Origin of the sequence: Synechococcus sp. M16CYN, assembly GCF_040371545.1 — a bacterium.
In the GTDB taxonomy this organism is placed as follows: domain Bacteria; phylum Cyanobacteriota; class Cyanobacteriia; order PCC-6307; family Cyanobiaceae; genus Parasynechococcus.
On record NZ_AP029048.1, the window covers coordinates 1,553,542 to 1,940,073 of the forward strand.

The 386,532-nt window shown below is 46.7% G+C and carries 364 protein-coding genes, 7 tRNA genes, 3 rRNA genes and 8 pseudogenes (1 of these 382 only partly in view); 189 read left to right on the forward strand and 193 right to left on the reverse strand.

Annotated features, from left to right (window positions below; all coding sequences use genetic code 11):
- The 5 genes from ABWV55_RS07420 to purQ form a co-directional block, all read left to right on the forward strand.
- Nucleotides 1–162, forward strand: the final stretch of a protein-coding gene (locus ABWV55_RS07420) for a DUF3038 domain-containing protein (RefSeq protein WP_353292677.1). It extends 381 nt beyond the left edge of the window; only the last 162 of its 543 coding nucleotides appear in the window; its start codon lies beyond the left edge, outside the window; its stop codon occupies nt 160–162.
- The gene (locus ABWV55_RS07425; RefSeq protein ID WP_353291468.1) at nt 134–796 is read left to right on the forward strand and encodes a DUF4335 domain-containing protein; all 663 of its coding nucleotides are present in this window, start codon (nt 134–136) and stop codon (nt 794–796) included. The genes ABWV55_RS07420 and ABWV55_RS07425 overlap by 29 nt, the downstream gene beginning before the upstream one ends.
- A gap of 3,545 nt (nt 797–4,341) precedes the next feature.
- Nucleotides 4,342–4,575, forward strand: a complete 234-nt coding sequence (locus tag ABWV55_RS07430; RefSeq protein ID WP_353291469.1) for a hypothetical protein — start codon at nt 4,342–4,344, stop codon at nt 4,573–4,575.
- A 2,105-nt stretch (nt 4,576–6,680) separates the two neighbouring features.
- A complete protein-coding gene (gene purS / locus ABWV55_RS07435; protein WP_353292678.1) occupies nt 6,681–6,935 on the forward strand; it encodes a phosphoribosylformylglycinamidine synthase subunit PurS in 255 nt (84 codons plus the stop codon).
- Nucleotides 6,932–7,585, forward strand: coding sequence for a phosphoribosylformylglycinamidine synthase subunit PurQ (gene purQ / locus ABWV55_RS07440; RefSeq protein WP_353291470.1), 654 nt, complete (start codon nt 6,932–6,934; stop codon nt 7,583–7,585). The genes purS and purQ overlap by 4 nt, the downstream gene beginning before the upstream one ends.
- A 1,061-nt stretch (nt 7,586–8,646) precedes the next feature.
- Here the strand turns inward: purQ and fba are convergent.
- The 8 genes and pseudogenes from fba to accD form a co-directional block, all read right to left on the reverse strand.
- Entirely contained in the window at nt 8,647–9,723 is a 1,077-nt protein-coding gene (fba, locus tag ABWV55_RS07445) for a class II fructose-bisphosphate aldolase (protein ID WP_353292679.1), read from the reverse strand.
- Nucleotides 9,724–9,886: 163 nt separating this feature from the next.
- On the reverse strand, nt 9,887–10,048 hold the full coding sequence (locus tag ABWV55_RS07450; RefSeq protein WP_353291471.1) for a hypothetical protein: 162 nt from the start codon (nt 10,046–10,048) through the stop codon (nt 9,887–9,889).
- A gap of 19 nt (nt 10,049–10,067) precedes the next feature.
- On the reverse strand, nt 10,068–10,181 hold the full coding sequence (locus tag ABWV55_RS07455) for a class I fructose-bisphosphate aldolase (protein WP_353292680.1): 114 nt from the start codon (nt 10,179–10,181) through the stop codon (nt 10,068–10,070).
- A 132-nt stretch (nt 10,182–10,313) separates the two neighbouring features.
- Nucleotides 10,314–10,670: pseudogene (locus tag ABWV55_RS07460) on the reverse strand (class I fructose-bisphosphate aldolase).
- 100 nt (nt 10,671–10,770) lie between these two features.
- A complete protein-coding gene (locus tag ABWV55_RS07465) occupies nt 10,771–10,902 on the reverse strand; it encodes a class I fructose-bisphosphate aldolase (protein WP_353292681.1) in 132 nt (43 codons plus the stop codon).
- Between the two features lie 152 nt (nt 10,903–11,054).
- On the reverse strand, nt 11,055–12,122 hold the full coding sequence (locus ABWV55_RS07470) for a Gfo/Idh/MocA family oxidoreductase (RefSeq protein ID WP_353292682.1): 1,068 nt from the start codon (nt 12,120–12,122) through the stop codon (nt 11,055–11,057).
- A gap of 1 nt (nt 12,123) precedes the next feature.
- Nucleotides 12,124–12,495, reverse strand: coding sequence for a hypothetical protein (locus tag ABWV55_RS07475; RefSeq protein WP_353291472.1), 372 nt, complete (start codon nt 12,493–12,495; stop codon nt 12,124–12,126).
- Nucleotides 12,492–13,373 carry an acetyl-CoA carboxylase, carboxyltransferase subunit beta gene (gene accD, locus ABWV55_RS07480; RefSeq protein WP_353292683.1) on the reverse strand — a complete coding sequence of 294 codons (882 nt, stop codon included), beginning with the start codon at nt 13,371–13,373 and terminating at the stop codon, nt 12,492–12,494. Before accD ends, ABWV55_RS07475 begins: the two co-directional genes overlap by 4 nt.
- 634 nt (nt 13,374–14,007) lie before the next feature.
- Between accD and ABWV55_RS07485 the strand changes: the two genes are divergently transcribed.
- The gene (locus ABWV55_RS07485; protein WP_353291473.1) at nt 14,008–14,157 is read left to right on the forward strand and encodes a hypothetical protein; all 150 of its coding nucleotides are present in this window, start codon (nt 14,008–14,010) and stop codon (nt 14,155–14,157) included.
- 432 nt (nt 14,158–14,589) lie between these two features.
- On the opposite strand, the gene ABWV55_RS07490 is transcribed toward ABWV55_RS07485, so the two are convergent.
- The 12 genes from ABWV55_RS07490 to hisA all read right to left on the reverse strand — a co-directional run bounded on the left by ABWV55_RS07490 (nt 14,590) and on the right by hisA (nt 26,102).
- A complete protein-coding gene (locus tag ABWV55_RS07490) occupies nt 14,590–15,492 on the reverse strand; it encodes a phosphoribulokinase (protein WP_353291474.1) in 903 nt (300 codons plus the stop codon).
- 65 nt (nt 15,493–15,557) lie between these two features.
- Entirely contained in the window at nt 15,558–16,631 is a 1,074-nt protein-coding gene (leuB, locus tag ABWV55_RS07495) for a 3-isopropylmalate dehydrogenase (RefSeq protein WP_353291475.1), read from the reverse strand.
- A 32-nt stretch (nt 16,632–16,663) separates the two neighbouring features.
- A complete protein-coding gene (gene lpxD, locus ABWV55_RS07500) occupies nt 16,664–17,707 on the reverse strand; it encodes a UDP-3-O-(3-hydroxymyristoyl)glucosamine N-acyltransferase (protein WP_353291476.1) in 1,044 nt (347 codons plus the stop codon).
- A gap of 53 nt (nt 17,708–17,760) precedes the next feature.
- Nucleotides 17,761–18,834, reverse strand: a complete 1,074-nt coding sequence (gene proB / locus ABWV55_RS07505) for a glutamate 5-kinase (protein ID WP_353292684.1) — start codon at nt 18,832–18,834, stop codon at nt 17,761–17,763.
- Nucleotides 18,831–19,352 carry a YqeG family HAD IIIA-type phosphatase gene (locus ABWV55_RS07510; RefSeq protein ID WP_353291477.1) on the reverse strand — a complete coding sequence of 174 codons (522 nt, stop codon included), beginning with the start codon at nt 19,350–19,352 and terminating at the stop codon, nt 18,831–18,833. The genes proB and ABWV55_RS07510 overlap by 4 nt, the downstream gene beginning before the upstream one ends.
- On the reverse strand, nt 19,340–19,894 hold the full coding sequence (locus ABWV55_RS07515) for a DUF3727 domain-containing protein (RefSeq protein WP_353291478.1): 555 nt from the start codon (nt 19,892–19,894) through the stop codon (nt 19,340–19,342). Before ABWV55_RS07515 ends, ABWV55_RS07510 begins: the two co-directional genes overlap by 13 nt.
- Before the next feature lie 40 nt (nt 19,895–19,934).
- Nucleotides 19,935–20,387, reverse strand: coding sequence for a Holliday junction resolvase RuvX (gene ruvX, locus ABWV55_RS07520; protein ID WP_353291479.1), 453 nt, complete (start codon nt 20,385–20,387; stop codon nt 19,935–19,937).
- Nucleotides 20,388–20,389: 2 nt separating this feature from the next.
- A complete protein-coding gene (locus ABWV55_RS07525; protein WP_353291480.1) occupies nt 20,390–21,415 on the reverse strand; it encodes a hypothetical protein in 1,026 nt (341 codons plus the stop codon).
- A gap of 40 nt (nt 21,416–21,455) precedes the next feature.
- Nucleotides 21,456–22,616, reverse strand: a complete 1,161-nt coding sequence (locus ABWV55_RS07530) for a F420-0:Gamma-glutamyl ligase (protein WP_353292685.1) — start codon at nt 22,614–22,616, stop codon at nt 21,456–21,458.
- 55 nt (nt 22,617–22,671) lie between these two features.
- Nucleotides 22,672–23,214 (reverse strand): thylakoid membrane photosystem I accumulation factor, encoded by a 543-nt coding sequence (locus ABWV55_RS07535; protein WP_353291481.1) that lies wholly within the window; start codon nt 23,212–23,214, stop codon nt 22,672–22,674.
- Between the two features lie 39 nt (nt 23,215–23,253).
- A complete protein-coding gene (locus ABWV55_RS07540) occupies nt 23,254–24,813 on the reverse strand; it encodes a DUF3685 domain-containing protein (RefSeq protein ID WP_353292686.1) in 1,560 nt (519 codons plus the stop codon).
- 521 nt (nt 24,814–25,334) lie between these two features.
- Entirely contained in the window at nt 25,335–26,102 is a 768-nt protein-coding gene (hisA, locus tag ABWV55_RS07545) for a 1-(5-phosphoribosyl)-5-[(5-phosphoribosylamino)methylideneamino]imidazole-4-carboxamide isomerase (RefSeq protein ID WP_353291482.1), read from the reverse strand.
- 306 nt (nt 26,103–26,408) lie between these two features.
- Here hisA and ABWV55_RS07550 point away from each other — a divergent pair, with 306 nt between their 5' ends.
- On the forward strand, nt 26,409–27,329 hold the full coding sequence (locus ABWV55_RS07550; RefSeq protein ID WP_353291483.1) for an NAD-dependent epimerase/dehydratase family protein: 921 nt from the start codon (nt 26,409–26,411) through the stop codon (nt 27,327–27,329).
- On the opposite strand, the gene ABWV55_RS07555 is transcribed toward ABWV55_RS07550, so the two are convergent.
- The gene (locus ABWV55_RS07555) at nt 27,316–27,849 is read right to left on the reverse strand and encodes a CDP-alcohol phosphatidyltransferase family protein (protein WP_353291484.1); all 534 of its coding nucleotides are present in this window, start codon (nt 27,847–27,849) and stop codon (nt 27,316–27,318) included. The two genes, ABWV55_RS07550 and ABWV55_RS07555, sit on opposite strands and share 14 nt — an antisense overlap.
- 17 nt (nt 27,850–27,866) lie before the next feature.
- On the opposite strand from ABWV55_RS07555, the gene ABWV55_RS07560 reads away from it, so the two are divergent.
- Together ABWV55_RS07560 and ABWV55_RS07565 are read left to right on the forward strand one after the other, a co-directional pair.
- Entirely contained in the window at nt 27,867–28,343 is a 477-nt protein-coding gene (locus ABWV55_RS07560; protein WP_353291485.1) for a CBS domain-containing protein, read from the forward strand.
- A 414-nt stretch (nt 28,344–28,757) separates the two neighbouring features.
- Nucleotides 28,758–28,898, forward strand: a complete 141-nt coding sequence (locus ABWV55_RS07565; RefSeq protein WP_353291486.1) for a hypothetical protein — start codon at nt 28,758–28,760, stop codon at nt 28,896–28,898.
- Between the two features lie 37 nt (nt 28,899–28,935).
- Here the strand turns inward: ABWV55_RS07565 and ABWV55_RS07570 are convergent, their stop codons facing one another.
- The 3 genes and pseudogenes from ABWV55_RS07570 to ABWV55_RS07580 all read right to left on the reverse strand — a co-directional run.
- Nucleotides 28,936–29,133: a hypothetical protein gene (locus ABWV55_RS07570; protein WP_353292687.1), complete on the reverse strand. Its 198-nt coding sequence runs from the start codon at nt 29,131–29,133 to the stop codon at nt 28,936–28,938.
- A gap of 89 nt (nt 29,134–29,222) precedes the next feature.
- A complete protein-coding gene (locus ABWV55_RS07575) occupies nt 29,223–29,804 on the reverse strand; it encodes a 4'-phosphopantetheinyl transferase superfamily protein (protein ID WP_353291487.1) in 582 nt (193 codons plus the stop codon).
- A gap of 243 nt (nt 29,805–30,047) precedes the next feature.
- Nucleotides 30,048–31,097: pseudogene (locus ABWV55_RS07580) on the reverse strand (hypothetical protein); the annotation flags it as partial.
- Nucleotides 31,098–32,084: 987 nt separating this feature from the next.
- On the opposite strand from ABWV55_RS07580, the gene ABWV55_RS07585 reads away from it, so the two are divergent.
- The 3 genes from ABWV55_RS07585 to ABWV55_RS07595 all read left to right on the forward strand — a co-directional run bounded on the left by ABWV55_RS07585 (nt 32,085) and on the right by ABWV55_RS07595 (nt 34,269).
- Complete coding sequence (locus ABWV55_RS07585) at nt 32,085–32,306, forward strand: hypothetical protein (RefSeq protein WP_353291488.1); 222 nt, start codon at nt 32,085–32,087, stop codon at nt 32,304–32,306.
- Nucleotides 32,307–33,437: 1,131 nt separating this feature from the next.
- Nucleotides 33,438–34,040 carry a DUF296 domain-containing protein gene (locus tag ABWV55_RS07590; protein WP_353291489.1) on the forward strand — a complete coding sequence of 201 codons (603 nt, stop codon included), beginning with the start codon at nt 33,438–33,440 and terminating at the stop codon, nt 34,038–34,040.
- Nucleotides 34,015–34,269, forward strand: a complete 255-nt coding sequence (locus ABWV55_RS07595; RefSeq protein WP_353291490.1) for a DUF6737 family protein — start codon at nt 34,015–34,017, stop codon at nt 34,267–34,269. Before ABWV55_RS07590 ends, ABWV55_RS07595 begins: the two co-directional genes overlap by 26 nt.
- A gap of 67 nt (nt 34,270–34,336) precedes the next feature.
- Here the strand turns inward: ABWV55_RS07595 and ABWV55_RS07600 are convergent, their stop codons facing one another.
- Nucleotides 34,337–34,552, reverse strand: coding sequence for a hypothetical protein (locus tag ABWV55_RS07600; RefSeq protein WP_353291491.1), 216 nt, complete (start codon nt 34,550–34,552; stop codon nt 34,337–34,339).
- A gap of 1,509 nt (nt 34,553–36,061) precedes the next feature.
- Here ABWV55_RS07600 and ABWV55_RS07605 point away from each other — a divergent pair.
- Entirely contained in the window at nt 36,062–36,619 is a 558-nt protein-coding gene (locus tag ABWV55_RS07605) for a rhomboid family intramembrane serine protease (RefSeq protein ID WP_353291492.1), read from the forward strand.
- Here the strand turns inward: ABWV55_RS07605 and ABWV55_RS07610 are convergent.
- Nucleotides 36,604–37,329, reverse strand: coding sequence for an AhpC/TSA family protein (locus ABWV55_RS07610; RefSeq protein ID WP_353291493.1), 726 nt, complete (start codon nt 37,327–37,329; stop codon nt 36,604–36,606). The two genes, ABWV55_RS07605 and ABWV55_RS07610, sit on opposite strands and share 16 nt — an antisense overlap.
- A 793-nt stretch (nt 37,330–38,122) precedes the next feature.
- Here ABWV55_RS07610 and ABWV55_RS07615 point away from each other — a divergent pair.
- Nucleotides 38,123–38,338 (forward strand): transcriptional regulator, encoded by a 216-nt coding sequence (locus ABWV55_RS07615; protein ID WP_353291494.1) that lies wholly within the window; start codon nt 38,123–38,125, stop codon nt 38,336–38,338.
- On the opposite strand, the gene pepN is transcribed toward ABWV55_RS07615, so the two are convergent.
- Together pepN and ABWV55_RS07625 are read right to left on the reverse strand one after the other, a co-directional pair.
- Nucleotides 38,328–40,931 carry an aminopeptidase N gene (pepN, locus tag ABWV55_RS07620; protein WP_353291495.1) on the reverse strand — a complete coding sequence of 868 codons (2,604 nt, stop codon included), beginning with the start codon at nt 40,929–40,931 and terminating at the stop codon, nt 38,328–38,330. The two genes, ABWV55_RS07615 and pepN, sit on opposite strands and share 11 nt — an antisense overlap.
- Nucleotides 40,932–41,131: 200 nt before the next feature.
- Nucleotides 41,132–41,734: a hypothetical protein gene (locus ABWV55_RS07625; RefSeq protein ID WP_353291496.1), complete on the reverse strand. Its 603-nt coding sequence runs from the start codon at nt 41,732–41,734 to the stop codon at nt 41,132–41,134.
- A gap of 529 nt (nt 41,735–42,263) precedes the next feature.
- Between ABWV55_RS07625 and ABWV55_RS07630 the strand changes: the two genes are divergently transcribed.
- From ABWV55_RS07630 to ABWV55_RS07640, 3 genes are all read left to right on the forward strand, one after another.
- Entirely contained in the window at nt 42,264–42,413 is a 150-nt protein-coding gene (locus tag ABWV55_RS07630; RefSeq protein ID WP_353291497.1) for a hypothetical protein, read from the forward strand.
- Nucleotides 42,403–43,503 (forward strand): histidine kinase, encoded by a 1,101-nt coding sequence (locus tag ABWV55_RS07635; RefSeq protein ID WP_353291498.1) that lies wholly within the window; start codon nt 42,403–42,405, stop codon nt 43,501–43,503. The genes ABWV55_RS07630 and ABWV55_RS07635 overlap by 11 nt, the downstream gene beginning before the upstream one ends.
- Nucleotides 43,504–43,602: 99 nt before the next feature.
- Nucleotides 43,603–43,675 (forward strand) — tRNA-Glu (locus tag ABWV55_RS07640).
- Nucleotides 43,676–43,783: 108 nt separating this feature from the next.
- Here the strand turns inward: ABWV55_RS07640 and ABWV55_RS07645 are convergent.
- Nucleotides 43,784–44,248, reverse strand: a complete 465-nt coding sequence (locus ABWV55_RS07645; RefSeq protein WP_353292688.1) for an SRPBCC family protein — start codon at nt 44,246–44,248, stop codon at nt 43,784–43,786.
- A 228-nt stretch (nt 44,249–44,476) separates the two neighbouring features.
- Between ABWV55_RS07645 and ABWV55_RS07650 the strand changes: the two genes are divergently transcribed.
- The 4 genes from ABWV55_RS07650 to ABWV55_RS07665 all read left to right on the forward strand — a co-directional run bounded on the left by ABWV55_RS07650 (nt 44,477) and on the right by ABWV55_RS07665 (nt 50,136).
- Entirely contained in the window at nt 44,477–45,748 is a 1,272-nt protein-coding gene (locus ABWV55_RS07650) for an FAD-binding oxidoreductase (protein ID WP_353291499.1), read from the forward strand.
- Between the two features lie 153 nt (nt 45,749–45,901).
- Nucleotides 45,902–47,425 (forward strand): glucose-6-phosphate dehydrogenase, encoded by a 1,524-nt coding sequence (zwf, locus tag ABWV55_RS07655; RefSeq protein WP_353291500.1) that lies wholly within the window; start codon nt 45,902–45,904, stop codon nt 47,423–47,425.
- Between the two features lie 47 nt (nt 47,426–47,472).
- Entirely contained in the window at nt 47,473–48,762 is a 1,290-nt protein-coding gene (locus ABWV55_RS07660) for a glucose-6-phosphate dehydrogenase assembly protein OpcA (RefSeq protein ID WP_353292689.1), read from the forward strand.
- A gap of 21 nt (nt 48,763–48,783) precedes the next feature.
- On the forward strand, nt 48,784–50,136 hold the full coding sequence (locus tag ABWV55_RS07665) for a cobyrinate a,c-diamide synthase (RefSeq protein WP_353291501.1): 1,353 nt from the start codon (nt 48,784–48,786) through the stop codon (nt 50,134–50,136).
- A gap of 589 nt (nt 50,137–50,725) precedes the next feature.
- On the opposite strand, the gene ABWV55_RS07670 is transcribed toward ABWV55_RS07665, so the two are convergent.
- From ABWV55_RS07670 to crtE, 4 genes are all read right to left on the reverse strand, one after another.
- Nucleotides 50,726–50,893 (reverse strand): hypothetical protein, encoded by a 168-nt coding sequence (locus tag ABWV55_RS07670; protein ID WP_353291502.1) that lies wholly within the window; start codon nt 50,891–50,893, stop codon nt 50,726–50,728.
- 779 nt (nt 50,894–51,672) lie between these two features.
- Nucleotides 51,673–51,834 (reverse strand): hypothetical protein, encoded by a 162-nt coding sequence (locus ABWV55_RS07675; RefSeq protein ID WP_353291503.1) that lies wholly within the window; start codon nt 51,832–51,834, stop codon nt 51,673–51,675.
- A gap of 21 nt (nt 51,835–51,855) precedes the next feature.
- Nucleotides 51,856–52,368 carry a divergent PAP2 family protein gene (locus ABWV55_RS07680; RefSeq protein WP_353291504.1) on the reverse strand — a complete coding sequence of 171 codons (513 nt, stop codon included), beginning with the start codon at nt 52,366–52,368 and terminating at the stop codon, nt 51,856–51,858.
- On the reverse strand, nt 52,365–53,255 hold the full coding sequence (gene crtE, locus ABWV55_RS07685) for a geranylgeranyl diphosphate synthase CrtE (RefSeq protein ID WP_353291505.1): 891 nt from the start codon (nt 53,253–53,255) through the stop codon (nt 52,365–52,367). The genes ABWV55_RS07680 and crtE overlap by 4 nt, the downstream gene beginning before the upstream one ends.
- Here crtE and ABWV55_RS07690 point away from each other — a divergent pair.
- Nucleotides 53,254–53,502, forward strand: coding sequence for a hypothetical protein (locus ABWV55_RS07690; protein WP_353291506.1), 249 nt, complete (start codon nt 53,254–53,256; stop codon nt 53,500–53,502). The genes crtE and ABWV55_RS07690 overlap by 2 nt on opposite strands.
- Before the next feature lie 56 nt (nt 53,503–53,558).
- Here the strand turns inward: ABWV55_RS07690 and folD are convergent, their stop codons facing one another.
- From folD to ABWV55_RS07710, 4 genes are all read right to left on the reverse strand, one after another.
- Complete coding sequence (gene folD / locus ABWV55_RS07695; RefSeq protein WP_353292690.1) at nt 53,559–54,443, reverse strand: bifunctional methylenetetrahydrofolate dehydrogenase/methenyltetrahydrofolate cyclohydrolase FolD; 885 nt, start codon at nt 54,441–54,443, stop codon at nt 53,559–53,561.
- Between the two features lie 829 nt (nt 54,444–55,272).
- Nucleotides 55,273–55,539: a hypothetical protein gene (locus tag ABWV55_RS07700; protein WP_353291507.1), complete on the reverse strand. Its 267-nt coding sequence runs from the start codon at nt 55,537–55,539 to the stop codon at nt 55,273–55,275.
- A gap of 743 nt (nt 55,540–56,282) precedes the next feature.
- Nucleotides 56,283–57,110 (reverse strand): carbohydrate ABC transporter permease, encoded by an 828-nt coding sequence (locus ABWV55_RS07705; RefSeq protein WP_353292691.1) that lies wholly within the window; start codon nt 57,108–57,110, stop codon nt 56,283–56,285.
- Nucleotides 57,111–57,114: 4 nt separating this feature from the next.
- Complete coding sequence (locus ABWV55_RS07710; protein WP_353291508.1) at nt 57,115–58,737, reverse strand: 2-isopropylmalate synthase; 1,623 nt, start codon at nt 58,735–58,737, stop codon at nt 57,115–57,117.
- A 134-nt stretch (nt 58,738–58,871) separates the two neighbouring features.
- On the opposite strand from ABWV55_RS07710, the gene ABWV55_RS07715 reads away from it, so the two are divergent.
- A complete protein-coding gene (locus ABWV55_RS07715; protein ID WP_353291509.1) occupies nt 58,872–60,449 on the forward strand; it encodes a 1,4-alpha-glucan branching protein domain-containing protein in 1,578 nt (525 codons plus the stop codon).
- Nucleotides 60,450–61,832: 1,383 nt separating this feature from the next.
- On the opposite strand, the gene crtL is transcribed toward ABWV55_RS07715, so the two are convergent.
- Nucleotides 61,833–63,062 carry a lycopene beta cyclase gene (gene crtL / locus ABWV55_RS07720; RefSeq protein WP_353291510.1) on the reverse strand — a complete coding sequence of 410 codons (1,230 nt, stop codon included), beginning with the start codon at nt 63,060–63,062 and terminating at the stop codon, nt 61,833–61,835.
- 2 nt (nt 63,063–63,064) lie between these two features.
- Entirely contained in the window at nt 63,065–65,698 is a 2,634-nt protein-coding gene (gene gyrA / locus ABWV55_RS07725) for a DNA gyrase subunit A (RefSeq protein WP_353291511.1), read from the reverse strand.
- A gap of 92 nt (nt 65,699–65,790) precedes the next feature.
- Between gyrA and ABWV55_RS07730 the strand changes: the two genes are divergently transcribed.
- The 5 genes and pseudogenes from ABWV55_RS07730 to rsmD form a co-directional block, all read left to right on the forward strand.
- Entirely contained in the window at nt 65,791–66,369 is a 579-nt protein-coding gene (locus tag ABWV55_RS07730) for a CAAD domain-containing protein (RefSeq protein ID WP_353291512.1), read from the forward strand.
- Between the two features lie 58 nt (nt 66,370–66,427).
- Nucleotides 66,428–67,591, forward strand: coding sequence for a GuaB3 family IMP dehydrogenase-related protein (locus ABWV55_RS07735; protein ID WP_353291513.1), 1,164 nt, complete (start codon nt 66,428–66,430; stop codon nt 67,589–67,591).
- Nucleotides 67,592–67,783: 192 nt separating this feature from the next.
- Nucleotides 67,784–68,107, forward strand: coding sequence for a thioredoxin (gene trxA / locus ABWV55_RS07740; RefSeq protein WP_353291514.1), 324 nt, complete (start codon nt 67,784–67,786; stop codon nt 68,105–68,107).
- Nucleotides 68,108–68,125: 18 nt separating this feature from the next.
- Nucleotides 68,126–68,782 carry an imidazole glycerol phosphate synthase subunit HisH gene (gene hisH / locus ABWV55_RS07745; RefSeq protein ID WP_353291515.1) on the forward strand — a complete coding sequence of 219 codons (657 nt, stop codon included), beginning with the start codon at nt 68,126–68,128 and terminating at the stop codon, nt 68,780–68,782.
- A pseudogene (rsmD, locus tag ABWV55_RS07750) lies at nt 68,779–69,315 on the forward strand (16S rRNA (guanine(966)-N(2))-methyltransferase RsmD); the annotation flags it as partial. The gene hisH and the pseudogene rsmD, both read left to right, overlap by 4 nt.
- Nucleotides 69,316–69,328: 13 nt before the next feature.
- Here the strand turns inward: rsmD and petG are convergent.
- Nucleotides 69,329–69,445, reverse strand: coding sequence for a cytochrome b6-f complex subunit V (gene petG / locus ABWV55_RS07755; protein ID WP_353292692.1), 117 nt, complete (start codon nt 69,443–69,445; stop codon nt 69,329–69,331).
- Between the two features lie 15 nt (nt 69,446–69,460).
- On the opposite strand from petG, the gene ABWV55_RS07760 reads away from it, so the two are divergent.
- From ABWV55_RS07760 to ABWV55_RS07795, 8 genes are all read left to right on the forward strand, one after another.
- Complete coding sequence (locus ABWV55_RS07760; RefSeq protein ID WP_353291516.1) at nt 69,461–69,892, forward strand: cytochrome c; 432 nt, start codon at nt 69,461–69,463, stop codon at nt 69,890–69,892.
- A 39-nt stretch (nt 69,893–69,931) separates the two neighbouring features.
- Nucleotides 69,932–70,681 carry an RNA methyltransferase gene (locus ABWV55_RS07765; RefSeq protein WP_353291517.1) on the forward strand — a complete coding sequence of 250 codons (750 nt, stop codon included), beginning with the start codon at nt 69,932–69,934 and terminating at the stop codon, nt 70,679–70,681.
- A 29-nt stretch (nt 70,682–70,710) separates the two neighbouring features.
- Entirely contained in the window at nt 70,711–71,850 is a 1,140-nt protein-coding gene (locus tag ABWV55_RS07770) for a serine hydrolase (protein ID WP_353292693.1), read from the forward strand.
- Nucleotides 71,847–73,256: a DUF3370 domain-containing protein gene (locus ABWV55_RS07775; protein WP_353291518.1), complete on the forward strand. Its 1,410-nt coding sequence runs from the start codon at nt 71,847–71,849 to the stop codon at nt 73,254–73,256. Before ABWV55_RS07770 ends, ABWV55_RS07775 begins: the two co-directional genes overlap by 4 nt.
- 3 nt (nt 73,257–73,259) lie before the next feature.
- On the forward strand, nt 73,260–74,348 hold the full coding sequence (gene bchI, locus ABWV55_RS07780) for a magnesium chelatase ATPase subunit I (protein WP_353291519.1): 1,089 nt from the start codon (nt 73,260–73,262) through the stop codon (nt 74,346–74,348).
- Nucleotides 74,349–74,356: 8 nt separating this feature from the next.
- A complete protein-coding gene (ruvC, locus tag ABWV55_RS07785) occupies nt 74,357–74,821 on the forward strand; it encodes a crossover junction endodeoxyribonuclease RuvC (protein WP_353291520.1) in 465 nt (154 codons plus the stop codon).
- 1,274 nt (nt 74,822–76,095) lie between these two features.
- Nucleotides 76,096–76,485, forward strand: coding sequence for an AbrB family transcriptional regulator (locus ABWV55_RS07790; protein WP_353291521.1), 390 nt, complete (start codon nt 76,096–76,098; stop codon nt 76,483–76,485).
- 250 nt (nt 76,486–76,735) lie between these two features.
- Nucleotides 76,736–77,305, forward strand: coding sequence for a 5-formyltetrahydrofolate cyclo-ligase (locus tag ABWV55_RS07795; protein ID WP_353291522.1), 570 nt, complete (start codon nt 76,736–76,738; stop codon nt 77,303–77,305).
- Nucleotides 77,306–77,381: 76 nt separating this feature from the next.
- On the opposite strand, the gene ABWV55_RS07800 is transcribed toward ABWV55_RS07795, so the two are convergent.
- Nucleotides 77,382–77,645: a hypothetical protein gene (locus ABWV55_RS07800; protein WP_353291523.1), complete on the reverse strand. Its 264-nt coding sequence runs from the start codon at nt 77,643–77,645 to the stop codon at nt 77,382–77,384.
- A 106-nt stretch (nt 77,646–77,751) separates the two neighbouring features.
- On the opposite strand from ABWV55_RS07800, the gene ABWV55_RS07805 reads away from it, so the two are divergent.
- The 5 genes from ABWV55_RS07805 to ABWV55_RS07825 all read left to right on the forward strand — a co-directional run bounded on the left by ABWV55_RS07805 (nt 77,752) and on the right by ABWV55_RS07825 (nt 82,612).
- Entirely contained in the window at nt 77,752–78,192 is a 441-nt protein-coding gene (locus tag ABWV55_RS07805) for a SufE family protein (RefSeq protein WP_353291524.1), read from the forward strand.
- A gap of 52 nt (nt 78,193–78,244) precedes the next feature.
- A complete protein-coding gene (locus ABWV55_RS07810) occupies nt 78,245–79,552 on the forward strand; it encodes a homoserine dehydrogenase (RefSeq protein ID WP_353291525.1) in 1,308 nt (435 codons plus the stop codon).
- A 114-nt stretch (nt 79,553–79,666) separates the two neighbouring features.
- Nucleotides 79,667–79,903: a hypothetical protein gene (locus ABWV55_RS07815; RefSeq protein ID WP_353291526.1), complete on the forward strand. Its 237-nt coding sequence runs from the start codon at nt 79,667–79,669 to the stop codon at nt 79,901–79,903.
- Nucleotides 79,904–80,044: 141 nt separating this feature from the next.
- Nucleotides 80,045–81,580, forward strand: coding sequence for an ABC transporter substrate-binding protein (locus tag ABWV55_RS07820; RefSeq protein WP_353292694.1), 1,536 nt, complete (start codon nt 80,045–80,047; stop codon nt 81,578–81,580).
- A gap of 12 nt (nt 81,581–81,592) precedes the next feature.
- Nucleotides 81,593–82,612 (forward strand): ABC transporter permease, encoded by a 1,020-nt coding sequence (locus tag ABWV55_RS07825; RefSeq protein WP_353291527.1) that lies wholly within the window; start codon nt 81,593–81,595, stop codon nt 82,610–82,612.
- Here the strand turns inward: ABWV55_RS07825 and ABWV55_RS07830 are convergent.
- Nucleotides 82,609–84,276: an alpha/beta hydrolase gene (locus tag ABWV55_RS07830; protein WP_353291528.1), complete on the reverse strand. Its 1,668-nt coding sequence runs from the start codon at nt 84,274–84,276 to the stop codon at nt 82,609–82,611. The genes ABWV55_RS07825 and ABWV55_RS07830 overlap by 4 nt on opposite strands.
- On the opposite strand from ABWV55_RS07830, the gene ABWV55_RS07835 reads away from it, so the two are divergent.
- Nucleotides 84,240–85,487 carry an MFS transporter gene (locus ABWV55_RS07835; protein ID WP_353291529.1) on the forward strand — a complete coding sequence of 416 codons (1,248 nt, stop codon included), beginning with the start codon at nt 84,240–84,242 and terminating at the stop codon, nt 85,485–85,487. The two genes, ABWV55_RS07830 and ABWV55_RS07835, sit on opposite strands and share 37 nt — an antisense overlap.
- Before the next feature lie 406 nt (nt 85,488–85,893).
- Here the strand turns inward: ABWV55_RS07835 and ychF are convergent, their stop codons facing one another.
- Entirely contained in the window at nt 85,894–86,991 is a 1,098-nt protein-coding gene (ychF, locus tag ABWV55_RS07840; RefSeq protein ID WP_353291530.1) for a redox-regulated ATPase YchF, read from the reverse strand.
- 145 nt (nt 86,992–87,136) lie between these two features.
- On the opposite strand from ychF, the gene ABWV55_RS07845 reads away from it, so the two are divergent.
- From ABWV55_RS07845 to ABWV55_RS07860, 4 genes are all read left to right on the forward strand, one after another.
- Entirely contained in the window at nt 87,137–88,231 is a 1,095-nt protein-coding gene (locus ABWV55_RS07845; protein WP_353292695.1) for an efflux RND transporter periplasmic adaptor subunit, read from the forward strand.
- Between the two features lie 27 nt (nt 88,232–88,258).
- Nucleotides 88,259–91,282: a DNA polymerase I gene (polA, locus tag ABWV55_RS07850; protein ID WP_353291531.1), complete on the forward strand. Its 3,024-nt coding sequence runs from the start codon at nt 88,259–88,261 to the stop codon at nt 91,280–91,282.
- Between the two features lie 6 nt (nt 91,283–91,288).
- On the forward strand, nt 91,289–92,776 hold the full coding sequence (gene cysS / locus ABWV55_RS07855; protein ID WP_353291532.1) for a cysteine--tRNA ligase: 1,488 nt from the start codon (nt 91,289–91,291) through the stop codon (nt 92,774–92,776).
- A gap of 95 nt (nt 92,777–92,871) precedes the next feature.
- The gene (locus ABWV55_RS07860; protein WP_353291533.1) at nt 92,872–93,048 is read left to right on the forward strand and encodes a hypothetical protein; all 177 of its coding nucleotides are present in this window, start codon (nt 92,872–92,874) and stop codon (nt 93,046–93,048) included.
- A 13-nt stretch (nt 93,049–93,061) separates the two neighbouring features.
- Here the strand turns inward: ABWV55_RS07860 and ABWV55_RS07865 are convergent, their stop codons facing one another.
- Entirely contained in the window at nt 93,062–94,384 is a 1,323-nt protein-coding gene (locus ABWV55_RS07865; RefSeq protein ID WP_353292696.1) for a sodium-dependent transporter, read from the reverse strand.
- Nucleotides 94,356–94,517 carry a hypothetical protein gene (locus tag ABWV55_RS07870; RefSeq protein ID WP_353292807.1) on the reverse strand — a complete coding sequence of 54 codons (162 nt, stop codon included), beginning with the start codon at nt 94,515–94,517 and terminating at the stop codon, nt 94,356–94,358. The genes ABWV55_RS07865 and ABWV55_RS07870 overlap by 29 nt, the downstream gene beginning before the upstream one ends.
- On the opposite strand from ABWV55_RS07870, the pseudogene ABWV55_RS07875 reads away from it, so the two are divergent.
- Nucleotides 94,470–95,720: pseudogene (locus ABWV55_RS07875) on the forward strand (1-deoxy-D-xylulose-5-phosphate reductoisomerase); the annotation flags it as partial. The gene ABWV55_RS07870 and the pseudogene ABWV55_RS07875 overlap by 48 nt on opposite strands.
- 317 nt (nt 95,721–96,037) lie before the next feature.
- Here ABWV55_RS07875 and ABWV55_RS07880 read toward each other — a convergent pair.
- The 5 genes from ABWV55_RS07880 to ABWV55_RS07900 are packed head-to-tail and all read right to left on the reverse strand — an operon-like array spanning nt 96,038 to nt 100,013.
- Entirely contained in the window at nt 96,038–97,087 is a 1,050-nt protein-coding gene (locus ABWV55_RS07880) for an alpha/beta fold hydrolase (protein ID WP_353291534.1), read from the reverse strand.
- On the reverse strand, nt 97,087–98,502 hold the full coding sequence (locus tag ABWV55_RS07885) for an NAD(P)(+) transhydrogenase (Re/Si-specific) subunit beta (protein WP_353291535.1): 1,416 nt from the start codon (nt 98,500–98,502) through the stop codon (nt 97,087–97,089). Before ABWV55_RS07885 ends, ABWV55_RS07880 begins: the two co-directional genes overlap by 1 nt.
- A complete protein-coding gene (locus ABWV55_RS07890; protein ID WP_353291536.1) occupies nt 98,502–98,807 on the reverse strand; it encodes an NAD(P) transhydrogenase subunit alpha in 306 nt (101 codons plus the stop codon). Before ABWV55_RS07890 ends, ABWV55_RS07885 begins: the two co-directional genes overlap by 1 nt.
- Entirely contained in the window at nt 98,807–99,898 is a 1,092-nt protein-coding gene (locus ABWV55_RS07895; RefSeq protein WP_353292697.1) for an NAD(P) transhydrogenase subunit alpha, read from the reverse strand. Before ABWV55_RS07895 ends, ABWV55_RS07890 begins: the two co-directional genes overlap by 1 nt.
- On the reverse strand, nt 99,837–100,013 hold the full coding sequence (locus tag ABWV55_RS07900) for a hypothetical protein (protein ID WP_353291537.1): 177 nt from the start codon (nt 100,011–100,013) through the stop codon (nt 99,837–99,839). The genes ABWV55_RS07895 and ABWV55_RS07900 overlap by 62 nt, the downstream gene beginning before the upstream one ends.
- 105 nt (nt 100,014–100,118) lie before the next feature.
- On the opposite strand from ABWV55_RS07900, the gene ABWV55_RS07905 reads away from it, so the two are divergent.
- From ABWV55_RS07905 to trxB, 3 genes and pseudogenes are all read left to right on the forward strand, one after another.
- Nucleotides 100,119–100,271: a hypothetical protein gene (locus ABWV55_RS07905; protein ID WP_353291538.1), complete on the forward strand. Its 153-nt coding sequence runs from the start codon at nt 100,119–100,121 to the stop codon at nt 100,269–100,271.
- Nucleotides 100,272–100,798: 527 nt separating this feature from the next.
- Nucleotides 100,799–101,047 (forward strand): hypothetical protein, encoded by a 249-nt coding sequence (locus ABWV55_RS07910; protein WP_353292698.1) that lies wholly within the window; start codon nt 100,799–100,801, stop codon nt 101,045–101,047.
- Nucleotides 101,048–101,155: 108 nt separating this feature from the next.
- A pseudogene (trxB, locus tag ABWV55_RS07915) lies at nt 101,156–102,530 on the forward strand (thioredoxin-disulfide reductase).
- 21 nt (nt 102,531–102,551) lie between these two features.
- Here trxB and infA read toward each other — a convergent pair.
- From infA to petM, 4 genes are all read right to left on the reverse strand, one after another.
- Nucleotides 102,552–102,821 (reverse strand): translation initiation factor IF-1, encoded by a 270-nt coding sequence (gene infA / locus ABWV55_RS07920; protein ID WP_353292699.1) that lies wholly within the window; start codon nt 102,819–102,821, stop codon nt 102,552–102,554.
- Nucleotides 102,822–104,266: 1,445 nt separating this feature from the next.
- Nucleotides 104,267–104,482: a hypothetical protein gene (locus ABWV55_RS07925; protein ID WP_353291539.1), complete on the reverse strand. Its 216-nt coding sequence runs from the start codon at nt 104,480–104,482 to the stop codon at nt 104,267–104,269.
- 59 nt (nt 104,483–104,541) lie between these two features.
- Nucleotides 104,542–105,507 (reverse strand): NAD(P)H-binding protein, encoded by a 966-nt coding sequence (locus ABWV55_RS07930; protein WP_353291540.1) that lies wholly within the window; start codon nt 105,505–105,507, stop codon nt 104,542–104,544.
- A gap of 56 nt (nt 105,508–105,563) precedes the next feature.
- Nucleotides 105,564–105,662 (reverse strand): cytochrome b6-f complex subunit PetM, encoded by a 99-nt coding sequence (gene petM / locus ABWV55_RS07935; RefSeq protein ID WP_353292700.1) that lies wholly within the window; start codon nt 105,660–105,662, stop codon nt 105,564–105,566.
- A gap of 1,134 nt (nt 105,663–106,796) precedes the next feature.
- Between petM and ABWV55_RS07940 the strand changes: the two genes are divergently transcribed.
- A complete protein-coding gene (locus ABWV55_RS07940; RefSeq protein ID WP_353291541.1) occupies nt 106,797–107,795 on the forward strand; it encodes an alpha/beta fold hydrolase in 999 nt (332 codons plus the stop codon).
- Nucleotides 107,792–108,322, forward strand: coding sequence for an acetolactate synthase small subunit (gene ilvN, locus ABWV55_RS07945; RefSeq protein WP_353291542.1), 531 nt, complete (start codon nt 107,792–107,794; stop codon nt 108,320–108,322). The genes ABWV55_RS07940 and ilvN overlap by 4 nt, the downstream gene beginning before the upstream one ends.
- A 1-nt stretch (nt 108,323) precedes the next feature.
- On the opposite strand, the gene ABWV55_RS07950 is transcribed toward ilvN, so the two are convergent.
- A complete protein-coding gene (locus tag ABWV55_RS07950; protein WP_353292701.1) occupies nt 108,324–108,950 on the reverse strand; it encodes a peptidylprolyl isomerase in 627 nt (208 codons plus the stop codon).
- A gap of 61 nt (nt 108,951–109,011) precedes the next feature.
- Nucleotides 109,012–109,548 (reverse strand): photosystem I assembly protein Ycf4, encoded by a 537-nt coding sequence (locus tag ABWV55_RS07955; protein WP_353292702.1) that lies wholly within the window; start codon nt 109,546–109,548, stop codon nt 109,012–109,014.
- A 202-nt stretch (nt 109,549–109,750) separates the two neighbouring features.
- On the opposite strand from ABWV55_RS07955, the gene psbD reads away from it, so the two are divergent.
- From psbD to cysK, 4 genes are all read left to right on the forward strand, one after another.
- Entirely contained in the window at nt 109,751–110,806 is a 1,056-nt protein-coding gene (gene psbD, locus ABWV55_RS07960) for a photosystem II D2 protein (photosystem q(a) protein) (RefSeq protein WP_353291789.1), read from the forward strand.
- Nucleotides 110,790–112,178, forward strand: a complete 1,389-nt coding sequence (psbC, locus tag ABWV55_RS07965; RefSeq protein WP_353292703.1) for a photosystem II reaction center protein CP43 — start codon at nt 110,790–110,792, stop codon at nt 112,176–112,178. Before psbD ends, psbC begins: the two co-directional genes overlap by 17 nt.
- Before the next feature lie 1,074 nt (nt 112,179–113,252).
- Complete coding sequence (locus ABWV55_RS07970) at nt 113,253–113,432, forward strand: hypothetical protein (RefSeq protein ID WP_353291543.1); 180 nt, start codon at nt 113,253–113,255, stop codon at nt 113,430–113,432.
- A gap of 222 nt (nt 113,433–113,654) precedes the next feature.
- Nucleotides 113,655–114,641 (forward strand): cysteine synthase A, encoded by a 987-nt coding sequence (gene cysK / locus ABWV55_RS07975; RefSeq protein ID WP_353291544.1) that lies wholly within the window; start codon nt 113,655–113,657, stop codon nt 114,639–114,641.
- 110 nt (nt 114,642–114,751) lie between these two features.
- Here the strand turns inward: cysK and queA are convergent, their stop codons facing one another.
- The 5 genes from queA to lipB are packed head-to-tail and all read right to left on the reverse strand — an operon-like array spanning nt 114,752 to nt 120,492.
- Nucleotides 114,752–115,864: a tRNA preQ1(34) S-adenosylmethionine ribosyltransferase-isomerase QueA gene (gene queA, locus ABWV55_RS07980; protein ID WP_353291545.1), complete on the reverse strand. Its 1,113-nt coding sequence runs from the start codon at nt 115,862–115,864 to the stop codon at nt 114,752–114,754.
- Between the two features lie 5 nt (nt 115,865–115,869).
- Entirely contained in the window at nt 115,870–117,195 is a 1,326-nt protein-coding gene (locus tag ABWV55_RS07985) for a dihydrolipoamide acetyltransferase family protein (protein ID WP_353292704.1), read from the reverse strand.
- A gap of 53 nt (nt 117,196–117,248) precedes the next feature.
- Nucleotides 117,249–117,692, reverse strand: coding sequence for a YlqD family protein (locus ABWV55_RS07990; protein WP_353291546.1), 444 nt, complete (start codon nt 117,690–117,692; stop codon nt 117,249–117,251).
- Between the two features lie 51 nt (nt 117,693–117,743).
- The gene (locus ABWV55_RS07995) at nt 117,744–119,735 is read right to left on the reverse strand and encodes an AMP-binding protein (RefSeq protein WP_353291547.1); all 1,992 of its coding nucleotides are present in this window, start codon (nt 119,733–119,735) and stop codon (nt 117,744–117,746) included.
- Between the two features lie 28 nt (nt 119,736–119,763).
- Nucleotides 119,764–120,492, reverse strand: coding sequence for a lipoyl(octanoyl) transferase LipB (lipB, locus tag ABWV55_RS08000; protein ID WP_353291548.1), 729 nt, complete (start codon nt 120,490–120,492; stop codon nt 119,764–119,766).
- Between lipB and raiA the strand changes: the two genes are divergently transcribed.
- From raiA to ABWV55_RS08030, 6 genes are all read left to right on the forward strand, one after another.
- Nucleotides 120,475–121,062 carry a ribosome-associated translation inhibitor RaiA gene (raiA, locus tag ABWV55_RS08005; RefSeq protein ID WP_353291549.1) on the forward strand — a complete coding sequence of 196 codons (588 nt, stop codon included), beginning with the start codon at nt 120,475–120,477 and terminating at the stop codon, nt 121,060–121,062. The two genes, lipB and raiA, sit on opposite strands and share 18 nt — an antisense overlap.
- A gap of 33 nt (nt 121,063–121,095) precedes the next feature.
- Nucleotides 121,096–121,776, forward strand: a complete 681-nt coding sequence (locus tag ABWV55_RS08010; protein ID WP_353291550.1) for a deoxyribose-phosphate aldolase — start codon at nt 121,096–121,098, stop codon at nt 121,774–121,776.
- Nucleotides 121,777–122,550 carry a recombination protein O N-terminal domain-containing protein gene (locus ABWV55_RS08015; protein ID WP_353291551.1) on the forward strand — a complete coding sequence of 258 codons (774 nt, stop codon included), beginning with the start codon at nt 121,777–121,779 and terminating at the stop codon, nt 122,548–122,550.
- A 28-nt stretch (nt 122,551–122,578) separates the two neighbouring features.
- On the forward strand, nt 122,579–123,964 hold the full coding sequence (locus ABWV55_RS08020) for an MFS transporter (protein ID WP_353291552.1): 1,386 nt from the start codon (nt 122,579–122,581) through the stop codon (nt 123,962–123,964).
- Between the two features lie 32 nt (nt 123,965–123,996).
- Entirely contained in the window at nt 123,997–125,190 is a 1,194-nt protein-coding gene (locus tag ABWV55_RS08025; RefSeq protein ID WP_353291553.1) for a glycosyltransferase family 4 protein, read from the forward strand.
- A gap of 955 nt (nt 125,191–126,145) precedes the next feature.
- Nucleotides 126,146–126,859, forward strand: coding sequence for a precorrin-2 C(20)-methyltransferase (locus ABWV55_RS08030; protein ID WP_353291554.1), 714 nt, complete (start codon nt 126,146–126,148; stop codon nt 126,857–126,859).
- On the opposite strand, the gene proC is transcribed toward ABWV55_RS08030, so the two are convergent.
- The 6 genes from proC to ABWV55_RS08060 all read right to left on the reverse strand — a co-directional run bounded on the left by proC (nt 126,795) and on the right by ABWV55_RS08060 (nt 135,690).
- Nucleotides 126,795–127,691, reverse strand: coding sequence for a pyrroline-5-carboxylate reductase (proC, locus tag ABWV55_RS08035; RefSeq protein WP_353291555.1), 897 nt, complete (start codon nt 127,689–127,691; stop codon nt 126,795–126,797). The two genes, ABWV55_RS08030 and proC, sit on opposite strands and share 65 nt — an antisense overlap.
- Nucleotides 127,692–127,699: 8 nt before the next feature.
- Complete coding sequence (locus ABWV55_RS08040; protein ID WP_353291556.1) at nt 127,700–128,266, reverse strand: cell division protein SepF; 567 nt, start codon at nt 128,264–128,266, stop codon at nt 127,700–127,702.
- An 87-nt stretch (nt 128,267–128,353) separates the two neighbouring features.
- A complete protein-coding gene (locus ABWV55_RS08045; RefSeq protein WP_353292705.1) occupies nt 128,354–129,007 on the reverse strand; it encodes a YggS family pyridoxal phosphate-dependent enzyme in 654 nt (217 codons plus the stop codon).
- 299 nt (nt 129,008–129,306) lie between these two features.
- Complete coding sequence (locus tag ABWV55_RS08050; RefSeq protein ID WP_353291557.1) at nt 129,307–130,215, reverse strand: energy-coupling factor transporter transmembrane protein EcfT; 909 nt, start codon at nt 130,213–130,215, stop codon at nt 129,307–129,309.
- A 4-nt stretch (nt 130,216–130,219) separates the two neighbouring features.
- The gene (der, locus tag ABWV55_RS08055) at nt 130,220–131,587 is read right to left on the reverse strand and encodes a ribosome biogenesis GTPase Der (protein WP_353292706.1); all 1,368 of its coding nucleotides are present in this window, start codon (nt 131,585–131,587) and stop codon (nt 130,220–130,222) included.
- 722 nt (nt 131,588–132,309) lie between these two features.
- Nucleotides 132,310–135,690 carry a glycosyltransferase gene (locus ABWV55_RS08060; RefSeq protein WP_353291558.1) on the reverse strand — a complete coding sequence of 1,127 codons (3,381 nt, stop codon included), beginning with the start codon at nt 135,688–135,690 and terminating at the stop codon, nt 132,310–132,312.
- 156 nt (nt 135,691–135,846) lie between these two features.
- Between ABWV55_RS08060 and ABWV55_RS08065 the strand changes: the two genes are divergently transcribed.
- A complete protein-coding gene (locus ABWV55_RS08065) occupies nt 135,847–136,968 on the forward strand; it encodes a sulfotransferase family 2 domain-containing protein (RefSeq protein WP_353291559.1) in 1,122 nt (373 codons plus the stop codon).
- Between the two features lie 22 nt (nt 136,969–136,990).
- Here ABWV55_RS08065 and ABWV55_RS08070 read toward each other — a convergent pair whose 3' ends face one another.
- Nucleotides 136,991–137,593: a hypothetical protein gene (locus ABWV55_RS08070; RefSeq protein WP_353291560.1), complete on the reverse strand. Its 603-nt coding sequence runs from the start codon at nt 137,591–137,593 to the stop codon at nt 136,991–136,993.
- A gap of 947 nt (nt 137,594–138,540) precedes the next feature.
- Here ABWV55_RS08070 and ABWV55_RS08075 point away from each other — a divergent pair.
- The 6 genes from ABWV55_RS08075 (at nt 138,541) to ABWV55_RS08100 (ending at nt 148,674) form a co-directional block, all read left to right on the forward strand.
- The gene (locus tag ABWV55_RS08075; RefSeq protein ID WP_353291561.1) at nt 138,541–141,474 is read left to right on the forward strand and encodes a rhamnan synthesis F family protein; all 2,934 of its coding nucleotides are present in this window, start codon (nt 138,541–138,543) and stop codon (nt 141,472–141,474) included.
- A 69-nt stretch (nt 141,475–141,543) separates the two neighbouring features.
- Nucleotides 141,544–142,479 carry a glucose-1-phosphate thymidylyltransferase RfbA gene (gene rfbA, locus ABWV55_RS08080; protein WP_353291562.1) on the forward strand — a complete coding sequence of 312 codons (936 nt, stop codon included), beginning with the start codon at nt 141,544–141,546 and terminating at the stop codon, nt 142,477–142,479.
- Nucleotides 142,479–143,069, forward strand: coding sequence for a dTDP-4-dehydrorhamnose 3,5-epimerase (rfbC, locus tag ABWV55_RS08085; RefSeq protein ID WP_353291563.1), 591 nt, complete (start codon nt 142,479–142,481; stop codon nt 143,067–143,069). Before rfbA ends, rfbC begins: the two co-directional genes overlap by 1 nt.
- Entirely contained in the window at nt 143,066–143,950 is an 885-nt protein-coding gene (gene rfbD / locus ABWV55_RS08090; RefSeq protein ID WP_353291564.1) for a dTDP-4-dehydrorhamnose reductase, read from the forward strand. The genes rfbC and rfbD overlap by 4 nt, the downstream gene beginning before the upstream one ends.
- A gap of 56 nt (nt 143,951–144,006) precedes the next feature.
- The gene (rfbB, locus tag ABWV55_RS08095; RefSeq protein ID WP_353291565.1) at nt 144,007–145,134 is read left to right on the forward strand and encodes a dTDP-glucose 4,6-dehydratase; all 1,128 of its coding nucleotides are present in this window, start codon (nt 144,007–144,009) and stop codon (nt 145,132–145,134) included.
- 60 nt (nt 145,135–145,194) lie between these two features.
- Nucleotides 145,195–148,674, forward strand: a complete 3,480-nt coding sequence (locus ABWV55_RS08100; protein ID WP_353291566.1) for a rhamnan synthesis F family protein — start codon at nt 145,195–145,197, stop codon at nt 148,672–148,674.
- Between the two features lie 22 nt (nt 148,675–148,696).
- On the opposite strand, the gene ABWV55_RS08105 is transcribed toward ABWV55_RS08100, so the two are convergent.
- From ABWV55_RS08105 to ABWV55_RS08115, 3 genes are all read right to left on the reverse strand, one after another.
- On the reverse strand, nt 148,697–149,869 hold the full coding sequence (locus ABWV55_RS08105) for a sugar ABC transporter (protein ID WP_353291567.1): 1,173 nt from the start codon (nt 149,867–149,869) through the stop codon (nt 148,697–148,699).
- Nucleotides 149,870–149,954: 85 nt separating this feature from the next.
- Entirely contained in the window at nt 149,955–150,788 is an 834-nt protein-coding gene (locus tag ABWV55_RS08110) for an ABC transporter permease (protein WP_353291568.1), read from the reverse strand.
- Nucleotides 150,789–150,806: 18 nt separating this feature from the next.
- The gene (locus ABWV55_RS08115; RefSeq protein ID WP_353291569.1) at nt 150,807–151,541 is read right to left on the reverse strand and encodes a hypothetical protein; all 735 of its coding nucleotides are present in this window, start codon (nt 151,539–151,541) and stop codon (nt 150,807–150,809) included.
- A gap of 417 nt (nt 151,542–151,958) precedes the next feature.
- Here ABWV55_RS08115 and ABWV55_RS08120 point away from each other — a divergent pair, with 417 nt between their 5' ends.
- A complete protein-coding gene (locus ABWV55_RS08120) occupies nt 151,959–153,356 on the forward strand; it encodes a class II fumarate hydratase (RefSeq protein WP_353291570.1) in 1,398 nt (465 codons plus the stop codon).
- Here ABWV55_RS08120 and ABWV55_RS08125 read toward each other — a convergent pair.
- A complete protein-coding gene (locus ABWV55_RS08125; protein ID WP_353291571.1) occupies nt 153,353–156,121 on the reverse strand; it encodes a DEAD/DEAH box helicase in 2,769 nt (922 codons plus the stop codon). The genes ABWV55_RS08120 and ABWV55_RS08125 overlap by 4 nt on opposite strands.
- A gap of 462 nt (nt 156,122–156,583) precedes the next feature.
- On the opposite strand from ABWV55_RS08125, the gene ABWV55_RS08130 reads away from it, so the two are divergent.
- Nucleotides 156,584–156,835 (forward strand): hypothetical protein, encoded by a 252-nt coding sequence (locus ABWV55_RS08130; protein ID WP_353291572.1) that lies wholly within the window; start codon nt 156,584–156,586, stop codon nt 156,833–156,835.
- Between the two features lie 56 nt (nt 156,836–156,891).
- On the opposite strand, the gene ABWV55_RS08135 is transcribed toward ABWV55_RS08130, so the two are convergent.
- Nucleotides 156,892–157,092, reverse strand: coding sequence for a hypothetical protein (locus tag ABWV55_RS08135; RefSeq protein ID WP_353291573.1), 201 nt, complete (start codon nt 157,090–157,092; stop codon nt 156,892–156,894).
- Between ABWV55_RS08135 and ABWV55_RS08140 the strand changes: the two genes are divergently transcribed.
- From ABWV55_RS08140 to bioD, 4 genes are read left to right on the forward strand one after another with little or no spacing between them, the layout of a single operon-like run.
- The gene (locus ABWV55_RS08140) at nt 157,069–158,187 is read left to right on the forward strand and encodes an aminotransferase class I/II-fold pyridoxal phosphate-dependent enzyme (protein WP_353291574.1); all 1,119 of its coding nucleotides are present in this window, start codon (nt 157,069–157,071) and stop codon (nt 158,185–158,187) included. The genes ABWV55_RS08135 and ABWV55_RS08140 overlap by 24 nt on opposite strands.
- Complete coding sequence (locus tag ABWV55_RS08145) at nt 158,188–158,877, forward strand: alpha/beta hydrolase (RefSeq protein ID WP_353291575.1); 690 nt, start codon at nt 158,188–158,190, stop codon at nt 158,875–158,877.
- Nucleotides 158,874–159,653: a methyltransferase domain-containing protein gene (locus tag ABWV55_RS08150; protein ID WP_353291576.1), complete on the forward strand. Its 780-nt coding sequence runs from the start codon at nt 158,874–158,876 to the stop codon at nt 159,651–159,653. The genes ABWV55_RS08145 and ABWV55_RS08150 overlap by 4 nt, the downstream gene beginning before the upstream one ends.
- Nucleotides 159,654–159,658: 5 nt before the next feature.
- The gene (gene bioD, locus ABWV55_RS08155) at nt 159,659–160,309 is read left to right on the forward strand and encodes a dethiobiotin synthase (protein WP_353291577.1); all 651 of its coding nucleotides are present in this window, start codon (nt 159,659–159,661) and stop codon (nt 160,307–160,309) included.
- Nucleotides 160,310–160,545: 236 nt separating this feature from the next.
- Here the strand turns inward: bioD and ABWV55_RS08160 are convergent, their stop codons facing one another.
- Complete coding sequence (locus ABWV55_RS08160) at nt 160,546–160,797, reverse strand: hypothetical protein (protein ID WP_353291578.1); 252 nt, start codon at nt 160,795–160,797, stop codon at nt 160,546–160,548.
- On the opposite strand from ABWV55_RS08160, the gene bioA reads away from it, so the two are divergent.
- A complete protein-coding gene (bioA, locus tag ABWV55_RS08165; protein ID WP_353291579.1) occupies nt 160,780–162,054 on the forward strand; it encodes an adenosylmethionine--8-amino-7-oxononanoate transaminase in 1,275 nt (424 codons plus the stop codon). The two genes, ABWV55_RS08160 and bioA, sit on opposite strands and share 18 nt — an antisense overlap.
- On the opposite strand, the gene ABWV55_RS08170 is transcribed toward bioA, so the two are convergent.
- Together ABWV55_RS08170 and ABWV55_RS08175 are read right to left on the reverse strand one after the other, a co-directional pair.
- Nucleotides 162,051–162,344 (reverse strand): DUF3143 domain-containing protein, encoded by a 294-nt coding sequence (locus ABWV55_RS08170; protein WP_353291580.1) that lies wholly within the window; start codon nt 162,342–162,344, stop codon nt 162,051–162,053. The genes bioA and ABWV55_RS08170 overlap by 4 nt on opposite strands.
- Nucleotides 162,283–162,804, reverse strand: coding sequence for a J domain-containing protein (locus tag ABWV55_RS08175; RefSeq protein WP_353291581.1), 522 nt, complete (start codon nt 162,802–162,804; stop codon nt 162,283–162,285). The genes ABWV55_RS08170 and ABWV55_RS08175 overlap by 62 nt, the downstream gene beginning before the upstream one ends.
- Nucleotides 162,805–162,855: 51 nt before the next feature.
- Here ABWV55_RS08175 and ABWV55_RS08180 point away from each other — a divergent pair, with 51 nt between their 5' ends.
- Nucleotides 162,856–163,587 (forward strand): 16S rRNA (guanine(527)-N(7))-methyltransferase RsmG, encoded by a 732-nt coding sequence (locus tag ABWV55_RS08180; RefSeq protein ID WP_353291582.1) that lies wholly within the window; start codon nt 162,856–162,858, stop codon nt 163,585–163,587.
- Between the two features lie 337 nt (nt 163,588–163,924).
- Here ABWV55_RS08180 and ABWV55_RS08185 read toward each other — a convergent pair whose 3' ends face one another.
- The 14 genes from ABWV55_RS08185 to rpsT all read right to left on the reverse strand — a co-directional run bounded on the left by ABWV55_RS08185 (nt 163,925) and on the right by rpsT (nt 179,943).
- Nucleotides 163,925–164,272 (reverse strand): ferredoxin, encoded by a 348-nt coding sequence (locus ABWV55_RS08185; protein WP_353292707.1) that lies wholly within the window; start codon nt 164,270–164,272, stop codon nt 163,925–163,927.
- 2 nt (nt 164,273–164,274) lie between these two features.
- The gene (locus ABWV55_RS08190; protein ID WP_353291583.1) at nt 164,275–164,667 is read right to left on the reverse strand and encodes a DUF1257 domain-containing protein; all 393 of its coding nucleotides are present in this window, start codon (nt 164,665–164,667) and stop codon (nt 164,275–164,277) included.
- On the reverse strand, nt 164,667–164,894 hold the full coding sequence (locus ABWV55_RS08195) for a DUF2997 domain-containing protein (protein ID WP_353291584.1): 228 nt from the start codon (nt 164,892–164,894) through the stop codon (nt 164,667–164,669). Before ABWV55_RS08195 ends, ABWV55_RS08190 begins: the two co-directional genes overlap by 1 nt.
- 64 nt (nt 164,895–164,958) lie before the next feature.
- Nucleotides 164,959–165,774 carry a HEAT repeat domain-containing protein gene (locus ABWV55_RS08200; RefSeq protein WP_353291585.1) on the reverse strand — a complete coding sequence of 272 codons (816 nt, stop codon included), beginning with the start codon at nt 165,772–165,774 and terminating at the stop codon, nt 164,959–164,961.
- 85 nt (nt 165,775–165,859) lie between these two features.
- Nucleotides 165,860–165,982 carry a hypothetical protein gene (locus tag ABWV55_RS08205; RefSeq protein ID WP_353292808.1) on the reverse strand — a complete coding sequence of 41 codons (123 nt, stop codon included), beginning with the start codon at nt 165,980–165,982 and terminating at the stop codon, nt 165,860–165,862.
- Nucleotides 165,979–167,742 (reverse strand): sodium:solute symporter family protein, encoded by a 1,764-nt coding sequence (locus ABWV55_RS08210; protein WP_353291586.1) that lies wholly within the window; start codon nt 167,740–167,742, stop codon nt 165,979–165,981. Before ABWV55_RS08210 ends, ABWV55_RS08205 begins: the two co-directional genes overlap by 4 nt.
- 175 nt (nt 167,743–167,917) lie before the next feature.
- The gene (gene rlmN, locus ABWV55_RS08215; protein ID WP_353291587.1) at nt 167,918–168,970 is read right to left on the reverse strand and encodes a 23S rRNA (adenine(2503)-C(2))-methyltransferase RlmN; all 1,053 of its coding nucleotides are present in this window, start codon (nt 168,968–168,970) and stop codon (nt 167,918–167,920) included.
- Nucleotides 168,964–169,116 carry a high light inducible protein gene (locus tag ABWV55_RS08220; RefSeq protein WP_353291588.1) on the reverse strand — a complete coding sequence of 51 codons (153 nt, stop codon included), beginning with the start codon at nt 169,114–169,116 and terminating at the stop codon, nt 168,964–168,966. Before ABWV55_RS08220 ends, rlmN begins: the two co-directional genes overlap by 7 nt.
- 39 nt (nt 169,117–169,155) lie before the next feature.
- On the reverse strand, nt 169,156–173,235 hold the full coding sequence (locus ABWV55_RS08225) for a DNA-directed RNA polymerase subunit beta' (RefSeq protein WP_353291589.1): 4,080 nt from the start codon (nt 173,233–173,235) through the stop codon (nt 169,156–169,158).
- 38 nt (nt 173,236–173,273) lie between these two features.
- On the reverse strand, nt 173,274–175,178 hold the full coding sequence (locus ABWV55_RS08230; RefSeq protein WP_353291590.1) for a DNA-directed RNA polymerase subunit gamma: 1,905 nt from the start codon (nt 175,176–175,178) through the stop codon (nt 173,274–173,276).
- A gap of 46 nt (nt 175,179–175,224) precedes the next feature.
- Nucleotides 175,225–178,518, reverse strand: a complete 3,294-nt coding sequence (gene rpoB / locus ABWV55_RS08235; RefSeq protein ID WP_353292708.1) for a DNA-directed RNA polymerase subunit beta — start codon at nt 178,516–178,518, stop codon at nt 175,225–175,227.
- Nucleotides 178,519–178,598: 80 nt separating this feature from the next.
- Nucleotides 178,599–178,769 carry a hypothetical protein gene (locus ABWV55_RS08240; RefSeq protein WP_353291591.1) on the reverse strand — a complete coding sequence of 57 codons (171 nt, stop codon included), beginning with the start codon at nt 178,767–178,769 and terminating at the stop codon, nt 178,599–178,601.
- A gap of 41 nt (nt 178,770–178,810) precedes the next feature.
- Nucleotides 178,811–179,599 (reverse strand): TatD family hydrolase, encoded by a 789-nt coding sequence (locus ABWV55_RS08245; RefSeq protein WP_353292709.1) that lies wholly within the window; start codon nt 179,597–179,599, stop codon nt 178,811–178,813.
- 47 nt (nt 179,600–179,646) lie between these two features.
- A complete protein-coding gene (rpsT, locus tag ABWV55_RS08250; RefSeq protein ID WP_353292710.1) occupies nt 179,647–179,943 on the reverse strand; it encodes a 30S ribosomal protein S20 in 297 nt (98 codons plus the stop codon).
- A gap of 124 nt (nt 179,944–180,067) precedes the next feature.
- Between rpsT and hisD the strand changes: the two genes are divergently transcribed.
- On the forward strand, nt 180,068–181,414 hold the full coding sequence (gene hisD / locus ABWV55_RS08255) for a histidinol dehydrogenase (RefSeq protein WP_353291592.1): 1,347 nt from the start codon (nt 180,068–180,070) through the stop codon (nt 181,412–181,414).
- On the opposite strand, the gene rpiA is transcribed toward hisD, so the two are convergent.
- Together rpiA and ABWV55_RS08265 are read right to left on the reverse strand one after the other, a co-directional pair.
- A complete protein-coding gene (rpiA, locus tag ABWV55_RS08260; protein WP_353292711.1) occupies nt 181,368–182,087 on the reverse strand; it encodes a ribose-5-phosphate isomerase RpiA in 720 nt (239 codons plus the stop codon). The genes hisD and rpiA overlap by 47 nt on opposite strands.
- Before the next feature lie 38 nt (nt 182,088–182,125).
- Nucleotides 182,126–183,196 carry a trypsin-like peptidase domain-containing protein gene (locus ABWV55_RS08265; protein WP_353292712.1) on the reverse strand — a complete coding sequence of 357 codons (1,071 nt, stop codon included), beginning with the start codon at nt 183,194–183,196 and terminating at the stop codon, nt 182,126–182,128.
- Nucleotides 183,197–184,690: 1,494 nt separating this feature from the next.
- On the opposite strand from ABWV55_RS08265, the gene rimP reads away from it, so the two are divergent.
- The 5 genes and pseudogenes from rimP to ABWV55_RS08290 all read left to right on the forward strand — a co-directional run.
- Entirely contained in the window at nt 184,691–185,158 is a 468-nt protein-coding gene (rimP, locus tag ABWV55_RS08270) for a ribosome maturation factor RimP (protein ID WP_353291593.1), read from the forward strand.
- A gap of 44 nt (nt 185,159–185,202) precedes the next feature.
- Nucleotides 185,203–186,660 (forward strand): transcription termination factor NusA, encoded by a 1,458-nt coding sequence (gene nusA, locus ABWV55_RS08275; RefSeq protein WP_353291594.1) that lies wholly within the window; start codon nt 185,203–185,205, stop codon nt 186,658–186,660.
- Nucleotides 186,657–186,935 (forward strand): YlxR family protein, encoded by a 279-nt coding sequence (locus tag ABWV55_RS08280; protein WP_353291595.1) that lies wholly within the window; start codon nt 186,657–186,659, stop codon nt 186,933–186,935. The genes nusA and ABWV55_RS08280 overlap by 4 nt, the downstream gene beginning before the upstream one ends.
- 102 nt (nt 186,936–187,037) lie before the next feature.
- Nucleotides 187,038–190,442 (forward strand): translation initiation factor IF-2, encoded by a 3,405-nt coding sequence (gene infB / locus ABWV55_RS08285; protein WP_353291596.1) that lies wholly within the window; start codon nt 187,038–187,040, stop codon nt 190,440–190,442.
- Nucleotides 190,443–190,460: 18 nt separating this feature from the next.
- Nucleotides 190,461–191,027, forward strand: a pseudogene (locus ABWV55_RS08290) (low-complexity tail membrane protein); the annotation flags it as partial.
- Nucleotides 191,028–191,165: 138 nt separating this feature from the next.
- On the opposite strand, the gene ABWV55_RS08295 reads toward ABWV55_RS08290, so the two are convergent.
- Nucleotides 191,166–191,429 carry a DUF3493 domain-containing protein gene (locus ABWV55_RS08295; RefSeq protein WP_353291597.1) on the reverse strand — a complete coding sequence of 88 codons (264 nt, stop codon included), beginning with the start codon at nt 191,427–191,429 and terminating at the stop codon, nt 191,166–191,168.
- Between the two features lie 47 nt (nt 191,430–191,476).
- On the opposite strand from ABWV55_RS08295, the gene ABWV55_RS08300 reads away from it, so the two are divergent.
- Nucleotides 191,477–191,549 (forward strand) — tRNA-Thr (locus ABWV55_RS08300).
- Nucleotides 191,550–194,640: 3,091 nt separating this feature from the next.
- On the opposite strand, the gene ABWV55_RS08305 is transcribed toward ABWV55_RS08300, so the two are convergent.
- From ABWV55_RS08305 to ABWV55_RS08320, 4 genes are all read right to left on the reverse strand, one after another.
- Nucleotides 194,641–194,919 (reverse strand): hypothetical protein, encoded by a 279-nt coding sequence (locus ABWV55_RS08305; protein WP_353291598.1) that lies wholly within the window; start codon nt 194,917–194,919, stop codon nt 194,641–194,643.
- 768 nt (nt 194,920–195,687) lie between these two features.
- On the reverse strand, nt 195,688–195,810 hold the full coding sequence (locus tag ABWV55_RS08310; RefSeq protein WP_353291599.1) for a hypothetical protein: 123 nt from the start codon (nt 195,808–195,810) through the stop codon (nt 195,688–195,690).
- Between the two features lie 435 nt (nt 195,811–196,245).
- A complete protein-coding gene (locus ABWV55_RS08315; RefSeq protein WP_353291600.1) occupies nt 196,246–196,521 on the reverse strand; it encodes an HU family DNA-binding protein in 276 nt (91 codons plus the stop codon).
- A gap of 141 nt (nt 196,522–196,662) precedes the next feature.
- Nucleotides 196,663–197,307, reverse strand: a complete 645-nt coding sequence (locus tag ABWV55_RS08320) for an MBL fold metallo-hydrolase (RefSeq protein WP_353291601.1) — start codon at nt 197,305–197,307, stop codon at nt 196,663–196,665.
- Between the two features lie 59 nt (nt 197,308–197,366).
- On the opposite strand from ABWV55_RS08320, the gene ABWV55_RS08325 reads away from it, so the two are divergent.
- Nucleotides 197,367–199,448 carry an isoamylase gene (locus ABWV55_RS08325; protein ID WP_353291602.1) on the forward strand — a complete coding sequence of 694 codons (2,082 nt, stop codon included), beginning with the start codon at nt 197,367–197,369 and terminating at the stop codon, nt 199,446–199,448.
- Nucleotides 199,449–200,534: 1,086 nt separating this feature from the next.
- Here the strand turns inward: ABWV55_RS08325 and ABWV55_RS08330 are convergent.
- Nucleotides 200,535–200,605, reverse strand: a tRNA-Gly gene (locus tag ABWV55_RS08330).
- A 138-nt stretch (nt 200,606–200,743) separates the two neighbouring features.
- On the opposite strand from ABWV55_RS08330, the gene ABWV55_RS08335 reads away from it, so the two are divergent.
- From ABWV55_RS08335 to plsY, 5 genes are all read left to right on the forward strand, one after another.
- Entirely contained in the window at nt 200,744–202,066 is a 1,323-nt protein-coding gene (locus tag ABWV55_RS08335; protein WP_353292713.1) for an MFS transporter, read from the forward strand.
- Nucleotides 202,063–202,812, forward strand: a complete 750-nt coding sequence (locus tag ABWV55_RS08340; RefSeq protein WP_353291603.1) for an ABC transporter permease — start codon at nt 202,063–202,065, stop codon at nt 202,810–202,812. The genes ABWV55_RS08335 and ABWV55_RS08340 overlap by 4 nt, the downstream gene beginning before the upstream one ends.
- Nucleotides 202,809–203,201 (forward strand): DUF3119 family protein, encoded by a 393-nt coding sequence (locus ABWV55_RS08345; RefSeq protein ID WP_353292714.1) that lies wholly within the window; start codon nt 202,809–202,811, stop codon nt 203,199–203,201. Before ABWV55_RS08340 ends, ABWV55_RS08345 begins: the two co-directional genes overlap by 4 nt.
- Before the next feature lie 153 nt (nt 203,202–203,354).
- Nucleotides 203,355–204,329: a DUF3086 domain-containing protein gene (locus tag ABWV55_RS08350; RefSeq protein ID WP_353291604.1), complete on the forward strand. Its 975-nt coding sequence runs from the start codon at nt 203,355–203,357 to the stop codon at nt 204,327–204,329.
- The gene (plsY, locus tag ABWV55_RS08355) at nt 204,329–204,928 is read left to right on the forward strand and encodes a glycerol-3-phosphate 1-O-acyltransferase PlsY (protein WP_353291605.1); all 600 of its coding nucleotides are present in this window, start codon (nt 204,329–204,331) and stop codon (nt 204,926–204,928) included. The genes ABWV55_RS08350 and plsY overlap by 1 nt, the downstream gene beginning before the upstream one ends.
- Nucleotides 204,929–205,876: 948 nt before the next feature.
- On the opposite strand, the gene pyrF is transcribed toward plsY, so the two are convergent.
- The 3 genes from pyrF to ABWV55_RS08370 all read right to left on the reverse strand — a co-directional run bounded on the left by pyrF (nt 205,877) and on the right by ABWV55_RS08370 (nt 208,323).
- The gene (pyrF, locus tag ABWV55_RS08360; RefSeq protein WP_353291606.1) at nt 205,877–206,602 is read right to left on the reverse strand and encodes an orotidine-5'-phosphate decarboxylase; all 726 of its coding nucleotides are present in this window, start codon (nt 206,600–206,602) and stop codon (nt 205,877–205,879) included.
- A gap of 97 nt (nt 206,603–206,699) precedes the next feature.
- Nucleotides 206,700–207,947, reverse strand: coding sequence for a tyrosine--tRNA ligase (gene tyrS, locus ABWV55_RS08365; RefSeq protein ID WP_353292715.1), 1,248 nt, complete (start codon nt 207,945–207,947; stop codon nt 206,700–206,702).
- 46 nt (nt 207,948–207,993) lie between these two features.
- Nucleotides 207,994–208,323 carry a DUF1825 family protein gene (locus tag ABWV55_RS08370; RefSeq protein ID WP_353291607.1) on the reverse strand — a complete coding sequence of 110 codons (330 nt, stop codon included), beginning with the start codon at nt 208,321–208,323 and terminating at the stop codon, nt 207,994–207,996.
- Between the two features lie 57 nt (nt 208,324–208,380).
- Between ABWV55_RS08370 and ABWV55_RS08375 the strand changes: the two genes are divergently transcribed.
- The 4 genes from ABWV55_RS08375 (at nt 208,381) to ABWV55_RS08390 (ending at nt 212,194) form a co-directional block, all read left to right on the forward strand.
- Complete coding sequence (locus ABWV55_RS08375; RefSeq protein WP_353291608.1) at nt 208,381–208,584, forward strand: hypothetical protein; 204 nt, start codon at nt 208,381–208,383, stop codon at nt 208,582–208,584.
- A gap of 1,280 nt (nt 208,585–209,864) precedes the next feature.
- Nucleotides 209,865–210,440: a GIY-YIG nuclease family protein gene (locus ABWV55_RS08380; RefSeq protein ID WP_353291609.1), complete on the forward strand. Its 576-nt coding sequence runs from the start codon at nt 209,865–209,867 to the stop codon at nt 210,438–210,440.
- Nucleotides 210,441–210,485: 45 nt separating this feature from the next.
- A complete protein-coding gene (locus ABWV55_RS08385) occupies nt 210,486–211,961 on the forward strand; it encodes a leucyl aminopeptidase (RefSeq protein ID WP_353292716.1) in 1,476 nt (491 codons plus the stop codon).
- Entirely contained in the window at nt 211,958–212,194 is a 237-nt protein-coding gene (locus tag ABWV55_RS08390) for a hypothetical protein (RefSeq protein WP_353291610.1), read from the forward strand. Before ABWV55_RS08385 ends, ABWV55_RS08390 begins: the two co-directional genes overlap by 4 nt.
- 2 nt (nt 212,195–212,196) lie before the next feature.
- On the opposite strand, the gene ABWV55_RS08395 is transcribed toward ABWV55_RS08390, so the two are convergent.
- The 4 genes and pseudogenes from ABWV55_RS08395 to ABWV55_RS08410 all read right to left on the reverse strand — a co-directional run bounded on the left by ABWV55_RS08395 (nt 212,197) and on the right by ABWV55_RS08410 (nt 213,368).
- Nucleotides 212,197–212,382 (reverse strand): hypothetical protein, encoded by a 186-nt coding sequence (locus ABWV55_RS08395; protein WP_353292717.1) that lies wholly within the window; start codon nt 212,380–212,382, stop codon nt 212,197–212,199.
- A 159-nt stretch (nt 212,383–212,541) separates the two neighbouring features.
- A pseudogene (locus ABWV55_RS08400) lies at nt 212,542–212,670 on the reverse strand (peptide-methionine (S)-S-oxide reductase); the annotation flags it as partial.
- 45 nt (nt 212,671–212,715) lie between these two features.
- On the reverse strand, nt 212,716–212,868 hold the full coding sequence (locus ABWV55_RS08405) for a hypothetical protein (protein WP_353291611.1): 153 nt from the start codon (nt 212,866–212,868) through the stop codon (nt 212,716–212,718).
- Nucleotides 212,865–213,368 carry a hypothetical protein gene (locus ABWV55_RS08410; RefSeq protein ID WP_353291612.1) on the reverse strand — a complete coding sequence of 168 codons (504 nt, stop codon included), beginning with the start codon at nt 213,366–213,368 and terminating at the stop codon, nt 212,865–212,867. Before ABWV55_RS08410 ends, ABWV55_RS08405 begins: the two co-directional genes overlap by 4 nt.
- Nucleotides 213,369–213,370: 2 nt before the next feature.
- Here ABWV55_RS08410 and ABWV55_RS08415 point away from each other — a divergent pair, with 2 nt between their 5' ends.
- From ABWV55_RS08415 to ABWV55_RS08425, 3 genes are all read left to right on the forward strand, one after another.
- The gene (locus tag ABWV55_RS08415; RefSeq protein ID WP_353291613.1) at nt 213,371–213,814 is read left to right on the forward strand and encodes a hypothetical protein; all 444 of its coding nucleotides are present in this window, start codon (nt 213,371–213,373) and stop codon (nt 213,812–213,814) included.
- 90 nt (nt 213,815–213,904) lie between these two features.
- Nucleotides 213,905–214,078 (forward strand): hypothetical protein, encoded by a 174-nt coding sequence (locus ABWV55_RS08420; RefSeq protein ID WP_353291614.1) that lies wholly within the window; start codon nt 213,905–213,907, stop codon nt 214,076–214,078.
- A gap of 19 nt (nt 214,079–214,097) precedes the next feature.
- Nucleotides 214,098–214,241, forward strand: coding sequence for a hypothetical protein (locus ABWV55_RS08425; RefSeq protein WP_353291615.1), 144 nt, complete (start codon nt 214,098–214,100; stop codon nt 214,239–214,241).
- Between the two features lie 187 nt (nt 214,242–214,428).
- Here ABWV55_RS08425 and msrA read toward each other — a convergent pair whose 3' ends face one another.
- Genes msrA through ABWV55_RS08465 form a run of 8 tightly spaced genes read right to left on the reverse strand, consistent with a single transcriptional unit; the run spans nt 214,429 to nt 222,244 of the window.
- Nucleotides 214,429–215,037, reverse strand: coding sequence for a peptide-methionine (S)-S-oxide reductase MsrA (gene msrA, locus ABWV55_RS08430; protein WP_353292718.1), 609 nt, complete (start codon nt 215,035–215,037; stop codon nt 214,429–214,431).
- Nucleotides 215,038–215,054: 17 nt separating this feature from the next.
- Nucleotides 215,055–216,239: a lipid-A-disaccharide synthase gene (gene lpxB / locus ABWV55_RS08435; protein WP_353291616.1), complete on the reverse strand. Its 1,185-nt coding sequence runs from the start codon at nt 216,237–216,239 to the stop codon at nt 215,055–215,057.
- Entirely contained in the window at nt 216,239–217,060 is an 822-nt protein-coding gene (gene lpxA / locus ABWV55_RS08440) for an acyl-ACP--UDP-N-acetylglucosamine O-acyltransferase (RefSeq protein WP_353291617.1), read from the reverse strand. The genes lpxB and lpxA overlap by 1 nt, the downstream gene beginning before the upstream one ends.
- Nucleotides 217,061–217,071: 11 nt before the next feature.
- The gene (fabZ, locus tag ABWV55_RS08445; protein WP_353291618.1) at nt 217,072–217,527 is read right to left on the reverse strand and encodes a 3-hydroxyacyl-ACP dehydratase FabZ; all 456 of its coding nucleotides are present in this window, start codon (nt 217,525–217,527) and stop codon (nt 217,072–217,074) included.
- A complete protein-coding gene (gene lpxC, locus ABWV55_RS08450; protein ID WP_353291619.1) occupies nt 217,524–218,351 on the reverse strand; it encodes a UDP-3-O-acyl-N-acetylglucosamine deacetylase in 828 nt (275 codons plus the stop codon). Before lpxC ends, fabZ begins: the two co-directional genes overlap by 4 nt.
- The gene (locus ABWV55_RS08455) at nt 218,351–220,558 is read right to left on the reverse strand and encodes a BamA/TamA family outer membrane protein (protein ID WP_353291620.1); all 2,208 of its coding nucleotides are present in this window, start codon (nt 220,556–220,558) and stop codon (nt 218,351–218,353) included. The genes lpxC and ABWV55_RS08455 overlap by 1 nt, the downstream gene beginning before the upstream one ends.
- Nucleotides 220,559–220,604: 46 nt before the next feature.
- A complete protein-coding gene (purC, locus tag ABWV55_RS08460; RefSeq protein ID WP_353291621.1) occupies nt 220,605–221,354 on the reverse strand; it encodes a phosphoribosylaminoimidazolesuccinocarboxamide synthase in 750 nt (249 codons plus the stop codon).
- Nucleotides 221,351–222,244, reverse strand: a complete 894-nt coding sequence (locus ABWV55_RS08465) for a hypothetical protein (RefSeq protein WP_353291622.1) — start codon at nt 222,242–222,244, stop codon at nt 221,351–221,353. The genes purC and ABWV55_RS08465 overlap by 4 nt, the downstream gene beginning before the upstream one ends.
- Before the next feature lie 57 nt (nt 222,245–222,301).
- Here ABWV55_RS08465 and purD point away from each other — a divergent pair, with 57 nt between their 5' ends.
- Together purD and ABWV55_RS08475 are read left to right on the forward strand one after the other, a co-directional pair.
- Nucleotides 222,302–223,606: a phosphoribosylamine--glycine ligase gene (gene purD, locus ABWV55_RS08470; RefSeq protein WP_353291623.1), complete on the forward strand. Its 1,305-nt coding sequence runs from the start codon at nt 222,302–222,304 to the stop codon at nt 223,604–223,606.
- Nucleotides 223,606–225,651, forward strand: a complete 2,046-nt coding sequence (locus tag ABWV55_RS08475) for an ATP-binding protein (protein WP_353291624.1) — start codon at nt 223,606–223,608, stop codon at nt 225,649–225,651. Before purD ends, ABWV55_RS08475 begins: the two co-directional genes overlap by 1 nt.
- A 41-nt stretch (nt 225,652–225,692) precedes the next feature.
- Here ABWV55_RS08475 and kaiC read toward each other — a convergent pair whose 3' ends face one another.
- From kaiC to ABWV55_RS08490, 3 genes are all read right to left on the reverse strand, one after another.
- Nucleotides 225,693–227,231, reverse strand: a complete 1,539-nt coding sequence (kaiC, locus tag ABWV55_RS08480; protein ID WP_353291625.1) for a circadian clock protein KaiC — start codon at nt 227,229–227,231, stop codon at nt 225,693–225,695.
- 66 nt (nt 227,232–227,297) lie between these two features.
- The gene (gene kaiB, locus ABWV55_RS08485) at nt 227,298–227,660 is read right to left on the reverse strand and encodes a circadian clock protein KaiB (RefSeq protein ID WP_353291626.1); all 363 of its coding nucleotides are present in this window, start codon (nt 227,658–227,660) and stop codon (nt 227,298–227,300) included.
- On the reverse strand, nt 227,657–228,532 hold the full coding sequence (locus tag ABWV55_RS08490; protein ID WP_353291627.1) for a circadian clock protein KaiA: 876 nt from the start codon (nt 228,530–228,532) through the stop codon (nt 227,657–227,659). Before ABWV55_RS08490 ends, kaiB begins: the two co-directional genes overlap by 4 nt.
- A 133-nt stretch (nt 228,533–228,665) precedes the next feature.
- On the opposite strand from ABWV55_RS08490, the gene rplU reads away from it, so the two are divergent.
- Together rplU and rpmA are read left to right on the forward strand one after the other, a co-directional pair.
- Entirely contained in the window at nt 228,666–229,049 is a 384-nt protein-coding gene (gene rplU, locus ABWV55_RS08495) for a 50S ribosomal protein L21 (RefSeq protein ID WP_353291628.1), read from the forward strand.
- A gap of 45 nt (nt 229,050–229,094) precedes the next feature.
- A complete protein-coding gene (rpmA, locus tag ABWV55_RS08500) occupies nt 229,095–229,361 on the forward strand; it encodes a 50S ribosomal protein L27 (RefSeq protein WP_353291629.1) in 267 nt (88 codons plus the stop codon).
- A gap of 149 nt (nt 229,362–229,510) precedes the next feature.
- Here the strand turns inward: rpmA and ABWV55_RS08505 are convergent, their stop codons facing one another.
- Nucleotides 229,511–230,263 (reverse strand): class I SAM-dependent methyltransferase, encoded by a 753-nt coding sequence (locus ABWV55_RS08505; protein WP_353291630.1) that lies wholly within the window; start codon nt 230,261–230,263, stop codon nt 229,511–229,513.
- 65 nt (nt 230,264–230,328) lie between these two features.
- On the opposite strand from ABWV55_RS08505, the gene truB reads away from it, so the two are divergent.
- Nucleotides 230,329–231,219, forward strand: a complete 891-nt coding sequence (truB, locus tag ABWV55_RS08510) for a tRNA pseudouridine(55) synthase TruB (protein ID WP_353291631.1) — start codon at nt 230,329–230,331, stop codon at nt 231,217–231,219.
- 923 nt (nt 231,220–232,142) lie between these two features.
- Here truB and ABWV55_RS08515 read toward each other — a convergent pair.
- The 4 genes from ABWV55_RS08515 to ABWV55_RS08530 all read right to left on the reverse strand — a co-directional run bounded on the left by ABWV55_RS08515 (nt 232,143) and on the right by ABWV55_RS08530 (nt 234,623).
- Entirely contained in the window at nt 232,143–232,457 is a 315-nt protein-coding gene (locus tag ABWV55_RS08515; RefSeq protein ID WP_353291632.1) for a DUF3288 family protein, read from the reverse strand.
- Nucleotides 232,458–232,739: 282 nt separating this feature from the next.
- Nucleotides 232,740–232,895 (reverse strand): hypothetical protein, encoded by a 156-nt coding sequence (locus tag ABWV55_RS08520; protein ID WP_353291633.1) that lies wholly within the window; start codon nt 232,893–232,895, stop codon nt 232,740–232,742.
- Between the two features lie 1,328 nt (nt 232,896–234,223).
- Entirely contained in the window at nt 234,224–234,484 is a 261-nt protein-coding gene (locus tag ABWV55_RS08525; protein ID WP_353291634.1) for a hypothetical protein, read from the reverse strand.
- The gene (locus ABWV55_RS08530; protein WP_353291635.1) at nt 234,474–234,623 is read right to left on the reverse strand and encodes a hypothetical protein; all 150 of its coding nucleotides are present in this window, start codon (nt 234,621–234,623) and stop codon (nt 234,474–234,476) included. The genes ABWV55_RS08525 and ABWV55_RS08530 overlap by 11 nt, the downstream gene beginning before the upstream one ends.
- 11 nt (nt 234,624–234,634) lie before the next feature.
- Between ABWV55_RS08530 and ABWV55_RS08535 the strand changes: the two genes are divergently transcribed.
- Nucleotides 234,635–234,826, forward strand: coding sequence for a hypothetical protein (locus ABWV55_RS08535; RefSeq protein ID WP_353291636.1), 192 nt, complete (start codon nt 234,635–234,637; stop codon nt 234,824–234,826).
- Nucleotides 234,827–235,159: 333 nt separating this feature from the next.
- Here the strand turns inward: ABWV55_RS08535 and ABWV55_RS08540 are convergent, their stop codons facing one another.
- Nucleotides 235,160–236,566 (reverse strand): SpoIID/LytB domain-containing protein, encoded by a 1,407-nt coding sequence (locus ABWV55_RS08540; protein ID WP_353291637.1) that lies wholly within the window; start codon nt 236,564–236,566, stop codon nt 235,160–235,162.
- Between the two features lie 41 nt (nt 236,567–236,607).
- On the opposite strand from ABWV55_RS08540, the gene ABWV55_RS08545 reads away from it, so the two are divergent.
- Complete coding sequence (locus tag ABWV55_RS08545) at nt 236,608–237,567, forward strand: ribonuclease Z (RefSeq protein WP_353292719.1); 960 nt, start codon at nt 236,608–236,610, stop codon at nt 237,565–237,567.
- 74 nt (nt 237,568–237,641) lie between these two features.
- A complete protein-coding gene (gene psbV, locus ABWV55_RS08550) occupies nt 237,642–238,154 on the forward strand; it encodes a photosystem II cytochrome c-550 (RefSeq protein ID WP_353291638.1) in 513 nt (170 codons plus the stop codon).
- Nucleotides 238,155–238,230: 76 nt separating this feature from the next.
- Here the strand turns inward: psbV and ABWV55_RS08555 are convergent, their stop codons facing one another.
- The 3 genes from ABWV55_RS08555 to serA all read right to left on the reverse strand — a co-directional run bounded on the left by ABWV55_RS08555 (nt 238,231) and on the right by serA (nt 241,644).
- A complete protein-coding gene (locus tag ABWV55_RS08555) occupies nt 238,231–238,596 on the reverse strand; it encodes a hypothetical protein (protein ID WP_353291639.1) in 366 nt (121 codons plus the stop codon).
- Nucleotides 238,597–238,700: 104 nt separating this feature from the next.
- Nucleotides 238,701–239,000, reverse strand: coding sequence for a ferredoxin (locus ABWV55_RS08560; protein ID WP_353291640.1), 300 nt, complete (start codon nt 238,998–239,000; stop codon nt 238,701–238,703).
- Nucleotides 239,001–240,057: 1,057 nt separating this feature from the next.
- Nucleotides 240,058–241,644 (reverse strand): phosphoglycerate dehydrogenase, encoded by a 1,587-nt coding sequence (serA, locus tag ABWV55_RS08565; RefSeq protein ID WP_353291641.1) that lies wholly within the window; start codon nt 241,642–241,644, stop codon nt 240,058–240,060.
- Nucleotides 241,645–241,750: 106 nt separating this feature from the next.
- Between serA and ABWV55_RS08570 the strand changes: the two genes are divergently transcribed.
- From ABWV55_RS08570 to murD, 4 genes are all read left to right on the forward strand, one after another.
- Entirely contained in the window at nt 241,751–242,251 is a 501-nt protein-coding gene (locus ABWV55_RS08570; protein WP_353291642.1) for a hypothetical protein, read from the forward strand.
- 158 nt (nt 242,252–242,409) lie between these two features.
- Complete coding sequence (locus ABWV55_RS08575) at nt 242,410–242,556, forward strand: hypothetical protein (protein ID WP_353291643.1); 147 nt, start codon at nt 242,410–242,412, stop codon at nt 242,554–242,556.
- A gap of 476 nt (nt 242,557–243,032) precedes the next feature.
- Nucleotides 243,033–243,104: transfer RNA gene (locus tag ABWV55_RS08580), tRNA-Val, on the forward strand.
- Between the two features lie 23 nt (nt 243,105–243,127).
- The gene (gene murD / locus ABWV55_RS08585) at nt 243,128–244,516 is read left to right on the forward strand and encodes a UDP-N-acetylmuramoyl-L-alanine--D-glutamate ligase (RefSeq protein ID WP_353291644.1); all 1,389 of its coding nucleotides are present in this window, start codon (nt 243,128–243,130) and stop codon (nt 244,514–244,516) included.
- 252 nt (nt 244,517–244,768) lie between these two features.
- On the opposite strand, the gene ABWV55_RS08590 is transcribed toward murD, so the two are convergent.
- Both ABWV55_RS08590 and ABWV55_RS08595 read right to left on the reverse strand, forming a co-directional pair.
- Nucleotides 244,769–245,146: a DUF1818 family protein gene (locus tag ABWV55_RS08590; protein WP_353291645.1), complete on the reverse strand. Its 378-nt coding sequence runs from the start codon at nt 245,144–245,146 to the stop codon at nt 244,769–244,771.
- Nucleotides 245,147–245,155: 9 nt separating this feature from the next.
- Nucleotides 245,156–245,383: a DNA-directed RNA polymerase subunit omega gene (locus tag ABWV55_RS08595; RefSeq protein ID WP_353291646.1), complete on the reverse strand. Its 228-nt coding sequence runs from the start codon at nt 245,381–245,383 to the stop codon at nt 245,156–245,158.
- A gap of 232 nt (nt 245,384–245,615) precedes the next feature.
- Between ABWV55_RS08595 and ABWV55_RS08600 the strand changes: the two genes are divergently transcribed.
- The 4 genes from ABWV55_RS08600 to ABWV55_RS08615 all read left to right on the forward strand — a co-directional run bounded on the left by ABWV55_RS08600 (nt 245,616) and on the right by ABWV55_RS08615 (nt 248,555).
- Entirely contained in the window at nt 245,616–245,753 is a 138-nt protein-coding gene (locus ABWV55_RS08600; RefSeq protein ID WP_353291647.1) for a hypothetical protein, read from the forward strand.
- Nucleotides 245,754–245,810: 57 nt separating this feature from the next.
- Nucleotides 245,811–247,385 carry an Hsp70 family protein gene (locus ABWV55_RS08605; RefSeq protein ID WP_353291648.1) on the forward strand — a complete coding sequence of 525 codons (1,575 nt, stop codon included), beginning with the start codon at nt 245,811–245,813 and terminating at the stop codon, nt 247,383–247,385.
- 78 nt (nt 247,386–247,463) lie between these two features.
- Complete coding sequence (locus tag ABWV55_RS08610) at nt 247,464–248,312, forward strand: hypothetical protein (RefSeq protein WP_353291649.1); 849 nt, start codon at nt 247,464–247,466, stop codon at nt 248,310–248,312.
- A gap of 21 nt (nt 248,313–248,333) precedes the next feature.
- Nucleotides 248,334–248,555 (forward strand): ferredoxin-thioredoxin reductase variable chain, encoded by a 222-nt coding sequence (locus tag ABWV55_RS08615; protein ID WP_353291650.1) that lies wholly within the window; start codon nt 248,334–248,336, stop codon nt 248,553–248,555.
- On the opposite strand, the gene pyrR is transcribed toward ABWV55_RS08615, so the two are convergent.
- Nucleotides 248,539–249,090 carry a bifunctional pyr operon transcriptional regulator/uracil phosphoribosyltransferase PyrR gene (pyrR, locus tag ABWV55_RS08620; RefSeq protein WP_353291651.1) on the reverse strand — a complete coding sequence of 184 codons (552 nt, stop codon included), beginning with the start codon at nt 249,088–249,090 and terminating at the stop codon, nt 248,539–248,541. The two genes, ABWV55_RS08615 and pyrR, sit on opposite strands and share 17 nt — an antisense overlap.
- Nucleotides 249,091–249,188: 98 nt before the next feature.
- Between pyrR and gpmI the strand changes: the two genes are divergently transcribed.
- From gpmI to ABWV55_RS08635, 3 genes are all read left to right on the forward strand, one after another.
- Complete coding sequence (gene gpmI, locus ABWV55_RS08625) at nt 249,189–250,826, forward strand: 2,3-bisphosphoglycerate-independent phosphoglycerate mutase (RefSeq protein ID WP_353291652.1); 1,638 nt, start codon at nt 249,189–249,191, stop codon at nt 250,824–250,826.
- Nucleotides 250,823–251,050, forward strand: coding sequence for a preprotein translocase subunit SecG (gene secG, locus ABWV55_RS08630; protein WP_353291653.1), 228 nt, complete (start codon nt 250,823–250,825; stop codon nt 251,048–251,050). Before gpmI ends, secG begins: the two co-directional genes overlap by 4 nt.
- Nucleotides 251,051–251,143: 93 nt before the next feature.
- Nucleotides 251,144–252,322 carry a hypothetical protein gene (locus ABWV55_RS08635; RefSeq protein WP_353291654.1) on the forward strand — a complete coding sequence of 393 codons (1,179 nt, stop codon included), beginning with the start codon at nt 251,144–251,146 and terminating at the stop codon, nt 252,320–252,322.
- Between the two features lie 895 nt (nt 252,323–253,217).
- On the opposite strand, the gene groL is transcribed toward ABWV55_RS08635, so the two are convergent.
- The 3 genes from groL to ABWV55_RS08650 all read right to left on the reverse strand — a co-directional run bounded on the left by groL (nt 253,218) and on the right by ABWV55_RS08650 (nt 255,467).
- Nucleotides 253,218–254,852, reverse strand: coding sequence for a chaperonin GroEL (gene groL, locus ABWV55_RS08640; RefSeq protein WP_353291655.1), 1,635 nt, complete (start codon nt 254,850–254,852; stop codon nt 253,218–253,220).
- A gap of 79 nt (nt 254,853–254,931) precedes the next feature.
- On the reverse strand, nt 254,932–255,243 hold the full coding sequence (gene groES, locus ABWV55_RS08645) for a co-chaperone GroES (RefSeq protein ID WP_353291656.1): 312 nt from the start codon (nt 255,241–255,243) through the stop codon (nt 254,932–254,934).
- Between the two features lie 71 nt (nt 255,244–255,314).
- Nucleotides 255,315–255,467 (reverse strand): hypothetical protein, encoded by a 153-nt coding sequence (locus ABWV55_RS08650; RefSeq protein ID WP_353291657.1) that lies wholly within the window; start codon nt 255,465–255,467, stop codon nt 255,315–255,317.
- 13 nt (nt 255,468–255,480) lie between these two features.
- Between ABWV55_RS08650 and atpD the strand changes: the two genes are divergently transcribed.
- Together atpD and atpC are read left to right on the forward strand one after the other, a co-directional pair.
- On the forward strand, nt 255,481–256,944 hold the full coding sequence (gene atpD, locus ABWV55_RS08655) for a F0F1 ATP synthase subunit beta (RefSeq protein WP_353291658.1): 1,464 nt from the start codon (nt 255,481–255,483) through the stop codon (nt 256,942–256,944).
- A gap of 96 nt (nt 256,945–257,040) precedes the next feature.
- On the forward strand, nt 257,041–257,442 hold the full coding sequence (gene atpC / locus ABWV55_RS08660) for an ATP synthase F1 subunit epsilon (RefSeq protein ID WP_353291659.1): 402 nt from the start codon (nt 257,041–257,043) through the stop codon (nt 257,440–257,442).
- 163 nt (nt 257,443–257,605) lie between these two features.
- Here the strand turns inward: atpC and ABWV55_RS08665 are convergent, their stop codons facing one another.
- Entirely contained in the window at nt 257,606–258,136 is a 531-nt protein-coding gene (locus ABWV55_RS08665; RefSeq protein WP_353292720.1) for a 30S ribosomal protein PSRP-3, read from the reverse strand.
- Nucleotides 258,137–258,252: 116 nt separating this feature from the next.
- Here ABWV55_RS08665 and ABWV55_RS08670 point away from each other — a divergent pair, with 116 nt between their 5' ends.
- Nucleotides 258,253–258,933 (forward strand): HAD family hydrolase, encoded by a 681-nt coding sequence (locus ABWV55_RS08670; RefSeq protein WP_353291660.1) that lies wholly within the window; start codon nt 258,253–258,255, stop codon nt 258,931–258,933.
- On the opposite strand, the gene ABWV55_RS08675 is transcribed toward ABWV55_RS08670, so the two are convergent.
- Entirely contained in the window at nt 258,930–260,258 is a 1,329-nt protein-coding gene (locus ABWV55_RS08675) for an aminopeptidase P N-terminal domain-containing protein (RefSeq protein ID WP_353291661.1), read from the reverse strand. The two genes, ABWV55_RS08670 and ABWV55_RS08675, sit on opposite strands and share 4 nt — an antisense overlap.
- 88 nt (nt 260,259–260,346) lie before the next feature.
- Here ABWV55_RS08675 and ABWV55_RS08680 point away from each other — a divergent pair, with 88 nt between their 5' ends.
- The 4 genes from ABWV55_RS08680 (at nt 260,347) to ABWV55_RS08695 (ending at nt 265,828) form a co-directional block, all read left to right on the forward strand.
- Nucleotides 260,347–261,342, forward strand: coding sequence for a CNNM domain-containing protein (locus tag ABWV55_RS08680; RefSeq protein WP_353291662.1), 996 nt, complete (start codon nt 260,347–260,349; stop codon nt 261,340–261,342).
- Nucleotides 261,343–262,290: 948 nt separating this feature from the next.
- Nucleotides 262,291–263,568 (forward strand): GTP-binding protein, encoded by a 1,278-nt coding sequence (locus tag ABWV55_RS08685; RefSeq protein WP_353291663.1) that lies wholly within the window; start codon nt 262,291–262,293, stop codon nt 263,566–263,568.
- A 2-nt stretch (nt 263,569–263,570) separates the two neighbouring features.
- A complete protein-coding gene (locus ABWV55_RS08690) occupies nt 263,571–264,152 on the forward strand; it encodes a nicotinate-nucleotide adenylyltransferase (RefSeq protein ID WP_353291664.1) in 582 nt (193 codons plus the stop codon).
- Nucleotides 264,152–265,828, forward strand: a complete 1,677-nt coding sequence (locus ABWV55_RS08695; protein WP_353291665.1) for an NAD+ synthase — start codon at nt 264,152–264,154, stop codon at nt 265,826–265,828. Before ABWV55_RS08690 ends, ABWV55_RS08695 begins: the two co-directional genes overlap by 1 nt.
- 49 nt (nt 265,829–265,877) lie before the next feature.
- Here the strand turns inward: ABWV55_RS08695 and ABWV55_RS08700 are convergent, their stop codons facing one another.
- From ABWV55_RS08700 to ABWV55_RS08760, 13 genes are all read right to left on the reverse strand, one after another.
- Nucleotides 265,878–266,036, reverse strand: coding sequence for a hypothetical protein (locus tag ABWV55_RS08700; protein ID WP_353291666.1), 159 nt, complete (start codon nt 266,034–266,036; stop codon nt 265,878–265,880).
- Between the two features lie 202 nt (nt 266,037–266,238).
- Nucleotides 266,239–267,291 carry a DUF3326 domain-containing protein gene (locus tag ABWV55_RS08705; protein WP_353291667.1) on the reverse strand — a complete coding sequence of 351 codons (1,053 nt, stop codon included), beginning with the start codon at nt 267,289–267,291 and terminating at the stop codon, nt 266,239–266,241.
- The gene (locus tag ABWV55_RS08710) at nt 267,288–267,473 is read right to left on the reverse strand and encodes a hypothetical protein (RefSeq protein WP_353291668.1); all 186 of its coding nucleotides are present in this window, start codon (nt 267,471–267,473) and stop codon (nt 267,288–267,290) included. Before ABWV55_RS08710 ends, ABWV55_RS08705 begins: the two co-directional genes overlap by 4 nt.
- The gene (locus ABWV55_RS08715; RefSeq protein ID WP_353291669.1) at nt 267,470–267,811 is read right to left on the reverse strand and encodes a 2Fe-2S iron-sulfur cluster binding domain-containing protein; all 342 of its coding nucleotides are present in this window, start codon (nt 267,809–267,811) and stop codon (nt 267,470–267,472) included. Before ABWV55_RS08715 ends, ABWV55_RS08710 begins: the two co-directional genes overlap by 4 nt.
- 320 nt (nt 267,812–268,131) lie before the next feature.
- Nucleotides 268,132–269,085, reverse strand: a complete 954-nt coding sequence (locus tag ABWV55_RS08720; RefSeq protein WP_353291670.1) for a F0F1 ATP synthase subunit gamma — start codon at nt 269,083–269,085, stop codon at nt 268,132–268,134.
- Between the two features lie 16 nt (nt 269,086–269,101).
- Entirely contained in the window at nt 269,102–270,622 is a 1,521-nt protein-coding gene (gene atpA, locus ABWV55_RS08725; RefSeq protein ID WP_353292721.1) for a F0F1 ATP synthase subunit alpha, read from the reverse strand.
- A gap of 55 nt (nt 270,623–270,677) precedes the next feature.
- Complete coding sequence (gene atpH / locus ABWV55_RS08730) at nt 270,678–271,226, reverse strand: ATP synthase F1 subunit delta (RefSeq protein ID WP_353291671.1); 549 nt, start codon at nt 271,224–271,226, stop codon at nt 270,678–270,680.
- A complete protein-coding gene (locus tag ABWV55_RS08735) occupies nt 271,226–271,708 on the reverse strand; it encodes a F0F1 ATP synthase subunit B (RefSeq protein WP_353291672.1) in 483 nt (160 codons plus the stop codon). The genes atpH and ABWV55_RS08735 overlap by 1 nt, the downstream gene beginning before the upstream one ends.
- Nucleotides 271,708–272,172: a F0F1 ATP synthase subunit B' gene (locus tag ABWV55_RS08740; RefSeq protein WP_353291673.1), complete on the reverse strand. Its 465-nt coding sequence runs from the start codon at nt 272,170–272,172 to the stop codon at nt 271,708–271,710. Before ABWV55_RS08740 ends, ABWV55_RS08735 begins: the two co-directional genes overlap by 1 nt.
- A gap of 72 nt (nt 272,173–272,244) precedes the next feature.
- On the reverse strand, nt 272,245–272,490 hold the full coding sequence (gene atpE, locus ABWV55_RS08745) for an ATP synthase F0 subunit C (protein WP_353291674.1): 246 nt from the start codon (nt 272,488–272,490) through the stop codon (nt 272,245–272,247).
- 177 nt (nt 272,491–272,667) lie between these two features.
- A complete protein-coding gene (atpB, locus tag ABWV55_RS08750; protein ID WP_353291675.1) occupies nt 272,668–273,393 on the reverse strand; it encodes a F0F1 ATP synthase subunit A in 726 nt (241 codons plus the stop codon).
- A 29-nt stretch (nt 273,394–273,422) separates the two neighbouring features.
- Nucleotides 273,423–273,758 carry a hypothetical protein gene (locus tag ABWV55_RS08755; protein ID WP_353292722.1) on the reverse strand — a complete coding sequence of 112 codons (336 nt, stop codon included), beginning with the start codon at nt 273,756–273,758 and terminating at the stop codon, nt 273,423–273,425.
- Nucleotides 273,759–273,804: 46 nt separating this feature from the next.
- Entirely contained in the window at nt 273,805–274,974 is a 1,170-nt protein-coding gene (locus tag ABWV55_RS08760; RefSeq protein ID WP_353291676.1) for a class I SAM-dependent methyltransferase, read from the reverse strand.
- Here ABWV55_RS08760 and ABWV55_RS08765 point away from each other — a divergent pair.
- From ABWV55_RS08765 to ABWV55_RS08790, 6 genes are all read left to right on the forward strand, one after another.
- Complete coding sequence (locus tag ABWV55_RS08765) at nt 274,908–275,132, forward strand: hypothetical protein (protein ID WP_353292809.1); 225 nt, start codon at nt 274,908–274,910, stop codon at nt 275,130–275,132. The two genes, ABWV55_RS08760 and ABWV55_RS08765, sit on opposite strands and share 67 nt — an antisense overlap.
- Nucleotides 275,129–278,026, forward strand: a complete 2,898-nt coding sequence (locus tag ABWV55_RS08770; protein WP_353292723.1) for a phycobilisome rod-core linker polypeptide — start codon at nt 275,129–275,131, stop codon at nt 278,024–278,026. Before ABWV55_RS08765 ends, ABWV55_RS08770 begins: the two co-directional genes overlap by 4 nt.
- A 300-nt stretch (nt 278,027–278,326) precedes the next feature.
- The gene (locus ABWV55_RS08775; protein WP_353291677.1) at nt 278,327–278,584 is read left to right on the forward strand and encodes a hypothetical protein; all 258 of its coding nucleotides are present in this window, start codon (nt 278,327–278,329) and stop codon (nt 278,582–278,584) included.
- The gene (locus tag ABWV55_RS08780; protein ID WP_353292724.1) at nt 278,475–278,936 is read left to right on the forward strand and encodes an allophycocyanin; all 462 of its coding nucleotides are present in this window, start codon (nt 278,475–278,477) and stop codon (nt 278,934–278,936) included. Before ABWV55_RS08775 ends, ABWV55_RS08780 begins: the two co-directional genes overlap by 110 nt.
- Nucleotides 278,937–278,977: 41 nt before the next feature.
- Complete coding sequence (gene apcB / locus ABWV55_RS08785) at nt 278,978–279,466, forward strand: allophycocyanin subunit beta (RefSeq protein WP_353291678.1); 489 nt, start codon at nt 278,978–278,980, stop codon at nt 279,464–279,466.
- A 5-nt stretch (nt 279,467–279,471) separates the two neighbouring features.
- Nucleotides 279,472–279,672 carry a phycobilisome linker polypeptide gene (locus ABWV55_RS08790; protein ID WP_353291679.1) on the forward strand — a complete coding sequence of 67 codons (201 nt, stop codon included), beginning with the start codon at nt 279,472–279,474 and terminating at the stop codon, nt 279,670–279,672.
- A gap of 76 nt (nt 279,673–279,748) precedes the next feature.
- On the opposite strand, the gene ABWV55_RS08795 is transcribed toward ABWV55_RS08790, so the two are convergent.
- Nucleotides 279,749–280,552 carry a TlyA family RNA methyltransferase gene (locus ABWV55_RS08795; protein WP_353291680.1) on the reverse strand — a complete coding sequence of 268 codons (804 nt, stop codon included), beginning with the start codon at nt 280,550–280,552 and terminating at the stop codon, nt 279,749–279,751.
- Between the two features lie 97 nt (nt 280,553–280,649).
- Between ABWV55_RS08795 and ABWV55_RS08800 the strand changes: the two genes are divergently transcribed.
- From ABWV55_RS08800 to ABWV55_RS08815, 4 genes are all read left to right on the forward strand, one after another.
- Entirely contained in the window at nt 280,650–280,850 is a 201-nt protein-coding gene (locus ABWV55_RS08800; RefSeq protein WP_353291681.1) for a hypothetical protein, read from the forward strand.
- Between the two features lie 203 nt (nt 280,851–281,053).
- A complete protein-coding gene (locus ABWV55_RS08805) occupies nt 281,054–282,199 on the forward strand; it encodes an FtsW/RodA/SpoVE family cell cycle protein (protein WP_353292725.1) in 1,146 nt (381 codons plus the stop codon).
- A gap of 84 nt (nt 282,200–282,283) precedes the next feature.
- Entirely contained in the window at nt 282,284–282,997 is a 714-nt protein-coding gene (locus ABWV55_RS08810) for a cytochrome c biogenesis protein CcdA (protein WP_353291682.1), read from the forward strand.
- The gene (locus tag ABWV55_RS08815; protein WP_353291683.1) at nt 282,997–284,277 is read left to right on the forward strand and encodes a cytochrome c biogenesis protein ResB; all 1,281 of its coding nucleotides are present in this window, start codon (nt 282,997–282,999) and stop codon (nt 284,275–284,277) included. Before ABWV55_RS08810 ends, ABWV55_RS08815 begins: the two co-directional genes overlap by 1 nt.
- Here ABWV55_RS08815 and queF read toward each other — a convergent pair.
- Nucleotides 284,265–284,678 (reverse strand): preQ(1) synthase, encoded by a 414-nt coding sequence (gene queF, locus ABWV55_RS08820; protein ID WP_353291684.1) that lies wholly within the window; start codon nt 284,676–284,678, stop codon nt 284,265–284,267. The two genes, ABWV55_RS08815 and queF, sit on opposite strands and share 13 nt — an antisense overlap.
- 120 nt (nt 284,679–284,798) lie before the next feature.
- Here queF and ABWV55_RS08825 point away from each other — a divergent pair, with 120 nt between their 5' ends.
- Both ABWV55_RS08825 and purB read left to right on the forward strand, forming a co-directional pair.
- Complete coding sequence (locus ABWV55_RS08825) at nt 284,799–285,137, forward strand: P-II family nitrogen regulator (RefSeq protein WP_353291685.1); 339 nt, start codon at nt 284,799–284,801, stop codon at nt 285,135–285,137.
- Between the two features lie 574 nt (nt 285,138–285,711).
- Entirely contained in the window at nt 285,712–287,007 is a 1,296-nt protein-coding gene (gene purB, locus ABWV55_RS08830; protein WP_353292726.1) for an adenylosuccinate lyase, read from the forward strand.
- 40 nt (nt 287,008–287,047) lie between these two features.
- On the opposite strand, the gene ABWV55_RS08835 is transcribed toward purB, so the two are convergent.
- Entirely contained in the window at nt 287,048–288,214 is a 1,167-nt protein-coding gene (locus ABWV55_RS08835) for a polysaccharide biosynthesis/export family protein (protein ID WP_353291686.1), read from the reverse strand.
- 79 nt (nt 288,215–288,293) lie between these two features.
- On the opposite strand from ABWV55_RS08835, the gene ABWV55_RS08840 reads away from it, so the two are divergent.
- Genes ABWV55_RS08840 through ABWV55_RS08850 form a run of 3 tightly spaced genes read left to right on the forward strand, consistent with a single transcriptional unit; the run spans nt 288,294 to nt 290,819 of the window.
- Nucleotides 288,294–289,235: a GNAT family N-acetyltransferase gene (locus ABWV55_RS08840; RefSeq protein ID WP_353291687.1), complete on the forward strand. Its 942-nt coding sequence runs from the start codon at nt 288,294–288,296 to the stop codon at nt 289,233–289,235.
- 38 nt (nt 289,236–289,273) lie between these two features.
- The gene (locus ABWV55_RS08845) at nt 289,274–289,564 is read left to right on the forward strand and encodes an acyl carrier protein (RefSeq protein WP_353291688.1); all 291 of its coding nucleotides are present in this window, start codon (nt 289,274–289,276) and stop codon (nt 289,562–289,564) included.
- Complete coding sequence (locus ABWV55_RS08850) at nt 289,548–290,819, forward strand: beta-ketoacyl-[acyl-carrier-protein] synthase family protein (protein ID WP_353291689.1); 1,272 nt, start codon at nt 289,548–289,550, stop codon at nt 290,817–290,819. The genes ABWV55_RS08845 and ABWV55_RS08850 overlap by 17 nt, the downstream gene beginning before the upstream one ends.
- On the opposite strand, the gene ABWV55_RS08855 is transcribed toward ABWV55_RS08850, so the two are convergent.
- Entirely contained in the window at nt 290,770–292,800 is a 2,031-nt protein-coding gene (locus ABWV55_RS08855) for a capsular biosynthesis protein (protein ID WP_353291690.1), read from the reverse strand. The two genes, ABWV55_RS08850 and ABWV55_RS08855, sit on opposite strands and share 50 nt — an antisense overlap.
- Before the next feature lie 36 nt (nt 292,801–292,836).
- Complete coding sequence (locus ABWV55_RS08860) at nt 292,837–294,834, reverse strand: capsular polysaccharide biosynthesis protein (RefSeq protein ID WP_353291691.1); 1,998 nt, start codon at nt 294,832–294,834, stop codon at nt 292,837–292,839.
- 32 nt (nt 294,835–294,866) lie between these two features.
- On the opposite strand from ABWV55_RS08860, the gene ABWV55_RS08865 reads away from it, so the two are divergent.
- The 7 genes from ABWV55_RS08865 to ABWV55_RS08895 are packed head-to-tail and all read left to right on the forward strand — an operon-like array spanning nt 294,867 to nt 303,230.
- Complete coding sequence (locus ABWV55_RS08865; protein WP_353291692.1) at nt 294,867–295,547, forward strand: acylneuraminate cytidylyltransferase family protein; 681 nt, start codon at nt 294,867–294,869, stop codon at nt 295,545–295,547.
- Between the two features lie 20 nt (nt 295,548–295,567).
- Nucleotides 295,568–296,878, forward strand: coding sequence for a DUF6716 putative glycosyltransferase (locus ABWV55_RS08870; protein ID WP_353291693.1), 1,311 nt, complete (start codon nt 295,568–295,570; stop codon nt 296,876–296,878).
- Nucleotides 296,879–297,898, forward strand: a complete 1,020-nt coding sequence (locus tag ABWV55_RS08875; RefSeq protein ID WP_353291694.1) for a DUF6716 putative glycosyltransferase — start codon at nt 296,879–296,881, stop codon at nt 297,896–297,898.
- An 8-nt stretch (nt 297,899–297,906) separates the two neighbouring features.
- Complete coding sequence (locus tag ABWV55_RS08880; protein WP_353291695.1) at nt 297,907–299,208, forward strand: DUF6716 putative glycosyltransferase; 1,302 nt, start codon at nt 297,907–297,909, stop codon at nt 299,206–299,208.
- Between the two features lie 42 nt (nt 299,209–299,250).
- Entirely contained in the window at nt 299,251–301,539 is a 2,289-nt protein-coding gene (locus ABWV55_RS08885; protein ID WP_353291696.1) for an N-acetylneuraminate synthase family protein, read from the forward strand.
- On the forward strand, nt 301,536–302,450 hold the full coding sequence (locus ABWV55_RS08890) for a hypothetical protein (RefSeq protein WP_353291697.1): 915 nt from the start codon (nt 301,536–301,538) through the stop codon (nt 302,448–302,450). Before ABWV55_RS08885 ends, ABWV55_RS08890 begins: the two co-directional genes overlap by 4 nt.
- A gap of 3 nt (nt 302,451–302,453) precedes the next feature.
- Nucleotides 302,454–303,230, forward strand: coding sequence for a sulfotransferase family protein (locus ABWV55_RS08895; RefSeq protein WP_353291698.1), 777 nt, complete (start codon nt 302,454–302,456; stop codon nt 303,228–303,230).
- A 1,406-nt stretch (nt 303,231–304,636) separates the two neighbouring features.
- Here the strand turns inward: ABWV55_RS08895 and ABWV55_RS08900 are convergent.
- Nucleotides 304,637–304,786 (reverse strand): hypothetical protein, encoded by a 150-nt coding sequence (locus tag ABWV55_RS08900; protein WP_353291699.1) that lies wholly within the window; start codon nt 304,784–304,786, stop codon nt 304,637–304,639.
- Nucleotides 304,787–306,588: 1,802 nt separating this feature from the next.
- Entirely contained in the window at nt 306,589–306,732 is a 144-nt protein-coding gene (locus tag ABWV55_RS08905) for a hypothetical protein (protein ID WP_353291700.1), read from the reverse strand.
- Nucleotides 306,733–308,624: 1,892 nt separating this feature from the next.
- Between ABWV55_RS08905 and ABWV55_RS08910 the strand changes: the two genes are divergently transcribed.
- Together ABWV55_RS08910 and ABWV55_RS08915 are read left to right on the forward strand one after the other, a co-directional pair.
- Nucleotides 308,625–308,804, forward strand: a complete 180-nt coding sequence (locus tag ABWV55_RS08910) for a hypothetical protein (RefSeq protein ID WP_353291701.1) — start codon at nt 308,625–308,627, stop codon at nt 308,802–308,804.
- A gap of 932 nt (nt 308,805–309,736) precedes the next feature.
- Nucleotides 309,737–309,880 carry a hypothetical protein gene (locus tag ABWV55_RS08915; RefSeq protein WP_353291702.1) on the forward strand — a complete coding sequence of 48 codons (144 nt, stop codon included), beginning with the start codon at nt 309,737–309,739 and terminating at the stop codon, nt 309,878–309,880.
- 2,170 nt (nt 309,881–312,050) lie between these two features.
- On the opposite strand, the gene ABWV55_RS08920 is transcribed toward ABWV55_RS08915, so the two are convergent.
- Together ABWV55_RS08920 and ABWV55_RS08925 are read right to left on the reverse strand one after the other, a co-directional pair.
- Entirely contained in the window at nt 312,051–312,590 is a 540-nt protein-coding gene (locus ABWV55_RS08920) for a PAP/fibrillin family protein (RefSeq protein WP_353291703.1), read from the reverse strand.
- Nucleotides 312,591–314,921: 2,331 nt separating this feature from the next.
- Nucleotides 314,922–315,248, reverse strand: coding sequence for a 4a-hydroxytetrahydrobiopterin dehydratase (locus tag ABWV55_RS08925; protein WP_353291704.1), 327 nt, complete (start codon nt 315,246–315,248; stop codon nt 314,922–314,924).
- A 1,539-nt stretch (nt 315,249–316,787) separates the two neighbouring features.
- Here ABWV55_RS08925 and ABWV55_RS08930 point away from each other — a divergent pair.
- Both ABWV55_RS08930 and ABWV55_RS08935 read left to right on the forward strand, forming a co-directional pair.
- Nucleotides 316,788–317,969 carry a DUF2130 domain-containing protein gene (locus ABWV55_RS08930; RefSeq protein WP_353291705.1) on the forward strand — a complete coding sequence of 394 codons (1,182 nt, stop codon included), beginning with the start codon at nt 316,788–316,790 and terminating at the stop codon, nt 317,967–317,969.
- An 822-nt stretch (nt 317,970–318,791) separates the two neighbouring features.
- Nucleotides 318,792–319,097 (forward strand): hypothetical protein, encoded by a 306-nt coding sequence (locus ABWV55_RS08935; protein WP_353291706.1) that lies wholly within the window; start codon nt 318,792–318,794, stop codon nt 319,095–319,097.
- A 1,557-nt stretch (nt 319,098–320,654) separates the two neighbouring features.
- Here ABWV55_RS08935 and ABWV55_RS08940 read toward each other — a convergent pair.
- The 4 genes from ABWV55_RS08940 to ABWV55_RS08955 all read right to left on the reverse strand — a co-directional run bounded on the left by ABWV55_RS08940 (nt 320,655) and on the right by ABWV55_RS08955 (nt 322,792).
- Nucleotides 320,655–320,801: a hypothetical protein gene (locus ABWV55_RS08940; protein WP_353291707.1), complete on the reverse strand. Its 147-nt coding sequence runs from the start codon at nt 320,799–320,801 to the stop codon at nt 320,655–320,657.
- A 1,235-nt stretch (nt 320,802–322,036) separates the two neighbouring features.
- Nucleotides 322,037–322,195 (reverse strand): hypothetical protein, encoded by a 159-nt coding sequence (locus ABWV55_RS08945; RefSeq protein WP_353291708.1) that lies wholly within the window; start codon nt 322,193–322,195, stop codon nt 322,037–322,039.
- Nucleotides 322,188–322,457 (reverse strand): hypothetical protein, encoded by a 270-nt coding sequence (locus ABWV55_RS08950; RefSeq protein ID WP_353291709.1) that lies wholly within the window; start codon nt 322,455–322,457, stop codon nt 322,188–322,190. Before ABWV55_RS08950 ends, ABWV55_RS08945 begins: the two co-directional genes overlap by 8 nt.
- Nucleotides 322,458–322,660: 203 nt before the next feature.
- The gene (locus ABWV55_RS08955) at nt 322,661–322,792 is read right to left on the reverse strand and encodes a hypothetical protein (RefSeq protein WP_353291710.1); all 132 of its coding nucleotides are present in this window, start codon (nt 322,790–322,792) and stop codon (nt 322,661–322,663) included.
- Nucleotides 322,793–322,905: 113 nt separating this feature from the next.
- Between ABWV55_RS08955 and ABWV55_RS08960 the strand changes: the two genes are divergently transcribed.
- The 4 genes from ABWV55_RS08960 to ABWV55_RS08975 all read left to right on the forward strand — a co-directional run bounded on the left by ABWV55_RS08960 (nt 322,906) and on the right by ABWV55_RS08975 (nt 323,655).
- Nucleotides 322,906–323,061, forward strand: a complete 156-nt coding sequence (locus ABWV55_RS08960; RefSeq protein ID WP_353291711.1) for a hypothetical protein — start codon at nt 322,906–322,908, stop codon at nt 323,059–323,061.
- Nucleotides 323,062–323,123: 62 nt separating this feature from the next.
- Nucleotides 323,124–323,339, forward strand: a complete 216-nt coding sequence (locus ABWV55_RS08965) for a hypothetical protein (protein WP_353291712.1) — start codon at nt 323,124–323,126, stop codon at nt 323,337–323,339.
- Nucleotides 323,336–323,527: a chlorophyll a/b-binding protein gene (locus ABWV55_RS08970; RefSeq protein ID WP_353291713.1), complete on the forward strand. Its 192-nt coding sequence runs from the start codon at nt 323,336–323,338 to the stop codon at nt 323,525–323,527. Before ABWV55_RS08965 ends, ABWV55_RS08970 begins: the two co-directional genes overlap by 4 nt.
- Nucleotides 323,528–323,532: 5 nt before the next feature.
- Nucleotides 323,533–323,655, forward strand: coding sequence for a hypothetical protein (locus ABWV55_RS08975; protein WP_353291714.1), 123 nt, complete (start codon nt 323,533–323,535; stop codon nt 323,653–323,655).
- Nucleotides 323,656–324,562: 907 nt separating this feature from the next.
- Here ABWV55_RS08975 and ABWV55_RS08980 read toward each other — a convergent pair.
- The gene (locus tag ABWV55_RS08980; protein ID WP_353291715.1) at nt 324,563–324,817 is read right to left on the reverse strand and encodes a hypothetical protein; all 255 of its coding nucleotides are present in this window, start codon (nt 324,815–324,817) and stop codon (nt 324,563–324,565) included.
- 8 nt (nt 324,818–324,825) lie between these two features.
- On the opposite strand from ABWV55_RS08980, the gene ABWV55_RS08985 reads away from it, so the two are divergent.
- Entirely contained in the window at nt 324,826–325,002 is a 177-nt protein-coding gene (locus ABWV55_RS08985; protein ID WP_353291716.1) for a hypothetical protein, read from the forward strand.
- Nucleotides 325,003–325,611: 609 nt separating this feature from the next.
- Here the strand turns inward: ABWV55_RS08985 and ABWV55_RS08990 are convergent.
- From ABWV55_RS08990 to ABWV55_RS09005, 4 genes are all read right to left on the reverse strand, one after another.
- Nucleotides 325,612–325,950: a hypothetical protein gene (locus ABWV55_RS08990; RefSeq protein WP_353291717.1), complete on the reverse strand. Its 339-nt coding sequence runs from the start codon at nt 325,948–325,950 to the stop codon at nt 325,612–325,614.
- A gap of 266 nt (nt 325,951–326,216) precedes the next feature.
- The gene (locus tag ABWV55_RS08995; RefSeq protein WP_353291718.1) at nt 326,217–326,423 is read right to left on the reverse strand and encodes a hypothetical protein; all 207 of its coding nucleotides are present in this window, start codon (nt 326,421–326,423) and stop codon (nt 326,217–326,219) included.
- A gap of 193 nt (nt 326,424–326,616) precedes the next feature.
- Complete coding sequence (gene rmuC / locus ABWV55_RS09000; RefSeq protein WP_353291719.1) at nt 326,617–326,883, reverse strand: DNA recombination protein RmuC; 267 nt, start codon at nt 326,881–326,883, stop codon at nt 326,617–326,619.
- Nucleotides 326,873–327,280 (reverse strand): DNA recombination protein RmuC, encoded by a 408-nt coding sequence (locus tag ABWV55_RS09005; protein WP_353292727.1) that lies wholly within the window; start codon nt 327,278–327,280, stop codon nt 326,873–326,875. Before ABWV55_RS09005 ends, rmuC begins: the two co-directional genes overlap by 11 nt.
- On the opposite strand from ABWV55_RS09005, the gene ABWV55_RS09010 reads away from it, so the two are divergent.
- Nucleotides 327,274–327,429: a hypothetical protein gene (locus tag ABWV55_RS09010; protein ID WP_353291720.1), complete on the forward strand. Its 156-nt coding sequence runs from the start codon at nt 327,274–327,276 to the stop codon at nt 327,427–327,429. The genes ABWV55_RS09005 and ABWV55_RS09010 overlap by 7 nt on opposite strands.
- 246 nt (nt 327,430–327,675) lie before the next feature.
- On the opposite strand, the gene ABWV55_RS09015 is transcribed toward ABWV55_RS09010, so the two are convergent.
- Entirely contained in the window at nt 327,676–327,942 is a 267-nt protein-coding gene (locus ABWV55_RS09015) for a hypothetical protein (RefSeq protein WP_353291721.1), read from the reverse strand.
- 78 nt (nt 327,943–328,020) lie between these two features.
- On the reverse strand, nt 328,021–328,143 hold the full coding sequence (locus ABWV55_RS09020) for a hypothetical protein (protein ID WP_353291722.1): 123 nt from the start codon (nt 328,141–328,143) through the stop codon (nt 328,021–328,023).
- Between the two features lie 46 nt (nt 328,144–328,189).
- Here ABWV55_RS09020 and ABWV55_RS09025 point away from each other — a divergent pair, with 46 nt between their 5' ends.
- Both ABWV55_RS09025 and ABWV55_RS09030 read left to right on the forward strand, forming a co-directional pair.
- The gene (locus tag ABWV55_RS09025; protein ID WP_353291723.1) at nt 328,190–328,375 is read left to right on the forward strand and encodes a hypothetical protein; all 186 of its coding nucleotides are present in this window, start codon (nt 328,190–328,192) and stop codon (nt 328,373–328,375) included.
- A gap of 112 nt (nt 328,376–328,487) precedes the next feature.
- Nucleotides 328,488–329,630 (forward strand): class I SAM-dependent RNA methyltransferase, encoded by a 1,143-nt coding sequence (locus ABWV55_RS09030; protein WP_353291724.1) that lies wholly within the window; start codon nt 328,488–328,490, stop codon nt 329,628–329,630.
- A 141-nt stretch (nt 329,631–329,771) separates the two neighbouring features.
- On the opposite strand, the gene ABWV55_RS09035 is transcribed toward ABWV55_RS09030, so the two are convergent.
- Both ABWV55_RS09035 and ABWV55_RS09040 read right to left on the reverse strand, forming a co-directional pair.
- The gene (locus tag ABWV55_RS09035) at nt 329,772–330,158 is read right to left on the reverse strand and encodes a phage holin family protein (protein ID WP_353291725.1); all 387 of its coding nucleotides are present in this window, start codon (nt 330,156–330,158) and stop codon (nt 329,772–329,774) included.
- On the reverse strand, nt 330,158–330,580 hold the full coding sequence (locus tag ABWV55_RS09040; RefSeq protein WP_353291726.1) for a hypothetical protein: 423 nt from the start codon (nt 330,578–330,580) through the stop codon (nt 330,158–330,160). Before ABWV55_RS09040 ends, ABWV55_RS09035 begins: the two co-directional genes overlap by 1 nt.
- Here ABWV55_RS09040 and ABWV55_RS09045 point away from each other — a divergent pair.
- From ABWV55_RS09045 to ABWV55_RS09055, 3 genes are all read left to right on the forward strand, one after another.
- A complete protein-coding gene (locus ABWV55_RS09045) occupies nt 330,470–331,003 on the forward strand; it encodes a hypothetical protein (RefSeq protein ID WP_353292810.1) in 534 nt (177 codons plus the stop codon). The genes ABWV55_RS09040 and ABWV55_RS09045 overlap by 111 nt on opposite strands.
- Before the next feature lie 52 nt (nt 331,004–331,055).
- Complete coding sequence (smc, locus tag ABWV55_RS09050) at nt 331,056–334,649, forward strand: chromosome segregation protein SMC (protein ID WP_353291727.1); 3,594 nt, start codon at nt 331,056–331,058, stop codon at nt 334,647–334,649.
- A 79-nt stretch (nt 334,650–334,728) separates the two neighbouring features.
- On the forward strand, nt 334,729–335,709 hold the full coding sequence (locus ABWV55_RS09055) for a PRC-barrel domain-containing protein (RefSeq protein ID WP_353291728.1): 981 nt from the start codon (nt 334,729–334,731) through the stop codon (nt 335,707–335,709).
- Nucleotides 335,710–335,987: 278 nt separating this feature from the next.
- Here ABWV55_RS09055 and msrB read toward each other — a convergent pair whose 3' ends face one another.
- The 3 genes from msrB to ABWV55_RS09070 all read right to left on the reverse strand — a co-directional run bounded on the left by msrB (nt 335,988) and on the right by ABWV55_RS09070 (nt 337,781).
- Nucleotides 335,988–336,389 (reverse strand): peptide-methionine (R)-S-oxide reductase MsrB, encoded by a 402-nt coding sequence (msrB, locus tag ABWV55_RS09060; protein ID WP_353292728.1) that lies wholly within the window; start codon nt 336,387–336,389, stop codon nt 335,988–335,990.
- Nucleotides 336,390–336,436: 47 nt separating this feature from the next.
- The gene (locus ABWV55_RS09065; protein WP_353292729.1) at nt 336,437–337,690 is read right to left on the reverse strand and encodes a glycosyl transferase; all 1,254 of its coding nucleotides are present in this window, start codon (nt 337,688–337,690) and stop codon (nt 336,437–336,439) included.
- Nucleotides 337,691–337,699: 9 nt separating this feature from the next.
- Nucleotides 337,700–337,781, reverse strand: a tRNA-Leu gene (locus ABWV55_RS09070).
- Nucleotides 337,782–337,911: 130 nt separating this feature from the next.
- Between ABWV55_RS09070 and accC the strand changes: the two genes are divergently transcribed.
- Complete coding sequence (accC, locus tag ABWV55_RS09075) at nt 337,912–339,258, forward strand: acetyl-CoA carboxylase biotin carboxylase subunit (protein ID WP_353292730.1); 1,347 nt, start codon at nt 337,912–337,914, stop codon at nt 339,256–339,258.
- Nucleotides 339,259–339,322: 64 nt separating this feature from the next.
- On the opposite strand, the gene ABWV55_RS09080 is transcribed toward accC, so the two are convergent.
- Nucleotides 339,323–339,637: a YggT family protein gene (locus ABWV55_RS09080; protein ID WP_353291729.1), complete on the reverse strand. Its 315-nt coding sequence runs from the start codon at nt 339,635–339,637 to the stop codon at nt 339,323–339,325.
- 91 nt (nt 339,638–339,728) lie between these two features.
- On the opposite strand from ABWV55_RS09080, the gene psbX reads away from it, so the two are divergent.
- Genes psbX through ABWV55_RS09100 form a run of 4 tightly spaced genes read left to right on the forward strand, consistent with a single transcriptional unit; the run spans nt 339,729 to nt 341,947 of the window.
- Nucleotides 339,729–339,851 (forward strand): photosystem II reaction center protein PsbX, encoded by a 123-nt coding sequence (psbX, locus tag ABWV55_RS09085; RefSeq protein WP_353291730.1) that lies wholly within the window; start codon nt 339,729–339,731, stop codon nt 339,849–339,851.
- A 49-nt stretch (nt 339,852–339,900) separates the two neighbouring features.
- Nucleotides 339,901–340,917 (forward strand): Ycf66 family protein, encoded by a 1,017-nt coding sequence (locus ABWV55_RS09090; RefSeq protein WP_353291731.1) that lies wholly within the window; start codon nt 339,901–339,903, stop codon nt 340,915–340,917.
- Nucleotides 340,918–340,949: 32 nt separating this feature from the next.
- Nucleotides 340,950–341,453 carry a hypothetical protein gene (locus tag ABWV55_RS09095; protein WP_353291732.1) on the forward strand — a complete coding sequence of 168 codons (504 nt, stop codon included), beginning with the start codon at nt 340,950–340,952 and terminating at the stop codon, nt 341,451–341,453.
- Nucleotides 341,454–341,458: 5 nt separating this feature from the next.
- Nucleotides 341,459–341,947 (forward strand): hypothetical protein, encoded by a 489-nt coding sequence (locus ABWV55_RS09100; RefSeq protein ID WP_353291733.1) that lies wholly within the window; start codon nt 341,459–341,461, stop codon nt 341,945–341,947.
- Here the strand turns inward: ABWV55_RS09100 and ABWV55_RS09105 are convergent, their stop codons facing one another.
- From ABWV55_RS09105 to ABWV55_RS09115, 3 genes are read right to left on the reverse strand one after another with little or no spacing between them, the layout of a single operon-like run.
- Complete coding sequence (locus ABWV55_RS09105; RefSeq protein WP_353291734.1) at nt 341,948–342,151, reverse strand: chlorophyll a/b-binding protein; 204 nt, start codon at nt 342,149–342,151, stop codon at nt 341,948–341,950.
- Between the two features lie 8 nt (nt 342,152–342,159).
- On the reverse strand, nt 342,160–344,166 hold the full coding sequence (locus tag ABWV55_RS09110; protein ID WP_353291735.1) for an ABC transporter ATP-binding protein/permease: 2,007 nt from the start codon (nt 344,164–344,166) through the stop codon (nt 342,160–342,162).
- Between the two features lie 24 nt (nt 344,167–344,190).
- On the reverse strand, nt 344,191–344,532 hold the full coding sequence (locus ABWV55_RS09115; RefSeq protein WP_353291736.1) for a histidine triad nucleotide-binding protein: 342 nt from the start codon (nt 344,530–344,532) through the stop codon (nt 344,191–344,193).
- Nucleotides 344,533–344,871: 339 nt separating this feature from the next.
- Between ABWV55_RS09115 and ABWV55_RS09120 the strand changes: the two genes are divergently transcribed.
- Nucleotides 344,872–345,015: a hypothetical protein gene (locus ABWV55_RS09120; protein WP_353291737.1), complete on the forward strand. Its 144-nt coding sequence runs from the start codon at nt 344,872–344,874 to the stop codon at nt 345,013–345,015.
- 277 nt (nt 345,016–345,292) lie between these two features.
- On the opposite strand, the gene ABWV55_RS09125 is transcribed toward ABWV55_RS09120, so the two are convergent.
- Genes ABWV55_RS09125 through def form a run of 3 tightly spaced genes read right to left on the reverse strand, consistent with a single transcriptional unit; the run spans nt 345,293 to nt 346,714 of the window.
- Nucleotides 345,293–345,847, reverse strand: coding sequence for a DUF3747 domain-containing protein (locus ABWV55_RS09125; RefSeq protein ID WP_353291738.1), 555 nt, complete (start codon nt 345,845–345,847; stop codon nt 345,293–345,295).
- A gap of 59 nt (nt 345,848–345,906) precedes the next feature.
- The gene (locus tag ABWV55_RS09130; RefSeq protein ID WP_353292731.1) at nt 345,907–346,104 is read right to left on the reverse strand and encodes a hypothetical protein; all 198 of its coding nucleotides are present in this window, start codon (nt 346,102–346,104) and stop codon (nt 345,907–345,909) included.
- Nucleotides 346,105–346,108: 4 nt separating this feature from the next.
- Nucleotides 346,109–346,714: a peptide deformylase gene (gene def, locus ABWV55_RS09135; RefSeq protein WP_353292732.1), complete on the reverse strand. Its 606-nt coding sequence runs from the start codon at nt 346,712–346,714 to the stop codon at nt 346,109–346,111.
- A 366-nt stretch (nt 346,715–347,080) separates the two neighbouring features.
- Here def and ABWV55_RS09140 point away from each other — a divergent pair, with 366 nt between their 5' ends.
- The gene (locus ABWV55_RS09140) at nt 347,081–347,206 is read left to right on the forward strand and encodes a hypothetical protein (protein WP_353291739.1); all 126 of its coding nucleotides are present in this window, start codon (nt 347,081–347,083) and stop codon (nt 347,204–347,206) included.
- Between the two features lie 236 nt (nt 347,207–347,442).
- Here ABWV55_RS09140 and ABWV55_RS09145 read toward each other — a convergent pair whose 3' ends face one another.
- Genes ABWV55_RS09145 through ABWV55_RS09165 form a run of 5 tightly spaced genes read right to left on the reverse strand, consistent with a single transcriptional unit; the run spans nt 347,443 to nt 352,556 of the window.
- Complete coding sequence (locus tag ABWV55_RS09145; RefSeq protein ID WP_353292733.1) at nt 347,443–348,729, reverse strand: SufS family cysteine desulfurase; 1,287 nt, start codon at nt 348,727–348,729, stop codon at nt 347,443–347,445.
- Nucleotides 348,726–349,919 carry a Fe-S cluster assembly protein SufD gene (sufD, locus tag ABWV55_RS09150; RefSeq protein WP_353291740.1) on the reverse strand — a complete coding sequence of 398 codons (1,194 nt, stop codon included), beginning with the start codon at nt 349,917–349,919 and terminating at the stop codon, nt 348,726–348,728. The genes ABWV55_RS09145 and sufD overlap by 4 nt, the downstream gene beginning before the upstream one ends.
- Nucleotides 349,920–349,922: 3 nt before the next feature.
- Nucleotides 349,923–350,711, reverse strand: a complete 789-nt coding sequence (gene sufC, locus ABWV55_RS09155) for a Fe-S cluster assembly ATPase SufC (protein ID WP_353292734.1) — start codon at nt 350,709–350,711, stop codon at nt 349,923–349,925.
- 43 nt (nt 350,712–350,754) lie between these two features.
- Entirely contained in the window at nt 350,755–352,194 is a 1,440-nt protein-coding gene (gene sufB, locus ABWV55_RS09160; protein WP_353291741.1) for a Fe-S cluster assembly protein SufB, read from the reverse strand.
- 5 nt (nt 352,195–352,199) lie between these two features.
- Nucleotides 352,200–352,556, reverse strand: coding sequence for a ferredoxin-thioredoxin reductase catalytic domain-containing protein (locus tag ABWV55_RS09165; RefSeq protein ID WP_353291742.1), 357 nt, complete (start codon nt 352,554–352,556; stop codon nt 352,200–352,202).
- Nucleotides 352,557–353,165: 609 nt separating this feature from the next.
- Here ABWV55_RS09165 and ABWV55_RS09170 point away from each other — a divergent pair.
- The 6 genes from ABWV55_RS09170 (at nt 353,166) to ABWV55_RS09195 (ending at nt 359,689) form a co-directional block, all read left to right on the forward strand.
- The gene (locus ABWV55_RS09170) at nt 353,166–353,501 is read left to right on the forward strand and encodes a hypothetical protein (protein WP_353291743.1); all 336 of its coding nucleotides are present in this window, start codon (nt 353,166–353,168) and stop codon (nt 353,499–353,501) included.
- Nucleotides 353,502–353,550: 49 nt separating this feature from the next.
- Nucleotides 353,551–354,147, forward strand: coding sequence for a phycobiliprotein lyase (locus ABWV55_RS09175; RefSeq protein ID WP_353292735.1), 597 nt, complete (start codon nt 353,551–353,553; stop codon nt 354,145–354,147).
- A gap of 107 nt (nt 354,148–354,254) precedes the next feature.
- A complete protein-coding gene (locus tag ABWV55_RS09180; protein ID WP_353292736.1) occupies nt 354,255–355,025 on the forward strand; it encodes a phycobilisome rod-core linker polypeptide in 771 nt (256 codons plus the stop codon).
- Nucleotides 355,026–355,196: 171 nt separating this feature from the next.
- Nucleotides 355,197–356,294 carry a DUF4912 domain-containing protein gene (locus ABWV55_RS09185; RefSeq protein ID WP_353292737.1) on the forward strand — a complete coding sequence of 366 codons (1,098 nt, stop codon included), beginning with the start codon at nt 355,197–355,199 and terminating at the stop codon, nt 356,292–356,294.
- Nucleotides 356,291–356,497, forward strand: coding sequence for a hypothetical protein (locus tag ABWV55_RS09190; RefSeq protein WP_353291744.1), 207 nt, complete (start codon nt 356,291–356,293; stop codon nt 356,495–356,497). Before ABWV55_RS09185 ends, ABWV55_RS09190 begins: the two co-directional genes overlap by 4 nt.
- 1,530 nt (nt 356,498–358,027) lie before the next feature.
- Nucleotides 358,028–359,689, forward strand: a complete 1,662-nt coding sequence (locus ABWV55_RS09195; RefSeq protein ID WP_353291745.1) for an alpha-D-glucose phosphate-specific phosphoglucomutase — start codon at nt 358,028–358,030, stop codon at nt 359,687–359,689.
- 1,869 nt (nt 359,690–361,558) lie between these two features.
- Here the strand turns inward: ABWV55_RS09195 and ABWV55_RS09200 are convergent.
- The 3 genes from ABWV55_RS09200 to ABWV55_RS09210 form a co-directional block, all read right to left on the reverse strand.
- A complete protein-coding gene (locus ABWV55_RS09200; RefSeq protein WP_353291746.1) occupies nt 361,559–362,167 on the reverse strand; it encodes a protein phosphatase in 609 nt (202 codons plus the stop codon).
- A gap of 613 nt (nt 362,168–362,780) precedes the next feature.
- Nucleotides 362,781–363,482 (reverse strand): type III pantothenate kinase, encoded by a 702-nt coding sequence (locus ABWV55_RS09205; protein WP_353291747.1) that lies wholly within the window; start codon nt 363,480–363,482, stop codon nt 362,781–362,783.
- Nucleotides 363,479–364,279, reverse strand: coding sequence for a phosphoadenylyl-sulfate reductase (locus tag ABWV55_RS09210; protein WP_353292738.1), 801 nt, complete (start codon nt 364,277–364,279; stop codon nt 363,479–363,481). Before ABWV55_RS09210 ends, ABWV55_RS09205 begins: the two co-directional genes overlap by 4 nt.
- Nucleotides 364,280–364,344: 65 nt before the next feature.
- On the opposite strand from ABWV55_RS09210, the gene ABWV55_RS09215 reads away from it, so the two are divergent.
- The 11 genes from ABWV55_RS09215 to ABWV55_RS09265 all read left to right on the forward strand — a co-directional run bounded on the left by ABWV55_RS09215 (nt 364,345) and on the right by ABWV55_RS09265 (nt 375,582).
- Nucleotides 364,345–365,493, forward strand: coding sequence for an FAD-dependent oxidoreductase (locus tag ABWV55_RS09215; RefSeq protein ID WP_353291748.1), 1,149 nt, complete (start codon nt 364,345–364,347; stop codon nt 365,491–365,493).
- Entirely contained in the window at nt 365,490–367,154 is a 1,665-nt protein-coding gene (hflX, locus tag ABWV55_RS09220) for a GTPase HflX (RefSeq protein WP_353291749.1), read from the forward strand. The genes ABWV55_RS09215 and hflX overlap by 4 nt, the downstream gene beginning before the upstream one ends.
- Entirely contained in the window at nt 367,154–368,965 is a 1,812-nt protein-coding gene (locus ABWV55_RS09225) for an SLC13 family permease (protein ID WP_353291750.1), read from the forward strand. The genes hflX and ABWV55_RS09225 overlap by 1 nt, the downstream gene beginning before the upstream one ends.
- 35 nt (nt 368,966–369,000) lie before the next feature.
- On the forward strand, nt 369,001–370,410 hold the full coding sequence (locus tag ABWV55_RS09230) for a potassium transporter TrkG (protein WP_353291751.1): 1,410 nt from the start codon (nt 369,001–369,003) through the stop codon (nt 370,408–370,410).
- Between the two features lie 24 nt (nt 370,411–370,434).
- Nucleotides 370,435–371,139, forward strand: a complete 705-nt coding sequence (locus ABWV55_RS09235; RefSeq protein WP_353291752.1) for a TrkA family potassium uptake protein — start codon at nt 370,435–370,437, stop codon at nt 371,137–371,139.
- Between the two features lie 5 nt (nt 371,140–371,144).
- The gene (locus ABWV55_RS09240; protein WP_353291753.1) at nt 371,145–372,287 is read left to right on the forward strand and encodes an anhydro-N-acetylmuramic acid kinase; all 1,143 of its coding nucleotides are present in this window, start codon (nt 371,145–371,147) and stop codon (nt 372,285–372,287) included.
- Nucleotides 372,288–372,308: 21 nt separating this feature from the next.
- Nucleotides 372,309–372,491 carry a hypothetical protein gene (locus ABWV55_RS09245; RefSeq protein ID WP_353291754.1) on the forward strand — a complete coding sequence of 61 codons (183 nt, stop codon included), beginning with the start codon at nt 372,309–372,311 and terminating at the stop codon, nt 372,489–372,491.
- Nucleotides 372,492–373,029: 538 nt separating this feature from the next.
- Nucleotides 373,030–373,266, forward strand: a complete 237-nt coding sequence (locus tag ABWV55_RS09250; protein WP_353292739.1) for a hypothetical protein — start codon at nt 373,030–373,032, stop codon at nt 373,264–373,266.
- A gap of 135 nt (nt 373,267–373,401) precedes the next feature.
- Complete coding sequence (locus ABWV55_RS09255; protein ID WP_353291755.1) at nt 373,402–373,545, forward strand: hypothetical protein; 144 nt, start codon at nt 373,402–373,404, stop codon at nt 373,543–373,545.
- Complete coding sequence (locus ABWV55_RS09260) at nt 373,532–375,262, forward strand: ATP-binding cassette domain-containing protein (protein WP_353291756.1); 1,731 nt, start codon at nt 373,532–373,534, stop codon at nt 375,260–375,262. Before ABWV55_RS09255 ends, ABWV55_RS09260 begins: the two co-directional genes overlap by 14 nt.
- Before the next feature lie 134 nt (nt 375,263–375,396).
- The gene (locus ABWV55_RS09265; protein ID WP_353291757.1) at nt 375,397–375,582 is read left to right on the forward strand and encodes a hypothetical protein; all 186 of its coding nucleotides are present in this window, start codon (nt 375,397–375,399) and stop codon (nt 375,580–375,582) included.
- A gap of 6 nt (nt 375,583–375,588) precedes the next feature.
- Here the strand turns inward: ABWV55_RS09265 and ABWV55_RS09270 are convergent, their stop codons facing one another.
- Nucleotides 375,589–376,776, reverse strand: coding sequence for a trypsin-like peptidase domain-containing protein (locus ABWV55_RS09270; RefSeq protein WP_353292740.1), 1,188 nt, complete (start codon nt 376,774–376,776; stop codon nt 375,589–375,591).
- A gap of 91 nt (nt 376,777–376,867) precedes the next feature.
- Between ABWV55_RS09270 and ABWV55_RS09275 the strand changes: the two genes are divergently transcribed.
- The 4 genes from ABWV55_RS09275 (at nt 376,868) to ABWV55_RS09290 (ending at nt 379,270) form a co-directional block, all read left to right on the forward strand.
- Entirely contained in the window at nt 376,868–377,113 is a 246-nt protein-coding gene (locus ABWV55_RS09275) for a DUF2973 domain-containing protein (RefSeq protein WP_353292741.1), read from the forward strand.
- 34 nt (nt 377,114–377,147) lie between these two features.
- Nucleotides 377,148–377,531 carry a hypothetical protein gene (locus ABWV55_RS09280; protein ID WP_353291758.1) on the forward strand — a complete coding sequence of 128 codons (384 nt, stop codon included), beginning with the start codon at nt 377,148–377,150 and terminating at the stop codon, nt 377,529–377,531.
- 1,302 nt (nt 377,532–378,833) lie between these two features.
- Nucleotides 378,834–378,974: a chlorophyll a/b-binding protein gene (locus tag ABWV55_RS09285; protein WP_353291759.1), complete on the forward strand. Its 141-nt coding sequence runs from the start codon at nt 378,834–378,836 to the stop codon at nt 378,972–378,974.
- 38 nt (nt 378,975–379,012) lie between these two features.
- Nucleotides 379,013–379,270 (forward strand): hypothetical protein, encoded by a 258-nt coding sequence (locus ABWV55_RS09290; RefSeq protein ID WP_353291760.1) that lies wholly within the window; start codon nt 379,013–379,015, stop codon nt 379,268–379,270.
- Between the two features lie 800 nt (nt 379,271–380,070).
- Here the strand turns inward: ABWV55_RS09290 and ABWV55_RS09295 are convergent.
- Entirely contained in the window at nt 380,071–380,418 is a 348-nt protein-coding gene (locus tag ABWV55_RS09295) for a hypothetical protein (RefSeq protein WP_353291761.1), read from the reverse strand.
- Between the two features lie 22 nt (nt 380,419–380,440).
- Here ABWV55_RS09295 and ABWV55_RS09300 point away from each other — a divergent pair.
- Nucleotides 380,441–380,539: pseudogene (locus ABWV55_RS09300) on the forward strand (zinc finger domain-containing protein); the annotation flags it as partial.
- Nucleotides 380,540–380,605: 66 nt separating this feature from the next.
- On the opposite strand, the gene rrf reads toward ABWV55_RS09300, so the two are convergent.
- From rrf to ABWV55_RS09325, 5 genes are all read right to left on the reverse strand, one after another.
- Nucleotides 380,606–380,722 (reverse strand): 5S ribosomal RNA (gene rrf, locus ABWV55_RS09305).
- 106 nt (nt 380,723–380,828) lie between these two features.
- Nucleotides 380,829–383,696: ribosomal RNA gene (locus ABWV55_RS09310) — 23S ribosomal RNA — on the reverse strand.
- Nucleotides 383,697–384,109: 413 nt separating this feature from the next.
- A tRNA-Ala gene (locus ABWV55_RS09315) sits at nt 384,110–384,182 on the reverse strand.
- Nucleotides 384,183–384,192: 10 nt separating this feature from the next.
- A tRNA-Ile gene (locus ABWV55_RS09320) sits at nt 384,193–384,266 on the reverse strand.
- Nucleotides 384,267–384,453: 187 nt separating this feature from the next.
- Nucleotides 384,454–385,939 (reverse strand): 16S ribosomal RNA (locus tag ABWV55_RS09325).
- The 16S, 23S and 5S rRNA genes sit together here with 2 tRNA genes alongside, the layout of an rRNA operon.
- Nucleotides 385,940–386,532 lie beyond the last annotated feature (593 nt).

Below are 386,532 nucleotides of genomic sequence, written 5' to 3' on the forward strand. Positions count from 1 at the left end.
ATTGAAGAGCGAATGAACCTTCGGCGTGGAGCTGTGCTGCACCTGTTGAATCCCGATAAGGAGGGAATTTTGCATCATCAACTAATCAGCACCCTAGCTCTCTGTGCAGGAGCCGGCGGGGTAAACAGACTTCGTGCCACGTTGCTCGACCCTACACCTTGACTTAGCCATGCAAAAAAACATATACAGCTATGAGCAAACCGCCGCTCTTCTTCTGATTGAAGGGTATCCGGATTTATCCGCTAGCCATGGTAACGATGCCATCAGCATCCTTTCTGCATGGCGACTGCAAATTATCGGAGCTCCAGAATTAGAGGGAACCTGTGAACATCTTGAAGCATTGATGACAGTTGTCATGCCCTATGCCCGACATTGTTTATCAGGCGTGAGGCGTCGTTTTGGTGCCACCGACAGTTTTGTATCGATCAGCCCCAATGGCTCTGGTGCAGGACACCAACTAGAACTGCGAAGCAGCCGTGACGAAGTCGAACCATTGCAAATCAATCTTGATGACGCTGACCTTGCTGACCTAGTGCAATGCTTGGATTTACTCCGTTTAGACGAGCGAGTGAAACTTGCCTGGACGATCCCCGCAGATCATCCGCTTAAACGAAGAGAGATTATGGATCGCATTCCCCTGCAACATCGTCTCGTTGCCCCGGTTTTTGGAAGTCTTGCACTGGGAGCCACAGTTGCGATAGCCATGATTCAACCATTGCCGCTAACACATGAAGAGGCAACGTTACAATTGTCGACTCCTGCCGCCGAGACAATACAGCCTACTGTCAAACAATGATGTTTAGCAATTAACCTTTGTCAATTAATAAAACTAGCAATGTTGTTATACTTCAAGTCTAGGAGCTGGCCAGTTAGACTCGATATGATTCGTTTGCTCGCATAAGAGCCTGCCAGTCGCAACAAGCTGTCACTATAGCTACGAATCACTAAGTAAGTTTCTTCCGACCATATATATCGCCCTAACTAGGATTTGCTACTGTGCAAGGCTTGGTTAAAGAGCACGAAAAGAACCAGCATGGAAATAGAGGTACCAATAAGATAACGATTACTTTAGAGTCGATAGTTAGCATTTCATAAACAACATGCAACAAGAATTGCTCTATATTCAAGATGAATTTAATTGAATGATTGATAGAGTTATCAAATTTTAGGAATTACACAACCATCGTAGTAAAAATATTTTTTATCAATCTAAAAAATTAAATAATATTTTAATACCACGTTAAAATTTTTACACATATTGGAAAGCTAATAATGAATATTAAACTACAATTAATATAATTAAACTGATATAAAAGTGAAAAATTTTTATTGTACTAAAAATTAAATTAATCGTATATATCTTATCTATAGTTTAAATCAATAATCGTAAGTAACAACGTTTTACTAAAATATTAACTTCTAATCAATATAAAAGAATAACAGAAATGATTTCAAAATAAGATTAAAAATAAATAATACGATTAGCAATTTGATTCTAGCAACACTAAATTATGTGATTAATACCTCAAAAATGAAAATACTACAATGAGTTAAGCAATATAATTCTGAAGTAACTTAATTAATATCAAAAAAAGATATCAACGAATATACTCGTCTAAACCATCTCTACTACATACTAAAGCAAAGCACTTTTGAAGATAAAAGTATAATTTTATTTAGCTTTTAAAGAGTTAAAGTAAGCAGTAAATACGGAGCAAAGCACCTACTAATTAATGAAAAATTATCCATACTAAGTTACCGTCGCTATGAACAACAATTACTGACTCTTATTGATAAGAAGAAAATTAGATATTGAAAAATAAATAATACAAAACCTTGTTATTCAAAGAAATGAATTAAATGCAATCGCACAAGATATTAAAATTTAAGATCTCATATACTCTGATTCAGAAATAATAAACAGTACACCCACGCTCTTGATCTGGTTAATTGAATACAAAAAATATCTTGACCTGGTTGAGAAAAAGTTTATCAGTGAAGCTGAATTGTTAAGAGTAGAAATTAATGAAACTCTCCTAGATATTGAGTTGAGTTGGGAAGACTTTGAGGATGCACCACAGAATTTCCCATAACATCGTCACTTGTACTAGCAAAGTTTTGATCCAGAATAACTAATAGAAAATCTTATAAAGATAATAAAAAGTCAAAATAACATTTGACTAATTTAATCAGATATTACTAACTCAATAACAGCCAAAAACATATTCTTAGCCATTCCCATGTTTTGATTATATTCTTTATATTCATGATCATACAATCAATTTATTAAAAAATATTAGCCATGCAACCAAATATTAACTAATATTAGAAGTCACATGAGTACAAAATATCTACTTATTCCTTATAATAAAGCTATTGATAGCAATTAATATAACCAATAGCAGACTTATCAAATGAACAAAATTATATCGAAACAGTAGATTTTATTACTAAAAATATTTCGCGATAAATTTTTACAAACATTTGGTAAAATTGTGTATTACTTTATTGAAAGCAAATACATCATTCTAACAATGAGAAAAAATAAAAGTCTTGATATAGAAAAATTAACTAAAAATTTTCTAATTAAAAGTAAGCAGATTTTAGCCTTAACTATTATATTTAGCGTGATTTATACAATTATCCTTAATGTTTTAAATTAAAAGTAAGTTAATCAATATAAATTCTAGAATAATTAGATAATTTACAACTTAGTAAAGTCTTATTGCTATTAGTTAAATACTTAAAAAGTAAAAACTATTTATTATAATTAAGCCTATGCTTTGCTACATTTGCTAAAATACAATAATTCGATGAATCTAGGTTAATTATATAGTTTTTTATTTAATTATAAATCAGAGCTAAACTAAGTAGCTTAATTTTAAGCTTATTATTTATTAACAAAAAATGATAAGAAAATCTCAGAGAGTTTGTCATGTTGAGTGGATTAATTCTTGTCTTTTAAATCAAAAAATTTTGCTTTAGCTTAACTTTAGTTTTGCTAGAAATTTATCTCTTTAACTATGAAACTGCACTTCACCTGGTGAAAATAGAAGTAATATTATTACAACCATGACCTTATCAGTAAGTTACTAGATAAATTGATTATCAGAAAACTAGCTAATCCCAATTAGCTAAAAAACTATAATTGCAAAACTATTTATAGTATTTCAACTCTGTAATAAAGAAAAACTATTTTAAGTTGAAGACCTATTTTTTAGTTAACCTAACCCAATAATACCAAACCGAATGCTAAGATAAGTGAATATTGTTATAGAGCATCTTATTAGTCACTAAGTTCTTAATATAACGAGTTTTTAACAGGATAAATATAACCGTTGTATATACTTCTTACGATACTATAGACAAGTTTGAAACTTCTTATATGCCTATAAATTGTGAGAATTTCTACATTAGGAAACCTCTGTAGCTACGTTATGAATACTCTAGCTAATTAGCTGATAGCAATGTTAGTTTTTTGTTGTTGATTACGCTGAAGATAAAATTTTATGTCAATGCCAAATAAAGCCTTATAAAATAACAGTAAAGAAAGGTAAAAATTTTGTATATAAAAGAGTCTTATACTCAGCAACAATCATTAAATTAAAGATAGTCTAATCAATATACATAAATTTTTCGTAGACTAATGCGTTCAATATATTATATATTTATAGAAATAATGAATTTATTTTCTCTTAGTACTTTTAACTACTGGCTTTTTACAATATATGAATACCTTCAAGGGTTTAACTTTGTTAAGGACAAATTACCAGAGAAAATAGGATGCTAATTAAAAACTCATTTACAAGATTTTAGGGTCAGACAATTAAAATTTGTCCTTTGTCACGAGTTTTATTCGATTTCAGCGACTAACTATTAATTTATAAAAAACTTGAGGCATTTTAAATGCTACCATGGCGACAATCTTAATAACTAGCAAATAATATAAAGAAAGTATTATTTATTTGAATTTACCAACGAAATATGATATTGTAAGATAAGTAATGAATTGGAATGTTTGTTTTTTGATAGCTCAAGCCAAACAGCAATCACAAAAAATGTTAGTTACGATAGCTACTTCTACGAACTTGGCTTAAACGCAACCGATATTGATAAGTACTAACTATAACAGACTTGAGCTCTAATTATTAGGAATCAGTCGAGGCTGTTGATGTATCCGTTGAACAACATTTATGTTTATAAGCGATCAGCCCGATGTACAACCGGTCGTAACTAAGGATGTTTCTATCTGCTCAAATCACTACGCATTAAAACTTGGTAGGCTCTTGAATTCAAAAGCCAATCACGATTAAGGTGCTGAATCTTCGAAGGTTGTAACAGTTGCTTGGTTCTTGGCAGGTATTGATGCGATGTGTAGCAAGCGTCCTTTTCTTAATAGCACACAGCTTGCTAGTGCTCGAGCACATTGCTATAGGAACAGCATTGCATGGTATTGCAGAACTATTTCTTGCCCCATGGGCTATCCGTCATCGAGCCTGGGATATCATCGTAATCGGATTAATCTTTTGTGTCTTTGACTTATGGGGGACGCTTAGACTTATAGGAATAACCTGAAACTATAAATTTAGGTCCACGAATTCGACTCAACCACGTAACTGTGGCAGCCAAAACTCGATAAGCTGCCAGGAAGACCACAGAAAGATAGCTAAGAAAACCCAGTTTAACCAGGCTGGTCGTCGATGATTTTCAAACATTTGCCTAAGTCAATTAACCTAGTCTATCAGTTCTATATATATCTGAACATCAAAGTCATTACATAAAACCCTTGCCTCAAGTTTTTGTTTAAAATTAGTAAAAAATATGTAAGATTTTATCTAGCAAGTAGCTGAATAAAAGAATATACTTTTGTTGATAAAACACTTAAAACTGTATATATTTCTCGACTAATTATAGATTAATAGTAACTGTCTAAGCCTATGACTGGCATAAAATAAGGAAATAAATTAAGACTTACTTTCAAGTAATTACTTTGCATAAGCTGCAATATATTAGCCTAGACTTGTATATCTATTAAGTGCGGTAAGGTTAGATTAATTCTTTACCTAAAAGTACTTAGATTTGAATATTTTTATCTTTATAAGAGTTTTAGTGGGAACAGTATAACTACATATTTTGTTACCGTATTCCAATAATCCTTGACCATTAGAAAATAAATTAAAAATTGACATTAGCACTTTTAGTCACTTTCTTGAAATCAAGACAATTTGATTGTCAATAATACCAAAACAGCTATGAAATACTGTAAGCAGCTTTTTGCAGCTTAACTATTTTTTAATATCTCTTTTATTGACTAACAGACTTTTTGCTAAATAATCATAAATATTAAAAGCATAGACTACATATCACATAATTATTTTATATCATATAAAATCTAAAAGCTAGATTAATAGTTTGGCTTATTTTTGATTCGAATAACAACAATAAATAATGCAACTATTTCAAGTTTAATCATAATTAAACCTCAAAGAAAAAATCTGAAGCTAATTAACTAAGGTAGCCCTATCATTAATGATTAATTTTTATTGGTAATCTGAATATGTAAATGTGAAAACTATCGGGCATGTAAAGCAATCAGCTCAAATAGTGCAAAGTTTTCATAATTATTATATTAAAATTATCAATATAATAAAATCTCTCATAAGATTTTGCTTGTATTTACTTTTTATTTTTGTATGATAGATTTAATGCTTATTTACGCATACACAATCTCAAATAAAATTAGGTTTTTATTCTAAAACAAGAAAAATTTAGTTCAGGCTCAGATTACCAACTAATGTATAAACCTTAGAAAGACTTACAAAAAGAAAACTATGTTTTTACTCAGGCTAGGTTAAACTTTTAACTTATGTCAAATTTAAATTTGACTGAGCTTTAATAACTCCTTAAGAAAGCATTTCTGCTTAATATATACTCTGCGTAAAACTATAGATTTGATCTTATATTTTAATGAATCTTGAATAGTTACGAATGAATGAAATAAAATAAATTTTTCTTTTACTTATCATGTAATTCTATCTCAATAGCTAAAGTTTTAAGAATCATGTATATTTTACTTAGACAATAAAATCAAGTTCAACTTGGAAAAATAAATATTTTATTTGGAGAGTAGTTTCTTGATTGTTACGAGTAGCTTTCATTGAAAACACTAGTTTTTTGCTTTGATTACCAGAGCTACTAAGTTATAAGATGAGCGATTAATAATCAAAAGCAAAACTATCTTAATCAAGGCAATCAGCAATAATGTTCGGATAATATAAGGGCTTGGGAAACATTGCGAAGCTTGCATAAAATTAAAGTCTTTATACCCTGATTTCTAGAAAGCAGTCTAGCGTTATTGACTGTGATAGGGTGCTGTTTACTTCGGTCTACCGCAACTTAATTAAGATAAATATAGAATTTTTGTGTTAAGTTCCATGGTTTCTGGAAAATGGCATGAATATGGTAATAATAAATAATTACTGATACCATTTTAGTATCCTTTTCCTTCCAATAAGTCAACAAGTCAAATGGGTAATTCACGGAGTTCACTCATAACTCATACAAAGACTATTCACAAAATAGTCGATGGCACAATGACTTTGTTTAAAAAAGAGAGCACACCTTTGGGTACCTCATCATGGTCGGGTGTCTGGCAGGATTCCACTAGCCCTATCGGTACCGTGCCACACTATCAAGCCCGTGTTCTGGTTCACCTACATTCCTCTGTACTAGACCCCGCGGGAGAAGCCGTTAGAGGCGCAGCCGCTCGTCTTGGTGTACATGGAATCAACAAACTGCGCATTGGAAAAGCGGTAGAAGTGGAAATTGAAGCTGTTAGTGAGATTGAGGCCCGTCATCGTCTTGAACTACTCAGTGACCGGCTACTTGCCAACCCAGTCATTGAGCATTGGTCCCTGGAGCTAAAAGATTCATGACCATTGGGATCGTCGTTTTTCCTGGTTCTAACTGCGATCGGGATGTTCAATGGGCTGTTGAAGGTTGCCTTGGCATACCGACACGCCGTCTCTGGCATGACGAAACAGACCTAAGTGGCATAGATGGAGTAATTCTGCCAGGTGGCTTTAGCTACGGCGATTACCTGCGCTGTGGCGCGATAGCCCAATTTGCGCCAATACTCCAATCTTTGATAGACTTCGTCTCCAAAGGTGGACGTGTGTTAGGCATCTGTAATGGTTTTCAAATCCTTACAGAGTTAGAATTATTACCCGGAGCACTAACACGCAATCAGAACCTTCACTTCATTTGTGAAGATTCATCACTCCGTGTATCTAGTGATCGAACGAATTGGTTGAAAAGCTACGGTAAGGACTCTTCACTGCTACTGCCGATTGCTCATGGAATGGGTTGTTATCAATGCAGTAAAGATACCCTTAAGCAACTTCAAGATGACGATGCCATCGCCCTACGCTACAACACAAATCCTAACGGATCAGTAGACGACATCGCTGGGATTACCGATGCATCAGGTAACGTTTTTGGCTTAATGCCTCATCCGGAACGAGCCTGTGATCCTGCAACAGGTGGAACCGACGGACGCTCGCTACTTGAGGCCCTATTGAACTAATAATTTAGTGTCGTTTGCTTGTGATCTTAAGAGCGGTATTTGCACCTGAAACCGAGCTAATGTAGCAGCGCCGGTTGACTAATTTTGACGTTTTCCTCCGCGCTGCGCACAGGACACCCCTGCGGGCTGTGAATCCAGATGAACTTGACCAGAAAGCTTATTAGATGGTGTGATAACTGCATAACTGCACGATGGAGAAGGTTTTGCAAGAGCGTTTCAAGACTTGGGCATTTCTCTGATCATAGATAAGCCTCATAGTTCATAAATAAACCTTATAGTCAACCTTAGCTATTTAAACTCAGCATTGCTCTTAGTTAGGGCGGGAAGCATCGCTTTGAAAGCCCATATGCGTTGTATAGATTACCGGCAACGGTACAGCGATCCAGTCACAATGTCAGTAATCAAGCGTTCGCAGCAGGTTTTAAGATCTATGAGAACTCTCCACTATTAGGAACTGCTGCTACTGACACAGAAGGGAATAGAGGACCAGCTTCATCATTAGGGTTGAATCCGTGCAGTAGCACCACTGAGGCTAATCTATAAATACGGGACCTGCATATGATCGCGTCACGGAGCTGTAGATCGACCTGAACCTACCTTTGCTTCTAGGTTTGCGGCACAGATTCAGCCTTTAATAAACCTTCATCAACGGAAACATCATTGTAGTGCATCTGGAGCCCGTGAATGGTCTGAAAATCACCCATTTACAAATCATCCGAGAACCAGTGAGTTGGTCAGTGATTTCATTATCGCGATTCTAGCGCTGGGAGAGTAATGCGATCTATTTATTGGGGGTGGGGGGGTTAAATGTTGGTGTAACAGACAGTTTAGTAAATCAGAATCTTTAACAGTGAATCAGGAACCATTGCTTCCCGGGAAGAGCCACATCAGGCAACCATAAACATTGGAAGATTAGTAATCGGATCACAAATAGTGGTTACTAGTCAGAAGCAAATTTAGTGGTTGTTTTAAGTGGTAAAGCAGCTGCCCAACGACGAGGATGCCGTTAAAGGCACCCTCGGTCTCTTAAACCGTTCACTTTACTTATATTAAGTCAATCATCAGGCAGCAACAACAGCAGTCTTAGGATCAAGAACGCCCTTAGCGTACTGACTGGCAAAGTAGTTTATGTCGCACTGTTTTATCTTACTAGCATTACCAGCAGCCCAGAACTGCCGATAACGGTCCAAACAAACTTGTTTCATGTATTTCCGAGCCGGCTTGTTGAAGTGGCGAGGGTCGAAATTAGCGGGATCAGCTATGGCGGCTTCGCGGACAGCCGCGGTGAAAGCAAGGCGGTTATCAGTATCAATATTCACCTTACGTACACCATTACGAATACCTTCTTGAATCTCTTCGACAGGTACACCATAAGTTTCAGGGATCGCACCGCCGTATTTATTGATCATCTCAAGCCACTCTTGTGGGACAGATGAGGAGCCATGCATTACCAGGTGGGTGTTGGGTATTGCTTTATGAATTTCAGCAATGCGGCTGATTGCTAGCACCTCGCCAGTAGGTTTGCGGGTGAATTTGTAAGCACCATGACTGGTACCAATGGCGATCGCCAGAGCGTCCACTTTGGTTTTGGACACAAAATCAGCTGCTTCAGCAGGGTCAGTCAGCAACTGATCTTTGGATAACTCACCCTCGAAACCGTGACCGTCTTCGGCTTCACCCTTGCCGGTTTCAAGAGAACCAAGACAACCCAATTCACCCTCCACGCTAACGCCGATTGCGTGGGCCACATCAACTACTTCCCTTGTGACTTTAACATTGTAGTCGTAGCTAGCGGGAGTCTTGGCGTCAGCTTCCAAAGAGCCGTCCATCATCACGGAAGTAAATCCATTCGCTGCAGCACCGAAACAGGTGGCAGGGCTATTGCCGTGATCTTGATGCATCACCACCGGGATATCCGGATACGTCTCGACAGCAGCCAGAATCAGATGACGTAGGAAATTTTCGCCTGCATAGGTTCGCGCACCACGAGAAGCCTGCAAGATTACAGGAGAATCGGTTTCATGCGCTGCTTCCATGATCGACTGCACCTGCTCGAGGTTATTTACGTTGAATGCAGGGATGCCGTAGCCGTTTTCTGCGGCATGGTCTAGCAGTAATCGAAGAGGAACGAGCGCCATAGTAAAGTCCCAAATAAAGGCCGATAAACGGACATAGAGTCTGTAACCGCGAGACTTTACCTGTGAACCATGTGAAATGTCACTATGTTCAGGTGCCTTAACGACACGAGGATGTTGCATGAAATAGATTCGGTTAGGTGCAGGCAGCAACAAAAGCTGTTCATTACATCGCTACAGGACAGTTGATGTCTAGGAACGCAACACCCTCACGAGGCTTCAGAATTGGCTCTTGCTTTAGACTGAGGAGCCGCTTTCTCTTTTTCCGTATGCGAGCCTTGCCAAGCTTCAGGCATGAACGCCGAAGAGCTTTTCCATAAGAAGTCAAAGATTCCAGTTTGCTTTATTTAAGTAGGTTGTTCGTCGTGTTGAGATGAGCAGACGCGGCTTCTCTCACTTAAACCACCAGAGAGAAAAACAACCCCAGGAACACTGGCAGGTACTCTTCTTGTCTCTCTAATGCTTGTATGGCCAGTCCGGCGACAATTTCAGGATCGGCTTTCTGAGCTCCGCGTCCTATATCGTCATGGGTGGCTTGAGCGGAGTACCTTCTAGAAGAATGCTATCAACATGGCAAGCGTAGTATAATCGACTCAATAATCCGTTCTCAAACAGGTACAGTGGCCTCGAAGCGCGATAGCTGTCCATAGAAACTCAGGCTCAATGATTGGGACGAGGCCAGACTGCTGAACGCTTCTGGCATAACGGGCAAGGACCTACGCATTTTCACAAATCGACGATTCAGAAAGACAACCGTTAGAAGCGATTTGAAGCACAGTACGCCATTTAGCGAAGCGAGCGCCACAAGCCTGGTAATCGGTAGCTCGCTCCGCTGGGTTGTCCAGGCCTGTGCAAAGGGGCTCAACGGAACCTGTCCTAGGGAGAAAGCGAAAACCTTCATCAACCTTGATTCCTGGAATCACTCCCAGCTTCTGTAATTTTTGAATTATCGAATCACCACCTGCATGATTTTGAAAAAGAGTCTCTTAACAAATAATTGCACCGCTCATGTAAGTAGCTAGGCCTTGCGTAATGAAAAACATGCCGCGGTTACGCCAGGCGGTTTGCTTCTATGTTTCCAACATTGATTGGACCTAATCCCTGACCAATTGTTTTGGTAAATTCATCTACAATAAGAATTCTTTTCCGAGACTCTACAAGAGATTGAGCTGTCGCTATCAGCTCCTAAAAAAGTCAGTAAGAAACATATCGAATAAAAAGTAATATTCAGCCTAAAAATCCATAATATTTGTAAGTTACTGACAACTTATTGTTTCAATTAAAACAGTTTAGTTTGTTTATGATTCATCGCATTAAATGTTCAAAAACTCAGGCTAATTGGTAGCCGCAGCGTCGCAGCAGAGTCTGCTTGCTATTCCTTCCATTAGTCCGGGAACCATAGGTTTGCCACTATAAATGCTCTGGGCCCACCAACTCTGAACTCGCGCCACTGGTGCCACGCGCCCATCGCTCCACGTGGTTGAAAAAGCTAAATCTGTGTCGGGTTGAATATGGCGTAGCGATTCTCCGGATGCCGCATGCCATAGCGTAAAACCATGAACATAATCTTTTTGATTCTCGCTACCCAGGATTAAGCTACCTTCAGACCCATAGACCTCAAACCAACAGCCGCGTCCGTTGCGCGCAACGGAGGCAAGGGTTATCTGTGCTGGAACTGAGCAAACAGAACTCCCCTCCCATTGCAACGTGGTCTGAATCAAAGATACGTCTTCTGCATCCACCGACACCATCCTCCCGTCCAAACCAGGACGCTTTCCAATCGAAACTTTGTTAAGCGCTTGGACCGAGCCAACAGGACCTATTAGCCACGCCAGAATATCAAAAGCATGAGTGCCCAGAGCACCAATGACACCACCGCCAGCGCTGCGATCAGAGTACCAATTCCAACCTCGGCCGGCATCCGCGCGACTACTCATCAACCAGTCCAGTTTCACTAACCAAGGAGTCCCAATCGCACCAGCGCGAAGCAAGCGCTCCGCTTGCATAAACAGCGGTACTGCTCGGTATTCGTAGTCCACAGCAACACTGAGACGCTGTTGCAAAGCCAACCTTTGAAGTTCCATCGCCTGATCCACATGTAATGCAATGGGTTTTTCCAATAAAAGATGTTTACCTGCATGCAAGGCCTGCAAGGCAAGGTCAAAACGAGGAGCAGGTGGCGTAGCGATAATGACCGCATCAACGTCAGGATCGGCAACTAAAGCATCCCAGCTGTCGTAGCCGTTGAGCCCTGACAACGTACAAGCTAAATCTAGTCGCTCTCGGCGTGGATGCCAGAGAGCAACGGCCTTTAAGTCTGGATTGGATTCCAAAGCAGGCAGGTGTACCTTTTCACCAAAACCAAGTCCGGCGATAGCAACTCCTATGGGTTGGGTGAACATTTCAGCTAGAAAGAGGCTCATTACAGACAGCCTCAATAACAGACATGATCAAATCGTCATTTTCGACAGACCGCAAAGTGGTACGAAAACGTGGAATCCCGTTGACTTGTCTATCGCGATAAAGCCGCTGGCCACAGTCAAGTTCCATCACATAAAGCCCCCCCTGACGTTGTTCACCGTCTGGTGATAGGGCTGGGGTGAAACGACTGAGCACGGTGCGCAATCCATTCTTATTCTCTCGTACGCTGCCGCGATCCCACCATTGTTGCCCAGCATCAGTGCTAGGAACCTCAATCCAGTCGATAGGACCAGCCCAAGCCATTCCGACACAACAAAACAGCGCGACAAGCAAAACAAGTAAGCGTCTAATCATGCACCAACGGATTTTAAAGATTTGGATCCATGAAGGCGGAGCAGCGAAGCTAGCGTGCTTCGGAGCTGGGTCCGCGGAACGATGGCGTCTACAAAACCATGATCTTGTAGATATTCGGCTGTTTGAAAGTTGTTGGGTAATTTTTCACGCAGCGTCTGTTCGATCACCCGACGACCGGCGAAACCAATTAAAGCCTTTGGTTCTGCCAGGATCAGATCACCTAGCATAGCGAAACTAGCCGTCACTCCCCCGGTGGTGGGATGAGTTAGCAGTGGCAAGTATAGGAGTTCAGCTTCCCGATGACGCTCCAGCGCTCCCGAGATTTTAGCCATCTGCATCAGGCTTAGCATCCCCTCTTGCATACGAGCGCCTCCCGAAGCACAAACAATCAGTAATGGAAGTTTGCGCGAAGTGCATTCCTCAACCAAACGGGTAATTTTCTCGCCCACGACCGAACCCATAGAGCCGCCCATAAAGCGGAAATCCATCACTGCCAAGCCGATTAGAATCCCGTCCACCTGGCAAAGCCCTGTTACGACACCGTCGTTTAATCCGGTGGCAGCTTGGCTTTCGCGAAGACGGTCAGCATAGGCGCGTCGGTCTCGGAATTCCAACGGATCCATGGGCGAGAGATCCACGTTCAGAGGCTGGAAACTGTCGGGATCAACAATCAGGGCAATCCGTTCGGCACTGTCGATTCGGTGGTGGTAGTCACAGCCAGCACAAACGTTAGCGTTGAGGCGTAGATCCTTGAGGTAAACAACTAGACCGCACTCTGGACACTTACTCCAAAGACCATCACCCTCTTCGGGTTCCCGTTTGATGTTGCCGACGTACTGACCTTTACGGCGGTCAGCAAACCAGTCGAACAGAGACACACGAACCGGCCGATTATTTTCCATTAAAGACCCAGCCACGACGTCAGGAAAGCCCGTCATCGATCTCACTAGCTAAAAGGATCCATTAACCAAAACAGCTCAAATATCTAGAGTGATGAGCGATCTAAGCGGAGAAAGGGTTGTCGTAGAATCAAAGACGGCTGCCTAACCTGAGTCAACTTTCCCACAAACGCGCCAATTACGCGGTCCTATCGCCATGCCAAGCTCTTAGAGAGGCCCAGCCAAGTCTCGTCATCGCTGTAAACCCAGCACCTCTAAACCGAAGAACCGGTTTGTCAACGAGCCAAAGTGTTTCGACTCTCTAAATAACAGCAAAAGGACATCACCGTTACGATCTAATGGTCCTTAACCGCATTCAAGCTGCCTCTAGGATTAAACATCAGTCTTAATAACAGTGCTACTCAAGTAACACGTGGTAGGCCCAGGACAGGGCCTACCACGTGTGATTAAAAATCGGTTAAAAAATTGCGGAAAGTCAGCGTTAAGTAAGATCTTATCACCATAGGGCAATGCATCTGAAAGTGGTCTCCTTGGCGCTTGTTTATAAAAACCGGCAATCAACATAATCGTCCAGCGCGCAATGTTTCTAGGACAGGATGTTGGTCACTGATGGGTGATCAACAACTACAACATGGCAGAGACCAACTCAGCACCAGAATTTATATTGCGCCGAATACATAACACAACCACATCAGGAGCGTTAACTGTTCGCGACGATCATCCAATACTTGCTTTGGCGGGTGCCAAATGGCTCTTCTGTTAAAGCCAATGACATAGAAGTCGGAAGTGGTTAGCAGAATCTATATTTATACCGATTTCATCTCCACTCAATTAATTGTAACCGCAAATTCAGCTGATCTCAGCAAGCTCTTGTTGAGGCACCAGTACGGGTCAGCCAGCCTAAAGGTAACGCGAACATTCTATTTTAATAAATCAGCTACTACACCAAAGAGAAGCGTAAGCTTGAGGATGCATCGGCAGGATGCTCAGACTAAACTACTTATATCAAAGCGACTCAGCGTACGAACGCCAGCACGGCATGAGACACGGAGATATTTTGATTCATCACAGCGTATGAGCAGCATCGCCGATCTGCAAAGAAATCAATAACAAAAGGATCGTCTTACTCAAGAAAGCATGTCAACCTTCGGTATGAAGACGAAGGTTAGACTTTATTGTAGCCGGATTGTTTAATTTAGCTGGGATTATTTTTATCTTCGATCATGCGGTGAATGATTGGAGTAAGGATGAGTTCCATGGCAAAACCCATCTTACCGCCGTTTACAACGATACTGGTGGGACTAGACATGAAGGAGTCGTGAATCATTCTCAACAAATAACCGAAATCTATGCCCCACTTCTCGCGGGCTCCCTTGCGGAAATGGATGATCACAAAACTTTCGTCAGGAGTTGGGATATTTCGGCAGATGAATGGGTTAGAGGTATCAATTGTTGGAACCCGCTGGAAATTGATGTCAGTCTGACTGAACTGCGGGCAAATATGATTGATGTAATCCGGCATCCGGCGCAAGATCGTATCCACGATCGCCTCAGCCGAATAACCACGTTCTGCGTTATCGCGATGGATTTTCTGAATCCACTCAAGGTTGGTGATCGGCACTACGCCCACAAGCAAGTCGGCAAGGCTAGCTACGTCGTAACCATCACCTTGGACTCCGCCGTGGAGGCCTTCGTAGAAGAGCACATCGGTATTTGATGGAATGTCCTCCCAAGGGGTGAATTGACCTGGATCAAGGTTTACACCCAACCGGGCGTTATGTTCGGCCGCTTCCTCAGGGCTGTGCAGGTAGTAGCGCTTTTGGCCAGCTCCTGTTTCCCCATAGGTGCGGAATAATTCTGCAAGTTCATCAAAGAGGTTGGCCTCAGGTCCGAAGTGAGAAAAGTTCTGTCCTGCCGATAGGGCATCAGCCATTGCCTGCTTCATCGGCATCCGCTCGTAGCGATGGTAGCTATCACCTTCCACCACGGCAGGGGTAATTCCCTCACGAGCGAAGATGTGCTCAAAAGCGCGCTTAACGGTGCTGGTTCCAGCTCCGGAAGAACCGGTGACAGCAACTACCGGATGACGCTTCGACATCGACGCGAAAATTACAGACTTGGAGATCTTGCCAGATCAAAGCCCAAAATCACCACCTGAAGTTTTTAAAGAGCTTTAAGTAGTTGCTCACCCATAGCCCGACATCCCAGAGGAATACAGCCATCTGACATCAAATCGTTGGTTCGAAATCCAGAAGAAAGAATAGTATCTACGGCTCGTTCAATATCATCAGCAGCAGAGTTCTGCTTCAAACCAACGCGTAGCATCATGGCGGCGGAAAGTACCATGGCGATCGGATTTGCCTTGTCTTGGCCTGCTATGTCGGGAGCAGAGCCGTGAACCGGCTCGAACAAGCCCGGATTTTCACTACCTAGAGAAGCAGAGGGCAGCACGCCAATCGAACCCGTCAGGACTGCCGCCTCGTCGCTCAGTATGTCGCCGAATAAATTTTCGGTGAGTAGCACATCAAACTGACGTGGGTCACTCACCAGCTGCATAGCGGCGTTATCTACATACATGTGGCTCACATCTATGTCGTCGTGACTGCGTGCCATTGCATCGACACGGTCGCGCCAAAGTTGGCTTACATCCAGTACGTTAGCCTTGTCCACCGAGCAAAGACGACCGTTTCGCTCCCTAGCAATTTCAAAAGCTACCCTCGCGATGCGATCTACTTCTGAAGCGGAGTACGTCATGGTGTTAAATCCTCTTTCGTCACCATTGACTTCGATACGTCCCTTTGGCCGACCAAAATAGATCCCACCGGTGAGCTCACGAACCACTATCAGGTCAACCTCCTCAATCACCTCTCGCTTGAGGCTGCTGGTGTCAATCAGCGCGGGAACGGTTCTGACCGGTCGCAGATTGGCAAATAGGTTGAGTCCTGAACGAAGTTTGAGCAATCCAGTTTCGGGTCGTTTTTCCCGAGGCAGGTTGTCGAAGCGGGGGCTACCGATCGCTGCCAAAAGCACGGCATCGGCTGTTTTACATGCCGTAAGCGTGGCCTCAGGCAGTGGATCGCCGATCATGTCGATGGCGCTACCACCGATAGGTTGCTCTTCGAAATCGAGTTGAAATCCATATCGTTGTGCTACAACATCCAGCAATTGGCGGGCAACAGCTGTAATTTCGGGGCCAATACCATCGCCAGGTAAAAGAACGACACGGTAATGAGCCATAATCAACCCTTGCAACAGAGCAATGCCTGAGATTATCGAGAGACATCGCGTTTCAATTCCTTCAACGCCTTCACGATTTCAGGCAGCTTGCTAAACGTGGCGGCGCAACGCAACCAGAGACGATGTGGAATAGCCGGGAAGCCACTAACCAGCTCACCAGCCGCCACTTTGCCCTGGATACCACTCTTGGCGCTCACAGTCGCTCCATCACCTACAACGGCTCCGTTGCCCACGCCGACTTGTCCAGCTAAAATAACGCCGTTGCCCAGTTTAGCACCCCCCGCGATGCCTGCTTGAGAGGCAAAGGCGCAGCTGCGACCAATAGTTACCCCGTGGCCAATTTGAACAAGATTATCGATCTTGGAGCCGGCTCCGATGCGAGTTTGTCCTACGGATGGACGGTCAATCATGGTGCCACAACCCACTTCAACGCTGTCTTCCAGTACCACTTGACCGGTTTGAGGCATCTTGCGCCAGCCGTGGGTCGTAGGTATGAAACCAAATCCCTCTGAACCAATTACAGCGTTTGAACTCACCACACATCCATGCCCGAGACGACTGCCAGGATGGAGTACGGCATTGGCATGCAACTCACACTCATCACCAACTTCAACGTCGTTGTAAATCACCACGCCAGGATGAACAATGCAATTTGCTCCAATGCGACTACTCGCACCAATGCAAACCCGTGGAGCGATGAAGGTGCCGGGACCTACCACCGACCGCTCATCGATCACAGCGGTGGGATGAACCTCTGCTAAAGGACGTTTACGCGGGTGCAGCAGTTCTAGCGCCTCTGCGAAAGCTAGGCGTGGATTGGCGATTACAGCAAAAGGAATGTTTCGCTCGCTTGCGATTTGAATTAAGTCTTGCTGATCGGGAAGAAGTAGAGCACCAGCGACTGATTTATTGAGTGCAGAGACTAGGGAATGACCCTTTTCCAAGAAACTTAGCTGGTTTTCATGAGCTTGTTCGAGAGAGGCTGCACCAATAAGTATCGGATCGATGTTCAATTGGCTCCAGCGAAATCCTGCTTCGCTGGTTTGTAAGTTTTCAACTAGGGCACTAAAACGCATAGTCTTGTGAAACGGCTTCTTGGGTTCTAGAAGTGTTTGTAATCTGTATGAAGTTATCGATTTTTGAGAACTAAAGCATCACGGTGTATCACCACCGGAGATCCAGTTACGCCGAGCCTTGATACCAAGGCTCGGCGTAACTGGACACTGGTCTGAGAGCAAAGACCACGTCCCAGTTCAACACCGTTGGGATCCAACAACATCACAACTTGATTAGCATCAAAGTCTCCATTCACCGCAGTAACACCAACTAGAAGTAAAGACGCTCCTCGATACAGAAGCGCCTCACAGGCTCCCGCATCTAATTGAAGCTCTCCCTCTGGTTCAAGAACATGAGCTAACCAACTGCGACGATTACCCAAAGGCTCAGGATGGGGATGGAAAATGGTACCTCCTCGCTCTCCTTGAAGGAGCCTCCCTAATCTTGTGGGATCACGTCCGTCTGCTAACTGAACAGTGACCCCACTAGCTGTAGCGATTCTTGCGGCGGCTAGTTTGGTAATCATGCCTCCAGTACCCCAACGCCCTCCATTACCAGCATCAATCTTCAAATGTTTTAGCTCCTGAGGGTGTTGAACATCTGTGATTGGTCGCGCGGCGGCCTCGATACGCGGATCAGAAGAATACAAGCGATCCACGTCAGTTAGTAGGATCAGTTGCTGAGCCCCCACGGCTGCTGCAACTAATGCAGACAGTGTGTCGTTGTCGCCGAAACGTAGTTCAGCCGGTGAAAGGGCATCATTTTCGTTAATTATAGGGAGCACGCCCCAAGTCAAAAGCTGTTGCAATGTGCCTGACGCATTTTGATAACGGCGACGATCTACTAGATCAGATCGGGTCAGCAACACCTGAGCGACAGATAAGCCGTGTGCTGCCATCGCACGCTCGTAAAGAGCCATGAGATGTCCCTGACCGATAGCGGCGGCAGCCTGGAGAGCTATTACGGAATTGGGTCGCTGACTAAGGTTCAGTTTCTGACAGCCCAGACCTACAGCTCCACTGGTTACCAGTAATACATGATCCCTGCGTCGTATAGCCGCGGCAATCACTGCGGCATAGCCATCAATCATTACAGCTGTATTCTCCCGCAAGAGGCTCGTGCCAAGCTTCACGGTCCACAGCGTCATGCCGTAAGGACCCCCATGCATCTCGCCAGGGTGCGCTCTAAGCGCTGAATTCGATCGTTTGAGCATGCACCGCCGTCGACACGAACCGGGCGCACAAGCACAGTGTAAAGTCCGAGTCGATTCCCGCAGAGCACATCAGTAAACAGGCGGTCACCAATCATCGCGATGCGTTCAGCAGGTAGATCAAGATCCGCTATCACACGTCTTAAGGCTCCGCGTCGGGGCTTGCCAGCCCCAGCAGTAAAACTCACCCCGATCTGAGCAGCTACGTCTGAGATACGGCTGCGCGAAGGGTTATTGCTGAATAGATGCAATTGCAGTCGCTGGCCGGCTTCCATTAGCCAAGCTAGAACCGGTCCCGGCAGCGTGACATCATGCCCCGGCAAGAGAGTGCGATCCACATCTAGTACAGCGGCTCTAATGCCTCGAACGGTCAGATGAGATAACGATAAATGAGCAACGGTGAGGCCGGGATCCCAGTTGGGCTGCAACCAGTGCCGACATGTTATTTTGACCACTCGCGTTCCCCAAATTCAGCTTCGATGCGAGGCTGAATTTGATCGAGCTCGCTCTTACTAAGAAGTTCTGCTTGACCATCTACCATCCGCACTAAAATGAGAAAAGGATCGAGAGGAATGTACAAACCATATTCCTGAATATCCACCATAAAGCTCACCAAAAGCTCAAAGGTCTCTACGTCATCACCAAAATCATCTTCATCCTCTAGTTCTTCCAAATCCTCTTGTTCAGGGTCCTCAAGTTCCCCACCCACTGTAAGAGTGATAGCCGAACGCATTAAAACCAAATCATGCTCCTGAAGCACCACATCTGCAACAGAGAGAATTAGCTCGTTACTCGCTACGCCTGTGATCGGTTCAGGTTCATCGTCGTCTCGTAACCGGAACAGCGAAACCGGTGTATCAACGGGTGAGAGCAGGGCATAGTCCTGACCATTCAATGGAATTAGATACTCGAGAAAGCACAGAAGACCATGACCTTCTTGATCGTACACCAACAGCGTTGGATGGTCACCACTCTTTTCTGCTCCGATGTCCGACATCGTTGCCCCCTAACTAGGGTTAGGATCCACCATTGATGAATTAGGTGCTCACTTTTAGAGCGATCAGCTGGACCGGTTTAAGCGCCGGCCCCTCCCAAAGCCACTGCTCCAGTAACAAAACAGCTGCCGCACTGTCTAGCTTACCAGTCCGATCATTCCGCAAACCGTAGCGTTCCTCTGCTGCCCAGGTGCTACTGTGCTCATTAACCCAAGCCAAACGCAAGTTCAGGTTACGGGCCAATCGTGAGCCATAACGACGATAGTACTCAGCTTGTGGTGTGAACTGACCCGCTGCATCCATGGGCAAGCCAATAACAAGTCCCTTTACTGTTCTGCGAAGACAATGGCTACGCAGAACCGTGAGATCTGCTTTAAAATGCCTTCTGTGGAGAGCAGGCAAGGGCGTCACAGTGATGCCTAAAGGGTCACATCCAGCGAGACCGATACGTCGCCGGCCTATATCCAAACTGAGCACGGAACATACAAAAGACATGATCAACGAGGCCCAAGGGTTGGGTTGGGCAAGGGTGTCCCCTGTGGACGAAGTCGGCTGAATACTTCATCCAGGGAACGACTGATGTGAAGGTTCCGGTGGGCGATGTGGCGCCGCCACATACTTCGACCAAGAAGCAGTTGCTCAGCTCCCCGCTGCCAACCTTGCGCCTCAAGAATTTGTCCGAGTAGCACATCATCAAAGTCAGTAACTAGAGTATGAGGAGCACCCTGTTGCAAAATCCGTGCAAGCATCACGGGCAACGCTCGATCGAGTCGGGTGTCCCAAGCCATACCACGAAGTAACTCAAAGTTGCGTTGCTCACTGCTTTCCGTGAGACGAATGCAACCTGCAAGGACGGTCTCACCATCCATCAATATACCGCAACCAGGGCCACTTCTATCTAGAATATCTAACCAATGCCGATCTTTAATTTGGCGAAGGTGACTGAAATTACCAATTTGTTCAACCGACCAGAGTAACTGGGCCGTATGGCGATTGATGGGACACCAAGTCACGCTATCCGCCAAGACAGTCTGCTGAGCGTTGATGGATAACCGCGGAGGTAACCAACTTTGATATGGCCTCAAAGGCTGAAAACCCAGCTCTCTTAAAAGTGCGATGGCATCGACATCGGATGCTGGACAACGAATCACCCAGCTGTAGGACTGAGGAGTGCCTAAATGGAGGGCATTTTGCAGTAAATCGTGCCGCACCTCTCGAAGACTATGGTTGCGGACCTTCCCAATCAGTTCTGGCAAGTGCAGCGTCCAGCACGTGCCACGGCGGTTGTAGGGATAGATCACTATCATTGCCAAAAGCTGATCGGCTTCCAGGGCTACAAGACATCGGGGCGAACGGCTGGGCAGTATGTCGGGGAAGCGTTGCTCAAATCGAGCCAGCCAATCGCTGATCAGAAACGTCTGAAAACGCGGCAGACTCCCTGAGTCGGCGATCACCCTGCAACGCGCCAAGTGGGCAAGATTAAGTGGTTCAATACGCAGGGAAGACAGGACTGGTTCAGCCATCACCACTCCCTACTACAACACTGCACTCACAATGTATCGCTCAATTCAGCCCTGGGCGTATAAGGACCAGCGGTGTGCGCTGATTTGCATTGCCAGCCGGATTAAGTCGTAGAGCGCGATGCAGCAAAGCTTCATCACAACCAGCACTGGATGCCAGCACCTTCACCCGACTGAGATCATTAACGTCAACGACGGCAACGTCGACTCCCAGGGCAGTAGCAGCCTCGCGACAAAAGGAAGCAGAGTGCCTAGGTCCGAGAACAAGGCTTTGATCGTAAGGCGGCGTCGTTCCTGTAACGTCATCGATCAAACGCGCTTGACATCCTGCTAAGCGGTAGAACCAGCCCGGGACTCCGACCAATCTCATTAGCAATCCACCAAGGAAGGCAACTAACACGCGGCTTGGTCCCACCACATCAATCAAAACCTGCATGCCACAGGCCGAGGCCAGACTACTGGTAGGATGGAAAGCCCGACAAACTAATCGCGCCACCATACTCGGTTCTACTTCGCTAGGATGCCGATACCGCCCCTGAATTGTAGCCAAAGGAGTTTCACCAAGGGTTAACACATCGCCGGGCTCGACGATAGCAGAAGCGTATCTCCGAAGTACCTCGATTGCATCATCCAGGGGTCCTAAAAGGTGAGTTTGTAAAGGCAGGACCTGACAGCCATCACCAGGTATGAATTGGGCTTCGGCTGCAGTGAGTGGTAGTGGATGAGACAAAGGTACCACCACGCCCTGACGACGCTGAAGGTGGCCGAACGGTCCGTAGTTTCCCCAATGCACGTCTACCCAAAGGCTGTCGACACGTTCGAGAGGATATGGACCTACGATGTCAATGGTGATCTGAACCCGCGTAGTTTTGCCACCTTTTACGATATAGGCCACCCAATACCTATCCGGCCTGGTCTCCTCATCGGGATGATCGGCCTTAATGCTTGTGTTAACTTGAAAAATTGATGGATCGGCTTTGCCCAGGAGAACAGGATTCACCCTCAATTCAGGTATGAAAACTTCCATCTGTAAATGGGGGTTATGAATCTCAAGTACTCCTTCAGCTCTGAGTTTTCCAGGACAGCTGCTCACTGTCCAATTAATGGGGTGCATCTGCAGAGGTGAGGAGGGCCTTAGCCGGTGACGAAGCTCCAACCAGACCACGCCAAGTCCGAAAGCAAGTAGAGCAATCAATAGAGACATGGTAAACACCGGGGAATTTGGCCCGGCAGCGTAGGCGGCATTCGCTAGCGAGACCTCAGTGTGCCGTCACCTCAATGTTGACTTCGTTGAAGCTGCCTTCTTGGTTGATCTCACCCAGGTTAGGGGCTGGAAGCCCAGTGGCGGAACTAATGGCCTCATTAATCGCAGCGAGTGGCACTTGGCCTTCACGATCAAAAACAACCTGGCCATCCGGCCTGATGACTACCACCTGGGGGATCAATCCATGCCAGTATGTCAGTGGATCGGAAACACCAGTTGTCGCTCGCCCCTGCAACCTATCGGTAGTAAGTGGAATTAGGTCAATGCCACGCCCCCAAAGACGCTGAAGTTCAGATACCACAGGCGCAAAGCGCTTGCTGACGGCGCTATCGTCCAGATAATAAACAATTACAGCCGTGCGGCCAGCTTCCATTGCATCATCCAGCGTATTCACTGACGGCACGAGCGAGCCATTACCCGCATAAAGGGCATAGATATTGCCATCATAGCTATCGCTGTTAAGAACTGCACCAGCAGGGGAAACCCCTAATAACAGCGCTGCAAACGTACTGAGCAGTAAGCAAAGCAGAGAGGTCATTCAACCGATGTCGCAGACGCCATTATGAGATTCAAATTATTAGTTACGACTGAGACTGCGCCCCATGCCTTGGGCCATGCCACGACTTACCAAACCGATCGCACGTCCGAGCACCTGTGTGAGAAATACGGCTGCAAGGTCACCGAATCGGCGAACCAAAACTTGCACCTGCGGTGCCAAAGCATCACGTATCTCTAATAACAATGCCACCTGACGTTGCCACCAGCCCAATTGGTTTAGTTCCTGGTCACGTGGTTCGGTAAGCTGGAGCGGTTCGATCCGACCCTGACGCAGCTGGAATAACATGCGACGGCTTTCATACAGTTGAATTGGGCGCTCAATCCAATCAGACCAGCGCATTTGAGTATTAAGCCGATTCCGTAAGCGATCCAATTCCCGTGTGGCTAAAAGGGGGTCGCATAGCAGGTATCTCCGTAGCTCTGGCCATCGACCACAGGACTCGAGTAATTCAGATCCAATCAGCTCTGCAGTTCGAACCAACCAATTGCTCACCAACGTTTCCATTTGTAGGAGAGCCCGGGGGTCATAAGACGGCAACAACTGACCATTCACCAGCACTGGTTGATCCACCAGTAAAGGCGCAAGCATGGCAAGGGAACTCAGTAATTCTCCATCGTCTCCACTGAGATCGGCTTGCTCTAACAAAACAGCAACGACAGGCCGAAGTTCACCATCACGGGGAATCTGCACGTAGCTGCCCACCATGGCAGTTATGGCACGCTGTCGCAATTCAAGCTGAAGTTGAACCCACATCGCGTGCAAATCTGCTGCATGATCCATCGTCCGCAAATGAATCAGCACACGATCCAGTTGCTGAAGTAGTGCAAGCAGTAACTCGCGACGACGCTCAGGGTGTAAGCCTTCGATGGCCAGCAATCGACCAGTCGCATTGCTTAAGCCTGCCTGAACAGACCCATCAAGGCGCTCTCGGATTGCTTCCCAAATGGCTGTAGCATTACACCCACGTAGGGTGATTGCCGTTTGTTCGAGCTGGGCTGGGCCACGAGACAGTGGTTGGCGCGCAGGTAACGTATCTTCGAAGCCGAACCGCAGCGGCCCCCAGAGTACGAGCAAGACTTCGCGGGCACTCCGCAATTCGCGCGACCGCCCCTCGAGTAGCAAGCGTAGCAATGGCTGCGACAGCGACGGGTTCAACATCGCCTCGATTGATCGAAGCTCGTTGTTGATCTGTCGGAGGCCACTTACTAGTAACGACTGACCGAAGCTCATGGTGGCGGACTTAGAAGCGGAGGCACGGGCTTGAACTTTTAAGCGCACCACCCGTCCGCCGGTCAATAACAACTGGATCGATTCGGTGAGCGTATTCAAGTCGCAGTTTTGCAATAGCCCACTAGCAGAGAGGCTCAGCAGCTGCTCACGAGTAGCGGGAAGATTCGGAGGTAGGAGTAGAAGAAGTGGTGCCGGTTGCCAGCGCTTTTCCAACCTGGTTACTTCCTGCTGGATAACTTCAATGGAAACAACGGCATCGATAGACCATATGACTAAAGCCGGGTGGTTAGCCAAATGCTCCGCCTCGAACCTAACATCCCAATCCGGGTTAGCCGTAGCCAGTCGCATAGCTAAAGATTCCTTGAGCAGATCTGGGGCCAGCAACAAAATCTGTATCGAAAAAGAAAGAGACAAATCTTAATAACTAAAAGGTTTAAGATTAACGTAACTACGTCTTTATGCAATATCTCAAAAATAGACGACCCTATGTACTGCTTACTGCTAATCTGAATGCGTAAAAGTTGATGCAGAAGCGTATATGTTATTCGACGATTGCTCCCACATCGATATAAGTAAAGTGGTTTGTGCAGAGTCACTCTGCGGCGCAGTTGAGTCACCCGTCACTCGCTAGCGTTTCTTTGTTTGGTGGATATTAGGCTTTTTGAAAATATCGCGAGTATTCAAATCTTCTTCGTCATCCCCCAGTAAGATTGCCGTCATTCGTCATTGATAGTTCAAATGCACGCCAAGTCATTAGCGCCGTCTGAACCAATGCCTAAGATGGTTTATGTTTATTTGGTTTAGGTGATCACCGGTATCGGCAGAGGGACTTCATACCAGCCACAAAACGCTCTTCACAAGCTCAGCGATTAAGCCAGATTGCTAGAATTACCTGTTATATCTTGCAATCGGTCCTCACTAATCGCGCTGATAGCCTCAGCTAAATCAACTCGACCATCATAGAGTGCCCGCCCGACTATGACACCTCCCACACCAAGGGCCTCTAACGGAAGAAGGGCGAGTAGATCGGCCATGCATCCAATTCCCCCAGAGACAATTACAGGGATGTTGCTTACCTCAGCTATTTGACGCAGATATTGAATATTGGGGCCAGCCAGCGTGCCGTCGGTAGCAATGTCTGTTGTAATGATCGCTGCGATTCCAGATCCACTGAAGCGGCGAACGAGATCCGTTGCCAGGATATCGCTTTGCTCGAACCAGCCTCGAGTTGCAACCTTACCGTTCTTGGCGTCGATACTAACTACAACGGCACCCGGGTGATGCTTAGCTAAAGCATCCACCAAATCGGGTCTTTCGACGGCCACCGTACCTAAAATAATACGATCTAATCCACAGTCGAGTAGTTTTTCAGCGTGCTCCAATGAGCGTAAACCACCCCCTAGCTGCACAGGAATTTCAAGAGCAGCGACAATGGCTTGGACTACAACACTGTTCGTCGGTTGACCTCGCTTAGAGCCGTCTAAATCCACAAGGTGTAACCGTTTTGCCCCTTGGTTTTGCCAGTGAAGAGCTTGTGTCACAGGATCTTCACTGAAATGGGTAATTCGATTGTAGTCTCCCTGATACAAACGCACACAGGCACCGTTAAGCAGATCGATAGCAGGAATAATTTCCATGAAGTTGGACTAAAAAGGACCATCCATCCTGCAGGAGTGCAGTCTTAATGGGTCTAAGGTTGATGATAGTGATAATAAAAGTTCTTCCATCAGAACCCTTCTTAAATTAAGCTATTAGAGAAGCTATTAATTTCAATGTTTCCTCTGACATTTTATGTATACATCTTAGATTACGATTAAATTATTAACTTAATGAGATAACGCTGGGTTTACAATACGATCCAGGATTCACTCGATCCCTTGGGTTTTCGTGTCTAAAATTATTTGTCATCACTCTTGTGCTGACTAATCCGAAGATTCAACGTCATGCAAATTTTGGTGATGGGAGGAACCCGATTTGTCGGCAGGCCTTTGGTGGCGAAGCTACTAAACCAGGGCCATGCGCTCACCCTATTTACTCGCGGAATACATCCAGTTCCCGCAGGCGTCGAGAATCTCAATGGTGACCGCAGCAATAGTCAGGGGCTCGCCGCACTTCGAGGCCGTAACTTCGATGTGATAGTTGACAGTTCTGGTCGAACACTGGACGATAGCCGTCGAGTTCTTATGGTTACCGGCGTTCCCAAGCATCGCTTTGTGTATGTGAGTTCAGCCGGGGTCTACGCCGCATCAAGCCAATGGCCACTAAATGAAGACAGCCCTACGGATCCCAAAAGCCGTCACGCTGGCAAAGCGGATACTGAAGCTTGGCTACGGGCTGAAGGTATTCCTTTCACGAGCTTTCGGCCTACTTACATCTATGGGCCGGGAAACTACAATCCAATTGAGCGTTGGTTTTTCGATCGAATTGTCTACGCCCAGCCGGTACCCCTACCCGGCGATGGTTCCACAATTACCCAACTAGGCCACGTTGACGATCTTGCGGAGGCAATGGCTCGCTGCATCGATGTGGAAGCAGCCACCAACCGCATCTATAACTGCTCAGGGAAGCGTGGTGTCACATTTAAAGGCCTGGTTCGGCTGGCCGCTCTGACCTGTGGAAAGGATCCTAATGGTGTTGAACTACGGCCTTTCAATCCCTCTAGCTTAGACTCAAAAGCGCGCAAAGCGTTTCCGCTGCGATTGAACCATTTCTTCACGGATGTCAGTCGCGCCGAGAGAGAGCTTGCCTGGAAGCCACGCTTCGACCTTGCAGCCGGTCTGCTCGACAGTTACACTAAAGATTACGCCTTGACGCCTAAGTCAACACCCGACTTTAGCCCTGACGCTAGCCTCATCGGGGTTTGAGATAATCGGCGGCAGATATCAAGGCCAGTATCCATGATAACCAAAACAGCCACCACCCTAACGCAACTAGTGTTGGTTGACCAAACCACGTAGGCGGCCAGAGCAGCAACAATAAGCTGATAAACTGAAGTGTTGTTTTAACCTTTCCACTGGTTGACGCCGGTGCACCATCATTGGCTTCAGCACGCCATCCAGAAATCAAAAGTTCACGGGCTAAAAGTGTCCATATCGCCCAGAGTGGGAAGGTCTCGCTGGTTGCCAACCAAAGAAGTGGCGCCAATAGCAATACCTTATCGGTGAGGGGATCAAGCCTGGCCCCCCAACTAGTACCACCACCGGCGCGGCGGACCAACCAGCCGTCAGCGGCATCGCTCAAACTCGCTAACAACAACAGCCACCAGGCCCCCACGATCCACCCCTGTTGTAGTGCGATAATCAGGGGAAATCCAGCAATGGCCCTGGCCAAAGTAAGAATATCGGCTAGTGAACGCAGGAAAAGAGACAACGGCGCAGAATGCATGCAAATTGTTCTGAATCATGTTCTTGCAGCTGACGAAGGTCGCCGACGTAATGACCCAACCCGTTCTCAGTGTTAGAGCCGAAACCTCGCTACAGGATGCGGTGCAGATAATTAGTGACCACCATATAAGCGGTCTTCCGGTAGTGAATGCCAATGGAGCATTGGTCGGTGAGTTGAGTGAAAAAGATTTGATGGTGCGAGAAAGCGGGATCGACGCTGGTCCGTACATAATGCTGTTAGATAGTGTGATCTATCTACGCAATCCGCTCAACTGGGATAAACAAGTGCACCAAGTACTCGGAACTACAGTTGGCGAACTGATGCAACATGACACCCATAGTTGCTCTGGGGAATTAGAATTACCAAAAGCAGCACTAATGCTGCATAACAGGGGCACGCAGCGTCTGTTTGTTCTCGACGCATCGAAACGATTGGTTGGTGTGCTCACACGAGGAGATGTAGTACGTGCTATCGCCTCCCAACAGTCTAACTAAATTAGACGCCTTCGCGAACTATAGTTGCAGTCAGGGTGAGATAATCGCGAAGAATTAAATTAAATCACCCACCTTCAGAGTTTCCACCTAATCACTCTCGATTCTGTAATACAGAAACTGAAATCACGCACTTCGTTCAAGAAACTGCAAGGGTTAGATTCCCTATTCTGCTTCTGCGCCCTGGCATTTTTGTGTACCCATTGTCGTGACCATTGTGGCTTCTTAACATATCAAACCAAATTACTTCAAGATAATTATATTTTCGTGGGTTAAACCCAGCCTAGAGGGTGCATCCTTCCTTTAACCAAGGATTAAGCCATCAAAAAATGAACCAGATTGAGGATTGTTTCATTACTTGTGTTAATATGCGAATTAAGTAAGAGTCTATACCGCTGACCGGCAGCATATTGGGCTGTGGGGACCGTTGGGTTGGAGCATTTTCTCTGCCGAAATAATCTTCTGAACGGTGTCAATCGCCTCAGGAGTTGCAAAGCGTTGCAGAAGCTCCGCCCCTATGGTTGGTATCCGACCACTACAACTGTGGTTCGGATCTAGCACAGCCGTCAAAAAGCTGATGAACAGACATCAAAGCTCATACATTTACGTCATCCCATTTGGCTTTGCCATCAAGAAGTAAAACAAGTTTTTCAAGCTTTTGATTAGTTTCTCGAACATCAATAACTTCTGGCATTGTTCCACTAGCCACGACGTTATAGTGATCTCGACATCTGTTACGTAGTTCCTGTAGGCGCTTTTTTGTAATGATCTTCTTTTCTGCAGCGGTCGCCATAGTGATGATTCGAACTTTCAACAGTTTGCCTTATGGTACCCATGATTCAATCAAAAGAAGCTCGAGAACGCTTGCAACAATCGATTGAATTAACCTTGAACCTCCTCCTCAGCAATAGTGATCAGACAATTCCGGCTACGTAATGTCGTAAGCGAGTAACGCTGACCAAAGAGCCATGCCGAGCCGCTCAACGGATCAATAGCAACATTTAAAAGTCCTCCACTTAGCCCATAACCTTTGGCTTTAAGTACGGCTTCCTTAATGGTCCAGAGCTGTATTAGGTCCCATCGTTCTAAACATGCCGCTGCATCCTGTTCTGTTCGAAACATCCGCTGCAGCAATAGTTCTGGTGCCGCTTGGATGCGTCGATCCTCGGCTTCAACATCAATACCAATTGCCCTCATTCCCAACACACCAACGGTGATCGATCCGGTACTAGCGATATTGTAGTTCCATATACAATCATGACGATATCTGATTTGAGGTTTACCATAAATAGTGCGGCCAATTTCTGCTGGCTCAATCTCCAAACCTGCAGCGCTAAACAAGCGCAAAGTAAGCTGCTCGCTTATATAAGCTTGTTCCTCTCGGTTTGGGAGCCAAGGCAACTGACTTAACAAAGGTTGATAACCTAAGGCCACTCCCTCCAGCGATTCCCATTCTAAACTCACTATTGGCTTCTTACAGAGAGCAGGGATTTCGGCAGCATCAAATCCAGCGAAGGAAGCTCTGACGAGAGTGGAGCATCGCCTAAGCTTTCAGCAAATCCAGAGGAAGTAAAGCTGGTCTCTTATGCAGAGCTGATGGATCGCTGATGACGGGCACCTCACGCAGAGACAGGCTCTCTAGCTCGATGTAACGGCAGCATTAAAACGATTTTGGCGGGGTTTTATGTTGGAAGATGAAATCCCGCTCATTCTAGACCAAGCGTCTACTCCCTGCTCCATTACTCGGTTCAATCCAGCTAAAGCTTTATCCATTAAGTGGCCGCCAAACATCTGAATGCAATCTAGAATCCTCTCACAAGAAGTTTGTTCAACCAACTTGGGAGTGAGTCCGACCATAAAATTGTTGCGCAGCTGTATTTGACGGAGACTGAGCCGAAGCATGTAAGGAACATGCACAAAACTTGTGGCACCACCGCTGATCCAATTGGCATCATCTTCGGTAAAGCCTTTGTCACCAGGAATGATGAAACGACTTTTAGATGCGTGATCGGGCATATACGCCGCGAGATAACCGCGACGCTGAGAGAGTTCTTTTGTCTGCTCAAGGGTGAGGCCGTCCCTACTCATCAGAACCTCTAGACGGCCATCCTCGCGAAGGCCCATCACCATACGGATACGAGGTAGGTAGTAGCGAATACGCTGTCCCATACTGACGCTGTATGCCCCTTTGTAGGTCTCTGGTGGGCTTTTAAGATCGTTGTAAAGGCTATGCAACCCTCCAATAAAGGTGTCGTAGGCATCACTGCGAGCATCTGTCAGCTCTCCATAGCCGAAGTCAACATTGCCGTCTTGTCGGATGCCAATAAAGGCACGTTGGCGAGCCGCGGCCCGGTTGCGTCCACGCCAAACCTCAGGTCCAAATTTGAGATCACCAAGTGGGAGGGTAATTTCTTGCCCCGCATCATCAGTATGGAGTTCGTACATTGGACCTGACACGTAGGCCAAAGCCGAGCTGTCTTGAAAGGCATATTCCTCCATATCCCAGCCTTCCAATAGACTGAAACGTACCCGGCTAGGGTCCAGGTTGAGAGCGTAAACTTCCTCATCGGGAATATAGCGGAACGGCGAAGTATGTTGATTATGGCCAGCTTCAGTAGCCGGATTCCTACTATCTTCGTCTGACTGTTCTGGGTCGCCCGGGGCCAAGATGACAAGACCGGTCAAAATAATGACTGGTGATGCTAGCAGTAGCCAGCATTTAGTGATACGCCTTGATAAAGTGCCGACTGTAGTGATTTTGAGGCCCTCAGCTTTTTGGGAATGAGTCTGACCAAGAAGTAATGGCATCATCGGCCACACGCTGGCATTGGTAACGCTCGTCGCAGTTGTGATTTCCGTCAACTACCTGTAGAAGAGAATCTTTGGATACAGATTTTCTAAATCGGAGGTAAAGCGTAGCAAATGCAATCAATCTGAGCGGCTCTAGGACTAAACTACTGGGCGAAAACGGTCACAAACATTTAGCTAGTTAGGTTATAGTCACACCCTCGATACATAGCTTAACCAAAGGTAACCGAGATTCGCAGACAGTTGTCGCAACCAGTTTTCGTCAAGTCAGATCACTGTGAGTGTAGACGTTACAAATAAACATCGGACCCCTATTCGTAGAAATCCGACCAATGTTTTCAATATCTCTAGCAACAATGACGTCAGATCCAAACTGGCACAGACTAGATCTTTTAAAAGAATCTCCATCCAGGACGTCGCACATGGCAAAAATAGGTTGAGAGTTTTACAATCACCATTATCTGAGTAAAGGCACACTGTGAGGTTGAAAAACTTTCGCCGTAATCAAAATTGAAAAGATCAACCAACATCAGAGCGCAGTCTTTTCCCCGTTAGAACCTTTTCTTCGACAAACAATAATGAGCATCTCCACCTCGGTTCTAGATATGGAAAGTAATCATTCGGAGAAACAAGCCAACCTGACCCATCTCGTGCACCATCTTAGACCCAACGATCATCGGATAACAACCTGCTAAGAACCTACACTATGCCTTGCTGTCCTCTCAAGGGCTACTCTGACCCAGCGTTAGCGATTTTGGGTCCAAACGTCACCAGTAGACAAATGGTAATTTTCAAACACCGTGGTGCCAGGCTGATGCTACTCGTAGAGTATCTGAGTTTCTGATGACAATCGCCCTGCTGATAGCTTTAGCCATTTCTTTGGTTGCCATGACTGTGATTGTGCGTCGCCTGTCTCAGCATTAACTTGATGTGCGAATGGGCAAATCTTGCATTTCATGGCATCCTGAACCCAAGATGCCCCGCTGCATCCATGCAGTGTTTCCAATAGGGAAACATAATATTGTTCTAGCCGCTCTTCTTATGACTGGGGTGCTAGCGCAGGCACGCAGGTTGCAAGTAGGTATCAGTGATCCCTACCACCTGCTATCCAGAGCAGCACATCACACTTCCTTTGAGGGAATCGGTCTTGACGTCTAGCGCAAAGTGGTCGACGTCAATAGCCGAATTTGCGACTTTGTGCGGTAAGAAACCCTACAAAAAAGACCGCTTTTATTGGTGAAGGTGTAACTAATATACTAATGATTGGGTCCACTTAGCATTACTCCGCGTCAGTTATCTGTCTTGAGCATTGATTTCCGTTTGGTGTGCTACTGGCAATGGCTAGTATAATTTGATTTGTCAAATAGCAACCGATTCCCCAAAGCTTAATTACCAGCCATCGCCAATTGGTGTGTGGCTTGCTTTCGTCATACTTACCGCTGTAGATTACGAGGACAAAACACTCATCACCTGTACAGGGCGAGTAATTGCCGCCATATGAATGTTGGTCTCTCGAACTGCTTTGTCATCATTCACGTTAACCTTAATCTTTACCTTCACTGTGTTTCTGTCAGGAGCTATATAGATCGCAATTAACACACCGCTTTAGTTTCAACAGCAACGAGTGGTAGTCATTGAAGGAACAAGTGGAGTTGAATTGACCAAGCAGGAAAATATAATGCATCACCCAGATAAAAATCTGACAACCGGAGTTAATACAATTTTATTGGATGCAACAGAAGCCTTGATCTTCGATCGGCCGACTATTACATCAAAGAAAATCTCTGGCTTGCCGTGCAACCAGCATCATTCATTTTTACGGAAGAAACCTATGGCTTTGTCCTCAAAACGGGCAATCTGCCCTAGAATCTTTTAGATGTATCGATTTAAAACCACAAGGTTTGCAGCAAATCTAATTCGTTATTAACAAACTTTTAGATTAATCAACAGCGGAAGTTATGGTAATGCGGTGCCGCTTTTAAGCGATAAGACGCAGGATCACCGCAATCTTAGCCCAAGGCATGCCACTTGAAATCGTTTATAAAATCATGAGAGAGACTCACAACTAACACGCTTAGGAGCCGACAGGTGTCCACAACAATCACACGCGTGGTTTATCGAACACGTTTCCCACCATGTTCTACTGAGGGTAGCGAACAAAACCTTGAAAAAGCAATAAGATCTGATGCTCAACACTAAAAAGCGGACTCTACGTATGATCGCGTTTTTAATCGGCTTACGCCTGGAAACAACATCTAGACGTACCCTTAAGCAGATTTTCGAGGTGCCATGCGTCCCCTGCCACTGAAGCTTGTACCTGGCAGTGACCTACGCCTCAGTCTGGAAAGTTTGGCCCGAAACGAAGGCCTTAATGGGTTTCTACTGGGAATCGTTGGCAATCTCAGCCGCGCAGCCTTTCGATGTCCGGGGCAATCGGAGCCTACCGTTTCTGAGGGTGACTTGGAAATAATCACGCTGAACGGCACCATCAGCCCTGAATCAGTTCACCTTCACCTCAGCTTCTCCGATAGCGCCTGTCAGGTCTGGGGTGGTCACCTCGAGCGTGGCACTTTGGTGCAGAAGGGGGCTGACCTACTGGTGGGCATCCTCAATCAAAAGAAACCGACTAAAGCTTCGATCTCCAGTGAGCCTCGACTGGAGATCGCTGTTTTGCCAGGATGTCCATGGTGTAGTCGAGCTCTACGCCTGTTGCGCAGTTTGAATCTGCCCCACTCTGTGACGACAGTGAATGACGACGCGACATTTGCAAACGTCCAGAACCGTAGTGGGATGCGAACATTTCCTCAAGTGTTCATAGACGGTACAGCCATTGGTGGCTACGACGATCTCACTATGCTCCATGCCAGTGGTGATCTCCAAGCTCTCCGCTAAACAAGCCTCCCAACCTGCCTCTTTTTGGAAGCTCAAGCCTTGGTGGTGTCAACCTTGGTCGATCGTGTTAACGGGCGTAATCGTAATTGCTGGGTCTTGGATTGTTTTCCATCGATTTTGGATCAGTTTGCCGGCTGCTGTTGCAGTCGGCATTTGGTGGTGCCTTTTTTTGATATTAGTTCCTGCAGCTTACCAGTTCAATTCTCTGCAAGATGACCCCAGACTTTGAAAAATATCCAATTAATTGATTTCTACTAAAGAAACTAGTTTCGATAGATATTGATTTATATAAACTTTCAATCAATCTTGCCAACAGATGAACGCGCTTCTTCGCGAAAGCATTGTTTCTCATCGAAGAGTTCCTTCTCAAGCTGTTCTATTAGACGGCTTACCAATCTTTGAAGTTCAGGTTGGCAACCCCGGAATGCAGCTTTGTGCCGGATCGGCTCGTTACGCGTGCGTAGATCTGTCAACATCAACTGCAATGAATCAATCCTAGCGTTGGAGTTCATACCTGGCGCTGGTTCACGCACAGAGGCTATAACGTAGCGGTCCGCCCAGAAATTCCAAGCTCGTGGAACGAGCTTGGATATCGGAAGATTATGCTTGCCGCCGTCTCTACGCTCGCCGTAAGGGGTGTAACTCTAATCCCTAGGAAATTACCTCTCCATAAAGATGCAGATTTTCGGAGGGGTCATGTACCTAGAAGAGCAAATCCCTCGCGGTTGAAAATGCCGAGCCATAGCTGCTTCGCTGCATCTTTGAGAAGCGCTATGAGTCGATTGCATACCCTTTATCGTTAGGTCCAGCCGAGAAACGTGTGATCCGGAATACGCCAAAACACTTAACAATGCTTACGCTTAAGCGCATTGCGCGCCTTCCGTGCCGAGAAAGCGTACTCACGTCGCAATGACAAGGGTTCATTTGCTGGCGCATGGTCATGCAAAGTATGCTGTCTCACTAGTGCCATCGGATATATCTAAAACAAATGAAACTGAGAAAATAACCACATTGTATTTAGGCAACAATACTTAATTCTTAGTTATCTGTCTATGCCAAACAGATGAGCAAGTATCGAGTCCGCTGGCATCATAGTCCAGATGAAGATGCAAATAGCTGCTGCAAGCGGGCATCAGAGAGGGGACTAAGCCAATATCGAGCCTTTATTTTAAGAGGTATTAAAGGATATTAATAGGATACTTTATAGGTGTGGGCCTTGCACATGACCTGATGAGTAGATAAAGATCAACCCATCATTTTCAGCCTTCGTATAGACTGTCGCTGCTAATATAATTCTTACTATTAGTGCCGACGGTATTGTCTCGCTATCATCAATTAGGTAACTAGAACAGATTCCGAAATGCAATTATCTTCCAAGTCTGTAATTGTAGCGTCCTTGTTAGTATAGGCTGTTAACTTTTTATTGATGCAGGAGTAAAGTAAATCAATCTAATAATACAAAAGTTAATTCTGAAGATGCTAATTTATTTGATTACTTATTAATATCACTTAACTAAGGTAAAATACTGTTTTCTAATCATATTTAGCGCAAATGTAGAGTACTCAGTGGCCACAGTAACTAGAAGGGCGGCAGTACAGCCATGAAATAACGCTGCTTCTCAACAATTAATGTATTGCAGGGTTCATACACAACTGACCCAGGCCCATACATAGCCAATGGCATTATTAAGATTATTTCTCAACTAGGATATACTCTAAGTAAGTATGGAGCTATCTCAAGTGGCTGAATAAGCTTATATAGCATCCAGGCTAAAAAGTTATTACTAGGTTTAGATTAGTAGGCTTAAATCGCTTTTAAGTAAAAAATTTTATTCAAGACGATGTTGATAGCACGCCTACTTCTAAGAATTGTGCACTATATCTCTGGGTTGCTGATTGGCATCGGGTACCATCCTAGCCTAGTTAATATTGCACAGAGCTCTGTGCAGTCAATAATAACCGAAAACCATCAACACCTTCCTCCATCAAAAATTAGACAAGAAAATCATCGCTTTTTCACTATGCGTAATTGGTTTTTGCTACCAATTCTGATGCTGGTAATGGCCTGGACTCAAGAATTAATCGATCAAATAGTATTTAACGGAACCTGGAATTTGCCTATGGGATCAGGGTTGCCCTGGTGGAGAGTAATTACAGCACCATTTAGCCATTCTGGCTTTGGGCATCTGATTTCTAACAGCATAATTTTCTTGACTCTAAGTTGGCTAGTGTTAACGCGAGGCATCAGAGATTACATTTTTATATGGGTCGCCGTAGTGTTCGTTAGTATGCCGATTGCGCTTCTATGGCCAACCCGTAGTCATGGACTCTCCGGTGTAGTCTACGGGCTGCTCGGTTATCTGTTGCTTGTTGGTTGGCTTGAAAAAAGAGTTGGCTCCATTTTCCTAAGCGCATTAACATTTTGGCTGTATGGCCCCACACTCATAGCTCTTATTCCTGGCCTATCACCAGCAAATATAAGCTGGGTTAGCCATGCTGCTGGTTTTGGAGCTGGTCTACTATCTGCCTTGACCCGGCAAGAAAGAGCCAACAGCGCGGACTCTCATAAAAAATATTGATCCAAAAATGCTAAAGGTGTGGCCATTGTCTCGGAGTATTTGAGAAGACTCTGGTTACGATATTTATATAACAAAGTATCGTCAACATCCAAGAAATAAGTGGCGCCACGTTGGGTGATGTAGTCATCGCAAGGCACATAGGTGCGCCAATGTCTCAAAACCTCACTCATATTTCGAAGTCGCCAAGTGGCCAATTCAAACGGCCGCTGGAAACCGTCGCCACCTACACAGCGGAATGCATTTCCACGAAATGTTAAGAATGGCAAGGCCTGTACCAAATCATCGTCAGTAAATATTTGTGGTGCGCTGCGATCGCCGGTGTAACCACGCAAAACTTCTTGTAATGTTCCTGGTGATCTAATACCAGCACACATTAATAAAAACCCAAGCCATGGACCCCCTGGCAGCTTCAGCCCTGCTTCAAGTTCCAAGTCCTCATGCAATGTAGGAATAGCACTAACCTCTAGTTGCTGGCGAGGAAAGCCGGTAAAGTCACAGAAACGATTGGCGCCAATATTAGTTCCAATCGCTAGCATTTGCACCTTGATTCCCCTATCCTGCAATTGATCTAACCTTCGCACGAGTACTTGGGCGTATTCAAGGGAGTCAAAATCGCCAAGTTGCCCTGTCACAATTATAAGGCGCTTTCTGCCAGTTTCCATACCTTTAATTTGAGCAATTCGATTAAGCAATGGCTTTGGTGTTTTCATAGCTCTATTCAAAATGATGTTGATAAGGAACGTGTAAACGACGACATAATGAGTGCCTCATCGAGCAAACTAAAAACCTCTACTTCCATCAGCTACCTATATTAAATTACTCACCATTAAAATAACTATTTTATCACAGTTTGTTTTTTAATCTAGGCTACTCATCATCCTAGCATAGAGTAAGATTATTTATAAAACAAACAGTAATCAAACATTAATCCTTGTTTAAGAATTTATATATTCTGCTACTTTGTTAATATTTAGGGAAGAAGTAATCTTATATGCTATTCTTCTTTTTATTAGTTTGTAATCACACAAACCTAATTTAAAAGTTAAATTTACATTACATTAAGATTTTTTGCAGTAAAAAATGCTTCTTTAATTTAGAACAAATGTGTATTTTTCTTTCTAAAAAGATGATGAAAATCAGTTTTCTGAAGAAGTTTTATCGTACAAATATCTAGATAATATCAACGAAATTAACAAAATAATTTTGATGCTGAATTAAAGATAGATCTATATATCAGAAAGAAAAATAAAGAACTCTCTCGGTGTAGTTAATGCTTATAATTATGAATTCGACATATAATTCTTATATTTACTAACCCATAGAATAATCTTATCAATAAATATTAGCAACTATTTGATTTTAAATTTCTTATACAGAAATATCTTAAAATCCTTACTCTGCTATAAATTTTTATGTACTTAATTGAAGATCTAGGAGTGCTACTATCTTAGTAGTATTAATAAAATAACCTAAAAGGATCTAATACTGAACTAAACAGAACTTGTGGCTAATAGTGTTTGCCAAAACTGTGGAAGTCGTCACTTTCGTGCAGATCGCTCTATGGCTGGTCGACTAATTTGCCAGGGTTGCGGTTTAGCCGTCGGAAGCCGAGTTAGACAAACGTCACTCCGTCAATCCAAACAGCCTGGCTCACGCAGCTGGAAATGGATCTTGGGATTAATGGTACTTGTAATCATCCTAGTAATCATTACAGGCTAAGTAACTGTACCACTTCAGCAGTATTAATGGAAAGAGTGTGAGAAGCCAACCGGTCGATTGCCTCGCGCATTACTTGCTGACGCTCAAGACCATAACTTTTATAGCGACTAAATACCTTCGCCATGCGGGAAGCCGTAATCGGGTTGCGGGTATCTATCGCGGCCACCTGATCGGCCATAAACCGATAGCCACTGCCATCTAAAGCATGGAACGCAGGAACATTGGCGGCAAAACCACCGAGTACTGCACGCAGCGAGTTGGGCGCCAGAGGGTCAAAATGGGAATGATTTAGCAGTTGCTGTACGCGCTTGAGTCCATCCACCCTCGGAGTTGAGGCCTCAAGTGCCAACCATGCATCGAAGATGATCGGCTTGTTGTGCCATCTCTCATAAAAGCAATTAAGAGCTTGATCACGCTCTACTAACTCAAGTGGCTGCAAGGCACGTAGAGCTGCCCGGGCTAGGGTCATTGATGGACCAGCAACCGCCTCGAGCGCCTCGCGACGGGCTTCCTTATCACCTGCTGCTATCAGCCAACTCCAAGCCAAGCCTGTCAACGCACGGCCCCCCTGGCCTTCGGGCCAGGCCAGCGACCAGTCGCGACGACTGAAACTCAACAGATGATTCAAAGGAGATTGGAGTTGGCGACCAAGCTCCGATATCCATGAACGCATGGCTTTGTAGAGAGTCAAAGGATCCACCGGGGTCTCCAAGGCCTCTAACTCGGCCATGCCTGGCAGGGCTAGAAGCGTAGCTAGATCAGCACTCTCCTTGGGTCGACAAGCAGCCATTCGCTGAGCTATTGCCTTAATCAGAGCGCTTTCTACTTTGTGTTTGCGTTCACCTCGTGCTCGTGCCAGAATAACTTGGCCAGTTAGGCTCTGACCCGCGTTCCAGCGACAGAACGGGTCGTCATCCATAGCTAAAAGTTGCAGATTTTCCTTCAAAGATTGTTCTATCTGGATCTTTAGCGGAGCCGAAAAACGGCGTGGCAAAGACAGTGCCGGGGCAGGGACGTTTGCCTCGCCTTGAAGTTTGATAGTCATTGCTTCGCTTTCCATAACCACTAACTGCTCTTCGCCAACTCTTCCCTCAGGACCAATTAGAGCCACTGCCAACGGCAACACAAGCGGTTGTTTCTCGAGCTGACCCGGGGTGGGTAAGGTCGTCTGCCTAAACTGGACCGTCATCTGTCCAAGCGCCTCGTTCCATTGATATTCCACTTTCAATTGGGGTGTGCCCGCTTGGTAATACCACTGTCGAAACTGCTCCAGATCAAAACCAAGCGGTTGACCATTAGAACAAGCACCATCAGCGATGGCCTGTACAAAATCTTCTGTGGTAGCAGCCATTCCATCGAAACGATTCACATAGGTCGCCATCCCACGCATAAAGCGCTTTTTACCCAGTAAGGTGTGAAGCATCCGGATTAATTCGGCCCCTTTTTCATAAATTGTTGTCGTATAAAAGTTATCTATTGCTTGATATTTAGATGGCTTTACTGGATGAGCGGTAGGGCCGGCATCTTCGGAGAATTGCGCGTTGCGTAACATTACGACATCTTCAATACGCTTCACTGCAGCTGAATGTAAATCTGCCGTGAAGCTTTGATCACGGAAAACAGTGAGTCCTTCTTTTAAGGAAAGCTGAAACCAATCTCGGCAGGTAATCCGATTACCACTCCAATTATGAAAGTACTCATGGGCTATAACACTTTCGATGCGCTTTAACTCAGTATCAGTTGCCGTCTCAGCATCAGCAAGAATAAGCTTTGAATTAAAGATATTGAGACTTTTATTTTCCATCGCACCCATATTGAAGTGACGTATAGCAACAATGTTGTATTCATCAAGGTCATATTCTAGGTTATAGACAGACTCATCCCAAGCCATCGATCGCTTTAATGATGCCATGGCATGATCTGTAAAGACCTCGTCACCGGTTTCTACATGAATACGTAGCGTTACATTTCTTCCTGAAGCCGTAATGTAAACATCGCGAACCTCACGCAAATCACCAGCCACTAAAGCAAAGAGATAAGATGGTTTTGGAAAAGGGTCTTCCCAAATCACCGCATGACGATCTGACCCTAAAAACTCTTCGGTTACAACATTGCCATTACTAAGCAACACAGGAAAACTAGTTTGTGACGCCTCGATTCGTACCCGCCATCGACTGAGCACATCTGGACGGTCGGGATGCAGGCTAATCCGACGGAATCCTTCAGCTTCGCACTGTGTGCTAAGCAACCCACAACTAGCATAAAGACCTTCTAGCGAGCTGTTGTTATAAGGATTAATTCGACAGCGAGTTGATAAAATGAACGAACGTTTCGGACACTTTGCAATCGTGAGAAGGTCATCCTCAAATACCCAATCTGAGGAACATAAGGGTACTTCATTGATGGCAATTGCCTCGATTACTAGGTCAACACCGCGTAGTTGTAATAATGCATCAGGTATTTTTGGCTGCAGTTCAAAACGGCTACTCACAACAACATGATCAGACTGGATGTTTACATCTAGATCGATTGTAGGAAGACTGAAAGCCCAGGGTGTGTAGTCCTCTAAATGGATGGGAGCAACAACGACCATAAGAACGCCCAGGGTAAACACACTTCATCATGGCGAGGTGACAAGACAATCGCCTAATGGAAAAATGCTAGTGCCCAATAAAACAGTAAAACCAAGTTGGATTTAGGTTAAAATTGTTTTATTAATATTAAGATAAAAAGTTTTTACTAAAAATCTTGAGATGCATAAGTTCAGCATACTGAAGAGCAAAAAATCTGATTTCACCTCATTGTTCTTTTAAGTTGTTCTAACATTGCTTCGAACTTTTTCTTTTGCTCTGGTGGTACAAAATTTGGACATGCACGCAAAGCATTGCCGACTAATCTAAACTGAGACGATGCAATAAATTGCTTTTTATCGAGGGGCTCATTTAACTCAACTGCTCTTCCACCATGCTTTTGAAATATTGTGAACACCTCGGCTGAGATGCCAACCTTGATGGATTTAACAAAATCAATATCAAGTGCCCTGGCTTCACAAAATGAAATTACAGACATGGATGAATATGTTAGCAGTTCATCTTTAGTAACAGGGGTTGACTTTGCTCTAGGTAGAGCTGATGCGAGTGGAACAAGTACTACACTGCCTAGTACAATAGCAGCCTGCAGAGTGGCAGTTGAAACGCAGAGAAATGCCTTTAAATTCAATATACTCACTAATTCAGTGCAATTATCTACTGCAAATACGTACTCTTTCAACTGCAAGGCTAGATTAACGAACCAAGATAGAAGCGATAGGGACTGATATTTGGAACGTTCCTTCAATGCTGATTCTATTGGAACACCAGGCAGAAATAATGAGCTAGCCACTTCAAATTGCATCATTCCATCTGTGAACAGTTAATCCAAATCGGTTTCTATTAAAAGAAGAAATAATTAAAAAATGATGTAATTAATGTCCACTCATTCCGATGTCGTGATTTTCAACAGGATACATTCAACCGGCAGATTTCGTGGTAATACGCAACGAATATAAATATGCTATATTTTTAGGTACAAACTTTTTGATAGCGATTTTGATTTAATGACTCAATGTGCTTATAGTTCACATTTGAGATATGCAGGACCGCATCGAAACCACTACCTCCAAAATTATAATCTTACTCGCACTCTTTTGCTATTACTAAGGTTTCTCTTAAAAGCTCTCAGCACTTGTATTTGTGATTACTAGCTCAAATAATAATGGTTTTCATCTTAATTTAGATTAACATCAAAGTCTTAGGTTCATGCCTAATTTGAAGAATTGGATTATTATTGAGACTGTATAAACAAGTCATGACTAAGATCGAAACAGCGGTACAGGCTAATGTTCATCTACATGCTGTGCGAACTTTGATAGTCTCGCGGAGCGACGATGAAACGCACGGCTTTGCGCAAAAAACAACATGAATCACTAGTTAAATGTGGTGGAGTTTCCACAAACATCCTATTAGAGATGGTTATCCAGTCAAAAACCCATAAGGTAAGCATCGGTTTTGTAGCCGAGATTCCCCTTGGTCGATGACGGTCTTAAAGGACGCCAGCAGCTGGAGTTGTTGCTAGTAGCCGCCCGTCACCATCTTTCCGGCCAAGATTTGCGTGGTCTGGTGAGTTACCTTGAGCGAGAAGATGTCGGTTTTGAAATTACCCTTCAGGTAGCAGACCCAACCCAACAGCCGGAGCTACTAGAGCTACATCGACTGATCGTGACGCCAGCTCTAGTCAAGCTTGTGCCGTCTCCCAAACAAGTGTTTGCAGGCAGCAATATCCTCGAACAGCTCAAAGGGTGGATTCCCCGCTGGAAACAAGACGGCGTGGTGAGCGGACTGGGACTCAGATTACGACCGGCTGAACTCGACGGCAGCCGAACCCAAAAAGAGCTGCAGCTCGAGGATCAGTTGCTAGTCCTGCGTCAGGAAAATGAAACCCTTATCGACCGCATTCATGCACAGGAGCGGCTGTTGCGAATGGTAGCCCATGAGCTACGCACTCCTCTAACAGCAGCGGCTCTAGCTCTACAAAGTCAACGGCTAGGGCAGATCGACATGGATCGCTTTCAGGATGTCGTCACCAGACGCCTTGAAGAGATGGAAGCTCTCTCAAAAGACCTTTTGGAGGTTGGTACTACCCGCTGGGAAACCCTCTTTAATCCTCAGCGACTCGATTTGGCCAGTGTTTCGGCAGAGGTGATCCTCGAACTGGAAAAACTTTGGCTTGGTCGCAACGTGGAAATACGGACCGATATTCCAAGCGATCTTCCCAAAGTTTTTGCCGATCAGCGCCGGATGCGCCAAGTACTGCTCAATTTATTGGAAAATGCTCTCAAATACACCGGCAACGGAGGACATATCGCTCTAGCTATGCTTCATCGAACCAGTCAATGGGTGGAAGTGAGCGTTTGCGACAGTGGCCCTGGGATACCCAAAGAAGAACATCAGCGCATTTTTCTCGATCGTGTGCGGTTACCACAAACTTCGGATCGCACTACAGGCTTTGGGGTGGGACTGTCAGTTTGTAGACGGATTGTGGAGGTCCATGGCGGCCGAATTTGGGTTGTCTCAGAACCAGATGAAGGAGCTTGCTTCACTTTCACTGTACCGATTTGGCAAGGATAGGAACAAAAACGGGGACAAAGCCATCTTGACGGAGGGTTAGGCTGACCCGTAGCTTCACAGAGTGGACAAAGGTTGAGATCACTTCTCAATCGCGTCTTCGGCCCCATCGTCTAGAGGCCTAGGACACCTCCCTTTCACGGAGGCGACAGGGGTTCGAATCCCCTTGGGGCTATTAAAAAACGGATAAATCACTTATCCGAATTAGTAAAAACAAGAATACCCCTCCTGGCTAGGAGGGGTATTCTTGGGGCGAAAGCTCGAGGTAATTGCGTTTGCTAGTTCAGTTTTGACGACGTTTGGCTTCCAACATCACAGCTCGGAGATTGCTTGACAGGTCATCACGCAGTCGCTCCTCAATCAAGGCTATAGGCATGCCAATACAGCCTTGAACGGTAAGCCCGTAGACTAAAGAGCATCCGTCCGACAGCTTACAGACTTGCCAAGAACCTTCAAAACGCCGAAAATCTCCTTTCACCATTTTGAAACTGAGAAGACCTTTGGAACGAAATTCTGTGAGTTCCAACTGAACCTGAGCCGAGAAACGCAGCCCTAGTAACTGCTGACTGCCCACCTGCTGAAGCCAGACTGTGTCTCCATCACGCTGGATGAGCCGGCTAGAGCTGAGATTTGGAATAAATGCAGACAGATTTTCGTAGTCAGTGAGCACTCCCCATAATTCTTCGAAACTTAAAGGTGTCCTCAACTGGGCAGCAAGACGACGCACGCCCTGGGGCAAACGCTCCATCGTCTGTTCGATCGTCTCGCTCTCAATTGAAGTGGTGGCGCTGGACTCACGCTGAAAAAGTGCCTTAAGAGGGACCAATGCTGCTGCTTCTAAAGAAAACTAGACTGCCGGTCAATTCTAATAAGATCTTCCCGAAAGCATCGGCTTTGTGCAAAACGACGATAAAAGTGTATAAATTAAGCAAGACCACGTCTATAGTCGCGCCATCAGAAAAGCAAAGCGTTAACAATGCGGGTGTTTCAAGCAGGGTCAGGCTATTCCACGTCGGGCCTGTTCACTGTTGTTGCCAGTGGTCGTCAAGCTGGCTCACGCCCCTCTGTGGTACAGACTTACACCGTGGCTTTTTGTCAACTCTCCACGATTTTTAAGCAAACCACCAGCTCTGGAGCGCAGATTCTTTCAGTAACACCAGTAAGCCAAGGGCGTCCTGCGACTCTTGTAGAATCTGCAAGCGCACCTACTAAGAAAGCTGCCTCTGCAAGCGCACCTACTAAGAAAGCTGCCTCTGCAAGCGCACCTACTAAGAAAGCTGCCTCTGCAAGCGCACCTACTAAGAAAGTGGCCTCTAAAAAATCCATGGCATCTAGCGTCCCGAAGAAGAAGTCTCACGCCACCATTCCGGTCAATATCTATAAGCCCAGGACACCATTCGTGGGCACGGTGACGGAGAACTACTCATTACTCAAAGAGGGTGCAATTGGTCGGGTGCAACACATCACCTTTGACCTTGCCGGAGGAAATCCCCATCTTGAATATGTTGAGGGGCAAAGTATTGGCATCATTCCCGAAGGAGAAGATGCGAAGGGTAAGCCACACAAGTTGCGTCTCTATTCAATCGCCAGCACACGTCATGGTGACAATTATCAGAATAATACAGTCTCGCTGTGTGTTCGTCAGCTCGAATATAAAAACGAAGCTGGTGAACAAATTTACGGTGTTTGCTCGACTTATTTATGCGAAATAGAACCTGGGGCCAAGGTAAAAATTACTGGCCCCGTCGGTAAAGAGATGCTCTTACCTGAAGATGAAGACGCCAATATCATTATGTTAGCCACAGGTACGGGCATTGCTCCGATGCGTACTTACCTACGCCGCATGTTTGAGTCGCGCGAGCGCAAAACAAACGGTTGGAAATTCCGAGGTAAAGCATGGTTGTTCATGGGTGCACCTAAAACCGCTAACTTGCTCTACGACGCTGATTTCAACCATTACCTCGGGCAATACCCTGATAATTTCCGTTACACCAAGGCTATCAGTCGCGAACAACAAAATGCCAAAGGAGGTCGCATGTACATCCAAGACCGTGTTTTGGAATACGCTGAAGAGATTTTCTCGATGATTGAAAACCCTAAAACCCATGTCTACATGTGTGGTCTTCGAGGAATGGAACCCGGGATTGATGAAGCGATGACAAAAGCAGCCGCTGCTAAGGGGTTGGACTGGTCAGACTTGCGTCCCCGGCTTAAAAAAGCTGATCGCTGGCATGTTGAAACCTATTAAGATCAATAGTGAAGTTAGCTTTTTCGGCCCAATCTTACAGGGGTTAGCTTTCTTGGGTTGCTAATAAGAACAATTTCAGACTCGGATGAGATTTTGCTAGACGGTGTGCATTTGCTCTTTCGCGTCTAGACCTTTCTCAGAAGCCTGAGTTCTATGGTCGCCACGGTCACCAATCCGCTTCGGGTTGGACTTCGCCAGGAACGCGTTATCGCGCCACAGTGTTTGGTGATATTTGGCGCCAGTGGTGACTTGACCCACCGCAAACTGGTGCCGGCGTTATTTGAATTGTTCGAACAACGTCGGCTCCCTAGTGAGTTTGCTCTCTTGGGTTGCGCCCGCAGACCTTGGAGCGATGAGGAATTTCGCAAAAAGATGGCTGATGCTCTGGCAATACGAATTCAAGACGATCCCGAAGCCTGGAAACGGTTCGTGAACAAGCTGTTTTATGAACCAGTCGATTTACAAAAACCCGAAGATGTCGCCCGCCTGAGTGGCCGCCTCAAGGAGATTGACCGATGGTGCGCTACCCGAAGCAACCGCACATTTTACTTATCTGTTTCACCTAAGTTCTATGCCAGTGGATGTCGCTCCCTATCAGACGCAGGTTTGCTAAGGGATCCTAAGCGTAGCCGCGTTGTTATTGAAAAACCATTTGGTCACGATTACAGGAGTGCTCAAGCACTGAACCAAGTAGTCCAAACCTGCGGCCAGGAAAATCAGATTTTTCGGATTGACCATTACCTCGGGAAGGAAACCGTCCAAAACATTATGGTACTGCGCTTTGCCAACAGCATCTTTGAGCCAATCTGGAATCGTAATTACATTTCAAGTGTCCAAATTACTGCTTCAGAAACTGTAGGTGTTGAAGAGCGGGCCGGCTACTACGAGAGCTCTGGTGCCCTGCGCGATATGGTGCAAAACCATCTGACACAGATGCTGGCAATCGTAGCAATGGAAATGCCAGGGCGCTTCGACCCAGAGGCTATCCGCAATGAGAAAGCCAAGGTGTTACAGACGGCTCGCCTTGCCGATGAGGTGGAACCTTGGAATTGCTGTGTGCGCGGGCAATATGGGCCAGGAGGTAGCCGAGCCAACCCCCTGATGGGCTATCGCCAAGAACCGGGAGTGGAAGCTAATAGCACCACAGAGACCTACGTGGCAATGAAATTATTCATAGATAATTGGCGCTGGCAGAGCGTACCCTTCTATGTCCGAACCGGCAAACGTTTAGCCAAGCGTCTTAGTGAAATTGTCCTCACCTTCCGTGAAGTGCCGGTGCATCTGTTTGATGCCGCCACCGGTAGACCCACCGCAAACCAGCTCATTTTGCGCATCCAGCCGGATGAAGGGGCGGGGTTCCGATTCGAAGTTAAGTCTCCCGGTTCTGGGATGTGCAGTCGACCGATTGACATGGAGTTCTCCTATGACCAATCTTTTGGAGAACCTTCAGATGAAGGATACGTACGCTTGCTCGCTGATGCCATGCTCGGCGATCCTACTTTATTTACCCGCGCTGATGAGGTAGAAGCAGCTTGGCGCTTATATACCCCCTTGCTTGAGCTGATTGAAGACAGCCCTTGGCGATTGCCTATACATCCCTACGAATCCCGTACCTGGGGTCCTGCCGCTGCTGATGCTTTGCTAGCCCGCGATGGACTACTTTGGCGACGCCCCTGATTCTGCCTTGTCTTTATTCGGATCACCGCTCACGCATCATTAGCACCATGTCTCCCCAGCTTACTCTGCAAACCCCTCTGGAACTGATCCCTTCTGAAGTTCCTGCTTATCTCGAACAGCTGTGGTCATTAAAGAAACAGCAGGGCAGCACGAGCACTGGTGCCAATACGTTTTGCCTATTGATCTGGCAGCCAGCTTGGGCAGAACAACACATGGTGCGCAGCGGTCGTCTCAAGGGACCCATTACTGGCCAGCAAACGGGTCAGTTGATTGCTGCTGGACGCCAGACTGTTTCAGAAGCCGATTTACCTCTGAGCACCCCCCCTCTAGATCGTGCAGTTATAGAAGTCGTTGCCCAGCTTCAAGGCGATGCGACTGCAGAGGATCTGCGCGGACAGTACATTAATCCGGCGCTGAGTGCCTTAATGCCACGCCGACTAATCACTCTAGCGCCTACCATTGCACCGAAGCAGAGCCTCGAAACCCTTGTGGCGGCTTACTGCCCACTACCCGAAGAAGGTGGTGGCACGACGGCTTGCGGCGATGTCGTGGTGCTAAGGGGGGGATATGCCGCCCTTGATGACGGCATGGCAATTCTGGAGCCTCTCATGCTCACATCCATGCCTACTTGGGTGTGGTGGAACGGCTGCCTCGATGAAGCCCCTGAATTGATGGAGCGTCTCACAAGTGCCCCGCGCCGCCTCATTATCGACAGCGCAGTTGGCCAGCCACGCCAGTGTCTCGATGTCTTGCGTCAGCGTGTCGAAGCCGGCCAAGCGGTAAATGACCTTAATTGGCTACGTCTACGCAGTTGGAGAGAGACACTGGCTATGGTCTTCGACCCACCACATCGTCGCGACGCTCTCAGCCATATCACCCAACTGGAAATCGACGTTGAAGGGTATCACCTAGCGCAGGGTTTGCTATTGGCAGCGTGGATAGCTGATCGACTAGGGTGGGACCTACAAGGTTCTGACGCAACCGATAAGGGAACTAACGCACGTTTTTATCGTCCTGATGGCGCTGTAGTGACTGTCCAATTAATGACTGTCCCACTGGGACAGCCCAGTGTTCATGCTGGTCAAATCGTTGGCGTGCGGTTGATTTCTCAACCTGAAAAAGGCAAAGGTGTTTGTGTAATTCTCTGTGCTGAATCAGGGGGCTGCATGCGCTTGGAAAGTGGTGGTATGGCTAACTTGGAATTACATGAAGATATTGTTCCGGTGCAGCATGTTACTCCAGAAGTGGATGTAGCCCGACTACTTGGCGGAGGGCACGATAGCACCAATCCCCTTCTGGCAGCGGCAGCACCGCTGGCTGCCAGGCTGTTGGGCTGAACTTAGTTAGGGCTCACACCAATGACCGTTGTCATAGCCGCACCGGCTAGCGGTAGCGGCAAAACCCTCATCAGCATGATGCTTTTGAGTTGGGCCAGAGCACAAGGCGAGTCAATCCAACCATTCAAGGTGGGGCCTGATTATCTTGACTCCCAGCTTCTGAGTGCGGCAGCTGGGCGTTCCTGCCGGAATCTCGATGTCAATCTCTGCGGGAATCCCTGGGTTAACAGGGCCTTTTGTGGGTATGGAGGGGTCTGCACGATGGCCTTGGTAGAAGGGGTAATGGGATTGTTCGATGGCATCGGTAGCACAGAAGAAAACAGCACGGCGGCCTTTGCTCGTCTGTTCAACTTGCCCGTAGTTTTTGTAGTAAATGCGAGAGGTCAAGCCGCCTCCTTGGGAGCCTTGATTAGTGGATTCCGAGATCACGACCCAGAAATCTCCTTGGCGGGCGTTGTAATCAACTGCGTAAATAATGATCGCCACCGTTTGCTCTTAGAAGACGTGCTCGACCGGCTTGGTGTTCAGTTACTGGGCTGCATACCTCGTACCGATGCGTTGCAACTACCCAGCCAACACCTGGGTCTTGTCCCAGTCCACCAATTGAAGCAACTAGAGCAACGACGCCAAGCTTGGGCTGACCTTGCCAAACGTCATCTTGATCTTAAGAGGCTTGAGCCCCTGCTTCAGGCGCCTACAGCCGGTCCATCAGTGTTGTCGGATATACCCAAAAACACCGGACTATCTTTACCCGTGGCAGTAGCCACTGACGCTGCTTTTCATTTCCAATATCCCGAAACCACTGAATTACTAACACATTTGGGGATGCCGATTCTGGAGTGGAGCCCACTAGCAAATGAAGCTATCCCTAACAGAGCTAAAGGCCTCATACTTCCTGGAGGCTTCCCTGAGCAATATGCGGAGCAAATTAGCCATGCCACGCGAAGTCTGCGCTCATTGCGACAATTCTGCCAACACAAGCCAGTCTATGCAGAATGTGGTGGCATGTTGTTGCTAAGCCGTCAGCTCAGAGATCTAAATGATATTGACCACACCATGGCCAATGTTCTGCCATTCAATGCACGCCAAGGTCGACTGCAGGTTGGCTACCGTCATCTAAGGGTTCGAAAAGATGGTTTGCTTGTGCGGAGGGGGGAGCACTTTACAGGCCATGAACTACATCACTGGGAAATGGTAGATCGCGACGATGCAACGGGTGACTCTGTGTTGTGGCAAATTAGGGGCTGGCTAATAGACCAACATTTGGAAGGATGGAGCCGACGAAAACTGCACGCAAGCTGGGTACACCTGCATTGGGCCAGCCGTTTGACGATGTGTTATCGGTGGCGTGACGCACTCGCAATTCAAAGTTGAGTCGCTGTAAGGCGGTTCGCGTGCTCAAAGAGCTATTCGTAGTAAATGTAAATCGACTGTGATCATATTTTTAGTGAACAAGATTGTAAAAATTTGATTGTGACCGCTACGCTGGGATGCTGAATCCAAAAGAATAATCGGCAGTCCGAGAGGCAGCCGTATAAAAAATAAAAATGCAAGCAAAAGCCTCCGATCATACCAGCCCAACTGAGGAGCTGGGTGCGAATAAGGCTCCCTCAATGCCGGAACGAAATTTCGTCAGTTGCATCAACAGATTGACAAGTTGCGATGCTCTTAACCCTGCCTCTCTTGCTTAGTAGTCTCTCCAAAAGTACTGGCCTGATAATCCTACCTCTCTTTGTCAAAGGTAGAACGGCGACTTTTTAAAAGCTCACCTCCCAAAAAAATTACCTACAACATCGTCTCGCACATCACCTTATTGATTACTTTTGACTGCGGCGACATTCTTTGCGAAGGGAGTAAGAAACACCTCCCCGAAATTGCTATCTCACTTTGGATGCACAGTTAAAACAACTGCGAGTCAAGGGAAACAAACACATCACCAATGAGGAAATATTGTCACTGAACGCTACGTTCTTTTTGCGCCGGCGTACATAGCAATTGCCACACTATCCAGTTGAAGACCGCCTGGACTGCCCATATAGAGCTGCGGCTGAAGGGTAAATACTGAGTTGCCAAATCGACCTTCGCCGAGAGCACGTTGGTCACCTGCACGGCTCCACTTAACCCCTGTCAAGCGGATGCTAACCGAGTCGCATAGTTCCGGCGCTACATTCTAATTTTCTTTAGTTGTCTTGCCATAGCTGAAGACCGGAATTAGCCCAGCAGTGCGGCCAATCATCAACCTCACTTGGCAACGTAGACACCTAATCGATGATACAAACATGGATTTCTCATTAGGCATAAAGCATAAAATCTTTCCAGAGTTTGGTTGGTTTGGTACAGCAGAGAATGCGAGCAATACCGGGTTTGTTTTGTCATGAGGCTACATCGAGAGATTAGCGGGCTTAACCTAACCACTCCTTCTAGAATAGACATTGCACCTAACCTTAAAAACTGCAAATCGGCTTAAGTAATAAATAGGAATTGATAGGGAAGTACTTTCTCTCGAAGTTGACTAGCCAGCTGCCATAAGAAGTCCTTGGTGCCACATATTCTTTTGCAGTAAGGCTCATAACGAACATGGGGTTTTCTTCTTCACTAAACTGGAGGCAGTTGTATTCGGGTCCCCCATAAGCATCAAGTAAGTTTTAAATCAATATATACACGGTAGTGTTCGACCCTTAGCAGAGCACTGCCAACCGTTGAGGCATCATCAATGAACACCAATCCAAACTTTTCCAACGCCATCGCCGTTTGTTCAGTGGGCTCATCGAGGTACGTTACCAGAACGTCTAAGCTATGGTTGTAATAGTTGGTGAATGATGGAAGGATATGAGCTTGGGTGCGATACCTCGAGATCTGTATAGCCTAACGCGACACACTCATGGATTTATGAGCAGGAGTCACGACATTTCAACGTAAGTCACCAGCCTTTACTCGACCTAACAGGCGCAGCGACAATAAAGAGGTCATACCACCTCCGGCACAACTACTTGGCACAAACAGTATTCTGTTAATAGGAGAGCGACCGACCATGCAGTAGGAAAGGCACCCGCTGCCCAAGGTGCCGACCAAATGTGAGGTTCGTAGTTGCGGTCAGCCCAAACCAGCTCCGATCACAGCTACAAGATGCAATGGAGAACCAACAAGTACTAGTCCCGGTAGGGCAACGGCGGGTCCCATTAGGCTGCCCATTAGCACCTGCAGCCGACTGTGACCAAGGCTCTCTTTCAAAGGTTTTTCAAATGGTTCTGCCCAACTCTCTGAGGGTAGGGCATTTACTCGTGCGGCCGTAAATCCAGCCGCGCGGCGGATCCCGCTGGCGTCATACATGACCACAAACGCCATTAGTGATGCTAAGGCGAAAAAGGGATGATCAAAGCCCAAAGTCCAGCCGATGCAAGCAGCCGTACCCGTTACAAGAGCCGAATGGCTGGATGGCATTCCCCCTGACTTCACCAATGCCGCAGGTTGCCAACGACGATGCACAACTAATTCGACGATGAATTTCGCGAATTGCGCTGCTCCACAGGCCACCAATCCCCAAGTTAGGGAACTATTGTCGAGTAGCTCACGCAGAACCGCATGGGGATGTGAAGAGTCGATCATCTGTCTCGACTGGCGATGAAGTCAGCCAAGGCTAAGAGAGGCCTTGCTCTAGTTGACCAGGGTTGTAGAGCTGTCTTAGCCTCCTGCACCAAATCAATTGCCCGTTTTCGAGACTCTTCTAGACCGAGGAGCTTAGGGTAAGTCGTCTTGTCCGAGATTAAATCTTTACCGGCTGTTTTGCCAAGGACGTCGCTACTGCCAGTGACGTCGAGTATGTCATCAATTATCTGAAACGCCAACCCAATACCTCGAGCATAAGTACGCAAGGCAGCGATCAGAGTGTCATCAGCATCGCCTATCAGAGCTCCGGTAATCACGCAAGCACCGAGAAGCGCACCGGTTTTGTGGAGGTGGATGTACTCAAGCGTATCGAGATCCACTTGCTTACCTTCACTTTCCAGGTCCACCACCTGGCCCCCTACCAACCCTGGTGCCCCAGCTACAAGCGACAGCTCGCCAACCACCTTGAGCAAGCGCTCAGCCGGTACCCCCGGACTCCGTAAAGACACCATCTCAAAAGCTCTGGTGAGCAATGCATCCCCGGCTAGAATCGCCACCGCCTCACCATATACCTTGTGGTTAGTAGGACGTCCTCGACGAACATCGTCGTCGTCCATGGTCGGCAGATCATCGTGGATCAGTGACATGGTGTGGATCATCTCGAGAGCCACGGCCGTCGGTAAGGCTTGCTTTGCCTCGCCTCCAGCTAGCTCACAAGCCGCGAGACAAAGAATCGGGCGTAAGCGCTTCCCTCCCGCTAACAAAGAGTAACGCATCGCTTCTCGCAACGATTCGGGATGTTCAGGTCCGAGAGATCCATCAAGGGCAGCCTCAACGGTTGCCTTAGTCTTGCCGAGATAGGTTTTGAAATCGAACTCGGCGGTCATGGAGGGACCTTTGCTAGCCGGATTCTCTCAGGTTGAAGATAAACCGTTAATAAAAACCAACCCACGAGATCGCAGGACTCGAGCATTGCAGTGTTTCTCCATTATAGAAACCGGAGCGGCAGGAGCCGGTGAGATTCTGAACAAATCGTTGATAGGGTTATTGAAATCGGGCACCATACCCCCCAAAAGTTATCACGGTCAATCAACTCGAGCTGCTCGCTTGCCGTTGCACTGCTTGATCCTTTAAATCTACAATCTGCGAAACAGAAGTAGGAAAACAGCAGATGGAACTGTGTCAACTATTTAGATCATCAAGTCATCAAGGCCATGCTTGAAGCCGTGACGGCGACACCAAGCTGCAACTGTGTTCACTAAAAGCATGGCGACGGTCATAGGTCCCACACCTCCGGGTACTGGTGACAGCACCGCAGCTATAGAATCCGCCTCGTTTGCTCGAACATCACCGCAAAAGCCTCCCTCAGGCTTGCGGTGAATGCCGACATCAACTACAGCCGCACCAGGCTTGATATGCTCCGCACCTACTATGCCAGGACACCCTGCGGCGACTACTAAAATGTCAGCCTCACGCGTATAAGCCGCCAGATCGAGCGTGTGGGAATGCACCACAGTGGTGACTGTCGCGTTGGCGGCTTGAAGCATCAATGCCATAGGTTGGCCTACAAGAATACTGCGACCAACCACCACAGCTCTTTTTCCTGCAGGATCAATGCTTTGACTTCGAAGCATGGCCATTACCCCGGCCGGCGTGCAACTGCGAGGCCCTTGTTCTCCTTTTAGTAGACGTCCCAAGTTGAGTGTATGCAAACCATCCGCATCCTTTTCTGGATCAATGGCCATTAACAGTGCGTCCTTATTTAAAGTAGGGGGAAGGGGTAGCTGCAATAGGATACCGTCAACGCAGGGATTAGCATTAAGTCGTTGAATCGTTCTCAACACCTCAGTTGACGGGGTGTCGCCGGAAAGATAAGACCCGTAACTAGCCACGCCGACACGAACACAAGCCTTCTCCTTATTAGCCACATACACTGCACTTGCCGGATCATCACCCACCCGTAGTACTGCCAACCCCGGAGGACGACCCACCTGGTCTCTGAGGGATTCAATTTGGGTTTGGAGACGACTTTCAACGGTCTGCGCCAGTGCTTTACCGTCCAGACGCAGAGCCATGCCTTTGGGAATCGCTCCTCCCAGCATGCCTCTTCAAGAGAGCTGGCGTGTTGGATCAACGTATCATGCTTGATCCAATTTCCACGCGCTAACAATATTCGAAGATATTTGCTGTGTCTTCAATCTCCGACTCGTCACTGATTGCAGTGGACACGTTTACAAATAGAGCTCGATTCGAGCGTCTGTTTTACTGCAGCGATGGTTGTCAACCTACCCTGATCCTGGCTCATTGAGTGCAATCTAGAGTCTGAGTCCTGCACGCCTGTTAGGTAGTAAGGTTATCTACTCGAAAAAACCTTGGTGGTTAGTATGCACGCTGTCAAATCCATCCTCTTCGCTAAGAGAGCTGGCAGCAACACACGACAATGCCCTTATGGTCTTAACAGGCACAAAACGCTGCCCGAGATACAGTAGGACCATTGAACAGACAGTATGTCTCTATACATCACTATAGTTCGTTCGTCCTAGCAAAGTGTCTCTACCAAACGCTTGCGACAACCCCAAGCCGTAAGCGATTAGACTCTAGTTTTTCTTGCAAACTGCAGACAAAAACCGACACAGTCTCAAGTTGTAACTTGTGCCCTACATAAAACCAGGAGAGGGGCGGTAGTTCAAATTTGTCCAATTTTAACAACCAATGCATAAACCCAGAGTAGAGAAGCGGTCCTGTTTCTTGGCTTCGACGGCCGAGTAAATGCGATTTAAATTTTAGTCTTGGGGTCGCTCGCTAACAATGACAAGTGCATGCAAGCAAGTGTACTAGGTTGCGAAGTAGCGTGAGTTGGAGAAATCCCGGCAACTCTGACACATAGGCACTTCCGAACATGAATTACAACTTTGTTCTGGTGGCCTTTGATCGCTGTATAGGTAGCTGTGACAAAAGACAACCGACAGGGTAGTCAATGGTGCGCCAGTTCCCACTGTCAGTCCATACCTCGACGGCAATGCCACGCTGACCAAGCGGAAGGCACAAACCTTGTCCCGTGCACCAGTTACTGGCCTCGGTCAAAGCGAGCTCAAGGGTTTCATAGGGCGTATCTAACACTGGGTGGGGACGGCCATCTAAACCAACCAAGCGGTAGCGATAAACAACCATTGCGGTAAAGTCCTGCAGATGGCGCCATCATCTCATGATTTATTGGCGTCGCCTGAGACTCTTTGTCATCCGAGACACTGACACAAAGCTGAACGGACTCCTTGCCGTCAGGTAAGCGACTTCTCTGCAAGCTTGCAATGCTCTTGTGCGGAAAGCTTTTGGGACTAGTTTTTATCATGCACTAAAATCGTATCTAAAATGCCATCAGATTTGAGTCTTACTTCGGGTGATGAAGTTAGGTTTTCAGTCGGTTATTTTTAGTTCTGGTAACTAAGATTGCACTCTACTCATGAGATGTAGGTTATCAAATCTGGTGCAGTCTCCACTGGTTTTGCATTTCCGATAGTGGGGCTTACTAACACCTAAGCAGTAGTATACAGAGTAGTTCTGCAATTTGAAGAAAAGCTCTCCCTAGCATAACTACCGCTGACACTGAAGAGGGAATTTTACTTCCTCTGTGCACTGATTGATAGGTCTTACTTGCTACCTCCTTTGCATTTTGAGCGATTATCGGACCATCCTTTAATATTGTTGTCTATGGTGTCTACCCAGTAAAAACGCCGACTTTATCGAAGCTAAAGCCGTCTCAGAGGCTAGAGCTAAAAGGCGGTCCAACTTCTGTTTCAGATATGCTATACAGCAATAAATCTATCTGTTGTATATAGAAAAATGGACTGAGATAAGTTAAGGCAATGGAAATTAAATGAGCCCCCCATAGTTTTAGATCGAACTAAGTGATCTGCTCAACCCTTAACACTGTCTCCACTCGAGTTGGGTAGTATAAAGCGCTGCAGAAGAATAAAGAGAGTTAGGACTGGAAGTATGGATACCACAGACCCTGCTGCAACAATCCGCCAATCGAGCGAAAAAATGCTGGAGAGCTGTTGCAATCCAAGAGGCAAGGTGTAAAGACGTGGATCGTCCAGGATCACCAATGGCCAAAGGAAATCACTCCAGGTACTTATGAATACAAACATAGCGAGAGTAATTAAATCAGCCCGTGCTGCCGGAATCATCACATTCCACCATTCGCCAATGCGTGTACAGCCGTCAATGCGAGCAGTCTCCTCTAAGTCTTTGGGAACACTAAGAAAACTCTGACGCAGCAAATATAACCCAAAAGCTGTGGCCGCTTGGGGAATAACCAAGGCTAGCAATGTGTTGCGCAACCCTAACTGAACCATCAATAAATACAGCGGAATCATTACCACTTGAAAAGGAATCAAGATTGTTGCTACTACTAAAGCCAAAACTAAACTCCGTCCTGCAAAATGAAGTCTGGCTAAGGGATAGGCTGCCAAAGAGCAAAACAATAAGTTTGCGACAACTGCTAAGGAACTCACCACGACGCTATTAATTAAATAAGTGGTTAGCGGATTATCCTGAAAAAGGCGCACATAGGAGTTAACACTCGGTGTTACCGGCAACAGTACTGGCGGGTTAGCAAATATATCCTCGGTCGGCCCCTTCAACGATGTGCTCACTAACCAAAGCAACGGCATCAGCATCAACAGGGCCAGTAAAATAGACAACAACAATTGGACAGTTTTTAGCAAGACATAGCGCTGCATCCGGTCAGAGGGTCGGCTTAGCGCCCAGCACAATGGGATCTTTTTGGGGATGCAATGGCCGACGTTTCTGGCCTGCTACTAAACGATTCAGGGCATTCACAAATGCCATAGCTGTTGCCACAACTACGTCTGTATCTGCGGCATGACCAGAATATAAGGAACTATCATGCCGCAAACGAATGGTAACTTCGCCCATAGCATCAATGCCTTCGGTTACCGATTTCACGGAAAACTCAACCAAGTTATTTGGAATATCAGCGAGCAAATTCAAGGCATGGCACACTGCGTCAACGGGTCCCGTCCCAACAGCGGAGATGGTGTTCTCACCACCCTCCTCATCCGCTAAAGTTACCGTAGCTGTCGGCCGTGAGCTGCTACCACAGCTCACCTGTACAAATTTAAGTTGAAAACGGGCCTCTGGCTGTTGTACCTGATCGCTTACAATTGCCTCAAGATCTCGATCGGTGATCTCGCGTTTGCGATCCGCTAACTCCTTAAATCGAGCAAAGGCTTCATCAAGGTCGTCGCGTGCAAGGCAGTAGCCTAACTCTTCCAAGCGAGCTCGCATCGCACTCCGACCGCTAAGTTTGCCTAGAGAGATACGACTATCCTTTAAACCTACGGTGCACGCGTCGATAATTTCATAAGTGAGCCGATTTTTCAGTACTCCATCTTGATGGATGCCCGACTCATGAGCGAAGGCATTAGCCCCCACAATGGCCTTGTTGGGTTGCACCACCATGCCAGTGAGATTAGAGACCAGCCTTGAAGTTTTAGTGAGTTCTTTCGTGTGCACAGCAGTGAGAGGTGTGGGACTGTTTTCGTTTCGACCTAAGAATGGATTGAAGTAGCGACGGCGCACATGCATTACCATCACGAGCTCCTCTAATGAGGCATTGCCAGCCCGTTCTCCAATACCGTTGATGGTGCATTCCAGCTGACGTGCACCGTTTTTAATGGCCTCAAGGAAGTTGGCAACGGCCAACCCGAGGTCATTGTGGCCATGCACAGAAATCACTGCTTCACCAATATTGGAAACATGCTGATTTATTCCAGCGATTAAGGTACCGAATTCCGATGGAGTGGTGTATCCAACTGTGTCGGGAATGTTGATTGTAGTAGCACCAGCCGCTATAGCAGCTTCGATTACCTCGTAAAGAAACTCTGGATCAGTACGTACAGCGTCTTCACAAGAAAACTCGACGTCTTCAATCAATGAGCGTGCATAGCTGACCATATCAGGAACAATTGCAAGTACATCTTTGCGGCTTTTGCACAATTTGTGCTCGAGGTGAATGTCACTGGTAGCGATAAATGTGTGAATCCGTCGCCACGGTGCCGGAGCAACGGCATCTGCACAAGCCTTGATGTCGGCCCTCGAAGCACGGGCCAAACCGCAAATGATTGGACCGTGCTCACCACCTACCTGCTGAGCAATCCGTTGCACAGCAGCGAAGTCGCCGGCACTGGCAAAGGGAAAACCTGCCTCTATTACATCAACACCCAGACGCGCCAGCTGTTTGGCAATGGCAAGCTTCTCCTCCAAATTGAGGCCAGCCCCTGGCGACTGCTCACCATCACGAAGGGTGGTGTCAAAAATCAGAACGCGACCCGGATCTTTTGCCATGACGACGCTCCGTCGACAGTTTTGGTCGAAGTAAGCATTGGATCAACAATCGTAGTCGAGATAGTTCAATTATTCCCAAACACTCGACCATGTACAAGAATCAGACTAGATTTAGCTGCCACTCGGGCTGATTTGTGACCAAAGGCGCTGTCGCCCTGGTTTTGCACGCCCATCTGCCTTACGTCCGTTCGGCGGAGCCTGGGTCTTTGGAGGAAGATTGGTTTTTTCAGGCTTTGGTTGAGTCTTACCTCCCTTTGCTGGAAACTCTTGAACAAGCGGCTAACGATCCGGTTTGCCAAGCAAAGCTGACAATTAGTCTTTCACCCACCCTGCTCACGTTGTTTAGCGCATCGGATTTGAAGCAGCGTTTTCCGATATGGCTGGACCAGCGTCTGAACCTACTACCTAAGGCTGACCCAAGCCTTAGAAATGCTGCCGACCAATTGGCTTATACATTTCAACGACATTTGGCCTCTTGGATAGCCTGCGCCGGTGATTTGATTGGACGTTTTGCGACACTGCAATGCCAAGGAGTGGTGGATTTACTCACCTGTGGGGCCACCCACGGTTATCTTCCCCTTTTGCGCCAGCCTCCAGAAGCGGTACGAGGGCAATTACGTACATCAGTGCGCGAACACCAACGCTTGATTGGTGAACGGCCTCTTGGCATCTGGCTACCAGAGTGTGCCTATTACGAAGGACTAGATCATTGGATTCGAGATGCTGGGCTTCGCTATGCGGTGCTAGACGCCCATGGCCTGCTTTATGGCCAACCCCGACCACGCTACGGAGTGTATGCACCGATCTGCAGCCGTAAGGGCGTGGCGTTTTTTGGTCGGGATAGCAAAGCCACACTGCCGGTATGGTCGGCTAGAGACGGCTATCCAGGAGACCCCAACTATCGAGAATTTCATCGAGATTTGGGGTGGGACTTACCTATTGAACAACTTGCACCCCTGGGACTTAATGAATCACGCCCCCTCAGTCTGAAATTGCATAGAGTCACTAACTATAGTGCACCGTTAGATAAAAAGCAGCCTTACAATCCTGTTATTGCTGCCGAACGAGTAAAACAACACGCGCTCGAATATCTAAAAGGACGATGTCAACAGCTCGATCAACTCGAAACAATTATGGACGTTGCTCCGCTGCTTGTAGCGCCATTTGATGCTGAACTCTTTGGCCATTGGTGGTTTGAAGGACCAGCTTTTTTGGGCGAGTTACTATGTCAAAGCCATAAAGAAGGAGTCAGTTTTACTCGACTGTGTGATGTTTTAAACAGCAGTGAGCAATTGCAACTCTGTGATCCTTGTCCATCCAGCTGGGGACAAGGGGGTTATCACAATTATTGGCTCAACGATAGTAACTCCTGGGTAATTCCTCAATGGGAGAAGGCTGCTGCCGCTATGGTGTTGCGCTGCAGTCGAGGCGTTGCCCGTGAAACTGATCTAGCTCTACTTAAGCAGGCAGCCCGTGAGCTCCTTCTCGCTCAATCCTCGGATTGGAGCTTTATTCTGCGATCCGGCACTACCACAAAGTTGGCTAAAAAACGGATCGAGCGTCATCTCGGCCGCTTTTGGCGCTTAATGGATGCTATGGATGGCAATGACATCTTGCCAGGCGGATGGTTAAAACAGGTTCAAAATGATGACAATATTTTCCCATTAATACAACCTCTAGACTGGAATCAGTTACCAACACAATCAGACTAATAGCGAGAGAGCAAATTCAGGCTTTTTTAATAAAAGATCTATTTTTCCTATAATGACCAACGCAAACTATTAAGATAGACGAGCTGAAATCGAATGTCTATCTTTGGCATTTTTCTGTCGTATTTTGTTGCGATATAAATTTTTTAGCTTTCATTAAAATATTATTCAGTCAAGAATTTATTTAAAATTACCAGATTCATTTATATCAGCTCTAAACCTAAGATATTATTGATACTAGCCACGAAGACCAACAACTTGCTTCTTGCAAGTAGATTAATAAATATTTTCCGTAATCTTTGGCTAGTATCATAATAAACTGAGCTATAAAAATAATTATGTTAATTAACAATATTCAATCTACTATTGTTAATTAATCAAAAAATTTATAATATTTATCTCGTAATTTGTTATAGCAGTAGAACTATCAAAACACGACTTTTTAATTTAAAGAAAAGTAGTTTCAATATTTTTGTTTTCAAATTAATTATAGTTTAGAGGTTAACTGAGCTAAACTTTTAATAATAAAAGCAGATCTACTAACTCAGTAACAAATTAAGGAGGTATATCTTTTGATAAAAGTAATACTTTTGTAATTATTTCTTTTAATAAAAACTACTCTATTCTCTAAAGATAGTATTGTTTTATTTTCAGTAATACTAAAAACACAACTTAAATTTTTATTATTAATAAACTAATAATATATTTTAGGTCTGGATTTATTATATTTATAATGAATAAATAATGATACTACTTAAATAAAAACATAAGAAGCCAATGTTTAATTTTTATATGTAATTTTATTACTTTTGTGATTAAAAATACCGCATTTTCTGCACAAACAAGAATTGCTGTAACCCTAAGATAATTCTATCTAATACTTTTCTCTCTGTCATAAAGTTGATCAATATATGCTATTTCGAATCTTTACTTATTTTATGGTTTAAATGTAAAAATATAATGTTTACCGATAACCAAAATTTTTTATTTTTGAATTGCTGAGTATATAACTTAACTTGAATCATATTATCTATGCATTCTTACAATTGTACTGAAATAATTAAATATATAAGATATTAATTTATCTTCTAACACCAACACAACCTTCAAGAAATTGCTAATTAGTGATATATAAACACCACTGTAAGGCGGTTTGTAGTAATTTGCAATCTATTTCTTTAATAAGGGTATTGCTAATAGTTTAACACATGTCGGCTATCATAAATTGACGGTTCATATATAAAATGATTACTATACACAACCTGAAGCTTTCAATATATATTTTCTTGGTTTTTAATCTCAGACAACTACTCCGAGAGAGAATCTCGATTGTTCCTTGCTACATCTAATTACTGAGAAAGAGATATATTAATTAAAGTTGATCTTCTAGTGTGAAGGCTTCCCACCAAGCACTAATCCTCGTCGTACATCCCAAGGTGAAATTATAAAGAGGTGCAGCATCACTTTCATCAGCTGTGGTAGAGATAGCGTGTTAGTAAGAAAACCATTCCAATCCTTCTGGGGCAGCTGAAAGAAGCTGGTGAAGTGTCGGCGCAACATAGTTTCATCGAAATCCATCAATCGGTTTAAGCCAAATTGAAACAGCCGATGGCGTAGTACTAATTCAGTAGGCCAAAGAGCCTGCCAACCCTGACGTACCAAAACGGCCGATTTAAGAGAGGGTTGTTGTTTCAGTGCCGCAGCCAATACGTCTGCTAATCCAGGCCCACGTCTTAACAATGACCCCACCATGTAGCCCGACGCTGGGTGCACCATGCTTGCAGCACCACCAAACGCCAATACCGGCTGTTTAAAGTCTGGCAACGGTAAATTCATTGGAAATAGGCAGTGCTCTTCTTCGATCACCTCTATGATTGCGACGCCAGATTTGGCTAATCGTTGCTTTAGCCGTTGTTTCAACACGGTTTCCGACACCGCTGGTGCCGAGGCTAATGAAGTCTCCTCTAAGAAAAACAACCCCTTGCCAAAGTCCATCGCATACAAAAAAGTGGGTGTCTTATTGCGTTGCTCGGCAGTCAGGTGATCGCAGCGAAAATCCATTAGTACAAATTGTCCTGACTTCACCGGAGGCTTACTGAAGCGACCTACCACGCCATAGGCGGCTTGTTTAGCTATCGGTTTCTGGTTTGGTCGGTTAATATGGGGTGTACAATGACCTGAGGCATCAATCACCATTCGTGCCTGGTGACGTTTACCGGAAATACCCACCACTATGCTGTAATCAGAGTCCACGTCAATGCGGTCAGCGCTATCCTGGTGCCAGGTCATGCCAGCACTGCGGCTTAACCAGTACCGCTGCAGCTTGGCACAACTGAAGAGACCATAATCAATGCCATGGTTAGTAGGCTGATCTTCCGTGTTGGAACCTCCGGCACCAAAAAAGCTCACTGTGTTTTTCCAGCGGTGCTCTAACAAGGACTCAAGCCCTAAAGACTCAAGCTCATTTACCCAAATCCCGTAGGTGTTAGTCCACGGCACGTCGACTGGATTTGATGCCATGCCTTGCACTGCAACACCACGTTGGATCAGCTCCGAGGCGATACAGAGAGCAGCAGGACCGCCCCCGATAACCAACACATCGATGCAATCGACCAAGGTCAGTCCTCACCAGACTCAGGTGAATTGTTTGCAAGCGCCTTAAAGTCGGCAGATCTCGTCATTGCCTCGTCGCTTTCACTTTCTGGGGGAACCAGTACTACTTCTGATAGGCGATCGCCCTTATCCAAGCGCTGTAATCGAACGCCGGTGGCTGCTCGAGATTGCTGTGGGATAGCATCAGATCCGGTGCGAACAATCACGCCCTTTTCGCTCACTAGAAGCAATTCTTCCCCGGCACCTAACACGCGTAAACCCACTAACTCATCGGCATCGGTGCGGAATTTCATAGCCCGCAATCCCATACCCGCTCGTTTTTGTAAACGAAATTGAGTCACTGGAACTCGTTTGCCAAGACCAGAAGCTGATGCTACTAACACCCATGGACCTTCGACTGCAACAGTATCGCTCGGTTCATTACTACCACTTGTCTCCTCGGCACTAGCTGCAATTTGGTCGGCCAGTTCTGTCGGCAACACGTCCATACTCACCAGACTGTCTCCCTTGCGCAGATTCATCGCCCGCACACCACGGGCCGTCCGGCCCAGGGGGCGAAGCTCGCCATCAACAAGGCGAAAGTGAATCGTCATTCCGGTTTTTGAACCAATCAACACGCTGTCTCCCGGAATGGATAGCCGCACCCAGGCCAGTGCATCGCCATCTTCCAAACCGATGGCGATTAAGCCGTTGGAACGAATGTTACTGAAAGCTGAAAGACAGGTGCGTTTGATGAATCCCCCCTGGGTAAGCATCAACAAATCAGCATCATCGTTGAACTCTGATACAGCCAAGAGCGAGGTGATCGCTTCTTGCCTCGGGATTGGTAGCAGCTGCACTACGGGTGTACCCCTAGCTGCACGGCTGCACTGCGGCACCCGGTAGGCCGGCAGGGCGTATGCCACGCCTCGATAACTAAATAACAACAACGTATCGTGATCGTTACAACCAATGAACAGCTTCACCGCTTCTTCGTCTTGACCGCGAGTGCCTGATTTGCCCCGAGTTCCTCTGTTGGTGGCTTCGAATTCACTCACTGGCATTCGCTTAAGGTAGCCAGCCTCTGTAAGTAGCACCACTGAACGCTCATTGGCGATCAGATCAATGTCCTCTAAACCACCCGCCAGATCCAGAATTTCAGTACGGCGTGGCACACCATGACGCTCCCGCAGTTGGTTCAGTTCCCCCTGAATGATTTTAGATATCCGCTCCCGACAGTCGAGGATGTCTTTGTAGTCCGCAATCCTAGTAACAAGATTTTCATGTTCTAGACGAACCTTGTCGGCCTCGAGAGCTGTTAAACGCCTGAGCTGCATTTGCAAAATGGCGTCAGCCTGCATAGCGGTGAGACCGTGATAGTTTTGTAGTTGCGTGCGCGCCATCGCCACATCAGGTGCGGCACGAACTAAAGCGATTATCGGATCCAGTTGATCTAGTGCTAACAATAAACCTAGCAAAATTTGATCTCGTTCCTCCGCTTTACGCAGTAGATGGCGGGTGCGTCGTTCGATTGTCTCGATGCGAAAATCGAGGAAAACCTGAAGCATCTTGCGCAAGGTGAGCAAAACTGGTTCACCATTTACCAGTGCTAACATTTGGGCACTGAAATTACTTTGTAAAGGCGTAAGCTTGAACAGATTGTTGAGTACCACCTGCGGGTAAGCATCCCGACGCAATTCCACGACAATTCTCATGCCGTTGCGGTCGCTTTCATCCCGAATATCTGAAATACCCTCAAGCTTCTTGTCATTTACCATCTCAGCAATTCGTTCAATTAACGCCGCTTTATTGGTCTGATACGGTAGTGCCGTAATGATAACGGCGTCCCGACTGGGACGTCCTGGTGTTTCAATAGCCTCAATCTCAGCAACGCCGCGCATCGTTACAGAACCGCGGCCACTTAGATAAGTTTCACGAATTCCGGTACGGCCCAAAATCTGACCACCCGTTGGGAAGTCAGGACCGGGGATCAGAACCATTAACTTCTGATCAATGATTTCCGGGTTGCTGATCAGCGCTAGCAGGCCATCGATTAATTCACTAAGGTTGTGGGGAGGAATATTGGTCGCCATACCCACAGCGATGCCCGCAGATCCGTTCAGTAGTAGTTGCGGAATCCGTGCCGGAAGCACCGTCGGCTCTTGTTGAGAACCATCAAAGTTGTCGGCATAATCAACGGTTTCAGCTTCAATGTCCTCCAGTAGGCTGTCTGTGGTCAGTGCCTGGAGCCGCGATTCTGTGTATCGCATGGCTGCCGGCGGATCATTGTCCACCGAGCCAAAGTTGCCATGACCGTCAATTAAGGGCATTGACATCGAGAAGTCTTGAGCCATTCGGACCAGGGCGTCGTAGACAGCCGTGTCACCATGTGGGTGGTACTTACCCAGTACTTCGCCCACTACTCGAGCACATTTACGATAGGGGCGATCACTGGTTAAACCCAGTTCGTACATTGCATACAAAATGCGCCGATGTACCGGCTTTAGGCCGTCTCGGGCATCGGGCAGTGCCCGACCCACGATCACACTCATCGCGTACTCCATATAGGAGCGCGACATCTCATTGCGTAGATCTGTTTGGATAATCCGTCCGTCGGAATCGCCAGGACCGCCGCCTCCGGGTCCCACAGAATCCGCCATAGATGACTCGTTTGCCTTGCCTTAATTTTATCGCGTGCCCAGGTTTTGGCTTAAGAAACACCGATAAGCTGCCGGCTAGTTTTTAGCCGGTGATGATGGAACCGTCCGACGATCCTCGTCAGGTCACCGATGGTGCAGAAAATGCTCCAAGCCCGGCCGTTGAGCCCGTTTCGCCATCTTTTCCAACCACCAGGATCGATCCTATTCCTCCGGTCGATACAAAACCCGCATCCGATACAACACCTGTCCCTATGGCAGCAGATGCTGCAGTGGATGCTCTACTCACGGCTGAAACGGTACCCGATCCGATGATCGCTACTACCGTTACCATCCCTGCTCAAAAAAATGGCGTTGAAGATGTTGGAGAGTGGGGGCTGCTGAGCGAAAAGGTAAAAACCTGGATCGACGCTGAGGGGTTTAGCGCGCTTTGGGTGCAGGCGCAGCTCCCGCTACGTGTAGTTGGCGGTTTGATACTTTTCATGCTCTTGAGTACGGTTTATAACGGTATTCTCGGCATCATCAGCAAGGTTCCACTCGCCCCCGGGCTGCTTGAACTAACGGGCTTGATATGGTTGGCGGTCTATGCCCGCCGCAACCTTGTTCGCAGTAGCGATCGCAAGCAGGTTGCTGATACCTTCGTTGCTACTTGGAACAAGGTTGTGGGCCATTGAACACGAATCTAATCATCCCGAATTGGTAGCTTGAGCTGACTTTATCGAAAGTCGCGCGGTGGACATTCAGCTCGGTCGCTCCAAAACAGTTCGCCGGGCCTACGGAATTGATGAAATTGCTCTAGTTCCAGGTAGTCGCACTGTCGATCCGGATATCACCGATACGCGTTGGAGCCTCGGTGGAATTACTAGAGAGATTCCAATCATTGCTAGCGCCATGGATAGCGTGGTAGACGTTGCAATGGCTGTGCGTCTATCCCAACTAGGTGCCCTTGGTGTTCTTAACCTTGAAGGGGTTCAAACTCGTTATGAAGATCCCAATGCTGTTTTAGATCGCATTGCCGCCGTTGGAAAAACAGAGTTTGTTCCGCTGATGCAGGAGATTTATATCCAACCAATTCAAGAACGTCTGATCCACAAACGGGTTCAAGACATTAAATCCCAAGGTGGCGTTGCTGCCGTCAGCGGTACTCCCGTAGCGGCGATGCGTTTTGGTAAAACCATTGCCGAAGCAGGTGCAGACCTATTCTTCGTACAAGCGACGGTGGTTTCTACAAAGCACATCAGCCCTAAGGGTCAAGACACCCTAAACCTGGAGGAGTTATGCCGAGACATGCGTGTGCCGGTAGTAGTTGGCAACTGCGTAACCTATGACGTTGCTCTGCAGCTCATGCGAGCCGGGGCTGCTGGCGTGATGGTCGGAATCGGTCCTGGGGCCGCCTGCACCTCGCGCGGTGTGCTCGGTGTTGGCATCCCACAAGCAACTGCTGTAGCTGACTGTGCGGCAGCACGAGCCGACTATCACAAAGAAAGTGCCCGTTATGTGCCCATCGTTGCTGATGGCGGTATCGTCACTGGCGGCGACATCTGTAAGTGCATTTGCTGTGGTGCCGATGCGGTAATGATTGGATCACCCATCGCTCGAGCCAATGAAGCACCCGGACGTGGCTTTCATTGGGGTATGGCCACCCCCAGCCCTATTTTACCCCGTGGTACCCGCATTAATGTGGGCAGCACCGGAAGCATTGAGCATATTCTCAGGGGTCCCGCCAAATTCGATGATGGCACTCATAACCTGCTCGGATGTTTAAAAACTTCGATGGGTACACTCGGGGCTTGCACAATTTCAGAAATGCAAACCGTTGAAGTGGTAGTAGCTCCTTCTCTGCTTACGGAAGGAAAGGTGTACCAAAAAGCTCAACATCTTGGAATGGGCAAGTAAGGGGAGTTAACCTGAAGGAGTGTGCGGGCTAACAAGGCCCACACACTCCTCACACTCCTGGCTCGACACGTTCGAGCTTTCATTCTTTAATTCGATAGCTCAAGCAACCATCACAGATCTCGTCGCTCTGATCATTTTTAGTCATTAAGAGGGGAAGCGTTGCTAGGTTCGGTTCACATTTTTTGACCCAGTATGTCGAGCGCTACAGCTGTCACCGACGCTTCTTTCGAACAAGACGTTCTCCAGAACGACGTGCCGGTTTTGGTGGACTTCTGGGCCCCTTGGTGTGGTCCTTGCCGGATGGTGGCTCCTATTGTGGAAGAGATCGCCACGGAATTTGATGGTCAAATAAAAGTGTTCAAGCTCAATACCGATGAAAATCCAAACGTGGCTAGCCAGTACGGGATTCGCAGCATCCCAACCCTGATGGTTTTCAAGGGCGGTCAAAAAGTTGATACAGTCGTCGGCGCTGTTCCTAAAGCAACTTTATCGGGCAAAATCTCCAAATACCTTTAAGGACCTAACTCTCACTACATGATGAGTAGTAGGTTAAGCCGACGGCTCGGCATCGTTGATTATGGCGTGGGCAATCTCCACTCTGTGGGTAAGGCCCTTGAGCGGTTAGGAGAACCAGCTGTCCTCGTTCAAAGTCATAACGATTTAGTCGGTCTAGAAGCTCTCATCCTTCCAGGTGTTGGTTCATTTGGTCCAGCAATGGATAGCCTTTATTCCACAGGCTTAGTCCCCTACCTCAGAGCCTGGGGAGAGGCAAATCGTCCTATACTTGGAATCTGCTTGGGTTTACAACTACTATTCGAGTACAGTGCCGAAGATGAAAAGGAAGGATTAGGAATTTTTCAAGGATCTGTAGAACGTCTTCCCCACCAAATAGATGAACGGGTCCCTCATATGGGCTGGGCACCTCTGAGGGTTCGGCGCAGTTGCCCGCTGCTAAGCGACGATGGCGCCGCTCCATGGGTGTATTTTGTACATAGTTATGTTGCTGTTCCACGTAATGCAGCTGTTCTTGCAGCAACTGTTAACTACGGTACATCTACGGTGACAGCGGTAGTGTGGAGCGGGCGCGTTGGTGCCTGTCAATTTCATCCCGAAAAATCATCGTCCGCTGGTGAAGCGATATTGAAGCGCTGGCTGCACTGGCTGTATCAAAGCGCGGGATCTTATCTTTGAGGAAATCTGCTCAACTACGGCTGACGGGCGGCAGACGTTTATTGAGTCCAGCAGGCTGCGATATCCGTCCCACAACGGCTCGCGTTCGCGAAGCAGTGATGAGCATCCTCGGATCAAGACTCAACGGCTGTTATTGGCTAGATCTTTGCAGCGGTAGTGGCGTGATGGGTTGCGAAGCCTTACAGCGGGGAGCCCGCGGAGTTGTTGCGATAGAGAAAAACCCAGCATGTGCTCGCATCTGTACAAAAAACCTACAAACAGTGGCGGAAAGCCTCAAACCAAAACCTCGCATCCGAGTAGTGCGAAAGAACGTAGTAAGCTGGCTCAGACAGTGCCGAACAAAACAACCGTTCAACATAGTTTACTTCGACCCGCCTTATAAAAGCGACTTGTATAGCCAAGTAGCCGTACACCTCAGCCACGGCTGTTGGCTTGACCAAGACGCACTTCTCGTCTGTGAACACAGCTCCTCCAAATCCCCAGAGCTAAATAAGGATTGGGTCGTGATGGATCAGCGAAAATACGGAGCTAGTAGCTTGTTAATGCTCAGCCCCCGAGCGCACTTTCGCTCCGGCGATACTGATTCCATGCCGCCACAAACAGGCCTAAGAGCGTCACAGGAATTAAACCTAAGACAATGCCGCACAGTAGGGGTTCGATCATGACGTCACAATACCTATGAAGATTGAGCAGAATTCTGCCATTGTGCGCCTCCGCATCGTGATAGAAAGTTCATCAACGGTAGCTGAACAGTCGAAGGGTGCACGCCGATTAATTCCAGCGTTCGCGGTCTTTTTAGCAGCAGCCTGCATAATCCCACTGCTTTGGATACTGAACGATACCCGCCAGGATCCCTACGTACAAGCCAGCCTGGATCTCGAAGGTTCTGTCGAGCACGGAGGTCAACTGTTCCGTATCAACTGCGCAGGGTGCCATGGCTTAGTGGGTCAAGGCCTGGTGGGTCCAAAACTCGTTGGTATTACAGATCTTCACAAAGATCCTGTGCTTGTACATCAGATCATTAGTGGCGAGACTCCGCCAATGCCTAGCTTTCAAAGCGAACCACAATCGATGGCTGATCTTCTGGCCTACCTCCACAATCTGTCTTAAAAGTTGCCGCTGGAACACCCCTGTTGTGAATACTTTTCTGTGAAAACCGTCGTGGTACTGGTGGAACCAGTGGGCCCTCTCAACATAGGTAGCGTTGCGCGGCTTTGCGCTAACTTCAACGTTGACGAGCTGCGACTCGTGGCCCCCCGCTGCGATCATCTTAGCGATCCGGCCTTGCAGATGGCCGTCCATGGCAGAACAATTCTCTATGCAGCAGCACTCTACCCCGATTTGCTATCAGCGATCGGGGACTGTCGCCGCAGTGTGGCCGGTTGTGGGCGCACCGAGAACGGTGGCATCTTCTTACATTCCCCGGATTCGGCCCTCACCTGGTTGTTAGCTAGTCCTAGCCCACCCCAACCCCAACAAAAACCTGTAGCAGTGGTGTTTGGTCGAGAAGATCGCGGCCTCAGTAACGACGAATTACGCTTGTGTCAAAAGGTGCTGACTCTACACAGCAGCTCGAGTTACCCCTCGCTCAATCTTTCCCACTCAGTTGGGATTGTTCTACATGAACTGGCTCGCATCAGCGCCAATGGCCAATGCGCCACTAATCACGTTCTGTCACCTATGCCAGATCCAGCAGCGGCACCGGCTCTTGCTGCTTTGCTGGACGATGCCACTGATTTACTATTGGAGGCAGGATTTTTGTTGCAACACACCGCCCGTGCTCGCATGGGCAAAGTACGTAACCTCCTGCAGCGTGCCACCATTCGAGCCGAAGAAGTGGCTTTAATGCGGGGGATGGTTCGTCAACTGCGCTGGGCTATCCGCGCACATAGTTCCTAGTCTGAGCAAAGTAGTAGGCATTGGCGAGGTTGACTGATAGCCGACCGTCACAGCGCACCTTAGGCTGGAAACTGTCTGTATGTCTCATTACTCGACTAGTTCTAATCGGGATTGGTCTCGGGGTATTCAGTGGTTCCGCCTTGAAGTTGTTGGCCCCTCAGGTTCGCCAGCAGCGCTTGGCACTGCCAAAGTGGCTAACCCAACAACCCCAAGTTACCGATGGCGAGGGGCAAGGCAGTAATACATTCAAAATTAAAGCTGCGGTGCCTTCATTTGTACAACTGAACCAAGGGCTCTCCCAACTACCTTTTGCTCCCCGTCAAGAAATCACGGAGCTCTCTCAACGTTGGCAACAACAAGCCGAGCAACAGCCCGACCTACAGGTGAGTGCTTATATGTTGATTCTCGACAACGGTCGATACGCCCAAATCCATGCAGATCGACCGATGCCCGCGGCAAGTTCTATCAAGACCCCAATTCTTCTTGCAGTTCTTGAGCTCATAGATCAAGGCACACTGCAATGGAATGAGCCGCTTACTCTCACCAAAGAGTTGGTTGGAGGTGGAGCCGGGTGGATGGCCTTACGTCCCCTTGGCAGCCGTTTTCCCACTTATGAAGTGGTAACCGAAATGATCCGAGTGAGCGACAATTCCGCCACTAACCTGATAATTGCTAGGTTCGGCGGAAAAGAGCGCATCAACGCTCGTTTTCAAGAGCTGAATTTACCTTCTACGGTAGTGAACAACTGGCTTCCAGATCTCGATGGTACTAATACCACCAGTGCTCGCGACCTTAGCCGCACTATTGCTTTGGTGGATAGCGGAGAAAGTCTTGGAATACGAAGCCGTGATTTGTTTCGCGAAGCAATGGCATCGTCTGTGACGAACACCCTCTTACCAACGGGTTTAATGCAAGGCTTAGGAGGCGCTCAGGGAGTGCCCGACAGTAACCTTGCTCGCAAGGGCTACCGTGTGTTGAATAAAACCGGAGATATAGGAATCGCTTACGCTGACGCCGGATTAATTGAATTGCCGGACGGACGACGGGCCGTAGCAGGATTTTTGGTGAAAGGACCCTTCAATGACCCCCGCTCGACTGAAATGATTCGCCAACTGGCTGCAGCCATGGCCCCGCATCTGAGACCAAAGCCGGTACCCCTCAGGCCATGACATCCTCTTGCCCAAGCTTACCAGCATTGCTTGCGGCGACCCTAACTTCGTCAAGCTTGCTCTGCGTAGTCCCAACTGAATCTGCTACGACAGCTCCAGTTGACGTAATAGTGCGCTCACAAGATGTACGTCCACTACCGGGAGGTCTTGATACCATATTAATGATAAATGACAATAATCCAGAGTTAATTAAAAACGACGGAATCCTGCTTTCCACGTTTCCAAATGGCGGAGAGGCTTCGATTCCCGTTTGCCTCAATGGACGCTTCGATCTATTTAGTCATCATGTGTACGCCGGGGATATAAAGGCTGGTCCGAAATCGACTCTCTGGTTAGCACTGCTGGCAGCCCCGCTCGAGAATCGACCTGTTACTATCACTATGCTGGAGGGAAGCACATCCCTTTCCCGGGCTACGCAACCGGGCCAGACCGAAGCGCCCTTTTTACCTCTTCCCTCTATCGTTCGGGAAAATACCGAGGTGATTGCCTCAGGTCCGGGTAGCCGTGTAGCTGGCGATCTTTTGGCGGGCAGACAAGCTGCAGAACTCACTCCCCAAAGCTGGATAATGCAACCTGGAGCTCTTACCCAACTTCTTCTTTTACCGATTCCGATTGCTGGACTCGATCCCCTCTTGAATGGTCGAAATTTGCAGTTGCGCTTGCACAGCTCTGATCCCGTTGCTGTCGCCATTCTTGCAGCTCACAGCAACGGGGATAACCCTCCGAACAATCGAGCACTGCAGATTTTACTCGGTAAGGGAAAACTGAGTGTGAAAGAACACCAACCGACGCCCCGTGGTAGCTGGGGAAAGCTGATCTATTCCCGAGTAAGCGGTGTTCAGATTGGAAGTCGGTGGCAAGCCAATATTACCGATCCTGGTAGCACCGTACTCAACGCCCCAACTGTGCCAATCTCTTGGCCTATCAGCAGCCTGGAGCGCGCTACCCTAGCCACTGGACAGGTGCAGACTTCCAAGTTAAAGAGTTTTTATCCTGGTACTGCCTGGGCTGCTCACGGCAACTACGGGGTGGAATATGATATCGAGATGCCTTTGCGCAACAACGGCACTAAATCAGTGACTGTACAGCTATCCCTTGATTCTCCCTTAAAAGGAAACACCGACACATCATCACTCTGGTTTAGAAGCGACCGGACCGGACCAGTGATGTTCCGGGGCCCGCTGCAGATTCGTGGTCTTGATGCAATAGATGGCAGTCCGCTTGGTCATCAAATCGTGCACCTGGTTTTGCATCAAGGCCAACAAGGTCCCTCTTTGGGTCGGGTAAACCTCAAACCCGGAGAGCAAAAGCAAGTTCGCGTCCGGTTTATTTATCCCGCTGATGCAACGCCACCCCAGGTCTTGACCGTGCAGCCTGTGGAACAACCCTTAGCACACCAGAGGTAGACCGTGAATGAACCCCGGAAGCGCAGGGTTTTCCCCTTCACTGCGGTGATTGGTCAAGAAGAAATGAGACTGGCGCTTCTACTCAATGTGATCGACCCACGGATTGGTGGCGTAATGATCATGGGTGACCGTGGCACAGGTAAGTCCACCACGATCCGTGGGTTGGCAGACTTGCTACCCGACATTGAAGTTGTTGCCGGGGATCCGTACAACAGCTCCGCTACAGATCCAGACCTACAGAGTAGTGAGGTATGCGAGCGCTTGCAACGGAACGAGACTCTGATTATCGAGCCGCGACAGGTTCCGATGGTTGATCTGCCCCTCGGCGCTACCGAAGATCGTCTTTGTGGAACGATTGATATTGAAAAAGCCTTGAGCGAAGGTGTACGAGCCTTTGAACCAGGTCTTTTAGCGAAAGCCAATCGAGGTTTTCTCTACGTTGATGAGGTTAATCTGCTGGATGATCATCTCGTCGACGTGCTACTCGATTCCGCCGCCTCAGGCTGGAATACCGTGGAGCGTGAGGGGGTATCGGTGCGACACCCGGCTCGTTTTGTTCTGATTGGCTCCGGCAACCCTGAGGAAGGCGAACTGCGACCACAGTTGCTCGATCGTTTTGGAATGAGCGTGGAAGTGCGCACTGTCCGTGATCCAGAACTTCGCGTTCAAGTGGTGGAACAACGCACGGCTTTCGATAATGATCCAGACGGCTTCAGCAATGCCGTCAACGGAAATCAATTTGCACTTCAACAGCGGATTGTAGACGCGCAACAACGGCTTAACCAAGTGAGCATTGACGACGACCTTCGCCTTCGCATTTCGGCTGTCTGCAGTGAGCTAGATGTAGATGGCTTAAGGGGAGATATAGTTACTAACCGTGCAGCTCGGGCACTAGCTGCCTTTGAAAGTCGAACGGAGGTAAACGAAGAACAAATAGCGCGTGTCGCGTCTTGTTGTCTCCGCCACCGCCTTCGTAAGGATCCTCTTGAACAAATAGATTCAGGTGATCGGGTGGTGAAGGTGTTCTGCCAAGTATTTGAACGTGATGGAAGCAACGATTGCACTGATTTCAAACTCGCCCTCACCGCTTAATCGGGTTTATGAAGATCCTCGGTATCGACCCAGGCTTAGCTCGTGTTGGCTATGGTATAATCGACGCCAATAGCGGTGAGCGACGCATTCTCGATTGTGGCATAATTAGCACCGAAGCGGGCCATTCCGAAGGAGATCGTATGGTGGTGATCACATCAGATCTCCGTAAGCTCATCCGCACCTGGAAACCAGAGCTTGCAGCAGTAGAGAAATTCTTCTTCTATCGCTCCAGCACCACCATCAGTGTTGTACAAGCTCGAGGAGTAGTGATGATGACACTGGCGCGATTTAAGGTGCCCGTGGTAGAACTTTCGCCAATGCAAATCAAGCTTGCCCTTACCGGATTTGGCCATGCCGAAAAAGATAAGGTTACTAAGGCCGTGATGCGGGAACTGGGTCTTAGTAATCCTCCTACGCCCGACGACGCTGCCGATGCCCTCGCTACTGCTTTAACCGGTTGGTTTCAACGATAAATTAAAATTGACAAATGAATTATAATAGCATTATATTTCTTCAGTTTAATTTTACCCTCGTAATTAATTGAGCTGAGAGTGGGGGCTGCAGCAGATATAACAACAATTGCTTTTAAAAGGTAGTATAGATGAGCATTAGTTATTGTTTATACCATTAAAGTAATAGCCGCTATTCAGAAATTAGCAAATATTCACCAGGGCAAAACCTATACTGACGCGAGTCATTATAAGTAATCGCATGAACACAGTTAAAGAAGTTTTTCTCTGTCTCTAACCTTGAGTTAGTTTAAAGACTAACTAGACTACATATATGCTTCTGCCTTTAGATCGGTTTTAAATAGATAAATACTTTTTAGTTATAACAAAGAAATAGTGTTGAAATAATAACTAATTTAAAATAAGAATTATACATGATAACTCAAGATTATTTACGTTCTTTAGATATCTCAATCTCTAATCCCTTAATCTAGAATATTTGTACTTAATAAAATATTTAAGTATATTACTTAGTCATAAAAACATTCGTTACTGTAAGAAAATAGGTTAAGAATTCAACCGATACTTGAATTGACAAAAGTAGCAAAAAGCCACTAAATAACTGAATTACTAAAAATTTAATAAAACACTAGGTGCTTTTTGAGATTACGGCTTAGTACTTTGATTTTTATCTATTATTCAATAGATAAAAATAGAGGTTGTAGTTAGTCTAAAGTTAACTAAAAAAATTGCTTGATTGCATAATCTTTTTATAAAAAATAATCTTTAACAATTATAAATATTTTTATATTAAATTTTGTTCTTATAGTAGAAGTGATCAGTACAGTATAAAGGCAAAAAGAGTATAAGTACTTTAATATTAATGTTATGCTTAATAATTGTAAAACATAAATTTAGATAGATAGCATATAGATGTTATATACTATATTCATATTATGAGTTTGTTATTTTAGAGTTAAAAAACAACCTTAAAGCTTTATAAGCATTGGAATTACATATAATATAGGCTGTTATAAGATTAAATATAAGCCTTTTGGAAGGCTCCCTTACTTAAAAACTATTTTTTGTTAGCTAGCATGCTGGCAATCAAATATTAAATTTTTTATCCCTAAGATGAAATCATTAACGAACTGACTTCATTAGAAAGCATGTCCAGTAAAGGGGCCATACATAAAATCCATTCAGACGCGCGGATCAAGACATGCTTTTATTGGTTTATTTGTTGACAAGTGTCGTCTAATACAAATATATTTTGCACATCAATAGTCTTCGATCCAATGCTGACAGGTTCTGACCTTCTTTCGAAAGTGAAGGATCTTGGCGATATTTCAAAGTCTGATTTGGTACGAGCTTGTGGATACGTATCTGAAAAGAAGGATGGCAGCGAACGTCTTAATTTCACTGCATTCTATGAAGCTTTACTTGACGCAAAAGGCGTTAACCTAACTGGCGGTGGAGCCGCAATTGGCAAAGGTGGCCGCAAACTGAGCTACATAGCCAAGGTTCAAGGCAACGGCAATCTACTGATAGGCAAGGCTTACACCACCATGTTGAATTTAGAACCAGGCGATGAGTTTGAAATTAAACTCGGTAAAAAGGCAATTCGCCTTCTTCCTACGGGCGCAGCTGCAACCCATAGCGAAGGTGCCGAAGGCGTTGAAGAGTGACTAGATATGATAACCTAGCCAATACTTAAAAAATGCGCCAGCCCTACCATCGCAACAGAATCTTAATTTACGAGGGACAACCATCGGAATTACTGACACAATGCAAATTAAGTATCGATAAGCTAAAGCTCCATCTAATAAGACCATCGATGTTTAAGCCTGATCGAATTCACTGAGAGTAGGTTGATTTCTCCGTAAATGACATTCGATAACAGCCGTAAGTTTATTCGATCGCTTCTGAGATTGAGCCGTGGTTAATAAATCAACTCTTCGTCGCTATTATCGATATCAACGTTACGGACACCGCAATTTATCAGCTTTAATCTGTCAAGCAGTGCTTTGCTGGCTAGAGGCAAATGCCAGTACTTGGGATGACGCTATCATTGGCTTATACTGGCCTCTTGCCGGTGAGGTAGATCTACAACCGCTGCGCGACTATCTTAGTAACCCTGTCGCGCTTCCAATCACTGATGGGTATGGGTCGATTCGGTACAGGATTTGGGATGATCAACCTCTAGTTAAGGATGGCTGTGGAATCCCAGCACCATCCGCCGGTCTTGACCTTAATCCACGTCAGATCGGCTTGCTATTGGTACCGGCGCTGGCTGTTGATTTCTCCGGGATTCGGCTAGGATACGGAGGCGGCTACTACGATCGGCTACGGTCTGATCCTCTCTGGGCTGTAATACCGGCGTGGGTGATTTTACCCTCAGCTTGCATTTGTTCTAACCCCTTACCTCGGGACAGCTGGGATATTCCGTTCAACGGATGGATCAGTGAACAGGGACCCAGCTTGGCCCTAGCCTCCAGCCTAAGCTAAAACTTATCCGCTACTCTAAACGTGTTTTCTTTGTACTTGGTATTCTAGAGGTCTCAGCCTAATTAAAACCCACGTTCTATATGCTCGTGAGATTAGAAGCGTTCCTCAATAATCTCAACAAAGAACTTAGTTGAAATAGCAGCTCCTCGATAATGAAGCCATCTAAAACGCGAAATTCCTTTCCCTTCACGCGATTCTGATCGGTGACCTTGACCAAACCTAGGCCGTACTGAGTCATTTCAGCCGGTGCACCTTTGATCTCTATAACGTGCAAACGTCGCTGCAGACGCCACAAACAGATAGTGGCCCCGTCTATCTCTGCTACCTGAGAATTGCACATATACGGTAGTTCATGTGAATCCTGATGAGTCGATTTCTTGACCGCCGAGCCTGATGCTTGTAAGAGTCCTGGTTAGCGTGCATGTCGTGATAACTAATCGGCTGCGATGATCACCAGTACCGGCAGTGAAGCTCTCGACCGGATCGTGGAACGGCTGGGGAACACGACCGATCCAAAGCGTCGTTACGAATACGTACTCTGGCTCGCGAAAAAGCTGACTCCTTTGCCTGCGGACCAGCAGACTGACGATACGAAAGTGAAAGGGTGTGTTTCTCAGGTGTTTGTCCGCGGCACCCTCAACCAGGGTGTCATGCGCTGGCAAGGCGATTCTGACGCCTTGATTACTAAGGGATTACTAGCTCTTCTTATTCAAGGGTTGGATGGTCTAACACCCCCACAAGTACAAGCTGTTGATCCGGGATTCATCGCTGCCACAGGCCTTCAAACCAGCCTGACTCCTTCCCGTGCCAATGGTTTTCTCAACATTCTGCGAGTTATGCAAGAGCAGGCTCGACAACTTGACAAAGAAACGGTACCTATGGGTTAGTCGTGGATTAATTAGGGTTATTAACGCTTATGCCATAAGGGATTAAAAAAGAATGGGTTCAGGGCTTGGAATTGGTCTACTCGGTTTAGGAACAGTTGGCGGTGGTGTGGCCTCGATCCTGCAGAACCCAAATGAACGTCATCCACTGGTGGCAGATCTGCGGCTGATACGGGTCGCTGTGCAAGATTTGAAACGGCCACGATCTGTGGAGCTTCCTATCGAGCTTTTCACCACCGATCCATTCAAGGTGGTCAACGACCCTACCGTCGATGTGGTAGTGGAACTCATCGGTGGAATTGAGCCGGCTCGCAGCTTGATTTTACAAGCGATTGCCAAAGGAAAATCCATCGTGACTGCAAACAAAGCAGTGATTGCCCGGCATGGTCAAGAGATTGCAGATGCAGCTGCTAAAGCCGGTGTTTACGTACTGATCGAAGCGGCCGTTGGCGGTGGTATTCCAATCATCGAGCCCCTGAAGCAATCTCTGGGTGGAAACCGAATTAACCGCGTTAGCGGCATCATCAATGGCACCACAAGTTATATCCTCACCCGTATGGTTAATGAAGGCGCTGCGTACGAGAGCGCTCTCGAGGATGCCCAAAATCTGGGTTACGCTGAGGCGAATCCAGCAGCGGATGTTGATGGTATTGACGCCGCTGATAAAATCGCCATATTGGCTGCGCTTGCTTTTGGTGGCAGTGTTGATCGCAGCAATATACCCACTACCGGCATTAGCCACCTAAAAGGTCGGGATATGGATTGTGCCAGCCAACTCGGATATAGCGTGAAACTGCTTGCCGTGGCGGAGCGCATGAAAGAGTCGGCAGAGCCGTTGCCCTTGTCGCTTCGTGTCCAACCTACCCTAATCCCCAACGATCATCCGTTGGCAGGGGTCAACGGAGTAAATAACGCAATCCTCGTGGAAGGTGACCCGATTGGCCAGGTCATGTTCTACGGACCAGGTGCAGGAGCAGGACCAACAGCCTCAGCCGTCGTGGCAGACATTCTCAATATAGCCGGAATCCGTCAGGCAGGCAAGATGGAAAATCGTGTCGACCCTCTTTTGGCAGCGAGCAGCTGGCGTAACTGCGTTCTAGTGGATCAAAGTAAAATCCGCCAATGCCACTACTTACGTTTTTGTACACAGGACACCCCAGGTGTGATAGGTCGCATTGGCGGCTGTTTCGGAGAGCAAGGAGTGTCGATTCAATCCATCATCCAACTTAATGCTAATAAGGCGAATGCCGAGATAGTTGTGATTACCCACGAAGTGAGCCAAAGCAAGATGGAAGCAGCCACCAAGGCTATTGAAGCTCTGCCTGAGGTTATCAACCTTGCGGCGCATCTTGGCTGTCTCTAAACCCAAACCGAAGTCACCTAGCTAGCTTTGGCAATGAGCTTTGTTGATGCGTCAGAATAATGGGACGTTTCACGGCACAGATCAGCAAGCGCTGGTCTATGCGTCGATCGGCTTATGCTAAATGTCACCCAGGCATCATCCCATCAAAGTTGCCTTATTAAAGATGCGTCAGGCTCGACAATCATTCATCAGGGTGATTGCGTCAACCTCGACCAAGATAAGAACACTTATCAAGTAATCGGAGTTGATCGAGACCACGATCGTTGCTGGGTACGCCGTTGGCCAATCGAACCGCAGGGGGGATCGCCTGTCTTTGAAATCTCCTTGCAGCGGATCCGTGCTCTTGACTAAGTAACATGTCCAATGGAGTGCCCTTTAACGTAAGTGTCGTGCGGGTTCCTCTACCTTAATGTCACTTTGAAGCGATTGAAGCGAATCGACCGTCTCTTTAAATCCTTCTATTCACTGGTAGCTGCCCTACTTGCAGCAGTCGTGACTCAAGCAAGCTGTCAACCAAACACAAATAGCGATCGGATTACTGTAGCCTTTGCAGGCATGATCACCTCTCTAGATCCAGCGCAAGCTAGTACAACCAATAACCTTCAGCTACTTCGAGCAATTGGTGATCCCCTCTACACCCTTAGTGCGGATGGAACCCTACGACCTTGCTTGGCCGCGTCAAAGCCAGAGCTCAGCGACGATGGCTTGAACGTCATTATCCCACTCAGGACGGATGTGCTTTTCCATGACGGCAGTCGCTTTGATGCGGAAGCAATGGCCTTTAGCTTGCGTCGTTTCCTGCGTATCGGAACATTGAACTATGTGGTAGGCGATCGCATCAAAGCAGTGGAGGTCCTGGCACCCAACATCTTGGGCCTGCAGCTCAATAATCGCTCCACATCTCTTGAAAGCTTACTAACCTCTATTAGCCTTACTCCCCTGTCTCCTCAAGCTTACGCAAAGCATAAGAACAGCTTTTTGCATGACGACTTCGTTGGTACAGGCGCTTATCGATTGACTAGTTTCAACAAACAACATCAACGTCTTGAGCCCTTCGAACGATACTGGGGCAAATCGCCAAGTAACAGCGGCATCAACCTAATCAGCCTCAGCAACTCTACAGCACTGTTCGGTGCCCTCCAAAGCGGCGAAATTGATGTTCTCCTCTCATCATCCATCGATGAAGATCAGCGCTACGTGTTAAATCAGTCGGCCGACCAAACCCTACTTCATGAAGCAGTTGGCCCAGCAATGAAAATCGGATACATCACACTTCTGAGTAACGCCGCACCATTCAGAGATAGACGACTGCGACAGGCTATCGCTTTAAGTATCGATCGTGAGGAGATAAGTGAGCGCGTGAGCTACGGCCTACGCCGACCCTTACGATCCCTGATCCCTCCGGGTCTACCCGGAGGCACCTTAGCCTCCTGGCCAAAATATAACCCCAAACGAGCTGAATCACTTTTGCGGCAATCTGGTTTTTGTCAGGGAAAACGCCTGGAAGTTCCGCTCACTTTTCGGTCTAATGTTCCCGCTGACAAGCTCCTGGCCCTCACGTGGCAAGCCCAGGTGCAGCGAGACTTAAGCAATTGTCTTGAGCTCAAGCTCAATGGTGTTGAGTCAACAGCGGTATACCGTCGCCTCAGTACGGGGGCGTTCAAGGCCGTCATCTTGGATTGGCTTGGCAGCTATCCAGATCCTGAAGCCTACCTCACTCCTTTGCTGAGCTGTACGAAAACCGAAGGCGATATCTGTGTAGATGGTGAAGCTGCCGTCAGCGGAAGTTTTTGGACCAGCCCTGGCTTACAGATGTTGCTTAAAAGAAGCGACTCTTTGCGAGGGATATCGCGTGAAACTGTTCTTAACAAAATCGAGCGGCTTACCGTAAATGGGGCGGCCTATATCCCTGTCTGGCTGGAATCACCCAGATCCTGGAGTCAACCTGGTCTTAAGCCTCCTAAGTACGATCGCAGTGGATTCGTTCGTTTATCTCGACTACAACGAATCGCGTCTCACAAAAACTAAGGGGACGCATTAGTGGGACGCACGCGCGATCTTCTTTGCTACAGCGCAACGCGCCTGGGATTGACACCACTCGTGTTATGGCTAATCGCCACCCTGGTATTCCTTTTGTTGCGAGTAGCTCCAGGTGATCCTGTAGATGCTGTTCTTGGCAGCAGAGCCCCAGCAGTCGCTAAGGCAGCCATGCGCGCCCGACTCGGCCTTGATCAATCGTTAGTAGATCAATATCTGAGTTACCTCGGTAGTCTCCTCCACGGGGATTTGGGACAGGCTTTGATTGATCAAGAGCCGGTGCGTTTGATCATCGAGCGGACTCTACCTGCAAGCCTCGAGCTCAGCGTGATTGCCTTAGTCTCTGCAGTCCTGATCGGATTCAGCATTGGCTTCAGCGGGATCGCTCGGCCAGAAGGCAGGATCGACCTTGGTGTAAGGCTTTACGGCTTAGGCACTTACGCGCTGCCGCCCTTCTGGTTGGCAATGACAGTCCAGTTAGTACTGGCTACCAATCTTGGCTGGTTTCCTGTAGGAGGACGCTTCCCACCTAATCTTTTACCACCAGACGGCAGTGGTTTTTATCTGTGGGACAGCATTTTTTCAGGCAATTGGATTGCCCTAAACGGCACGATCCGCCATCTGGTTCTTCCTGCGGGAACCTTGGCGGTTCTACTCAGCGGCACTTTCACAACAGCACTTAGGCTCAACTTACGGCGCACTCTTCGCGGCGATTATATCGAAGCAGCTCGCAGCCGGGGATTGAGCGAACGCCAAGTAATTTTGCGTCACGCTCTACCAAACGCGCTTCTTCCTATTCTCACAATTATTGGTATCACAGTGGCCTCTCTGATTGGCGGTGCACTACTAGTCGAAGTCACATTTTCATGGCCTGGCATTGCTCTTCGCCTTCAAGAAGCAATCAGTCAACGAGATTACCCGGTGGTTCAAGGCATCGTGGTAGTCATCGCAGCCCTCGTAGTGCTAGTAGGGATAGGAGTGGATCTCCTTATAGCTGTTCTTGACCCACGTGTACGGTACTAGAAGTTGCGGATGAGACGTTTGGCTGCGTTGCGATTCAAGCGGTGCCAACGGATCGATCCAAGATTAAAGTGACCCACAGAAGCAGCTGTTACATTCGAATCCAACTGCTCTAGAAAATTAATCATTTCCATGGCAATTAGCTTTTGAACCACTAAAGGATTAACCCCAACCAGATTTTCATTAAGTTGGAATAGATCATTTCCCCGAAAAGATTCACTTTGGTTTCCTACCCGAATAGGAGAAAAATGACTTGCGCCTTCCACAACAATCGCCTGACTTAGGGGATGATGTCCTAGTCCTGAGAGAAGGGCAATCTGTTCATCTAAAGGGGGCGTAATTAAATCGAGTGTTCCACCTATTAATAGTAATGGAATATTAAGAGGCTGTGTCTGATGATAATTGGGCCAGATCAAACCACCAAAGCTATTCAAACCAACCACAGCGATCGGCTGTGGATAAATGGGAGATATTTTAAGCGCACGACTATCGGCCAATTCGCATTGCAGCAACTCGGACAAATTAGTGACAGGAATCGCGGCTAGGGACTGTCGGCAGCGATGGTCAATGCCAGAAACGGGACTAGCCCCAGCAGCCAAGAGTGCGGTAAGTGCACCAAATGAGTATCCGATCAACACAACATTTGTACCCTCCACTGGAATTTGACCTTTGCGCTGCTCCTCCAGTACCGAATTTAAATCAGCAAGTCGCTGGCGCAATGCTTTTGCTCCATCAAAGGATTGCTGCCCGTCAAGAAAAGCCCGAACGGCCGCTGCATCACTACCCGGGTGCTTCACAACTACTACGACCCAGCTGGCCTCAGCTAGGGTCCCCGCCAGCCAGTCAAAATGCTCCGGACTACCACCTAATCCAGGCATAAGTAAGAGCCAAGGGCGCTTGGGCGAAGATGGAAAAACAGACGATGACCAGATTTGGAGCTGAATCGGTCCTTCTCGATGTAGCACCGCTAAGTCCAGTTTCTGGGGCTCTTTCCAGGGAGAGGCCTTGGATTGGGGTACTCCCGAAAAGGAGGCACTCAGTGGGTTGGGCTTGCCATTATGCGTAATGGGTTTAGCAGCTAATGCAGCCATCAAACCATTGTGACGCTCTAATTGTTTAAACCAATGGTTCGCAGTGTCTATTAGCGCATTAAGGTCTAATCGCAGATGTTGAGCTGGTAAAGCTTGCAGCACATCCAGTGTGGACACTTGCGCCTGCTTGAGCAGCAGGCGCTCCAAGGTTGGTAAAACGACAGAACTGCTGATGCGACCACCGCCTTCCACGCGTATCAAAGATCCCAAGGCATCGATCAAAGGACCAGCCCCCCAACTGTTAAGGAGCTGTTGACCCAAGCTCCTTCGAGTCAAGACAGGGGCATTAAATAGACTGATCAACTCTTTACGACTTTCAGTATCAAGCAGTCGCAGCCAAGTAGCCAACTCGGATCTGCTGCGGTCTCCTAACCGCTCAAAGGATCTGAGATCAGCAACCGATACGGGTAAAACAGTCCCATCAATCTCAAATTCTAGACGTTCAATTGCACGCGCCGGCCACGATCCGATCGGGCAAAGCAGCAGACTACTAAGTAAGCCCGTTGTGATGGATCTTCCTGTTAAGCATCCGTGCAGCAATGCCAAACCTTTTGTGGTGGTGGATTGAGTTTCCATCAGGCCTGAGAAATGTCACCCGCTTAAGACTGCTGGCATCCATTGGAGCTGGTGGAGTCATGTTCATGACTCCGTTGATTTTTCATGCAATCAATTTTTCAGCCAGCCAAGTAGGCAGTGGCCTTGCACTGTCAGCACTGATTGGGACTTTGATTCGTCTACTTAGTGGTGTTCTGATCGACCAGGGCATGCGTTGCTCTTGGCCCATTCGAGTCACCACCCTGCTGGCCATCATCGCGGATATGATCTTACTTCAAGCGAATGACTATTCGCATTTTCTACTGGGTCAGCTTTTTCTGGGAAGCGCGGCGGGTTTCTACTGGCCTGCAATCGAGTTGGCTGTCTCCCTGAGCTGCGACCGAGTGCCATCCGGCCGAGGGTACGCTCTTGTACGCAGTGCTGATGCTCTTGGTATCGGTTGTGGCGCCCTAATCGGAACCCTGGCATCTACTCAAGGACTACTGAGAGTTGTCTATGGTGTTGAGGCGATATGTATGGGCACTACGCTTCTGCTCATCAGTCTCCATCCGCTGCAGGACGATCGGCCCTTCAGCCATCCAAGTCAACCTCTCAAAAAAAACCGACGTCGCGGGCTTCCCAAGCTACCTACCTGGCTACCGCCGCTGTTGCCTGTGTTAACCACAAGTGTTATAGCCACCTGCATTTTGGCACTTCAACAAAGTGCACTCCCCCTTGATCTAGTTCAAGGAAGTCTATTGCGACCAAGCCTCAGCGGAAGTAGTAGTAGCGCCTTGATCTCCTTGCAGTTGCTTCTTCTTGTCATCTTGCAATGGCCCGTGGGTCGTTGGCTTGCCAGCCGCAGCCTCGCTTTCGGCCTGAAGATCAGTCTTGTCGGATTCAGCTTAGGGTGCATGTTGATTGCCTTGTCTTCTTTGTCTAAGTTTGGTACAGCCCTTGTACTAATCAGCTTGTTTCCAATGGCTTTTGCCCAAGCAGCATTCTTGCCAACCGCCACAGAAGCTATAATCGAAGAATCTCCAAGGGAACATCGAGGTCTGGCCATGGCCCTATTCTCCCAATGCTTTACGGTAAGCGCTATCATTGCACCTCTTGCTGGTGGTGCGCTGCTAGACCATCAGAACAATGGCCTTCTGCTCTGGCTTCTGATGGCGATGGTTTGCCTGGTGCTGCTGCCGACTCTGCACAATTTGCATCCACGCTTGCAAAAAAGCGACCCGACAGCTTTGTAAGCCCTATCAATGCTGTAGTGGAGTGTCTAAACAAATTTCGGTAAGATCTACTTGATATCAGTGATTTTAAAGACAATATCGATGGCTTAAACAGCCTTACAGCGACACACGGGATTGCGGTTTTTGTTCTTGGCATTATAAAACTTTTCAGGGGTTAGCAATCCTTCAGGCACAGTTCTATGCACTCATGGTGTCTAAGTGAAACCTTCTTAAGAACATGGCTTTCTGCACACCAACGCCTGTAAAATAATCTTAGTTTAGATTTAATCATGCAGGTACCGCCATTATATAATGCCAGAATAGAGTCTGGCCATTGGTTAATTAGCACTGGCAGACGAGTAGTAAGCCTGATTTGACCTATGCTTACCCATCAATTATATCGATGCACAAGTTTTACATTTAATACTTAAACATTAAATAAAAACTCCAGCACATCTCCTTCTGCCACAACGTAGTCTTTCCCTTCACTACGTAACCATCCCTTGTTCCGCGCTTCAATAAGAGAGCCAGCCTCCAATAATTTCTCCCAGCCGATAGTTCTAGCTCGAATGAAGCCACGTTCAAAATCAGTATGAATTATTCCCGCCGTCTGTGGAGCTGTCATACCGGCTTTGAACGTCCAAGCACGTGTCTCCTTCTCACCTGTCGTGAAATACGTCTGTAAACCAAGCAATCTATAGGTCGCTCGAATCAAACTTCGCAAACCTCCTTCATTGACACCCACTCCCAATCCTTTAAGGTAATCAGCGCGTTCCTCGTCTCCTAGTTCAACAAGTTCAGCTTCCACCTGAGCTGAGATTCGTACGGTTTCAGCGCCCTCTAGTTTAGCTAGTGTAGTTATTTCTGAACATAAAGTATTACCATCAGCGAGATCGTTTTCGCTAACATTGGTGACATAAATAACTAACTTGGACGTAAGAAGCCCTAAAGGTTTAATCAATGCATTCTCCTCGGCACTGAGCTCTACAGTTCGTGCAGCGCCTCCCTGACCAAGCACCCGTTGAATCCGCTCTAAAGCAACATCTTCTAGATGGGCTTTTTGACTGGTGCCCACCTGCTTCTTGAGTCTTCCACGTCTCTTCTCGATCTGAGAGAGGTCTGCCAAGCAGAGCTCCAGATTAATTACTTCCGCATCTCTAACCGGTTCCACAGAGCCGGACACGTGAACCACATCGTCGTCTTCAAAACAACGCACGACATGAACAATGGCATCCACTTCACGGATATTGGAGAGGAACTTGTTCCCCAAACCTTCGCCTTGACTTGCGCCTTTCACCAGGCCAGCAACATCAACAAACTCTATCCGCGCCGGAATAGTGTTTTGACTTTTGCTGAGATCAGTCAGCAGCCTCAAACGATCATCCGGCACTGACACCGTGCCCACATTCGGCTCGATCGTGCAGAAGGGGAAGTTAGCAGCCTGTGCCTGAGCGTTAGCCACCAACGCATTAAACAAAGTGGATTTGCCCACGTTGGGCAAACCAATGATTCCAGCTTTAAGCATGCAGCGAAATCTACCGACTAGCGGTGAGACTATTGTAAACTTTTGTGCGCTAATGCTGCAGTCCCTGCGACGACTCTGCACAACCTTGTCTTCGTCCACTGTTATGAGTGAGACTGGACCTGCCCTGGGGAAGCTTGCATCTCGCATGCGTCCAGACCGGCTAACTGTAGCTCTCACACTCATCGCCTTGTGTGGAGCATGGTTAATGCTGGTGCGTTCTGGCCTTTGGGGCAACCGTCAACGCGATCTCACCCCTTACGTCACAACAGCGAAGCGTGGAGCCCTGTCCAGTGTAATTACCGCCAGCGGAGAGCTACAAGCTAAGCGAAGGGTAAACGTAAGCCCTCGCAAACAAGGCCTCTTAAGTGAACTTTTGGTAGATGAAGGCGACATCGTGAAGACAAACCAAATCTTAGCCGTGATGGATCGAGGCGATCTTGACGATCGATTGCAAGAACGTCAGGCTTTACTCACCCAGGCAGAAGCCCAGTACACCATTAAGAAGCAAGAATTCGAACGTCGGAACAAACTTTTTGAGATGGGAGTAATCAGCGCCGATAACTTCAGCGCCGTGCAGAATGAGATGCTCTCCCGTAGAGCAGCAATGATCGCTGCTCAAGAGAGATTGGAACAGTTGGAGCAGGAACGCAGCGAGCTAGATATTCGCGCCCCTTTTGCAGGGACTATCACGGCCCGCTATGCAGAACCCGGCGCTTTTGTTACTCCAACCACTGCAGCATCGGCAACTGCTGGTGCAACAAGCTCCTCAATTGTAGAGCTATCACAAGGTCTGGAGGTATCAGCTCGTGTCCCTGAAAGCGACATTGGACGGCTTGGCATTGGTCAAGCTGCGCAAATCAGGGTTGATGCCTTTCCTGATGAGCGCTTTCAGGCTCATGTAAGCGAGATCGCGCCCAGAGCTATGAAACAGAACAATGTGACCTCTTTCGAGGTGCAGCTTGAGCTAATGAAACCGCCGCAAAAGTTACTGATCGGTATGACCGCCGATGTCGATTTTAAGACAGGCCGTAGCGCTACCAAAATCCTTGTTCCTACGGTTGCGATCCTAACGGAAGGTGGTAGGACCGGTGTTCTTGTGGTTGATCAGCAGAAACAACCGGTTTTTCAAGAGGTGCAACTGGGCAGCAGCAGCGGCGCACAGACTGCAATCCTGGAGGGACTTGATGCAGGAACACAATTGTTCATCGATCTGCCCCCCTGGGCTCAGAATCGCGACTGACTTCAATCGTTCTTGTCCGCTTCTGCCATGCCTGAGGTCGCCATCAAACCCTCCCTCTTGCTTGTAGATGGTCATTCTTTGGCCTTTCGCAGCTTCTATGCCTTCAGCAAAGGAAGAGAAGGAGGTTTGGCCACGAAAGACGGGCGCCCCACAAGCGTGACCTATGGCTTTCTAAAATCCCTTCTTGATTTGGGTAAAACACTTAAGCCCCAAGGCGTTGTCGTTGCCTTTGACACAGCTGAACCCACCTTCCGCCATAAAGCTCATACGAAGTACAAGGCGCATCGTGGCGTGGCTCCAGAGATTTTCTTGCAGGACCTTGAACAGCTCCAGCAAATACTCAAAGATCAGATGAAGTTGCCACTTTGCATCAGCCCTGGATACGAGGCGGATGACATTATTGGTACCCTCGCCAATCGGGCAGCTAACGCAGGGTGGGGCGTTCGCATGCTCTCGGGCGATCGCGATCTGTTCCAACTTGTGGATAACAGCCGCGACATCGCCGTTCTTTACATGGGTTCAAGTCGTCATTATAAGGGAAACAGGCTAACTCTGATTCAAGAAGAAGAGGTCATGAGCAAGCTTGGGGTAATGCCAAACAAGGTGGTAGACCTCAAGGCCCTAACCGGTGACAGTTCCGATAACATCCCAGGCGTACGAGGTGTCGGTCCTAAAACAGCAGTTAACCTCCTCAAGGAAAATGTTGACCTCGATGCTATCTACGCCACCTTGGCTGAAGTCGAAGCAGAAGGTCCCAAGGCCGGCCGTGGAATGATTAAGGGAGCTTTAAAAAGTAGACTCCGCAGTGACCGTGACAACGCTTATCTCTCGAGAATGTTAGCCGAGATCTTGGTGGATGTCCCTTTGCCCCGAGAGCCAGAATTAACGCTAAAAACTGTAGACGCAGAGGGCTTGAGTAGCCGCCTTCACGGTCTCGAGCTCGGTAGTCTCGTTCGTCAAGTGAGTGAATTTGTTGCGGCTTTCTCCACGGGTGGATTTAGCGCTAATGCCGATGCTGAGGTTGCCCAACTTGTTCACCGAAGTGCTGCAGCGCCAATTGCCACCACAGCAACAACCAAAGGTTCAAATTCAACTCAAGCTTCTACAAAGATCGGATCGATACCTACTCTTCACCCGCAGCTAATCGAGAGCGTCGAAGCTCTTGACCAACTCGCGCAGCGGTTGATGCATAGTAAAAATATGGATGCTCCTGTCGCGATAGATACAGAGACTACACACCTTAATCCCTTTAAAGCCGAACTGGTGGGATTAGGGGTCTGCTGGGGAGAGGCAACAGATGCCCTTGCTTATATCCCAATTGGCCATCGGCAGTTGGCAGAAATTACTGAAGCCACCCCGCCACAGCTTCCACTGGAAACAGTACTTACAGCTCTATCTACATGGCTGGCAAGCCCGGATCATCCCAAAGCTTTGCAAAACGCTAAATACGATCGGCTGATCCTGCTACGCCACGGGCTCACGCTCGGTGGTGTGGTGATTGATACCCTGCTGGCAGACTACTTACGGGATGCCGCAGCCAAGCATGGCTTAGACCAGATGGCAGAACGAGAATTCGGCTTTCGACCGACCACTTACAGTGGCTTGGTCAGCAAGAAAGAAACCTTCGCTGACGTGGAGGTTGCACTTGCAAGCCAGTACTGCGGTATGGATGTTCACATCACATTCCGTTTGGCGTTGCGACTACGCCAAATTCTAGGCAGAATGGGGTCAAAATTGATTCCATTGCTCGAGCAGGTGGAGCAGCCGCTCGAGTCTGTCCTGGCACAGATGGAGGCCACCGGCATCCGTGTTGACGTGCCGTACCTCAGAACGCTATCAGACGAGATGGGCAGCACATTGAGGCGGTTGGAGACCGAGGCCAAGGATGCTGCTGGAATTGAGTTCAATCTTGCTTCTCCAAAACAACTTGGGGAATTGTTATTCGACACCCTTGGCTTAGATCGAAAGAAATCTCGGCGAACTAAGACAGGGTTCAGTACGGATGCCGCTGTTCTCGAGAAATTCGAACACGATCACCCTGTGGTACCTCTCGTTTTGGAGCATCGCACTCTGAGTAAGCTTAAAAACACATATGTTGATGCACTCCCCCAACTGGTAGAAGAGGAGACTGGCCGTGTGCATACCGACTTCAATCAAGCGGTGACAGCAACTGGTCGTTTGAGCAGCAGCAACCCTAACCTGCAAAATATTCCCGTCCGTACTGAGTACAGTCGTCGCATTCGCAAGGCTTTTCTTCCCCAGGAGGGTTGGGCGTTGCTCAGCGCAGACTATTCCCAAATTGAGCTGCGCATCCTCGCTCACCTTTCTGGAGAAGATGTGTTGCAGGAAGCTTACAAAAATGGCAGCGATGTACACGCTCTGACGGCTCGGCTCCTTCTGGATAAAGACAATGTGACTGCCGATGAACGCCACCTAGGCAAGGTCATCAACTTTGGTGTGATCTATGGCATGGGCGCTCAACGCTTTGCTCGTGAAACCGGAGTCCGGCAAGCGGAAGCGAAAGAGTTCCTTGTGCGATACAAGCAGCGTTATCCAAAGATCTTTGCTTTCCTGGAATTGCAAGAGCGCTTGGCCCTTAGCCGCGGTTATGTGGAGACGATCTTGGGCCGTCGCCGATTGTTTCACTTCGATCGCAATGGCTTAGGTCGTCTGCTGGGTCAAGATCCGTTCAAAATCGATCTTGATATGGCAAGACGTGGCGGTATAGAAGCCCAACAGCTCCGTGCCGCTGCCAATGCTCCTATTCAGGGCTCCAGCGCCGACATCATTAAGATCGCTATGGTGCAGCTACAAGCGATTTTCCTGAGCCAAGGATTGCCAGCCCGGCTGCTACTGCAAGTGCATGACGAGCTGGTTCTGGAGGTTGCACCTGAAGCGATGGACGCTACCCGGGAGTTGGTGGTCAGCACCATGGAGAACGCCGTAAAGCTGAATGTGCCGTTGTTAGTAGAAACCGGTATAGGTAGCGATTGGATGGAGGCTAATAAACCTCATCCAGCAGGCCGTAACCTCAGCCCCATTATCTGCTGATCTCCTGTGCCGCTGCGGCTTACCAACACCCTCACCCGCCGTAAAGAGCTTTTCACCCCACTCAGTTCGGGCAAAGCAAGTATTTACTGTTGCGGTGTCACTGTCTATGACCACTGCCACCTAGGTCACGCTCGCAGCTACATCAACTGGGATGTCCTTCGCCGATATCTAATTTGGAGTGGCCTTGATGTGACCTTTGTCCAAAACTTCACAGATATTGACGACAAAATAATTAAACGCGCTTTGGAGGAACACTCCTCTGTAGATGCCATAAGTAGGCGTAACATCAACGCTTTTCATGAGGACATGGATGCTCTCGGGATTCTTCGTCCCGATCGGATGCCTCGAGCCACACAGAGCCTGGATAGCATTCGCGCCCTGATTGGTGAACTTGAGGCGAAGGGCGCAGCCTATAGCGTTGACGGCGATGTCTACTTCGCCGTGATGAAACATAGCGGCTATGGAAAAATCAGTAGACGTAACCTGAGTGAACAGCAAGATAATGCTACCGGACGTGTTACCAACAGCGAAAGAGCGCGAAAACAGCACCCTTTCGATTTCGTTCTCTGGAAAGGCACTAAGGAGGACGAGCCCAGCTTTCCATCTCCCTGGGGTGCGGGCCGACCAGGCTGGCATATCGAATGCTCCGCCATGGTGCGAGCCGAACTGGGCGACACTATCGATATCCATCTTGGCGGAGCTGACTTAATCTTCCCGCATCATGAAAATGAAATAGCTCAATCCGAGTCAGTTACAGGACAGAAGCTGGCCCAAATATGGATGCACAACGGCATGGTGAATGTGGGTGGCCAAAAAATGAGCAAGTCACTTGGCAACTTCACTACGATCCGCACCCTTTTTGAGAGTGGGATCTCACCGATGACCCTGCGCACGTTTGTATTGCGGGCGCATTACCGCAAACCTTTGGATTTCACTAATGATGCTTTAGATGCTGCAGATGTCAGTTGGAAAGGCCTTAACGCTGCCCTTGGCTTTGGCCACCGCTACGGCGAATCACTTGGCTGGCAGCCGGTCCCAGATTTAACCAACGGTGCTTTGGTTTCAGCAACCAGCCTCCAGGCTGGTCATATCGAGCCACTGAAGCAACGTTTCATCAATGCCATGGATAATGACCTCAACAGCTCTGAGGCTCTTTCAGTGCTGTTTGATTTAGCCAAACCGCTGCGAGCCCTGACTAATCGATTTGACCGGGGCGATAAAGCTGATCTGACCACTCAAGAGGCGCTAGAGCTAGATCAGCGATGGCGGCTGCTGCGTGATCTAGGAGCCGTTTTAGGTTTGCGGTACGAGACCAACACAGCCAGCCCTGGCGCCGGAGATAGTGCAGGGATTGAAGTCGCGATCGAGGCCCGAGAAGCTGCTAGAGCTAGCAAAAACTATGCTGAGGCTGATCGGATCCGTGAGGTGCTCATAGCTCAGGGCATCGAACTAATCGATAAACCAGGTGGTATTACGGAGTGGATTCGTAGCTAACCCAGTCAAACTGGCCTTGAAGTGATTGCGCTGTTGTCATGCTCTGGCTCAAGAAATTGAACTTTATGGAGATAGCGAAAATGGAGATGGAGCTCATGAGGTCATTTGAGGCTGACGAAGATCTCGAAACCAAGCTTAGGGATCAAGAACTTTTGGCTACACAAACCAAGGATGCAGAAGAAGTTTGGAAGTTAGAGGTATGGCGAAAAATGTTAACCCGCATTCGCAAGATGGAAGGCATGTTGAATAGATCTAGTGATCCCAAATTGTGAAGGACCGCGTGACCTAGCCCTGCGCTAAATCAATCACGCTGATTACAAGGCCGAGCATTATCACAGGGGGGGAGACCCAACGCAACAACACCAGTAGGAACCGACGCAGAACAGGAGGTGTAGCTGATTGTTCAAGGTCCTTAGTAAAGCGACTGGGCACTACCCAACCCAGTAATACGGCTAAAAGTAGGCCACCCAGAATTAGCAGCAAGCCGCCAAACACCGAGTCCATCCAACCCAAAGTGTCAAGGGAAGTGGCTGCTGGCAATCCCAGCACAAAGATCACAGCGGTGGAAATCCAGACAGCATTGGAACGCTTCCAATCCAGCCGGTCTATTAGGCATGCCACAGGAACCTCGAGAAGAGAGACCGCCGACGTAATAGCTGCTAAAAAAGCCAACCCGAAAAACGACACCGCCACCAAACGACCGGAAAAACCGAGTGAGGCCAGTCCTGTTGGTAGGGCAATAAAAATTGTTCCGAGTGTCGACTCGCTTATAACACCTTGCAGATCAAAACTCATCACCACGGGGAAAGTAACCATGCCTGCTAGTAAACCCACTGCTGTGTCCATACCCACTACCGAAACAGCCTCCTTAGGGAGATGGACTTGGCGATCGAGATAGGCGGAGTAGGACAAGATGCAGCCAATTCCAGTGCCGACGGAGAAAAAGGCTTGGGTAAACGCATTGCGAATCGTGGTTAAGTTTGCAAGTTGTGTCCAATCCCAACGCAACAAAAAAGTTCGATAGCCTCCTTCAGTACCATCAAGGCCTGTGGCCCAGATCGCCAGGCCAATCAATAGGGCAAAAAGTAGTAGCAAGCCCCAACGGGATAATCGCTCAATGCCGCTGCGCACGCCAGCTGCTACCACCAAAGCAGTGAGTACGAGGCTAATTAGTTGGCTGAGCAGAGCAGCGCGGCCACCACTCAAACCAGCAAAGAAAGCTTCGGCCTCAGTGATGTTGACCGGAAGGCCTTGGGTGAGTACCTGGATTAAGGTGACCCCTGTCCAACCCATCAACACAGCATAGAACGCCAAAATCCCACAGGACGAGACTACAAACAGCCAGCCCATGGGTTGCCAATGCTTACCGGCGACTGTTACCGGTGCCAATAGCGGACTGTGGCCTGTGCTGCGACCAAGCACCATCTCAGCGATCAAAACAGGCAGACAGACCACCAGAACAATCAAGAGATACAGAAACAAAAATGCTCCGCCACCTCCCTGAGAAGCACGATACGCAAATCCCCAGAGATTGCCCAAACCAACGGCACTACCGGTCGCCGCTAGCATGAATCCGAGTCTAGAGCGCCAGTACTCCTTGATTGCCATCGTACGTCGATGATTCAAAGCTGTGGGCTAGCTTGCCAGTGATTAAGCGGTCTAGTGGGAGACTATTGGGAATGACTGGGACAGCATGAAAGCCATCAGCGTGCTCGGTTCCACTGGCTCCATCGGCACGCAAACCCTACAAATTACTGAGGAGTTTCCGGATCAGTTCCGTGTAGTAGCGCTGACGGCAGGCCGTAATCTCGCCCTACTCGTACAACAGATCAAGCAGCATCAGCCCGAACTAGTGGCGTTAGCGGATGAGACGCTTCTACCAGAGTTGAAGCAGCGTTTAGACACACTGCATCCTTCCGAGCGTCCAGCCAAATCACCTCAGCTGGTAGGAGGCACCGAAGGCCTCGATTTAGCTGCATCGTGGGGAAGTGCTGATCTTGTTGTTACAGGAATCGTTGGCTGTGCAGGCCTGCTGCCGACACTAGCTGCCATTCGTGCCGGAAAGGATTTAGCCTTAGCAAACAAAGAAACACTGATTGCCGCTGGACCAGTCGTGTTGCCAGAACTGAAAAAGAGCGGCAGCCGCTTGTTACCCGCCGATTCCGAACATTCTGCCATCTTCCAGTGTCTACAGGGCACCCCTTGGGCTGAAACAGCACGCTTATCAACCGGTATTCCTACCCCTGGTTTACGTCGAATTCAACTCACTGCTTCAGGTGGTGCATTCCGAGATTGGGATGCCGCCGACCTTAGAAAGGCCACAGTTGCAGCCGCTACAAGTCATCCTAACTGGAATATGGGGCAAAAAATCACTGTAGATTCTGCCTCTCTGATGAACAAAGGACTGGAGGTAATTGAAGCCCATTACTTATTTGGTTTGGACTATGACCGCATTGAGATAGTGATTCATCCTCAAAGCATCATCCACTCGATGGTCGAGTTGGTTGATTCATCGATGTTGGCGCAACTGGGTTGGCCTGATATGAGACTACCCATCCTGTACTGCCTCAGCTGGCCGTCTCGATTGGAGACACCTTGGCAGCGACTTAACCTTACCGAGGTGGGACAACTTACCTTTCATACCCCAGATCCCGCTAAGTATCCCTGCATGGAATTGGCATACGCAACCGGCCAAGTAGGTGGAACGATGCCAGCCGTGATGAATGCAGCGAATGAAGAAGCCGTGGCTCAGTTCCTAGAGGAACGCATCCACTTCCTTGATATTCCCGAGGTGATTGAAGCGACCTGCGAACGTCACAAGTCAGATTTGATAGCCCAGCCACGGCTTGATGATGTGTTGAGTGTGGACCGATGGGCGCGCACAGTAGCACGCGAGAAGGCGAATCTTGGCAGAAAACGGATTCCCGTATCTACAACAGCGGCGCCGGCCTACCCTCGGGTTAGCCACCATTTGCTGATTTGTGCCACACCGAACAAAGCCAAATGCTGTGTGCCTTCAAGCGGAGAAGCCTGCTGGACTGCTCTCAAGCTTGGGGTTAAAACACTCGGACTTGAGGCTCCTACACGTCCAGAGGGCATCGTCCTACGAACTAAAGCTGACTGTTTACGAATTTGCGAGCGCGGTCCCGTTTTACTAATTTGGCCCGATGGCTGTTGGTATGGAGAGGTTACTCCGGAGCGCATTGAGCGTATCCTTATCGAGCACGTGATTGGTGGACGACCGATTGAAGAGTGGCTGATTCAACGCTCGACTATGTGGCCCAACCAAGCAGCGGCGAGTTGATCCCCCCAACAACCTCCTCGGCTGTGGAATCCATTATGGCCACCCCGACGGGTAAACTGTAAGCCGACGGGACTGGTTTTCGACGTGGCATCTGATAAATGCAACGCAGCCATGGCTGGCACCCAAGGATCGTCCAATGCTTGAAGTAGTAGCGTCGGCGGCATTTTGTACTGATCAGCAACTAAACGATTTAGTGGAGAAGCCTCTCGATAGTAGGTTTCCACATCGCCAAAACCCCAACGCGGAGCTGTTACTATGTTATCAAAGGCGCGAATTGTGCGTGGTACAGCATTCTTACCGCTCAATTGTCTCATTTCTTGAACGCTCAGACCAAAGGGATCTGCCAAGGTCTGACGGATCAGACGTTTAAGTAACCAGCGTTGATAGATCACGTTGCGAGGTCGCTCGATTGACGCGCTGCAATCTGCAAGATCTAACGGACTGCTCGCACAAAACAGACCATCAAGAGACTTGGGATAACTGAGACAGACATTAAGCAACATTGTTCCACCCAGGGAGATCCCAGCTCCTAGAAGTGGGCGGTCGCCAGCAAGCTCGCGTGCTCGGGCGATTACCGGTATTAGGTCACTATCGCATCGGGCCGCATAGGTTCCACCAGCTAACTTCCGGCCTGGGTCAGCTCCTCTTAAATTGAGGCGCAGTACTGCAAATCCTGCCGATTGCAGTCTAAGACCCATACGTCGCAAACCTTCTCGAGAGCTAGACCCCCCTAACCCATGCAACAACAGCACGAGACCCCGAGGTGCCTGATCCGGTTGGTCGAGGAAAGCCAGTAGTTTACCGTCTTTTGCGGCTCCGGTCGGTAGAGTTGGCACATCAATCAATATCCTTTGACCGTTCTCTTTAGGCAGAGTTACAGGGTGAATGGTGTCACGCAAGGTTTGCAGATCACCTCCTATCCAGGGAAAACGTTCTTGAAACAAGGCAACTCCCAACCGCTTTAGCAACTGAGAGTCATCAGATAGACGATGAACACGATCAAGCACTATTTACCTAAACCAAGATCCTTAAGTTCTAAGAGAAGTTCCCCCAGAACCTTTTTGGCATCACCAAACACCATCGATGTGTTATTTAAGTCAAACAGATCATTTTTGATTCCGGAATAACCAGCACCCATGCCACGCTTCACTACAAACACCGTACGGGCTTGTTGCACATCAAGCACCGGCATGCCATACAGCGGAGAATTAGGATCGGTTTTCGCTTGAGGGTTGACAACGTCGTTAGCACCGAGAACCATCACCACATCGGTTGCTGAAAACTCGGGGTTGATTACATCCATTTCCTTGAGTTGTTCGTAAGGAACATCGGCCTCGGCGAGAAGTACATTCATGTGACCAGGCATCCGGCCAGCTACTGGATGGATTGCGTATGTCACATCAATACCAGCCGCTTCAAGGGAGCGGGTGACTTCGCGGAGTGTGTGTTGGGCCTGTGCCACTGCAAGACCGTAGCCGGGCACGATGATTACCCGTTCCGCAGCTTCTAACGTGAGAGCGCACTCCTCAATGCTGCAGCTGGTGATATTGGTGTATTCACCTCCACCACCAGACACAGAATTGGTTCCCAGGGCCCCTCCGAACAACACCGACACCAGGGAACGGTTCATGCCGTTGCACATCACCCGTGTAAGAATTAGGCCAGCAGCGCCCACCATGGCCCCTGCTACTACCAGCAGCTGGCTACCTACCACGAAACCTGCAGAAGAAGCAGCTACTCCGGAGTAGCTATTAAGCAAAGAGATCACCACGGGCATGTCGGCGCCGCCAATCGGCAGTGTCACCCCAATGCCCAATGCACTGGAAGCCACTACCAAAAGCCACAGTCCCGTGGCATCGCCACTAGTGCGAATTATCTCTATGACACCCACTAAAGACGCTACAGCTAACGCAATATTCACGGCGTGGCGCAGCTTGCTTTGCATCCAGGGAGGCGTGGATAACCAGCCCTGAAGCTTGGCCATAGCCACAATGGATCCTGAAAAGGTAATGGAACCAACAAACACCGACACCACGATCGACGCTATTGCGACCGCTCCAGTTGCGTCTAAGACGACAGGTTCTAACGCTGCGGCTAAGGCCACTAATAGAGATGACATGCCACCACAACCGTTAAACAGCGCAACGGTTTCTGGCATAGAAGTCATGGGAACCTGCCGGGCTGTGATGGCCCCAAGGACACCGCCAACAACGCTGGCGCCAAGGATCCAAGCCCAAACCCCTACATCGAAAGTCGGTACGCTAATGTAATTAACGAGCAAACCAATAACGGCTAGGGCCATCGCTACGGCTGCTAGTTGGTTTGCCCTACGGGCAGAACGCACTTTTGACAAGCCCTTAATGCCAAGGGCTAGTAGCAAAACTGCCGTGAGCTCAATTGCGTACCTGAAATAGTTGGACATTAGCGACTCTCTTTGCGCGCAGGCTTGTGGTTAAACATGGCCAGCATTCGGTCTGTAACCAAGAAGCCACCGATCACATTGAAGAGGGCAAAGCCAAGGGAGACAGAGCCGAGCACTAACAGAGTTAGATTGTTATTTGCCTTGATAATTGCAGTAAGGGCAGCCAAAATCGTGATTCCCGAGATGGCATTAGCACCGCTCATGAGAGGGGTATGCAGCGTAGGAGGCACCTTGCCAATCAGTTCAAGACCCAGAAAACTTCCCAGCAACAACACCCAAAGAAATTCGACAAATGTAGATTCCATCAGTTAGCCCTTGAAGTAAAAACGTCGCCGCGACGGATCCTGCCATTCTGAGCAATCAGACAGCCGGCAATCAATTCATCCTCGAGGTCCAAGCGGAAATCGCCATCTTTCATCGTAAGCTCTAATAATGCTAGAAGGTTGCGGGCGTAAAGAGCGCTGGCATGATTGGGGACAGTACAAGGGAGATCATTACCACCGATCAATTTCACCCCCTTGCGGTCTACAGTCTTGCTGGCAACTGTGTCGACACAGTTGCCACCCTGAGCCACAGCCAAATCTACTACAACGGCTCCGGGTCGCATGCGATCGAGCATGTTTTCATCGATTAGGCGAGGGGCACAACGCCCCGGCACTTGGGCAGTGCAGATTGCTACATCTGCCCCAGCTAAATGATCTGAAAGCCGCTGGCGTTGTGCTGCAAGAAAAGCATCTGAAGCCTGCTGGGCATAGCCACCGGCCTCAGATGGTTCGTCCACCACTTCCGGTGGCTCAATGAAACGAGCTCCAAGAGACTCTACCTGTTCCTTCACAGCAGGACGGATGTCACTCACATAAACCACAGCCCCAAGGCGGCGTGCAGTGGCTACTGCCTGCAAACCAGCAACACCAGCCCCAAGAACCACCACTTTCGCCGGCTGGACCGTCCCAGCCGCTGTCATTAGCATTGGGAAATACCGATCTAATGCAGACGAAGCCAGCAGGACCGACTTGTAACCAGCAATACTTGCCTGGGAAGAGAGGGCATCAGCGGACTGAGCGCGACTGGTTCTAGGCAACAACTCAAAAGCCATAGCGGAGAGGCCTCCCGATTGAAGGGCCATCGCTAACTGCTCATTGGCATAGGGCGACAACATTCCCACCACAAGAGCTCCCTGACGCAGCCGGTTCAAGTGCGCCAACGCCGGCGACTGAACACAGAGAAGAACGTCGGCCTGAGACCAGGCATTAGTGTCTCCAACAGCGACCAGAGTTGCACCCTGATCAGCATAAGAGGCGTCCAAGTGTCCAGACAACACTCCTGCTCTACGCTCAACGGCCACAGAACAGCCAAGCGACACGAACCTTTTGACCGTGTCGGGTGTTGCCGCGATTCGGGTTTCTCCCGGTGTCGACTCCACCGGTATTAGAAATCTGGGCAAGGCGAAAATATCCACCGACCCGACCAAGGTTACGGGGTAGCCTCCTAGGAATTCGCATGATTGCCAAAAAAGGTGGCTAAAAGGTTAAAAGCTGTCAATATGGTTACTGGAGAAACACATTTCTTTATCTGATCTTACAGAGAGCATTAATGGAATCAAATGTTTTGACGTGATGACGGTTGCTACTATTACTACAGCAGCAGCCACGCCACAGGACCATGAAGAATGGACTGCACCTGTTCAACACACACTGAGGATGGATGCAAGGTCTCATTGGGTGTCTAGCTATTACCACATAACAGCATCGGTCGACAGACTACCCTGAAGCGTGGCATTGACACTACATACATTATTGGGTCGGCACTACCGCCATTAAAACCGGGGAAATTCAAATTGACCTAACGCAAATTAGAACTAAACTCTCCTCTGGTTGAGAACATCATCAAAACTGCAGCAAGTTCCTAAATCACACATTTCTTCGCGAGATGTATGCAAGGCACGTCTGCCGAAGTATCTGAGAAGCGGAGGGTCGGCTACGTATTTGAGTCGTCTGTAAACAATCCTCGTTGAACAAGAATTTTTCGTAAGAGAAGTCATCAGAATTTCGCGATTACGCAACCAGGCAGATAGTTAGACATGGTGTAACTGAGGACTTCATAGCCACGTGTCATGCAGCGAAGCATGAGTGGCCGAGAAGATTTCATTTACGCCATTAATTCGACTCAAGACTCCAGAGTTACCTCTTTTTTCACGCATATGACAATATCCGCTAAGAAAATGCGAATTTCTACGAATTAGGGCCACGGTTAGGTCGTTTAATCGGGCAACCTATTGCGTACTAGGAAGTCTGTTATGGATGCTGCAATGGAGCGCCGAGTTGGTGTTGCAACCACCTGGTCTACCGCTCGCGTCAAATTCCTAGACAGGGAAGAGCGTTATGAGGACAGTTATGCGGTTACCCAAGAATTCCGAGAATGGATCACGTGTGCAGGTGAAAATATATCCATGCTTGACGAGAGCGTCCTTATTTCTCCGGCTTTGCCGGATAAATATCGACAGTTAAATGACCATGTATCGAACGATCATCGGCTTGAAATTTAAGCGCCTTATAGAAGGCCAGCAACGTCCGATACGGCGTACCTAGCATGGTTGACGCGTCCAAGCACCTGCACAACCCTAGATTAACTTATAGTTCTTCTGCACAAGTGCGTGGCTACTGAGGTGCCTGAACTGATTGAAAACCTTGTTATCGTCGGATCGGGACCAGCTGGGTACACCGCGGCTATTTACGCTGCCAGAGCCAACCTTCAACCAACATTGATTACCGGATTCAGAAGGGGGGGGATTCCGGGTGGTCAATTGATGACCACAACGCACGTTGAGAATTTCCCAGGATTCCCAGATGGGGTGCTTGGCCCCGACCTAATGGACCTAATGAAGTCTCAGGCTTTGCGGTGGGGAACTCGTCTGGTGGAGGCTGATGCCGATGCAATTAACCTCGGCCAACGTCCCTTCCAGATCGAAGCTGATGGACAAGTCATCCAAGCCCATGCTGTAGTAATTGCAACGGGTGCCAGTGCTAACCGATTGGGACTGCCGTCAGAAGAGCGTTATTGGAGTAGTGGTATTAGTGCATGCGCCATTTGCGACGGGGCCACCCCACAGTTCCGCAACGCCGAATTGGCTGTTGTGGGGGGGGGGTGATTCCGCCTGTGAAGAAGCTGTTTATCTCACAAAGTACGGCAGCCATGTGCATCTAATAGTTCGTTCAGAGCGTTTACGTGCCAGCGCTGCTATGGCGGACCGTGTACTCACCAACCTAGCCATTACGGTGCATTGGAATAGCGAGGTAGTGGACGTAAGCGGTAAAAATTGGATTGACACACTCACGTTACGTAACCGAGGAACTGAGTCAACCACAGACCTCGCCGTGAGGGGCCTGTTTTATGCAATTGGTCACACCCCGAACACTGAGCTATTGCAAGGTCAAATCGACTTGGATGACAAGGCCTATTTGGTAACGCCATCTGGCCGACCTGAAACGTCCATCGACGGTGTTTTTTCAGCAGGTGATGTGGCCGATGCCGAGTGGCGACAGGGCATCACAGCGGCAGGCAGTGGTTGTAAAGCAGCCCTAGCAGCTGAACGTTGGCTTACTCATCACAATTTGGCCACCAGGGTGCGACGGGAGTCTATTGAGCCTGCCGTAGCCGAACGCCCGATAAATGTAGACATCACTACAGAGAATACGTACAGTCCTGACGGTGTTTGGCAAAAGGGCAGCTATGCCCTCCGCAGGCTCTACCACGACAGCGATAAGCCTTTACTAGTGATTTATACCTCACCGAGCTGTGGTCCTTGTCACGTACTCAAGCCGCAGCTCCAGCGTCTCATTAATGAGTTTAATGGTGCTGTCCAAGCCGTCGTAATCGATATCGAGCTTGATCAAGACATTGCAGAGCAGGCAGGCATAAGCGGCACACCGACCACTCAACTGTTCCACAATAAGGCCATGGTAAAACAGTGGCGAGGAGTGAAGCAGCGTTCTGAGTTTAAGAGGGCAATTGAACCTCTAATAAGCTAAGCGGTGGCTATTGCGAACTCACTAGCGCCGACGCGGACCACCCGGACGATTGCCTCCCGGTCGACCACCAGGTACCCCGGCATTGCGCTCACGGTAGGTAATGCGACCTCGGGTTAGGTCGTAGGGACTAATTTCAACGAGAACCTTGTCACCGGCTAGCAGCTTGATACGGAACTTGGTCAGCTTTCCAGCAGCCCGACAGAGACACTGGTGACCAGCAGGCTGTTCGAGGGTGACCAGATAGAACCCGTTTCCCTGTTCTTTCTCAATCACACCCGAGGTTTCAATCATGCGCTGGTGGGGTACAGAACTTGCGTATCGCTCTCTACTGTAAAAGGTCACACGCAGCACTTGGTCGTTGGTTTCTCCTTCAAGACAAAATCTACACTGCAGTTATGCGTATAATCGCTTAGCCTGCTTGACCTTGCTTGTTTTTCGACCTTCTGTTTAAGACAGTGAATCTCTAATATTTTCGTCAGGGCAACTTACGATAACTAAACAGGTTTTTGCAAGATAGTTTTACTTAAAAAATGACTAACTACTTGATTAGTGTTGGAGACTTTGTTTGCAGTGAGGTTGGCAAAAGTATAAAATTTGCATCCATACCTTAGGTAACTTAAGATTACTCAACTGTGCTGCAATGACCAAGAAACTTACAATTTGCTACGACACAAGTCTATTGAATTAGAACATATTGCTATATGAAACCCATGAAGTTTTTCGAATTGACTTGCTCTACGCTGATAAATAGCTACCACTAAAAATATTCTAAATCTGATAGTTACGGAGACTGAGCTACAATGTTACTATACAAAAACGTTAGATACTTAATTCACTCAGGTTAAATAATTCTAAGATAAGTTAACCTCAGGCATCTTCATGTGTAAATCATCGAATCAGTAAGTGCATCCGTTTGAGCCAGCTGGTTAAAGATATCCGTACAAAATGGCATAACCTGAAAGTTCCTAGAACAATTACATAGAGGAAATAAAGACCTCAGTAGTTTGTTTGGTGTAGAACCTATTGTATAGATCGAAGCACAAAAGCAGAGTTTTAAGGTCTTAAAACTAATTCATCGAGAGTTGTGATTAATGCAAAATACAAGTACTTAAATTAACCCGAATAATAATTTGAGAGTAACAATTTGAATAGCTGGCAACTTAGTATAACTCTTTCAACCATTGGTCTCATATTAAGGATCCATATACTGTAACCAAGATTTCGATGAAAGAGCTTTCTTCGCTATTTGCCACAAATGCTGCTTCTCTAAAAGTTTGATCATGCTTAAAGATGCTGTAAAACGTAGGCTAATCATATGGTGATGTCACTAATAGCGACTCAACTAGATTAAGCAAAAACACACTTGACTCTAACCGAAGATTGCTCTCAATCGCAGAGATTGACAACACAAATACTTCAAACAATATCGATAACTGGGATTGACTCCGAGCACTAACAGTGCTTTGGTAGCAACAACTTCAGCATCAATTCATGTATTTTTCTTAACGCTATTTCCAATAATCTAACATTAGATTTCTCGCATAAACTAAATAAACGAAACCATCGCAGCCATCCTTATAGTAGCATCAGGAATTTTAGAGTAAAGTGAATAAATCCTTCAGAAATATAAAAAATAACTTCTTCTTTTGATGAGTAATAGTGCCACAAGGCACCTAACCGAGGTGTATGCTTAATCTAAAGCAAAACACTCGAAAGCAGATAGCATTTGCCCACCATTAATCTATGACTTCCTGTAGTTCTCTTACAACATTCCATTGACCATACCAATAATTAGCTTCGGCTCTTTTTTCCGGGTCGTTTAAACTATCAATAGCATCAGGACCGATTGTTTTCCAAAGCTCATGGCCACAAATGCGGTTGAGACGTTGCTCAGCTTCATCAGCAAGCAGCAATAGGCGACGCTGCAACTTCTTGAGCTGAGCAACAGCCATGCAATCGAATCAGCGAAAGTTATGGTAAAAACAAGCTAACTCTAAACAGGTCATTTAATTCAAAAGGGTAGTTTTTTCCTGGCATCTTTGTCTAAATCTGCCTCCATCGCTCGAAGACGCTTGAGTATCGTATCGTAATATTCACGTATATAACTTTCCATATCTGTGGTATCTGCTTCATTCAAGCCAAATGCGGCATAGCTAGACCTCATCGATGCATCGAGAGGTTGACCACCGCCCGTAACCTCTGCGAAAGCAAGACGTTCAGCAACATTGACGGCAGGCTCGAAAAACGAGGCGATTCCCTGCATCAGATTGATCAAAACTGTTTGCACTCTAAAAACTCGAGCAGTCTTGCCACTGCAACGCTCGCAGAGCTGGACCAATTCTCCGGTGTTCCAAGGCTTGGGCCCCACAACTGGGAATGTACCTCGTACAGTCTCAGGGCGTTTAAGAGCTGCTACCGCAAAGCGAGCCATGTCTTGGGTGTTCATATATGCAATTGACGTTGGACTCCCACTTACCCAAACGGTTTGATTCTCCAAAACAGGAATAGCAAACTGGCTAATTACCCCCTGCATGAATGCCGCGCCCTGGAGAATGGTGTAATCGAAGTCGGAAGCCTCAAGAAGGTTCTCCGTGCAGGCCTTGATATCCATCAAGGGAACGTTGCGGTAGCTGTGAGCCCCCAACAATGAAAGAAACACAAATCGTTTCACACCGGCGCGATCACACGCTCGCAATAAATTGAGCTTGCCATCCCAGTCCGATTCGTAAATGCTTTGCGGATCGCTGGGTCTACTTGTTGCAGCGTCGATCACCGCATCGATGCGATCAAGCGCATAATCAAGACTGTCGGGTTCTAATAGGTCACCCCGCGTGAGCTCACATCCCCACTCTTGTAGAAACGCGGCTCTGCGAGGTGTCCGGACCATGCAACGCACTTGATACCCCGCATCTAAAGCTCGACGCGCAATCTGACGTCCCAAGGTGCCCGTCCCACCGACCACCAGAATCTGCTGCATGCCACCTCCCGACCTCAAGCCTGGGAGCCTAATTGCCCCGGGGAGAAAACGACGTCTCAGTCGCCCTCCAACCTAAGCAACAGTGCGCCTCCAGCCAGGCCAACGGGGATCAGAATTAAGAAAATGGCTGCGGTTCCAAAAATTTCTGAGGCCATAGTTAAGTCATACGCAAGATCCGCTTCTCCATTATACATCAATTTAAAACGCAAGTCGAAGCAAAGTTTTATCCGGAATGACTAGCATCAATCGAAATATTGATGATTCCAGCCAACGGTTAAATATATATTCTGTCGTCTGACTGTAGCATTTGTGGCCAAAACCGTCGGAAATCTTTTTATGGCTGACGAAGCAATCATTGCGTCGAAAACATAGTTTCTCAGCTACTTAGCCGCGGATCCCTCTGCAAAGCGATCACGGTTTGTTAACTTGATTAAGAACTAATTCGTAGAATCAACGTATACCTTATATTTTAATGTCTAGCACTACGCTCATACGAGTGATTTAAATCATTAGGTAAATTTTTAATATTTGTTTCATTTGGGGTACACGAATTTTCTAATATGCCAACCCTTTTAAAGCACAATCTTTCGCTCGTGTAGAGCTACCATCGCAAGCATAAGCTGGTATAAGAGTTTTAAACTTCACTCTGCCAATTTAATGACAATTAAGTAGAGGATGTGCCTTACGTTTAGGCCTGATCAGGAATAAGATCGGTTTACGAGTCTAAAGCGAATCTCAGGCTGGTGAGGGATGTGCTCGCGCAGTTACACTAAGATTGGAATCAACCTTACTCGGTCATTATTCGTCAGGCAATAAAAGACTATCCATACTGTGACCGACAACGTAATAGATTGTCGAATCGCAACAATATCAGTCAGTTAGGCTAAAAAAATTTAAAGCATCGAAGACGTTCAGAGCAACACGAATTAAAAAGCGACTACCTATGTAAGAATTTCCCAACAGCACCTCAGCAGTTTGTAGTAAACACAAACAATTCCTTAAACAAAAGCTAAAGTTCCAGTATGGCTAGCGTTGATCCGCCGTTCGATGATCTTCAGTCTATCATGACATAGCCTTCAAATTTTGGCGTTAAGGTGTGCTCAATTTCGTCACTAAAATCTAATCAACTAATCAAATTATTAGCTGCCAAAGCTCTGCAAACCGACCGGTAGTATGGGAACATCTACTAAACAGATGCGAACCCGAAACAAAAATTTTCTTTTTAATGGTGAGAAAAGCCATCGTCTAGTGATATTGGTGGGCCGGTTTGCTTAGAGTTGTGTCTGCTAATGCGCTTCAATACTGCTAAGCCGCTCAAATCGCAGGCCGGAACCAGTTCTTGGGGTGAACATTTTCAGTGGATTTGGTACCCCCGCCAGGGCGGGCAACACTGGTGTTGTCATTGGCGAGTTCTTGGCCCTGGTCACGGTCCTGCCTTGGTTCTGCTGCACGGTTTCGGAGCTGCAAGCGGTCACTGGCGATACATAGCGCCGAAGCTAGCGGCCTATGGTTGGCGTGTATTTAGCTTTGACCTCTTAGGATTCGGAGATTCTGATCAACCTGGGCTGTCTCAGGGTGGTCATCTAGATAATTCTGTCTGGGGGCAACAGACTTCTGCGTTTCTTCAAGAAATCGTTCAACGCCCAGCTGTACTAGTAGGTAACTCTCTTGGAGGTCTAACTGCTCTAACTGCGGCAGTACTAAGGCCCGACCAAGTCCGGGCTGTCATCGCTGCACCACTTCCAGACCCAGCTTTGATTCAATCGTTTCCGACAAGGCGTTCCCCACAGGTCAGGCGCTTGCAACGAAACCTACTTTCCCTGCTTATCAAATTACTGCCACTGCAATTAATAGTTCTATTCGTCGCCCAGAATCGGCTAATTCGCCTTGGACTGCAAGGAGCCTATACCCATTGTATAGCTAACGATTTTGAATTGCAACAGCTGATCAGTCGACCGGTCCGCAGAGCTACCGCTGCGCGAGCTTTACGGGCCATGAGCCTAGGCATGAGCCTGCGTCCTCGCGGAGTCACAGCACCAGCCCTCTTAGATCGCCTTAATAACAGGGTCCCGCTGATGTTGATCTGGGGACGGGATGATCGCTTTGTCCCCTTAGCCATTGGTCAAAAGGTGATCCATCAGCATTCATGGATCGAGTTGGCTGTCATCGACGCTTGTGGTCACTGTCCCCACGACGAAACGCCAGACTTATTTCTTGATGTCCTACTGTCTTGGCTGGGTCGTAACCTGACCGGTAGCGAACCAACAGGGGAAGCTCAGAAAACATGAAGCACACCCTCTCGGTAGTTGTAGAGGACGAATCAGGGGTACTTAGCCGTGTAGCCGGGTTATTTGCCCGCCGTAGCTTCAATATACGCAGTCTGACCGTGGGGCCGGCTGAGGTAGATGGGCAGTCGCGACTAACAATGGTGGTTTTAGGAGACGATCAGGCGCTGCAGCAAATGACCAAGCAGCTGGATAAGCTCGTGAACGTCTTACAGGTGTTAAACCTGACCCAGCGCCCTACTGTGGAGCGCGAACTTATGCTCCTGAAGGTGGCCGCACCGGCAGAAGTCCGTGGTGCCATTTTCGATCTTGTTCAGGTTTTCCGTGCCAGGGTCGTGGATGTTGCCGATGAGGCGTTGATCGTAGAAGTGGTTGGTGACCCTGGTAAGCTTGCAGCTCTTGAACGTCTTATGACTCCTTTTGGCATTCTTGAAATTGCTCGTACGGGAAAGGTGGCCTTAGAGCGGGCTTCGGGCGTTAACACAGAGCTTTTGAAGGTTTCATCAAGCGAAACCCAGGTACTAGCCTGAATCAACTTCTCAGGTTAGCTTTTACGATCTGGTCACCTCGGCGAATTTCGTCGACAACGTCCATGCCATCAACGATCCATCCGAAGACTGCGTAGCGACCGTCCAACTCGGGTAATGACTTTAGAGCTATATAAAATTGGGCACTCGCCGAGTTAGGCAATTGAGAGCGAGCCATGGCGACAGACCCGCGCTTGTGATTGAGCGTAAGGTTATTTAACTCGCTCGGATTAGTAACTATGTGGCTGTAACGGGGTTTTTCTTCTCCACGAAAGCTGATTTCAAGTGGGATCGTCCGAACCTGACCCGTAGTTGGATCGATAAAATTGCCAGTGCCTAGCTGATCCAACGGAACGGAGTGATCACTCGACTGGGGATCACCGCCCTGAACTACAAAAGGAGCCGGGTCGCGAATAACGCGATGAAATAGCGTCCCATCGTAAGTGCCACGACGTACCAAGTCAACAAAATTTCCAGCCGTTATTGGTGAGGCTTCACCATCAACTTCAATTGTGATATCACCTCGATTTGTTCTGAGTTGAACCGTTGCCCTCCCATATAGACAAGCAAAATTTGCGTTTGTGCAATCAAACGTAACTGCCGACCGAGGTGATGAGCTACAACCCACCATCAAAATAGCCAGCAAAGCTAATGACCAAACCAATGGATGAAAGTAAAGCAGGTACTGGGGTTTAAAGACTTTCAAGATTGACCCCCAGGAAACGTGCTAATTCAGCTCCGTCCTGTTCGAGTTGGGCTAGTGGAAGGGGCTCACCAACACGAGTGAGTGACATGTCACGACGGCCTTGAATTCGAAGGGAAACGCGACGACGAGCATTGAAGCCATCGCGCACTTCTAACTTCACTGCTCTGACATCCCTCAAAGGAAATTCGATGCTCAGTGGTCGGCGAAAACCCCGGCGGTTGATGGTTACGACACCGGTTGACTTGTCAAAGCGGTTGCTACCCGAGCCTACATCAACGGCAATGACATACCAGAGGTAGGACGCCAGCAATACAGCAGCGATGCTGTAAAGCCCCATAACCAAACCTTGGGGAACAAAGATTAGAGTCGCAGGATGACCGAAAGGCAAAACGTCATACCCGAGATAGCTGGATAGGGAAGCCAGCAGAAATCCAATCCCTCCAATGCTGACCGCAGCAGCAACGAGAAAATTAGAAAGACGTCGCGAGCCGAGCACCGATTGCTCCAGCACTGTTGCAGACATGAATGAGGCGGAATGCAGTTGGTTATTGTGAGGGAGGATGGCCCTAGAGTGCAGAGCATGGGTAATGGGTAGACCCCAAATTAGGGGGGAGCGCGACACATAGGGATTTCAACTAGGGCGGATGCTCCTCACAGGGGACGCTGAAATTGTTAAGGTCCCTGACGTATCCCACAGCCCGCGGTTTTCCGCACCGTTCACTCTCATGACAATTGCTGTAGGACGCGCGCCTCAGCGAGGATGGTTCGACGTCCTCGATGACTGGCTTAAACGCGACCGCTTTGTATTCATTGGCTGGTCCGGTCTGCTTCTTATGCCGACGGCCTATCTGGCTATCGGTGGATGGTTAACCGGTACTACCTTTGTGACCTCCTGGTACACCCACGGCATCGCGTCGTCGTACCTAGAAGGTTGTAATTTCCTCACCGCTGCTGTTTCGACTCCTGCTGACGCGATGGGTCACAGCTTGCTACTGCTCTGGGGCCCTGAAGCCCAAGGCGACTTCGTCCGCTGGTGTCAGCTCGGCGGTCTTTGGGCTTTTACTGCTCTACATGGCGCTTTTGCACTGATCGGCTTCATGTTGCGTCAGTTCGAAATCGCACGTCTTGTCGGCATCCGTCCTTATAACGCCATCGCCTTCTCTGGCCCCATTGCGGTGTTCGTCAGTGTTTTCCTGATTTACCCACTTGGCCAAAGTAGCTGGTTTTTTGCACCCTCCTTCGGTGTAGCGGCGATCTTCCGCTTTCTTCTCTTTCTCCAGGGCTTTCACAACTGGACCTTGAACCCATTCCACATGATGGGTGTGGCTGGTATCCTCGGCGGCGCGCTGCTGTGCGCCATCCACGGCGCAACCGTGGAAAATACCCTGTTTGAGGATGGTGAGCAGGCGAATACCTTTAAGGCATTCGAACCAACTCAAGAAGAAGAAACCTACTCAATGGTCACCGCCAACCGTTTCTGGAGCCAAATTTTTGGTATTGCTTTCTCCAATAAGCGTTGGCTACACTTCTTCATGCTGTTTGTTCCGGTGATGGGTCTGTGGACCAGCTCTATTGGCATCATCGGTTTGGCCCTCAACTTGCGCGCCTATGACTTCGTGTCACAGGAAATTCGTGCTGCTGAGGATCCTGAATTTGAGACCTTCTACACTAAAAACATTCTCTTAAACGAAGGTCTGCGTGCCTGGATGGCACCAGCTGACCAGCCACACGAAAACTTCGTCTTCCCTGAAGAGGTTCTACCCCGTGGAAACGCCCTTTAATCCTGGTCTTGTCGCCACTGGCGGCAAAGACCTCGAATCCACCGGTTATGCATGGTGGTCAGGAAATGCTCGTTTAATTAACTTATCCGGCCGACTACTTGGAGCCCACGTTGCTCATGCCGGTCTGATGGTTTTCTGGGCTGGTGCAATGATGCTGTTTGAGGTGAGTCATTTCACCTTCGATAAGCCCATGTATGAGCAAGGTTTCATCTGTATGCCTCACGTCGCAACTTTAGGTTACGGCGTTGGCCCAGGTGGAGAAGTTACCGACCTATTCCCATTCTTTGTGGTTGGCGTTCTGCATCTGATCAGCTCTGCCGTACTGGGCCTTGGTGGTCTGTATCACGCCTTGCGCGGCCCAGAAATTTTGGAAAACTATTCTTCCTTCTTTTCTCAGGATTGGCGTGATAAAGATCAGATGACCAACATCATTGGCTACCATTTAATTCTCCTCGGTGTCGGTTGCCTGTTGTTGGTTTTCAAAGCCATGTTCTTTGGGGGGGTTTACGATACTTGGGCACCAGGCGGTGGCGACGTTCGTTTGATCACGAACCCTACCCTCGACCCTGGCGTAATCTTCGGCTATCTATTCCGTGCACCGTTCGGTGGCGAAGGCTGGATTATCGGCGTAAACTCAATGGAAGACATTATAGGTGGTCACATCTGGTTAGGCCTGACCCTGATTTTTGGTGGAATTTGGCATGCAATCACCAAACCCTTTGGCTGGGTGCGTCGTGCCTTCATTTGGAATGGTGAGGCTTATTTGAGCTACAGCCTTGGCGCCTTAAGCTTTATGAGCTTCATTGCATCTGCCTTTATCTGGTTCAACAACACCGCCTATCCATCTGAGTTTTGGGGTCCTACCAACGCTGAGGCTTCTCAGGCTCAAAGCTTCACTTTCTTGGTGCGCGACCAGCGCCTTGGAGCCAATATTGGTTCTGCTATGGGTCCTACAGGCCTTGGTAAATATCTGATGCGCTCGCCAACTGGTGAAATCATTTTTGGCGGTGAAACCATGCGCTTTTGGGATTTCCGCGGTCCTTGGTTGGAGCCTCTCCGTGGCCCCAATGGTCTCAGCCTTGATAAGTTGCAGAATGACATTCAGCCATGGCAGGTGCGCCGTGCGGCTGAATATATGACCCATGCTCCTAATGCTTCTCTGAATTCTGTCGGTGGCATCATCACAGAGCCTAACTCAGTCAACTATGTCAACCTGCGTCAGTGGCTGGGAGCCGCACAATTCGTGCTCGCTTTCTTCTTCTTGGTAGGTCACCTTTGGCATGCAGGTCGTGCTCGTGCTGCTGCTGCTGGTTTTGAGAAAGGTATTGATCGCCAGGCAGAACCCGTGTTGGGTATGCCTGACCTAGACTAAATCAAATATTTGATTGTTAAATCTAGGCAATTTTTTGACCTCCACTAAAAAGTGGAGGTCTTTATATTTAGGCTGATTTAGCCAAATATCTCAAAAGTGTTTGTAACGTTTAAATTATATATGAAATATTTGACTTTGCCAAATTAAATTAAACGCTCCCCCCTGAGAGTAAGTCGGTAACTATACGAACTGAAGACCTAACTGACTTGCTGCTGCTGCTAAAGATGATCGATATTCAATACACTTCCAGTTTCGCGGGCGAGCCTATCATGCTCAGTCATGACAAATATAGTCTTAACCATATCCTTAGTCTGGCTTGTTAGCAGCTTCAGTGTAATACTACTTTGCCTTTGATAAGCTAACTCAATTGAACAAACTAACAGTTATTCCAATTCCTTGGCCAACACTGTATCGATTAACATTGATCTTATTCCCAGATTAGCATTACGCATAAAAAAGGATTTTCATTAGGATTAATGAGCTTTTTCTCCCTTTCTTCGACTGTTATAATTAGGAGAGGAAATATTGTCATCACGATTGGGCCAGTTAACCGAACCAATGCCACAATACCGGTCGATTAATTGTGGCAACACATTTGAAGTCATATAGGTGCGTTAACTATGCTGCAGCGACTATCTCCGGTAGATATTGGCCCTGAAGCAGTTGGATGAAAAGGTAGAAGAGCAATATCCACAAAAATTACAACAGTTTGCCATCATCTGAAGTCTAAGATGGCATCGAAAGCTTAGTATGCTTCCATTAGTTTGTTTCGTAAAGGTAAAAGGTTAAGCCCATCAATATTTGGTCAGACTCACCAATAATTTTTTGTGTACTACACACTCTGTCGACTATCCTTAAACCAGGCTAGTAATATTACCGCAGCAGATAAAAGTTGTGATAGTTTTGATAATGTTGGATAGCTTCGGTGTTAATGGCTGACAAATTTTGATGACCGTAGACAGTTGTGACGTCTAGGAGCACAGGTAGCGGTAATAAGGCATCAACTAGCGTTACTTCGGTCAAGCGTTTTTGATATGGTTTCAATTGTGAAATAGATCCTATACCCTAAAAGCTGTGCTGGGTTCTAACTGGCCTGCTGGCGTGGTGTGCCAGGGATCGCTAGTCTGTTACTCCGAGGTAATTCCTTGGGTGGGGTGGGGGAAGCAGCTATTATATGTACCATTCACCCCTGTTAACAGGGAGTCAAGTTTAGACACCGCCCTAACTGCTCTGTTGATCCTTGTGTTTAGCTAGCCCACCTTGATAAAATGGCTTGGTTAAATTTGTGGCTCCCGGTGTGTATCTCTTGAGGACAATAATTATCAAGCCGAAAGATTATCTTAGGCTTGCTTATGAAATTTCTCAGTAAGCTAACTTTTATTGATTTAAAGTCTGAAAATGCCGTTAACAACAAGAGTCTTTGGGGCTTGAAATCATTAGGTTTTTTCTCAGGGCCCATCCCCATACGAACGCATTATGTCTCGCATTTACGACGATAACAGCCTGGCCATCGGCAACACCCCGCTGGTGAAATTGAATAACGTCACCAAAAATTGCAAAGCTACTGTTCTGGCGAAAATTGAAGGGCGTAACCCGGCGTACAGCGTAAAGTGCCGCATTGGTGCGAACATGATTTGGGACGCCGAAAAAAACGGCAAACTTACCAAAGACAAGGTGATTGTTGAGCCCACTTCAGGTAATACTGGGATCGCCTTGGCCTTCACTGCGGCAGCTCGTGGCTACAAGCTGATTCTTGCTATGCCCGAGTCAATGTCAATCGAACGTCGCCGCGTGATGGCTGTGATGGGAGCTGAAATTGTGCTTACCGAAGCTACTAAAGGCATGCCAGGAGCTATTGCCAAAGCCAAGGAAATTGCTAAGAGCAATCCCTCAAAATTTTTTATGCCTAGTCAATTCGACAACCCAGCCAACCCAGAAATTCATTTCCGGACTACTGGTCCTGAAATCTGGAACGATTGCGATGGTGCAATTGACGTTTTTGTAGCTGGTGTCGGCACAGGCGGCACGATCACTGGCGTATCACGCTATGTAAAAAATAAGGTCGGAAAAGCGATCGAATCTGTTGCTGTTGAACCGAGCCACAGCCCAGTGATTACCCAAACTATTAACGGAGAAACAGTAACTCCCGGTTCTCACAAGATCCAGGGAATTGGCGCCGGCTTTATTCCTAAGAACCTTGACCTCAACATCGTTGACAAAGTGGAACAGGTCACCAACGACGAATCAATCGCTATGGCCGTGCGTTTAGCGCAAGAGGAAGGTCTTTTAGTAGGTATTTCCTGTGGCGCAGCTGCAGCAGTCGCCATCCGTCTTGCCGAACAAGAGGCCTATGCAGGGAAAACAATTGTTGTCATCCTACCCGATTTAGCTGAGCGCTATCTGTCGTCTAGCATGTTCGCCAAGGTGCCTACGGGGATCATTGAGCAGCCTGTTGCTGCCTAAGTGTCCCCCCTTAAAGTATCAGTAGTTGCATTCATAAGACAAATTGACCAGTCCGTATACGACTTGCAGGACTCCTAAGACGGCGTCGGCCTAGGTTTAAAGACCCTGCGTCAATCATGCTGACACTGTTGTTTTGGCCTCACTCCTGGCAGAACGGCCTCTGGAGCAATCCACATGGCATCGCCATAAGAGAAAAAACGATATTCACGCTGAATCGCATCGGCATAAAGAGCTAACAATCTTTGGCGTCCAATTAATGCGCTTACTAATAAAAGAAGAGAACTTTTAGGCAAATGGAAATTCGTGAGAAGACCCTGTACGACCTGAAATTGATAGCCTGGCTGAATCACAAGATTCACAGATCCGGTAAATGGCTTTAGTTCACCACCATGGGCCTGAACAGCACCTTCAAGTGCTCGCACGCTAGTTGTTCCCACTGCGATTACACGACCAGAACAACATCGAATGGCTTCGAGAACTTCTGCACCCACGTCGATCCATTCACTATGCAATTTCAGCGTCGTGAGGTCTTCTGTTTCCACTGGGCGAAACGTCCCCAACCCAACGTGTAGCGTAATCTTCGCTAACCCAATACCTTTATCCCGCAGCCCAGCAAGAAGCTCGTCGCTGAAGTGTAGTCCTGCCGTTGGAGCTGCCACAGATCCAAGGTGGTCGGCGTAGCGGGTTTGATAGCGTTCAGCATCGAAAGGGTTGTGTTGCTTTATATAGGGCGGTAACGGTACTTCGCCGAACTGATCCAGTAGTGTTTCAATCGATTCAGCATCTCGACAATTTGAAGGAAACTGCACAATCCGTCCACCACTAACGCGATCTTTCGCCATAACCTTCAGCCGGATATTTGTAGATTCAATACGAAGCTGGTCACCGGGACGCGTGCGATTCGCGGGTCGAGCTAAGCAGAGCCATAACCCATCTCCGCGAGGCTCAAGCATCAGCAGTTCGGATCGACCGCCACCGAGACGTCGAACCTTCAGACGCGCTTTGAGAACTCTGGTGTCATTGACCACCAGTAAATCTCCAGAACGAAGCTCGTCCAATAGATTCCAAACTTTCCCATGCCTTGCTGCTTCTGCACCATCGTTGTGGAATGGAGCCATGAAAAGACGCGCCTCGTGACGCGGTTCCACGGGCACCTGAGCAATGCGCTCAGGTGGCAATGAATACGCGTAACTACTAAGCTGCCGGTCTTGTAAATCCGACATTGGAATTAAAGCGACAGGCTCTCTGTGCGGTTCTCAATTAAGTCGGCCAAATCCTTAAGGAAAGAAGCTCCATCGACACCATAAATAACTCGGTGGTCGGCGGTAAGATTCACCTGCATTTGACGTTTCACCTCGATCGATCCATTCTTGCCAGCAACAACCGTTGGAGAAGATGCAGCGACGGCCAGAATCGCACCGGTACCGGGAGGAAGGATAGCATCGAAACGATCCACTCCAAACATGCCTAAATTAGATAGAGTAAACGTGCCCGTGCTGTATTCCTCCGGTAACAGTCGTTTACTACGGGACCGTTTAACTAAATCAGCCCATTGACGCGACATCTCATAGAGATCAGTGCGATCTGCGTGGCGCAGAACCGGAGTGATCAAGCCGCCGTCTTCCATAGCCACTGCTACCGCAATATTTATATCGGCTGGGTAAGTGATTCCTGCTGGGGTTGTTGCCGCATTTACTTGGGGATGACGCACCAAAGTCACAGCAACGGCTTTAGCCAATAAAGCCGTCATAGTGACACCCTTGGGCTTCACTATTTTATAAAATGCATCAAGTTCGTTAGTGGTAATGGTATAACCAACACGGAAGCAAGGTACGGCCAAGCTGGCTTCCATGTTGCGATTTACAGCTCCTTGCAATGTGTTAAAAGACACGGTCTCACCAGGACGTCCAAAGCTATTACCAGCTGGTTCAAGCCCGACTGGGGCTGTATGGTCAACGGCGGCAGGGCCAGTGCCTTCAGCTAAGCGAGGGACAGAAATAGTCTGACCGGTAGCCTTTTCAACATCCTCTGCTTGGATTCGGCCGTGTGGCCCACTACCTCGCACTGTAACTAAGTCTACTCCCATTTGACATGCTAACTTCTTGGCACGTGGGGTCGCTACTATGCGGCTGTGGTTCACAACCGGAGCAACTACAGCGGGTGAAGTTACTGAACCTGGCACTGATGCCGGGCCAGAAGTTAACACAGGCGTAGGATAGACTGGGGGAGCTGGTGCGGGCTCTCCAGCTGGCCGAGGAGGAGCTGTAGTTGGAGTACTTGAGACTTTGGCTTTGGCATCGGCAATCTCTGCTTCGGTTTCAACAATCAACCCAACGGTCTCGCCCACCGGAGCAGTACTGCCAGCTGGCAGTAGCACGGTCGCTAGGTAACCATCTTGAAATGACTCGACATCCATATCAGCTTTATCTGATTCAACAACAAGAACAGATTCACCGCGAGCAACCTTCTCGCCAGGCTGCTTTAGCCACTCCACAATTTTGCCTTCCGTCATAGTGGAACTAAGAGCAGGCATAAAGATGTCGTGAGTTGCCAAAACCATCCCCCAGGTCTGATCGAAGGAGTTTACTCGTCAGCTCAAGATTGAGATCAGTTATTTTCGATCGATTGGACCACACCATCGCGGACAACAATGGCCACTTGCATCTTCTGAACAAGATTGTCACCCACCTTAAGATCACAAGTGCTTTCCAACTGACCCTGTTCCACAATTTGGTCAATCTCGAGCCTACATACCTGAGCTTGTTGTTGTAGCAGGTTGCGCTTTTGTCCCTCAAGTTCTGTGCGTTTAGATGCAACTTCTTGTTGAATTTGGCCCACCTGATCCTGAACTCGGGGATCTAACGGATTAGCGCTCTTTCGGCGCACTTGGTCCACTAATTGCTGACTTTCTTGCTCAAGTTGGGACAACTGCTGATCAACAGCAGTGATGCCGTTACTCAGTTCTCGCTCGGCTTCCTCTTTCCAGACCGAAGTAACCACGGCACGCACCGTGATTGGGCGCTTGATCGTTAGAGAGGTGCCGTCAGACATAAACAAACTTAAAACAAGGTAGCGACAGCGTCTCAGCCACGACAGCTCCGGTCAATCACCGGAGAACCGCCCCTTCCGATCCCTCACAGAGACAGATACTTGTTGCCTCCGGGCGTACAAGCCTTTAATCAGCACTGCATCCCTTTCTAGGATCCGATGACGACGTTGCTTCAGGGTCTGTGTCAACAAGCCGTTGTCAATGCTAAACGGCTCCACCAAGGCCACCCCAGCCAAACGCTCATCAGCGCGGGCTCCAGTGCGTCGTCCTAGCAAACGGTTGCACTCTGTTACAAGCAATCGGAGCAAGGAATGGCTGCCTGGGTTTCCCCCCAGATCTGCCGCAAGGGAAAGTCCTTTTTGACTGGCCCAGGCGATAATGGCCTCATTATGGGGCACTATCAATGCACCCAATTGGCGTTCATCCTGACCGATTAACATCACCTGCTCAATCAATGGGCTGGCAACCAAGACTTGCTCTAAAGGACCTGGTTCAATGTTCTCTCCACTACTTAGGACGATAGTATCTTTTGCTCTACCAGTTAACGCAATAGACCCATCTGCGAGAAGTAGACCGAGATCACCCGTATCAAACCAACCGTCGTCATTCAATACCTTTTTAGTGATTTCAGGTTTGCCCCAGTATCCGCTCATCACTTGCGGACCACGCACTAGAATCTTGCCTTGTTGTCGATATCCAAGGTCGACACCTGATTCAGGATCAACAACGCGGAGCTCTGTATCTGGCATTGGTTGGCCAGAGCTACTACGGATGTTACGCCAGGGACGTCTGCAACTAATCACCGGACTTGTTTCGTTGAGGCCATAGCCCACGAGCAACTCAATGCCCACCGCTTCGAAAAAGGCATCTATGTGGGGAGCAATAGCTCCGCCACCACTGATTGGGTAAGCAAGTTGACCACCACTGAGTTGCTGCCGGAGCTTAGGCCATAACAGCGCCGAAGCTACAGTGTGCAGAGGCCAGCGTAGACAAGCCAAGCCAAATGCCTGCAGGCGTCCTAACCAGGAGACTGGCTCTAACACCAGATTTTTGGCCCTCCGTAAAGCCTGACGTTGAGCCGAACTATTGCTAAGGGCTATACGGAATAACAACCGGAGGGGAGATGGCAAGTCTTTTGCTGCATCGTTGAAGCTTATTTGAACCGACTCCCAAAGACGCGGGACGGTCGCCATCGCGACTGGTTTAACCCTTGGCAAGTCTTTTTTTAGATGTTTAATCGTTGTGTACGTCTGTGTACAAGCGCAGGACAGAAAATAGTAACTTGCGCTACGTTCATAAGCGTGCCAGATCGGTAACACGCTCAACACAGGAGAACCTGGCTTTGGACAGGCCACGCAGGCTAGTGAGCGGATTTGGTGTAATAAGTTGGCGTGTGTCAACGGCACCCCCTTTGGCTGGCCTGTTGTGCCCGATGTATAAAAGATGGTGGCCAATTGTTTCGATGCCACTTCCGATTTTTCTTTCAATTCTGTAGGTCTCTGAATCGGATCACCACCAACGCCAGACGAGAGAAACTCATCCCAGCTAGTCAATTTATCCACGGGCTCTCCCTCCAGCTGTAGCACCAGCGTCAAACGAGACTGCTGATCAAGCGTCAGATTCAGGCGCCTCCAAAGATCGGCGTTCTGAACCACAAGTGCCGTAGCCTTAGAATCGCCAAGGATGTATCGAAGTTCTTCTACGGGAGTTGAGGCACCTCGTACGGCGTCTGCAGCCCCACATCGCATTAATCCTTGATCTGCCACCAACCAGCGGGGACTGTTCTCTGAGAACAGAGCCACCACATTATTCTCAAGGATACCCTGAGCGCGAAAAGCAGCGGCAGCCGTAGCAATAAGCTCAGCCAAAGCCCTAAAGCTAAAACGTTCTGGATGGGCGGCATGCGGTGCGTCGACGGCGGTGACGTTTCCATACCGATTGGCCAACCATGGCCACATATCGTCTACCCGTCTGAAACGACTAGCGTGGCCGTGGCGTTTCAGGGCCTCCTTCTCCTGAGCTGTGGGAGTCCAGCTGGCCGTCATCGGAGACGATGCATTAGTCAGAACAGGCTTACCATGTTTGCGTGGTCCACGTCAGATGAAATCGCGAGGCCAGGGCATTTCGCAGTAAAGGCTGCACGTCACTCACAGCAAGCCCAGGTAGCCAGTCACACAGTCGACCAATCCTGTACTCTGCAATGCCGCAGGGTGTGATTTTAGAAAAGCCGCGCAAATCGCAACTCACATTCAAAGCAAGCCCATGCTGAGTGATCCAACGCCGACAGCCTACGCCAATTGCCGCTACCTTGCGTCCTTCCAGCCATAACCCTGTGAAGCCTGGCAACCGCTCTCCTTTTAGTCCAAGGTTAAATAAGACATCGATTATGACTTGCTCTAACTGTCGCAAGTACCAGTGGAGATCAGGAACATGACGTTGTAAATTCAGTACCGGATAGGCCACCAATTGGCCCGGCAAGTGATAAGTCACCTCTCCGCCCCGATCGATACGATGCAACGGGGCAGGGGGATTAGTCGGATCGAAATGCACGTGGTTGATATTGGCACCGCGGCCCAAGGTGTAACAAGCTGGATGCTGCAGAAGCCATACCGCTTCATCAGCGAGGGGCTGCTGCAGTAGATATTGTTGCCAATGTTGTTGTTCGCTCCAGGCCTGTTCAAATGGAATCAGCTTGATGGGCTCGAAAAGAAATGCTCCATGGGGGTTTTCTGAACTGCAGTGTTTCACTAGTTTGTCGATAGCCACCGGCACAGGAGCACAAAGATGAAAGTGCTGATCCATAGTCGTAACTTCGAGATCACGCCGGCATTGCGGGAATACGCCAACACGAAATTGGAACGGGCGACATCTCATTTCAGTGATGCCATCAGTGAAGCCGACGTTCACTTATCTGTTGCTAGGAACCCACGCGTTTCCCAACAAACAGCAGAGGTCACCGTGTTCGCGAACGGCACAGTGATTCGTGCCCAAGAACGCAGTGAGAATCTCTATGCCAGCATCGACTTGGTGGCGGGCAAGTTGGCCCGTCAGCTACGCCGATGGAAAGAGCGCCATACGGATCACCATCACAGCCACGGTCACAGCGCCAGTTTGACACCCGGTGTCGACGACTTTAGCGGTGAGAAAACCGTTTATGGCTCACTGGTCGACGGTAAAGAGGCGCGGTTACCAGACCCAGGAGTGCGGCGTAAATACTTTGCAATGCCACCTATGAGTATTGATGATGCACGGCATCAACTCGATGTGATCGACCATGACTTTTATCTCTTCCGAGATAGTGATAGTGGAGAGCTACAAGTGATTTATCGACGCAATCACGGCGGTTATGGCGTGATACAAGCTCGGAATTAAGCGGAAAGAATCATCTAGTTTGCTAGCCCAACAATGTCCGCTATTAGAACAGACTTTCCTGATCTACCGCCTCTGCTTGATCAAGCGATTCTTGATCCTCTTCTCAACGACGAGCAGCTTCATGAGCTTTGCGATGCCAGCTGTCAAGAAGATGTAAGAGCCATCTGCACTACACCGCAACAACTACCGCTTTTGCGGAAGCGGTTGGGTTCCTCAGACAGACGGCCAAATCTCATAGCTGCAATTGGATTTCCGTTTGGAGCAATTCCTTCTGAATTAAAGCAAGCAGAAGCGGAATGGGCGGCATCTCAAGGAGCCGAAGAGTTCGATGTAGTGCCTAATTTTCGTGCACTCGCCAACGGGGCCATAAATGTTTTCGCCGACGAATTGGGAGCGCTCTGTGGCCTTGGATTACCATTGAGGGTAATCCTCGATATGGTCCGTCTCAATCAGGATCAACTGGCCGTTGCGGTTGAGGCGTCTATAGACGCGGGCGCTACAGGAGTGCAAACAGGCAATGGCTTTGGCCCTGCCTGTCACCCGGATCAGGTGCTGCAGCTTGTTGCTCTTTGCCGAGAACGCTGTGTCATTAAAGCAGCCGGCGGGATTCATAGCATCGAACTTATTGGAGAACTTGTGAAAGCCGGTGCTGGTCTATTAGGGACCAGCAGTGCCCCGCAACTTCTCCGATCTCTTCGCCAACCTGTGGGCTAAATGGCGGAACGGCAGCTGAAGGGACTAGTCCTGAAGGTGGGACCTCTTGGTGAGTATGATCGCTTATTAAGTTTGCTGAGTGATGCAGAGGGGCTGACGCGCTTGGCTGTGCCAAATGCGCGACGCCCCAAAAGCAGCCTGGCAGGCGCTGTACCACTTACCCTGTTAGAGCTACAGGTAAGTGATAAGGGTGGGCTGGCTCGTGTTCGACAGCTGCGAGTGCTGCGCAATTTTTCCAGGCTGGGGCGTTGCTTTGAAACCCTTGCGTCCGCCCAAGCTCTCTGTGATCTTTCTCTGCAATTGATCGCAAATGATCCTGTGGAAGGACTACTGAGCGTAGTGCTGTTGCATTTGGAGCTATTGGAACTCAATGGCGAGGATATTGATCTCATTATTGCGAGCACTGTTCAAGCGTCAATTCATCTTCTCGCTCTCGGCGGCTACGCTTTACCGATGCAGAGTTGCTGCCTCAGTGGGTCATCACTAGATGCTCCGCTAGGCCAGTGGGACTGGCGTTGCAGTCTGTTACCTGAAGAAGGCTTTGCTATTCATTCACAACCTGGCTCAGCAATGGAACTCAACTCGTCGGAACTGACCTTACTACAACGACTCACTCGTGCGGATCTGCCACGGCGAAAGGATGGTGAGTTGATAGGTCCTCGACGAGTTTGGCTGCGCTTACTAAATGTGGTTGAGCTTTGGGTTTACACCCATCTAGAACACCGCAGTAAAGCACTTGCAATGCTCCGTGAAACCCTTGTTACGCCGGAATAAGCCATCATAAACTCGACGCATTGACCCCTTGAGCGGACCGAGCCTGTCAACCTCAGAATCCGCGCTGCCTACCGGCAGCAACCCAAGCCCAGGGAAAAAGCAGGGGATTCAGGCTGTGATGGCTTTGAGCGATTTTCGCAAGCTTTGGTTAGGTCAAATATTTTCTCAGCTTGCGGACAAGTTTTACATCGTGTTGATGGTATTCCTGATCGATCAGCACTTGCTATTGACGAGTGATAAGGCAAATATTTTAGCCAATATGGCCTTGGACTACGACATCGATATCGGTACACGCACCAAGGTAATAACTATGCTTGCCACAGGGATCTTTGTCGCGAACACGATCCCTGCCATGGCCCTAGGAACCGTGGCGGGTGTTTGGGCGGATCGTTGGCCAAAACGAAGGGTCATGGTCGCTTCAAATGCCCTGCGCGCTTTGCTTTTGGTGTTTACGCCCCTTTTCCTATTACCCGGGCCACAGTGGCTCGGCTTGCCTTGGGGTTACTGGAGTCTAGTGGTGATGACATTTCTTGAATCAATCCTGACTCAATTTTTCGCGCCATCAGAACAAGCAACAATTCCAGTACTAGTACCCAATGAACATCTTCTTGCAGCGAATTCCCTATATCAAGTTACTAGCATGGGGGCTACGATCCTGGGATTCGCTCTTGGGGAGCCCGTACTGAAGGCATTGCGACATTTCGCTGCCTCTGCTGGGATGGACGGGGGTGAGTTTATTCTCCTTCCTCTTTGTTACGGCCTTGCGGCTCTCAGTTTAGCGCGTCTGTCGCTGCGTGAATCACCTAAACCACTGTCCCAGATATCGGTTTGGGCGGAAATTAACGAGGGACTGCAAGTGTTGCGTCAGGTACCCTCTGTTCGGGGCGCAATGCTCCACCTAGTTCTCCTTTACTGTTTGTTGGCTGCCCTATATGTACTTGCGCTGCAATTGGCAGCTCTGATAGCAAGCCTTGGACCTTCCGGCTTCGGTGCACTTTTAGCTATGAGTGGCTTGGGTGTGACTATTGGGGCTATCGCCATCGCTCAAATGGGACATCGGTTTAGCCGACGACGCCTCACAGCCACGGGACTAGGCACTATTACTTGGGCTTTAGTGCTGCTGAGTCAACTAAGCGGATCCTTGATTTTCAGCCTGACCCTCTGCGGTATCTTGGGCATCGGTGCAGCTCTCGTGGCGATCCCCGCTCAAACCACTATTCAGGAAAAAACACCTGAGGCAGAGCGCGGTCGGGTGTTTGGACTGCAGAACAACCTAATCAACATTGCTTTAAGCCTACCTTTGGTGCTGGCGGGTACCCTGGTAAGCAGCCTTGGCCTGAAACCGGTTCTGTTGTTCCTTGCCACCTTATCCCTAATCGCTGCTTTCCTCGAGAAGCCGTGGCATCGCTGCTAACTTTTAATGTCGCCTGAGGAGGGCCAACCCGGTTGGTGCAGATTGCCTGGCTTGGAAAGAAGTCGCCCTTCTGTGGCAACGTCTCCTATGGGCTGAGCACCACCAAGGCGCTCCGAAGTCGGGGCCACCAAACCCATTTCATTCACTTCGACACGCCTCACAGTCCGGAACGAAATGGGATCTCACTATTAGCCAATGATCCAGACGTTAGCCTCCCCTACTTAGTAAAGTCTCAGGTCTACACCATTCCGTCGCCTAGAGCCCAACGGGAATTGCGAGATTCCCTAGAAAGACTCAAGCCAGACCTAGTCCACGCCAGCCTTACCCTTTCCCCACTTGACTTCCGTCTACCAGAGCTGTGCCAGCAGCTGAGCGTGCCTTTGGTTGCAACATTTCATCCAGCTTTTGATTCTGGGCTACGCAATCTCACCGCTGGCACTCAACAACTCACGTACCAGCTCTATGCGCCTGCTCTAGCGCGTTACGACCGAGTGATCGTGTTCTCTCAACTCCAGGCAGACGTGTTGATCAAACTTGGTGTTCCGGCTAAGCGACTCGCCGTGATTCCCAATGGCGTAGACACTGATCTCTGGTCTCCAGCAAGTCCAGGCACCGCCTCTCTCCTGCAGAGAAGTGTGCGTGAACGACTAGGTAAGGAACGGATTTTTCTGTATATGGGTCGACTCGCCACAGAGAAAAATGTCGAAGCTCTGCTACGAGCATGGCGCTTGGTTTCACCCGAAGGATGTCGCCTAGTAGTAGTCGGAGACGGACCTTTGAGTAGCACTTTTCAGAATCAATTTAATGATCCACAGATCCTCTGGTGGGGGTATGAGCCAGATTTAGAGACACGCGTAGCACTTTTGCAATGTGCCGAGGTGTTTTTGCTACCAAGTCTTGTTGAGGGGTTATCCCTGGCCTTGTTAGAAGCCATGGCTACAGGTACCGCCTGTGTTGCCACTGATGCGGGTGCTGATGGTGAGGTCTTGGCTGGGGGAGCTGGAATCGTAATGAAGACACAAGAAGTCACCACCCAACTACGCACCTTGCTGCCTGTCTTGCGTGATCAACCAGTGCTTACCGCTGCGTTGGGGCGTGGAGCCCGAAAACGTGCATTAGAGCGTTACACGCTTAGCGGTAACATTGATGCAATTGAACGTCTTTACGAAGAATTAATACACTCTAATAGTTTAGCAACTTTGCACAGCCAAGCAAAATCCACATAGCTTATTTAGTTCCATCTATAATCAACTAAGCCCACTATGATAATAGAACACGTTACTCAATTGCTTAGCTAACTGAAAACGGACAAATCAGCCAAAAAAATTTGAAAAGTATCAATAATTTTTTAATTAAAACAATATTTAGGTTTCTACTCTAGAAACTGTCAAGGTTTTTAAAAAGATTGTGATCATGTGTTAAGTTTCAATAAATTAGCTTCTTTTCACAATATGTTTATTTTGAAAAGTCATACCTTCAGAAAAAACTATTTAAAGTAAATCTTATGCAATAATCACTTAAGCTAGTACATAATTTTGAAATATTCCGTAAATTATTATTAGTTCTCTATTGCCTAAAATATTTTTTCATATTTAACATCAAATCTAACTAGATTTTGATAAAAAATCATATCAAAGTTAATTTTATCAATAATATATTTTTTAAAATTCAATTCTTATTCAAAGAAATTAATAGTTAATAAAAACCTAATACTATACAAATACTTCTTACAAACAAAATCATAACTACATAATATACATTACAGTTTTTAGCGCTTTCTGTTACATAAGAAAAATCAGTGTGGTGAAACCAAGAGTGTCAATCAATGCCAACAGCAAGAAACAACAGCAAGAAATTTATAGACTTGAACATCAATTTATAGTTTGCTTGGGTCTAGGGAAACTATTTAAGATTTTAATTTTGATAAAATATTACTTAGCCAAAAGTATTATTCGACACAGCATAATTTGCAAGACTACAGGGTAAGCAAAGCTTCAACGTTATGATTAAGACTTTCGACAAGAAAACGAAGATTTAAAAAAGGGGTGGATCCTACTTATGTTTTTCGTTCTTTAATCTTTCGAAAAGATGTTGAAACAACTCAACATCTGACTGCCGAAGGCTCCTATTCATGACTATTGTCGATCCCATAATCCTATGCCCTTAGGGAAACTAACGCTGGTGGGAATTGGCCCTGGCGATCCTTCACTACTCACGCTGGCCGCAGTAAAAGCTATTAAGACAAGCGAAGTCATTGCTTATCCCGTAGCTCGTCCGAATACCCATAATAGAATGGCGGCAAAGATCGCTGATCGATGGATTAGGCAGGATCATCAACATCTTCCCTTGCTCTTTCCGATGGTCGATGAAGCCGAAACAAGGCAAAGGGCTTGGACTATCGCGGCTTACACTTTGCAGGACCTCGTCGCTCATGGCAAACGGGTTGTTTTGCTCTGCGAAGGAGATTCATCTCTTTTTGCGACATGCAGCTACGTCTTGATCGCTCTGCGTCATTACTGGCCAGACTGTCTCTGCGACGTCATTCCTGGCATCTCGTCAGTATCGGCAGCAGCAGCCATAGGGCTTTGGCCTCTAGCCTTACAACGAGATCACCTCCTCATATGCCCCTGCCCAGACACTCCCGAAGAGCTAGAGTTTGAATTAGATGAGGCTAAGGCTAGAGGGCGCGTTCTGGCTCTACTAAAGTTAGGGCACCGTTGGGATTGGGTGCAGCCGATTCTCAAACAACGCCTACTTCTTTCTCAGGCTCTCTTTGCCGAAAAAGTTGGATGGCCTGAACAACATGTCAGACCAGCAGAGAACATTCCAGCTAGCCGAAGGCCTTATTTTTCGCTACTTTTAATCCGTCAGACATGGCCCGATGTTCTTCCTTAACAGGTCGTGCCAGTTGGCGACTTCGCTCGGCAGCAGCCACCACTGCTTCGATCAGAGCAGAGCGCAACCCAGCGCGTTCCAGGTGCCGGAGCCCGGCAATAGTTGTTCCACCAGGGGAACTAACCATGTCCTTCAGTTCTGCGGGATGTAGTTGACGTTGATTTAATAGCTCTGCTGTTCCAGCAAGCGTGCGATGGGCCAAGCGATGAGCAAGATCTCTGGTTAACCCGGCTGCGACAGCACCGTCAGCCATTGCTTCTGCAACTAAAGCAATAAAGGCTGGCCCAGACGAAGTGAGGGCGAGAAAAGCGTCGAGTTTGCATTCTGGTAGCTCTAAAACCTCTCCTATGTTGCTGAACAATTGCTTTACAAACCGCTGCTGCCCATCACAAACTTCATTGCCCCAGGCCAGTGCTGTCAAACCGGCTCTGACTAGCGCTGGTGTGTTGGGCACCGCTCGCACACAGCAGTGACCAGGAAAAAGCCGTTGCAAACGATCAAGGGGAACTCCAGCCAAAATAGAAATCAACATCGGTTGGTTTTGCACCGGAGCACTTGACCTTGCTACGGCTTCCAGCTGCTGAGGCTTCACTGCAAGCAACTGAAACGGAGCTTTCCAAACATTACTCGCAGCAGGGTCAGTTGCTGCAAGGACGTGCGCATCTATCGGAAGCTCAGCTCGACGTTTCTGAGCTGAAGTTTCCGATCCCACTACAGCCCACAAACTGTTAGGAGCAACATGACCATTAGTCAAAAGCGAGTTTACCAGTATCTGAGCCATGCGACCCAGGCCAATCACTCCGAAGACAGACTGCGTGTTATCAAGCGTCATTGTAAAACTTAAAGAGCGGTAGCTCCCCATGCTGGCGATGGAGCAGAAGCAGAGTCCGTAGCTTCTGCTATGTCAATTTCTCGACCCACAACAGTTGGCTTTGACACTTCGTCTTGATTGGCGTTAGTGACAGTGATACAACTCGGAGCGAACAGAAAAATGCTTTCCCCAATACGTTCCTGATGGCCATCAATGGCAAACGTACCGCCCGCGACAAAATCGACCGCCCTTTGCGCTTGGTCCGGCTCCATCATCGTGAGGTTAAGTATAACAGCCTTGCGTTCGCGAAGCGCTTGAATAGCTCGCGGCATCTCGTCGAAGCTACGAGGCTCCATTAAGCTGACTTCGGCAATAGCAGTGCTGATTCCTGGCATTCCGATCACGTTGGAACCGGGCAAATTTTTACTTAGATCAAAAGGATGCCTATTACTGAGAGTCGCCAAATTATCTTCATCGGCTTGAGTTGCAAGTTGATTCTGACCCTGTTGGTCGTCGTTGTAAGTAGAATCGTCAAATCCACGATCAAGATAGTCGTCACCAGCGACAACAGCACGTAAGCGGGAAATCAACGACACTTTAAAATTCTCTCGGGCTGAGGAATAGTTTAAAAAACATATTCCCTAATGCCGTTTCAGCTGCTACACAAGATAGGACAGGCTCGCTTAAGTTCTTGACATGAGTCGCGGGCCAAAGATAGCTGATCCCAGGCGTAGCAACGTACTACCGGCCGCTACTGCCTCATGCCAATCACCTGACATTCCCATCGAACACTCCGGCAATTTGAGCTTATCAGCCAAAGTTCGACACTCTGTAAATAGCGATTGACGTTCATCGACCCTCAATCCAAAGGGAGCCATGGTCATTAATCCCGTGATCCGTAGTGCAGGTAGCGTTTGTAACTCAGGCCAGATTGAGATAAGGTCACCTCGCTCCATACCGCCTTTTGAGGGATCCACGCGCAATTTAATCTGTAACAACACATTGGGGCAGCACCCTTCTTCCACGGCAATGCGTGAAACCCGTTGAGCCAAAGAAAGCGAATCTACTGAATGAATCACAGAAAAGGTTTTCACCACAGCGCGCACTTTATTCTTTTGCAAATGACCGATAAAATGCCACTGCAGATTAAGATCAGAAAGCAGTTTTTGCTTCTCTAGGGCCTCTTGCAAGCGACTTTCACCAAATGCCTGCTGTCCGAACGATGCAACCGAACGAATGGTCGACGCGGAATGTCCCTTACTTACCGCCAGTAAACGGACAGAAGGGGGAAGTTCCTCCATCAAGGTCGTCCAGCGATTGGTTAGAAAGTCGGTCAATGGGTGAGATAAAGGTTGGATCGAAGAGTCGCTGCCAACTTTAAAGGCCTTCCACGCCGTGTTGTTAGCATTGGCCGATTTTCGTCTCAGTGTGGTGACGTGCATCGCAATTGAGGAGGGGTGACTTGAATTTGGGTCCCCGCGCGGCTGAAAGGTCACTGACAAGAACATTAAGTTGAGCGCATAACGTGGCGTGAACATTACAACTAATCTCGCCGGGTTACTTGCGATACGGGCATACCGGGCGCGGAGTGATGCTGAAATAGTGCTAGGCATCCGCCCCTGCCAAGGATTCGAGATTAAAGAGCACCATATTGACTGCGCAGACTAATAACTAGCAACAAAACTAGAATGGCTAGGGTGTTAATCCACAGCGATGGTTGCTCGGAGGGTAAGTGAAATCTAGATGGTCCAAGTATGCGACCACCCCTAGCTACAAGAGCATCAGCGCCCTGCTCGGCACGCAAGAGGATGTTAACTAGGAGACGTTCACTCACGGCAAAAATGATTCCCAGGCCAGCCTTGAAGCCAAGGCTGCGTAGGCTGACTATTCGACTCGTCATTGAGCGCAACAGGTTTTGTAGTTCCTCCTGGACAAGCGGTAAAAAACGTAGTGCTAACAACAATTGAAAACCAACTCGCTCTATCGGCAGCCCCAGGGTAGCTAACGGTGATAAATACCAGCTCAGCCCCCAAACCAAATCCTCAGGTGTTGTGGTAATCAACACCAGGTTGACGCTGTGAATAACAGTGAAAGTTAACGTTGATGTGCGCAAGCCCAATAGTGCAGAGGCGCGATCTACTACGAGAGGTCCAAGTCTTAAAGCACCTAACTGAAAGGGGCCGACTCGCAGTAAATCCCAAGTCGGCCCATCGGCGACGGCACCGGGAAGTTCTGCTGGATCGCGAATGGAGAATGCCGCAGGGGGATCGGCCACAGGGAAAAATACCGATAGTAGTCCGGCTACAACGGCCAGGATTATTAGCACCAGAAACGACTTCCACCAGACCCTGCGCGGTAACCCACTCAGCGCGGTAATCGTTAATAAGATCAGCACTAATGCGACACGCCAAAGCGGTCCAGCAAGAACCGGAGTCAATAAGAACACCAATGACCAGGCCAACTTGAGACGAGGGTCGAGACGTCGCATCCAGCCCTCTGAACCATCAACGTACTGTCCAATAGGAATCTGGCGCAACCAGTCCATTGGATCAGCCTTTATGATTATGCCGCCAGGCTAAATCCCGCTCAGCATCTCGTTGCCGTTTACCACGCCAAAACAATTTTAACGGCGTGCCGTCAAAACCAAGTTCCTCACGAATGTGGCGTTCCACGTAACGGCGGTAAGTATCACTAAACAACTTGGGATCATTCACAAACAACGTGAAGCTGGGGGGACTACTAGCAACCTGGGTACCATAATAAAGTTTTCCTTGTCGCCCTCCACTTGTAGTAGGTGGCGAACGCCAGCTGAGGGCTTCTTCTAGCACCTCATTCACGACTGAAGTATTCACACGTCGTCGATGCTGTTCTACTGCCAAGGCTGCCAAAGCAAAAATGCTTGCAACTCGTTGTCCGGTGAGGGCGGATGTAAAGAGGACTGGTGCCCAGTCAAGGAAGTAAAGCTTTGCCCTTAAGTTTTTTTCGGTGACCGACATTGTATGACTGTCCTTTTCTACAGCGTCCCATTTATTAACAACAACAATACAAGCCCGACCATCTTCCTTAATAAATCCTGCCAAGCGTTGGTCCTGTTCAGTCACCCCATCAAGAGCATCAATCACCAAGACACACACATCACTACGTTCAATCGCTTTAAAACTACGATTAATACTGAAAAACTCAGGACCGTACTTCACACTGCTGCGTCGTCGAATTCCCGCGGTATCAATAAGTCGCCATAAGCGGTTCTCATGAAGAACGTTGGTATCAATCGCGTCGCGCGTGGTGCCACGAATAGAACTGACGATAGCACGTTGCTCTCCACAAATTGCGTTTAAAAGGCTTGATTTACCCACATTTGGACGCCCAATGATGGCTATCTGAACAGAATCTTCTTGATTACATTCCTGACCCTTTACCGGTAGGAAAGTAAGAACTTGATCCAACATCTCAGCAGTCCCTGCTCCGTGAATAGCTGAGATCGGGTAGGGTTCACCAAGACCTAAAGACCAAAATTCAGCTGCCATCGCTAAGCCCTGCTCTGGCGATTCACATTTATTAACTGCCAATAACTTTGGGCAACGTTGTTGACGCAGAAATGTAGCAATTGATTCATCAGCGGCGGTAAGACCTTGTTTTCCATCAACGATAAACAAAGCAACAGTAGCTTCTTCCAATGCTAGGATTGCCTGCTTACGAATTTCGGGCAAGAACTCACTGTCATCGTCAAACACCAAACCACCAGTATCCACAACCTTAAACTCGCGGTTTCCCCAGTAACCATCCTGATAGGTACGATCTCGAGTCAGCCCCGGCTGATTGTGGACAATAGCCTTGCGACTGCAACAAAGTCTGTTCACGAGAGTGGACTTACCGACATTAGGACGCCCAATAATTGCAATGACAGGACGCACCAAGGAAATGATTCGGATCAATGCCTAACATTACAGGCTTGCGACCGTAAAAAATGACCGGAGATAGGCGATCAAAAAACTAGAACACCTAGTCGAAAGAAACCTGAGTACGTAGCTAATAGAGTAACCAAAAAGTTTTTAATCACAGTTAACAAGATTAAAGTGCTTTGATAATGGTTAAAGCATATTAATATAATATTGACTTAGTAATAAATTAATAATGCAAAATAAAAAAGCAATACTAGTCTAAGATTATAGACAAACAAATTACAAAATCTGTATAGTAAATCAATAAGTTAAAAATTAATATTATTATCTAATTGATAATTAAAGTAGCTAACAGCAGAAAAATAAATATTATTAAACATTTACTTTCATACATGAAATAAAATCTAATCTAAATATACTCTAATATTATTAGAGCACATCGAACTTTAATCAATGATATTGACAAACTCTTAAAATAGTCTTTTAAATAAAATTAAACAGTAAGTAAGTTAATTTTTATAGTAGGCAGTATATTGAAGGTAGCTACAGTTCATTGGCTTAGTAATGATTAAAATAGGGTTTCTTTTTAAATTATTATTTATAGTACCTAGAAATCAAGCAAGTAGGATGTACTAATAGCCAAGACTAAATAAATAAGCCTCAGCATTTACACAAGCGCATCAAATTAATATTAGTAGACTGCACCTTAATACCAGAAATCAACAACCGAGTCTAAATTAACTAAAGAAAATCTTACTATTTATAATTTCAACTAAACGTTTTAAACCAGATTGGTCGTAGGTTGATGAGCACTGTTTTTCGTCAGAAGTTTTATTCAAAAAGTTTAATGATTCTTTATCATAATAATCTAAGGCTTCAATAGCTTTTTGCTTAAAGCTAAGTGAATCATGATAAACAAAACACTTCTTATAAGACTGAGTAATAATCTCAATTCCTAGTACGTTATCAATTAAAAATACAACATCTAAATTTATTAGGTCATAAACTCTGTTGCTAATAAATCCAACTTCCCGCATGTCTTCCCAATGATCACATAACACCACTTTTGCTGAGCAATAGATATGCGTAAGAATAGAATTTGGTACATTTTCAGCAAGAATTAAGCTTTTATCAACAAATCTCTCCCATCCAGAGCCAATAATCTTGACTTCAAAACCATTTTCTATTGCATAACGCACTGAGTCTCTGAAAACACCTCTTGTATTACCTACAAAAATAAAATCTAAAGATTTCATTTGTTGAGAATCTAATAATTGGGTAAGATTAAAACAAGAATCATTATATAAAATATTAATTTCTGACCGAGTAATTAATGGATTTATTGTAGAGAATTGAGGAATATAGTCAGCAGTTTTTAAATAAAGATTTCTTAAAGGTAAAAGACTGTTTAAAAAGGTATTGCTAGCTATAGCAAGTTTGTCACACATTGATATTTCTTCAATAGAAACTAGCTTAGGATGACTAATAATCCATAACAAAGAGTTTGATAAAATAAGTGAATCAAATTGATGTAAACCACGCAAACATATATTATAAGAACTATTTAGTGCATTTAATAAATAATTATTAATATCACAGATTATAATAAATAATGATAAATTTTCTAATTCGTGACGCAACTTTCTAGCAAGATATAGATCCCCCCAGGCAAAAGGATTTTCATTAAATGAAGGAATAGCTGTACATATTGATACTTTATGTTGAGCACTGTAATAATAAATATCTTGCATTATTGTCTCAGCGCGATTACTATAAGTATGTTTATAAAGTACAAGTTTTTGCAAATTTTTGAAAAGATTATTTCGGTTACCTGAAAGTACAGTTTTTATCTCATGAGTAAGAGACTTTTGATCAAAATAAACTGGTAATAATCCATTAAATACATCCTGACTACCTAATAGTCCGTTTGTGATTACAGGACAACCAGCAGCCAGCGCATCAAAAACTCTACAGTTCACAGATCCCCAAGGATCAGTAGCAATATTAGCATCATCTAGAACAAGAGACGAAGATTTATACTTTTTAATAACCTCATTATATTCGATAGGTCCTTTTGTATATCTTGAAAATAAATCATGCGATTCCCATCCATATCCATACAATTCAAAATTAATATCTATTTCATTAAGATTAAGCCAATCAGCAATTCGTCTAGGAGATTTAAAATAACTTCCAATAAAAGATACAGTTTTCTTATCAGATCTCTGTTGAAGAGATGAGGCAGCGATAGAATCCTTTGAAGCAGCTACAGGTAAATAATGAACTTGCTTAAAAAGTAATTTCTCTAATAATTTTATAGCAAGTTTAGAAGAGGAATATAAGATATTATATGAATCAATATCATTAGAAAAAGCCCATTTATCAAACCAATTTCTCATCCATGCAATTTTTAAGGATGATGGCGATAAATTATGTAAACAAGATAATGTTGAGTTATGCAGCATGTTTACAAGAACATCACAATATCTTAAATCAGTTTGCGTATTTGACTTTATAAAAAAGCAACGAACATTATGATATGAATTTTCAATTGCAGTTGCAAGTTCATAAGCTGTGAAAATATCAGCTCTTTTTGTTAAAAGAGTAAGATCACTAACCAAAAAATATATATTTATATTTGTAGAGCTTCTTAATAACGGTAATGATTCAAATGGTAATCTGTGCTTGTAAGAAGACATCTGCTTAAATAAAATTTGATTTAGTATTTTCAAATTATTATCTAAAATATTTTTATTAACACAATGTTTTCCTCTAAAATTTAATCGAGTAAAACCATGAAGATGATAAGCTTTAAAGTTAGTTGACACAAGAATCCTAGCTGAATAATTAATCAATGCATTTAAACAAAAGTGTATATCTTCTTGACCATAATAAAAAGCTTCATTAAAACCTTTAATTTTAATAAAAAATTTTTTAGTAACTGCAAATAAGGCACTTGTGGTAGCAGGAACTTTGCGGTAAAGATACTTTTTATTAGATTTTTCAAATGAATTACCTCTAATATCTTCTCCTACAATATAATTATTATCGATAGATAATATTCTTATACCAGAATGCTGAATACAAATTGGTATTTGGTTAATTTCATAGTTATCAGGAAGATCAACAGGAATATCTACTAGGGAAGCTCCTACAATTTCAGCTTGATTTGTAACAAGAGGATAAATAAGATCAGTAAAATTATTGTTACTTAAAATTATATCATTATTAATAAAAATAAGAAAATCATTTTTAGCAAACTGAATTGCAAAGTTATTGCTTTCTGAAAAGCTATAATTACGATCTCTTTTAATACATTGAATTCTTTTATCATTAAATTGACTTATTACATCCTGACTATTATCAGTACTAGCATGATCAATAATTATTAGTTGATCTTTAGAGCTCATTAATTTTAATATAGATAAAAGTGTTTTTTTTAATATCTTGCTTCCATTGAGGTTAAGCATAATAAGCGAAACTGCGCATTTACTATCACTAAATAAAGTATTTTGTTCAGGCAAAAGTGAGATAAAGCTAGGCCTGTCAATAGAATAATAATTATGTTGTTTTAGCGCCTTAATTTCTTGAATTGATTTTTCAACAGTTAAACTGAGTGCCTGCAAAGTTATTGGCATATGAACATTTGCAACATTGAAAGTTGTAATATATTCACCAGGATTATAAGGAGAAGTTAAAACTAATCTAATTGCATGTTGGCTAAACTCAAAAAAATTGATGGGTATGCAGAAGCCCCAATAACCCTTTTTTTTAAAGTTGTCATTGATATCACTTCTCTCTTGATTTGTATTAATAATCATATAGGGCTCTTGATTTATTAGAAGAAGTCCGCTGGCTCTAGTAATATATCTTCGAGTATTTATAATCCAACCGGTCAAAAAACCATCAGTATACTGTTCAATTTTGCCCATAAAATTGGGAAACGGATCTTTTCCTGAATTGTTTACATTCACATAAGATTTGATTATCTTTTGCTCGATATATAGCTTAATAGACTCCGGATACGATGGACGATTTAAAAGTATTCTTCCAATCAGCTTAGCTTTTTGATAGTTTAGTGAATCTATCGCTTTATCAAAGTCTCTGATTGTAAACATTAGAGTTAATCATTTTAACAATTATACATTGACAAAATTATGTGAGCGATGATTATAATCAATCTGTATATAAAAAGAGATAAAATACAAATTGTTATCTAAAGCCACATTCTACAGAAAATTATGTAAACTAAAACTAAAATTAAATAATTACACATGCCCGTTTTTATAAAGAATAATCATTCTATTTTATTCATACATATACCAAAGACTGGTGGCGGATCTATATGTGACTTATTTGAGAAAAATGGATATACATTAGCTTATCATATTAAGGGTGTAGAACCACAAGCGTCTCTATCAATTTCACCTCAGCATTTAAATCTCAGAAAGTTAAAATTATTAGTTAATCTCAACGAATTTTCTGACATATTTACTATAGTGAGAAATCCCTATGATCGCTTAATATCAGAATTTAAGTGGCAATTCCGTAATCATAATTCACACTTAATTCCTGATTTAAATGATTGGATTTGTAATTCGCTTGAAATAGTAAAGAAAGATCCAACTTATGCTGATGGTCACTTTATGCCAATGGTTAATTTTTTAGATAAAAATATTCCATGCAGAATATTTAAATTTGAAGATGGTTTAAATATAGTGGCGCAATTATATTCACAACAATATAATTTTGATTGGTGTATTAACCTAGCCAGATTACATAACAGCCATACCTTTCCAAAAAACCATTATTCCAGTAAAAAACTGAATAAACGAGCTATTTTATGTATAAATAAATTCTATAAACATGATTTTCATAGTTTTTCTTATCCAAAAATTAGACTTAGTAAAAATATTAGAAATCAAAGTTTATTAGATTTATTACCATTACCAAACATATTTCAAAATTGGTATTTAAATACTTTACGTGAGTGTGCTATTATATTGGTTAAAAGAAGATGTGAAGATTCTCAGACTTTTAGACAAATTAAGCAACTAAATTCAGAAATTGAGCAAATGAGTATATTAATCGATTTCTTAGTTGATAAAATTATTTTATTACAAAGTAGAAATAATAAAATAACCGATGAACTATACTTAGAAACAGAAGAAAAACTTACTATACTTGAACGACTTAAAGAAAATGAATATAATATCCAAATAAGCTCAAAAATTATTAAAGAAAAGGATAAACTTTTACGGCAGAGTATCTCTGATTTAGATTATCTTTATCGACGAGTAAAAGGGCAAGAAGAAATTATTAAAAATGCAAAAATTAATCGTTATGAAATGATTAGTTTAATCCAAAAATACAAGGAAATCAAAAACAACTTATAATCTTAATTTTTTAATAAAAAATTTAACCGGCTAAATCCTTGTTATAAATTTCTGATAATAAATATTGTAGTTTTAATTCTTTTAAACATAATTGATTCATTCTTTGATTTAAAATAAGTTCATATTCAATACTGTTGAGTCTTCCATGAAAACGATTCATAAAACGTCGTTGTAAGTCTTTATTTAATAAGTTAAAAAGTTCTTCTTGCAAAGGATCTTCTATAATTAACCTTACAAGTAAATTTTGCGCTTCTCTATTCTTTCCTTGCTGCTTTAAACAATTAAATTTATGCATATATGTTTGTTTTTGAGCAACAATATTTGATAATTTTTGGTTAGAAACTCTTTTGGTTATGTTACTATTAACTCTAATTAGCCTCTGTAAAATTTTTTGAATCTTATTTTTATAATCTAATATTTTTAAAACATGCACTTTATTAATTAGCAATAAGTTACTATAATAACCTGATTTGAGTAACATATTAAAAGTTTCTAAAATTGTTTTTAATCTATATTTAATACAATTGAAAAATCTAACTGCTTCTTTCAATTCTTTCCAATTAAATTGATTCATTGATTCTAAAGAATTAAAAAACTTTTTGAAAAAGTAGATTTGTTTAGCCAATTTATTTTAGCATACTCAGTTTATCGTTGAGCTTTATATTTGAATTTCATACAAATTGTTTATTTTTAAATAGTATCGTATTTTTGATAAACACCAAGTATGTGATGTAAAAATTTTTCATTATTTAAGGTATTTAAAATTAATAAATTAACTAAAAATAAGTAAATATTCTATGTAGTTTCAACAAATCAAATTAATTTAATAGATATAAATAAAATGAATAAACCTAGCAACTAGACGCCTTACAATCTTATTAACTAAAATAATAAATTTTATAAGGTTAGACTAAAATGTAAACATAGAACTTTATCTTAAAACAACAAAACTTCTCAAGGAAGTTAGTATATTTTTAATTGATATATGAACTAATTAGCCTTTGCTATTATAAAAATTAGTTTTAAATGTTAGTTATCTTAATAATAAGAAGTAAATTTAATTACATTGACAGTTTTAGAGCAGCAAAGTTAAATCTTTTGTCTTATATGCACGTATGCGTAAATTAAACCTAGAATAAAACGTAAATCGGATAATAACAATGCTATTAGATTAACTTTTACGGTCCTTATTGATAGTGAATAATATCATTCGGACACTTAACGGCGTTTTTTATTATATAATTATAGTATAAATACATAATATGCCGACTAATTAGGAAACTATAATTTATTTATTAAGCTAAATCTAAATCGAATTATTGTCTCGCAGGAGATTAACGTTAATAACTCTCAACTTAATTGCTTAATTACTGTTAGCGAAATACTAATTTAATGAACTAGTGAGAAATCATAAAAATTATGCGATCCTGATTGTAAAGTAATGCAATAGCTGGCTTTACTTTGACTTTAATAACGTATTGCAACTGTGCTGAGTTTTAAATAGAAATTTAAACTTTGTAAAAAAATCTTATCCCCATTGAGATAATAGAGTATAGAACTGGATGATTTAATTTGACTAAAAATTCTCATCTGTATTACATAGATTGCTCATCGAGCATCAGCTTTTTTGAACAAAATGCTAATATTTGGTATCGATGGATCAATAATATTGCTAACGATGCAGAGATTCATCAATGGCAGTCAGAATTAGTGAAGCGCCATAAATATCTGCCAAAAGATTTGCTTGATCCAAGGTTGTTACCATTAGAGCTGCTCTGCCAACCTGAAACTTGGATACCGACATCCATTGGTTTAAATCCTGAAGCTTTACTAAATGCTCATCCTGACCTCACTCATTGTAATCAGCTTCTTATCAGCGGCCGACTCAAAGCTATCCTTTATGGAGAAGCGAGCCTTTATAACGACCTTCCACCTATTCATATCCAAGCCTATAAGGACGGCTTGCGCTCACCTTACAACTTCCAATCTTTAAATGCTTTAGAGCACCTTTCTGGTATTGGTCGTCAATGTTTCCGGTCCGGCTCTCCCCTTGGGAAGGACCTTGATCGGTATCAGCCTCCTACCCCAGATAAGGCTCCAGAACCTTCTCAAAAGATATGCCACCACCTTCTTGTAGTGCTTCATGACACTCAAGCTGACACTGAAATTAAAAAATGGCAGAAAACTGAAGGTTGGATATCCACAATTCATAAAAGTCTCAATAACCTCACCGAACTGGCTTGGCCTGAGGGTGACGAATTTCTAATTAGCTTTTGCCATAGCAGCGATCGACTGGTTTCGCTAGCAGCGCAGCGCATTGCAAATTTTGCAGCACTTCATCCATACGCATCATTGTTCAGCAGTGACGAAACCCTGCAATGGAGCAAGGACCCTGCTGTGGCTGCTGGTAATCGTCAAAATAGAGTCGCTCTTACTCCAATGCGGTTGTTGTGCCGAGGAGGTATCGGTGGGTTGATCACTTTTCGAAGCTCGACATTACGAATGCTTCAAGTCCCTAAGAGAGCCTTATCAATGCACACGCTGATGCTAGATTTGGCTCTACAACACTGTGCAAATGGGTATGGAGTTGCTCATTGCCCCGAGGTCTTGCTGCAGCGCTCAGTTCAAAATAACCCGACTATTCCTGATGTGGCTTCACCAGCAGATCGACTTTGTTGGAAGCAACCGCTGATTAACGAAGCTCTAACTGTCAGCCGCTACCGTGGTCAATCTTTTCTCAATCCTGGCGGAAGCCTAACTACACATTCAACACTAGGGGGTTGTCATCAGCTGCAATTACAACCAGACATAAATAGGTTGATCTCAATTTTTATTCCATTCCGAGACAAGGTCGATTTGACCAGCACATGCGTGTCGTCCTTGCGTCGCTGTGCAGGATCGATTGCTTACGAACTGATCCTGATTGACAACAGCAGCCGGGATCCCGCAACCCAAACATGGCTTGCATTGCAACAGAAGCAGCACAACGTCACAGTGATCCGCTATGAAGGATCGTTCAACCACTCCCGCATTAACAACATCGGACGACGCTATGCCCGTGGAAGCTATCTACTCTTTGTAAACAACGACATCGAGTTTCGCTCCCCCAATGTGTTACAGGCGTTGCTTGATCCCTTCGCCTTTCGGTCGACAGTGGCTGTGGGGGCAAAGTTGAATTACCCTGATGGAGCAGTTCAGCACCAGGGCGTGGTGCTAATTAAGGGAGAACGACGTTGTGTAGTGGAACCGGGAAAACATATAAAGAGCGTACATGTTTTAGAGAGCCTCACCCCTCTATGTGTGCAGGAAGAATTCAGCGCTGCTACAGCAGCTTGTTTGTTAATTCGCAGTACTGATTTTGATCAGGTTGGCGGATTTGATGAGCAACTCAGCGTTGCTTTCAATGATGTAGATCTTTGCCTCCGGCTACGGGAAATAGGCGGTACCGTTGCGGTCACTCCTTTCGTTGACATCCTTCATCACGAATCGGTCAGTCGTGGTAAAGATCACTTTGGCGAAAGCCTGGCTCGTCATCAGCGAGAGTCTGGATTATTACGCTACAAGCATAGGAATTTGTTTACAACTGGCGACCCACTGACCAGCCATCTTATACACCCTCATAGTACTCGCTACCAGCCTCGCGAAACACAAAACCGATCAGCCGGACCCGTATCAGTAGGGATAACCTTACACTGGCGGCGTCCAGGCTACACACCACGCTCAAACCGACCAATTTTATTGTTTGCCCACTATGACAAAGATAATCAATTACGACCAGATCTTTTTTATCTTTTGCAAGAATATAATCGATATGCTGATGTGATCTTTGTGTCTGCAGTAAGGAGGCTGCGTTGGCGCTTGCGAACAATGCATAGACTTAAACAGCTTTGTGCTGCAATCATCGTTCGCCATAATCAAGGCTACGACTTTGGAAGTTGGATGTCAGGCATCCGAAGACACCAATCGGACATTAAGCAAGCGGCTTACTTAATACTGACTAACGATAGCTTTTGGGGACCAATTACCCCACTAGGAGAGCTTTTTAATCGTATCGAAACCTCTAAAGCTGATGCTATCGGACTCAGTGACAACTTGATGTACGAACCTCACTTATCTTCGGCTTTCGTTGCTTATAAGCCGACTATCATCAATAGCTCGGTATTTAATATGTTTTGGAACGAACTCGAATGTTGGCCAAGAAAACGTGATCTAGTTAAACAATGCGAAGTCAGGATGTCCGCATCTTTGAGGCAAGCAGGATTCGCAATCGAAAGTCTTTATACCCACAACTCCAATGGCAACGTACTCCATTACAATTGGAAACAGTTAATTGAGGAACGTCGTTTTCCTTTCATTAAGGTCAGCCTGTTACGGGATAATCCTACTCGACAGTTTATTGCAGACTGGCCTGAAGTCATAGGCAAGCGTAATCCTAAACTAGCTGGTTTGATTAGTCGCTCTCTGTTACAGAAATCAGATTTGATCCATAAAATCCGATTTTGGTGATCTAATTAAATCAGAACTCGTAAGACACGACTCATTATGTGGTAGTGCTTACCTTAGGAGAAGTTGGCAGTGAGGACAAGCATTGCACCAAAACGTAAGGGGATCATCCTGGCTGGTGGTAGCGGTACACGCTTACATCCAATCACCCGGGCTGTTAGCAAACAGCTTTTGCCTGTCTACGATAAGCCTATGATCTATTATCCCCTCAGCACATTGATGCTGTCGGGAATCCGGGAAGTGCTAGTCATCAATACACCCCGTGACAGGAGTGCTTTTGAGCGGTTACTTGGAGATGGTTCTAATTGGGGTATGGTCATCAAATATGCTGTTCAACCCAGCCCAGATGGATTAGCCCAGGCTTTTTTGATTGGAGCCAATTTTTTGGGTAGTGCGCCTGCTGCACTTGTCTTAGGTGACAACTTATTCCATGGACACGATCTGGTCCCCCAGCTAATTAACAGCAATAAGCGACACCAAGGAGCAACAGTATTTGCCTATCCAGTCAGTGATCCAGAACGCTACGGGGTTGCTGAATTTGATGCTCAAGGAAAGGTCTTGAGTCTGGAAGAGAAGCCTAAGCAACCGCGAAGTCGATATGCTGTTACGGGCCTTTATTTCTACGACAACACCGTGGTAGAGAGAGCCCGACAAGTTAAACCTTCACCGCGTGGAGAACTAGAGATCACCGACCTTAATGCGATGTATCTCAATCAAGGACAGCTCAGGGTAGAACTGATGGGGCGGGGTATGGCTTGGCTTGATACAGGGACGTGCGCTTCCTTGAACGACGCCGCTAGTTATATCCGTACACTTGAGCATCGACAGGGACTTAAGGTGGGTTGCCCGGAGGAGGTGGCTTGGAGACAGGGTTGGATTGATGATTGTCAGCTCAACCAACTTGCTCAACCTCTCAAAAAAAGTGGTTATGGTTCTTATCTTCTCCAAATGCTCGAAGAAAATGCAAGCGATCGTACTGTCCTTCAAACAAGTTTAAAAATAAACTAGTGAAAGTTAAGACTTTGAAAAGTAAACAAGGAAATCTTGTTTCGGGTCCACTTATTTTGAGTCCACATGTGTTTGAAGATGATCGAGGCTGGTTTTTTGAAAGCTGGAACCAGATACACTTCAATGAAGCCGTTGGGGAAGTGGTAGAGTTCTCTCAAGATAATCATTCACAATCTACTCAGGGTATTTTAAGAGGTCTGCATTACCAATTATCCCCACAACCCCAAGCCAAACTTGTTCGTTCCAGCTTTGGAGAAATCTTTGATGTAGCTGTTGATCTTCGTCGCTCATCTCCAACATTTGGACAGTGGATCAGTGCCAGATTGAGTTCTGAAAACAAATTTCAGCTTTGGATTCCCGAAGGTTTTGCCCATGGTTTTCTTACTCTTAGCTCTGTTGCTGAAGTACAATATAAAGTTAGAGGTTTTTGGAATAAAACATGCGAACATGTGATTAGGTGGAACGATCCAGAGCTAGATATTGCTTGGCCCCAAAATGAACTGAATGGCTCAGATATTAGCTTATCTGAAAAAGATCAAGTATCAATAGAGTTTCATGCAGCTATAAAGGCAGGCTATTTGTTTGCGTGAAAGTGTTACTGACTGGAGCAGGAGGACAACTTGGCCAAGCTCTGATTTATGCAAAACCAGAAGGTATTAACTTGATTGCCACAATGCGTAAGGAACTCGACCTTTCTGATCCTGAAGCATGTCAAGATGCTGTTTATGTTCATCAGCCAGATTGGGTATTGAATGCTGGCGCTTACACGGCAGTAGATCAAGCAGAATTGGAACCTAATCTTGCTTATGCTGTTAACGCTGAAGCACCTAGAGCCTTTGCTAAGGCACTTAAAAAACAAGGTGGTCGACTTTTACAGTTGAGTACAGATTTTGTGTTTAATGGTCAACAGAGTTTCCCATACAGAGTTGACCAAGCTGTGTCTCCACTTAGTACCTATGGTGCTAGCAAGGCTGCGGGGGAAACAGCTGTTCACAATGTGTTTGGCAATAATTCGCAAGCCTTGATTATTCGTACAAGCTGGGTAGTTGGGCCTGTAGGTAAAAACTTCATGCTTACTATGCTTCGTCTTCACCGCGAGCAACAACAACTGAATGTTGTGGCAGATCAAGTGGGGTGTCTTAGTAGTACTTTTAATCTGGCTGAGGCATGCTGGCGCGCAATTGTACAAGGATCACGCACAAGCATGCCCCCTATAATGCATTGGAGCGATGCAGGTGTAGCGAGTTGGTATGATATTGCTATGGCTGTTGGACAAATTAGTCACAATATAGGTTTAATAAAAATACCAGCCCAAGTAAATCCGATTACTACTTCTGACTACCCGACGCTTGCTAGTCGGCCAAGCTATTCCCTGCTGGACTGCACATCTACACGATTAATATTAAAATTAAAAGCACAACATTGGCAAGCAGCTTTAAAACAACTTTTACAATATGTTCGAAATAATTAATCTAATCTAGTAGCATGACCGCTTTCTTCTCACTACTGATTTAACCATTAATTACAATGGCCAAGTCTATGCCTCCCATAGCTGACCTACTTGATAATCGCCAACGTATTTTAGTTACTGGTGGTGCCGGATTTATTGGCGGAGCTGTGGTACGACGCCTACTTAAAGAGAGCAACGCTATTGTGTTTAACCTAGATAAAATGGGATATGCAAGTAACCTTACGTCAATTAAAGAAGTTATCGAGGAACTTGGAGATACTTATCAAAGTCGACATTATCTTCAAATAGTTGATCTCACTGATATAAAGGCAGTACAAAAAGCAGTGCGTATAGCAGATCCAGACCTCGTGATTCACTTAGCAGCAGAAAGTCATGTCGATCGTTCAATTTCTAGTCCTGACGTATTTATTGAAAGCAACATAATAGGTACATACAACCTTCTAAAAGCAGTTCGATCAAATTTTGAACAACTAAGTCAAAAGCGACGCCAGCAATTCAGACTACATCATATTAGTACTGATGAAGTTTTTGGATCCCTTGAGAATGAAGGACAATTTTCAGAGATAACGCCTTACTATCCACGAAGCCCATATTCTGCAAGCAAAGCAGCTAGTGACCACTTAGTTCGAGCATGGCATCACACGTATGGATTACCTGTAGTTCTTACAAACTGCTCTAATAATTATGGACCATGGCAATTTCCAGAAAAACTCATCCCTGTTGCCATACTCAAAGCAATAGCAGGTGATTCAATACCTCTCTATGGGGATGGGCTTAATATCAGAGATTGGCTTTATGTTGAGGATCATGTCGATGCTCTTTTATTAGTTGCCTGCCAAGGAACTCTAGGTCGTAGCTACTGTATTGGTGGTTATAGTGAAAAAACCAATAAAGATATAGTCACTACTATCTGTGCACAGCTTGATAAACATTATCCTGACTCGGCTCCGCATGCTCAACTAATCAAACAAGTGACTGATCGTCCAGGACATGATCGTCGTTATGCAATCGATTCTTCCAGGATTAGCAGCGAACTAGGTTGGAAGCCTCGTCATACTTTTGAAGAAGGTTTAGCCAGAACCATAGCCTGGTATTTATTACACCAAGATTGGTGTAAAACAGTCAATCAAAAAATAAGCTATAGTAAAAAGCGGTTAAGAAAACAAAAACTAACATTATGTTAATGAGCTCATAAATTAAAATTAACTCAAAACCTTTAAAATAAAGCTTCTCAGATAAAATCAATGCTTAATCCAATAGAAAAAATTAATAGATTCATTTCATTTATCAAATTTAACCAAAGATCTTATTATAAGAAAATACAAAGTTCTAGTCAATTAGAAGCGATTACCATATTTAGTAATCATAAACTAAAAAAAAGATTTAATAAAACTCCTAAAATTCTAAAGAACAGACACAAAACGATTGCTCCAGTATTACAAGTATACTTACAACAATTATCAAGTAAAAATATTACTTCAAAGCAATTACATGCTATTCGTAAGTTAGCATATTATACTTACATGTTTGATGTAAAATTTTATAAGAAACAACTCTGCAAAAATGATGCAGATAAAATCAACTGTGTTAATGATGTTATTTTTCACTATTGCACAAGAGGATTCAAAAATGGAATAGATCCAAGTTCATTATTTGAAACTAATAGCTATTTAACTAAATATACAAATATTAAGAAGAAAGGAATTAATCCTCTGATTCATTTCCTTGATAAGGGTAGCAAAGAAGGAAAAATGTCAATGGATGATATTCATTTTATGCGAAAGACAGCCAATATAAAAAAAATTCATACTGTTCATAAAGAGAAATTAGATCAATTAAGTCGAAAAAAAATTGGCGTCTTTCTCCATATATATTATCCAGAATTAGCATCATTAATCGCTAATTATCTGGAAACTATACCCTTTAAAATAGATTTATTTATTTCTACAAATAAGGATGCTATTAACTCTGTTAAATCCATATTCAAAAAGGTAAAAAATTGTCAGAATATGTCTATAAAATCATTCCAAAATATTGGTCGTGACGTAGCACCATTTATAGTTGGATTCGGTAAAGAAATATTGGATTACGATTTCATTCTGAAGCTACACTCAAAGAAGAGCTTACATAGTATTGCCTTGAATAATTGGCTTAATCATTGTCTAGATAATCTAATAGGCAGCGAAGATATCTGTAATACAAATTTATCAGCATTAATTAATGATGAAGTTGGAATGGTTTGTCCCGTAAGAAATTATGCATTAAGTTTAGGAATAAAACATGATTCAAGTTGGGGATATAAAGATAATAATTACAAAAAAGCTCAACTGTTTCTTGAGACACAAGGCTTAAAACATATAAACCGTGATAGTGAGTTTTTATTTCCAGCTGGAACAATGTTTTGGTGTAAATCAGAGATTTTAAAACCAATTCTTGAATGGGGATTAACATTCAGAAATTTTGACAAAGAGACAGGGCAGATAGACGGAACGCTTGCCCATAGTATTGAACGATTAATAGGATTGTGTTGTACAGAAATATCCCATAAAAAAATTATCACAAGCTATGTTGGATATTCTCAATCAAAACAATATCAAAATGACAAGAAAATAATTGAAACACGAAATCAGATACATATTGATGGATTTGAGAAAGTCATTCATTTTAAAGAACAGCAGCTTCAAACAAATTGGGCAATCAGATCAAACACAAATCCTAAAAAATTACAAATTCACTGGGTAATCCCAAATTTTACACAAGGTCTTGGAGGTCATATGACAATATTTCGGTCTATAGAATATTTAGAAAGAGTAGGTCATGAATGCATAATCTGGATCCATTCAGAAATTAAAGGTAATAAACCAAGCCGACTGAGCTCTAAGCATAAGCGATATATAAAAAAATATTTTATTGATCTCAATACTGATCAAGTTTATATGCTTGGTAATAGCAATGAAGATCTAGAAAAAATTAGTGGAGATGTAGTTATTGCTACAGATCGTATGAGTGCCTATCCAGTACTGGGCATGCGTAAGTTCAAGAAGCGCTTTTATTTTATACAAGATTATGAACCATTCTTTTTTGCAAGAGGAACATCTTCAATGCTTGCAGAATATTCATATTTATCAGAGCATGACTTCGCATGTATTTGTGCAAGTCCTTGGTTAAACAATTTGATGCAAGAATATGGTAATACTGCGATTACATTTCCTTTAGCCATTGATCCTAATATTTACTATCAAGATACAAAAATAAAAAGATCTGACAACACAATTGTATTTTATATAAGGAGAAGTACACCACGCCGTTTGTATGAGCTTGGTATATTAGCTTTGCGTACTTTATTTGACTTAGGAGATAGTTTCGAACTCATTACATTTGGAGAAAAAGACTCGCCTGATTTAGGAATTCCAGTAAAAATTAATCATGTTGGAATTATTAGTGTAAGTGAACTTGCCGAACTATACCAGAAGTCAACTATTGGCTTAGTTTTATCTGGAACAAACTACTCTCTTGTTCCCAATGAGATGATGGCATGTGGATTGCCGGTTGTTGATATTGATGGAGTACATACACGATTTTCCTATAAATCTGGAACTGCTATACTTGCTAAACCAAACCCTAGATTTTTAGCACAAGCGCTAAGTAACTTACTTAATGACCAGACACTACAAGAAAAAGTTAGAGAATCAGGTTTAATTGCTACTCAAAAGCTCAGTTGGGATAAATCTAATAGAATCATTGAGAGATTTATTAAGGATGAATACATATCAGTTACATCAACAATTATTTCTAGCAAGTTTAGAAAAACTTCCCCACTTGTAACAATAGTGATTCCTGTTTATAATGGTGGAAAGTTCCTTAAAAAAGTAGTAAAAAGTTGTTTAAACCAAGAGCTAGCGGCCGAATTTGAAATATTAATTATCGATAGTACGTCTACTGATGGTTGTATTGATCAATTACCTAAAGAAAAAAATGTTCGGATACATCATATTGAAAAAAAAGAATTTGGTCATGGACGAACCCGAAATCTTGGTGTTAAGTTAGCCCAAGGAGAATATGTTGCTTTTATAACGCAAGATGCTATTCCTATGAATAATATGTGGTTAATGAACCTGATTGCTCCATTACAGGAGGATGAAGATGTAGCTGGAGTTTTTGGTTGCCATATAGCTCATAAAAATCACAGTAAATTAATAGCTCATGATATTGATCAACATTTTAATCGTTGGATTTTTCGTAGTCATAATCAACCGATTAAACTAGATGAAAGAAGAAGAACATCAAATGCTTCTATTCAAAGTTATGAACGCTTTTATTCTGATAATAATTCTTGCCTTCGAAAAAAAGTGTGGAAGATAATTCCAATACCTAATGTTAATTATGGTGAAGATCAACTATGGGCTATAGAAATCTTACGTAAAGGCTTTAAAAAAGCTTATGCTTCTACAGCTATTGTGCGTCATTCTCATGAATATAACTTTCGTCAAACATTAATAAGAGCTGCTACTGAATGGCATTTTTATTCGGAATATCTGGGAGAAAAGTTACCTAATACTAAGCAACAAGTTCGCGCAATGATTGAATCATCATGTTATAATGATCAAAAAACTAAAATTCTGTATCCAGAAATCACTGATAATGAATTAAAAGTGAGGCGTAAAACACACTTTGCACGTGCATGTGGTTATTACTTAGCTGCTAAAGGTAAAAAATATACTTAGTTTTAAACTCTTTAGATGGTAATCAAGCTTTATTTATTGTGGTTAGAATAAAACCACCAACGCCCCATGCCACAACAACAATTCCTATTGATCCGAGAAAAGCCTGCCAACGCCAATTCTGATCTGGTGAAGTAGCAAGTTGAGGCTGACTAAGTACTATGACAAATTTAAGCTGACGCTGGCTTTCTCGACGGCTATTGTCGGCAGCCAGACGAGCTGCCTCAAAGGCTTTTGTTGCAAAGGCAACATTTGACAACAAAGACGCTTCTTTTAACGCAAGATTATTTAAATCTTTACCATTACTACTGACAGACTTATTGCGCTCTGACTTAATTTGTTTTGCTAATTCACTTGCTTGATCGGCAATAAATAAGATTTCAGGAGCAGAGGGATCACGATATTGACGACGCAAAGCAGCTTCCTCTACTTTTAATGCAACTAGGCGCTCTTCTAAACCTGCAATAAGAGAGTTCGTGGCTTTCTGTTCTGCAATAATACTGAGTTGACCGTATTTATCTTGAAAATTTTCAAATTCTTCATTTGCGATTTTTAAATTTTTTCTAGCTAATCTTACCTCTTTTTCAGCAAAAATAGTCTGATCTGCACTGATTGATTGATTCACCTCATTAATAAAACGGCGTGATTCAAGTAGCAAGGAATTATTCAAATTAAGTGCATGTTTGGGGGTAAACCCATAAGTAGTAAGAATCACTGATCCACTCAAAGGTTGTGGGGTAACTGTCAGTTGCCGTCTATAAAAATTAAGCTGCTCGACTTGATTACTATCTTGTGATAGTCCTGAGAAAAAATCTGGAAGCGAAGGTTTATAATTATGTTCTAAAATTTTTGGATTAGGAAATAATCTTTTTTTAACATCTGCTGAGGCTAAATAAACCTGTAAATATTGACCATCTATAAGAGATGTTAAGACTTGAGGAGTTGCGGCAGCTTCTGCTGAAATAGACGCTGAAGAAGAATTTAAAGGTATTGCTTGTTGTATAACGAACTCAGAAATAGATGAATACCGATCACGTCCTATGATAAAGCAATAAAAAGCAGATGATGCTAAAAATAATAATATGAGTACACGCGGTTTTTTAAGTAATAGAAGTTTTTTTGTCCAAATATTTGAGATTATTTTTTTTTCTAAGTTGAAAGAAGCTAGATTCTGAATATTAGAAAGTTGATAAGACATATTAACATTATTACTAGTGTAAGTGAACAAAATTAATCATAGAAATGAAGCAGAAAATAGATAAAAAATTTATAATTAAATAATTTTAGTCATGGTCTGATTCTAATAGAGTAGATTCATTCATTTTATAGAGTATAAAAGATAAACCCAGGGTAAGCATAGAACAAGAAAGGAGATATGACAACGAGATACCTGGAATAGGGTACTCATTATTAATAGAATATCTAAATAGTTCCACGCCATGAAGGATTGGATTCCATGTGATAAAAGAACGCAAATATGCAGGAATTTCAAATGTAGCAAAAAATATTCCTGAAGTAAAAATAATAATTCTATTAAATAATCTTTTAAGTATTCTTTGAACTGATTTATTAATCTTTCCAAGAAATATTGTAATTAGACCAAACCCCAAGGCTAACATAATTATTGCTAAGTAAACGCTAACAGCTAACCCAGGACTATCAAGACGAAAGTTCCATGTAAAATACCAAGCAATAGAAACTATTACAAGAGATAATGTAGATAAAGCTCGAAAGTCGTTTAAAGAAAGACCTAGGAGAATATCAAGAGGTGTAATTCTTGAGTAGTAGAGAGGCGCCCTTAATTTTAAACCAGAGAGAGATTTGATTGCAACAGCTCTGAATAAAAATGCTATACAAAATCCGGTTGTCATGAAAATAATGATATTGAAATATGTATTTGTAGCTCTACTGACAATAAACGTACTTGAGTTTCCTAAAAAACTAAAGCCAACTCTCATTAAAATAAAAAATGCCATCATCTGTAGTGGATTTATTACACTCTCCCAATGACCAACTGGGCTTATTGCAGCTTGTCTATTTCGATCATATGCAGCAATGGCTGAAATAATATTTAACTGTTGTTGAAATCCTCGGATAATTTGCTTTAAAAAGATCATCTGTAATGCAAAATAGAATTAAAATTCTCCTCTATTGCAATCATTAAGTTCTAAATTTTTGAAATTATTGCTAAATTCAAGTTGATTATCGTTAAAGCTTGGCATTGTTAAATTATCTAATTTGATTGCTTCTTTTAAATTACCTTCAAAAACTATTTCACCTAAAGAACTAATTATCATACCTTTATTGCAATATTTATGCCTAAAATTACTGTCTATTGAAGTAGTAATTAAAGCCTTATCTTTTAACTGTTTACTAAAAAGAGGACGTAAAAGATTAGCATGCTCAGACATTAAATACTGTGTATTAGGTATAAGATATATATCAAAAGAAAATAGTAATGAAAGTGATAAGAAAAAAAATTTTTTTTCCTCTTTCTGCAATTCTTTAATTTTAGATTCTAGTTTAATTGACTTAAATAGCAGTATAGATAACAACTCATCTATTGAAATTAATGATGATTCTAAACAGTCACTATAAATACTTGTTAAAAACTCTAATCCTTGTTTAAGAGTTAATTTATTATCTAATCCGTCTTCTCCACCAAAGGGCCATCCAATTGATCCGTAACTCAAAAAGTTACCTGAAACGGGTTTAACTAAATTTGCTAGAGTAGCTATTAATTGGTATTTTAAGTAAGAATTTGTTGATATAATAGCTAACTTTTCACCTGGTCTAAGTTGCCAATTCCATGGAGATAAGTTTATTATACTTCGATCAGATTTATCACAACGCAAATAAAGTTGATCCAATCTGAGAATTGGCTTGGCTGAATTCTGAAAATTAAACACAGATGTAAAGTTGATAAGATATCATAATATAACACGTATCATCTTTTAATTGCTAAATAAGGCCATACAAAAATTAAACCGTAAATTGTTTATGAGTAATCTTTAATCTATTCTTTTGCTTCTTTAGCTAAACTTTGACGATAACATCTTTCAAAATGCTTGGCGGTAAAGTTAAGAGTTTTCTTTACTGTCATTTTAGTTAGATTTTGCGATTTTAATAATAAAAAAGAATTTATTTTTAACTTTGTAATGATAGTAAGCTTTCAAGAATAATCAAGTAAATAAAGTAAAATGTATAAACATATAAAATAGATTAATGACGAAGAAACAGTAACCATGGATAATTTGAAATGGCAATCAATAACCTTAAAGGCTCTAATGACAAAATTGTTCCGAATCGAACACGATAACTTAGGAAGTGTAAAGGTAAAGGTCGATTCCCTTTGGGGTGCTCAAACTCAAAGATCGCTAAATAATTTTGCGATCGGTAACGAGCGCATTCCCACTGAGCTGATCCACGCAATGGCTTTGATCAAAAAATCCTGCGCGATTGTGAATGCACATCGTGGCATCCTCAGTCAAGACCTAGCCGATAAAATCGTCATTGCCGCAGATGCCATTACTTCAGGAATCCACGACGACCAATTCCCTCTAAAAGTCTGGCAAACGGGTAGCGGCACCCAGACAAATATGAATGTTAATGAAGTGATTAGCAACCTAGTATCTAGAAATGATAACGAACCCCTTGGTAGTTATCAGCCGGTTCACCCTAATGATCATGTGAATCGTTCACAATCCACCAACGACGTTTTTCCAGCTGCCATCCACGTGGCTACAGCCCAGCAGCTCACCCAATCACTTCTTCCTGCCATCGAAACTTTGATTGAAGCCTTCGATGTTAAAGCCCAAGCTTGGAATTCTATCGTCAAAATTGGCCGAACCCACTTACAAGACGCAGTGCCTCTTCGCCTTGGTGATGAGGTCTCTGCTTGGCGCGATCAGCTAGACAGTTGCCAGGAATGGATTAAGTCTAGCCTAAGCTCTTTAGGAGGACTTCCGCTAGGAGGAACAGCAGTTGGCACCGGATTAAACGCTCCTAAGGGTTTTGGTGCTGATGTAGCAAAAGTCCTCTGCAAAATAACTGGTCTACCTTTCCGACCTGCCGACAATTTATTCGCTGTGATGGCAGGGCATGATGCACTGGTCCATACCATGAGCCAGCTTCGCGGGCTAGCCGTTGCGCTGTTGCGCATAGCCAACGATATTAGACTACTCGGCTGTGGACCACGGGCGGGACTCGGGGAATTGCGGTTGCCGGCTAATGAGCCTGGCAGCTCTATCATGCCTGGGAAGATCAATCCCACCCAGTGCGAAGCGATAACCATGGTCTGCACCCAAGTCATCGGTTTGGACGTGGCGGTTGCCGCTGCTGGAGCCGGTGGTCACCTTCAGATGAATGTGTTTAAACCCCTAATTGGTTTTAATCTTCTTCAGGCCGTTCGCCTCCTAAGCAGTGCTATCAAAAGCTTCCGCCAAAATCTGGTAGAAGGCCTGGAGCCGGATTGCAAGCAAATTCAAAACTTCGTCGAGCAATCCCTGATGCTTGTGACGGCATTGACTCCGCGAATTGGATATGAGAAAGCTAGTGCTATCGCTCAGCATGCCCATAAACAAGGGCTGACCTTGAAGCAATCGGCCCTTGAGCTTAATCATGTCAGCGATGTCGAATTCGATCGACTGGTAGATCCGGTCAAGATGGCGGAGCCCCAAAACTAAATTTCAGATATCATCTCGGGGCGGAGGTCGTCCGCCTCTGCAACAGGGAAACGGTTGATCGCTTTAAGCGCTTGTTTTGCATGGCGGCGTAACCGCTCACTGATGGCTTCGCAATAGGGAACTTGGGCCAAAAGGTCTACCGTACGACGCATAATCCGAACAACATCTCCCTCATCCAAGGAAGTGTTAGCGATTAAATCACTCCAGAGCATCCCCTGCGCCCAGGCCTCGACCAAACCCATCAATTCTGGTTCCAGCCACACTGAAATCTTGATGTTGGCTCGCTCTTGTGCGCGCAGCAACTCCCGGCGCAGGCCTGATAATTTCTGCAGCGCCTCTTCTGCTGCTGGAGAGACAAGGAAACCACTCCAAAGGTCTGGCCTATTAACTTTTGTGCTAATTGCCTCGAACACTGCCGCAAGACCGGCAGGCTCAAGTTCGTCGCAATAGCCACTCATCAAAGCGAGACCCAGCCAAAGTTCGTTATCACCTCGTAGTGCGGTCACAGTGCGACCGATTTCTGTGGGGTCAAGATCATTGAGACAGCCAAATTTTTGCAGAATGTCTTTAAGGGCCAAAAACGTATCCCAGTGACGATTGGCACGGTAGTGAAGCAACAGCTGACGCTCCGAAATCTCGCGTTCAAGTTCTTCTATACGACGACGACACTTTTTGAGCCGCCTATGATCTCTCCAACGATGGACGGGGTGCTGCTCCTGTTCTTGCTGAATCTGCTGGACTAAGCAAGCCTGAGTAAACACCTCACCAGCTAAGTTGTACTGGGGCGTAGTCATGTCGTGGCACCGAGCCATGTAAGCCACAGTCAGGGCAAGCTTGCTGCTGGCTTGATCTCCGTTACGAATTTCACCTGACTGTCGCAGTTTTGGAGCTACTACATGTTTTATCTGAAGACAACTGAGTTCAGCGTGGAAGCTGACCACAGCTTGACAAGGCAAGAGAATCCAGACGTTCTTGTCAGTCAGACAAAGTAAGTTTGGAAATCTACCAGATCCACCTACCTTTTGCACAATCACGGCCGGAGTCACCCGTTCGCGCAGCCGGGGTGACTTTAAACTGATCAGAGTTCCAGTGTTGGCAAATTGCAAAACTAGCGCGAGCTCGTTGACTAGAGTTTTCTCGGCCTGCTGTTGAAGAATCTTCAGGAGACGCCGTTCTTCTCGTAACCTCTCTCGAACTTTTTCATAGTCTTCAAAATCTTCCCAAGGCACGTTGCCGACGGCCTCTTTCAGCTGACTAAGCTGAAGATGAAGTTGAGAGAGCGTCTCTTCGTCATCTATAAGGTCCAAATTAGCGAGATAACAGCCAAAGCTGCGTTGCACTAGCTCCCGCGCCTTATCAAAGCCGTAGTGCTGCAACAAGTGAAGGACCATCCCGTAACTAGGTGTGAATTGACTGACTAAAGGATCTGCCGGACTCGTGGCTAGATGCTTCAAATGCATCTCTTCCCGAACCCCTTCAAACCGGCTTTGCACTGTTACGACATATCCTTGGGAATCCAAGCCACGACGACCGGCGCGACCTGCCATTTGCAAAAACTCACTCCCCATCAACAGCCGATGACCCCGTTCCGTTCGCTTAGATAATGAGGAAATTACTGTGCTACGGGCCGGCATATTTATCCCTGCCGCAAGTGTTTCAGTAGCAAAAACTACTTTTACAAGCCCCTGTTGAAATAATTCCTCGATCAGCTCCTTCCATGCTGGAAGAACCCCAGCATGGTGTGCAGCGATCCCTCGCAGCAAGGCATCAGCATGGATCCCATATCGCACCGCTTCAGAATTCGCCGTTGTATAAGCAGCAAGCCGCGCATAGATCTGCGCTTGCTCATGTTGAGTAACAAGACATTGTGTGCCTAGATCACGTACCGATTTATCACATCCTCGGCGGCTAAAAATGAAATAAATCGCTGGCAGCATGTTGCGTTTTACCATTTGTTCGACAACAAAGCTGATCGCAGGGGTATTCCGCTGAAGAGGCTTGAGGGGGTCTCTTTTGCGTTTATTATTGCTTTTGGGTCCACGCGATAACTTGCAATTTGGGTGTAACCCCGTACCGGCTTTGTTGAGCAGGGGATGTAGCCCTTTGGTACTACAGAAACTGAAGTGCAATGGAACTGGCCTATGGTCACTCGTTACAAGTGAGGTCGGACCGTGGACTTTTTCAATCCAATCAGTGAGTTGGCCTGCATTCGTCACAGTGGCGGATAGAGCAACGAGCTGGACGGGTTGCGGACAGTAGATAATCGACTCTTCCCAAACGGTGCCTCTTTGGGAATCATTCATGTAGTGACATTCATCTAGTACAACTGCTTCCACATCGGCTAATGGATTGTCATGTTCATCTACCTCGGAGTAGAGCATATTTCGGAAAATCTCCGTAGTCATCACCACAATGGATGCATCCCGGTTCACGCTCAGGTCGCCGGTCATTAAACCGACGTTCTCGTGGCCAAACTGGTCGCGAAAGTCGCGAAGTTTTTGGTTTGAAAGTGCCTTAAGCGGAGTCGTATAAAATGCCTTTTGACCATGAACCAAAGCGCGGTGAATTGCATATTCACCCACCAAGGTCTTACCCGAACCAGTAGGAGCACTCACTACCACCGAGTGCCCTTGGTTGAGTGCATCAATAGCCTTTAATTGAAAATCATCTAACCGGAAAGGAAAAAGTTGATTAGGATCAAGTCCAGAAGCGGAAGCCTCAGGATCGGCTGCCTGACTTGAAATGACCTGCTTAGCTTTATTCATAGGTTAATCCTAGGAAAGATTGATAACAGTCTTCAATTCCCCAAGTTGTAGAGAAGTTGCAGAAATGGAGATGAGACACTAACGACAAGTACGCTGTTTGGCTGCTCAGATCTTCTCAGTTTCTATAAAAATGATCGTGGTTCAGCGCAATGCCCGATTGTTGTATTCAGCAAAATAACGAGAGCAATAGTGCCCTGTGCAGTTATTGTCATTCAAGTCAGCTGCAGGCTTTAAAACAACTACTTTTGAAATATGTAGAATGTGTAACTTCACTTTCGAGTTAATTCATTGCGATACTAATTAATCTGTCTTAACTTTTTACCGACGGCGCTTCGCATCTCGTGAGGTCTCGCAGTGCATCTATTAAAGCAATTCCATTTCCAAAACTGACGAAGCTGTTAGGGTTGGATTGATGGATTACTTTGACTACACTAAGCAGCTTTAGGAAAATGTATTACTAAAGTGCAACCGCCGCCGGACTTATTCATCGCAGTTATCACTACAGACAACGCCCTATCAGTACTACCGAACCGAAACCGTAACATTCTTGGCGATAGCACTCAGGTAATAAACGCACCAAAATCAACCTCAAGAGCCAATGGCGGAGAGAACTGCCGGCCTATAGTCCGGAAAAACTGCTGTCAGGATAAACCGGATATAGGCGAAGGTCGAAATTTGCTGGTCGAAACCGCATCCGAACCGCAGAAGCTCTGAACTTCTAGCCCATGCCATTCCCTCTGCTTAATACTTACCATCAAAACCTAGAACGACTAGGCCACAGACCTAGGTGAACAAAAACCTATAGGTTGCAGGGGTAGAGAGCGGTCTTGGTAAAACCAAGATAGATTTAGAGGAAGGGTAAGACGCTCCGAAGTCATGACTTGATTGATCACTGAATCTTCCTTCAAGTTCATACTGAGAGAGTGGCCGGCGAGCCAATCAGCTCCATGGATACAACTCGACGTCGACATTTGAATAGCTGGCAGCCGGGACGTCAACCGTGGGAATTAAAGAGTAGTACCAATGTTGAACTTGCTTTCAGGGACCTAGCAAGCAACGATTACCTTGGCCTCAGCCGTCATCCAGCGGTGGTTGAAGCCGCTGCTACCGCTCTAAAGACTGATGGTTTGGGAGCAGGAGGATCAAGGTTGATTACTGGCACGCGTCCCCGGCATATGCGCCTGGAAGCAGAACTTGGTGACTGGCTTGGACGAGAGAGAGTTTTGCTTTTTCCTAGTGGATTCCAAGCCAATCTCGCTGCTGTCGCGGCCCTCGCAGGGCGTCACACCACGGTGCTTGCTGATCGACTAGTTCACCATTCACTATTGGTAGGCGTCCGCGCGTGCGGTGCCCAGCTCCAACGATTTGTTCATAACGATCTTCAAGATCTCGAGCGTCGTCTTCGAGCACTACATAGCAGCGATACACTGCCTCTAGTTATCAGTGAAAGCCTATTTAGCATGGAAGGGACCAGCCCCAATCTCCAAGACATGGCCTCGCTTTGTGCTCAGCATGGAGCGCAACTTTTAGTAGATGAAGCCCATGGTCTTGGTGTTCTGGGGCCTGGTGGACGTGGGCTCTGCTGGGGAATTAATGACCCGATTCACTTGATCAGCGGAACGTTCGGCAAAGCCTTCGGTAGCGGCGGAGCTTTTCTGGCGGGGGACGCCGTCATGGGAGAACGACTGCTGCAAACGAGCGGAGCATTTCGCTATACCACCGCCCTGGCACCACCCTTAGTGGCTGGCGCACAAGCCGCCCTCAACTTGATTAAAGCCTATCCGACTTGGGGGCGTTCACTTAGACAAAGGTCGAATGACTGGCGTACTTCCCTCTCTCTTAATGGATGGGTTCGTCCCAAAGGCAACGGCCCTGTTCTTCCCCTTCTTTTCGAGAGTGATCGGGCTGCTCTAGACCAACAAAAACGCCTGAAAGAACATGGATTACTCAGCATCGCAATTCGGCCACCAACAGTTCCCGAAGGAACATCCCGGCTAAGGATAGTTTTGCGAAGGGATTTACCAGATGACACGTTGCAGCTCTTGCTCCGCGCCCTCGTTTCCTAAATGACACAAATTCTCGCAATGCATGGATGGGCAGGGCATGCCGGTCAATGGAATAACTGGCAATACCAGCTAGAGCAACACCATAGGCACATGCTAATCGGAGAACGTGGCTACACCAACGCTGCTCCTACTGTTCCACACTGGGATAGTAAACCTGGCCCCCGAGTTGTCATCGCCCATTCACTTGGTCTCCACCTACTGCCGGCAAGTCTGCTGAATGAAGCGACAGCCTTGATACTGCTAGGCTGCTTCGCAGCTTTTGTTCCAAAAGGGCGGGCCGGCCGATCGGTATTAGCTGGACTGAAAGGGATGCGAGCAGCTCTGGGTTCAGAAGGGGAATTGGCAATGTTGCGCCGTTTCCTTGAGAAGACTGCACAACCGTTACCCCTCAGCTCTTGTCCACCTTCTCCCTTGCTCCATGGCATTTCTCTAGAAGGACGCCAACGTTTACGCAACGACCTCTCACTACTAGAAACATGCCATAACCTTCCGAAGGGGTGGCCTGAAAAAGCTCATGTTTTAGTCATAAGGGGGGAACAAGATGCGGTGGTGCAAGCCAGCATTCACAAGCAACTTTTAGATCAAATCGGCCTCCAAGTTGAGATGGTACACAACGATCCCCATGTGGGACATGCCTTGATCACATCAGGGGTGTTGTCTGTTGTGTACAAATGGATCGAACATTTGTGATTACCTCGCAAGACATCCTTCAGAGGTTTAGCGTTGCCGCCAGTCGGTACAATACCGCCACACGCCTGCAACAGAGCGTAGCCTGGCGACTAGCCTGCCATTGTCGGCGACTGTCGATTCCCAAAGGAATTTGGGCAGATCTGGGCAGCGGAACAGGATGGCTTGCCGATGCTTTAGAAGCTACGCACCCGGGCTACCAGGTCCTACGTGTAGATGGTAGTGCGGCGATGTTGAATCAACAACGCAACAGCGTGAAAACGATTCAACACGACTTAAGCAAAGGGTTACCATCATGGCCAAACCAGCCCCAACTGCTCGCCTCTAACTTTGCTTTGCACTGGTTACCGAATCCCGTACTCACGCTGAATGAGTGGATTCAATCCTTGACGCCAGGAGATTGGCTAGCGGTGGCGGTGCCTGTTCGGGGTAGCTTTCCTCAATGGCGTTCTGCCGCCGCTGCTGCTAATCAACTCTATACGGCTTTTTCGCTTCCACACGACGAAGAGCTCATTGCAACCATTCCAGCCAGAATGATCCGTCGACAACAAGTGCGTCACTTTACCCAAACCGCAATTACACCGATTTCTTTGCTGAAACCTATCATTGACATCGGTGCAGGGGTAACGAACAAGGGTCGGTTAAGCCCTGGTGCGTGGCGGCGCATCTTCAGAGCCTGGCCGGAAGCAGATTCCTCAAAGTGCTTGGAGTCAGGTGGATTTTATCAAAAACGATTCGGCTTGTCATGGAAAGTTTTACTGCTGATTTTGAATAGATAAGCTGTATGTCGCTTCGCCTCGTGGTTTGCGGTACTGACACCGATGTCGGCAAGACAGTGGTGAGTGCCTGGCTCGTCCAAGGCCTGCGGGCAACTTACTGGAAGCCTGTGCAAAGTGGCTTAGAAGGCGGTGGAGATCGCGAACGCGTCCGCAACTTGCTTGATCTTCCTTCGAACCGACTGCTTCCGGAAGCCTTTGCTTTTAGTCAACCAGTTTCACCACATTGGGCGGCCGAGCTTGATCAAACACCGCTTGTACCCGAACAATTGATGCTACCAAAGTGTGATGGACCCCTTGTCGTGGAAACTGCGGGAGGCCTGATGGTACCTCTTACACGACATCTACTGCAAATTGATCAGCTGAAGCGCTGGGGGCTACCAATCATTTTGGTTGCTCGAAGCGGCTTAGGAACACTCAACCACACCCTATTAAGCCTAGAGGCTCTCCGGCAACGCAACCTCATAGTTCTTGGGTTAATCCTTAATGGAGCCTTCCACCACGATAACCCTGCAACTCTAGAAGAATTCGGAGGCGTCCCGGTTCTGGCCCAACTTCCGCCTCTACAACCACTAACAGCTCAAACACTTAAACAGCACTGGTACAACCAACGCTTTAATTCTAGATTTCAAACAATGTTGAATCAGATATACTGCTGAAGCATTGATGAGCGCTGTAGTGCTAAAATTGTACGCTGGCATCGCCATCACCCACAAGTTGCAGAAGCTGAGCTCGTGCATCGGATTAGTTGTAGACTGATCGCTACAGAGGGCAGAAGGACCCAACGCAACCATCACTCAGGCCAACTGGTCTAAACGCTTGGAATATCAGTAACAGACACTCGTTTTAGTCTGCCTACCCCGGCCCTGCAAAAAAAACGACAGCAGCCAGTTGATTAGATCCAAGGGTGAATTTTGTTGTACATGAGGTTGAGATGATCCTCTCGTCTCAGAGTAGCTACCTTCGGGCGAGATTTCATCGCAGAAACTCCAAGCTCACAATCAGCCCTTACAGTCAGGTATGTCAGTGGAACGAAATAACTTGGAGAAGGTGGATTCTGTGTAGAGGCCACAATAAACACATCGTCATTACTTAAAGCTCCAGTATGGCGGAAATGCTGTAAACAGCCATGACGATTCAACGTCACCCCAATCTCTGGCCTCCATTCACCCAAATTGCTACGACAGCATCACCACAACGGGTGACGGCCGGGGAGGGAGCACTGCTATTCAGAGAACAAGGTGGACCCTTGATTGACGCGATTAGCAGCTGGTGGGTGACCCTGCATGGCCATGCTCATCCAGTCATAGCCGAAGCAGTTGCTGATCAAGCGCGTCGACTCGAGCAGGTGATTTTTGCAGATTTCACACATGAACCTGCGGAACAATTAGCCATTCGACTCAGTGGCATTACCGGTTTGCAGCGATTGTTTTTTTCAGATAATGGTTCGACTGCTGTGGAAGTCGCTCTAAAAATTGCCTGTCAATGGTGGGCTAACCGCGGCCAGCCACGCCATCAAATAGTGGCCTTCGACGGCGCGTACCACGGTGATACTTTTGGTGCCATGGCCGTTGGCGAACGTAATCTATTTAGCGCACCATTTGAAGACAAGTTATTCCCCGTAGCGAGGGTGCCTTGGCCTAGTACCTGGTGGAATGATTCAGAGGTGAATACTAAGGAAGCAGCATCACTACAAGTGCTGGAAGCCGCGCTGGAAACGCCCACAGCAGCGGTCATCCTTGAGCCACTGTTGCAGGGGGCAGGAGGGATGACCATTGTGCGCCCAGAGTTTCTCCAGGAAGTTGAAATTCGGACCAAGACCTCTGGGGCCCTGCTTATTGCCGATGAGGTACTTACCGGGTTCGGACGCTGCGGCGATTGGTTTGCGAGTCGGCGTGCAGGAATTCGACCCGACCTAATGGCATTGTCCAAAGGACTTACTGGGGGCTGCCTACCTATGGGTGTCACCATGGCAAGTGAGGCAATTTTTGAAGCCTTCATTGGTAAGGATCCGAGTTTAACGCTATGGCATGGCCACAGCTTCACCGCTAATCCCCTGGGATGCGCCGCTGCCGTGGCTAGCATCACTCTCCTTGAAACCAACCCAGCGGCATTCCAGAACTTTGAAGCGCGGCATCGGCCCTATCTTAAACGCTTGGATCAACACCCCCGTGTCGAGCGAACGAGACTAGTTGGTACAGTTGCTGCCTTCGATTTGGTGGTGAAGGGACCTGCTGGTTATCTCAACCCAGCGGGTCCTGCAATAAAACGAATTGCTATGGAACACGGGGTTTTTCTTCGCCCTTTAGGACAAGTGATTTATCTACTACCACCGCTGTGCATCAGCGATGCACAGCTCGCCCAATGTTACGAAGCCGTCGGAACGGCTTTAGATCAAATCTAAATGCCTTTGCTTACTGAGGGGCCAGCCTGGATGGCTGCTTCTACATCTGCACGGGAAAGTCCATAAGGCAGTGAACACTGCGTCTCTTCACTATCCCCAGGCGATTGCCAAATCACTTTAAGATCGTTCTGGTCCAACAAGAGAACCGCACTCCAATCATCATATTCAAGGCGCCATCGACATGGATCGTTATCAATCCGCATGGCTCCCAACCGCTGCAGCCAGCCTTCAAGTGCGCGAAGCGAGTGTTGGTTCAGGGGTGAGTTCTCCGGCGGCAGGACGGACGACATTAAAATCGAATTGCACATTGGTAGTTTTCAAAGTCTGCTCATCCGTGAGCCAGGACGGCAACACTTGCCAATCGCGCCCTCGGATCATTGCTACGCCCAAACCGATTAGTACGCTCAGCAGAAGAGCAACACTTAAGAGCATCAAGGAAAACCATTCGCCTCCAGAAAGCGGACGACGTTGACCGACGCTGCTCCATCCATTAGAGCGCGGAAGCTCATTGGCCGCCTGTTGAGTCTTCTGACTTTGGCGAAGTATGGCATCGTAGGCATCACGACGGCCAGGATCTGCCAGGAGAGTATAAGATTCCCTAAGCTGCTGAAAAGCCTTGCTAGCCTGGGCTTCGGGTAGTTCTGTGGTATCGGGATGGAGTGTTTTACTCTTACGCCGAAATGCTTGGCGCAACGCTTCCGAATCTACCTCTGGAGCTACGCCGAGTCGTTGGTAGTGGCTAATGGGCACGTTTAGCTCGATCTTGCAACCCCATCCTAAGAAAAGTTGTTAGCGTGGCTCATGGTCGGTACCAACCCGGGAGCTGAGTGCTGGGAGGCACTGAAATGGCGGCCTTCCGCCGATCAGCTCAACCGGCTTGCTAAACTGCAGACTCTATTACGTGGGTGGAATGATAAGGTCAATCTCACGCGGCTTGTTGAAGGTAACGACTACTGGGTAAATCAAATTTTTGATAGCCTCTGGCCCTTAACGAGTGAGTTAGAGACGCCAAAGCGACCGAGAGTTTGTATCGATGTTGGAACAGGAAGTGGCTTCCCAGGACTGGCCGTTGCCATCGCTCTTCCTGGTGCGCGAATGACTTTAGTAGACTCAGTTGGCCGCAAAACGGCTGCCGTAAAAGCGATGGTTAGTAGCCTTGGTCTTACTGATCAAGTGTCGGTGCGCACTGAACGCATCGAAATAACGGGTCACGATCATTTGTGTAGAGGTATGTTCGACCTTGCCATGGCCCGAGCCGTTGCGGCGGCGCCTACAGTCGCAGAATATCTCGTCCCTCTCTTACAACCCCAGGGCGAAGCACTGATCTTCCGAGGGCAATGGTCGAAAGATGACACCTCCAAGTTTGCCAAGGTTCTCAAACCACTGAGGGCCAACCTAAAAGCGGTGCAAGTGTGTCGACTCCCTGCTGGACGTGGCATCCGTCATTTATTACGTGTTCAGCCAACGTCGCCCTGCCCATCAATCTACCCACGATCGGTGGGTACTCCAAACCGCACCCCGCTGGGCACATAAGAAACCTTTAGAAACCAATGAGTCTTGGTCCTGTATCATGTGGCCGTCCCGCTGCTTAACGCGATCCGTAAACATTGACACATCAACGTAACGTAACCGGACCGTAAACTTGGGGCATAAAGGAAACTATCTAAGGCTTAGAGGTACTCACCGATCGAAACTATTTTCGATATGCGGCTTTTTGCTAGTGATGTAAATAAATAAACCTTTGGGAAACACCTGCCACCCGTCTTGACAGGAAAAGTCTTTCCAAACCATGTTTATAGCCGCGCCGGCCTAAGCAAAAAGGGGGAGCGAGCCTCCTGCTAGTTCCGGTGTCGGGTTAGCAGTGAAGTCATTAACCTTGGGGACGTGCTTGGAGATTTTGTCGAATCAGATCTTGCTTCAATCCTTCAAGGGATTCGAAAGAAACCCAATGAATGCAGTCAACGGGGCAAGTATCAATAGCTTCTTGGATAAGTTCGGCACTGTCACCATCCTGGCGAATGGCTCGAGAACGCCCAAGACGAGGCTCAACAACAAATGTATTGGTTGCAACATGAGCACAATATCGGCAACCGATACATGCTGCCTCGTCTACCCAGACAGCTTGATCTCTGAGATGTCCACCCAACAAGGGCTCTCGACCATTGGGTTGATCGGGACTTGTGGCGGCAGCAGAAAAAGCAAGAGTTGGATCGGACAGTGTCAGGTGTCCCAGCGAGTAACTACAAGTTCAATCGAGCCATCTTGACTCCGTGATTGCTCAGTGATTTGAAAACCCTCGCTAGCAGTTGCTGACAACACAGCATTCAAGGCATAGAGCTGGGTGAGCTTACCAAGGAAGCGCTCTATTGGAATCTGTTGCCTCCAGAGATCTAAATCAGTCACCAATTCATAGGAACCAGATTGACAATTCCAACGGAAACCAAGATCACCACCCTCCTGCATTGTCACAGCTAAATCAGCCGTGACCGTCTGACCTCGATAACCACGTATGGGGCGCTGTCCTTTTTCAGGGTGGTAACCCATGTCTTTGAGAGCTTGAGCCAAAGGATCTAGCTGACGCAATTCGGTTTTAACAGTGCTGAAATGCGACATTAGTTCGGATTAGCAGAAAGGGACTGGGACTGGGACTGGGACTGGGACTGGGACTGGGTATCAGGCTGCTGAAACATATCAGCTGTGACTGCTCGACGTTCAACTGTTCCAAGAGCAGCTTCTAACCGTTCGGTGAGCTGCTGGCACGCGGGACCGGTCACACCTTCGACCCGCTCTTCCACGCGACCATCAGGCCTGATGGTGAAAAGAACCGTACGTTGAAGCATTCAACCTGCGTTAGATGGGATGTAATCTAATGGTGGTCTCGACAAGACTGTTGATTTCACAACATCAGATAATGAGGCCGTTGTCAATCAATATTTGTATACGTTCTAAAACCATTGGGTTTCCAAGCTGCTCTAACGCCGTACGCGCTTCATCTCGAACTGAAGTTTCGCCGTCGTAAAGCAGTGCCTCAATCAGAATCTCAATAATCTCGTTTTGACGAGACTCCACCAACTGGTCGATTAAGCGCCCGAGTGCCCAAATGCAGTTGCTACGAACGACTGGTTCACTATCGATTTGAAGACTCACAATTAACTGACTTGCTGCCGGATCCGCCTTATCTGGAGAGCGACTACCCGATTCAGCAAGGGAACCTGGACACCACAACCGCACTGCAGCGACATCGTTTTGCAGGGCACGAATCAGTGGATTAAGAATTGGGGCGTCGGGGTAGTTCCCTAGGCTCCAGGCCGCTGCTTTGCGAACATAGGCGTTGCTGTCTAACTGGAGGAGCTGCAGTAACGGTTCCACTGCCGGAGGCGAGGGGTTTCGTCCCAAGGCATACACAGCGCTCATTCGTTCAACCGGACAAGGGCGTTGCAACAGAGGTAGTAACAGCGGAGCTGCCCTAGGGTCTTTGTATTCACAAAATACTTGAAGCCCTTGCAAGCGCTGATTATGAGTACCGCAAAGGTCTACAAGACCCTGATCACAGATAAGAGCTATAGATGAAGACGTATCACCAGTCCTAAACTCATCTAGAGGATCGATAGTCTCCTCAGCAGCTAGCTCTCGTGCCAGCAGATCCGGATCAAGAGAGAGAGTAGCGAGCTCCAAATCTCTCAAATCCCTATGTTGGCGGCGATCGTCTACCACAGGCATCAGGCATACGGTGCGTAACTCGGCTAGACCCCTGTCTTTCGTCTAGCTCTCCTTCGCTTAGCCAGTTGGGGCAGGCGCCAGCATGTCACTTGGTAACCAAATCCTTGCGCTGACTGCGACGAGCGCCAATACAAACAGCGAAATGATGATAGCTGGCAAAAGGGTAGAGCGGAAAAAGGACAAGGTCTGATTTAGTCTCGCTGATCATTCTGCTGGCGAGTGAGTGACGAGGGCTGGCCGGTGCAGTAACAAGAAGGAAATTACCAACACACCAAGGCCAAACCAACCTGTCATTTGCTGATACAACAAGAAGCCACCTGTCCCCAACAAACCGCCAAATAGAATCCCACAGGCCAACACGAAACGCCGCAATATCGTAGAGAAAGTTTCGACTGGTTTTACGTTGAAGCGCCGACGCAGATGTGCCCAGCCTGGACCAGGTGGTTTGACTGTGCGTACAAATCGCTCGAGTACAGCTTCGGATTCCGGGGGGGTTAGCAACATCACTGTAAGCCAAACTGCGGCAGAAATCAACGTAATTACAGTCAATCTTAGGCCGTAGTCGTCGATACGGACTAGCGGAACAACGGATGTGAACAGACCAACGATGAAACCACAGAGCATAGCGGACAGTTCTGCTGCAGCATTAATCCTCCACCAAAACCAGCGCAGAACGAGTACAATACCCGACCCAGAACCAATTGCGATCACAAGACGAAATACCATTCCGACGCTGTCATTAACCAATGCAGTCGCCACACCAAGCATTAATAGCAGGAGAGTGGTGCTCTGACCCACAAGCAGTAATTCTCGAGAACCTGCTTGGGGACGAATAAAGCGCTGATAAAGATCATGCGTAAGGTAGCTAGCACCCCAGTTCACGGAGGTACTCACTGTGCTCATAAATGCAGCGACCAGAGACACCACCACTAGACCGAGACCAACTGGTGGCAACAAATCAACAGCCAGAGCAGGATAGCCAAGCTCAAAATCGGCCTGTTCCGGCAATAAAACAAGTGCAGCCAAAGCCACCACCACCCACAACCAACTGCGAATCAAATAATTAACAACAAGAAAAATCCATCCTGCTAGTCGAGCTTGTCGTTCATCATGGGTGGCAAGCATGCGTTGGACGAACTCCCCCCCTCCATCGCTACGACGAAAACTCCACCATTGCACCGCGATATAAGCCGTAAACATAGGCACGCTGACGCCAGCGTCATCGAGCCAAACAAAACCATCCTTATCCCAAGTCCAGGGAACAAGTGAAACCAGTTCAGGACGATTCAGGGCATGAAGCTGATTTAACATCAACGCCATGCCGCCCGTAGCATGAAGTGCCGCCACGGCCACAGTTAACGCTCCAAGCAAAGCGAGCATAAGATGGATAAGATCTGTCATAACTACCGCCCAGAGTCCGCCAACTGCCGTGTAGCTGACCACCATCAGGGCAACAATCACCAGCAGCCAAACCGTGTCGGACAAACCCAGCACATTCGTCCTGCCGTTCACGACGTCCAAGGCTTCCATTACCTTCCGTAAGGCGAGAAATGCATAGCCGATGCCAATGCAGTTGACAGGTAGAGCTAAAAGAAAAGCCTTAATACCGCGGAGTTTCGCTGCAGCAGCGCCACCATAACGCAACTCAGTAAATGCTGCATCAGTCAAAACGCCGCTACGACGCCAAAACGATGCAAAAACTACTGTCATAGCGACGTGCGCCAGAGCGAAGCTCCACCATTCCCAATTTCCTGCTAATCCACGATTTCCTACGAGACCCGCTACGTACAGTGGGGTATCGATCGAGAAAGTTGTAGCAGCCATCGACGCGCCAGCCAACCAACCATTCAGGTGACGGCCAGCCAAGAAATAATCGTCTTGTTCTCGATTTCGACGAGCTAGCCATAGGCCTAGCAAGAGCGTGAGCAGTAAGTACAGAATAAGAAGAAACCAATCAATTACAGCCATTCACCATCCCATTCAGCGTTTCATTAAGTTTGGACAAATCTTATAAATTAGTGCAAGTAATATCGACATCTAGAAATAAACAATCCAATAATAGCAGTTTGACTCGGTTCAATCAATTATAATATGAATCTAACAATCAACACTTCTGACAATGCAAAGCGATAGAAAATAGGGATTAACTAACTTCAGCTACATGTTGTCTACGCAATTGACCGCATGCAGCATTCTGATCAAGACCACGGCTTACTCGAAGACTAACAGCTACACCACGACGCTCAAGTACCCGTCGAAAAGCTTCAATTCTCCGAAGAGCTGGTCGTTTAAATTCTTGTTCCTCAATTGGGTTATAAGCAATGAGGTTGATATGGCTTTGGAAACCTCCAAGCCGATCCGCTAACTCAGCTGCATGTTCCGGTCGATCATTCAATTCTTTGAGGAGAATGTATTCAAAACTGACGCGACGACCAGTCATACTTAGGTAATGATGGCAATCACTGAGTAAAGCGTCATAAGGATAACTATGGGCCGTGGGGATCAATTCTTCTCTTAAACGCTGATTCGGAGCATGCAGACTTACTGCGAGGGTGAATTGAGCACGCCCGAGCTTCTTTATAGCTAATTCCGCCAACTGTGGCAAAGTTTTGGGAACACCAATGGTACTAACCGTGATTCGTCGCTGACTAATGCCAAGGTCAATGTTGAAACAGCGAATCGATTCCAATACCATTTCACTATTGAGCAATGGCTCCCCCATCCCCATAAAAACAATATGAGACGGACGCCGATCCATTGCTTCTCTCACACTTAACACCTGATCTACAATTTCGTGGGTTGCTAACGAACGCTGCAGACCGCCTTTCCCTGTAGCGCAAAAGCGACAGGCCATTGGACAGCCCACTTGACTCGAGACGCAAACTGTCAATCGCTGATTGGTGGGGATCCCAACTGTCTCGATAATCTCTCCATCGTCTGTAGCTAAAAGCAACTTGGTAGTGGCATCGGACGCCACGAATCGACGTATGCACCTTAAACGTCCAACTCGAAAATTCTGAGCGTCAAGTTCGACACGCCACTGCTTTGGCAGAACCGTAATATCAGTTAAAGATTTTACCCCTTTGTTATAAATCCAATCATAGATTTGCCGTCCACGAAAGGCATTCTGACCCTGAGCAATCGCCCAATCTTCAAGCTCAGTTGTACTGCGGCCAAGTAAAACATCCCTTACCAATTTAATAAACCATGACCAAGATTAAATTCGATGATTAACAGGGCAATAAACCCAAGCATGGCCACACGTCCATTAAGCTTCTCGGTGTGGCTGTGAAAACCGTAACGGGGCAAACGGCGCTGGGGAATTTCGGTTGGTTCGATCATGAGCATATCTATGCTTAAGTGAGTTGAAATAATGAAAAATTACTCATCAGAAAGCAAGCCCTCCTCTTGTAGACCTTCAACGGCCTCCGCATCTACTACTTGATCTTCCTTCAGCTCATTATCGATATCAGGCCGCGTAAACGCGGCACTATTACTACTGGCTAATGGATCAATGTTATGGCGGGTCCTAGTGGCTTTTAAATCAGCATCGCTGGGATCATCGAGAAGTGCACTTGCACTTGCCGCAGGTGGCATATCTACTGTGTAGTCCGGGCGCAGATTTTGCATTCGTCGATAACCTGCAGGATCTTCCGACAGAATGTCAGGGTGAGGACCAGCTTCCTTTTGTAGTTCCTCGACGAAACCACTGAAACCTGTACCCGCGGGAATTAGACGACCGATAATGACGTTTTCCTTAAGACCGCGCAGCCAATCGCTTTTCCCCTCGATGGCAGCTTCTGTAAGAACACGGGTTGTTTCCTGGAAGGATGCAGCAGAAATAAAGCTATCGGTATTGAGTGAGGCCTTGGTAATTCCCAGTAGTACCGGAGTAAATTCGGCTGGGGCTCCGCCAGTAATAGCCATGGCCTGGTTTGTATCTTCCACCTGTCTCAACTCAATCAACTCGCCGGGAAGAAGAGTTGTGTCACCAGCATCCTCAACACGAACCTTGCTGGTCATCTGACGCACAATTACCTCAATATGTTTATCGTCAATTGAAACACCCTGAGACTTGTAAACATTTTGAACTTCTGTCACAAGGCAGTCTTGTAAACACGCAATTGCTCCTTGCGCTGCATCCATTAAAGGTTTACGGCTGCGGATGTCTTCAAAGAAACATTCCAAAAGCTCATGAGGATTGATTGGGCCATCAGTCAATAGTTCGCCAGCAGCTACTTGTTGACCATCATTAACTATCACATTACGACTAAGAAGAATTGGATATTCGCTGATCGCGCCGTCCGATTCAATCACGTTAACAGAGAGAGAATCATCGTCCTCTCCATGTTTTACCTCAATCATTCCAGGCTTTTTACAAAGAATGGCCGAATCCCGGGGGCGACGAGCTTCCAACAACTCCTCAATCCTTGGGAGACCCTGGACGATATCTCCCGTCTTTTGACGTTCAAAAACCAAAAGGGCTAATCCATCCCCACGCTGCACTAAATCACCGTCACGAACATGAAGTAAAGAGTCGGGCGATACCATGTAGGGACGACCAAGGCGCAGAGTGACACTATTGCCATCCACAGCTTCGACTTCACCACAATGAGTAGACGGCTGTGCGCTAGCCAATAAATCACCATCAACAATACGATCGCCAATATTGACCGAAGGTGTGATAGAGGTGGAGATCGTGGCAGTATCTTCTGGACGCTTAACAATTATGCGGCGAACAGGTTCGGTCTCCGTAGTTTTGGGCAACTGAACAATACCCTCTTGTTTACAAAGAATCTGGGTGGTTGCAACAATGTCACCCGCTTTCATTAAAGCGCCGTCCTCTACCTGAAGTTCGGTGTGAGTTGAACCATGGCTTGAGTCCGACATAGTGTCTCGGCGCACCAAAATTGATTCGAGGATCACGAGACGGAGACGAGAAATAGTTTTTGCCCGCTTATCGGCAGCCTTTTCTACGTCCACAGTCATCTGCGGCGTAGTATTGAAGGTCTCGAGTAATAATTGAATCTTGAGGAGCTCCACACCCTCAACAGATTTGATTAGTTCATTATCTTTAAAGGCCAAACGCTGGGTAGCTTTAATGCCTAAGTGAGGGCCGTTAGCCTGCTTCACATGAGATAAATCAGGGAGCTGAGCTTCGTTAGGGATGATGTATTCCTCGATTGGACGCAAGAGGAAGCCCCTCCCTTCCGGCGTTTCAACAGTTTGAACATATTTCACCGTATCAACGGAAATTCCCTCAGTTATTTCTTCTCCAGGACTGACTATCTGACCATCACCTTCAAAGCGTTCAAGTAACTTGTTATCGCTGCTTAGATGAAAGTCACCACCACGGACAATAATCTCACGCAGAATGTCGTTCTTTTGGGTAACAGTAACGATACCGGCAGTTTGGCTGAAAATGTCTTTAACTACCTCCGTTCCAGCTTCAATCCATTGACCATCGGTAATCATCAGAAGAGAGATATCTTTGTTGATCTCATGGGTTTCCTGAGGGATCCAAAGTAACGTACCTCCTTTATTGACCTCATATCCGTTCTTCGCAGAACGAGCTTTTTTGACACTCAAACCAGGGGCAAATTTGACGAGCCCGCCGGTGTTAGTACGGAAGCGATCGTCAGCAAGCTCGGCAATTACTTCACCGCTACCAATCTTGCTGCCAGGAATCGTATTGAGACGATAACGGGTGCCATCCTTTGCCTCAAGATTCCAAAGTTCACCAGAATGTGTAGACTCCTCCAGCAACTTGAAGTCTTTGAGAGTCATTGCTGTTGTAACGACCTGAACCTCTCGAGAGTCACCAATAGAATCGCGAAGACGAACATCGCCGCCAAACTCACTGCGCTGGCTAGCTTCAGCAAGAACTTGACCTTCTGTAACTTTTGATTTTCCACTAACTACCGGAAGAGCATTGGGAGGTAAGTTGTAAACGTCACCCGCTAACACCCACATCCGGCCTAATCGCTGAGCTTTAAGCGTAATGTTCCCTTGACGGTCAGTAACTTCTCGTGGCTGAATCTTGTCCTCATAACGAACCTGACCTGCCAAATCACATATCACGTCTTTGGTGGCTTTCTCAACGTTCTTTTTCACTGCACCAGCAGCGATCTGTGCAACAGTGACATCAGACTGAATGGTTTGACCGTTATCAACAAATAGCAAAGAACCCGTCGTAATCTCAATTCTTTGCAGGCGAACATTACCCGAGGAAGGTTTGATCGTAAGTATGAAATCAACTTCAGCTTGTTGGGCCTCAACACCATGAGGAGTCCTATAAGAACGGACACGAGCTCCAATTCCAAATTCAACGTCACCGGCAACCTTGGAACGGACTACACCACTCTCCGCAGTTGACACACCACCGGTGTGGAATGTCCGCATCGTGAGCTGGGTTCCAGGCTCGCCAATTGACTGGGCAGCGATGATACCAACGGCCTCCCCAAGATCAACCAATTCGTTGTGAGCTAGTGCCCAGCCATAACACTTACGACATACTGAGCGGCTGGCTTCGCACGTAAGCGGCGAGCGGATACTAATCTCCGTAATGCCCGCCTCTTCAATTATTTTTGAAAGGGCTGGATCAATTTCGGTGTCGCGTTCAGCAAGAACTTTACCTTCAGGACTTAGCACCTGCGTTGCAGTTAAGCGCCCCACAAGGCGATTCCCGAACCTACTATCCTCTGCTTCAACAACGATGTGTCGTTTGGTGCCACAGTCATCCTCTCGGACAATCACATCCTGAGCAACATCTACCAAGCGACGGGTGAGATAGCCGGAGTCGGCGGTTCGCAGAGCGGTGTCTACTAAACCTTTACGGGCTCCGTAAGAGGAAATCACATACTCGGTGACTGTAAGTCCTTCACGGAAATTTGTACGGATTGGCAAGTCAATAATCTCGCCCTGCGGATTGGCCATAAGACCACGCATGCCGACTAACTGACGCACTTGGGACATGTTGCCGCGAGCCCCAGAATTAGCCATCATCCATACTGAATTAAGCGGTGCGTTCTCATCAAAGTTCTTCTTAACTGCGTTAACAAGACGCTCATTAGTCTCTGTCCAAGTATCAATTACTTTAGTGTGACGCTCCACCTCAGTGATTTCACCCAACCTATAACGCTCTTCTGTGGCAGTGATCTGCTCCTCTGCTTGACCCAGAAGATCTTTTTTAGCCTTAGGAACCTTTAAGTCATCAACTGAAATAGAGACGGCCGCTTGAGTTGCATACTTGAACCCAAGATCCTTCAAGTTATCTGCCATTGAGGAAGTTACGGCAGTACCATAATTTTTAAAAGACCAAGCTACTAGATTTTTTAGAGCTTTTTTGTCAACAATATGGTTTCGAAACGGCGGTCGAGTTTTTGAAAGAGGCTTTGCAACAAGCCTTCCAGAGACTACTTTGGCAACTTTGGAAGATTTACGTGTTCTAGATGGGGTCATGGCTGCGCGCGGATTAGATTAACGGTGAGGACAAGAATTCAAGCGGCGGCCACCGCATCCATGATGGTGTGGTTCATAACTACACGGCCGACAGTGGTGAGGATGTAACGGCTAATTAAAGCTTCGTCATCATCAAATCGGTCGCGACGATAGCTCCACTGCTCAACCCGCGTTCCATCGCTTAAAGCCTCGACTTTAAGCGGTTCCTGGAGTTCTTCCTCATCTTCAACTTCGCCATTAAAGCGAACCCAAACCCAATCGTGAAGGCCAACACGGGTATCCTCAAACGCGTGAATCACATCCTCAAGGCCTGCAAAGGTTGCACTGCGATCACCAAAGTCCGGCTGGTTGGCACCAGGCTGTAAAGCCGTAAGATAATAGGAGCCAAGCACCATGTCCTGAGACGGAGTGATAATTGGTTCGCCTGTCGCTGGAGACAGAATATTGTTGCTAGCCAACATCAACATGCGTGCCTCAGTCTGAGCCTCAATGGCGAGTGGTACGTGAACAGCCATTTGATCACCATCGAAATCGGCATTAAAAGCTGGACAGACCAGGGGATGAAGCTGGATTGCACGACCATCTACCAATTTTGGTTCGAAGGCTTGAATACCGAGACGGTGCAAAGTCGGAGCACGATTCAACATAATCGGATGACCTTCAATCACTTCTTGCAGAACCTGCATCACTTCATCGTCAGCGCGTTGAATCAGCTTTTTTGCTGCTTTAATGTTATTAACAATGTTTTGACGAATCAAACGGTGAATTACAAACGGCTGGAATAACTCAATTGCCATCTCCTTCGGCAAACCACATTGATGCATCTTCAATTTGGGACCAACTACAATTACAGAGCGACCTGAATAATCAACTCGTTTACCAAGAAGGTTTTGCCGAAAACGCCCCTGCTTACCCTCGATGATATCACTCAATGATTTCAATGGTCGACTATTTGCACCAACTACTGTCCGACCGCGGCGACCATTGTCGATAAGAGCATCGACGGCCTCCTGAAGCATTCGCTTTTCATTACGAACAATGATTTCAGGAGCTAATATCTCCTGTAATCGCGCCAAGCGGTTATTTCGGTTGATCACTCGGCGGTATAAATCGTTGAGGTCGGAGGTGGCAAAGCGACCGCCATCTAGTTGAACCATCGGACGTAAATCCGGTGGAATTACTGGAATTACGGAGAGCACCATCCAATCAGGATGGGCACCGGTAGCAACAAAATTATCGATCACGCGAAGCCGTTTGATCAGTTTGGCGCGCTTCTGTCCTCTACTACCATTAATCTCCTCTCGTAACTGCTCGGCCACTTCATCGAGGTTGAGATCCTCTAGTAACCGCTTTAGCGCTTCAGCACCGATACCAACTGTAGGCTCGTTGTGAATTTCAGACTCTTCTGCATAAATCTCGTCCTCGATTTCCAACCACTCATCTTCTGTAAGCAGCTGCTTGTATTTTAGCCCTTTATGATCACCAATATCAAGTACAACGTAGCAGTTGAAGTAAACAATTTGCTCAACATCGCGAAGCGGCATATCTAGAAGGATAGCCACATAGCTCGGAATACCCTTGAGATACCAGACGTGGGAGACAGGAGCAGCGAGCTTAATAAAGCCCATGCGATGACGCCGGACCCTACTTTCAGTAACATCGACCCCGCAGCGCTCACAAACGATACCACGATAGCGAACTCTCTTGTACTTGCCACAGTGGCACTCCCAATCCTTGGAAGGACCAAAAATCTTTTCGCAAAACAACCCGTCCATCTCAGGTTTGAGTGTGCGGTAGTTGATGGTCTCAGGTTTAGTAACTTCACCCACAACCTGACCGTTAGGCAAGGTGCGCTGGCCCCATTCCATGATTCTTTCGGGAGAGGCAAGTGTAATCTTGACGTAGTCGAAGTGATTCTCAGTGCGAAGGTTGCTGTTGGTCATTGACGATTAAGGGAAAAGCGCGTTGTCGGTTCGTTCGTTAGATCCGTTAGTCTTCGTCATAATCTGCGACTCCGAGGGATTCATAGGTCGGACGGTTTGGCGTGCTGCGGCGTGGATTCACATCCTGCATCAAATCCACCTCCTTGCCCTCATCGGTGTAAACTGCGATATCCAAGCCGAGGGATTGAAGCTCGCGCATAAGTACTTTAAAAGACTCGGGTGTTCCAGGACGGGGAATAGGCTTGCCCTTCACGATCGCATTTAGAGCCTCGTTACGGCCCTGCATGTCATCGGACTTGACCGTCAGTAATTCTTGAAGAGTGTAGGCGGCGCCATAAGCTTCAAGAGCCCAAACCTCCATTTCTCCTAAGCGCTGACCACCCTGTTGCGCCTTGCCACCTAAAGGCTGCTGAGTCACTAAGGAGTAAGGACCCGTAGACCGAGCATGGATCTTGTCGTCAACCAGGTGCACCAGTTTCAAGAAGTGAGAATAACCAACGGCAACCGGTTGATCGAAAGGAAGACCCGTCCGACCATCTCGTAGCACGAGCTTTCCAGGATTCTCTGGGTTGTAGACCCAATCCATGCCGGGAAGTTTTGCTGCTTCTTTGAGAAATGTTTCTACAGTTTGTTGAGACTTTTCAGCGCCATGCATCTCATCGAATGGTACTACCTTAACGCGGCAGTCAAGATTAGAAGCAGCCCAACCCATCAATAACTCAAACACCTGTCCGACATTCATTCGACTTGGCACACCCAAAGGATTGAGCACAATGTCAACCGGGGTGCCGTCAGGAAGATAGGGCATATCCTCACGAGGAAGAATGCGACTGATGATCCCCTTATTGCCATGGCGTCCGGCCATTTTATCGCCAACCTGAATTTTGCGGCGCTGTGCTACGTAAACACGAACGACCATGTTTGCACCAGGCGGTAACTCATCGCCCTGTTCACGAGTGTAAATACGAACATCAACAACGCGACCACGTTCAGTTCCAGGAACGCGAAGCGAGTTATCGCGAACATCACGTGCTTTCTCACCAAAAATTGCGCGCAGCAACTTTTCCTCTGGAGGCTGATCTGATTCACCCTTAGGAGTAACCTTACCCACTAAAATATCACCGCTCTCGACAAAAGCACCGACACGAATAATCCCCATTTCGTCGAGATTACCAAGACTTTCTTCGGCTACATTTGGAATCTCGCCGGTAATTTCTTCAGGACCAAGCTTGGTTTGACGAGCCTCAATTTCATACTTCTCAATATGAACCGAAGTGTAGAGGTCGTCTATAACAAGGCGCTCACTTACCAATAAAGCATCTTCATAATTATAACCCTCCCAGGGCATATAGGCGATTAGGACATTCTGTCCTAGGGCAATCTCGCCACCTTCACAGGCCGAGCCGTCAGCTAAAACCTGTCCAACGATAACAGCATCACCTCGACGGACGATTGGGCGCTGGTTAAGGCACGTGTCCTGGTTGGATCGCTGGTACTTCTGCAAGAAATGGGTATGCTCTTCACCATTTTCATCGAGAACAACAATGGCATTGGCATCCACAAAAGCAACAGTGCCATTAACTCGAGAAATTGGAACCATTCCGGAATCTCTCGCTACCTGAGTTTCAAGACCAGTTCCCACGAGAGCTCTCTCAGGCCGTAGAAGTGGAACGGCTTGCCTTTGCATATTGGATCCCATCAGAGCGCGGTTGGCGTCATCGTGCTCAAGGAAGGGAATTAATGACGTGGCAACCGAAATAACCTGCACCGGTGATAGGGCCACATAATCCACCTGCTCAGGCGGGACCTTTTCAAAATCCTGGCGGTAGCGAACAGGAATCAGATCGGCCTTTATCTGTCCATTGTCTTCGGTGGCGACGTCACCAGGAGCAACACGCACCTCATCCTCTTGATCAGCAGAGAGGTAGATGGGATCACCAGCCTTGATGACGAAACCATTCTCGACTCTCCAGAAAGGAGTTTCAATGAACCCATACTCGTTGACGCGAGCATGGGTCGCTAGAGAATTTATCAAGCCAGCATTAGGTCCTTCCGGCGTCTCAATCGGACAGAGCCGGCCGTAGTGGGAGGGATGAATATCCCGGACAGCGAACCCTGCCCGTTCGCGCGTCAAACCGCCAGGGCCAAGAGCAGAAATACGGCGCTTATGGGTGAGCTCGGCGAGGGGATTTGTTTGATCCATGAATTGGCTCAGCTGGCTAGAGCCAAAAAACTCTTTAATTGCTGCTACCAAAGGCTTAGGGTTCACCAGCTGGGCTGGAGTGAGCGAGTCAGTCTCTCCAACTGTCATCCGCTCTTTAATAATTCTCTCGAGACGGTTAAGTCCCACACGTACCTGATTCTGTAGCAATTCACCAACAGAGCGGACACGACGATTACCAAGGTGGTCAATATCATCAAGGCTTACGCCACCGACATCCAGTTCCAGATTAATCAGATAGTCGAGTGTGGAGAGAACATCTTCATGGGTAAGGGTACGCACTGCGTCGGGAATAGTGAGGCGCAGCTTTTTGTTGATCTTGTAACGACCAACCCGACCTAGGTCGTAGCGCTTGGCATCAAAGAAACGAGTCTGCAGCAACTGTTGACCTCCGCTCACCGAAGGCGGTTCACCAGGACGAAGTTTTTTGTAGAGCTCAAGAAGAGCCTGATCCTCCGAGTTGATGCCTTCATCATTTGCGGCATCGATCGAGTGTTTATAAAATTCCGGGTGGCGAAGCTTATCCAATACATCATTGTCAGAAAGACCCATGGCACGCATGAGCACATGAGCGTTGATTTTGCGTGTCTTGTCGACACGAACATGCAGTAGGTCATTCTTATCTGTTTCAAACTTTAACCAAGCGCCACGATTGGGAATGACGCTGGCGTTGTAAGTACGACGGCCATTCTTGTCCATTTCATCTTTGAAATAAACTCCTGGACTACGCACGATCTGGTTAACGATTACGCGTTCAGCGCCATTAATGATGAATGTTCCACGCTCAGTCATTAATGGCAATTCGCCAATGAAGACCTCTTGCTCTTTGATCTCACCGGTTTCCTTATTAACCAAGCGACATGTCACGTACATCTGTGATGCGAATGTTGCATCTCGGCGCTTAGCTTCCTCCACGTCATGGCGAGGGCGCTTGAGTCGGTACTCACTACCAACGAAATGCAGTTCTAACTTGCTGGTGTAGTCGGTAATCGGGGAGAAGCTCTCAAGCTCTTCAATCAGGCCCTTATCTAAAAACCATTTGAAGCCGGCCCGCTGAACTTCCACCAGGTCTGGGAGGTATGTGGCGGTCTTGGCAACCTGAATCGCGCTGCTGCTCATGCGGGGACCGACAGGAAGGATGAAGGAACGAGGATCTGGACAAGATACCGAAGTGCAGATCAAGCAAAGCGATTAGAGCACTAAGACGGTGGTAGAACTAGCTCCCAATTAAGAGATCCAACAACACCACTGTTGAGCTCAGAAATTGCTGGGCAGATCAGCTGACGATGACAAATGCACCGGACGGGAACGGATGCTTTGGGTTCCACAGATACGGGAGCACCGGATCTATGGCCAGTCCAATGTGGCATCTTACATAACGCCTAACCTTTGCCTTGGACTAGTTAGGAAATCAAGGCAGCTTGAAAAGACGGCGAGCATTGGCTGTCGTAACAGCAGCGACTTGGTTTACATCAACGCTGCGCAAGTCGGCAATCCGAGCCGCCACCGAAGCCACAAACGCTGGCTCGTTGCGTTTGCCACGCCTAGGCACCGGAGCCAAAAAAGGGCAGTCTGTCTCCACTAGGAAGCGATTTTCAGGTACCCTTTGAGCACAGGCGTGAGTCGCCAACGCTTTAGGGAATGTGACGGTGCCGCTAAAGCTAATGTAGAGGCCCAGGCTTAGGAAGCCTTCCATTTCCTCGGGTATTCCTCCCCAACAGTGTACAACCCCGGTTGGGCATCGGCCCTCAGATTTGCGGGCATTAAGTTCATTCAACATCGGCTCAGCAGCATCCCGACAATGGATAATTACCGGGAGATCGAGTTCGAAGGCTAGATCTAGCTGTGGACGCAGCACTGCCAACTGGTCTTCCAAATTTTTGTCTCGGAACAAATCCAGCCCAAGCTCTCCAATCGCCACAACCCGGTCATCGTCTAGTACGGCCCGACGCAAAACCTCAAGCGTATCTAAGCCCCAGTGTTCTGTACCGAGAGGGTGAACTCCAACGGAATAACGCATCTCTGGAAACTGATCGGCAAGTGAGCGGATCGCAGGAATCTCAGATGGTTTCACACAGGAATGAAGAAGGGCTTTCACTCCGGCATCTCGCCAGCGCGAGGCTACATCATTTAAATCCTCCTCAAATGCTTGGAAAACAATGTGGCAGTGACTATCGATCAGCGCCGAAACAGACGACACGGTAAGAACAAAACACGCTCTCGAACCATTCTGCCGGTTAGAGTCGATCAACTGGTGGGTTCGATAGCCTTACGCACAGCACAGCTTAGACGAGATTTTTGGTTAGCACCGTTGTTTCGGTGCAAAACACCGACTTTCACAGCCTTATCAATTTTGCTAAATGCTTCACGCAAGGAGACCTGAACCAAGGCTTTGGCTTCGTCACCAGGGGTCATGCTGTAAGCATCGCAAGCAGTGAAGCAACGTTTCATTAGCGTGCGTAAAGAGGACTTGTAGATGCGATTGCGCAAGCGATTGCGCTCCACAATCCCTATCCGTTTTTTTGCTGATTTGTTATTGGCCACTAACGCGAAAACACTGCGAACAGTCTGGAATCGTACTCCTTGACACAAAGAAACACGACCAGACGTCTCACGAGCTTCCGATCCTAGTTCGTTAATACTAAAACCCTAAGCAGCTCCTTGCCTGATGGAGAATCCGGCGGTTTTTTCACTCCGCATCGTGCGAGATCCGGAATTGGCCAGAAAAGAGCTTAAACGTCTAATCGGACGTATGGATAATGCTCAGCAGTGGAAGGTTCGGGATCAGGTTGACGCCATTCTTTTTGATGTTCGTAACCGTGGAGATGCCGCGATTATTCAATTTACAGAACAGTTTGATGGCTTTCGCCCAGAACCTATAGTCGTTCCGGAAGATCAATTGGAACGTGCATGGCGCGCACTATCGAAGAATCTCCGTGATGCTTTGGAGCAGGCTCATCGGCGCATTACCGACTTTCATCAATGCCAACGTCCAGCAGATATCACGGTTAACGGTCCTTATGGAGAGTGCCTGGGACGCCGCTGGCGACCGGTTGATCGCGCGGGTCTCTACATACCGGGGGGTCGTGCTGCTTACCCCAGCACAGTGCTCATGAACGCTATTCCGGCTAGGGTCGCTGGGGTCAATGAGGTGGTGATTTGTTCTCCAGCAGATCAAAGTGGTCAAGTTAACCCTGTGGTACTAGCCGCTTCTCATCTCGTGGGAGTACACACCGTGTTTCGTCTTGGCGGGGCACAAGCCATCGCTGCCATGGCTTATGGAAGCGATAGTGTTCCCAAAGTAGATGTGATCAGTGGGCCAGGGAACATTTACGTTACCCTTGCTAAACAGGCTGTTTACGGGCAAGTCGGCATCGATTCTCTTGCTGGTCCGAGCGAGATCTTAATAATTGCTGATGAGAGTGCCAAACCTGATCAAGTAGCGGCGGATCTTTTAGCCCAAGCTGAACACGATCCTTTGGCTGCTGCGGTTTTGATCACAACCAACCAGGCTTTGGCCGATAAAATCACTCAGGAGATCGAACAGCAACTCGTAACGCACCCTCGCCGCGAAATCTGTCGGGCTTCACTTAGCAACTGGGGGTTGATAGTGGTTTGTAAAAACCTTGAAACTTGTGCTCAGTTGAGCGACGGCTTCGCTCCAGAGCATCTTGAGCTTCTCGTGGAGCAACCTGAGGTATTGGCAAAACAGATTCAGCACGCAGGGGCTATTTTTCTCGGACCATGGTCTCCGGAAGCTGTTGGTGACTACTTAGCTGGCCCTAATCACACTCTACCAACCTGTGGCACTGCGCGATTTAGTGGAGCCTTGAGTGTAGAAACATTTATGCGGCATACCTCCCTAATCGCTTTCAATCGAGCAGCTCTCGAGGCCACCGGACTGGCTGTTCAGAAACTGGCCGAAAGTGAGGGGCTTCACAGCCATGCGGAATCGGTTCGGCTACGGCTCAGTGAGAGTGCTTCTCTAAGCTACGAACACCGGCAACCCCGTTGACAATCTCGCCCACCAACACTTCGTCGACCAGATTCACAAATAAACCGTTTTCTAGAACACCCGGTACGTTATTGATCACTCGCTCTAAATTCAAAGGATCACTGATTCCACCATCTAGCTTCACGTCCAGTATGAGATTACCCTGATCGGTCACAACCGGACCGGCCTTGTGTTGAGCCATACGGAGTTGCGCATGGCCCCCGATGTTAGTCAGAGTTTGCTTAACTTGGCGCCAGGCGCCAGGTAGAACTTCGACTGGCAAAGAGAAGTCCAGATTGAGAAGTTTCACAAGTTTAGTAGAATCCACCACCACTACAAAACGATTGGCTTTGGCCGCTACAAGCTTCTCTTGAACGTGACAAGCACCACCACCTTTAATCAACTGAAAGTTGGGATCGACTTCATCAGCTCCATCAATAGCGAGATCAATTCGGTCAACAGCATTCAGACTTAAGAGAGGAATATTTAACTCAGTTGCCAACACTTCGCCTTGAAACGATGTTGTAACGCCAACAATGTTGTTTAATTCTCCTGAAGCAAGCTTAATTCCGAGTCCTCGGATCATCAATGCCGCCGTAGAGCCAGATCCAAGACCTAGGACCATGTCATCTTCGATCTGTTCAACTGCGGCATCGGCAACCGCCTGCTTCATTTGAGTTTGTAGATCCGGCATCATGACGTGCACCTATGGGCGCGACGGTAGCAAGGGTTTCAGCCTATGCCTGGTAAAGGGGCTGGCTTCACCGAAAGGGTGAGTTCGCGGCCATTACGCAACACCGTCAATGGGAGAGGTTCTTCAATTCGAGCAGCATCTACCACCTCTAACAAAGTCTGAGGATCAGTCACAGTGTTTGTCTCCACAGCAATTACCAAATCACCTCGGCGCAAGCCCGCTTGTTCGGCAGGGCCCTGCGGCAAAACACTTTGAACTAATGCGCCGGTTCGCTCTGGCAGTTGCACAAGTGCATTGGGATCCCTATTGTGATCGCGTGCTATCCGCGGGGTGAGGCCAACCAGCTGTAAGCCAATGTAAGGATGAATGACCTCACCCTGTTGTTGTAACTGGTCAGCAACCTTTTGAGCCAAGTTGATTGGGATCGCGAAGCCCAAACCAGCTCCTGGACCGGAACGCACAAGGGTGTTAATGCCAATCACCTCACCTTCCGCGTTCACCAAGGGACCTCCCGAGTTACCGGGATTAATTGCTGCATCTGTTTGGATCAAATCCAGCCGTTTGTCTGAAAAACCGAGGCTATTGATATTACGGTGCAGGCTGCTGACAATCCCGAGCGTTACGGTGCGTTCAAGACCAAAGGGTGTGCCCAATGCAATAGCCCAATCCCCCACCTCTATCGCTTCAGAATCGCCAAGGGGAGCCTTCGGTGGCAGTTTTCGTCCTTCAAGTTGAACCAACGCGAGATCAGTGACAGAGTCGAACCCAACTACATGACCATCGAGCTGCTCGCCATCAGCGACAGTGACACTAACCGATTCCACCCGATCCACGACGTGAGCATTGGTTAAAATTAACCCTTCAGCATTAATCACTACACCCGATCCCTGGCCGCGTTCACGTTCTGGACCCGCTTGAGGATCACCCAACAGATCGCGAAGCAACGGATCAATCAAGCCCGGATCAAAAGCCTGCCGTTCTACGGTTCGTTCTGTATCGATTCGGACCACAGCGGGGGCGACTCGGCGCGCGGAATCGGCTACGAAGCTATGCTCCAGTGCTCCCACACGGGAGACAGAGGACAGGGTTGTATCCAGTGCTAACACCAAACACAAGACCAGGCGCAAAACGATCTTCAGCAACGCTTTAGAGCAGTCCTGTCTCTTCTATCCGAATTAGACGCACAATGGGGACCGTATGGCAAGCTTCTCATATTGCTGATGATTTAGTATGATCATCCACTGAAAATAATCTATTCAATATCCAGATCAATCTGAGGCTAATGATTTAGAGCTAAATCTATATATACAGACTAAATAGATTCCATGAGGATTTCCACGATAGCTGTGGTGCTTACATGATGTTGGTAAAGGGAATCTACGCTTTTCACTGCATAATAATCATGCTTTATTATATTCCTGTAACCACATTAATGCCATTATGTGACTAAGATATATGTATTATCTTATCAAAATAAGAAATTAGCTATGTAGTATTTAGATCAAAAAACAAGAAATGATCTGCACTAATTTCTTATATACGAGATTTAATAATAAAAGCCAAGTATTAAAGATTTGCTTTGAATATTTTAGAGTTTTGTTGAACAAAATATTCGTCTTACAGCCTCACGCAAGTTCCGACAGATAATTAAGCTCATCTATAATAATCAATACATAATCTAAAATGAACTCAAATTTTTTAACTTATGAGCGTTGATAATCAAGCAATTCACTCACATTGAATCTTAGATTTCTTTCCATTACAAAGCATTTAATCTCGTAAATCTAACAAACTTTAACCTTAAAAAATAAACGCGAACCTAAGAATATAACACTTTTTAAAATATGAAACGATAAACAAAAACTTATCGCAACTTTTGCAATAAGTTCGACGTCTGCTACTGCGATAATAAGACTAATGGGTATCTAAGATCTAGTAAACTTGCCTCAAGCAAGACCGAATATTTACTGTTGCTATATAAAAATTTTCGTCGACTTTTTATCTGATTATTTTTATAATTAGGGCTATTTCTTTGAGATTAATTGTTAAGTAATTTGGTGCCCAATAATCTAATTTATTGATAAATTAAAATTAAGCTAATGATTCAGTGTGATTAGCCATTGCTTAATTAAAATTTTGAGTTGAATCGAATAAATCAATTTTTATATTTAAAAATACTGGAACTTTTAAAATCACTGTTCATGTTTTTCAGATCTGAACATATGTTAATCATAAAATCTAATATTGTTTGCACTATTGTATCAAGATTGAAGCCTGCTAAGGAATGCTGAACTATGGTTTTCCTTACAGCTATAGACTTGACAAAACACCTAACAAAGCCTAGATTATGGGCTGCTAGTAACTTAAAATATTGAGGAAAACGAATAATTATACCAATTAAGATTGTGAAATTCAGAAAACTGAAATCGCCGACATCATAACTTCTTAAAAACTATAGTATTGGGCATCGAGCTTTATTTGTTCGGTTTCTGACAGAGCAGGGAGAGTCGACTACAGTGAGCGGGTGTCCGACAGGTATCTCCCTTTTGGGAGAGCAGTCACAACTGAAATGCATGTTGGGCAGGGCCTGACATCAGTTTTCTTTGACCCATCCCCTATTGCCAAAACTTGAGCAGCTGACCCATAAGGTCGCAAGCCTTCACGGTTTTGAGCTCTGTGGAGTTCAATTACTCACGCATATGAGCCCAATCACCTTGCAAGTTCGGATTCGCCATACTGACGGCACTGACGTCAGCCTTGACGATTGCGCCAACTTCAGCAATGTGCTCGGACAAACCCTCGAGGAATCCTCTGGGCTGACCGAGGCCTATGTTCTCGAAATCAGTAGTCCCGGAATCGGGAAGCAACTAGCTTATGATCGCGATTTTCAGACTTTTCGCGGTTTCCCTGTGAGGGTCACTTATCGCGGCAAGAATGATGTTCAGCAGTGTCTCGATGGCCTTTTGCTTGAGCGTAGTGACAGCATGCTGCGAATCAACATCCACGGAAAAATTAAAAGCATTCCTTGCGACAGGGTGACCGAGGTACGCCTAACCACACCTGGTCAGTAATCGAGCAAGCAGCTCCCCCCGCTCTATACTAATCAACCAGCCCGATGGCTCTCGTACTGCTTCCCGGTCTCAGCAATCTGATCGACGACATTAGTGATGAAAAGAAGCTTCCCCCACAAGTTGTCGAAACAGCACTTCGAGAAGCTCTTTTAAAGGGATACGAACGCTATAGGCGGACCCTGTATATCGGGGTCGGTGAAGATCCCTTTGATGAGGACTACTTTAGCAATTTTGATGTTGGCCTTGATCTAGAAGAAGAGGGTTATCGAGTCCTCGCCAGCAAGATCATTGTTGACGAAGTTGAAAGCGAAGATCACCAAATCGCTCTTGCCGAGGTGATGCAAGTCGCGGATGATGCCCAATCTGGCGACACTGTTGTTCTGGATGTTACTCCTGAAAAGGAAGACTTCGGCCGTATGGCTGCGGCTACTACAAAGCAAGTTTTAGCCCAGAAGCTACGGGATCAGCAACGTAGGATGATCCAAGAAGAATTCGCTGATCTAGAGGACCCCGTCCTCACTGCACGGGTGATCCGATTCGAGCGCCAGTCCATCATAATGGCGGTTAGTTCAGGACTGGGACGGCCTGAAGTAGAAGCAGAATTGCCTCGTCGTGACCAACTGCCAAACGACAACTACCGAGCTAACGCTACCTTCAAAGTTTTCCTCAAAGAAGTTAGCGAGGTACCACGCCGTGGGCCTCAGCTGTTCGTCAGCCGATCTAACGCAGGCTTGGTGGTTTATCTATTTGAGAACGAAGTTCCAGAGATCCAGGAAGGATCAGTTCGCATAGTCGCTGTGGCCCGCGAAGCGAATCCTCCTTCACGGTCTGTTGGTCCCCGTACCAAAGTTGCTGTAGACAGCATTGAACGGGAAGTTGATCCCGTAGGTGCATGCATTGGTGCACGAGGTTCCAGGATCCAACAAGTCGTCAACGAACTCCTCGGAGAGAAGATTGATGTCATTCGCTGGTCCCAGGACCCGGGGCAATACATCGCTAACTCCCTTAGCCCTGCTCGGGTTGAAGTGGTGCGCCTTGTAGATCCTGCAGGCCAACATGCCCACGTTTTAGTCCCAGCGGACCAACTCAGCCTAGCAATCGGCCGTGAAGGACAAAACGTTCGCTTGGCGTCACGACTGACGGGCTGGAAAATTGATATCAAGAATTCAGCGGAATATGACCAAGTGGCCGAGGATGCTAGCGTGACTGAGTTAATTTCACAGAGAGAAGAGGAGGAGGCTCTGCAACGGGAAGCGGAGGAACGCTTGGCTGTTGAGCAAGCTGCTCGTGCTGAGGAGGACGCGCGTTTGCGCGAGCTCTATCCACTGCCTGAGGACAATGAGGGTTACACGGAAGGGACAGGTGCTTCCGCAGAGCGTTTGACTTCAGAGTCCAGCAAGGAACCAGTAGCCATGAGTAACCAGGTTTCCGATAGCTCAAACGAGGAATTTACAGAGCTAGTCGACAAGCTCAAAACAAATGTGAGCGAGGGAGCCCTGTGAATACAAAGCCCATCCTTCGTCGCTGCGTGGCATGCCGCCAGCTTCTGGATCGCTGCCAGCTTTGGCGAGTGATTCTCGACCACGAGGATGGGGTCCTACTAGATTCAGGGATGGGTCGCTCGGCCTATCTCTGTCCAGAGGAAGAGTGCCTAGAAGAGGCACGGCGCCGAAAGCGTTTGCAAAAAGCCCTGAGATGTCAGGTGCCTGATGCAATCTTTACGGCGCTGGATGAGCGGCTCAGTGCAACCACTGATGAATCCGCTGAGGCAAACTAAACACTGTCCACACTTTGCGTGAGGGCACCGCGGTACACCATGCCCGGATCGATCGGAGACCCCAACTGAATGACCAGCAGCGGCAAAGTCAGAATCTACGAGTTGTCCAAGGACCTCGGCCTTGAAAACAAGGACGTGTTGGATGCTGCCGAGAAGCTTTCGATCGCAGCAAAAAGCCACAGCAGCTCAATCAGTGACTCCGAAGCCAGACGGATCCGAAATTTTCTCAGCAAGGGGTCATTAACCAGCAAACTGACGACTGCACCAGTTAAGCCAGCATCCAGTAAATCAATTTTATCGGTCAAAAAAGCAACGCCAAACTCAATAGAACTGTCGGCGCCACCTGTGGCCTCGAAACCGCAACAACTGGCACAGCCAGCGCCAAGTAAACCAGTCCAGCCAACGGTTAGAGCCGTCGCACCACCGTCTCGTCCTACCAACCCAAGCAAACCTGCTCTCGCTCAGTCAACTGATGCAAGGCGCACTCCAGGGCCTATTGCTTCCATAGGTCGGCCTGAACCGTCCAAACCTCAGGGCACTCCAAAACCTCAATCAACCAGTAAAACTCCATCCATCGCTCCAGTACTCGTTGATAAACCGACTCTTGCAGTTAATCCTGCGATAGCGGCCAAGCCAATGAGAGCTGTCAAGCCTATACCGGCAAAACCGGTGGTAGACAAAGTAACAGCCCCCACGCCGCGTCCAAAAAGCCCAACGACTGCTCCAAACACGATAACCAAGCCTCGGCCTATTCCATCCAGACCAACCCCTCGTCCTTCCACTGCCCCGAGCCGTCCTATAGCAGTTCAGGGACAAAAACCGCAAGTTGTACCTCGAGCAGGGTCACTGCCACGACCTGGCATACCTTCTCGTGCTGTTTCACCGACTAAATCAAGCACACCGAAGCGCCCCACGCCGCGGCCCGAACTTAGCAGCAAACCAGTCCCTCGCCGTCCTGCAGGTATCGGCTCTCCTCAGCGCCTAGGTACTACCGGAGTACCGCCACAACGTCAGAACGGGCCCACACGGCCTGGATCACCAACTCGTCCAGGCAAGCCCGGTGTTTCCACCGTTGCGCGTGGGAACACGTTGGAACTTGTCGGTAAGCCAATCCGACGCGACGGCAGCACGGCCAGCGGACGTCCCGGCGCTCCAACCCGGCCAGGGGCAGGGGCGTCACTCAGGCAGGGCATACCTGGTGGCATGCGCAAACCGATGGCACCTGGTGAGCTCATGCAGCTCCAGAAACCAGTTAGCCGTCCAGTCGCCCCAGCGCCACGTCGACCTGACGCCCCACGACCCGCTGAGGCCGGAGTCGCTACACCTCCAGTTGCACGACCAACGGCTCCATCTGCACCACGTCGCCCGGGATTCCGTCCAGGTGGTCCCGGTGGCCAACGACGCCCAGGCCGACCTGATTGGGATGACAGCGCCAAGCTCGAAGCACTGCGCAGCCGCTCGCCCCAAAAGCAAAGGCAGAAAGTCCACATAATTGGTGAGAATGATGATGCCCTTGCCGCCCAAACCGGTGGTTTCGCTGGTGAACAGCAGGCAATGGTGCTCTCAGCCAGTCTCGCTCGCCCGACCAAGCCGAAATCCCAACAACGGACAGCACCAAAGCCGGTAGCAGCTGTTCGCAAACGTCGTAAAGAAACAGCCCGTCAACGCCAACGCCGACGAGCTATGGAACTGCGGGCCGCGCGCGAGGCCAAACAGGTTCGGCCGGAGATGATTGTTGTGCCAGAGGACAACCTCACAGTGCAAGAACTCGCGGACATGCTCAGTGTCGAGAGTTCTGAAATCATCAAATCTCTATTTTTTAAAGGAATCATCGCAACGGTCACACAAACTTTGGATATGCCGACCATTGAGGCGGTGGCTGAAGAATTCGGTGTCCCTGTAATTCAAGACGATGTCGAAGAAGCTGCCAAGAAGACCGTTGACATGATCGAGGAAAAGGATCTCAATCATCTCATTCGCCGTCCTCCTGTGGTCACCGTGATGGGTCACGTCGACCATGGCAAGACCAGTCTTCTCGATGCCATACGACAAGCCCGGGTTGCTGCTGGTGAAGCCGGCGGAATTACCCAACACATCGGCGCATACCAGGTTGAAATACAGCATAAGGATGAGCCACGCAAGCTCACGTTCTTGGATACACCGGGCCATGAAGCATTTACGGCAATGCGCGCCAGGGGTACAAAAGTCACCGACGTGGCTGTCTTGGTTGTGGCCGCTGATGACGGCGTGCGTCCTCAAACCTTGGAGGCGATTAGCCACGCCCGAGCCGCCGAAGTACCAATTGTGGTAGCAATCAACAAAATTGACAAAGAAGGCGCATCAGCCGACCGAGTCAAACAAGAACTGTCTGAGCAGGACCTTCTGGCTGAGGAATGGGGTGGTGATGTGGTAATGGTGCCCGTGAGTGCCATCAAAAGAGACAACATCGACAAGTTGTTGGAGATGCTTCTCCTGGTCACAGAGGTAGAAGACCTTCAGGCTAATCCGGATCGCCTCGCTCGTGGAACCGTGATAGAAGCTCACTTGGATAAAGCAAAAGGCCCCGTAGCAACCTTGTTAATCCAAAACGGCACTCTCAAAACAGGTGATGTTCTCGCTGCAGGACCGGTTTTGGGCAAAGTGCGGGCAATGGTGGACGACAATCGCCAACGACTAAAAGAAGCCGGGCCATCCTTTGCTGTGGAGGCTCTCGGGTTTAGCGAGGTGCCTACGGCAGGCGATGAATTCGAGGTCTACCCCGATGAGAAAGCAGCACGGGCTGTTGTAGGCGATCGTGCCTCAGATGCACGCGCCACTCGCCTTGCTCAACAAATGGCTTCGCGTCGAGTATCGCTTACAACGATGTCTGGTCAAGCAAACGAAGGAGAACTAAAAGAGCTCAATCTTATTCTTAAAGCTGATGTTCAAGGCTCCGTAGAGGCCATCCTTGGCTCGCTCGAGCAACTACCAAAAGATGAGGTTCAAGTACGCGTCCTATTATCAGCACCGGGGGAAATCACTGAAACAGATGTTGACCTAGCGGCAGCATCTGGGGCAGTGATTATTGGCTTCAACACCTCAATGGCTCCTGGTGCTAAAAAAGCATCGGATGCAACGGGTGTTGATGTACGTGATTACGACGTAATTTACAAACTGTTAGAGGACATCCAGTTAGCGATGGAGGGCTTGCTCGAGCCGGAACTGGTCGAAGAAGCTCTCGGAGAAGCCCAAGTCCGCGCCGTATTCGCTATTGGCAAAAGTGCTGTCGCTGGCTGTTATGTCACAACCGGAAAACTGCACCGCAACTGCAAGGTCCGTGTGCGCCGTGGCAAGCAGGTAGTCTACAGCGGTGATTTGGATTCTCTACGTCGCAACAAAGACGACGTTAAAGAGGTAGCTACAGGTTTCGAGTGTGGCGTGGGTGCAGATCGATTTGCTAACTGGGAAGAAGGTGATCGCATCGAAGCCTTCAAAATGGTTACCCAACGCCGCAAACTCACCACCTGATCTTTACTTCTTCATATCGTGAAGTCTCGTCTCGAGCCTCTGCTTTGGCTTCAATGTCTCGCCATTGGCACTATCCCACTAGAGTTATTGCTAATTTGGTTGATTTTAGCGGGTGCCGACCCTGGCTCGGTACCATTAATTGAGCGTTTGCTTGTTTGGGGCGTTGGCGTACTTGCCCCAAGCATTGTTTTATGGGAACGTCCAGCAGACTGGGGGTCTCTACTCTTGGTGCGTATTCCTTATGTAAACCGCGATAAAAATCAACAAGCTCTCAGCACACAGCAGGGAGGCATTATCAGCCGGATTCCCTTATGCCTAGCTGTGATCGGATTGTTGCCCTTACTCTGGTGGCTTGACGATTCTGCAGTCTTAGCAAGCGAATTCTCACCCGTTTTTGGACAGTCACGCTTGGTGACTTTATTGCTTAGCGTCCCGCTCCTGGCCTTAATAGTATGGCACTTACAACAACTTACGCAGGCGCTAGGGTGGCTCATCGCAAGTGAGCAATTTGATTACGCAAAACCTCGTACGTTTAGTAACGTTGATCTGAAAAAACAACGCACTAGCCTCGGACTACAAGTGCTTCGACTTAATCCACTGGAATGGCCAGAAGCATACCAAACCCCTGACAAACGTACGCCGACAGTAGCAGTCACTTCTCAAAAAAGCAAAGACAATAAAATAAACAAAGCGTCCGCAAGCCTCATTCCAACTCGAGAACCATCAGTCACCAGTGCGGGTCCGATCGAAACAGAGAAGAGTGAAAAACAGGATGAAGGCACTAATCTGGATACCAAAATCACCGAAATCAACATTGTTACCAGCAGAAGCACGAAAGAGCATGATGAACATGCCGAGACCAGCAGAAGTAAGCAAAGCAAACCATATGAGACGCCTAAGGCCGCGCCAGGGAGCAAGTGACTCTTTGATCAACCTATCTCTCAAGGCTGGATTTAAACCAGGCTTATCTTTTTGTTTAATGGACATGTAAAAAGGATTAAAAGATAATGCTAAAATGGTAAATTAATTTTATCGCCGATGTAGCTCAGCTGGTAGAGCAACGCTTTCGTAAAGCGTGGGTCGCCTGTTCAAGTCAGGTCATCGGCTTTTGTTTTCTGTCAATAACTTAACTACAACCAAGACTATAGATCATGGTTTAAACAATTTAAAAATTATAAGATTCTAGTTCTTAGATAAGAAAATAAAGATTAAGATAGTTGCAAAAGCTTAAGAACTAATTAGCATTAAAACAATAATTTTGCTACCTTTATTTCGTTTAAATGCTACTCATCTTTAACTAAAAATTATTTTTTATCCTGCTTTTCTAGGTAGTATTGTAGTATTATTTATATCTTTACTATCTTTACCCCTATAAAGCAGGCAGTATAGTAAATTAATTTACTCTAAAATTTAAGAATTTAATTAATCATATAGAATCTTAATTTACAAAAAATTGCATCAAAATTATATTAAATGAAATCACTAAATAATTAAAATTAATATTAAATAACACACTAGACTATAAAGATTGGTTAATTTTAGAATACTGAAAACAAAAATAATTCAGCCTTTATAAATTCATCACGTGAAAATAATATCTATAAATCTTTAAAATTGTTCTTTGTTACTCATTAAAAATTGATATACATAATCTCAATTAGAAGTTCTGTAATTATCTTACGTAAGATAGAGGAATTGTATAAATGAAAAAGTAATTAATAATTTAAATTAGAAATTGCACAAGATGTTTTATATGCATAAAAAACTTTTTAATCTCGAGCTTAGTGATGCCTAGTAATAATAAAATTACACATATAAAGTATCAAACAATTGAGTGAAAACTTTATTAAATTATTACAGAAATATAAGCAGGTCAGCAGTATCAAAAGTCTTCCTGCTATTCTAAAGAGATAAATATCATTCATCTAAATAAATCTACCTATAGTTAATTAGCTGAGTAGATTACATCTATCTTATTTACCAGAGAGATTAAAACCATTTGTAGTTATTGATTAAATAGATCTTGACATCATATATCTTAATTATAAGACAGACTATATCACGTTTTAAACAATCATAGTTATTTACTATAACTGTAGAAAATAGCCTTGGTAGATTAGCTTTGAAAATGAGCTAAAGTATAAGATTGTCAATACTACTACAAGGACTAATTAAAACATCTTGTACTTAAAATAATAGCTTTAACCTTAACTACTACTGCAATTCAAGACAACTATAAACTCTAAAGAGATAAAACAATCATGTCATTAGAGACAATAGTGACTCTTGTAATTATAGGGTTTGAACTAATATTATGTTAGCTATGTCAAGTTAGGAGAATAACACAGAATAGCAGTATAATTATTATACTTATTAAGGCATAAAGTTATAAAATTATTTATTATATATAAATCAAAATGAGTAGCATCACCTTACTACTATCTTAAATAGAGAATTAAGACATTTTTAATTAAAAAGATTAATAAAAAATTATAAAATAAATTAAATATATTAATTGTAGTTATTATTAGCTAAAACTTAACTAGCTTGACTACTAGCAAGTACAAAATTTCTATAAAAATTAGTTATTAACTATATTAGGTTAATTTGTAATAAAGTATAGCCATTGCTAATAGAAATTATTATAAATGCTAATAATAAATAAATCTGTGTAATGTAGGATTACAATTAATGTTTAGTTTAAAAGGTTAAAAACTATACTTATTTACTGAAAAAGCAATATCAGAATCTTTAATATTTTCTAATCGTAAAATAAATCTTTTAAAAGTCCTTAAATGTTCTCAACAATTAGCTATTTTTAACCTTTAAAAGATACTAGATATTTTGATTATAAGTACTATCAATAGCTTTTTAAAATTTTCTTAAATACTTCTACCATTAATAGAACTTACCATAAACACCCACACGACCTAAAATAATATCTTAACTAAGTATTAATATCTTAGAAACTAAGTTTTAATGATTACTGAAGTATTATTCTAAACAATAATTATTAATATAATTTTTCATATACCTATTAAAACAAAATTAATGATCAACTAAAAATTTTAGTGTAATTATTAACAATAGTTTTATTTTAACCTTTATAATCTTAAAAATAAATTAACTATTTTAATTAACTTTTTAATCATTTAAATGATTCAACTTATGAGTTAAAAGTAATTTTTTATAATAAAATTGGCAATTTAATTAGCATAAGTAAAGCTTGATTGTTTTTAGAACAAACTATGATTAAAATAAGAGTTTACAAGTTTTAATCACAAAAATTTTAACTAGAGAAATAATCTGTTTTATATTAGATATACCTTTATTGAATTAAAATTAACGATAAGCTTAATATATACTATTTAATTTTTTACTTAAAATATGCTGTACGTGAAGACAATTTACAAATTTTAGTAATAAAAGATAAATATTTTTGAAATGCTTATCAATAACTAGTAATTTAAATATCCACTTTTATTAAAGACTAATTTTGTAATTATGCCTGTTTTTTAGAAGCTAACTAAAAATATAGTGAGCAAAGAAAATATAAATATTCAACTCTTAAGTAAGACAGTTATTTTAGAATAAATTACTTAATGTAAAGTGAGTAACTTTGCAATTATTCAGACAACAAGAACTACTTATCAAAAACTAATCTGTGCACAAAATGAATCATATCGAATGATAATAATCAGAGATGCAACAGTTAATATTTTAGTAGTGTTATATAAAATTAAAATATAGCTTATTATTAAAACGCAGATATGACTGAGAAAAAGCTATTGATCATTCTACATCCTTTAAATACCATTTTTTTACATTAATGGCTATTAATACTATAAGCATATTCTCTTATTTATACTATCTTCTATTAGAATTAATTTAGAAGTCTACCAATAATTTTATTTAGTATTTCGTATTTAATTTGTTGCTTTTATTTACTAGATTATGTAGCTTATCTATAATATATAGGCTAAGCATTATCTAAGCGTAATGCGTAGTTGAACTCACATATCAAAAGTACCACTCGGGAAGCTGACAATAGTGATGTTATTGATCGCGATGCAAACAGCGAGACAATCACTCCAATAAACTCAAGTAGGGGCGATCGGTATTAATTATCTTGAGAATAAAAAACGTGGGTGGTCAACTATCTTAGATTGACTTTTAACAGGCCCTCACCGCAGCCTTCTTAGAAATTACTACAATCACGACTTACTGCCTTAAGGTCTGCAATGGCTTGAGTGCCCCGACCACTTCCCAGCTGCTGGAGAATCAGATCGGCCTGAACCCCAAGGAGAAGAGTCTGACAAGAGAAAGCATTTCGCTTGTAAGCACGTTTTTGCAATATTTCAGCTTCGCCCAGGGCTCTCTGACAAAGCATTTGCTGACCGGTCTGTAAACAACCAAGAGCCCTGGTGTAAAAGTCATCAAACTCCGGGTTACGATTGCTTTGTGAACATAGGGTCAAAATTGTGAAAACTGTGACGGTACCGATAATCAGAGGCTACAGCGGTGATTTATTGACATGATAGTCGAGCTCTAAGACATTGCTTTGCCGTGTATACAGATTGGTCTGCCATTGCCCTGTTACTGTTCACAGCTGTGCCACTGCTTGTAATCGTGGGCACGGCTACGCTGTTTGTGTTGCGCAACAAAGAAAAAGCGCCCCTGGGCTGAAAGCCCAGTACCTAAACTTTGTTAGGTAAATCAAGTTTTACGTACTCACAGCTTTGATAAGCTAATGGTCGTGTAGCCGTGAGTACGGCGGTGGTTGTTGGAAGCGTCTTTAGCTAAACCAGACCGGAGGCAGACCCTTCAAGTATCGACCAGATCCTGTTTGAAGGCTGCCACCACCGTTACAGATCGCGTATGCTGATATGAATAACTCTAAAAGATAACTTGGGCTAGACTAAAGATTGTAGTGTCAATATTTTCTTCTAGTGACCTAACCGACAGCAAATCGTTACCGTCTAGTCCCATCCATGACCAGCTCTAGTTAGTCGAGACTTGCACAGTAACAAGGATCTAAAGCAGGGTTGGCTACCAGTTAGTTGGCCACGTTTAAAACGAAATTCTCACTATCAACTTGGATAGCGTCCAAGCACCCTACCTAGTGCCTTGACTGCTTTCTCACTTGGGAAATTTGCAACTGCTGCTATCACAGAGGAATAGGCCAATCATATGACCAGGCAAAAAGAGGGACGGTTTAGTCCAGGATCACAAAAAGAGCAAAATTTCACCGGCAGGGTCTCACGAAGCTAGTGGGTTCGCTTTTTCGTGCCATTTTGATGGGTCGGAAACAGAGCTCATTGATCGCCATCGGTAGCCGACAGAGATGGTAAGCGCGCAAAAGAGTCATTTACACAGGGCAACACTGCATTGCTACTGCCATTGGTGTTGCTACAGGTACTCACAATCGGCCGATTCAGGGTAGATGTCGTGCACGTTATTCCAAACCACATTTTGCTGTGAAAGGCTGACAGTTAAGCCCAGTGGAGCTCAAGTCAATACGTTAATGGCCGGGTGCATGCAACCACTCACAGACAGTCTTGTGGAGAATCGAGATCGTCAATAGCCACTTCCCATCGATAGCTCTATTCCTGCGAACAGCAAAGATAGGAACACTAGCTAGGGTGCGAGTCCTAACCGGCGACAGACCATGTAGCTCATGGTAGGCACGTTGAATACACGGGTGGTGATCTTTTGGTCGAGATGCAAAAGAGACAAACCAGTCTCATTACTAGAGGGCGGCCGAAAAGACCGCCCAGCCCAGCTAAATAGGTAGTCTTAAGGGTCAACCTTGAACACGATCCTTAAACATCTTGCCGGCGGTAAAGGCAGGCACGCGCTTTGCAGGGATCGCAATTTTCTCGCCAGTTTTGGGGTTTAAACCTTGGCGAGCCGAACGCTCACGAGGCTCAAAAGAGCCGAAACCAAGAATGGAAACCTTTTTACCTTCGACAACCGAGTAAATGATTGTGTCGATGGCGGCATCCACAACCATGGACACATCGGTTTTGGTGAGCTCAGTGCGAGCAGCAACCAGATTGACCAAATCGGCTTTGTTCATTTGAGAGGAAAGTATAGGAGGCGGAGACGGCTCTAATACGGCGTTATGGTCGCGCCGCTGCCCTCCCCAAGTGGTTTAATCGTATGGAGGACAACCGGTCGCTGCAAGCGAAATGTCTTGTGGCACAACGCTTTAGCTACTTCAAGGCGAATCACTCCAGCCGGAGTAGGGCACTAGATGCCCTCCTTTCAACCTTCCTAAGCCGGCTCCAGAAGCTAGTTGAGGACTGGATTGTTTAGGAATCCAAGACCGCAATTTAACCAGACTAGCCAACTGTCGAGGCCAGTGAAATGTACGGCGATTTCGCAATGGTCCGAGACATCCCGGACTTAATGGGGTCAGCAAACGCCCGCAGAACAAAAGTTCAATGGGTGCGGGCGCAAACACGACGGTACTGCCTGGGGTAGGGCCAGGGGTCCAAAGTAACCGCAATCCGCTAACGGTGGTGTGTTCCTCTTGAAAACGGTCGAGGCGAGTGACGTTTGGCAGCAAATAAGCTTCCTGTTCCTGCACTAAAACTGGCCAATCCAATTGTTGCTGCAAACGTTGCAAACGGCCGTGCCCTTCACGGCTCGTCAGTAGAATCCGTGGCTGGCGGGTCCCAGCCACGGATTTCAAAGAGGTGATTGTAGCTTCTGTTAACGGTGGGCAGTCAATTAAGACCGGCTCAGGTGCAATGTCTAACCACCAAGAACTACCGCCCTGGCAGTCTCGGTTCGGAGGAAATAACCAAAGATCGTCACGCACCTGCTGCGGCAGCTGACCATTTACTACAGCGGTTGTCATCGATAGCACTCAAAGACAAAACAAACTATTAACCTGGAAACCACATCATTAACCAGGCCTTGAGCGGCATTCACCCCGGCAAGCCCTGGCCGTTGGGCAGCAGTGCCACAGCGCGAGGAGTCAATTTTTCCTTGGCAGCTCCTGCTGCCAATCGCATTGAACTGCTGATCTACACAAATGGCAATGATCGATCCCCAGAACGCGTTATTGAACTGGGTAGTCATCGCCATTGGTCAGGAGATTACTGGAACGTCGAGATAGAAGGCCTTAGGGAGGGTTGTTGTTATGGCTACCGAGTGTTTGGTCCACTAGCACCTGGCTCCCATGGATTTTGTCCGTCCAAGGTGCTTCTCGATCCTGCGGCACGGGCTATCACAGGGTGGGAGGTCTACGACCGGGCCTTGGCCACAGGATCCTCACCCAATGCCCACGCCTGTCTAAAGGCTGTGGTAAGCGAACGAAAGAGATTTGATTTTGAATCCCATCCCAGACCTCGTCACAGCTGGCAACGGTCAGTAATTTACGAACTTCATGTCGGTGCTTTCACCAAGGGGATCGATTCAGGCCTTACTGACAATGCGCGGGGTACCTATGGCGGAGTCATTAAGAAGCTTCCTTATCTCAAAGAGCTTGGGATTACAGCAATTGAGCTTCTACCTATTTTCAGTTTTGATCCTACTGATGCACCTCCAGGAAGGAAAAATGTTTGGGGCTACAGCCCGGTGAATTGGTTCACACCTCATCACGGTTACTGTTTAGAAAATGACCCATTGCAAGGGCGGAATGAGATACGTCAGCTCGTCGCTGCTTGTCATGACGCAGGTATCGAAGTGCTGTTAGATGTTGTATACAATCACACTACAGAGGGCAACTCCCATGGTCCAACTATTAGCTGGCGTGGTTGCGCTGACACCATTTACTATCACCAAAACAGTAATGGTGACTACCTCGACGTAAGTGGATGCGGTAATTCAATTGCAGCGAACCAACCGCTTAGCACACAACTCATTCTAGAATCGATGCGTTGTTGGGCTATTGAATTAGGGGTTGATGGCTTCCGCTTCGACCTTGGTATTGAACTCAGTCGTGGCCAACAACTAGAGCCACTTGAATATCCCCCCCTTTTTGGGGCTATGGAAGCCGATCCTGAACTGAGCGACCTTAAATTAGTGAGCGAGCCTTGGGACTGCGGTGGCCTGTATCGATTGAATGATTTTCCCGCAAGACGAATTAGCACTTGGAACGGCCACTTCCGAGACGATTTGCGACGTTTTTGGAAAGGCGACGAGCACATTACATGGGCATTAGGCCAACGATTAGAGAGCAGTCCAGATCTCTACAACGGCAATCCTGTCGCTGTAGGCCGTTCAATAAATCTAATCACAGCCCACGACGGTTTCACTCTGGCAGATCTTGTTAGCTATGATCGTAAGCACAACCTGGCAAATGGGGAAAACAACCGCGATGGTGAAAACAACAATAATAGCTGGAATCACGGGATCGAAGGACCAACCACGCAACCCAAGGTGTTAGCGCTCCGACGAAGGCAGCAACGCAATCTACTGAGCACTCTACTCCTTGCACGTGGAGTACCAATGTTATTGATGGGCGACGAAGTGGGCCGTAGTCAAGGAGGAAATAACAACGCCTGGTGTCAAGACAGCCCGCTGGCGCGGATGATCTGGAATGAAGACCAATGTGACCTAGAATTAAAACTCTTTCTCACTCGTTTACTGAAGCTGCGTCGAGCTTTGCCTCAGCTATTTAATCCGCTCACTACTGCTCATGAAACCACAAAAGAATGTCCTCAAAACCATATAGATTTGTATCGTCAGTGGCATGGAGTGGAATTATCAAAACCCGATTGGGCAGCATGGTCTCGATCTGCAGCAACCAGCTTACATATGGGAAACCGTGGAGCGGCCTTGCTTTGGATGGGCTTTAATGCCCATAAAGAAGCGTTGAATTTTGAGCTTCCTGTGCCGACTTCACCATGGAAACGCTTAATTGATACATCACTTCCAGCCCCAATGGATTTTCCAAAACAACCGGTACCTTTTCAGGGTTTTAGTATTCTTTTGGAGAACCGGAGCTTCGTATTACTCGTAGCTCAAGATGAAGTTTCAAACTTGCGCTTGTAACTAAATAAATGTTTGAGAGCAAATTCTTAAAAGAAACCTTTAGTTTATTTTAAATAATATCAGAAATTTTTCCTCTATCACATTAGACTCAAAGACTATTACTTACTTAATAAATCAACAACAACTTTTGATAATGGAGTTAATTAATGAACACTAATTTTTAGAATAAAACATTAATTACCAACTAAATCATTAATCATATCTCATTAGCTTAAGCCAGGCTAAGATGTTATTTGTTTATTGCCTCTAGTATAAATAGCTATAAAAATCTTGAAGACAACATTTATTTCTGTTACGCTAGTGTTCAGGTTGATCAATCGTTTACCAGTATATGTAGCGAGGAATATAATAAATCAGAGTGAATTAATCAAAACTGCTGATATAGATCAATAACTAATAGATTCTGACTACTGAATTATATTCGTTATACGCTAGTATTTCGCATGTTAGATGGGTAGGAACATCTCAGCGACTACTACTGTGCATTTCGAAGCAATACGAACGTCTGCATCCGTAGCAAGTTGTTTTAACAAACCAGAAGTAAAAGCAGCTTTTATAACAGAAATCAAAATCCAGTATCTCTGGATAGTTACGATATGTCATCTTTGAAAGTTAAAACTTGATTCTACTTATTTACTGTTTGATCAAGCAGATATTAATTATTACTTTTATATATATAATTAATTTCTCTTTTTAACTAGCCCTTGATATTTGAAATCTAGATGATTAATGATCTTTGAAAAAATTTATATCGTTTATGTTTTAATCTCACTGTTCTAAATATCCCTTTCTAAATTACTGGTGACACTATATCTCCGTATATTTAAGACTAAAATAGTACATTCGAAAGTAAAACTTGAAAGATAGTCTCTGAAAAATTATCTGAGACGAGGGATTTTAAAATGTTATAAATTCATTTAAACAATAAAATTATTTGATACCTTAATGATTAAGAAAAAGTTTTCAGGGGTAATTTCGGCGGACTATAAACCTCAAAATAAAATTGTAGATGATTAAGTTCAGGCTAATTTTGCCGATGGCTTAAAATCTTATCAGGCTGATCATTAACTAAAGTTGAACTGAAAAAGCGGGCGGCGGGAATCGAACCCGCGTCATCAGCTTGGAAGGCTGAGGTCTTACCACTACACAACGCCCGCGTTAGTGCAAATAAACTACCTTGGTAAATAGAAATGATCCTTGCCTCGGTACGTCTGCATTATGACTGCCCGCCTACCTCCTATCCTCGCTTGACACCCTCGAAAACACAACCGCGTGTATCTAGTCGACGCCTCATAATGGCATATGGCTTCGGTGACGTCGGCACTGGCCTGACTGCAACGATACTAGGGTTTTATCTATTTCCATTCCTAACTTGCGCAGCAGGACTACCAGCTTTCATTGCTGGATCTTTACTAACTGTGATCAAAGTGTGGGACGCATTCAATGATCCCTTGATTGGCTGGATGAGTGATCACACGCGAAGCCATTGGGGCCCAAGATTGCCTTGGATGTTCGGAGCTTCGCTACCCTTGGGGATAAGTCTAGCATCAATGTGGTGGATTCCTGAGGGCAACACCACGCAGCTCACAGCGTATTACGCGGTGATGGCGATCCTGCTGATGACTGCCTATACCGGCGTGAATCTACCCTTCGCTGCTCTCTCCACAGAGCTTACACCAGACACCGCGACCCGAATTCGTTTGAATACAGCACGCTTTACTGGGTCAATTGTAGCTGGAACCCTGGGCTTGCTAATTGCTTTCCTTGTGTTGCCTCAAGGCGAAGAGGGATACATATTGATGGGCAAAATCGCTGGAGCGATCACCTTTGTCACAACCTTACTCTGCTGCTGGGGTCTGGCACCTTATGCCAAAAAAGCCCAACGTCCCAACGATGGCCGGGAACTACCCCTTCGACAGCTTCGTCGTATCTGCACTAACCCTCGGTTTACCAAAGTATTAGGGCTCTATCTGATGCTGTGGTTTGGGCTTCAGTTGATGCAAGTAGTTGCTTTGATCTGGTTAGTGCAAGTGCTCCACGTGCCAGCCAGGATTTCCACACTCCTTCTGTTGGCTTTCAACCTTGCCGCATTAGCTGGACTTCAACTGTGGAGCTTTCTTTCCAATAGATATGGACGCTTGAAATCACTTGGCTGGGGATCTGGTATTTGGATCACATCGTGCATTCTTTCCATGATGCTTTCCCCGATCCAAGAATACAGCCCTAGCACTGCGCTCATTCCGATTGTGGGGTTGATCATGCTTGTGGGGCTTGGAGCTTCAACTGCCTATTTGATTCCCTGGTCGCTTCTCTCGGACACGATTGACGCTGATCCTGCCCACCCTGCCGGACTTTACACAGCTTGTATGGTCTTTGGACAAAAGCTAATTATTGGCCTAAGCATGAGCGTATTTGGGGTGCTGTTATCTCTTACTGGCTATATATCAACTCAAAACTGCGATGGGGCATTGAATTTTGTTCAGCAGCCCAACACGGCCCAGCTCGCAATCAAACTCTGTATGGGATTGATTCCTGCTGTTTTTGTGACGCTCGGCCTTGTAGTCATACGAGGGTGGCCCGAGCGCCATGTTCATCTTAAAACAATCTCTGCTGGATGAAAATTCCACGCTCGCTAAAGCGCCTAGGCTCTAGCCTGTTGATCGGAGGCCAAGCCATCGCAGCAACGATGCGATGTCGTGTCAACATAGTTGAACTGTCCGACCAGTTACTTGAAACAGGTCCTGGCAGCCTGCTGATTGTATTGATTATTTCGTTAGCCGTAGGCTCAGTGTTCAATATTCAGGTGGCTGCTGAGCTTACCCGCCAAGGAGCGGCATCTACCATTGGAGGTATTCTTGCGATTGGACTGGCCCGAGAAATCGCACCACTACTGACCGCTTGTCTACTAGCGGGCAAGGTGGCAACTGCCTATGCAGCGCAGTTAGGAGCTATGAAAGTAACCGAGCAAATTGACGCGATCACCATGTTGCGCACCGACCCGGTGGAGTATCTGGTGGTGCCGAGACTGATTGCTTTAGTGGTAATGGCTCCACTACAGTGCTTTTTCTTCTTCATAGTAGCTATCTGGTCTGGTCACATCACCAGCACGGCCGTTTATAGCATCCCTCCAACGGTGTTCTGGACCTCGGTTCGTACTTGGATAGACTTACAAGATTTACTGCTTATGTTAGTGAAGGCGACCGTATTTGGACTCATAATTGCTATCATCGCCTGTGGATGGGGTCTGACCACTGAAGGAGGTCCGAAGGAGGTGGGTACCAGCACCACTGGGGCTGTGGTGACAATTCTGGTTCTGGTATGCATCATGGACGTGGTTTTAACCCAGGTGCTGTTCAGCGCATGATGAATTCGACCGCCAGCGTGATATTGCGCCCTGAGCCCCGTCTTCCACTGGTGACGATGATTATGGGAGGAGTTTTGATCCCCTTGCCTTGGCGTCCTTGGCCAACTCTTGTAGTGATTGTGTTTGGTCTGTTTCTCCTGATTCAAACTGCAATCCTGCGTTTGGAATTCGATGACAGGGCCTTAATTATACGACAAAATGATGCTGAACTGCGCCGCTTCCCCTACGACCAATGGCTGGCTTGGCGACTCTTTGCCCCCTGGCTACCAGGCTTATTCTACTTTCGTGAAACTAAAAACATTCACTTACTCCCAATCCTGTTTAGTCCCAGCGAGCTGCGTACACAATTAAAACAAAGGATGGGAAGCCTGGAAATACCCAAACAGTAATCTTCCGATCTACTTTTGGCCAACGCGGGAAAAGTATCACCCCGAAGCTATTTAACACTATCGCACAGCAAATCGACTCATGGTCGATTACTATCTGTCGCGGTACCCTCGTCAGCTGGAACTTAAGGAAAGAGGTCCAGTACTTGAGACGCGATGAACAACGAGATCAAACAAGCATCGCAAACAACACCAACGGCGGAATCAGTTGTTGAGGTTTTGCCTGCCACATCAGAAACATCTAACCCGGCCTTCGACAACCCAGTGCTGGAGCTAGCCCTCCAAGATCTTAAAGCGCGCCGGGACGAGCTGGGCGCAGAGATTGCCGAACTGACCGATCGCAAGCGCCAACTTGACGCTGAACTCAAGACATCCTTTGCTGGCCAGTCTGATGCCATCGCCAGACGGGTAAAAGGCTTTCAGGAGTACCTAGGCGGCGCTCTTGAACATCTCGTGCAGTCGGTAGAAAACCTAGATTTGGTGACGCAGCCAATGGTGGTTCAGCCATCACCGATAGACCAATCGGTCGAGAAAGATCAAGGGGTTGCGGGCAATGGCGGTGCTGTTGTAGCACCGGCCATGGCCGTAGCGGACACTTTTCGTCCAGATGAGTCTTTGATTCGCAGTGCTCTGAAACGCTTCCTACAACAACCTGACGTTTACGCTGACCCCTGGAATCTGCGACGCAGCATCGATACCCGCGATACGGCTCTGCTGGAAGACTGGTTTTTTAATCAAGGCGGTCGTGGAGCCCAACCCAGCCGCGGCAGCCGCTTCCGCAACATTCTACTGAGTGCAGCCCTCATAGCAATCATTGGTGAGCTGTACGGAGCGCAGTTCCAATGCCTGGTGTTAGCAAAAACCCCAGAACGACTTGGGGAGTGGCGGCGTGGGTTGCAGGATGCGTTGGGCTTAAGCCGGGAGGACTTTGGACCTAACAGCGGCATCGCGCTGTTTGAGCGATCGGAAGCCCTGGTGGAACGAGCTGACCGGCTAGAAGAACGTGGTGAGCTGCCATTGATCCTGATTGATACTGCTGAACGTAGCGTAGCGATTCCTGTGCTTCAGTTTCCGCTCTGGTTGGCTTTTGCCGCCAGTCCGAATGAAAGGCTCGACGACGACTCGCTTTAATGTCCACTACACTCTTACTGTTGGCGCTCGGCTATGTGCTGGGCTCCGTCCCTAACGGCTACCTAGCCGGCAAGTGGTTCAAAGGGATCGACTTGCGTCGGTGCGGATCGGGTAGTACTGGTGCCACCAACGTGCTGCGCAATGTAGGCAAAGGCCCTGCCCTTGTTGTTTCTTTGTTGGATATGAGCAAAGGAGCAGTAGCAGTGATGCTGGCTAAAACCTTCGGGCTCAGTGACTGGATACAGGCGATGGCTGGTCTCGCAGCTTTGGCCGGTCATATCTGGCCAGTGTGGCTCGGATGGAAGGGCGGGAAAGCGGTAGCAACAGGTCTAGGTATGCTATTAGGCCTAACATGGCCAGTGGGATTCGCCTGCGTTGGCGTCTTTGTGGCCACGATCTTTCTGTTCAGAATCGTTTCGCTTTCAAGCGTGGTAGCAGCCCTCAGCTTGCCGGTTCTAATGGTGGTCTCTGGCCAAAGCAGCGCTTACTTGGCTATTGCACTGATGGCGATGGTGTTAGTACTTTGGCGACATCGCAGCAACGTCAAACGGCTAATCGCTGGCACAGAGCCGAAAATTGGCCAGAAACGAGAAGCCTGAAGCTGAAGGTTTGTTGATTTAGCCGATTAATTAATCCAGCAAAAGCGACTGGGAAAGCAAGCTGACTTCATTGGACTACTTCACACCTTTAACTTTTACTCCGATCATCGCAAGGATTAAACATCGGAGTGAGCAAGCTGAGGTAATCGAAATTTACAAAAAGTTTACCTGTATCACATACTAGTACAAATTGAGACTGTTTTGGTTAAAATCTGATGCTTAATTAAAGTTTTTCAATAAAAAGTCAGTAAAACAGTCGCTAAAGAGATAGGCTTTATTCAAGCAATCATCAAAGTTGATCCCTTTAAAGATGCGTGATGAATTTAATGACTCCGAGATTTACTGAACTGAAATTCTTGGCAGCATAACTGTAATCACCAGCGAATTGTTCCGATCTTACGCCGTAATATTTTGTACCTGTAAATCAGTTTTACTAAGGAGAAGTCTGTTGAACCAATTCAGCAAACCTACAGTTAAGTGTGAGTATTTCCCTGCTTTACCGCTATAAAGGTTGATTAATTCTATGTAAATACCATATCAATAATTTTCTAATTAATGGATAATCGATGACAGTTTCTTATTTTATTTCTTCTTAACGATCTGGTCAAATAGGTTTGTCTAACTGCTGACTAAAGCCAAACCGGGGATAAATAGAAGGTTAATTTTTTCAAATCGTGCGATAGTGAGCATTATAGTATCGACATTAGTGCTAGTGCTACCCATAAAGTCTTGAGTAAACTGGTATCGATGGCATTTACACTATTTAGAAACCTATAGAGATATCTTGTATAACTATCTAGTTTGTAGGAACAGTGTTGTCATTTTTATGCGTTAACTATAGCAATTATTAATAAGTATCTGATGGGTTTAACTTTAAGTCTTAGATCTTGAGATTAATAAATAATGAGCTCTTTGATGATATTGATCATCTAATTAAAGTAGATTTTGCTATGAACCAACCAAAGTTCTACAACAAGCCGCAAACGCTAACCCAGGATGCTCAGCTTTCGTGATGGGCCGACCGATCACGAGTTGTGAGGCCCCTGCAGCAACCGTTTCTCTAGGTCCCATCACCCGCGCTTGATCAGTCATGTCATCACCCTTAAAACGAATTCCTGGGGTTACTAAAGCAAAGGGATCCGGATACTGGCGCCGAAGGACGGCAGTCTCGAGCGGGGAACACACACAACCACCAACACCAGAGTCCGCCGCTAACTTTGTCAAAGTCAATACCCGCTGAGTAATGCTCTCGGTGAGAGTTAGATCTCGCTGCATTTGCTTCTCCTCCCAACTGGTCAGCACCGTTGTTGCCAAAAGCGTTGGTATTGCCAAGCCAACCGATTGTGCTCCTTCTATTGCCGCGGTTTGAGATGCTTTTAAAGCCTTACTTCCAGCACAGGCATGCACTGTGATCAGTTCAGCCCCAAGAACTGCTGCGTATCGACAGGAGCTGGCCATAGTGGCCGGAATGTCATGAAATTTTAGATCAAGAAAAACTCGCAGCCCCTGTTGCTGTAGTTGGGTTACCACACTGGGACCAGCTTGAATAAATAGTTCCAGCCCCACTTTCACCCAACGCAATCCAGCAACATCAAGACTGAATGTCAACGCCTGATTAGGTGTCATACCATCGAGGGCAACAATGATCCGATCAGCTGGATCAGCAGACAGCATCGATGGTATGACACAAGTCAGCCTTAGCTTAAAACAAGGCCATCGACCTGAAGTTCTGTAGCGAGGACCTTTGTATCTAAACCGTATCGTGAAACATTTAGGAGGTTAACCGCCTAAATGTTTTCTTGCCTAATCGCAATACCTTGCCATCGAGATCGGCTGCCGATGCAAATTCCTGATTCGGATCAGTGATTCTCTTGCCTTCTAACCAAGCGGCGCCGCCTTTGATCTGACGTCGAGCTTCACTACTACTAGCGCAAATGCCCACAGCCCTAAGCAAATAAAAAGCCTTGGCAGGAAAACCCACGTTTGCTAAAGATGCTGCAGGAACGTCGGCCGACTCACCACCAGTACCAGTAACCAGTCGGGCCGCATCCGTCTGAGCTTTCTGAGCTAAATCGTAGCCGTAACGGCTGGCGGTAATCGTCAATGCCATTGCTTCTTGTTTTTCGCGTGGATCCACCGGTAACGAATCCAGATTTAGATCGGTCAGCAACGTCACGTAGTCGTCGACTGCTGTATCGCTAACTTTCTCAAGCTTAGAATACATTGAAAGCGGATCCTCTTCCAGATCGACTGTGTTTCCAAGACTTTTACTCATTTTCTGTACCCCATCTAGGCCCACAAGGATTGGCAGCAGTAAACCGAATTGTGTGCTACTACCGAAATAACGTTGCATATCACGCCCCATTGCCACATTAAATTTTTGATCTGTACCTCCGAGTTCCACATCGGCATTTACCGCGACTGAATCATAACCCTGTAGCAGTGGATAAAGGAACTCATGCAATGCGATAGGGACACCACTGGCATATCGGTTGGAGAAATCTTCTTTCGCGAGCATCTGTCCTACCGTTCCAGTCCCCAACAATCCAATCACCGTTGGAAGATCCATTCCCTCCAACCATTCGCTGTTGTACCGAATCTCTAATCGATTAGGGGTCTCGAAATCAAGCAACGCACTCTCCTTGGGCTGTTGCTGACCTAACTGACGTAAATAAGTGGCGGCATTAGTTGCCACATCTTCTTTACTCAACTGCACTCGAGTGGTGTTTGTACCCGTGGGATCGCCAATCCGCGCAGTGAAATCCCCAATGATCAACACTGCGGTGTGGCCAGCGTCTTGAAATGCACGCAGTTTCCGAAATAAAATGCTGTGCCCGAGATGAATATTGCTACCTGTAGGATCGATACCCAGCTTTACCCGCAGAGGCCGACCCTCAGTTTCTGCTGCAGCTAAACGTGCTGCAAAAGATTGATCGGTGTCAATGGGGTCACCTGTAGGGAATAAATCGGCCATGCCGCGGCTCAACCATGACGGTAAAGGCCCAATGGAATCCGGCATGGGAACGCGAAAAGAGGTGTGCGGTGGAGATCGTATGAGCGCTTTTTCAACCCAGTGGGGGCAACTCAATCTGAGCCTTCATGCGTTCTAGAGTGTTATTCATCTGCTCAAACATCTGCTCAGGCGTAATCCCAAATTGACTCAGTTGACTGCGTAACTGTTCTACGGTCAGTTTGGCCTGAAAGTCTTCCGAAAGTTCAAAACGTTTCATAAAGACGTGATAGCGGCTCATTAGCTCCTCCATCGTCTCAATGAATTTTTTCTTACCCTCGCGGTCGAACTTGCCATACTCACTGCCCAACTGCATTAGTTGTTGGTAGTCACTGAAAAGGCGCTTGGCCTCATTTTGAACGATGTCGGAGTCGAAGAAGGCCATCGCTTCGAAATGTAATTCCTTAATGGAAATTCTGCAAAATTCCCGTCGCTATTGGCAGTGCGGGTTCACCCCATCGACACCATTCACAAAGCAATCACTGTTACAGTACGTGAAGTTAACCACACGACTACCGGTCATGTCCTAGGTCTCAAGATTTTGACCTCGTCTTATCAAGAATCCCGTTGCATGATGACAGCTAGCTCTGATCGGGTACCAATTGATACATATTGTTTTTCTCGTGGCCGCCGTTACCAAAATTAATAAAGCGCGTTTCGCTGTTCGGCCACCAATCCCATTGGCTTTTTGCTTGCAACGATGTCTTTGGGCCTACCTTAGTTGTCGTCTCTGCAAAAACCATCATTTTCAGCTGGACTACTTGACCTTGACTCAACGCCTTTTCCTAGCATAGTTAATTGTCTTTATTCACGAGAGATCATGCAATTGTGAATGACTCGACAACAAAAAGTAAGCCCAGTTTAATCTAGATTATAAATGGTGATGGCACTCACATAAATCTAGTGATTAACTATAGACTTGCTTCAGCTTCAGCTGGATCTACAAGACCAGCAGTGATGACTATTACTCCCTCAGCAATGTATTCAACCTACAAAAGAAGGGATTGTATGAATGCTTATGCAGATGACTTAGCAAACAGAAAATCACCGATTAACTATACTTGCTGTCGCCATGGTTGTACGCTCAGCTAATTCCTCCCAATGCCAAATCGAATCAAATTGTTTGCAGTACTACTCCTTTTTTCCAAACGCTTTCTCTAATCAATCATTGATATCAGTAAGGTTGATCAAGAAACGCGCACTGAACAATAAACAACAGTCGGGGCTCTGAACCCTCATAGACCGTTTATATTGAGAAATAAGATTACTTTAATGGTGTCGTCCAAGACACTGTGGGATCCACTTCAACAAGACGCGTCCTAAATGTCAGCCAGCGCACTTTTGCTATGTGCTTAACGCATTGCAGTCATTAGTTAAACCTCTCGACCAGACGCCTGTTAGGGACAGCCAGATAATTGCCTTATAAAAGCTTTTGACTCGGTCTTGCAAGGCTACTCCAGCTGGTCGCTGATTTTTGATTGGGTCCCCAATGCGACTTGTGTCGACCGGGATCAGTAGTGAGAACTCCCAAACTAAAAAACAACAAGTTGATCTTTTAGTGCGATAGCAATGCGGAGATCTTTCCAGTCTCCTGAATCTTGTTGTGCATTTGGTTTAGCTCGTGGGGTCCCTATCTAATTTTCTACTGTCATGGCAACATCACCACCCTAAGCGGTGGAAACCTCCACCGAAGTGGACGGCACTAATTTAGACGAACTTATGCAGCTAAACCAAAGCTGAACCAACCGAAACAAAGCTACTAAAGCCTGTCTCGCAAACACTACCAACCAGGATTCCACGATTCAGTGAGCTTCCAGGAGCGATTTTATTTACCAGCCAAAGTCGTCGAAGCTTTGATTAATCGTATGCACTTAGGTAATTATTGTGTAGAACCTCAGCTTTCACCCTTTACCTTCGGTTGAAAACATGCAAGGAGAGCTCTTTTCAAGTCCTCTGCTAGCGTCGACGTCTCCCCTGGATTTGCCTTTAACACCTAATCAGTTACTAGCATGGCAACAACGGTTACATAATCATCAGGCACCATTATTCCGATGCGAAACCGACAGCTTTGGTCAAGCCGATTTGTTTGGGATCATTGATTCCACCACTACCATCGATCCACTAGCACTCACTCCACTCCCATTAAGTTTCTGGCGTTGGACACATAGTCCACACCAAGGAGTAGCGATTTATTTGGTGATGGATCGTCCCCCCCATCTAGAACAACCCTTACTTCTTTATGTCGGAGAGACACAAGCCGCTGATCGCCGTTGGAAGGGAGAGCATGATTGCAAGTCCTATTTGACCTCCTACAGCGAGGCACTGCAACAATGTGGCGTTTGCCATCGGCTCAGCATCCGTTTTTACAACGATGTCCCCTCTAACACCCGCGCACGTCGAGCTCTCGAACAGCAGCTGATTAGACTTTGGTGGCCTCCCTTCAACAAGGAGACTTGCCATCGCTGGGCTACGCCATTTGTAGCAAACTTAATAAATAACTAAGCTAGTGGAATCGCTACGCTCATGGCTCGAACATACACATCGCCCATGCAGCTCTCCATTTCATCCACCCAACTGAATGATTGGAGCGGCGATGTACTAGTGGTGGGGTTACCGAAAGGAAAACCGTCAGATACAGCAGCCCAACTGGAGAACAGGGTCCCCGGCGTCATCTCTGCACTAACCAAGCAAGACTTCCAGGGAAAAGTCGGCGAACAACTTGTTTTGCATCTGTTGACTAACGTCAATCCGCAAAGGGTAATTTTGATTGGTCTTGGTGACGCCGATGCTATCAATCTTGATACTCTGCGTACCGCTTCTGCAAACGGCGCCCGGGCCTCCGTTGGATGCACTGGAAGATTGGGACTACACCTACCTTGGGACGATCAGAATCCGGAGAATGCTGCCCGCGTCAGTATGGAAGCAAGTCGCTTATCGCTTTATATAGATCAACGATTCCGGAAAGAATCTGATGTGCGTCGTGTTCCGACAGTGTTGGAACTGATTGGGCTTCCGAACATAGATGCTGCGGGGCTGCAATCCGTGAATGCCACATGTGCTGGCGTTGAGCTTGCACGCGAGCTTGTAGCAGCACCGCCAAATCACGTCACTCCTGCAGCCCTTGCAAAAGTAGCCGCTACCTTGGCTCACGACTATGGCCTTGAACTAAACGTTCTTGAACGAGCCGATTGCGAAGCCCGAGGAATGGGAGCTTTTTTAGCCGTCAGTCAGGGGTCAGATTTGCCTCCCAAATTCATTCATCTGATCTACCGCCCGAAAGGAGAGGTCAAGCGTCGCCTAGCCCTCGTTGGTAAAGGCCTCACCTTTGATTCTGGTGGATACAATCTCAAGGTGGGTGCTGCCGCTCAGATCGACATCATGAAGCTCGACATGGGTGGGGGTGCTGCAGTACTTGGGGCAATGCGTTCGATCGCTGAGTTAAAGCCAGCCGGAGTGGAGGTGCACATGGTGGTGGCCTCCTGTGAAAACATGGTGAATGGCTCAGCAGTCCACCCGGGTGACATCGTCACGGCTGCGAATGGCATGACGATCGAAGTTAACAATACAGATGCGGAGGGAAGACTCACCCTTGCCGATGCGCTTCTGTATGCTTGCGAGCAAAAACCTGATGCTGTTGTGGACCTGGCAACGCTCACTGGAGCATGCGTCGTTGCGCTCGGTGATGAAATAGCCGGGGTTTGGTCCGATGACGATGGGCTGATAAGTGCGCTTAATACAGCAGCCGAAGCCGGAGGGGAAAGTCTTTGGCGCATGCCTCTGCACCAGTCTTACAAAAAGGGACTGAAATCTTTGCTGGCAGACATGAAAAACACTGGGCCTCGATCAGGAGGATCCATCACCGCAGCATTGTTCCTTAAAGAATTCGTCAGTCAAGACACTGCTTGGGCACATATCGATGTTGCTGGGCCGGTATGGAGTGATAAAGGTCAGGGAGTTAATCCAGCAGGCGCCACAGGCTACGGCGTGCGCACCTTGGTGAATTGGATTTGTGCTCAGGTATGAGTCCCTCTTCGTTACGCTGGTACGTTAAGGCTCAGCTCGGCGTTCTGTTTTTGCCTATAGGACTCTGCCTCTTTGGAGAGGCAGTCAGCCGCAAAAGCATTCAGATGCTAGGCCAGGATGGAGGGCCTTGGTTTTGGTATGGAACACTTAGTTTAATTGTCATTAATGTAGGTATCGGTCTAATGATAGAAAGCGGGCTTACTCGCGGTTTCCCAGGACGAAAGCACCTTTAAATTTAAACAGCTATCGCATGAAGTTCTTGAGAGACCTGCCCAGGGAGTTCCAGCGCATGGATCTGCCAACGGGCACGATCTGAACACGACTCCAAAACCCGATCTAGATCATCTGAAGCATGTTTTGGGGATGGGTAGGGACCGATGTGACGCGTACCGAGGCCATCCTTAACAGTCAGCAGATACATACATCTTCCTCCTTCCATCCTGGAATGATAGCTGTATTTTCCAGGAAAGTCGATGGCGTAAAATCCGCATCTTCACTAAGAAATTACTAGGTATTTGTGACGCAAATACTTGATGCTTTTAGCGATTATAAAGGGTTTCTTTTTTTAATTCTTGTCCTCTTATCTTTGCCAGATCTCGCCGGTTCTAACAGCGTTAAGACCCCACACGGCATTCAAGCGTCGATCGCGGCCACAGTCAAAACGATAAAACGTGTATCTCAACTTGTTTAACTTGGCATAATTCTGGTGGCAGCTCTTCCAAGTGCGGGCCTCAATAGCTGGTCACTCCAGAGCTCAGCGCTGGAAGCGTGAGGACGACCCAACTAAGGCGTACTCTTTGTGGGGGTTCAAGAAAGCTTCAACGGGGCCGGAGATACAGCACAACTTCTTGAACCGAAGCGAAAAAGTCGCCGTCCAGCGCGTCGTCGAAAGTCGATGTGGGTTCAAAAAGGAATGTCATTGGGGTTGCGTGTTTCCGATTCCAAAGTGGTTGGGGCATCGGGGAGTCTTCGTGTTTCAAAGCGCTTATTGAATCTGTCTCTGATGTGTGTTCCGGCAACCAGTCCCGTATTCTTCTTGATCCCTTCAGATTTGTACCTAAGACGACCTTGTTCGATCAGTTGATTAAGGACATCAGCTGAAATTCCGTTTGTTTCCGCAGGACATCTTTTTTTGAGCTGGTAGCGCACGTGCTCCGAATCGATTGGATTGGGGTAAAGTTCGAGCTCACTTGGCATCATCTCTTGAGACCAAATATCGGCAGCCTCATCTATGAGCACATCGATCATGCGGTCGGCATAAAGGTTTTCGATCGCAGCCTTCAGAAGAAAGCCTGCCAGAGAGGTATCGGTTTTGGCGACCTCAATGCCAGATCCGCTGGCCCCGTCGTACTCGACTAGAGGTTTCTCCGCTAACCATTCGCGAACGTCAGAAAGCATCGACGTCATCCTTGGGTCAAGGCGGATACCTACTTGGATTGACCTGGCGCTCAAAGCTTCCACAAACTCGTAATCAGATCCCACGGGCAGTAATACCAGGCAGATGGCGACAGGGCAATCATGACGTGTTTGCCAAAGGGTTGCAAATCAGAAACAAAGTGCGTAGTCTGTTTCGGCATGAGGGAGGTAACACCTCAGCCATGACTATCCAGGAAGCACCTATCGAAACGACGGATCGCGAACGATCTACCCTGAAGCCCCTCATATTTCAGTTGGGAAGAAAGCTCAGGAGCCTTGCTGACAGCGTTACCAGTTCGTTAGCTGTTCAAAACCTTATCTATACCAATTGTCGCCAATTCACTCGCAAACCTGACCAACCGGCATCTCCGTTCGGCTCGCGAGGTGTGGACCAAGCTGCGGGAGCTGACCAAAAAAATCGAGTTCCTGACCAATGAGGTCTGCCGGCAGCACAAGGAAACCCAGTAGGAAATCCAGCAGCTCCGCGCTCTGATCATCTGCATGGATCACAACGACCAGAACGAGCGATGAAGAAAAAAGTAAATGTGGGCCAGCTTTTCGCGCGTTGCTATCGCAGCCTCTCTGAATTCTTCGAATTTGTTCTAAATGTCACCAGTGACCATGAAGAGCGCCTTCTTGAACTGGAGATGCGAACAGGCATTCCTCTGGAGTCACAGTCCAGTTACCCGAATCAGACCTAGATGATGAAGAACCTTTCTGATGGACAAATCAACAGAACACCTGATTCGTTTCGCAGTAATTTTGTTTATTACTGCAACTTCGCTCCAAGTTGGCAATCTTCTCGGTGAGGTTTTTGCTCGCCAATTGTTTAGAGATCCACCCTGCTCGCTCTTAGAGATATGAGCTCCGAATAGCTAGTGCCTTAGACCTACCAGCGATAGCTGATATTATTGGCGCATCGACATTGACCAATGTCATTCCATACGAACTTTGACTCGTTCACGCCACATCACAAGCTACGGGATGCTGAAGAGTTCTTGATCTATTTATTGGCTACGGCATTAAAAAGCTGAGGTTCTGAGGCTGCGACCTAATGCTTATTAACCCAGTCGTTGCCAGTACGAGCATTGTCTCCCCAGACCTGATCTAGCCGGCGATCTCGGCCACAAGCGAAACGATAATAGTTGTATTTGATTGTGCTCCGCATTGCGTAATTCTGGTGGTACTGCTCAGCAGGCCAAAAGGGCACAGCCTCACGTATTTCCACTTCGATCGCTGAACGTGGATAACCGAGTTCATCGGCCGCCGCCTGTGCGCTCGTTCTAGCATCTCTTGCCTGGGTGGCATCGGCGACAAAGATCACTGGGCGATAGGAATCGCCGCGATCACAGAATTGACCGCCACTGTCAAAGGGATCCACATTGCGCCAGAAACTACGCAACAGAGTGCTGTAACTGATCAGTACAGAATCGAAGCGCACCTGTACTGCCTCCTGGTGACCTGTGTTTTCAGCACTCACCTGGCGGTAGGTGGGTTGATCCACGTGACCACCACTATAGCCGCTGACAGCTTCAATCACCCCTGGAAGGTGTTCCAAATCGTGCTCCAAGCACCAAAAACAGCCTCCAGCTAAAATAGCCGTCTGTTCCTTAGCGTCAGCGGGTTGCAAACCTGCAAAAACGAATAGGGCGATCAACACCGCGCCCGCGAACCTGATCACCGTATCACCAGATCGAAGATTGCTTGAGCAGCTCTCGTTGTTGCTCCTGGCTTACCTAAAACAGCACGTAGTCTGCTGTAACCATGAAGCATTGCCTTTCGTTCAGGACTGTCAGCCTCAAAGAAGGGTTGTGCTAGGTCCGCTAGAGCATTGGCTGTGAACTGGTCCTGTAACAACTCTGGGACTAAACGTTCCTTCAACAACAGGTTAACAGGTGAAATGTGTTCCACCTGAAAGCGGAGTAGATGTTTTGCGATAAACGCGGTCGCTCGACCCACTCGGTAACCTACCAACTGCGGTGCCCCCTGCAAGGCTAGCTCCAAGTTTACAGTTCCCGACTTGCCTATTGCCAAATCTGCTGCTGCGACCAACAGTCGTCTCACGCTATCGGTCTCCGTAGCAGGAACCACGCGGCCATTGCGGACGTTGGCTTCGACCAGGGCTCTGGTCAGTGGTTGCTCAAACTGCTGCAGGCTAGCTGGCACTAGTACTTGAAGTCCTGGGTAGCGCTGTTGCAAAAGTGCCGCAGCTCGAGCAAGGGGCGGCATCAAATAGTGCAGTTCTTGTGGACGAGAAGCTGGCACTAGCAGCAATACTGGCGCCTCAGGATCAAGTCCAAGTAGCGTTAGCGAGATTGGTTGTTCTGGCAACTCCTGAAAACTGTCTAATAATGGATGGCCCACCCAAGTAACATCTACCCCACGTGCAGCGTAGAATTCCGCTTCAGCTGGGAAAATCGCCAAAATGTGATCGACAAAATCCAACAGATGCGTGGGCTTGCCTTCGCCAAAGCGCCAAGCCCACTCCTGGGGAGCTATGTAGTACGCGATCGGTAGGGATGGGTTTTGTTTCCGTAAGCTCCTACCCAAACGCACGTTAGCACCGACGTAATCGATTAAAACCACCGCATCAGGGAGACGTTGCCTTAAGAAAAAATCGACTTTCGCCTGCAGCTGTAAGGTCGGCAAAATTAAGGGGACCGCCTCCCAAAGACCAATTGCTCCCAAAGGAGATGTATCGGCAATCAACTCCGCTCCAGCAGCAGCCATCCGAGGACCGCCGAGGGCCAGAATTTCTAGATCGATTCCGCGCCCCAATGCTTCAGCTTTGAGAGCTTGAATTAATAGGCTGCCTTGTAGATCACCGGAGACTTCGCCGGTACTGATCAAAAGCTGCACCATCAACGGCTGACTAGAACCGGAGTCGGTCCACGCCGCCCCTTAGTAATAGAGGCTTCAAGGAAGCGACATAAATGATCCGCTGCGGGAAGTAGTTCTTGGCTGCGAGCCTTCTGTAAGGCCTCAGCCATCACACAGTCAGAGCGGTACAGCAAGTTCCAGATCTCCCGCAATTGTTTTAGCTCACGACCGGCATATTGGTGTGCCAATCCACTGCGCTGTAAGCCAACCTTATTCAGACCGCGCAACCGGCCAGGATGCCCTTCCACCAAACAATATGGGGGAACGTCGCGAATTACTCGAGTCATTCCTCCCACCATTGCCATTTCTCCAATATGTACAAATTGATGAATTCCCAAACAACCACCAATCACCGCCCGGTCTTCGATCACCACATGGCCTGCCACCTGAATAGCATTGGACATAACGATGTCATTACCAAGTAGAGAGTTGTGACCGAGATGGCAAGAGGCCATTAACAGATTATGGTCACCAATCCGAGTCATTTCTCCTTCTTCAGTGGCGCGATTAATCGTGACGCACTCTCGCAGTGTATTGCCGTCGCCAATGACTACCTCAGTATTCGCACCGCGATATTTCAAATCCTGAGGATCTTGCCCAAGACAGGCCCCAGGGAACACTCTATTATCTTTTCCCAGAGTGACCCGCCCATCCAAGACAACGTTGGGGCCGATCCAGGTATTCTCACCAACAACGACCTGAGGACCGATTACAGCACCAGAACCAACCACCACACCCGCCGCCAGCTCGGCCTTGGGGTCGATCACTGCATGGGAGTGAATCTGTACAGAGGACTTACCCACAATTGTTACTCTCAGTCTATCAAGGAGAACAACAATTCACCAGAACAAACCAAGTCGTCCGCTACCAAGGCTTCTGCTTTGACCTTGCCAAAACGCTTGCGTTTAAGGCTCATCAGTTCGCAATAAATCACTAGTTGATCTCCAGGAACCACGGGGCGGCGGAAGCGTACTCCGTCAATTCCTGCAAAAACGAACAAACCCTTTGGCAGATCAGGTATATGGGCGACGATAATTCCACCGACTTGAGCCATAGCCTCCACGATCAGGACCCCCGGCATCAAAGGTCGCCCTGGAAAATGGCCTTGGAACTGAGGCTCATTCGTGGTGACATTTTTAATCGCAGTAGCTGAAACTCCTGGCTCATGGGCGGTGACCCGATCTACGAGGGCGAATGGATAGCGATGTGGAAGCAACCCGGCGATCTGTTCACTTGTCAGCACAACATCTGAGTTGGAAGATTCAGTCACAAGGAAGCAGCAAAATCGGTGTGGAGTTCATGGGAACCCCTGTAAACAAAAACCTTAGCTTTAGGGAAACCAACGAGAGCCAGATCTCCAATTAGGTCTAAGAGCTTATGGCGCACTGGTTCATTCGGGAAACGAAGCGGTGGGTTCACCCATCCATCACCATTGCAAACCAAAGCATTATCTAAATTTCCACCTTTGATTAGTCCCGCTGCACGTAATTGATTCACCTGATTACTAAAACCAAAGGTTCGTGCAGGGGCGATCTCCTCGATAAACCGCCGAGGCGTCATTTCTAGAGCTAGCTGCTGCCGCCCAATCGCTGGCTGTGGAAAATCAATAACTCCAAAAAGACTGAAAGTTTCAGCTGGAGTTGCCATGATTACACCACCGCCACGGTGTCGTAGCAAGGGTTGATTTAACTCCGGTGCAGCAAGGCGAGGTGTCTCAGCGGGTTTCAACCCAGCCTCTGCGATTGCTTCGGTCCAATCCAGAGCTGAGCCATCCAACAGAGGAATCTCATTACCGCTCAACCTAATTTCTACATGGGTGAGACCGCAACCAGCCAAAGCCGCTAACAAGTGCTCCACGGTAGCCACCTTGCATGGGCCCAAATTCAAAGTCGTACAAAGCTGACTATTACAAACCTGACTCGGAACCAAACGAAATGGATCGGCATGACCCTCGACTTTAAGATAGAACCCAGGCTGATCAGCTCCCCGTAATTGCACCACCGATGTAAGGCCACTATGAAGACCAACACCTGACCTCTCAGACTGACCAGCCAGCGTCCAAGCACCTGAATAATCCTCAGGCCAAGTGATCACTAGAACTTCCAACCAACACCGAGATTGAAGCGATAATCATCGTTGAAATCTTTCGTAGCCACCTCTAATCGCAATGGGCCGACCGGAGTTCTAACGATAACGCCTGTACCAACAGATACACCCGTACCATCCTTATTCAACAGAAGACCGGGACGTCCTTGTATATCCTTTTGAGTATCAAAATCAGTGCCAGCATCCATAAAAACCTCACCAGAAAAAATGCTGATTAATGGAAATCTGTACTCGAGAGTGATTTCACTGAAGGCTTTAGCGACGGCCAAGTCGCAATCATACCAACCTCGAATGGAATTAGAGCCACCTAGGCAAAAGGCCTCATAAGGAGGTATATCTCCAAAGGCAACACCAGCCTTAACTTGAAGACCAACTGCTTGTGGACAACTAGCTGTTTCACCCAGCTTTGGACGACAACCTTTGTGCAACTTTAACCAATTAACCGGAAAAAATCGAGTATAATTAGTAAGGAGTTTGTTAAAAGTTGGCGAATTTTCATTTACCCCGACAAATTGTTGAGTGCTAGCTGTAAAAAAGCTTCCATTTGTTGGATTATTCGAGTCATCATAAGTGTTATAGGTAGCAGCGAGTCTAAAACCAGTCAGAATATTACTTTTAGCGCAGCCATAAGAAATACAGATAACATCCTTGCTCTCGACTACGCCACTTTTTAATTTGTTTGTAGACACGCCATAGGAACGAGAGTTTGCTGAAAAGTTAATCGGTCTTACATCCTCGAATGACATGCCGATAAGCACTCTCCATGGCACGTCTTTGAATGGATTTCCACCATTGAGAGGACGCGTAAGTGCAAAATTTCCACCAGTCTTCCTAAGGGCAACTGAATCACCCTCATAATTAAACCAGCTTACATTAGAATGTTCATATTTAGTCTCGTTGATTATATCAGGAAATTTTTTAAAATCCCTAAAATCATATTTAGGATTTCTCTTGTAAATATTATGGCTTCTACCATTTGCGTAGCCTTTTAACGTCCTAATGTTACCGTTATCTTCACTCTGGAAAACTTGAGGAACCTGCTGACTCAAAAATAGCGAACCACGGAATCCAGTGCGATGACGATCTCCAGCAATCCATGGGTCAGTAAAAGTGAGATTTGATAACCCGCCATACTGCCCGTAAGTGACATTCAAGCCTACATCCCAAGCTCGCCCGAACAGGTTTGTGTCCTGAAACTGAGCCTGTCCAAAAATACCTTGATTCTGGCTGTAACCCAAGCCGCCGGAAATCTGACCGGTGGATTGTTCAACGATACCAAGAATGAGCACAACATCCCCTGGCTGTTCGGGAACCGGCTTTAACGTAACTTTTACATCGCTAAAGAGTTGGGTTCTATACAATCTTTTGATATCATCTTCAAGAATATTACGGTTGAATGGCTGACCAGGCCGAGCAGAAATTTCTCGGTTAATCACCCATTCTTTTGTTTTTCCATTAATCAGATTGCCATTTTCATCAATATCATCACCATTTTTTGTGAGGAATCGCACCTTAATATCAAGGATACGACCTTGAGTAAGCCTAAGGGAGGCTATTCCATCAGGGGTGATTTGTTCTGGACCGGTGATGCGTGCTAATGAATAACCTTCTCCAGCAAACCAATCCTGTAGAATTTTTATTCCCTTATACAAGTCATTGAGGTTTAGTGTGCGCCCATAGTTTGATGCAAAGATTTTTTCCACCATAAGACCTGTAAGATCGTCGTACGCAGGATTTAATTCCACTCTTGTCAGGACAGGGAAAGGGTTGACTTGCACAACTACACGAACACCTAAAGGTTTATCCTCAAGAATGATGCGAACATTAGAAAACCATCCGGTGGCTTGAATAGCATTAAGGTCATTCTGCAGTTCGTTACGCGTTACTTGTCTACCAGGACGTATCTGCATAGCGTCATAAACTGATAACCGAAGGCGATCTTCCTCTGGGTGACCGGTAATCCCCTCAATAGCCACTTCAGAAATGAGAACGCGGGTTATATCCACTTGTATGGGATCAACCACAGGTGCTTCTACCTTGACTGTTTGAACGATGGATTCGTCAATAGTTGAGTTGATCGCCGTCTCTAAAGTTTGGGCTTGTAATGGCTGGCTCAATAGGGGAAAGCTAAGTACAAAACCCAAAACTTCGCAACAGATAGTGACCGAAGAGCAGCTATGCAAACGTCGGGTCATCAAAGCAGAGATTAGGGTTGTGGCAATGACAAAATTTTCGCTGACCTTACAGAAGGGGGCTGCGAGGGTACGCAGAATGAATGCGTTCGAGAATCTCTCTGTAAGCCTCTATCACACCGCCAAGATCATGCCGGAATCTGTCCTTATCCAGAATCCTATCCATCACGTCAGGACTTTGGTAGTCCCAAAGCCGACAGGTATCGGGGCTAATTTCATCAGCAAGTAGCAATTGGCCAGCAGAACTCACTCCAAACTCCAGTTTAAGATCAACTAGTTGAAGATTAATTTTCGCAAAAAATGAGCACAGAACTTCGTTTACTCTGTGACCTAGTTGCTTAATAGCCGACAGGCGTACTTCATCCACTACCTCCAGCAATTTGACCCTGGCCTCAGTTAAAAGAGGGTCGCCTAGTCCATCATCTTTGTAGTACAGGTCAAGCAATGCTGGCTTTAGTTGAGTTCCCTGTGCTATCGGCATCTGCTCACACAGGGAACCGGCGGCAGTGTTGCGCAACACGACTTCCAACGGGATAACATGCACCCGCTGAACTTTCATCCAAGCATTCCCGACAAGGCCAAGGTAATGGGTCGGAACGCCTTTCTGCTTGAGTAGCTCGAACAAACAAGCAGAGATCTGGCAATTTAGCCAACCTTTGTCGTTCAATTGAGCCTTTTTCTGTGCATTAAACGCTGTTGTATCGTCCTTAAATTCGATCAAAGCACTATCCCCTTCGGCCATGGCGTAAACGCGTTTGGCTTTGCCCTCGTATAGAAGCTTTCCGTGATCTGGTTTCATAACAACGGTGCAATCATTGGTTTCCTTGCCGCGGCAGGGTCGTCCAGCTCGCGCGGGGAAGGGGAAGATAACTGTGTGGAGTTGTTTGAATCGAGCTGAAGTAGCGTACAGGTATCATCCAGATGAGCTGCCAATCGCTTCATTCGCTGCCGCGGTCGCTCCCCATCTCCGCCGGCCTCGAGCTGTAAACGCAGCTGTAGTCGCAGCACCTCCATTGCTAATCCCCAAGCCTGTTTAGACGTGGCCATATCTAGAGCAACCTCCAATAGTTGATTAGCCTGATCTCCATTCGAAGCGGCCAACCAATCGGCCGCCTTTGCTTTGCGACGAGCCCCCACGATGCCCTGTAACTCCCCTGCCAAAACAATTGATGCCGCTTCGCGAGTTCTACCAACTGAGGCTTCATGTTCCGCTAACTGATCGAGACCATTGCGCTTACCGGGTAGCGTAATCTGATCGAGGATCCTTAGATCACCGTTTACAAGTCGTCTTAGGGCCAGAGCGGCCTGACGATGATTTAGTGTGGCCGCTGCTGCCTGCCAACGCAGCATGAGCCAACTCTGACGCTCTTCACCAACTCTTGGGCTGAAACGATTAAGCACTAGTGCGACACCCTCCGGGAATCCACAGCGCAATAGCGCCTCCGCATTGCGTAATGTAAGATCGAAGCGGGCCGGGACAGGATGGATCGCGAGCAATCGATCCCGAAGCTGTCCCCTCCACCAGTTGGGCTCAGCGTCGAGAGAGTTGAGACAAGCTTGTTCCAACTCGGCGATTGTTCCGTCTGTGAGCAACCATTGAAAGCGCTTATTGGTCAATGGTTCCGGTATTAAGGCGGGCACCGTCGTGCCTAGCAATATCAAGATAATGGGAAGAGAGATAGTCCCCATAGAGAGCCCCATTCTACAAAAGAAACCTAAGAGGCTCGTTCCCTTTCTCTTGCGTTCATGGCTATTTCGTCTACCCATTCCCATTTTCTTCCCCCTCTCCGGCGAGTTCTGATAGTGGGAAGTGGTGGCCGAGAACAAGCTCTGGCTTGGGCCTTGGGGCGAAACCCCGAGATCGCCACGGTTTGGATTGCGCCTGGGAATGGTGGAACACAAGGCAAGGCGATTGCCCTAGTAGAAACCGATACCGATGCCCTTGTAACGTTCTGCCGAGACAAAAGCATCGACCTTGTTGTGGTCGGACCAGAAGCACCCCTAGCCGCAGGTGTAGCAGATGTTCTTCGTGCTGCGGAGATTAAGGTTTTTGGTCCTAGTGCAGCAGGCGCTCAACTCGAAGCAAGTAAGGCTTGGGCTAAGCGATTGATGCGTGATGCCGGGGTCCCCACGGCTAGGTATTGGGTTGTCAATAGCGAAATAGAAGCCATAACCGTTCTGAGGGAGGTGAACCGTCCTTTGGTGGTAAAAGCCGACGGCTTGGCTGCAGGCAAAGGGGTAATCGTGGCCGAATCAATAGCAGAGGCGGAAGAGGCCATCCATGACGCTTTTCAGGGTCGCTTTGGTACCGCTGGGCTCCACCTCATTCTGGAGGAACGACTTCAAGGTCCTGAGGTATCTGTCTTCGCTCTCTGTGATGGGCAACGAATGATTCTTCTACCCCCGGTGCAGGATCACAAACGACTTTATGAAGGAGATCGCGGCCCCAACACCGGAGGAATGGGGGCGTATGCCCCGGTTCCACTTTTGGACGACAATGCTTTAGGACACGTGGAAGCTTTAATTCTGCAACCTACCTTGATGACCTTGAGACAGCGGGGTATCGATTACCGTGGCGTGATCTATGCAGGTTTAATAATTACTGAGATAGGCCCACAAGTTATCGAATTCAACTGTCGCTTTGGTGATCCGGAATGTCAGACCCTAATGCCGTTACTGGGGCCAGAGCTTGGTGACGTTCTGTATGCTTGCGCTATCGGTCGCCTTGATCTCGCGCCGCCCCTCACAGTTTCGTCCCGGAGCAGCGCTTGTGTCGTGGCGGTTGCGGACGGATACCCCGACGCGCCCCGTAAAGGGGATGCCATCCAATCCGTTTTCCAAACTGACGAAACACATCAGCTGTTTCATGCCGGCACCCAGCGCGATAAGAACGGTCAACTCACTGCAGTGGGCGGTCGTGTTCTGGCTGTAGTCGCCCAGGGTGACGATTTTGATTCCGCATTTGCAGCTGCTTACTCTGGGATGGCCGACATCAACTTCACAGGGATCACTTACCGTCGCGATATTGGCCATCAGGTGCGCTCAAGCTAATGAGCAGCGAGAGCGGAGTAGTCTTGGCTGACTGGGCTTTACCTCCAAATGGGGAGCCTCCCACCGAAGACAACTCTATTTGGAAACGAGTTACTGCCTGGTGGGCGGAATTTAGTCTTCAGACCAAACTATTGGCAGTGGCCACCTTGGTGGTGAGCCTGATGATGACCGGTATCACCTTTTTTGCTCTGAATGGCATCCAAAGAGATGCAGCAATGAACGATACTCGCTACGCTCGAGACCTGGGCTTGCTTCTTGCCGGTAATGTCACAGAATTAGTTGTTGAAGGGCAAGACCGTGAGCTCGCCAATGTCGCTGAAAAGTTTTGGCGCTCGAGCCGAAGTGTTCGTTACATCTTTTTCGCTGATCCAGAGAGCGTTATCTATTTGGGGATCCCTATCAGCGCGACACCAATCGGAGAAAACGATGAACTGCGTTTGAATAGACGGCTGGAACTTCCCGAAGAGCTACAGCTTCGTCCCCAAAACCCATTGGTTAGACAACACTTGACCCCCCAAGGGACTGTGACAGATGTGTTCGTGCCGTTAATCCGCAGTGGCAGGTACTACGGAGTGCTGGGTCTTGGTGTCAATCCCAACGAGACAGCTCTTGCCAGTGCAGCGTTGACTCGAGAAGTCACCGTGGCCGTTTTCATCTCTATCTGGGTTCTGGTAATTCTTGGGGCAGTATTTAACGCTCTTACCATCACGCGTCCGGTGAAAGAACTTTTGCGCGGAGTGCGTTCTGTAGCTTCTGGCAACTTTCAAGCCAGAGTCGATCTTCCAGTGGGCGGCGAATTAGGCGAGTTGCTCACAGGATTTAATGCTATGGCCTCTCAACTCGAGGCCTATGACGAAGCCAATATTGAGGAACTCACCGCTGCCCAGGTGAAACAACAGTCATTGATCGCAACAATGGCTGATGGGGCCATCCTTCTGGACGCCACTGGACGCATCGTGTTGGCTAACCCTACTGCACGGCGGTTATTCCATTGGGAGGGTCGCAACCTTGAGTGGCAAGAACTTGTCGAAGAGCTACCAGAACTATTGACTGTTGAGGTCCATAGTGCTCTCGATGCGCTTTTACTTGGTAGTTCAGATGGCGAAGATCTTCGATGCAGTGTCGGCGAACCTGCTCGAACGCTCCGGATCGTGATGCAGGCGGTTCGCGATGCAAGCGGAGAAAGTCTTAAAGGCATAGCCGTCACAATTCAGGATCTTACTCGAGAGGTGGAACTCAATGCTGCTCAAAGTCGCTTTATTAGCAATGTATCCCATGAGTTACGAACACCTCTATTTAATATCAAGAGTTACGTCGAAACCTTACATGATCTCGGCGACCAACTAAGTGAAGATGAAAAAAAAGAATTTCTTGGGGTTGCAAATGACGAAACTGATCGACTAACGCGATTGGTGAACGATGTCCTTGACCTTTCACGACTCGAATCAGACCGAACTATTCATTTTGAAACTATCAGCATGCGTCCAGCGATGGAACAAACTCTACGCACTTATAGGCTAAACGCTGAAGACAAAGCGGTACGGCTGAGATTGGATGTCGCTCCCGATCTTCCCGATGTACTAGGAAACTGGGATTTACTTCTACAAGTTTTCGACAATTTGGTCGGAAACGCACTGAAATTTAGCCGACCAGGGGGTACTTTGAACCTTCGTGCTTACCTGTGGCCTGACAGCTGCATAGTCAAGGCAAAGATCGGTGACCTGGGTGAAGGCCCAACTTGCACTTTAACGTCTCCGCTACCACGACTACGCGTGGAAATCGCTGACACTGGTTATGGTATCAGTCCTCCCGATCAAGATCGAATCTTCGATCGCTTTTATCGAGTTGAAAATGCCGTCCACACCGAAGCAGGCACCGGCCTCGGATTATCGATCGTACGAGGAATCCTGGACAAGCATGGTACACAGATTTCGATGGTGAGCGAGCTTGACGTGGGGACAACTTTTTGGTTTGACCTGCCCTTAAAGCAATGTGACTATGACGGATTTGGTCTTCAAGTTGAAGAATATTTCCCAAACAACTAGAACTAATACAAGAATGAATTGGGCGCTGGATCTTCCTTATCTCAGTCTTCAAAGGAAACACTACGAGCAATACGGGACAGCTCACTGCGTTCGTCTACTGAGACACGGTGGGGAATACCCGAAATAATCCGCTCAAAAGTGGAAAAGGAATCCTTAATGTGCGGACCATTTCCAGTGATCACGAATTCGCGAATTCCTTTATCATGCCAAGAACCACGCATCTTGAAAACGTTGAGAGCGCGGGCCATTTCTCCACGAATTTCTACGTACTGCAACAGTAGAATAGTGTCCGTGATGGTAGAGATGTGTGAGTCGGTAATCGAGTGGCTACCCATAAATTCCTCAGAAGTATTTGTGAAGAAGCCAGCAATCTCCTCTTGCTTCGCATAGCCGGTTACGCCAATTACAAACTGGCGAAAGGCGTTATGACTAACGCCACGGGCCAATGCAGACAATGAATCTATTGCCATTCGAGATGGCTTGAACTGATTGATTTCAGTCTTGATAATTTGAAGGTGGTCTTCAAGGCCTGTGGATTCTGGATACGCACAAATAATCTTGAGTAAGCCGTCCTGCTCCATCTGCTCAAAATCGATACCCCAACTGCTGCCATTACGCATGAGCTGGGCTCGCGATTCCTCGTAGGCAAAGAGGATGGCTCGTTCCTTGCTGCGACAAGCATTCTCAATGAATTTGGATACCAACATCGTCTTGCCAGTGCCTGTGGCTCCAGTGGTTAAAATAATTGAGTCTTTAAAGAAGCCTCCACCACACATTTCATCCAATCGAGGCACCCCAGAACTTATACGCACGTTGGACGAACGTTGGGTGAGACGCATGGCACCCAATGGGAAAATACTGATGCCGTGAGCACCCATTGTAAACGGGAACTCCCCCTTCATATGAGTGGTTCCCCGCAACTTAAGGATCTCTACCGTGCGACGACGACGCTCACCTTCAAGCACGTTGCGAAGAATCACTACGTTGTCAGAGACGAACTCCTCCACTCCATAGCGAGCGATTGGTCCATACTCATCGATCCGTTCGGTAGTCATTACCGTGGTAACGCCAATCTCCTTCAATCGAGCAATCAGGCGAAAGATTTCACGTCGCACCACGAATACCGCGTTGTACTGCTGGAACACAGCAGTGATTGAATCAATCGCAACTCGCTTTGCCTTGTACTTACGGATCGCGTAATTGATCCGCTCGATTAAACCAGAGAGATCAAAACTACCAGCCACATCCTGACCATCCGGATCTGGTGAAGCATCCAAAATAAATAACTTGTCTTGCTTGACCATCTCCTGGAGGTTCCAGCCGAAACTAGCAGCATTGCGGAGAATGTCGATCGGTGATTCTTCAAAAGTCACAAAGATTCCCGGTTCATCAAAATGTTTGACGCCATCGTGGAGAAAATGCAACGAAAATACCGTTTTGCCGGTGCCGGACGTTCCACTGATTAGAGTGCTTCGCCCAACGGGAAGACCGCCTTGACAGACATCATCAAAGCCCTCGATCCCAGTGGGGAGCTTCTGAACTTGCATTTGTGACTGACCGCTTGCAGGAGGGAATTGCATGACAAAGGCATATGAATAGACCGTAGTGAGAAGCCTATTGTCGAGCTTGGGGGGGCACTATCTCGCTTAAGAATCGATTGTGGATGAATTGTTCTCTTTATCCATAGTGTCGAGGAAGTTCAACTTCAGCGAGCCATCTGATAGTTCGTCATACAGCAAGTCTAAGCCAATTAGAACCCTTTCACGGTCAGATAAGTCGCCAATGATTCGACGCACTGGGGGAGGCAAAATCTTGGCTAGTGTTGGTGTCGCGAGAATTTTGTCTTCCTCAGCTAATTGTGGGTTTTTCAGCACATCAATCACTTTGAGCGCATAAACACCACGAAATTCGGTTTCGAGGATATTGCGGAGCGTTTTCAGTGCACGCATCGAATTCGGTGTATTACCAGCAACGTAAAGCTTAAGTATGTAGGTTTTACCTGGGCTCATGACGATTCGTTAGAGACAACAGACTGATCAACTTCACGGGATGGATAGTCTAAGACCGTACCAGATAGTGGAATATCAGGGGGTATAGAGCGCCTGAACATCTCACATAAATGAGCCATCACATCAAGAAGTGCAAGGCGGTAATCCTGAAGAAAGTCATTTTTATGTCCCTCCAAGCGGAGCTGCTTCCAAAACTCGTCGATCAGATTCACATGAATCTCGACCGTGCAAGTAATTGGTAAATCAATAAAAAATGCCGCGTTGACAAAATTCTCAAGGGCTTGATCCGCTGCGGCAGGATCACTGAAATAACTGACCAACAAATTTCTATAAGTGCGATGAAGAGATTCGAGCAGTTCTTTCCGTTCATCCGGTGCCAGTCTCACTAGAAACCGGGAGGGATCTCGTTTGTAAAAGACATCCAAATAACCGAGCCGCGCCTGCAAACGACGAGAAAGAGTGCCCACTGCTTTAGTTGCCGCATCTGTGCTTTCCTGACTGCGATCCTGACGTAAGAAACGTGAAATTGCAGCGTCGATGCTGTAACCAAGCTGCACTAATTGATCGCCTGGAAGATGCAACTCTTCTGGGTGATAGTCCACATAACCTTTCACCTCGCCAACTATGACTGCGGGAAACAACATTTCCGCTTTTAGCAAATTCTCCCGAGTCACTCTATTCAGCAAATTTTGCTCAATAACAACAGCATCCAAATCATTTTGACGAGAGATCAAAGTTGTGGCGAGATTTTCGTTTTCACTAACGGATAAAACAATTGACTCGTAGCGATTGGTCGGCAACCATTGCAGGCAAGCGTCAATTAGAGTTGACGAACTCAGCAACAATGCAACGGTGAGAGCCGGTCGGGCCATCTGATGGTCCGGGCGAATGAATTACTTAAGTCTTGACCAAGTCAGGGTAAGATGCCACAATAACCGTTTGTCTTTTGATTGCGGTTCAGGCCTAGGTTGATTCGCTCCAGCTTGACCGCGTCTTGGCTACCCAATGACCGACACCAAACTTGTAGCACAGGCAGCTCCAATGATCAATGGTGGTGCCTACGCCATCGTTGAAGCCTCCGGGACACAGCTATGGCTGCAAGCTGACCGATATTATGATCTAGACCGGTTGCAGGCCGACGTAAACGAAACCGTTGAGCTGGGGAAGGTGCTGCTTATCAAAGATTCCAAAAAAGGCACTACGCTGGGTCGGCCTTACGTCGAGGGCGCCAGTGTAATAGTGAGGATCATGGCCCATCGCCGTGGTCCTAAGACGGTCGTTTACAAGATGCGACCGAAAAAGAAAACCCGACGTAAGAATGGTCACCGACAGGAGCTCACTCGGGTGATGGTGCAGTCCATCATGCTAGATGACCAATCTATCGGCTGAACGCCTCCCTCATTCTCCCGCTCCGTTGCTAAACTTTTATTACCTATGGCTCACAAGAAAGGAACAGGTTCAACTCGCAATGGCCGCGACTCCAATTCTAAGCGTCTCGGCGTTAAAGCGTACGGTGGAGAGCCCGTCTCCGCCGGTTCTATTTTAATCCGTCAGCGCGGTACATCAATACTGCCTGGGATCAATGTGGGTAGGGGCAGGGACGATACTCTATTCGCTTTGATTGATGGTTTTGTAAAATTCGAAACCGTTAAGCGCAGACTGCACAATCGCAAACGCATCAGCATCACAGCCACTGCGTGATTAACTCGAGGCTTGAGTTGAGGTTCTTGGTTCAAGCAAAATTTAAATTTAAACATCACTACTCAGTTAGCTTTAACCTCGGCACTTTGCACAGGCTTATAAATTCTTGATTGATCTTAAGGCAACCCTCATAAATTATGATAGTTTATTCAGACCTTTCCGTACAGTCGTGCGGTAATCAATAGAGGGTGAAATAACTCGAGAAACTGCCCTTGCAGCGTGCGAAAGAAACAATTTACAAGGGCCGAATCGTCAAAATGAAAAGGATATTCACCGTTATAACCCTTAAAGAAATACCAGTTAAGTAAAGCGATTGCGTCAGGCGCCATTCGCTGATGGAATTCCAATAGTTGCGCTGATGGATTAGGCAAATGTTCGAGAACATCTAAGCACACCACTGTATCGAAGCACATATCAGCCGTACTGTGTAAGTCTCTATGCACAGATAGCTTATGACTTAATCCTAATGCCTGAGCTCGTTGTTGCACAAACGCCTGATTATGAGGATTTAAATCTACAAACCACACATGGTCAACCTCTGGCAGAGTGGCTGCTGAAAGAGCATGGGTTCCAATCCCGCCGCCAAAGTCAAGCACTTGGCCCCGCGCCATCATCCCCTGAAGTCTTAAGGTGTCGGCTATGTAGTCGGAACTAGAAAGATGCCAAGCCGCTAGTTCAAGCAGATGGCCTGTCCCTACAGTGTTTTCATAGAATTCCGTGGCATCTTTGGATCTGAGTGGGCCTGGATGCAAGGCTGCCAGATTATCCATGCTTTTGGGTAGGAGCTTCTCTAACTCCTCTAGTGACAAAGTCAAATAACGAGTGAGGTGGGTCTTGACGTCCAAGCCGTCCCGAAGGAAGGCATTTACGTCTACATCCTGACTGCCGCGTAGCTGTTGCATGGAATTGCCGGTCCTCTATTCTCGGGGACGTAACAGTCTGAACTCATCGCCTTCCACTTCTGCCAATGCCCCCTCTGGAAGGTCCCTTTGGTTTCGTAGTTATTGACAAACCTGCCGGTTTTACATCTCACGCCTGCATCAGCCGCCTACGCCGTTGTTATGGCCTTAAACGAGTTGGCCACGGCGGTACACTCGACCCTGCTGTGACAGGAGTTTTACCAGTAGCCCTTGGTCTAGCAACCCGTCTTTTTCCTTACATGCCTGGCGAAAAAGACTATCGAGGTGTGATTCAACTAGGAATACGTACCAGTAGTGATGACCTTCAAGGTGAGATCCTAAAGATAGATCAATGGCCCAAACTGGATCAGACCAGCTTAATTGATGCCCTTGCCCAATTTCGGGGAACGATACAACAACGGCCTCCCCGAATCTCTGCTGTTCATATCAGCGGTAAACGAGCCCACATGAGAGCTCGCCGTGGCGAATTTATGAAACTGCCTCTAAGAATGGTGACCATTGAGCAACTCAATTTAATTCACTGGAACGCAGCATCGGGCCGCTTAACCATAGAGGTTCGCTGTTCAGCCGGGACATACATTCGCGCACTGGCTAGAGATCTGGGAGAATTGCTGGGCTGCGGAGGATGCCTTGCAGAACTCACACGTACTCAGGCCCTCGGTTTTGATCTGAAGCAGGCCCATCCCCTACCAGAGCTAGACACACCGCTTCCACGTCCCTTGTCGCCGCTTCACGTTTTGTGGAGGCTGCCGAAATACGCTATGACTAATAAGGAGGAAATGGACTGGCGCTGTGGTAAGCGTCTCACTACAAGTGGGAGCTTTAATAACGGTGACGTTGTAGTGGTTTGTAATTCCGATGGCAGCATGGCAGGCATGGGTTTGTGTGAACCAAATCAACAACTCCAGCCTAAAGTTGTGTTCGATGCAATCGGATAAAACCCTTAAAGTTTTGGCAGACTTCCTACATGACTGACATTTTTACTGTGCTCTAATAGTTAGTCATAACAGAGTGGTATCGTAGACCAAGTGGACTAAGGCAATGAAAGTAAAGGGCTTTTAATGGAGATTAGTGCAGATGGCTGCAGACTAATTAGCGAAAAACTGTGATCATTTTAACCTATTTGAAGCTTTAGAGGTTTTGCCTACGGATGTAAGATTAAGACATGTACAGCCAGAAGGATATCACTTTGAACATCGATCTAACGCTAATATGTTTCATCGGCAATACTAGCACTTTCAAAAATGCTAGTATTGCCGATGTCTTCAACAATCTCAATTATATCTGTGGTGTTAATATCAACCTAGAACTTGTCCAAAATCTAGAAATTAAATATCATTAGAATGGTATAAGTCATTAAAATTGCTAAGGTTTCCGCCAAACGTGTGGACGAGAGGTACAAGAAAGTAGACTAACTTCTTAGCAACTATCGCTAACGAATTAATCCCTAAATCTTATCAAAAAACCTGACTTTTCAAGCGCGATTTCTTTAAACTTTGTAACCAGTATGAGCTTCCACCATGAGTCAACTAACAGATGATCAGGATCATACAACTGCTATTAACAATGGCTTTGCAACATCATCACCTTTTTCATTGACATTAGATTGATTCGAAAATCTCATCAACAACCTTTGAACTCCAGCATATTGAATAGCTGATAACTTAAAGTTCAGTGTCAGTAATCTCTGAGTAAATATATTGAGCTCAATTTAGTTAGTAATTAGAACAGTGATATTACAGTTAGTCTAAATATCGTACGACCAAAGGGAAAAGATAGCCTCATTGATACTTCTGTTACTCATATTTTCTATATACACATTAATACATTAACTAACTTTAACTTCTTGAAGTTGTTGTGATTAAATCTCACGATCATCAACATCGGCTCCAGAACCAACATCAGAATCAATCTGTTGACCAGGTCGCCAACCACTTGACCAAATCTCTCGACATTTCGCATTTAGATCAGCGCGCTTTAATCCCCAGGCTGCCATGACCTTTCGGAGGTCCTGTTTGATATCTACAGCGCCGGGGAAATCGCTGTAACGAATAGATAGTCGCCCAGCTGTTGTCAATTGTTCTGGCCCTGGATCATCCTGGTGCCTAAGTAAAGCATCAACTTCATTACGATCCGTGGTGTACAGAGGATGGACTTGTGACGTGTCTTCGCTCATCTTAATCGAAATTCTTGTAAAGATAGCTTGTTATTCAAGAGGTAGATTATGAAATATAGAATGGTCAAAGTATAGTCAAATCAAAATGCGCTGACTTGCAAATAAATGCAACATCAAGTAAATAAAACGAGAGTTCGGCAGCAAAATTATTTTGCTGACATCACATACTAATTTCTACAGTGATTCAATCTAACCGTAAGTTAACTGTCAGAAATTGAAGTAAGTTCTTGAAAAGAATGTTCGTACTTAACCTCCTATTTCCTCACCTAACGGTTAAGAGCATTAATTGACACAGCCCTCTTTTCCATACCGATGCCTAAGCGCTAGCCAATAACCTTTCTCTAACGATGTCAATTTTGGATTGGTTTCGTTAATAACCTCATAAGCACGCCGTTTCGCCGCATCCATGAAACGTTCAGTTTTGTCAGGTGATTGCACGATTAGAAGCTCCACAGGAAACAAAATTTAGGAATGCCGCTGCGTTGCAACACGAGATAACTGAGATCCCTCACCTACGAGAAGGACATCATTAGCTACAGCAAACTAATTTTGATGCGCTGGACTTATTAATGGCTATTATCGTTAGCCCACAATCTAAGCAATAAAAAGGAAACTTATAAAAGCCATCATAGTTAGTATTAAAGATGCATTCCAACCAACCTAGGCAAAAACTTGCTAACATGTGTGAAGATTTTATTTGTTACAGCTTTACCAGAGGTTTATGGCAACAGCTAGGGCGATTTTTCCAGGTTGTGTCGGTAACAATTCTACAAGGAACCCTGTAGCTTCCTAATTTGTCATAAATATGCTTCGCGTTCAAGTTTTGACTGCCTTCGTTTTCTCGTTACCATCGCATCGCAAGAAATAACTATTAGTAGTTCTTGCTTATGAATATCAGAAAAGTTGCAGATTGAGTTTCTGTGGATTTCAAATTATACAAAATCGAGCTCAACCAAACAACTTTAAGCTTTTAAAACGCTCAATTACTTATTAGGGATATGGGAGAACTTTTGACCACGAAATGACGCGTATGGAGTCCATAGTTACTCTCAAGTCTGCCTAGTAGGAATAGGAATAGTTAACTCAATCTAAACAGATGTTGAAATAGCCAACAATATTCACAGATACATGATGGAAATCTTCTCTTACTTTTTTCTTTTATTTTTAGCTATGATCAGGTGTTTGGCTTCATAAACTTTGACAAGTGATGCATCACTATCCTTAATCAATTCTAATGCTAAATAATATATAAATTTTGATTAGCTGAGGTTGTTCCTATCAAGATGCCTAACTAGAATTTTTCTAGATAGATCATTCTAGCGATGTTAATCCTACATCTAACAGTGTGGCAAAGATTGGTAGTTCGATAGGGTTAGATTTTTAGAAGATCAAGTCAAACCTGCTCCATTTCTTTAGCAAGAAAGCTAATTCTTCCACGATTTAAAGCAAAAAACTTGACGAGAGTTAAACCAGATATATTAGTTAATTAGTACTAAGATTTTTTGGAGCTAGAAGTGTCCTCATAAACTGATTGACTTAAAATAAAGTTATCTAGAGTCTCAAGTCAATCAATAAAATGACTGTAAATATTTGCACATCTAACCAAGACAATGGTTCGTTATGCCCGGATGTGTAGCGCTGCATGAAGGCGAAACAGTTGCGTTTTAAGAATTATTGCGTAGTACACGATAAATTACTTTTTGATATCTTAAACTGCCCATAAGATAAGCAATAGTTAGCTTTCGTTTTTAGTTAATCTGTACCATCTATCGCGCGGCGTTAATGTCGTTGGTGTTGGCCTGCCGCCTCCGGATCACTTCTGCCAACAGTTCAAGTTTGGTATTTTCCGATTCAGTAGCGCGGTTGGCCATCCAAATACTGGCAGCTTTTTGTTGGGCCAGCTGCTGCGCTAAAGCCAATGCTATTTCACGAAGCTGTTCAAGATTCTGACAGCCACAAATAAATCGTTCGAGCTTTTCTAACTCAAAAGTTTGTTCAAGCGATCGCTCAACAGGGTCAATACTCATGCAAAGCCTTCTGATGATGAAGTTGGGTACGATGATAGAAGGTGGCTATTGACCGCTGCCGATGCATTGGCTCAAGGTTCATGTACTGAGGACTTAAAATGGTAACCGGCACATAGGCAACAAGAACTGCGACCTCCACTTTATCTAAGAATGCGTACGGAGTCTGCGTCTATGGTGCCTAAAGCTGGCTTTGCTAGGGACCTTGAAGCCTATCTAGTGCAATTAAAGCGGAAGGATGCAGGTGCACGCAATAACCGCATGACTAAAATTTGTCGAAAACAGGACCCTGTGGCCACAGGACCACAGCATCAAAAAGAATTGGCGAAGCCATGTCGTGCATGAAGGATGATGAATGTATAGATTTTAACGGCCGACCTAAATACTCATCTAGATCGAAACTAAACTAGCGAAACTAGCTCGGCATAAGCAACAAAAGTTTGGCTCAAATAAGAGCTTCGACTGCTAAATCGAAAGTCACACTTCGGTACTTGTGTTTCTTCATAATCTGAATCGTCGTCAAGTTTAATTTTAATAATTGCCTTTGCTCAAAGAAAGTCGCAAAGTTGCTGACACAATTACAACTTGGGATAGTCCATCAATATTCGTAACATAGATGGATAAAAGTTCAAATGCTGTTGCGATTGTTGAGGAGGTTGCAAGACTGTTAATTGACTTTCAGCTCTGCCGGCGAGTAATTGAAGGTGGCTGCAATACTAGTGCGGATTCATGGTGTGCTTGTAACGGGGTTACATCCACTCCCCGGTAGTAATGCAGAAGAATTGTGCGAAAATCAGCTCCCTGTTTAGCTAGACCATGGGCACCCCATTGGCTCATACCGACCCCGTGACCATACCCCTGACCACGCACCACGAGCTGAAGCCCACATCGAGATAAAACACACTGAGCAGTTGAACGCGGCGTTCTGGGCAGCGGTGGCGGCGCAACTAACAGCGAAGGGACTTTAGCTGAGAAACTAAGCTTCACTAACTGGGGACTGGGTCTATATAACCAACGGCTCTGTTGAGCCGAAACTAACGGCGGTGCATCAGGGTATTGGCCTGCAGCAGAAGTCATTTCAAATTCCACTAAAGTGCTCCTGAGTCCTAGACGCTGGCGTAACTGCTGTCCTGTGAGAACGAAGGACCCCAGTGGTCCTTTTAATCTCGCCTGACGCACACGACCACTTGCGCTCCGACTGATCACATCTATACGGTGGAGTCCACCGATTTCCGGCAGAAGTTGGAATAAATAAGGAGGAGCGAAGTGTTCTTGCCAACGATGAACAGGACTGTGTTGGTCATAGTCAGGAACACTCAGCAAATAGGGCAGTTGCTGACGCCAAACCATGCCACTAGCTTCCGTGATGCCACCGGAACTACTGTGGAAGACGGCATTAATCAATTTGTCACCATGGACAAGAACAAGTGATTGCGTATCAGCTACTGCTTTTCGGGTCCTTAATGTTTCTGCTTCAACGCCCCGGTACACTTGGCTGGTCACGTTAGCCTTCACATCCCAACCTTCCCGGAGCGTGCGTTGCTGAAGGGCGTATGTGCGGGAAGCGACGGCTTGGGCTTGCAACGCGGCCAGAGGCCAATAGTGAGGCATTTCACTGCCTACAACGCTAGTCAGATAGGTTTCAATGCCGATAATATTCACAGCCTGTAAGCATTCCCCGAAGAAACTGATCCGAAATTTTCCCCGGTAGCGTCGTGACCCCAGCCAAATGCCCCGAGGATCATTGTTCTCAACCGTCAGCACCGTGTTCTTGAATAAGCGGCGGCGTTCTCCATCAAGATCGGCCATAACACTAGATCCCACTTGACTCAGCTCCAGCTGTAGTCGTCGAAGCCGTCGTACCCCACCTGTTAGGCCATGCACCTGCATCCACTGTTGCTGATCAGCTCGCAACAGTAGGTTTGGCCCCTCGTACAGAAGCACGCGCATTTGAGGATCAAGCTTCATCGGCATTACACGCTGTGCCGAGCCAATAAGTGAGATCGTGGTCAATCCCACCAAGACTATAGAAGCGAAACGCAAAGCAAACAACTGAAAGCGTTTCAGTGTGCCGTGTCCATTCATGTCCGGCCAAATGGCAGCATGAGGTCGGAGGATTTACGGCCTTGCAGGTCACCTTTCTCGGAACAAGTTCTGGCGTTCCCACCAGGGCCCGCAACGTATCCGCTGTGGCGCTGAGGCTGCCACAGCGATCAGAGGTATGGTTATTCGACTGCGGCGAAGGAACCCAGCACCAATTTTTGCGCAGCGAACTACGGCTCTCCCAGCTTAGGCGCGTGTTCGTGACTCATATGCACGGAGATCACGTTTTCGGTCTTCCCGGCCTTTTGGCGAGCCTTGGGCTGGCTGGGAACAGCAATGAGGGCGTGGATCTTTATGGACCAGATCAGCTAGAGAGCTATCTAAACGGTGTACTCCGTACAAGTTCTACCCGGATCGGTTACCCGCTCAAAGTGCATCGCGTTCGTGATTGCGCTGACCAAAGAACAGCTATTTACGAAGACGATGACTTGACCGTGCTCTGCGCGCCGCTCACCCACCGTGTTCCGGCTTATGCCTATCGGGTGGAGCAAAAACCTTTGGCCGGGCGATTCGACGTCGCACGCGCTCAAGAGTTGCAGATTTCTCCTGGCCCAATCTATGCCCAACTGAAACAGGGGAAAACCGTCACCCTTGAGGACGGCCGAGTAATTGATGGCACAAATCTCTGCGGCCCAGAAAGACCCGGAGTCAGTGTTGTGTACTGCACCGACACAGTGTTCTGTGAAGCGGCGGTCGAACTCGCACGGGGAGCCGACCTCCTCATTCACGAGTCTACCTTTGCTCACCAAGAAGCAGCTATGGCATTCCAGAAACAACACTCGACTAGCACAATGGCTGCTCAGACCGCTGCTGAAGCCAAGGTGGGCCAACTCCTCCTCACCCACCTCAGCCCGCGTTATGCCCCAGGAAATCCAGTCACCCCTGAAGACCTTTTAAAAGAAGCTCAAGCGATTTTCCCAAACACCTGCTTAGCCAAGGACTTTCTCACCTTAAAGGTAAAACCACGCTGCAACAGTTTGTGATCAGGCTTCGGTAAGCCACAACCCCGTGATACAAGAGCTTGGTGCGGTAAACCCGTCAGTCCTCTGCAACCTTCATGGTCTCTGTTCTCCCCCCCCTGCGGCAGTCCCTAAAAGGACTACTAGTTCTCATTCCGGTACTAGTAAGCTTGCTTTCCACGCCTCCGGCTAATGCCGTCCAGTGGGATGCTGAAACCCTAACTGTTCCAGTGAATCAAAACGGTACACAGGTGACCTTTACAGACCGCGAAATAAATGCGGGGCGGAAGGTGTTTAATACAAGCTGTGGCACTTGCCATGCTGGCGGAATTACCAAGACCAACCAAAATGTTGGTCTTGATCCCGAGACCTTAGCCCTAGCTACTCCCGCTCGCAACAACGTCGATGCGCTAGTGGACTACATGAAGGATCCCACCTCCTATGATGGCGAATACAGCATCTCCGATATACATCCCAGTATGCGGAGTGCAGAGCTTTACCCAACTATGCGTGATCTTGATGACGAAGACCTTCGCTTAATAGCCGGTTATATCCTGGTATCGCCCAAGGTGCAGGGAACCTCCTGGGGCGGCGGCAAGATCTACTTCTGAACTTGCAAGGCTTAACTTAAATACCTCAGCGTTTTCGAACGAACCGTTGGGGTTTTTATTTACTCAAGACGCATCTTCAGGGATTAACGTTGTCATCCTTCATTGAGCGGGGGTGACGGCTGTACCACCACTCCTGTAATTCGCTAACAAAACGCACAGAAAATAGAGTGAGTACGGTTGTTGTGGGACGAGACCCGGGCTGCAACAGCTCTACCGAATATGACGGGCAACGGCGGGCCGCTATATCAGGTACGAAGCGTCGACCCACCCGTCGCCAACTAGGCTCCTTGCTGCGCCAAGCCAGACGGCAGCAAGGCCAAGGTAATTCCTCTCGGTCAAACAATTGGCAACAAGGACCGATTACCCGAAAGCTGTATTGACCGCCAGGACTAGTGTGGATACTACCGAAGGCCAATAGATCATGAACATCTGAATGGCTCACAACAGCTGAAAGAGAGGAGCTCTAGTCATGCAAAATGGCTAAGCGACAAAAAACCACCCCCGAAGAGGTGGTTGGACCCAACGTTTACTGAACGAAGAGAAGGCTCAATAAAGCTCTTCCTCGGAATGGGTCTTAATAGTGCAGTCAGAAGTGGGGTAAGCCACGCAAGTCAATACGAAGCCAGCCTCTATCTGATCATCGTCCAGAAAGCTCTGGTCGGATTGGTCGACAGTGCCAGCCGTAATTTTGCCGGCGCAAGTGGAGCAAGCGCCAGCGCGACAGGAGTAGGGCAGGTCAATGCCCTGCTCTTCAGCAGCGTCGAGGATGTACTGGTCATCAGGCACTTCGATGGTCTTATCAAGACCTTCGTTCTCGCTGACCAGGGTGACCTTATAGGAAGCCATGAAGTGGTGAATGCGTACAGGTCTCCGGTAATCCGGTCCTGCAGAACAGCACTTATCTACTGCAAATAAAGGCAAAATTAGAGGGTTTCAGCCCCTGGGAGGGGCAGGAACAATCGGAGCGGTAGCTCCGATAAGTTTGACTTATATTATTGGCTCATTTGGGTTGGGTCTACGGCAGGTCCCAGCTGCCTTGCGCTGCTTTCTAGATTATTGCTATCTTAACTTTGCAATGACCTCTATTAAACTGAGTACCTGATTTACTAAGCGATCCATCTCCGCTGAGTGGAGGTCACCTATACCGATGAAAGTGACCAGACTCTCAAAACCAAGATCAAGGGGTCAATCACTGGCGTCAAGAAGTTTCAGAACAACTCATTTGGCTTGTCACCGTTAACACGCTCTGAAAAAATCCCAAGGTGAACTGAAAGCACTTTTCTGGGAGATCTTAAACAACCATTATTAGCCGTGGCTAGTACCGCCAAACTTTTGTATTGGCAATTAGGACCGCTTTAGATCTGGGTTTAAATAAGATACCAGAAATCCCGCTCCCACGACTCGAATCAGCTGCCGACGTTGCTGGCCGTAGAGCAATTTTCAACATTTCTAAGATAAAGTCAAGTGGTAGGATTGTTTGCTGACGCCAAAGGCGGCTTTCGGATCTCAGCTAACAATCAATCCTGTCAATATGCTTTGAAGGGTATATCAATCTACGCCAAAAGAATCACTAACAACTTCTCTTAGACCAGACTGTGAGCTAACGGTACTACCTCTATCTTAGACTTCAATCCTCATCAAGAAACCTGATTTGGTACGATCGAGGTGGGAGGATACTTCGCTAGAAATTGAAGACTCGAGACCCGCCGGCCAGCAGATCATTCTATTTTGCCTAGAATTAATTACTATGGCAAGACAGCTAGAATGACAATACCTTTTAATTTAGATATTTCCTTGGTTAGCTATGTCGCGAAGCTAGCCAAATACATGCACCACCCAACTTCTAAACCAGTAACTTTTCTGGTTTGGAGGAATAAACCTATTAGTGGATGCAACCAAATCATCAAAGAGTGACCGGACGCGACTCCTTAATGCCATCGATTGTGGTAATTGTCTGAAGCAATTCAGCAGGAATTGGGTCATCGACGCTAAGCACCATCACAGCGTCGCCGCGAACAATCTTACGTCCTACTTGCATGGAGGCAATATTTACGTTGTGTTCACCCAACATCGAACCCAAATGGCCAATGATTCCAGGCATATCCCGGTGACGAGTAAATAGCATGTGTCTGCTTGGAGACACATTGACAGGAAACTCATCGATGCTTGTGATCCGTAATTCGTCGTCAGCAAAAACAGCCCCCTTTACACAGCGATTGCCTTGATCCCCGCGCGTGGTGATCTGCAGCGATCCGCCGGCGAAATCGCGGCTGGTCTCGTCCTTTACCTCCAAGACCTGAATACCACGAGCCTTCGCCTCCAACGATGCATTTACAAAATTAATACTGTCGCCAAGAGCCGCACTGAGAAGCCCCTTCAATGCAGCGATCACGAGTGGCTGAGACGGGTGACTAGCAAACTCACCTTGTAGGCGTAGCTCCATCTCTTGAACATAGCCACCTGCCAACTGGCTCACCAACAAACCTACGGTTTCGGCTAGTTGCAAATGCGGTTTAAGTCGTTCCATAATTTCAGCGCTAAGGCTAGGGATATTCACAGCACTACGAGCAGGCAACCCGAGCAATACGTCTCTCATCTGTTCTGCTACGTCAATGGCCACATTTTCTTGGGCTTCCTCTGTGGACGCTCCCAGGTGAGGCGTTAGCACGAGCCCTCGTTCGACAGCACGCAATGGGGAATTCTCCGCCAAAGGCTCATTGGCATACACGTCGAGGCCAGCACCGGCGATAATGCCGTTATCGATCGCTTCGGAGATGGCGGCTTCATCCACCACACCACCACGAGCGCAGTTCACAATGCGAGCCGTAGGCTTCATAGTTCGCAGTAGTTCGGTATTCACTAAATTTTCTGTGTCCTTTGTGCGTGGAATGTGAAGCGTCACGTAATCCGCAATGCGGAAGAGCGCATCAAGTTCGGTAAGCCTCACCTGCATCTGCTTGGCACGATCAGCAGCAATGAATGGGTCGTAAGCGATTAAATTCATTCCCATAGCCTGGGCCACCTTGGCTACATGAGAACCGATTTTGCCCAGACCAACAACTCCAAGAGTTTTTTTATAGAGCTCATTGCCGACATATTTTTTACGCTCCCACTTTCCTGCACGCATCCCGGCATGAGCCTGGGGCACATGACGAGACAGAGACAGCATCATCGCAAGGGTATGCTCTGCTGCAGCAATCGTGTTCCCCTCTGGTGAGTTGACCACGAGCACGCCACGCTGCGTCGCAGCGAATACATCAATGTTGTCGACACCAACACCAGCTCGACCAATGATTTTGAGCCTATTTGCCGCAGCAATCACTGTGGCGGTTACTTGTGTACCAGAACGAATCATCAAACCGTCGTAATCACCGATGATTCTCACTAGCTCCTCTTCCGTTAAAATCATGCGCTGATCGACTTGCGCTACCTGGTTAAGGATGTCAAGGCCGGCCTGATCAATCGGATCGGAAACCAGAACTTTTGTCATAAATGGGCACAGAATTGCCTAATTAAAACTGTAGGGATTGACATCCACTGCCTTATTTAAGATCAAGGGGTGGGGTTCAGAATTTAGATCAACTAAATGTGAGCAAATGCCTGTCTGCGTGCTGGTAGTGTCCGACCAAACTGCTGTGGAGGAATTAAACCAGCAGCTCAGGGAGACCAAAGTCCCCCTAACACAGTGCCTAGCTATTTCACCCGAAGGAAATACCATAGATCGCGTTAAGATGCTGAGTCCCAACCTCACTCGCCAGCTTCGGCAAAAGGTGATGGCACGCTGGCTAATGCCGTTTGGGTTCCTTGCAGGAGTCACCTTTACTCAGATCACGAACCTCACGACCTTTGCCAGTTTCGGCCCATGGGGTGAGATATTGATCAGCGGCTTGCTGGGGATGGGCTCAGGACTGATGGGCAGCTATGCCGCTGCTGCTAGTGTGAATTTTGATGATGACAACAGCGTACGCATCTTGCGCAATCGGCTTGAGGAAGGACGTTGGCTTGTGCTTTTGGAAACGCCCGACAGCATTGAATTGCCTTGGCAGGTAATACGACGCAGCCGACCACAACAGGTAATCCGTCTTAACGTTCTATGAACAGCTACTTTCGTAGGCGCAAAAATCCCAAGGTTCTCAGAAGTCTGGTTGGTTTGGCTAACAGAGCGTTGCGTGCTTAATGGCTTGTTTCTAAAGCCCTTTCTTTAGCATTTGCTTTCAAGAAGAGACGCTGAACCATAATTAAACGGACAAACCCAGTGGATTTGCTTGGCATCGCGACGAGATTGCCTGAGTGCTTCAATGATGTCAGCTTCTCTGTCTACCTACGCGAACGCAGTCTCCTGGCACCGATCACACCCCGTCCGTCGACTCAAGGGATTTTCTCTTTGACTCTCCTGGCTTAGCCCTAAAAGCCTTGGGTTAAGCTGTGCAGAATCAGGGTCCAAGGGCTGACTCGGACTTCAGTTGAGGGTTCTTAAGTCTATAACAATTGCAACGGATATAAACTTATGTGTTGAGAGGCTGTGCCGAAACGCTCAATTAACAACCTGGTTTCGCGCACGGCACTGCTGTTTATTGCGATGTTGTTCCGATAAATCAGCCGCGCTCACTGGTTCAGCGCATACTCCACACGCTTCAAACCCTGGAAAAGTCCCTTCGAACCTATGCGATGCCTTCGGCCAAACATACTTCGGATTCTTAAGAATCAGGACCGAGAGCTGACCGTTGGAGGTTGTCCTCTAGTCTCGGGATCGTGAATGCGTGGGAGTACTTTGCAATGTTTCTGATCAAAAACGACGGCTGACACATCAGGTTGGCATTTCAGTTTGCCTGCTATTGTTCACTCGAGCCGGATAGGGGTCTGGGGTCGGTCGACTGAGGGCGGTTAGCTCAGGGGTAGAGCACTACATTGACATTGTAGGAGTCACTGGTTCAAATCCAGTATCGCCCACTTTCCGCCGAGGAACTCTCTCAGTGGCATTCACAGTCGTCGTTGGACTCGGCAAGTCAGGCATCGGTGCAGCCCGACTAATGCACAATCAGGGTCAATCTGTTGCTGTGATTGAACAAGAAGACGGTCCTGAACACCGACTATGTGCCAATCAACTTCAAAAACAGGGTATTCAAGTTGAGCTGGGCTGCCCGCTTGAAATCAGCAGTTTTGTACCTTGGCGTAACTCCCTGAGCGCAGTAGTGGTTGGGCCTGGCATTCCATGGGATCACCCAACTTTGACTGCCCTTAGAAGGGGTGGAATTCAGGTACGCGGCGAGATAGATTTGGCTTGGTCAGCCCTTAACACTATCCCCTGGGTGGGAATCACTGGTACAAATGGTAAAACAACAGTGACTCATCTACTAAGCCACATTTTGCAGAGGGCTGGAATTAAGGCGCCCATGGGAGGAAATATGGGAGTATCCGCAGCAGAGATAGCACTGGAGATTACCACAGAGCGCAAATCTAAGCCCGACTGGCTTATAATGGAGCTTAGCAGCTATCAGATCGAATCCGCCCCAACGCTAGCTCCACAAATCGGCATCTGGACCAACCTAACTCCGGACCATTTAGAAAGACATAGAACTTTAGAAGCCTACGGATCAATTAAGCGCGGCTTGCTCGAGCGATCGGGTTTAGCCATTTTTAATGGTGATGATCCATATCTCCGTTCTTATCGCAAATTTCCAGGATCAGGTCTTTGGATCAGTAGCGAGGAGCCGCACTCCGAATTAGATCCCGTTGATTTTTGGATTGATGCAGAGGGAACGGTTCATATGCGAGACATAGGTGCGATGTTCACCGCCGACGTTCTGGCAATGCCAGGTGTACACAATCGTCAAAATCTTCTCCTAGCGACTGCTGCTGCCATAAAAATTGGCCTCAACCCTGCTGAAATCGCATTAGGCCTCAAGAGTTTCCCTGGCTTACCCCACAGACTTGAACAACTAGGATTATTGGCGACTGCATCTGTGTTCAACGATAGCAAAGCTACAAATTACGATGCGGCATCCGTGGGGCTCAAAGCCATAAGTGGGCCTGTTGTGGTACTGGCGGGAGGACAGATCAAGCGCGGCGATGCCGGTTGCTGGTTAGCGCAACTAAAGTCAAAAGCCTGCTCGGTGATTCTGTACGGGGCGGGAGCTGGGGAGCTGGAAGTTCTCATACGCTACTCTGGTTACATCGGGGATTTACATCGGTGTAGTGACCTCAATGAAGCTGTCCCCATTTCGGTACAAGCCACGATTAATCACAATGCGGCCAGCCTGCTCCTATCGCCGGCCTGCGCTAGCCTGGATCAGTATAAAGATTTCGAAGCCAGAGGTAATCATTTCCGGCGGTTGATACAGCCTTATCTTTTGGCCAGCTGAGTCGAATCAAATGCATTTATATTCAAGAGAGAAATCCAAACTGGGGTCACAGCGAGTCTAATTCGGAAGAATCCCGCGGTTTCCTGACATAACGAGCAACTATCAGGTTCGCAACCTTAAATGCGTGCTACGTATCTATCTCAATAATTCGGCATTTTCGTCGTCCCGGTGATGACGTTAGCCCTGCTTATCCAGCCCCGAGCTGGCACACTCCCATGGCGCCGCGTTGGGTTGACAGTCTCAAACCTAACTCTAATCAATACGGGGAGTGCCACATAACGTTTTCATCGCTGCAACGACTGCTACAGCCACGGGAGCCGGCCAGAACCCTTCTGCGCCCCGTCCCTGGCGCGGCGTTAGAACAAGCGCAAGACTCCAGCTCTGGCAATCACCAGCCAGACAACCCCACCATTCTCCACGCTCAAGCTCAAGCTCGATCGACTCCTCAACCATAAGTTGGTCCTTCAACGCGCAATACTGTGTCTCCAGAGTCGACACGAGACCGACTAAATCTCGCCACTCGAACTCTGTTAATTCAAAGGCCCAATTTTCACCACCCACAAGGACGGTGAATTGACCTCGTGAAGGTTCCCAAGCCAAACGCCATCCAAGACCTTCCCGCAGAATCACGGTGAATCATCAGCCAGGTAGAAGATCGGGTTGATCCTGCTCATCGCTTAGTTCAACGATGGCACGCTTTATCGGTTTTACGCTGGACTCGTCGAGCAGTCCGTCAAAGTCGTCGAAGCGCCGTTGCTTTGCCCGAAAAGCAATACGCACGGTTGTGAGGTATCGATTGCTTGATTGTCGAATCAAACTTTCCCCGCGCTTAGCCAAATCGTTCGAATCAATTCTTGCTGAAATCACAAGCTGATCAGAGATAGTGGGTCAGCTTAGTCGGCCGTCTCAAGTGATCTAGACTGTTAAAAGAAGAAACAGTTTCTTAAGTCGAGGTAGAAGCGGGAAACGCTGACTCGCTAAATATCTACAACGTTGTTTGGTGCCTTATCTTTAGAGCCGCTAGAAGTGAACGCGGGTAAAACAGTAGGATCGTTTCGTTAGTCCCCTCAGGATAAAGAGTGATTTAAAGTATTTGATCTTGACGTCGCCCTATTTGCGAATGCACACGACAGCGATGACAAAGGTTCTGCAACTGACCCTATCTCTAGGTTTCCCTGCAAAACGAAAAAAAATCGCTTACCAGGACGGTTTCTATCTAGTACTGGATCCAGACTAATTTCAGGTTAACCTAGCTGTGCTTTTGTCGCGGTCTGAAAAATAAGCCGTGTAAGCCGTGGGAGAGAAAGAGCTTCGACATCCCTCCGAACGTGGTGGCACTCTAGCCATTGACTTGGGAAGCACCACCACAGTGGTTGCCTTTCAATCGCCCGGGGATCCAACAGTTCAGTTGCTGGATCTTCCTCCAATCGGACATCGTCCCGGAGAGATCCCCAGTTTAGTTTGGGACAGCCACGAGCAGCCCTTGATCGGATGTCAGGTCCTTGAAGCAGGGCTTCATGACACCGACGATCCGAGATTGCACCGAGACTTTAAGCTACATATCGGCAACCGGAATACCCCAAAGCACGACCGGGCCTCTTGGGCCGGAGAACAGCTTTTACAGCAAGTCTGGCAGCGTCTACCCGCCAATCTCAACATTGAGCGCCTCGTTCTTTCTGCTCCGGTCAAAAGCTATCGCGCTTACCGAAGCTGGCTAGTCAAAGCGAGCGAGACTCTTCCCGTTAAAGAGGTTGCCCTTGTTGATGAACCAACGGCCGCTGCCTTGGGAGCAGGACTACCTCCAGGCTCACGCATCTTAGTGGTGGATTTTGGCGGCAGCACCATTGATCTAGCACTTGTTGCCCTGGAAGGCGGAGAGGGCAAGGCCGCTCCTGTAGCACAGCTTCTACGTCTCGGAGGAAAGAATCTGGGCGAAGGCAGTGGCCAAAGACTCCGTACCGCCAAAGTGCTTGGGAAGGCTGGGATGCGTCTTGGTGGTCGCGATATAGATCGTTGGATTGTTAATTCATGCTGCCCAAATCAGCCGATAACAATGACGCTTCTCAATTCAGCAGAACGGCTGAAGTGCCGTCTCAGCAACATCGCAATCTCAGATAGAGAGGAATTGCTGGAGCTAGCGATAAATGGGCAACAACACAGCCTCCGCCTCTCTCGCCGAGCACTCGATCGACTGCTCGACCATCACGGTTTTAATGTTGCTTTATCAAAGCTAATGGAAGCCACTCTTGCCGGAGGACGACGCCACAATTGCCATCTGGGGGATCTTGAAGGCATCGTAGTCGTCGGAGGTGGAGCACGATTGCCATGGCTACGACGCTGGCTTATTGAAAACACTGCGCCAGCTCCTCTTCTAATGCCCCCTCCGGTGGAGGCTGTCGCTCTTGGTGCACTTAAGCTGACCCCGGGCGTTGCTATCCGAGATGTTTTGAGAAATGGCGTGTCTTTGCGGACATGGGACCAACGCAGCAATAGACATCGGTGGCATCCCCTCTTTGTCGCCGGTCAGTCATGGCCAACCTCCAACTCTTTAGATCTCGTGCTGGCGGCCAGTCGACCAGGCCAGGATAATATTGAACTTGTTCTTGCGGAGCCATTACCTCAAGAGATACATAGCGTTGTTTTCGTCAACGGGCTGCCATGTCTGCGGGAGAATGAAGCTGGAAAAGGCAGACATCAACTGTGGCCGGGTGATCCCCTCGTACTACCGCTATCTCCACCTGGAAAAACCGGAGAAGACTGCCTTCATCTGCGATGGGCAATTGATGCCAAAGCTCAACTTCAATTAAGCGTGCGCGATCTGCGTTCTAATGAACAATATCCAACCATGCTCTTGGGCACGGTTCGATAAAGTGTTTATTTAAAACTACTGAGTATCTATCGCAACTTTCTATAAAACAATCCCATCCCTTCTCAACACATTTCTTTGGTGGCGCAACCCCACTTAATTCGACTTTGGGTTGTAGTCACCCTTGGCTCGGTGCTTACCATTTCGGCTGGTGCATTCTGTTGGGAAAAGCAGTTGCCAAATCGTCTACGGGAAGCTGTAGAAAGGCAAAACTACGGGGAGTGTGTCCGCGCCAGTGAACAGCTTGCGGCTTTGCAATGGCTCAAACAAGGAGTCGCGGCTGAACAGGCACTTTGCCGACAACGCTATGCAAAGCACTTATGGGCCAAAGGGGCAAGCGCTGAAGCACTAAATCTCCAAAAAAAGCTCATAGCCTCTGAACAAGGCGACACGGTGAAAAACCGAGCCGCACTAGATCGATGGCAGCTTACTCTCCAAGAGCGCGCCGTTACTTTTTTCTGGCAAGGTGAGCTTACGAAAGCTCTTCGGCTACTAAGTTTGCAGAACTTGCAGCGCAGTCAAAACATTCAAAATCTAAGGGATACCTTTCAGGAAATTTGGAACCGCAACCTCTCAGAAAAGGAACGCCTTGTACGCCTGGTGAAGCAAAAGCGATGGTGGGAGGCCTTAGACAGCCTCAACCGTTTAGACCACCCTTGGTGGCAATTGGAAGCCGTTAACGAACGTGCGCTTATCAACGCTGCTCTTCAGAGTTTAGAGAACATTCAGGAACATAATCAGCACGCCGTAGCTCACCCCAACCTAGTTTCGGCGCAAGAATTAGAACTTGCGGTTCAGCGTTGGTTGTCACGTGGAATGGAACCTTGGGAGGCCTTTCAGGCTGGCTGTAATAGTCTGAAGGGTCAGGTTGAAGAGGACGGACCAGAAAGCTTTTGCCGACGCTCAGACACGAGCCCCATGACAAAATAGGCCCAGGTTGGTTTTCATGAAATGCAAACGGGTGACAAGGTGCTGGTCAATACATCTGTCGTTGTGTTCAATCACCCCGAGCATCGCGGCGAAGCTTTCGATATGCAGGGGCAAAATGGAGAAGTAGTTAAGGTCCTAAATGATTGGAAAGGTCGAACGATCAGCCCCACGCTGCCAGTCATAGTGGCTTTCGGGCGTTACAAGGCCCATTTCCACGCCGAGGAACTCACGTCGTCCGGCTGAATTGTTTCAAAAACACCCCCTCTTCCTCGTCAACGTCCCGCAAACGCAGCTCAATCGTTTCACTGCGCTTAGATAGGATCCTTCTTCCGCAAAAGTCGGGTTGAATAGGCAGCTCGCGATGACCGCGATCCACCATCACGAGCAGCATCACTCTTTGCGCCCGCCCCCAGGCCTGTAAAGCCTCAAGCGCGGCGCGAGCTGTACGGCCGGTAAAAATTACATCGTCCACCAACAGCACCTGTCGGTTTTCTACGTTACAAGGGAGGGTCGTGGTTTGAACCAGGCGTGTTCCGATGCGATCGAGATCATCGCGGTGGAAAGTCGGGTCAATCGCTCCTTGGGCAATATGATGACCGCTAAGCCGTTCTAGCTCACGAGTAAGCACACGAGACAACTGCACGCCGCGAGTAGGAATTCCAAGCAGCATCAAACTACGACTGTCCTCCACTTGCTCCAATACCTGCGTTGCCAGACTTACCAAGGTTTTTGCAAGCTCCCGATCAGAGAGAATTTCGATCCTGTCTTGGTCGGACATAGGGAGTTCGATGTGGTGGTCCGGTAAAAAAAAGAGCTTGGTGGCAGATAGAGGGTTAAGTTGTTCTCACAGGAGTCCTTAAGAACCGACGATCGCTGGTGAACGTGGGCAAAAGCACTTTCAACGGTTCATTTCATACCGGATCGGTTGCTCCGGTAGTTCTCACGATTCTTGATGGCTGGGGACATCGAGACGAAGAAGAGAACAACGCCATACGCCAGAGCGAAACTCCTGTCATGGAGGCCCTTTGGCATGCCTATCCCCATACTTTGATCCAGGCGAGTGGGTCGCATGTGGGTCTGCCGGATCAGCAAATGGGGAATTCGGAAGTCGGACACCTCACAATCGGTGCTGGACGCATTATTCGTCAGGAGCTTGTTCGCATTAGCGACACAGTGCGGAGAAAACAACTCCAAAACACTCCAGAACTTCGGGCTTTTGTCGAACGCATCAGGTCGGGAAATGGAACTTTGCACCTTCTAGGCCTTTGTTCCAACGGTGGCGTACACAGCCACGTTGAACATCTTTGCGGTTTGATCAATTGGGCTGAGGACGTTGGAATCAGGAATCTTGCGATTCATGTGATTACAGACGGGCGAGATACACCCACCCAGAGCGCACTCAGATTCATTAGCACTATCCAAGACACAATTAAGAGTGCTGGTGTCGGTGCCATAGTCAGTCTTTGCGGTCGCTATTGGGCAATGGATCGTGATCAACGTTGGGAACGCACGGAAAAGGCCTACAGGCTCTATACAGATCCCGCTGTCGATGTGGATCAACAAAGCCCAGAGCAAATTCTGACCGCTAGTTACGAATCGGGGGTCACCGATGAATTTTTGGAACCGGTGCGCCTTCGGAACATCGTAATGAAGGATGAGGATGCTTTACTTATGTTTAACTTTCGACCAGATCGAACACGACAGATCATTCAAGCTCTGTGTCTGGAGAATTTTAGTGGGTTCAGTCGCGACGAAACTCCAAAATTGGATATCGTTACCTTCACTCAGGTGGAACAAGGACTACCAGTGTCAGTAGCCTTTCCTCCCGAACCGCTAGACCACCTCTTAGGACAGATTGTTGCTGAAGCAGGATTGAAGCAGTATCGGACAGCGGAAACAGAGAAGTATCCACACGTCACCTATTTCATGAATGGTGGTATCGAAAAGCCATTATTCGGAGAGGAACGCCATCTTGTCGCATCTCCCAGAGTCGCTACCTACGATCTTTCACCGGCTATGTCGGCTGATCAGCTCACGGACAGCTGCATAAGGGCTATAGAAACAAGAGAATACTCTTTGATTGTAATCAATTACGCTAACCCTGACATGGTAGGACACACTGGAGTGATGGATGCAGCTAAAGAGGCTATTCAAACCGTTGACCGATGTGTTGGTCGTCTATTAAATGCTATAGGTCAGCAAGGAGGAACGGCATTAATCACTGCCGATCACGGTAATGCTGAGTTAATGAAAGGAGAAGACGGTCAAGCCTGGACTGCCCATACCACTAACCCTGTACCGGTAATTCTTGTGGAGGGTGAACAACGTAAAATTCCAGGACACGGAAATGCCATCACCTTGCGCAACAACGGAGGGCTAGCCGATATTGCTCCAACTTTACTCCAGATACTCGACCTTCCAAAGCCCGATGCAATGACAGGCAACAGCCTAATTATACCAACGTCCAGCATCGAAAATAATCCAACATCAACCTGTCTCCCTCAAGTAGTATGACGGTTCTCAATCTAATCCTTTCCTGGACATGGATTAGCAGCGGTGTATTGCTCATCGTATTAGTCCTTCTTCATAGCCCCAAAGGGGATGGCATGGGGGGCCTATCTGCCAGTGGAAGTTCGATGTTCAGCAGTACAAGCAGCATTGAAGCTACTCTCGATCGCCTAACTTGGATTTGTCTGACCATATTTCTGGGTTTAGCCATCGTCCTGAGTACTAACTAAATATAGGTCTGCAACAAAAATAAAAAAATTAAGATCGTTACAATTTGAACATCTTTAAACAAAGCTTATAGTTAAATAAGTCATCTCAACTTAATGAAAAGAAAATATTTTATCCATGTTGGACACGGAAAAACTGGGACAACAGCAATTCAGTCGTCATTAGCTCTTGCTAGCAATCAGCTCAAAGAGCTCGGGGTACTTTATCCGATCGAGGAGGAAGCTAGGCAAAAGGCATCATTACTTGAAATTACATCTGGTAACTGCGATCCTAAAACCGGTCATGATTTAAGACAAACAATCAAACAATTAGAACATAAACTTCATAAAAATACAAGGTATAAAAAAGTAATTCTCAGCTCCGAAAATTTGTTCTTTTTTCTTGATGATTTTATCGATCACTACGAAGAAATCTCTGACTTAATAGAAGTAGAAATAATATTAGCTGTTCGCGAAATAGAAGAAATGCTTTCATCAGAGTATCAACAATTAGTCAAACGTCATGGAGAGTATAGAAGTTTTAATACATTTGTTAAAGTAATAAGACAGTATATCTCATCTCATCATAAACTTGCAGCAGAACTAATTCGAAAGTTAGATACTAAAAAAATAAAAATAAATTTAATAAACTATTCATATGAGCGCAATTTAATTGCTCAAAAAATATTTAAGTCTATTGGTATCATTGACGTATATCCCAAAAAAAGCGTTCATGATATGAAGATAAATAGAAGTCTTAGCAAGAGAGAACTAGAAATTATTATTATAATTAATACCCTTTTTCATAGTTATATACCTGAAATTGGAAGGTATATAACTGATAAATTAATTAAACAATATCCACAAGAGAAAGTACATCAATGTGCACTTAGTCAAGATAACTCTAAATATGTTTTTCAAATTAATCAGCCATTCTTAATAATCATAAATCGATTGCTTCCGGATGGTCAAAAGCTGCAGACTAACGCATCAAAGAATTTAAACTCTTGTCAAGATATTAGACCGGAAAATTCAGATTATATTAGTGATGAAATTGTTAACCTTATAACAAAAATAACATATGATACAATTATTGACTCTAAAAAAAATTTTGAAACATTATCTAATAAAGCTATCGATCAAATTATCTTAGCCAGTAAGAATAATAAACTTCCTATTGCCTTTAAAGTTGAGCTTCTTAAGCTAGCGATTAAATATCGATCAGACAGACCTCAATTAGTGGGACTATTAAATGAAGAAAATAATAAAACTTTTAAAGAAAAAAATAATTATTAAAAGTTAAGATCTTTCAATATTAATTGTGTTATTCAGGTCTAAAATAAGTAAGGTGTGGAGTTATTATTTTACTCATTTTTTAATAAAAAGAGTTTAACACATAACACAAACAATATCAACAAAATAGCTTTTAATATGGTAAATTTTTACAGATCTGTAATATTACCTCTTCAGATGACTTATTAGAAGATATTAATACACTAAATAATGCTAGATTATGTTATTTAATACTTGACGATAATCAGCGTAATTATTCCATATTTTTAATCTCATATATAGAGATATTTATTATTAATTACTAAGCAATTGTTCTAATGCTACTAAAAGATTACTTGTTTTATACACTACCTTGAAGATTATTTCTAATCAAAACAATTTATTACTAAGCAATAAATTTTTTTGTTCTAAAAAGTTTGAATTCAATTTTTATTTGAAGATTTTACGAATTATAATATCCAAATTGTATAATAATAAAATTACCTTATAACTTTATCTATTTAGTAACTCAATAAAAATAGACAATTATCATAATCTTTAGTCCATTTGAGCAGACTAATTTGTCTAATTTTAACATAAGATTAAATAAATTAATTCTTAAAAAAATAACTTTGAAGTATAAGAATAACTCGATTAGCAATTAAAATATTAAACTAATTGAATAAATTACGTTTATTTCAAATAAAAAGCCAAGAATTTTATTTCTGGTAATTAGTTATGTTAGATGGTCTAAGCAATTCAAAAAATTAATATTGATACTTTGTAGACATAAACTTTTCTAAACTCTCATTTGGTTATTTCGAATCCCTGTAAGCAGAAATTTTAACAATAAAAAAAGCGCTCCTCGAAGGAGCGCTCATAAACCGGTTTTCTAAGCACTTAGCACAAGTACCCTAACTTAATAGTCGAAATCGCCACCACCCATACCACCTCCAGCAGGAGCGGCATCTTTCTTTTCAGGAAGGTCAGCTACGATACACTCCGTGGTTAAAACCATGCCGGCGATGGAAGCAGCATTCTGAATGCCAGAGCGGGTCACTTTGGCTGGATCAACAATGCCAGCTGTTAACATGTCAATGTAATCACCGTTAGCGGCATTGTAGCCTTCATTGTTGGACCGCGATTTAACGTTTTCAGCGACAACAGCCCCATTAGCACCGGCATTTTCAGCAATGCGCATTAGCGGAGCTGTAAGAGCAGCTGAGACGATGCCAGCGCCAATTAACTCTTCGCCAGATAGGCTTTCGTTGGCCCACGTTTCGAGGGCGGGTGCAAGGTGAGCCAAGGTGGTTCCGCCACCAGGAACAATACCTTCCTCTACTGCAGCTTTAGTAGCATTAATTGCATCTTCGAGACGAAGCTTTTTATCTTTCATCTCGGTTTCCGTGGCCGCACCCACCTTTACGACCGCAACACCACCAGCTAATTTGGCCAAGCGCTCCTGCAGCTTCTCCTTGTCGTAGGTGGAGTCGGTTTCATCCATCTGTTTCTTGATCTGTTCACAGCGCGCACTTACAGCCGTCTCGTTACCTTCGGAGACGATAGTAGTAGTATCTTTATTAATTGTGACACGACGAGCCGTACCCATCATCTCCAGCTTGGCTTTGTCTAGTTTTAGGCCGGCATCCTCGGTGATTAGTTGACCATTCGTGAGTACAGCCATGTCTTCAAGCATGGCCTTACGGCGATCACCAAAACCAGGCGCCTTTACTGCGGCTACGTTAAGCACGCCACGCAAACGGTTGACCACCAGGGTCGCTAACGCTTCTTTCTCGATGTCCTCAGCAATAATTAACAGTGGCTTGCCCGTGCGGGCCACCTGCTCTAGCACAGGAACGAGATCCTGAACCAACCCAATCTTCTTATCAGTTAGCAGAATGTAGGGTTCGTCAAGAACCGCTTCCATGCGCTCAGTGTCAGTAGCGAAGTAAGGGGAGATGTAGCCTTTATCAAAACGCATACCCTCGGTCACTTCAAGTTCAGTCTCCATAGACTTCCCTTCTTCAAGAGAAATCACCCCCTCCTTGCCGACTTTATCCATCGCATCGGCAATCATTTTACCGACTTCCTCATCGTTACCGGCAGATATAGTTCCTACTTGAGCAATAGCATTGCTATCAGCAATTGGCTTGGACATATCCTTAATTTTGCCAACAAGGAAATCAGAGGCCTTGTCGATTCCCTTTTTAAGAGTGATCGCATTGGCTCCGGCAGCAACGTTGCGCAGACCGGCTTTCACCATGGCATGAGCTAAAACTGTGGCCGTCGTTGTGCCATCGCCAGCAGCATCGTTTGTTTTAGAAGCAGCCTGACGAATCAGAGCAACACCCGTATTCTCAATATGGTCTTCAAGCTCAATTTCTTTGGCGATGGTAACACCATCATTGATAATCTGAGGTGAACCGAATTTCTTCTCGAGTACTACGTTGCGACCTTTAGGGCCAAGAGTGACGGCAACTGATTCGGCAAGGATATCTATACCTTTTTCGAGAGCGCGGCGTGCATTCTCGTTGTAAATGATGCGTTTAGCCATGAAAAACCTGTCCTAAGTAAATGGTGTTTACAAAAACCGCTGACGGCTATTAACCTCAGCATGCGTTGAGTAAGAGATTCTAGTTGACAATCGCAAGGATGTCCTTTTCAGATAGAAGCACGTATTCGTCACTACCGAGCTTGATATCGGTACCGGCATACTTGCTGTAGAGCACTTTGTCGCCTACACCGACCTCGGGAGCCTGGCGGCTACCGTCTTCATTAGGCTTACCGGGGCCAATTTGGACGACCTCACCGACTTGAGGCTTCTCCTTTGCGGTGTCCGGTAAGAGGATACCACCAGCAGTTTTTTCTTCTGATTCAGACACCTTGACGAAAACACGATCGCCAAGCGGCTTAACAGTGGAGACACTGAGGGAAACAGCAGCCATAAGTTGTTGCAAAAGCAGGGACCAAGGCGCCGAGCGCCACGCATCGACACGAGCTGGCGTTCAAGGCTGACTCAACGCCAACGTATGCAATCACCCCTCTCAAGCACCATATCGAGACGGTGCGGTTGACCGAACAGACGCGATATGGTGGATGGTTGGCTCAGCGGTGGTATGGTTTTGGCCGCTTTGATATGGGCCCGAGCGCGCTGCGCCTGATCCTGCACCTTTACTCAACCTATGATCACTTCTGCTCCTGCATCGGCTGGCATCAAAGGCGTGATCCGCCAAGTGATTGGACCGGTTCTGGATGTAGAGTTCCCCGCCGGCAAGTTGCCCAAGATTTACAATGCACTCCGTGTAAAAGCAAAAAACACGAGCGGTCAAGAGATAGCTCTTACCGCCGAGGTGCAACAGCTACTTGGTGATCATCGCGTCCGCGCTGTAGCTATGAGCGGTACCGATGGACTGGTTCGCGGCATGGAGGCTGTCGATACCGGGGCACCAATCTCAGTGCCTGTCGGTGAAGCCACCTTGGGTCGCATCTTTAATGTACTCGGTGAACCCGTCGACGAGCAAGGACCTGTTAACGCTCAAGCAACAGCGCCGATTCACCGTGAGGCTCCTAGGCTCATCGAGCTAGAGACCAAACCAAAGGTATTTGAAACTGGCATCAAGGTGATTGACCTGCTGGCTCCCTATCGACAAGGTGGCAAGGTTGGCTTATTCGGTGGAGCTGGTGTTGGCAAAACCGTGTTGATCCAAGAGCTTATTAACAATATCGCCAAAGAGCACGGTGGTGTGTCCGTTTTCGGTGGTGTCGGTGAGCGCACGCGCGAGGGCAACGATCTTTATGAGGAATTCAAAGAATCTGGAGTGATCAACGCTGATAACCTCTTGAAGTCCAAGGTGGCTCTTTGCTACGGCCAGATGAATGAGCCCCCCGGTGCCCGTATGCGGGTGGGCCTTTCAGCCCTCACCATGGCCGAGCATTTCCGTGATGTAAACAAGCAAGATGTTCTACTGTTTGTTGATAACATCTTCCGTTTTGTTCAAGCTGGTTCTGAAGTTTCAGCTCTCTTAGGCCGCATGCCATCAGCTGTGGGTTATCAGCCCACTCTTGGCACTGACGTCGGGGCGCTACAAGAACGTGTTGCTTCCACGGTTGAAGGTTCAATCACCTCAATTCAGGCTGTTTACGTCCCTGCTGATGATCTCACTGACCCAGCTCCTGCAACCACTTTTGCTCACCTTGATGCCACTACAGTTTTGAATCGCGCTCTGGCTTCCAAGGGCATTTATCCCGCCGTTGACCCTTTGGATTCCACCAGCACGATGCTACAGCCCGCCGTTGTCGGCGACGACCATTACAAAACGGCTCGTGCTGTACAGGCAACCCTACAGCGTTATAAAGAACTCCAGGACATTATTGCCATTCTTGGTCTCGACGAACTGTCAGAAGATGATCGTCAGACCGTTGATCGTGCTCGCAAGATTGAGAAATTTCTCTCTCAACCTTTCTTTGTGGCCGAGATATTCACTGGTATGTCTGGTAAATATGTAAAATTAGAGGAAACTATCAGCGGTTTCAATCAAATTCTCTCTGGTGAACTCGATGAACTTCCCGAACAAGCCTTTTATCTTGTGGGAAACATAGAAGAGGTGAAGGCCAAGGCTCAGAAAATGACCTCTGAATCCAAGTAGCATAATAATTAGTTATTCAGAAGTGTTTCATTTTCCCCATATTTCAGTACGTTTAGGTCGCTCTCTTTCCTTAGCAAATCTTACGAACCAAGGTTCATGTCCCTAATTCTTCGCGTATTGACCCCTGATCAAAACCTATTTGATGGTAGTGCTGATGAGGTAATTTTGCCCAGCACCACAGGTCAGCTCGGCATACTGAGCGGTCATATTTCTATGCTCACTGCCGTTGATGTGGGTGTGTTGCGCGTCCGAGCCAATGGTTCTTGGAGTTCTATCGCATTGATGGGTGGTTTCGCTGAAGTGGATTCAGATGAAGTAACTGTTTTAGTCAATAAAGCTCAACTAGGTAGTTGTATTGACAGCAGTGCTGCCGAAAGCGAATTCCAAAAGGCTTCGGCAATCCTTGTGGAAATGGAAGGAAAACCTGCATCTCCTGAAAAGTTGAAAGCGCAGCAACAAATGAATGAAGCACGCGCCCGCATGCAAGCGAGCAAATAAATTATTCAGTATGGTTTGGTTTAGCTGCTAAGTGAAAACAAAGCGACCTTCGCGTATCGCCAACCACCTAAATTTAGCTTTACACCTAATCATGAGAAAACTATTTGTCTCCTCATAGCTGCCGACCATCTATTAACTAGCCTAATACCTATTGATGGTAGAATCAGGCAGTGCCGCAAAATGTGACCTCGGGGAACTTCAGCTTGGCTTCATCAAGACTTTTGCCTTTGCCTTCCTCTTGCCAGTAGTTGATTACTTCAGTGGCTTGATTGAGCATTTCTACACGCTCGTTGTCTGTGATCCAACTCTTCCCTTCGAGCTCTGTCTTGAGCATCTCCCAGGCGTCCTCACGGGGCCAAAAAAAGTAAGCAGTGAGAGGACTGGGGCCGCCGCCAACAATTTGATCTACAGAGATAGCGAGATTATCGGGTAGCCAAAGAATTTTTAATAAAAAACGACCTTCATCAGCTTTAGGGGTATATCCAGAGGGTACACCGTCGGCATCAATTGTAGCCGAAGCAAGAGCAGCGGCAGCGGCACCGCGGAACCCCCCCCGACGTTCCTCATCTTCTACCGGTGTTAAAGCTACAGGCCTCTCGGTGGATTCAGCTGCCTGAATCGTATCTTCAGCTATGCCGACGGCCGAATTGGCGACCTCTTGGTCGGCGGTGGCAGCGCTTTCGCTAGCTGTCATAGAATCAGCGCTCAAGGCAAAAACACAGAAGGCTAGTCTAACAGCCGTTGCATACAACCTAGATCCTGAGCTCACCCTCTATTCTTTTATTTGATATAGACGGCGTCATCCGTGACGTGGCCGGCAGCTACCGCAGAGCACTCCAAGAGACCGTAGCGCACTTCAGCGGATGGCGGCCCTCGTTGACCGACATCGACAAACTCAAGGGGGAAGGGATGTGGAACAATGACTGGGACGCCAGCCTCGAGTTTTTACGGCGACGTGGAGCAATATTACCGAAGCGAAATGACCTGATCAAGATATTCAGTGGTTTTTACTTTGGTGGTGACCCTGAGGGTGATCCAAACCACTGGATGGGCTTTATTCATGATGAACCGTTGCTTGTAGATCAGGGTTTTTTCACAACCTTGACAGTGCGAGGATGGCGATGGGGCTTCGTGAGTGGTGCTGAGTCTCCCTCCGCTCGATACGTGCTCCATCAACGCCTCGGACTCATCGATCCCCCTCTAATCGCTATGGGCGACGCGCCTGACAAACCAGACCCGACAGGCTTGATCCGCTTAGCAGATCGACTCATAGCAGGAGGTTCTCCCCAACTCATCGCCTACATCGGCGACACTGTGGCTGATGTAAAAACGGTCATGAATGCCCGCAGGCTTAGGCCAGAGCACACCTGGCAAAGCTTTGCAGTCAATCCTCCCCACGTGAGGGATACGGCGACCTACCAACAAAAGCTACGCGATGCGGGGGCCGATCAAGTCTTAACTCATACCTTTGACCTTTTAAATCTTTTCTAACGCTCCATCGCCACTATGCTTTTCTCGGCGGCCTGGGACAGCACCTCGTGACCATGTTCCGTAACAGCGACATCGTCTTCGATTCGAATACCGATTCCTTTCCAGCACTCCTCAATCTCGGGTTGGCCCTCTGGTACAGCCAGTCGGTCGCTAACGTAGAGCCCTGGTTCTACTGTGAGAACAACTCCGGTTTCTAATTCAACAGGTCGCTCGCCAAGTCGATAAGCGCCCACATCGTGTACATCCAACCCCAACCAGTGCCCGGTGCGATGCATATAAAGATGGCGGTAGTCGCCACGCTCAATTATCCCATCGGGGTCACCTTCGAGAAGACCTAAGTCTACGAGACCCTCGACTAGAACACGCAAAGCGGTGGCATGTACCTTCTCTGCCGTTTCGCCAGGACGCACTGCCTGAATCGCAGCCTCCTGAGCTGCTAAAACTAAACTGTAGAGCTCCTTCTGCTCGGCACTGAAACGTCCATTAATCGGAAAAGTACGCGTGATATCACCATTGTAATAGTCTGCCACGGAACAACCGGCATCAATTAACAGTAGATCACCATCCTGTAGTAGTGCCGTATTAGCAGTGTAGTGAAGAACGCAAGCGTTGTCGCCGCCTGCAACGATAGAAGTGTAGGCTGGACCCCGCGTGCCACTGGCGCGAAAGTGCGCTTCAATCACGGCCTGCACCTCTGACTCTTTCATTCCTGGTTTGGTTATCTGCCGTGCCAACTCATGTGCTTCCGCAGAGATCAAGCAGGCTTCGCGCAGACGCTCCAACTCATGCGGCTCTTTTCGCAACCGTAGACTATGTAGGATCGGCGTGGGAGCGACCAAGCCAAGTGCTGCTATGCCAGTGTGTGAGTAGGTATCAAGCTGACGACCCCACACTGAGAGAACCAGGGGCTCTATTTTAGGATGGCGACCGATCCGAAAGGCGATAGCTTCGGCCCCTTGTAGATAACTTGTTAGCCTTTTTTCAGTAAGTTGATCTAGGGGATGGGCTATATCGGCACCATAGTGCTTCACTGCTCCCTCAGTTCCCCAGCGAAACCCTGTCCAGACCTCAGCCGCTGGATCCTTTGGCTGAACGAATAGGACAAAGCGTTCTCCCTTGGGACGGTGGGGCAGCAACAATGCTACTGCGCCAGGCTCATCGAAACCGGTGAGATAGAAAAAATCACTGTCCTGGCGAAACGGCCACTCACAGTCAGCATGGTGCATAGTGAGTTCCGAAGCGGGAATTATGGCCGCCGCCACCCCTAGTTGCTCGAGAAAACGCTCACGCCGGAGCGCATAGATGTCGAGATTGAACACAGTCAACACTGTTGAAGCTCAAGCTGATCAGGATGGCAGTTAATGGGGCCGAATTGGCCATGACAGATACGGATGCGTTGAGCGTTGATAAGCAATGAGCTCTGATTTACTCGTGCTGCTCGTGCTTGTGTTGGTTGTGCTGCTTGGCTCTGCCCTTTGTTCGGGTGTTGAGGCTGCATTGTTAACAGTGAACCCGATTCGCGTGCAGGAGCTAGCAGTACGCAATCGCCCGGTGGCCGGTGCTCGCCGTTTAGCCAAGTTACGCAAATACCTCGGCAGAACACTATCGGCATTGGTCATTGCCAACAACGGATTCAATATCTTCGGCAGCCTGATGCTCGGTGGTTATGCAGCTTGGATGTTCGAGCAGCGAGGAGTCAATAGTGCCGCATTGCCATTGTTCTCTATTGGTCTTACCATTCTTGTGATTTTGCTTGGCGAGATTCTTCCTAAGGCCTTGGGGAGCCGTCTGGCTTTACCGGTAGCCATAGCCAGTGCACCGTTACTTCATTGGCTCGGGATTTTGTTACGTCCTTTGGTTTTGTTGCTGGAAAGGATCTTACCGGCCATAACCGCCGAAGCAGAGATCAGCACAAACGAAGATGAAATTCGTCTATTAGCGCGCCTCGGCTCTCAAAAAGGTGAAATAGAAGCCGATGAAGCAGCCATGATTAGCAAGGTGTTTCAACTGAATGATCTCACAGCACGGGATTTAATGACACCACGAGTAGCAGCGCCAACATTAGATGGCAGCTTGAGCATTGAGGCTCAAAAAACTCAACTAATGGAGAACAACTCTTCAAGGTGGGTGGTGCTAGGGGATCAGGTGGACAAGGTTTTGGGCGTGGCTAGTAGAGAACACTTACTTACAGCATTGCTGAAAAACCGTGGTCACTTAACACCCGTTGATCTTTGTGAACCAGTGGATTACGTACCTGAGATGATCCGAGCCGATCGTTTACTCGCTGGTTTTCGCAAAGACAGTAACGGTGTACGCGTCGTAGTTGATGAATTCGGCGGATTTGTTGGAGTTATCGGTGCAGAAGCTGTTTTGGCAGTTTTGGCGGGCTGGTGGCGGAAACCCGCTTAAAGTGAGGCGGGCAAATTACTAGCGCTCACTATGCACGCGTATCTGGCCTTTGCCAAAAATATAGGCATCCCTCAGAATCAATATCTTTAAATGTATACGATTATTAAAACCATCAACGAAACAGATCAATGCATAAAAGAGCTAACGGTCGCCTTTCCTTGATTAAGACTGCTAATGCGCTTGAAACTAAGAAAATTAAAAATCATTATTGTGGTTTAAATTTACACACAGCTAAAATTCTAGCTATCATTTTTAACTTGAAACTGATCGAATAAAGTCGATCAAAATTATCACTTTTTAAGTGGATAACTCTTAGTTGATAAAACTTTAAATATAATTAATTGCATGGTGAAACTGATATAAGTGTAGTTACACTAATAAAAGTTAGAGATAGGTTTTAGTCGGATAATAACCAATATCAAAACAATTTTAAATATTATATATTAGTATGCTTAGACAATACTAGACATATTATTTTTTGTTTTTTAATCTAATGAGTTACTAGATAAATAATTTTTTGCTTTCCTCAATTTTTTCTCGTATTTTAAATATAAAAATAAAAGAAATAAGCTATCCAATTAATGATTCGCTATCATTTCTTATTTTTCAGATACTTTTGCAAGATTTAAATCACATCGGTTTCGAAATCATCGTTTAATTGTACTTGGATGAATCGCAATTAATAACCTCTAGCAACCTTTCACTTAGGCCAAGAAATTGCTCTTTTATTTATTCACGATTGCTTTCTTTCATATCTGTTTAATCATTAAGTAAATGAACTAGGGTTAATTTGATAGCGCCAATTATTTCAACTTATAATATTTTAACGCAGACCAGACGATTAATTGCACTCATCACTACCCAGTAGTGATGAGTGCAAAACCGAAAGCACAACAATTCAGCAAAATACCAAGAAACATGCCAACTCCAACCATCCCAACCCCATGCATGCCACCCCCAACTGCAGAACGTTGCCGTGAATTATTAAACCAGTGGCGCCATCGCCTGTGCCTCTCACAACGAGAGAAAGGGCTTCTAGGAGGAGAATTGATTCTGTTAGACCAACAGCTGCAACGCTTTCAACAACACAAACTGCGAATTGCTGTATTTGGACGCGTCGGTGTAGGAAAATCCAGTCTGATTAATGCCCTTATCGGTCAGCAATTGTTGTCCACCGACGTAGTTCATGGTAGCACGCGTCACCAACACGGTGTGGTTTGGCCTATCTCCATCACTGATCTCCAACAGGTCGAACTGGTAGATACGCCGGGCATCGATGAAATCGATGATACAAGCAGGGCGCTATTAGCAACCAAGGTGGCCATGGAATCTGACTTGGTGCTGCTTGTTATAGATAGCGATCTCACCCGCACAGATCGAGACATCCTCGATACATTGCTAACGAACGGCAAGCCGGTACATGTGGTTCTGAACCGGAGTGACCGATGGTCCGAGGGCGAGTTATTGGATCTCTTGAATAGCATTCGATCTCATCTGCCTGGTAACCTTCCCTTTACTGCTATCGCAGCAGCTCCACGTGAACCAAGGCTTCAGCACGATGGCCGCGTCCGCAGCGAAATTAGTCCTGCACGTATTCGCGCCCTTGAACAACGCCTACTAAGCCAGCTAAATAGCGAAGGAATGCTGTTACTGGCCCTTCAGAGCTTGCGACAAGCCGACAGATTCCAGTGTTCTTGCCAAAGGCTGCGGCTGCGACAGCACCGACGCAATGCTCAAAACCTAATTGGCCGCTACGCCGCGGCCAAAGCGACAGGAGTAGCTATTAACCCTTTCCTAGCACTCGATTTTGCAGGAGGAATAGCCTGCGACACGGCTTTGTTGATGCAGCTCGGTCGCCTCTACGGTATCCCCTTAACGCCCAGTGCAGCACGACAGCTGCTTACTAAGCTCTCTAGAAACAACTTGCTTTTAGGGGGTGTCCAGATTGCGTTGGGCGCACTTAAACAGCTGTTGCTACTGTTAATACCGATCAGCGGTGGTAGCAGTCTGGCGCCTACAGCACCTGTGGCTCTTCTCCAGGCTGCGCTAGCAGTGCATGCGAGCCGTCGCACAGGTCAGTTGATGGCGAAAAAATTATTAAGACCATCGGGCGGCCAACCTGGAGCCCTGCTCAAACGATTAGCCCAGCGGGATCCTGTAGTGCGTCACTGGCTTAGTCGCTGGCCTTTGCAGATGAACCAAGACCTGCATTCACTTCTCCCTTAGACATGGGGTTAGATCGAATCGCTCTGTTAGGAACTAGCGCCGACCCTCCAACTCGGGGGCATCAAGCTCTACTGGAGCAGTTAATCAAGCGATATGACCAAGTTGTCACCTGGGCCAGTGATAATCCTATGAAACAACACGGTGCCTCGCTGCCGGTGCGGACAATGCTACTTAAGGCGTTAGTGGAGCAACTCAACACCAATAATTTGCAACTGGTCCAAGATCTAAGCAGCCCCTTTACCGTGATTACTCTGAACCGCGCCAACCAACGCTGGCCCAAACACGATCTGGCATTCGTGGTGGGGAGTGACTTGGCAGCACAGATTCCCAGCTGGAAAGAGGCTGATCAGTGGCTATGCCGCTGCAAAATTGCCGTTGCTCATCGTCAGGGCTGGCCTCTCAGCGAAACTGTTTTGGCTGAGCTGAGCGCATTTGGCGCATCTGTTGATGTTTTGGATATTGATATACCAGCCAGCGCCAGCTCCGAGCAGCGGCTAGACCCACGATCTGAGAAAGTTCCGACAGCGGTCTGGCCCCTTCTGATCAAGCAGAAGCTTTACGGTCTAGCTCCCAACCTTTGCTGATGCGCCTTGCTCTTGCCCAAATGAATCCGTTAGTGGGTGATTTGCGAGGCAACGCAGAAAAAATACTAACAGCAGCCTTAGACGCCCAGAATCGAGGCGCAGATTTGTTGATTACTCCTGAATTGTCACTATGGGGATACCCACCCCGAGACTTGTTACTTCAACCGGCGCGCATCGCTTTGCAAGATCAAGTGCTTCGGTGGATTACGAGTCAATTAGAAAGTGATCTGATGATTCTAGTTGGGGTAGCCCTACCAATTGGAGACAACCGCACACCGGGTCTTACTAACAGCATTGTGTTAGTGGAACGGCGAGGCTGGCGAGCCGTAGCTCACAAACAACTGTTGCCCAATTATGACGTTTTTGATGAAAGGCGCTACTTTCGCCCAGGTACAGGGCCGAATCTCCTCTTCCTCCCGCATGGCCAGCGACTGGGACTCACCATCTGCGAGGACTTGTGGGTAGACGAGACACTACAGCGAGAACGACTCGCTGGTCCGGATCCCATCGCTCAACTGATCCCAGAACGTCCAAACCTATTACTTAATCTCGCTGCATCACCCTTTGATGTTGATAAACCACTGTTACGCCAAAAACTTGCGGGCGAAGCAGCACGCCGACTAAATTGCCCTGTGGTCTACCTCAATCAGGTAGGTGGAAACGATGAATTAATATTCGATGGTGATAGTTTTGTGATGTCTGCTTCAGGTGAGCGGCTTTTAGAGCTTTCTGCTTGCCATGAACAGCTATCTTTATGGGACAGCTGTTCACGAACAAATGCTCTAAAACAAGCCAAAAAAAATCCCCTAGATCAATTATTTCGCGTCTTGGTACTAGGTGTCCGCGACTACACCAAAAAGTGTGGTTTCCAAAAGGTATTACTTGGTCTCAGTGGCGGAATCGATTCAAGTCTTGTTGCAGTCATTGCAACCGCCGCACTCGGAGCAGATCAGGTATCTGCGTTGCTCATGCCATCCCCATGGAGCTCAACCGGATCCATCAACGATGCCCTAGCACTAGCAAAACGACTAAATCTCCAAACCAATACCCTGCCAATCCAACCGTTGATGGATAGATTCGACACGACCTTAAAGCCTGTGTTTGGGGATAAACCACAAGGGGTGACTGCTGAAAATATGCAATCGCGGATTCGTGGGACGCTGCTGATGGCGGTGGCCAACCAACAAGGACACTTGCTTCTCACTACCGGAAACAAATCAGAGATTGCGGTGGGTTACTGCACCCTCTACGGAGACATGAATGGTGGTCTGGCCGTAATTGGAGATCTTTACAAAACCAGTGTGTTCGCACTTTGTGACTGGCTCGATGGCCCAACTTCTCAGCGTTGTCGGCACGATCATCAATTGCCGGAAAGCGGCGATTTAGTAGGAGAAGCAATTCGTCGAAAATCACCGAGCGCCGAACTGCGACCGGAGCAAAAAGACAGCGACTCTCTACCAGACTACAGCGATCTCGATCCATTGTTGAAGGACCTCATCCAAAAGCGAAGTCAAGGAGAACTATTAACCGCTGCCGGTCACGATCCGGAGCTAGTGAAGCTCGTTCAACAATTACTCAAGCAAGCAGAATTTAAACGAAGGCAGGCTGCGCCGCTGCTCAAAGTAAGTCCCCAAGCTTTTGGAAGTGGCTGGCGGCTGCCGATTGCTTGCTGTTAAGTTAGGTCTAGGAGAAGCGTTCTGCTCAGCCGTTATAGTGTTTTTCGCTTCAGTCAAGAAGAACTAATAACAGTTGGCTGTAGATGCAGCATGTTAGCTGATCATGCAGAGACTTAAGTCCAAAATTGGAATAGGCCTCTGAGTTGGCGACGTCCCTGCCACTATTGGCGCGTAACTCATCAATTGAGATGAGACTTGGGTAACCCATCTAATAGTCAAAGAGTTACAGGCAGAAGGATTCGGCTTTTTTCAAAACGACTTGGTTCCATTTAATTACCTAACACCTCACTGTCTATCTGAAGTTGGTACGGCAGCGTCTCTTCAAAAGAAGGTGCTGTCTCCATGATTTATGAAACAGTGCGATTCAAAGCGATAATATCAACTGTCCTAATTATTGAGCTTGGACATCATTATTTCACTTTAAGGGGTAGTAATGGTCGCCCTAGCGCAGATGGACTTAATCCCTCTCGTAACGCTACCAACAGACCAGCAGCCTCGGCGTAACTGCCCGCGCGCATAACGCCAGAAGACAAACCTAAAGCTTCTGAAGTGACAGAAAGGAGCGACTGGTTAGCCACACTAATGATAGGGACCCTTCGCTCAATACAGGCTAGTATTGACTCCCCACCTAGGGCCCCTTCAGGTACCACCGCAGCACCAAGATTAGAAGCACTAAGGTCTCCCAACTGGGCAGCCTCGCCCTTAATTAAGTCTGGTGCTCGGCTAAGACCCACCAACACACAAGCCAGAAACGTATGGCCGAGCTCCTCAGCTGCAGCTCTGGGGTCTAACTGGAGATTCAGCGATAAGGAAGGCAATGCTGGAGCATGGGCACAAGGAACCTGGAGCTGACGCACCAACAGATGACTGATTACTGCCTCGGCACCCGCCAGAATATCGACGCCGCTGCCTTGGCGGTAGGCTGTTAGCTCCTCGCTATGGTAGTCGCCAGGAAAGCGTGCTACTACGGCTATCGCTGTAGCCCCGGAATCACGTAGTTGTTCACCAGCACGCAATAGAGCATCAGGATGTTCTATTGCACCCCAACTTGCTCCACTCGGGCCGCGATTGAATGTCACGTTTAGGGGCCGATCAGAACGTAAAACTGGTCCAATCTCCAAACCGAGGGTGGCACGGCAGGCGTCTGCCATCTGGATTTGACGCTGGGCTAGTTCCGGTTCGATACCAGCATCTAAGAGCAGCCCGATACGCTGCTGCCGCACAGATCTCAAGCACCAATCACCAACAGCAAAACGATCCAGAGCGTACCCCTCAACATAATGAATCCGGGGATCGTTCCAGTAAAGCGCAGCGCCATTCATCACATTTGGATGGGTGATAAGGCAACCGCTAGCAGCTGCCAATAGGCGAGCACTAGGCAAAGCGTCACCAGCGTAACCCCCGATAGCACAGCCGATCCCCGTGGGTAACACCATCAAACTGGGTAATGGCGCTACATTCATCCGTCATAGACTCCTTCCAACTGTAAAAGACGAGTACCATCTGCAGCCGTAGTTAGGCACGTAATCGCCCAGCGCAGCGGCTCACCGTCTCTTGTAAGCTCGGATCGGACCCATGCACGTAGCTGCGAAACAGAGACATGCTCAGGCCAGATGAGCTTGCGTTGCAGACAACGCAAGCTCATTTTTGGTACTGACCAAATTGAGCGTCATACAATGAGTCCTCTTGGCCAGCCTTAAGCATAAGATCAGTGCGAGGGTAAGAGACGCACAAAAGGGCGTAACCCTGTTCCTGTAGATCTACTTTGACACCCATAGCATCAGGCTGTTCCACCTTTCCAAGGCTAATGACTGCCGAGCAAGTTGTGCAGACACCCGTACAACAAGAGCTAGGCAAGGGGACGTCAGCGGAATCAGCGGCATCCAGCACTGTCTGATCAGCACGACAACGAAATCGGTAGGTTTTACCCTCAAATTCAGCACAGATGGAATAAGTGGGCACGGCTGTTGCAGTGTCGGACATTCTGCAAAGACTTGAGTCTATGTAAGGAATTCTCTCAGGTAGCAGGCGGATTCTGGAATTAACAAACGCAGTTAGAACCTAAAGTCAGGCTTTTTAGCAAGTAGGTCCTAATAGAAAGAATCGTTAACATTAAATACGGGCCAAAACCGACCGACAAATCTGGAGATAAAAGGTTAATTAGGTTTGATTAAGGCCCATGGCATACACAGGTGCAAGACCCATTATCTGCCAAACCAGCGTAGTAAGCCCAATCGCTAGCTAACTGTAATCGCTGTGACGACAGTTAAAAGCGACTGATCACATACAACAGGGAGGGAAAATCAGCCTCCAGCCGCAGCCGAACCACCCACTACTTCCAAGATTTCTTGGGTGATAGCAGCTTGGCGTGCCTTATTGTAATCAAGGGTCAAGGTTTTAGCTAATTCCTTAGCGTTATCGCTAGCGTTATTCATAGCAGTCATTCGGCTGGCTAGTTCGGAAGCCGCAGACTCTTGTAAGCAACGCAACAACTGGTTCTGCAAGTACAGCGGAAGCAAAGCGTTAAGAAGCTGATCAGGGCTTTGCTCGAACACAATGTCAGATGGAATATTTGGTTCGGTATTGACAGGGCCAGCGCCGGGTTCCACCACTAACCGACCATTGTTAGTTGTAAGATTAAAGATTTCGTCCTCGGGATCGGCAATGTTCTGAGGATCTAGAGGAAGCAAGGTTTGAAGAACAGGTTTGCAACTTACCAAATTGATGAATTTGGTAAATACCATTTCCACCCGATCTGTGCCTGATGCCATGAACTCAGCTAGCATGTCACTTGCAATCATGTTTGCTTCATTTGCGGTAGGCACTTGCTCAAGACCAGTGAACTTTGCCTGAATCGGATAGTCTCTGTTGGAAAAGTAATTGATTGCCTTACTACCAATCACAACAAGCTTCACATTGAAGCCCTTGGCCTTTAACTCGGTAAACCGTTGCTCTGTGCGCTTAATGATGCTGTCATTGTAGCCACCACAAAGACCCCGATCCCCAGTGATTGCAGCAAGAGTGATCGTCTCCACATTGCGCTGCTTCAGCAAAGGAGCCTCCGCATCCTCAAAGCGCATCCTAGATTGCATATTTTCAAGAATGCGAACAAGTCGATTCGAAAAGGGACGGCTGCGAAGAACCTGCTCTTGAGCACGACGAACCTTTGCCGCAGCTACGAGACGCATGGCCTCGGTAATCTTGCGGGTATTTTTGACAGATTGAATCCGGTCGCGGATCTCTTTGAGATTTGCCATGTTGTTGGCTGCTCAGTTAGTTGGCCGAAGCGACCATGGTGGACACGACTTCACTAATAGCTTCTTTTAGAAGAGTCTCTGCTTCAGGGCTCATCACTTTCTTCTCCTGAATTTCGTCAATGAAAGCAGGTTTGTTGGACTTCAGATACTCACGCAGTTCGCGAGAGAAATCGACAACTTGATCTACAGGAACTACGTCGATTAAACCCTTGACACCAGCATAAACAATAGCGACTTGTTCAGCCAAGACAAGCGGGCTGAACTGAGGTTGTTTCAACAGCTCGCGCAAACGCTTACCCCGAGAAAGTTGCTGCTGCGTGGCGGCATCCAAATCAGAGGCAAACTGAGAGAAAGCAGCCAATTCATCGAACTGAGCTAATTCAAGCTTCAGGGTGCCGGCGATCTTTTTAATAGCTTTGGTTTGGGCGGCACCGCCGACCCGGCTCACTGAAACGCCTACGTTTATAGCAGGACGCAGGCCGGAGTTGAAGAGATCAGAGCTCAGAAAAATCTGACCATCTGTAATAGAAATCACATTGGTGGGTATATAAGCCGAAACGTCACCTGCCTGAGTTTCAATGATTGGAAGCGCTGTCATCGAACCCTTACCCATCGCATCGGACAGCTTCGCTGCACGCTCCAATAGGCGACTATGGCAATAAAAAACGTCACCGGGGTAAGCTTCACGGCCGGGTGGACGGCGTAGCAGAAGGGACATCTGACGATACGCGGCAGCCTGCTTGGACAAATCGTCATAGATGACCAAGGTGGCTCTGCCCTTGTACATGAAGTACTCGGCGATTGAAGCACCTGTGTAAGGGGCCAAATACTGAAGGGCTGCAGGCTCAGAAGCATTAGCAGCTACAACTACGGTGTAGTCGAGAGCGCCACGCTCACGAAGCACTTCAACAACGTTTGCCACAGAAGCAGCTTTTTGACCCACTGCCACATAAACGCAAATCATATCTTGATCTGCTTGATTCAAAATCGTGTCGATTGCAATGGCGGTTTTGCCCGTCTGACGGTCACCAATAATAAGCTCGCGCTGGCCACGACCGACAGGGATCATCGCATCGATAGCGGTAATGCCAGTCTGCATAGGTTCATGCACTGACTTACGCTGAATAATCCCGGGCGCCATTGATTCAATTAGACGCGTCTCCATGGTGGCAATATCGCCCTTACCGTCAATTGCACGGCCAAGAGAATTGACCACACGACCAAGCATCGTGTCGCCAACAGGCACTGAAGCGATCTTGCCAGTAGCCTTCACCGTGCTTCCTTCCTGAATACCCAAGCCCTCGCCCATTAACACCGCACCAACGTTGTCGTCTTCGAGATTTAGAGCTATCCCTTCAGTACCATCTTCAAACTCGAGGAGCTCACCGGCCATAGCTTGTTGAAGACCGTAAACGCGGGCAATACCGTCACCCACCTGCAAAACGGAACCGACATTGGTAACGGAGACCGATTTATCGTAATCCTCAATCTGCTGCTTGAGGATGGCACTGATCTCGTCAGGACGGATAGAAACCATAGCGTGTGTCCCAGCGGGGTAAAATGAAGAAGAGGGTTGATTAAAGAGGGTGAGTTCAACTTGCCTTAACAAGCGCCAAGCCAAGCCGTCGAACCTGACCAGCCAAGCTGGCATCGATCACCTGGGACCCAAGACTGACGATAAAGCCGCCAACCAAGGAGGAATCTATGCTGAGATCGATATCGACTTTAGATCCTCCAGCCATGGCCTGTACCTTTTTGGAAAGAGCTGCCTGCTGACTTTCAGATAATGCCTGAGCAGAACGAACTTGCGCAAGCGTGATGCCCTGTTGCTCGCGGTAGAGCTCAAGGAAACGACTCATCACCGTCTCGAAAGCCTGAAGACGTTGACGATCTGCTAGTACCTTAAGAAGATTCATCAGCGAGGGGGCGATTTGCTCGGATAGGAGGCTCTGCAAAGCTTTCTTCTTAGAGGTGGACTCCAGAACAGGCGAGGCCATAGCATCACGAAGTTCTGGAGAGCTATTCCAAAGACTCAAAAGTTGCTTGCATTGCTCGGAAACAGTTTGAGATTCACCATGGGCATCGGTGACCTGAAGCAAAGCTTCTGCGTAAGGCGTAGCAAGAGAATTAAGGAGAGGCATCAGGCATTCTCCAGATTGGCAATAATTGAATCGATCAACCGAGATTGATCTGTATCCTCGAGACGAGCTGGAAGATCTATAAGGACTTTATCGATTGCTGCAAGAGCAGCCTCGCGACGCAAAACATCAGCAATACGAAACGCCTCTGCGTCCGCATCAGCAACAGCACCTTGCTTAATAGCAGCCATAGCAGAAATCGTGCGCTTTTCTCCATCAGCTCGGATCACAGCGGCACGCTTTTGACCGTCGAGGCGAATTTGCTCAGCTTTTTGCTGGGCAGCAGCAAGCTCGAACTGAGCTTTACTGAGTTCCTCAGATGCGGTTTTCAAACGCGTTTCAGCATCTTGAAGATCCTGGAGAATAGCTGAGCGACGACGCTTAAGTGTACTTCCAAGGAAACCGCGCAGAAACCAAAACAAAAGGCCAATAACGATTAACAGGTTAACCAAATTGGTCTCGAGAGGATTGAAATTTAGATTCATTAAGCAGCCAACAATCTATCAATGATGGTGGCGCTGAGCTGACTCACCTTGTCTTTGAGTTGAGCTCGCGCAGATTCGCTTTCGGCTTCGATACCTCTCCTGCTCTCTTCCTTAACACGATTGGCTTCAGCTTCAGCCTGAGCTAATGCTTGGCGATAGAGGACATCTACCTCCTTTTCTGCATCAGCGATGATGGACTGAACAGCCTGTCGAGCACCTTTCAACTGTTCAGCTAAATCAGCTTCCAAACGTTCCACCTGAGCAAGCTTCTGCTTGGCATCAGCACGGCTAGTAACAATTAAGCTTTCTCGATCTTCCACGACCTTGCCAACTGGACGAAAGAAGAGAGCATTGAGCAGGAAGGTGAGGACAACTACCTGAACCGCCATAAGCGGAAGGGTGGCATCGAGGTCAAAAAGACCTCCCTCCGGAACACTTGTTTCAGCGAGCAGAAGCCAGGTCATTAAGGAATGCGCTGAGAAAGAATCAGAACTTTGAGTTTTTAGAAAGGGGAGGCTAGGTCCCCCTCAATTTGATTAAGCAAAGGGGTTGGCGAACAAGAGCACCAGAGCAACCACCAAGCCATAGATAGTCAGCGATTCCATGAATGCCAGGGACAACAGCAAAGTGCCGCGGATCTTTCCTTCGGCTTCAGGCTGACGAGCGATGCCTTCAACAGCGCCACCGGACGCGTTGCCCTGACCGATACCAGGGCCTATTGCAGCGAGGCCGACTGCCAGTCCAGCAGCCACAACGGAAGCGGCAGAGGTGATGGAATCCATGTTGGGTGGTATAGGGGGAAGCGCTAAGGAGCGCTGAACTGAATTAAGATGGGGATAGGTTTTCCCTGCGCAAGGACACTCTTTTAGAAAGAAAAAAAGAGAGGGCCCGATGCAATCCGGACCTGCGCTCGGGACGTGTTTAGCAGATCGCCAAGCAATAGCGAAAGGGGTTAAGGCTTAATGAGCCTCATGAAGGCCTTCACCGATGTAGAAGGCGGCCAAGGTCGCAAATATCAGAGCTTGGATGGCACTGGTAAAAAGACCGAGGAGCATTACTGGCATAGGTACTATCAGAGGAACCAAATAGACCAACACTCCTACAGCCAACTCATCGGCAAGAATATTGCCAAACAGGCGAAAAGATAACGAGAGGGGCTTGGTGAATTCTTCAATAATCTTGAACGGAAGCATAATTGGGGTTGGCTCTACGTAAAGCTCAAAGAAACGCAATCCCTTGCGGCTAAGTCCCGCATAAAAATAAGCCAGTGATACCAACAGAGCCATAGCTACTGTTGTATTTATGTCTGAGGTCGGGGCGCCAAGCTCGCCGTCAGGGAGCTCGATGACTTTCCAAGGAATCAGGGCTCCCCCCCAATTACTCACAAATATGAACAAAAATAACGTTCCGATGAATGGAAGCCAGTCACGATAGTACTTCTCACCAATTTGATCTCTGGCCAAATCTCGTATGAAGTCCCAAAGGAACTCAAGCAAGTTCTGCAGACCCGTCGGATCACGCTGCATGCTACGCGTCCCAACGAGCAGAAAGACGAGAAGAGTGCCGACCAAAATCCAAGAACTCAAGAATACCTGACCGTGCAGATACAAACCACCGATCTGCCAGTACAGGTGGTGGCCTACTTCCAATTCGGCAAACGGGAGTGAGAAAGGCATCAAGGCCATGTACGCAGAGATTGTTTAAGTGCCCAGCTTCAGCTGTCGAAGACATGCTGAAGAATCAGGGCGGGCTTGTATAAGAGAAATCCCAGGAAAGTAGGCAACAGATCAAGCTGGGGCAACTTGGCCGCTCCGACTACAAGCAAGATCGGAACTATAAGCTGGGAACGCTCCAGTCCATTTGACTGGTCACTGAGGCGAGCCACGCTGCGGGCAAGGAGACGCACGTACAAAAGTCCGGCGCATGCACCCACAGCAAAACTCCCAGCTACCGACAAGCTTGTGGTGATAGCCACAACTGGGATCGTAACCAAAGACACCAGGACGGTGGCTAGCAGCAGACGGCGCTGAAGACGGTAGAAATCCTCCAAACGTCGCCCGAGACAACACGAGAAATCTATCATGTATTTTTCATAGTTATTCCCTCAACAAAAGAATCTGTCGATCAACAAGGTCTCTCGCCACGCTGATAGAGCCCATATCTACGAGGGCAGCGTCGGGCTGAGTATCTACAGCACGTAGCAAATTTTTGGCCTCAGAGCTAAGCAGTATCGGCTCCATGTTGCGACCGAGAATTGGGTCAGGCTCACCCCATAAGCAAGGCTGGCGAATGGCCCGGGCAGCGGAGAGCTCTGCATCGTTCCAGTATTTCGGTTCGATTTGGGTTTTGGTCAAGAAAAACTCAAAATGACTGATGTCTGGATCAAGTTGTTCAATCAGGGCCCACTGCTGATGAAGATTCAAGGCTTTTGCCCGCTCCAAAAGCTCCCCTTGCAACAGCCGAGCCAGATCCCAAACCTCTGGATTCGAGAACCCTGCAAAATGGAGACCGGCGGTTCTGATGAATGACAACAGGCGATCAAGGTTGTAGCTGGTCTCCTGAGGATGCAGGTACATATCTGCGAAATTGGCATCAGAAGCGCAATCCACAGCCCAACGCCGCTCATGATGACGACGGAGCCGATTCTCCTCAGGCAGCGTCTGAAACAACTGCCGACCCAAGCCAAGAGCTTCTACACTCCTGCCCACGGCAAGAAGGGCCAACGCCTTCTGAATGCGTCGGATTTCCCAACGCCCTGCGTCAGCATATAAGAACAGGTGCAAGATACCTCGCGGGGCCAGGAGGTTAGCAAGAGCACATAGCCCGGCCTGTGGCTCATGCAAGTGGTGCAACACACCCACTGAGTTTATGTAATCGAAAGGCGCCTCTCCGTCCAAATCCAGCAAGCTACGCTGCTCCTGACGCAATGATCGAGCTTGATGACAAGCACCTGATCGTTCTAAACGTTCACGAGCAACCGCCAACGCTCCTGAGCTGATGTCAACCCCTAGTACGTCGGCTCCGGGGTTGAGGTGGCACAAGTAATCGGTGCTGACACCCGTCCCACAACCCGCATCAAGGATGCGCGGGGGTGATTGGTCAAAAGGAATTACGCCGTAGACCGATGCTAACACGCTGTGGTAACACCAACGCCAATTGTATCCAGGAGGAGGCCCATCTTGAATCGGATCTCCTGGAAATGGGAAGCGATCGTAGAACGCCCTCACTGCGGGAGTGGTGGCGTCACCGGGCTGTGACTCTACCATTTGGGAATCCGGCGTATACGCATACCGCCGAGATCTTCATAACAGCGTCAGTAATGCATCTCACGCGCTGCGGGGCCTGCAAACATTTGTTCATAGGTGAGCAAACCAGTGTGTCAGCAGCCGTAACGTGGCGCCATCCGGTTTGCTTCCGCCGATGACAGTGACTGCCAGCAGCGGCAGCCCGCGCGTGTCTCCTCAGTTGTTCAGCACGCTACCGCTTGCCAGTGTTAGTCAAGCCGAACAGCAGGACCGCTTTCCTGACAGTTGTGAGCTCGACACACTTGCAACTTTTTTCCGCAGTGGCCAAGACCGGCTAGAAGCATCACGAATCGTGGCTACCAATGCAGAAGCCATTGTGGCTCGTGCAGCTAATCGAATTTTCGTTGGGGGCACACCGCTGTCTTTTTTGGACGCTCCTCTCTCGACCGGTGAAACGGCTCAGATCAAGGACGCTACCCCCCTTGCTTCTGACCAAGCAGCTTTTGCAGACTCGGTACGCACTTTCACCGGCGCTAGTGACAGCACAAAAAAGGAAAATTTTTTAAGCCGCTTGCTGAGTGGAGCCGGTGGAGGAGATGCGGATGTACGTGTCGTTCTACCGATAGGTTTTAACGCCATAAGTGTCGCCAAGTATGGGCCGGCCTTCATGCGAAAGTCGGTGCGGGACATGGGTTGGTTCTTGCGTTACGTTGACTATGCACTGGTAGCCGGTGACCCCAGCATTCTTGCTGTAAATACTCGTGGCCTCCGTGACATTTTGGAGGCAAATTGCTCTCTAGCTGCCACGAATGTAGCATTACAAGAGATGCGTGCCGCATCGGCATTACTCCTTAAGAATCAACCTACGGCTCGCCAGTTGGTAATCGATTGCTTCAATGTTCTTCTTAAAGAATTAGCCGTACCTACCCCCAGCACTCGCCAACGTCAAGGCAGCAAGGTGCAGCAAGGTTTGCAATTGCCTGCGATTTATGCGCTGGCCGCTGAAGGTAGCCAGCGCTTCGAAATGCGGCCTGGCCTTTCGGGAAGTGAAAAAGCAGAGATTATTCGGGCCGCATATCGGCAAATATTTGAGCGAGATATCGTTAAGGGTTACTCTCAAACACCAGGTTCAGTCGAAGCAAGCCAGGTCGCACAAGGGCAGATCTCCATGCGCGAATTCATTCGCGCCCTCGGTCGCAGTAAAGAGTATCGGCAACAATTTCATGATCGTTTCGTTAACAGTCGTGTTGTCGAGCTCGCTTACCGCCATTTCCTAGGTAGGGGCATTAGCTCTCTTGAAGAATTCAGAAAATCCTTTGCAATTTTGAGTGCACAAGGTTTGAGTGGCTTGGTCGATGTTTTGGTGAATTCTGCCGAGTACGCTCAAAACTTCGGAGAAGAAACAGTTCCCTATCTTAGGGATCTCGGCGAAAACGCCCAGGAGAGTGCCGGTTGGGGCTCCAATCGCAGATTATTTAGCTTTAGCGCGCCGTTCGAAGGTGTTCCTCAATATATCACTCTTTACGCGTCGTATCGCCAGCCTCTTGCGGATCAACATGCTTATGGAGGCAGCAATGATCCAGTCGCCAACCAATACGGAGCCATCTTCCCCAGTAGTACAGCATCGATTCGCACACGTCCAGCACCCTATGGCTACGACAGCCGTCGCTTATTGGTGAGCAATGGCATGGATTCCCCAGGGCAAATGGGTAGCACTCAATTCCGCAACAGCCGCCCACGTAGAGTCGGCCCACGTGTGATTCGATTGCAGCAAATTGCCACAGGTGGCGCAGCTAAACCCCAACGCGGTGGGCAGCCCAGTGTACGCAACACAGAATCCAGTACCCAGGCCGTGATTAATGCCGTTTACATTCAAGTTTTAGGCAACGCTGGCTATTCTGGAGAGCGCTTAAGTTCTGCCGAGGCTCGACTTGAGAATGGGGAAATCTGTTTGCGTGAGTTTGTTCGCAGCATAGCCCGCTCTGATGCTTTCCGTCGTCGCTATTGGAGCGGGCTATATATCACTAAAGCAATCGCGGTTATGCATCGTCGGCTTCTCGGACGTCCGACCTTTGGGCGTTGGGAGATTGATGCTCTATTTGATACGGCCGCACGTGGGGGATTCTACGGCGTAGTCGATGCCCTCGTAAACGGAGGGGAGTACGGGGATTGCTTCGGAGAAGATACCGTTCCATATGAACGGTTTATTACCCCTAGCGACCTAAATATGCGCAGGGTGTCTACATTTAAGCGTGAGGTCAAGCAATTCGGATACGATAAATCCTCGTTTGTATCCGGTAACCGGCCCGATGCAAGTACCTCAAAATTATTCCGCGGAATCGGTGAAATAACGAGAAGAAATCTAACAAGTCAAGAAAAGAGTTCCGGAACAGATTGGTCCAACTTAGCCCAAAGTTTCAGCAAAAGAAGCGAAGATCTACAAGCGAGCCTGCGCCAGATCCGTATTAATAAGCCGATTAAACTTGTCAAACTTCAAAGTCAGAACCAGACTCTGATCGGAATCGACCCGATGGTACGGGCGCTGGCGATCCCTGGAGCTGAGGGTTACCGACTTCGCTCAGGTCTACCAGATCAAATTCAATTTGACCGACCCTGTGATGAAAGCGAATTGATAGTTGCCATCAATGCCACCTATCAACAAATTTTCAACCGCATCCCACTACAAAATGAGCGATTAATTGAAGCAGAATCACGTCTACGTAATGAAGATACCACTTTGAGCGAATTTATTGCTGAAGTGGCCATGAGCGAAACCTTCCAAACTCGTTTATTCAAGATGGCGCCTCTAAGAGCCGCTTCAGCCGCGAGCCTTGCCCTTCTTGGACGAGCTGCCACACCATCTGAAGTGAGGCGTTTTATCACTACGCGTGCACAAGTTGGTCAGCCAAGTGCGATTCGAGAGTTGCTTAAACGGCGCACCGAAGAGAAAACTGTTCCACGCATCGATGGCATGAATACTAATTTTGGTATTGCTCAAGTCACTCTTCAAAGAACTGCGGCACTCTACCGGGGAAACGCCGGCTTAAATCCGCCAATCGACGCAGCAATGTAACATCCGATAATATTTTACCTCCTACCTCAAGATTAAGATATTTAACCCCGTATTTTTATCAATTCCTTATGATCCCCCTTTTCAGGTTTTCTTCGTTAAGGGTTTTCGATAGATGATAACTCTCAATCGAGTATCTGTAGTGAGACGTAGTAAAGAAAGCAAAGGTCTCATTAGCAACACAAAGGCCGTGAAGAACTGTTACCCAGGCAAAATGCAAAGGGTGCTTCCGGCACAGAATGCTTCAGCCGATTCCAAAGGATCACCGCCGCAACTATCCCTGTTGGTCGTTGCGAACAAGTTGTGCTCCTGAAGCTTCGTCATACAGTTTCAGCCTTTGGTCTGAGACTCGATCCTTCGGGATCTTTCCCTTATTCACCGGATGTCGGCCTCCTACGGGTGGTCACTTGCTTCGAGGCAGAACTGCATGAGCATCGTCTCCAACTCGATCATCAACGCGGACGCCGAAGCCCGCTATCTCAGCCCTGGCGAACTCGACCAGATCAAGGCCTTCGTGACCGGCGGTCAACGCCGTCTGCGCGTAGCCCAGATCATGTGTGAGAGTCGTGAGCGCATCGTTAAGCAGGCTGGCGGCCAGCTTTTCCAGAAGCGTCCCGATGTCATTTCTCCTGGAGGCAATGCCTACGGTGAAGAGATGACTGCTACATGCCTGCGTGACATGGATTACTACTTACGCCTAGTGACTTACGGCATCGTTGCTGGCGACGTGACGCCGATCGAAGAGATCGGAGTAATCGGCGCCAAAGAGCTTTACCGCTCCTTGGGCACTCCCCTTGAGGCGATGGCGGAGGCTGTGCGTGAAATGAAGAGTGTCGCCATGGGGCTTCTGACCGGCTCTGATGCCGATGAAGCAGGTACCTATTTTGACTACGTGGTGGGCGCCCTCGCCTAAACACGCTGCTGAATTTTCCTTCACGCTTCCCCCACGGATCTATGCAAGACGCCATCACTAACGTCATCAACAAATCTGATGTCCAAGGCCTGTACTTGGACACGGCTTCAATTAACAACCTCGAATCTTATTTCGCCAGTGGTGAGCTGCGGGTTAGGGCTGCTGCAACTATTAGTGCCAACGCTTCCTCGATTATTCGAGATGCTGTAGCAAAGGCTCTGCTGTACTCAGATATCACGCGTCCTGGTGGAAATATGTACACCACTCGTCGCTATGCGGCTTGTATACGTGATCTGGATTACTACTTGCGTTATTCCACTTATGCCATGCTCGCTGGCGATACCTCGATCCTCGATGAGCGTGTTTTGAATGGCCTCAAGGAAACCTATAACTCTCTCGGGGTTCCTATTGGTGCGACTGTTCAATCCATTCAAGCTATGAAAGAGGTCACCGCAGGTCTTGTCGGTCCCGATGCCGGCAGAGAAATGGGTGTCTACTTTGACTACATCTGTTCCGGCCTAGGCAATTGAAGCCAATGCGGTTGTTCAAGGTTACCGCTTGCATTCCCAGTCCTGAAAAGGTTCGGGCACAGCGAGAACTCCAAAATACCTTCTTCACAAAGTGGGTTCCTTACGAGAGTTGGTTCGCTGAGCAGCAGCGCATTCAAAAGCAAGGGGGTCGCATCATCAAAGTGGAACTTTGCGTTGGAAACCAGCAAGTCAACGTCGGTAATTAATCAGCCATAGCTGTGGCATAGAAGCGCGACTTCTATGGGCTAAGTTTCTTCACGTGTGTTGAATTGATGAGAGGTGTTACCTGAGTGTGATATCTACTAAAGCTTTAAGATCAGGGTAAATTACCTTAGAATTTGCCCCCAACCACAAAATGTATTCATGGTTTCCGGCTGGACCAGTAATGGGCGATGCAACAATTCCTTGGGGATACCAGTCGATCAACGCCGCAGCCGCGATAACTGACTCAAGGGCATCTACATGTGCGTTTGGGTCGCGCACTACACCACCATGGTTCACATGATTACGGCCTACTTCAAATTGAGGTTTTACAAGAACAAAAGCTTCAGCATCACGACTCTGAAGCAGACGGCGTATCGCTGGGAGGATCAGACGTAATGAAATAAATGACACATCAGTGACCGCTAAAGTCGGAATAGGATCCCTTTCTCCGTACAACCCCTCCGGCTGCAAATAACGTAGATTCGTTTTTTCCCGCAACACCACGCGATTATCGGTGCGTAAGCTCCAAGCAGTTTGACCATAACCGACATCCACGCCGTAAACGCGTGCGGCGCCATGTTGCAACAAACAATCAGTGAATCCACCTGTGGAGATTCCGCCATCCAGACAGACGCGATTGTTTACTGAAATTGGGAAAGCTTGTAGGCCCGCGAGTAATTTTTCACCACCGCGCGACACAAATCTCAGTGGCTGCTTCACTGAAAGTTCCAGGGTTTGCTTTACTTCATGGCCTGGTTTATCCAGCACGGTTCCTGATCCATCGCGGACCTTGCCAGCGCGAATCAACTGCTGTGCCTGTTTTCGGGATGCGGCAAGACCACGGTCTACGAGTTCCAGATCAAGTCGATGTTTCGGTGTCATTTCGCGATAGATGAAGATTGGATCCCAAAGAAAACAAGATATCTATTGCTCAAATCGCAATCCACCGAGAGGATCTCTGCCAATTGACCGCTAGGATGTGTCTGAGCGCCGCCCCCAACTCACTCAGGTGGTCCCTTTCCTACGGCCGGGCGCATTTGTGATGCTGGAGAACCAACCTTCTGATCTTCCCCCATTTCAAGTTCTACATTGCAGAGGGGGACGTTGTTGGGTCAGACAACAGACTTGGGGGCGACATGTTCAGTGGGAGGTTGATCATGGGCGCTTACGGACCGCTTAAGTTTACCTTTAGCTCATTCACATGCGAGCAAAAGGGATAGTTCTTTGTAGGACTAAGTCAGCGTTTGGCTAGGAATTAGCAGCGATGTGGATCAACGGGTCACCGATAAATACTAAAAATTCATTGACGCAATTCCAATGCCCCAATTTCACTTTGAGTCCCATCAGTGGGTGAAGCAAGGGGTTGGGTTTCCACAATGTCTGATGCCTCTTTCTTGGCAGCTTTGGCCCGCGGAAGCAAGACTCCTTGTAGGACTTGCTGCCTTCTGGAGTGTGGCCGGGCTGGTGATTCTAGCCTCTGCTAGTTGGTGGGTCGCCCAAAGGGAAATGGGTGATGGTGCGTTCTACATCAAACGTCAGATAATCTGGCTAATTGCCGGCTGGAGTGTGCTCGGCATCACAGTGAGAATCAACCTGCGGTGCCTGCTGCAATGGTCTGGCCCCGGCCTATGGGTAGGTCTCATTTTGATTGCTGCTACCTTGACGATGGGAACCACCGTGAATGGCGCTAGCCGTTGGCTTGTAGTTGGTCCGCTGCAAGTTCAACCATCCGAATTGGTAAAACCATTTGTCGTCTTACAGGCCGCCAATGTGTTTGCGCAGTGGACATGGATGAAGATTGACCAGAAATTGCTTTGGCTGGCCAGCTTCTGCGGGCTCCTTTTACTCACCCTGAAGCAACCGGATCTATCTACGGCTGCTCTGATGGGTCTTACACTGTGGATGATGGCTCTTGCTACTGGCCTACGCTGGCGAAGTCTCCTCGGAATAGCTTTTGCTGGCGGATCTCTCGGCACCAGCAGCATTTTAATCAACGAATACCAACGTCTCCGCGTTTTATCGTTTCTAGATCCGTGGAAAGACCCCACTGGCGATGGTTACCAATTAATTCAGAGCCTGCTCGCAATCGGATCTGGAGGAGTGATGGGCCAGGGTTATGGGCTTTCAACACAAAAACTTCAGTACTTGCCGATTCAAAGCACCGATTTCATATATGCCGTCTTTGCTGAAGAATTTGGCTTTATAGGTTCGATGATGTTGCTGGTGTTCCTAATGATAATCACTTGGGTTGGATTACGGGTAGCACTTCGTTGCCGTGGTGCCCGAGCACAGCTTGTATCCATAGGCTGCTGCGCAATTTTAATAAGTCAATCTATGCTCAACATCGCTGTGGCGTCGGGAGCCATGCCTACCACAGGGCTACCTTTACCGCTAATCAGCTACGGCGGGAATTCTCTTATGTCTAGCCTCGTTATCCTTGGGCTGCTAATTCGCTGTTCCTTGGAGTCAACGGGGTTAATTGGCGGACGCTCGATAAGCCTATCCAAGTCGATTCGGCGGAAAAGCTAAGCCATAACCCTGTCGGAAAATGTTTATGCAGTCCAATCACAACGTCACGAGCCTAGATAGGCTCACTTGCCTTGGCAGCTATCTGTGGACTCCTTGCTGTTCTCCGATCTGGCCCAACGCAGTGAAGCATTATTAAGCAACGCTCTAACTGATCCTGGTCCATTCACGTTGGCATTGGCCTTTGGGGGAGGTGCACTAACCAGCCTTGGTCCCTGTTCACTCTCGCTTCTCCCAGTGACATTGGCCTACCTAGCAGGTTTCGAAGATAGTGGTGCTCCATGGCAACGCAGTGCGGCTTTTTGCTGTGGAATTGTCGGCGCCCTTGTAGTTCTAGGAAGTCTAAGTGGCTTACTTGGACGTGTTTACGGTCAGACGCCAGCCCTGGTGCCCAGCCTAGTAGCAGTCTTATCGGTGGTCATGGGACTTAATCTGTTGGGTCTGTTGCGCATTCCCTTGCCAGCAGGACCGGATCCCAATAGCTGGCGCACTAAAGTCCCGGTCCCCTTAGCACCGGTTGCTACAGGTTTGGCTTTCGGTATCGCAGCGTCACCCTGTACGACTCCGGTAGTTGCTGTATTGCTCGGCTGGGTTGCTCAAAGTGGCCGGCCTCTTATAGGTGTAGTTTTGTTGACAAGTTTTGGCATGGGTCAAGTTATGCCTCTACTTATCGCAGGTACTTTTGCTGCCAGCGTTCCAAAACTTTTAGGACTTCGATCGATTAGCCGCTGGGTACCTCCTCTGAGTGGAGTCATACTGCTCACCACCGGATTAATTACTCTAATCGCGCGCTGGAGCTGATGGGACGATTTGTTGCTTGGCTCTCAGATCTACGGGTAGCGATTGTATTGCTTTTATTAATCGCGCTATCTAGTGCCATTGGCACAGCTATTCCTCAGGGTGATGCTCCACGCAGCTACATCGAGGCTTACACAGACACACCCTGGCTTGGACTGCTTCACGGCGAGCAGGTACTACAACTTCAGCTCGACCATATTTATTCCAGCGTTTGGTTTCTCGCCCTTCTTACTTGGTTAGGACTGACTCTCATTTTATGCAGTTGGCGACGACAGTGGCCAGCGTTACAGGCTGCACGAACATGGATCGACTATCACACACCGCGCCAACTCAGCAAACTCACTATTGCTGAAAGTCTTTCCTGTGCAGATCCTTCATCAGCCCTCCATTCGCTCTCAACCACTTTGAGCCGTCGAGGCTGGTTAATGCAAAGCACAGGCAATCGCTTCGCTGCCCGCAAAGGCACAGCCGGCCGGGTTGGCCCATTACTGGTGCATACCGGTCTGATCTTGCTGATGCTTGGTGCCACTTGGGGCGTATTAGCCGGCAAACGTTTAGAGAAGTTCCTCGCCCCCGGTCGTACTCTCAACTTGCTCAACCGTACAGGAGAGGTCCAAGTATCAATCCTCCTTGAAGCTTTTCAGGTAGATCGTGACCCTACGGGTCGTCCTGAACAATTCAGATCCAGGTTGCACCTAGAAGAGAATGGCGCAGCTTTAGAATACGAAATCAGCGTAAACCATCCGCTGCGTCACCGAGGCATCACTATCTATCAAGCAGATTGGTCTTTAGCAGCCATCACCCTGCAAATCGGTCGCAGTCCACAGTTACAGCTCCCTCTAAGAAATTTTCCTGAGCTCGGCAATCAAATCTGGGGCTTAATATTGCCGGCTTGGAAGGATGGCGATGGACCTATATTTCTAAGTATTGAGAATGAACAAGGCCCGATCAACATTTTTGATACAGATGGGACTCTGTTAACTTTGTTATGGCCTGGAGGGCCATCGGTGAATGTAAAAGGGCTACCCATCCGCGTGAGCTCGATTCTCCCAGCCAGTGGCCTACTACTCAAACGTGATCCAGGCGTACCCTTGGTATACCTCGGGTTTGCGGTGATGATCGTTGGTGGAGGGCTGAGTCTTATAGCAACTCGCCAAATCTGGGCCATCGCCAGTGATGGGCAATTGCATGTGGGCGGTCTTTGCAATCGTAACCTTGCTGCCTTTGCTAACGAAATACCGAACCTTCTCAAGGAAACGGCTCTGGCTAATCAACAGGGTTGACGGTTGCCATAACTGACACGAACCACAGTGTGAACGTTACCGCGAGGGTTGAAATCGGCCTCCAACTGCATCCAGACAGGGGAACAGGCAGTCACTAGGTCATCGAGAATTTGATTAGTGACCTCCTCATGAGAAATTGACCGATCTCGATAGCTGTTTACATAGAGCTTGATTGCCTTAAGCTCCACCACACGAGGACCAGGCTGATAAACGAGCCGAAGAATCGCAAAATCTGGGTAATTAGAAAATGGACATTTACAAGTGAACTCAGGCAGCTCGATCTTGACTTCGTAAGGGCGACCAGGGCGAGGATTGTCGAAACAAATCAGCTCAGCTTCATCGATAGCCCTTTGTCCATAAAGCGGAGTATAGGTCTGTTGATTAGATGCGTTTGCAGTCAATGGCCTAAGAATTTCTGCCTGAAATGACCATAAACAACAGCGGCATCCATTTGTTCTATAACAGACACAGCAATTCTTAAGGAGATCTAGGTCGCCCTAGATTTCAAATATCGAAACCCCATGAGAAAGGTTGAAGCGATCATCCGCCATTTCAAACTGGAAGACGTAAAAGCAGCGCTGTTGGAAGCTGGCATCATTGGCATGACCGTTAGTGAAATCCGCGGTTTTGGCCGTCAAAAAGGACAAGTAGAACGGTATCGGGGCTCTGAATTCACGGTAGAATTTCTGCAGAAGCTTAAAATCGAGGTAGTTGTTGAGTCCAAACGCGTTGATGAGGTGGTAGCTGCCATTTCTTATGCTGCCCGCACCGGCGAAATTGGTGATGGCAAGATCTTCATTTCACCGGTAGAGTCCGTAGTCCGCATTCGCACCGGTGATCGTGACAGCGCCGCTCTTTAAAGGTTAACGTCCGAGATATTACGCGATATTTATAACCAAAGTGCATCTTTGCAAAAGTAAAGATTAAACTGAATCGAAACCTAGCCAGCCACATTTTTATTGAGCTTCACTCCCAACACAAGATCTAAATGTCGTCATCACAAAAAGTTGGAGCCATGGCAATAGCTTTAGTTAATACTTACCAATCCAAATATTAAATCCTAAAGGATCACAAGTAAGAGAGCCTGCAAACATCTCTAACTATCGACTTACACCACGAACATTTCCATACGTGTTTTGACCCTGTTGACGCCTTGAAAATTAATTGATTCGATTGTCCCTGGTTGCAAACTTCGATAAAGCCCAAAAGACCTGTACATGGAACTGCTCACGGAGGCACATCAATTAGTGGTGATTCAAGGCGGGAAATCGTCAGAGCGAAAATGGCAATAGTCGTGCTTTACGGCCTAGCACTCGTGTTATGGGGCCAGGGTTATCCTCGCGTTTTGTGATTCTTGCCGAAACCAACACAGAGCCAATCGAATTGGCCATTCACCACCCCATAGATTTAACGGGTTGTATGGGCAGCGAGCCGGTGATCGAGCGCTATACCCTCCCTGAGATGGGAGCCATTTGGAGTGAAAAAGCCAAATTTCAAAGTTGGCTCGACGTGGAAATTGCTGCTACAACAGCCAATTGCCAACTCGGTCGTGTCCCCCAGGAAGCCCTTAAGACGATCAAAACGAAGGCATCTTTTTCTGTTAATAGGATTCTCGAGATTGAAAAGGAAATCCATCACGACGTCATTGCTTTTCTTACTAACGTGAACGAATATGTGGGGGATGCTGGGCGGTATATTCACGTTGGCATGACCAGCTCCGATGTACTAGATACAGGGCTAGCGCTGCAGATGAAGCGATCTATTGTTCTTCTTCGCATGGAACTGGGTGCTCTCGCTGATGCCCTCAGGAAATTGGCTCGTTTGCATAAGGATACGCAAATGATCGGCCGCTCCCATGGAATCCACGGCGAGCCAATTACCTTTGGCTTTAAAGTAGCTGGATGGTTAGCAGAGACCGAACGAAATCGCACTAGACTCGAGCGGTTAGAGGCTGACGTAGCTATCGGGCAGATCAGTGGCGCGATGGGCACTTATGCCAACACTGACCCTCAGGTAGAAGCCATTAGTTGTGAGATTCTTGGTTTAAAACCAGACACCGTAAGCACCCAGGTGATCTCGCGGGATCGACATGCTGATTATGTTCAAACCTTGGCCCTTGTCGCGGCCTCTTTAGAGCGCTTCTCCACAGAAATCCGCAACCTTCAACGGACAGATGTTCTCGAAGTGGAAGAGAATTTCGCTAAAGAACAAAAAGGCAGCTCGGCTATGCCTCACAAACGAAACCCAATCCGTAGTGAACGGATCAGCGGACTCGCAAGAATTCTACGCAGCTACACAATTGCGGCTTTAGAAAATGTGACCTTGTGGCATGAGCGGGACATCAGTCACAGCGCAACCGAGCGAATGATGTTGCCGGACTGCTCAACCACTTTGCACTTCATGTTGCATGAAATGACCGCTGTGGTAAGAAGTCTAAGTGTTTATCCCGAAAATATGCGCCGTAATATGAACGTGTACGGCGGTGTAGTGTTCAGCCAAAGAATATTGTTAGCCCTCATCGGTGCCGGTATGAGTCGTGAAAAGGCATACCGCATAGTCCAACGTAATGCCCACATGGCCTGGAACAATACAGCAGGAAACTTCCGAGCCAACCTTGAATCCGACACAGAGGTGACAAGCCGACTTTCAACCAGTCAGCTGGACAGTTGCTTTAGCATCGATGTGCATCAAGAGAATCTTGATGTGGTATGGCACAGGTTAGCTATCTGAGGTCGAAATCACTATGTTTAAATCACTAGTACTCTAGGTTTCAATCACCGGTACTCAATGGCGTTAACAACCCGAGAACTCGGAGCACTGACATAGCGTTAGCTATTGGATTCAAAGGTTCAAGAGCGGCGTTTATGCTGTCGATGATCTGGGTGCGCACATTCCGATCAATTACAACGATGTCGCCCTGACGTAAAGGTGGATTATTTGGACTGTTCAATAATGCATCAGGGCTATATGTCACTTTTTTCACAGAAGACGATCCATCACGTTCGGTCCGAACGATGGCGACCTTGATTGCGCTGCCACGTACAGGGGTAATTCCACCAGCTTGCAGTACAGCCCTAGAGAGTGGTGAGTTCGGGGTAATTTGAACAGCTCCAGGTGAACGAACCTCGCCAAGGACTACAACTCGAATGAGCCTACTAGAAAAATTTGAAACAGATCCCATAATTAGATCTGAGCTATTCGGGGACCTAACTCGAACCACTCGGATACTATCGCCATCGTAAATGAGTGGGTTTGGAGCATGTCCACCATGCTTTAAAACAGTTAAGTAATCAAATCTATAAAGTTTGCTTTTGCCATTATTCTCGGGATCAAGACGCATTAACTCCAAGCCTGATAAATCACCTAGAGCTGTAATTCCTCCAGCTCTAGCAATCGCATCGACAAGTGTTGGCCAACCACCACCACTACCCAAATCTAAATCAACATTAGATTTGGTGGAATTAACTTGTAAAGTATAAATACCTGGACGTCGCACTTCACCGCTCACAGTTACCCTGATTGGACGCTGTGATAGCAAATTCAGGTATACAATTGGACGACGCAAAAACTGACTATAGCCGTTGGTAATTCGCTGACGAGCTTCATCCAATGTCAATCCCCAGACTTCAATTGTTCCCAGTCGTGGAAGATTGATTGTACCGTCACTGAGTACTTGCACCCTTGCCTCATAGCCCTCGATTTTGAAGACAGATATCTCCAACTTGTCGCCAGGACCCAGTCGATACCGATAGGTCGACACAGGGAAATGACTCACAGTAGTAGTCACGGAGACATCAGTCTGAGCAGGGCGAGAAGGAACTTTGAGCGAATTACGCCGTTCTTCAGCTCGTACGCTCCCGGTCCATAAGAGCGAAACACTCAGCATCCAAGCGGCGGCTATGCCTGCAGAGAATCCAGAGCGAAGAGTGATGAGCATGAAATAAAGAATGAAGTGGTGTGATCAGTAAAAACCTCGATGCAATTTTCCCGCATAATGAGGCTTATAAGACGATCTCATGGTGCTGACGGGTTCTGATACTCGAGGTGATGTTTTTCTCCCAACAGGATGGAATAGCTCCAATCGAAATAGCAGTCGCCTTTTTACCCTCAACGGGCTTGAGCTACATCTGATTTCAGGCTCTCAGTTTGGTCCAGTTGCCAAAGCTGTTGGAGCGTTACGAGAGTCGACATATCGACAACAGCTATCTGGATTAGGTCATAGCCACGATCTGGATGGACGAGACTTTTCATACGATCATCTCCTGCTTCTTGATGTCTATAGTGGCGCCCTAGCTGGATCTGCTCGACTTCAATTCATTCTGGTAGCCACACCAACAACAGAACTCCCGAATAGTAAGCAGTCCTATTTAGAGCATGTCTACCCTGGCATCAATCAGTTGTTGGCTGCGCGCGAACATCACGTCGAGATTGGACGGGTTGCGCTTGCAAAACGATTCCAACGTCAACCCCATTCGCTCATGGCGTTGTTCCGTGGGGGGCTCCTGATTTCTGCGCTGTCTGGGTACAAGACCCTACATGGCCTAGTTTCCTATAATCATTTCGCCTTTAGCCAACCAGTCAATCAAGTCTTTCTGAGTGCCTTAATGCGTCCTCCTTATCGCAGGACAGGTGTAACGCTTCCTGCGCCGCGTCACCCTGTTCCAACAATCATTGCCATGAACGAACCTCATCCGATCAATAACGTTCAGGCATTGGAATTAGCTATACGCAAGCAACATGCTGAAGATTTTCGCCTGCCGGTGCTGTTGCGGCAGTACTTCAACTTAGTAGGAGCGCAAGTCTGCGACTTGTCTCTCGCCAAAGATTTCAACCAGATAACTGAAATCTTGATGGTCGCCGATTTAGACAGTCTTCCCAAAGAACGGCTGAACTACTTCATCGATGTTCCTCATCAACCCGTCTACCGGCACTTCAGTTGGTATCGAGGTGAGGAATAAACCGGCTATCACTGATATCTTGACGTGATCAGTGATTGGTGCTGGTATTGGCCGAGAGACCAACTAACAAGCAAGCGCTAGAGGGCAGCCTCATTGAAATTCTGCATGGTATCTCGGGTGCTGACCCAGCCACGATCACGGCCAACGCGCGATTAATAGAGGATATTGGAATTGACTCTCTAGGTTTCTATGAGATTTTGATCGAAGCCAACACCCGTTTTGGAATTCGGATACCAGAAGAAACACTGCTGCAATTCCGCACAGTCGGCGATATCCAAGTGCACTTGGAATCGCTAGAAATCAGGCCTCCCAATGCCGAAAACGCCTGAACGTTCGGCCATCGTTGGCTGGGGTTCAATAACCCCGATTGGTTCTGATCCATGGTCCACCTGGCAAGCGGCTGTAGCAGGCCGGTCAGGAATCCGGGCTTTAACGGAATCCTGGAGCTTCGACCTGCCAACACGTATCGCCGGACGAGTTCCCGATACAATCTTCACAAAGCTGGAACCGATTCTACGCAGACGATCGGATCGCTGTACACAGCTGGCTCTACTGGCAGCACGCCAAGCCTGGGCCATGGCCTTAAAAAGAACACCGGGGGTCGATCCTGATCGCGTGGCTGTGGTGATCGGGACAGGGATTGGTGGCCTATCAACCATGCATGAGCAACACATGCAGCTTTCAGACGGGGGACCGTCAAGCGTCAATCCCCTTACCGTGCCAATGCTGATCCCCGATGCACCTGCCGGCCAAGTAGCAATCGATTTAGAGATCCATGGGGGGGTGCATACTCCTGTCTCCGCTTGTGCTTCAGGAGCCGAGGCAATGATGTTAGCTCAAATGCTGCTCAATGACGACCGAGCAGACCTGGTACTCGCAGGCGGAGCAGAAGCGCCTATAAATCGTCTTGGATTAGTAGGATTCTCAGCGATGCGAGCTCTATCATCCCGCAACAATGCTCCGGAACAGGCGTCACGGCCATACAGCAGTAACCGAGATGGATTCGTGTTATCCGAAGGAGCTGGTATACTGGCACTGACACGCGATAGCGACGCTCCTGCCGGGGCAGCCCTAGGCTGGCAGCTAGCCGGTGGCATCAGCAGCGATGGCCACCACATCGTGGCTCCAGAACCACAGGGGATACAGGCGAGTCGTGCGGTTGAAGATGCTTTACGCCGGGCTGATGTCGACCCTGCTGATTTGTGTGCCATCCAAGCCCACGCTACCGGAACTAACCTAGGCGACCTCGCTGAAGCTCGTGCCCTTAAGCTCAGTCTAGGAGTGGTGGTCGAGCATCTTCCCGTTTACGCCCCAAAAGGTCAATTAGGTCATTTGTTAGGAGCAGCCGGATCTGTAGAAGCCATCTTGGGGATTCAATCCTTGCGGGAAGGCATCGTACCGCAAAGCATCAACGCCAATCCGCTAGATACCGAGATTAACCTAGATGTAACTGCATCAGGTCCTGTCAAGCTTTCTTCCTCGGAACCTGAGCGCCTAATGCTGAAAAACGCTTTTGGCTTTGGCGGACACAATGTCAGTTTAGTCCTAGCCGCTCCCTGTAATATTGCTGAACAACGCGACTAAAACCATCACGGTCTTTAGGGTTTTGCGGGAGTTTCAGGTCTGATGAGCGTCCGCATCGGCAATGAATGATTCCCGGAGGTGCCGTGAGACGACGCAACAACAGCTGTAGCGGTTTGTAGAATGCTCCGACCGCATCATCCAGGCTTTCATAGTGAAAGACCCAAGGCACAACGCAGCCACCATGGTACTGAGCGAGCATCCAGGCGCTTGGTGAAGCGCGTTCCTCTATCGGTGTTACCAGAGATCCATTGGGAGCGATCATGATTTCTCCGCAATCTTTCAACAGCTTGGATGCACTCATCAGACCAGCCAGACGTGACTGGGGTTGACGGTGATCCAGCACAGCCGAACCAGCATTACGGGCAGCAGCAGCGTAGCCAGGTAGCACCCACCTAAGATGGAGTTGTGCCGTAGTTAGACCAGGCATCCTAAGTATTGATTGAATTACAAGGCCATCACAAGGACTGCGGTGGTTAAAGATATGGACTAATGGGATACCCGGTTGCTCAGAGCGCTGGCTGTCATCCACTACCACTTGAATCCCTAGGGCCCGCAGGGCAACGGCTGAGGCCAAAGTCATCAGCTGCGCAGCCCAATCCCGTCGGCCTAATAGCACGGCTGGCAGCTGCAAACTGTAAAGCACAAAACCGAGAACAGCCCATGCTAATCGTGATAGTGTGCGAGTAATCGGGGTCAGCAGACTTCGAATTGGACGAGATTTCAATTCGGGCAATGTGGGGATTGGGTCCAGTTGACGTGCTTCTAGGCCAACAGGGAAGGTTGTACGAAACGGAAAATCTCCGTCAAAATTGCCGTTCACCTGTGTGCTTGTTATCAGGTGATTGTAAAAGCGATAGAAGAGGGACCTATCACTGAGGTAAGGATTACGCCAGAAGTCATCTAAGGATTTCTGATCAGTCAGTCCCTCCAAGTCGTAAAACGCGCTGCCCATAGTCTTTGTGGGTACTGCGTGAAACAAAGCCTGAAGGCCCACAGTGCTGTTTACCGTGACCACACCGCGACAAACACGCAGGTAAGTGCTCAATGGGCCATCGTGAAAGTAATGTACCCGGTCGGCAACCGCATAGCGTCTAGCTAATAAGCCAATCAAAACCTCATAATTATTGTAACCGCGATCTCGCGGATGATGCTTAAAGGTCAGTTGATCTGAGACGTGGGCATGCTTCGCAAAGGAATGGATTACGTCTTCGATGAAATCGTGCATGCCCCGGTAAGGAGATCCTGTCTGGATCTGGGAGTCGCTGGAAACCTGGAGAACAGCAAGAAAGAACGACACATGTTCCAGCAAACGTCGTTTGAGACCTCTTTCCTTCCAGCGATACAACCAATAGCGCCAAATCCCGCGCATCTGGCACCATAAGAAACTTGGAGAAGGCTGCAGTTTGTGCTCTCTTTCGATAATCGGGTAGTCGGTAAAAGCATGTTGAATAAAAGTGGGAGCTTTCCATGCTTTACGCCAACGCCACCCCGGATCAAGGACAATCCCCTGCGGGAGCTGATCTACAGGAGCCAAGTTCCTGTAAAATGACGCAGGCTTGTTTAGATTAGAGCGTGCGTTGACTCGATCACGCTCTAGGGTTACATAGTTTGGCCGTAGGTAGCCGAGCTCGAAAACCCAGGCTTCGATGCCGAGAGTCTGGGCTTCTTCAATAGCTACCCGGTGAGGGATTATAAAGTCTCCATACATGAAAATATGACGAATACCGCGGTCTTGAATTAGGCGACGCACGAATGGTCGCCATTCTTTCATGTCGCCTCGGAAAGCAACCTTTAGGTTTGAGGGAAAACCGAATTCCCGTAAAGGGAATGCTACTTTCGTTACAGGCACGCCGCACTTTCTAAGATAACGAGAAAGGCGTGCAAAAAACAGGCCAATTGGCCCCATCAGGAGAAGCACCGGCCCATCGATACGCACTTGCACCAATACCGGCATCCTTTCTCTACCCAAACTGTTCACCATTTGGTGTACCGGAACAAAATCCTGGCATGGCCTGGTCTAACGGTGGCGTAACCGCCCCCAATGCCGAAATAGTGCCTGAATCGGCGTGCGGCGCTGTTTCGGGGAATCTCTCCAAGTAATCAATTCCTCAATGGCCTGTTCAGGCGTGATAAACCAACCGCTATGGCGACTGATATACCGAGGATAGTCGATTAAAACAGCGTGCACTAAAGCATCCAAATGGAGGGAACGTCCTCGCCTTGAGCACACCTTCTGATCATATGTCAGCCCCCAGCCTGCATAGAAGGGCAACCCCCAGCAATGCACCTTCACCCCCCTCAATAACGCCTCAAAGCCGGTGAGAGAAGTCAGCACATGCATAGAGTCAATCTGCATCAAGATCTGATGAATCGAACCTGAGGTGAGTACTTCATCGCAATAACGAGCCACAACCTTTTCCCCTTTTCCAGCTTGACATAGACCTGCCACAACATCTGGGTGAGGTTTGTATACGAGATGAGCCTTAGGTTCAGTGGCCCGCACCGCTTGAAGCAGCTCAAGATTAGTGTGCAGGCCAGGAGCCCCAAAACGAATCGAGGCATCACTCTCCACTTGACCTACCACCAGCACGACCCGCTCTGCTGTGTGTGGTCGTCTCCAGTGTGCCTCGCTGAGGTTGTACTTGGTGATTGCTGCACTCACAAGCCGCTGCCGAAGTCTTGCTGCACGCTCTCGCTGGTGATTTGTCCATTCACCAAAGGACAGCAATATCTCTAAATCACTAGGTTTAGTAGCGTCATAGTAAGCACCACTGCCGTCCACCACCCATGAGATCGGATCAATCAGATCAGCGCCCAGCCCTACTGAACGCAAAAACCCATCTTCCACCCGCAAGATTGGCAACCGGCGTTGATCGGCAGCTTGTATTACCCGCCGCCTACCGCGACGGCCCCACACTGCCACTGCATCAACCTGACGGCCGAGTGTGTGCCACGGCATCGGAAATCGCACGCAACTGCCCGCCATAAAGCGCTGGAGACTGCGCTGTTTCCAGGGTGTAAATCCAAATGCTTGCACTTGCCTAGGAGCAGTGGATCGTATCCGGCGCTGCAAACCAATGGCTTGTATTAGCACCTCAATCGAACAGGGTTGATGTTGATGAGGGTCGATGCAACGGGGATAAGCGATGAGCGCTGCATGTACCAACGCCTCTAATGCAATTCCAGTCTGACGACGCTTTGGCGGTAGAATGCGATCATGGGTCAGCCCCCAACCTGCATAAAAAGGCATTCCAAAACAGTGCACGGTCCGTCCCCAAAGCAATGACTCAAAACCCATTTGAGAGGTGACGACGTATACCGCCTCGGCTTGCTGTAACAACCCAGCAGGGTGCAGACTATCCATGCTGAGAAGGATCCGCGGATGAGCCAGATCCTGAGGAGTAAAATGCCCCCGAGCCCGACCACGAATGACGTCCGGATGCAACCTAACAACAACGGTGCAGGCCGGATGGTCCGCCAAGGCAACCTGCAGCATCTGGCGAAAACTCTCTTGATTTGCTAGACCAAAGGGAATAGAGCAATCACCAGCAGATTGATCTATCACCAACACAAAGCGACTCTTAGGAATTGGTGAATCACGCGAAGGGTTGATTTTGCTGAGGCGTTGCTCACACCAGAGCGTTTGTACTTGGCGCGCCCGTCGGAATTGTCCTTGGGTCAGCGGGGTCACAATGAGCCGCTCGAGACGACTAGGTGCTGTCGCATCAAAATGAACCCCCATGTCATCCACAAGGAGACCAAGAGGCGGATGGTCTCGTCCTTTCTCGAGCGAACGCAGGAAACCATCCTCTAGATGCCAGATTGGAATCCCACGGGTTCTGCCGAGCCGTTCAACCTGACGAGCACTGGGACGACGTCCCCAGGCCAATAAAGCGTCGATATCACGGCGACGACCTGACACGAGCTGGGCTGGCGCCAGCAGCATCGGTAACGTCTGATGCACAAGCATGCCCCTGGCTGGCACACCAAGTCGCGCAGCAGCAAGCTCAGGCATCGGGTAAGACGGTACAGCCCGAATTATCTTTGATGGTGGCTAATGTTGCAGCCCTAGCCTTGATCCCCGCGCGCGGAGGATCCAAGGGCATCCCTGCAAAAAATCTTCAAAAGGTCGGCGGCATCTCTTTGGTGGCACGCTGCATTCACGCTGCTCAGGCTAGTGATCGCGTTACCCGTATTGTCGTAAGCACTGATGATCAAGATATAGCAGCGGTCTCCCAAGCGACTGGTGTTGACTTCATAAAGCGTCCGGAGAACATTGCTGATGACCTAGCTAGCTCTGAGTCAGTTTTATTGCATGCTCTTGAAGAGCTGGTGCAGTATGGTCCTTTAGAAGCTAATCTGGTTTTACTGCAATGCACTTCGCCCTTTACCACGGGAAAACAAATTGACAAGGTCTTGACAGCCCTTGATCAATCAGAATTCAACAGTAGTTTTGCTGTTGCCCCCTGGCACGGTTTCCTATGGCGAGTGAACGGAGAAGGGATCAATCACGATCCAGGCGTGATACGCCAGCGTCGTCAAGATTTGGAGCCAAGCTATATCGAAACTGGTGCAATTTACGCGATGCGGACTACAAACTTTCGTGCTACTGGAAGACGGTTCTGCCCTCCTTGGAAACCTGTAGTAATTCCGGATATGAGCCCAGAAATCGATACCCCAGAAGATCTAGCCCTTTGTCAAAGTCTTGCTTTTTGTTTGTACAGCTAACTTTGCAAGGTTCATAACCAATGTCAGTGGCGTCGCTTATCTCTGAACGCCTCACAGGTCGCAAAGTAGTGGCAGTCGCCTGCTTCGATTCATTCGGAAAGCTGGCAATGACCCTTCTGGCTGCCTGTCGTAAAGAAGGAGCAGAAACCACCCTGCATCTTCTGGAGCTCAACAACCGTTCTCTTTCAAAGCGACAGCGGCTAGAGATTCAAAATATCGATCTGCATACACCAATTGAGAAGCAGAGCTGGCGCGATCTCCGCAGTCTTTGCAGCCCAATGGCTGGGACTGTAGATGCTCTGATCCTTAGCTTGGACGGCAAACGCAGTCGTGAGGCTTTGCTTCAACTGCAAAACACTTGGGGAATTAACGAAAAGAGGCCACAACTGATTAGTGCTTATCCCGGTATTCTTTTTCGTTTCGCCCTGGAGGGGATGCTTGATCGTTCCGGTGCTGATTTATTATGCCTTAATAGCAATCGAGATCTCGCTATCTATGAAAAAGGATGTAAAGCGTTAGGATTGAGTAGTAGTAATGCTGTAGTAACTGGCCTCCCCATTCTTTGGCGAATACAGCCAAGAATGAAGTTTCCTGATCATCCATCAATCGTATTTTTTGAACAACCATCAATTCCTGTTCATCCTCTGCAGCGTCGTTTTCTCTGTGAACAACTCCGCGGTTTGGCAACTGCTTGGCCGGAGCATCAGGTGATCTTCAAACCGCGAACTTCCAGTATTGAAAGCACCCTACATCGCAAACATGGCGAGATGACCGGTGTCATTCACAACATCTCGCGTAAACAAACTAACCTGAAATCTAGCTTTAAACCAGTCACACAGCTTTTGCGTAAATGTGGCTGCGCTATCACCGTCTCCTCCACTGCAGCATTGGAGTCTATGGTCCAGGGAATTAGTACTCGCATCGTGGGAGACTTAGGCATAACTGAAACTTTGGGAAACCATTTTTTTGCTGATTCGGGCACCATCGCTAATTTCGCAGCGATTCGAAGCAACCCTTTTCAAGTACTGCACGACGAAACTTGGCTACATGAGCAGGGATTTGTGCCTGATGGTGAAAACCGATTCATCAATGCACTTCTTGAACGCTTTAAAACAGTTCCTCCACCGCTTATAAAAGATGGAGTTGGCCCTAGCAGCTGGGGGAGTACTGCCTGGCAACGCACCGCGCTCGCGCATGGGGGCCGAAAGATGCTCAGCAGCGGTGGAGCCTGCTCAAGCCAGCGTAAACGATACTACGCACGTCGAATTTTGCGTACCATACGCGACAGTGTTGTTGGATTCGGTTGGCTGTTGAGACTCCTACAGGGATAGATGACTATAGTTTTGGCTTGCGATGGTGTGCTGGAGCAATATAGTTGCCATAGATTCGCCGATGACTGGCGCCGTCAAGGACGGCGGTGCCTTGTGGTGGGTCCACAGTTGCTTGGGCATCAGCCACTTCCTTGCAGGAATTGCGATGTAACACTTCGCCCTACTGAACTCCTTGGGAGCACTGTGTTGGAACAAGCTAGTGCCATTGGTCTTTTCTTGCATAATCCCGACGAAATCGAAGCCATCGCAAACGGTTACAAAAACTATCGCAAAAGCCAAGGACTTAAATCTGTACCTGTGTTCAGCGGCCCGCTCATACCTCTCATGGGAGATGGTCTGGTCGACGCGTTTCTTAAGCGATTCAGTTGCGACCTAATAATCGTCAGTGGCAATCAACAAATCGCTCAGCTCAGATCCATAACCACCCATTGGCCGACCAACTGGCGAATTCCGAAAATTTTGGCCACTGGTTTCTGGTTTCCGAGAGAAGCATCCGCTTCTCAGGCCAACCAACCCTTACTCGTAGCATTGATTCAGGACAATATTCCGACGTATTTGGGAGCCAAGCAGCGGTTGCTTCAGCTGCTGGAACGTTGGGCTACTGACCAACCTGGCTGGACAGTGGTTCTGCAAAGGGATCAATCTTGGGCAGTAGACGAAACCATTGCTTCCAATAAAGGAAACAGCCCCGTAAATATAATAGAGGCAGCCCCGGAACAAATGCTGAGACTGCTTGGTCGTTGCACTGCTTGTCTTTCGGTGAGTTCTCCGTGGAGTTTGGTCGCAATGATGTGGAGACGGATTCCACTTGTCATAGGGGATTACGGGATCCAGGCCGAACAACAAACTACTAACTTCTTTGGCTGCGGAACTATGCATCGTCTCCGCGACATAAAAGGACTCAATGCGGTGCACAATCTCCCCTTGGTCAATGAAGGCTGGCTAGATAACATGGGAGGAGCTATTAAAGACGGCAGCAATCGACTGCTCGCACTTCTTGATACTTGGAAGAATAAATAGATAGTCACATGACACGCCCACTGCGACTTCTCCTTATCGGTGACAGCGACAGTCAGCTTCTGGTTTGTGAAGCACTCTGTCAATGCCCCACCGATAGATCGGTTCACTTCACTATCAATGTCATTCCGAGAGATGGGACACCATGTGAAATTATGCAGCGCATGAACAGCCTAGGAGCTCTCTGGCACCAGAGCCTTGCTCAGCTACTGAATAACCCTCAACTACTTCACTTCGACGCTGTTGGAGTTTTCTTGACAGGTAGCAAATTGAGCGACACCCGACTCGCTTTAGAATATTACCCCAAACGCCCCAAGCTTTTTTGTGGATTCAATGGCGTGGTGCTGGAGCATTTCATAGAGGGCATCAGCTGGAGATTGGGGTATGACCTAATTTGTCTCGGTGGCCCGCGTGACCGCGACGCATTAAATCGGTTGATTTCACAAACCCCGTACGCTGATCAACGAATCGTGCTGACTGGATTGCAGCGTAATAGAAAGGTCAGTGGCTTACAAAATCCAGAACAACGACCCAAGCGACTGATTTTTGCTGAGCAGGTCATAATACCAGCGAAAGCCAGGGATCGAGCTGAAATGATCCAGATCCTGGCAGATTTAGCCTCTCGCTCGCCTAACTGGGACATCTTGATTAAGCCACGAGTTGTCCCTGGGGATACCACGTTCCATGACGCAAACACTCACATCAGTACGACCTTGCACCAAACCTTGGGTGTCTCCCCGGTCAATCTCAAGCTTGACTACCGTCCGCTACCTGAATTGTTGAGTAGAGCACAGCTGATGGCAACAATTTCTTCTACGGCATTTTTTGATGCTTTGGATTATGGATGTCGACCGTTGGCCATGAACGATCTAGGCCTCCAAGCGAGCCACGGCAGCTATATCTTTGCTGGAAGTGGCGTTTGGCGCTCCCTAAGCCAAGTCTGTGATCTTGATACACTTAGTCAAGAGCTTCCAACTCCAAATCCCCGGTGGCTTGAATGGATGGGCTACAGCGAGCGCTTCAGCCCAGATAATCTGTTCGAGGCTCTTGCCGTACTACAGCCAGCAACATACGCTCCCGTGAGTCAATGGGGATACACTACGAACACTCGATCCAGCTTTAATCAGCTGAGAGTCGGTGCAGAGTCTGCGATCAGCGTAGCCGATTGGCAAGGAGCAGAAGAATTATTAAGCCAGGCTTCCCAGATGAGGCCGCAGCATCGGGGGGTGGCTCGACGTCTAGCAGCAGTGTCATGCCGAAACCCTTGGCTGCGTCGGGTCAAATCCCTCCTGTCCTATCGAAATCTGGGATAGTGTCAATCTCAGATTAAATATGAAAAAGACGAAGCGAATACGGTGCAAAGCATCCTCATCGAACGCAATTTCACTCGGTTCGTTATCTTTGCGGAGGACAATATTCTTTCAGCGCTGGGCAAAATCACTGCCAATCAATCACGGCTGATCTTCATAGTTTCTGAGAGTGGAGTGCTCCAAGGAGTTCTCACTGATGGAGACTTTCGCCGGTGGATCGCAACATGTGGAGAAATTGATCTCAATCGTCCGGTTACCGCGGCAATGAACCCGAGCTGTCGCTCGGCCCTTGAAGGCACCCCAGTGGCAGATTTAGCCATGATGCTCAATTCTAAAATCATTGCCTTACCACTGCTCGACAACCATGGCCGCATTGTGGCAGTGGTACGACTAAGCACCAGAGCACTTCAATTGGGACGACACCTAATTGGAGATGAACATCCAAGTTTCATTATTGCAGAAATCGGTAACAACCATAATGGAAATATCGATTTCGCATTTCAACTCATCGATGCTGCCCACGCTGCTGGAGCTGACTGCGCCAAATTCCAAATGCGTGATATGGGGCGTCTTTATAGCAATTCACATAAAAGCAGTGACATGACATCTGACCTTGGAACACAGTACACCCTCCATCTTCTTGAGCGCTTCCAACTGACAGACGACGAACTATTCCGATGCTTTGACTACACAGCAAGCAAAGGATTAGTACCCCTTTGCACTCCGTGGGATGACATAAGCCTGAACAAACTGGAATATTGGGGAATGGAAGGATTTAAGGTTGCTTCCGCTGATTTTACCAATCATTCTCTAATTACCAAGATCTCTGCAACAGGGAAGCCGTTAATCTGTTCCACTGGAATGGCATCAGAGCTAGAGATATGTTCTGGCATTCGTCATTTACAAGAAGCGGGGTGTAACTACGTTTTGTTACACTGCAATTCCACTTACCCTACACCATTCAAAGATGTAAATCTTCGCTATCTCGAGCGATTGCGAGAGCTAGCCAATGCACCTGTAGGTTACTCTGGCCACGAACGGGGAATTGAAATCCCAATCGCTGCTGTAGCACTTGGAGCAGTTGTTATTGAAAAGCACATTACTCTCAATCGAGGTATGGAAGGCAATGATCATAAGGTTAGTCTTCTCCGGGATGAATTTGCCCAAATGATTCTTGGCATTCGTAGGGTAGAAGAATCGATGGGACAGGGTGGCAAGCGCAGTATTAGTCAGGGGGAAATGATAAATCGCGAGATACTTGCCAAAAGTCTTGTAGCCTCTCGTGACATTGCTATCGGAACAACAATCACGCATGCTATGGTCGAGATCCGAAGCCCAGGCCAAGGACTTCAACCAAACCGAATCAATGAACTAATTGGTAAGCAGCTATCAGTAAACAAAAACAAAGGTGATACATTTTTCCCTTCAGATTTAAAAACCCAGTCAACAAGGAGAAGGCACTTCAATTTTTCTCAATGCTTTGGGTTGCCTGTGCGATATCATGACATTAATTTATTTTCTGAAGCAAGTAATCTAGATTTTGTTGAAATTCATCTTAGTTATAAGGACTTAGAAGTTGATCTTAATACAGTTCTTCCTAAAAAACAGTCTGTTGGTCTTGTTATTCATGCGCCAGAATTATTTGCAGGTGATCATACGCTTGATCTTTCAACAGAAAATGATGATTATCGCCAGCACTCAATTCAAGAGTTACAACGAGTTGTTGATATTTCAAGAGATCTCCGTACCCGCTTTGAATGCTCAGAATCCGTCTTGCTAGTCACTAATGTTGGAGGATTCTCAGATCATCATCATCTAGAGCGCCAGGAAAGACAACCATTAAAAGAGCACTTAATCAAAAGTTTACAAAAAATAGTAACAGGTAATGAAGTTGAAATTATTCCACAAACAATGCCGCCATTTCCATGGCATTTTGGCGGACAAAGATATCATAATTTATTTGTAGATGTAGATTTTATTGAGGATTTTAATAAAGAGACGAAAATGCGTGTGTGTCTTGATGTTTCACACTCTAAGCTAGCTTGCAATCATCTTCATGCATCATTCAGCGAATTTCTAAAGAGAGTCCTTCCTTTTACTGCGCATTTACATCTTGCTGATGCACAAGGTGTTGATAGTGAAGGTCTGCAAATTAAAGATGGAGAGATTGATTGGAACGAACTTTTTGACCTAATAAAATTATATGCTCCGGAGGCGTCGTTTATCCCAGAAATTTGGCAGGGTCATAAAAATCGAGGAGAGGGAGCATGGATTGCCTTAGAAAGACTTGAGTTTTACTCTTTATTAAAAGAAAATAAAATCAGAACTGCGTGAGTAAGATTAAACCTAAGCAAATTATTTTACATTGCGGTTTACACAAAACTGGTAGTACATACTTACAAGAAAATTTAAAAAGCAATTATTCAGTACTTCTAGATCAAGGTATAATGTATTTAGGACCAAATACCATCAAGAAACAGTGCAAAGAGTTATGGAGATATTTACAATGCGGTAAAAATTCTCAAGAACCTAGACAAGAACTTTGCAAACAGACATTAAATATATTGATACAACATGCAAGAAAAAAACCATATAATATTCACACAATCCTTATTTCTTTTGAAGCAATTTTTGGGACATTAAGGGCTGGATTAGTTAAAATAAATGCTCGTCGAATTTACAATAATGAAAATCAACTTGGACTCTATCGATATAGTAAAAGACGTGTTAAACGGCTGATGAATGGCTTAGAATTTACATTATCTACAAAAGATATTCACTGGGTGATTTTATTTGCTACAAGACAACATGATGAATTCGTAAGATCATGCTATATACAGCTTATTAAAGAGGGATATGAGATTCCAAGCATTACTATTGAGCAATTTAAACAAATATCTAACTTTTCGTATGCTGACCCAAATGAGCTAACAAAAAATTTAAATCCATTAAAAGAACTTCGAAAAGTTGATATACGTTCTTTTAGCTATGACGATAATATCAATAAGTCACATCCATCAACTTACTTAAATAACTTTATTAAACTTGCTCTACCTAATCATGCTGAAGCTATTCAATCAATACTAAGAAATCAAAGAAGATTTGCTAATTTAAATAGAAATATTAATCCTAGTCTTAACAATCGAGGACTAGAAATAGCTACTCAAGCAAGACCTATATTCACGAAATATGAGTGGAAGTTATTTCGAAAATTTTTAGAGAAAAATTTCTCAAATAATAATTAACACATGATAAAGTCTCGTCATTTCATTCGTATAAAGCATTATAAATTGCTTTATGGTAGAGTACCTAAAGCAGCTAATTCATCAATTAAAGCAGCTTTATGTCATCTACTCAGCCAACGTCCTCATAAAGGTATAAAGACAACCGCAGATAAATTCTGGCAACATGCAACTAATAATGAAACCGAACTAATTACGATACAGGAAGCTTGTAAGTATCGACTTAATCATTTTAGTTTTAGTTTTGTTCGTAACCCTTTCGACCGTTTAATCGCAGCCTACAATAATAAAGTACTTGAAATTAAAGAGCCTCCATTACCAATGAAGAATATGAAAATTTATCATGGGATGTCTTTTGAATCTTTTCTAGACGTGTTAACTAATACACCAGTGAATCAATATGATGTACACCTACTACCTCAAAGCAATTTATTATGTACTAAAAAACGAATAATACCAGAATTTATTGGTAGATTTGAACAAATTAATGAGCATTGGAGTTTGCTCAGAAAAATTTTATCATATCAAGGCATTAACGTTATTGAATCTCTTCCTCGAAAGAATGTGCGTCGCAATCAATATAGTGATCTTAGTAGATATTTTCATAGCGATACTTTGATTGATAAGGCTCTTCAAATTTATAATGATGATATCATATTATTTTATAAAGACATAAATATTGACAATTTAATTGATAACACACCGCTACCAAAAATTATGCCTTTTCAATCTCGATCACTACAATTATTAAACTGGTTAAAGTATAATAATGTCTGCTGTTAACTATAACGTTTAGTTCAAGAATTAAGATTATTATTAAGTAATTCAAGATACTTTAACCGTTTATTATGACTCAACCCCAATATTCACTGCGATATATTTAGATTAATTACTTTATTCTATTATAACTAGCATCATAGAACCTATAACAACTGCGCTATCTACAGTTTCTATCAAGCACCTAGAAACTTAGATTACTTATCCTATGAAATGGAAGTGTTTGGCCACCGCCATACGACTAACTAGTCATTTTTAGCTGAAGCAAGCATTTAGCCCTAGACAAATAATACTAACGTATTAGCCAAGATAGACCGATCTGAGTAATACTGTGACAAAGAAGCCGTCTCCCTCAAATAGAGGAGACGGCCCAATTGCCTGATTTGTCTATGTCGCCGATTAGTCTGTTTAATGCAGCCAAACCTGTGAAGCCCGAGGCTATTCGAGCAAAAGCTGGCTATAGAAAACGAAAGAAGTGACCGACCGACGGCAGACCTTGGGGTCAGGTGTGAAACCTTCCTCTCCCACAAGGGCACCTGCAGCGACGTAGGGGAGAAGCGATTGGATTGACGCGCACTTAATGTCGCACCAAACGCGAGCTCACGGTTGAACTGAAAGCTGGAGCAGGGGCCGAACAGCTCAGGCTACTTCTAATAATTGCTCAGGTGGAGTTTCGGCTATCACAAGCACCTCCTATCTCTATAGGCTTTATTCTCGTCGACCAGGGCATATTAAGCAATCAGCTCTTTTACTCATTTAGCATTTCATTGCTAAAAATTAATTGATTTACCCACCTTGGAAGTGATTTATCCACTGATTTTTACTGTTTCCAGAATTTTGGAGGCCGGTATTCTCCTAAAGGCTGCTAGCAATTAGAAAGTATCAAAAAGCTACCTGCTGCACCCATCCTAAACTGACTTACCCTACGTTTTATTTTTCTTCGTGTTACATATTTATATTATATCACAAATGATAGAGTTTTATTGTGCTTTATATTAATGTACTTCTTTTTCCAAATATGTTTAACTATGCTCGACTGTGTAAGACCTATGTATTTTTCCATGTTGGTTTAATAATATAATCAGCTAAAGCGACATTACAGGTCTGTCTTAATAATTACATTTACTCTAAAGTGCATCAGCGCTTTCTAAGCTTACTAAAAGAAAAGACTGCTTTAAACAATAAAAGATTTTTACTGAATTACTAGACTTAGAAATAAAAAATGCCGATAAAATCTAATCTAAATATTTTTATATGAGAATAGGGACTATGGCATCAATTTCTTTGCTATACGAAGTATCTTGTCCGAAATTTTTAAGTCAAAACTGGGGTTTCATGCAAAAGATTTATACTAGTTAAACAATAAGAGTATCAACATAAATCAAAGATAAAAAAGTGTTTAATCCTCTCTTTTAGCAATAGGCACGGTTGGCTGAACCAGAACGTAAACCACCCCGGTCGTTAAAACTGCAGTTATACCAATAAGGGTGAGGATGACAGTGGAGTAATCGTCCATGATAAAACTTGAGCACGAGGAAATCATTGAGTGGTCTGAAGGTCATTTGCGAAGACCTCTGCCTAACGAATAGGGGCAGCAGTCCTCCAGAGCAACGACGAATCTATTCGATCAACTACATTGCTAACCCTATAGTAGCCAGTGTTTTAAAAAGGCGGGCACTTATAATCCAGGTACTTACCATAAGCAAAAGCTTTTGAATCTGCGAACAAATCCACCTCAGTTTTACAGAGCGATCGGTGTCTTTACGGGTAAAGCAACCGCTGAATGCTAACAGAGAGGTCTTTCAACAAACATCATAGATAAGATACACAGTGAATAAACACTATTGCTTAATAATACAGGAATGGTACATTAAGTATCCAAGCTTTGTGGGAGATTTTTATCTTAACCAGGTAACCATACAAGGTTAAGATAAATATGCTAGCCTTAACTTATTACTAAGTACATCAGCGGGTAGTTTTAGCATGATAGTCAAGTCTAAAATGGAACCAAGATTCAAAATCGAAGCATGGGAAAAGCTAAAAGCCTTACGCATGACCAGAAAGGTCAATTCGTTGTCTCCTTTATTGGATTAGTGGTAATTTTTGTATCTTGCGTTATTTGGTGGTTAGTTGCGCCACAGTGGCTTACAAGTACATGGCAGAATCTCTAATCTATTTACGGTTATATCATTTAGAGTTGCTAAAAAAACCAAAGATGCATTAAGTCTCATTCGGTGTAATAGTATAGGGGATGCTGTTAGCCTCTTCAATGACTTCCGAGTTAGCAATAACTCTAGCTGGACTGTGAATCAAATTAAGTTTATACAGTAAATAACTTTATTATTAAAGTTACAGATATGACTAAAAGAACGCATAAAGACAGACAGCTCCTTGGTTCTCATTTTTTATATAAGCTCGTTACGCTATTGAGAATTATTCCTCCTGCATATTCTACAATAAGAGTTAATAAAATCAGAGGAATCAATTTAATTAACTCTCAAAGATAACTCGAATAACTAAGAGGCTAAATTCGATGCTTATGCTCATATGAGTTGTTTTGCTGAATCAGGATTTATATCTTCTTAGTCGTGATAAATCACTAAAATAGAATTGTTAAAAATAAATGATTCTTTAAATTTTATCTGGGCTTAATTCTTAATAGTTTAGTGTTATTAGAAATAATATAAATAATTCCTAGGTTTGCTTTTATAGAATTAATAAAGAACTTATTGGCAATAAAAATAGACGATTTGCTATTCATCAAAACAAAATAGTATGTGTAATATAAAAATTATTTTTATTACTAATAAAATAAACATATTTGATATCTATAACGTAATACTTAAGACAAATATTTTAAGAATATAACAGTTAACAGCATAAGCAAAATGTCTGAAAAACTTTTATCTAAATAAGAAATATTTTCGCAATTAATATAGTTTTAATGATTCATTGTTTCAGGTTTTTTGCTAATTATATAAAGGTAAATAATCGCAAAAATATGATCAAGCTTGAGCTTATAATAACAAGCTAAACATTATGAATTTATAATTCATAAACTTACTAGTAACTAGAGAGACAGATTGCTGCAGCTAAAGCTAGTTTGATTCTAAGCTACTTTATATGGTTTATAGTTTAATTTAAAACGTTAAATTATTAGTTATCTCAAAAAGTACTAATCTTACTTAAGGTACAAATAATTTCTAATTACATTTATCTCAGAAGAAATACCGCAGGATTTATCTTAAAAACTAATTTTATTCAGGAAAAGATTTACTTTATGGATAAAATCTACCAATAAACTACCTTTGAGAACTTGGGAGTACCAAATATTCATGCAAACAGGCAAAAAATCAATAAATCCTTACTCGCCGCACCTCTCAGCTTCGGCTAACTCGCGTAAGAAACGTCGACGCTGTGGGGATTCGTAACCAGTGAGTTGAGTTGTCGAGGCATGATTACGCATTTTTCTCAAATCCCTTGCGGGGCAGTTGTCTGTTCTGTTCATGGAATCGAAGTTTATCGGTTCTTGCGTAACGAACCCCTTGTTGAGAGCCGTTTAGCGTAAATCTATAATGGCACATTACTCAATAAACGTAAAGACTATTATCAAAGCCGTTCATCCAGCACATCAGCGGTAAGCAGCACTGGTGTTTAGCGTTACCTAATTTTATAGCAAGCCAAATATAATTATGTCACAACATTCAATAGTGTACTTCAAAATCAAGCAACCTAATTCAACTATTGGAAATGTTGTAATAGTTATTAATTAATCATAGGTTAGTGGTAATGTCAAGGAGGGATTGGTTAACTAGTTTCTGTTCTTCACTTATCTTCTTCAAATTATAATTAAAATTTAGTTGCTATTTTTATATTCATTGACTTTAACCGCCTATATAGTGAGCTTTCATTTCATAACAGAATAGTAATAGGCAGAAAAATACATTGTGATTTTATTAATTTTAACCACAAAAAGCATAATTAATAATATAGTGCTAAGTATTCTAAAAGTATTTAGGTCATTTATTATTTTTGATACACATTAAAAAGTAAGAATAGTTTTAATGCTTAAAATAAACAAACATCAGTATTTCTACACAATGACCTTGGCTAATATTATTTCTTATCAAGGTTAGTGATAAGAGTATTGTATAATAATTAAATATGCTTGGAAAAGCAATCATATTACTTTTTGATTTTACTTATAAAACCAAAAAGCATTAAAATAAATTAATATTGATGATTATGAATATCAACATTAATTTAATAAAAATAATTAAATTAATGCTCCAGTTTAAAATTATTAAATTGCTGATTTTTAAAGGGATAAACTATATTATTTATACGGCATATAATAGTTTTGTTATTAACTTATTGCATAAATTTCAAAATATATTCATAAAAATTTGTAAATTAAATTCTGCAACTTAAATTTTATATAATTTATTTTTATAATAGATTAAACTTATAATAAAAGACAGTGGCTTATTCAGCAACAAAATTGTATTAAAATCATAAATTGCTTTATTATATCACTTTAATGCTAAAATACCATGATAATTATACAATCGCTTGTTATCAAAAGCAACTCGATCTAGTTAACTATATTATTGATACTCTTGAATTCTTACTACAGGAAATTAAAACACCTGAAAATCATGATATTTGAGAGATTCTTTTCCAGCATTTACTTGCATAACATGCGAATACCTAATTTATTCATAATTTTAAAAGTTAAAATTATAGCTTTCATTTCTCTAAAAGTTAAATTCTAACTTGGCCACATCAATTCTTAACTTTTCTATTATCAACTATAAGCTTGATAAATTTTTACTAAAAATAAAATCATTGTACTCCTAACGTTTTTATTATAATTAAAATTTATATATTTATCTTTTTTATACTAAAAATTAATAGTATATTTGATTGATAAGTTTAGAGTTATTAAAAATAATTAACCTCCGAATTTAAAATATACGCGATATACACTGTTTAAAAGTCTTTTTTTAACCAATTGAAATTAAATAAAAAATTTACAGAGATATTTTAATAGTTTTAACCATATCTCTAACTATATCAAATTGTCAATAATCTATACGAGCCACTACCCGCGACATGATATATTTATCGTTGCGAACTTATCATAATTTTTAAATAACGATACTAAATTTAGATAATTGCTAAATTTAGAAACTGTTAAACAACACTTTTACTAGGTTAGCATATGATTCAGTTCTAGTATTCGACATATTAAGTTTCTAGAATCTATTTCTATATTATCAACATGATATTAGATTTCTTAATCTATATTAAAGATGTTATATGAGTAAGTGTGATTCTAAGCTCTAAAGCCAAGAGCATATCTGTTAATCTAATGACAGATAATTAAGTAAAAACAGGATGACCACATCAGATACTGTTAATGAACAGCTCAATAAGCTGCATAAGGCAATGGAAATCGCTAAAAAAAATAGAAATCAGCTTTTTATCGACAACATTCAACGAGACATTGAAGCATTAAAAATTGGTAAAGAATCTCCAATTATTCAGGAATATCTGACGAAAGAAGAAATAAGTTAATTAAACTTAATTAATGTCTTATACAATTATAATTCTTTATTTTAAAAATACTACTTACATCTTTACACTTTATCGTCAAGTAATTAAGTATGTAGAAGCTATGCTTTATGAACCTATTATGATTGATTCATACATTATAAACTGAAAAATACTATTGGTTTTGATGAAAGCTAGCGATTTTTTGACATATTGTTTTAGTTTTATTATCAACAGTACAAGTACTAAGAACACTAAAAACTCAGATAACAAACTTTCAACTTTGATCGCATGATTTAAATTAAGTGCAAATTTTTAGCAAGTTAATTTCTCACTATTGAAAAGTTTTTAAAAGCACAGACTAATACATTAATAAATAATTACGATATACACATGTCCAAGATTGTTGATTTGGATACCTTAGATCTGTAGAAAAATGAGTAAAATTTATTAAGTATTAGATTAAGTCATACTTAGTTATAAAAACTAAGTATGGCAGATACATACATTTTTCTAATAAAAAGATAAATGGTCGAAGGTATATCTGTTTACTGATTTGCCTCAAATGAACACGCTAAACACATTAGTTCAAATTTGTGATGAGTGTCCCCTCAGAATTAGAAATAAGGTAATGACCTATTTGATAAGTCAAGCCGCTATTACTATGTGATAAGCTGGACGACTACTGTCGCAGCACAGATATTACAGGCAGCCTAGTGCGGTGAGAACAACGAAGCCCGCAAAATGCTCACCGGAATTGACCGGAAGCATCTTGCTTCCAGTACCTCTGGGATTCTCAATAACGTCTAACAGATCTATCAATCACGGTTCTGTAGATAGAAAGAACAATACAACCCCCCAAGCATTGAGCCTGTCTGTGTCTCGCGCGGTATCGCAATCAACACTTTACCGACGATATCTTGGTTAAAGTGAATAATCTTTTGAATTTATCTCACATGAACCGGTCGCCAAATATCGCCTTTTTTAGTGGTACCGTGATCATTGCGATTATGGTGATGATTGCCTTCGCCAACATGGCCATTGCTGGTGGTTACTCTACAAATTATAAATTTGCGGAAACCACCCCTAAGGTTATTTAAGTACAGTAACATAAATTATTAGTATTAGCACTCGGCCGAGTTCAAAGTCTTAACTCCTAAATAGTGTTTGCTCGTCTGTTATGCTAAACCGCCTTGCGCGCTTAGTCTTCACGTTAACGTGATAGATCTTTTTATATAAACAGATATACAAACACAAACTAATTATAATTTCGTCATGAACTTTAGTTTAGTTTCTTTTCGGTTAGTTTAAGTCTTTCATCTAGTTTCAGCATATCCGGAATTGATCTATTAGAAGAAATCTTATTTAAATTTTGGCCATCTCGCACGGTATTAAAGACCTTGATTACTTGGTTGTCTGCATCATTTGTAGCGCTACTATCAACTTCACTAGATTATTAGATATGCTGATCACCTCATAGCATTGACATATTTTGTTAGTCTTGTGTCTTAGATACACACATATATGTAGCGCCGCATCAGATTGTCAACTACGTATGTGTTAGTGGTTTACATTTTCTAGAATACTATCCAATTTAGTTTTACATCCTTAAGAGAGATTCTACATCTACACATTTTTAGCTCTGCAGTTAGGCAAGGAATAACTTTAAGGAGACTAACGATTGAGATTAACAGCTCAATAAATCGTTATCAACAGCTTCAATTCTAGTATGCTTGGCTGTAATTGTAAGCCTAATTTTTATGTAGCTGATTATATATGTCATTAAAAATATTTTTAGTGCTTTCAGATAGCTTACAAAGTCTTTTATCTTTTTACCTGCTAATAAATAACTTAATTTCCTTAAGATTAATTCAAATCAAGAGTAATTCCATAATTATTTTAAGGTTTAGCTAATAGCCCCGCATAAACAATTTTAGTTTAAAATTTATCAAGTTATTTTTTGCTATAATTTTTCCCAAACACTAAACTAATATAAAGAACGCAGCAAAAAATTTTGACTCTCATATAAATATCTTCTTTACTAAATATAGATCAAAAAAGCAATTATCAAACCATATATTATAGGTCTGTTTCTTAATAATGAATAAAATACTCTTACTTGCCATAATATAATTGATAATCAAATTGATAACTATTTAACTTTTGTCTGTTTTGAGTATTACTTAAATAACAGGGTTTTACCTTACATCGCTGATATTTTTTTGAGTATATCTTTGTCTTACTAATCTTCTACAGGTACAAGAATAAGGAGCTGAGGCTAAAGTAATTCGATTATATTCTATATGTCCATAATTATCACAGGTTGGAAAATTAAAGTTTTTTATAGTATATACCTTAAATATTTAAAGTTTTAGGTTAGCAGAATATCAAATTATAGAGGGCTCTTAAGGCCACTATTTAAAAGACTTTTTAGATTTTTGACGGCTTTTTACTTAACGCTAATCACTGTCTCTCCTACCAAATTAAAAATCAACACGAGATTAATTGCTAGTGAATAGTAAACTAACTCTAACTCATTACATATTAATGTACTACCTTTTAATGTACTATCTTAATTTTCTAGTTTAAGTTGGTGAAGAAGAGAGGAGCATGACGTTACTAATCTTGCTTACCCTTTAGGTAACGAGACCGGAATTTAAAGAAACTTAATGCTCTGCTACTTTTGAGTATTCTGCTGTTGTCTTAATGGCTCTTTTTACTAACCGTTAGTTATAAATAAAAACCTGTAAGCTCAGAGGTGCTTGTGATCGATCGCAACTAATTACTCCCTTAGCAAATTTGAAGATCATATTGCAGCTGAGAGAGATAATAAAATTTTGGTAAATATAGGATGATCAGTTCATCTTCATTATAAGGCTAATCAGATCATTAATTCATTTTTAAGAGTGCTCTTATGAATTACTAATTGTGGTTTTGGTGTTTTAAATACCTCTGTTCAAAGCGTCCTATTAGCTTCTTCAATTTTTCATCTGCTCTGTATATATACTCTTAAACGAGAAAATTTTTACCAATATTATATACTTAATATATAGCGATTGTTGCTAACAACACCGACTTCTTTCGTAGGGAAATAAAGCTTGATTTAAGCCGCTAACATATGTATTAGATTAGAATTTATTTAGAAGAATTTCTAATGGTCTTCATATATCACAATGTTATCTACAACACCAAGCGATTTAAATCCTTGAAAATGTATTTTTGCTTCGACGAAGATTTTTACTAAAGCAGTCAATTTCCTTCAATTAGGAACTATACAAAAAAATCTGAGATGCATATATCTTCTCTTTTTAGCAGGGCAAAGATAGTTCCAGCATTCCCACGACAGATTCGAAGCTGTCGATCCAATACAGTAATATCTAGCCATGCAGAAGAACGCTGTTTTATTTCACGCATCAGCGGGAGTCTTCTTTTACCAAGCAATTGAGATCCAATTACCCAACCCCCTCGAATGAATCGAACCTCGACCCTCTTAACATTAATTATTTGCAGATTTGCCTGAACGCATATTCCACCAATTGATCCAAGCGGACCGCGAAGTCGTAGCAAATTGCATCCTCTTTTGTTAAAAGGATCAAGCACCTGCAAGTTATCAAGCCAAGGAGCTTGTTTCAGCCAAGGTTGCTTTGAACTACTCCAACGCAGCTCCCAAACTCCTTCTAGAAGCTCAGCATCTTTGGTCAAATCTGCAGGCTGCGCTATCTCAGCCGCGATAACCCGATTGCCAAGGCTCCTATCATCTGGTTGTCTCTGAAGGAGCTGAACCAGCTCACTATGGGCTTTATCCACCATTTTAGCCTCGGTCAGTCTGCTTGGAATATACTTGTCAGTGATGCTATCATTAGCAACCTATCAGTTCACATTATTAGTAGTATAAGCGAGATATTGAGTCTTGATGACAGTCACTCTGTGAGAACTCTTTGAGTTTGCATTACGCTTATAAGCGCAGCTCTAACACAAAAGTTGCCTGCCTAGCACATCTGCTGTCTTGACTATATTTAGGCAAAACTAATACTGAAGGCAATTCTCCCTGGTACACCTCTATAAGTAGTCTTTAATACGTTTTCGTTTCTGATAATACATTCGGTAAAAGCTGAGATAGTAGACCACACCTTGGCTGCCGGTGCTGGATGGATACTTGTAGATATAAAAATTTCACGGTTGACATTAATTAACATATTTTAGCGGTTACCTCTAACGTTTAAATAAAATTGGTTAGGTTTATAATTTCTTGATAAGTAAGGACGAAATTCCTGCGGCAAATGCTATTCGATAGATTAGCAAAAAGGCGGTAAAAACATAGAAGCTTTTATTACTGGTTAGTCAGATTCCTGCTAAAGTCTTAGCTAGTAAAGTCAATTGCACTAGCAGAATCTAAGTCTAGTTCTCAACTTTTGAGATTCTTACGGGTCCTATTTATATATGGGATAAAGATAACAGCAAAGCTTGGCAATGACTAGAAAGCACTAGCTACTAAGGTTGAGCTGATAGACAAAGTCCTGAAGATCAAGTGCACCAACTGAAAGTAAAAAATCAGAGAAAGTAGCTTCTGAGCTTAAATATCAAAAATATAGCCAACAAATAGTCAAGCTACTTTACTTTTAATTAAAGTTTTTAGGGTTAGTTGTTTATTAATATTGCCAAGTGTAGTGTTACTTTTATGACTCATTTTAATAGATTAAATTGCAAAAATTCTAGCAAAACTGGCAAAATGACACTATTTATAACTAAGAATACTTACCTATTTTTGAGACATTAATCGTATTAATCACAACAGATAAGCAAACATCGGTAGATTGCTATTAGTTTATAGCTATACAAAGATGAAAGCAAATTATTTGAGCATTAAGACCAGTACCAATAGTAATCTACTTATAATATAAACTATTGATTATTAATCACCACTTACTAAGTCTTTTAGCAGTTAAAAACTAATTAGTTACAATCTTGTCATAACTGTATAAATTACCATTTTTTCAGGTACTTAAAAATTTTAAGAGATATCAAAAATCATTAAAGATTAGAAATCTCCTAGAGAATTCCAAAAATAGTTTACAAAGCTACTTTATTGGTTCTTAAACCTAAAATATTTAAGCAGTCAAATTAATAAAACTTAATTAAGATTAAATAACAGCATAAATATTGTTACTGGTTAAATCATTCCACTAACGCTATTTTTAATAGTAATTACCGGATAGTTTTTGAGTCTAATCCTACATAGAATCAAAATCTAATTGTTAATTTTGAGGAATTTTTATACCTAAAGATCTTGTTATTATTTTTTACTATATTATTAAACTAAATCAACTAAATCTAGAATCCTAAAATTAAGAAATTACGAAAAGAAATAAAATTGTTATTACTAGATCTCACAAATTATTTCAACTAAGAAAAAATATTTGGGTTTAGCCAACTTTAAACTTTAAGATTACTTTAAATAAGTGTGCTATAAATATAATCTCTGTATCGCTAAATAGTAATTGTATTACAAATAAACAGATCGATTAAATTTTAATGAAACTTATTAACCTTTGAACAAATTCATATATTTCAGTCAATAATAAAATTTTATTAAGATAAGGGATCTATTAGCCAGTGAAAACAAATAGATTAAGCAGTTAATAAGACTAGAGTACCTTACATTTGATATTGTTAAGTATTTTCAAAAAACTGCTAGAAGATTGTTCGATTGAAGCAGAATTAGGAAAATAAAATGTACCCAAAACAGGTAAACTATATATAGACGAAAGCAATAGTTATTAATATTATCTTTGATGATACAGGTTGCACGTCTATCATGGTAATCTAATTTATGTGGATCATTCAGTTATCTAAATAAAATAGATATCACAGATTTAATAGCCGATAATATTAACTATTATGTCTAGTACGTCAGAAAGATCATAATGCAATTAATAGTCATCAATATCTTTCTGCTTTTACGCACGTTTTGCTCTTCAACTATGCGAATTGACAAAGAGAACCGAAGCTACTTACGAGTAAGAGAGAAGTTAGTCTTAAACTATGCGGCAACTAAACAATGCAAAGATTATTTCGACAAGGTAATTTTTCTTTGCTTTATACTCCTAAGAGGAGTAACTAAGAAGTCCTATATGATAGGTTTTAAACGTTGATAACGTTTAGCTTGGCTGCTAATACTACATCGGCTTGTGTTAGGCCATCTACTTTGTGGGTATAGATCAATACTTCAACATGTCCCCAGCCAAAAGAGAATTCAGCATGATGATTTTCGGCTTCACAGATTGCTCCCGCTGCATTTACCCAGTCAAGAGCAGTCTGAAAATCAATGAAGCGTAGGGAACGAGAAAGGTGATGATGAGCAATTACCTCCCAGCCTGGCAGTTGAGGGAGAAATGCTTTTAGCTCCGCTTCTGTGAGCTTTGGAGCACCTTCCCTACAGGGAATGCATGTTTGTTTGGCTAAATCCATCGAGATTTCTTGCTACCTCTTGAAATACGTCTACGGTGTCCAGACTACCCCCAATCCCATCATTAGGTAACGACTGATTTTGGTAGGTGCTTAAAGACCTACTGGACTCTGAGTGTTAGATTTAGCAAGTTTTGCTGATTTCTCGGCACGATGTTACAAATAAGCTTTCTATAAGTCATAAAAATCTCAACACTAGATCAGTCAGACTAGGAACCAATATTAGAAATACTTAATCACCCTAATACTGCATACAGCAATCGACTGCATACGTCAAATAACAGATTATTCAAAAATTGGACTTATAAACTATACAGTCAATGGCTTCTAGAGTAATGTCTATATCTAGAGAAGTCAAGCAGAGCCACTTATTTCTTTGAGCAGATTAGTATTTGCTCAAAGAAATAAGTGGCTCATCAAAAATTTAAGTCTACCTCGTCGAATGATTACAAGCATTCGCGAATAAATTAAGCATCAGCGATGTAGATAAAATACTCACTGACCCGCTTTTCAGACACCATCACAGTAATACCAATCCGCTGTTGGTTTCCAGGGCTAATTAATAAAGCTTTTAGTGGTTTTGCTTGTGTTATTCTGCTCGCATTAAAATAATGAAAAAACATGCAATGATGTATTGTCGGATAACAGCAATCTCTGTCTAACGATCGATATATGGTAGCGTTAAAAATAACTATCACTGCTCATTACTTTTTAAATATAAAAACTTTAGTCTAACTATTATTGTGATAGCTAAAAATTAAATTTGCATTTTAGATTACTCCAGAGCAATAGCTGGTGCAACTGGGATAATCATAGTATTTCAATAGTGATCAAGCACTAATCATTTTCGGTTGCAGGGCCAAAAAATATCGAACATACTGACCAAAATAGGAAGTCAATATACTGACTAAATTTGATTAGCTAAATCTAAAAATAAAAAATAATCCTAGAAAAATAGTAGAATTAAAATGTAGTTAAACTCACTCAGAAAGAGGAGCTAAAGTGCATTAAATTAGATGCTCATTTAGAATAAAGAAATTAGAGAAATAGTCTTTGCTTAAAGTATTTACTTAAATATTTTATATAATGGAGAGAAGAATTACTTTTCATCAACTATACTTTCAATAGTTAAGTTTTTTGACAATAAAAATTGAAGTGATTATCCTTTATAAGATAGGTAAAATTTTTATACTCTTAAAATCTATATAATATATAAGAGTATATTTTAGATACTAAATATGGAGTATTCTCAAATCGCTGATAACAATTTAGAAAATTTTAATACTGTCAATGATAATATCGAGATTTTTAGCTTTTCTCATCAAAAAGTTTTGTATACCTTGCAACATAAACCGAGTTAAAAAGATGACTTAATAGAATAATTAATTTAGGTTAGTAAGTTTTAGCAAGTTTAAATAATATTTGATCTAAACTAGCTTGCAGCTAGCTAATCAAAAAACTGTTACTTTGACATAATAAAATATTAATCAGCTATTGACGCAAGCAAAATTTTAAGTAGTTTTAGTTATATAGTTTAAATTCATGGAAGAAATTCAATGTCCACAATGTAACGCTATCTTTCAAGTTAATGAAAAAAGTTATGCGGATATTCTTAAACAAGTACGAGATAAAGAGTTTAAGCACGAGATAAAATCATTTAAAGACAGCTTAGAGCAAAAGCTTGAGGATACTGTAAGTAAGGTGAGAGCTGAAGAACAAAAATATGCTGCGGTTGAGTCTGTAGCAAAAGATAAAAAAATTGCAGAATATCAAGCAAGAATGGACAACTTTCAAGACAAAGTTAATTTAGCAATTAATAAAGCCACGGAATTACTAAAAATTGAAAAGTCTGAGCTCAAACATGCTAATGAAAAGCTAATAATTCAACACAAAAATGAGATTATTAATTTGAAGAATAATCATAAAAATCAGATTAATTTTCTTGATGAAGAAATCATTAGAATTAAAGAGATGAAGTCACGTCAATCAACCAAAATGATTGGAGAATCATTAGAGGTTCATTGCAGAAATAGCTTAAATAAAATAAGAGCTTCATTATTTCCTAATGCTTATTTCGAAAAAGATAATAAAATATCTAGAACAAACAGCAAAGGCGATTACATTTTTAGAGATTATGATGAAGAAAATAATGAGATAATATCAATTATGTTTGAAATGAAAAATGAAGAAGATAACACAAGGATAAAAAAAAAGAATGATGATTTTCTCAAAGAATTAGATAAAGATAGACAAGAAAAAAATTGCGAGTTTGCTGTCCTTGTAACCCTACTAGAACCTGAAAATGATCTATATAATCAAGGGATAGTTAATGTAAGCTATAAATATAGAAAAATGTATATCATCAGACCTCAATTTTTTATTGAAATTATTGTATTATTACGCGATGCAGCAAAAAATTTTGTTGGCCTCAAGAAAGAATTAGCTTTAGCTAAAGCAACAAATATTGATATTACAAATGTTGAAGAGCAACTTGAAATATTTAAGTCTTCGTTCATGGTGACAAGTAAAAACTTTTCTAATAATTTTCAAATTGTCTTAGATGAAATAGACAAGTCAATTAATCGCTTAGAAAAAGCAAAATTAGCATTATTAAAAGCAGATAAAAATCTTACCGCCGCAAATAAAAAGGTAGATGCAATATCGATCAAAAAATTGATAAAAAATAGCCCGCTTCTTATGGAAAAATTTTTTGAAAATAATTAATAAAACTATTGATAACTAATAAGATAAACAATATGCTTAAAAAGCAGGAATTTAGCTATCTATAACGTTGAAGTACCCCATATTTCTTCTTAATAGGATAATTTGTTCTATATTAGTACGTGCGCTATTTAAAATTCGCTTAAAAGTAATACTGACTAGTTTGTACGTCATACACAGTCGAATATTTTTAAGACATAACTGACTAGTGCAGAGGTACACCTTGCAATTAGTATCTCATGCAGACGTAACGTTCTTCATAATACTTTTCAATTGATTAAAACCGCCCTTTGATGCAAAAACGTATCTAGTAGTAGTTGACACAACAACCAGTAACTAAGTAACAGAATGTAACATTCTTTTAAGTGGCTACGTATTGTATGCCTCACATACTAGCAAAGATAAATTTTTTATTGATTAGTTTACAGGAGTATATTTGGACCACCAACGCATTAAGTGATTAGCACGAGCAATAACCGCTTGCTATCCTTGTTTCCTTAGGATTTTTGTTTAGCGGTGATTATGGATAGTTATAAAAGTAGCCATGAAAACATAGAAGCTTTATTCAAAATATAATCAGTAGTCAATCGAACAAATCTGAAAGAAATGGTATAAAATTAATCAAAATTTCACTAAATATATAAAGACTTATTATCAAATAAAACTAAAATAGTTTATTTAGATTTAATCATTGAAAACTAATTAGTTATTAAACTTAGGAATAACTATTGAATGTAAGCATTTCAATAAAAAGAATCTTTTTATATTTGCTTAATGGAATATTTGGCGTAACCGGCCAGCCTTTTACCAACCGAATCTCTTTCGATGCTTACTCCTAAAACGAGACTAGTGCTTAGAGACATCCTGACTCGTTTGTCCAAAAACGAAAAGGTGACCTTAAAAGAAAGAATACTTCTGCAAAAATGGGCAGACAGGCACTCTACTGTTTGGCACTGGCTCCGCAGAGCTAGATCAATTCAAGTGAGTGGTCATCTTGGACAAGATTCTGTTAACGGATTCATGCAACAAATGAATCTCCCAGGCCAATCACCGGAAGAACACTTTAACGGCTCACGAGATGATTTAGGAGATTGGTTTCAAGGGTCACCGCAATGGGTACGACGCAGTTGAGGGCTAAATATCTGTCTAAATTTACTTGATAGATAGAATCATTAGATTGGTGATTTAAATAGTGCAAACTATTACTCAGCATTTTTATTTAATCAGTACTTGTTTTGAATATCATAGTTCAGCAGCAATAATACAGCTCTATCATTTAGACATTTTAGTTCAATGATTAAATTAGCTATCATCTGACGTCTAATTCCCGCAATATCAAGAAACAAGCGTTTGATTCCTAAATAAAATCTCAACTAAGAGAATTATAAGCACATTCTTAATACAATTAAAATCTATTAATTATTATAAAAAGCTTGCGAATGTATGTAATGAGTCAATATATATTGAAAGACACTTTGTCCAAAATGTTTTCAATATTTAATAGTTTTACACGATAAGTAAAAGTTGTCGATTGTATAATTGTAAATATCTAGTGTTAAACAATTTTATTCACATAAATATTGATTAAATAATTCAGATTAACTATAAAGCTGCGTAATCTTTTAAAGAAAAATGTGTATTAAAAATATACTAAAAATCAAATTTTTATATCCTTAATTGCTTAATGGTTATCTTCTCTGTAAATTACCTCTTAGCTCTAGAGGACAGAGATATCCTAAAACTTCTGGGTGCTATCGAAAAACAATGGGGCGAAAGGTTATCGCAGATATTATGTCTGGAACCAAAAAGACGGCGTGGAGAAAAAGTAAGTTTAGCAGAAATTGCTATTGTGAAAACAAAGTACATATCGTAGCTGAAGCTGCAACTATCTAAATGCTCTTTGAAAGACTTTAGTCCCCATGACCGACACCATCCTATTTGTCGATAATCCTAACATCTACCCACAAATCGTTCACATTATCAAAAAACTGAAAGATAGCCCCTGGAAACTCAGATGTAACTACCGGTAGACTAGCAAAAATAGAGGTGGAGCCATAATGTAGCTGCCAAAGCTTTCATCAAGTTCTAGCAAATATCTATAAGAAAGTTAAGACTTTCCGACAAAAAATTAAATCATAAGCTATCAATAACTAGTCAAATAATAGTTAAAATGAACCCAATCATAAACAATGGTAAAATAAATATCTTATTTGCACTCCCATCAGAATAAATTCCATATAGGCATACAAGATTATTGCTACTGTAAGGCTGAATGCAATTCCTTGTCTTAGTAGAATCGATAGCAATAAACAAAACGCCGACAATAGCAGCAGTAAAAATTACGGTGAAGAATCTCATCTGTTTGGTGTGAGTAGAGAACGTCATCTGTTCGATATATTTGCTATTGTTTCGTTAAAATAAGTCAAAACTACATCACTCATTCAGGAAATCTTTTAATAATTTCTTATCCCCGTTTTAGTCAATCTGTAAGGACCTTATCGGCTTCAACATTCCAAAATACTGGTGCATCAGTATTCCGGATTTTTTAGTGGAATTAGGCCAAAGCCGTAGCTCACTATTAATCACTTTCAGCACCTCATCTTTTCGCACCATTTACATAACTGCAACCTCAATCAGAGCGCAAAAACTCACAAGACTAATAGCTCGCTTGATACTTACCTTCACCATCTATGGCCACGCTTTTGCCACCACTCTATCAATCTCCAATATCTCACCATCATTATTACATAACGCCAAACTAAAATCCGCTTGCATAATACTTGCCGCCAGTCGCACCGTATCGCCAATTTTTAAAACTTCTTTGGGAAACTCCATTACTTATGAAATGTGTTGACCACCATTGACATGATCTTTTTAGAAGCATCTTGTACTTCCTAATTCCATACGCGAATCATTGGAATGCCACTGGTCAAAAGATAGATCCACAGGTTCTCGTCTCTCCTATAGTTTCTCTAATTAAATTTGCTAGTCTCAACATCTTCAACGTGGCTTATATCATCGATTTTAATAGTGAGAGACCTTCCGTTATAAAAGACGATCAGGTTTAGTTTTATGTAAAGATTGCTTATTCCCTACTCAGGAATAAAAATGTTTGGTTCATAGACCACTAAGTAACCAGCTATCTCAAGAAAGTTGACTAGCTGTTTTTCAGCTGGATTGACGTTTTTCTTGAAGTGTTTTCATGGTTTTTCTGTTTTCAGCTGTTTTTTGTGGATTAGCTGTTACCTTTCTTAGGCGGGTATTTTTTCTTTTTAGGATACCATCTCTTCTCGGTACTTCAGTAAACCCCAAACTGCAAATTGTTTTTAGCTCAGGCTGGTTTGAGACAGGAGTAATTGAGTAAAAGAGTCCTTCAAAGAGATCTTCAATGCTATGTGAATAGCTTCTAATCCGTCCATCTGCATCTCTCCCCTTTCAGATTTCTTCTAGGCACAATTGGAGAATTACGTTTACGATTATGTCAGATGGTCGCCGAAAGGATTTCAGCAAGCTTTTGATTGTCTAGAAGCTCCTCAAATTTACTTCTCATTTCGTGACTTTCTATGGCAATCTTAAACCTTAAATTTAAAAAACAAATTTATATTCATCGATCCTGTGATTGCTTAGTTTGTATAAATGAACCTCGATCGCCTCATTTTCTGCCTCAGTTCTTTTCTCCGACTTGCTAAACATATATTTTCCAATTATTGAGTACCGCGGACACGAAATATCATAACTGATTCCATAAGAATTGTGCAGCATCTTGATCTCTACATAGACTTTCGCATTTGTTATTTGACGCGTCTACGATTCAGCTTTGATATGTGATACCTCATCCCGCTTGGCGAATCTCCGTACAGCTATTTGCTACGCCTTGTAAGATCTAGTCAACCTTTTATTCGTTTTTAAGAGCTTGGCTGAGTTTAGCTTTGAAAAGTTTGCAGAACTTGCTCTAGACAAAGACTTCTCTTTCCCATCCCATTCACTCAAGCGCCGCTATTTGTCGGCAAGTTGATTTCGGTTATTTTTGTCCCTGTGACTTCTTAGCCCAACTCTCTTAACCTTCTAAATCAACTATCGACCGTATCCCAGGCAACATCTTGCCAGGTTGGGGGCCAGTGGCCATAGTGCCTGGTGAAGTCGAATTGCTTTTGTGTCTGAACACGGCACAAAAAACCGCCCGCTGAGAAAGGGGCTCTTTTCTTGGTCTCAGAAATGCCCTTATGCACGAGGCGACAGAGTGTCGATTACTATCTCAGCGTGATCAGCCAAGGCGAAGAGAAGAGCTGCCACGAGGATTACAAATAACCAGCCCCGCGGCAAATCACCTGCGTAGCAGGACTGTGCCTTGGTTGGTATAGGTGAACGTGAAACCCTGCTGCTTTGTCCCACTTGCGGCAGAGATTGCCATATCATCAATGATTTGCCGTTTGAGATGCCCTTTACATAGGGGCTAAGGAAAAACAAAGACTTCCGTACCGCCGCAGCCAAGTCTTAAAAAGAAGTCGAGCGTTGCTGTCAACATGCGAACAGTGCGGCGCTTCGAGCGTTTGCTAAATAGATTCATTTAGCCTCCCTCATCGAAAGCCTCGATGCCTTTCCAACTAATGACTTAATTTCGGCAGAGCTTTTGTGGGCCTGTCATTAAAGACAGCAGCCTTTGCTGACGTACTCGCAATTAGTCACAACAATACTCAGGGGTCATGATCCCGTGACCTGGGATCACTACGGCCCTCCGGAACTATAAACCCAAGCTGGGCAACCGAATCGCCGAGAAAACCTTTGGAGCCAACTACAAGTCTTACTTGAACGTCGCCCTGCTGCATCTACAGGGCCGCAAACCAGCCCAGACATGCAAGGAAAGGCTAACTGAGCGCATCTTCGGCTGCTGTAGGGTCAATCAGAAGCCAGGCGTGAAACACGGCGAAGAACTCAAGCTGTGGATCGAAACGCCGAAATTACGCTCGGAGTGCTGCTTGGCCCCGAAGAAGTTCCTGGAATACGCAGTCGCCAGGCACCGATCAGCCTTAAAGGACTACCTGGGGCTACGCAATGTAGATGGCAAGCACAGGAAGAAGACCGTCCTCACCGATGACTAAGTGATGGAGCTGATTCAGCTACTTCCGGATGCCTGAGGCAACGTCGTAGCGATCAGTGATGCAGCACGAGAAGCTCTTCGTTTATGTCACTCAAGCCTTCTCTACTTCTAGAAATCGATTAACGGCAAGGAAAGCTCTGGGCGCCGACGTAGCAGAAAGAGATGGACTGAGCTCCCGAACCGGGCCGAGAGAAAAAAGGGGGAGGGGGGGAACTACTCATTTACATGTCGTTACAAAGCGCTTAACCTTTCTTCATCTCGATCATTTGCCATGACCTCCTCAGCATCAAGCGACAACTGGTATCAAAAGGATGCAGCAGCTCAGATCCGTACTGAGCGAAACCAAAAAGCTGAACTCTTAAACGGCCGCTTAGCGATGCTTGGCTTCGTTATTGGTCTGCTCACAGAGGCAATTACTGGCCACGGAATCTTGAGCCAGGTCACCTTCGGCATTTTTGGCTGAAACTGATGATTGATTACTCAACCGCTATTTGGGGCCTAGTTGCAATCACTGCACTGCTTTCGGCTGCTGTGATCTATATCTTGGCTCAGCCCACTGATTTGCCCATAATCAAAAATCGAGGTCATTAAGGATGTCGATCGACAACCGCTGTAGAGAGCAACAACGTGTTGCCGACCAAATGTTCACGGATTTCAAGTACACAAAACCTGGCTCTAAAGAGCAGATCCGAGCTTTAAACACTCTGAACTTCCTTGTTGGCATGTGGGTAGACTTCCTTTCGCAAGAAGAGAAGAGAATGCATTCTGCACTCACGCTTGAGTCCAGCACCTGAAACAGAAACTGAAGCTATTTTATTGACTTTGACGTGACAGAAAGAGATAAGCTGAACTCCCAAAGCGAGTTGACGCAGCCATATTTAAGCCAACGATGGTTGCGTGAAGAAGTGGCTGCTGCGTTTACTGCTCTCGTCAGCGACTTTTAATACCCAGCACAGGCGCATCACGGTCCGTAAGATAGAGTAACGAAATAGAATCAAGTCGGTTTGCTCTGGTGATCAATGGAGGGATCCGCGGACTTCTCCATCGCCATCATCATTGAGATCTATGCTTTCGAGCCAAAAGCCGATGAGCATGGCTCCATGAGCCAATGCCTTTAGATTAGCATTCGCGGGTGTTGCTTGAGGCGGATAAACCGTTCCACTTCAAGTTTCGGACACTTCTGTGCGTCGCATTAGCGAAGGTACCTCGGATATGCGAACACCTAGCCAGACCTTACCAATAGCTGGTCCACATTATGTTGGTGGTTGAGCAGCTTTGCCACGGTTCCCCGTAGCGATTGTTGTATGCACTCTCACAGTCACCTCAGACCCAACGGGCGTTAGGTGCTTGAGGAGTGCCATAGATGCTACTCCCCAAGGGCGTTAGAAGGTTTCTGGTGAATCAATACAAGCGAAGCGAACTGCGATGCTTCTGCTTCTTTCAGAAACTGGAACCGTGTCGCCATCGCCAAATAAAAACCATCGTTGCAGCATTGGCGCTAGTCACAAAGCAAATCGCGAAAACCGGTATTAGGAAAGGCTTTCATCGCATCCTTATTCCTGTTCTTTCCGCAGAGTATTTTGTAGGGAACACTGTCCCTGTCGCGATCAAACCTTGAGTTGCCTGCTCTGTACGATCTAACGGCTTCCTCACAAAAGCGGAAGATTCTGAAGTCTGAGCGGAGACGGATGGTGCGATCAAGACCGTCGCTGCCAATAGGACTGCAAAGCGCATCTCCTGTTGCTTGGTTCAACCACTGTTGTGGTCACTTCAACTGATAGACATCACAAGGAGGCTGGGCTCACAAAGGTGGCTGAAGTCATGGGAGTCCTCCTGTTACTGGTGATGGCAATGACCTGTCTGGTGCCTAAAAGAGTCGTCCGGAAGGCTGACTACCGCGCCCACAGACTCCCAAGGCTCCAAACTGACCTGAATTAGGAATAATAAATGAGAAGAGACTACGCCGCCATATTTCAAAAGAGACTTCAGAAAAAACTCCCTTGGTTAAAGGCGATGAAGCAGTACAAGGGAATGAAAGACAAGACATTATTCATTTACACAATTCTCACAAGGCCAAATAATCTAGTTAACAAAGCTAGGTCTGGCTGTTCCGAATGCACACAATTGAGCAAAAAATTATCTAATGTTCAAGAAATACTTAAGTAGCTCAAAGAAAATAGACCCGACCGAATTCTTAGAGGCAATCTCATCAAAACAGAGGCTTTCATGGATAAAGAAATTGGAGCTGAAAAGCTAACAACGGCGAAAATCAATCCTTATCAATTGATTTCCTCCTTGCTTCCTCAGGTGAATCGGCAGAGTCACCATAGTAAGACTGAGCAGTGGCTGCAAAGTTTATAAACTTGAATAACCTGGCTATAAATGTGAATCTTTCAAGAAAGCAAGGGTAGCTTAGACTTTTCTTAGGCCCTCGTCCAGTCCATTCTTTGAAATAGAAAGCACCATATACCATCAACTTATTTTCTATTTAAAGGATTTGCTCGGAATATTCTTCGTAAATTCCATACAAATCCAACCAAGCCCACATCAGCCTCGCTGAGGTAAAAGTAGCAGATGAAAATGGCTAGTATCCTCGAGATAATTGATGAATAAATCAATAGGTATTCCATATTTATTGTCTTCGAAGATGCCTAAATCCGCATGCTCTCTCCACGCCCTAGATAGCTCGTTACTCAGATAAAGCTCGATTCCAGCTGCTATAGCAGCTCCCACAAGAGGTTCAGCACCTTTTTGCAAGAGGTGCGTTATGGCCTCCGCTGCAAAAATCTCGTCACCATCTCGAAAGGAAAACTTGAGCCCCTTTAATTGTTTGACTAGTTCGGTTTTAATTCCAGTTTTTTCAAAGGTCGTGCCCTCCAATTTCATGCTTTCTTGTATGGAGCTTCTGTATCTATCAGGGCCTCGATCTTGATAACTTTTCTATTTTGAGTCAACCAGTACTCAGCAGTTTCGCCAAGAGCCTTGGAGCCTTTATTTTGCTTTCCATTCTTGAGAGTTGCTGTCTCCGACGGTATCAAGTAAGGAAAGGTATAGATAGTCTTCGAACCTCTACTGAAAATATCCAACTCTATATTTCGACTGTTTAACTCATATTTGCCGCACTTCGTCTAGTGTGTATTTTCCGACTCTTTTTATGCACACATCGTTTTTCCTTGCCCTGGATTTTGAGTGAGCAAAATGCAATGCTCTTTTTTTCCTCTTCTTAAGAACACATTGGCCCTGCACTCAGAGCAAACGATTAAGTTCTTACCGATTAACCATCCGCCATCGCTATCCATCTGCAAGAATTTCTCCACGCTCATTGTTTCAAGCTTTACGAGGGAGAATGCGTAGTCCATCAGTTGATTTTTCTGCGATGAGCGATACTGCCTACGCTGAAAGAGACAAAAGATCTAGCTAAGTAAACCTTCATCACCACTATTTTCCGCTCTGAATTTCTCTAACAATACTATCGATGGTATCGTTCAGCCTTGCTTCTCCGTTTTGCCCAGCCAGTTCCGAAAAGCGTCTCCCTTGAGGAATCAGTCTATTCTACGCTGATCCAACTGCTTCATTGAAACTCTTATTTAGGCGAACCAAATTGCTACCGACGGCATTGAACTTGTCGACGAACGTCAGAAACCACTTGTGCAGCTCAACTGCATTGTTTTGGATCTCCTCGATATTGGTAGCGATCTCTGCTTGTTGAATGGACATCGCCAGTCCCTTCAGGATTGCTAGCAAGCTTGTTGGGAACGTAAGGATGATGTTCTTGCTGAAGGCGTGCTCCAAGAGGTCTGGATTACGCTCAAGTGCCATCGAGAGCGCACCCTCCGTAGTAATAAAACAGCACTACACCGTCGACTACCTGCCCCAGGGAGCTGAGCTTGCTTGCGTAATCCTTCTTGCTCAGCAGGTCGATATGGCTGCGCACCTTCCGCAGGTGCTCCTTCAGGGCTGCCTCGCGTTGTGCATCATCGCTTGCTTGCAGTGCATCCAGATAGCTCTCAATCGGTGCCCTGGAGTCCACGATCAATCGACGTGAACCAGGGGTAGTGATGACGCAGTTAGGTCGGTAGGTAGCCTCTTCTGTCTTAACGTGAACCTGTTCATCAAAATCGCAGTAGCTGATTAGCCCAACAAACTCCAAGATCCTTCGCAGGTTAACCTCACCCCAGCGCCCCTTGACGCTTGGGGATCTAAGAGCTGATGTCAGTTGTTGAGCAACTCTCTGAACGTCTTCGCTGCGTTACCGCAGATCCATCGTGGTCTGAGCGAGCGCTCCTAGTTTTTCGACCGACTCCTTTTGCAGAACCTGCATCTGCTGGCGTAGTTGCTCCATCTGTTTGGCAAACGGCTTGCTGACGGTCTCTTTCGTTGACTTGAGGAGAGCATCCCTTGAGCCATCGAGTATTTGTCCGCTGAGGGAGCGGAACTGGCTCAACAGGTCAGACCTGGTTTGCTCTAAGAATTGGGTCCGACTCTCTTGAGAGCGAAGCTTCTCAGCGATTTCAGCTGTTTTCTTACTGAGTGCTTCTTTCTCAGAGCGAACCTGCTCGAATGCTGCGGTAGTGCTGGCCTGAGAGGTCTTCAGATCATCTCTCTCCTGCGTTACGGCACGAGTTGCATACGACTTACAGCCGCGACTTCCTTGGCTTCTTGAAGCTGGAGCTGTTGTTGCTTGATCTTAGCGTTCTGGGCTTCCAGTTGAAGGCTGAACTTTCCCAGTCCCTCGTTGGCTTGTCCCAGACGCTCCTCAAGGATTCCCAGGTCCCCAGTATTTCCAGCTGATCTGGACCTGCCAAATACCTTGCTCAGGATCAAGTCGACGATTACGCCGGTCAAAACCCCGGTGATGAAGAGGAGGACGGCTGACAAAACCGAACCATCAGCTCTGTTTGTCCTAACTCAAGTGTCAGAGCAGTTCTGATGCAGCTTCATAAGACGATCACTCCCTCAGCCTTCACTCGCTGCAATAAGAAAGTGTGACCCCAGATGAATCATTAATGCCGGGAACAACCTGATTCGGGTCACAGTTACACCCTGGGTCACAGGACCAAAACCTCGGGAAGATCGCATCCAAGACTCTGGGATTTGCGATAGTTAAGGGGGCCTTCCAGCCCCCATGAGTCATTTGGGTGATAAGGCTGACCTCACCCCATCTCCCTTAAAAGGGTCAAGCAGCAACAGGGGCTGTTTGACGGGAGAAACGTACGATGTTGTTCGCAGTTACGAGATTTGCTCTAACCGAGCAGGTTTCAGTCACTCTCCTTATGCCCCGTCGAAACCATTGCAGCCCCGAGAGGAGTAATGGAGCTGAGCGGAATCGAACCGCTGTCCGAAGCACTGGTGTGAATCACCTAGTTCGAAAAAACCGAACTCCGATATTCTGACAGTATTGCTCCCCAATAGCACAACAGATCGTGGGTCGTGAGAACCGACTATCGGCAGTGGCGGTATTTCCTCAGGGACTGGAAATTGCCGGCTGTGACGAGCTATCCGATTTGGGCGCCCACGACGTGCGTCCACTACGACGGGCCGTCGGCTTTCAAGCCGATATGGCCTGTCTCTATCGCCTCCATCTCCAAGCCCGTCTACCATTTCGCTTGCTCAGGGAAATGGCCCGTTTTCGCTGCCAAGGGCGCAACAGCCTTTACGACGGCGTCCGTCGAGCCCTTGACTGGGAGCGCTGGCTGCATCCCTCTATGAGTTTTCGCGTGGATGTTACCGGATCTGCGCCTGGGCTAAATCACAGCCATTATTCCGCTCTGCAAGTGAAAAATGCTCTAGTGGATCAACAACGAGAGATTTGGGGTAGACGCTCATCGATTGACCTAAAAACCCCTGATCTTTCATTGCATCTTCATCTCAACGGTGGAACAGCGGTGCTCAGCCTAGATGGCAGTAGAGGAAGTTTGCATCGCCGAGGCTATCGAGTCGCCATGGGGACGGCTCCCTTAAAGGAAAACCTGGCCGCAGGGCTAATTCGGCTCACTGGCTGGGATGCCTCGGTTCCTCTTGTGGACCCTTGTTGCGGATCTGGAGCACTCTTAATCGAAGCTGCCCTCATGGCACTCCAACAGGCTCCTGGTCTTGGTCATATCTTCAGCTTGAAAAGCTGGGCTGATTTTCAGCCTGAGCTCTGGCAACAAGAAAGTACTAAAGCGCAGCGACAACGTCGTAGAAATTTCAAGTTGCCACCCTTGCTTGGCATCGAAAAGGATCCAGCGGTAGCCGATCAAGCACGAAGCAATATAGCTGCAGCAGGATTACAAAAGATAATTGAAATCCGAGATGGATCTTTTACAGCGCAGGACTTGCCGGAGGAACCTGGAGTTTTGGTTTGCAATCCTCCTTATGGTAAACGTATCGGTAATCAGAAAGATCTAGACCATCTTTATACGACTTTAGGCATATTCGCTCGCGAAAAAGCTGTAGGTTGGCAACTATGGCTACTCAGCGGTAATCCAAAACTGACAAACAGCCTTCACATGAAAACATCAAGGCGCATTCCTATAAGTAACGGAGGTGTCGACTGCCGCTGGTTACAGTACAGCATTTATTAGTAAGCATTAGTAAGCAGCAGATAAAATTCAAATAATTCTGAACTACGACATGGCAAAGAAATTGACCTAAAATATATAATAAATAGAACTACGGCGATTTAACAATTAAAATTAAATAACAACAATGATGTTAAATAGATTTTAAATACGCCCTATTAAAGCCCGCATGGTTTTTGTTACACCTTCGACTGTCTGTGGTAAAAACGGGCCTTTGAGAACCTGACCACCAATACGCAGTGTCACACCTGCAAAAACTAAATTACCAATAGCTAAAATAATCAAAGCCTGAATCAGACTTAGGCTCCAACGGCGTTGAGTCCAGAGAAGCAAGGCACTTTCTCCCGCCAACAGAGCTAGCATCATGGCCACACCTGCCATTGTCAAAAATAGACCGCCATTGATTAACCGACGTTTCTCGCGGTCGACCTCTTGAAATGCGATTCGCACATGCAGATCCATCACCGATGCCGCCAAAGCGGTAACTCGTGCTGCAGCACCAAAACCTCGTGAGGATTGTGATTCAGTCATCAAGAACGCCGACCTCCACGGAGCATGGCACCGAGTAATACACCAACACCGAGTGCCACACCGACAGCCAGCAGGGGACGCTGACGCACCGGCTGTTCAATCCGAGGTCGAAGTGTGTTGTTGAGCTCATCCAATAACTGCTCTAATTGCTCCTCAATAGGATCGAGAGCATCCGCCAGGTTTTTACCACGATCGCCAGTGCTATGCATCAGCTCCTCCAACTGTTCGCGAACACCCTGAGGAGTAAGGCCGGTATTTCGCTCAATTAATCCCACGAGTTCATCAAAACTGCCGCGCGTCGCTTCCAGCGTATGGTGCGTCAAGTCGGGCCATCGTTTCTGGATGGTTGGCAGCAAGCTATCGAAACGATTGCGAAATTGGTGCTCGAAGTTGCCATTTGGCTGCGGCGAGGTCAAGTCCATAAAAAACGCCGTTGGCAAAACTATTCCCAGAGAGTAGGAAGACTGCAGCTTTCGAGAAGGTCTATGCCTCGCTATGCATTGTTGCGACATACCAGGGTGCCCAACGATCCAAATGGCTGTCATGTGGACCTTTTACTTGAAGATGGCACTGCCTGCCGCACTTGGCGTCTACCAGATGTGCCGTCCACAAACGGACTAAAACAAGACGCCATACCCCTGCCAGACCATGATCTGACCTGGCTAAACCCTGGCAGTGCACCAGTCTCAGGAGGACGTGGTTGGGCTGAACGCATTCGAGCTGGCCGTTATCAAGGTGAACTACCTGCCAATAAAAGAGTTCCTGTTAATGTGACACTGCTTGATGGTGATCTATCCGGGCATCTGCAAATCGCTGAAGGGCAATGTTGCCTATTAAAACTTTAGGATCTTCGAAGTCTCCGCTATCCTTGTGGGGAATAGTGGCTTCCATTCTTGATTGGTTCACATCAAGCAGGTTGGCCTAACGCGCTTCAAGTCTTTCGGCGATGCAGTGTCGATTCCTCTGAAGGCGGGGTTCACCGTGGTAACAGGTCCGAATGGATCAGGCAAAAGCAATATTCTCGATGGAATAATGTTCTGCCTGGGTCTAGCTAGCAGCCGCGGCATGCGGGCCAACTGTCTTCCAGACCTCATCAATAGTAGTATCTTTAAAACCGGCGAAGCAGGAGAAACATCAGTAAGCGTAAGGTTTGACCTTAGTGGCTGGCGACCCGATGCCGCGGAAAAAGGCCTCGAAAACGTGGAGAAAGGGCCTTGGATCCAACCTGGACAAAGAGAGTGGACGGTAACTCGCAAGCTACGAGTGATGCCAGGCGGCTCTTACAGCTCCAGCTACTCCGCAGATGGTGTGCCCTGTAACTTACGACAATTGCAAACCCAACTTCGCCGCCTTCACATCGATCCAGAAGGAAGCAACATCGTAGTTCAGGGCGATGTAACTCGTATCGTGTCGATGAGTAACCACGATCGCCGTGGCATAATCGACGAATTAGCCGGCGTCGCTCTATTCGATACGCGCATTGAGCAAACACGTCGCAAACTCGATGACGTTCAAGACCGGCAAGCTCGCTGCAAGATCGCCGAGCAAGAGCTACTGACCATTTACCAGCGGCTCGGGAGAGATTGCGCCAAGGCCAGCGAGTATCAGAAGCTTCGAGAGCTCTTGATACTCGGGCAAGAACAGGAGATGGTACTGATCTTTGAGACTGCCAAGCAAGCTTTAACAGAACTCGGCATACGCCAACAAGGACTAGAAACTCAGAAGCGACAAAATGAGATTTTAATTGCCAACGGACGCGACACACTTGACGAAGCTATTGCCGAATTACAGTCTCTGCAGGAGCAGGTAAAATCCCTCGGAGAGGACCAACTGTTTTCACTGCAGGCCAAGCTGGCTGGTTTAGAAGCCAGCGGGTGCGAACTAGACCGGCGGGCTACCCAGTATCAGAAGGAAAGCCAGCAGTTGGAGAGACTACGCAATGATCTTTCGGGTCGGCAAAAAACCTGGCAGCACCAGTATCTCCAGTATCTAGAGCAAGACAAAAACTCTCACCGAGAAAAACTGGCTGCTGCTGAGAAAGCTCTTGATGACTCAAGATCCGCAGTTGAGGTCTCCCGTCGCAAGGTGACTGATGTAGCAAACCGTTCTGGCGCCTGGTTAGAAAAACAGAAAAGACTCAGTGTTCGCCGACAGGAGTTGCAAAGTGACGTGAGTCCGAAGTTGACAGAAAAACAACAACTTCAGGAGTGTCTGCGTCAGGAATTGGAACGACTGCAAGAGCTTCATCAGGAGCAACAACAAGACGACGCTGACAAACAAGAGATTCAGAAACAACTCACAACTTTGGAAGAGGCTTGGCAGACTCTGCTTCGCTCGCTATACGAAGAGAAACAAGCTCTCCAACAGACAGTGGACTCGCTGGCGATCCAGCAGCGAACTCGCAGCCTTCTAGAAAAGGAGGGAACGCATCTTGAACGAGAGATCGCTTGCCTCGAAAGCCGTCGAGATGTCATTCAAGAAAGCCGTGGCACTAGAGCACTGCGCTTGCTACTCGAGGCCGGATTAGATGGCATCCATGGAACCGTAGCGCAACTGGGTGAGGTGCAACACCGATACCATCGTGCCCTCGAAGTTGCCGCTGGTGTTCGCCTTAGACAGGTAGTAGTAGACGACGACCGTATCGCAGCCCAAGCAATCGAGTTACTTAAAAGCCGCCACGCCGGCCGGCTAACCTTTCTGCCCTTGAATAAGATTTACGCCTCCGCCCGTGGCGCCCTTCCCTACGGAGGCTACATAGGCGACGGCTTTATCGGCCGCGCCGTGGAGTTGGTGCAATTCAAGCCCATATACAACCAAGTATTCACGTACGTCTTCGGCGAAACACTTGTCTTTACTGATCTCGCCACCGCCCGTCAGCAGTTGGGACGGTTAAGGGCTGTGACTCTTGATGGAGAACTTCTGGAAAAAAGCGGCGCCATGACTGGAGGGAGTCTACCGCAATCTAACGATAGTTTTGGATTTGGATTTAGTAATGATCAAGACGAAACCAAACCTTATCAGCGTCGGTTACTAGAAATTAGAACATCCCTCAGAGACTGCTGGCGCGAAGAGTCTGAGCTAGCCCAACTCTTAGAACAACAAAAATCCCAACTTCGCAAACTAGAACAGCATCAGGCAATCATTAACGCCGAACGCAATGCAGCGCAAAGGAACCGTGGTTCCTTGCTAGAACGCGAATGCCAGCGGGCCGAACGCTTATCGCATTTGCAAAAAAACCAAACCACCCAACGGCGAATACTAGAAGTCATCGACGAGAGACTAAGACCACTGCTTGACGAGTTAAAACAGCTAAATGAGGCTGAGCAAAGCAGTAGAGACAGCGATGATGCCGCAACTTGGCAACACCTTCAACACAACCTTGAGGCTGCAGATCGCCACTTAGAACTAGCGCGACAAGAGCGTGATGACCTGCTGAATGCTCAGCACGAATGTCAGCTCAGATTGGAACGATTGAAAGAATATGAAAATGTCTTGACAGCGGAAGAGCTTCGTTTCCAAGAGGATGTGCAAGCCCTTGCCAAAGCAAGAGAATCCTTGCAAGAACAACGGTCAGAACTGCAAGAAAAGTTAATGGTGCTAAAAGTCCAGCAACAGGATCTGCAAGAACACTTGGGTGCACAACGGTATGCCCGTGACGCGGCGGAGGAGAAAGTTGCCTGTCAGCGACAAGCCCTACAACAAGCCGAATGGAACTTCGAGCGTTTGAGAGGGGATATCGAGGAGCTTATTGAAAAGCAGCGTAATGGTGCCGTTCGTCTCAAGAAAATGGCGACAGCCCTACCTAACCCACGCCCAGACATTCCTGAATCAGTGCGACTCGCAGGTTTAGAGGTTCTCCAAAGCAAGCAACAAACGATCCAGCGACAGATAAAAGCATTAGAGCCAGTCAATATGTTGGCTCTTGAGGAACTGCAAACCCTGGAGCAACGCCTTAGCGAATTGAATAACCGTCTTGACATTTTAAGTAACGAACGCGAAGAACTGCTGCTCCGCATTGATACAGCAGCTACGCTGCGCCGAGACGCCTTTATGGAAGCGTTCAATGCAGTAAATAGCCATTTCGGTGAGATCTTCGCTTCTCTCTCTGAAGGCGACGGTTATTTGCAGTTAGAAAACGCCAATGAGCCGTTGGCAGGAGGACTAACCCTCGTGGCACATCCAAAGGGGAAAGCGGTAAGGCGCCTAGCGTCTATGTCAGGCGGTGAGAAATCCCTCACGGCTCTCAGCTTTTTGTTTGCTTTGCAGCGCTTTCGCCCTTCACCCTTTTATGGGCTCGACGAGGTAGATAGCTTTCTTGATGGTGTGAATGTGGAGCGCTTGGCCACTTTGATTGCTCATCAGGCTGAAAATGCTCAATTCATGGTGGTGAGCCATAGGTATCCGATGATTAAGGCGGCTGAGCGCATAATTGGCGTCACTCAAGCCCGTGGTGCTCATACTCAAGTAGTCGGTCTTCCTGATGCAACCTGAACTTGTGCAAGGCGAACTGCTACGACGGGTTGGCTAAGTCACAATGAATCAAATTGTCTATGGCTAAGGGCCCCCGCGCTTGACCCCGATCCCTTCAGTGAATGACGCCCTGGCGGGTGTTCCCAGTGACCGTCTCTGGCTACGTTCAGAGTTGATGGGCACTCAGGTAATCACCCGTGACACTGGTCGCCGGTTAGGTGTGGTGGGTGAGGTGATAGTCGACATTGATCGTCGCGAAGTAGTAGCTGTAGGTTTACGGGACAACCCGTTTACTCGCTTTTTGCCAGGTTTGCCGCGCTGGATGCCCCTGGAATGCATACGTCAGGTGGGTGATGTGATCTTGGTGGACTCTTCTGATTCCCTAAGTGAGAACTTCAATCCCGAACGTTACAGCCAGGTGATCAACTGCCAGGTAATCACTGAATCAGGACGACAATTAGGACGGGTTTTGGGCTTTGCTTTCGACATTGAAACCGGTGAGCTGGCTACTCTTGTGATAGGTGCGTTCGGAATCCCGCTGCTAGGGGAAGGGGTTTTAAGCACCTGGGAGATACCGGTTGAGGAAATTGTGAGCAGCGGACCAGATCGGATTATCGTTTACGAAGGTGCTGAAGACAAACTCAAACAACTGAGCAGCGGAGTGTTGGAAAAACTGGGCGTGGGTGGCCCCAGCTGGGAGGAGCAGGAGCGTGAACGTTACCGAGTCAATCTTGTACCGGTAGAAAACCAACTCGGTTCCGGGCAAACGCTAGAGCAAGAACAACAGCAGCAATCAAAAGTTTCAAAGGACGAATGCTTTGAAACAGAGGAAGAGCTGGAATATGTTGAACTCGACAACCAGCAACGTGAGGCTATTCCACAAAAGCGCTATCTAGAGGCAAAACCAATTGATCCTTTCGAGCGATCCCTCTACGATGATGGGCCTTATCCAGAGCGTCTAAGCCCTAAGGATGATTCATCACCAAAACGCGCAATGCCTGCTTCACGACGCCCTGTACAGAAGACCAGTGAGCCCCTCGACGTTGAGCCGATTCAAGATGAGCTAGATGACCCCTGGTGAAGTTGATATCGATATGCTGATTAACGACCAATAGTCTTAAGATTAGACGGTAGCGCCGCAGGAGGGGGGCACATCCAAAACACTATCTATCGATGCCCTCAGTTCCGTCCTAGCTTTAGCTGGGGCAGTTTATTGCGAATTCAGTATTCCTAAAAATCTCAACCCCAATCACCCGCATCACAATCAGGCATGCAGTGGCCATTGGTGAGGGTGAAATGACAAGAGCTACGAGTTTTTGTGACGATGACAGCGAACGCCTTAATTAGACGCAATACAAATCACGTTGCCTTAAAGTCCAATGATGCACTGTTGACACAGTAACGCTGACCCGTAGGAGCTGGGCCATCTGAGAAGACGTGGCCTAGGTGGCTGTCGCAGCGAGCACATGTGATTTCCGTGCGCACCATGCCATGTGTAGTGTCTTGTTTGGTAATGATTGCCTCCGGGTTTACCCCATCCCAGAAACTTGGCCATCCTGTACCTGATTCGAATTTAGTGGTTGAACTGAACAGTGGAGTCCCGCAGCAAATGCAGTGGTACATACCAGAAGCCTTGTTGTTCCAATACTTTCCGGTGAAAGCCCGCTCAGTTTCCCCACAGCGAGCTATGCGATACTGCTCACTTGATAGCAGCCTCTTCCAATCCTCAACGCTGCGTTTGATCCGATCGGGACTAGTCATAGCAACATAACTATTCAGCGCAAATACCTTAAAACGGACGGCAGGTTTCAAGGGATGAGGTCACACACCTCAGCTGCTAAGGCCGCTATAGCACCTGGCTTCCCGCGCAAGGATCGCAGGTCCTGCCGTTGCCCTTCCAAGCGATCTGGGGAAGCCAACCATTCGATCGCTTCAGTTGCTATCTGTCGGGGCATAATTTCACCAATCCTCTCAGGCACGACCTTGCGGCCCGCAGTGATATTGGGCCAAGCAAAGTATCCACCATTGCTCACCCTTCGAAATATTAACAAAATGCTGATCAATCTACGCAAACCTGGAAGGCGGGCCAATAACCCAAGACCTCCATCCCAGGCCTGCATCACATCCAAATGCTGCGTCGGCACTATCACTATCATAGGTACTGCTAAAGCTCCGATCTCAGCAGTGTTCGCTCCTACGGTTGTGAGCGCCAAAGTGCACTGACTTAATGGACCATGGGCTGGATGCTGCCGGAATAGTTCAATGTGCGTCCCAGCTTTTGTGATCAAGACATCGTTATTAATATCAACGACAGTGGATCTGTACCGGCGTGCAATTGGATTTGCCCGACTGGCAAACCACAGCAGCTCCTTGACACTTGTGGTGGGTGCCAGTGGCAACAGGAAACGACACTCGGGGCGTTCACGAGCGATGTGATCTGCGGTCTCTAGGAAAAACGGCATTCCGACACTCAATTTGGCCGGTTTAGACCCTGGCAATAACGCCACCCACTGGCCCTCCTCCAGAGGAGCATCACAACGGGCGAAAGATGAGAGATCAGCCATCAGATCGCCGACAACCCGACAACGAGCTCGATAGCGAATCGGCAATCGACTCCGCACTGTCTCTGACATTGCTGCTATGCGGTCATTCCACTGCGGCCAACGCGCAATCCATTCCGCATAGGTGATATGACGATAACCAAGACGAGCGGACAGCAGTACTGTCCAGAATTGATCACCACCGAGAAACACTACGATTCCTTGATGGGGCCAGGGTCCGAAAAGACTAGGGCGCAGCAGCAATGACCAAAATGAACAAGCCGGAACTATGCGATCAAATAGCTGCCAGGACTGAGCCACTGCATGCTCATGCCCCGTGGCATTGGGACACGGTACCAGTGCCAATCGCAGACTGGCCAATGAGCTGACGGCTTGCGGTCGGAATTGCTGAAGACTGTGGAGACGTTTAGCTAGAGGACGTACCCAAGTGGTCAGTTCACCTGGGGCATTGGAGACAAGGACAACAGCAAGTCCTAGTTCGTTATTTCGGGTATTGGCCAATGGATAAAGTGCGGATGGCGAGACTTGAACTCGCAAGGCCGAAGCCACACGCCCCTCAAGCGTGCGTGTCTACCAATTCCACCACATCCGCGCAGTTGATTCAGCCGTCCAGGCTTTCTCAGTGAGCGATCATACTGGCCAAAGTTGTGATCGATCGCATTGAACATGCCAATTTGGTCCTAACTGGTAAGATCTGGTCACAAGCTTGTCGACTCTGCGGGATGTCTATCGGCAAAGTGCTGATCGCCAACCGCGGCGAAATCGCTCTTAGAATTCTGCGGAGTTGTAGAGAGCTCGGTATCGCCACAGTTGCTGTTTACAGCTCTGTAGATAAGGATGCCTTACATGTTCAGTTGGCCGACGAAGCAGTTTGCGTGGGTGAAGCTCAGAGTAATAAGAGCTATCTTAATGTTCCCAATATTCTTGCAGCAGCTACTTCACGCGGCGTGGGCGCCATCCATCCAGGTTATGGCTTCCTGGCCGAAAACGACAAGTTTGCCGAGATGTGCAATGAGCATGGGTTGATGTTTGTCGGACCGTCTCCCCATGCGATTCGCTCCATGGGTGACAAGTCAACCGCTAAAACGACGATGCAATCTGTCGGCGTCCCCACGGTTCCTGGTAGTGAAGGCTTGCTGTCCAGTTTCCAAGACGCTGCCCAGTTGGCGGCTGAGATGGGTTATCCCGTAATGATTAAAGCCACGGCCGGTGGGGGTGGACGCGGCATGCGTCTCGTGCCCGGGCCAGATCAAATCGAAAACCTTTACAAGGCTGCCCGAGGAGAAGCTGAAGCCGCGTTTGGCAATCCCGGACTGTATATGGAAAAATTTATCGACCGTCCGCGACACGTCGAAGTTCAGGTACTGGCTGATCGTTACGGTAACGTCATTCACCTCGGAGAACGGGACTGCTCCGTTCAGCGTCGCCACCAAAAACTACTCGAGGAAGCCCCGAGCTCTGCTCTCAATCCTGAGCTAAGGCGAAAGATGGGTGAAGCAGCTATCGCTGCCGCTCGTAGCATCAAATACGAAGGTGCCGGCACTGTTGAGTTTCTTTTGGATCGCAGTGGCGGCTTCTATTTCATGGAGATGAATACTCGCGTTCAGGTGGAGCATCCTGTCACGGAAATGGTTACTGGTGTAGACATAATCGCCGAACAGTTGCGCATTGCCGGAGGTGAACCCATCAGCATCAGCCAAGAAGATATTCAGCTCAACGGTCATGCAATCGAATGCAGAATCAATGCAGAGGACGCCCGCCACAATTTTCGGCCAGCCCCCGGGCGAATCACTGGATGGCTTCCCCCTGGAGGCCCTGGCGTCCGCGTTGATAGCCACGTATACACCGGTTACGACATTCCTCCGTTCTACGACTCTCTCATTGGCAAAGTCATAGTCTGGGGCAAGAACCGACAGCATGCAGTGACTCGCATGAAGCGCGCCCTTAACGAGTGCGCAGTCACCGGAATTCCTACCACCATCGAGTTTCACCTGGAGATGCTTGACAGGCCAGAGTTTATCGACGGCGATATTCACACCAAGTTTGTTGAGCAGGAGATGCTGCCCTAAAGTCTGAGTCTCCGTTCCCGACAGCACGAAACGTCTTTAGTCAATGCCGATTGCCCACCTTTATTCAAATATTACGAATCAGAATTTGTGACAAAATCCCCTGCTGCCCGACCAGTAGTTCTCGTAGCAAGCTGATCAATCCGACCCAGATAACAGGCGTGACATCTACGCCCCCGATTGGTGCGACCACCCGGCGGGTAGGAACTAACACAGGTTCTGTTGGCCAAGCAATCAGAAGCCAGACTCCACGGCTCATGTCCACCTGCGGATACCAGGTGAGCACAATGCGAAATAAAAACGCAAGAGTCCAGACGGCTAGCAACAGCCCAAGTACAAGGTGAGCAACCGGTAAAACCTTAAGCAATAGCTGTGTCAGCATCACAAACCTCAAAGCAATCAAGCCTTCATCGTAGAAACTGGACTTGGATCACTAGGATCGCTCCGGCCTCGATTTAGACGGCGACACCGCTATGACCTCCTCTCTCTCAAATTTTCTGAGCAGCCTCCTCTGGGGATCTGTAATCGTTGTTGTGCCTGCCACCATCGCGCTGATTCTGGTGAGCCAGGCTGACCGCGTCGATCGCAAGCTTTAAACCAACAGCTGCTATTGTTCGTAGACTGGGGCTCAAGTGGGAGCGCACTTTGGTTAACGCCAGTCTCAATTGGGCCAGCATTGTCGGGATTGTGTTGGCTATTGGTGGCGCCCTGCTTTATTTCATGCGCTCCTTCAAGCCTGCGCTAGCGAGGGATTACGACGTCTTCTTTGCAGCGATTGGACTTCTGTGCGGAGGAATTCTGTTCTTTCAAGGCTGGCGCCTTGATCCAATCCTCCAGTTTGGCCAATTCCTTCTAGCTGGTACTACTGTTTTCTTTGCTTACGAAAGTGTACGACTAAGAGGCGTTGCGACGGAGCAAGCGCGGCGCTCTGCTTACTTTGACGATGAACCTTCCGTGAGCGGAGGTAATTCGATACCCAGTAAGCTCCAGGCCGAGAGCGGTTGGTATGAAGAGACCGGCTATTTTGGCAGGCCTCGGCCCGCCCAACGCAGCTTCGATAGTCGTGATACGGCGCTTGGCAATCAATCTGAAGGAGACTTTTACCGTTCGCACCAAACGGATCATAACGTCATTCCTGAAGAAGCCGCTAGTCGACGAGCCCGCAGGCGAGATAAAGGAATTCAAGATTGGACAACCGACGACGAACGCTCCCAACGTTTAGTACGGTTCCGTGCTGGAGAAGCTAACGATGAACGCAAACCTGATTTTGGTCAGCGTCGCTTAAATCGAGATAGTCAGCGTCGTGGCAGTAGCCCTATCGGCCGCAGAGAACGCCCCGCCGGTGGTTTTATTAGATCTGACAAACTTGACGCAGAAGATGCTGCTTTCAGCCCCAGCGTTAACTCGGCATCACCCCAGGGCAAAAACCTTTCTCTGAATTCGGTACGCGGGCGTGACAAGACTAGCAACAGCAGTCGACCCACTAGTAATCGTCCTATCAGCAGCCGGAGCCGCTCCAAGAACCCATCACAAACAGCCAGTCGGTATTCGTCCAATGGTGCTAGCGCTAGTGGCCAAAATTCATCCGGTGAAGCTACCGACAGTCGCACACCGCTACGCAGCCTTAGTTCTCGAGACAACAACTCCCGTTTCGACGACTGAACCGACTCTCCTTGCCGTTATTAACATTAACGGTGGCACTCATCGGAATCAGCCTTGCTAGCTGTACAGGCCGAGTGGAACAGGCAACCGGTGGCTCTATAGCGACAAGTCAACATGATCCAGCGCTTAGTGGAAATGGACAATGGCTTGCTGTGATCAGCGATCTGCAAGGACGGCAAACAGTGCAATTACGCAATGTGCCCAATGGGTCCATACAGGCATTACCGCAACTAAGGCGTTACCAACCACATAGCTCGCCCTCGCTGAGCTGGAATGGGCGATACCTTGCCCTAATCATTCAGGATGGACGACGACGGATAGTGACCATCGCCGATAGACTAAAAAGAAATTTACATACAGTTCAGCTTCCAGGTGAACGAAACCCTGTCAATGTCAGTTTAGCGCCCGATGCTCAAAGCCTCGCTTTGCAAGTTACAGATCAAGGTTTTTGGCGTGTAGAGATTTTTGATCTAAGTGATCTGTTGGAATTAGATCAGGTGGCAGGCCAAACGCTCAGCACACCCCCTTTCAAATAAGCACCATGAGACGCTTCATCTTGAATTGGTGGGGTGTGCTGTTGATTCTAGTAGCGGGATGTAGTAGCGGGCGTCCGAAGCCAAGACCAGACATTAACGGGATGCTGCGCCAAACTATGAGCAGCCGCCGAGACCCATCCCTTGGTCAGGCATGGCTGGCAAGCTTGGGGAACGAACGAGGCGGACGTGAACGCGTGCAGTTGATTGATTTGAAAAATCGTCGACTAGTTCCCTTACCAGGTATAAACCGAGCTGATTCCCAACCGATTAGCGTGAGCGTAAGCAGTGATGGTGAGCGCTTAGCAGTGGTTCAACAACGTGATAACCGCACCGAAGTGTTCTTATATCGCCGCAGTGTCGGCGCATTGCAACAGCTGCCTCTAGATCCCCCTGGCGTACCTCGATCAGTAAGTCTCGATGGCCTAGGACGGCTCCTGGCAGTACAAGTAAGCCGAAACGGAAGATGGGAGATTGATCTAATTCATCTACCATAATCAAGGTAATAGGCCCGCCCAACGCAAAAAAGTCTCACCACTCGTTACTTCAATGATCAATATGGCTACAAAGCCAATCATGGCAAAGCGCCCGTTCACTCTCTCGGCGTAGGCACTCCAACCAAACGTTGGGACTTCGGTTGTAGTCGCAGATCTCGTTTGGCTTTGGGTGGTTCTAACAGTGTTAGTGGTCTCGGAAGTCATCAGGTAGATCAGAAGCGATCGAATTTATAGTCTGCCGCAGGCAATAAACGCCATCCTCCATGTCCATCCAGCTCTAAGACCGTGTCGTGAAATTCGGTCAAAGTGGGGCGATGACCAACGCTGATAAATGACATCTCACGACGACAAAGTAAATTATAAAGATGGCGTTCCGTCGCCACGTCTAAAGCGCTAGTGGCTTCATCTAGGACCACCATTTGTGGGGCATTTAAAAGCAGACGAGCAAAAGCTAGTCTTTGTTGTTCTCCAAGGGACAATAAGCGCGGCCAATCCTGCTTCACATCCAGATTGGGATAGCGATTCAGCAAATCAGGGAGACGTACTTCAGCTAAAACAGCTAGAAATTGATCTTCCGCGAACCGATCGGACTGCAGCGGGTAGGCTAACTGCTCACGCAATGAACCCAGAAGCATGTACGGCTTTTGGGGAATAAATAACAAATCGCCAGCTGAAGGTCTCTGGATTTCACCACCAGACTGGACTGGCCAAAGACCACTCACTAAACGTAAGAAAGAAGTCTTTCCGCATCCAGAGTGACCTACCACCAAAAGACTTTGGTGTGGTTCGAGGCTAAGGCTAAGATCACGAATCAGCACCCTCTCGCTGTATGGGGGTACGAGATTTACATGCTTCAACAGGAGGCAGTTATTCTTAACAGTTTGAGGGGCTATGTCGATAGTATTGGATAAACCCTCACCGTCGGCACTAATTTCATCCACACGGCCCTGAAAACTTTCAAGTCGAGAAATGCTAGCGGAGAATGCTGCTAAGCGATCGATGTTATTGACGATGTAACTGACCGAAAATAAAACCTGAGAGAATGCTATACTTGCTTGACCAAAAACACCGAAATCAACCTCTTTTGCAAAATAAATTGGAGCTATTACTAACCAAGGAAGGAAACGCGAAAAATAATCATAAGAGCGCTGAATAACGCTGATCAAAGCTTCCCAAACTATCAAGTTGTTATAGTTTTTAATTGCCCCATTGAGGCGACGATTTGCTTCTTTACTTTCTTGCCCTTCGCCGCCATAAAAAGCAATAGATTCAGCATTATCACGAATATGAACCAGTCCATAGCGAAAGTCTGCTTCAAGCTTCAGCTGTTGGTAATTTAGGACAACAAGTTTTCGACTCGCAAATATAATTAAACTTGTTCCTATTACTGAATAAACTAAAAGGAATAATGCAAGGCGACTATTAATTGTCCAAAGAACAATAATGAAACTTAGAAAGGTTAGTAAAGCAGAAATTACTTCTACAATAACACTCAAACTAGTGATCGTAAAACTCCTTGTATCATCTGAAATTCGCTGATCAGGATTATCAATATCAGAAGCATTCTCATCATTTGGATTGAGAACATAGTAGGCGCGATTAGCAAGATAGCGGTTAAGCAGGCGTGAACTAAGCCATTGACGCCACATTAAACCGACTTTAGGAATTAAATAACTCTGGATAGCCCGGATTGGCAAAGCTAAAACTAGACAAAATGCGTAAATCGCGACAATTTTCCAAAAACTGCTCTCGTCATATCCAACCAGGGCATTTTCAATATTTCGGGCAATAAAACTAATACCTACATTGATTCCATTAATCACAAGGATTAGTAGAGCAATCACGCCAAGAAGCAACCAAGGTAGCCAATGACCCTGACGAAGTTTGCTACGAAAAACTACAAAACAGCCTCCACCCATCAAGCCAAGCGCGCTGACCAAAGGACCAATCCAGCCATCCCAAATGGCATCGACGCGCTCAGGAACCCCTGGCAGAAAACGTTCTTGAAGGCTTGGACTTAGAGCTCCACTGATTCCGACTATTGCCGTTAGCAACAGCAAAGTAACACCGATGACAACCATTAATAGAGCCACCACTAGCAGCAAAAACTGCCAGGAGCGATTCTCCTCAACTGGGAGAAAATACGGTTGCGCGAGGCGTTGTAACCGGCCTAGCTGTAAACCGAAATCTCGAAACGGACGCCTTGAAGATGTTGTCATCAGCCCATTTTGACTGTGGCGGGCTCAACCAGGGGGCCAGGCTAGGGGACGACCACCGATTACATGAACGTGGAGGTGAAACACCGTTTGTCCAGCCCCAGTACCACTGTTAATTACTGTGCGCCAATCGTTCAAGCCTTCTTGTCGAGCCACACGAGCCGCCACTAATAACAGGTGCCCAAGAAGGGTCTGATCGCTCTCCACCGCCGATCGTAAACTCTCAATTGGTCGGCGGGGAATCACCAGAACATGAATAGGCGCTTGAGGAGCAATATCTCGAAACGCTAGACAAAACTCATCGCTATACACCTTGTCGCAAGGAATCTCGCCGTGAAGAATTTTTCTGAAGATCGTGTCGTCCGCCATAACAATTGACAGGGAGGTGAAAAGGAAATGAGACTAGAGAGACGATGTCCCAGCGCCTTACCTCACGGACGCGAGTCAAGCCTACCGCTGTTGAAGTGGACCTCTGGTTTAGCCTTAAGTGTATCTGGGTCTTAGTCGATCAGGATCCCTGACGGGTTATCAAAAAATCTCGGGAACTAGCTTGCTCCACCTTGTAAAACAGCGAACCCCGCTAACTCAATTGTATCGATAACAACCAGGACCCAATCAACCGCCCTAGGTCTAACCGTGCTGCTCAGTCAAACTGGGGTCGGATAGCAGCTTAGGATCGCGTCACTGCATGATCGCTCTTATGAACCTATGCCTGTAAAAAGTCTGGGCCTCCCGGTGATTCTTGATAATACCAGTGAAAACGCGCCGTCCCTCAGGGTAGTAGTTGAGGTGGTCCCCTACATTGGAGCAGCCTCTGCACCAACCGCTATTCAGGCCTTCAGAACGCGGTAGTAAGACGCGTCAGCCAAGGCCCATCAATAGCTACTACCTGTGTCCGACCTACTAGTAACCCGCATCGTTGCGCGGACTTGCCCGACGGCAAGAGAAACTGAGATAGCAATAACGAATGTTGATAGATGCAAGCTCACTAACCATGTATAATCTTGCAGTCTTTGTAACTGATACATATACGCTTCGTCGCTGAATACACCAAAAGCTCGGGTAAATTCCTCGATTAGCCAGTCATGATATGTCCAGCATCTACTGTTGCACCAATTACGATAGGCAATCAATTTGTTCGAGTAATATCCTGATAAATATAGAGATGACCAAGAGCTTTCTCACCATAAGCACGTCGCATCAATTTCCATCCTGGCTGAAGTTTAAGCTGAACAAAACCACTAGCTATTCCACCCGAACGAGCAACTGTAAATATCGGTTTAGAGGGATTAAGCGTCGGAATAGCTAACAGCTCTAAGTCGCCGCCGGTTTTTACCACGGTAAAACGATAGTTAGTACCCATATCGTCTTCGCCAAGACGCAGAGAATAACCGTTGCTATCAGTGTAGCGATTACAGATGCCTGTGAAATCGAAGCCAGAGAGAAGAGGACTTACCATTGCCGGTGTAGATCTGCTGACTGAGAAACACGGACGTTTGTTAACTCGCTGCTCGTAAATGTTCAGCTGCGACCTTGCGCTCCGGCCGATCGGAGCAGCAACTAATACGAAGTTGGATTCTTCAACGGGAATAGCTGTAAACAGAGAGCCCTGAGCTAAAACTGGCACAGTGCTTAACACAGAAAAAGAAAATCCGGCAGCAGCTGGCAAGAAACGGGCAACCATGGTTGAAAGCTTATTCAAATGAATCATGAAACTCGTTACCCGTCCCAAACTGATGTAACTCAAGCTGGTTTATTCAAGCGAATGGCCACAATAAGCGTCACGATCGTTCCGGGTGCAGCGACTGCCAAAATCCAGCTGGTAACGAGGACACCGAGATCGGGGTCACCATACCCTAGCTCAAACACGCAACCGGTACTAGCAATTCCCAAGATGCAAGCCAAAGCAAGAAATAACCCGGCCAAAGGTTTCATCTGTATGAATTCAAGAAATGCTTTGGACGTACTGAGTTTGAAAGCCATGCTCTTTCAATTCTTTCCGAAGGCAAACTTCATCAGTTACGCGATCTACAAAAAGCACACCATTGAGATGGTCTATTTCATGTTGAATGCAACGAGCCATTAAGCCATCTGCTTTCATCTTTCTTGGCCTTCCCATGTCATCGCGATAACTCAGCTCAATAGCTGTGGGCCTCACCACATTGAGATATACACCGGGAATGCTGAGACAACCCTCCTCATAAGCATTGAGATCAGCACTAGCAGAGGTGATCTCCGGATTAATCAACACTAAAGGTGGCGTGGCAGCGTTTTCCAGATCAAGATCAATCACTAACAACTGCTGATGAACCGCCACCTGGGGGGCAGCCAAACCAATACCCTTCGCGGCATACATACTGCGTAGCATGTCTCGTGCCAGTTCCTGGATCTGGTTGTTCACCTTGCCAATGCGCTGGGCTGGCTGACGAAGCACTGCGGCACCAAGGGTGTGAATCTCCAGTGGAGGAATATCCAGCACAGTTTTCGGTACCAGCACTGCCTCCATGGTCTTATCAGCCCTTCTAGCCAACTGCGCGAAGCTTACCGACAAAGCCACCATTGCATCGATCCGACATTTTAAACGACACCGGACAGGCATCCGGGTTGAAAGAACCGAAGTTGTCCAAAGTATTACTGAAGATATGCTTGAAGCGATCTTTTTTTGAGCAGCAACCTGCGGATAACGAATGCACCATAGTCGCACTAAGCCGTGTCGGCAAACCAAATACATTGAACATTGGGAATTTCACCAGCACCAACAAATCAGCGCCGCTGCTGGGTGCATAACTACGGTGACCGCAGGTTTTTCATCAAATCTAATTTTGATTTATTGAATGTTAGTTACATTATGCTGAAGAGAGGAGAATTCAGAACTTGATGATGGGGCCTAATGCAATTTATAAATTCATGGTCATCGGTGCTGAAGCCAAGCCAAGCTCGCGGTCTTACGTGGGCTGATATAGCGACGGAACTTAATACCCCGAGTTTTGCTACGCTTCAGTCACACGTCAACACTTTTTTAGGTTTTGATGACCTTACTTAATGCCTTTACTAAACTATAACACCAAGGGTACCGTAATCCGTGATTGAACCAATATTCAAATCGAACAAAGACTCTAAGTCAGCCTACTAACCCACTGTCTCTCTGCAAAAAAGCTCTGGCCGTCTATTGCTCCAGTTTCGCAGTAACCCGATAACGTCTCTCCTGTAGCCAATAAAAAGGAAGCCGCAATAAATCTACGGTGTTACCAGATTTTGTAGCGGTACGCAGGGAAGAAGCTAGCCGTGCTTCCGCAGGAAAGCCACCGTAGAAGCAAGCTCGTCGCTGAAATTGTTAATCTCTTCGGAGGTGTTTGTGAAACTTAAGCTGGCGCGAGCTGAAGCTGTTACCCCGTAGTAACGATGAAGCGGCTGGCAGCAATGATGGCCACTACGAATGCAAATGCCAGATGTATCCATTATTACAGCGATGTCGTCAGCATGCACGCCGTCCACAAGAAACGTGGCTAGGGCACCACGTCCAGGCTGTTGCTCAGGCGTTGGGCCCAAAATACGGAGGCCTTCGATCTCTTGCAACTGAGAAAATAGCTGGAGGGTAAGCCGAGCTTCCCATGCTCGAATCGATTCTAAACCGATGACTTGCAAATAGTGAAGCGCTGCGCTCATTCCTACAGCTTCACCGATAGCAGGGGTGCCAGCCTCAAATTTGTGAGGTAGTGCTGCCCAGTTGCTGTGATCTAAAAAAACGTCCTGAATCATCTCACCACCTCCAAGGAATGGTGGCATTTCCTCAAGAAGCGCTTCGCGTGCCCAAAGGAACCCAATCCCGGTCGGACCGCATAGCTTATGAGAGGAACCCACCAGAAAGTCGGCTTCCATTGCGGCTACATTGATCCCTTGATGCGCCAGACTCTGGCATGCATCAACCAACACCAAGGCACCGATACCATGGGCAGCTGGGATGACAGCCTCAAGCGGATTGCAGCAACCCAAAGTATTACTGATGTGCGCTAGGCTAACCAAGCGTGTACGTTTATTCAGTTTCGCCTGGAAATCCTCCAAATCAAAGCGACCCTCTTTAGTGATGCCGACGTGCCTTAATACACAGCCGGTACGCCGAGCCAGAAGCTGCCAGGGTACCAGGTTGCTGTGATGCTCCATCAATGTAAGCAATACTTCATCTCCTACACAAAGATTGGCGTCACCCCAACTACGCGCCACAAGGTTGATCGCCTCGCTGGCATTGCGGGTAAAGACGATCTCGCGAGGACTATTCGCACCAATAAATTTAGCTGCAGTGCTGCGGGCTGCCTCAAACGATTCAGTCGCGCGAGCACTGAGCTGATGAGCTCCCCGATGCACATTGGCGTTGTTACAGCTGTAGTAATGCTGCATAGCCTCAAGCACTTGCCGCGGTTTCTGACTAGTAGCAGCGTGGTCTAAATAAATCAAAGGGCGACCACTAGGAGATTTCTGACCAAAAATCGGAAAATCAGCACGGTACCGTGCTGATAAATCGCTGATATCAGCATTGGATCGCACCTCGGCGGTGCCAGGCTTGGTCATGAAATCAATCCCTTCAATACTCGTTCCAATGGTTGCCAAACCCGGGCATGAACCGGGAGCGTATCCACCACCTCCTGACATGCTCCTCTCAGCAATAACACTGCTGCCTCCGATGCGCTAATGCCACGGCTCTTCAAATAAAAGAGTTCGTCCTCCTGCAATTGAGAAACAGTGGCGCCATGAATACAACGAACATCGTCTGCCAAAATCTCCAACTCTGGTTTGGTGTCGACTCGTGCCCGCTCTGACAACAAGAGATTGCGACTGAGTTGAGCTGCGTTGGTGTGTTGAGCTTGGCGCGGCACAGCGATCGCGCCACTAAATATGGTGTGGGATCGTCCTGCAGCTAAACACTTCTGCAATTGATCAAGTTCTCCCTCTGGACCCTCGAAACGTACCGCCGTATGGACCGCCAACTGTTGCTCACCATCGGCAACAGCTAAGCCTTTCAAATTGGTTGTTGCTTGTCCGCCGACCTGAACTACCCGGGATTCCAGTCTACCCAAAAACCAACCTTGCATCACAGAGGTAAATCTGTACTGGCTATGCGGCTCCTGCTCTACAGCCAACTGGGTCAGCAACGATGCAATACCATCGGCACAGGCCACCAACCCGTGGTTTAGCCGTGCTTCCTGTCCAAGATGCACCTCTAAAATATGGCTATGAGCTGCTCGGTCTTTCCCAATGAAGACTTGCAACAAGTCGACTTCTGCTTCCTCCTCCACCAAGATCACCACTCGAGTTGCAGTAAGGCCAGATGTAGTAGTAATGATTAGCTCTAATGGCGGCACGTTGCCTCGCACCCGCAAAGCCAGAATCTGATGAGTCGAAGCACGGTTAAACTCAGTCAACCAGTCGTCGCTGTAACCACAGCGGCATAACGTGTGGCCGAGCATCTGCTCCAGTTCGTGGGGCTTCAGCACGGTGAGTTCTTCCGGCAAGTTCACGCCTTCTAAGGGGTCGCTAATGCCATCTAGTACAAGCCTCAACGTACCGTCCACTACTGGCGGTGTATCCGGTGACTTGCTAGAAACCGTACTGATCGGCAATTGGCTAACACCCTCAAGTCGACGTAAATCAGTCAAACGCCAAGCTTCTTGATGACGCGTTGGCAAACCAAGTCGATTTAATGCCTCTCTACCTTTTTGCCGGACTGGTGTTAGAACGCTTTGAATGCTCGATAGAGCCATGGTTTAGATAGCTCCTTGCGCAGCAAGCTCCTTATCTACCCAGTCGTAGCCGGTTTGCTCTAATTCCAGCGCCAACTCTCGGCCGCCAGTACGAAGAATGCAACCTGAAGCCATTACGTGGACATAGTCCGGAGTGATCTCATCAAGAAGGCGTTGATAGTGTGTAATTAAAAGGGTTGCATTCTCAGCGGTAGCTAACTGATTCACACCGTTGGCTACGATGCGCAGTGCGTCTATGTCTAGACCAGAATCGGTCTCGTCGAGAACCGCAACCACAGGTTCAAGCAAGGCCATCTGCAAAATCTCATTGCGTTTCTTTTCTCCACCTGAGAAACCCTCATTGACACTGCGCTCCAGGAATGCCGGATCCATTTGAACAATCTTGAGACGTTCGCGAACGTGATCTTCGAAATCAAAGGTATCCAACTCTTCAAGTCCCCGCTTGCCACGACGTGCGTTAGTGGCGACTCGCAAAAATTCCAAATTACTCACACCGGGAATTTCTACCGGATACTGAAAACCTAAGAAAAGACCAAGCCGCGCCCGCTCCTCCGCTTCTTGCTCAAATAAGTCCTCACCGCGATAGCGCACGGAACCGGAGGTAGCGCGGTAAGCTGGGTGCCCTGCCAGCACCTTAGACAAGGTGCTCTTTCCGCTGCCATTACGTCCCATGACGGCGTGGATTTCGCCAGCTCGCACCTGAAGATTCACACCTTTTAAAATGGGCTGATCCTCTACAGAAACGTGTAGATCATTGATGTCAAGAAGAAGCTCAGCGTCGGGGCAGATCACTTGAAAGAGAATTGATAGAACAAAGTGATGCTGAGAGTAAGGATCAACCCACGGACCCTTCAAGCTTGAGAGCCAGCAGCTTGTCGGCTTCCGCCGCAAATTCCATCGGCAGCTGGTTAAACACGTCTCGGCAAAAGCCGCTCACCATCATTGAAACCGCCTCCTCAAAATCGATACCACGACTTTGCAGATAGAAGAGTTGGTCCTCAGAGATTCGGCAAGTACTGGCTTCGTGTTCAATAGCAGCCTGAGGTTGCTGCGAACGGATATAAGGGTAAGTGTTAGCTGCGGCTTGATTACCGATCAACATAGAATCGCACTGGCTGTAATTCCGAGCACCTTTAGCTGCAGTACCCATCTGCACAAGGCCACGGTAGCTGTTGCTGGAATTACCAGCACTGATACCCTTGCTCACGATCGTAGAACGTGTGCGAGGGCCAACATGAATCATTTTCGTACCTGTATCCGCCTGCTGACGATTGTTCGTGAGAGCTACAGAATAGAACTCACCTACGGAGTCAGCGCCTTGTAAAACACAGCTAGGGTACTTCCAGGTGATTGCCGAGCCAGTCTCCACTTGAGTCCAGCTAATGCGACTACGAGCACCTCGGCATTGACCACGCTTGGTGACAAAATTGAAGATGCCGCCAACACCATTCTCGTCGCCAGCGTACCAGTTCTGAACAGTGGAGTATTTAATGGAGGCATCATCCAGAACCACCAGCTCCACAACGGCAGCATGTAGTTGGTTAGTGTCGAACATCGGTGCTGTACACCCCTCGAGATAACTCACCGAAGCACTCTCCTCGGCAACGATCAGAGTGCGTTCAAACTGACCTGTGTCACCAGAATTGATCCGAAAATAAGTCGAGAGCTCCATAGGGCACTTTACTCCTTTCGGAACGAACACAAAGGAGCCGTCGCTAAACACAGCAGAATTGAGAGCAGCGAAATAGTTATCATTACTAGCCACTACCGAACCTAAGTAACGTTCAATGAGCTCTGGATGTTTTTTAACCGCTTCTGTGAAAGAGCAGAATACTACCCCGTACTCAGCCAGCTTTTCTTTGTAAGTAGTAGCAACTGAAACGCTGTCGAACACCGCGTCAACGGCGACGTTGCTGAGGCGCTTTTGCTCACTAATAGGGATACCCAGCTTATCAAAAGTTTCAAGTAGCTTTGGGTCAACCTCGTTGAGGTGCGCTTTTTTTTCTCGCTGCTTTGGGGCAGCGTAGTAGACGATGTCTTGATAATCGACTGCATCGTAGCCCAAGGCAGCCCAGTTGGGCTCTTCCAATGTGAGCCAGTGGCGAAAGGCTTTGAGCCGGAAGTTGAGCAGAAAATCTGGCTCGTCCTTCTTCGAAGAGATAAGTCGGACGACCTCGTCATTCAGACCCTTGTCGATCTTATCAGTCTCGATCTCAGTCACAAAGCCGTACTTGTACGGCTGGCTGACGAGATCCCGAGTGGAGGTGCTGGTCATTCAAGTCAGCCTGCGGCGGCTTCGATCATTTCCGTAGTGATAGTCTGCGTCTTTTGTGGACAAGCGAAAGGGTTGTCTTCAGTAAGGAACAGCATGCAATGACACTCCTTACGCTCACGCATGGGAACACAAGGGCAATTCCAAAACGCTTGAGACACTTCTGCCTCCTTGTCTTCGTAATGACGGCAAGGGCAAAGAGCACTGCCAAGTTGATCCTTGTGACGTGCAAGACCCTTAAGGACGACAGCGGTCACGCTGGACTCAGAGCAGAAGTACGTGCCTGTGCGCTGAGCGTAAGCTTGCGCGAATTTGCGGATGATTCCCAGACTTTCAGCGGTCGGCTCGGGAGTGGCGTCAGACATGGAGTGAAGTGGCAAACTACGAAACCCCGAGGTTTCCTTAGCTTAAATTCTAGGCCAAGATGCTCCCCGCTGGTGACTTCAACCATCACCGTCACGTTCCGTGAAAGTTCGACTTCTCATGGCAAGGACTAGTGATTTAGCTGATTTAGCCGAAACACAATGCATGCCAGTTTACGCGATTGCGGATACTATTTCTGGACTCCGACATATTGAGGGCTATTTTTGACCTTTCTTGGTCTGGCTTATCGGAAGACGCTTTTAAACGATTGCTTTAACGACAAGAGAAAGAGAAAGCGTTTTATTGCCCTAATGCGTATACCAAGATAGCCAACGAAGCAATGACTTGCTTGAGGCGTAACTACAACAGTTTTCTTGACTGCTAAGCAGAGAAATCTATGCCAGGATCATACGGAGTTGATCCCCAATGAAAAGCGCATTTTTTTAGTTTGATTAGAATCAATATAGAACCGCCGAAAACTCTCGACTGTAGGTCACGTAATCGCCCCCAATTTGTTCCACTGTGTCCGGTTGCAACGCGTAACGCGTGTCCACTAGTAGTCGAAGGTAGACACACTTGGGTGGTTTCGAAATTAAACCGATTAATATTCAATGAGAATCGACGCTGAAACGATCGCCCGCATCGACTCTACGCTCCTCCCTCAGTTGGATCGTCATCATCTACGACTGCTTATTCACTGCCTTGAGAGCTTTCGTAGCATGAATCGTAAAACCGACGGCGCCTTGCCTGACGTAGATCAGCGGCGTCGTTGGTGCGAACAACAGCCAATGGTGGCAAGAGACACAAGATTCTTGAACGTTCTTCTCAGCCAGCTAAACAACGCAGCGCTGCAGCTTGAGTTACTTGCCGACAGCTGTGGCAAGCAGCCGCTACACCTCAGCCTTGATGACCTGATCGCAGCAGCAGAAATACGCTGCCAAAACTAGACTTTGCACTATTGAGCTGCCATTGTTTCAGTGCAGCTATCCCACGGCGATGACTCTTGAGATCCCCAATGCTCTCAGTTTCTTCCGTCTTAGTTGCGGTCGTTGGAAATCCCAACGCAGCCAGCATCACTTGCTTCATCGCCGGGCTGAAGCCGGCTCATCTTTTATTGTTGTCGAGGAGCTATCGAAAAGCGATGAACGGCTTGCTGAAATCGCTAAATGCAATGGTGAAGCGGTCAGCCGACTCATCGGCGGTTGCCGGGTCCGCTGGAGCGGATCTATGGCTTGGGATCGCGTCGGTGAATCTCATCAAGACCAGACCATGTTTGGCTTGATCCCTACTGACGACGCCGGACGCCACGGCCTATTGCTGCGGGATCGGGGTTACGCCGAAAAAACCCCAGTCGCTGGCCAGTTCCACATGGATGATGAAAACGGTCTCATCCTTGCCACAAATTACGAAATGATGAGCTCTCTAGAGCGCTTTTGGTTTGCTGGACCAAACCTGCGTTTACGCACAAGCACTGTTCAAGGGCTCTCCAACAACGCATCTTTCTGCATGGAAACCCGCCAGCTGGACAAAGGTTTTGAAGCCCCCATTCCTCCATCATCAAGTGCAAGTTCACTTGCGCCATTTGGCTGGTGAGTAAATTTGCTCAGGTAACTACTACGGAATGTAATTGCTGCCACTGAGCACTTAACCAAGCTACCCAACAATTTATGCGATCATCCTGTGTGAACGCTGTAGCGCGCATGGCCATTCCCCTTTTGGAGTACGCACCGATTACTCAGAACTCACTAAGGGCAGGGGTTTCAAATCTTCGTGTTGGCTCCGAAGAGGTGACCCGCGCATATTCCATGGCAATCGCTATGGATCCTGAGAATCTCAGGACAGTAATCGAGAGTGCTTACAGGCAGATTTTTTTTCACGCTTTCGAAACCGATCGAGACGTGAACCTTGAATCCCAGCTACGTGATGGACAGATTACCGTCCGCGACTTCATTCGCGCTTTGGTTCTTTCAGATACTTTCAAACGAACTTTTTATGGCTTTAACAGCAACTACAAGGTGGTTCGTCACCTAGTAGAGCGCATTCTAGGTCGTAAAGTAAATGGTAGGGGAGAAGAACTGTCCTGGTCGATTGTGATCGCAAGCAAGGGCCTGGAAGGTTTAGTTGACGTATTACTAGACAGCGATGAGTATCTCGACGCTTTCGGATATGATTCCGTTCCGTATCAGAGAAATCGCGTTTTGCCTGGCCGTGAGCTAGGGGACACTCCTTTCAACATCACTAGCCCACGGTACGATGAATATTATCGAGGAATATTTGGATTTCCCCAAATCGTCTTCATGGGAGGTCCTGGGAAGAAACTGCCCGAACGCGCTAAGATCAAACGCGGCGGCTCTCCTGGCGATTACTTAGAGTGGCTCAAAGATATTCCCATATCAAACGGACGAGTCAACTCAACTTCGACAGATATCGACTATATGTCGCGCGTACCTTACCGCAGTGTTGGTCGCTGACCGGAGGCAAATCCAAATGCGGATGCAGGGCTTCGGTTCCGCTTTTTTGTGATTTTTGACACTGATCCCCATAATCTGGGGTCAGCATCTACTGACCTAGTGTCGGACTCAGCGTTCGAAAAGGAAATTTTGGGCTCAAAATGATCCCGAACTAAACCTGGAGCTTTGGACGTGTCCCCAACTATTTCATCGCTGGCACGTCTAACACTCCGTCAACTTCGTCAAATCGCTAGCGATCTAGGAGTACCGCTCTACAGCCGTAAGAGCAAAGAAAACCTTGTTAATGAGGTGGCTGCTCGCCAAGAAAATCGTGATAAAGAGGTCAAGGCCAGGGAAGCTGAGCTCAGTGCACCCTCAACTTCTGTAGCAGGAACCCGTGTGGTTTTCCTTCCCCGTGATCCCCAATGGGCTTACGTATTTTGGGAGATTTCAGATATCGATCGCAAACGTGCTCAGAAAGAAGGAGCCAACCATCTGTGCCTGCGCTTGTTCGACGTAACCGGGAAGCAGGATAGCAAGGCACATCCGCATACATTGCAGGAGGTCACCGTTGACAGTCACAGTACAGAATGGTATCTTCCTATACCTCTATGCGATCGTGACTATCGTGTCGAGCTCGGTTACCGTGTTGCCAACGACTGGATGTCGTTAGCCTTCTCGTCGGTTGCACGTGTTCCCGCTCTCCATCCCAGCGAGCAAATCCTCGATCAGTTTGTTCCATTCAGCCTGGACATGTCAGCGCCGGCTTCGCCGGCCATATCAGAGCCTCCAGATGCACCACTGTACGAGCAAAAATCTATCAGCAGCAGCGGTCTACACGAACGCTTGTATCAAAGTGCCACTGTTCACTTTCGACGTCATCGGACTGGTTCAGAAGAGTTTCACGAAACCATTTACAACTCTTTGGATTCCAGGCAACCCGCGCTCAGTAGTTCTGGTGTGGGTCTATGGGCCAGCGGCCGCAATGATTCTGGACTAGGTGGAGTGGCCGCCGCACGTCAACGCTTCTTCTGGTTGGTAGCCGATGCAGAACTGATTGTTTACGGAGCAACTGACCCTTCTGCACAACTAACGATCGGTGGAGAAGATGTACCCCTATCGTCAGACGGCACATTCCGGATTCAGGTGCCGTTTCGCGACGGTGGACAGGCTTATGCTATTAGAGCAGTAGCTGCAGATGGCGAGCAGAAACACAACATCACATTCAACTTTGAGCGTCGAACAACAGACGATAACAACAGTTCGGCGAGAGGAACCCACACCGAATGATTCTAAAGTCTCCTGGCTGTGATGCGTCAACTAGCCTACGTTGGCTTGTGGCAATTACTCCCCTCGTAGGGGCCATAGGTTTTCCACTTGCAATCCCAATAGTGATGATTCGCATTGGCGTTGGGGTAGGAATTGGCCTTACTCTTGTGCTTAGTTTGCTCTGGTTTATTGTTATGCTAAAGACAGCTGAAATGCCTCACTAGAGATAACATAGCAATTGTTTTTTTGCTTCTCTTATATTCTTAGGCTTAAAAACATCTAAAATAAAAAACTTTCTTATAGCAGCCTTAATAAAAATTAAATCTTTTTATTAAAAACAACTTTTGTTTTTAAAAACGTTATTTTTTTCGTGGAAAATTATGTTTCTTAGCTGAATTCTTTTGGTATATACTTTCAATAAAAACTATAATTCTAAAAAATTCTTAATCTAAATAATTAGATAAATACAGCCAAAAGTAATGAATAATTTATTGAACTAAAGGTATTTATTAATATATTCATAAAGTTTTTATAAAACAAGCCTTTTACGCTAACAGCCTATTTACTATTATACAAAGATTTTATATTAAATAAATGCTTTTTTAAATTTACTTGTTAGTTTTAAATCTAAAATTTTTTAAGAACTAAATTAACAAATAGATTCCTTGTATTTTGGAGCCTAAAAGTATTATTAATTAATGTTAAAGTAAGCAACAATAAGTAAAATATTTACTCTTTTATAAAGTTAAATAAAGCAGCTTGCAGTCCATAATTGTAGTACTCTGAGTACGATTTATCTCGATAATAATTATCGAGATAAAAATAACGTCTATAAATGTACTAAAATACATCACTACTATACTAACAATAAAAAATATTCCTAGCGATAAATATTTTATTTACTTATCTAAGATCTTGCGAAAATTATTAAAACTTTTACTGCATCAAGCTGATCTCAAAAATCTAGGTATTTGCTGTTCCTGACATCAGTATTAAAAAATAGAATTAGAAAGCTTGTGTTATTCTTTCAATAATCTACCAAAGTTGTAACTTTATGCATCAGCTTACAGATAAACTTATGAACTATCTCTACTTTCTGCTTATTCTAAAGAGACATTTTAAAGTTCTTTATTGCAGAGGCATATGTATTATGCATAGCCACATTAATAGTAAATAATTAGTATTGCTACAGATAGACTTGCCTGCTGTCTAGTTGGTTTATAAGGCTAACTCTTAAGAAACTTGAAAGAGCAAATAGTGCTGGCATGGTTCTGATCAGGTGGTCCTTAAGTCGAGGACATATTTTAAATGCAGTTCAAGTCAATAACTCGGGCATGAATAGTAGTTATTCCGGTCTAGTGTACAGACTATTACCTTTCGTGTTTAATATCAATATCTTTGCCTGATTGGCCAATCTGGCATCGCGATAGGCCACACATTACAACTCACTATTAGACAGCCAACGCTTCATTTCTAAGTATTCCTTATGAGCTAGCTTGCTCAGTTATTTTCGGTTGATCGTCCTGATGATACTCAGGAAACTTCGACTTGAATTAGTGGCTGACTTTCAAACTTGGAAGGTAACCCGCTCAACTGATCCTGTTACCACGAGCCCAAGTAGCAATACTAGAAAAGACTAGAATGCGATTTTTAGGACATTTCAAGACCTAGGGGTGGCGATGTCAACTGGTCCACTTGGCATCTATATAAATTGATCTTATGTTTATGTTTTGCAAAACGCCATTGTTGCAGTGATGACGACGACCTCAACCTCTATGAGACCAAGCCAGCATGAGGTTCGTCTCAACAGTCCATTTACCGATCAGAAACCTGGTACTTCTGGTTTACGCAAAAGTAGCAAGCAATTCCAACAGCCTCATTACTTGGAGAGCTTCATTGAAGCCGTGCTGCGCACCCTGTTAGGTGTCAAAGGAGGCACACTGGTGCTAGGGGGTGACGGTCGGTTCGGCAATATCCACGCTATTGACGTGATCCTGCGCATGGCTGCTGCCCATGGAATAGATAAGGTGATAGTCCCCGTCGATGGAATACTTTCTACTCCGGCAGCTTCACACCTGATCCGCGCTAGGCAGGCGATCGGGGGAGTCATACTCTCCGCCAGTCACAATCCTGGCGGGCCCGATGGGGATTTTGGTGTCAAGGTGAATGGAGCAAATGGCGGTCCCGCGCCGGCTTCCTACACCGATGCAGTGTTTAAGTGCGCCAAAACTCTGACCCATTACTCGATAATAGAATTCCAACCAGTTTCCCTTGAAAGCCCAGGTGAGCAAGCAATCGGTAAGATGACAGTTGAAGTCATCGACGGTGTCGATGACTTCGTTACTTTAATGCAGCATTTATTTGATTTTGATCAAATCAGAGATTTGATCCGCAGCGGTTTTCCGCTGGTCTTTGATGCTATGCATGCGGTCACCGGTCCCTACGCCAGGCGATTGTTTGAAGATCTGCTTGGAGCACCTGCGGGTAGTGTTCGCAACGGTATTCCACTAAAAGATTTCGGTGGAGGACACCCCGACCCCAACCTTACCTACGCGCACAAGCTCGCCAAACTTCTCCTGCAAAGTGATGATTATCGCTTTGGTGCTGCCTGCGATGGGGATGGAGACCGCAACATGATCCTAGGGCACCGCTGTTTTGTGAATCCTAGTGATAGCCTGGCGGTGCTTGCCGCTAACGCCACATTAGCGCCAGCCTATAGTGACGGTCTAGCTGGAGTAGCCCGCTCGATGCCGACCAGTGCTGCTGTTGATGTGGTAGCCAAGGAGCTGGGTATCAACTGCTACGAAACGCCCACAGGTTGGAAGTTTTTTGGGAATCTACTCGACGCTGGACAAATCACTCTCTGCGGAGAAGAGAGCTTTGGTACCGGTAGCAACCACATTCGTGAAAAAGATGGTCTTTGGGCAGTGTTGTTTTGGCTTCAAATTCTGGCAAAGCGTCAATGCAGTGTAGCCGATCTCATGAATGAACACTGGGAGCGCTTTGGGCGGCACTATTACTCTCGCCATGATTATGAAATCGTGGATAGTGTCACAGCCCAATCGCTTTACAGCAGGCTTGAGACCATGCTGCCTAGCCTTAAAGGGCAAATCTTTGCCGGGCGCACCGTCAATGTAGCCGACAACTTTAGCTACACCGACCCGATTGATTTTTCGGTGACCAAAGGTCAAGGTTTACGAATTTTGCTGGAAGATGGTGGCCGTATTATCGTTCGCTTGTCTGGAACTGGTACCAAAGGAGCAACAATCCGAGTTTATTTAGAAGACTATGTACCTAGTAGTGATAATCTCAACCAAAATCCTCAAATCGCTCTTAAAGATATGATCAGCGCTATTAATGCTCTATCTGAAATCCAGCAGCTAACTGGCATGAATCAACCCACTGTAATTACCTGATTAATTGGGGTCAAGACCTGAACACTATCTCCGACTAAAGAAGCAAAAATAACATAAATCGACTTAGGCATGGCTTTGCTATTAATCAATACCTTGAGAAAAATGGTAAGCTACAGCAACACTGAAAGCTAAGGCCCATAGTGATCTAAGGTCTACCGAAAGATTTCTCTAAAAGTGTCAACTGGGTTACGGATCCGAATTTTGTGTTTAAACCTGATTTCCATCTATAAGGTACCTAGCGCCCGCACCTGACACTTGCATCGGGAAGAGGGTGTTACGTACTCATATAACAATGGGAACAACCAAAGCCAAAATGGAAGAGTAAGGATCTACTATAACTTGTCAAAAATAGCCAAACAAAACGATGGTAGATTTTATGCGTGAGCACCACTAACCAAAATTGGGGAGACTTGATGAATGATGAGATTGTCACTATCGTAGCCGCCCAGAACAGTGCTTTGCTAAGAACCTAGTTTTCTCTTAATGCTGATGCCAGTTTCTTACCCATTATCTCCTGATTGATGATAAGGTCAACAATCAAAGTTATACCATTATTAGCAAGACCCATCACCGTTACTAGGCGTATATGATTCAGTGTTTGGTTCATGCTATTTGATAATATCAGCATATTAAATAATATAGTCGTGGGCATAGCCAGCAAAGTATAGCTTAAACACGCAATCGTGACTTTTTTCATAATTAGAAACCAAGAAAATCATTTCCATCAACCTCGCGACGGCCAAGTAATTAACGCAACAATTAATTGTTATCTATAACAAATAAAATTACGCTTGCCACTACACGATCACTGCTTCCACTAAATCACTACATAGCTGAAAAAGTTGATGTCATTTGGCTATTATAACTTGCTCAAATGATGAAATTAACAAGAATTCCTAATTTATTGTTTGACAATCGCTTATCATGATTGGCAAAGATGTCAAACCTGCTAATCTTCAAGCCATAACAATAGTTAGAGCGTATGCAATTATCCTTAAATGTATGTGACTCATTATAAAAGAGTTGTACTCCTTGCTCAGGTTACTCCTTGCTTAACTGTAATGAAAGTGGTAAGGTTTCTAGTGCTTTTGGATCCTCTTAACATTTCCGCAGCGCTATACTGTCAAAATCGTTTTCTCACCAATTACGTGACATGAACTAAGATATGTTCATGTCTGCGATTATTACTACTCTCCTCATGATTCTAAACAATAGTGATAGAGCAAAGCGCTCATGCTGTCGTTCTTTCTAGAAGCTATTATCACCATGTCGATGTTTATATTCAACTCCCCAATCTCTAACTTTGACTACAACTACTTAACAGGGGCTTAAAGCTTAATCAGATAAAAATGTAAGTGTATAATACACCTTAGGCTTTAGACATCTTGACATCATCAGTATTAATATCTTGATTCGAGCTAGGAACAGCTACCGGCTCACGAATCTTCCGCTCTCACTCCAAAACGACTCTTTGTTTCCTGAAAACAGAAGCTGGACGTGCATGCACAACAATCTCACAGACGAGATAGCCAAGATAATTGTTAATCAAGAGCGGTTTCGTTTGATAAGAATAATCCATGACTAGTAATACCTCCCTGCTAAAGGATAAACCTTTATTTAAGACGACTGCTCAACACACTAGTTGTTACAGGAAAGATCAGGGTTCTACCTCAGGCTAATAAGCATTATGCAAGTCAACAATCGTTAGCTTGATATGTAAGCGTTCAGCAAGATTGTAGGAAAAGTTTATTTAGACTTGCCTCGCCCAGAATCATCTTTTAACTGAGACAGTAAAGTATAAAAAGCCCTCACAGTGCCAGAGTTTAGGTGATGACACCTAAGGTCTCACCCTTAGATGGGAAAACAAAGCTAACGAACAGCAGTCTCAGGTAACTGAGAGTTAGCCTGGATGCAGGCTGGAAGGAACACGTACCAAGACATTAGAGAGGTACACTGGGCGTCTCCTTGGCACTTGTTAGGAGCACAGACATTTTGGGAGCCGGTATAAGTACCGCAGGTGTCAGCCAAACGAAAATGGACTGGCAAGGCGGTCATAATGCCAGCAGAAGAAATCTCACCGTCAATAGAATCGGCTATGATAGCCGAACGAAGAGCCGCAACAGCCGTCTTTTTCATGCGCCAGTAAGGAAAGTAGGATGCGGTCTGATCTTTAAGAAACTCGATACCGTCACTTGAATACAAGAAACGAGATACGCCAATCACGTCAACACCGTAGCTCTTGATCATACCCGTCCGAATTTCTTCGGAAGTCCAACCAGACTTGTTAACACCAGCATCTAGGGCACGATTAGTAGCTTTACTGGTTTCGAAGAAAGTTTTAAATTCCTTGAGGGTTACGCTCCAAACAGCGCCGCCTGTATTCCAGCGCACAGGAAGTTTCGTGCCAGCTTCAGTGGGTGTAGCAAAAGCTGCCAAAAAAGCACCTGTGAGAATACCAGTAGCAAGATGAGTAAACACTGACGGTAAATATGGAGGCCTGTTGAAAATTAATCCTTCGAGCAAAAACCGCCAACTTAATTAAGCAAAAACCTACCCAATTCAATTGATCCTGCTCATTCGGGCCACTTAGTTCACAGGCTATGGCAAAAATTGTGCGGCTCACCTAACGAGCCGTACGCTTTCTGTTGAAGTAACACCCCAATGTACTTTGGCTATTCCGATGATTACTGGCTTCAGATTTCACGCACTCCAGCTAACATGGTGAACATCTTCGACTGCTGTCCCTAACAAGGTCACAAGGTAGCTCCATGTTTCTCTCAAGAGGATGGTAAGTCTTAGCTGCAACTTAAGAAGCTTGTGATTTCGGAAATCGCCTAGGCCGCATCCAAGGGCAAGATATTAAGGCACTGAGAACCTCAGTAAAGAGTAGCGCTGTACTCCATAAAGAACTCATTTAGTGGACTTGCACCTCTAACACGCTCTATCGACTCAGGACCCTGTGCTGTAATCAATCTTTCTGAGAAGTTCATAGAACGCGAATGCACAAGAATGAACGCATCGAGCGTAAGTATTTCACGGTGAAGATAGCGACAGTGGCATCGCACATACTTCTCAGTAACTCAATCCTGGACTAGGGATATTCGTCCAGCAGGTGGAACAACCCACGCAACTGCAAATTAGGGTCTAGCTGTACTTGTAAAGGCGTGTTCCGAAGCTCTGCTACAAGCAATTTGGCATCTCCTCCACATAACCAGAGTACCCCACTGCAAGCCTTCTGAGCCTCCCGTATAGCTGCAACCATAGATTGAAATACGCCACGACGCATGGCTAATACAGTTTTCTTTGGGAATCTCTCTTCATCCGGAGGGGCAAAAGGCACCGTTGGCAAGGCCTCCGTACCTTTTGTCATCGCTGAAAGCTGGAGTCGGTAACCAGGAATTAGCTGACCACCTAAAAAAGCTCCATCGGGTGAAAGCACAGTAATGCTGAGTATAGTGCCAGCATCTGCAAGTAACAGTCCAGAGGATAGGTCTAACGACAACGCAAGGCTGTGCGTCCAGCCGGCCCAGGCACCAATTGCCCGATCCACCCCCAGCCAAGGCGGACAACCCACCAAGGGAACATCTTGGAGTGTAATGCGACGCTTCCCGGCGGCAGACAAACACTCGGGAACAGCTCCAACTGCTGCCCATCCAGATAATTCTCCTGTGAGACGAGCTAGATCTGGATATGCATGATCGAAACGTGTCCCAAAGGAATCTCGCTCCCCCCAGTGCCATCGGCTGTTGCCAATTAGCAATACGCGTCGTGTGTTATGGGGTAGCTCTGTCATATGCCTTCTCCCATCAGTCCTTCTACCCGCTCCTGAGGCAGATGTATACCGCATTCCTGCTTCAATCCACCGAAACGCGTATCCCGACCGTTGAGATCTCCCGCATCTGGACCACTAGAATGCCAATCGCCCACTGTAGAATATCCCTGATCAAACAAAGGATGCTGAGGCAGTTCGTTGTCCTGCATGTAGTCAAAGACATCCCTCCTAGTCCATTCTAGGATGGGTCTTAATGAAAGCCGTTCTCGAATTGGGTCAAGCCAGGTCATTGAGCGACGGTGGTCCGTTTGCCCACTCCTAACCCCGCTAGCCCAACAATAAATATTGAGCCGGGCCAGTGATTGCTCTAGGGGTTCAACCTTGCGAATCCAATGATAAAGCTCAAGATCAGCCACAGCTCCAGTATCCCAAAGGCGACCATGCAATGCTTCCATTCGGGCTGGTGAGACCATGCTTTGCGCCACCACCAAACGAATGTCAAATAACCCGGTGAGCTGCTCGACATAGGTGTAGGTCTCCGGGGGGAGGTAACCTGTATCGACCCAAATCACCGGAACCAAGCTCCCCCACGGCAGTTGGTTCAACATGTGCAATAGCACAGATGACTGAATGCCAAAGCTGGTTGTCAACGCAAAATTTTCACCAAATTGTTGGTAAGCCCAAGCCAAACGTTCCTGAGGCGGAAGACCCTTAAGAACCAAACGATTTTGACGCAGCGTTTCAAACTGCAAATCATCTTGATTGGCCGGTTCTACCTCTACCGACGTGCGCGCTATTACGTCAGGAACCTCGATCATGCAGCCATCCTCCCCTGTCGCCGATTTAGTCACTCTGTCTATCGTTGAACAAATCATTACCGCCCATGACACCACATACTTCCTCAGCGGATGCCGTGGTGATTGTCGGTGGCGGATTTGGTGGGTTGTTTTCGTCTCTCGCTGTTCATAGGCAACTTCCTGACTGTCCTGTGGTTTTGATTGAACCCCGAAAGCAATTTCTTTTTCAGCCTTTGCTTTACGAGCTTCTTAGCAATGAGCTGCAGGAATGGGAAGTCGCCCCCCGATACAGCCAGCTAGTAAGCAATAAAGGCATCTGTTGGCTAAGGGATAGAGTAATCGGTATCGATCGCCTTACACACACTCTGCAGACTCTCTCAGGGGATCGAATCCCCTGGGGCCAGTTGGTGATCGCCACTGGATCAAAGCCCAACGACTTTGGTATTCCAGGAGTGAGGGAACACGGCAGCGGATTCTGCAATCTCAGCGATGTTCGATACCTCCGTCAATTGGTGCAAGGTTTTCATCGTCGGAGACACCCCAATGCTGCCCTGGCAATCGTTGGTGCAGGGTCCACAGGTGTTGAGCTGTCGTGCAAGCTGGCCGACCTTCTTGAAGGCAAAGCAAGGATTCATCTCATTGAGATGGGAGACAGCATCCTTCCCAACAGCTCCGCCTTTAACCGGGAACGTGCCAACGCTGCCCTTGAGCGTAAAGACGTAATCATCCACTTGAACACATCTGTGACACGAGTCGAAGCGAATCGGGTAGTTCTACGTGAAGACGATGCAATTGCTCATCAAGGTCTGGTCTGGACGGCTGGCAATCAGCCTGATTTCCCTTGCTTACAACCTCCACCCTCCATCATTCGAGGCCGACTTGCGGTAGACGGTGACCTACGGCTCCAAGGGAGTACTGACATATTTGCCATTGGAGACACTGCCATCACAATTGACCATCCAGTCCCAGCAACCGCGCAGGTAGCAATGCAACAAGGCGAAGCGGTCGGAGAAGCTATCGCAACCTTGCGCATTGGTGAAAAACCACCAATGTTTCAGTTTAATGATCGCGGAGAAATGCTTAGCCTCGGAATTGGCGACGCGACACTTACAGGCCTTGGAATTACGATGGCTGGCCCTCTAGCCTTTCAGCTGCGCCGAGCTGCCTACCTCACAAGGATGCCTGCCTTATCGGTGGGGGTTCGCTCAGCAGCCGCCTGGTTGATAAACCGTTGAAACAAGCACATCTCGGCGGCCGTACCAAAGGACTGCGTCGAAGCCAGCAGCGTCAGCTCGATCGACTTAGCCAGCGCCGTCATCCAGAAGGTAGCGGAGTAGATATTCTCGCTTTGGAGAGGCTGAGTGAGCTTGTTCTCAAACTAAAAACACCGCTCCACTTAGTAATTGACGGCCGCGGCCTTTGTCGTCTGTTGTGGCTAGGACCCCTCTCTGGCAACAATTCCCTCCTGGAACATATCCCTAACGCACCCCGTCGACAAAGCGGCGGCTGGCGGCTAGTGAGTTGTTCATTTTGCAAAGACGGGTTGAGCTCAGATCCCGCCGATGCAGTTGTTGCTCTAGACCTGGCACCACGTCAATGGCTACGCTTTGGTCCCAATCCCGCCGCAGACGGCATCCGAACGGCTGAACTCCTCCTTCCGGACTCTAGTCAAGCCAACGGCTGGCGTCATCAAGACAAGGGAGACCTGCGGCAGCTCTGTAAGATCGAGCCAGAAGAGCACTTCCCACTAACCGAAAGAACTACCCAAAGCGCGGAGCGGGTGCTGTTGCTCACTTTGACTGAGAATGAGCCAAGCAAAGGCAATCGTGAGCTGGCAGAACTGAAAGGTCTTGTGCGCAGTGCCGGAAGAAAAGCCGTTGCTGTAGTAAGTCAAAGAAGGAGCAACACTAATCTCCAAACCCTTTGGGGTAGGGGAAAACTGCAAGAGGCAGCATTAGAAGTACTTCGAAATGGTGCCTCGCTAGTTATCACAGATCGTGAGCTGACGCCGGTTCAAGCCCGCAATATTGAACGCCTTGTTAACTGCCCAGTTTCAGACCGCAGTGAATTGATCCTCGACATCTTCGCCCAGCGGGCTGGTAGTGCCGCCGGCCGACTGCAAGTCGAATTGGCTCAGTTGCGCTATCGACTTCCACGGCTCCTGGGGCGAGGTCAAAGTCTTTCACGCCAGGGTGGTGGTATCGGCACTCGTGGAGCAGGAGAAACCCAGTTAGAAAAAGATCGTCGGGCTATAAGCCGACGAATTGAACGACTCTTACGGGATCAACACCAACTCCAAATCCATCGTAGCCGCTTACGCGATCAACGCCGCGGACTGCCGAGGGTTGCATTGGTCGGATACACAAACGCCGGAAAGTCGAGCCTGCTAAATGCCCTTTGTGGAAAACGAGAAAGCGACCGGGTATTGGTGGAAAATAAATTATTCGCTACCCTCGACCCAACCACTCGCAAACTTGATCTGCCCCGTCCTGGGGACAAACCCAAACGAATGCTTCTCACCGATACGGTGGGCTTTATCAGAGACCTTCCAGCTCCTCTTGTGGAAGCATTTCGCGCCACCTTCGAAGAGGCTCTTGATGCTGATTTGGTGCTTTTAGTAGTCGATCTTGCTGATCCAAACTGGATCGATCAACTTGGCACAGTGCACCGATTGCTCGATTCCTTGGGAAGTACATCCTTACGACGGGTAGTCGCCAATCAAATTGATCGCTGCGACCTGGAAGCGATCAGCGCCATTCGCGAGCAGGAACCCGATGTCTTATTGCTGTCAGCTGTCCGCGGGGATGGTCTACAGGAGCTTCAAGAGTGGCTACGTGGGCAATTCTTTGATGCTGATGCAAAATCGCCTGCGATGACAACAAGCAACTTGTCATAATGGCTGAGTTAATCAGCGCGCTTCAGACACCGCACGCTTTGATTACTTTATCGGTTTTAGGTCTCGCGGTGATTCTATTCGTCACCGGAGCTTTAGCTCCAGAGTTGACGGGTTTACTCAGCTTAGGATTGCTCCTGGCAAGTGGGGTTCTGACCCCCCGAGAAGCTCTCGCCGGCTTTGGTAGCCCTGCCCTCATAACGTTGATAGGTTTGTTTCCTGTCTCAGCAGCACTCTTCAAGAGTGGAGCCCTCGATCGTCTACGGAGCCTGATCGCCTCAGAACAAATCCGTTCCCCACGACGGCTCATCGCCTTGATGGCTTTTGTCATTGCTCCAGTCTCAGGCGTTGTTCCTAATACGCCAGTCGTGGCATCGTTATTGCCCGTTATTGAAAACTGGTGCCATCGCCATGACATCTCACCATCAAGAGTGTTACTCCCCCTATCCTTTTCCACAGTTCTAGGGGGCACGCTCACACTGCTGGGTAGCTCAGTGAACCTGCTTATCAGCGATATTAGCCAACAGCTCGGTTATGGCCCTTTTGAGCTGTTCAGTTTCACATTGATTGGCCTGCCTGTATGGCTTGTGGGGGCTTTGTATCTAGTTATGGCTCCTCGAATACTACTGCCAGACCGCGGTCATGATCTTGATGACCTAAACCTGAGTTCCCAACGCAGCGGATACTGCACTGAGGTCACCATCCCATCCGACTCAGAACTGGTGGGGCGATCACTGCTCAACAGTCGTCTACAACGTCGGTTTGATGTCGACGTGCTCGAACTTCAACGAGGGAGTGAGAGGCTCTTGCCGCCATTGGCTGACCGCCTTCTTGAGGCTGGTGATCATTTGATTTTGCGTGTCACTCGTGCGGACTTACTTCGTTTGCAACAGGATCAAACAGTACATCTGACAACCCAGAAACAGAAACCCGGCTCTAGCCTCGATCCTGGGCAAGGAAGCGGCCAAAAAACAATAGAGGCTTTGTTACCAGCAGGATCAACCCTGGCGGGAGCAAGTTTGCGGGAATTGCGATTTCGACAAAGGCACAACGCTACAGTATTAGCCCTGCGCCGTGGCCAAGAGACCGTTCAAGAGCGGCTGGGACAAGTGGTACTTCGAGGAGGTGATGTGTTGTTGTTACAAGCACCACTCGACTCTATACGCGGCCTTCAATCCAGCAATGATCTTCTTGTACTCGACCGGTTGGAAGACGATCTCCCTACTGTTGGCCGCAAACCGGTCATGGTAAGCATCACTGTTTTGATGCTGATATTGCCCACCATCACCCCGATGCCGCTGGTTGCTGCAGTTCTACTTGCCATGGTGTCGGTCGTTGCTACCGGCTGCCTCAACCTTGGCGAACTGCAACGCTCCATCCGCCTCGATGTCTTTCTACTGCTTGGATCCTTGACCAGTTTTAGCGTTGCTCTCCAGGCTACAGGCTTAGCAGATGCGTTGGCTTCCAGTGTGCAGCAATGGATCGACGGCTGGCCGACTTACAACGCACTAGTAGTAATTTTCATCGGTACAACGCTATTAACCCAGATCATGAGTAATGCGGCTTCAGTTGCATTACTAGCCCCCGTTGCAGTGCAATTAGCACCAGCTCTCGGGTTGTCGCCTTCCGCTCTGTTGATTACCGTGTTATTTGGAACCAGCCAATCGTTTCTGACCCCTGTGGGATACCAAACCAACTTGATGGTATTTGGCCCAGGTAGGTACTGTTTTCTCGATGTCACTCGTTATGGCTTGGGACTGACCTTGATCATGACCACACTTGTGCCCACACTAATTCTCTGGCATTACAGCTGATCCTGAATAATACTGGTCGCACCGAGACACATCCTTTGCTTGCCCGACAGGCTATCCAGCAAAATCAGGGCTGGCGTATTCGCCTTACTGTGCCGCAATTCACCGTAGTGACTGCATTACTTGTAGTGCTGCTCGGTACGCTGCTATTAGCAACATCATTATGTTCATCAACTCGCGTCGGACTTTGGGAAGCCCTATTCACGGCGACTTCCGCCATCACCGTTACCGGATTATCAATTATTGATGTTGGAGTTGATCTTACTGGCGTTGGCCAAGCAGTTCTGGCTCTGATGATCCTGACGGGTGGACTTGGGTTGATGGCTATTACCACTTTCCTTCAGGGATTTGTAATGCATGGCACAGCGCTGCGACGACGATTAGACCGCGGTCAAACTCTCGACGAATTTGGTGTGGGTGGGGTCGGTAGCACTTTTCGCGCCATCACCCTAACCGCCCTTGTGGTGATTACGCTAGGAGCGGTGGTGCTTTATAATTACGGATTCGACGACATTTCCAATAGCCGAGAAAGATTGTGGGCCGCTGTATTCCATAGCATTTCAGCTTACAATAACGCTGGCTTTGGACTTTGGTCAAACAGCTTAGAGCGATACCACTCCAGTCCCACCGTAAACGCTGTGGTGATGCTGCTCGTCATCATGGGAGGGCTGGGTTGGAGGGTAACTAGTGACGTAGCAAGACAAGGATTACGGCCTAATCGTCGTCGGCTCAGCCTACATTCACGACTGGTTATCCATACCACCATGCTCCTCATTGGATTCGGAACTCTAGGTCTGGCAATGACCGAATGGCTGAATAAAGGTGAGGTGTTTATTGAAATGACATGGCCTGAACGTTGGATGACCGCTTTGTTTGAATCCGTGACCGCTCGCACCGCAGGCTTCACCACAATTCCTTTGTCTCTAGAAAACATCACGGAGTCAGGACTGCTGTTACTGATGACCTTGATGTTCATTGGCGCCAGTCCCGGTGGAACTGGCGGAGGTATTAAAACCACCACGGTAGTGGCACTGATGGCCGCAACACGTTCTACCCTGCGTGGCCGAGAAGCGGTTGTGATTCGCAATCGCGAGATTACCGACAAGATCGTGTTAAGGGCTGTTGGTATAACTATGGCTTCTCTACTGTTTGTATTGGGGATGGCTCTGCTGATAAGCATTGGCAGCAATCTCAACGGGGGGGATTCATTCACATTTTTAGAAATGCTATTTACTTGTATTTCAGCTTTCGCTACCGTGGGGCTTGATTTAGGTGTTATTGAAAAACTAAGTCACTTCGGTCAAACGGTACTACTTATTGGTATGTTTGTGGGGCGACTCGGCATCCTTCTTTTACTCAGTGCGATCTGGGAGACAGCAACCAGAGAACAAATTCATATTTATCGCCAAAATCGAATTGGTTATCCTCGCGAAGATCTATATGTCTGAGTACATTCAAAGGATCGTAAATCTATGAAGGAGTGGTGGCGGTGGAGCCCGCTTCAAAATGGTGAGCGTCTTGGCTTCGCCATCATTGGGGTTGGACGTTTCGGCATCGCAGTTTGCCGAGAATTACTCCAAAACGGAGCTGATGTACTGGCTGTAGATCGTTCCGCACGAGCTGTTGAGGAATTGCGTCAGGTGGAACAGAGCATGGAAGCTCGCATAGTCGATTGCACAGATGAAGAATCGCTGAGAGAAGCAGGTGTCCTCGATATGGGCACCGTAGTAGTTGCCATCAGTGAACCGATTGAAGCCAGCATCACGGCAACGCTAATTGCCAAGGACAGCGATGGCTCTCGGGTAAAGCAGGTGATTGCACGCGCGACCAGTGACTTACACGAAAAGATGCTCAAAAGGGTTGGCGCTGATCGGGTGATCTTTCCCTCAAGGATGCAAGGAGAACGCCTTGGCCTCGAACTCGTGCGTCCCAACTTGATGGAGCGTTTAGCCCTGGATGGGCAGCACTGCATAGAAGAGATTAAAGTTCCAGAGCTCTTTGTCGGACGATCCCTGCGGGATTTAAACTTGCGCAAAAACTTTCGGGTGAATGTTCTAGCTGCTGGTTCCCAGAGCAGCTTAACTGTGAATCCACCGGCATCCCATGTGCTTGAGCAGGGGCATTTACTTGTTGTGATGGGCCTTGTGGATGACTTGCGGCGTCTTCCCAAGATGTAAAACTAATGCGCTGTTTAGGGCTAATGAGCGGCACTAGCGCTGATGGGGTAGATGCCGTTTTGGCTGATTTTCAAGGCGCTCCAAATAGGCCGAAATGGCAGCTAATCCGTCACATACACAGCCCATACCCAGAGAGCCTGAAACAGCGAGTGGTAGACGCTGGACAAAGTAAAGCTTACAGCGCAGAAGCTTGGCTTGATTTGGCCGAAGCGATCACAGAAGCCCAAGTCAGGGCCGCGCAATCCTGCGATCCCGGCGAGGAAGCGTACCTTATCGGCTGTCATGGCCAAACCGTTTGTCATCGTCCCCCCAATAGCAAGCAACGTGGGGCCAGTTGGCAAGTGTTGCAAGCGCCTCTACTGGCCCAGCTACTAGGCCGTCCCGTAATTTACGACTTCCGTGCAACAGATCTAGCTCTTGGCGGCCAAGGAGCGCCACTCGTCTGCAAGGCTGATGCTGCTCTTATAGGAAGAATTGATGGTTGGCGCGCTTTCCTCAACCTTGGCGGTATAAGCAACCTTACCCTGATTCCGCCGCGCTGTGGACCTGAACGTTTCGCTGCCATGCGGGGGTGGGACTGCGGCCCCGCTAACAGTCTAATCGATCTTGCCGTCCAACACTTCAGTGACCGGGCACTAAACTTTGATTGCGGTGGAGCCATGGCGTTAGCCGGTCGTTGTGATGAGATGACAATTCGTCATTGGCTAAAGGAGACTTATTTCCAATGTCCTCCGCCAAAATCAACAGGTCGAGAGCTATTCGGGCGCATCAACCTAGAGCAACGCCTGAACGGATTGGGAGGAAACTGCTCTGCCAACGATGTCGTCGCTACACTGACAGGCTTCAGTGCAGCAGTTGTAGCACAAGATCTTAAACAGCTGATGAGACGCAATCGAATTCGGCCAATAGAATTGATCGTTGCTGGTGGCGGCTGCAATAATCCAGCATTGATGGGCGAATTAAAACAACGTTGTCGCGGCGTTCAACTGAGTAGTAGCCAAGATATTGGGATTCCAGTAGAAGCACGGGAAGCGCTGGTATTTGCGCTGCTTGCTTGGTGGCATCAACGCCAACACCCCGCCAATGTCCCATCGATCACGGGTGCAAGTCAAGAAGCTGTACTCGGGGTTATGGTGAATCCGGTCTAACCCCAGCGGCAGTGCCCCCCTTTGGCTGAGTTGGTACCACGGCAACCGATGGGAAACCCAGCGCAACCGTCAGTGTTGCCGGAATCTAAGCAGAGGCCTTTTCCGCTTCCTGATGTTGAACATCGTGCTGGATTAACGCACATGGGCTACGTTGCTGGCGGTCGTCCAAATCTTTCCTCAATCAAGGCCATCAAGCTGAAATGACACATAGATTTTTAAGCAGAGCCACGCTAACCCAAGGAAACTTAGGTTTCCTACTGCTTAGCATCTGTTGAGCAGAAACGACCAGATCATTGATCGTAAATTGAAGTTTCTTCGATAAAAACAAGTATGCAGGGAGTGGTCAAAGATTGATTTATGTGTCTTTGTCATGATTTGCCCTCACGCCAGGTTTCGTGGTCCAGTCCACATCTCAGCCCTATCGCAGCAACACATCTGAGTATGGCTGAATGTACAGCTCTCGATGAATTTCTGAAAGCAGTGGTATGTTCACCTCCGTTGTTATCAGCAACTAACAAGTTGCTTACCCATTTTCACGAAGTGGGATAAGCAGTCGCCCAAATTAAGGTCGCGGATCATTAGATTTCTAAATCTATTCTAGCTATGCAAAGTGCTTTGCGTGTATGCCCGCTCGTACTATGGGAAACACCCCGGTTTGTAAACGATGCAATGAAGTGACGGAACAGGTTGCATGACGAAACGAACAGACCTGAATAGCGTTCCCTTAGTTGTCACCACTGCGATGAGTTCAAACGCAAATGCTGCAGCGCTTTACGAGCAAATCAGCAAAAATCCGGAACAAACGCAAGCTTTGTTTCGCCAAGCACTGCAAGACCCTGGTGGCGCTATGAAATCAATCTGTGACCTCGGAGACCAATTAGGGTTGCCTGTAACAGCCACCGAGGTTCGTCGGCACCTAGCGAACCTTGACGACGAGGACAGCAAGCGTTGGTTAGTCAAAGCACGTGGGGGGTTTTGATTTGCTGGGCCAAATTGGCATATCCCTGAAACCTGGTAGCAATCAGAGCTTGGTTTGGGCAATCGGGTGTTGCCGGAAGTAATGATTTCCACTGCTGGCCCAATTGAAAAGCAACAAATAACTTTCAAATAACCAATGGTGACGGACCTTGTAGCAACGATCGGAGGAATCACCAGTCGCCTAGGTTTTAGTGAGCTAATAAGCGAGTCAATTGTTCGCTCTCGTTCTGCCGGCAGAGATGATGTACTGATCATGCATTGGACTATTGTTGAGGCTTGAGCAAGTCAGAAAGATCTATCCCACTGGCGAGGTGTTGCGCAATGTGACTTGGGAGGTCAAGGTCGGTGATCGCATCGGCCTTATAGGCGGAAATGGGGCAGGGAAATCAACCCAGTTACGTCTCATCGCTGGCTATGAAGAACCAAGCAGTGGTCAAGTTATTCGTCAAGGCGACCCACGTATCGCTTATCTACAACAGGAATTCAATGTCAAGCTAGATAGGACAGTACGTGAGGAGTTATTTCAAGCCTTTGGAGAAGCAGCAAAGGTGCTGAGTCGCATTCGGAAGATCGAGAAGGAAATGGAATCAGAACAAGTTGCTAGAGACTCTGCACATTTAGATGAACTCATTTACGAACTCGGATGGCTCCAAAATCGCTTTGAAGCGCTTCATGGCTATGAGCTTGATAGTCGCATTGATAAGTTGCTCCCCAAAATTGGATTTAGTCCAGACGATGCTGAGAGGCACATAAGGAATTACTCGGGCGGGTGGCAAATGCGTATCGCCCTGGGCAAGATTCTTCTGCAAGATACAGATTTGTTGCTATTAGACGAACCGACCAACCATCTGGACGTAAAGACGATCCAATGGCTAGAAGAATACCTGCTGGAACAAAGCGCCGCCCTGGTGGTAATCAGCCACGACCGCACTTTTTTAGACCGGGTTTGCAATCAGATCGTATCCATTGATCGCGGCATCTCTCGTTCTTACTTCGGCAACTATACCGCTCACCTCAAGCTTCAGCAACTGGAGCGCCAATCCGCCCAGGCTGCTTATAAACGTCAGCAGAAAGAAATCGCGGTACAACAAACTTATATTGACCGATTTCGCGCCAGTGCCACACGCAGCACCCAGGCTAAAAGTCGTGAAAAGCAGCTTGACAAAGTCGAGCTTATAGAAGCCCCGGTGGAGAGTGTTTCAAGTCCTGGCTTTCGTTTTCCACCGGCACCGCGCTCCGGTGCGCAAGTCGCCCTATTCGATAATCTCACCCACAGCTACGGCGATGAAATCCTATTTCTTGGGGCCAGATTAGAAGTTGAGCGCGGCGACAAAGTTGCATTTGTGGGTCCAAATGGTGCCGGTAAATCTACATTGCTGCGCCTTGTCATGGGGATGGAGAAACCAGATGAGGGAATCGCACAACTAGGAAAGCACAACATTGTAGCCAACTATTTTGAGCAGAACCAGGCGGAAGCGCTCGATCTGAGTAAGACTGTGATTAACACGATATACGAGGCGGTTCCGGATTGGACTCAGACTCAGGTACGTACCTTATTGGGCAACTTTTGCTTTGGCAACGACAGCGTTTTCAAAGATGTGGGACAACTTAGTGGAGGGGAAAAAGCACGCTTAGCTCTGGCCTTAATGTTGCTCAACCCTTGCAATCTGTTAGTACTAGATGAACCCACTAATCATCTTGATATCCCTACTAAACAAATGCTGGAAGATGCACTTATAGCCTATGAAGGAGCTGCACTTCTGGTGTCTCATGACCGTTACTTTATCTCACGCATCGCCAATCGAATCGTTGAATTACGAGATGGTGACCTCGTATTGTATCGCGGGAATTATGACTACTATCTCGAGAAAAAAGAAGAGGAAAGAGCCAAGAGTGGTAAAAAAAGTGACCGGAGTTCACAACGAGCTGTTAAAAAAGCCGATCAGAAAAAACAGAATACTTGTATAAAGCGTCAGAAAAGCAGTCAGACTAAGTAGCTTGACTGAAGTGTTACCGCATTTAAAAAAGAGGGAAAAGTTCACACGCTTTTAGGCATGAAGACTTATTTCTGTTTACTGGATCAATTGGATGTGCATAGGCTGACAAAACGCAACTCGTAGATGCAATGTCAATGTCTTTAAGTTCTGGTTCATTCAACTCCAGCGTCTCCTCTCCAATCGAACCATCGCAGGCTCATGAACAGACCTGGGATGCCGTTGAGACCTATTTTGAGTGCATCACAACATGCTCTCTTGACGACGGAGAATGCATCACTCGCTGTGTTGATCAATTACGTGATTCGGATAAGGATGAATAAAGAGTCTTAACCGCTAGCTAATGCAGCTAGGTCCACTGGCTTGAGTTGAACAATTTTGCCTTGATCTCCTCGACGGATTTGAAGCGTAAGGATTTCGCCAACGCCACGCCGTTCGATCGCACTTACAACAGCAGCGGGTCCCTCTACTGGCTGGCCATCGACCGCCGTAATTACGTCATCGATGCGTAGTCCTGCCTGAGCAGCAGGACTGCGCATCTGAATAGAGCGAATCACTGCTCCCTGTGGGGCCGCAGCTCCCGACGTTTTGGCCGGAATCTTCGATAGTCCTATCCCAATCACAGGGTGGCGTGCTTTTCCGGTGGCTACCAACTCAGCAGCGATGGCCCTGGCGCGATTGATCGGAATTGCAAAGCCCAAGCCTGCGCCAGGGCCGGAACGAACCAAAGTGTTGATCCCAATCACCTCACCAACCGCATTAAGAAGCGGACCCCCGGAGTTACCAGGGTTGATGGCGGCATCAGTTTGAATGAGATCGAGACGCTTACCAGAAATTCCCAGTTGGGATACATTCCGGTTCAGATTGCTGATGATGCCAAGAGTGACTGTGTTTTCGAGTCCATAGGGGTTACCCACAGCAATCGCCCAATCCCCTACGTTTAGACGATCAGAATCACCAAGGGGGGCTGTAGGCCACTTACCACCCCCATCCAGACGAACCACAGCCAGGTCAGTAAAACTGTCCTTACCGATGACGCTTCCTCGAACACGCCGCCCATCAGACAAGCCAACTATAAGTTGGTCAGCCCCCTCCACCACATGGGCATTTGTTAGGAGCAATCCTTTGGGATCGAACAAAACACCGCTCCCCTGGCCTCGCTGAATCCTGGGGCGTGGCATTGTCTCTCCCGGCGTCAGGAAAAAATGCCGAAACAGTGGATTGACCATCATCCCCCTCGGCAGTCCAGATGGGCTGGGTCTTTTTGTGGTACGTGATGTTTCTAGAGTAACAACGGCAGAGCCACTACGTCGGACTGCCGATGCAACAAAGGACCTCTGGACGAGAACTGAACGGGACTGCGCAAACGCTTGCGCCAACACAAGGGGTGATAGTGCTACACCAGTCAGCAAAACACCACTTGCCAGCGTGGAAGCGGCGAAAGATCGGGAGGGGGCTGGAAACAAGCCTAGCCCTGCACGACGTTGTGATGACGGTGCGTAGTTTGTAGAGGCCATGCCAAAAGAAATTGAAGTCAGACCCGTTAAATGAGTGCAGTCCACTCGAAATTGGGGCAGGATGGGAAGGTCGGAACTATCTGGCCGCACCATGCTCAGCGCTCTGTTTCCCCTTATCTATGGTATAATACTTATGGCTTTACTTTGGCAAGCTTTTCGTGTGATGGGCAAAGGATTCCGAGCTGTTAGTGAACCGACTGACCGAACTGGTCGCATTACCGTACATCCAGAGTTGTTAGATAGTGATGGCCAGATCACAAGAGAAGACCTACTTACCATTAGATTTAGCGGCGATGATGAAAATCAAACCGAAATCTCTGGGCCCAGAACTGAATAAATTAGGCGACCATGTTTCGACAGGGGCAGCTCCAGTGGATCAAAGAACGCGCATTGTGGCTACGGTGGTAAAACTTATAAAGTTGCCTCCAAGGTTCCGATTACGACTAGTCAAAGAAAATCCAGTGCGCCTGGAGTTGAGCCTCACACCCGCGTACGGGAAGGCTCCTGTTATGGTCGGTCTCGTTGAATCTCTAGATTTGGTAGCAAGGCGTGATCGAGAGGGTAGAATTCCACGTGATCTAAAAGGAACTTGGGATTGGACCGTACGGCATGGTCGTGTCAGTACTGGTGGCTGGAACCCCTATCTCAAGGAAGCCTTACAAACCATGTTCGAGACCGGACTTCCAGCGATCGTATTTGAAGAATTGACTGGAGATGATTATCATCCAGTCGACGGAACTCGCCACATACGCTGAATGCGGTCGGCTTAGCTCCCAAGTGAAGTATTGAGGCAACTTTCGATTCGTTATCGGAACTTTTAATACTTGCTTTTCTCAACTTCTTATTACTGATACATCACGAGATAATTTAGCTAATTCTTGAATAGTTGATTTATTCCCTAAGGACAAATCCTCTTCCCCTTACCAATGTAATACTAGTCTAGTTGGGCCTAATTTCAGGGATCAAGATCCGATCATTGAAATTAGGCCGGCCCACCCTCATAGTAAACGTCATATTTCCTATCTGCTTGGGCCAAATTTAGTCACTATGCTGAATCTTTAATTTTTGATTTAACAGGTTTGCAGGCTGTTTTTCCCCAACTTTCCTATATATAGGAAAAGTGAGAGACATCGTATTTTATAAAAACTCAGTTACAAATTTCTCTGTATATTCGATGCTTAATACTTATGCTTTGATTCTAAACTTAACCTAAAGAAACCTTTATTAACTTAGCCGCTGTCTTTAATACCAACCCATTAATCGCTTTGGTGGGCTTATTTTAGGTTTGTTTTCCACGGTAGAAGCGGCTCCGTTGGATCCGCGCATCTCCCGCAATAGTCGCTACAGGAGTAGCTTAGCCAAGTCACAACAACAACTATAAGCAAATGTTGCTCTTAGCTAAGATTATTTGGTGCCGGGTCGTAGACCCTAAACACATCAAATACTGAACGGTGCAAAGAATGATGTTGAACTTTTTACGATTCTTAAAAAGGTGAAAGATTCTAACCAGGGCGCTGCTTTGGAATTCGCTCAGTCGATGATTGCGGAAACGGCTCGCTTGGAAGCCATCATACTAAGTTCCCTTTGTTTGCCATCTCGAAACATATGCTTTCTGTTGACTGGCATTAGGAGTTGGTTCAGGCTCTGCTTATTGGGATGCTAAGGCCATAGTTATCTTTCCAGAGCGTTTTTGATGAAGAAGACTCTGTAGAACAATCCGAGCCACTCTAGGTGTCGCCAACTGAATTGATTTTTAAGTCACCGCACTGAACCCTCTGTGAACAACAAGCTACATAATGACGTAAGGACTTAATTTCAGGTAACTGTACTCGTTGCCAAAAAAAGTAGCTTGTCGAACTGAGCTGAAAAATCAAGGAAGCGTTAGCTAACAAACACCCTTAAGCCCAAAGCTCTAAACCGGATGACCAACAGTGTTGGCGCAGAAAAACTCCAATAACAAAGGGGCGATAAAACAAGTCATAGATTTTATGGTCAACATGACTTGCAATAAAACTCCAAGCTTTGTTACATTACTACTATCCAGTTGGTTTTGTTCCATGTCTGAAAACGCACGCTTTGGTTTCGTCAGCTTCGCTGAAACTTGGAACGGTCGTCTTGCAATGCTCGGTTTCGTCATCGGTCTGGGCACTGAGTTGCTGACCGGCCAGGGCATTCTGACTCAAATTGGCCTCGGCTGACACAATTAACCATTATTGGTCATGGAAACCCCTTCGGCATGCCGAAGGGGTTTCTTAACGTCTGCCCTAACCATCATCTTGATGATCCACAGTGGGTGGGCCAACTGATAGCTATTAACTTGGCCCCTCTCTATATCAAAAATCGACGCGACGGATCGCGGTTAATCAGCAGCGCTCTAGTGGTTTTCACCATTGCCATCACACAGAACCAAAGACAATGGGGGGTGGTGGTTGCATCGATCAGCGCTTTGGTTTCTCTGTACTGGGGCTTTGCCTACCACAACCTAAATAATTGATCATGTTCCGCCCCAATTAAGTCAAGCCTTTGATATTCGCCCAAGCTTCGGCGCAACTCTGAGTCGATTTGAGCAAATCTTGTCAGAGCCTGGAAGAGCAAGGGATCGTTGTTAGTGCAACTAGCAAAGACCTCCTAGCCACGCAGCCCCCCTGGTAGCTTCATCTTTGGATTGTCATCTAGAATTGCACCTAAAACGACTGTACAACGAATTCCATCAGGAGAAAAAGAATTTACTTAGTGCTTTTTCCAACCAATCACTGGTTTAAATTCGGCTCTATCTTGGCAGAAGAGATATAGGGATCGCAGTCAACTAGGTAAAGGTGGTAAATAAGCAACAAACTGATTATTTAATTCAGCAGTAAAACAAAGTCAAATCACAAAACTTGGCGACAAATAACATTACCAGATTTATTTATAAGGAAAGGGAAGTAGCACAAACCCTTCCTTCTTTCTATCCTAGCCAAACTGCAAAACGACACAATGCTATTATGTAGAGTTATAAAGTTAGCTTTTACATGGTGAAGTGACTTTCAAACGCTGCGAATCCTTAGTTGGATTCGTTGAGTAATCTACTATCTAATTCATGCTAATTGCCTTATATATCTCAAAAATTTCTCTTAATTTAGCTATGCGTGAAAATCTAAGCCAAATTTATTTAATACTTACTCTACTACAGATTTGTATAGGAGATCTAAAACAACAATCAAAGAGTGGTGACCAACGATCCTGCCTCAGTTTTAGTTTCGCATTTACCTGTGGCACACTCTTTTTTTCTGTTCTTCTTAAAACACATTAATCTTAAGAACTTGAATCTATATCCTGAGCAGCTACGTCGATAATGATATCGCTTGCGGGTGTTTGGACATCAGAGGGACGAGAGCCTATTCTCTCTACGTTGTAAGCAGCACCACATGTAGCACATAGCCCACTGTTTTTAAATCCAACAGACCCACATGTCGGACATATTTTTATCTGTAACCGAAGCACTTTCCATCCCAACCATCCGATCCCACCTAACAGAAGTGGCAGAAAAAGTGTAGCTAGCACTAAATTACCTGCCAAACCAAGTAAGACACGACCGACTGCTGTAGGCGCTAGTAAAAGCAGCATAATTGCAAACCAGACGAGCAGAGGAAAACGGTTCATTTTGCAATTAGTTAAGCCATTAAAGCGCGGAGGACAGCCTTGTCAACGCTGCGGAGCTCTCATTTGCCGAGGAAAGTTATCAGGCCGCAGCACTCACTGGTGCCCAGACTGTCAACAGTGATTACAGAAGATAAGATTTCTAATAAACTTGGATAAAAATAATTTAATTAATAAAAAGAGTGTTTTAACCTGGCATTGAGCTATTTTCTCGGGGGGCTGCCCCCCAAATATCGTCGCCGCTTATGCGTTTCACAACCGAGTTCGAGATGGATCGAAGTGGTTCCACATCGCTATGAACACCAGGATAGATACATTCTTTAGAGAGCGAGCCCTAAGAACTGCATAGGATTACAATTTACATTGTACATCTGAATCAAACAAAAAATTATCTTCAGACAAGTACCAAAATATTGGTCAAGCCCTCGGTCTATTAGTACTCCTCCGCTGCATCTATTACTAGACTTCCACGTAGAGCCTATCAACGGGTGTTCTTCCCGTGACCTTACTGGGTTACCCCATGGGAACACTCATCTTGAGGTGGGCTTCCCACTTAGATGCTTTCAGCGGTTATCCACTCCACACATGGCTACCCAGCGTCTACCGTTGGCACGATAACTGGCACACCAGAGGTGCGTTCCTCCCGGTCCTCTCGTACTAGGGAGAAATCCTCTCAATGTTCCTACGCATACACCGGATATGGACCGAACTGTCTCACGACGTTCTGAACCCAGCTCGCGTACCGCTTTAATGGGCGAACAGCCCAACCCTTGGGACCTACTTCAGCCCCAGGTTGCGATGAGCCGACATCGAGGTGCCAAACCTCCCCGTCGATGTGAACTCTTGGGGGAGATCAGCCTGTTATCCCTAGAGTAACTTTTATCCGTTGAGCGACGGCCCTTCCACTCAGAACCGTCGGATCACTAAGGCCGACTTTCGTCCCTGTTCGACTTGTAGGTCTCACAGTCAAGCTCCCTTCTGCCTTTGCACTCGTCAGCTGATTTCCAACCAGCTTGAGGGAACCTTTGCGCGCCTCCGTTACCTTTTAGGAGGCGACCGCCCCAGTCAAACTGCCCACCTGATACTGTTCGCTCCCCGGATAACGGGTGAACGTTAGAACCCTAGCTCTGAAAGAGTGGTATCTCACCATTGACTCCCTCGTACCCACAAGCACGAGATCAACGTCTCCCACCTATCCTGCGCATTCAGAGCCCGGGCCCAATACCAAGCTGCAGTAAAGCTTCATAGGGTCTTTCTGTCCAGGTGTATGTAGTCCGCATCTTCACAGACAATTCTATTTCGCCGAGCCTCTCTCCGAGACAGCGCCCTGATCGTTACGCCTTTCGTGCGGGTCGGAACTTACCCGACAAGGAATTTCGCTACCTTAGGACCGTTATAGTTACGGCCGCCGTTCACCGGGGCTTCGGTCACCAGCTTTGCTTACGCTGACCGGCTTCCTTAACCTTCCGGCACTGGGCAGGCGTCAGCCCCCATACATCGTCTTGCGACTTAGCGGAGACCTGTGTTTTTGGTAAACAGTCGCCAGGGCCTCTTCACTGCGACCACCTTACGATGGCACCCCTTCTCCCGAAGTTACGGGGCCATTTTGCCGAGTTCCTTAGAGAGAGTTACCTCGCGCACCTCGGTATTCTCTACCACCCCACCTGTGTCGGTTTCGGGTACTGGCAGCTATGCCTTAACGGGTATAGAGCTTTTCTTGGAAGTTTGACGTCACCAACTTCGCTGCCGTAGCAGCTCGTACTCACGCCTTAGCTCAGAACGTTTTCACCGCTCTTCAACGCCTTGAACGCTTAAACCAGGAACCAGAATCTGGCTTGGCTAGCCTCCTTCGTCCCTCTTCCCAAAGCACAACCGGTACAGGAATGTTGACCTGTCGTCCATCGACTACGCCTTTCGGCCTCGCCTTAGGTCCAGACTAACCCTCCGCGGACGAGCCTGCCGGAGGAACCCTTAGGGTTTCGGTGCATGGGATTCTCACCCATGTTTTCGCTACTCAAGCCGACATTCTCACTTCTGTGCAGTCCACACCCGCTCACGCTAGTGCTTCGCCCCACACAGAACGCTCCCCTACCATAAAAATCCGCAGCTGCGGTACAACACTTAGCCCCGTTCATTTTCGGCGCAGGATCGCTCGACCAGTGAGCTATTACGCACTCCTTTGAGGATGGCTGCTTCTAGGCAAACCTCCTGGTTGTCTATGCAATCCCACCTCCTTTATCACTTAGTGTTGATTTGGGGACCTTCGCTGGCGGTCTGGGCTGTTTCCCTCTCGACCATGGAGCTTATCCCCCACAGTCTGACTGCCTCGCTACACACAGGGTATTCAGAGTTCATCTCGATTTGGTACCGCTCTCGCAGCCCGCACCGAAATGGTGGCTTTACCCCCCTGCTGGAGCACGAGACGCTACGCCTCAACGTATTTCGGGGAGAACCAGCTAGCTCCGGGTTCGATTGGCATTTCACCCCTAACCACAGCTCATCCGCTGACTTTTCAACGTCAGTCGGTTCGGACCTCCACTTGGTATCACCCAAGCTTCATCCTGGCCATGGTTAGATCACCCGGGTTCGGGTCTATAAACACTGACAAACGCCCTATTCAGACTCGCTTTCGCTGAGGCTCCACCATATCCGGTTTAACCAGCCAGTGCCTATAAGTCGCCGGCTCATTCTTCAACAGGCACACGGTCACCCTATGAGTAGGGCTCCCATTGCTTGTAGGCTCACGGTTTCATGTTCTATTTCACTCCCCTCCCGGGGTTCTTTTCACCTTTCCCTCGCGGTACTGTTTCGCTATCGGTCACACAGTAGTACTTAGCCTTGCGAGGTGGTCCTCGCGGATTCACACGGAATTCCACGTGCTCCGTGCTACTCGGGATACAGCTAGCTCAGTTTAGTTTTCGGTTACGGGGCTTTCACCCTCTGTGGCGTGCCATTCAAACACTTCTCCTAACATCACTAATACATGTCGCTGTCCCACAACCCCGATGGTCGAAACCATCGGTTTAGGCTCTTCCCCGTTCGCTCGCCGCTACTTAGGGAGTCGTTTTTACTTTCCTCTCCTCCAGCTACTAAGATGTTTCAGTTCGCTGGGTTGGCTCGTATCAACCTATGAATTCAGTTGACCGTACTAAGGGTTGCCCCATTCGGAAATTCCCGGATCTAAGCGTGCTTCCAGCTCCCCGAGACTTATCGCAGGTAACCACGTCCTTCATCGCCTCTGTGTGCCAAGGTATCCACCGTGAGCCCTTTGTAGCTTGACCAATTCAATCTCTTAAGTGTTTAATGCTGCTAAAAGCAGACTCATAAGTTTTTATCACTAAAAACAAAGTGAGACTTGATTCGCTCAATACAAACCAAGAAAACACTCAAAAGACTCGGCTCTTGTGCAAAAGAATCTTTACTGCTCTAAATCTGAGTCCCTCACGGTAACTCAAACCCAGAACAATACATCTGTAAGATGCTTTGTTGTTCAGACTTACCTATGCAGTTGTCAAGGTTCTGCCAGACTATCAAGCTAGTCTTTCGACTAGCTTAAGGAGCCTAGCGTCTTACCAACCAAAGTTTGAAGTTAATCTTTCTTTTGGAATGATAAGAAGCTAGGATCTTATCTAACGGAAATATCCAGATCACGCTCACTTACTCACTTAAATTGATCCTCCAAGTTGCTGGGCAGTGGAGGTTAGGAGACTCGAACTCCTGACATCCTGCTTGCAAAGCAGGCGCTCTACCAACTGAGCTAAACCCCCCAATACCGAATGGGCCATCCTGGACTTGAACCAGGGACCTCACCCTTATCAGGGGTGCGCTCTAACCACCTGAGCTAATGGCCCAGGATACTTTTCTCTTGCGGGGCGTGACCTAGACAAGTTTAGAAACCAGATATTCTTCCCAGCTTTTCAATGATTTCTCATAGATGACCGAAATGAATCTTGAAGTACCGATCGACCTAAGGTGACAAGGTTTTGGCCTAAAGAATAAAAGTACTTAGACATCAAAACTGCTGTTTTGTCTCCCTGTTTAGGAGGTGATCCATCCGCACCTTCCGGTACGGATACCTTGTTACGACTTCACCCCAGTCATCAGCCCCACCTTCGACGTCCTCCTCCACAAGGGTTGGAGTAACGGCTTCGGGCATGGCCAACTTCCATGGTGTGACGGGCGGTGTGTACAAGGCCCGGGAACGTATTCACCGCAGTATGCTGACCTGCGATTACTAGCGATTCCTACTTCACGTAGGCGAGTTACAGCCTACGATCTGAACTGAGCTACGGTTTACGGGATTTGCTTGTACTCGCGAACTCGCTGCCCTTTGTCCGTAGCATTGTAGTACGTGTGTAGCCCAGGATGTAAGGGGCATGATGACTTGACGTCATCCACACCTTCCTCCGGTTTATCACCGGCGGTCTCTCTAGAGTGCCCAACTCAATGCTGGCAACTAAAGACGTGGGTTGCGCTCGTTGCGGGACTTAACCCAACATCTCACGACACGAGCTGACGACAGCCATGCACCACCTGTCACTGCGTTCCCGAGGGCACTCTCCCGTTTCCAAGAGATTCGCAGGATGTCAAACCCTGGTAAGGTTCTTCGCGTTGCATCGAATTAAACCACATACTCCACCGCTTGTGCGGGCCCCCGTCAATTCCTTTGAGTTTCACACTTGCGTGCGTACTCCCCAGGCGGAACACTTAACGCGTTGGCTACGACACCGAAGGGGTCGATTCCCCCGACACCTAGTGTTCATCGTTTACGGCCAGGACTACAGGGGTATCTAATCCCTTTCGCTCCCCTGGCTTTCGTCCATGAGCGTCAGTAATGGCCCAGCAAAGCGCCTTCGCCACTGGTGTTCTTCCCGATATCTACGCATTTCACCGCTACACCGGGAATTCCCTCTGCCCCTACCACACTCAAGCTCAACAGTTTCCACTGCCATGATGGAGTTAAGCTCCACTTTTTAACAGCAGACTTGAAGAGCCGCCTGCGGACGCTTTACGCCCAATAATTCCGGATAACGCTTGCCACTCCCGTATTACCGCGGCTGCTGGCACGGAATTAGCCGTGGCTTATTCATCAAGTACTGTCAGATCTTCTTCCTTGATAAAAGAGGTTTACAGCCCAGAGGCCTTCATCCCTCACGCGGCGTTGCTCCGTCAGGCTTGCGCCCATTGCGGAAAATTCCCCACTGCTGCCTCCCGTAGGAGTCTGGGCCGTGTCTCAGTCCCAGTGTGGCTGATCATCCTCTCAGACCAGCTACTGATCGATGCCTTGGTGAGCTATTACCTACACCAACTAGCTAATCAGACGCGAGCTCATCCTCAGGCGAAATTCATTTCACCTCGCGGCACATGGGGTATTAGCGGCCGTTTCCAACCGTTATCCCCCTCCTGAGGGCAGATTCTCACGCGTTACTCACCCGTCCGCCACTAACCCGAAGGTTCGTTCGACTTGCATGTGTTAGGCACGCCGCCAGCGTTCATCCTGAGCCAGGATCAAACTCTCCGTTGTAGATCAAATCCTTTTGGCTTTCGCCGCAACTTGACTTGCTTCATCTGCATCTCATTGATTACAGCTGATGCAACCTTCTCTGTTATGCAGAGAGGGGTTCTTAAGAGTGCACTTTAGATTTCTCTTTGTGACTTTCCAGGATCTCAGATCCGGTCGTTGCTTTCTTTACATACCGAGTATATTGGTAACCAATAGGTTTCGTGAAGACTTCTTGGCTACATACACAGTATTTTATGCAACTAAAAACTTTTGACGGGACTTCACGCTTTCATCGCTCTCTTAATTTTGCTCTATGGCAAAACTCAGAATTAGACACGATGAAAACGCTGGTTTCTAAACTTCGGTTGTCTAGGTGCGATCAACTAACGCTTCTGTCCTTTTCGGAAGTAAACGGTTGATCAAAGTGGTCGCAAGCAACCACTTCCGAAGCTTACAACATCACGGGATCACTCCCTGCTCAGCTTAGTAAGCCGACCTCAAAACACCTTCAGGCTTTCGTCATCTAGTGCTCTTGGTCTTTTTCATGCGCTTGCCTTTCGGTCCCGCGCAAGCCTGTAGTATAACACCACTCGTTCCCCATCCGCAAGGGGTAA

Excerpts from the sequence above, each read along its gene's own strand:
- purQ (WP_353291470.1), top strand. The coding sequence starts at position 6,932 with ATGACCATTGGGATCGTCGTTTTTCCTGGTTCTAACTGCGATCGGGAT.
- fba (WP_353292679.1), bottom strand. The coding sequence starts at position 9,723 with ATGGCGCTCGTTCCTCTTCGATTACTGCTAGACCATGCCGCAGAAAAC.
- ABWV55_RS07470 (WP_353292682.1), bottom strand. The coding sequence starts at position 12,122 with ATGTTCACCCAACCCATAGGAGTTGCTATCGCCGGACTTGGTTTTGGT.
- ABWV55_RS07475 (WP_353291472.1), bottom strand. The coding sequence starts at position 12,495 with ATGATTAGACGCTTACTTGTTTTGCTTGTCGCGCTGTTTTGTTGTGTC.
- ABWV55_RS07490 (WP_353291474.1), bottom strand. The coding sequence starts at position 15,492 with ATGTCGAAGCGTCATCCGGTAGTTGCTGTCACCGGTTCTTCCGGAGCT.
- leuB (WP_353291475.1), bottom strand. The coding sequence starts at position 16,631 with ATGGCTCATTACCGTGTCGTTCTTTTACCTGGCGATGGTATTGGCCCC.
- lpxD (WP_353291476.1), bottom strand. The coding sequence starts at position 17,707 with ATGCGTTTTAGTGCCCTAGTTGAAAACTTACAAACCAGCGAAGCAGGA.
- proB (WP_353292684.1), bottom strand. The coding sequence starts at position 18,834 with ATGACGCTGTGGACCGTGAAGCTTGGCACGAGCCTCTTGCGGGAGAAT.
- ABWV55_RS07515 (WP_353291478.1), bottom strand. The coding sequence starts at position 19,894 with ATGTCGGACATCGGAGCAGAAAAGAGTGGTGACCATCCAACGCTGTTG.
- ruvX (WP_353291479.1), bottom strand. The coding sequence starts at position 20,387 with ATGTCTTTTGTATGTTCCGTGCTCAGTTTGGATATAGGCCGGCGACGT.
- ABWV55_RS07525 (WP_353291480.1), bottom strand. The coding sequence starts at position 21,415 with ATGGCTGAACCAGTCCTGTCTTCCCTGCGTATTGAACCACTTAATCTT.
- ABWV55_RS07530 (WP_353292685.1), bottom strand. The coding sequence starts at position 22,616 with ATGTCTCTATTGATTGCTCTACTTGCTTTCGGACTTGGCGTGGTCTGG.
- ABWV55_RS07535 (WP_353291481.1), bottom strand. The coding sequence starts at position 23,214 with ATGACCTCTCTGCTTTGCTTACTGCTCAGTACGTTTGCAGCGCTGTTA.
- ABWV55_RS07540 (WP_353292686.1), bottom strand. The coding sequence starts at position 24,813 with ATGCGACTGGCTACGGCTAACCCGGATTGGGATGTTAGGTTCGAGGCG.
- hisA (WP_353291482.1), bottom strand. The coding sequence starts at position 26,102 with ATGGAAATTATTCCTGCTATCGATCTGCTTAACGGTGCCTGTGTGCGT.
- ABWV55_RS07550 (WP_353291483.1), top strand. The coding sequence starts at position 26,409 with ATGCAAATTTTGGTGATGGGAGGAACCCGATTTGTCGGCAGGCCTTTG.
- ABWV55_RS07555 (WP_353291484.1), bottom strand. The coding sequence starts at position 27,849 with ATGCATTCTGCGCCGTTGTCTCTTTTCCTGCGTTCACTAGCCGATATT.
- ABWV55_RS07560 (WP_353291485.1), top strand. The coding sequence starts at position 27,867 with ATGTTCTTGCAGCTGACGAAGGTCGCCGACGTAATGACCCAACCCGTT.
- ABWV55_RS07570 (WP_353292687.1), bottom strand. The coding sequence starts at position 29,133 with ATGGCGACCGCTGCAGAAAAGAAGATCATTACAAAAAAGCGCCTACAG.
- ABWV55_RS07585 (WP_353291488.1), top strand. The coding sequence starts at position 32,085 with ATGGGCAAATCTTGCATTTCATGGCATCCTGAACCCAAGATGCCCCGC.
- ABWV55_RS07590 (WP_353291489.1), top strand. The coding sequence starts at position 33,438 with ATGCGTCCCCTGCCACTGAAGCTTGTACCTGGCAGTGACCTACGCCTC.
- ABWV55_RS07600 (WP_353291491.1), bottom strand. The coding sequence starts at position 34,552 with ATGAACTCCAACGCTAGGATTGATTCATTGCAGTTGATGTTGACAGAT.
- ABWV55_RS07605 (WP_353291492.1), top strand. The coding sequence starts at position 36,062 with ATGCGTAATTGGTTTTTGCTACCAATTCTGATGCTGGTAATGGCCTGG.
- ABWV55_RS07610 (WP_353291493.1), bottom strand. The coding sequence starts at position 37,329 with ATGAAAACACCAAAGCCATTGCTTAATCGAATTGCTCAAATTAAAGGT.
- pepN (WP_353291495.1), bottom strand. The coding sequence starts at position 40,931 with ATGGTCGTTGTTGCTCCCATCCATTTAGAGGACTACACACCCTGGGCT.
- ABWV55_RS07625 (WP_353291496.1), bottom strand. The coding sequence starts at position 41,734 with ATGATGCAATTTGAAGTGGCTAGCTCATTATTTCTGCCTGGTGTTCCA.
- ABWV55_RS07630 (WP_353291497.1), top strand. The coding sequence starts at position 42,264 with ATGAAACGCACGGCTTTGCGCAAAAAACAACATGAATCACTAGTTAAA.
- ABWV55_RS07645 (WP_353292688.1), bottom strand. The coding sequence starts at position 44,248 with ATGGAGCGTTTGCCCCAGGGCGTGCGTCGTCTTGCTGCCCAGTTGAGG.
- ABWV55_RS07650 (WP_353291499.1), top strand. The coding sequence starts at position 44,477 with ATGCGGGTGTTTCAAGCAGGGTCAGGCTATTCCACGTCGGGCCTGTTC.
- zwf (WP_353291500.1), top strand. The coding sequence starts at position 45,902 with ATGGTCGCCACGGTCACCAATCCGCTTCGGGTTGGACTTCGCCAGGAA.
- ABWV55_RS07660 (WP_353292689.1), top strand. The coding sequence starts at position 47,473 with ATGTCTCCCCAGCTTACTCTGCAAACCCCTCTGGAACTGATCCCTTCT.
- ABWV55_RS07665 (WP_353291501.1), top strand. The coding sequence starts at position 48,784 with ATGACCGTTGTCATAGCCGCACCGGCTAGCGGTAGCGGCAAAACCCTC.
- ABWV55_RS07680 (WP_353291504.1), bottom strand. The coding sequence starts at position 52,368 with ATGATCGACTCTTCACATCCCCATGCGGTTCTGCGTGAGCTACTCGAC.
- ABWV55_RS07690 (WP_353291506.1), top strand. The coding sequence starts at position 53,254 with ATGGAGGGACCTTTGCTAGCCGGATTCTCTCAGGTTGAAGATAAACCG.
- crtE (WP_353291505.1), bottom strand. The coding sequence starts at position 53,255 with ATGACCGCCGAGTTCGATTTCAAAACCTATCTCGGCAAGACTAAGGCA.
- folD (WP_353292690.1), bottom strand. The coding sequence starts at position 54,443 with ATGGCTCTGCGTCTGGACGGTAAAGCACTGGCGCAGACCGTTGAAAGT.
- ABWV55_RS07700 (WP_353291507.1), bottom strand. The coding sequence starts at position 55,539 with ATGGTTGTTTATCGCTACCGCTTGGTTGGTTTAGATGGCCGTCCCCAC.
- ABWV55_RS07705 (WP_353292691.1), bottom strand. The coding sequence starts at position 57,110 with ATGCAGCGCTATGTCTTGCTAAAAACTGTCCAATTGTTGTTGTCTATT.
- ABWV55_RS07710 (WP_353291508.1), bottom strand. The coding sequence starts at position 58,737 with ATGGCAAAAGATCCGGGTCGCGTTCTGATTTTTGACACCACCCTTCGT.
- gyrA (WP_353291511.1), bottom strand. The coding sequence starts at position 65,698 with ATGGCGGATTCTGTGGGACCCGGAGGCGGCGGTCCTGGCGATTCCGAC.
- ABWV55_RS07730 (WP_353291512.1), top strand. The coding sequence starts at position 65,791 with ATGATGGAACCGTCCGACGATCCTCGTCAGGTCACCGATGGTGCAGAA.
- trxA (WP_353291514.1), top strand. The coding sequence starts at position 67,784 with ATGTCGAGCGCTACAGCTGTCACCGACGCTTCTTTCGAACAAGACGTT.
- hisH (WP_353291515.1), top strand. The coding sequence starts at position 68,126 with ATGATGAGTAGTAGGTTAAGCCGACGGCTCGGCATCGTTGATTATGGC.
- petG (WP_353292692.1), bottom strand. The coding sequence starts at position 69,445 with ATGATCGAACCCCTACTGTGCGGCATTGTCTTAGGTTTAATTCCTGTG.
- ABWV55_RS07760 (WP_353291516.1), top strand. The coding sequence starts at position 69,461 with ATGAAGATTGAGCAGAATTCTGCCATTGTGCGCCTCCGCATCGTGATA.
- ABWV55_RS07775 (WP_353291518.1), top strand. The coding sequence starts at position 71,847 with ATGACATCCTCTTGCCCAAGCTTACCAGCATTGCTTGCGGCGACCCTA.
- ruvC (WP_353291520.1), top strand. The coding sequence starts at position 74,357 with ATGAAGATCCTCGGTATCGACCCAGGCTTAGCTCGTGTTGGCTATGGT.
- ABWV55_RS07790 (WP_353291521.1), top strand. The coding sequence starts at position 76,096 with ATGCTGACAGGTTCTGACCTTCTTTCGAAAGTGAAGGATCTTGGCGAT.
- ABWV55_RS07800 (WP_353291523.1), bottom strand. The coding sequence starts at position 77,645 with ATGTGCAATTCTCAGGTAGCAGAGATAGACGGGGCCACTATCTGTTTG.
- ABWV55_RS07805 (WP_353291524.1), top strand. The coding sequence starts at position 77,752 with ATGATCACCAGTACCGGCAGTGAAGCTCTCGACCGGATCGTGGAACGG.
- ABWV55_RS07810 (WP_353291525.1), top strand. The coding sequence starts at position 78,245 with ATGGGTTCAGGGCTTGGAATTGGTCTACTCGGTTTAGGAACAGTTGGC.
- ABWV55_RS07815 (WP_353291526.1), top strand. The coding sequence starts at position 79,667 with ATGCTAAATGTCACCCAGGCATCATCCCATCAAAGTTGCCTTATTAAA.
- ABWV55_RS07835 (WP_353291529.1), top strand. The coding sequence starts at position 84,240 with ATGCCAAACCTTTTGTGGTGGTGGATTGAGTTTCCATCAGGCCTGAGA.
- ABWV55_RS07830 (WP_353291528.1), bottom strand. The coding sequence starts at position 84,276 with ATGGAAACTCAATCCACCACCACAAAAGGTTTGGCATTGCTGCACGGA.
- ychF (WP_353291530.1), bottom strand. The coding sequence starts at position 86,991 with ATGCTTAAAGCTGGAATCATTGGTTTGCCCAACGTGGGCAAATCCACT.
- ABWV55_RS07845 (WP_353292695.1), top strand. The coding sequence starts at position 87,137 with ATGCGTCCAGACCGGCTAACTGTAGCTCTCACACTCATCGCCTTGTGT.
- polA (WP_353291531.1), top strand. The coding sequence starts at position 88,259 with ATGCCTGAGGTCGCCATCAAACCCTCCCTCTTGCTTGTAGATGGTCAT.
- ABWV55_RS07860 (WP_353291533.1), top strand. The coding sequence starts at position 92,872 with ATGAGGTCATTTGAGGCTGACGAAGATCTCGAAACCAAGCTTAGGGAT.
- ABWV55_RS07865 (WP_353292696.1), bottom strand. The coding sequence starts at position 94,384 with ATGGCAATCAAGGAGTACTGGCGCTCTAGACTCGGATTCATGCTAGCG.
- ABWV55_RS07885 (WP_353291535.1), bottom strand. The coding sequence starts at position 98,502 with ATGTCCAACTATTTCAGGTACGCAATTGAGCTCACGGCAGTTTTGCTA.
- ABWV55_RS07890 (WP_353291536.1), bottom strand. The coding sequence starts at position 98,807 with ATGGAATCTACATTTGTCGAATTTCTTTGGGTGTTGTTGCTGGGAAGT.
- ABWV55_RS07905 (WP_353291538.1), top strand. The coding sequence starts at position 100,119 with ATGACGGTTGCTACTATTACTACAGCAGCAGCCACGCCACAGGACCAT.
- ABWV55_RS07910 (WP_353292698.1), top strand. The coding sequence starts at position 100,799 with ATGGATGCTGCAATGGAGCGCCGAGTTGGTGTTGCAACCACCTGGTCT.
- infA (WP_353292699.1), bottom strand. The coding sequence starts at position 102,821 with ATGATTGAAACCTCGGGTGTGATTGAGAAAGAACAGGGAAACGGGTTC.
- ABWV55_RS07925 (WP_353291539.1), bottom strand. The coding sequence starts at position 104,482 with ATGGCTGTTGCTCAGCTCAAGAAGTTGCAGCGTCGCCTATTGCTGCTT.
- ABWV55_RS07930 (WP_353291540.1), bottom strand. The coding sequence starts at position 105,507 with ATGCAGCAGATTCTGGTGGTCGGTGGGACGGGCACCTTGGGACGTCAG.
- petM (WP_353292700.1), bottom strand. The coding sequence starts at position 105,662 with ATGGCCTCAGAAATTTTTGGAACCGCAGCCATTTTCTTAATTCTGATC.
- ABWV55_RS07940 (WP_353291541.1), top strand. The coding sequence starts at position 106,797 with ATGCGCTTCAATACTGCTAAGCCGCTCAAATCGCAGGCCGGAACCAGT.
- ilvN (WP_353291542.1), top strand. The coding sequence starts at position 107,792 with ATGAAGCACACCCTCTCGGTAGTTGTAGAGGACGAATCAGGGGTACTT.
- ABWV55_RS07950 (WP_353292701.1), bottom strand. The coding sequence starts at position 108,950 with ATGGTGGGTTGTAGCTCATCACCTCGGTCGGCAGTTACGTTTGATTGC.
- ABWV55_RS07955 (WP_353292702.1), bottom strand. The coding sequence starts at position 109,548 with ATGTCTGCAACAGTGCTGGAGCAATCGGTGCTCGGCTCGCGACGTCTT.
- psbD (WP_353291789.1), top strand. The coding sequence starts at position 109,751 with ATGACAATTGCTGTAGGACGCGCGCCTCAGCGAGGATGGTTCGACGTC.
- cysK (WP_353291544.1), top strand. The coding sequence starts at position 113,655 with ATGTCTCGCATTTACGACGATAACAGCCTGGCCATCGGCAACACCCCG.
- queA (WP_353291545.1), bottom strand. The coding sequence starts at position 115,864 with ATGTCGGATTTACAAGACCGGCAGCTTAGTAGTTACGCGTATTCATTG.
- ABWV55_RS07990 (WP_353291546.1), bottom strand. The coding sequence starts at position 117,692 with ATGTCTGACGGCACCTCTCTAACGATCAAGCGCCCAATCACGGTGCGT.
- ABWV55_RS07995 (WP_353291547.1), bottom strand. The coding sequence starts at position 119,735 with ATGACGGCCAGCTGGACTCCCACAGCTCAGGAGAAGGAGGCCCTGAAA.
- raiA (WP_353291549.1), top strand. The coding sequence starts at position 120,475 with ATGAAAGTGCTGATCCATAGTCGTAACTTCGAGATCACGCCGGCATTG.
- lipB (WP_353291548.1), bottom strand. The coding sequence starts at position 120,492 with ATGGATCAGCACTTTCATCTTTGTGCTCCTGTGCCGGTGGCTATCGAC.
- ABWV55_RS08010 (WP_353291550.1), top strand. The coding sequence starts at position 121,096 with ATGTCCGCTATTAGAACAGACTTTCCTGATCTACCGCCTCTGCTTGAT.
- ABWV55_RS08015 (WP_353291551.1), top strand. The coding sequence starts at position 121,777 with ATGGCGGAACGGCAGCTGAAGGGACTAGTCCTGAAGGTGGGACCTCTT.
- proC (WP_353291555.1), bottom strand. The coding sequence starts at position 127,691 with ATGACGCTTGATAACACGCAGTCTGTCTTCGGAGTGATTGGCCTGGGT.
- ABWV55_RS08050 (WP_353291557.1), bottom strand. The coding sequence starts at position 130,215 with ATGGACTGGTTGCGCCAGATTCCTATTGGACAGTACGTTGATGGTTCA.
- ABWV55_RS08060 (WP_353291558.1), bottom strand. The coding sequence starts at position 135,690 with ATGTTTACAATCAGAGACTTTGATAAAGCGATAGATTCACTAAACTAT.
- ABWV55_RS08065 (WP_353291559.1), top strand. The coding sequence starts at position 135,847 with ATGCCCGTTTTTATAAAGAATAATCATTCTATTTTATTCATACATATA.
- rfbB (WP_353291565.1), top strand. The coding sequence starts at position 144,007 with ATGGCCAAGTCTATGCCTCCCATAGCTGACCTACTTGATAATCGCCAA.
- ABWV55_RS08100 (WP_353291566.1), top strand. The coding sequence starts at position 145,195 with ATGCTTAATCCAATAGAAAAAATTAATAGATTCATTTCATTTATCAAA.
- ABWV55_RS08105 (WP_353291567.1), bottom strand. The coding sequence starts at position 149,869 with ATGTCTTATCAACTTTCTAATATTCAGAATCTAGCTTCTTTCAACTTA.
- ABWV55_RS08110 (WP_353291568.1), bottom strand. The coding sequence starts at position 150,788 with ATGATCTTTTTAAAGCAAATTATCCGAGGATTTCAACAACAGTTAAAT.
- ABWV55_RS08120 (WP_353291570.1), top strand. The coding sequence starts at position 151,959 with ATGACAAAATTGTTCCGAATCGAACACGATAACTTAGGAAGTGTAAAG.
- ABWV55_RS08125 (WP_353291571.1), bottom strand. The coding sequence starts at position 156,121 with ATGAATAAAGCTAAGCAGGTCATTTCAAGTCAGGCAGCCGATCCTGAG.
- ABWV55_RS08140 (WP_353291574.1), top strand. The coding sequence starts at position 157,069 with ATGGATACAACTCGACGTCGACATTTGAATAGCTGGCAGCCGGGACGT.
- ABWV55_RS08135 (WP_353291573.1), bottom strand. The coding sequence starts at position 157,092 with ATGTCGACGTCGAGTTGTATCCATGGAGCTGATTGGCTCGCCGGCCAC.
- ABWV55_RS08145 (WP_353291575.1), top strand. The coding sequence starts at position 158,188 with ATGACACAAATTCTCGCAATGCATGGATGGGCAGGGCATGCCGGTCAA.
- bioD (WP_353291577.1), top strand. The coding sequence starts at position 159,659 with ATGTCGCTTCGCCTCGTGGTTTGCGGTACTGACACCGATGTCGGCAAG.
- bioA (WP_353291579.1), top strand. The coding sequence starts at position 160,780 with ATGACGATTCAACGTCACCCCAATCTCTGGCCTCCATTCACCCAAATT.
- ABWV55_RS08170 (WP_353291580.1), bottom strand. The coding sequence starts at position 162,344 with ATGTCGTCCGTCCTGCCGCCGGAGAACTCACCCCTGAACCAACACTCG.
- ABWV55_RS08180 (WP_353291582.1), top strand. The coding sequence starts at position 162,856 with ATGGTCGGTACCAACCCGGGAGCTGAGTGCTGGGAGGCACTGAAATGG.
- ABWV55_RS08190 (WP_353291583.1), bottom strand. The coding sequence starts at position 164,667 with ATGTCGCATTTCAGCACTGTTAAAACCGAATTGCGTCAGCTAGATCCT.
- ABWV55_RS08195 (WP_353291584.1), bottom strand. The coding sequence starts at position 164,894 with ATGCTTCAACGTACGGTTCTTTTCACCATCAGGCCTGATGGTCGCGTG.
- ABWV55_RS08200 (WP_353291585.1), bottom strand. The coding sequence starts at position 165,774 with ATGCCTGTGGTAGACGATCGCCGCCAACATAGGGATTTGAGAGATTTG.
- ABWV55_RS08205 (WP_353292808.1), bottom strand. The coding sequence starts at position 165,982 with ATGATCAGCGAGACTAAATCAGACCTTGTCCTTTTTCCGCTCTACCCT.
- ABWV55_RS08210 (WP_353291586.1), bottom strand. The coding sequence starts at position 167,742 with ATGGCTGTAATTGATTGGTTTCTTCTTATTCTGTACTTACTGCTCACG.
- ABWV55_RS08220 (WP_353291588.1), bottom strand. The coding sequence starts at position 169,116 with ATGATCGAACCAACCGAAATTCCCCAGCGCCGTTTGCCCCGTTACGGT.
- ABWV55_RS08225 (WP_353291589.1), bottom strand. The coding sequence starts at position 173,235 with ATGACCCCATCTAGAACACGTAAATCTTCCAAAGTTGCCAAAGTAGTC.
- ABWV55_RS08230 (WP_353291590.1), bottom strand. The coding sequence starts at position 175,178 with ATGACCAACAGCAACCTTCGCACTGAGAATCACTTCGACTACGTCAAG.
- rpoB (WP_353292708.1), bottom strand. The coding sequence starts at position 178,518 with ATGAGCAGCAGCGCGATTCAGGTTGCCAAGACCGCCACATACCTCCCA.
- ABWV55_RS08240 (WP_353291591.1), bottom strand. The coding sequence starts at position 178,769 with ATGCCACATTGGACTGGCCATAGATCCGGTGCTCCCGTATCTGTGGAA.
- hisD (WP_353291592.1), top strand. The coding sequence starts at position 180,068 with ATGGAGAATCCGGCGGTTTTTTCACTCCGCATCGTGCGAGATCCGGAA.
- rpiA (WP_353292711.1), bottom strand. The coding sequence starts at position 182,087 with ATGCCGGATCTACAAACTCAAATGAAGCAGGCGGTTGCCGATGCCGCA.
- nusA (WP_353291594.1), top strand. The coding sequence starts at position 185,203 with ATGGCTCTCGTACTGCTTCCCGGTCTCAGCAATCTGATCGACGACATT.
- ABWV55_RS08295 (WP_353291597.1), bottom strand. The coding sequence starts at position 191,429 with ATGTCCATTAAACAAAAAGATAAGCCTGGTTTAAATCCAGCCTTGAGA.
- ABWV55_RS08310 (WP_353291599.1), bottom strand. The coding sequence starts at position 195,810 with ATGACTCTTTTGCGCGCTTACCATCTCTGTCGGCTACCGATGGCGATC.
- ABWV55_RS08315 (WP_353291600.1), bottom strand. The coding sequence starts at position 196,521 with ATGAACAAAGCCGATTTGGTCAATCTGGTTGCTGCTCGCACTGAGCTC.
- ABWV55_RS08320 (WP_353291601.1), bottom strand. The coding sequence starts at position 197,307 with ATGACAACCGCTGTAGTAAATGGTCAGCTGCCGCAGCAGGTGCGTGAC.
- ABWV55_RS08335 (WP_353292713.1), top strand. The coding sequence starts at position 200,744 with ATGGCATATGGCTTCGGTGACGTCGGCACTGGCCTGACTGCAACGATA.
- ABWV55_RS08340 (WP_353291603.1), top strand. The coding sequence starts at position 202,063 with ATGAAAATTCCACGCTCGCTAAAGCGCCTAGGCTCTAGCCTGTTGATC.
- ABWV55_RS08345 (WP_353292714.1), top strand. The coding sequence starts at position 202,809 with ATGATGAATTCGACCGCCAGCGTGATATTGCGCCCTGAGCCCCGTCTT.
- ABWV55_RS08350 (WP_353291604.1), top strand. The coding sequence starts at position 203,355 with ATGAACAACGAGATCAAACAAGCATCGCAAACAACACCAACGGCGGAA.
- plsY (WP_353291605.1), top strand. The coding sequence starts at position 204,329 with ATGTCCACTACACTCTTACTGTTGGCGCTCGGCTATGTGCTGGGCTCC.
- pyrF (WP_353291606.1), bottom strand. The coding sequence starts at position 206,602 with ATGCTGTCTGCTGATCCAGCTGATCGGATCATTGTTGCCCTCGATGGT.
- tyrS (WP_353292715.1), bottom strand. The coding sequence starts at position 207,947 with ATGCCGGATTCCATTGGGCCTTTACCGTCATGGTTGAGCCGCGGCATG.
- ABWV55_RS08370 (WP_353291607.1), bottom strand. The coding sequence starts at position 208,323 with ATGGCCTTCTTCGACTCCGACATCGTTCAAAATGAGGCCAAGCGCCTT.
- ABWV55_RS08380 (WP_353291609.1), top strand. The coding sequence starts at position 209,865 with ATGCAAGGAGAGCTCTTTTCAAGTCCTCTGCTAGCGTCGACGTCTCCC.
- ABWV55_RS08385 (WP_353292716.1), top strand. The coding sequence starts at position 210,486 with ATGCAGCTCTCCATTTCATCCACCCAACTGAATGATTGGAGCGGCGAT.
- ABWV55_RS08390 (WP_353291610.1), top strand. The coding sequence starts at position 211,958 with ATGAGTCCCTCTTCGTTACGCTGGTACGTTAAGGCTCAGCTCGGCGTT.
- ABWV55_RS08395 (WP_353292717.1), bottom strand. The coding sequence starts at position 212,382 with ATGTATCTGCTGACTGTTAAGGATGGCCTCGGTACGCGTCACATCGGT.
- ABWV55_RS08410 (WP_353291612.1), bottom strand. The coding sequence starts at position 213,368 with ATGACGTCGATGCTTTCTGACGTTCGCGAATGGTTAGCGGAGAAACCT.
- ABWV55_RS08420 (WP_353291614.1), top strand. The coding sequence starts at position 213,905 with ATGAAGAAAAAAGTAAATGTGGGCCAGCTTTTCGCGCGTTGCTATCGC.
- ABWV55_RS08425 (WP_353291615.1), top strand. The coding sequence starts at position 214,098 with ATGGACAAATCAACAGAACACCTGATTCGTTTCGCAGTAATTTTGTTT.
- lpxB (WP_353291616.1), bottom strand. The coding sequence starts at position 216,239 with ATGGTGCAGCTTTTGATCAGTACCGGCGAAGTCTCCGGTGATCTACAA.
- ABWV55_RS08455 (WP_353291620.1), bottom strand. The coding sequence starts at position 220,558 with ATGACCCGACGTTTGCATAGCTGCTCTTCGGTCACTATCTGTTGCGAA.
- purC (WP_353291621.1), bottom strand. The coding sequence starts at position 221,354 with ATGAAACCAGATCACGGAAAGCTTCTATACGAGGGCAAAGCCAAACGC.
- ABWV55_RS08465 (WP_353291622.1), bottom strand. The coding sequence starts at position 222,244 with ATGGGGACTATCTCTCTTCCCATTATCTTGATATTGCTAGGCACGACG.
- purD (WP_353291623.1), top strand. The coding sequence starts at position 222,302 with ATGGCTATTTCGTCTACCCATTCCCATTTTCTTCCCCCTCTCCGGCGA.
- ABWV55_RS08475 (WP_353291624.1), top strand. The coding sequence starts at position 223,606 with ATGAGCAGCGAGAGCGGAGTAGTCTTGGCTGACTGGGCTTTACCTCCA.
- kaiC (WP_353291625.1), bottom strand. The coding sequence starts at position 227,231 with ATGCAATTCCCTCCTGCAAGCGGTCAGTCACAAATGCAAGTTCAGAAG.
- kaiB (WP_353291626.1), bottom strand. The coding sequence starts at position 227,660 with ATGAGCCCAGGTAAAACCTACATACTTAAGCTTTACGTTGCTGGTAAT.
- ABWV55_RS08490 (WP_353291627.1), bottom strand. The coding sequence starts at position 228,532 with ATGGCCCGACCGGCTCTCACCGTTGCATTGTTGCTGAGTTCGTCAACT.
- rplU (WP_353291628.1), top strand. The coding sequence starts at position 228,666 with ATGACCGACACCAAACTTGTAGCACAGGCAGCTCCAATGATCAATGGT.
- rpmA (WP_353291629.1), top strand. The coding sequence starts at position 229,095 with ATGGCTCACAAGAAAGGAACAGGTTCAACTCGCAATGGCCGCGACTCC.
- ABWV55_RS08505 (WP_353291630.1), bottom strand. The coding sequence starts at position 230,263 with ATGCAACAGCTACGCGGCAGTCAGGATGTAGACGTAAATGCCTTCCTT.
- truB (WP_353291631.1), top strand. The coding sequence starts at position 230,329 with ATGCCCCCTCTGGAAGGTCCCTTTGGTTTCGTAGTTATTGACAAACCT.
- ABWV55_RS08515 (WP_353291632.1), bottom strand. The coding sequence starts at position 232,457 with ATGAGCGAAGACACGTCACAAGTCCATCCTCTGTACACCACGGATCGT.
- ABWV55_RS08525 (WP_353291634.1), bottom strand. The coding sequence starts at position 234,484 with ATGAGTATTGACCCTGTTGAGCGATCGCTTGAACAAACTTTTGAGTTA.
- ABWV55_RS08535 (WP_353291636.1), top strand. The coding sequence starts at position 234,635 with ATGCGTACGGAGTCTGCGTCTATGGTGCCTAAAGCTGGCTTTGCTAGG.
- ABWV55_RS08540 (WP_353291637.1), bottom strand. The coding sequence starts at position 236,566 with ATGAATGGACACGGCACACTGAAACGCTTTCAGTTGTTTGCTTTGCGT.
- psbV (WP_353291638.1), top strand. The coding sequence starts at position 237,642 with ATGGTCTCTGTTCTCCCCCCCCTGCGGCAGTCCCTAAAAGGACTACTA.
- ABWV55_RS08560 (WP_353291640.1), bottom strand. The coding sequence starts at position 239,000 with ATGGCTTCCTATAAGGTCACCCTGGTCAGCGAGAACGAAGGTCTTGAT.
- serA (WP_353291641.1), bottom strand. The coding sequence starts at position 241,644 with ATGACAAAAGTTCTGGTTTCCGATCCGATTGATCAGGCCGGCCTTGAC.
- ABWV55_RS08570 (WP_353291642.1), top strand. The coding sequence starts at position 241,751 with ATGCCTGTCTGCGTGCTGGTAGTGTCCGACCAAACTGCTGTGGAGGAA.
- ABWV55_RS08615 (WP_353291650.1), top strand. The coding sequence starts at position 248,334 with ATGCAAACGGGTGACAAGGTGCTGGTCAATACATCTGTCGTTGTGTTC.
- pyrR (WP_353291651.1), bottom strand. The coding sequence starts at position 249,090 with ATGTCCGACCAAGACAGGATCGAAATTCTCTCTGATCGGGAGCTTGCA.
- secG (WP_353291653.1), top strand. The coding sequence starts at position 250,823 with ATGACGGTTCTCAATCTAATCCTTTCCTGGACATGGATTAGCAGCGGT.
- ABWV55_RS08635 (WP_353291654.1), top strand. The coding sequence starts at position 251,144 with ATGAAAAGAAAATATTTTATCCATGTTGGACACGGAAAAACTGGGACA.
- groL (WP_353291655.1), bottom strand. The coding sequence starts at position 254,852 with ATGGCTAAACGCATCATTTACAACGAGAATGCACGCCGCGCTCTCGAA.
- groES (WP_353291656.1), bottom strand. The coding sequence starts at position 255,243 with ATGGCTGCTGTTTCCCTCAGTGTCTCCACTGTTAAGCCGCTTGGCGAT.
- atpD (WP_353291658.1), top strand. The coding sequence starts at position 255,481 with ATGATCACTTCTGCTCCTGCATCGGCTGGCATCAAAGGCGTGATCCGC.
- atpC (WP_353291659.1), top strand. The coding sequence starts at position 257,041 with ATGTCCCTAATTCTTCGCGTATTGACCCCTGATCAAAACCTATTTGAT.
- ABWV55_RS08665 (WP_353292720.1), bottom strand. The coding sequence starts at position 258,136 with ATGACAGCTAGCGAAAGCGCTGCCACCGCCGACCAAGAGGTCGCCAAT.
- ABWV55_RS08680 (WP_353291662.1), top strand. The coding sequence starts at position 260,347 with ATGAGCTCTGATTTACTCGTGCTGCTCGTGCTTGTGTTGGTTGTGCTG.
- ABWV55_RS08685 (WP_353291663.1), top strand. The coding sequence starts at position 262,291 with ATGCCACCCCCAACTGCAGAACGTTGCCGTGAATTATTAAACCAGTGG.
- ABWV55_RS08690 (WP_353291664.1), top strand. The coding sequence starts at position 263,571 with ATGGGGTTAGATCGAATCGCTCTGTTAGGAACTAGCGCCGACCCTCCA.
- ABWV55_RS08695 (WP_353291665.1), top strand. The coding sequence starts at position 264,152 with ATGCGCCTTGCTCTTGCCCAAATGAATCCGTTAGTGGGTGATTTGCGA.
- ABWV55_RS08700 (WP_353291666.1), bottom strand. The coding sequence starts at position 266,036 with ATGGGTTACCCAAGTCTCATCTCAATTGATGAGTTACGCGCCAATAGT.
- ABWV55_RS08705 (WP_353291667.1), bottom strand. The coding sequence starts at position 267,291 with ATGAATGTAGCGCCATTACCCAGTTTGATGGTGTTACCCACGGGGATC.
- ABWV55_RS08710 (WP_353291668.1), bottom strand. The coding sequence starts at position 267,473 with ATGAGCTTGCGTTGTCTGCAACGCAAGCTCATCTGGCCTGAGCATGTC.
- ABWV55_RS08715 (WP_353291669.1), bottom strand. The coding sequence starts at position 267,811 with ATGTCCGACACTGCAACAGCCGTGCCCACTTATTCCATCTGTGCTGAA.
- ABWV55_RS08720 (WP_353291670.1), bottom strand. The coding sequence starts at position 269,085 with ATGGCAAATCTCAAAGAGATCCGCGACCGGATTCAATCTGTCAAAAAT.
- atpA (WP_353292721.1), bottom strand. The coding sequence starts at position 270,622 with ATGGTTTCTATCCGTCCTGACGAGATCAGTGCCATCCTCAAGCAGCAG.
- atpH (WP_353291671.1), bottom strand. The coding sequence starts at position 271,226 with ATGCCTCTCCTTAATTCTCTTGCTACGCCTTACGCAGAAGCTTTGCTT.
- ABWV55_RS08735 (WP_353291672.1), bottom strand. The coding sequence starts at position 271,708 with ATGAATCTAAATTTCAATCCTCTCGAGACCAATTTGGTTAACCTGTTA.
- ABWV55_RS08740 (WP_353291673.1), bottom strand. The coding sequence starts at position 272,172 with ATGACCTGGCTTCTGCTCGCTGAAACAAGTGTTCCGGAGGGAGGTCTT.
- atpE (WP_353291674.1), bottom strand. The coding sequence starts at position 272,490 with ATGGATTCCATCACCTCTGCCGCTTCCGTTGTGGCTGCTGGACTGGCA.
- atpB (WP_353291675.1), bottom strand. The coding sequence starts at position 273,393 with ATGGCCTTGATGCCTTTCTCACTCCCGTTTGCCGAATTGGAAGTAGGC.
- ABWV55_RS08765 (WP_353292809.1), top strand. The coding sequence starts at position 274,908 with ATGGGAAGCGATCGTAGAACGCCCTCACTGCGGGAGTGGTGGCGTCAC.
- ABWV55_RS08760 (WP_353291676.1), bottom strand. The coding sequence starts at position 274,974 with ATGGTAGAGTCACAGCCCGGTGACGCCACCACTCCCGCAGTGAGGGCG.
- ABWV55_RS08770 (WP_353292723.1), top strand. The coding sequence starts at position 275,129 with ATGACAGTGACTGCCAGCAGCGGCAGCCCGCGCGTGTCTCCTCAGTTG.
- apcB (WP_353291678.1), top strand. The coding sequence starts at position 278,978 with ATGCAAGACGCCATCACTAACGTCATCAACAAATCTGATGTCCAAGGC.
- ABWV55_RS08790 (WP_353291679.1), top strand. The coding sequence starts at position 279,472 with ATGCGGTTGTTCAAGGTTACCGCTTGCATTCCCAGTCCTGAAAAGGTT.
- ABWV55_RS08795 (WP_353291680.1), bottom strand. The coding sequence starts at position 280,552 with ATGACACCGAAACATCGACTTGATCTGGAACTCGTAGACCGTGGTCTT.
- ABWV55_RS08805 (WP_353292725.1), top strand. The coding sequence starts at position 281,054 with ATGCCTCTTTCTTGGCAGCTTTGGCCCGCGGAAGCAAGACTCCTTGTA.
- ABWV55_RS08815 (WP_353291683.1), top strand. The coding sequence starts at position 282,997 with ATGGGACGATTTGTTGCTTGGCTCTCAGATCTACGGGTAGCGATTGTA.
- ABWV55_RS08825 (WP_353291685.1), top strand. The coding sequence starts at position 284,799 with ATGAGAAAGGTTGAAGCGATCATCCGCCATTTCAAACTGGAAGACGTA.
- ABWV55_RS08835 (WP_353291686.1), bottom strand. The coding sequence starts at position 288,214 with ATGCTCATCACTCTTCGCTCTGGATTCTCTGCAGGCATAGCCGCCGCT.
- ABWV55_RS08840 (WP_353291687.1), top strand. The coding sequence starts at position 288,294 with ATGGTGCTGACGGGTTCTGATACTCGAGGTGATGTTTTTCTCCCAACA.
- ABWV55_RS08850 (WP_353291689.1), top strand. The coding sequence starts at position 289,548 with ATGCCGAAAACGCCTGAACGTTCGGCCATCGTTGGCTGGGGTTCAATA.
- ABWV55_RS08855 (WP_353291690.1), bottom strand. The coding sequence starts at position 292,800 with ATGGTGAACAGTTTGGGTAGAGAAAGGATGCCGGTATTGGTGCAAGTG.
- ABWV55_RS08860 (WP_353291691.1), bottom strand. The coding sequence starts at position 294,834 with ATGCCTGAGCTTGCTGCTGCGCGACTTGGTGTGCCAGCCAGGGGCATG.
- ABWV55_RS08865 (WP_353291692.1), top strand. The coding sequence starts at position 294,867 with ATGGTGGCTAATGTTGCAGCCCTAGCCTTGATCCCCGCGCGCGGAGGA.
- ABWV55_RS08870 (WP_353291693.1), top strand. The coding sequence starts at position 295,568 with ATGTCAGTGGCGTCGCTTATCTCTGAACGCCTCACAGGTCGCAAAGTA.
- ABWV55_RS08875 (WP_353291694.1), top strand. The coding sequence starts at position 296,879 with ATGACTATAGTTTTGGCTTGCGATGGTGTGCTGGAGCAATATAGTTGC.
- ABWV55_RS08880 (WP_353291695.1), top strand. The coding sequence starts at position 297,907 with ATGACACGCCCACTGCGACTTCTCCTTATCGGTGACAGCGACAGTCAG.
- ABWV55_RS08895 (WP_353291698.1), top strand. The coding sequence starts at position 302,454 with ATGATAAAGTCTCGTCATTTCATTCGTATAAAGCATTATAAATTGCTT.
- ABWV55_RS08900 (WP_353291699.1), bottom strand. The coding sequence starts at position 304,786 with ATGACCTTCAGACCACTCAATGATTTCCTCGTGCTCAAGTTTTATCAT.
- ABWV55_RS08905 (WP_353291700.1), bottom strand. The coding sequence starts at position 306,732 with ATGAACAGAACAGACAACTGCCCCGCAAGGGATTTGAGAAAAATGCGT.
- ABWV55_RS08910 (WP_353291701.1), top strand. The coding sequence starts at position 308,625 with ATGACCACATCAGATACTGTTAATGAACAGCTCAATAAGCTGCATAAG.
- ABWV55_RS08915 (WP_353291702.1), top strand. The coding sequence starts at position 309,737 with ATGAACCGGTCGCCAAATATCGCCTTTTTTAGTGGTACCGTGATCATT.
- ABWV55_RS08920 (WP_353291703.1), bottom strand. The coding sequence starts at position 312,590 with ATGGTGGATAAAGCCCATAGTGAGCTGGTTCAGCTCCTTCAGAGACAA.
- ABWV55_RS08925 (WP_353291704.1), bottom strand. The coding sequence starts at position 315,248 with ATGGATTTAGCCAAACAAACATGCATTCCCTGTAGGGAAGGTGCTCCA.
- ABWV55_RS08930 (WP_353291705.1), top strand. The coding sequence starts at position 316,788 with ATGGAAGAAATTCAATGTCCACAATGTAACGCTATCTTTCAAGTTAAT.
- ABWV55_RS08935 (WP_353291706.1), top strand. The coding sequence starts at position 318,792 with ATGCTTACTCCTAAAACGAGACTAGTGCTTAGAGACATCCTGACTCGT.
- ABWV55_RS08940 (WP_353291707.1), bottom strand. The coding sequence starts at position 320,801 with ATGGAGTTTCCCAAAGAAGTTTTAAAAATTGGCGATACGGTGCGACTG.
- ABWV55_RS08955 (WP_353291710.1), bottom strand. The coding sequence starts at position 322,792 with ATGCAGCAGGGCGACGTTCAAGTAAGACTTGTAGTTGGCTCCAAAGGT.
- ABWV55_RS08965 (WP_353291712.1), top strand. The coding sequence starts at position 323,124 with ATGCAGCACGAGAAGCTCTTCGTTTATGTCACTCAAGCCTTCTCTACT.
- ABWV55_RS08970 (WP_353291713.1), top strand. The coding sequence starts at position 323,336 with ATGACCTCCTCAGCATCAAGCGACAACTGGTATCAAAAGGATGCAGCA.
- ABWV55_RS08975 (WP_353291714.1), top strand. The coding sequence starts at position 323,533 with ATGATTGATTACTCAACCGCTATTTGGGGCCTAGTTGCAATCACTGCA.
- ABWV55_RS08990 (WP_353291717.1), bottom strand. The coding sequence starts at position 325,950 with ATGAAATTGGAGGGCACGACCTTTGAAAAAACTGGAATTAAAACCGAA.
- ABWV55_RS08995 (WP_353291718.1), bottom strand. The coding sequence starts at position 326,423 with ATGGACTACGCATTCTCCCTCGTAAAGCTTGAAACAATGAGCGTGGAG.
- rmuC (WP_353291719.1), bottom strand. The coding sequence starts at position 326,883 with ATGGCACTTGAGCGTAATCCAGACCTCTTGGAGCACGCCTTCAGCAAG.
- ABWV55_RS09010 (WP_353291720.1), top strand. The coding sequence starts at position 327,274 with ATGTCAGTTGTTGAGCAACTCTCTGAACGTCTTCGCTGCGTTACCGCA.
- ABWV55_RS09020 (WP_353291722.1), bottom strand. The coding sequence starts at position 328,143 with ATGCGATCTTCCCGAGGTTTTGGTCCTGTGACCCAGGGTGTAACTGTG.
- ABWV55_RS09025 (WP_353291723.1), top strand. The coding sequence starts at position 328,190 with ATGAGTCATTTGGGTGATAAGGCTGACCTCACCCCATCTCCCTTAAAA.
- ABWV55_RS09035 (WP_353291725.1), bottom strand. The coding sequence starts at position 330,158 with ATGACTGAATCACAATCCTCACGAGGTTTTGGTGCTGCAGCACGAGTT.
- ABWV55_RS09045 (WP_353292810.1), top strand. The coding sequence starts at position 330,470 with ATGGTGCGTCAAGTCGGGCCATCGTTTCTGGATGGTTGGCAGCAAGCT.
- ABWV55_RS09040 (WP_353291726.1), bottom strand. The coding sequence starts at position 330,580 with ATGGACTTGACCTCGCCGCAGCCAAATGGCAACTTCGAGCACCAATTT.
- msrB (WP_353292728.1), bottom strand. The coding sequence starts at position 336,389 with ATGACTAGTCCCGATCGGATCAAACGCAGCGTTGAGGATTGGAAGAGG.
- accC (WP_353292730.1), top strand. The coding sequence starts at position 337,912 with ATGTCTATCGGCAAAGTGCTGATCGCCAACCGCGGCGAAATCGCTCTT.
- ABWV55_RS09080 (WP_353291729.1), bottom strand. The coding sequence starts at position 339,637 with ATGCTGACACAGCTATTGCTTAAGGTTTTACCGGTTGCTCACCTTGTA.
- psbX (WP_353291730.1), top strand. The coding sequence starts at position 339,729 with ATGACCTCCTCTCTCTCAAATTTTCTGAGCAGCCTCCTCTGGGGATCT.
- ABWV55_RS09100 (WP_353291733.1), top strand. The coding sequence starts at position 341,459 with ATGAGACGCTTCATCTTGAATTGGTGGGGTGTGCTGTTGATTCTAGTA.
- ABWV55_RS09105 (WP_353291734.1), bottom strand. The coding sequence starts at position 342,151 with ATGACTTCCGAGACCACTAACACTGTTAGAACCACCCAAAGCCAAACG.
- ABWV55_RS09110 (WP_353291735.1), bottom strand. The coding sequence starts at position 344,166 with ATGACAACATCTTCAAGGCGTCCGTTTCGAGATTTCGGTTTACAGCTA.
- ABWV55_RS09115 (WP_353291736.1), bottom strand. The coding sequence starts at position 344,532 with ATGGCGGACGACACGATCTTCAGAAAAATTCTTCACGGCGAGATTCCT.
- ABWV55_RS09120 (WP_353291737.1), top strand. The coding sequence starts at position 344,872 with ATGCCTGTAAAAAGTCTGGGCCTCCCGGTGATTCTTGATAATACCAGT.
- ABWV55_RS09125 (WP_353291738.1), bottom strand. The coding sequence starts at position 345,847 with ATGGTTGCCCGTTTCTTGCCAGCTGCTGCCGGATTTTCTTTTTCTGTG.
- ABWV55_RS09145 (WP_353292733.1), bottom strand. The coding sequence starts at position 348,729 with ATGACCAAGCCTGGCACCGCCGAGGTGCGATCCAATGCTGATATCAGC.
- sufD (WP_353291740.1), bottom strand. The coding sequence starts at position 349,919 with ATGGCTCTATCGAGCATTCAAAGCGTTCTAACACCAGTCCGGCAAAAA.
- sufB (WP_353291741.1), bottom strand. The coding sequence starts at position 352,194 with ATGACCAGCACCTCCACTCGGGATCTCGTCAGCCAGCCGTACAAGTAC.
- ABWV55_RS09165 (WP_353291742.1), bottom strand. The coding sequence starts at position 352,556 with ATGTCTGACGCCACTCCCGAGCCGACCGCTGAAAGTCTGGGAATCATC.
- ABWV55_RS09170 (WP_353291743.1), top strand. The coding sequence starts at position 353,166 with ATGAGAATCGACGCTGAAACGATCGCCCGCATCGACTCTACGCTCCTC.
- ABWV55_RS09175 (WP_353292735.1), top strand. The coding sequence starts at position 353,551 with ATGACTCTTGAGATCCCCAATGCTCTCAGTTTCTTCCGTCTTAGTTGC.
- ABWV55_RS09180 (WP_353292736.1), top strand. The coding sequence starts at position 354,255 with ATGGCCATTCCCCTTTTGGAGTACGCACCGATTACTCAGAACTCACTA.
- ABWV55_RS09190 (WP_353291744.1), top strand. The coding sequence starts at position 356,291 with ATGATTCTAAAGTCTCCTGGCTGTGATGCGTCAACTAGCCTACGTTGG.
- ABWV55_RS09195 (WP_353291745.1), top strand. The coding sequence starts at position 358,028 with ATGACGACGACCTCAACCTCTATGAGACCAAGCCAGCATGAGGTTCGT.
- ABWV55_RS09205 (WP_353291747.1), bottom strand. The coding sequence starts at position 363,482 with ATGACAGAGCTACCCCATAACACACGACGCGTATTGCTAATTGGCAAC.
- ABWV55_RS09210 (WP_353292738.1), bottom strand. The coding sequence starts at position 364,279 with ATGATCGAGGTTCCTGACGTAATAGCGCGCACGTCGGTAGAGGTAGAA.
- ABWV55_RS09215 (WP_353291748.1), top strand. The coding sequence starts at position 364,345 with ATGACACCACATACTTCCTCAGCGGATGCCGTGGTGATTGTCGGTGGC.
- ABWV55_RS09225 (WP_353291750.1), top strand. The coding sequence starts at position 367,154 with ATGGCTGAGTTAATCAGCGCGCTTCAGACACCGCACGCTTTGATTACT.
- ABWV55_RS09235 (WP_353291752.1), top strand. The coding sequence starts at position 370,435 with ATGAAGGAGTGGTGGCGGTGGAGCCCGCTTCAAAATGGTGAGCGTCTT.
- ABWV55_RS09240 (WP_353291753.1), top strand. The coding sequence starts at position 371,145 with ATGCGCTGTTTAGGGCTAATGAGCGGCACTAGCGCTGATGGGGTAGAT.
- ABWV55_RS09250 (WP_353292739.1), top strand. The coding sequence starts at position 373,030 with ATGAGTTCAAACGCAAATGCTGCAGCGCTTTACGAGCAAATCAGCAAA.
- ABWV55_RS09255 (WP_353291755.1), top strand. The coding sequence starts at position 373,402 with ATGGTGACGGACCTTGTAGCAACGATCGGAGGAATCACCAGTCGCCTA.
- ABWV55_RS09265 (WP_353291757.1), top strand. The coding sequence starts at position 375,397 with ATGTCTTTAAGTTCTGGTTCATTCAACTCCAGCGTCTCCTCTCCAATC.
- ABWV55_RS09270 (WP_353292740.1), bottom strand. The coding sequence starts at position 376,776 with ATGGCCTCTACAAACTACGCACCGTCATCACAACGTCGTGCAGGGCTA.
- ABWV55_RS09275 (WP_353292741.1), top strand. The coding sequence starts at position 376,868 with ATGCTCAGCGCTCTGTTTCCCCTTATCTATGGTATAATACTTATGGCT.
- ABWV55_RS09285 (WP_353291759.1), top strand. The coding sequence starts at position 378,834 with ATGTCTGAAAACGCACGCTTTGGTTTCGTCAGCTTCGCTGAAACTTGG.
- ABWV55_RS09290 (WP_353291760.1), top strand. The coding sequence starts at position 379,013 with ATGCCGAAGGGGTTTCTTAACGTCTGCCCTAACCATCATCTTGATGAT.
- ABWV55_RS09295 (WP_353291761.1), bottom strand. The coding sequence starts at position 380,418 with ATGAACCGTTTTCCTCTGCTCGTCTGGTTTGCAATTATGCTGCTTTTA.